This window comes from Rudaeicoccus suwonensis (assembly GCF_007829035.1).
Classification (GTDB): domain Bacteria; phylum Actinomycetota; class Actinomycetes; order Actinomycetales; family Dermatophilaceae; genus Rudaeicoccus; species Rudaeicoccus suwonensis.
The window spans coordinates 1-461,373 of sequence record NZ_VIVQ01000002.1; the positions used below are offsets into that span (position 1 = coordinate 1).

Annotated in this window: 426 protein-coding genes, 4 tRNA genes, 1 other RNA gene and 2 pseudogenes (1 of these 433 only partly in view); 200 read left to right on the forward strand and 233 right to left on the reverse strand. The window is 66.1% G+C overall.

Going from position 1 to position 461,373, the window contains the following annotated elements:
* Positions 1–30: 30 nt before the first annotated feature.
* Together BKA23_RS11190 and BKA23_RS11195 are read right to left on the reverse strand one after the other, a co-directional pair.
* A complete protein-coding gene (locus BKA23_RS11190; protein ID WP_246104620.1) occupies positions 31–543 on the reverse strand; it encodes an amino-acid N-acetyltransferase in 513 nt (170 codons plus the stop codon).
* A gap of 162 nt (positions 544–705) precedes the next feature.
* Entirely contained in the window at positions 706–3,246 is a 2,541-nt protein-coding gene (locus tag BKA23_RS11195; protein WP_145228672.1) for an ATP-dependent Clp protease ATP-binding subunit, read from the reverse strand.
* 226 nt (positions 3,247–3,472) lie between these two features.
* Between BKA23_RS11195 and BKA23_RS11200 the strand changes: the two genes are divergently transcribed.
* Positions 3,473–4,579: a hypothetical protein gene (locus BKA23_RS11200; protein WP_145228673.1), complete on the forward strand. Its 1,107-nt coding sequence runs from the start codon at positions 3,473–3,475 to the stop codon at positions 4,577–4,579.
* A 73-nt stretch (positions 4,580–4,652) separates the two neighbouring features.
* On the opposite strand, the gene BKA23_RS11205 is transcribed toward BKA23_RS11200, so the two are convergent.
* Together BKA23_RS11205 and ku are read right to left on the reverse strand one after the other, a co-directional pair.
* A complete protein-coding gene (locus BKA23_RS11205; protein ID WP_145228674.1) occupies positions 4,653–5,180 on the reverse strand; it encodes an arsenate reductase/protein-tyrosine-phosphatase family protein in 528 nt (175 codons plus the stop codon).
* Positions 5,181–5,243: 63 nt separating this feature from the next.
* Entirely contained in the window at positions 5,244–6,119 is an 876-nt protein-coding gene (gene ku / locus BKA23_RS11210; RefSeq protein ID WP_145228675.1) for a non-homologous end joining protein Ku, read from the reverse strand.
* A 16-nt stretch (positions 6,120–6,135) separates the two neighbouring features.
* Between ku and BKA23_RS11215 the strand changes: the two genes are divergently transcribed.
* Together BKA23_RS11215 and ligD (BKA23_RS11220) are read left to right on the forward strand one after the other, a co-directional pair.
* A complete protein-coding gene (locus BKA23_RS11215) occupies positions 6,136–7,083 on the forward strand; it encodes an ATP-dependent DNA ligase (protein ID WP_170226487.1) in 948 nt (315 codons plus the stop codon).
* Position 7,084: 1 nt separating this feature from the next.
* Positions 7,085–8,008, forward strand: a complete 924-nt coding sequence (gene ligD, locus BKA23_RS11220; protein ID WP_145228676.1) for a non-homologous end-joining DNA ligase — start codon at positions 7,085–7,087, stop codon at positions 8,006–8,008.
* Positions 8,009–8,161: 153 nt separating this feature from the next.
* Here ligD (BKA23_RS11220) and BKA23_RS11225 read toward each other — a convergent pair whose 3' ends face one another.
* From BKA23_RS11225 to BKA23_RS11250, 6 genes are all read right to left on the reverse strand, one after another.
* On the reverse strand, positions 8,162–8,491 hold the full coding sequence (locus tag BKA23_RS11225) for a histone-like nucleoid-structuring protein Lsr2 (protein ID WP_145228677.1): 330 nt from the start codon (positions 8,489–8,491) through the stop codon (positions 8,162–8,164).
* Between the two features lie 105 nt (positions 8,492–8,596).
* The gene (locus BKA23_RS11230) at positions 8,597–8,770 is read right to left on the reverse strand and encodes a hypothetical protein (RefSeq protein ID WP_246104621.1); all 174 of its coding nucleotides are present in this window, start codon (positions 8,768–8,770) and stop codon (positions 8,597–8,599) included.
* Positions 8,771–8,800: 30 nt separating this feature from the next.
* Complete coding sequence (locus BKA23_RS11235) at positions 8,801–9,307, reverse strand: methylated-DNA--[protein]-cysteine S-methyltransferase (RefSeq protein WP_145228679.1); 507 nt, start codon at positions 9,305–9,307, stop codon at positions 8,801–8,803.
* The gene (locus BKA23_RS11240; RefSeq protein ID WP_145228680.1) at positions 9,304–10,803 is read right to left on the reverse strand and encodes an AlkA N-terminal domain-containing protein; all 1,500 of its coding nucleotides are present in this window, start codon (positions 10,801–10,803) and stop codon (positions 9,304–9,306) included. Before BKA23_RS11240 ends, BKA23_RS11235 begins: the two co-directional genes overlap by 4 nt.
* A gap of 100 nt (positions 10,804–10,903) precedes the next feature.
* Positions 10,904–11,764 carry a pantoate--beta-alanine ligase gene (gene panC, locus BKA23_RS11245; protein WP_145228681.1) on the reverse strand — a complete coding sequence of 287 codons (861 nt, stop codon included), beginning with the start codon at positions 11,762–11,764 and terminating at the stop codon, positions 10,904–10,906.
* Positions 11,761–12,648 carry a Rossmann-like and DUF2520 domain-containing protein gene (locus BKA23_RS11250; RefSeq protein WP_145229531.1) on the reverse strand — a complete coding sequence of 296 codons (888 nt, stop codon included), beginning with the start codon at positions 12,646–12,648 and terminating at the stop codon, positions 11,761–11,763. The genes panC and BKA23_RS11250 overlap by 4 nt, the downstream gene beginning before the upstream one ends.
* Before the next feature lie 72 nt (positions 12,649–12,720).
* Between BKA23_RS11250 and BKA23_RS11255 the strand changes: the two genes are divergently transcribed.
* The gene (locus tag BKA23_RS11255; RefSeq protein ID WP_145228682.1) at positions 12,721–13,680 is read left to right on the forward strand and encodes an SAM-dependent methyltransferase; all 960 of its coding nucleotides are present in this window, start codon (positions 12,721–12,723) and stop codon (positions 13,678–13,680) included.
* Between the two features lie 14 nt (positions 13,681–13,694).
* Here BKA23_RS11255 and BKA23_RS11260 read toward each other — a convergent pair whose 3' ends face one another.
* Complete coding sequence (locus BKA23_RS11260; RefSeq protein WP_145228683.1) at positions 13,695–14,678, reverse strand: DUF8017 domain-containing protein; 984 nt, start codon at positions 14,676–14,678, stop codon at positions 13,695–13,697.
* A 110-nt stretch (positions 14,679–14,788) separates the two neighbouring features.
* On the opposite strand from BKA23_RS11260, the gene BKA23_RS11265 reads away from it, so the two are divergent.
* Positions 14,789–15,025, forward strand: coding sequence for a hypothetical protein (locus tag BKA23_RS11265; protein WP_145228684.1), 237 nt, complete (start codon positions 14,789–14,791; stop codon positions 15,023–15,025).
* Between the two features lie 26 nt (positions 15,026–15,051).
* Here the strand turns inward: BKA23_RS11265 and BKA23_RS11270 are convergent, their stop codons facing one another.
* A complete protein-coding gene (locus BKA23_RS11270) occupies positions 15,052–15,591 on the reverse strand; it encodes a CGNR zinc finger domain-containing protein (protein ID WP_145228685.1) in 540 nt (179 codons plus the stop codon).
* Positions 15,592–15,680: 89 nt separating this feature from the next.
* Here BKA23_RS11270 and BKA23_RS11275 point away from each other — a divergent pair, with 89 nt between their 5' ends.
* The 4 genes from BKA23_RS11275 (at position 15,681) to BKA23_RS11290 (ending at position 19,829) form a co-directional block, all read left to right on the forward strand.
* Complete coding sequence (locus tag BKA23_RS11275; protein WP_246104622.1) at positions 15,681–16,700, forward strand: EamA family transporter; 1,020 nt, start codon at positions 15,681–15,683, stop codon at positions 16,698–16,700.
* A gap of 17 nt (positions 16,701–16,717) precedes the next feature.
* Positions 16,718–17,878, forward strand: coding sequence for an NADH-quinone oxidoreductase subunit D (locus BKA23_RS11280; RefSeq protein ID WP_145228686.1), 1,161 nt, complete (start codon positions 16,718–16,720; stop codon positions 17,876–17,878).
* A gap of 140 nt (positions 17,879–18,018) precedes the next feature.
* Positions 18,019–18,858, forward strand: coding sequence for a DUF6801 domain-containing protein (locus BKA23_RS11285; protein ID WP_145228687.1), 840 nt, complete (start codon positions 18,019–18,021; stop codon positions 18,856–18,858).
* 287 nt (positions 18,859–19,145) lie between these two features.
* Positions 19,146–19,829: a DUF6801 domain-containing protein gene (locus BKA23_RS11290; protein WP_145228688.1), complete on the forward strand. Its 684-nt coding sequence runs from the start codon at positions 19,146–19,148 to the stop codon at positions 19,827–19,829.
* 126 nt (positions 19,830–19,955) lie between these two features.
* Here BKA23_RS11290 and BKA23_RS11295 read toward each other — a convergent pair whose 3' ends face one another.
* A complete protein-coding gene (locus BKA23_RS11295) occupies positions 19,956–20,999 on the reverse strand; it encodes a GNAT family N-acetyltransferase (RefSeq protein ID WP_145228689.1) in 1,044 nt (347 codons plus the stop codon).
* A gap of 441 nt (positions 21,000–21,440) precedes the next feature.
* On the opposite strand from BKA23_RS11295, the gene BKA23_RS11300 reads away from it, so the two are divergent.
* Positions 21,441–22,709, forward strand: coding sequence for a choice-of-anchor P family protein (locus BKA23_RS11300; protein ID WP_145228690.1), 1,269 nt, complete (start codon positions 21,441–21,443; stop codon positions 22,707–22,709).
* Positions 22,710–23,174: 465 nt separating this feature from the next.
* On the opposite strand, the gene BKA23_RS11305 is transcribed toward BKA23_RS11300, so the two are convergent.
* The 8 genes from BKA23_RS11305 to BKA23_RS11340 form a co-directional block, all read right to left on the reverse strand.
* Positions 23,175–23,675 carry a DUF3180 domain-containing protein gene (locus BKA23_RS11305; RefSeq protein WP_170226488.1) on the reverse strand — a complete coding sequence of 167 codons (501 nt, stop codon included), beginning with the start codon at positions 23,673–23,675 and terminating at the stop codon, positions 23,175–23,177.
* Positions 23,672–24,565, reverse strand: a complete 894-nt coding sequence (gene folK / locus BKA23_RS11310; RefSeq protein WP_145228692.1) for a 2-amino-4-hydroxy-6-hydroxymethyldihydropteridine diphosphokinase — start codon at positions 24,563–24,565, stop codon at positions 23,672–23,674. Before folK ends, BKA23_RS11305 begins: the two co-directional genes overlap by 4 nt.
* Entirely contained in the window at positions 24,562–25,362 is an 801-nt protein-coding gene (folP, locus tag BKA23_RS11315) for a dihydropteroate synthase (protein WP_145229535.1), read from the reverse strand. Before folP ends, folK begins: the two co-directional genes overlap by 4 nt.
* A gap of 56 nt (positions 25,363–25,418) precedes the next feature.
* Entirely contained in the window at positions 25,419–26,006 is a 588-nt protein-coding gene (gene folE, locus BKA23_RS11320) for a GTP cyclohydrolase I FolE (protein WP_145228693.1), read from the reverse strand.
* Complete coding sequence (ftsH, locus tag BKA23_RS11325; protein WP_145228694.1) at positions 25,984–28,017, reverse strand: ATP-dependent zinc metalloprotease FtsH; 2,034 nt, start codon at positions 28,015–28,017, stop codon at positions 25,984–25,986. Before ftsH ends, folE begins: the two co-directional genes overlap by 23 nt.
* A gap of 178 nt (positions 28,018–28,195) precedes the next feature.
* Positions 28,196–28,747, reverse strand: coding sequence for a hypoxanthine phosphoribosyltransferase (gene hpt / locus BKA23_RS11330; protein ID WP_145228695.1), 552 nt, complete (start codon positions 28,745–28,747; stop codon positions 28,196–28,198).
* A 4-nt stretch (positions 28,748–28,751) separates the two neighbouring features.
* Positions 28,752–29,753 carry a tRNA lysidine(34) synthetase TilS gene (gene tilS, locus BKA23_RS11335; RefSeq protein WP_145228696.1) on the reverse strand — a complete coding sequence of 334 codons (1,002 nt, stop codon included), beginning with the start codon at positions 29,751–29,753 and terminating at the stop codon, positions 28,752–28,754.
* 108 nt (positions 29,754–29,861) lie between these two features.
* The gene (locus BKA23_RS11340) at positions 29,862–30,905 is read right to left on the reverse strand and encodes a zinc-dependent metalloprotease (RefSeq protein ID WP_145228697.1); all 1,044 of its coding nucleotides are present in this window, start codon (positions 30,903–30,905) and stop codon (positions 29,862–29,864) included.
* A 939-nt stretch (positions 30,906–31,844) separates the two neighbouring features.
* On the opposite strand from BKA23_RS11340, the gene BKA23_RS11345 reads away from it, so the two are divergent.
* Complete coding sequence (locus tag BKA23_RS11345; RefSeq protein WP_145228698.1) at positions 31,845–32,762, forward strand: endonuclease domain-containing protein; 918 nt, start codon at positions 31,845–31,847, stop codon at positions 32,760–32,762.
* A 597-nt stretch (positions 32,763–33,359) separates the two neighbouring features.
* Here BKA23_RS11345 and BKA23_RS11350 read toward each other — a convergent pair.
* Positions 33,360–34,784, reverse strand: coding sequence for a D-alanyl-D-alanine carboxypeptidase/D-alanyl-D-alanine-endopeptidase (locus BKA23_RS11350; RefSeq protein ID WP_170226489.1), 1,425 nt, complete (start codon positions 34,782–34,784; stop codon positions 33,360–33,362).
* A 90-nt stretch (positions 34,785–34,874) separates the two neighbouring features.
* Between BKA23_RS11350 and BKA23_RS11355 the strand changes: the two genes are divergently transcribed.
* Positions 34,875–35,399 carry an inorganic diphosphatase gene (locus tag BKA23_RS11355; RefSeq protein ID WP_145228700.1) on the forward strand — a complete coding sequence of 175 codons (525 nt, stop codon included), beginning with the start codon at positions 34,875–34,877 and terminating at the stop codon, positions 35,397–35,399.
* 91 nt (positions 35,400–35,490) lie between these two features.
* Here BKA23_RS11355 and BKA23_RS11360 read toward each other — a convergent pair whose 3' ends face one another.
* The gene (locus tag BKA23_RS11360; RefSeq protein ID WP_246104623.1) at positions 35,491–36,927 is read right to left on the reverse strand and encodes an MFS transporter; all 1,437 of its coding nucleotides are present in this window, start codon (positions 36,925–36,927) and stop codon (positions 35,491–35,493) included.
* A gap of 7 nt (positions 36,928–36,934) precedes the next feature.
* A complete protein-coding gene (locus tag BKA23_RS11365) occupies positions 36,935–37,558 on the reverse strand; it encodes a GntR family transcriptional regulator (protein ID WP_145228702.1) in 624 nt (207 codons plus the stop codon).
* Positions 37,559–37,650: 92 nt separating this feature from the next.
* Here BKA23_RS11365 and BKA23_RS11370 point away from each other — a divergent pair, with 92 nt between their 5' ends.
* Positions 37,651–38,562, forward strand: coding sequence for an alpha/beta fold hydrolase (locus BKA23_RS11370; protein ID WP_145228703.1), 912 nt, complete (start codon positions 37,651–37,653; stop codon positions 38,560–38,562).
* 4 nt (positions 38,563–38,566) lie between these two features.
* Here BKA23_RS11370 and BKA23_RS11375 read toward each other — a convergent pair whose 3' ends face one another.
* Positions 38,567–38,806, reverse strand: coding sequence for a hypothetical protein (locus BKA23_RS11375; RefSeq protein ID WP_145228704.1), 240 nt, complete (start codon positions 38,804–38,806; stop codon positions 38,567–38,569).
* A 125-nt stretch (positions 38,807–38,931) separates the two neighbouring features.
* Here BKA23_RS11375 and BKA23_RS11380 point away from each other — a divergent pair, with 125 nt between their 5' ends.
* The 3 genes from BKA23_RS11380 to BKA23_RS11390 all read left to right on the forward strand — a co-directional run bounded on the left by BKA23_RS11380 (position 38,932) and on the right by BKA23_RS11390 (position 42,041).
* Entirely contained in the window at positions 38,932–39,834 is a 903-nt protein-coding gene (locus tag BKA23_RS11380; RefSeq protein ID WP_145228705.1) for an SGNH/GDSL hydrolase family protein, read from the forward strand.
* Between the two features lie 122 nt (positions 39,835–39,956).
* A complete protein-coding gene (locus tag BKA23_RS11385; protein WP_145228706.1) occupies positions 39,957–40,718 on the forward strand; it encodes an alpha/beta fold hydrolase in 762 nt (253 codons plus the stop codon).
* Between the two features lie 6 nt (positions 40,719–40,724).
* Positions 40,725–42,041, forward strand: coding sequence for a cytochrome P450 (locus BKA23_RS11390; protein ID WP_145228707.1), 1,317 nt, complete (start codon positions 40,725–40,727; stop codon positions 42,039–42,041).
* Positions 42,042–42,045: 4 nt separating this feature from the next.
* On the opposite strand, the gene BKA23_RS11395 is transcribed toward BKA23_RS11390, so the two are convergent.
* The 9 genes from BKA23_RS11395 to BKA23_RS11435 form a co-directional block, all read right to left on the reverse strand.
* Positions 42,046–42,672: an ABC transporter ATP-binding protein gene (locus BKA23_RS11395; protein ID WP_145228708.1), complete on the reverse strand. Its 627-nt coding sequence runs from the start codon at positions 42,670–42,672 to the stop codon at positions 42,046–42,048.
* Complete coding sequence (locus BKA23_RS11400; protein ID WP_170226490.1) at positions 42,669–43,532, reverse strand: ABC transporter ATP-binding protein; 864 nt, start codon at positions 43,530–43,532, stop codon at positions 42,669–42,671. Before BKA23_RS11400 ends, BKA23_RS11395 begins: the two co-directional genes overlap by 4 nt.
* The gene (locus tag BKA23_RS11405) at positions 43,529–45,979 is read right to left on the reverse strand and encodes an FtsX-like permease family protein (RefSeq protein WP_170226491.1); all 2,451 of its coding nucleotides are present in this window, start codon (positions 45,977–45,979) and stop codon (positions 43,529–43,531) included. Before BKA23_RS11405 ends, BKA23_RS11400 begins: the two co-directional genes overlap by 4 nt.
* Positions 45,980–46,377: 398 nt before the next feature.
* A complete protein-coding gene (locus tag BKA23_RS11410; RefSeq protein ID WP_145228711.1) occupies positions 46,378–47,832 on the reverse strand; it encodes a benzaldehyde dehydrogenase in 1,455 nt (484 codons plus the stop codon).
* A 164-nt stretch (positions 47,833–47,996) separates the two neighbouring features.
* Positions 47,997–48,073: transfer RNA gene (locus BKA23_RS11415), tRNA-Thr, on the reverse strand.
* A gap of 131 nt (positions 48,074–48,204) precedes the next feature.
* On the reverse strand, positions 48,205–49,737 hold the full coding sequence (locus BKA23_RS11420) for an alpha/beta hydrolase (protein ID WP_246104624.1): 1,533 nt from the start codon (positions 49,735–49,737) through the stop codon (positions 48,205–48,207).
* Between the two features lie 41 nt (positions 49,738–49,778).
* The gene (locus tag BKA23_RS11425; protein ID WP_145228713.1) at positions 49,779–50,930 is read right to left on the reverse strand and encodes a DNA polymerase III subunit delta'; all 1,152 of its coding nucleotides are present in this window, start codon (positions 50,928–50,930) and stop codon (positions 49,779–49,781) included.
* Complete coding sequence (tmk, locus tag BKA23_RS11430; RefSeq protein ID WP_342783612.1) at positions 50,927–51,523, reverse strand: dTMP kinase; 597 nt, start codon at positions 51,521–51,523, stop codon at positions 50,927–50,929. Before tmk ends, BKA23_RS11425 begins: the two co-directional genes overlap by 4 nt.
* Before the next feature lie 42 nt (positions 51,524–51,565).
* Entirely contained in the window at positions 51,566–52,447 is an 882-nt protein-coding gene (locus BKA23_RS11435; RefSeq protein ID WP_145228715.1) for a polysaccharide lyase family protein, read from the reverse strand.
* Between the two features lie 181 nt (positions 52,448–52,628).
* Between BKA23_RS11435 and BKA23_RS11440 the strand changes: the two genes are divergently transcribed.
* The 16 genes from BKA23_RS11440 to BKA23_RS11515 all read left to right on the forward strand — a co-directional run bounded on the left by BKA23_RS11440 (position 52,629) and on the right by BKA23_RS11515 (position 66,112).
* Positions 52,629–53,981, forward strand: a complete 1,353-nt coding sequence (locus tag BKA23_RS11440; protein ID WP_145228716.1) for a serine hydrolase domain-containing protein — start codon at positions 52,629–52,631, stop codon at positions 53,979–53,981.
* A 146-nt stretch (positions 53,982–54,127) separates the two neighbouring features.
* A complete protein-coding gene (locus BKA23_RS11445; RefSeq protein WP_145228717.1) occupies positions 54,128–54,544 on the forward strand; it encodes a hypothetical protein in 417 nt (138 codons plus the stop codon).
* Between the two features lie 194 nt (positions 54,545–54,738).
* Positions 54,739–55,761, forward strand: a complete 1,023-nt coding sequence (locus BKA23_RS11450; RefSeq protein WP_145228718.1) for a DJ-1/PfpI family protein — start codon at positions 54,739–54,741, stop codon at positions 55,759–55,761.
* A gap of 29 nt (positions 55,762–55,790) precedes the next feature.
* Positions 55,791–56,222, forward strand: a complete 432-nt coding sequence (locus tag BKA23_RS11455; protein WP_145228719.1) for a nuclear transport factor 2 family protein — start codon at positions 55,791–55,793, stop codon at positions 56,220–56,222.
* Between the two features lie 16 nt (positions 56,223–56,238).
* Positions 56,239–56,712 carry a nuclear transport factor 2 family protein gene (locus BKA23_RS11460; RefSeq protein WP_145228720.1) on the forward strand — a complete coding sequence of 158 codons (474 nt, stop codon included), beginning with the start codon at positions 56,239–56,241 and terminating at the stop codon, positions 56,710–56,712.
* Positions 56,713–56,729: 17 nt separating this feature from the next.
* The gene (locus BKA23_RS11465; RefSeq protein WP_145228721.1) at positions 56,730–58,253 is read left to right on the forward strand and encodes a ferritin family protein; all 1,524 of its coding nucleotides are present in this window, start codon (positions 56,730–56,732) and stop codon (positions 58,251–58,253) included.
* Positions 58,250–58,573: a toluene-4-monooxygenase system B family protein gene (locus BKA23_RS11470; protein WP_145228722.1), complete on the forward strand. Its 324-nt coding sequence runs from the start codon at positions 58,250–58,252 to the stop codon at positions 58,571–58,573. The genes BKA23_RS11465 and BKA23_RS11470 overlap by 4 nt, the downstream gene beginning before the upstream one ends.
* On the forward strand, positions 58,570–58,890 hold the full coding sequence (locus BKA23_RS11475) for an MmoB/DmpM family protein (RefSeq protein WP_145228723.1): 321 nt from the start codon (positions 58,570–58,572) through the stop codon (positions 58,888–58,890). The genes BKA23_RS11470 and BKA23_RS11475 overlap by 4 nt, the downstream gene beginning before the upstream one ends.
* A complete protein-coding gene (locus BKA23_RS11480; RefSeq protein ID WP_145228724.1) occupies positions 58,887–59,948 on the forward strand; it encodes a ferritin family protein in 1,062 nt (353 codons plus the stop codon). The genes BKA23_RS11475 and BKA23_RS11480 overlap by 4 nt, the downstream gene beginning before the upstream one ends.
* A 5-nt stretch (positions 59,949–59,953) precedes the next feature.
* Positions 59,954–60,280, forward strand: coding sequence for a Rieske 2Fe-2S domain-containing protein (locus BKA23_RS11485; protein WP_145228725.1), 327 nt, complete (start codon positions 59,954–59,956; stop codon positions 60,278–60,280).
* Positions 60,277–61,533 carry an NAD(P)/FAD-dependent oxidoreductase gene (locus BKA23_RS11490; RefSeq protein ID WP_145228726.1) on the forward strand — a complete coding sequence of 419 codons (1,257 nt, stop codon included), beginning with the start codon at positions 60,277–60,279 and terminating at the stop codon, positions 61,531–61,533. The genes BKA23_RS11485 and BKA23_RS11490 overlap by 4 nt, the downstream gene beginning before the upstream one ends.
* On the forward strand, positions 61,530–62,267 hold the full coding sequence (locus BKA23_RS11495) for an iron-sulfur cluster assembly protein (protein WP_145228727.1): 738 nt from the start codon (positions 61,530–61,532) through the stop codon (positions 62,265–62,267). Before BKA23_RS11490 ends, BKA23_RS11495 begins: the two co-directional genes overlap by 4 nt.
* Before the next feature lie 33 nt (positions 62,268–62,300).
* Positions 62,301–62,696 (forward strand): nuclear transport factor 2 family protein, encoded by a 396-nt coding sequence (locus BKA23_RS11500; protein WP_145228728.1) that lies wholly within the window; start codon positions 62,301–62,303, stop codon positions 62,694–62,696.
* On the forward strand, positions 62,693–64,156 hold the full coding sequence (locus BKA23_RS11505) for an NAD-dependent succinate-semialdehyde dehydrogenase (protein WP_211841698.1): 1,464 nt from the start codon (positions 62,693–62,695) through the stop codon (positions 64,154–64,156). The genes BKA23_RS11500 and BKA23_RS11505 overlap by 4 nt, the downstream gene beginning before the upstream one ends.
* 162 nt (positions 64,157–64,318) lie before the next feature.
* Complete coding sequence (locus BKA23_RS11510) at positions 64,319–65,191, forward strand: AraC family transcriptional regulator (protein WP_211841699.1); 873 nt, start codon at positions 64,319–64,321, stop codon at positions 65,189–65,191.
* A 216-nt stretch (positions 65,192–65,407) separates the two neighbouring features.
* Complete coding sequence (locus BKA23_RS11515) at positions 65,408–66,112, forward strand: type 1 glutamine amidotransferase domain-containing protein (RefSeq protein WP_145228730.1); 705 nt, start codon at positions 65,408–65,410, stop codon at positions 66,110–66,112.
* Positions 66,113–66,115: 3 nt separating this feature from the next.
* Here BKA23_RS11515 and BKA23_RS11520 read toward each other — a convergent pair whose 3' ends face one another.
* Both BKA23_RS11520 and topA read right to left on the reverse strand, forming a co-directional pair.
* Positions 66,116–66,787: a hypothetical protein gene (locus BKA23_RS11520; RefSeq protein WP_145228731.1), complete on the reverse strand. Its 672-nt coding sequence runs from the start codon at positions 66,785–66,787 to the stop codon at positions 66,116–66,118.
* A 95-nt stretch (positions 66,788–66,882) separates the two neighbouring features.
* Entirely contained in the window at positions 66,883–69,738 is a 2,856-nt protein-coding gene (gene topA, locus BKA23_RS11525; protein WP_145228732.1) for a type I DNA topoisomerase, read from the reverse strand.
* Between the two features lie 179 nt (positions 69,739–69,917).
* Between topA and BKA23_RS11530 the strand changes: the two genes are divergently transcribed.
* Positions 69,918–70,703 carry a dioxygenase family protein gene (locus BKA23_RS11530; protein ID WP_145228733.1) on the forward strand — a complete coding sequence of 262 codons (786 nt, stop codon included), beginning with the start codon at positions 69,918–69,920 and terminating at the stop codon, positions 70,701–70,703.
* A 746-nt stretch (positions 70,704–71,449) separates the two neighbouring features.
* Here the strand turns inward: BKA23_RS11530 and BKA23_RS11535 are convergent.
* Together BKA23_RS11535 and BKA23_RS11540 are read right to left on the reverse strand one after the other, a co-directional pair.
* Positions 71,450–72,955, reverse strand: a complete 1,506-nt coding sequence (locus BKA23_RS11535; protein WP_246104625.1) for a N5-glutamine methyltransferase family protein — start codon at positions 72,953–72,955, stop codon at positions 71,450–71,452.
* A gap of 37 nt (positions 72,956–72,992) precedes the next feature.
* A complete protein-coding gene (locus BKA23_RS11540; RefSeq protein WP_145228735.1) occupies positions 72,993–73,334 on the reverse strand; it encodes an STAS domain-containing protein in 342 nt (113 codons plus the stop codon).
* 114 nt (positions 73,335–73,448) lie between these two features.
* Between BKA23_RS11540 and BKA23_RS11545 the strand changes: the two genes are divergently transcribed.
* Together BKA23_RS11545 and BKA23_RS11550 are read left to right on the forward strand one after the other, a co-directional pair.
* Positions 73,449–75,785, forward strand: a complete 2,337-nt coding sequence (locus tag BKA23_RS11545) for a DEAD/DEAH box helicase (RefSeq protein ID WP_246104626.1) — start codon at positions 73,449–73,451, stop codon at positions 75,783–75,785.
* 42 nt (positions 75,786–75,827) lie between these two features.
* Positions 75,828–76,637 carry a GNAT family N-acetyltransferase gene (locus tag BKA23_RS11550; protein ID WP_145228737.1) on the forward strand — a complete coding sequence of 270 codons (810 nt, stop codon included), beginning with the start codon at positions 75,828–75,830 and terminating at the stop codon, positions 76,635–76,637.
* Positions 76,638–76,640: 3 nt separating this feature from the next.
* Here the strand turns inward: BKA23_RS11550 and BKA23_RS11555 are convergent, their stop codons facing one another.
* From BKA23_RS11555 to BKA23_RS11600, 9 genes are all read right to left on the reverse strand, one after another.
* Complete coding sequence (locus BKA23_RS11555; protein ID WP_170226492.1) at positions 76,641–76,988, reverse strand: Rv3654c family TadE-like protein; 348 nt, start codon at positions 76,986–76,988, stop codon at positions 76,641–76,643.
* Complete coding sequence (locus tag BKA23_RS11560; protein WP_246104627.1) at positions 76,985–77,347, reverse strand: TadE family type IV pilus minor pilin; 363 nt, start codon at positions 77,345–77,347, stop codon at positions 76,985–76,987. Before BKA23_RS11560 ends, BKA23_RS11555 begins: the two co-directional genes overlap by 4 nt.
* 53 nt (positions 77,348–77,400) lie before the next feature.
* Positions 77,401–77,628, reverse strand: a complete 228-nt coding sequence (locus BKA23_RS11565; protein ID WP_145228740.1) for a DUF4244 domain-containing protein — start codon at positions 77,626–77,628, stop codon at positions 77,401–77,403.
* A gap of 100 nt (positions 77,629–77,728) precedes the next feature.
* The gene (locus BKA23_RS11570) at positions 77,729–78,415 is read right to left on the reverse strand and encodes a type II secretion system F family protein (protein ID WP_145228741.1); all 687 of its coding nucleotides are present in this window, start codon (positions 78,413–78,415) and stop codon (positions 77,729–77,731) included.
* Positions 78,412–79,146: a type II secretion system F family protein gene (locus tag BKA23_RS11580; protein ID WP_145228742.1), complete on the reverse strand. Its 735-nt coding sequence runs from the start codon at positions 79,144–79,146 to the stop codon at positions 78,412–78,414. Before BKA23_RS11580 ends, BKA23_RS11570 begins: the two co-directional genes overlap by 4 nt.
* Positions 79,143–80,294, reverse strand: a complete 1,152-nt coding sequence (locus BKA23_RS11585) for a TadA family conjugal transfer-associated ATPase (RefSeq protein WP_145228743.1) — start codon at positions 80,292–80,294, stop codon at positions 79,143–79,145. The genes BKA23_RS11580 and BKA23_RS11585 overlap by 4 nt, the downstream gene beginning before the upstream one ends.
* Positions 80,291–81,004, reverse strand: coding sequence for a septum site-determining protein Ssd (gene ssd / locus BKA23_RS11590; protein WP_145228744.1), 714 nt, complete (start codon positions 81,002–81,004; stop codon positions 80,291–80,293). The genes BKA23_RS11585 and ssd overlap by 4 nt, the downstream gene beginning before the upstream one ends.
* A gap of 684 nt (positions 81,005–81,688) precedes the next feature.
* Positions 81,689–82,534, reverse strand: a complete 846-nt coding sequence (locus BKA23_RS11595; RefSeq protein ID WP_246104628.1) for a Fic family protein — start codon at positions 82,532–82,534, stop codon at positions 81,689–81,691.
* A gap of 7 nt (positions 82,535–82,541) precedes the next feature.
* Positions 82,542–83,135: a hypothetical protein gene (locus BKA23_RS11600; protein ID WP_145228746.1), complete on the reverse strand. Its 594-nt coding sequence runs from the start codon at positions 83,133–83,135 to the stop codon at positions 82,542–82,544.
* Positions 83,136–83,297: 162 nt separating this feature from the next.
* Here BKA23_RS11600 and acs point away from each other — a divergent pair, with 162 nt between their 5' ends.
* Positions 83,298–85,277 (forward strand): acetate--CoA ligase, encoded by a 1,980-nt coding sequence (gene acs / locus BKA23_RS11605; RefSeq protein ID WP_145228747.1) that lies wholly within the window; start codon positions 83,298–83,300, stop codon positions 85,275–85,277.
* Positions 85,278–85,423: 146 nt separating this feature from the next.
* Here the strand turns inward: acs and BKA23_RS11610 are convergent, their stop codons facing one another.
* The gene (locus tag BKA23_RS11610; protein ID WP_145228748.1) at positions 85,424–85,861 is read right to left on the reverse strand and encodes a nitroreductase/quinone reductase family protein; all 438 of its coding nucleotides are present in this window, start codon (positions 85,859–85,861) and stop codon (positions 85,424–85,426) included.
* Between the two features lie 129 nt (positions 85,862–85,990).
* Between BKA23_RS11610 and BKA23_RS11615 the strand changes: the two genes are divergently transcribed.
* From BKA23_RS11615 to BKA23_RS11625, 3 genes are all read left to right on the forward strand, one after another.
* A complete protein-coding gene (locus BKA23_RS11615; protein WP_211841700.1) occupies positions 85,991–86,683 on the forward strand; it encodes a TetR/AcrR family transcriptional regulator in 693 nt (230 codons plus the stop codon).
* Between the two features lie 135 nt (positions 86,684–86,818).
* Positions 86,819–88,120 carry a Na+/H+ antiporter NhaA gene (gene nhaA, locus BKA23_RS11620; RefSeq protein ID WP_145228750.1) on the forward strand — a complete coding sequence of 434 codons (1,302 nt, stop codon included), beginning with the start codon at positions 86,819–86,821 and terminating at the stop codon, positions 88,118–88,120.
* A gap of 159 nt (positions 88,121–88,279) precedes the next feature.
* The gene (locus BKA23_RS11625; RefSeq protein ID WP_145228751.1) at positions 88,280–88,681 is read left to right on the forward strand and encodes a phage holin family protein; all 402 of its coding nucleotides are present in this window, start codon (positions 88,280–88,282) and stop codon (positions 88,679–88,681) included.
* A gap of 22 nt (positions 88,682–88,703) precedes the next feature.
* Here the strand turns inward: BKA23_RS11625 and BKA23_RS11630 are convergent, their stop codons facing one another.
* Complete coding sequence (locus tag BKA23_RS11630) at positions 88,704–89,360, reverse strand: NUDIX hydrolase (RefSeq protein ID WP_145228752.1); 657 nt, start codon at positions 89,358–89,360, stop codon at positions 88,704–88,706.
* The gene (nth, locus tag BKA23_RS11635) at positions 89,357–90,031 is read right to left on the reverse strand and encodes an endonuclease III (RefSeq protein WP_246104664.1); all 675 of its coding nucleotides are present in this window, start codon (positions 90,029–90,031) and stop codon (positions 89,357–89,359) included. Before nth ends, BKA23_RS11630 begins: the two co-directional genes overlap by 4 nt.
* 180 nt (positions 90,032–90,211) lie before the next feature.
* Here nth and BKA23_RS11640 point away from each other — a divergent pair, with 180 nt between their 5' ends.
* Positions 90,212–90,889 carry a Crp/Fnr family transcriptional regulator gene (locus tag BKA23_RS11640; RefSeq protein ID WP_211841701.1) on the forward strand — a complete coding sequence of 226 codons (678 nt, stop codon included), beginning with the start codon at positions 90,212–90,214 and terminating at the stop codon, positions 90,887–90,889.
* Between the two features lie 22 nt (positions 90,890–90,911).
* Positions 90,912–91,772, forward strand: a complete 861-nt coding sequence (locus BKA23_RS11645) for a PP2C family protein-serine/threonine phosphatase (RefSeq protein ID WP_145228753.1) — start codon at positions 90,912–90,914, stop codon at positions 91,770–91,772.
* Here the strand turns inward: BKA23_RS11645 and BKA23_RS11650 are convergent.
* Entirely contained in the window at positions 91,756–92,562 is an 807-nt protein-coding gene (locus tag BKA23_RS11650; protein ID WP_246104629.1) for an MBL fold metallo-hydrolase, read from the reverse strand. The genes BKA23_RS11645 and BKA23_RS11650 overlap by 17 nt on opposite strands.
* Positions 92,563–92,849: 287 nt before the next feature.
* Here BKA23_RS11650 and BKA23_RS11655 point away from each other — a divergent pair, with 287 nt between their 5' ends.
* The gene (locus BKA23_RS11655) at positions 92,850–93,755 is read left to right on the forward strand and encodes a lysozyme (RefSeq protein WP_246104630.1); all 906 of its coding nucleotides are present in this window, start codon (positions 92,850–92,852) and stop codon (positions 93,753–93,755) included.
* 28 nt (positions 93,756–93,783) lie between these two features.
* Here BKA23_RS11655 and BKA23_RS11660 read toward each other — a convergent pair whose 3' ends face one another.
* The 4 genes from BKA23_RS11660 to BKA23_RS11675 form a co-directional block, all read right to left on the reverse strand.
* A complete protein-coding gene (locus BKA23_RS11660; protein WP_170226493.1) occupies positions 93,784–94,620 on the reverse strand; it encodes an NUDIX hydrolase in 837 nt (278 codons plus the stop codon).
* Between the two features lie 13 nt (positions 94,621–94,633).
* Positions 94,634–95,095: a RidA family protein gene (locus BKA23_RS11665; RefSeq protein ID WP_145228756.1), complete on the reverse strand. Its 462-nt coding sequence runs from the start codon at positions 95,093–95,095 to the stop codon at positions 94,634–94,636.
* A 6-nt stretch (positions 95,096–95,101) separates the two neighbouring features.
* Complete coding sequence (sp36, locus tag BKA23_RS11670; RefSeq protein ID WP_211841702.1) at positions 95,102–95,269, reverse strand: Sp36 family protein; 168 nt, start codon at positions 95,267–95,269, stop codon at positions 95,102–95,104.
* A 61-nt stretch (positions 95,270–95,330) separates the two neighbouring features.
* Positions 95,331–96,614 (reverse strand): NAD(P)/FAD-dependent oxidoreductase, encoded by a 1,284-nt coding sequence (locus BKA23_RS11675; protein WP_145228757.1) that lies wholly within the window; start codon positions 96,612–96,614, stop codon positions 95,331–95,333.
* Between the two features lie 96 nt (positions 96,615–96,710).
* On the opposite strand from BKA23_RS11675, the gene BKA23_RS11680 reads away from it, so the two are divergent.
* The 3 genes from BKA23_RS11680 to bagB all read left to right on the forward strand — a co-directional run bounded on the left by BKA23_RS11680 (position 96,711) and on the right by bagB (position 99,978).
* Positions 96,711–97,445, forward strand: coding sequence for an alpha/beta hydrolase (locus BKA23_RS11680; RefSeq protein ID WP_145228758.1), 735 nt, complete (start codon positions 96,711–96,713; stop codon positions 97,443–97,445).
* Between the two features lie 368 nt (positions 97,446–97,813).
* Entirely contained in the window at positions 97,814–98,812 is a 999-nt protein-coding gene (gene bagA, locus BKA23_RS11685; protein WP_145228759.1) for an ATPase BagA, read from the forward strand.
* Complete coding sequence (gene bagB, locus BKA23_RS11690; protein ID WP_145228760.1) at positions 98,809–99,978, forward strand: ArsA family ATPase; 1,170 nt, start codon at positions 98,809–98,811, stop codon at positions 99,976–99,978. The genes bagA and bagB overlap by 4 nt, the downstream gene beginning before the upstream one ends.
* Before the next feature lie 81 nt (positions 99,979–100,059).
* Here bagB and BKA23_RS11695 read toward each other — a convergent pair whose 3' ends face one another.
* Positions 100,060–100,365, reverse strand: a complete 306-nt coding sequence (locus BKA23_RS11695; RefSeq protein WP_145228761.1) for a WhiB family transcriptional regulator — start codon at positions 100,363–100,365, stop codon at positions 100,060–100,062.
* A 199-nt stretch (positions 100,366–100,564) separates the two neighbouring features.
* Here BKA23_RS11695 and BKA23_RS11700 point away from each other — a divergent pair, with 199 nt between their 5' ends.
* The gene (locus tag BKA23_RS11700) at positions 100,565–102,859 is read left to right on the forward strand and encodes a transglycosylase domain-containing protein (RefSeq protein ID WP_145228762.1); all 2,295 of its coding nucleotides are present in this window, start codon (positions 100,565–100,567) and stop codon (positions 102,857–102,859) included.
* Between the two features lie 145 nt (positions 102,860–103,004).
* On the opposite strand, the gene BKA23_RS11705 is transcribed toward BKA23_RS11700, so the two are convergent.
* Positions 103,005–103,457 (reverse strand): GatB/YqeY domain-containing protein, encoded by a 453-nt coding sequence (locus BKA23_RS11705; protein WP_145228763.1) that lies wholly within the window; start codon positions 103,455–103,457, stop codon positions 103,005–103,007.
* A 35-nt stretch (positions 103,458–103,492) separates the two neighbouring features.
* Between BKA23_RS11705 and BKA23_RS11710 the strand changes: the two genes are divergently transcribed.
* Together BKA23_RS11710 and BKA23_RS11715 are read left to right on the forward strand one after the other, a co-directional pair.
* The gene (locus BKA23_RS11710; protein WP_145228764.1) at positions 103,493–104,437 is read left to right on the forward strand and encodes a metallophosphoesterase; all 945 of its coding nucleotides are present in this window, start codon (positions 103,493–103,495) and stop codon (positions 104,435–104,437) included.
* A 152-nt stretch (positions 104,438–104,589) separates the two neighbouring features.
* Positions 104,590–104,663, forward strand: a tRNA-Pro gene (locus BKA23_RS11715).
* Positions 104,664–104,955: 292 nt separating this feature from the next.
* Here BKA23_RS11715 and BKA23_RS11720 read toward each other — a convergent pair.
* Positions 104,956–106,203 carry an IS256 family transposase gene (locus BKA23_RS11720; RefSeq protein WP_145224741.1) on the reverse strand — a complete coding sequence of 416 codons (1,248 nt, stop codon included), beginning with the start codon at positions 106,201–106,203 and terminating at the stop codon, positions 104,956–104,958.
* A 204-nt stretch (positions 106,204–106,407) separates the two neighbouring features.
* Complete coding sequence (locus BKA23_RS11725; protein WP_211841703.1) at positions 106,408–107,007, reverse strand: hypothetical protein; 600 nt, start codon at positions 107,005–107,007, stop codon at positions 106,408–106,410.
* A 198-nt stretch (positions 107,008–107,205) separates the two neighbouring features.
* On the opposite strand from BKA23_RS11725, the gene BKA23_RS11730 reads away from it, so the two are divergent.
* Entirely contained in the window at positions 107,206–108,045 is an 840-nt protein-coding gene (locus BKA23_RS11730; RefSeq protein ID WP_145228766.1) for an SDR family NAD(P)-dependent oxidoreductase, read from the forward strand.
* Between the two features lie 23 nt (positions 108,046–108,068).
* On the opposite strand, the gene BKA23_RS11735 is transcribed toward BKA23_RS11730, so the two are convergent.
* Positions 108,069–109,238 (reverse strand): permease, encoded by a 1,170-nt coding sequence (locus tag BKA23_RS11735; protein WP_145228767.1) that lies wholly within the window; start codon positions 109,236–109,238, stop codon positions 108,069–108,071.
* A gap of 306 nt (positions 109,239–109,544) precedes the next feature.
* Between BKA23_RS11735 and BKA23_RS11740 the strand changes: the two genes are divergently transcribed.
* On the forward strand, positions 109,545–110,222 hold the full coding sequence (locus tag BKA23_RS11740; protein WP_170226494.1) for a hypothetical protein: 678 nt from the start codon (positions 109,545–109,547) through the stop codon (positions 110,220–110,222).
* A gap of 105 nt (positions 110,223–110,327) precedes the next feature.
* On the forward strand, positions 110,328–110,975 hold the full coding sequence (locus BKA23_RS11745) for a hypothetical protein (protein WP_145228769.1): 648 nt from the start codon (positions 110,328–110,330) through the stop codon (positions 110,973–110,975).
* 39 nt (positions 110,976–111,014) lie between these two features.
* Here the strand turns inward: BKA23_RS11745 and BKA23_RS11750 are convergent, their stop codons facing one another.
* The 5 genes from BKA23_RS11750 to BKA23_RS11770 form a co-directional block, all read right to left on the reverse strand.
* Entirely contained in the window at positions 111,015–111,209 is a 195-nt protein-coding gene (locus BKA23_RS11750) for a hypothetical protein (protein WP_145228770.1), read from the reverse strand.
* Between the two features lie 49 nt (positions 111,210–111,258).
* Complete coding sequence (locus tag BKA23_RS11755) at positions 111,259–112,731, reverse strand: MFS transporter (protein WP_145228771.1); 1,473 nt, start codon at positions 112,729–112,731, stop codon at positions 111,259–111,261.
* Positions 112,732–112,816: 85 nt separating this feature from the next.
* Positions 112,817–113,914: an LLM class flavin-dependent oxidoreductase gene (locus BKA23_RS11760; RefSeq protein ID WP_145228772.1), complete on the reverse strand. Its 1,098-nt coding sequence runs from the start codon at positions 113,912–113,914 to the stop codon at positions 112,817–112,819.
* 41 nt (positions 113,915–113,955) lie between these two features.
* Complete coding sequence (locus BKA23_RS11765; protein WP_145228773.1) at positions 113,956–115,179, reverse strand: 4-hydroxybenzoate 3-monooxygenase; 1,224 nt, start codon at positions 115,177–115,179, stop codon at positions 113,956–113,958.
* A gap of 64 nt (positions 115,180–115,243) precedes the next feature.
* Positions 115,244–116,614, reverse strand: coding sequence for an alpha/beta hydrolase (locus BKA23_RS11770; protein WP_145228774.1), 1,371 nt, complete (start codon positions 116,612–116,614; stop codon positions 115,244–115,246).
* A 473-nt stretch (positions 116,615–117,087) separates the two neighbouring features.
* Here BKA23_RS11770 and BKA23_RS11775 point away from each other — a divergent pair, with 473 nt between their 5' ends.
* The 3 genes from BKA23_RS11775 to erm all read left to right on the forward strand — a co-directional run bounded on the left by BKA23_RS11775 (position 117,088) and on the right by erm (position 121,451).
* Positions 117,088–119,271 (forward strand): NEW3 domain-containing protein, encoded by a 2,184-nt coding sequence (locus BKA23_RS11775; RefSeq protein ID WP_145228775.1) that lies wholly within the window; start codon positions 117,088–117,090, stop codon positions 119,269–119,271.
* Between the two features lie 409 nt (positions 119,272–119,680).
* A complete protein-coding gene (locus BKA23_RS11780; RefSeq protein ID WP_170226495.1) occupies positions 119,681–120,280 on the forward strand; it encodes an HIT family protein in 600 nt (199 codons plus the stop codon).
* A gap of 397 nt (positions 120,281–120,677) precedes the next feature.
* On the forward strand, positions 120,678–121,451 hold the full coding sequence (erm, locus tag BKA23_RS11785) for a 23S ribosomal RNA methyltransferase Erm (RefSeq protein WP_145228777.1): 774 nt from the start codon (positions 120,678–120,680) through the stop codon (positions 121,449–121,451).
* Between the two features lie 284 nt (positions 121,452–121,735).
* On the opposite strand, the gene BKA23_RS11790 is transcribed toward erm, so the two are convergent.
* On the reverse strand, positions 121,736–122,284 hold the full coding sequence (locus tag BKA23_RS11790; protein WP_145228778.1) for an SGNH/GDSL hydrolase family protein: 549 nt from the start codon (positions 122,282–122,284) through the stop codon (positions 121,736–121,738).
* Between the two features lie 237 nt (positions 122,285–122,521).
* Entirely contained in the window at positions 122,522–123,316 is a 795-nt protein-coding gene (locus BKA23_RS11795) for an IclR family transcriptional regulator (RefSeq protein ID WP_145228779.1), read from the reverse strand.
* Between the two features lie 111 nt (positions 123,317–123,427).
* On the opposite strand from BKA23_RS11795, the gene BKA23_RS11800 reads away from it, so the two are divergent.
* The 11 genes from BKA23_RS11800 to BKA23_RS11850 all read left to right on the forward strand — a co-directional run bounded on the left by BKA23_RS11800 (position 123,428) and on the right by BKA23_RS11850 (position 135,316).
* Positions 123,428–124,513, forward strand: coding sequence for an aromatic ring-hydroxylating oxygenase subunit alpha (locus BKA23_RS11800; protein WP_145228780.1), 1,086 nt, complete (start codon positions 123,428–123,430; stop codon positions 124,511–124,513).
* Positions 124,510–124,764 carry a hypothetical protein gene (locus tag BKA23_RS11805; RefSeq protein WP_211841704.1) on the forward strand — a complete coding sequence of 85 codons (255 nt, stop codon included), beginning with the start codon at positions 124,510–124,512 and terminating at the stop codon, positions 124,762–124,764. The genes BKA23_RS11800 and BKA23_RS11805 overlap by 4 nt, the downstream gene beginning before the upstream one ends.
* Complete coding sequence (locus tag BKA23_RS11810; protein WP_246104632.1) at positions 124,761–125,729, forward strand: PDR/VanB family oxidoreductase; 969 nt, start codon at positions 124,761–124,763, stop codon at positions 125,727–125,729. Before BKA23_RS11805 ends, BKA23_RS11810 begins: the two co-directional genes overlap by 4 nt.
* Before the next feature lie 97 nt (positions 125,730–125,826).
* Entirely contained in the window at positions 125,827–127,572 is a 1,746-nt protein-coding gene (locus BKA23_RS11815) for an MFS transporter (protein WP_145228781.1), read from the forward strand.
* 36 nt (positions 127,573–127,608) lie between these two features.
* Positions 127,609–128,085: a MarR family winged helix-turn-helix transcriptional regulator gene (locus tag BKA23_RS11820; protein WP_170226496.1), complete on the forward strand. Its 477-nt coding sequence runs from the start codon at positions 127,609–127,611 to the stop codon at positions 128,083–128,085.
* 109 nt (positions 128,086–128,194) lie between these two features.
* On the forward strand, positions 128,195–128,980 hold the full coding sequence (locus BKA23_RS11825; protein WP_145228783.1) for a crotonase/enoyl-CoA hydratase family protein: 786 nt from the start codon (positions 128,195–128,197) through the stop codon (positions 128,978–128,980).
* Complete coding sequence (locus BKA23_RS11830; protein ID WP_145228784.1) at positions 128,973–130,976, forward strand: acetoacetate--CoA ligase; 2,004 nt, start codon at positions 128,973–128,975, stop codon at positions 130,974–130,976. The genes BKA23_RS11825 and BKA23_RS11830 overlap by 8 nt, the downstream gene beginning before the upstream one ends.
* An 8-nt stretch (positions 130,977–130,984) precedes the next feature.
* Entirely contained in the window at positions 130,985–131,941 is a 957-nt protein-coding gene (locus BKA23_RS11835; RefSeq protein ID WP_246104633.1) for a 3-hydroxyacyl-CoA dehydrogenase NAD-binding domain-containing protein, read from the forward strand.
* Positions 131,934–133,505 carry an acyl-CoA synthetase gene (locus BKA23_RS11840; RefSeq protein ID WP_145228786.1) on the forward strand — a complete coding sequence of 524 codons (1,572 nt, stop codon included), beginning with the start codon at positions 131,934–131,936 and terminating at the stop codon, positions 133,503–133,505. Before BKA23_RS11835 ends, BKA23_RS11840 begins: the two co-directional genes overlap by 8 nt.
* Entirely contained in the window at positions 133,502–134,386 is an 885-nt protein-coding gene (locus BKA23_RS11845) for an amidohydrolase family protein (protein WP_145228787.1), read from the forward strand. Before BKA23_RS11840 ends, BKA23_RS11845 begins: the two co-directional genes overlap by 4 nt.
* Before the next feature lie 84 nt (positions 134,387–134,470).
* The gene (locus BKA23_RS11850; protein ID WP_211841705.1) at positions 134,471–135,316 is read left to right on the forward strand and encodes a PaaX family transcriptional regulator; all 846 of its coding nucleotides are present in this window, start codon (positions 134,471–134,473) and stop codon (positions 135,314–135,316) included.
* Here BKA23_RS11850 and BKA23_RS11855 read toward each other — a convergent pair.
* Positions 135,305–135,733 carry a RidA family protein gene (locus BKA23_RS11855; protein ID WP_145228788.1) on the reverse strand — a complete coding sequence of 143 codons (429 nt, stop codon included), beginning with the start codon at positions 135,731–135,733 and terminating at the stop codon, positions 135,305–135,307. The genes BKA23_RS11850 and BKA23_RS11855 overlap by 12 nt on opposite strands.
* A 118-nt stretch (positions 135,734–135,851) precedes the next feature.
* Here BKA23_RS11855 and BKA23_RS11860 point away from each other — a divergent pair, with 118 nt between their 5' ends.
* From BKA23_RS11860 to BKA23_RS11880, 5 genes are read left to right on the forward strand one after another with little or no spacing between them, the layout of a single operon-like run.
* Positions 135,852–136,334, forward strand: a complete 483-nt coding sequence (locus tag BKA23_RS11860) for a cupin domain-containing protein (RefSeq protein WP_145228789.1) — start codon at positions 135,852–135,854, stop codon at positions 136,332–136,334.
* Positions 136,331–137,251, forward strand: a complete 921-nt coding sequence (locus BKA23_RS11865; RefSeq protein WP_145228790.1) for an acyl-CoA thioesterase — start codon at positions 136,331–136,333, stop codon at positions 137,249–137,251. Before BKA23_RS11860 ends, BKA23_RS11865 begins: the two co-directional genes overlap by 4 nt.
* A gap of 23 nt (positions 137,252–137,274) precedes the next feature.
* Positions 137,275–138,933 (forward strand): AMP-binding protein, encoded by a 1,659-nt coding sequence (locus tag BKA23_RS11870; protein WP_145228791.1) that lies wholly within the window; start codon positions 137,275–137,277, stop codon positions 138,931–138,933.
* Entirely contained in the window at positions 138,930–141,308 is a 2,379-nt protein-coding gene (locus tag BKA23_RS11875; RefSeq protein WP_145228792.1) for a bifunctional salicylyl-CoA 5-hydroxylase/oxidoreductase, read from the forward strand. Before BKA23_RS11870 ends, BKA23_RS11875 begins: the two co-directional genes overlap by 4 nt.
* Entirely contained in the window at positions 141,308–141,748 is a 441-nt protein-coding gene (locus BKA23_RS11880) for an acyl-CoA thioesterase (protein ID WP_211841706.1), read from the forward strand. The genes BKA23_RS11875 and BKA23_RS11880 overlap by 1 nt, the downstream gene beginning before the upstream one ends.
* On the opposite strand, the gene BKA23_RS11885 is transcribed toward BKA23_RS11880, so the two are convergent.
* The 6 genes from BKA23_RS11885 to BKA23_RS11910 form a co-directional block, all read right to left on the reverse strand.
* Entirely contained in the window at positions 141,720–142,442 is a 723-nt protein-coding gene (locus tag BKA23_RS11885; protein WP_211841707.1) for a YoaK family protein, read from the reverse strand. The genes BKA23_RS11880 and BKA23_RS11885 overlap by 29 nt on opposite strands.
* Positions 142,443–142,445: 3 nt before the next feature.
* Positions 142,446–143,456 carry a M15 family metallopeptidase gene (locus BKA23_RS18010; RefSeq protein WP_246104634.1) on the reverse strand — a complete coding sequence of 337 codons (1,011 nt, stop codon included), beginning with the start codon at positions 143,454–143,456 and terminating at the stop codon, positions 142,446–142,448.
* Positions 143,449–143,682 carry a hypothetical protein gene (locus BKA23_RS11895; protein ID WP_145228793.1) on the reverse strand — a complete coding sequence of 78 codons (234 nt, stop codon included), beginning with the start codon at positions 143,680–143,682 and terminating at the stop codon, positions 143,449–143,451. The genes BKA23_RS18010 and BKA23_RS11895 overlap by 8 nt, the downstream gene beginning before the upstream one ends.
* Complete coding sequence (locus BKA23_RS11900; RefSeq protein WP_145228794.1) at positions 143,637–144,866, reverse strand: hypothetical protein; 1,230 nt, start codon at positions 144,864–144,866, stop codon at positions 143,637–143,639. The genes BKA23_RS11895 and BKA23_RS11900 overlap by 46 nt, the downstream gene beginning before the upstream one ends.
* A gap of 42 nt (positions 144,867–144,908) precedes the next feature.
* Entirely contained in the window at positions 144,909–146,441 is a 1,533-nt protein-coding gene (locus tag BKA23_RS11905; RefSeq protein ID WP_145228795.1) for an AMP-binding protein, read from the reverse strand.
* Between the two features lie 155 nt (positions 146,442–146,596).
* Complete coding sequence (locus tag BKA23_RS11910; protein WP_145228796.1) at positions 146,597–147,622, reverse strand: DUF2332 family protein; 1,026 nt, start codon at positions 147,620–147,622, stop codon at positions 146,597–146,599.
* 76 nt (positions 147,623–147,698) lie between these two features.
* Between BKA23_RS11910 and BKA23_RS11915 the strand changes: the two genes are divergently transcribed.
* Entirely contained in the window at positions 147,699–148,883 is a 1,185-nt protein-coding gene (locus tag BKA23_RS11915) for an acyl-CoA dehydrogenase family protein (protein ID WP_145229558.1), read from the forward strand.
* Positions 148,884–149,144: 261 nt separating this feature from the next.
* Here the strand turns inward: BKA23_RS11915 and BKA23_RS11920 are convergent, their stop codons facing one another.
* Positions 149,145–151,070, reverse strand: a complete 1,926-nt coding sequence (locus tag BKA23_RS11920; RefSeq protein WP_145228797.1) for an HNH endonuclease signature motif containing protein — start codon at positions 151,068–151,070, stop codon at positions 149,145–149,147.
* Positions 151,071–151,649: 579 nt separating this feature from the next.
* Here BKA23_RS11920 and BKA23_RS11925 point away from each other — a divergent pair.
* The 5 genes from BKA23_RS11925 to BKA23_RS11945 are packed head-to-tail and all read left to right on the forward strand — an operon-like array spanning position 151,650 to position 158,008.
* A complete protein-coding gene (locus tag BKA23_RS11925; protein WP_145228798.1) occupies positions 151,650–152,870 on the forward strand; it encodes an NHL repeat-containing protein in 1,221 nt (406 codons plus the stop codon).
* Positions 152,870–154,276 (forward strand): Dyp-type peroxidase, encoded by a 1,407-nt coding sequence (locus BKA23_RS11930; RefSeq protein ID WP_145228799.1) that lies wholly within the window; start codon positions 152,870–152,872, stop codon positions 154,274–154,276. Before BKA23_RS11925 ends, BKA23_RS11930 begins: the two co-directional genes overlap by 1 nt.
* A 53-nt stretch (positions 154,277–154,329) precedes the next feature.
* Entirely contained in the window at positions 154,330–155,391 is a 1,062-nt protein-coding gene (locus tag BKA23_RS11935) for an extracellular solute-binding protein (RefSeq protein ID WP_145228800.1), read from the forward strand.
* Positions 155,388–156,941 carry an ABC transporter permease gene (locus tag BKA23_RS11940; RefSeq protein WP_145228801.1) on the forward strand — a complete coding sequence of 518 codons (1,554 nt, stop codon included), beginning with the start codon at positions 155,388–155,390 and terminating at the stop codon, positions 156,939–156,941. Before BKA23_RS11935 ends, BKA23_RS11940 begins: the two co-directional genes overlap by 4 nt.
* Positions 156,938–158,008 carry an ABC transporter ATP-binding protein gene (locus tag BKA23_RS11945; RefSeq protein ID WP_145228802.1) on the forward strand — a complete coding sequence of 357 codons (1,071 nt, stop codon included), beginning with the start codon at positions 156,938–156,940 and terminating at the stop codon, positions 158,006–158,008. Before BKA23_RS11940 ends, BKA23_RS11945 begins: the two co-directional genes overlap by 4 nt.
* Before the next feature lie 48 nt (positions 158,009–158,056).
* On the opposite strand, the gene BKA23_RS11950 is transcribed toward BKA23_RS11945, so the two are convergent.
* From BKA23_RS11950 to BKA23_RS11960, 3 genes are read right to left on the reverse strand one after another with little or no spacing between them, the layout of a single operon-like run.
* Complete coding sequence (locus BKA23_RS11950) at positions 158,057–159,118, reverse strand: aspartate-semialdehyde dehydrogenase (RefSeq protein ID WP_145228803.1); 1,062 nt, start codon at positions 159,116–159,118, stop codon at positions 158,057–158,059.
* Between the two features lie 5 nt (positions 159,119–159,123).
* Positions 159,124–160,155, reverse strand: a complete 1,032-nt coding sequence (locus BKA23_RS11955; protein ID WP_145228804.1) for an aspartate-semialdehyde dehydrogenase — start codon at positions 160,153–160,155, stop codon at positions 159,124–159,126.
* Entirely contained in the window at positions 160,152–161,420 is a 1,269-nt protein-coding gene (locus BKA23_RS11960) for an aspartate kinase (protein WP_145228805.1), read from the reverse strand. The genes BKA23_RS11955 and BKA23_RS11960 overlap by 4 nt, the downstream gene beginning before the upstream one ends.
* A gap of 978 nt (positions 161,421–162,398) precedes the next feature.
* Between BKA23_RS11960 and BKA23_RS18015 the strand changes: the two are divergent.
* Positions 162,399–162,998, forward strand: a pseudogene (locus tag BKA23_RS18015) (phosphatase PAP2 family protein); the annotation flags it as partial.
* A 109-nt stretch (positions 162,999–163,107) separates the two neighbouring features.
* Here the strand turns inward: BKA23_RS18015 and BKA23_RS11970 are convergent.
* The 4 genes from BKA23_RS11970 to BKA23_RS11985 form a co-directional block, all read right to left on the reverse strand.
* On the reverse strand, positions 163,108–163,797 hold the full coding sequence (locus BKA23_RS11970; protein WP_145228807.1) for a DUF5063 domain-containing protein: 690 nt from the start codon (positions 163,795–163,797) through the stop codon (positions 163,108–163,110).
* Entirely contained in the window at positions 163,790–164,389 is a 600-nt protein-coding gene (recR, locus tag BKA23_RS11975; protein WP_145229559.1) for a recombination mediator RecR, read from the reverse strand. The genes BKA23_RS11970 and recR overlap by 8 nt, the downstream gene beginning before the upstream one ends.
* Positions 164,390–164,521: 132 nt before the next feature.
* The gene (locus tag BKA23_RS11980) at positions 164,522–165,193 is read right to left on the reverse strand and encodes a lysophospholipid acyltransferase family protein (protein ID WP_145228808.1); all 672 of its coding nucleotides are present in this window, start codon (positions 165,191–165,193) and stop codon (positions 164,522–164,524) included.
* Entirely contained in the window at positions 165,193–167,430 is a 2,238-nt protein-coding gene (locus BKA23_RS11985) for a DNA polymerase III subunit gamma and tau (RefSeq protein ID WP_145228809.1), read from the reverse strand. Before BKA23_RS11985 ends, BKA23_RS11980 begins: the two co-directional genes overlap by 1 nt.
* A 225-nt stretch (positions 167,431–167,655) precedes the next feature.
* On the opposite strand from BKA23_RS11985, the gene BKA23_RS11990 reads away from it, so the two are divergent.
* The gene (locus BKA23_RS11990; protein ID WP_145228810.1) at positions 167,656–169,269 is read left to right on the forward strand and encodes a hypothetical protein; all 1,614 of its coding nucleotides are present in this window, start codon (positions 167,656–167,658) and stop codon (positions 169,267–169,269) included.
* A gap of 16 nt (positions 169,270–169,285) precedes the next feature.
* Here the strand turns inward: BKA23_RS11990 and ffs are convergent.
* Positions 169,286–169,382, reverse strand: an RNA gene (gene ffs / locus BKA23_RS11995) — signal recognition particle sRNA small type.
* A 96-nt stretch (positions 169,383–169,478) separates the two neighbouring features.
* On the opposite strand from ffs, the gene BKA23_RS12000 reads away from it, so the two are divergent.
* The 7 genes from BKA23_RS12000 to BKA23_RS12030 all read left to right on the forward strand — a co-directional run bounded on the left by BKA23_RS12000 (position 169,479) and on the right by BKA23_RS12030 (position 173,274).
* Positions 169,479–169,566: transfer RNA gene (locus tag BKA23_RS12000), tRNA-Ser, on the forward strand.
* A gap of 143 nt (positions 169,567–169,709) precedes the next feature.
* Complete coding sequence (locus tag BKA23_RS12005; RefSeq protein WP_145228811.1) at positions 169,710–170,519, forward strand: LytR C-terminal domain-containing protein; 810 nt, start codon at positions 169,710–169,712, stop codon at positions 170,517–170,519.
* 75 nt (positions 170,520–170,594) lie between these two features.
* Positions 170,595–170,888: a type II toxin-antitoxin system VapB family antitoxin gene (locus BKA23_RS12010; protein ID WP_145228812.1), complete on the forward strand. Its 294-nt coding sequence runs from the start codon at positions 170,595–170,597 to the stop codon at positions 170,886–170,888.
* Positions 170,885–171,418, forward strand: coding sequence for a LytR C-terminal domain-containing protein (locus tag BKA23_RS12015; RefSeq protein WP_145228813.1), 534 nt, complete (start codon positions 170,885–170,887; stop codon positions 171,416–171,418). The genes BKA23_RS12010 and BKA23_RS12015 overlap by 4 nt, the downstream gene beginning before the upstream one ends.
* Positions 171,419–171,420: 2 nt before the next feature.
* A complete protein-coding gene (locus tag BKA23_RS12020) occupies positions 171,421–172,326 on the forward strand; it encodes a TroA family protein (RefSeq protein ID WP_145228814.1) in 906 nt (301 codons plus the stop codon).
* Between the two features lie 74 nt (positions 172,327–172,400).
* A tRNA-Ser gene (locus BKA23_RS12025) sits at positions 172,401–172,490 on the forward strand.
* 301 nt (positions 172,491–172,791) lie between these two features.
* Positions 172,792–173,274 carry a hypothetical protein gene (locus tag BKA23_RS12030; RefSeq protein WP_145228815.1) on the forward strand — a complete coding sequence of 161 codons (483 nt, stop codon included), beginning with the start codon at positions 172,792–172,794 and terminating at the stop codon, positions 173,272–173,274.
* A gap of 12 nt (positions 173,275–173,286) precedes the next feature.
* Here the strand turns inward: BKA23_RS12030 and BKA23_RS18245 are convergent.
* Positions 173,287–173,724 (reverse strand): annotated as a pseudogene (locus BKA23_RS18245) (recombinase family protein); the annotation flags it as partial.
* A 227-nt stretch (positions 173,725–173,951) separates the two neighbouring features.
* Here BKA23_RS18245 and BKA23_RS12035 point away from each other — a divergent pair.
* Positions 173,952–174,683: a pentapeptide repeat-containing protein gene (locus BKA23_RS12035; RefSeq protein ID WP_145228816.1), complete on the forward strand. Its 732-nt coding sequence runs from the start codon at positions 173,952–173,954 to the stop codon at positions 174,681–174,683.
* A gap of 203 nt (positions 174,684–174,886) precedes the next feature.
* Here BKA23_RS12035 and BKA23_RS12040 read toward each other — a convergent pair whose 3' ends face one another.
* Entirely contained in the window at positions 174,887–175,312 is a 426-nt protein-coding gene (locus BKA23_RS12040; RefSeq protein WP_145228817.1) for a tautomerase family protein, read from the reverse strand.
* An 88-nt stretch (positions 175,313–175,400) separates the two neighbouring features.
* On the opposite strand from BKA23_RS12040, the gene BKA23_RS12045 reads away from it, so the two are divergent.
* Positions 175,401–175,952 carry a TetR/AcrR family transcriptional regulator gene (locus tag BKA23_RS12045; protein ID WP_145228818.1) on the forward strand — a complete coding sequence of 184 codons (552 nt, stop codon included), beginning with the start codon at positions 175,401–175,403 and terminating at the stop codon, positions 175,950–175,952.
* Between the two features lie 257 nt (positions 175,953–176,209).
* On the forward strand, positions 176,210–176,839 hold the full coding sequence (locus BKA23_RS12050; RefSeq protein ID WP_170226498.1) for a peptidoglycan-binding domain-containing protein: 630 nt from the start codon (positions 176,210–176,212) through the stop codon (positions 176,837–176,839).
* A 141-nt stretch (positions 176,840–176,980) separates the two neighbouring features.
* Here the strand turns inward: BKA23_RS12050 and BKA23_RS12055 are convergent, their stop codons facing one another.
* From BKA23_RS12055 to BKA23_RS12080, 6 genes are all read right to left on the reverse strand, one after another.
* The gene (locus BKA23_RS12055; RefSeq protein WP_145228820.1) at positions 176,981–177,286 is read right to left on the reverse strand and encodes a hypothetical protein; all 306 of its coding nucleotides are present in this window, start codon (positions 177,284–177,286) and stop codon (positions 176,981–176,983) included.
* 10 nt (positions 177,287–177,296) lie between these two features.
* Positions 177,297–177,803: a mycothiol transferase gene (locus BKA23_RS12060; RefSeq protein WP_145228821.1), complete on the reverse strand. Its 507-nt coding sequence runs from the start codon at positions 177,801–177,803 to the stop codon at positions 177,297–177,299.
* A 57-nt stretch (positions 177,804–177,860) separates the two neighbouring features.
* The gene (locus BKA23_RS12065) at positions 177,861–180,146 is read right to left on the reverse strand and encodes an ArnT family glycosyltransferase (RefSeq protein ID WP_145228822.1); all 2,286 of its coding nucleotides are present in this window, start codon (positions 180,144–180,146) and stop codon (positions 177,861–177,863) included.
* A gap of 291 nt (positions 180,147–180,437) precedes the next feature.
* Positions 180,438–181,457, reverse strand: a complete 1,020-nt coding sequence (locus BKA23_RS12070) for an SAM-dependent methyltransferase (RefSeq protein ID WP_246104635.1) — start codon at positions 181,455–181,457, stop codon at positions 180,438–180,440.
* Between the two features lie 36 nt (positions 181,458–181,493).
* Entirely contained in the window at positions 181,494–185,294 is a 3,801-nt protein-coding gene (locus BKA23_RS12075) for an ABC transporter ATP-binding protein (protein WP_145228823.1), read from the reverse strand.
* Complete coding sequence (locus BKA23_RS12080; RefSeq protein ID WP_145228824.1) at positions 185,291–185,710, reverse strand: MarR family winged helix-turn-helix transcriptional regulator; 420 nt, start codon at positions 185,708–185,710, stop codon at positions 185,291–185,293. The genes BKA23_RS12075 and BKA23_RS12080 overlap by 4 nt, the downstream gene beginning before the upstream one ends.
* 206 nt (positions 185,711–185,916) lie before the next feature.
* Between BKA23_RS12080 and BKA23_RS12085 the strand changes: the two genes are divergently transcribed.
* A complete protein-coding gene (locus tag BKA23_RS12085) occupies positions 185,917–186,741 on the forward strand; it encodes a trypsin-like serine peptidase (RefSeq protein WP_145228825.1) in 825 nt (274 codons plus the stop codon).
* A gap of 47 nt (positions 186,742–186,788) precedes the next feature.
* Here BKA23_RS12085 and BKA23_RS12090 read toward each other — a convergent pair whose 3' ends face one another.
* On the reverse strand, positions 186,789–188,060 hold the full coding sequence (locus BKA23_RS12090; RefSeq protein ID WP_246104636.1) for an MFS transporter: 1,272 nt from the start codon (positions 188,058–188,060) through the stop codon (positions 186,789–186,791).
* Positions 188,061–188,156: 96 nt separating this feature from the next.
* On the reverse strand, positions 188,157–188,969 hold the full coding sequence (locus tag BKA23_RS12095; protein ID WP_170226499.1) for a G1 family glutamic endopeptidase: 813 nt from the start codon (positions 188,967–188,969) through the stop codon (positions 188,157–188,159).
* A gap of 251 nt (positions 188,970–189,220) precedes the next feature.
* On the opposite strand from BKA23_RS12095, the gene BKA23_RS12100 reads away from it, so the two are divergent.
* Complete coding sequence (locus BKA23_RS12100) at positions 189,221–189,415, forward strand: hypothetical protein (protein WP_145228828.1); 195 nt, start codon at positions 189,221–189,223, stop codon at positions 189,413–189,415.
* Positions 189,416–189,554: 139 nt separating this feature from the next.
* Positions 189,555–190,094 (forward strand): NUDIX hydrolase, encoded by a 540-nt coding sequence (locus BKA23_RS12105; protein ID WP_145228829.1) that lies wholly within the window; start codon positions 189,555–189,557, stop codon positions 190,092–190,094.
* A gap of 228 nt (positions 190,095–190,322) precedes the next feature.
* Here the strand turns inward: BKA23_RS12105 and BKA23_RS12110 are convergent, their stop codons facing one another.
* From BKA23_RS12110 to BKA23_RS12145, 7 genes are all read right to left on the reverse strand, one after another.
* On the reverse strand, positions 190,323–192,380 hold the full coding sequence (locus BKA23_RS12110; RefSeq protein ID WP_145228830.1) for an efflux RND transporter periplasmic adaptor subunit: 2,058 nt from the start codon (positions 192,378–192,380) through the stop codon (positions 190,323–190,325).
* Positions 192,373–193,236: a hypothetical protein gene (locus BKA23_RS17670; protein ID WP_170226500.1), complete on the reverse strand. Its 864-nt coding sequence runs from the start codon at positions 193,234–193,236 to the stop codon at positions 192,373–192,375. Before BKA23_RS17670 ends, BKA23_RS12110 begins: the two co-directional genes overlap by 8 nt.
* 27 nt (positions 193,237–193,263) lie before the next feature.
* On the reverse strand, positions 193,264–194,493 hold the full coding sequence (locus BKA23_RS12125) for an ABC transporter permease (protein WP_145228833.1): 1,230 nt from the start codon (positions 194,491–194,493) through the stop codon (positions 193,264–193,266).
* On the reverse strand, positions 194,490–195,179 hold the full coding sequence (locus BKA23_RS12130; RefSeq protein WP_145228834.1) for an ABC transporter ATP-binding protein: 690 nt from the start codon (positions 195,177–195,179) through the stop codon (positions 194,490–194,492). The genes BKA23_RS12125 and BKA23_RS12130 overlap by 4 nt, the downstream gene beginning before the upstream one ends.
* Positions 195,179–196,627: an efflux RND transporter periplasmic adaptor subunit gene (locus BKA23_RS12135; RefSeq protein WP_145228835.1), complete on the reverse strand. Its 1,449-nt coding sequence runs from the start codon at positions 196,625–196,627 to the stop codon at positions 195,179–195,181. Before BKA23_RS12135 ends, BKA23_RS12130 begins: the two co-directional genes overlap by 1 nt.
* Before the next feature lie 237 nt (positions 196,628–196,864).
* Positions 196,865–198,157: a hydroxyacid-oxoacid transhydrogenase gene (locus BKA23_RS12140; protein WP_145228836.1), complete on the reverse strand. Its 1,293-nt coding sequence runs from the start codon at positions 198,155–198,157 to the stop codon at positions 196,865–196,867.
* A 109-nt stretch (positions 198,158–198,266) separates the two neighbouring features.
* The gene (locus tag BKA23_RS12145; RefSeq protein WP_145228837.1) at positions 198,267–200,504 is read right to left on the reverse strand and encodes a heavy metal translocating P-type ATPase; all 2,238 of its coding nucleotides are present in this window, start codon (positions 200,502–200,504) and stop codon (positions 198,267–198,269) included.
* Between the two features lie 134 nt (positions 200,505–200,638).
* On the opposite strand from BKA23_RS12145, the gene efeU reads away from it, so the two are divergent.
* The 6 genes from efeU to BKA23_RS12175 all read left to right on the forward strand — a co-directional run bounded on the left by efeU (position 200,639) and on the right by BKA23_RS12175 (position 206,159).
* Entirely contained in the window at positions 200,639–202,762 is a 2,124-nt protein-coding gene (gene efeU, locus BKA23_RS12150) for an iron uptake transporter permease EfeU (RefSeq protein ID WP_170226501.1), read from the forward strand.
* 31 nt (positions 202,763–202,793) lie between these two features.
* On the forward strand, positions 202,794–204,029 hold the full coding sequence (gene efeB, locus BKA23_RS12155) for an iron uptake transporter deferrochelatase/peroxidase subunit (RefSeq protein ID WP_145228839.1): 1,236 nt from the start codon (positions 202,794–202,796) through the stop codon (positions 204,027–204,029).
* Positions 204,030–204,142: 113 nt separating this feature from the next.
* A complete protein-coding gene (locus BKA23_RS12160; protein WP_145228840.1) occupies positions 204,143–204,373 on the forward strand; it encodes a PTS sugar transporter subunit IIB in 231 nt (76 codons plus the stop codon).
* Positions 204,370–204,825 (forward strand): PTS sugar transporter subunit IIA, encoded by a 456-nt coding sequence (locus BKA23_RS12165; protein WP_145228841.1) that lies wholly within the window; start codon positions 204,370–204,372, stop codon positions 204,823–204,825. The genes BKA23_RS12160 and BKA23_RS12165 overlap by 4 nt, the downstream gene beginning before the upstream one ends.
* Before the next feature lie 131 nt (positions 204,826–204,956).
* Positions 204,957–205,451 (forward strand): hypothetical protein, encoded by a 495-nt coding sequence (locus BKA23_RS12170; protein ID WP_145228842.1) that lies wholly within the window; start codon positions 204,957–204,959, stop codon positions 205,449–205,451.
* A gap of 42 nt (positions 205,452–205,493) precedes the next feature.
* A complete protein-coding gene (locus BKA23_RS12175; protein WP_145228843.1) occupies positions 205,494–206,159 on the forward strand; it encodes an alpha/beta fold hydrolase in 666 nt (221 codons plus the stop codon).
* Here the strand turns inward: BKA23_RS12175 and BKA23_RS12180 are convergent.
* Positions 206,145–206,816, reverse strand: a complete 672-nt coding sequence (locus BKA23_RS12180; RefSeq protein ID WP_170226502.1) for an HAD family hydrolase — start codon at positions 206,814–206,816, stop codon at positions 206,145–206,147. The genes BKA23_RS12175 and BKA23_RS12180 overlap by 15 nt on opposite strands.
* 133 nt (positions 206,817–206,949) lie before the next feature.
* Positions 206,950–208,932, reverse strand: coding sequence for a GH25 family lysozyme (locus BKA23_RS12185; RefSeq protein ID WP_145228845.1), 1,983 nt, complete (start codon positions 208,930–208,932; stop codon positions 206,950–206,952).
* 255 nt (positions 208,933–209,187) lie between these two features.
* Between BKA23_RS12185 and BKA23_RS12190 the strand changes: the two genes are divergently transcribed.
* Positions 209,188–209,988, forward strand: coding sequence for a thioesterase family protein (locus BKA23_RS12190; RefSeq protein ID WP_246104637.1), 801 nt, complete (start codon positions 209,188–209,190; stop codon positions 209,986–209,988).
* Between the two features lie 117 nt (positions 209,989–210,105).
* A complete protein-coding gene (locus tag BKA23_RS12195) occupies positions 210,106–210,417 on the forward strand; it encodes a DUF4235 domain-containing protein (RefSeq protein ID WP_170226503.1) in 312 nt (103 codons plus the stop codon).
* A gap of 1,009 nt (positions 210,418–211,426) precedes the next feature.
* On the opposite strand, the gene BKA23_RS12200 is transcribed toward BKA23_RS12195, so the two are convergent.
* Complete coding sequence (locus tag BKA23_RS12200) at positions 211,427–211,810, reverse strand: ankyrin repeat domain-containing protein (RefSeq protein WP_145228850.1); 384 nt, start codon at positions 211,808–211,810, stop codon at positions 211,427–211,429.
* The gene (locus BKA23_RS12205; protein WP_246104638.1) at positions 211,807–212,307 is read right to left on the reverse strand and encodes an Lrp/AsnC family transcriptional regulator; all 501 of its coding nucleotides are present in this window, start codon (positions 212,305–212,307) and stop codon (positions 211,807–211,809) included. Before BKA23_RS12205 ends, BKA23_RS12200 begins: the two co-directional genes overlap by 4 nt.
* 113 nt (positions 212,308–212,420) lie before the next feature.
* On the opposite strand from BKA23_RS12205, the gene BKA23_RS12210 reads away from it, so the two are divergent.
* From BKA23_RS12210 to BKA23_RS12230, 5 genes are all read left to right on the forward strand, one after another.
* Positions 212,421–213,536, forward strand: a complete 1,116-nt coding sequence (locus tag BKA23_RS12210) for a thiamine pyrophosphate-dependent dehydrogenase E1 component subunit alpha (RefSeq protein ID WP_145228855.1) — start codon at positions 212,421–212,423, stop codon at positions 213,534–213,536.
* On the forward strand, positions 213,533–214,552 hold the full coding sequence (locus BKA23_RS12215) for an alpha-ketoacid dehydrogenase subunit beta (protein WP_145228858.1): 1,020 nt from the start codon (positions 213,533–213,535) through the stop codon (positions 214,550–214,552). The genes BKA23_RS12210 and BKA23_RS12215 overlap by 4 nt, the downstream gene beginning before the upstream one ends.
* The gene (locus BKA23_RS12220; RefSeq protein ID WP_246104639.1) at positions 214,545–215,939 is read left to right on the forward strand and encodes a dihydrolipoamide acetyltransferase family protein; all 1,395 of its coding nucleotides are present in this window, start codon (positions 214,545–214,547) and stop codon (positions 215,937–215,939) included. The genes BKA23_RS12215 and BKA23_RS12220 overlap by 8 nt, the downstream gene beginning before the upstream one ends.
* Before the next feature lie 105 nt (positions 215,940–216,044).
* A complete protein-coding gene (locus tag BKA23_RS12225; RefSeq protein WP_170226504.1) occupies positions 216,045–216,353 on the forward strand; it encodes a DUF4333 domain-containing protein in 309 nt (102 codons plus the stop codon).
* Entirely contained in the window at positions 216,350–217,327 is a 978-nt protein-coding gene (locus BKA23_RS12230) for a magnesium transporter CorA family protein (protein WP_211841708.1), read from the forward strand. Before BKA23_RS12225 ends, BKA23_RS12230 begins: the two co-directional genes overlap by 4 nt.
* A gap of 18 nt (positions 217,328–217,345) precedes the next feature.
* Here the strand turns inward: BKA23_RS12230 and hutI are convergent, their stop codons facing one another.
* The 3 genes from hutI to BKA23_RS12245 are packed head-to-tail and all read right to left on the reverse strand — an operon-like array spanning position 217,346 to position 221,090.
* Positions 217,346–218,521, reverse strand: a complete 1,176-nt coding sequence (gene hutI / locus BKA23_RS12235) for an imidazolonepropionase (protein WP_145228863.1) — start codon at positions 218,519–218,521, stop codon at positions 217,346–217,348.
* A 14-nt stretch (positions 218,522–218,535) separates the two neighbouring features.
* Positions 218,536–219,888 carry a formimidoylglutamate deiminase gene (locus BKA23_RS12240; protein ID WP_145228865.1) on the reverse strand — a complete coding sequence of 451 codons (1,353 nt, stop codon included), beginning with the start codon at positions 219,886–219,888 and terminating at the stop codon, positions 218,536–218,538.
* Positions 219,885–221,090, reverse strand: a complete 1,206-nt coding sequence (locus BKA23_RS12245; RefSeq protein WP_211841709.1) for an allantoate amidohydrolase — start codon at positions 221,088–221,090, stop codon at positions 219,885–219,887. The genes BKA23_RS12240 and BKA23_RS12245 overlap by 4 nt, the downstream gene beginning before the upstream one ends.
* 38 nt (positions 221,091–221,128) lie before the next feature.
* On the opposite strand from BKA23_RS12245, the gene BKA23_RS12250 reads away from it, so the two are divergent.
* Positions 221,129–221,557: a VOC family protein gene (locus BKA23_RS12250; protein ID WP_145228867.1), complete on the forward strand. Its 429-nt coding sequence runs from the start codon at positions 221,129–221,131 to the stop codon at positions 221,555–221,557.
* Between the two features lie 6 nt (positions 221,558–221,563).
* Here the strand turns inward: BKA23_RS12250 and hutU are convergent, their stop codons facing one another.
* Together hutU and hutH are read right to left on the reverse strand one after the other, a co-directional pair.
* Entirely contained in the window at positions 221,564–223,219 is a 1,656-nt protein-coding gene (gene hutU / locus BKA23_RS12255; RefSeq protein ID WP_145228869.1) for a urocanate hydratase, read from the reverse strand.
* 106 nt (positions 223,220–223,325) lie between these two features.
* The gene (gene hutH, locus BKA23_RS12260; RefSeq protein WP_145228871.1) at positions 223,326–224,864 is read right to left on the reverse strand and encodes a histidine ammonia-lyase; all 1,539 of its coding nucleotides are present in this window, start codon (positions 224,862–224,864) and stop codon (positions 223,326–223,328) included.
* A gap of 80 nt (positions 224,865–224,944) precedes the next feature.
* Here hutH and BKA23_RS12265 point away from each other — a divergent pair, with 80 nt between their 5' ends.
* Positions 224,945–225,715 carry an IclR family transcriptional regulator gene (locus BKA23_RS12265; RefSeq protein ID WP_145228873.1) on the forward strand — a complete coding sequence of 257 codons (771 nt, stop codon included), beginning with the start codon at positions 224,945–224,947 and terminating at the stop codon, positions 225,713–225,715.
* A gap of 13 nt (positions 225,716–225,728) precedes the next feature.
* Entirely contained in the window at positions 225,729–226,889 is a 1,161-nt protein-coding gene (locus tag BKA23_RS12270) for an NTP transferase domain-containing protein (protein WP_145228875.1), read from the forward strand.
* On the opposite strand, the gene BKA23_RS12275 is transcribed toward BKA23_RS12270, so the two are convergent.
* Entirely contained in the window at positions 226,890–227,513 is a 624-nt protein-coding gene (locus BKA23_RS12275) for a hypothetical protein (protein WP_145228877.1), read from the reverse strand.
* A gap of 129 nt (positions 227,514–227,642) precedes the next feature.
* On the opposite strand from BKA23_RS12275, the gene BKA23_RS12280 reads away from it, so the two are divergent.
* The 5 genes from BKA23_RS12280 (at position 227,643) to BKA23_RS12300 (ending at position 233,315) form a co-directional block, all read left to right on the forward strand.
* Positions 227,643–228,611 carry an NAD(P)H-quinone oxidoreductase gene (locus tag BKA23_RS12280; RefSeq protein WP_145228879.1) on the forward strand — a complete coding sequence of 323 codons (969 nt, stop codon included), beginning with the start codon at positions 227,643–227,645 and terminating at the stop codon, positions 228,609–228,611.
* Positions 228,612–228,658: 47 nt separating this feature from the next.
* Positions 228,659–229,228: a bacterial proteasome activator family protein gene (locus BKA23_RS12285; RefSeq protein ID WP_145228881.1), complete on the forward strand. Its 570-nt coding sequence runs from the start codon at positions 228,659–228,661 to the stop codon at positions 229,226–229,228.
* A gap of 12 nt (positions 229,229–229,240) precedes the next feature.
* Positions 229,241–230,416 (forward strand): mannosyltransferase family protein, encoded by a 1,176-nt coding sequence (locus BKA23_RS12290; protein ID WP_145228883.1) that lies wholly within the window; start codon positions 229,241–229,243, stop codon positions 230,414–230,416.
* Between the two features lie 32 nt (positions 230,417–230,448).
* Complete coding sequence (locus tag BKA23_RS12295; RefSeq protein ID WP_145228885.1) at positions 230,449–230,769, forward strand: DoxX family protein; 321 nt, start codon at positions 230,449–230,451, stop codon at positions 230,767–230,769.
* Positions 230,770–231,014: 245 nt separating this feature from the next.
* On the forward strand, positions 231,015–233,315 hold the full coding sequence (locus BKA23_RS12300; RefSeq protein ID WP_145228887.1) for a hypothetical protein: 2,301 nt from the start codon (positions 231,015–231,017) through the stop codon (positions 233,313–233,315).
* 47 nt (positions 233,316–233,362) lie between these two features.
* Here the strand turns inward: BKA23_RS12300 and BKA23_RS12305 are convergent, their stop codons facing one another.
* The 3 genes from BKA23_RS12305 to BKA23_RS12315 are packed head-to-tail and all read right to left on the reverse strand — an operon-like array spanning position 233,363 to position 236,618.
* Entirely contained in the window at positions 233,363–233,872 is a 510-nt protein-coding gene (locus BKA23_RS12305) for an NUDIX hydrolase (protein ID WP_145228889.1), read from the reverse strand.
* The gene (locus BKA23_RS12310) at positions 233,872–234,951 is read right to left on the reverse strand and encodes an AI-2E family transporter (RefSeq protein WP_145228891.1); all 1,080 of its coding nucleotides are present in this window, start codon (positions 234,949–234,951) and stop codon (positions 233,872–233,874) included. Before BKA23_RS12310 ends, BKA23_RS12305 begins: the two co-directional genes overlap by 1 nt.
* On the reverse strand, positions 234,951–236,618 hold the full coding sequence (locus BKA23_RS12315) for an FAD-binding dehydrogenase (RefSeq protein ID WP_145228893.1): 1,668 nt from the start codon (positions 236,616–236,618) through the stop codon (positions 234,951–234,953). The genes BKA23_RS12310 and BKA23_RS12315 overlap by 1 nt, the downstream gene beginning before the upstream one ends.
* Positions 236,619–236,718: 100 nt before the next feature.
* Here BKA23_RS12315 and BKA23_RS12320 point away from each other — a divergent pair, with 100 nt between their 5' ends.
* Positions 236,719–237,480, forward strand: coding sequence for a hypothetical protein (locus BKA23_RS12320; protein ID WP_145228895.1), 762 nt, complete (start codon positions 236,719–236,721; stop codon positions 237,478–237,480).
* A gap of 4 nt (positions 237,481–237,484) precedes the next feature.
* Here the strand turns inward: BKA23_RS12320 and BKA23_RS12325 are convergent, their stop codons facing one another.
* The 4 genes from BKA23_RS12325 to BKA23_RS12340 all read right to left on the reverse strand — a co-directional run bounded on the left by BKA23_RS12325 (position 237,485) and on the right by BKA23_RS12340 (position 242,559).
* A complete protein-coding gene (locus tag BKA23_RS12325) occupies positions 237,485–238,021 on the reverse strand; it encodes a hypothetical protein (RefSeq protein WP_145228897.1) in 537 nt (178 codons plus the stop codon).
* Between the two features lie 100 nt (positions 238,022–238,121).
* Positions 238,122–239,057, reverse strand: a complete 936-nt coding sequence (locus BKA23_RS12330) for an alpha/beta fold hydrolase (RefSeq protein WP_170226505.1) — start codon at positions 239,055–239,057, stop codon at positions 238,122–238,124.
* A 101-nt stretch (positions 239,058–239,158) separates the two neighbouring features.
* Complete coding sequence (locus BKA23_RS12335) at positions 239,159–241,180, reverse strand: S53 family peptidase (RefSeq protein WP_145228901.1); 2,022 nt, start codon at positions 241,178–241,180, stop codon at positions 239,159–239,161.
* A gap of 173 nt (positions 241,181–241,353) precedes the next feature.
* Complete coding sequence (locus BKA23_RS12340; protein WP_145228903.1) at positions 241,354–242,559, reverse strand: PucR family transcriptional regulator; 1,206 nt, start codon at positions 242,557–242,559, stop codon at positions 241,354–241,356.
* Positions 242,560–242,687: 128 nt separating this feature from the next.
* Here BKA23_RS12340 and BKA23_RS12345 point away from each other — a divergent pair, with 128 nt between their 5' ends.
* Complete coding sequence (locus BKA23_RS12345) at positions 242,688–243,737, forward strand: ferredoxin reductase (protein WP_145228905.1); 1,050 nt, start codon at positions 242,688–242,690, stop codon at positions 243,735–243,737.
* Between the two features lie 11 nt (positions 243,738–243,748).
* The gene (locus tag BKA23_RS12350) at positions 243,749–245,002 is read left to right on the forward strand and encodes a fatty acid desaturase family protein (protein WP_145228907.1); all 1,254 of its coding nucleotides are present in this window, start codon (positions 243,749–243,751) and stop codon (positions 245,000–245,002) included.
* 108 nt (positions 245,003–245,110) lie between these two features.
* Here BKA23_RS12350 and BKA23_RS12355 read toward each other — a convergent pair whose 3' ends face one another.
* On the reverse strand, positions 245,111–245,329 hold the full coding sequence (locus BKA23_RS12355; protein ID WP_145228909.1) for a hypothetical protein: 219 nt from the start codon (positions 245,327–245,329) through the stop codon (positions 245,111–245,113).
* Between the two features lie 137 nt (positions 245,330–245,466).
* A complete protein-coding gene (locus tag BKA23_RS12360) occupies positions 245,467–247,758 on the reverse strand; it encodes a hypothetical protein (protein ID WP_145228911.1) in 2,292 nt (763 codons plus the stop codon).
* 136 nt (positions 247,759–247,894) lie between these two features.
* Here BKA23_RS12360 and BKA23_RS12365 point away from each other — a divergent pair, with 136 nt between their 5' ends.
* A complete protein-coding gene (locus tag BKA23_RS12365; RefSeq protein ID WP_145228913.1) occupies positions 247,895–248,584 on the forward strand; it encodes a histidine phosphatase family protein in 690 nt (229 codons plus the stop codon).
* Between the two features lie 73 nt (positions 248,585–248,657).
* On the opposite strand, the gene BKA23_RS12370 is transcribed toward BKA23_RS12365, so the two are convergent.
* Entirely contained in the window at positions 248,658–250,448 is a 1,791-nt protein-coding gene (locus BKA23_RS12370; RefSeq protein ID WP_145228914.1) for a long-chain-acyl-CoA synthetase, read from the reverse strand.
* A 205-nt stretch (positions 250,449–250,653) separates the two neighbouring features.
* Here BKA23_RS12370 and BKA23_RS12375 point away from each other — a divergent pair, with 205 nt between their 5' ends.
* Entirely contained in the window at positions 250,654–252,246 is a 1,593-nt protein-coding gene (locus BKA23_RS12375; protein WP_145228916.1) for an ABC-F family ATP-binding cassette domain-containing protein, read from the forward strand.
* On the opposite strand, the gene glmS is transcribed toward BKA23_RS12375, so the two are convergent.
* The 3 genes from glmS to BKA23_RS12390 form a co-directional block, all read right to left on the reverse strand.
* On the reverse strand, positions 252,233–254,056 hold the full coding sequence (gene glmS / locus BKA23_RS12380) for a glutamine--fructose-6-phosphate transaminase (isomerizing) (RefSeq protein ID WP_145228918.1): 1,824 nt from the start codon (positions 254,054–254,056) through the stop codon (positions 252,233–252,235). The two genes, BKA23_RS12375 and glmS, sit on opposite strands and share 14 nt — an antisense overlap.
* 23 nt (positions 254,057–254,079) lie before the next feature.
* Positions 254,080–254,340 carry an SANT/Myb-like DNA-binding domain-containing protein gene (locus tag BKA23_RS12385; RefSeq protein ID WP_145228920.1) on the reverse strand — a complete coding sequence of 87 codons (261 nt, stop codon included), beginning with the start codon at positions 254,338–254,340 and terminating at the stop codon, positions 254,080–254,082.
* A gap of 330 nt (positions 254,341–254,670) precedes the next feature.
* Positions 254,671–255,900 carry an MFS transporter gene (locus BKA23_RS12390; protein ID WP_246104640.1) on the reverse strand — a complete coding sequence of 410 codons (1,230 nt, stop codon included), beginning with the start codon at positions 255,898–255,900 and terminating at the stop codon, positions 254,671–254,673.
* A 204-nt stretch (positions 255,901–256,104) separates the two neighbouring features.
* On the opposite strand from BKA23_RS12390, the gene BKA23_RS12395 reads away from it, so the two are divergent.
* A complete protein-coding gene (locus BKA23_RS12395) occupies positions 256,105–257,025 on the forward strand; it encodes a LysR family transcriptional regulator (RefSeq protein WP_145228924.1) in 921 nt (306 codons plus the stop codon).
* 33 nt (positions 257,026–257,058) lie between these two features.
* Positions 257,059–258,033 (forward strand): non-homologous end-joining DNA ligase, encoded by a 975-nt coding sequence (gene ligD / locus BKA23_RS12400; RefSeq protein WP_145228926.1) that lies wholly within the window; start codon positions 257,059–257,061, stop codon positions 258,031–258,033.
* A gap of 219 nt (positions 258,034–258,252) precedes the next feature.
* Here the strand turns inward: ligD (BKA23_RS12400) and BKA23_RS12405 are convergent, their stop codons facing one another.
* Both BKA23_RS12405 and BKA23_RS12410 read right to left on the reverse strand, forming a co-directional pair.
* Complete coding sequence (locus BKA23_RS12405) at positions 258,253–259,086, reverse strand: dolichyl-phosphate beta-glucosyltransferase (RefSeq protein ID WP_145228928.1); 834 nt, start codon at positions 259,084–259,086, stop codon at positions 258,253–258,255.
* Positions 259,087–259,100: 14 nt separating this feature from the next.
* A complete protein-coding gene (locus BKA23_RS12410) occupies positions 259,101–261,302 on the reverse strand; it encodes an ArnT family glycosyltransferase (RefSeq protein ID WP_145228930.1) in 2,202 nt (733 codons plus the stop codon).
* A gap of 225 nt (positions 261,303–261,527) precedes the next feature.
* On the opposite strand from BKA23_RS12410, the gene BKA23_RS17675 reads away from it, so the two are divergent.
* Entirely contained in the window at positions 261,528–262,202 is a 675-nt protein-coding gene (locus tag BKA23_RS17675) for a hypothetical protein (RefSeq protein ID WP_170226506.1), read from the forward strand.
* Positions 262,203–262,227: 25 nt separating this feature from the next.
* Here the strand turns inward: BKA23_RS17675 and BKA23_RS12420 are convergent, their stop codons facing one another.
* The 6 genes from BKA23_RS12420 to BKA23_RS12445 all read right to left on the reverse strand — a co-directional run bounded on the left by BKA23_RS12420 (position 262,228) and on the right by BKA23_RS12445 (position 271,930).
* Positions 262,228–262,890, reverse strand: a complete 663-nt coding sequence (locus BKA23_RS12420) for an SDR family oxidoreductase (RefSeq protein WP_145228934.1) — start codon at positions 262,888–262,890, stop codon at positions 262,228–262,230.
* On the reverse strand, positions 262,887–263,762 hold the full coding sequence (locus tag BKA23_RS12425) for an SDR family NAD(P)-dependent oxidoreductase (RefSeq protein ID WP_145228936.1): 876 nt from the start codon (positions 263,760–263,762) through the stop codon (positions 262,887–262,889). Before BKA23_RS12425 ends, BKA23_RS12420 begins: the two co-directional genes overlap by 4 nt.
* Positions 263,763–263,810: 48 nt before the next feature.
* Complete coding sequence (locus BKA23_RS12430; RefSeq protein ID WP_145228938.1) at positions 263,811–267,077, reverse strand: DEAD/DEAH box helicase; 3,267 nt, start codon at positions 267,075–267,077, stop codon at positions 263,811–263,813.
* A gap of 143 nt (positions 267,078–267,220) precedes the next feature.
* Positions 267,221–268,882 carry an FAD-dependent oxidoreductase gene (locus tag BKA23_RS12435; protein ID WP_145228940.1) on the reverse strand — a complete coding sequence of 554 codons (1,662 nt, stop codon included), beginning with the start codon at positions 268,880–268,882 and terminating at the stop codon, positions 267,221–267,223.
* A gap of 10 nt (positions 268,883–268,892) precedes the next feature.
* Complete coding sequence (locus BKA23_RS12440) at positions 268,893–269,798, reverse strand: AurF N-oxygenase family protein (protein ID WP_145228942.1); 906 nt, start codon at positions 269,796–269,798, stop codon at positions 268,893–268,895.
* A gap of 83 nt (positions 269,799–269,881) precedes the next feature.
* Entirely contained in the window at positions 269,882–271,930 is a 2,049-nt protein-coding gene (locus BKA23_RS12445; protein WP_145228944.1) for an NAD(+) synthase, read from the reverse strand.
* A gap of 114 nt (positions 271,931–272,044) precedes the next feature.
* On the opposite strand from BKA23_RS12445, the gene BKA23_RS12450 reads away from it, so the two are divergent.
* The 3 genes from BKA23_RS12450 to BKA23_RS17840 all read left to right on the forward strand — a co-directional run bounded on the left by BKA23_RS12450 (position 272,045) and on the right by BKA23_RS17840 (position 275,405).
* A complete protein-coding gene (locus tag BKA23_RS12450; protein ID WP_145228946.1) occupies positions 272,045–273,262 on the forward strand; it encodes an MFS transporter in 1,218 nt (405 codons plus the stop codon).
* A gap of 130 nt (positions 273,263–273,392) precedes the next feature.
* Positions 273,393–275,117, forward strand: a complete 1,725-nt coding sequence (locus tag BKA23_RS12455) for a peptide-N4-asparagine amidase (protein WP_145228948.1) — start codon at positions 273,393–273,395, stop codon at positions 275,115–275,117.
* 24 nt (positions 275,118–275,141) lie between these two features.
* Positions 275,142–275,405, forward strand: a complete 264-nt coding sequence (locus tag BKA23_RS17840; RefSeq protein WP_211841710.1) for a class I SAM-dependent methyltransferase — start codon at positions 275,142–275,144, stop codon at positions 275,403–275,405.
* Here BKA23_RS17840 and BKA23_RS12465 read toward each other — a convergent pair.
* Positions 275,362–276,162, reverse strand: coding sequence for a crotonase/enoyl-CoA hydratase family protein (locus BKA23_RS12465; RefSeq protein ID WP_145228950.1), 801 nt, complete (start codon positions 276,160–276,162; stop codon positions 275,362–275,364). The two genes, BKA23_RS17840 and BKA23_RS12465, sit on opposite strands and share 44 nt — an antisense overlap.
* A gap of 85 nt (positions 276,163–276,247) precedes the next feature.
* Between BKA23_RS12465 and BKA23_RS12470 the strand changes: the two genes are divergently transcribed.
* The gene (locus BKA23_RS12470) at positions 276,248–276,478 is read left to right on the forward strand and encodes a hypothetical protein (RefSeq protein ID WP_145228952.1); all 231 of its coding nucleotides are present in this window, start codon (positions 276,248–276,250) and stop codon (positions 276,476–276,478) included.
* A 214-nt stretch (positions 276,479–276,692) separates the two neighbouring features.
* Here the strand turns inward: BKA23_RS12470 and BKA23_RS12475 are convergent, their stop codons facing one another.
* The 4 genes from BKA23_RS12475 to BKA23_RS12490 all read right to left on the reverse strand — a co-directional run bounded on the left by BKA23_RS12475 (position 276,693) and on the right by BKA23_RS12490 (position 281,790).
* Positions 276,693–278,573, reverse strand: a complete 1,881-nt coding sequence (locus BKA23_RS12475) for an HNH endonuclease signature motif containing protein (RefSeq protein ID WP_246104641.1) — start codon at positions 278,571–278,573, stop codon at positions 276,693–276,695.
* A gap of 627 nt (positions 278,574–279,200) precedes the next feature.
* Complete coding sequence (locus BKA23_RS12480; RefSeq protein WP_246104642.1) at positions 279,201–280,487, reverse strand: low temperature requirement protein A; 1,287 nt, start codon at positions 280,485–280,487, stop codon at positions 279,201–279,203.
* A gap of 40 nt (positions 280,488–280,527) precedes the next feature.
* On the reverse strand, positions 280,528–280,983 hold the full coding sequence (locus BKA23_RS12485) for a cysteine dioxygenase (protein WP_246104643.1): 456 nt from the start codon (positions 280,981–280,983) through the stop codon (positions 280,528–280,530).
* A 228-nt stretch (positions 280,984–281,211) separates the two neighbouring features.
* On the reverse strand, positions 281,212–281,790 hold the full coding sequence (locus tag BKA23_RS12490; protein ID WP_145228956.1) for a nitroreductase family protein: 579 nt from the start codon (positions 281,788–281,790) through the stop codon (positions 281,212–281,214).
* 147 nt (positions 281,791–281,937) lie between these two features.
* Between BKA23_RS12490 and trxA (BKA23_RS12495) the strand changes: the two genes are divergently transcribed.
* Together trxA (BKA23_RS12495) and BKA23_RS12500 are read left to right on the forward strand one after the other, a co-directional pair.
* Complete coding sequence (gene trxA / locus BKA23_RS12495; protein ID WP_145228958.1) at positions 281,938–282,318, forward strand: thioredoxin; 381 nt, start codon at positions 281,938–281,940, stop codon at positions 282,316–282,318.
* A gap of 133 nt (positions 282,319–282,451) precedes the next feature.
* The gene (locus tag BKA23_RS12500) at positions 282,452–283,066 is read left to right on the forward strand and encodes an acetate uptake transporter (RefSeq protein ID WP_145228960.1); all 615 of its coding nucleotides are present in this window, start codon (positions 282,452–282,454) and stop codon (positions 283,064–283,066) included.
* 179 nt (positions 283,067–283,245) lie between these two features.
* On the opposite strand, the gene BKA23_RS12505 is transcribed toward BKA23_RS12500, so the two are convergent.
* Genes BKA23_RS12505 through BKA23_RS12525 form a run of 5 tightly spaced genes read right to left on the reverse strand, consistent with a single transcriptional unit; the run spans position 283,246 to position 288,431 of the window.
* Complete coding sequence (locus tag BKA23_RS12505; RefSeq protein WP_246104644.1) at positions 283,246–283,857, reverse strand: class I SAM-dependent methyltransferase; 612 nt, start codon at positions 283,855–283,857, stop codon at positions 283,246–283,248.
* Complete coding sequence (locus tag BKA23_RS12510; RefSeq protein WP_145228962.1) at positions 283,854–284,927, reverse strand: prenyltransferase/squalene oxidase repeat-containing protein; 1,074 nt, start codon at positions 284,925–284,927, stop codon at positions 283,854–283,856. The genes BKA23_RS12505 and BKA23_RS12510 overlap by 4 nt, the downstream gene beginning before the upstream one ends.
* Positions 284,924–285,649 carry a class I SAM-dependent methyltransferase gene (locus BKA23_RS12515; RefSeq protein WP_145228964.1) on the reverse strand — a complete coding sequence of 242 codons (726 nt, stop codon included), beginning with the start codon at positions 285,647–285,649 and terminating at the stop codon, positions 284,924–284,926. Before BKA23_RS12515 ends, BKA23_RS12510 begins: the two co-directional genes overlap by 4 nt.
* A gap of 38 nt (positions 285,650–285,687) precedes the next feature.
* A complete protein-coding gene (locus BKA23_RS12520; RefSeq protein WP_145228966.1) occupies positions 285,688–286,926 on the reverse strand; it encodes a glycosyltransferase family 4 protein in 1,239 nt (412 codons plus the stop codon).
* The gene (locus BKA23_RS12525) at positions 286,923–288,431 is read right to left on the reverse strand and encodes a flavin-containing monooxygenase (RefSeq protein ID WP_145228968.1); all 1,509 of its coding nucleotides are present in this window, start codon (positions 288,429–288,431) and stop codon (positions 286,923–286,925) included. The genes BKA23_RS12520 and BKA23_RS12525 overlap by 4 nt, the downstream gene beginning before the upstream one ends.
* Positions 288,432–288,592: 161 nt before the next feature.
* Between BKA23_RS12525 and BKA23_RS12530 the strand changes: the two genes are divergently transcribed.
* Complete coding sequence (locus BKA23_RS12530) at positions 288,593–289,855, forward strand: geranylgeranyl reductase family protein (RefSeq protein WP_211841711.1); 1,263 nt, start codon at positions 288,593–288,595, stop codon at positions 289,853–289,855.
* Here BKA23_RS12530 and BKA23_RS17845 read toward each other — a convergent pair.
* Complete coding sequence (locus tag BKA23_RS17845; RefSeq protein ID WP_211841712.1) at positions 289,830–290,591, reverse strand: DUF4190 domain-containing protein; 762 nt, start codon at positions 290,589–290,591, stop codon at positions 289,830–289,832. The two genes, BKA23_RS12530 and BKA23_RS17845, sit on opposite strands and share 26 nt — an antisense overlap.
* A gap of 122 nt (positions 290,592–290,713) precedes the next feature.
* Between BKA23_RS17845 and dhaK the strand changes: the two genes are divergently transcribed.
* From dhaK to dhaM, 3 genes are read left to right on the forward strand one after another with little or no spacing between them, the layout of a single operon-like run.
* Positions 290,714–291,709: a dihydroxyacetone kinase subunit DhaK gene (dhaK, locus tag BKA23_RS12540; RefSeq protein ID WP_145228970.1), complete on the forward strand. Its 996-nt coding sequence runs from the start codon at positions 290,714–290,716 to the stop codon at positions 291,707–291,709.
* The gene (dhaL, locus tag BKA23_RS12545; RefSeq protein ID WP_145228972.1) at positions 291,709–292,362 is read left to right on the forward strand and encodes a dihydroxyacetone kinase subunit DhaL; all 654 of its coding nucleotides are present in this window, start codon (positions 291,709–291,711) and stop codon (positions 292,360–292,362) included. Before dhaK ends, dhaL begins: the two co-directional genes overlap by 1 nt.
* Positions 292,359–292,781: a dihydroxyacetone kinase phosphoryl donor subunit DhaM gene (gene dhaM, locus BKA23_RS12550; RefSeq protein WP_145228974.1), complete on the forward strand. Its 423-nt coding sequence runs from the start codon at positions 292,359–292,361 to the stop codon at positions 292,779–292,781. Before dhaL ends, dhaM begins: the two co-directional genes overlap by 4 nt.
* Positions 292,782–292,859: 78 nt before the next feature.
* Here the strand turns inward: dhaM and BKA23_RS12555 are convergent, their stop codons facing one another.
* The gene (locus BKA23_RS12555) at positions 292,860–294,239 is read right to left on the reverse strand and encodes a glucose-6-phosphate dehydrogenase (protein ID WP_145228976.1); all 1,380 of its coding nucleotides are present in this window, start codon (positions 294,237–294,239) and stop codon (positions 292,860–292,862) included.
* A gap of 247 nt (positions 294,240–294,486) precedes the next feature.
* Here BKA23_RS12555 and BKA23_RS18020 point away from each other — a divergent pair, with 247 nt between their 5' ends.
* Both BKA23_RS18020 and BKA23_RS18145 read left to right on the forward strand, forming a co-directional pair.
* Entirely contained in the window at positions 294,487–294,825 is a 339-nt protein-coding gene (locus BKA23_RS18020) for a hypothetical protein (protein ID WP_246104645.1), read from the forward strand.
* A gap of 54 nt (positions 294,826–294,879) precedes the next feature.
* Positions 294,880–295,017 carry a rhodanese-like domain-containing protein gene (locus BKA23_RS18145; protein ID WP_342783619.1) on the forward strand — a complete coding sequence of 46 codons (138 nt, stop codon included), beginning with the start codon at positions 294,880–294,882 and terminating at the stop codon, positions 295,015–295,017.
* A gap of 37 nt (positions 295,018–295,054) precedes the next feature.
* Here BKA23_RS18145 and BKA23_RS12565 read toward each other — a convergent pair whose 3' ends face one another.
* On the reverse strand, positions 295,055–295,540 hold the full coding sequence (locus BKA23_RS12565; protein ID WP_145228978.1) for an OsmC family protein: 486 nt from the start codon (positions 295,538–295,540) through the stop codon (positions 295,055–295,057).
* Between the two features lie 72 nt (positions 295,541–295,612).
* Between BKA23_RS12565 and BKA23_RS12570 the strand changes: the two genes are divergently transcribed.
* The gene (locus BKA23_RS12570; RefSeq protein WP_145228980.1) at positions 295,613–296,389 is read left to right on the forward strand and encodes an alpha/beta fold hydrolase; all 777 of its coding nucleotides are present in this window, start codon (positions 295,613–295,615) and stop codon (positions 296,387–296,389) included.
* Positions 296,390–296,476: 87 nt separating this feature from the next.
* Here the strand turns inward: BKA23_RS12570 and BKA23_RS12575 are convergent, their stop codons facing one another.
* The 3 genes from BKA23_RS12575 to BKA23_RS12585 all read right to left on the reverse strand — a co-directional run bounded on the left by BKA23_RS12575 (position 296,477) and on the right by BKA23_RS12585 (position 298,721).
* Complete coding sequence (locus BKA23_RS12575; RefSeq protein ID WP_145228981.1) at positions 296,477–297,193, reverse strand: VOC family protein; 717 nt, start codon at positions 297,191–297,193, stop codon at positions 296,477–296,479.
* Positions 297,194–297,272: 79 nt separating this feature from the next.
* Positions 297,273–298,106 (reverse strand): alpha/beta fold hydrolase, encoded by an 834-nt coding sequence (locus tag BKA23_RS12580; protein WP_145228983.1) that lies wholly within the window; start codon positions 298,104–298,106, stop codon positions 297,273–297,275.
* Positions 298,107–298,238: 132 nt separating this feature from the next.
* Positions 298,239–298,721, reverse strand: a complete 483-nt coding sequence (locus tag BKA23_RS12585) for an 8-oxo-dGTP diphosphatase (protein WP_246104646.1) — start codon at positions 298,719–298,721, stop codon at positions 298,239–298,241.
* 58 nt (positions 298,722–298,779) lie between these two features.
* On the opposite strand from BKA23_RS12585, the gene BKA23_RS12590 reads away from it, so the two are divergent.
* Together BKA23_RS12590 and BKA23_RS12595 are read left to right on the forward strand one after the other, a co-directional pair.
* Positions 298,780–299,802: a 6-phosphofructokinase gene (locus tag BKA23_RS12590; protein WP_145228985.1), complete on the forward strand. Its 1,023-nt coding sequence runs from the start codon at positions 298,780–298,782 to the stop codon at positions 299,800–299,802.
* 27 nt (positions 299,803–299,829) lie between these two features.
* The gene (locus BKA23_RS12595) at positions 299,830–300,417 is read left to right on the forward strand and encodes a dienelactone hydrolase family protein (protein WP_145228986.1); all 588 of its coding nucleotides are present in this window, start codon (positions 299,830–299,832) and stop codon (positions 300,415–300,417) included.
* 57 nt (positions 300,418–300,474) lie between these two features.
* On the opposite strand, the gene BKA23_RS12600 is transcribed toward BKA23_RS12595, so the two are convergent.
* Positions 300,475–301,107 (reverse strand): GNAT family N-acetyltransferase, encoded by a 633-nt coding sequence (locus BKA23_RS12600; RefSeq protein WP_211841713.1) that lies wholly within the window; start codon positions 301,105–301,107, stop codon positions 300,475–300,477.
* A gap of 55 nt (positions 301,108–301,162) precedes the next feature.
* Here BKA23_RS12600 and BKA23_RS12605 point away from each other — a divergent pair, with 55 nt between their 5' ends.
* Positions 301,163–302,749 (forward strand): DHA2 family efflux MFS transporter permease subunit, encoded by a 1,587-nt coding sequence (locus BKA23_RS12605; RefSeq protein ID WP_145228988.1) that lies wholly within the window; start codon positions 301,163–301,165, stop codon positions 302,747–302,749.
* A gap of 45 nt (positions 302,750–302,794) precedes the next feature.
* On the opposite strand, the gene BKA23_RS12610 is transcribed toward BKA23_RS12605, so the two are convergent.
* The 3 genes from BKA23_RS12610 to BKA23_RS12620 all read right to left on the reverse strand — a co-directional run bounded on the left by BKA23_RS12610 (position 302,795) and on the right by BKA23_RS12620 (position 305,575).
* The gene (locus BKA23_RS12610; RefSeq protein ID WP_145228990.1) at positions 302,795–304,159 is read right to left on the reverse strand and encodes an NAD(P)/FAD-dependent oxidoreductase; all 1,365 of its coding nucleotides are present in this window, start codon (positions 304,157–304,159) and stop codon (positions 302,795–302,797) included.
* Positions 304,160–304,354: 195 nt separating this feature from the next.
* Positions 304,355–305,032 (reverse strand): response regulator transcription factor, encoded by a 678-nt coding sequence (locus tag BKA23_RS12615; protein ID WP_145228992.1) that lies wholly within the window; start codon positions 305,030–305,032, stop codon positions 304,355–304,357.
* A gap of 87 nt (positions 305,033–305,119) precedes the next feature.
* Positions 305,120–305,575, reverse strand: coding sequence for a PPOX class F420-dependent oxidoreductase (locus tag BKA23_RS12620; RefSeq protein ID WP_145228994.1), 456 nt, complete (start codon positions 305,573–305,575; stop codon positions 305,120–305,122).
* Between the two features lie 52 nt (positions 305,576–305,627).
* On the opposite strand from BKA23_RS12620, the gene BKA23_RS12625 reads away from it, so the two are divergent.
* On the forward strand, positions 305,628–306,488 hold the full coding sequence (locus BKA23_RS12625) for a hypothetical protein (protein WP_145228996.1): 861 nt from the start codon (positions 305,628–305,630) through the stop codon (positions 306,486–306,488).
* 54 nt (positions 306,489–306,542) lie between these two features.
* On the opposite strand, the gene BKA23_RS12630 is transcribed toward BKA23_RS12625, so the two are convergent.
* Together BKA23_RS12630 and BKA23_RS12635 are read right to left on the reverse strand one after the other, a co-directional pair.
* Positions 306,543–306,857: a hypothetical protein gene (locus BKA23_RS12630; protein WP_145228998.1), complete on the reverse strand. Its 315-nt coding sequence runs from the start codon at positions 306,855–306,857 to the stop codon at positions 306,543–306,545.
* Positions 306,858–306,953: 96 nt separating this feature from the next.
* Positions 306,954–307,616: a polysaccharide deacetylase family protein gene (locus BKA23_RS12635; protein WP_170226507.1), complete on the reverse strand. Its 663-nt coding sequence runs from the start codon at positions 307,614–307,616 to the stop codon at positions 306,954–306,956.
* A gap of 273 nt (positions 307,617–307,889) precedes the next feature.
* Between BKA23_RS12635 and BKA23_RS12640 the strand changes: the two genes are divergently transcribed.
* Together BKA23_RS12640 and BKA23_RS12645 are read left to right on the forward strand one after the other, a co-directional pair.
* On the forward strand, positions 307,890–308,963 hold the full coding sequence (locus BKA23_RS12640) for an acyl-CoA/acyl-ACP dehydrogenase (RefSeq protein ID WP_145229002.1): 1,074 nt from the start codon (positions 307,890–307,892) through the stop codon (positions 308,961–308,963).
* On the forward strand, positions 308,960–310,300 hold the full coding sequence (locus BKA23_RS12645) for a PIG-L family deacetylase (protein WP_145229004.1): 1,341 nt from the start codon (positions 308,960–308,962) through the stop codon (positions 310,298–310,300). Before BKA23_RS12640 ends, BKA23_RS12645 begins: the two co-directional genes overlap by 4 nt.
* Here BKA23_RS12645 and BKA23_RS12650 read toward each other — a convergent pair whose 3' ends face one another.
* The 5 genes from BKA23_RS12650 to BKA23_RS12670 form a co-directional block, all read right to left on the reverse strand.
* Positions 310,301–311,068 carry a TetR family transcriptional regulator gene (locus tag BKA23_RS12650; protein WP_145229006.1) on the reverse strand — a complete coding sequence of 256 codons (768 nt, stop codon included), beginning with the start codon at positions 311,066–311,068 and terminating at the stop codon, positions 310,301–310,303. It lies immediately after the preceding gene.
* A complete protein-coding gene (locus BKA23_RS12655; protein WP_170226509.1) occupies positions 310,950–311,645 on the reverse strand; it encodes a response regulator transcription factor in 696 nt (231 codons plus the stop codon). The genes BKA23_RS12650 and BKA23_RS12655 overlap by 119 nt, the downstream gene beginning before the upstream one ends.
* 164 nt (positions 311,646–311,809) lie before the next feature.
* Entirely contained in the window at positions 311,810–312,016 is a 207-nt protein-coding gene (locus BKA23_RS12660) for a CsbD family protein (protein WP_145229010.1), read from the reverse strand.
* 106 nt (positions 312,017–312,122) lie between these two features.
* On the reverse strand, positions 312,123–312,842 hold the full coding sequence (locus BKA23_RS12665) for a glycosyltransferase family 2 protein (RefSeq protein WP_170226510.1): 720 nt from the start codon (positions 312,840–312,842) through the stop codon (positions 312,123–312,125).
* 19 nt (positions 312,843–312,861) lie between these two features.
* A complete protein-coding gene (locus BKA23_RS12670) occupies positions 312,862–313,839 on the reverse strand; it encodes an NAD(P)H-binding protein (protein ID WP_246104647.1) in 978 nt (325 codons plus the stop codon).
* A gap of 72 nt (positions 313,840–313,911) precedes the next feature.
* Between BKA23_RS12670 and BKA23_RS12675 the strand changes: the two genes are divergently transcribed.
* Genes BKA23_RS12675 through BKA23_RS12685 form a run of 3 tightly spaced genes read left to right on the forward strand, consistent with a single transcriptional unit; the run spans position 313,912 to position 315,969 of the window.
* Positions 313,912–314,685, forward strand: a complete 774-nt coding sequence (locus tag BKA23_RS12675; RefSeq protein ID WP_170226511.1) for a CPBP family intramembrane glutamic endopeptidase — start codon at positions 313,912–313,914, stop codon at positions 314,683–314,685.
* A complete protein-coding gene (locus tag BKA23_RS12680; RefSeq protein WP_145229017.1) occupies positions 314,685–315,314 on the forward strand; it encodes a hypothetical protein in 630 nt (209 codons plus the stop codon). Before BKA23_RS12675 ends, BKA23_RS12680 begins: the two co-directional genes overlap by 1 nt.
* Before the next feature lie 19 nt (positions 315,315–315,333).
* Positions 315,334–315,969 (forward strand): GNAT family N-acetyltransferase, encoded by a 636-nt coding sequence (locus BKA23_RS12685; RefSeq protein ID WP_145229019.1) that lies wholly within the window; start codon positions 315,334–315,336, stop codon positions 315,967–315,969.
* On the opposite strand, the gene BKA23_RS12690 is transcribed toward BKA23_RS12685, so the two are convergent.
* From BKA23_RS12690 to BKA23_RS12705, 4 genes are all read right to left on the reverse strand, one after another.
* Positions 315,951–317,210, reverse strand: a complete 1,260-nt coding sequence (locus BKA23_RS12690) for an MFS transporter (RefSeq protein ID WP_145229021.1) — start codon at positions 317,208–317,210, stop codon at positions 315,951–315,953. The two genes, BKA23_RS12685 and BKA23_RS12690, sit on opposite strands and share 19 nt — an antisense overlap.
* A 337-nt stretch (positions 317,211–317,547) precedes the next feature.
* Positions 317,548–317,931 carry an HNH endonuclease gene (locus BKA23_RS12695; RefSeq protein ID WP_145229593.1) on the reverse strand — a complete coding sequence of 128 codons (384 nt, stop codon included), beginning with the start codon at positions 317,929–317,931 and terminating at the stop codon, positions 317,548–317,550.
* Positions 317,883–318,293 (reverse strand): hypothetical protein, encoded by a 411-nt coding sequence (locus tag BKA23_RS12700; protein WP_170226313.1) that lies wholly within the window; start codon positions 318,291–318,293, stop codon positions 317,883–317,885. The genes BKA23_RS12695 and BKA23_RS12700 overlap by 49 nt, the downstream gene beginning before the upstream one ends.
* A 116-nt stretch (positions 318,294–318,409) precedes the next feature.
* Positions 318,410–318,709 carry a hypothetical protein gene (locus BKA23_RS12705; RefSeq protein WP_145224661.1) on the reverse strand — a complete coding sequence of 100 codons (300 nt, stop codon included), beginning with the start codon at positions 318,707–318,709 and terminating at the stop codon, positions 318,410–318,412.
* A gap of 669 nt (positions 318,710–319,378) precedes the next feature.
* Here BKA23_RS12705 and BKA23_RS12710 point away from each other — a divergent pair.
* On the forward strand, positions 319,379–321,544 hold the full coding sequence (locus BKA23_RS12710; protein WP_145229023.1) for a hypothetical protein: 2,166 nt from the start codon (positions 319,379–319,381) through the stop codon (positions 321,542–321,544).
* Positions 321,545–321,665: 121 nt separating this feature from the next.
* Here the strand turns inward: BKA23_RS12710 and BKA23_RS12715 are convergent, their stop codons facing one another.
* Positions 321,666–322,199, reverse strand: a complete 534-nt coding sequence (locus tag BKA23_RS12715) for a hypothetical protein (protein WP_145229025.1) — start codon at positions 322,197–322,199, stop codon at positions 321,666–321,668.
* A 313-nt stretch (positions 322,200–322,512) separates the two neighbouring features.
* Between BKA23_RS12715 and BKA23_RS12720 the strand changes: the two genes are divergently transcribed.
* Positions 322,513–323,805 carry an aminoacyl--tRNA ligase-related protein gene (locus BKA23_RS12720; RefSeq protein WP_145229027.1) on the forward strand — a complete coding sequence of 431 codons (1,293 nt, stop codon included), beginning with the start codon at positions 322,513–322,515 and terminating at the stop codon, positions 323,803–323,805.
* On the opposite strand, the gene BKA23_RS12725 is transcribed toward BKA23_RS12720, so the two are convergent.
* Positions 323,792–324,409 carry a malonic semialdehyde reductase gene (locus BKA23_RS12725; protein ID WP_145229029.1) on the reverse strand — a complete coding sequence of 206 codons (618 nt, stop codon included), beginning with the start codon at positions 324,407–324,409 and terminating at the stop codon, positions 323,792–323,794. The two genes, BKA23_RS12720 and BKA23_RS12725, sit on opposite strands and share 14 nt — an antisense overlap.
* Positions 324,410–324,483: 74 nt before the next feature.
* On the opposite strand from BKA23_RS12725, the gene BKA23_RS12730 reads away from it, so the two are divergent.
* Both BKA23_RS12730 and BKA23_RS12735 read left to right on the forward strand, forming a co-directional pair.
* Positions 324,484–324,831, forward strand: coding sequence for a winged helix-turn-helix transcriptional regulator (locus BKA23_RS12730; RefSeq protein ID WP_145229031.1), 348 nt, complete (start codon positions 324,484–324,486; stop codon positions 324,829–324,831).
* On the forward strand, positions 324,831–325,550 hold the full coding sequence (locus tag BKA23_RS12735) for an MgtC/SapB family protein (RefSeq protein WP_145229595.1): 720 nt from the start codon (positions 324,831–324,833) through the stop codon (positions 325,548–325,550). The genes BKA23_RS12730 and BKA23_RS12735 overlap by 1 nt, the downstream gene beginning before the upstream one ends.
* Before the next feature lie 160 nt (positions 325,551–325,710).
* On the opposite strand, the gene BKA23_RS12740 is transcribed toward BKA23_RS12735, so the two are convergent.
* Together BKA23_RS12740 and BKA23_RS12745 are read right to left on the reverse strand one after the other, a co-directional pair.
* On the reverse strand, positions 325,711–326,082 hold the full coding sequence (locus BKA23_RS12740; protein WP_145229033.1) for a hypothetical protein: 372 nt from the start codon (positions 326,080–326,082) through the stop codon (positions 325,711–325,713).
* 52 nt (positions 326,083–326,134) lie between these two features.
* A complete protein-coding gene (locus BKA23_RS12745) occupies positions 326,135–326,896 on the reverse strand; it encodes a response regulator transcription factor (RefSeq protein ID WP_145229035.1) in 762 nt (253 codons plus the stop codon).
* 118 nt (positions 326,897–327,014) lie between these two features.
* Here BKA23_RS12745 and BKA23_RS12750 point away from each other — a divergent pair, with 118 nt between their 5' ends.
* The 8 genes from BKA23_RS12750 (at position 327,015) to BKA23_RS12785 (ending at position 339,654) form a co-directional block, all read left to right on the forward strand.
* On the forward strand, positions 327,015–328,379 hold the full coding sequence (locus tag BKA23_RS12750) for a cytochrome P450 (protein ID WP_145229037.1): 1,365 nt from the start codon (positions 327,015–327,017) through the stop codon (positions 328,377–328,379).
* Between the two features lie 55 nt (positions 328,380–328,434).
* Positions 328,435–329,127, forward strand: a complete 693-nt coding sequence (locus tag BKA23_RS12755) for a thiamine pyrophosphate-dependent enzyme (RefSeq protein WP_145229039.1) — start codon at positions 328,435–328,437, stop codon at positions 329,125–329,127.
* Positions 329,124–330,038, forward strand: a complete 915-nt coding sequence (locus BKA23_RS12760) for a transketolase family protein (protein ID WP_145229041.1) — start codon at positions 329,124–329,126, stop codon at positions 330,036–330,038. The genes BKA23_RS12755 and BKA23_RS12760 overlap by 4 nt, the downstream gene beginning before the upstream one ends.
* 337 nt (positions 330,039–330,375) lie before the next feature.
* Positions 330,376–331,311, forward strand: a complete 936-nt coding sequence (locus BKA23_RS12765) for a metal ABC transporter solute-binding protein, Zn/Mn family (RefSeq protein WP_145229043.1) — start codon at positions 330,376–330,378, stop codon at positions 331,309–331,311.
* Positions 331,308–332,141 carry a metal ABC transporter ATP-binding protein gene (locus BKA23_RS12770; RefSeq protein WP_211841714.1) on the forward strand — a complete coding sequence of 278 codons (834 nt, stop codon included), beginning with the start codon at positions 331,308–331,310 and terminating at the stop codon, positions 332,139–332,141. Before BKA23_RS12765 ends, BKA23_RS12770 begins: the two co-directional genes overlap by 4 nt.
* On the forward strand, positions 332,138–333,055 hold the full coding sequence (locus tag BKA23_RS12775) for a metal ABC transporter permease (RefSeq protein ID WP_211841715.1): 918 nt from the start codon (positions 332,138–332,140) through the stop codon (positions 333,053–333,055). The genes BKA23_RS12770 and BKA23_RS12775 overlap by 4 nt, the downstream gene beginning before the upstream one ends.
* Positions 333,055–333,897, forward strand: a complete 843-nt coding sequence (locus BKA23_RS12780) for a metal ABC transporter permease (RefSeq protein WP_145229045.1) — start codon at positions 333,055–333,057, stop codon at positions 333,895–333,897. The genes BKA23_RS12775 and BKA23_RS12780 overlap by 1 nt, the downstream gene beginning before the upstream one ends.
* Positions 333,898–334,089: 192 nt before the next feature.
* Positions 334,090–339,654, forward strand: coding sequence for an ATP-binding protein (locus BKA23_RS12785; RefSeq protein WP_145229047.1), 5,565 nt, complete (start codon positions 334,090–334,092; stop codon positions 339,652–339,654).
* 168 nt (positions 339,655–339,822) lie between these two features.
* On the opposite strand, the gene BKA23_RS12790 is transcribed toward BKA23_RS12785, so the two are convergent.
* Positions 339,823–340,353: a hypothetical protein gene (locus BKA23_RS12790; RefSeq protein ID WP_145229049.1), complete on the reverse strand. Its 531-nt coding sequence runs from the start codon at positions 340,351–340,353 to the stop codon at positions 339,823–339,825.
* A 163-nt stretch (positions 340,354–340,516) separates the two neighbouring features.
* Between BKA23_RS12790 and BKA23_RS12795 the strand changes: the two genes are divergently transcribed.
* Positions 340,517–341,443: a Dyp-type peroxidase gene (locus BKA23_RS12795; RefSeq protein ID WP_145229051.1), complete on the forward strand. Its 927-nt coding sequence runs from the start codon at positions 340,517–340,519 to the stop codon at positions 341,441–341,443.
* Entirely contained in the window at positions 341,440–342,675 is a 1,236-nt protein-coding gene (locus BKA23_RS12800; protein ID WP_145229053.1) for a hypothetical protein, read from the forward strand. The genes BKA23_RS12795 and BKA23_RS12800 overlap by 4 nt, the downstream gene beginning before the upstream one ends.
* A gap of 43 nt (positions 342,676–342,718) precedes the next feature.
* Here BKA23_RS12800 and BKA23_RS12805 read toward each other — a convergent pair whose 3' ends face one another.
* The 4 genes from BKA23_RS12805 to BKA23_RS12820 form a co-directional block, all read right to left on the reverse strand.
* Positions 342,719–343,042: a GNAT family N-acetyltransferase gene (locus tag BKA23_RS12805; RefSeq protein WP_145229055.1), complete on the reverse strand. Its 324-nt coding sequence runs from the start codon at positions 343,040–343,042 to the stop codon at positions 342,719–342,721.
* Between the two features lie 91 nt (positions 343,043–343,133).
* The gene (locus BKA23_RS12810; RefSeq protein WP_145229057.1) at positions 343,134–344,714 is read right to left on the reverse strand and encodes a GMC family oxidoreductase; all 1,581 of its coding nucleotides are present in this window, start codon (positions 344,712–344,714) and stop codon (positions 343,134–343,136) included.
* A 3-nt stretch (positions 344,715–344,717) separates the two neighbouring features.
* Positions 344,718–345,212, reverse strand: coding sequence for a hypothetical protein (locus BKA23_RS12815; RefSeq protein ID WP_145229059.1), 495 nt, complete (start codon positions 345,210–345,212; stop codon positions 344,718–344,720).
* 114 nt (positions 345,213–345,326) lie between these two features.
* Positions 345,327–346,112, reverse strand: coding sequence for an IclR family transcriptional regulator (locus tag BKA23_RS12820; protein ID WP_170226512.1), 786 nt, complete (start codon positions 346,110–346,112; stop codon positions 345,327–345,329).
* Between the two features lie 157 nt (positions 346,113–346,269).
* Here BKA23_RS12820 and BKA23_RS12825 point away from each other — a divergent pair, with 157 nt between their 5' ends.
* The 4 genes from BKA23_RS12825 to BKA23_RS12840 all read left to right on the forward strand — a co-directional run bounded on the left by BKA23_RS12825 (position 346,270) and on the right by BKA23_RS12840 (position 348,390).
* Positions 346,270–346,590 carry a putative quinol monooxygenase gene (locus tag BKA23_RS12825; protein WP_145229063.1) on the forward strand — a complete coding sequence of 107 codons (321 nt, stop codon included), beginning with the start codon at positions 346,270–346,272 and terminating at the stop codon, positions 346,588–346,590.
* A gap of 105 nt (positions 346,591–346,695) precedes the next feature.
* Positions 346,696–347,109 carry a hypothetical protein gene (locus tag BKA23_RS12830; protein ID WP_145229065.1) on the forward strand — a complete coding sequence of 138 codons (414 nt, stop codon included), beginning with the start codon at positions 346,696–346,698 and terminating at the stop codon, positions 347,107–347,109.
* Between the two features lie 18 nt (positions 347,110–347,127).
* Positions 347,128–347,748, forward strand: a complete 621-nt coding sequence (locus BKA23_RS12835) for a class I SAM-dependent methyltransferase (protein WP_145229067.1) — start codon at positions 347,128–347,130, stop codon at positions 347,746–347,748.
* Positions 347,749–347,775: 27 nt separating this feature from the next.
* Positions 347,776–348,390 carry a 3'-5' exonuclease family protein gene (locus BKA23_RS12840; protein ID WP_145229069.1) on the forward strand — a complete coding sequence of 205 codons (615 nt, stop codon included), beginning with the start codon at positions 347,776–347,778 and terminating at the stop codon, positions 348,388–348,390.
* 71 nt (positions 348,391–348,461) lie between these two features.
* Here the strand turns inward: BKA23_RS12840 and BKA23_RS12845 are convergent, their stop codons facing one another.
* The 3 genes from BKA23_RS12845 to BKA23_RS12855 all read right to left on the reverse strand — a co-directional run bounded on the left by BKA23_RS12845 (position 348,462) and on the right by BKA23_RS12855 (position 353,325).
* Complete coding sequence (locus BKA23_RS12845; RefSeq protein WP_145229071.1) at positions 348,462–351,023, reverse strand: polynucleotide kinase-phosphatase; 2,562 nt, start codon at positions 351,021–351,023, stop codon at positions 348,462–348,464.
* Entirely contained in the window at positions 351,020–352,489 is a 1,470-nt protein-coding gene (locus BKA23_RS12850) for a 3' terminal RNA ribose 2'-O-methyltransferase Hen1 (protein WP_145229073.1), read from the reverse strand. The genes BKA23_RS12845 and BKA23_RS12850 overlap by 4 nt, the downstream gene beginning before the upstream one ends.
* 98 nt (positions 352,490–352,587) lie before the next feature.
* Positions 352,588–353,325 (reverse strand): DinB family protein, encoded by a 738-nt coding sequence (locus BKA23_RS12855; protein ID WP_145229075.1) that lies wholly within the window; start codon positions 353,323–353,325, stop codon positions 352,588–352,590.
* A 287-nt stretch (positions 353,326–353,612) separates the two neighbouring features.
* Here BKA23_RS12855 and BKA23_RS12860 point away from each other — a divergent pair, with 287 nt between their 5' ends.
* A complete protein-coding gene (locus tag BKA23_RS12860; RefSeq protein WP_170226513.1) occupies positions 353,613–354,710 on the forward strand; it encodes a DUF3293 domain-containing protein in 1,098 nt (365 codons plus the stop codon).
* Between the two features lie 73 nt (positions 354,711–354,783).
* On the opposite strand, the gene BKA23_RS12865 is transcribed toward BKA23_RS12860, so the two are convergent.
* The 6 genes from BKA23_RS12865 to BKA23_RS12890 are packed head-to-tail and all read right to left on the reverse strand — an operon-like array spanning position 354,784 to position 362,147.
* The gene (locus BKA23_RS12865; protein ID WP_145229080.1) at positions 354,784–356,265 is read right to left on the reverse strand and encodes an NAD-dependent succinate-semialdehyde dehydrogenase; all 1,482 of its coding nucleotides are present in this window, start codon (positions 356,263–356,265) and stop codon (positions 354,784–354,786) included.
* A gap of 41 nt (positions 356,266–356,306) precedes the next feature.
* Complete coding sequence (locus BKA23_RS12870; protein ID WP_145229082.1) at positions 356,307–357,563, reverse strand: aspartate aminotransferase family protein; 1,257 nt, start codon at positions 357,561–357,563, stop codon at positions 356,307–356,309.
* Between the two features lie 44 nt (positions 357,564–357,607).
* Entirely contained in the window at positions 357,608–358,672 is a 1,065-nt protein-coding gene (locus BKA23_RS12875; RefSeq protein ID WP_145229084.1) for a tartrate dehydrogenase, read from the reverse strand.
* The gene (locus tag BKA23_RS12880) at positions 358,669–360,174 is read right to left on the reverse strand and encodes an aldehyde dehydrogenase family protein (RefSeq protein WP_211841717.1); all 1,506 of its coding nucleotides are present in this window, start codon (positions 360,172–360,174) and stop codon (positions 358,669–358,671) included. The genes BKA23_RS12875 and BKA23_RS12880 overlap by 4 nt, the downstream gene beginning before the upstream one ends.
* Positions 360,171–361,469, reverse strand: coding sequence for an NAD(P)/FAD-dependent oxidoreductase (locus tag BKA23_RS12885; RefSeq protein WP_145229086.1), 1,299 nt, complete (start codon positions 361,467–361,469; stop codon positions 360,171–360,173). The genes BKA23_RS12880 and BKA23_RS12885 overlap by 4 nt, the downstream gene beginning before the upstream one ends.
* 6 nt (positions 361,470–361,475) lie before the next feature.
* On the reverse strand, positions 361,476–362,147 hold the full coding sequence (locus BKA23_RS12890; RefSeq protein ID WP_145229088.1) for a haloacid dehalogenase type II: 672 nt from the start codon (positions 362,145–362,147) through the stop codon (positions 361,476–361,478).
* Between the two features lie 193 nt (positions 362,148–362,340).
* On the opposite strand from BKA23_RS12890, the gene BKA23_RS12895 reads away from it, so the two are divergent.
* Genes BKA23_RS12895 through BKA23_RS12915 form a run of 5 tightly spaced genes read left to right on the forward strand, consistent with a single transcriptional unit; the run spans position 362,341 to position 366,878 of the window.
* Positions 362,341–363,057 (forward strand): GntR family transcriptional regulator, encoded by a 717-nt coding sequence (locus BKA23_RS12895; RefSeq protein ID WP_145229090.1) that lies wholly within the window; start codon positions 362,341–362,343, stop codon positions 363,055–363,057.
* A 13-nt stretch (positions 363,058–363,070) separates the two neighbouring features.
* Positions 363,071–364,039: an ABC transporter substrate-binding protein gene (locus BKA23_RS12900; protein WP_145229092.1), complete on the forward strand. Its 969-nt coding sequence runs from the start codon at positions 363,071–363,073 to the stop codon at positions 364,037–364,039.
* Positions 364,040–364,045: 6 nt separating this feature from the next.
* Positions 364,046–364,918 carry an amino acid ABC transporter permease gene (locus tag BKA23_RS12905; RefSeq protein WP_145229094.1) on the forward strand — a complete coding sequence of 291 codons (873 nt, stop codon included), beginning with the start codon at positions 364,046–364,048 and terminating at the stop codon, positions 364,916–364,918.
* Entirely contained in the window at positions 364,915–365,742 is an 828-nt protein-coding gene (locus tag BKA23_RS12910; RefSeq protein WP_145229096.1) for an amino acid ABC transporter ATP-binding protein, read from the forward strand. The genes BKA23_RS12905 and BKA23_RS12910 overlap by 4 nt, the downstream gene beginning before the upstream one ends.
* 2 nt (positions 365,743–365,744) lie before the next feature.
* On the forward strand, positions 365,745–366,878 hold the full coding sequence (locus BKA23_RS12915) for an FAD-dependent oxidoreductase (RefSeq protein ID WP_145229098.1): 1,134 nt from the start codon (positions 365,745–365,747) through the stop codon (positions 366,876–366,878).
* 13 nt (positions 366,879–366,891) lie between these two features.
* On the opposite strand, the gene BKA23_RS12920 is transcribed toward BKA23_RS12915, so the two are convergent.
* The 3 genes from BKA23_RS12920 to BKA23_RS12930 all read right to left on the reverse strand — a co-directional run bounded on the left by BKA23_RS12920 (position 366,892) and on the right by BKA23_RS12930 (position 369,149).
* Complete coding sequence (locus BKA23_RS12920) at positions 366,892–367,440, reverse strand: GNAT family N-acetyltransferase (RefSeq protein WP_145229101.1); 549 nt, start codon at positions 367,438–367,440, stop codon at positions 366,892–366,894.
* A gap of 26 nt (positions 367,441–367,466) precedes the next feature.
* The gene (locus BKA23_RS12925; RefSeq protein ID WP_145229103.1) at positions 367,467–368,366 is read right to left on the reverse strand and encodes a LysR family transcriptional regulator; all 900 of its coding nucleotides are present in this window, start codon (positions 368,364–368,366) and stop codon (positions 367,467–367,469) included.
* A gap of 63 nt (positions 368,367–368,429) precedes the next feature.
* Positions 368,430–369,149 (reverse strand): SDR family oxidoreductase, encoded by a 720-nt coding sequence (locus BKA23_RS12930; protein ID WP_145229106.1) that lies wholly within the window; start codon positions 369,147–369,149, stop codon positions 368,430–368,432.
* 193 nt (positions 369,150–369,342) lie between these two features.
* On the opposite strand from BKA23_RS12930, the gene BKA23_RS12935 reads away from it, so the two are divergent.
* Positions 369,343–369,927, forward strand: a complete 585-nt coding sequence (locus BKA23_RS12935; RefSeq protein ID WP_145229108.1) for a GrpB family protein — start codon at positions 369,343–369,345, stop codon at positions 369,925–369,927.
* 46 nt (positions 369,928–369,973) lie between these two features.
* Here BKA23_RS12935 and BKA23_RS12940 read toward each other — a convergent pair whose 3' ends face one another.
* Entirely contained in the window at positions 369,974–371,356 is a 1,383-nt protein-coding gene (locus BKA23_RS12940; protein WP_170226514.1) for a CoA transferase, read from the reverse strand.
* A gap of 104 nt (positions 371,357–371,460) precedes the next feature.
* Between BKA23_RS12940 and BKA23_RS12945 the strand changes: the two genes are divergently transcribed.
* Positions 371,461–372,147: a helix-turn-helix domain-containing protein gene (locus tag BKA23_RS12945; RefSeq protein WP_145229112.1), complete on the forward strand. Its 687-nt coding sequence runs from the start codon at positions 371,461–371,463 to the stop codon at positions 372,145–372,147.
* A 69-nt stretch (positions 372,148–372,216) separates the two neighbouring features.
* On the opposite strand, the gene BKA23_RS12950 is transcribed toward BKA23_RS12945, so the two are convergent.
* Positions 372,217–374,442 carry an NEW3 domain-containing protein gene (locus tag BKA23_RS12950; RefSeq protein ID WP_145229114.1) on the reverse strand — a complete coding sequence of 742 codons (2,226 nt, stop codon included), beginning with the start codon at positions 374,440–374,442 and terminating at the stop codon, positions 372,217–372,219.
* A gap of 291 nt (positions 374,443–374,733) precedes the next feature.
* Between BKA23_RS12950 and BKA23_RS12955 the strand changes: the two genes are divergently transcribed.
* Complete coding sequence (locus BKA23_RS12955; protein WP_145229116.1) at positions 374,734–375,255, forward strand: LacI family DNA-binding transcriptional regulator; 522 nt, start codon at positions 374,734–374,736, stop codon at positions 375,253–375,255.
* 5 nt (positions 375,256–375,260) lie between these two features.
* On the opposite strand, the gene BKA23_RS17680 is transcribed toward BKA23_RS12955, so the two are convergent.
* Positions 375,261–375,431 (reverse strand): hypothetical protein, encoded by a 171-nt coding sequence (locus tag BKA23_RS17680; RefSeq protein ID WP_170226515.1) that lies wholly within the window; start codon positions 375,429–375,431, stop codon positions 375,261–375,263.
* Between the two features lie 185 nt (positions 375,432–375,616).
* Here BKA23_RS17680 and BKA23_RS12960 point away from each other — a divergent pair, with 185 nt between their 5' ends.
* Complete coding sequence (locus BKA23_RS12960) at positions 375,617–377,068, forward strand: GntP family permease (RefSeq protein ID WP_145229118.1); 1,452 nt, start codon at positions 375,617–375,619, stop codon at positions 377,066–377,068.
* A 39-nt stretch (positions 377,069–377,107) separates the two neighbouring features.
* Here the strand turns inward: BKA23_RS12960 and BKA23_RS12965 are convergent, their stop codons facing one another.
* The 5 genes from BKA23_RS12965 to BKA23_RS12985 all read right to left on the reverse strand — a co-directional run bounded on the left by BKA23_RS12965 (position 377,108) and on the right by BKA23_RS12985 (position 382,917).
* Positions 377,108–378,037 (reverse strand): NADP-dependent oxidoreductase, encoded by a 930-nt coding sequence (locus BKA23_RS12965; protein WP_342783613.1) that lies wholly within the window; start codon positions 378,035–378,037, stop codon positions 377,108–377,110.
* A 79-nt stretch (positions 378,038–378,116) separates the two neighbouring features.
* A complete protein-coding gene (locus tag BKA23_RS12970) occupies positions 378,117–378,740 on the reverse strand; it encodes a cysteine hydrolase family protein (RefSeq protein WP_145229120.1) in 624 nt (207 codons plus the stop codon).
* A gap of 113 nt (positions 378,741–378,853) precedes the next feature.
* On the reverse strand, positions 378,854–380,185 hold the full coding sequence (locus BKA23_RS12975; RefSeq protein WP_145229122.1) for a hypothetical protein: 1,332 nt from the start codon (positions 380,183–380,185) through the stop codon (positions 378,854–378,856).
* A gap of 295 nt (positions 380,186–380,480) precedes the next feature.
* Positions 380,481–381,890, reverse strand: a complete 1,410-nt coding sequence (locus BKA23_RS12980) for an IS1380 family transposase (RefSeq protein ID WP_145229123.1) — start codon at positions 381,888–381,890, stop codon at positions 380,481–380,483.
* 121 nt (positions 381,891–382,011) lie between these two features.
* The gene (locus BKA23_RS12985) at positions 382,012–382,917 is read right to left on the reverse strand and encodes a protein NO VEIN domain-containing protein (RefSeq protein WP_145229125.1); all 906 of its coding nucleotides are present in this window, start codon (positions 382,915–382,917) and stop codon (positions 382,012–382,014) included.
* Positions 382,918–383,123: 206 nt separating this feature from the next.
* On the opposite strand from BKA23_RS12985, the gene BKA23_RS12990 reads away from it, so the two are divergent.
* Complete coding sequence (locus BKA23_RS12990) at positions 383,124–383,459, forward strand: hypothetical protein (RefSeq protein WP_145229127.1); 336 nt, start codon at positions 383,124–383,126, stop codon at positions 383,457–383,459.
* Between the two features lie 42 nt (positions 383,460–383,501).
* Here BKA23_RS12990 and BKA23_RS12995 read toward each other — a convergent pair whose 3' ends face one another.
* The 4 genes from BKA23_RS12995 to BKA23_RS13010 form a co-directional block, all read right to left on the reverse strand.
* Positions 383,502–384,218 carry an 8-oxoguanine DNA glycosylase OGG fold protein gene (locus tag BKA23_RS12995; RefSeq protein ID WP_145229129.1) on the reverse strand — a complete coding sequence of 239 codons (717 nt, stop codon included), beginning with the start codon at positions 384,216–384,218 and terminating at the stop codon, positions 383,502–383,504.
* 218 nt (positions 384,219–384,436) lie between these two features.
* Complete coding sequence (locus tag BKA23_RS13000) at positions 384,437–385,012, reverse strand: DinB family protein (protein WP_145229131.1); 576 nt, start codon at positions 385,010–385,012, stop codon at positions 384,437–384,439.
* 57 nt (positions 385,013–385,069) lie between these two features.
* Positions 385,070–385,291, reverse strand: coding sequence for a hypothetical protein (locus tag BKA23_RS13005; RefSeq protein WP_145229134.1), 222 nt, complete (start codon positions 385,289–385,291; stop codon positions 385,070–385,072).
* Positions 385,284–385,967, reverse strand: a complete 684-nt coding sequence (locus BKA23_RS13010) for an RNA polymerase sigma factor (protein WP_170226516.1) — start codon at positions 385,965–385,967, stop codon at positions 385,284–385,286. The genes BKA23_RS13005 and BKA23_RS13010 overlap by 8 nt, the downstream gene beginning before the upstream one ends.
* Positions 385,968–386,278: 311 nt before the next feature.
* Here BKA23_RS13010 and BKA23_RS13015 point away from each other — a divergent pair, with 311 nt between their 5' ends.
* Positions 386,279–386,758: a peroxiredoxin family protein gene (locus BKA23_RS13015; RefSeq protein WP_145229138.1), complete on the forward strand. Its 480-nt coding sequence runs from the start codon at positions 386,279–386,281 to the stop codon at positions 386,756–386,758.
* Positions 386,759–387,103: 345 nt separating this feature from the next.
* Here the strand turns inward: BKA23_RS13015 and BKA23_RS13020 are convergent, their stop codons facing one another.
* Positions 387,104–387,730 (reverse strand): FMN-dependent NADH-azoreductase, encoded by a 627-nt coding sequence (locus BKA23_RS13020; RefSeq protein WP_145229140.1) that lies wholly within the window; start codon positions 387,728–387,730, stop codon positions 387,104–387,106.
* Between the two features lie 242 nt (positions 387,731–387,972).
* On the reverse strand, positions 387,973–389,199 hold the full coding sequence (locus tag BKA23_RS13025; protein ID WP_145229142.1) for a lactonase family protein: 1,227 nt from the start codon (positions 389,197–389,199) through the stop codon (positions 387,973–387,975).
* Positions 389,200–389,373: 174 nt separating this feature from the next.
* Here BKA23_RS13025 and BKA23_RS13030 point away from each other — a divergent pair, with 174 nt between their 5' ends.
* Positions 389,374–390,114 carry an N-acetyltransferase gene (locus BKA23_RS13030; protein ID WP_145229144.1) on the forward strand — a complete coding sequence of 247 codons (741 nt, stop codon included), beginning with the start codon at positions 389,374–389,376 and terminating at the stop codon, positions 390,112–390,114.
* A gap of 353 nt (positions 390,115–390,467) precedes the next feature.
* On the opposite strand, the gene BKA23_RS13035 is transcribed toward BKA23_RS13030, so the two are convergent.
* The 3 genes from BKA23_RS13035 to BKA23_RS18250 are packed head-to-tail and all read right to left on the reverse strand — an operon-like array spanning position 390,468 to position 391,896.
* Complete coding sequence (locus BKA23_RS13035) at positions 390,468–391,415, reverse strand: hypothetical protein (RefSeq protein ID WP_145229146.1); 948 nt, start codon at positions 391,413–391,415, stop codon at positions 390,468–390,470.
* Positions 391,412–391,618, reverse strand: a complete 207-nt coding sequence (locus BKA23_RS13040; protein ID WP_145229148.1) for an antitoxin VbhA family protein — start codon at positions 391,616–391,618, stop codon at positions 391,412–391,414. Before BKA23_RS13040 ends, BKA23_RS13035 begins: the two co-directional genes overlap by 4 nt.
* Positions 391,618–391,896: a CopG family ribbon-helix-helix protein gene (locus BKA23_RS18250; RefSeq protein WP_145229150.1), complete on the reverse strand. Its 279-nt coding sequence runs from the start codon at positions 391,894–391,896 to the stop codon at positions 391,618–391,620. The genes BKA23_RS13040 and BKA23_RS18250 overlap by 1 nt, the downstream gene beginning before the upstream one ends.
* 201 nt (positions 391,897–392,097) lie before the next feature.
* Here BKA23_RS18250 and BKA23_RS13050 point away from each other — a divergent pair, with 201 nt between their 5' ends.
* The 4 genes from BKA23_RS13050 (at position 392,098) to BKA23_RS13065 (ending at position 394,400) form a co-directional block, all read left to right on the forward strand.
* Complete coding sequence (locus BKA23_RS13050; RefSeq protein ID WP_145229152.1) at positions 392,098–392,691, forward strand: hypothetical protein; 594 nt, start codon at positions 392,098–392,100, stop codon at positions 392,689–392,691.
* A complete protein-coding gene (locus BKA23_RS13055; protein ID WP_145229154.1) occupies positions 392,688–393,182 on the forward strand; it encodes a hypothetical protein in 495 nt (164 codons plus the stop codon). Before BKA23_RS13050 ends, BKA23_RS13055 begins: the two co-directional genes overlap by 4 nt.
* Before the next feature lie 11 nt (positions 393,183–393,193).
* The gene (locus BKA23_RS13060) at positions 393,194–393,610 is read left to right on the forward strand and encodes a hypothetical protein (protein WP_145229156.1); all 417 of its coding nucleotides are present in this window, start codon (positions 393,194–393,196) and stop codon (positions 393,608–393,610) included.
* 154 nt (positions 393,611–393,764) lie between these two features.
* Positions 393,765–394,400, forward strand: a complete 636-nt coding sequence (locus BKA23_RS13065; RefSeq protein WP_145229158.1) for a GNAT family protein — start codon at positions 393,765–393,767, stop codon at positions 394,398–394,400.
* Positions 394,401–394,688: 288 nt separating this feature from the next.
* On the opposite strand, the gene BKA23_RS13070 is transcribed toward BKA23_RS13065, so the two are convergent.
* Positions 394,689–399,533 carry a beta strand repeat-containing protein gene (locus BKA23_RS13070; protein ID WP_145229160.1) on the reverse strand — a complete coding sequence of 1,615 codons (4,845 nt, stop codon included), beginning with the start codon at positions 399,531–399,533 and terminating at the stop codon, positions 394,689–394,691.
* Between the two features lie 327 nt (positions 399,534–399,860).
* Here BKA23_RS13070 and BKA23_RS13075 point away from each other — a divergent pair, with 327 nt between their 5' ends.
* The gene (locus BKA23_RS13075; RefSeq protein WP_170226518.1) at positions 399,861–400,646 is read left to right on the forward strand and encodes a helix-turn-helix domain-containing protein; all 786 of its coding nucleotides are present in this window, start codon (positions 399,861–399,863) and stop codon (positions 400,644–400,646) included.
* Between the two features lie 238 nt (positions 400,647–400,884).
* Here BKA23_RS13075 and BKA23_RS13080 read toward each other — a convergent pair.
* The 9 genes from BKA23_RS13080 to BKA23_RS13120 all read right to left on the reverse strand — a co-directional run bounded on the left by BKA23_RS13080 (position 400,885) and on the right by BKA23_RS13120 (position 414,040).
* Positions 400,885–402,086 (reverse strand): IS3 family transposase gene (locus tag BKA23_RS13080; protein ID WP_246104650.1). Its coding sequence is split into 2 segments (ribosomal slippage): positions 400,885–401,805 and positions 401,808–402,086, totalling 1,200 coding nucleotides; the frame shifts between segments, so codons are not numbered across the junction.
* Positions 402,087–402,120: 34 nt separating this feature from the next.
* On the reverse strand, positions 402,121–402,885 hold the full coding sequence (locus BKA23_RS13085; protein WP_145229162.1) for a site-specific integrase: 765 nt from the start codon (positions 402,883–402,885) through the stop codon (positions 402,121–402,123).
* A gap of 65 nt (positions 402,886–402,950) precedes the next feature.
* On the reverse strand, positions 402,951–404,129 hold the full coding sequence (locus BKA23_RS13090) for an AlbA family DNA-binding domain-containing protein (RefSeq protein WP_145229164.1): 1,179 nt from the start codon (positions 404,127–404,129) through the stop codon (positions 402,951–402,953).
* 289 nt (positions 404,130–404,418) lie between these two features.
* Complete coding sequence (locus BKA23_RS13095) at positions 404,419–405,072, reverse strand: hypothetical protein (protein WP_145229166.1); 654 nt, start codon at positions 405,070–405,072, stop codon at positions 404,419–404,421.
* A 269-nt stretch (positions 405,073–405,341) separates the two neighbouring features.
* Positions 405,342–406,718 carry an ISL3 family transposase gene (locus tag BKA23_RS13100; protein ID WP_246104651.1) on the reverse strand — a complete coding sequence of 459 codons (1,377 nt, stop codon included), beginning with the start codon at positions 406,716–406,718 and terminating at the stop codon, positions 405,342–405,344.
* Positions 406,719–406,982: 264 nt separating this feature from the next.
* Positions 406,983–410,822: a replicative DNA helicase gene (locus BKA23_RS13105; RefSeq protein ID WP_145229608.1), complete on the reverse strand. Its 3,840-nt coding sequence runs from the start codon at positions 410,820–410,822 to the stop codon at positions 406,983–406,985.
* A gap of 463 nt (positions 410,823–411,285) precedes the next feature.
* A complete protein-coding gene (locus BKA23_RS13110) occupies positions 411,286–412,005 on the reverse strand; it encodes a hypothetical protein (protein WP_145229170.1) in 720 nt (239 codons plus the stop codon).
* 188 nt (positions 412,006–412,193) lie between these two features.
* Positions 412,194–412,811 (reverse strand): DUF6318 family protein, encoded by a 618-nt coding sequence (locus BKA23_RS13115; protein WP_145229172.1) that lies wholly within the window; start codon positions 412,809–412,811, stop codon positions 412,194–412,196.
* A 221-nt stretch (positions 412,812–413,032) separates the two neighbouring features.
* On the reverse strand, positions 413,033–414,040 hold the full coding sequence (locus BKA23_RS13120; protein WP_170226519.1) for a C40 family peptidase: 1,008 nt from the start codon (positions 414,038–414,040) through the stop codon (positions 413,033–413,035).
* A 743-nt stretch (positions 414,041–414,783) separates the two neighbouring features.
* Between BKA23_RS13120 and BKA23_RS13125 the strand changes: the two genes are divergently transcribed.
* Positions 414,784–416,154 (forward strand): MATE family efflux transporter, encoded by a 1,371-nt coding sequence (locus BKA23_RS13125; RefSeq protein ID WP_145229176.1) that lies wholly within the window; start codon positions 414,784–414,786, stop codon positions 416,152–416,154.
* 258 nt (positions 416,155–416,412) lie between these two features.
* Here BKA23_RS13125 and rplI read toward each other — a convergent pair whose 3' ends face one another.
* The 6 genes from rplI to BKA23_RS13155 form a co-directional block, all read right to left on the reverse strand.
* Positions 416,413–416,862 carry a 50S ribosomal protein L9 gene (gene rplI / locus BKA23_RS13130; protein ID WP_145229178.1) on the reverse strand — a complete coding sequence of 150 codons (450 nt, stop codon included), beginning with the start codon at positions 416,860–416,862 and terminating at the stop codon, positions 416,413–416,415.
* A gap of 23 nt (positions 416,863–416,885) precedes the next feature.
* On the reverse strand, positions 416,886–417,122 hold the full coding sequence (gene rpsR, locus BKA23_RS13135; RefSeq protein ID WP_145229180.1) for a 30S ribosomal protein S18: 237 nt from the start codon (positions 417,120–417,122) through the stop codon (positions 416,886–416,888).
* A 114-nt stretch (positions 417,123–417,236) separates the two neighbouring features.
* Positions 417,237–417,836 (reverse strand): single-stranded DNA-binding protein, encoded by a 600-nt coding sequence (locus tag BKA23_RS13140; RefSeq protein WP_145229182.1) that lies wholly within the window; start codon positions 417,834–417,836, stop codon positions 417,237–417,239.
* Positions 417,837–417,861: 25 nt separating this feature from the next.
* The gene (rpsF, locus tag BKA23_RS13145; protein ID WP_145229184.1) at positions 417,862–418,149 is read right to left on the reverse strand and encodes a 30S ribosomal protein S6; all 288 of its coding nucleotides are present in this window, start codon (positions 418,147–418,149) and stop codon (positions 417,862–417,864) included.
* 209 nt (positions 418,150–418,358) lie between these two features.
* Positions 418,359–419,696, reverse strand: a complete 1,338-nt coding sequence (locus tag BKA23_RS13150) for a hypothetical protein (RefSeq protein WP_145229186.1) — start codon at positions 419,694–419,696, stop codon at positions 418,359–418,361.
* 10 nt (positions 419,697–419,706) lie between these two features.
* On the reverse strand, positions 419,707–421,974 hold the full coding sequence (locus tag BKA23_RS13155; RefSeq protein WP_145229188.1) for a transglycosylase domain-containing protein: 2,268 nt from the start codon (positions 421,972–421,974) through the stop codon (positions 419,707–419,709).
* Positions 421,975–422,117: 143 nt separating this feature from the next.
* Here BKA23_RS13155 and BKA23_RS13160 point away from each other — a divergent pair, with 143 nt between their 5' ends.
* Positions 422,118–422,741, forward strand: coding sequence for a PadR family transcriptional regulator (locus BKA23_RS13160; protein ID WP_145229189.1), 624 nt, complete (start codon positions 422,118–422,120; stop codon positions 422,739–422,741).
* 4 nt (positions 422,742–422,745) lie between these two features.
* On the forward strand, positions 422,746–423,825 hold the full coding sequence (locus BKA23_RS13165; protein WP_145229191.1) for an inositol-3-phosphate synthase: 1,080 nt from the start codon (positions 422,746–422,748) through the stop codon (positions 423,823–423,825).
* 135 nt (positions 423,826–423,960) lie between these two features.
* Here BKA23_RS13165 and BKA23_RS13170 read toward each other — a convergent pair whose 3' ends face one another.
* Positions 423,961–424,824 carry a universal stress protein gene (locus tag BKA23_RS13170; RefSeq protein WP_170226520.1) on the reverse strand — a complete coding sequence of 288 codons (864 nt, stop codon included), beginning with the start codon at positions 424,822–424,824 and terminating at the stop codon, positions 423,961–423,963.
* Positions 424,825–425,025: 201 nt separating this feature from the next.
* Entirely contained in the window at positions 425,026–425,559 is a 534-nt protein-coding gene (locus tag BKA23_RS13175; RefSeq protein ID WP_145229195.1) for an NUDIX hydrolase, read from the reverse strand.
* Between the two features lie 97 nt (positions 425,560–425,656).
* On the opposite strand from BKA23_RS13175, the gene BKA23_RS13180 reads away from it, so the two are divergent.
* The 3 genes from BKA23_RS13180 to BKA23_RS13190 all read left to right on the forward strand — a co-directional run bounded on the left by BKA23_RS13180 (position 425,657) and on the right by BKA23_RS13190 (position 428,644).
* Positions 425,657–426,040 carry a nuclear transport factor 2 family protein gene (locus tag BKA23_RS13180; protein ID WP_145229197.1) on the forward strand — a complete coding sequence of 128 codons (384 nt, stop codon included), beginning with the start codon at positions 425,657–425,659 and terminating at the stop codon, positions 426,038–426,040.
* 106 nt (positions 426,041–426,146) lie between these two features.
* Positions 426,147–427,073 (forward strand): alpha/beta hydrolase, encoded by a 927-nt coding sequence (locus BKA23_RS13185; protein WP_145229199.1) that lies wholly within the window; start codon positions 426,147–426,149, stop codon positions 427,071–427,073.
* Positions 427,073–428,644 (forward strand): fatty acyl-CoA synthetase, encoded by a 1,572-nt coding sequence (locus BKA23_RS13190; protein ID WP_145229201.1) that lies wholly within the window; start codon positions 427,073–427,075, stop codon positions 428,642–428,644. The genes BKA23_RS13185 and BKA23_RS13190 overlap by 1 nt, the downstream gene beginning before the upstream one ends.
* Before the next feature lie 159 nt (positions 428,645–428,803).
* Here BKA23_RS13190 and BKA23_RS13195 read toward each other — a convergent pair whose 3' ends face one another.
* The 3 genes from BKA23_RS13195 to BKA23_RS17685 all read right to left on the reverse strand — a co-directional run bounded on the left by BKA23_RS13195 (position 428,804) and on the right by BKA23_RS17685 (position 430,964).
* Positions 428,804–429,622 (reverse strand): SGNH/GDSL hydrolase family protein, encoded by an 819-nt coding sequence (locus BKA23_RS13195; protein ID WP_145229202.1) that lies wholly within the window; start codon positions 429,620–429,622, stop codon positions 428,804–428,806.
* A 141-nt stretch (positions 429,623–429,763) separates the two neighbouring features.
* Complete coding sequence (locus BKA23_RS13200) at positions 429,764–430,471, reverse strand: hypothetical protein (protein ID WP_145229205.1); 708 nt, start codon at positions 430,469–430,471, stop codon at positions 429,764–429,766.
* Positions 430,472–430,694: 223 nt separating this feature from the next.
* Entirely contained in the window at positions 430,695–430,964 is a 270-nt protein-coding gene (locus BKA23_RS17685) for a hypothetical protein (RefSeq protein ID WP_170226521.1), read from the reverse strand.
* 10 nt (positions 430,965–430,974) lie between these two features.
* Here BKA23_RS17685 and BKA23_RS17690 point away from each other — a divergent pair, with 10 nt between their 5' ends.
* Positions 430,975–431,439 carry a hypothetical protein gene (locus BKA23_RS17690; protein ID WP_170226522.1) on the forward strand — a complete coding sequence of 155 codons (465 nt, stop codon included), beginning with the start codon at positions 430,975–430,977 and terminating at the stop codon, positions 431,437–431,439.
* Between the two features lie 28 nt (positions 431,440–431,467).
* Here BKA23_RS17690 and BKA23_RS13215 read toward each other — a convergent pair whose 3' ends face one another.
* Positions 431,468–432,976 carry a CCA tRNA nucleotidyltransferase gene (locus BKA23_RS13215; protein ID WP_281287565.1) on the reverse strand — a complete coding sequence of 503 codons (1,509 nt, stop codon included), beginning with the start codon at positions 432,974–432,976 and terminating at the stop codon, positions 431,468–431,470.
* A 124-nt stretch (positions 432,977–433,100) separates the two neighbouring features.
* Here BKA23_RS13215 and BKA23_RS13220 point away from each other — a divergent pair, with 124 nt between their 5' ends.
* The 9 genes from BKA23_RS13220 (at position 433,101) to trxA (BKA23_RS13260) (ending at position 443,572) form a co-directional block, all read left to right on the forward strand.
* Positions 433,101–433,586, forward strand: coding sequence for an NUDIX hydrolase (locus tag BKA23_RS13220; protein WP_145229210.1), 486 nt, complete (start codon positions 433,101–433,103; stop codon positions 433,584–433,586).
* Positions 433,534–436,068 (forward strand): DUF6049 family protein, encoded by a 2,535-nt coding sequence (locus BKA23_RS13225; protein WP_145229212.1) that lies wholly within the window; start codon positions 433,534–433,536, stop codon positions 436,066–436,068. Before BKA23_RS13220 ends, BKA23_RS13225 begins: the two co-directional genes overlap by 53 nt.
* Positions 436,061–438,034 carry a murein biosynthesis integral membrane protein MurJ gene (gene murJ / locus BKA23_RS13230; protein WP_145229214.1) on the forward strand — a complete coding sequence of 658 codons (1,974 nt, stop codon included), beginning with the start codon at positions 436,061–436,063 and terminating at the stop codon, positions 438,032–438,034. The genes BKA23_RS13225 and murJ overlap by 8 nt, the downstream gene beginning before the upstream one ends.
* Positions 438,035–438,178: 144 nt before the next feature.
* Complete coding sequence (locus tag BKA23_RS13235) at positions 438,179–439,924, forward strand: protein kinase family protein (RefSeq protein ID WP_145229216.1); 1,746 nt, start codon at positions 438,179–438,181, stop codon at positions 439,922–439,924.
* On the forward strand, positions 439,921–440,490 hold the full coding sequence (sigM, locus tag BKA23_RS13240) for an RNA polymerase sigma factor SigM (protein WP_425473776.1): 570 nt from the start codon (positions 439,921–439,923) through the stop codon (positions 440,488–440,490). Before BKA23_RS13235 ends, sigM begins: the two co-directional genes overlap by 4 nt.
* A 139-nt stretch (positions 440,491–440,629) precedes the next feature.
* Entirely contained in the window at positions 440,630–441,436 is an 807-nt protein-coding gene (locus BKA23_RS13245) for a hypothetical protein (RefSeq protein WP_145229218.1), read from the forward strand.
* A 75-nt stretch (positions 441,437–441,511) separates the two neighbouring features.
* Positions 441,512–441,847, forward strand: coding sequence for a hypothetical protein (locus tag BKA23_RS13250; RefSeq protein ID WP_145229220.1), 336 nt, complete (start codon positions 441,512–441,514; stop codon positions 441,845–441,847).
* 331 nt (positions 441,848–442,178) lie between these two features.
* Positions 442,179–443,156 carry a thioredoxin-disulfide reductase gene (trxB, locus tag BKA23_RS13255; RefSeq protein WP_145229222.1) on the forward strand — a complete coding sequence of 326 codons (978 nt, stop codon included), beginning with the start codon at positions 442,179–442,181 and terminating at the stop codon, positions 443,154–443,156.
* An 86-nt stretch (positions 443,157–443,242) separates the two neighbouring features.
* Positions 443,243–443,572, forward strand: coding sequence for a thioredoxin (gene trxA, locus BKA23_RS13260; RefSeq protein ID WP_145229224.1), 330 nt, complete (start codon positions 443,243–443,245; stop codon positions 443,570–443,572).
* Between the two features lie 147 nt (positions 443,573–443,719).
* Here the strand turns inward: trxA (BKA23_RS13260) and BKA23_RS13265 are convergent, their stop codons facing one another.
* Together BKA23_RS13265 and BKA23_RS13270 are read right to left on the reverse strand one after the other, a co-directional pair.
* Entirely contained in the window at positions 443,720–445,333 is a 1,614-nt protein-coding gene (locus tag BKA23_RS13265) for an amidohydrolase (RefSeq protein ID WP_145229225.1), read from the reverse strand.
* Positions 445,330–446,814 (reverse strand): purine-cytosine permease family protein, encoded by a 1,485-nt coding sequence (locus BKA23_RS13270; RefSeq protein WP_145229227.1) that lies wholly within the window; start codon positions 446,812–446,814, stop codon positions 445,330–445,332. Before BKA23_RS13270 ends, BKA23_RS13265 begins: the two co-directional genes overlap by 4 nt.
* A gap of 150 nt (positions 446,815–446,964) precedes the next feature.
* Here BKA23_RS13270 and BKA23_RS13275 point away from each other — a divergent pair, with 150 nt between their 5' ends.
* Both BKA23_RS13275 and BKA23_RS13280 read left to right on the forward strand, forming a co-directional pair.
* The gene (locus tag BKA23_RS13275) at positions 446,965–447,942 is read left to right on the forward strand and encodes a LacI family DNA-binding transcriptional regulator (RefSeq protein WP_145229229.1); all 978 of its coding nucleotides are present in this window, start codon (positions 446,965–446,967) and stop codon (positions 447,940–447,942) included.
* Between the two features lie 141 nt (positions 447,943–448,083).
* Positions 448,084–449,019 carry an exodeoxyribonuclease III gene (locus BKA23_RS13280; protein WP_145229231.1) on the forward strand — a complete coding sequence of 312 codons (936 nt, stop codon included), beginning with the start codon at positions 448,084–448,086 and terminating at the stop codon, positions 449,017–449,019.
* 113 nt (positions 449,020–449,132) lie between these two features.
* On the opposite strand, the gene BKA23_RS13285 is transcribed toward BKA23_RS13280, so the two are convergent.
* From BKA23_RS13285 to rpmH, 8 genes are all read right to left on the reverse strand, one after another.
* Positions 449,133–450,287 (reverse strand): ParB/RepB/Spo0J family partition protein, encoded by a 1,155-nt coding sequence (locus BKA23_RS13285; RefSeq protein WP_145229233.1) that lies wholly within the window; start codon positions 450,285–450,287, stop codon positions 449,133–449,135.
* 112 nt (positions 450,288–450,399) lie between these two features.
* Positions 450,400–451,641 (reverse strand): ParA family protein, encoded by a 1,242-nt coding sequence (locus tag BKA23_RS13290; protein ID WP_425473777.1) that lies wholly within the window; start codon positions 451,639–451,641, stop codon positions 450,400–450,402.
* A 135-nt stretch (positions 451,642–451,776) separates the two neighbouring features.
* Positions 451,777–452,463 carry a 16S rRNA (guanine(527)-N(7))-methyltransferase RsmG gene (gene rsmG, locus BKA23_RS13295; protein WP_211841738.1) on the reverse strand — a complete coding sequence of 229 codons (687 nt, stop codon included), beginning with the start codon at positions 452,461–452,463 and terminating at the stop codon, positions 451,777–451,779.
* A gap of 62 nt (positions 452,464–452,525) precedes the next feature.
* Positions 452,526–453,092, reverse strand: a complete 567-nt coding sequence (locus BKA23_RS13300) for a Jag family protein (protein ID WP_145229237.1) — start codon at positions 453,090–453,092, stop codon at positions 452,526–452,528.
* Between the two features lie 123 nt (positions 453,093–453,215).
* On the reverse strand, positions 453,216–454,277 hold the full coding sequence (gene yidC / locus BKA23_RS13305; protein WP_425473778.1) for a membrane protein insertase YidC: 1,062 nt from the start codon (positions 454,275–454,277) through the stop codon (positions 453,216–453,218).
* On the reverse strand, positions 454,274–454,549 hold the full coding sequence (gene yidD / locus BKA23_RS13310) for a membrane protein insertion efficiency factor YidD (protein WP_342783615.1): 276 nt from the start codon (positions 454,547–454,549) through the stop codon (positions 454,274–454,276). Before yidD ends, yidC begins: the two co-directional genes overlap by 4 nt.
* Positions 454,550–454,557: 8 nt before the next feature.
* Entirely contained in the window at positions 454,558–454,905 is a 348-nt protein-coding gene (gene rnpA, locus BKA23_RS13315; RefSeq protein ID WP_145229242.1) for a ribonuclease P protein component, read from the reverse strand.
* A 31-nt stretch (positions 454,906–454,936) separates the two neighbouring features.
* Positions 454,937–455,074, reverse strand: coding sequence for a 50S ribosomal protein L34 (gene rpmH, locus BKA23_RS13320; RefSeq protein WP_145229244.1), 138 nt, complete (start codon positions 455,072–455,074; stop codon positions 454,937–454,939).
* A 447-nt stretch (positions 455,075–455,521) separates the two neighbouring features.
* Here rpmH and dnaA point away from each other — a divergent pair, with 447 nt between their 5' ends.
* Positions 455,522–456,949, forward strand: a complete 1,428-nt coding sequence (gene dnaA, locus BKA23_RS13325) for a chromosomal replication initiator protein DnaA (RefSeq protein ID WP_246104652.1) — start codon at positions 455,522–455,524, stop codon at positions 456,947–456,949.
* Between the two features lie 62 nt (positions 456,950–457,011).
* Here the strand turns inward: dnaA and BKA23_RS13330 are convergent, their stop codons facing one another.
* Positions 457,012–457,599, reverse strand: coding sequence for a TetR/AcrR family transcriptional regulator (locus BKA23_RS13330; RefSeq protein ID WP_145229246.1), 588 nt, complete (start codon positions 457,597–457,599; stop codon positions 457,012–457,014).
* Positions 457,600–457,662: 63 nt separating this feature from the next.
* Between BKA23_RS13330 and BKA23_RS13335 the strand changes: the two genes are divergently transcribed.
* From BKA23_RS13335 to gnd, 3 genes are all read left to right on the forward strand, one after another.
* On the forward strand, positions 457,663–459,198 hold the full coding sequence (locus tag BKA23_RS13335; RefSeq protein WP_145229248.1) for an MDR family MFS transporter: 1,536 nt from the start codon (positions 457,663–457,665) through the stop codon (positions 459,196–459,198).
* A gap of 656 nt (positions 459,199–459,854) precedes the next feature.
* Positions 459,855–460,985: a DNA polymerase III subunit beta gene (dnaN, locus tag BKA23_RS13340; RefSeq protein WP_145229250.1), complete on the forward strand. Its 1,131-nt coding sequence runs from the start codon at positions 459,855–459,857 to the stop codon at positions 460,983–460,985.
* Positions 460,986–461,019: 34 nt separating this feature from the next.
* Positions 461,020–461,373, forward strand: partial view of a phosphogluconate dehydrogenase (NAD(+)-dependent, decarboxylating) gene (gene gnd, locus BKA23_RS13345; RefSeq protein WP_145229252.1) — the start only. It continues 660 nt past the right edge of the window; 354 of the gene's 1,014 nt are visible here — the first part of the coding sequence; the start codon lies at positions 461,020–461,022; its stop codon lies off the right edge, out of view.

Below are 461,373 nucleotides of genomic sequence, written 5' to 3' on the forward strand. Positions count from 1 at the left end.
TACCGAGCCCGCCGCTGAGGGGCGATCACCTCACGGATGCAGCGTCAGCAGCATCCGGTGGTTGCCGAGCGTGTTCGGTTTGACCCTGTCCAGGTCGAGGAATTCGGCGACGCCCTCGTCATACGACTGGAGCAGTTCGGCATACACCTCGGGAGTGACCGGATCGCCTTCGATCTCGGCGAACCCGTGGGAGGCGAAGAATCCCACCTCGAAGGTGAGGCAGAACACCCGGCGCACCCCGAGCGCCCGAGCGCGGTCGAGCAGCGCGCGCAGGATCTCGCTGCCGATCCCCTGACCCAGCTCCTGCCGGTCGACGGCGACGGTGCGGACCTCGGCGACGTCCTCCCACATGACGTGCAACGCGCCGCATCCGACGATGCGGTCACCGCGCTCGACGACCAGAAACTCCTGCAGCCCCTCGAAATATGCCACCGCCGGTTTGGGCACGATCGCCCGAGACGCGACGTATGGCGCCACGAGTTCGCGGATGCCACGCACGTCCGTGGCGCGCGCTGGACGGATCACCAGGTCAGGGTCCTTCACGAACGCGCAGCCTACTGCCGCGACCACTCTCACTCACGGCACGCCCGCCTTCGTGAGACGGCGACATCGGCATACGGGGTGACACATCGTCACAACGACACATCGCCACACGGACGCCGAAGGGGCCGGGTGCGTGCACCCGGCCCCTTCCGTTCGAACAGGTCAGTCCTTGGACAGGTCGATCCCGTGGTCGCCGCCCATACCGGCCGTCTCGACGGTCAGACCGTCGGGTGCCTCCGGCTTCGGACTGCCGGCGAAGGTGAACTTCGCGTCCTTGCCCTCGCCCTCGACGTCGACCAGCACGATCTCGCCGGCACCGAGTTCGCCGTACAGGATCTTCTCGGACAGCATGTCCTCGATCTCACGCTGGATGGCGCGCCGCAACGGGCGTGCACCGAGGGCCGGGTCGTAACCGCGCTCGGCCAGCAGGGCCTTGGCGGCCGAGGTCAGCTCGATCGCCATGTCCTTGTCCTTCAACCGGATGTCGAGATCGGCGATCCGCAGATCGACGATCTGCACGATCTCGTCCTGGGTCAGTTGCGGGAAGACGATCGTGTCGTCGACACGGTTGAGGAACTCCGGGCGGAAGTGCTGCTTCAGCTCGTCGTTGACCTTGGCCTTCATCTTCTCGTAGCCGGTCGAGTTGTCGTTGCCGGACGCGAACCCGAGCGTGACGCCCTTGGAGATGTCACGCGTGCCGAGGTTCGTGGTCATGATGATGACGGTGTTCTTGAAGTCGACCACCCGGCCCTGGCTGTCGGTCAGGCGCCCGTCCTCCAGGATCTGCAGCAGCGAGTTGAAGATGTCCGGGTGCGCCTTCTCGACCTCGTCGAACAGCACGACCGAGAACGGCTTGCGACGGACCTTCTCGGTGAGCTGGCCGCCTTCTTCGTAGCCGACGTAGCCGGGGGGCGATCCGAACAACCGCGACACGGTGTGCTTCTCGGAGAACTCCGACATGTCGAGCGTGATGAGGGCGTCCTCGTCGCCGAACAGGAACTCCGCCAGACCCTTGGCAAGCTCGGTCTTACCGACACCGGTGGGGCCGGCGAAGATGAACGAGCCACCCGGGCGGCGCGGATCCTTCAGACCCGCGCGCGTGCGGCGGATCGCCTGCGACAGACCGCGGATCGCGTCGTCGTTGCCGACGATGCGCTTGTGCAGTTCGTCCTCCATCCGCAAGAGGCGGCTGGACTCCTCCTCGGTCAGCTTGAAGACCGGGATGCCGGTCGATGCCGCCAGGACCTCGGCGATGAGTTCTTCGTCGACCTCGGCGACGACGTCGATGTCTCCGGACTTCCACTCCTTCTCACGCTGCGCCTTGGCGTTGATGAGCTTCTTCTCGTCGTCGCGCAGTGACGCGGCCTTCTCGAAGTCCTGACCGTCGATCGCGGATTCCTTCTCACGACGCACGTGCGCGATCTTGTCGTCGAACTCGCGCAGGTCCGGCGGGGCGGTCATCCGGCGGATGCGCAATCGGGCGCCCGCCTCGTCGATCAGGTCGATGGCCTTGTCCGGCAGGTGACGGTCGTTGATGTAACGGTCCGCCATGTTGACCGCCCCCACCAGCGCGGCGTCGGTGATCGTGACCCGGTGGTGCGCCTCGTAACGGTCGCGCAGGCCCTTGAGGATCTCGATCGCGTGCGGGATCGTCGGCTCCTGCACCTGGATCGGCTGGAACCGGCGCTCGAGGGCAGCGTCCTTCTCGATGTGCTTGCGATATTCGTCCAGCGTGGTGGCACCGATGGTCTGCAACTCGCCACGCGCCAGCATCGGCTTGAGGATCGAGGCCGCGTCGATCGCGCCTTCGGCGGCACCCGCGCCGACGAGGGTGTGGATCTCGTCGATGAACAAGATGATGTCGCCGCGGGTGCGAATCTCCTTGAGCACCTTGCGCAGACGCTCCTCGAAATCGCCTCGGTAGCGGCTGCCGGCGACGAGGGAACCGAGGTCGAGGGTGTAGAGCTGCTTGTCCTTCAGCGTCTCGGGCACCTCGCCGCGCACGATGTCCTGGGCGAGGCCTTCGACCACGGCGGTCTTGCCCACGCCCGGCTCTCCGATGAGCACCGGATTGTTCTTGGTGCGTCGCGACAGCACCTGCATCACGCGCTCGATCTCTTTGTCGCGCATGATGACCGGATCGAGCTTGCCCTCGCGGGCCGCCTGAGTCAGATTGCGCCCGAATTGGTCGAGCACGAGGGACCCGGCGGGGGTGCCCGCCTCAGGACCGGTCTGACCGGGGCCACCCGGGGTGGGCTCCTTGCCCTGGTAGCCGGACACCAGCTGGATGACCTGCTGGCGCACGCGGGCAAGGTCGGCGCCCATCTTGACCAGCACCTGGGCGGCGACGCCTTCACCCTCGCGGATCAGGCCGAGCAGGATGTGCTCGGTGCCGATGTAGCTGTGGCCCAACTGCAGACCCTCGCGCAACGACAGCTCAAGGACCTTCTTGGCGCGCGGGGTGAACGGGATGTGACCCGACTGCGTCTGCTGGCTGGGGCCGATGATCTCCTGGACCTGCTCGCGGACGGCATCCAGCGAGATACCGAGGCTCTCCAGAGCCTTGGCGGCAACACCCTCACCCTCGTGGATCAGGCCGAGCAGGATGTGCTCGGTGCCGATGTAGTTGTGGTTGAGCATGCGCGCTTCTTCCTGAGCGAGCACCACAACTCGCCGTGCGCGGTCAGTAAACCGTTCGAACATCTCAACTCCTCGGGTAGCAAGCGCCACCATCGATGCTAGCCGCAACCCCTGAAACACCGACGGCTGTGACGGCGCTCCCAGGGCAATGGTCTTCGAGGCGGTCAACGCCACCACACCGCACCCTGTTCCACGACCGGTAGCAGCACACCATTTGTTCGCGGACAGCGAAATCGCCGAGTCCGCACGGGTGACCGCCGTGGATGCCCATTGGCCTACGATCCCCGGCATGACCTCGCCCGAATTGATCGACGTCTTCGGCGCGATCGTGGCGGTGGAGGTCGAGGAGGCCGACCGCGAGCGCATCCGGTCGCAGTGGTCCAGGTGCCTGGCCGACACCGGCCTGCCGGCCGACGCCGAGATTCCCCTGCGCGAGCACATCGAGACCCACCGCCGCGACTACCAGCTCGCCACCGAGCTGACCCTCGCCGGCATTCGACAGAGCGCGGGCTCCCGCCTCATGCTGCATGCCGCCGGCGTCGCCGACCTCGCCACCGGCTCCGTGATCGCGCTCGTCGCACCGTCCGGCACCGGCAAGACGACCGCCGCACGCTGGTTGTGCCGCAACGGATTCGGCTATGTCTCCGACGAGACGGTCGTCATCAGCACAGATCTGACCGTCACGGCGTATCCCAAACCGTTGTCCGTCGTCATCGATCCGGCCGAACCGACGCACAAGCGCCAAGAAAGCCCCGACGCGCTCGGGCTGCTGACTGCGCCGGTTGCACTGCGACTGTCGACGATCGTGCTGCTGGACCGCGATCCCGATGCCGGCGAGCCCGAGATCGAGCAGCTCGCACTGGCGGACGGCCTGCTCGCGCTCATCCCGCAGACGTCGGCGCTTCCGGCGATGGACCACCCGCTTGGCACCCTCGCCGGCCTCGTCGTCGCCGCGGGAGGCGTGCTGCGGTTGCGATACCGCGACATCGACCAGACCGCCGACATACTGCGCTCTGCGCTGGCCACACCGCGCGTTCAGCCCGAGATTCTCGACCAGCTGCACCCGGCGCCTGGCTCCGAACTGCCCGAGATGTATGACGCAGCTCCCGCCGCCCCCGCGCCGACCGCGGCGCTGTCGCTGGGGTCGACGGTGACCCGGCTGCCTTACACCGATGCCATCGCGATCGACGAGAGCATCGTGGTGCTGGTCGGCTCGTCGACGGTGGTGCTGGACGGTCTCGGCTCCACCATCTGGCGACACTGCGAACGCCCGGTCAGCGCCGACGCCTTGGTGGACCGCTGCCGACAGGAGCACGGCGACCACGCGGACGCGACGCACCTGGTGCTGGACGCGATCGAGGTGCTGTACTCCAGCGGACTGCTGCAGTACAGCTGACCGCGCAGACCGTGCCGGCGGTACCTCGCACCGGGCACGTCGACCTGACCAGCCGTGCAGGCACCTGCTGCCGTCATACCAGCAGTCGTGGGATCAGCCGATCGAGCAGCTCGGCGATGTGCTCCGCAGTCCGCGCCGCGACCTCGGGGCCCCGCTGGTAGGGGTCGGCCACGTCGTCGTCATCGGTCAGCCGGGGCCGATAGGCGCCGATGCTGCTGACCAGGTCGGCGCCGTGCTCGTGCGGATCAGCCGCCGACACCGCCTTCGCCAACTGCACGAGCGTGAACGTGTGCCGCACGAACGCAGGGAACTCCTCGAGCACATAGGTGCGGTGCGCGGTCTCCATCCCGACGATCAGATCGGCCGTGCGCATCACCGCGGGCGTCAACTGCCGCGACGCGAAGCCGCTGTCATCGACACCGCGCGCTCGTAGTTCGGCGGCCATGAACTGGTCGATGCCTGATCCGGTCAAGGCGCCGACCCCAGCGCTGGCAAACTCCCAGCCGGTCTGCCCGACCTGCTGATAAAGGTGCGCGGCATACCGCTCGGCGAACGGCGACCGGCAGATGTTCCCGGTGCAGACGAAGAGCATCAGCGGCATGGTGTGAAGGAACCTCTCGGGCGGTGCGGGATGGCACCGATCCTCGCATGCGCACCGGTCGCATCAACCGGCTTTTCGCTTTTTGCCCTTCCCGCTCTTCGTCGCAGCTTTTGCCTCCGACGTCGGCTTCTGCTCCGCCTCGTCGTCGTCGGACTCACCGCGCGCTTTTTTGGCGCGGTCGACGCTTTGTTGGAGGGCCGCGAGCAGGTCCAGCACCTCGCCACCGTCGTCTTCCGGCTCTGGCGCCACGGCAACCTCGCCGCCGGCAAGCTTGGCCTCGACGACCTGCTTGACCGCCTCCTCATAGTCGTCGACATAGTCGTGGGGGTCGTAGTCGCCGGCGAGTGACTCCACCAGCAGATGCGCCATCGACAACTCGGCGGGCTTGACCTCGGTGTCGTCCTCGTCGAGCACGTCGAACTCCTGCGGTCGCACCTCGTCGGGCCACAGCAGCGTCTGCAGCACGATGACCTCGCCGCGCACGCGCAACAAGGCCACCGTCATACGGGTGCGCAACGACACCGTGACAAGAGCGACCCGGTCGGTGTCCGTCAGCGCCTCACGCAACAGGACGTACGGCTTCACCGCCGACGCGTCAGGCTCGAGGTAGTAACACTTGTCCAGATAGAGCGGGTCGATCTGGTCGCTCGGCACGAACTTGTCGACCGCGATCTCTTTGCTGGTGCTGATCGGCAGGTCGGCCAGGTCGTCGTCGGTGAGCACGACCATCGCGCCGTCCTGCGTCTCGTAGCCCTTGGCGATGTCGTCATACGACACCTCCTCGCCGTCGATCGCGCACACGCGTCGATACCGGATCCGGCCACCGTCGGCCCGGTGGACCTGACGGAACTGGACGTCGTGGTTCTCAGTGGCCGAGTAGAGCCGGACCGGCACGTTCACCAGACCGAAGGACACGGCGCCCTTCCAGATAGCGCGCATTCGGCAAGATTGCCTCATGCGACCGATGCTTGCCACCCCCGTGGAGGCGGTGCCGCCCGGTCCGGGCTGGCAACACGAGGTCAAATGGGACGGCATGCGCGCCCTCGTCGAGGTGCGCGGCTCCACTGTTCGGGTGTTCTCACGCACCGAACGCGAGGTGACGCCGGCCTTTCCGGAACTGTGCGGCCCCGACTCCGGGATCACCGGGTATGCCGATCTGCTGCTCGACGGCGAGGTGGTCGTCATGGGCCCGGACGGGCGGCCGTCGTTCGCGACGCTGGCCGAGCGCTTCCACCTCACCGACGCGGCAGCAGCGGCACGTATGGCGGTGGCAGCGCCGGTCTGCCTGATGGTCTTCGATGTGCTGCGTGCGATGAACCGCCCCACCACGGCGATGCGGCTGAGCGATCGGCGGCATCTCGTGGAGGGGCTTGGCCTGTCCGGTCCACACGTGCGGACGCCACCGGTCTTCGACGACGGCGCGGCGTTGATCACCGCGACCGCGCAGCACCGCTTCGAGGGCGTGGTGTCTAAACGACTGGGCTCGACATACCAACCCGGCCGTCGTAGCGGCGACTGGCGCAAGACGGTGCACCGTGCGACCGGGTCGTTCGTGGTGTGCGGATGGCTGCCCGAACGCACCAGCAGCCGTCTGGGGTCGGTGCACCTGGCCACACCGACCGCAAGCGGCGGGCTCGCCTACCGTGGATTGGTCGGATCGGGCCTGGCCGGCCGGGCCGGAGAAAGTCTGCGCGCGCAGCTGGTGGCTCTCGGGGTCGACAACTCGCCGTTCACCGATCCTGTGCCACCCGAAGCGCTGCGGGACGCCCACTGGGTGCGGCCGGAGCTCATTGCCGACATCGAGTTCCACGGGGTCACCGCAGGCGAGCGGCTGCGACAACCCACGTGGCGGGGCCTGCGCGCCGATCTCACCACGGCCGATCTGATCGAACTGGAGGGGTGAGATGCCGCAGCAGCCGAGAGACGGCACGAGCCTGACGGTGGCAGTCGGCGGACGCCGGCTGAGCGTGTCCAACCTGGACAAGATCCTGTACCCCGCGACCGAGACCACCAAGGGCGAGATCATGAGCTACTACGCCACGGTGGCGCAGCCCTTCCTCGCCGGTCTCGCCGGCCGACCGGTGACCCGGGTGCGCTTCCCGCACGGTGTGTCGGATCTGTCGTTTTTCGAGAAGAACCTCCCGCCGGGCGCTCCGGACTGGCTGGACAGGGTTGAGTTGGACTCACCCGGCTCGCGCGGCTCGGGCGGCACGGTGACCTATCCGCTGGTCAACGATCTCGCTCAGCTCACCTACCTGGTCAACCTGGCGTCGCTGGAATTCCACGTACCGCAGTGGCGAGTGGGGCCGGACGGGCCGATGCCACCGGATCGCCTGGTGATCGACCTCGATCCGGGAGCCCCGGCCGGTCTGGTCGAAGCCGCGCGCCTCGCTCTCGTCATACGTGACGAATTGGCGCGGCAAGGGCTTCACCGCACCGTTCCGGTGACATCGGGCAGCAAGGGAATGCAGGTGTATGCCGCATTGGACGGTTCTCGCACGAGTGAGGAAATTCGGGATCTGGCGCGCGAGTTGGCGCAGACGCTCACTGCACAGCGCCCGGATCAGGTTGTCTGGAAGATGACGCGCTCGATCCGGCCGGGGCGGGTATTACTGGACTGGTCACAAAATACGGCGGCCAAGACAACCATCGCGGTGTATTCCACTCGAGGCCGCGACCGGCCGACAGTTGCGGCGCCGCGCTCATGGACCGACATCGAGAGCGGTCTCTCCGGCGACGAATTGAAACAACTCGACATCAATGAGGTGATGTCGCAGTTGTCTGCGGTGGGCGATCTGTTCGCTTCCGGACTCGCCGATCATGACTGAACTGGTCGGCTGTCAAAACCGGTGAACTCTGTGTGCTGGCCACCGCATGCAAAACGCCACCTCGGGGAACCCGTCTGCCGACATACGTCGCTGTAGCGACCGGTCGGCAGGGGCACCCCGAAGTGGCGTCCTACGTAAAGCCTCGGGTGATTCTCAGCCGTTTGCCTTGGCGTAGGCCTCTTGCAACTCGGCCGAGACACGACCGCGGTCGCTGACCTTGTATCCGTTGGAACGGCCCCACTCACGAATCTTGTTCAGGTCGCCGCGAGGGTTGCTCTGGCGAGTGGCGCCAGTCGTACGCGCGCGGTTCTTCATGGGACGTGCATAGCCGATCCACTTCGCGAAAGAGTCACGAAGCTTTGCAGCATTCGCCGCGGCGAGATCGATCTCATACGTCTTGCCGTCGAGCGCGAAAACGACAGTCTCGGATGCTTCCGAGCCGTCGATGTCGTCCTCTAGCAGGATCTGCACCCGCTGAGCCATCAGGCCTCCTTTAGTCACCATTGTTTTGTCAGTAACCAACGCTAACACAAAGCAGCACGGCAAACGGCACGCCTTCCAGAGGTTGCCGTAATAGCAATTGATGAATCAGAGGTTTTTAGCCTCGGGCGCGGTCGGCTCTTGTTGAATGGTGTGCTCCTGCTCCCACTGCGCATGTGCGACCCGCTCTCGGCGATCGCCTTCCATCATGTGCTTGAGGATGATGTACAACAGATAGAGCAGGCCGATCGACGGCAACAAGGTCTCTATGTACGGCCACACGCAAACGATCGTATGCCCGCATCCTGTGCGTCAGAACAAAGCCCCCTCCACGGGCGGGCGTTCCAGGTTCAGCAACCATGCCTTTCGTTCGATCCCGCCGCCGTAACCGGTCATGCTGCCGGAGGCGCCCACCACCCGGTGGCAGGGCACCACGATCGAGATCGGGTTGCGGCCGTTGGCCAGCCCTACTGCCCGACTGCTGCCCGGCGCGCCGATATGGGCCGCCAGTTGCCCGTACGACCACGTCTGGCCGTACTCGATGTCGAGGAGTCCGCGCCATACACGGCGTTGGAAATCGGTGCCGTGCTGAGCCAACGGCAGATCGAAGTCGCGGCGCTCGCCGGAGAAATACTCCGTCAGCTGACGAGCCACCTCGGCGAGCACGTCGTCGTCGGGTGACACCGCCGGCCCGAAGGTCTGCGTCGGCGGGCGGTGACGGTGCTGCTGCATGAAGATGCCACTAAGCGCGTCATCCTCGGCCACCAGTGTCAGCACGCCGATCGGCGTGTGTTCCATCGTGGTGTGTCTGGTCGTCATGACGACGCCTCCTGATTCGGGAGTCGGTTGATGTCGTGGGAACCACTCGCCCACAGGTGTTGAACGGCGTATGCACGCCAGGGCCGCCACGCCGCAGTCGCCTGCTGCAGCGCGGCGCCTGCGACCGGCATACCGAACCGTTTCAGTGCGGCGCGCACACCGAGGTCGGACGCTATGAAGGCATCCGGATCACCCAGAGCCCGCATTGCGACGCCATCGACGGTCCACGGCCCGATCCCGGGCAGTGCGTCGAGCGCGGCGCGTGCTGCACCCCAGTCCGCGCCGGGAGACAGATCGAGGCTGCCGTCCGCAAGTGCCGCCGCGAGGATCCGCACCGTGCGCCTTCTGCTCGCGGGCATCGCCAGGTGTTCGTCCGGTATGTCGGCGAGCGCCGCCGGTTCCGGGAACGCGTGGGTCAGCCCACCACCCGGGTCCTGGATCGGGCTGCCGTATGACGTGGCCAGCCGGGCCGCATGGGTCCGGGCGGCACGCGTGGAGATCTGCTGCCCGAGCACCATCCGTATGGCGAGTTCGGCACCGTCGACCGTGCGCGGAACCCGTCGACCCGGTTGTGCCTCGACCAGCGGACGCAGCACGGGGTCCGCCCGCAGGTGGGCGTCGATCGCCCACGGGTCTGCATCGAGATCCACCAGGAACCGGCACCGGCTGACCGCAACCGTCAGGTCGCGCAGATCCTGCAACCACAATCGAGCAGCGACGTGGTCCGACTCGGGCCGCAGGGCCACGACAGCGAAGCCGTGCGGCAGCCGCACCGCCCTGCGATATGCGCCGTCGTGCCACTCCTCGACGCCTGGTACGGCCGTCGCCACAAGGTGGCCGAAGAGTCCTTCGACCGCAAAGGGTGTGCGAAACGGCAGCCGGAGCGAAACGTGGTGCCAGGCGCCTGTCAGACCGCCCGCGCCGGCATCAGCGGCCGCTGCCCGGCTGCGCAACTGCCGCGGGGCGGTCGCGAAGACCGCCTGCACCGTGTCGTTGAACGACCGGATGCTGCCGAAGCCCGCCGCGTGTGCGACGTCGGACAGCGGCAAGGTGGTCGTCTCGATCAGCACCCGTGCGGTCTGGGCCCGCTGCGCCCGGGCAAGGGCGACTGGTGTCGCGCCGAGTTCGGCGCGCACCTCGCGCTCGATCTGACGCGCGCTGTAGCCGAGCCGCCGCGCGAGCCCCTGCACGCCGTCGCGGTCGACGACCCCGTCACCGATCAAGCGCATCGCCCGCGCGACGAGGTCAGCTCGCAGATTCCACTCCGGCGACCCGGGACTGGCATCCGGCCGGCATCGCTTGCACGCTCGGAAGCCGGCCGTCTGAGCAGCGGCTGCGCTCGGATAGAACGTGATGTTGGCGGCCTTGGGCGGGGTTGCCGGGCAACTGGGCCGGCAATAGATCCCGGTGGTGCGCACGCCGGTGAAGAACCATCCGTCGAAGCGCGCATCCCGTGACCGCACGGCCGCCAGGCACACGTTGTGTTCCGCTATCACGAGAACAGTCTGGGGGCGGACACCGACAATATCTAGCAGAAAAGCGACATGACGCTTTTCTGCCAGTTGGCACCGGGAACAGTGCCAGCAAAGCGAACCGTCACGCCTGAGCCGGGCCCAGGTGCAACGGCAGATTGTCGATGAGCCGGGTGGTGCCGACCTTCGCGGCGACGGCGAGCAACGCCGGTCCGCGATACCACTCCGGCACTTGTTCGAGGGTCGAGGGATGGACGAGCACGAGGTAGTCCACGAGCGCAAGCGGCTCTCGCACCAGCACGTCACGAGCCGCTCGGCGGACCGCGGCCGGACCAGCCGTCGCATGCTGCTCGCCGGCCCGCAATGCAGCCGAAAGACACTGTGCCACTTCACGATCGGCGGGCGACAAGTAGGTGTTGCGACTGCTGAGAGCGAGCCCGTCGGGCTCGCGGACGGTCGGAACAGCGACGATCTCCACAGGGAAGTCCAGATCCTGCACCATTCGCCGGATGAGCAGCAGTTGCTGGGCATCCTTCTGCCCGAAGAAGGCCAGGTCGGGCCGCATCAGGTGCAGCATCTTGGCCACGACGGTCAGCACCCCGTCGAAGTGGCCGACGCGGGAAGCACCCTCCAGCACATCACCGAGACCGCCGGCGCTGACGCGCACACCGGGTTCACCATCGGGATAGACGACATCCGGACTCGGCGCGAACACGAGCGAGACGCCCTCCCGCGCGCAGATCTCGACGTCGGATTCGAGGGTCTGGGGGTATCGCGACAGATCCTCGCCTGCGGCGAACTGCAACGGATTCAAGAAGATCGTCACGACGACGTGGTCCGCCGCGGAGGCTGCCTGCCTGATGAGTTCGGCGTGGCCCTCGTGCAGGGCCCCCATCGTCATCACGACACCGACAGTCCCCTCGAGCCGCGCCCGAGCGGCGTGAAGGTCCTGACGGGTGTGTGCGATCACAGGGGTGGCGGTCATCGGTCCTCGTCGTCCTTCGGCTGCAGGATCTCCAACATCGGAGTGACACTTTCGGCGGGCATCGCGCGGCGCGAGATGGCACGTAACGCCGTCGCAGTCGCGATGGCACGGTATGCCATCGCGATGTCCTCAGGTTGCCGGCTCACCGCATCCAGATGTGCGCTCACCGTGCCGACGTCGCCACGGATGATCGGCCCGGTGAGTGCGCGGTCACCGTGCTCGAGCGCGTTGTCGATCGCGGCCTCGATCAGGGGGCGCAGGATCACTGCCGGGTTGTCCAGCCCGGCGGCGCGCAGCATCTGCTGCGCCTGTGCAACCAGAGTCGTGACGTGGTTGGCGCCATGCGACAGAGCGGCGTGATACGTCGAGCGCTGCTCCTCTGCCAACCGGAAGGGTTCACCGCCAAGATCGAGCACCAACGCTTCGGAGACCAGATCCGCGCCCATCGACGCCGTCACCGCCATCGGTGTGCCGACCAGTCGCGGCAGATCCTTGGCCGTGCCGGAGAAGGTCATCACCGGATGCAAGGCAACGGCGTCGCCACCGGCGGCAACCACGGGCGCGAGCACGTCCACACCGTGAAAACCACTGAAATGGATGGCCAGTCGCCCCCCGGCCCACGCCCTCGTGGCCGCGAGACCGGTCACCAACGAGGCGATCTCGTCGTCCGGCACCGCGAGCAGCACCACGTCGGCAACGGCCACGACGTCAGGCACCTGCAGCACGGGCACACCGGGCAGCAGTCGCGCCGCCCGCTCCCGAGATGCCTCGCTGACCGCACTCACACCGACGATCTCGTGGCCGGATGCCCGGAAGGCCGCACCTATCACGGCGCCCACCCGGCCGGCGCCGATGACTCCGATGCGCAGGGTCGGCTCAGGCATACTCACCCGCACGACGCTAGTCGGCTCGTCGGCGCGACGGCCAGCCGGGGCGACTGACCTAGCCTGTGTGGCATGGCATGGCGGACCTGGCAGCAGGCATGGCAGGACAGCCTGTATGCCGACGGCGGGTTCTACCGCCAATCCGCAGGTCCAGCAGCGCATTTCGCGACGTCAGCTCAGGGCATACCAGGTTCGGGTCCATTGCTCGCGAGTGCCGTCGTGGCGCTCACCCGACGGTACGGGTGCGACTCAGTCCTCGAAATCGCCGCCGGTCGCGGCGAGTTCCTCACCGAACTCGCGCGCACAGCCCCAGACCTTCGCCTGCACGGCGTCGACGTCGCACCGCGCCCTGACGGGCTGCCGGACGGCGCCGCCTGGACGACGGCGGTCGGCGGCGCCGGGCTTCCGCCGACGCTGCACGGGCTGCAGAACACGCTCGTCTTCGCCCACGAATGGCTGGACGTGGTGCCCTGCCCCGTCGTGGAGTTCGACGCGCACGTATGGCGCATCGTCGAGGTCGCCGACTCCGGCGAGGAACGGCTGGGCGATCCAGTCGATGACGGGGATCTTCAGTGGTTGCAACGCTTTTGGCCAGGCTCGCCACAGCAGGGCGATCGCGCCGAGATCGGCTCCACCCGGGATGCGGCATACGCGACGCTGCGGGAAAGAGTCGTCAGCGGCGTCGTGGTCGTCGTCGACTACGGCCACCTCGCACACGAGCGCCCTGTGCACGGCACCCTCCTGGGCTTCCGCGACGGTGCAGCCTGCCCGCCACTGCCCGACCGCAGCACCGACATCACCGCCCACGTGGCGATCGACTCGCTCGCCGGCCCGGAGGTGGAGCGCGTGCGACAGCGGCAGGTCTTCGCCCAACTGGGCATCACCCGGCCGGCACCGGAGATTGCGTTGGCCGCGACCGACCCACCGGCATACCTGCAGGCCCTGGCCGAGCGAAGCGCACTCGCCACATTGACAAGCGCAGACGGTCTGGGCGACTTCTGGTGGCTGCTCGAGAAACGGCCCGGCGACTGACCGCTCGCGAGGTGTCAGCTCTGCGGACGGAAGGTGGCCAGGACCGCGTCGGCCTGGGCCTGCGTGAGGACGCCGGGCTGGCCGATGTTGCGCACCAGGACGAGCATCGCCGAGGATCCGTTCACCTTGAAGCTGACCGTGGTCACCACGACCTGCTTGGCCGCCGAACACTTGCCAGGATCCCCGATCGTCGCGGTGATCGAGTATTCCGCGGCCTGAATCGTGCCCTGGTTCACCTTGATATATTTCACCGGGGTGATCTTGGACTCCGCCGCGTACGAGTTGTCGCTCTTGATCGCGAGCGCGTCAGCAAACTTCTTGGTCGCAATGGGCCCAGCCGATGTCGGATCAGAAGTCCCGATGCCGTACAGACCAATCGTCGCGAGCGATTGGGTCTTGTCGGCAGCGCACCAGCCGAGACCGTAATTCGCCGGGGCCGCAACGGTCGCAAGTGGATTGCCCTGACTATCGGCCCACCCGGCGATGGTGCCCTGCGACGACAGCTTCCAGCCGGCATCGGGCACGTCGTACTGTCCCGGCTGATAACTGCCACCGGACTGCGACTGCCAGCCGGCTTCGAGCGCGCGCGCCCCACTGGCGATGGTCGGATTGGTCCACGTTGTCGCCGTGGGCGGTGCAAGCGAGGTGGTCGACGCCGATTGCGCGGCCTTGGCAGACCCGCCGCCGCCGCCCTTGAGCGCGAAGACGAGCCCTCCGCCGACAGCGACCACAACAACCGCCACGACACCGGCAATCACTTTGACACTGGTGCGTTTCGGCCGCTTCGGTGACAGCGAGCCGACCGTTTCGGACGACACCTGCTCGTACCGGTTGTAATACCCCGACTGCGGATTGGCCGAGGTCGCTCCGGAGCTGGGGCCGGTAGCACCAGGATCCGACGACGAGCCGTATGACCCCGCGCCGGTCCCCTCCCAGCTGCTCGGCGACTGGTCACCCTGACCGTACGGCGGCCAGCCGCCATCCCCTTGGTTGCTCACCCGAGAAGATTACAAGCAGAGTCCCCCGGCGCAGGACCTCGAGATTCCAGCAATTTCCCAGCCGCAATCCATACCGTGCCGACCACTTCGATGGACCGAGGGGACGCCGCATGCCGCGATCCGGAGCCACGGACGCCGGCGAGAACGCTCGCGGCGTTCGGATCGGTGGCGTCCTCATGATTCTGGGATTCACCCTCGCCGTCCTGCTCGGCCTGCTGACCTTCCTGTCGATGTTCGGCACCCACCCGCAATTCGAGTTGCTACCGCTCGTGGCCGCCACCTTCGCGGTGGGCGCCTTGGGCGCGGGCCTTCGCCAGCGCGGAACGGCAGACCATCAACGGCGGTGACCATCGCCTCCCGTCGCGCGCTTCCCTCACCCGTTCGACTGCCGCGCCCGGTAGGCCGCGACATTCGCTCTGTTCCCGCATCCTGCTTCGCAATAGCGCCTCGACCTGTTCTTCGACAGATCCACCAACACGTTGTCGCAGTCCTCGGCGGCGCAGGTGTTCAGGCGGGACAACTCACCGGCGCGGATGACGTCGACGACCGCCATCGCCGCCTCGACGATCCAGCGTGATGCCAGCGGCGCGTCGGCCGGCGTGGCATGCAGGTGCCAGTCCCATCCGTCATGGCGCACCAGCTGCGGCAGGGCCCGCTCATCGGCGAGCACGTCATTGACCCACGTCACGGCGTCGACCTCGCCCATCGACCACAACTCGCGCAATCGCGGCCGGATCGCGCTCACCGCGGCACGCTCCGCCGCGTCATACGTGATCGGACCGCTCCACTCCCACTGCTGCACGAACGCCTGGTATGACGCAGCTTCCGCCAGTGGATCCGGATCTTCGTCAGCGGTGTTGACCAGCGCGGCCGCAGATTGCAGCGCGACCTCCGTGTCATGCGCAAAAAGCACTTTGACTCCTGTCCTTTGCATCCCCTACCATCATGGCAGACACCGGCATAAGTCCATTTTACCCATTACACGAAACCAGGAGGTGCACCGTGACTGCAACCGAGATGACCCCTGTCGACCCCACCCTCCGGTTCCAGACGCCGGAGCCGCTCCCGGTCAACGCCGCGGACGCTACAGCGACGCACACCGGTGGCCGGTCTGCACTCGCGATCGCCATTGCGTCCGCGGCGGCTTTCGGCAGCTCCGGCACCTGCGCGAAGGCTTTGCTGGACGCGGGCTGGTCACCTGCCGCAGCTGTCACCGCACGCATCGCGCTGGCGGCGCTCGTTCTCGCCATACCGACCGTGCTCGCCCTGCGCGGACGCTGGCACCTGCTGCGCAGCCGCGTCCTGCCGATCGCGATCTATGGCCTGACGGGAGTCGCCGGTTGCCAGTTGGCGTACTTCAACGCCGTCAACCACCTCTCGGTCGGTGTCGCGCTGATGCTCGAGTACCTCTCCCCGGTACTCCTCGTGCTCGGCGTCTGGGCCTGGAAGCGCCGCCGGCCCGCGACGCTGACCCTCGTCGGCACCACGACCTGTGTGGTCGGCCTCGTCCTGGTGCTCGACGTCTTCGGCGGTGCGCACCTGTCGGCGGTCGGCATCGCGTGGGGTCTGGGCGCGGCGGTCTGCTCCGCGGGCTACTTCGTGCTCGCCGGCCGCTCGGACGACGAGTTCCCGCCACTCGCGCTCGCCGGAGTCGGTATGGCGGTCGGCGCTGTGCTGCTGGGCGTGCTGGGCGCGCTCGGCATCCTGCCGATGCACGCGACGACCCGCGACACGATCTTCGCCGGGCACCACACGTCCTTTCTGGTGCCGTTGGTGGCGCTCGCAGTGATCGCGACTGCCTTCGCCTACGCGACCGGCGTGATGTCCGCGCGCCGTCTCGGCACCACCGTGGCGTCCTTCGTCGCGCTCGCCGAGGTGTTGTTCTCGGTCGTCTTCGCCTGGCTGCTGCTCGGTCAGCTGCCGTTGCCGGTGCAATTGGCCGGCGGCGTGCTCATCGTGGGCGGCGTGGTGCTGGTGCGACTGGGTGAACTGCGCGGGGCCTCCCGGCATACCGCACGCTGACTGGCACACTGGGGGCCATGTCGACCCGTGAGCTGACCGTCGGAGTAGGCGCGGGCGGCCTCGCAACGGCCGACATGGTCCTCAACATCGGCCCTCAGCACCCGGCGACCCATGGCGTGCTGCGGCTGCGGATCACCCTCGACGGTGAGCGCATCAAAGCCGCCGAGCCCATCGTCGGCTACATGCATCGCGGCGCCGAGAAGTTGTTCGAGGTCCGCGACTACCGCCAGATCATGGTGCTGGCAAACCGGCACGACTGGCTGTCGGCGTTCTCCAACGAGATCGGTGTCGCGCTGGTGGTCGAGCGGATGCTTGGCATGGACGTCCCAGAACGCGCCACCTGGACCCGCACATTGCTGGCCGAACTCAACCGGATCCTGAACCACTTGATGTTCCTCGGGTCCTATCCGCTCGAACTCGGCGCGATCACCCCGATCTTCTACTCCTTCCGCGAGCGCGAGGAGTTGCAGGCGGTCATGGAGGAGATTTCCGGCGGCCGGATGCACTACATGTTCGGCCGCGTCGGCGGCCTGCGCGAGGACCTGCCGACCGGCTGGCTCGGCCGGGTGACCGCGGCGATCGCTGCCGTCCGGCGCCGACTGCCGGATCTGGAGGGCATGCTGCTCGGCAACGAGATCCTGCACGCCCGAACCCGTGGCGTCGGCATACTCTCCCCGGAAATCATTGCCGCGTATGGCGTTTCGGGCCCCATCGCACGAGCCTCCGGTGTCGATGTCGACCTGCGCCGCGACCAGCCCTATCTGTCGTATGCCGAGCTGTTCGCCGACGGCGGCCCCGGCCGTGTCGTGACGCGCTCGGCCGGCGACTGCCTGGCCCGTCTCGAAGTGCTCATGGAACAGGTCCACGTCAGCCTCGACATCGCCCAGGAGTGCGTCGACCGGCTGCAGACGCTCGGCGCCGGTCCGGTCAACGTGAAGTTGCCGAAAGTGCTCAAGGTGCCCGAAGGCACCGACTATCTGGCCACCGAGAATCCGCTCGGTTTCAACGGCTATTACCTCGTCTCGCGCGGCGACAAGACACCGTGGCGACTCAAGCTGCGGTCGGCGTCGTTCAACAACGTCGCAGTGCTCGGCGAACTCTTGCCGGGCACACTGCTGGCCGACATGGTGGCCATCCTCGGATCGACCTTCTTCGTGGTGGGCGACATCGACAAGTGACCTCCGTGAATCTATTGCGATCCAGGTCACATTTCTCTACCTTGTGAACGTTGGCTACCGGTTGGTAACCACCGTCATACCGCTGTTCTCGCTTCCATCCGACCCGCGCTTGCGCCGGCCGCCTCTCCCGGAGGGTTCTCATGACCACCAGCATCAAACGACGCGCCCTCGGAAGCGCCGGGGCCGCCGCCCTGGTCGCAGCCGGCCTGTCCACCGCCATCGCAGCCGCACCGTCCGCCAGCGCGGCAACCTCACCTGCACTGAATTACAACTGCACCGTCACGATTTTTGGCGCAGCCGTACCCCAGGGCGTGTGGACCGCCACAGTCACCGCCGATGTGCCGACGTCAGTTGCGCCAGGTGCCGCAATTCCAGCACCGAGCATCTCCGCCAAAGTAGTGACCAATGCAGGTTCGGGAGACACGCTCCGGTTCCTCAACATCAGTTCCCTGTCGGGGACCAGCACCGCGAACTACACCTTTGGCGGCAAAGAACAGACAGCACAACTGACGATACCGACCACCAAGGTGCCAGCCTCCGGCGTTGTCACGACCGTGGCTTCCGGAAAGGGAGAAGCGGCGACGGCACCGACCACAGCCGGACCGGTTGTCGTCAAGGTCGGCGACTTCACGGCAGACCTGACGTACACGACCGGGGCCGCAACCGGACAGATGAAGCTCGCCTGCAATCTCGTGCCGGGCCAGAACACCACGTTGGCAACGATTTACGTCGGTTCTTCGTCGCCGACGTCCAGCGCCTCGCCATCGAGTTCGTCCTCGGCACCCACGGGTTCCTCCTCGTCTCCCGCGCCAGCCAAGAGTTCGGCAACCGCTCCTACCACGACCACCGGTCCGGCAGTTGTGACCGACGGTGGCGCGTCCGGTGGTGACAGCAACGCGCTCGTTGCGGCCGGTGCGGCCGCGGTCGCCATCGGAGCGGGCGCCGGTGCCTTCGGCCTGCGACGCCGGATGCGCGGCTGACACCCGGACTTCGGTTTCTGCTGTGGCCTCGACGGAAGCGTCGGGGCCACAGCTGTATGCCGCGGCGGGACCGACGACCGCCGTACCCAGTCATTTCTCGGTGACGCCACGCTCACCAAATTGGCCGCATGTCAGATTTGTTACTCCGGGGTATTGCGATCCAGATCACACTTCTCTACCTTTGTTTCTGCTGGCTACCGGGCAGTAACCCCACGCTGGCGCTCCTCGCAGTTCCTTTCATCACCCGGGCCAGCGACGTCGCTGCCTCCCCCTCTTGGAGGAATCACATGACCAGCACCATCAAACACCGTCTTGTCGGAGCGACCGGGGTCGTCGCACTGCTCGGAGCCGGCATGTCGGCTGCCGTGGCGGTGGCCCCCGGAGCCGACGCAGCCACCTCGGCGAAGCTCAATTACAACTGCACTGCGACCGTTCTCGGCACCAAGATGTCTCAAGGCGTGTGGACCGCCACGGTCACGGCGACGACACCCGCCTCCGTCACGGTCGGCGCCGCCATCGCCGCACCGAAGATCACTGCGTCGGTGACCTCGTCGACGGTCGCAGCCAACACCTTGCGTGAACTCGGAATCACCTCGCTGACCGGCACCAGCACCGCGAACTACACCTTCGGCACCGGGGCACGCACCGTTGCGCTGACCATCCCCAAGACCGCCGTGCCGAAGACGGGCACGATCACCACGTCCGCCTCCGGCACCGGCAAGGCAGAGGTCGCCCCGAAGACTGTCGGCTCAATTGTCGTCAAGATCGGCAACTTCACCGCCAGCCTGCAGACCTACCAGGGCACCACCAAGAGCGCCCTCCTTCCGATCAGCTGCACGTTGGTGGCCGGTCAGAACACCACGCTGACCACCATCAAGGTCGTCGCCGCCAAGAAGGCATCCGTGAACTCGGTCTCGGCGCTGGCGAAGCTGGACCGCGTCGCCGCCGAGCAGCGCCGCACGATCGGCTGACCTCCAGCCGTTCAAAGCAACTGCCTGACAACGTGGCCCCGACCTTTGCGCCGGGGCCACGTTCGTCATACGTCGGTGTCTGCGCTCAACGACCACAGCGCGTCACATGCGCCTCGAAGCGAAGGCTCACTGCACGTCGCTGTCGAAATCCACGTCGCGATGCCATGACTCCGTCGTGTATGACGTGACCCAGCCCATCGAGGTGTAGAGCCCTTCGGCGCCGGTGGGCGAATCCGCATCGACCTCCAGCCCGACGCGGTTGCGCCCGCGCTCCAATGCATCGCGAATCACGGTGTGCAGTAAGGCTTTCGCGACACCGCGTCCGCGCGAACGGCGATGCACTCCGATGTAGTCGATGTAACTGCCCGCGACTCCGGACGCCTCCGGCGGCAGCACCGATCCGACGAGTGCGCCGCCGGGCAGCACCTCGCCATCCAGTTCGACCTCTGCGAGCCACCAGTGGTCCCACCGGTGGCCGGGGTCTTCGCGCAGCCGCTGCACGAATTCGGGAAAGCTCTCGCGATAGGAGTTGAAGTGGTCGGCGAAGGACTCCTCCAGCACCTGATGCACCGTCTGCAGATCGGCGGCCACCGGCAGACCGTCGTCGTGCCGAGCCACCGGCCGCACCGTCACACCTTCGCGCGGCCCAGGGAGACCGTGGTCCGCCGCGGTCACCGGTCGCGACATCTGCCACCAGGTGCGAGTTCGGTCGTAACCGGCGTTGGCGAGCCACCGGCGCTGGCGTTCGTCGCGGGAGTAGGCACCTGAGTCCAACTGCGTCTGGCGGATTCCACGAGTCCGTGCGACCTCGCACGCCTGGCCGTAGGCCCACGAGAACAACGACGCCGCGAGCGTGTCGACGACCTCGTCATCACCTCGGTCCGGGCGAACCGTGACCTCGACGACGGTGCGCCCGGACGCGCGGTCGTAGACCGTGGCCCACGCAGCGAGGTCACCAGCGCCATCACGCACCACGACCTGCCGGCGAGTCCAGGATCCAGGTCCGACGACATTGGTGGCGACGCTGTCTTCGTCCACCGAGGAGCTGCCGTTCGCGACGCGCTGATGTGCTGCCAGCAGGGCGACCAGTTCGGGCAGGTCATGAGAGCCGGGAACGGTCGTCGTCCATCCGTCTGGCACGTCGGCAGGCAACTCGGGCGCATGGGTCACCGGACCAGTCAACCAGGGTTGCGGCGGATGCGCGGCGTGGATGCCCCGGCCGTGGCAGCACAGCCCATCTACCACCCGGTGATGAGCAGCGGTCGACCCGGGAAGGTGGCATGCGTGTTCTCAGGTGCAGGCAAGAACGCTTTTGCTGGATCGGTTTATTGATCCTCACAGCTCTTCCTGGCCGCGCCAACGATCGGCCGCCACAAGTCTGCGGAACCGAGCGAAAACCCCGTGATCACAGTGCATTTCATGGCCCTTCGAGTCATGATCCCGTTGGTAAAGCATCCGTTTTGAGCGGTCGTCCGACGAGTCAAACATCACCCTTTCGGACGTCCGACTAAATCGTTATAGAACAAGTGATGCCTTGACGAACGTCCAGCCTGCAGCATTAGCACATCGCGCGGTTCAACAGGGTGAACACGCCGAATTCAAGGAGTTCCGATGCACTTTCTTCACACGCGGTTGACGCGTCTGTTCGCCTGGCTGGTGCCGGCGATGGTCGTCGCGGCCTTCCTCCCCGCGGCGACAGCAAGCACGGCCAACGCTGCGACCACCGCTAACGCCTACGCCGCGAGCGCCATCGGCGTCTCGGCGTCATCATCGGTGGCCAACCTCCGCTCCAACTCGATCGGGCTTGCCAGCTTGAGCTGCACCACCACGTCCGGCCTGAACCGCAAGGCTTCGGCGGCAGGCATCACGCTCCCGTCGCTCATCAGTGGCGGAGCAGTCAACTCAACGGTGCAGACCGCCACCTCCGGCACGGTGAAGACCGCCACCGGCTCCGTGTCGATCGGTGCGACCAGCCTGCTCGGCGGACTGATTTCGGCTACCGCCCTCGGCAGCACGACGACCGCCAGCGTCGACACCAGCACTGGTGCCGGTTCGGCCACGTTCGCCTCGAACCTGGTCGGCCTCACCATTGGTGGTCAGCCGATCGCCGCCAACACCGCTCCGAACACCACGCTCACTGTCAACCTCGGTGGGCTGCCGCTGGCAAAGGCCGTCGTCAACCAGCAACTGGTCTACAAGGCCGGCGGCCTGGAGTGGGGCGTCACGCGTGCGCTGACCGTCACGATCAGCAACACCAACACACTCGGTCTGCCGATCGGCACGCAGGTGATCGTCGGTCAGTCCTTCGCCCGTATGACGCCGCTCCCCCTCGGCGCCTACTCCGTCGGTAGCGGTTACGGTCTGCAGGCCAACCTCGCCAACGGCGTCGCCAAGACCGGGCAGATCGGCCTCGCAGCGGTGCCGTGCACCGGCGGCACCAGCAAGACCACCGTCGCCAGCGGCAGCGTCGCCTCGGTGCTGACCACCGGCACGATCACGACCGCGACCAGCGGCACCGTGACACCGCGAGTCAACGCGTCGGTCACCACGACGGTCAACGGAACCAGCGTGCTTGGTGGACTGATCAGCGTCTCGGCGATCACTGCATCGACGACCTACAGCAAGACCACCAAGGCCTCTGCCGACAACTCTAAGTTCGTCGGGCTCAAGATCGCGGGTCTGCCGCTGATCGGTGACAACATCGCGCCGAACACCACGCTGTCGATCCCCGGCCTGGGTAGCGTCACGTTCCACAAGGTCGTCCAGACGCCGAATGGGATCCGGGTCACGATGCTTTACATCGTGCTCAACAACGCTCTCGGTGTTCTTCCGACCGGCAGCGTCATCTCGGTCGGAGTCTCCCAGTCCGGGACTCCGTGATCTGAACTCCCGGTAGCGCCGGTCAGCGGCGCGCGCCAGGACACGCGAAGGGGCATGGGTCGCAGTCTGCGGCCCATGCCCCTTCGCAATGGTCACGATCTCGGGCGCGTCAGTACGATCTCGCCGCATCGGCGACTTGCGCGTGACACGTGAGATCCATGCGCCGGATGTGACCAGAGAGGCATCAGGATCGACCGCATCGGCGACTTGTGGACCGCTGCGCGACCAGTAACAGGTCGCATCCGGGGATACCGGGAAACGCCGGTCATACAAGAACCGGCCGCGGACACAGGTCTGCCAGTCACATGGGGAGGCGCCGGTCAGGCACGAACAGGCCGCATCCGGGATGCCGGGAAAGGCGCCGGTCAGGCAAGAACAGGCCGCATCCCGGGATGCCGGTCGAGTGGGAAGGCGCCGGTCAGGCCAGTAACAGGTCGCATCCCGGGATGCCGGGGAAGGCGCCGGTCAGGCGCGAACGGGCCCGCCGGGGTCGCCGGGGCCGCCGCGGGAGTCGTCGTCCTTGTCCTCGGGGATCCGGCACCACCCCTGCGCGACGAGCCCGGCCGCAACGGCACCGATCGACGCGACGGTGAGAACGATTGCCTGCACCATGCCGCTCAGCGCCGAGTTGGCGCTCAGACGGCCGGCCTCCACGAGCGCATATGCGGCATACCACCCGGCGACGGCAGCGCCCGCCAGCACGCACGCCTGAGCTGCGACGAGGGTGCGGCGCGCGCGTTGCGGCGACGGCGGCCGCGTCGACATGCCGCGCAGATATGCCCGCACCTCCCAGCCCCCGGCCAGCACCGCGAGCGACAGCAGGACGATCGCGACGAGCGCGAACCAGGTGCCGTGCGGCAGTCCGTTGCCGCGCGACACCGAGAGCCGCAAGAGCGCATAGACCACGCCCAGCACGACGACTCCGACGACGGTGGCATGCCGCCAGGTGACGCCGTTCTCGGTCACAACGGGCTCCAGGCCGGCCCGACCTGTATGTCGGAGCAGTCCATCTCTGCGACCAGAGTCGCGACCTTCTCAGCCCCATCGGTCGTGCGCACCACCGCGAGCGGATCAGCCCCCAACCACGGCACCAGGACGAACGCGCGCTGTGCCGCGCGAGGGTGCGGCAACTGGAGTTCGTCGGTGTCGAGCACGAGGTCGGTGTCGGCGGCAGGATCTCCGACCTGAATCAGATCGAGGTCCAACGTCCTTGCACCCCAACGGATCTCGCGAGTACGGCCACGACCGGCCTCGATTGCGTGCAGGCGTTCGAGCAGCGTCCACGGTGCCAGGCGGGAGCGACCCACGGCGACCGCGTTGTAGTAGTCGGGCTGCGGCGGACCGCCCACGGGCGTCGTCTCGAACAGACCGCTGACGGCGACCAATTCCAGGCCCGGTGTGCGCTCCAGCGACCGCACCGCCGACTGCAGCGTCGCCAGTCGATCGCCGAGATTGGCGCCGAGGGCGATGACCACCTGGCGATCCTGCTCGCGGCGAACCGACACCGACGGACCGGTGAGCCCACCTGTCGCGAAGTCGACGCCGGCGGGTGCGTCCGGCTTGTGGACCGTCACCTCGACCGCCTCGGCAGCCGGTCGCGCGAGTACAGCTGCGGCCATTTGCTCGGCGAGCGTCTCGATCAGGTCGACCGGTGGTTGCGTCATGATGCGCACGGCATCCTGCGCCACGTCGGCGTAACTGATGGTGCGGTCGAGTTGGTCTGATTCGCCGGCCCGGCTCAGATCGCACTCGATCGTGATGTCGACGAAAAACCGCTGCGGGGTGACCTTTTCGTGCTTGAGCACACCGTGGCAGGTGGTGACCGCCACCTGGGTGAGGGCGATCCGGTCGGTCATGGTTGCGCCTCCTGCAGCCGGGCCACCACGTCGCAGGCCACGACCGTGGAAAAGACATCGTGCACCCGCACGGCCCAGACACCGGCCTGCGCCAGGACGACCGAGATCGCCGCCGTGGCGCTGTCGCGCTGGTCGGCGGGCACCACCGTTGCGTCGTCGGCGCGCCCGACGCGCGCCAGGAAGGACTTGCGCGACGCGCCGACCAGCACTGGCAGGCCCAACGCCTTCACATCCTCAAGATGCTGCAGCAGGGCCCAGTTCTGCTCGGCGGTCTTGGCGAATCCGAGACCCGGATCCACCGCGATCGCCTCCCGCGGCACCCCAGCAGCAAGCAGTGCATCGACGCGCGCGGACAGTTCGCGGCACACGTCGGCGACGACATCGTCATACACGGCTCGCGTCTGCATGTCGTGGCTGTGACCGCGCCAGTGCATCGCGACGAAGCCGACACCGGTCCGCGCGACAACGTCAGCCATCTGCGGGTCGGCCAGGCCACCACTGACGTCGTTGACGATCCGGGCACCGGCCTCGACCGCAGCGCGCGCGACCGGTGCGCGCATCGTGTCGATCGACACCCACGCGCCGGCAGCTGCAAGACCGTGGACGACAGGTATGACGCGTCGCAATTCCTCGTCGACGCTGGGCCGGGCCGCGCCGGGGCGGGTGGATTCGCCGCCGACGTCGACGATGTCGGCGCCGTGGTCGAGGAGTTCGCGGCCGTGCGAGATCGCCGCGTTCGCATCGAAGAAGCGGCCACCGTCGGAGAACGAATCCGGGGTGACGTTGACGACGCCCATCACCAGCGGCCGATGGGCCGGCCGGGGCGGCAGGGCCACGCCGGCGACAGCCTCGGTCACCGGCGCGGCTGAGCCTGGATCAGGCTCATCGCCTCGGCACGGGTCGCCGCGTGCCGCAACTGCCCCCGCACGGCGGAGGTGATTGTCGTCGCACCGGGCTTGTGCACACCGCGCATCGACATACACAGGTGTTCGCATTCGACGACGACGATGACGCCCTGCGCACGCAGATGCTCGACGAGCGAATCCGCGATCTGGGTGGTCAGCCGCTCCTGCACCTGCGGACGCTTGGCGAACACGTCGACCAGCCGCGCAATCTTGGACAGACCGGTCACCCGGCCGTCCTCGGCGGGGATGTAGCCCACATGGGCGACACCGTGGAAGGGCACCAGGTGATGCTCGCAGGTCGAATAGACCTCGATGTCGCGCACGATCACCAACTCGGAGTGGTCGACGTCGAAGGTGCGGTTGAGCACGTCGGCCGGCTCCTGCCAGAGCCCCGCGAAGGTCTCGGCATAGGCGCGGGCTACCCGGCCCGGCGTGTCGCGCAGGCCCTCGCGGTCGGGGTCTTCGCCCAAGGCCAGCAGAAGCTCACGAACTGCCGCTGCGGCCCTCTCGAGGTCAACTGTCGGAGGGATCGACATACCCGCCGTCCGGGACCTCGATGACAGCCTCCGGCGGATGCAGCTCCGCCTGCTGCTTGTCTTCTTCCTTCTGCAGGTCGACGCCGTTGGCCAGCGCGCGCTTCTCAGCGGGCGTCAGCACCGGCGGGCGGTCGCTCACGAAGCGGCGGTCGCTGGACAGCCACACCTGCCGGCGGGGGCGTTTGCGCACATCGGCGAAGACCTCCTTGAGCTGGTTGACGTCGAGCGTCTCCTTCTCCAGCAGCTCCAGCACAAGACGGTCGAGCACGTCGCGGTTGTCGTTCAGCGCATGCCAGGCCTCGTCGTGCGCGGCCTCGATCAGGCGGCGGACCTCTTCGTCGACGACTCCGGCGAGTTCCTCGGAGTAGTCGCGCTCGTGGCCCATGTCGCGGCCGAGGAAGACCTCGGAGTTGCCCGAACCGAGCTTGATCGCACCGACGCGCTCCGACATACCGAACTGGGTCACCATCTTGCGGGCGAGCCCGGTGGCCTTCTCGATGTCGTTGGCGGCGCCCGTGCTCGGGTCGTGGAAGACGATCTCCTCGGCGACGCGGCCGCCGAGGGCGTACGCGAGCTGGTCGAGCAGCTCGTTGCGGGTCGTGGAGTATTTGTCGTCGACCGGCAGGACCATCGTGTAACCGAGGGCGCGGCCGCGGGGCAGGATCGTGATCTTGCTGACCGGGTCGGTGTGGTTGAGCGCGGAAGCCACCAGCGCGTGACCACCCTCGTGGTAAGCGGTGATCTTGCGTTCCTTGGCGCTCATCACGCGCGTGCGCTTCTGCGGACCGGCCATGACGCGGTCGATGGCCTCGTCGAGCGCGCGGTTGTCGATGATCTGCGCGTTGGAGCGTGCCGTCAGCAACGCCGCCTCGTTGAGGACGTTGGCCAGATCGGCACCCGAGAACCCCGGGGTGCGACGGGCGACCTGCAGCAGGTCTACGTCCTTGGCCATCGGTTTGCCCTTGGCGTGCACCTGCAGGATGTGGTGGCGACCGCCCATGTCGGGCGCCTCGACCGCGATCTGCCGGTCGAAACGGCCGGGCCGCAGCAACGCCGGGTCGAGGATGTCGGGCCGGTTTGTCGCGGCGATGAGGATGACGTTGGTCTTGACGTCGAAGCCGTCCATCTCGACCAGCAACTGGTTGAGGGTCTGCTCGCGTTCGTCGTGACCGCCGCCCAGACCGGCACCACGGTGGCGACCGACGGCGTCGATCTCGTCGACGAAGATGATGGCCGGTGCGTTGGCCTTGGCCTGCTCGAACAGGTCACGGACGCGGGAGGCACCCACACCGACAAACATCTCGACGAAGTCGGAACCCGAGATCGAGTAGAACGGCACTCCGGCCTCACCGGCCACAGCACGGGCCAGCAGGGTCTTACCGGTGCCGGGAGGGCCGTACAGCAGCACACCCTTGGGGATCTTGGCACCGACGTCGAGGAACTTCTTCGGCGACTGCAGGAACTCCTTGATCTCGTGCAACTCCTCGACCGCCTCGTCGGCACCGGCCACATCGGCGAAGGTGACCTTCGGCATGTCCTTGGTGGCCAGCTTGGCGCGCGACTTGCCGAACTGCATGACACGGGAGCCGCCACCCTGCATCTGGCTCATCAGGAACCAGAAGATGACGATGAACAACAGGAAGGGCGCCAGGCTGATCAGGATCGAGACGAAGATGTTGGTCTTCTGCGGGTCGTCGGTGTAGCCCTTGGACGGCACATGTTGCTGCAGGAGGTTGACCAGGGTGTCACCGCGCGGGCTGACGTAGTCGGCAGAGACCTTCGTCGGGTACTGCGTGCCGTCGATCGTGGTCGGCGACGGAAGTGTCAACTCGATCGAGTCCGGTGTCAGCTTCGCTGACTGAACCTTGCCCGAGGTGATCAGCTGCTCGGCCACCGAGGTGTTGATGTTCTGGTAGCCGCCGACATTGCCGAAGGCGAACCAGAGGATGCCGATCAGAACGACCAGGCCGATCAGGATGCCCGGGTTGCGGGCTACGCGCTTGAAATTCATGAAAGTGCGGGGCGAGGCCCCGATCCTCCTGCTCAGTGGGCGGAGCCCGACGACAGACCAATAGACCGTACACCGCGGAAAACCGCGGTTGAAAAGCGGCGTCCGCGCTGAACAACGCCCGGTCGGGCGCAGGTGTTCCGCACCTCATCCACGTGCGACGGCTTCGCAGGAATGCTCGTCACAAATACACGTGCGGTGCGAGTGTGCCGATGTCGCGCAGATTGCGATAGCGCTCGTCATAGTCGAGGCCGTAGCCCACGACGAATTCGTTCGGTATGTCGAAGCCGACGTACCTGCAGTCGATGTCGACCTTGGCCGCATCGGGCTTGCGCAGCAGCGTGCAGATCTCCAGCGACGCGGGTTCGCGCGAGCGCAGGTTGCTGCAGATCCAGTTCAGGGTCAGACCAGAGTCGATGATGTCTTCGACGATCAGCACGTGCCGACCGGAGATGTCGGTGTCGAGGTCCTTGAGGATCCGCACCACACCAGAGGACTTGGTGCCCGAGCCGTATGACGACACCGCCATCCAGTCCATCGGGGCCGAACCCGGCAGCGCTCGCATGAGATCGGCCATCACCAGGATCGCGCCCTTCAGCACTCCGACGAGCAGCACGTCCTTGCCCTCGTAGTCGGCCCAGATCTCCGCAGCCAGCTCTTCGAGCCGGGCGTGAATCTGGTCCTCGGTGAACAGCACGTGGTCGAGGTCGTTGCCCATGTGGCGGGAGTCCATGCACCTATTGAACCTGACGCGGCAGCACCTCGATCACCCCGTGCTGCCGTCGTACTCGCAGGCCGCCCGGAATGTCGATCGGCCCCTGACCGCGCCATGCGGTGAGCAGGGCATCGACGGCATCGACGTGCACCTTGCCGAGGTCGCCACCCGGGGACCCCGCCGTCGTGAGGACCGCGCGCCATACCCGGCTTCGCAGCGCGGGCGCCAGAGCCGTGAATTCGGCGACCTGCCAAGGAGGCTCACCGAGCACGTATGCCGCAGCTGCCGCCTGCCTGTCGAGTTCGTCGCAGTCCTGTCGCACGAGTGCGGCCGTCCTGGCCAGGCCTGCCGTCACGCCCGGGCCGATCTCGGATTCAAGCTCGGCCAGGGCCCGTCGCACGCGCACCCGCAGGTAGCGCGGGTCGTCGTTGTGCGGGTCGTGCCAGGGCTGCAGATCGAGAGCGGCGCACGCCTCATGGGTCTGGGCCCGGGTGATGCCGAGCAGCGGCCGCAGCAAGCGGAGGCCCTCGGGCGTGGCGCGGGAGTCGGCGCTCATCCCGGTGACGGCTCGCGCGCCGGACCCGCGAGCAAGGCCGAGCAACACGGTCTCGGCCTGATCGTCGCGGGTGTGGCCGAGCAGCACCGCCTCGGCGCCACTGCGGTTCGCCGCTGCGGCAAGGGCGGCATACCGAGCGGCGCGGGCCGCCGCCTCAGGTCCGTCACGGGTGTCGGCGACATCGACCCGCTCGACGAGAGCCGGCTGCAGGCCGAGGTCCGCACATTGGGCAGCGGCATGGTGGGCCACGGCGGCGGAGCCACTCTGCAACTGGTGGTCGACGGTGATCGAACCGGCACGCAGGCCGAGACCGGGCGCTTCGAAGGCGACTGCGGAGGCGAGCGCCAGGGAGTCGGCGCCGCCGGAGACCGCAACAAGGACAACGGCGTTCGGCGGCAGCGCGGCCTCCGTCAGACAACGCCGCACGGCCAGGCGGACGGCCGCGACAGAGGGCGCCGGCCCCGTCATACGTGCGCTGGGTTGTCGGCGGTCCCGTGGCCTGGAGTCGGGTGGTGGAGCGTCGGAGCGTCGGGATTCCGGCCCGCCGGCGACCGGGTGTCGCGCTCGATCGTCGGGTCAGCCATGGACACGGGCGACCCACTTGTGCGGCGCCTCGATCTCGGCGGCGGTCGGCAGGGTCTGCGGCGAGGACCAGATCGCGTTGAATCCGTCGACGCCGACCTGCTCCTGCACCGCCCGGCAGAATGCGGCGCCGTCGCGGTACTGCCGCATCTTGGCCTCGAAGCCCAGCAACCTGCGGATCACCCGGTCGAGGCTGCCGGCTCCACGACGCCGCTCGTTGAAGCGAGCGCGGATCTCAGTGACGGTCGGCACGACCTGCGGACCTACGTCGTCCATGACGACGTCGGCGTGACCTTCGAGCAATGACATGACGGCGGTGAGGTCGGCGATCTCAGCACGCTGCTGCGGTGTCACGACCAGGTCGCTCAGTCCGCCGCCGCCCTCGCGCACAGCTGATGGCAATGCCTTGACGACGTTCTGCATCCGCTCCTGCAGCGCCGCTGGGTCGGGGACCAGGTCGACCACCAACTGGCGGGAGCGCTCGATGAGGTGCTCGCGCAGCCACGGCACCGCTGTGAACTGCACCCGGTGGGCCTCCTCGTGCAGACAGACCCAGAGCCGGAAGTCCCTCGGCGACACCTGCAACTCTCGCTCGGCGGCCACGATGTTGGGTGCGATCAGCAGCAGGCTGGGCTGCCCTTGTGGAGCCAGGTCGAACTGCCCCAGCACCTTCGTCGCGACGAAAGCCATCAGGCCACCGGTTTCGGCTCCGGTGATCTTGGCGCCTACGGCGCGAGCGCGCGGGCCGGCCTGCTTCTTGGCGGTGATCTTGTCGACAACCGGTCCGAGCAGGTCGGCCATCGAGTCAACATTGAGGTCGATCCATGCACCGCGGTCGACGACGCGCACCGGGCTGTCGGGGCCGACGCTTGCGTCCATCCGCGAGGTCTCGGCGACGGGACCCTGCGCGGTCATCGCTGCTTCGCGCAGGTTCTCGACGGCGTCGGCGGCTTCGGTGGCCGTTATCTCGGGCCCGTCCGCCACCAGCCGCCGGGCAGCACGCTTGGCGAGGGTCCAGTCGACATACAGCTCAGACATGCACCGAGCGTATGCCGTGGCTGCGCAGGCTCCCCCACCATCCGGGGCACCGCACAACCTGGCCCTACCCACCTGTCGGCCAAACCCACTCCGCGCGCACTGTGCACAGCCCCACCATCCGGGGCACCGCACAGCCCGACCCAACTCACTCAACCCGTTCCACAGGTCACTCAACCCGCTCCGCAGGCACTCTGCGCTGCCCACCATCCGGGCACCGCACAACCTGGCCCCACCCACCTGACGGCCAAACCCACTCCGCGCGCACTGTGCACAGCCCCACCATCCGGGGCACCGCACAACCTGGCCCCACCCACCTGACGGCCAAACCCACTCCGCGCGCACTGTGCACAGCTCCACCATCCGGGGCACCGCAGAACCTGGCCCCACCCACCTGGCGGCCAGACCCACTCCGCGCGCACTGTGCGGTCGGCGCACTACTCACGGCTGGGCCGACAGACCACGGAGACCACACTGGTCACGCCCACCCCACGGTATTGGCTGGGATGTCGATTTCTTCCGCTCCAATGGGCGGTACTCGTAAGTAAGCGTCATGTCGGCCAGGCCAGCCGGCCGCCGATGGGCGTCAGCTGGAGCCCTGGCACTCCGACCCACATCCGCACGCGGCGCAGACGCCAATGCACCCTGAGGCAAAGCCACTTGCCGTCGTCGAGCGCGCGAGTTCGTGCGGGAGGCCGGGGACCATCACCCGGGCCAGCAGCGCGGCGGCGACCAGCGCGCGAGTACGTGCGAGGCCGGGATCATCACCCGGGCGCGCGGCGCGGCGGCGACCAGCGGGCGAGTTCGTGCGCGAGGCCGGGACACACGCGACCGGAAACGCGTGCCTCAGGTGACACTAGTGCGGCGTGGAGGAGCGGCCGGCGAACGGCATACGTGTGGATAACTTCTGTGGCGCGCCGCTGAAGCTTGCGATGCTCCTGCATGGCCATCGACCCGGTACCTGCGCTCGACGGAATCTTCAGCCATGGCGATGCTGTCGCGGCCGGTCTCACCCATCGTCAGCTCGAACGCAACTACATCCGCCTGCTGCCCGGGCGGTGGATTCGAAACACGACGCCTGTCACACAACATCTGATTCGGCAAGCCGCTCTCAGCCTCGCCCCGCGTGGCGCGCTGCTGTGCCATGCGACCGCCGCCGAACTCCACGGTGGCGTCGTGCCGCAGACGAGTTCGATACACGTCGGCATCCTCCAGGGTCAACGGGTGCGCACTGGCGGCATCACCGCCCACCACTATGAGGTCCTTCCCAAAACCGTTGTAGTACAGGGGCTTCCAGTCACGTCGACGCAGCAGACGTTCGTCGATCTCGCGCGTTGCCTTCCCCTTGTTGATGCGGTCGTCCTCGGAGATTCATTCGTCCGCAGAGACCATTCCGCGCTTGAGCAACTGCTGACGCTCGCACGGGAGGCTCGAGGGCGTGGTTCCCGAACGGCCATCCGCGCAGCGGAACTGTTGCGCGTCGGCGCGGAATCGCCATACGAAACCCGGATCCGCCTACTGATGGCGCTGGCAGGGCTGCCCGAGCCCGTCCTCCAGCACCTTGTGCGGGACGCAAGAGGCAGGATCGTCTACCGGCTGGACTTGGCGTACCCGCACTGTCGAGTCGCGGTCGAGTATGACGGGGCGCATCACGCGACAGCGGCCCAGCGAAGCGTCGACCATCAACGACGCGAGGACTTGGAGTCAGTCGGATGGCGGGTGGTGGTGGCGACCGCCAGCGACATTCACAGCAGGCCCGAGCTTCTTCTGACGAGAATCCGGAACGCGTTGCGGTTGGCCGGCGGACGGCTGACCCTGCCTTCCGAGGAGTGGCGCCTACACTTCCGGCCTGCGCTGTAAGCAGGACGACTCGTGCCGGGCAAGTAGCGCGGCCACTGGACGAGCGAGCGGCCTCGGCGTACTACCCCCCGCGAGGTTGGGTACGCGGTCTGCGGGTGAGGCACCTCTGAGCGCGGTGTGATGACCAGCGGGCCGGGCGGGTAAGGCACTCGGACGGGACGACCCGGCTCCGGGGCCTGGTCGACATGACGCTTACTTACGAGTATCGACGCGTGGGCCGGAACAGATCGACATCTCAACCACCGCCGTAGGACAGGCGAGGCACATGAGACCAAAGGCGCCAACCCCAAACGCCATACTTTGGGCGGCCGCCGGACGCCGGACGCCGGACGCTGGTCGACATGACGCTTACTTACGAGTATCGACGCGTGAGCCGGAACTGATCGACATCTCAACCACCGCATGGGACAGGCGAGACACACGAGACCAGCTGGGGCCCCGTCCGCACCGTCCGAAGAATCGGTGGCGTGCAGCAGCAGGAAGCCGGAGCCGTGCACGTCAGGCGCAGCCGGAGCCGTGCACGTCAGGCGCAGCCGGAGCCGTGCAGGTCAGGCGCAGCCGGCGGCGTGCAGCAGCAGGAAGCCGGAGCCGTGCAGATCACGAGCAGCCGCAGCCCTGCAGCGCGGCGATGATGTTGTCGAGGGCGGCGCGGGTGGCGTAGCTGCCCTGCGACTCCGGGCCGTTGTTGATGAGCGCGAAGACCAGCACCCGGTCGTCGGCGTCGATCACCGTGCCCGCGAGCGCCGCGACCCCCAGCAACGAACCAGTCTTGGCGCGCACGTCGCCAGCCGCGGATTCGTTGGTGCTGGCCTGGAACCGGTTGTCGAGCGTGCCGTTGTAGCCGCCGACGGACAGACGACTCAGCACCTGCGCGAAGGGCTTGTTCTTGCCGGTGGTGCCCGACACCAACACGTCGCTCAGCAATCTCGCAGGCACCGTCGTCCCCTCGGAGAGCCCGCACACATCCTGAAGTTTGACGCCGCTCAGGTCGAAACCACCTGCAGCCAGCGTCCTTTCGACGAATCCGGCGACATCCGCGGTGCTTCCGCCGATGCCATGCACGAATGCCGCCTGCCGCGCGAGCGACTCGATCATGGCGTTGTCACTCTGCTGCAGCGCGTCCCCCAGCACGTCGACCAACGGCGATGAGTAGACCGCCCCAAGCTGCGCCGCGCCCGACTCCGCCTTCACCGAGCTGCCAGAAACGACCGAAACACCCTGCGCCTGAAGGTCTTTGGCAAATGCAGCCTTGGTCGACGCCACCGGATCGGCCGGGGTGGGCCGGGCCGGATCGGTCGCTCGCTGCGTCGACAACCCCAGCATCGCAATGCGCGCGGTGTAGCCGAGCGCAACCTCCTGCGCTGTCCAGTGCGCAGCAGTCAACGGCCCCGGGGCGTATGACGTATCCACGTCCAGCGACACCGAGGTGCGACCCTGCCGCTTGAGGTTGGCTGCGACCTGCGCGGCCAGATCGGCCAGTCCGGCATGACCGTTGACTGCATCGGGGTCGCCTTTGCCGGGGTTCAGCGCGGTGTCGCCACCGGCCACCAGGATGATCGAATTGCCGCCACCCGCAACAACTTTGGTCACAAGCGGCTTCGCCAGGTCCATCGTGTTGGCGATGGCCCACGCCGTGAGAAGTTTCGTGGTCGACGCCGGGGTCAGCGCCTTGTTCTGATCCTGGGTGAAGAGCACCGAGCCGGTCAGCGCGTCACGCACCTCGAAGGCGGTGGTGCCGGTGAGCACGCTGCTGTGCAAGGCCGTCGAGATACGAGCTGCCACCTTCGCCGGCAATGCCACCGAGCCGTCGGCGATCGCGATGCCGGCGGGAATCAACGGCGCAGCCGGCGCGGCGACCTTCGGCCCGACAGTGCTCGCTCCCGGCTGCGGCACCGCCGGGCGAGCCGCACCCGCGGTCGTCAGCGGGCCGGGAGCACCGGCATACGCGTTGAGGGCGCCGTACCCGCAGACCGCCACGAGCAGGCCACCGGCAGTGACTGCCGCGATGGCTGGTCGGCGCATTCGTGACCCTCGTGTTCTCGTCGTGGCGGGCTGTGCGGGAGACTGGGCGCAGCAGATACACCAACCCATCTGAACCAAAAGGAACGCTACATGGAGTTCGACGTCACGATCGAGATCCCCCGCGGCAGCCGCAACAAGTACGAAATCGACCACGAGACCGGTCGGATTCGCCTAGACCGCCGCCTGTTCACCTCGATGCAGTACCCCGCCGACTACGGCTACATCGAGCACACACTCGGCGAGGACGGCGACCCGTTGGACGCGATCCTGCTGATCGAGGAGTCCGTGGTGCCCGGCTGCGTCGTCGAGGCTCGGCCGATCGCCGTCTTCAAGATGGTCGACGAGGCCGGTGGCGACGACAAGATCCTGTGTGTCGTCGCGGGCGACCCGCGCACCGACGGTATGAACGACCTGGCCGACGTGCCGGAGTTCCTGCAGGCCGAGATCAAGCACTTCTTCGAGACCTACAAGGCCCTCGAGCCGGGCAAATCGGTCGAAGACGGCTCGCACTGGGTCGGACGCGCCGAGGCCGAGCAGATCGTCGGCGAGGCGATCGCCCGCGCCAAGGACCAGGGCGTCGACACCGCACGTTGGGCTATGCCCGCCGGTCACTGACACGGCGTGACCTGACACCCCGCGACCTGACACGGCGTGACCTGACACCCCGCGACCTGACACCCCGCAGTATCGAACGGCAAGCGGCCGATCACCGACCAGGTGGTCGGCCGCTTCTGTATGCCGCGCCCGGCCGTGGCACACCGACCCGCAGATGCGCCAGACCGTCGTGCGCGTGGACCAGCCGACGAGTGCGTCGACGCAGCCGCACGATCTGCACGATGCCAACGAACCACACGAGGTACTGCACGCTCAGCGCGACCCGAAAGGCGTGCAGGTCATACGTATTCGGTCCACCGGGTGAGAGATGATCCAGCAGCAGGCCGATCAGCAGGATCGAGCCGAGGGCCGCGCTGAAGCCTCCGACGTTGACGATCCCGGAGGCGCTGCCCAGTCGCCCGGGCGGATTGAACGTGCGGGCCAGGTCGAATCCGATCATCGACCCCGGCCCACCGATCGCGGTGACGAGCACCAGCACGATCAGCAGCCACAGCGGCGCCCGCCCCGGCCAGAGCAGCACCACCGCCCACATCGTCATGATGCCGGTCACGGTGGTCAGCACGAGGCTTGAGCGGGAATACGGGAATCGCGCGGTGAACGCTCCGTAGAGCGGACTCGTCGAAATCGAGGCGACGATCATCAGCTCCAACAACAGGCTCGCCATACCGGTCGACAGACCTTCGCCCTTGGTGAGGAACGGGAATCCCCACATCAGGGTGAACACCGTCGCCGAGAACTGCGAGGTGAAATGGCACCAGAGCCCGAGGCGGGTGCCCGGCTCCCGCCAGGTCATCGCCACGCCCTGCCGCACGGCACGTAACCGCACCTGGGTGCGTGCGGTGCTGCGGTATGGCGAATCCCGCACCACAACAACGAGAATCGCGCCGAAGATCACACCTGCGCCGGCCGCGAGCTCGTATGACGTGCGCCAGCCGAGGTCGCGCAACGCGAAGGCCAACGGCCCTTCGGCGGTGATCGCTCCGATCTGCCCGAACACGCTGCACAGCTGCGTCATGATCGGTGTTCGCGCGGGCGGGAACCACAATGCGACGAGCCTCAGCAGCGACACGAAGATCATGGCGTCCCCCATGCCGACGAAGACGCGCGCGACGATTCCGGCGGCGAAGGTGTGGGCGTAGGCGAAGCCGAACTGAGCCAGGCTCATCGTGATGATCCCGGCGAGCAGCAGCGCCTTGGATCCGTAGCGGTCCAACAGCACACCGACCGGCACCTGCATCGCGGCATACACCAGCAGTTGGACCACGACGAAGGTCGCGAGTTGCCCGGAACTGATGTGGAATCGGTCCGCGGCGATCACCCCGGCGACGCCGAGAGAAGTTCGGTGAAAGATCGCCAGGATGTAGATGGACAGCGCGGACAACCACACCGCCCACGCCCGTCGACCACCGAGTGGCCACAGCGGAGAAGCGTATTCACCGGATCCGGCCAACGCGGGCGAGGTGGTCGATGCCGACTGGGCGGACTCCTGCGGCGTCGATGCCGACGGCCCTGCCGCGGTCGCACTCACGACGCGCTCATCGCGCGATCGCCAGGTTTCCTGCATAACTGACGTGCTCGCCGCAAGCCGCCACGAAGGCCGCCTTGGTGCCCGACTCGAGCAGCCGCAGCAACTCACGATGCTGGGCGCAGGATGCCGCCATACGGGACGCTCCACTGCGGATGTTCGTGGCGACGATGACCACCTGGCGATCACGCAGGTGTGCGTACTGCCGTGCAATCACCGAGTTGCCGGCCAGATCGACGATGACCGCGTGGAACGCGCGATCGGCCGCCGAGAAGGCCGCGGCGTCACCTGCGCGACGAGCAGCATCCATCGCGTCGAGTTGCTCCCGCAGCCCCGGCACGGCATCGGCACGCCGCGCCCAGACCTGGTTCGCGGCCCACTGCTCGATGAGGGCCCGCGCTTCGAAGACCTCGCGCGTCTCCTGCGCGGTCGCAGGTATGACGAGCGCGCCCTTCTTCGGATAGAGCTCGATCATGCCCTCGGCCTGGAGTCGAAGAAAGGCCTCACGCACCGGCGTGCGCGAGATCCCCACCTCGTCGGCCACCTCGCCCTCGGTGATGAAGGTGGATGTCGCCAATTCGCCGGAGAAGATGGCGTTCTTGACGTGCTCATATGCCGTGTCACTCGCGCTCATGATGCATCTATCTTAGATACAACAGAGACGCATCGACAACACCGAGCTGCGCGGCGCTCCAGCCGCGTCGCCTGGGCCACTACTGTCGACGCATGGACACCTTCGTGCGCGACGGCCTGACCTTCGACGTGACCGACAGCGGTCCGGCCGGCGGCGAGGTCGTGATCCTGCTGCACGGCTTCCCCCAGGACAGGCGCGCGTGGGACAAGGTGACGCCCGAGCTCAATGCGGCCGGCCATCGCACCCTGGCACCGGATCAGCGCGGCTATTCGCCTCGCGCGACGCCGAAGAGCCGCACGGCATACGGGCTCGATCAGCTCGCCCTGGACGTCATCGCCCTTGCCGATGCCGCAGGCGCCGCCCGCGTGCACGTCGTCGGTCACGACTGGGGTGGTGCCGTCGCGTGGCACCTTGCGAGCCGGCACAGCGATCGGGTTGCCTCGGTGACGGTGCTGTCGACGCCACATCCGGCCGCGATGGGTTGGGCATTCACGCACAGCGACCAGTGGCGCAAGAGCGGCTACATGGTGTTCTTCCAACTGCCATGGATCGCCGAGCGATCAGTGCACCGCCGGCTGCCCGGACTGTACGTCAAGACCGGCATGACGGCCGAGGATGCCGCGAAGTATGCCGAGAAGTTCGCCACGCCCGCCTCGCTCAGCGGGGGCCTGGGCTGGTATCGCTCCATGCCGGCCAGCAAGGCGATGCTTTCGTCGATGAAGCGGTCGGCGAAGGCCAAGCGGGCGGCTGCGCCGTCATCTGCCGGCGCAGCCACGGCGGCGCCGCGTAGTCGCAAGGTGCAGGTGCCGACCACCTACGTGTGGGGCAGCCATGACTTTGCGCTTGGCCGTGCCGCAGCAGAGAAAACCGCCGAATTCATCGGCGGGGACTACGAATTCGTCGAGGTGCCGGACGCCGGGCACTGGCTGCCCGAGGTCAATGCCGACCTGGTGAGCGAGGCGATCCTGCAGCGCATCACCTCAGCAGGGGCGACCGACAACTGACGGCTCAGCCGTTGGCCTTGCGGCGGGCCCGCTCGGCACGTTCCTCGTCCTTTGCCTGCAGAATCGGGTAGCGCTGCGGTGGGCGCGGCCCGCGCCGCTGTTCCAGCTTCTTCCCGAGCACGACCATGAGCAGGAAGCAGATGATCATGCCGACGCAGATCAGCAAAAAGCCCATGCCGATGCCCAACGGGTGCCCGTCGGGCTCATCGAGGGCGGTGTGCAGGCTGGCGGCATACAGGGTCACGAGGTCCATTGTGCGCCGCCGCGCCGACAGGCGGCGAGTCGGGACCGCACCATTGACGACCAATGTGATCTACGGCACAGTGGATTGGCATTACTGGCCAGTAGGAATCCTGTGGAAGGCATGCCATGACCCGGAAGAACCCCCTGCTGCAACACTCTCTCGCGGCGATCGGCGCCGTGACCGCACTTGCGACGGCGACCCTGGCGATCGGCGCGCCCGCTCACGCCGCGACCGTCCGCCCCAGCGCCACAGCCCCGTTCAACTACGTCGCGATGGGCGACAGTTACAGCGCCGGTTCCGGCCTGCTGCCGCTGAGCCCGGGTGTCAACCCGCTGTGCCTGCAGTCGACGCTCAACTATGCGCACCTGATCGCCAGTTCGCAGAAGTACAACCTCAAGGACGTCACCTGCGGCGGCGCGGACACCTCGAACTTCACCAGCGCGCAGTACCCGATCGTCACACCGCCTCAGTTGAACGCGCTGTCGTCCAGCACGCAACTGGTCACGATGACCATCGGCGGCAACGACAGCGACGTCTTCCTCGACACGATCCTGGAGTGCGGCTCCGCCGGCATCGCAACTCTCGGCACCGGCGATCCGTGCAAGACGCTCTACGGCTCGAAGTTCGTCGACACCATCAACACCTCGACCTACCCGAACGTCGTCAAGGCGCTGCAGGAGGTCCGGGCAAAGGCTCCCAACGCGCGCATCGCCATCGGCGGCTACCCGCGGATCCTGCCCGCATCGGGCTCCGGATGCTTCCCGCAGATGCCGATCGCCAGCGGCGACCTGGCCTATGTGAACGACATCGAGACCGCTCTCAACAGCGCGATCCAACGCGCGGCCGCCAAGGTCGGCGTGACGTATGTCGACATGACCGGTGTGTCGACCGGCCACGACGCCTGCCAGGCCGTCGGCACCCGCTGGGTCGAACCAGCGCTTTTTGCAACGCAATTCGTGCCGGTGCACCCCAACGCTCTCGGCGAGCAGGCCTATGCGCGGGCGTTCGAAGCCGCACTCGGACTCTGACCCGTTGAGCAGAGCAACCGAAACTCCGGCGGGTCGACAATTCCGTCGAGTCTGGCCCTGCGTGTGACCTGCGCCACTACTGTTGTCGAGGCAACGCGATATCGACGAAGAGGTCTGCGCTCATGACAATCGGTCACGTCCTGGTGGGCTCCGGCCCGATGCACGTCATTGCCCTGCACGGGTGGTTCGGTTCGGCGCAGGGGTGGGGTGAGTTGCCGGAGCGGCTCGACACCGACCGCTGCACGTTCGCCTTCCTGGACTACCGCGGTTATGGCAGTCGCCAGGACGAGACCGGCGATCACAGCATCGCCGAGATCAGCGCCGACGCGATCGCGCTGGCCGACGAACTCGGTTGGGATCGTTACGCATTGGTGGGTCACTCGATGGGCGGGTCGGCGATGATGCGCGTCTTCGCCGACGCGCCCGACCGGGTCACGGCGATGGTCGGCGTCTCACCGGTGCCGCCGACAGGCATTCCGTTCGACGACGACTCGTGGGCGCTGTTCGACGGCGCTGCCGCCAGCGACGACAACCGCGCCGCGATCATCGACTTCACCACCGGCAATGTGCGCCCGCAGGAGTGGGTGCAGCAGATGGTGCGCTTCTCGGTCGACAACTCCCGGCGGGATGCCTTCGGTGCGTACCTGCCCTCGTGGGGCAAGACCGACTTCCACGACGAGGTGCCGCGCGTCGAGGTGCCGTTGCGGATCATCGCCGGAGCGCGCGACCCGGCGCTCGGGCCGCAGACCTGCGAGGCGACCTGGCTGCAGATGTACCCCGGTGCCGTCATGAATGTGATCGACGACGCCGGCCACTATGCGATGTACGAAGCGCCGGACGAGTTCATGACCCACCTGAACGACGCCCTCGGCATACACGACTGACAACGTATGACGCGCCCGCCGACGGCCCTCCTGCACGACCCGGACACCTACACCCGCGGCGTGCCGTTCGACCTGATCGAGCAGTTGCGCGCGAACGGCCCGGTGCACTGGGTCGACGAGCCAGCCTTGCCCGGACTGCCGGAGGGGCCCGGCTACCACCTGGTGATCGATCACTCCCTGGTCAGCGAGGTCGTGAAGGACCCGCAGACGTTCTCTTCGGCGCTCGGCGGTACCCAGATCCGCGATCCGGCGACGCCGCGCGATCTGGACTACGTGCGCCGGATGATGCTCAACATGGACCCGCCGGAACAGACCCGGCTGCGCAAGATGATTGCTGCATCGTTCACGCCGCGTGCGGTGCGGGCTCTGGAGGATCAGATCGCAGGGCATGCGGGCGCGATCGTCGACCGGATGCTGGCCGGCCCGCACGAGTGCGACTTCGCCAAGGATGTCGCCGCGGATCTGCCGCTGCTGACTCTCGCGGACGTGCTCGGGGTGCCTGCGCAGGACCGTGGGCTGATGTTCGACTGGTCGAACCGGGTGATCGGCTTTCTGGATCCGGACTATGCCGGTTCGGCGAGTTTCGATGCGGCAGAAGGGACTTCGATCGCTCAGGCCGCTCTTGCCTTGCGACCCGAAGCCGACGTGGACGGTCACCTGCCCGACCCACGCGGCCGGGACGGTATGCCGGATCTGTATCACTACGCCCATCTGCTGGCCGACGCCAAGCGCGCGGATCCCGGTGACGACGTGATGTCGATCCTGCTGGCGCAGCGCGGCGACGATGGTGGGCAGTTGTCCGTCGAGGAGTTCGAGAACATGTTCTGGTTGTTCGCGGTCGCGGGCAACGAGACGCTGCGCAACGGTCTGCCCGGGGCGATGATCGCGCTGCTGTCACACCCGGACGACATGCAGCGGCTGCGGTCGGACCCGTCGCTGATCCCGATCGCCGTCGACGAACTGCTGCGGTGGTGGACGCCGGTGATGACCTTTCGCCGCACGGCGACCTGCGACATACAACTCGGGGAAACGGCCGTGCGTGCCGGTGACAAGGTCGTCGTGTCGTATGTCGGCGCGAATCGTGACCCGGCCGTCTTCGACCGGCCAGAGGAACTGCGAATCGACCGAAAACCGAACAACCACAGGGTGTTCGGGCACGGCCCGCACGTGTGTGTCGGTGCGCACCTGGCGCGGGTTCAGATGACGCACCTGTTCCGTGAGCTGCTGACCCGGACCACCGACATACAACCCGCCGGTGAGCCTGCTCTGCTGCGGTCGAACTTCCAGCGCGGGGTGAAGCGGCTGCCGATCAGTTGGGCGTGACTACTCAGCCCTGTGATCGCGCGGCTGAGCGCCGCGTCGCCGGCACGCTCAGATCGATGATCACGTCTGCCATTTCGGCGAGCTGATTGTCGTTGGTCGTGATCAGCACGGCGGCACCGTCGTCGGCGGCGTGACGGAGTTGGTCGAGGACGATTTCGCGGTTCTTGGGATCGAGAGCCGATGTGGGCTCATCGGCGAGGATGACGGCGGGGTGGTCGGCCGTGGCGCGAGCGATCGCGACGCGTTGACGCTGTCCGCCGGAGATCTCGTCGATGAGGTGGTTGGCGACAGCGGTGACACCGAAGGTCTCCAGCGCTTCGCCGGTGAGGCGGCGCGCGTCGGCGAAGGCGACACCGCGAGCGATCAGTGGCAACAGGACGTTTTCGGCGACCGTCAGAGATTCACAAAGATCATAGGTTTGAGTGATCACGCCGCAATGGTCGGTGTCGATGCGCACCGTGCCGGCGACCGCGTCGAGTTGGCCGCGACACAGATCGATGAGCGCCGACTTCCCGCTCCCCGCGTGCCCCATCACGATGAGGATCTGCGTGCTGGAGACGCGCAGGTCGAGGTCGGTGAAGATCGGTTGCCCGAGCGTGTCATGCACGGTGACGGCAGTGAGATCGATCATGCTGGCCCCTCGGGTGCGCTTCGCCGGACGATGAAGGTGTGTGGGTCCGGGCCGGCAGTCAACGACACCACGGTGCCTGGCGGGAAGTCCGCGAGGATGTCGTCGGTCAGCGGGACGCTGCCGTCTTCGCGGACGAAGACCTGGGTGTTGCCGCCCTGGGCCTCCATCCGGATGCGCCCGTCGCGGATCGTGACGACCCTTGCCTTGAGCGCGGTGGCCACATCCAGATCATGTGTGACCGCGATGATGGTGGTGCCCAGCTGCTGGTTGGCCCGTGACAGCGCTGCCGTGATTGCGCGGACATCGTCCCTGTTGAGATTGCTGGTCGGCTCGTCGGCGAGCAATACGGATGGACTGGTGGCAATGGTGGCGGCGATCGCCGCCAGTTGCCTGGTTGCCGCGGACACGGCGTGGACAGCTTGATCCCTCAGCTCGGCCGAGATGCCGACGACATCCAGCGCTGCCTCGGCGTCGATCCGGCCGGCCACCCGCTTGGGCCAGCCGAGTTCGATGTTTTGCCGGACCGTCAGATAAGGCAACAGGTTCTTGCGGACGTCCTGCAGCAGGACTGCGAGCCCGGTGCCACGAGCCAGGTCGAGTTCTGTTCCGGTGGCATTGCTCAGGTCGTGGCCGGCGACGCGGACGCGGCCGGCGGTCGGCGGAGTGAGACCAGCGAGCACGCTGAGCAACGTCGATTTGCCGGCACCGGACGGACCGACGAGGACCACGATCTCGCCCTCCCGCACGGCCAGGTTGACGCCGGACAGCGCGGCGACGGAGCGCCCGTCGACGGTGTAGATCTGCACGAGACCTTCGACGCCGACGATCGGGGCCACCGGTTCGGTGATCGGGGCGCTCATTCGGAGACCTTCGCATGAGAGTCGTCGACGCTGCTGGTGAGTCGCCATCCGAAACCGGCCGCAACCACGACGAGCGCGAGCACCAGCAAGACCGCTGCTGCTGAGCCAGGTAGCCAGGAGAAGCCCGTGCGGGTCAACGGCTGAGCAGGCGGGCTCGACCACCACAGCATCGTGGGGCCCGTCAACCAGGCCGCCACGGGAGCAGTGATCGCGCCGATCACGCTGCCCACCAGTGCCAGCAAGGCGAACTCACCGATCGTGGCTCGCCGCAACATCCGGCGGTGCACCCCTCCGGTGGCCAGCGCGCGCAGGTCCCTGCGTCGATCGCCGGCCGATGCGACAGCGATGAGCGCCACACTGGCCAAAGCCGCCAGAACCGACAGCGCCGACACCACGAGGTTCAGTTTGGAGGCCCACGCCGTGGCAGTCGCGTCATACCCGGCGCGGATCTGCCGGGTGGTCATGATGCTGACCTGATCGAAGCCCTCGTTGTTCAACGCTGCGGTGAGCCGGTGCAGGGCAGCGGGATCGTCCGTGGACGAGAACACCTGGAAGGCGAGGTTGTCTGTTCGATCTCCTTGCGCCAGAAGGTATTTCAGATTGACCACGATCGTCTGGGCGCCGGCTCCCGGCACGTACGGCAGCACGGACACCACCTTGAACGGGCCCGACTGATCGTTCATCGTCGGCCCGTCGATCACTTGGCCGACCGACGACGGGGTGGTCCAGGCGGACGCGATCGCGGCCGGTTCATCGGCGGACCCTCCGGCCAGGGCAGCCCACGGCACCTGCTGTGCCAGGCCCGTTCGCGCGCCGATGCGTTGCATGTCCGACGGCACGACACCGAGCACGCTGATGCCGATCGAGGAGTCGGCGGTGATCTCCACCGCCGGGCTGAACTCGCGGTGATGGGGATCGACGGAATCAACCGCCGCAACCAGGCCCGGGCCGGTCGGCGAACCGGAGTCTGCTGCAGCATCGATCACCACCGAAGCACCCAGGTCGGCGGCAGTGCGAGTCGCGCGATTCTGCTCACCGCGCGAGTAGACACTGATGCTCAGCACCATCAGCGCAGCCGTGACGATCAATGTGGTCAATGCCAACGCTGCACCGGCTCGGCGTCCCAGTTGCGCCGCCGCCAGCGCACCGGTCGCCGCCCGAGCCGCCAGAAGACCACGAACAGCCCACGCCGCCACCGGCGCCAGCCCGACCGCCACGACGAGCGCCACGAGTCCCGCCAACAGCACTGGCGTGACCTGCACCAGCGCACCCGTCACACTGTGCGTCGCGGTCAGCACGACCCCGATCACGCAGACCGCCGCGAGCACGGCCAGCGGAGCTGACACCGCGATGCCACGCCGCCGCGGTGGCCTGGCTCGAAGCAACAGGGTGATGCTCGAACGCCCCATGGCCCACCAGCACGCGAGCCAGACGCCCAAGGCCACCAACGCTGCACCGCATCCGGCGATCAGCGCCCACCAATCCCATGCCGGCCCGATGCGCGCAGGAAGCCACCAGACACGGGTCAACTGGTCGACGCCGTATGCCAGCGCCATACCTGTCAATGCACCCAGAACGTATGCCGGAGCGAACTCCGCCGCGCCCAGCCGAAGCACCCCGACGGTGCCATTGCCGCGCATCTTCAAGACAGCAGCTTCGCCGCGGCGGGCATCGGCCAGGAAGCGAACAATCTGGAGCAGCAGGATCAGCAGCACCGTTCCCAGTTGCACGAACAACACCGGAAGGATCTGTCGCACCTGCGTGACGTCCTCATGGGTCTGCGACTGCACCTGGGACAGCGACTCGTAGACCGACACGTTGTGCGACGCAGTCGCCTGCAATCCGGCCGTCGCGGCAGCGAGAGTCTGCGGTGTCAACGCGGTGTATTTCAACGGAAATGTCGCCGACGTCGCCACATTCGCCCACTGGTGCGCTCCGGACGTGGTCAATTGACCGGCGAACGTGGCGCTGTCCGTAAGAAGGGTCGCTGACGCCTCCGTGCCACCCTTCGGGCTCTGCATGTAGCGACCCGGATCGTTACCACCCCAGAAAGCATCGGCCGACGCCGAATACACGCCGACGACCGTCACCGGCAGCGGGGCGTCAAAGGGGCCTGCCCCATATGTCGAGGCAAGAGACACACCGAGATCGACGGTGGACCCCAACCGCAGGTGCTGTAGCGACGCCTGCTGCCACGTGGCCGTCGACATCATCACCTGGTTCGGCCCGTTCGGGCAGCGCCCCTGCACGATCCGCACCTGCCCGCACCCACCCTGGGTGTATTGCACCGACACGTAGACCGACATCGCCGGCCAGTTGGCCAAGACCGTCGACGACTGGGTCGGCGGCCCCGTCACCGCCCGCACCCTCGGATCGAGCCACGAACTCACCGTGGTCGCCGGCTCCAGGCCACCACCTGACGTCGTGAGTTGCACCTCGCTGCCCACAGTTCCTTCAGAACGTGCGTGGAACTGAATCAACGCGTATTCGAACGACCTGCTCAGCAGCGGGACCGCAGCGGCCGAGGCCACCATCAAGCACACAGTCAACCCCAGCAGAACCCCCTGCAACCATCGCGACCGACGGGCAATCCCCGATAACAGCACCAATCTCCCCCACATCCGGATGGCAGCCACGCGGCCGATGAAGCAGCCCGTGCGTCGCGAGTGCAGGCGCCCGGCGCCGGCTTCGTCAGCGGGGCACCGTCGAACGACGTGTATGTCGCAACCGTCCGCATGCTAGCCCCGCGTAACGCTGAAGGGCTGTGAATTGAGGCGCTGGTTCACCCCGCTCATGGTCTTGCGTCGCAGGAAATCACTGCAGGTCAGCTGTGCGGGTGCAGCCGTCACCCCGCACCAGGCGGCTCACGACGCATCGTCACCCATTGGACGTCGGTGAACGAGTCGAGATTGGCCTGCGCACCGCCATGCCTCGACCCCGTGCCAGAGTCACCGACACCACCGAACGGGATGGTGGCTTCGTCATTCACGGTCTGGTCGTTGATGTGAACGATCCCGGACGGAATTCGATCAGCGAGTTCCAGCCCCTTCAGCACATCGGCGGTCAGGATGCCCAGCGACAACCCGTACGTCGTGCTCGATGCCAGAGCGGCCGCTTCGTCGAGGGTGCGGAAGGTCGTGACAGGAGCGACGGGTCCGAAAATCTCCTCGCGGAACACCGGATGATCCGCGGTGACGTCCGTCAGCACGGTCGGTCGGTAGAACAAGTCGTCGTAGCGACCACCGGCTACGACGGAGGCGCCCTGATCCGCAGACGAGGTGACAAGGTCGTGGATGCGGTCGCGTTGCCGCTCGTCGATGATCGGCCCGAGGTCGACCTCCCCGGCGACCGGATTTCCCACCGTCATCGAGTCGGCACGCTCCGCCAACAATCGGGTGTAGTCGGCGGCGATCGACTCGTGGACCAAGTGGCGGCTGGTCGCCATACAGATCTGACCCTGATGGAAGAACGAGCCCTGCGCACCGGCCGCCGCCGCACGTTCAAGGTTCGCGTCGTCGAGCACGACCAGCGCACTGTTGCCGCCGAGCTCGAGGTGCACACGCTTGAGGGAATCCGCCGCCAGGGCGGCGACCCGACGACCCGCAGCAGTGGAACCGGTGAAAGCGATGACTGGAACCCGCGGATCGGTGACGATCGCCTCGCCGACATCGACTCCACCGGGCAGCACTGACAACAGCCCGGGCGGCAGTCCGGCTTCCTCGAACACCCGCGCCAACGCGATTCCGCCGCTGACCGCTGTCCGGGTGTCGGGCTTGAGCACCACCGCGTTGCCCAGAGCAAGGGCGGGCGCAACGGCTCGGATCGACAGGATCAACGGAGCGTTGAACGGCGCAATGACTCCCACGACCCCGACGGGTCGGCGCCTGGCCATGCTCAACCGCGGCTGGTTCGAGCGCAGCAGCTCACCGTAGGGAGCCGATGCGAGGGCCGCGGCTTCGTAACACTCTTGCGCTGCTGTGCCCAGCTCGAAGAACGCCTTGCCGGTCACTGATCCGGTCTCTGATTTGAGCCAGTGGGCCAACTCGTCCTGATGCTGCTCCCACAGCCGTCCGGCTGCGCGAAGGACTGCCGCGCGCTCGTCATACGGTCTGGCGGCCCACTCCGGCTGCCGATCGGCAGCAACCTCCGTGGCCGCCGAGACATCGGAAGGGCTTGCTATGCCTATGGTTTCGAGCACGTCTCCGGTCGCGGGGGCCACGACGGGTGAGGTTCCTCCGGAGCCGGTCCTCCACTCGCCGGTGAAGATGTTGCCCGGCCACGCTGCCGAATCAAGAATCATCTGAACTCCCTATGAGCTGGAAGCCGTGACAACGGAAGCACGGCATCGACGGCACCTCGGCACTGACGATGCCACGACCAGCATGACTGACGACCTGACTGACGACCTGACTGACAGAACGAAAATGGCGCGGACTCTCATTGCTGAGAATCCGCGCCATCACGTGGAGCCGCCTGTCGGAATCGAACCGACGACCTATTCATTACGAGTGAATCGCTCTAGCCGACTGAGCTAAGGCGGCCTGGCCTGTGTCGCAACCGGTGCACCGTTGGGCCGCGATGAGTATACGCAGCGACCTGCGGCCGCGCCGAATCGAGGGCGCAACGGGCCCACGAGACGTGTGGCGACGCGACGCCCGCTGCGGCATACAGCTCAGCAGGTCTTTCCTGCAGGGGGCACAACTCCGTTCAGGATGTAGTCGTCGACCACACCGTCCACGCAGCTCGAACCCTCCATGTATGCCGTGTGCCCGTCGCCGTCGTAGGTGAGCAGGTGACCATTCTGCAGTTCCTTCGACAGCTGCACCGACCACTGGTATGGCGTTGCCGGGTCGCGCGTCGTGCCCACGACCAGGATCGGCCCCGAGCCTGCCGCCGTGATCTTCTCCGGATGACCGGTGGCCTTGATCGGCCATTCGCCGCAGGACAGCGACCCCCACGCGAGCATCGGGCCCCACGTCGGCGCGGTCTTGGCGAACTGCTGGGCATCCTGCACGTAGGTCTGCACGTTCGAACTCGCGCTGCGGTCAAGGCAATTCACCGCATTGATGACCTGCATGATGTTGTCGCTGTAGGTGCCATTGGAGTTGCGGCTGGCGTAGTCGTCGGCCAGCGCCATCATCGCGTTGCCGCTGCCGGCGAACGCCTGCTGGAAGGCCTGGGTGAGCACGGGCCACGACTGCTTGGAGTACATCGCGTCGGCGACGCCGATCGATGCCCACCCCTCGGTCAGCTTCGTGACGTCCCCCTGGCCGGTCACCGGCAGCGGGTTGGTGTCGGAGTCCTTCAGGAACTGCCGGATGCGAGCCATCCCGGCGTCCAGGCTGCTGCCGAGCGGGCAATTGCCCTGAGCGACGCAGTTGCGCACGTACGACTGGGTCGCCTGCTCGAATCCCTGCGCCTGCCCGAGGTTCTCCTGCGTCGTGGTGATGTCCGGCGGCACGACGCCGTCGAGCACGAACCGTCCGACACGCTGCGGGAACATCCCGGCGTACGTCGAGCCGATGAAGGTGCCATAGGACTTGCCGAGGTAGTTCAGTTTCGTCTCGCCCAGCGCCGCGCGCAGGATGTCCATGTCCTTGGCGACGTCGACCGTCGACACGTGCGCGAGCAACGGACCGGCGTTCTTCTCACACGCCAGCCCGAAGTTGCGATTCGTCGTCACCGCCGCCTGCTCTTCGGCGGGAGTGTCCGGCGTCGGGTCGGCGCCGATGTAGGCGTCCAGCGCCGAATCGTCCAGGCAGGTGATGGGGGCCGACCGGCCGACGCCGCGCGGGTCGAAGCCGACGATGTCGTATGACGACAGCACCGCCGAGCTGACGATCTGCGTCGCCGCAGCTGCATAGTCGTAACCCGACCCTCCGGGCCCGCCGGGGTTGACCACCAGCGAGCCGACCCGCTTGCCCGTCGCAGGGACGCGGTCGATCGCCAACTGGATCGTCGCCCCGCTCGGGTCGCTGTAGTCGACCGGCACGGTGAGCTTGGCACACTGCACGTCGCCGCAGTTCTTCCAGTCGATGTGCTGGTCGTAGAACTTCGCGAGCGCAGCCGGAGTCCCCGCGACGGCCGAGGCGGACGCCGACGGCGCGACCGATGTCGCCGACGAGGATGAACTGCTGCTGCACCCCGAAACCGCAATCCCGAGCGCCACCGCTGCCGCCAGCACACCTGCTGTCCGTGTCTTCACGCACGGCAGGTTATGCCATCAAACTTCGGGGACTCGGCTGCTCAGAGCACCTGCTGCGCCGCCGGTCGCAACCCGATCGCCATCGCCTCAAGCGCCAGCAGCGGCGGCACGTTGGCGGCGATGCGCTCTCGGGCGGTGCCGACGGTGTCCATCGCCGACAACAACTCCTCGCTGGTGCGCACTGCTGCGAACCGGGCGATGTCGTCACGCAGGTCCATGTTGACCAGATCGACGGTCTCCCCCGAACGTATGACGAGCGCGTCGCGATAGAACGACATCAGATCGATCAGCGATCGGTCGATAACGTCGCGACCGAATCGTGTCGCGCGCGTCTTTTGCTCCTTCTCCAGCGCGGAGATTGCCGATCGCACGTGCGGCGGCTGGGTGCGCGATGCCGGATCAGCGCCCAATTGCGCCATCAGCCGGTCCTTTTCGGCGGCATCGCGTTGCGCGCTGCTGGCGGACGACTCGTCGGCGGCGAGCGAGGCGAGGTCGGCTGCGGCCGTCATCGCGTCGCCGAGGCTGCGGATGCTCATGCCGAGCAGCACCGTGGACCGGCGTCGGTCGCGCGCGCCCTGGTCGGTGGCCAGCCGTCGCGCCAGACCGACGTGCGACTGTGCCGCACGGGCGGCGTGGGTCGCCACAGCTGCGTCGATGCCGTCGCGGCGGACGAGGAGTTCGGCGACAGCTTCCGGCGACGGGGTGCGAAGCCGCACGTGCCTCGACCGGGAGCGGATCGTGATGATGACGTCTTCGACCGACGGCGCGCACAACAACCACACGGTGCGCGGGACTGGCTCCTCGAGGGCCTTCAGCAATGCATCGGCGGCGCGCTCGGTGAGGCGGTCGGCATCCTCGATGATGATCACCCGCCACGGGCCGACCGCCGGGCGGTGCTGGGCGAGTTCTGCCAGCTCGCGCGCATCCTTGACCTGGATCGACAATCCTTCGGTCGCCATCACGGTCACGTCGGCGTGGCTGCCGTCCAGCACGGTGCGGCACTCATGGCACTGGCCGCATCCGTGATCGGCACACTCGAGGGCGGCGGCGAAGGCCCGCGCTGCGATCGACCGGCCGGATCCGGGCGGCCCGGTGAGCAGCCAACCGTGCGTCATACGTGCGGGGTCTTCGACTGCCGCCGACAGCGTCGCAACGGCATCAGGCTGGCCCACGACATCGCGCCAGACGCTCACAGCAACGCGTCCACTCGCTCGGCGACAGCGATGGCGATCTGCTCGGCGGGCAGGGCGGCGTCGAGCACGAGATACCGCTGCGGCTCGGCGGCGGCGAGCGCGAGGAAGTGCTCACGCACCCGCGAGTGGAAATCGTCGGCCTCCTGCTCGAGCCGGTCGTGGGTTCCACCGCGCCTGTCCCGGCCGACCTGCGGAGAGACGTCGAGCAGGATCGTCAACGCCGGCAGCAGGCCCTCGGTGGCCCACATCGAAAGCCCGCGCACATCAACGGGATCCAGCTCGCGCCCGGCTCCCTGATAGGCGACGGAGGAGTCCAGATAGCGGTCCTGCAGCACCACCGCACCCCTCGCGAGCGCCGGTCGCACGACGGTGGCAACGTGGTGCGCACGATCGGCAGCGAACAGCAGCGCCTCGGCGCGCGGAGCGACGTGATCGCCGTGCAGCAGCACCTCGCGGATCTGCACCCCGAGCGGAGTGCCGCCCGGCTCGCGGGTCACGAGCACCTCGCGGCCCGCGTCACTCAGGCGTTGCTGCAGCAGCCGGATCTGTGTCGACTTGCCCGCGCCGTCGCCGCCTTCGAACGCAATGAACACGTGAGCGAGCCTAGGCGATGCGTCGGACAGTGCCGTCTCCGCTCAGGAGCCGGCGCGCGCGAAGACCCCGACTGCGTCATACGCGATCCAGGAGCCGTGGTCCTTCACCAGATCGATGATGTTCTCGCCGACTCGCAGCAACCGCCGGTCGATCTCCCGCTCGATGTATGCCGGCCCGCCACCCGGCTCGGGCCCGCTCGCCCGGGTCGTTGCGGGCAAGGAAACCGTCGACGATGCGGACGCTTCGTCGAAGAACAACGACTCCCCCGGGCATCCGTTGACCAGCACGGATGCCGAGCCTGCCCGCGTCGCGTGCCGGTCGGTCAGCCAGAGCGCGAGGTCCAGATCCTGCTCAGGAGCACGATCCAGATCGAAGCGCAGCCGGAACCGGTGGCCACGGCGTCCTGCCCAGGCGTCGTCAGGCCCGGGCTGCAGGTAGCTCCAGGTCACCTCAGGACGATCGAAGCCGAAGCGGAAGTCGACGTCGCGCGGGAAGGTCGACTGGTAATGCACGAAACCCGTTGGTGCCAAGGCAAGTTCGAGACCGCTGCCGTCGAAGGAACCGACGACCGCGACGGGCCGGCCCGAGAGGACCACCGAGGTGCGGGAGGTCGCGGTGATCGGCCCGAGTGGTGGGTGAAGCGACGCCGGCGCAGGCACCACCCGGTAGGACCAGCGCTGAGCCGCCGGGCCGAGCCCCTCGTGGGCGAACCGTGGCTCGCTGACCGTGGCCAGAAGGGTCTCGCGAGTGGGCGTCCACGAGCGTGCGGCGTCATCGGTCGCGATGCCGTGCACGTCCCAGTCGCCGGCATCGTCGGTGGGCACGCGCCATACCAGTCGGATCCGGCCGACGTCACCGACGGTGCGCAGCACAGGTCCCGTTGACCCGACGTCGGTCGTCGGAAGGTGGGCAGCGAACGCCATCGCGGTGACCCCTTGCGCGGACGGTTGTGGTCGACCATCGACCTGGGGCTGATGGTGTCCGAGATGCGCGACCGTGCGGCGACGACGACATGGCCGCGAGGTGACCGGTCACCGACGATCCGTGGGCGGCGTGAGGTGGAGTCTGCACCAAGCGCAGGTATGCCGCCGTATTCTCGGGGCCATGTCGTCCTCCGCCGAACTGCTGCCCCAGACAACCCGCCACCTGTCCCGCCTGACCCGGTTGGCCCAGAACGAGAGCAAGGTCCCCGGCCTCGTCGCGGGAGTGGCCAGGCACGGCACCGTCCTGTGGTCGGAGGGCGTGGGTCGCGCCGACCTGACCGACGACAGCGTGCCGTTGGGGGCCGACACCCAGTGGCCGGTCGCATCGAACACCAAGACCTTCGTCGCGTCGATGATCATGCAGTTGCGTGACGAGGGCAGGCTGAGGCTGGACGACACCGTCGACACGCACATCCCGGAGTCGACGCACGGCAATGTGACTGTGCGGCAACTACTTTCGCACACCACTGGCATGCAACGTGAGCCCATCGGTGACGTCTGGGACGTGCTGAAGTTCCCCGATCGTGCCGCGCTGATCACCGGGTGGAATGACGCCGAGCGGATTATGCGACCGCATTACCGCTGGCACTACAGCAACCTCTGTTACGCGATGTTGGGCGAGATCATCGCGCGCCTCGACGGGCGCGAGTGGACGCAGTCGCTACAGCACCGGCTGCTGGATCCGCTCGAGTTGCGCCGCACCACGATCGGTCTGGTCGAGCCGCACTCGCGGCAGTATTACGTCTCACCGGTCACGGACGTGCCGGTCGATGAACCTGCACTGACCTTCGACGCGATGAGTGCCGCGGGGGCGATCTGCAGCACGCTGTCGGACATGGTGCGCTGGCACGGTTTCCTGCTCGACCCCGATTCGTCTGTCCTGTCGCCCGACACGGTGGAGGAGATGCGTCAGCCGCTGGTCACCGTCGACGCCGGTTGGAACGAGAGCTGGGGCCTCGGCCTGGAGTTGGTCCGCTCGGGTGGGCGCGTGTGGTTCGGGCACACCGGCGGCCTTCCGGGCGCGATCACCGGGTTTTTCTCCGAGGCCGAATCCGGAACAACCGCAGCGGTTTTGATGAACAACAGCTCAGCGAAAGACCCGGCCGGCACAGCCATCAAGCTCGGAACCCATGTCATCGAGCACGACCCGGAAGAGGTCGATGCGTGGACGCCGGGCACGGTCGCACCTGCCGAACTGCTGCCGCTGCTGGGCCAGTGGTATTCCGAGGGCGTCGCGTTCACCTTCGCCATTGCCGACGGTCGCCTCACGGCGCGCATCGACCGCGCTCCCGCGAGCACCCCGCCGTCGGTCTTCGAGCGCATCGAGGACGACTGCTACCGCACCATCAGCGGCGGTGAGCGTGGCGAGCGGCTCGTCATACGTCGGCGGGAGGACGGCTCGGTGCGCCAATTGAACTGGGCGACCTACCGATTCACCCGCCAGCCGCTCGGTTTCGCCGAACCGACACCCTGAACCCGCGCCACGGACGGGTCGGTGTCGGACCGCCCGACGTCACGGGTCGATAACTATCGCCCCGATGACCGCGGCGCGCTCCGCCGACTCTCGCCGACGCCGCCTTGGATGCATCCATGAACACGCGAGGGCGCAGGCTGGGCGTCATGGCTGTGATCGTGGTGCTGATCTACGTCGGATGGTGCGGATGGACCGGTCGGCTGAGTGCCGGTCCGAAGGGCTTGCTGCACCCGGTCGGCGCCTACTGGGTCACCCAGGACCTCCGGCTGACGTGCCTCGAACCAGGCGCATCAGGTCGTAGCGGCAAGATCCGCGTCTCCTTCAACAGCGACGACGAGGACGAGCAGGTGTCGGTCGTCGCCTTTGACGGCAAGCGAGTCACATTGCGAGGAACGTTGCGGCACAACGTCGTTCACAGTGATCAGCCGTCGAACGCGGGCTTCGGCGACCTCGCTGTCACCTGGCCCGTCGGGTATGCCGGGCAGCCGGTCTTCGATGGCAATCGTCAGCTGAACGACTGCTCCTCACCGTTGGCGCCGGCGACCCGCTGGAGCAGGGGCTGAGGCCGGACACCTGCAGATTCGCCAGGGCCCCTCACCTGGTGTGTGGGCTCTGACTGGCGGTTCGACGAGCCGCCGACAGCTGCGCGGGATTTGCAGGAATGTCGTATCCCGCGGCGATTTTCTGCGATGTGGCGCAGGTCACTGCGCGCATACGGTCGATGAACGTTATCCGACCGTTCGAGCGGAGGAGCTACATGCCTCGCATCGCCTATCTCGTGTCAAGCGCACGGGAGATCGACCTGCTGACCAGCAGCAACCACCCCACCGGCTACTGGGCAGAGGAAGCGCTGAAGTCCTACGAACGCTTCGCGTCCGCCGCTGGGGTGGAGGTGGTGGTCTTCACCCCAGACGGCCTGGCCCCCACACCGGACCCTTATGGCCTGGAGCCGATCTTTCACTACCCGGACGAGGATCGAGATTTCTTCGCCTCGGTCTACCGCACGTTCCACCACGACCCGGACGACATTCGAATCACGCTGCACCACTCGACGGAACTCGAATTGGTTGCGGGACGACGAATCGCGCAGAAGCTGGTAGCAGCAGGGCACTCACCGAGCGAGGCGCACCATCTCGTGAGTGCGGCCGCGAAGACGGCGTGGGTCCACGATCGCACTCTGACGGACGTGATGCTCAACGACGGACTGCACGGGGGCTTGTCCGAGGCTGCTCTTCGCGAAGCCGTGGAGGAGTTGGACGCCGCCGCCCGGACCTTGGCCGACGATCGTCGCGGCCGCCTCGCCTCGATCGCCGACTTCCAGGCACCGCGATCGCTGGCCGAACTCAGTAATGACGAGATGGCCACCTTCGATGCGATCTTCGCCCCTGGCGGCCATGGACCGATGGTCGATCTGCCGCACAACGCGGATGTCGGTCGCTTCTTGGCGATTCTGCAAGATCGGGGTGCGGTCATCTCGGCTCTCTGCCACGCGCCGGCGCTTCTGCTGGCTGCCCCCGACCGGTATGACGGGCAGTGGCTGTTCGAGGGCTACCGGCTGACGTCATACACCAACGAAGAAGAAGACCAGAACAAGATCGGGCGCCTCGGAATGCCCTGGCTGCTGGCCTCCGCCTTGCAGAACGCCGGCGCGATCTTCGACGACGCACCGTATCCGTGGGCATCCCACGTCGTGGTCGACCGAAACCTCATCACTGGTCAGAACCCGTACTCCACTGATGCGACTGCCGACGCAGTGCTCAAAGCGCTCGACGCGCTGTGACCGAACGACCACACCCCGTAGGAGTCGACATGACCACATCATCCCGGCAGACGGTCGAAGCCTTCCTGACCGGCCTTCGACTGCGCGATATCGGAGGCGCACTTTCGTGCGTGCGAGACGACGCCGTCGTGACGGTCTTTCCCACACGAGTCATCGACGGCGGTAGAGCCGACTTGGCCGACCTTCTCACCGATATCGCTCGGGCCTTTCCGGATCTGCTGCTCACGGTGAGCCACATCGTGGAGGTCGGACAGGTTGTCGTCGCCGAGTTCAAGCTCGAAGGCACCCAGGCCGCGGATTTCCTCGGCGCCATCAATCAGGAGAAGCACCTCGATATCGACACCGCATGGCGGTTCACCGTCGTCGACGATCGGATCAGTGCCATCGAAGCGTACTGGTGCCAGAACCAGCTCTACCGACGACTTGCCGTGAAGCGGCAGGACCACGTGACGATCGTCTGAAAAGGAATTGCAAACAATGACCACTATTCAAACAACGACACGCGCGCAAACCGCTGTGTCGATCGTCACGGAATTCTTCGATGTCTACCGAGCACGAGACGTCGTGGCGATGACCGAGTTGTGCACCGACAACTGCGATTTCGACTACATCCCCTTCGAAGTCTGGGCCAAACAACGCGTCGTTCGCGGCGCCGGCAAGGTTCGCACCAACGGTCGTGTCATCTGGAGCGGCCTGATCAATGCGTTCCCGAACCTGGGCAACGACGTCTTCCACATCGACGGCAACGACGACGGTGACGTCGTGGTGGCGTGCGACATCACCGGCACCCAGCAATCCGCCTGGGGATTCATCAGTCCGAAGAACCAGTACTTCGCCGAACCGCATCTATTCATCATGCATGTCAACGAGGACGGATTGATCGACAGCATCCGTGCCTACTGGGACAACGCCGGCGTCAACCGCCAGCTCGGACACTTCGAAGTCGACTGAGAAAGGTACACACGACCATGACTCTGCTGAAGCGAGAAGAGTGGCAGCATTTTGTCCGCGATGTCGACTGGACGCTGTCGTACGTCGATGACGAGGCGGTGTATCCCGATTGGCTCGCCGGCACCGGCAAGGTGCCCCGGGATGCGTGGCTCAAGTGGGAGGAGGGGTACAAGGTCTCGTATCCCGAGTACGTCTACACACAACGCGAGAAGGAATCGGCGACATACGCCGTCAAGAACGCACTGCAACGTACGCCCACCTTCGACCACCTCGACGAAGGATGGAAGTCGGCGACGAAGATGCATTTCGGCGGTGTCGCACAGGTCGAATACACAGCGATGCTCGCCGAGTTGAAGATGGCACGCTTCGGACTCAACGGCGCCTGGCGAAACATGGCTGTCTACGGTCAACTCGACGAACTGCGCCACCAGAACCTCACCACGTTCTTCGGCCATGCCCTCGTTGAGAAGGACCCGCAATTCGACTGGACCCAGAAGACCTACAGCACGAACGACTGGGTGCCAATCGCGTTGCGTACCTTGTTCGACGGCTTCATGACGACATCCAACACAGTCGACTGTGCTCTGATGCTGCCTCTCACCTTCGAGACGGGCTTCACCAATCTGCAGTTCGTCGCGCTGTCGGCGGACGCGCTGGAAGCCGGGGACGTCAACTTCGCCAGCATGATCTCCTCGATCCAGACCGACGAAGCGCGGCACTCTCAACAGGGCGTCGCAACGTTGGAGATCCTCGTCGAGCACGACCCGGCACGCGCACAGTGGGTCATCGACAAGGGCTTTTGGGCGAACGCTCGGGCCTTCGCCGCGTTGACGGGGCCTGCGATGGACTACTACACCCCACTCGAACACCGGAAGCAGTCGTACCGGGAGTTCATGGAGGAATGGATCGTCGATCAGTTCATCCGGACGATCGAGGACTACGGCTTGAAGAAGCCGTGGTTCTGGGACGAATTCATGCGGTCCCTCGACATCTGGCACCACAGCCTCCACATGGGTCTGTGGACGTGGCGCCCGACATTGTGGTGGAAGCCGAAAGCAGGCGTTTCCGCAGAAGAACGCGACTGGCTGCACGAGAAGTACCCGAACTGGGAGACGGTCTACGGCGACAAGTGGGACGTCATCATCGACAACATCAACGCCAACAACGTCGAAGCGACCCTGCCGGAGACATTGCCATGGTTGTGCAGCACCTGCCACCTCCCTGCGTGCAACCCAACCCAGGGCCGCGACGGCAGCTGGCGCGTCCGTGACACCTCGCTGAGTTACAACGGCCAGACCCTCCACTTCTGCTCGATGGGGTGCCGGCAGATTTGGTGGAAGGACCGGGACAACGTCAACCACCAGACGCTGGTCGACAGGTTCTTGGCCGGTCACATCCAACCGATGACGGTGCCCGGACTGCTCGACTACATGGGCATCACCCCCGAGGTCATGGGAGACGATCCCGACTACGAGGCATGGACTCGCGACTACGTCGGACGCGAAGCCAGCGGCCTGATCACCATCGGTGGTGCCGCATGAGCACGACACCGATGCCGGAGGTAGTTGCCGACGAGCAAGCACCTGAGCTGGTGCCGCTCAACGCAATCTTCTGGACTGATTTCGTCCAGATCCTCGTGCCCGTCACGACGGCCAACACGATCGACGAGGTGGCGGCGGCCGTCGCGCACCACTCGGAGGGTAGACGGGTGCGTGCCCTGCCGCATCCCAAGATCGTGATTCACCACGGTCGTCGCCTCCCTGGGCACATGACCGTTGCAGAAGCCGGCATCAAGCCACTCGACCACGTGACCGTCGACTACGACCTCACTTCGGATCTGCCAGAGGAAACCGCATCATGAACAATCCCGTCGGTCCCGTACTGCGCCACGGCGACGACGTCGACCAGATCATCGCCGCCATCGAGGACGACAACCCGGACACGGACATCGAGGTCACCGATCGCGGCGCCTACATCAGAGTCCACGCCGAGGACAGCCTCGAACTCACCGAAGCAACATTGCAGGAACACCTGGGCGCGGACTACCGGATCCGCTCTCTCGAGGTCGCCATGTCGTCCTTTGCCGGTCGAGTTTCGACCGAGAGCGATCGCATTCGCTGGGAGTCGGCCGAGGCCGCCAAAACGCGTGTCACCACCACCCAAGGAGCGCTGTCATGAACGACCAACCCGTCGATTTGGGCACCGATCACGTCGCGCCACGCAAACCGCGTCAGCGCAAAATGCGGACCTTCAGCGCCTTCGGCGATGTGCGCCGGCTGCCAAGTGAGTACGAAGTGGTCACGCACGCTCAGAACTGGAACACCCGGGCCAACAAGTCCAGCGTCTTCGAGCAGAATCCGTCGTCGCCCGGCAACCTGTGGTTCCTGACCTACCGCGAGCACTCGCCGCTCAGCGCCCCGGATTGGGAAGGCTTCCGCGATCCGGACAAGATCGCATACCGCTCCTACGTCAACCTCCAGGCGACGGAGCAGACCAAGCTCGATGGCGTGCTCGAGCAGTATGCCGATGCGGATCGGACCCTCGACCCCGACCAGGTCACCCGTCTCGGGATGGTGATGACACCTTCCCGCTATCTGGTGCACGGCTTCCAGCAGGCGGAGGCATACATCGGCTTCATTGGACCGACGTCCTATGTCACCAGTGCAGCCGGCTACGCCAACGCCGACTTCCTGAGACGGGTGACGACCATCGCCTACCGAACTCGCTCGTTGCAACTGGCTCACCCCACATCCGGGATCGGAACCGACGAGCGGCGTCTGTGGGAGACCCATCCGGCCTGGCAACCGGCACGCGAAGCGATCGAGCGTGCATTGATCGCCTACGACTGGGGTGAGTCGTTCACCTCACTGAACGCGGTGCTTGCTCCGACGCTCGACGATTTCCTCCTACGGCAACTCGGCGATGTCAGTCGCGCAGCCGGCGACGAGCAGACCTGGCTGGTGTCGAGCCTGTTGCGAGCGGACAGCGCTCGTCGGGACAGATGGAGCGCCGCCCTCGTCCGCTATGCCCTTGAGCAACGACCTGGCAACGAGAAGCCGCTGCGCAAGTGGATTGATCGCTGGTCGGAGCGCGCCGACGAGGCTGTGGCTGCTCTCGCCCCGTTCCTCGGACGCTCCACGGATGACGCATTGGCCGGTGTTCGCGAAAGCCGCGCCGCGCTGCACGCGCTCATGTTCGACGAGTCCACCACACCCGCGCGGGCGATCGGCGAGTGACTGCGATGGGCGACACCTTGGCACAGCAGTGGCATGTCGTTTCTCATCTGGACGACCTCTGGGAAGGCGAGATGGTCGCAGTCGATGTCCAGGGGCAGTCCGTACTCCTGGTCAACGTGGACGGGGATGTCTTCGCCTACCGAAACCGGTGCCCTCACCAGGAATGGCCGCTGGACGACGGAGACCTCGACGGCGAGAAACTGACCTGCGCCCAGCACCTGTGGGAGTTTGACGTGTCAACCGCAGAGGGCATCAATCCCGCCAATACGACCTTGGTGCGGTACGCGTGCTCGGTCGACGATGACGGCGCCATCTCGGTGAGCTTGCCATGACACGGTGCGTGATCATCGGCGGTGGCGTCGCTGCTGCCTCCACCATCGCGGGACTGCGCGACCGCGGCTTCGACGGCGACATCACTCTGGTGGGAGACGAACCTCATGTGCCCTACGAGCGGCCGCCGTTGTCGAAGGAATTCCTCACGGGCGCCTGGGGATTGGCCGACATCCAGATCAATTCCCCCGGTTGGTATGCCGATCACGGCGTGGTCCTCGCGCTCGGCGTCAGAGCCGAAACAGTCGACGTCTCGAACCATTGCGTCGTCCTCTCTGACGACCGTGTCATCGACTACGACACCGTGGTGCTTGCCACTGGTTCGCGTGCTCGCGTACTTCCCGGTTTCGCAGGCGAGCGCGTCCACGCCATACGTACCGTCGCCGACACGACACGTCTCGTGGACAGACTGGAGCGAGGGCGCCACCTGGCGATCCTCGGGGGCGGCTTCGTGGGGTGCGAGGTGGCTGCCGTCGCCGTCGAACGTGGTTTGCAGGTAACGCTTTTCGAGCCGGGCGATCGTGTCCTGCAGCGCATCGGTGCGACAGAGATCGAGCTGGCGATCGGGCGGGTCCATGCCGAGCGCGGGGTCGACATTCGGACCGGCGTGCATGTGACATCGATGCTTGAGACGACTGCAGGGGTCGAACTGACCACCACTGATGGCATGGTGCTGTGCGACGACCTGCTGGTGGGGGTGGGATCGATCCCGAACACCGAAATTGCAGTCCAGGCAGGGCTGAACGTCTCGGACGGGGTGACCACGGACGAGTTCGGGCGGACATCAGCTGATGACGTCTTCGCCATCGGCGATGTCGCTTCCCGATTCCATCCCACGCACGGTCGTCACATCCGCGTCGAGCACCACGACACGGCGATGCGGCACGGGCAGTATCTGGCCCGCACACTCACCGGTGAACCCACCGCTTTCACTGAGGAGCACTACTTCTGGTCACACCAGTACGACCACCAGATCCAGTCGGTCGGCGGCCACTACTCAGGCCCGGGCACACGCGTGCTGCGAGGCTCGCTTCACAGCCTGTCCTTGTCGGTGATCACGATGCACGAGAACCGAATTCGCTCGATTGTCGCTCTGGACAGACCCCGCGACATACTGCAAATCCGGAAGCTGATCGGCACCCCTCACAACGTCACCGAAGCCCAACTGGCCGACGAGGGATTCGACCTCAAAAGCCTGGCGCCGCCACGGCAACGACCGACGACGACACGCAACCGGGAGAGGGTCCGCGCATGACCATCAGCCTCGCCGAAGCCACCGAGATCCGCGCTCGCGAATCGCAACTGCGGATTGTGGCAGCGGACGCTTCAGCCGCCATCTCGCTGGTACGTGGAATGGGTGCCGTCCAGGCACGGAATCTCTTGCGATTCGGCCCCGGGCGCACCTACGAACAAGTCGCCAGGCTGCTGGACAAAGCGCTCGCGAAGTCGGGCACCTGCGGTCATGGCGGCGACACGCTCGTCGTCGCCGGCGGCACGGCAACAGCAGTCGACGACATCGTCCGGATCCGGCGCAAGGCACACGGCGTCGCGGACTGGATCAGCAGCCCGGCGAGCGACGTGACGATCACGTTGCGACCTCAGGGTCTCGTCGCGACAGATGAGCAGCAACGCGCCGACAGTGCACCATCAGAACCCGCGCCGACAAGACACGCCGAGAACCCGGCCGAACTGAGGGTTCGCGACGCGCTCTACGACGTCATCGATCCTGACCTCGGCGTCAACGTCGTCGATCTCGGCTTCGTCAGAGAGATCACGCTCGACGAGGCGGGCGAAGTGACCATCGTCATGACCCTCACCTCGGCGGCTTGCCCGCTCACGGAGGTGATGGAACGCAACATCTCGGCCGTGCTCTCGGATCAGGTTCGGGCGTTCCGCCTGCAGTGGGAGTGGTTGCCGTCGTGGAAACCGTCCGACATCAGTGCCGATGGCCGCGAGCAGCTGCAGGCAATCGGCTTCTCGCACTTCTGAATTCGCAGACACGACTACTAGGAGTCTCACCTCATGACCGAACCTGTTTCTGTGCCCCACCCGGTGACGGTTGACACTCTCGAACAGCTCATGGTCGCGTTCAACGCCCACGATCTGGACGCGATCATGGAGTTCTTTGACGAGGACTGCTCCTTCGACACCTCTCAAGGCCCTGAACCGTACGGCAGTCGGCTGGTGGGCAAGAAGGCGGTGCGCGAGGGCCTGGCCGCCCGGTTCACGTCGATTCCAGACGTTCAGTATGCCGCCGACCGGCACTGGGTCAGTGGCAGTCTCGGCGTCTCAGAATGGCTTGTCACAGGAACAACCAGTGCCGGTGACTCGATCCGCGCGCGCGGCTGCGACCTGTGGGAGTTTCGCGACGGCAGGATCGCGCGCAAGGATTCGTACTGGAAGTCCGTCGGCGCGTGACACGTCAGCTCGAGGCGCTTGATCCGGGTCGCGCCATCCTGATCGGCGGGATCTGGAGAGCATCTGAGTCAACCTTCGTCGTCGACGATCCCGCAACAGGTCGTCCGCTGACGCGCGTCGCCAACGGCACATCCGCCGACGCCACAGCGGCCGTGAACTCAGCGGCGACGGCCTTCGGCGACTGGCGTCACGTGCCGCCACGGGAACGATCAGAGTTGCTGCGCCACGCTTTCGACCTGATGATGCGCGACGCGGACGAGATCGCCGGAGTGATCAGCGCGGAGAACGGCAAGTCATCGGCCGACGCACGTGCAGAGGTGACGTATGCCGCGGAGTTCTTCCGCTGGTTCAGCGAGGAGGCGGTGCGCGGCACGGGCGCCTACGGTGTGGCGCCATCCGGTGGTGCGCGCACTGTGGTCACCCACCACCCCATCGGCGTCGCAGCTTTGGTGACGCCGTGGAACTTCCCCGCCGCGATGGCGACGCGGAAACTTGCTCCGGCCCTCGCAGCCGGATGCACCGCTGTGCTCAAGCCGGCCGCGGAGACCCCGCTCACTGCGATCAAGATCGCCCACCTGCTCGAAGAGGCGGGCTTTCCGCCCGGTGTCGTCAACCTCGTGCCCACGACATCGGCCGCCGCTGTCGTCACCGCGTGGCTGGACGATCCACGAGTTCGCTTGCTCTCGTTCACCGGATCGACAGCGGTCGGCAAACAGTTGTTGCGTCAGGCGGCCGATCGCGTTGTCGTGACCGCGATGGAACTCGGAGGCAATGCCCCATTCATCGTGGCCGACGACGCCGACCTCGAACTGGCAGTCGACGCAGCGGTCGTTGCGAAGTTGCGTGGCGGAGGGCAGGCATGCACCGCCGCGAACAGGTTCTACGTGCACGCGAGCGTCATCGACCGGTTCGCGGTCATGCTCGGCGCGCGATTCGCAGCTCACCGTGTCGGTGCGGCAACCGACGGTGCAGACATCGGTCCGCTCGTGAGTGCTCGAGCCGTCGCAGAGATCACCCGCAAGATCGACGAAGCAGTCGAGGCGGGTGCGACAATCGCTCACCGCAGTCCGATTCCGGAAGGATCCGGCGGCTACTTCCTCGGCCCGGTCGTGCTGACCGATGTGCCCGCCGACGCGCGCCTCATCGTCGAGGAGACCTTCGGACCTGTCGCCCCTCTGGTGTCGTGGACTGATGAAGCCGACCTCCTGACGCAGGTGAATGCCTCCGAGTTCGGTCTTGCGGCGTACGTCTTCAGTCGCGACCTTGAACGTGCCCTACGCATTTCCGAGGAAGTCGAGGCGGGCATGGTCGGCGTGAACCGCGGACTGGTGTCGGACCCCTCCGCGCCCTTCGGCGGGGTGAAGCAGTCCGGGCTCGGTCGCGAAGGTGGCCACGAGGGTCTGCTCGAATTCCTCCAAACGCAGTACCTGTCGGTCGACTGGGCACCGAGATCCACCTAGATCTCTCGCGTATGTGATCTGAGACACATAAAATCTGTTCATCACAAAGGACGGTGACACCCGATGAGCCAGACGCTTGACCTTTTGGAATTTCGGATCAGCTCCGGCGATCTGGTCGCCGAGATCAAGTCGCGCGCGACCCATGTCGGTCTCAACACAGGCTTGTGGCCCGGGCTCACGTTCTACCGCTTCGAAAGTCCCGCCGAGCCAGAGTGGGAGGAGGTCCGCGAGCTGCACCTGTGCATCATCGCGCAAGGCAAAAAGCGGATCACTGTCGACGAAACCACCTATCACTATGACCCGTTCACCTACCTCGCCATCAGCGGGAACAAGCCGTTCTGCACCGAAATCGTCGAAGCAAGTCCGGCGATGCCGTTCTTGTCATTCGGCCTGCAACTCGATCCCGACCTGGTGCGCGAAGTCTCGGCGGACATCATCCTCGAACGGCAGACGACAGCCTTCGCGCCCGTCGGCGACAGCTCGCAGCACCTGAACCGCTCGTTCGTGTCTGCACTCGATCGCGCGATGATGGATGCCATCCTCCGCTTTCTCCGGGCACTCGACACCGGTTCCGATCGGCGGGTCCTGGCACCGACATACCTGAAGGAGATTGTCTATCGGGCCCTGCAAGCGGAGCAGTACACCCGGCTTGTCGAGCGCGCAGCGGCCGAGAGTGCCAACAACCCTGTGGCCGCCAGCATCGCCTTCGTCAACGAGCATCTCGCCGAACCGATCACAGTCAGCGAGCTCGCTGAACGAGCCTTCATGAGCCCCTCCGCGTTCTCACACGTGTTCCGCGACGTCACCGGAAAATCGCCTTATCAATTCGTCAAGGAGATGCGCCTGAACAAGGCACGCGAACTGCTGGTGGAGGACGATTCGAACGTCACCCAGATCTCCAAGGCGGTTGGTTACCGCAGCACATCGCATTTCATCAACGAGTTCCGCGACCGTTTCGGCCTGACGCCCCGCGCGTTCAGTGACGCACTCACCGGAGCGGAGCCCGTTGCGCTCCGCAGCGTCGAACACGCCTGACTGACCGACTCACTGCCGATCGATCGTCCTACAACGGAACGATCGCGTCACAGAGCTGCGCGCAGAAATGCAGTCGCCCGTGGTCCCAACCTCAAATCTGCGGATTCCTCTCGTGGACTTGCGGATTCGGCCACATCTGCGCTGCATCCCTCGCCTTTGATCGGCTATCCCGATCTGATGGACGAGTCCGCTTTCCAACGAAGTTGAGAGGCTCTCATGTCACGCGCACTACTCGCCCTGACCGGCTCCGATCACTGGACTCTTGCCGACGGCACCCTGCAGCCCAGCGGCTACTGGCCCGAAGAACTCGCCACCGTTTACGACGTCTTCGACGAAGCCGGCCTCAGTCTGACGATCGCCACCCCCGCCGGCGTCATACCTACCGCTGACGAAATGGGATTCCTGCCGATCTACAACGGCGACAGCGAGGCTCAGGCCGGCAGACTGCGTTCTCGAGTCACGACGATCGTCGACAACAACGCGCCTGCGGTGCTCGAGAACTGCAACCAAGCCGACTACGACCTGATCTTCATACCGGGTGGTTGGGGCCCGATGGAGGATCTCGCGGTGTCGCGCGCCTTCGGGTCACTCCTGTGCCGTTTCGCGGCAGCCGACAAGCCCATTGCGGCGGTGTGCCACGGACCGGCCGCACTACTACCCGCGCGTTCCGACGACGGCAGCTGGCTTTTCACCGGCCGAGATGTCACCGGGTTCAGCAACAAGGAGGAGAGCGAGGTCGGGTTCACGTCGGTCGCAAAGTGGACCCTCGAAGACCGTCTGCGGGCTGAAGGTGGGCGCTACAGCGCCTCTCCGGACGACTGGGCTCCGCATATCGCCGTCGATGGAAACCTTTACACCGGCCAGAATCCGGCCTCCACCGAGACTCTTGCTCGCCGGGTGGTCGCCGACCTCACCGCCTGACAGTCAGCTCTGCCAGGTCAGGTTGATCGAGTAGTCGTTGTAGGTCACGGTCGTGGGCGTCGCTCCGGTGATCTGGTAGTAATAGCAGTTGCTCGCAGTCTGACCGGTCGTCATCGTGTTGTCATTCGGCGTGCAGCCGCCGGGCAGCGAATTCAACGGCGCGCCACCGCTTTTCGCCTTCTGTGACGAAGTGAACGTCGGATACAGGAACAGGAAATTCGGCGACGACGGCGTGAAGTACTGCGAACCGCCGAGATCGGTGACGTCGAAGTTGATGTAGTACATCGTGCCGCTCGACTGATTCACATTCGCCGCGCTGTATGCCGAGGCGGGCGCCTTCGTCAAGCTCTTGACGACGATGCGGAAGGTCCCTTCGTCGTCGTCCTTGATGACTGCCGGCTGACCGAACTTCAGCACGGTGCCCGAGGGCGTGACCTTGGTGTCGGTCGAGCCGGTCGCGACCGACGCGCTGGTCTTGGGCGTCACCGGCGAGGCGCTCTCCCGCGCGCCCGGGTCGGTACTGGTCGACGTGCTGGGCGTGGCCGTCGATGCGGTCTTGCTGGACGGCGCCGGCGCCACCTGTGGCGCCGAGTTGTCGTTGCACGCGCTGAGCGCAACGGCTGCGACGAGTGCGACGGACGCCGCTACGATAGGCCGAATCTGCTTGACAGACATGGGACTTCCTCCGTTATAGGCGAATGAGCTTCATGCCTACGACGGAGGAAGATCCCCGTTCGGTTCCAGCTGTATGCCGGTGAGCTTTCTGCCGGTCAGTCCTCCGAGACGGCGGCGGCCTTCTTCGAAGGGGCCTTCTTGGCTGTCTTCTTGGACGCTGTCTTCTTTGTTGCAGCCTTCTTCGCGGGAGCCTTCTTGGCCGCCCGCTTGCGAGTCGTCGGGCCCTTGGCGCGCTTGTCGGCGAGCAATTCGAAACCGCGCTCCGGCGTGATGGTCGCCGGGTCGTCGTCACGCCGCAGCGTCGCATTGGTCTCGCCGTCGGTCACGTAGGCGCCGAAGCGGCCGTCCTTGACCACGACGGGCTTGCCGGACACCGGGTCGGCTCCGAGCTCCTTCAGCGGAGGCTGCGCCGCTCGACCGCGCTGCTTGGGCTGGGCGTAGATCGCCTCGGCCTCCTCCAGCGTGATGTCGAACAGCTGCTGCTCGGTGGCCAGCGACCGCGAGTCGGTGCCCTTCTTCAGATACGGCCCGTAGCGACCGTTCTGCGCGGTGATCTCGACGGTCTTGGCGTCCTCGCCCTCACCCTCGGTGACGGTGCCGACGACTCGAGGCAGGCTGAGCAGCTTCAATGCGGTGTCGAGGTCGATCGAGGCCAGATCCATGTCCTTGAACAGGCTGGCGGTGCGCGGCTTGGGCCCGGCAACCTTCTTGGCCCGCTTGGGTTTGGCACCGTCGGCGGGCGGCGCAGGCTCGGGCGGAGCCGGCAGCACCTCGGTGACATACGGCCCGTAGCGCCCGGCCTTGGCGACGATGTCGTGGCCGGTGGCGGGGTCCTGACCCAGCACCTTGCCGTCGTCCTCGGAGGTCTCGAGTAGTTCGCGCGCCTTGGCGACGGTCATCTCGTCCGGGGCGATGTCATCGGTGATGGATGCACGACGCGGATCCTTGATCTCGACGCCCTCGGCAACCTCACCTGTCGACGGGTCGACGCCCGATGGGGTCACTTCTTCGACATACGGGCCGTATCGCCCCACCCGCACGACGACACCGTCGCCCAGCTCGATCGTCGAGATGGCGCGGGCATCGATGTCGGGAAGATGCTCGACCATCTGCTGCAGGCCCTCGGTGCCGCTCGGGCCGTTGTCCGGCAGCCCGTCGTCATCGAGCACCTTGGTGCCGTCGCCGAAGTAGAACGAGCTGAGCCACTGCACGCGGCCTTCGTCACCACGCGCGATGCGGTCCAGGCCCTCCTCCATCGAGGCGGTGAAGTCGTAGTCGACCAGCGACGGGAAGTGTTCCTCCAACAACCTGGTCACCGCGAAGGCGGTCCACGTCGGGATCAGCGCGGTGCCGCGCTTGTTGACGTAACCGCGGTCCTGGATCGTGCCGACCATCTGGGCATAGGTCGACGGCCGCCCGATGCCCATCTCCTCCATCGCCTTGACCAGCGTCGCCTCGGTGTAGCGCGGCGGAGGCGTCGTCTCGTGGCCGTCGGCCTCGGCCCGCAGCACGTCGGCCAGGACGCCCTCGGACAGCTTCGGCAGGCGGCGCTCGGCGTCGTCTCCGGAAGCATTGCGCTCGGCGTCCCGACCCTCCTCGTATGCCGCGAGGAATCCGCGGAAGGTGATGACCGTGCCGCTGGCAGAGAACTCCGCCGACGACGCGACACCCGAATCCACAACAGGCACAGTCAGTTTCACGGTTGCGGTGGATCCGCGAGCGTCCGCCATCTGGGAGGCGACGGTGCGCTTCCAGATGAGCTCGTAGAGCGCGAACTCGTCGCCGCGCAGCTGACCGGCAACCTGCGCCGGCGTGCGGAAGGAATCTCCAGCGGGACGGATCGCTTCGTGCGCTTCCTGGGCGTTCTTGACCTTGCCCTGGTAGCGACGCGGCGCGTCGGGGACGTACTCCGCGCCATACAGGTCGCGAGCCTGACTGCGCGCGGCCGTGATCGCCGATTCGCTCAGCGTGATCGAGTCGGTGCGCATGTAGGTGATGTAGCCGTTTTCGTACAGCCGCTGCGCAACACCCATCGCGGCCTTGCTGCTCATCCGCAGCTTGCGCCCGGCCTCCTGTTGCAACGTGCTGGTGGTGAACGGTGCGCTGGGCCGCCGCGTGTAGGGCTTCTCCTGCACCGAGCTGACGGTCGCGGTGGCCGCGGCCACCGTCGTCGCGACCGAGGTCGCCTGCGCCTGGTCGAGGTGAAAGACGCTGTCGCTCTTGAGGTTTCCGCGGTCGTCGAAGTCGCGGCCGGTGGCGACACGTCGGCCGTCCAGCTGTGACAAGCGCGCTGTGAACGCCTGCCCGGCGCTGCCCTGCGGAGCGAATTCGCCCTCGACATCCCAGTAGGAGGCGGCGCGGAACGCCATACGTTCGCGCTCACGCTCGACGACGATGCGGGTCGTCACCGACTGCACTCGGCCCGCGGACAGGCCGCGACGGATCTTGCGCCACAGCACGGGGCTGACCTCGTAGCCGTAGAGGCGGTCGAGCACCCGGCGGGTCTCCTGGGCGTCGACCATGCGCTCGTCGAGGTCGCGGGTGTTGTTCACCGCGCGCTGGATGGCCTCCTTGGTGATCTCGTGGAAGACCATCCGCTTGACCGGCACCTTGGGCTTGAGCACCTCGAGGAGGTGCCACGCGATGGCCTCGCCCTCACGGTCCTCATCGGTTGCCAGGTAGAGCTCGTCGGAATCCTTGAGCAGTCGCTTGAGCTCGGCAACCTTCTTACGCTTGCCGGTGTCGACGACGTAATAAGGGTCGAAGCCGCCCTCGATGTCGATCGCGAACTTGCCGTAGGGGCCCTTCTTCATCTCCGGCGGCAGCTCGGACGGGTTCGGCAGATCGCGGATGTGCCCGACGCTCGCGTCGACCACAAAGTCGTCGCCGAGGTATCCGGCGATGTTCTTGACCTTGTTCGGCGACTCGACGATGACCAGCTTGCGTGCCACGGAGGTAACTCACTTCCTGTCACACGTGCAGCGGATTCGTCGCTGCGTCGACGTGCGAACGCCCATGACGGTAACGCGCTGCGGCTGTGATCCCGCTGCAAGGCCCCTCCGAACGGGCGTGGCGAACGCCATACGGAATATAGTTGAATGTTTAACTTGTTTCTGATGACATGGATGTCATGACCTCAGAACGTATGCCGGTGCTCTTCCTCAGCCACGGCGCTCCCCCGCTGGCCGACGACGCCGTCTGGCCCGACGAACTGAGCCGGTGGAGTGCCGATCTGCCCCGGCCGAAGCAGATCCTGATGGTGTCGGCGCACTGGGAGCAGGCACCGCTCGCGATCACCTCGACCGTCGGTGCGCCGCTCGTGTACGACTTCTGGGGATTCCCGCAGAAGTACTACGACGTCACGTATGACGCGCCTGCAGCACCTGATCTCGCGGACGACCTGGACAAACTGCTGAGCACGCCCGGCCAGCAGGTGCACCGCTCGCAGGAGCGCGGCCTCGATCACGGCGCCTACGTGCCGCTGGTCGAGATGTATCCCGACGCCGACATCCCGGTGCTGCAACTGTCGATGCCGACGCTGGACCCGCAGCGGCTCTACGCCCTGGGTCAGCGGCTGGCACCGTTGCGCGACTCCGGCACGCTCATCGTCGGATCCGGCTTCACCACGCACAACCTGTCGCTGATGAATCCCGCCGCGAACGGTCACGCGCCGTCACCGTCGGCGGAATTCGACCACTGGGCCGCCGAGACGATGGCCAGCGGTGACCTCGACGCGCTGATGGACTTCAGCGACAAGGCACCCGCAGCGCAGCTGGCGCACCCGCGCACCGAGCACTGGGCGCCGCTGTATGTCGCACTCGGTGCCGCGTCCGCCGACGGATCCGGATCGACGTCGGTGATCGACGGCTTCTGGCACGGGCTGTCCAAGCGCTCCTGGCAGCTGTCCGCGGCCTGAGGGACCCGTTTCGGCACGCCGACGGCCACCACGAGATGTCAGCATCCGTCGGAACCACCCACCCAACCCACCACGAGATGTCAGGATTCGTCGGAACCACCCACCCCGCCCACCACGAGATGTCAGGATTCGTCGGAACCACCCACCCCGCCCACCACGAGATGTCAGCATTCGTCGGAATAGCGCCGGACACCTACCACGAGATGTCAGCATCGGTCGGAACGACGAGAACAAACCGACCAACATCGACCTCTCGCGGAAAAACCCAACCACCATCCGTTCTCGACCTCCACGAGATGTCAGCATTCGTCGGAATGGCGCCGGACACCTACCACGAGATGTCAGCATCGGTCGGAACGACGAGAACAAACCGACCAACATCGACCTCTCGCGGAAAAGGCCAACCACCATCCGTTCTCGACCTCCACGAGATGTCAGCATTCGTCGGAACCACCCACCCCGCCCACCACGAGATGTCAGCATTCGTCGGAACCACCCACCCCGCCCACCACGAGATGTCAGCATTCGTCGGAATGGCGCCGGACACCTTCCACGAGATGTCAGCATCGGTCGGAACGACGAGAACAAACCGACCAACATCGACCTCTCGCGGCGCTGACCGACCCCTCGCGGCGCTGACCGACCCCTCGCGGTGCTGACCGACCTCTCGCGGTGCTGATCGATCGGGTCGTGCTGGTGATCGGCGGCCTACCAGTCAGCTGATCCGTCGAACCAGCAGCCTGGGGTCAGCGGATGAGCAGTCCGTCGGCAACGAGATCACGGATCGTCGGAAGCGCCTGTGTCCGAAGCCTCTCCGGCGACACGTCCAGCAACGTCGCGATCGCGTCGAGCGCCTGCGCCGTCGTCAACTCGCCGTCGCAGACCGAGACGTATGCCGCAAGTGCGGTGTCGACGCGCACCGCTCTACCCAGGCCACCACCTTGCCGGATCACGATGACGCTCGGATCCTCGGCGCCCGGTCGGCCGTTCCGCTCCTCTGTCACATCCGGCGCCACCCGGAATCGCGTCTCGAGCACACCGGCGTCGCCGACTTCGGCGAGCCAGGTGCGCGCCCGCAGCCCCGCGTCGACGGTCGGCCCCATCGGCGACTGCACCGGCCCGGTCGCCTCGGCAAAGTCGCGGAAGGGCTCGCGGTCGGTGGACGGCCGTTGCACGGTGATCACGCCGAAGCCGACACCGGCCACGTCGCGGGACTCGAAGTCGGCAAGCCACGCGGCATACATCTGCTCGAATCCTGCTGTGCCGGAACGATGCCCACCATCTCCGGCCCACAGCTCGGCATACTGCGCCGGGTCCTGCGTGTCACGCTGCACGACCCACGCGTCGAGCCCGGTGCCGGCGAACCAGCCCCCGACGACGGTGCGCCAGTCGCCACCGGCGGGCACCTCCCAGTTGGCGAGCATCTGCGCGACACCCCCCGGCTCGAGGTGATCGGGCAGTGCAGCGATCAGATCACGCACCAGTGTGTGCCCGACCGCGCCGCCGTCGCGATATTCGTAGGTCGGCACATCCGGCGTGCGCGGCGTGATCACGAAGGGCGGATTGCTGACGATCAGGTCGAACCGCTCTCCGGCCACCGGCTCGAACAGCGAGCCGCGCCGCAGATCCCACCGCACTCCGTTGATCGAGGCATTCCACGCGGCGATGTCGAGTGCCCGGGCGGAGGTGTCTGTCGCGACGACCTGCTCGGCGTGGGCGCTCAGGTGCAGCGACTGCACACCGCACCCGGTGCCCAGATCGAGTGCACGACGCACTGGCCGACGCAGGCTCCACGACGCCAATGTCCTTGATGCGCCACCGATTCCGAGCACATGACTGACCGGCAGTGGGCGGCCCGTCATACTCTCCGGCAGATCCGAGAGCACCCACCACTCGCGAGAGCCATCGGCATACGGGCGCAGGTCGTAGGCCGCGCGCACCTCATCCCCGGACGCGACCACGAGCCCGTGATCGAGCAGCCGTGCGGTGCCCCACCCGTCGAGCGCGACGTCGAGCGCAACGTCGACTGCGGCCCGATCGACGGGCAGGCCGAGGGAGAACAGCCGCACGAGTATGGCGAGCGGCGAGTCCGGGCCGGCGGTCACTCGATCCGCCGGCAACCGCTGCTCGCGCCGCAATGCGGCCGAGGCCACCGGGCCGAGCAATTCGCTGACTCCGTCCGTCGTGTAACCGGCCGCAATCAGTTGTTCGCGCAAGCTCAAGAGTTCGTCACCGGCGCGCAGATCTGGCATGTGACCCATCTTCGGGCACCAAGCCGATGCGACCAATTCAGCGAACTGCGAGTGCCTCGGTCAGCGTCGGGAACAGGCGGAAGACCTTGTCGAGGCCGGTGATCGCGAAGTTCTTCAGCAGCCGGTCGGAGGTCACGACGAGATCCAGGTCACCGCCGCCGATGCGCATCTGCTTCAGCCGACCGACGAGCACACCGAGGCCGGTGGAATCCAGAAAGGTGACCGCTGACAGGTCGAGGATCACGCGTCCGGACGGCTCGTGGATCAGCCGGTTGAGTTCGTCGCGCAGACGCGGCGCGGTCGAGACATCGATCTCTCCGGCCAGCACGAGTATGACGTCATCGCCCTCATCACGCTTGCTGATGCGAAGGTCCGCCACGTTCCTGCCCTCTCGATACCCACGGTTGGTCCGCGGATCAGTCTTTCATGAAGCTGTCAGGAGCTCACACGGCTCGTCGCGATGTCGGTCGCGCCGCCTACGCTGGTAGTCGCCATGAGCGCTGCCACCGACAGATCCCGCACCGCGGCGCGTGCCGCTTTCGACCCAGCCGTCGCGCTGTCGTCGCTGTGCGGCGCCGGCACCGGCGAACTGCTGCACGTGCGCGAACTTCCGCAGCGGGATGCGGTCACGGCCGCCTGGCCGGAGTGGGTGAATCCGCAGGTGGCAGCGGCGATCCGGGGCACCGGGGTCGGCACCTTGTGGTCGCACCAGCGGGCCGCCGCCGACCTGGCCTGGTCCGGACAGCATGTCGTGCTCAGCACCGGCACCGCGTCCGGCAAGAGTCTGGGTTACCTGTTGCCGATGCTGTCTGCGGTGGCCGACGGAGCCTCGGCCCCGACAGGCCGCGGCGCCACCGCGATCTACCTCGCTCCGACCAAGGCCCTGGCCGCCGACCAGGAGGCGCGCATCCGCTTGTATGCCGTGCCAGGGGTCCGTGCTGCGACATACGACGGGGACACCCCACCCGACGAGCGGCGCTGGATCCGCGACCATGCGTCCCTGCTGCTCACCAACCCCGACCTGCTGCACCACACGATGCTGCCCGGGCACGAGCGTTGGGCGTCCTTCTTCCGCGCGTTGCGATATGTCGTCGTCGACGAATGCCATGTCTACAAGGGCGTTTTCGGCTCGCACGTTGCGTCAGTGCTGCGACGCCTCCGGCGCATCGCCGCCAGGTATGGCGCATCGCCCACCTTCGTGCTGGCCTCCGCCACGATCGCGACCCCCGGGCTGCACTGCGAGGAGCTGACCGGCCTGCCGATCGAGGCGATCACACATGACGGATCACCAAGAGCCGCAATGACGTTCGCACTCTGGCAACCAGGCGGCAAGGCCGGTGGCGGGCAGGACTCCGCGCAGCGCAGCGCGGTCGCCGAGTCCGCTGATCTGATGGCCGCCCTCATCTCGCAGGGTGTGCAGACGCTGACCTTCGCCCGATCCCGTGTCGGCGTCGAAGTCGTCGCTGAGATGGTCCGCTCTGCCTTGCGCGAGGTGGCGCCGGGCAGCGCGAGGTCGGTCGCGGCATACCGCGGCGGCTATCTGCCGGAGGAGCGGCGTGTCCTTGAAAACGACCTGCGCACAGGCGTTTTGCGTGGCCTGGCAGCAACGTCGGCACTCGAGCTCGGCATCGATGTCAGCGGACTGGATGCCGTCATCCTCGCCGGCTGGCCGGGCACGCATGCCTCCTTGTGGCAGCAGGCCGGCAGGGCAGGGCGCAGCGGCCGGCGTTCGCTGGTGGTGCTCGTCGCCGCGGACGATCCGCTGGACACCTTCCTGGTGCACCATCCGGAGGCAATCTTCGACCGTCCGATCGAGACGGCGACGCTCGACCCGGCCAACCCGTTCGTCCTGGCGCCGCACCTGACCGCGGCCGCGCACGAGTTGCCGCTGACCGAGGCCGACAGCGACATCTTCGGCGCGACGCTGCCCGCGGTTGTCGACACCCTCGTCGCGCGTGGCCTGTTGCGACGCCGCCCGAAGGGCTGGTTCTGGGCACGCGAGGATCGCCCGACCGATCACTTCTCGCTGCGCGGCGACGGTGACGACGACATTCGCATCGTCGAGACCCGCACCGCGCGGGTGCTCGGCACGGTGGATTCGGCGCGGGCACACGCCGCGGTCCACACCGGCGCGGTCTACCTGCACCAGGGACAGTCGCATGTCGTCACTGCGCTGGATCTTGAGGCGACCAGCGCTCACGTGGTGGTCGGAGATCCCGGCTGGTCGACGGTCGCCAGGTCGGTGTCGGCCTTCGACATACAGCAGGTCGAGCACGAAAAGTCCTGGGGCGCAGCAATACTCAACTTCGGAACCATCCGGGTGCGCTCGCAGGTGACGTCATTCCTGCGGCTGTTGCCGTCAGGCGAGGTGATCGGTGAACACCCGCTGGACCTGCCGGAGCGGGCACTGCAGACGCGTGGCGTCTGGTGGACCCTGCCGGAGTCCGCGCTCGAAGCTGCCGGCCTTGACGAGGCCACCTGGCCGGGGGCCCTGCATGCAGCCGAGCATGCGTCGATCGGGATGCTCCCGTTGGTCGCGCAGTCCGACCGCTGGGATGTCGGCGGCGTGTCGACCGCGCTCCATCCGGACACCGGTATGCCGACGGTCGTCGTCTACGACGGCTATCCGGGCGGCGCCGGTTTCGCCCGGCGTGCGTATGACGAGGCCGTCACCTGGTTGATGGCCACGCGCTCGGCCGTCGCGGCATGCCCGTGCAAGGACGGGTGCCCGTCATGCGTGCAGTCGCCCAAGTGCGGCAACGGCAACAACCCCCTGGACAAGGCCGGTGCGATCGTCGTGCTTGACCTGGTGCTCGCCGAGGCCTCGTAATTCGGATGCCGCGCCCTCGCCGAACGGGCATAGTCGTGTGCCGTGAGCGATCGCGACACCCTGCTGGCGGCATACGACAACCAACTGCGCACCGACGCTGAGGTGTCAGGCGCACTCTCCGTCGAACGCCACGGCCCGTTGCTGTGGGCGCACTTCCCGCATGGCCGTGGTTTTGTCACCTACCGCACTCTCGAGGGGTGCAGCCGCACAGACCTTGCGACACTCGTGGCCGAATCCGTCGCGCACTTCGAATACGATGCAGCAACAACGACGTTCGAGTGGAAGACCCGTGGACACGATGTGGCTCCCGGCCTTGCGGAGTTGCTGATTGACGCCGGCTGCGTCGCCGAAGAACCGGAGTCGGTGATGATCGGCCGTGCCGAAACACTTGCCGTCGAGGTCCCCATTCCTGCGGAAGTCACCCTGCGCTCGGTCAGCGCGTATGACGACGTCCTGGCGATGACCACGATGCAGGGCGTCGTCTTCGGTGATCCGCCCGAACAGGCCGTGGCCATGGCCGACGCCGCGATGGATCGGCTGAGCGCCGACGCGATCCCCGGTGCCGCGATGTGGATCGCCGAAGCCGGAAGCTCGGTCATCTGCGCCGGCCGTGTCGACCCGGTCGCGGGCACGGATTTCGCCGGCATCTGGGGTGGATCCACGCTGCCGCAGTGGCGGGGGCGCGGCATCTATCGAGCGCTGACCGCACGGCGCGCACAGTCGGCGATGGCGGTCGGCAAGACGCTGATCAACTCCGACTCCACCGAATACTCCAGGCCGATCCTGGAGCGCTACGGCTTCCTGAAGGTCACCACCACGACGCCCTACGTCTGGTGCCGAACGCTCGCCTGAAGGTCAGCCGGGCCCTGCGCGGGCACGGGCTGTCGCCTCCGGCAGACCTCTCCATCCAGCGCGCACGGCCGCCACCACGATCACCTCCTGACCGGTCACCTCGCAGCCGGCCATCCGAGCGTGATTGCGGTGCGCGACTGTCCCGGCTGCCGCACAGGCACCACTCGTGCTCGCGGCTCCAGGATCAACCATCACACCGGCGGCGGCCAGGGCCGCCATATCCGCTGCGGCTCTCGCCTGGTGACTGGCCTGCACGGCCGACACCAGCGCCATCGCGCCGAACAGGAGACTGACCAACACACCCACGATGCCCACAACCAGAACCGTGGCCGAGCCCTGCTGCCGCCTCATGGAGCGCCACCGGATTCGACCGGCGAGCCGTCGTCGCCGCGCTCGACCGGAGCCGTCACCGACGACGACAACGGCCGCCCGCCGACCAGCCATCCGAACGGGCCAGGCGCCGGCGCTCGCACGGTCACGGTCACCTCGTCCGCCGACCGCTCAGCCACGACGGTGACACCGCTCGGACCGGCCCGCTCACCGACCGCTCGGACTGCAGCAGCGGAATCACCTCGCGCCGCTGCCCGTGCCGCGACGCGCGCTGAGTCCACACAGCGCACCTGGTTCACGCCGATCAGCACTGCGTTGAGCACGACGACCAGCACGAAGACGACCACCGGCAACGTGGCCGCCAACTCCGCCGTCACCATGCCGCCCTCCCGGCTGGATCCACACCGACGAGCAGGCGGCCACGTTCGCGCCATCAGCCCGCGACGCTGAGCGCCGACTCGATGATCGAGGTCAACGCCGACTTCACCGCGCCGGACTTGACCACTGCCATCAGGACTGCCGCAAATGCGACGGCTGCGAGAGTTCCGACAGCGTATTCCGCTGTCGTCATTCCAGATTCGCGGCCAGTGCGCGCCGCACTCGTTGCGCTGATCCAGCGCTGCTGCAGTCGTGCTCCGACTCGGACATACCGTTGTGACATTGCTTCCTCCTTGTGATGGATCGCCCTTGTCTGAAGGACGTTCGTTGAGGTGGCGACCGAAAGCGGCGACCACCGGCCCGGACTCGTTCCGGGTGGTTTCTCATGCGGCACCAGCCAGCAGCCCGCGGGCCAGCGTGGCGACGACGGGCACGACCGTGAGCAAGGCGAAGGCCGGCAGAAAACACAGCCCCAGCGGCAGCACCACCATCACCGACAGACGCCCGGTCGCCTCCTCAATCCGACGTTGCTCCGTGCGCCGTATGTCGGTGGCCGCGCGACGGAGCAAGGCCCCTGGCGGAACACCCGCGACTCCGGCGAGCGCGAGCGCCTGACCGGCCGGGCGCCATACGTCCGGCAGTCCATCCCACGCCCGGCTCTCGTCGACTCCCCATCGCAGCGCCGCGACCACCTGTTTGAGGTGGCGTCGCACGATCGGCCCACTCTCGGATGCGACGGCATCGACCGCCGCCACCAAGGGCACACCGCTGGTGAGCGCCAGTGCGATGAGATCCATCGCGGCTGCCGCGCTGAGCACGTCTTCGCGTTCGTCCCCGTCGCCGCCACCCTGCCCGGAGCCGTCCGTGTCGTCACCGACGAGATTGTCAGAAGGCGCGGCCTCGGCCGCCGAAGCGACATCCTGCGACCTGCGACCCAGGGCACCATCCGGGAGAAGGCCCTCCGCCGCCGACGCACCACGTCGCCCTCGGCCATCCGCCGCCTGCCGCGCCGGCCACAGAAGTGGAACGGCAGCGACAGCCGCAACGGCCAGCACCAGCGCATCGCTCATGACAGTGCCGCCGATGCGCACGCGCGACGGATCATCCGGTGCACCATCCGTCGTCCGGCGAACAGCAACAGGAGGCCACCGCCGAGCACCACGAGACCTAACCGACCGGCATACAGCTGCCAGGGCAGGACCCCGATCAACGCGGCAATGCCGACGCCGACCAGTGGCAACCCGGACAGCAATTGCATCGTCGCTCGCGGACCAGCCGTCGCGACCGCAGCGCGTCGTTCTCGATCAACCTGCTCGCGCATCAATTCTGTTGCAGCTGAGAGTGATTCGGACAATCCGCAACCTAGTTGCTCGGACAGCGCCCACGCGCGGGCGACACCGGCGAATGCGGGTACTGCGTGATCGTGGTGCAGCGCGCGCCACCGGTGGCTGAGTTCCTCACCCGCTGTGGCCGCCTCGGCCAATGCCTTCAGGTCGTCTCGCAATCGCGCATCGTTGATCGACCCGGCGGCGAGCAGCGCCGAGGTGGCAACCGCGGCCGCAGGTGCGACACCCGCCGCGATGGCCGGACCGATGCCCTCCAGCATCATGACGAGCCTGTCCACGTCGGCTGACACCGACCGGCCCGATCGACGAGCAAGAACCCAACGGATCAGCCCCGATGCCCCCACCTCCGACTCCTGCACCGCCCCCGTCGTGGCCGACCCCAGCGGCACCACCGGGTGGCGTCTGGGCCACCCGAGCACGATCACGCCGAACAGGGCCGCCAGGACCCCGCTCATCGCGGATCACCTGCGACCGACAACTCCTGCAGTCGCCGCCATCCGACGTCGGGCGTCAGGTCGCCGCCGACCCGTCGCAGTGCCGGCACCACGCGCAACGAATCACCCTGCCACTCAACGAGACCCACCTCGGCGACCACTCGCCGGCCTGCCGTCCGCCGGACATGCACCACGACCTTCACCGCGGACCCAAGTTGCGAACGCACTGCCGCCGGACTCATGCCCGCCAGTGCGCCGAGCGCCTCGAACCGCGTCACGACGTCGCCGCTGGTATTGGCGTGCAGAGTGCCGCAGCCACCCTCGTGACCGGTGTTGAGGGCGCTCAGCAACTCGCGCACCTCGGCGCCGCGCACCTCGCCGACCACCAGCCGGTCGGGTCGCATGCGAAGCGACTGGCGCACCAAGGTCGTCAACGGAATCTCGCCCTGGCCTTCGACATTCGGCGAACGCGTCTCGAGCCGGACCACGTGCGGGTGCTCGATCTGCAACTCGCGGACGTCTTCGACGACGAGGATGCGCTCGGCCGCAGGCACCTCCCCGAGCATCGCCGCGAGCAGAGTCGTCTTGCCCGAACCGGTGCCACCACTGACGACGAAGGCGACTCGTGCGCGCACCAGAGACCGCAGTGCCTGCAGACCGCACGCACCGAGAGACCCTCCCTCGGCCAACTGCTCCAACGAAGGTGGGGACTGCCGCGGCACACGAATGCTGATGTGGGCGGCGCCGTCGACCAGCGGCGGCAGGATCGCGTGCAGCCGTGCGCCACCGGGCAGCAGACCGTCGACGCACGGGCTGGTCTCGTCCAACCGTCGGCCGGCCAGCGTCGCCAGCCGGACCGCAAGGCGACGCACCGCAGCGGCGTCACCCATCTCGAGGCTGACGGGGCGCAGTCCGTCGCCCTGATCGACCCACACCCCCTGCACGCCGTTGACCAGCACATCCGTGACGTCCGGCAGGGTGAGCACCGCATCCAACGGCCCGGCACCGAAGACATCCGACTGAATCCGATCGGTCAGCCTGCGGACACTGTCCGACCCGAGCACCGCGGCATCGACTTCGGCGAGCGCGCCGACCGTGCCTGGCGTCGGTGACCGGCCGTCGCGGATCTGCTCCCACAGGGCGTCGGCAACCCTCGGGTCGGCGCTCATGCCGCGACCACCGCGTCGTCAAGCAACAGGTCACGCACCAACTCGTCACACGCGGTCGCGAAGTCACCGCGCCCGCCTCCCGGTGGCAACCCTCGGTCCAGATCCGTCTGGACGTGCCGGTCGCTCGGCAGCCGGCCGACGACAGGTATGCCGAGGGCCTCCTCGATCTCGGTGCTGTCCATCCGGCCGCTATCGCGCAGCACCAGTCCGTCGACCGGACGCGTCAGATGCCCGGCAGTGGCCCCTGCAGCGGCCAGCCCCTGCGCCGTGCCGCGGGCGACCATGACCAGGCCGTCACACAGCTGTACGACGTTGTCAGTGGCAGTTGCCCTGCCGACGTCGACCAGCAGCAGGTCGACGCACTCGCGCAGCGCCGTCGCTGCCGTTCGAAGGATCGTCGGCTCGACGGCCTGCCACAGCCGCCCGTGCGACAGCACCACCACGCCGGACTCAGTGGCCGGCAGACGTTCGGTCAACCGAGCACCGTCGAGCCGGCCGGAGGCGCCGGCCAGGTGCTCCCACCGGATCCCGGGCTCGGTCTCGATGCCGAACACGATGTCGAGGCCACCGCCATACGGGTCGGCGTCGATGGCCGCCACCCGCAGTCCGGCGGCCTGCGCCCGCGTCGCACACCCAGCGACCAAGACGCTCGAGCCGGCCCCGGTGCCGCCGCCGACGATGCCGATCACTGTGCCCATCGAAGAGTTCATGCCCTGATCCTGGCCACCGTGGAACCGCTCCCCCAGTCGCAACGTCAGTAGCTGTGGATGTCGGCCGGTGCACGGTCGGGGTGTGGATGAGGGGACCGATTCGTTCGCCGGCCGGCAACCGTATGAGCCCGCTCAGGGGTTGGCTCATACGGGCTTCGGGGACGTGAAAGACCCCCGCCCGGGGGGAGGGCGGGGGTCTTTGGCATGCACGGTCCGGGGGGAGGAGCCGGGCACACCGAGCGCTGCTACCTCAGGGGGAGCGCTTCGTGGTCAAGGATTCCGGGCGAACCCGAGCCGTGACAATAGCCCTGAGAGAATCCATAAGAAATCCTTACCAATCCCCAAGGGTCGCGCCCGGCTGGTCACCGAGCCCGACTGCGACGCCGCAACACCTCGGCGCTCCACAGGGCCGCCACAACGAAGATGGCACCCCACTCGAGGTGAGGTGCCATCGGCCGCAGCCGGTCGCCCGGTGACCAAGCGTGCATCCTGTGGTTGTCGCCTAGGCGCGAGGCCCGGAACGAGCGGTCCAAATGTGGACTGTCTCCGCGTGGGTGCCGGTGTCGGTTGCGGTGGTCGTCGGACTCCCGTCCGTCGTTCGTGTGAACAGGTCTACTCCGATCGGCGGGCAGTCACAAGACTTGAATGCCGTCCGGGCGAGGCGGACAATCCGCACTGGCCACGTCAGTCGGCGCGCACTCCGAGCCGGCCCGCCAGGACGGAATCGCAGATCCGCTGCGCCTCACCCGCGCCCGCGACCACGGCCTCGGCGCAATGGATCAGCCACAGGCGCACCCCGTCCGTCGTGCCCGTGCTGTATGCCGCAAGCGCGCCCTGGTAATCCGCGACTCCCCGCACGCCGTGCCCCGCCTCGACCACCACCGAGCCGGTCGGGTCGAGACCGGTCGCTGTGATCAGTGATCGCTCCAATGCCCTTGCCACCAGACCGTTTCCGGCGACGAACGGCCGCGCGGTGGCGATCTCGGCGTGCGCGATCGCACCGACCAGAAGCCCGGGAGCACTCGTCGACCCGGCGATGAGATCCACGACGGCGCGCATCCGGGCAGCGGCCTCCTCGGCATCCGGCGCCGTGCCCAGCACCTGAAGCTCCGCGGCGCTCTCCCCTGGACGTCGCGGCCGGGCCACGGCATCGAGATCGAGCCACTGGGCCGCAGCAGCCGTGTGCAGCCGGGCAAGGGCCTGCGCAGGCGACATACGGACCACTCCGGCCACCGACTCTGTCTCGGCGGTGACCTGCACCGCCCCACGCAACGTCTGCTCCATCGGCGCGGAGGCATCCGGCAGATCCAGCGCACCGCGCATCACGTCGCGCACGATGTCGACCGGATAGTCCGCGCCGTCGAGCGCGGCCGTCCATCGGGCACCGCGGACACGCGACTCGGCCGCGACTTCGGGGATCCGACGGCGCAGTGCGTTGTGCCAGCGCAACGCGGTGCACGCCTCGCGCGCCTGGGTCACCGCGTCCGCGACTCCGGGCAGGTCGTGCAGGGACTGCAGCGCATCGGGCATCCGGCGATTATTCATCGTCCTGCCCCGCGGCCTGCACGATCTCGTCGTTGAGCTGGGTGGTCCAGTACGAACTCTGCTTCTGCCCGGTCACGACGTTGAGCAGTTCCGCCACCCGCCAGATGATGTCGACCGCGACGGCGATGAGAAAGACGGCCAGCGGGATCTCGATGAAGATCGCGGTCAGCACCGCCATACGTACGTCGTGGCCGGTCGACGTGGTGACGTCGAACCACGCGTCCGCCAGCAGCAGTGCCCCCGATGCGAATGCGGTGAGCACCACCAGGATTCGCTGCTTCCAGGCGAAGTATGCGGTCAGCGCCAACGTGATGACCAGGATTCCGTCGAAGCCCGCCCACGTCACCTGCCAGTTGTCGGACTCGTAGTGGTGCGGCAGCGTCATACCGAGGTAGACCGCCCACGGCACGAGCACGCCGCAGCAGACCGACGCCACGACCAGTGAAATGCGGCGGCGCCGTCGCGCGCGTTGCTGCACGATCCGTCGCACGACCGAGCCGATCGCGTCATCCGCCCGCAGCCGACGTATCAGTTCCAGTCGCTCGCGCAGGGACAGCGCGGCGATCTCCTCGTCGGGCAACGGCATACGCACATTGTCGACCCGGTTGCGCTGCCGCCCGCGCTCCTCCCCCGGCACGACCCACCGGATGCGCCAGTTCGTGGTTCTCCGAACGGGTAGTTGTCCGTCGGCCGATTTAGCGATTGAGTGGAGGCAGCCGACACATGACTTTTTTTCAGGAGGTATGCCGTGGCCGATGTCCCCAGCGAGGAGACCCTTGACGCGCTGCTGAAGGAGGATCGTTCCTTCCCGCCGGATCCCGCCTTCACCGAGCAGGCGGTCGGCACGAAGGAACTCTTCGAGCAGGCCGACGCGGACCGCGAAGCGTTCTGGGCACAGCAGGCACGCGAGCGGATCTCGTGGAGCAAGGATTTCGGTCAGGTTCTCGACTGGTCCGAAGCACCGTTCGCCAAGTGGTTCGTCGGCGGCGAGCTCAATGCCGCCTACAACTGTCTGGATCGCCACGTCGAGGCCGGCAACGGCGACCGGGTGGCCTTGCATTTCGTCGGTGAGCCGGAGGGCGATTCCCGCGATTACACGTACGCCGAGTTGCTCGCCGAGGTCAAGAAGGCCGCGAACGTGCTGACCGGTCTGGGCGTCGGCAAGGGTGACCGCGTCGCGATCTACCTGCCGATGATCCCCGAGTCCGTCATGGCGATGCTGGCCTGTGCCCGCATCGGTGCCCCGCACTCGGTGGTCTTCGGCGGATTCTCTGCCGACGCCCTGCGCTCCCGCATCGCCGATGCCGAGGCCAAGGTCGTGATCACCGCCGACGGCGGCTACCGCCGCGGCAAGCCCTCGGCTCTCAAGCCCGCCGTCGACGACGCCGTCAGCGGCGAGACCACCGTGACCAACGTGCTGGTGGTGCAGCGCACCAAACAGGACGTCGACTGGCACGAGGGCCGCGACATCTGGTGGCACGAGGCGGTCGCTGCGGCGGACCCCGAAAACGAAGCAGTGCCAGTGGATTCCGAGCACCCGCTGTTCTTGCTCTACACCTCCGGCACCACCGGAAAGCCGAAGGGCATCCTGCACACGACCGGTGGCTACCTGACCCAGGTGACCTACACCAACGCCGTCGTGCACGACGTGCACCCGGAGACCGACGTCTACTGGTGCAGTGCCGATGTCGGCTGGGTGACCGGCCACAGCTACATCGTCTACGGACCTCTGTCGAACGGCGCCACCCAGGTGCTCTACGAGGGAACACCCGACACGCCGCACAAGGGCCGTTGGTGGGAGATCATCCAGGACAAGAAGGTCACGATCTTCTACACCGCTCCCACAGCGATCCGCACCTGCATGAAGTGGGGCAAGGACATCCCGGCGAAGTTCGACCTCAGTTCGCTGCGCGTGCTGGGTTCCGTCGGTGAGCCGATCAACCCGGAGGCGTGGATCTGGTATCGCGAGGTCATCGGTGCCGGCACGACGCCGATCGTCGACACCTGGTGGCAGACCGAGACCGGCGCGATCATGATCAGTGCGCTGCCCGGCGTCACTGCTCTCAAACCGGGTTCGGCCCAGGCCGCGATCCCGGGCATCAGCGTGGACGTCGTCGACGAGCAGGGCAACTCGGTCGGCAACGGCCATGGCGGCTACCTGATCGTCGACAAGCCATGGCCCTCGATGCTGCGCGGCATCTGGGGTGACCCGGAGCGCTTCAAGGAGACCTACTGGTCACGGTTCGACGGCGTCTACTTCGCCGGCGACGGCGCCAAGCGCGACGACGAGGGCAACATCTGGGTGCTCGGCCGGGTCGACGATGTCATGAACGTCAGCGGCCACCGCCTGTCGACCACCGAGATCGAGTCGGCGCTGGTGTCGCACCCGAAGGTCGCCGAGGCCGCGGTCGTCGGTGCGATGGATGCGACGACCGGTCAGGCCGTGTGCGCCTTCGTCATACTGCGCGGGGATGCGGGCGAGTCGGCCGAGGGCGAGGACTTGGTGACCGAGTTGCGCAATCACGTCGCCAAGGAGATCGGGCCGATCGCCAAGCCGCGTCAGATCATGGTCGTCGCAGAACTGCCCAAGACGCGCTCCGGCAAGATCATGCGGCGCCTGCTGCGAGACGTCGCCGAGAACCGCGAAGTCGGCGATGTGACCACTCTCGCCGACTCCTCGGTGATGGATTTGATCAAACAGGGCATGGACAAGCCCACCGCCGACTAACCTCGGTTTCACCTCTCCATCTCCTCCCCAAGGAGCGGTGCGGGCACGGTTGCTGATCGGACTTCGCGTCTGCTCGGCACCGTGCCCGTGTTTGATTTTCGGGTCCTGTCCCAACCTCCGGGCCGGTATGCCGCAGCCGCGTCATCTCAGTGCTGCACCAGCCGAAAGATCGGATGATCCGGCGCCACAGCTGCCAATTCGGCATCGGTCGACTTCGCTGTGACGCCCTCCGGGAAGAATCTGCCGACCTCCCACGCCCACCGGCGCAGGTAGTCGCGCAGCACCGGTACTGCTTCCTCACCGTGCACCTCGACCGCCCTGTATGCCGTGCGGCGCCGGCCTGTGGCCAGTTCGAGGCGCGGGTCGTGGCGCACGTTGCGCACCCACTGCGTGTGGCCTCGCGGGGCCACCAGATAGGTGACGCCGCCGACGGCCAGCGGATTCACCGGAGTGCGTCGCTCCGCGCCGGACTTGCGTCCGCGCACGATGAGCTCGCGGGCGCCGAAGACGCTGACACCGCGGCGCGAGAGGAACTGGATCACCGCGTTGGACATCCTGGTGCCACGGTCGATTTCGACACTCATTGTCAACCTCCGTCAGATCAGAGAAGCGAGAGCATTGCTCTCTGTTTCAAGTTGACCATGCCTGTCGTGCAAAAGCAAGAGCATTGCTCTCTATTGCGTTCGCTGCTCTCTGCGACCGACAATGTCGACGTGCCGACACCACGGGAGATCGCCCACGCCGATGCCAGCGCCAGGATCCTCGAAGCCGGACGCAGACAGTTGGCCGAGCACGGCGCGGACGGTCTGTCACTGCGCGCGGTTGCGCGCGAGGTGGGGATGGTCTCGTCCGCGGTCTATCGATATGTCGCCAGCCGCGACGACCTGCTGACCGCGCTGATCATCGACTCCTACGACCGGCTCGGCGAGGCGGTCGAGCACGCGGCCGCTGCCCGCACCAGTCCTGGCCGACGGTTCGTACGCGCCTGCCATGCGATCCGCGACTGGGGGCGTGCCCACCCGCACGAGTTCGCCCTGTTGTTCGGCTCCCCCGTGCCCGGCTACCAGGCACCACAGTCGACCGTGGCGCCCGCCGCGCGAGTGCCGGTCGCGTTGGCCGCGCTCGCCGCCGAGGCACACCGAGCCGGGTCGCTCACCGGGACGCAGGACAAGCCGCTCTCCCGCGCGCTCGCAGCCCAGGCGCGAACAACACGAGCCGCAGTCGGTCATGCCGACGACCTGACCGACACCGAGCTGCTGCGACTGTTGACAGCCTGGTCGACCGTCACCGGCTTCGTCGGTTTCGAGCTGACCGGCCAGTTCGTGGGGAGCTTCGATCCGGCGGATGCTGCTGCGTCATACACGTTCACCGCGGCCGCGCGCACCGTCGGCTTCAGCGACCTGTGAGCCGGACGTGCCCGGCTCGTGGACGCCGTAAAGATCGCGACAAGAGATCGATAGACTGACTAGCGGTGTGCCGGGAAGCCTGGTCGGCGGTGACGATGTCGCCCCCTTGTGCACCCCACCAGAAAGCACGCGCCTATGGCCCCGTCAGCCGGATCCGGACTCTTCACCCGAGGTGACTGGCCCGAAGCACGCCGTGTCGCCGGACTCCTGCGCCAGGAGACCGTCGGCGGCGCACTGCTGCTCATCGCCTCGGTCGCTGCCCTCGTCTGGGCCAACTCGCCGTGGCGTCACGCCTACACCGACCTCACCTCGGCGCACCTCGGACCGCATTTCCTGCATCTCGATCTGACCGTCGCGCAGTGGTCGGCCGACGGTCTGCTGGCGGTCTTCTTCTTCCTGGCCGGACTCGAGCTCAAACACGAGTTCGTCCACGGAACCCTGCGTGAGCCCGCCAAGGCCGCGGTGCCGGTCGTCGCCGCCTGCTGCGGGGTCGCCGTGCCCGCGTTGCTGTATGCCGGGTGGCAGTTGCTGGACGACGGCCGACCCGTCGGCTGGGCGATCCCGACTGCCACCGACATCGCCTTCGCCCTTGCGGTGCTGGCAGTGATCGGCACCCACCTGCCGTCGGCGATGCGGTCGTTCCTGCTGACGCTGGCCGTGGTCGATGACCTGATCGCGATCACGATCATCGCGTTCTTCTACACCGACAGCGTCTCGTTGGTCTGGTTGGTCGCCGCGATCGTGCCGCTGGGCGTGTTCGGCTGGCTGCTGCGCCGCGGGGTGCGCCACTGGGCGATTCTGCTGCCGCTCGCGGTGGTCACCTGGCTGTGCGTGCTCAACTCCGGTGTCCACGCAACCATCGCCGGTGTGCTGCTCGGGATGCTCATCCCCGTGAACGCTCGCGCCGGTGAGCGCTCACCGTTCGGGGAGCGCGTCGACCATCGCGTCCGGCCGTTGTCGGCCGGCTTCTGCGTGCCGGTCTTCGCCTTCTGCAGCGCCGGCGTCACCGTGGTGGGCGGCGGCTTCCGCGAGGCCATCGCCGATCCGGTCGCGATCGGCATCATCATCGGCCTGGTGCTGGGCAAGGCGGTGGGCGTCTTCAGCGGCACCTTCCTGGTGGCGCGGTTCACCCGCGCTCGCCTGGACGACGACCTCGACTGGTCCGACGTCGCAGGCCTCAGCCTGCTGGCCGGCATCGGATTCACCGTCTCGTTGCTGATCGGCGAACTGGCGTTCGGCGCCGGCTCCGGCCTCGACGACCACGTCAAGCTGGGTGTGCTGCTCGGCTCGCTGGTCTCCGCACTGCTCGCAACGGTGGTGCTGCGACGCCGCAATGCGACATACCGCCGCATCCACGAGTTCGAGTCGCGCGACGACGACGGCGACGGTGTGCCGGACTGCTACGAGCAGCCGGCCGGCGCGACCAGCGCGCCATGAGGTGCGCGGGGCGGCGCGCCACATGGCGCCGCCATCCGCGGCCGAAGCGAACCGGCTGCCGATATCCGCACTCGTTCCACTGAGGCCCCACTGCTCTGGGTAGGGTACTGAGGAGTTGCGTCTTGGATCCGAGTCGCAGTCGAAGCCGAGGAGAAATCGATGTCTGTCACCACCAAGGGCACGGAGCGGACACTGGGCCAGTTGGTGGCCGACGCCTCCACCGATCTGCAGGCGATCGTCAAGGACGAAGTCGCACTCGCGAAGCTCGAGATCAAGTCCGATGTCGCCAAGGGCGGCAAGGGCGCGGTGCTGCTGGCGGCCGCGGGTATCTTCGCGCTCTACATGCTCGGGTTCCTGCTGCTCACCCTTGCCTGGGGGCTGTATGCCGCGGGCCTGTCGGTGTGGCTGGGCATGCTGATCACCGCCGGAGTGCTGCTGGTCATCACCCTGATTCTGGCCCTGCTCGGCATCAGCTCGCTGAAGAAGATCAAGGGCAAGCCCGCCCGCACGATCGACAACGCGCAGAAGACGATCGCGGCCATCAAACCGCCGAAGGGCTGAGACTGCGCGATCGGCGCGGCGATCACGCCGTGCGGTAGCGCTCGGGCACCTCGATCCGGCGCTGCAGGTCCCACGGCTGCTCGAGCCCGGCCAGCCGCAGGGTCAGATCGAGCACGATCGCGGTGAACCCCCACACAAACAATCCCTCGACCTCGAAGCCGGGCGCATCGAACCGTCGGGACGGGTGGACGGCGGTGAATCTGTTGGCCGGGTCGACCAATTCGCTGAGCGGCACCCGCACGACCTGTGCGACCTCGGCGGTGTCGACCACCCGGATCGGTGTCGGCAGCGCGGCCCATGCCGCCACCGGTGTCACCTGGAAGCCGGTCACGCTCAGCGGCAGCACCGGCAGGTGACCGACCACCTCGACGCCGTGCGGATCGAGGCCGATCTCCTCGTGGGCCTCGCGCAGCGCGGTGTGCGCGACCGTCTCGTCGCCGGGGTCGACGGAGCCGCCGGGAAAGGACACCTGGCCCGCGTGCTTGCGCAGCGTCGCCGCGCGCTCGGTGAGCACCACGTCGGCACCGATCGCGTCGTCGTGCGGGCCGAACAGCAGCAGCACCGCAGACTCCCGACCGCTCGCGGGCGGCAGGTGCGGCAGTAACGGCTGAGCATGCGCGCCGGTGACCAGCGCCGGCAACCAGGCCGGAACCGGCGCCGGTATGGCGGGCTCGGTCATGCCGACGCGACGGCAGCCGGCGACATTTCGTACTTCAGCAGCTTGCGGGCTTTGTCCGGGTCGAGCTCACCCTCGCCGTATGACGGGCACCACCTGGCCACCGGGCACACGCCGCAGGCGGGCTTTTTCGCGTGGCACATCCGCCGCCCGTGGAAGATCAGCACGTGCGACAGCATGGTCCACTCCTTGCGCGGCACCAGTGCCCCGACGGCGGACTCGACCTTGACCGGGTCGGTCTCGTCGGTCCAGCCCATCCGGCGCACCAGGCGGCCGAAGTGCGTGTCGACGGTCAGACCGGGTATGCCGAACGCGTTGCCCAGCACCACATTCGCCGTCTTGCGGCCGACGCCGGGCAGGGTGACCAGGTCGGCCATCCGCGGCGGCACCTCGCCGTCGAAACGCTCCACCAGCGCCTGCCCGAGGGTGATCAAGGAGTTCGCCTTGGCGCGGAAGAAGCCGGTCGGGCGCAACAACTCCTCGAGTTCGGCGCGGTCGGCCCCGGCATACGCCGCGGCATCGGGGTAACGCGCGAACAACGTCGGCGTCACCTTGTTGACGCCCACGTCGGTCGTCTGCGCCGACAGGATGGTGGCCACGAGCAGTTCCAGCGGCGAGCGGAAATCCAGCTCGCAATGGGCGTAGGGATACAGCTCGTGCAGTTCGCGGTACATCCGTCGAACCCGCCGGGTGCGGGCAACCGGGGTCTCGGCGGAGATGTCGATGCGCTTCACATCAGCGAGCCTAGGACCACGGTGCGACATACCTGCCGGTGCCGGCCGGTATGACGTGCCGCGCCGATCGGTTGTGACGGCTGCCACAGGAGTGGTGGGCGACATGGCAGACTGCACCCCGTGGATACTGAGTCGGTACGCAAGGCGCCACTTTTCTCTGCTCTGAACGACGAGGATGCCGATGCACTGCTCGCTTCCATGTCGCGCAGTCACATCGCGCGCGGGCAGGAACTCTTCCACGAAGGCGTCCAAGGCGACACCCTCTATGTGATCACCGGCGGCAAGGTCAAGCTCGGGCGCCGGTCGTCCGACGGCCGCGAGAATCTGCTCGCAATCCTCGGCGAGGGCGAAATGCTCGGTGAACTCAGCCTTTTCGACCCCGGCCCGCGCACCGCGACGGCCACCGCCGTCGCCGACACCGACTTGATCGGACTGGCGCACGCCGACATGACCGAATTCCTCAAGACGCGGCCCGAGGTCGCGATGAAGATGCTGTCCGCGCTGGCTGCGCGTCTGCGTCGCACCAACGAGGCGCTCGGCGACCTGGTGTTCACCGACGTCCCGGGTCGCGTCGCCAAGGCATTGCTGGATCTGTCGCGCCGCTTCGGCAAACCGGCCGAGGACGGCACCCTGGTGGCGCACGACCTGACGCAGGAGGAACTCGCCCAGCTCGTGGGTGCGTCGCGCGAGACGGTCAACAAGGCGCTGGCCGATTTCACCTCGCGCGGCTGGATCAAACTGGAGGCTCGCGCCGTGACCCTGCTCGACACCGAACGCCTGCAGCGCCGCGCCCGCTGACACCCACAGCTCTCGACGGCACATGGCAACCGCACCAGATCCGGCGCCGCACGTCGCGCTCGACGCCTCCGGATGGGTCGGCACCGTCTCCGACATCGGACGGCGGCACCACCGCAACGAGGACGCCGTCGCGATCTACGCCGAGCCCGTGCCGGGTTCGTTCGCCGCGATGGTGGTCTGTGACGGCGTCTCGACCTCGACCGACTCACACCTGGCCTCCCAGGCTGCTGTCGGTGCCGCCATCCAGGTGCTGGCCGCAGCCTTCACCGACGACAACATCGAAGACGGCACCGACGACGACGGCACCGACGCGTGGCTCGGGGTGGCAGAGCGCGCCCTGGCGCAGTCGGTGCTCGCCGCCGACGAAGCCGCGTCCGAGGTCGCAGACCCCGACGATCCGACCCCACCGTCGTGCACCTTCGCCGGGGCGTTGATCTGCGACGGATTCGTGATCGGCGGCAATGTCGGCGACAGCCGGGTGTACTGGCTGCCTGACTCCGATCCGGCCGGGGCCGCTCAGCTCGGCGCGGACGACTCGATGGCAACCGAACTCGCGCTGCGTGGGGTGCCGATCGCGCAGGCCGAGGCGTCCCCCAACGCCCACGCCATCACCCGGTGGCTCGGCCGCGAGTCGCCCGACATGCTGACGCCTCGTGCGGCTCACCTGGCCGCGAGCGAGCCGGGCTGGGTGGTCGTCTGCTCCGACGGCCTGTGGAACTACTGCTCAGCGGCTGCCGATCAGTGGGACCTGCTCCAGCGAACCCGGGCGATGGCGGGCGAGTCACCGGTGGCCATCGCCGAAGGACTGGTCGCCTTCGCCAACTCTCAGGGCGGCGCCGACAACATCAGCGTCGCGCTGGCGCGCGTCATACCTGCTGACTAGCTTCCTCACGCAGATACTCCAACTGCGCTTGCACGCTGGCCTTCGCGGCCAGCCACACGTCGCGCGGTGTTGCGGCATACACGCGCTCGACCACAGCCTGGGCGACATCCGGTGCGGCACCGTCGCCTGCAGCGAGCGCAGCACGCACCTGCTCGAGCCGGTCACGGCGATGCGACAGGTATGCCGCAAGCACCTGCGCGGCGTCGTCATGCGTCGGGCCGTGGCCGGGCGCCAATCGCGTCGGGCGAGTCGTTGCCAACTGGTGCAGCTTCGTCAGCGACTGCAGATACGGGCGCAAGGCGCCGTCGGGATGCGCGACCACCGTGGTGCCCCGACCCAGGACGGTGTCGCCGGTCAGCAGCACCCCCGAGTCGGGCAGGTGCAGGCAGACCGAGTCAGCGGTATGGCCAGGCGTCGCGATGACGTCGATCCGCAGTGACCCCAACGTGATTCGCTCGCCGTCCACCAGTGCCTCGCCGAAGCCGCCACCACGGATCGGGGCATCGGTGAGTTCCGACCACCGCTCCAGCGACTCGGTGTGGTCGTGGTGCCAGTGGGTTGCGATCGTCAGCGCGACCCGCGCACCGACGTCGCGGACGTGCGTCAGCACCGCCTGCAGGTGGGCCTCGTCGAGCGGACCGGGATCCACCACCACGGCGACGTCGTCGCCCGGCACGTGCAGCACCCAGGTGTTCGTGCCGTCCAAGGTCATCGGCCCCGGGTTGGGGGCAAGGATCGCCGTCGCGTGCTCGCCGAGCCGGCCACCGGTCCACGGGGATTCGCTGTTCACCCCACCCACGCTACCGACGTGCGCACCGGCCACACACAGCCATGTCCTCCCGCTGACTGTGCGCTGCCCCACCATGCGGGGCAGCGCAGAGCGTCTCCGGAATCGCCCGCCGCCAAAGGGCGCGGCTCCCGCACCGGCGCGATGACGCCACACCGGGTTGTCAACTCCTGACCGTGCCGTGGCCCCCGCTTTACCGCCACGTCAATAGCCTGGCGATACCCCGTTCCCGTCACACCAAATGCATTGCGCTCACTGGATATTCGCCAGAGCGCATCGAGAGGACTCCCATGCGGACAACCACGAAGAGCGCCGCCGTGGGCGTGGCCACGCTCGTGATGAGCGCCGGCGTCGCCGCACACGCGTCGGCCAGCACACCTTGGCAGCACGCGAGCACGACCTCACCAAGCACGACCTCCGCAAGCAGGACCGCATCGACCCCGGCCGCAACAATCCCCGCAGCGGCGCCGAAGCCGAACGCACAGGGTCACCTGCAACGAGGCCAGGCCTACGCCGGGTGGTCGTTGCGAGGCAGTGCGAAGGCCGGCGCGACGCCTGCACCGGCATACAGCCCGGCAGGCACAACGCTCGGCATCGACGTCTCGGCCTACCAGGGCAGCGTCAACTGGACCTCGGAATGGAACTCCGGCGTTCGGTGGGCGTACTCCAAGGCAACCGAGGGCAACTACTACACCAACCCGTCGTTCGCGCAGCAGTACAACGGCTCGTACAACGCCGGCATGATCCGGGGCGCCTACAGTTTCGCGATCCCGAACGGCGCGTCCGCGGTGGCCCAGGCCGACTACTTCGTCGCGCACGGCGGCGGCTGGTCTGCCGACGGCAAGACGTTGCCGGGCATGCTCGACGTCGAGTACAACCCGTACGGCGCCAGCTGTTACGGCCTGAGCCAGTCCGCGATGGTGACCTGGATCCGCAGCTGGCTGGCGGAGTACAAGAAGCAGACCAGTCGCGATGCAGTGATCTACACAACCACCGACTGGTGGTCGACGTGCACCGGCAACAGCACCGCGTTCAACCAGAACAACCCGCTGTGGATCGCGCGCTACGCATCAGCGCCCGGCACATTGCCCGGCGGCTGGGGCTACTACACGATGTGGCAGTACACCGACTCGCCGATCGACATGGATTACTTCAACGGCGCGCTCAGCCGGGTGCAGGCGCTCGCCGCCGGCTGACCCACGCGGCACCCGCAAGCGCAGCCGATCAGTCGGCGAGGATCGTTCGCAGGACGATGCCGTCCGCAGTGCGGTGAGGTTCGGGCATGACAGGTATGACTCCCGGCCGCCCCACAAGCGCACTGGCGAAACTGACTGCGGCAGCAAGATTTTCGAGTTGAACGATGGTCGGCGGCAGCACCCTGGCCTTGCCGTCGGCGGCGTCGCGCAACAGCGCGGCGGGGTCCACCCACTCGCTCAGGTCGGCCTCGGTCGTGTCGTCGTCGGCCTGCTGCCCGTCGGGCAGCCGCGCCACGAAGAACCACGTGTCGTAGCGCTTGGGCTCCATCCGTGGCGTGATCCAGTGATCCTGCAAAGCCAGCAGATCCGAGCGCAGCACGAGCCGTCGCCGGCGGAGTAGCTCAGCGAAGGCAAGAGTGTGGTCGACCAGTGCGGCGCGATCTGCGCGCCACCCCTCGCCGGTCACGTCGCCCACAACCGAATCGGAGGAGGGACCGGCCAGCAACACGCCGCACTCCTCGAAGACCTCGCGCACCGCGGCAATCACGACCGCCTGCGCGACGTCCTGCGGCAGCCCCATCGCCCGGGACCACTCCACGGGGGACGGGCCGGCCCACGGCACGTCGACCTCGGCGTCACGCGGATCCGTGCCGCCGCCGGGAAAGACCCACATCGACGCCGCGAACGCCATCGACGGCACCCGTCGCAGCATGAAAACCGTTGGCCGGTGCTGCTTTTCGCGCAACAACATGACGGAGGCCGCCAGTTTGGGGGCGGCCTCCGTCATACGTTCGCCGCCGTCCAGCCAGGCTTCGGCGTGTGCCTGCAGCGAGGGCGGGACGACGAAATCGCGCACCTTGGTCATTGCGCGGTGGATCTCACTGCACCGAGACGGTGATCTCGACCTCGACCGGCGCATCCATCGGCAGAGCCGCAACGCCGACGGCGGAACGTGCGTGCGCGCCGCGCTCGCCGAAGGCCGTGGCCAGCAACTCGCTTGCGCCGTTGATGACGACCGGCTGGCCGCTGAAGCTCGGGTCGCTGGCAACGAAGCCCACAACCTTGACCACACGGGTGACCTGGTCGAGATCGCCGATCTCGGACTTCACCGCTGCGATGGCGTTGAGCGCGCAGATCTGCGCGAGCTTGGCGGCATCCTCGGCGCTGACCTCGGCGCCAACCTTGCCGGTCGCCTGCAACTTGCCGTCGACCAGCGGCAGCTGGCCGGAGGTGAAGACGAGGTTGCCGTCACGCACGACGGGCACGTATGCCGCGACCGGCGCCGCGACCTCGGGAACGGTCAGGCCGATCTCGGCGAGACGGTCTTCGACAGATGACATGTGGTGTCAGCCTTCCTTGGGACGTTTGAAATAAGCGACAAGGCCGTTGCCGTCGGGCCCCGGCACAACCTGGACCAGCTCCCAGCCGTCCTGGCCCCAGTTGTCGAGGATCTGTTTGGTGGCGTGGATCATCAGCGGCACCGTGGCGTATTCCCACTTGGTCACAGAAGTCATGGCGGCCACCCTATTCCCCGCTTCGACGGCTCCCGCCGCCGAACCTGCCGGGCCTGCGGGCTCAGCGGGTCGGGTTGAACGGCAACAGCTCCGGCGGAGTGTTGCCGGTGGTGATCTGCTCGGCCAGCAGCTGACCGGACAGCGGGCCGAGGGTGATGCCCCACATGCCGTGGCCGCCGTTGGCGAAGACTCCGGGCACCTTCGTCGCGCCCACGAGCGGCAGACCGTCGACAGTCACCGGGCGTCCACCGACCCAGACGTCCTGGCGGTCGTCCCAGTCGACGCCCGACAACAACGGGCGACCGCTCTTGACGATCGCGGCGACGCGCTCCTCGTGAAGCGGCTCCTCGGTGCCGGCAAACTCCATCGTGCCGCCGACGCGCAGCCGGTCACCCAGCGGCGTGCAGGCGACGCGCTCGTGCGGGAAGTAGACCGGGCATGGCACCGGACGCGCCGACTCCTCGGTCACCGCCACCGAGAAGCTGTACCCACGACCGGCGCGCAGCGCGGTGCGCACACCGCACTCACGGGCAAGCTCGGGCAGCCAAGCACCCGTGGCGATGACGACAGCGTCACCCGAAATGGGTTCTCCGCTCATCATTTCCACGGTCACGCCGTGCGGGCCGTGGCGCAGCGCGCGCGCGTTGGACCCGATCACCAGGTTGCCGCCACGCTCACGAACGGCCGCGGCCAGGGCATCGACATACTCACCGGGGTTGATGTAGCGCTGGCCACCGAGCCGGATGGCCTTCTCGACGTCGCCACTGATGATCGGCAGCTCCGCACGCAGGGTGGCGTTGTCGACCTCGGTGGCCTCGAGTTCGAGTCCGGCTTCGAGGATCAGCTTGACCTCGTGCTCCAGGCCCGCGGCGTCCTCGGCGCGGCGGAAGGCGGCCATGATCGGCGCCTCGTGCGACTTCGCCTCGACGCCGTGGCTCTCGAGGTAGTCGTAGGCCTCGATCGCGCGACGGTTGACCGGCACGAACTGGTCCATCGTCTTCTTCCACTGACCCGGGGTGCAGCGGCGGGCGAAGCCCAACAGGAACGAGATCAGCTTCGGGTCCGGAGTCATCGGGATGTAGAGCGGGGAGTCCGGGTCGAGCAGGGCCTTGAGGCCGTACTTGATGACCGATGGGTCGGACAGCGGCACGCACAGACCGGGCGACACCCAGCCGGCGTTTCCCCATGAGCTACCCGCCGCGACGCCGGATCGCTCGACGACGGTGACGTCGACACCCTTCTCCTGCAGGTGCCACGCGGTCGACAGACCCACCATGCCTGCACCGATGATGACGACCCGCGCAGTACCCGTGCCCTTGGCCGGGCGAAGCGGCTGCAGCTTCATGAAGACTCCTTTGACTTCGAACTATCATCGCGACGGTATCAGCGGCAGATCACGCTCCGCGCACGGTTCCGCGACTGGGCAGTAACGTGCGTTCGCATGGTCTCTGACGCGACTTCGGTCCCACCTCCCACACACGTCCGCAGGTATGGCGACGACCCCTCGCAGCTGTACGACGTGCGCCTGCCGACCGGGGCCGTGCGAGGGGTGACGGTCGTCGTCATACACGGCGGTTTCTGGCGGCCGGCCGTCGACCGCACCCACGCGGCAGCACAGGCACAAGCGTTCGCGGACAACGGTTTTCACGTCGCGGTGCTGGAGTACCGCCGCGTGCCCGGTGACTGGGCGGGGATGTCGGCCGACGTGCGGACCGGCCTCGGCGCCATCCGTTCGGACGCCGATCTGCCGGAGCCGGTGATCCTGATCGGGCACTCCGCCGGCGGTCACCTGGTCACGTGGCTGCAACACCAGCCGGAGGCTCGCGGCATCCGCGGCACGGTCTCGCTTGCCGGAGCCGTCGATCTGCACCTGGTGCGCGATCTCGGGCTGGGAGCCGGTGCCGCACCGGCGATGATGGGCGACGCAGACGAGCACGTATGGCGTGCCGCCGACCCCGCCTTGCTCGGACCGCCGCCCGCGCCCGTGCTGCTGGTGCACGGAACCGCCGACGAGTCCGTGCCCGTCGAGGTGTCCGAGAGCTACCAGGCGGCCGCGGGCGACGGCGTGCCGCTGGAGGTGCTGTCAGGAGTGACGCACATGGAACTGGTCGAGCCCGGCACTCGTGGGTTCGAGGCCGCCCTCCGCGCGGTGAACTCGCTCGCAGACCAGGCCTGACCACCCGCCGCGCAACGGGCTGACGCCGACCAGCTCAACCCTGCATATTGCCGACCACCAAACCTGCACGTCCCGCGCGACGCGCGCACCCCTCCTGGCCACCTCCGTCCCGCACGCCACTGTCGTCCCGAACCGGTGGCTGACATGACGATTACGTGCACCTTGTCAGCGCGTACCGGTCAGTAATCGTCATCTCAGCCATGCCGCCGGTGCGGAGCGAACCCACATCCCACGCACAGACCTCGCGCCGCTGCGATGCCTGCGCCCCGCCTGACCCAACTGGACCCGGACACCCCCGACGAGTCGGGCCGGACGCGAGCTGACGCCACCCCGCCGGACGGTCGACCGAGCGGTCTAGCTTTGGTCCCATGGCAAGTGACTTCGACGGGGTGAGGCTGCACATCGTCACCGGCAAGGGCGGCACCGGCAAGACCACCGTCGCCGCGGCGCTGGCGATGGCGCTGGCCGCCGAAGGCAAACGGGTGCTGATCGCCGAGGTCGAAGGCCGCCAGGGCATCAGCGGCGTCTTCGACGTGCCGCGCCTGGGCGAGGACGAGGTGCAGGTCGCGTCCGCCGCCGACAACGGCGTCGTCATGGGCCTTGCGGTGGACGCCAAGGCCGCCCTGCTCGAATACCTGCAGATGTTCTACAAGCTCGGTATCGCCGGCGGCATGCTCGAGCGCTTCGGTGTCGTCGACTTCGCCACGACGGTCGCACCAGGGCTGCGTGACGTCTTGCTCATCGGCAAGGTCTACGAGGCCGTCCGCCGCCGGCCCGCGCGCCGCGGTTTGCGGCACCACCAGCCGTATGACGCTGTCGTGCTCGACGCCCCGCCGACCGGCCGCATCGGGCACTTCCTCGGAGTCAACAACGCCGTCGCCGGCCTGGCGAAAGTCGGGCCGGTCAAAAACCAGGCCGACTCCATCACGCAACTGCTGCAGTCCGCGCAGACCCGGGTGCACCTGGTCACGCTGCTGGAGGAGATGCCGGTGCAGGAGACCGTCGACGCGGTGGCCGAACTACGTCATCTGTCGCTGCCGCTCGGCGCGGTCGTCATCAATCAGGAACGCCCGCCGCAGTTGCACGAACAAGCGCGCGCTCTGCTCGCGGCCGACACCTTCGACACCAGCGCGTTGCAGGACGACCTCGGCGCTCTCGGGTTACGCGTCGGGCCGACGATGGTCAACGGTCTGACCCAGTCCGGACGCGACCTCATCAGCCGGCTCGACCTCGAGCAGCGCGAGCGCGAGACCATCACCGATCTCGGCCTTGCGACATACCACCTGCCGCTGCTGCCGGATGCCCTCGACTCGGGAGGATTGCTCCAGTTGGCAACCGAACTCGCCGAGCAGGGAGCGGCAGTATGACGCAGACTCCGGCCCTCGACATCGACGATTTGCTCGCCGACCACGGCGTGCGCACCATCGTGTGCTGCGGTTCCGGCGGGGTCGGCAAGACCACGACCGCGGCCGCTATCGCCATCCGTGCCGCCGAGCAGGGGCGCCACGTGGCGGTGCTGACGATCGACCCGGCCAAGCGGCTCGCGCAGGCGCTCGGGCTGCCGCACCTCGACAACGAACCCGCCCCGGTCGAGGCGATCGACGACTCCGCGGGTGGCTCGCTGGACGCGATGATGTTGGACATGAAGCGCACCTTCGACGAGTTGGTGCTGCGTCACTCGACACCCGAATCCGCCCAGCAGATCCTGGACAACCCGTTCTACCAAGCGGTTTCGAGTTCGTTCGCGGGCACGCAGGAGTACATGGCGATGGAACGCCTGGGCCAGTTGCACGCCGAGCAGACCGGCAAGGACGCCCGCTGGGATCTCATCGTCGTCGACACCCCGCCGAGCCGTTCGGCGCTGGACTTCCTGGATGCACCCACACGGCTCGGATCGTTCCTCGACGGCAAGTTCATCCGGCTGATGCTCGCCCCGGCCAAGGTCGGCGGCCGCGCCTACCTCAAGGTCGTGTCGGTCGGGATGAGTTCGGTGACCGCCGTGATGTCGAAGGTGCTCGGCGGGCAGTTCCTCAAGGATGCACAGACGTTTGTCGCCGCACTCGACACGATGTTCGGCGGCTTCCGCGAGCGCGCGGAACAGACGTACGCCCTGCTCGGCAACGCCTCGACGGCCTTCGTGGTGGTGGCCACGCCGGAGCGCGATGCCCTGCGCGAGGCATCCTTCTTCGTCGACCGCCTCGCCACCGAGGGCATGCCGCTGGCCGGTCTGGTCATCAACCGGGTGCAGCGCACGTATGTCGCATCGCTGAGTGCGGGTCGTGCCGAATCCGCCGCCACCGAGGCGCTTGACCTGCCGCAGCGTCGCGACAGTGTCGCGTGGCAACCGCGCGACACGGCGGGTTTATTGCGGCTGCACGCATCATTGGCGACGCTGGCGACGCGTCATACAGCAGCGATCGGGCGATTCACCGCCTCGCATCCGCAGATACCGCAGGTCGAGGTCCCGACGTCGGCGCAGGACGTCAACGACATCGATCAGTTACGTCAGTTGGGCGCCGAACTAGCGCGATAAACGGCCGGTCGCGTCAGTGCGACCAGCCGTTTATCCAGAGTGCTGCCAAGCCCGCTTGGCGGCAGCCCGCCGAGCTGGGCGTCAGTTGTTCTCTGCACTGCGGGCGGCGCGGAACAATCCCGCCCACGAGCGCACGTCGGGCCGTCGGCGCAGCAGCGCGCGGCGCTCACGCTCGGTCATGCCGCCCCACACGCCGTACTCGGTCCGGTTGTCGAGGGCATCGGCAAGACATTCGGCGACGACGGGGCAGCGTTGACAGATGATCTTCGCGGTCTGCTGAGCGGCGCCTTCGGCGAACAGCTCATCGGGCGAGGCGCCTGCGCGGCATACAGCACGGGAAGGCCAATTTTCGTCCCAGGCCTTTTTGTCCGGCATCACTGCAGTCATGGTGGCTCCGTCCTCCCGCCAGTAAACATCGCAACGGCCTAGATCTGGCGCGCCGGAACAGCGGAGTAGACCAACTGCAAGGAGCTCGCCAGAGCAAGTACGAACGAATTCGAAGTAGTTCGTTCGTACTATACGCCCGTCAAGGTTTGCGCGCCAGAGGCAGAATTCCGGCACAGCGTCGGCGGTTACTCTGTCGTCCATGCGTCATGCGTCCCGCCTCGGTTCCGTTCTCAGCCTCTTGGGGGCCTTCGTCGCCAGCGCGGTGGCGATGGGCTTGGTGGCAGCAGGTCTGCTGATCCCGGCGATCGGCTCGGCAGGGGCGGCGAGCAACGGCAGCATCAAGATGTTCAACCAGATGCCGGGCACCTTCCAGATGAACCCGCTCGCGCAGCAGTCGACGATCCTGGCGTCCGACGGTTCGGTCATCGCGACACCGTTCAACCAGAACCGCATTGTGGTGCCGTTCAACCAGATCTCGCAATACATGAAGAACGCGCAGGTCGCAATCGAGGACGCACGTTTCTATCAACACGGGGCGATCGACACCCGCGGCATCGCGCGCGCGATCACCTCAAACATCTTCAGCAACGGCACACAGGGCGCCTCGACGCTAACTCAGCAGTACGTCAAGGTCGCCCTGCAGAACCAGGCGCTGAGCGCCGGCAACACCGCCGAGGCTCAGGACCAGGTCACCCAGAGCGGCATGCAGGGCTACGTCCGCAAGCTGCAGCAGCTGAAGTACGCCGTGACACTGGAGCAGCACTACTCCAAGGACGAGATCCTCGACGGCTACCTCAACCTCGTCTATTACGGCGACCAGGCGTATGGCGTCGAAGCCGCCGCCGAGCACTACTTCGGCGTGCACGCCTCGCAGCTGAACCTTCCGGAAGCCGCGCTGCTGGCCGGCGTCGTCAACCAGCCGGGCACGCTCGACCCGGTCACGAACCTGTCAGGTGCGACGGCACGACGCAACGTGGTGCTGACGAAGATGTACCAACAGAAGATGATCAGCTACACGCAGATGGTGAACGCACAGAAGTCGCCGGTGAAGCTCAATCTCACCAACATCTCCAACAGCTGCGCGAACTCCAAATACCCCTACTTCTGCTATTACGTCGAGGCCTGGCTGCTGCAGCAGCCAGCGCTCGGGTCGACCCCGAAGGCGCGCCTGGCGGAGCTGCAGACCGGTGGCCTGACGATCAAGACCGCGTTCAACCCCAACATCGCCAACGACATCAACAAGCAGATCGAAGCCAAGATCCCGGTCAACAACAGCGCGAATGTGCAGTCGGCGGCGATCGCTATCCAGCCGGGCACGGGTCTGGTGCTGGGCAGCGGTCAGAACACGAACTACTCGAATACCAACGGGCCGGGTAATTCCGCGATCAACCTGACGACGCCGATCGACATGAACGGCAGCCAAGGCTTCGACTTCGGTTCGGCGGCAAAGCTGTTCGCGGTCGTCACGGCACTCGAGCAGGGACAGAGTCCGAACGAGACGATCACGATCCCGCCGTACGACAGCATGAATGGCACCTCGAAGGCACACCTGTTCCTCCCCGGACAGTTTGAGGACAAGTGCGGCCTCGGTGGACAGACCTGGTCTGTGGAGAACGACTCACCCGAGCCACGGGCTGGACAGGTCAAGTTGTCGACCGCGACCGCACAGTCCATCAACACTGCCTTTGCCGAACTCGTCAGCAAGATCGGCTCGTGCAACGTGCTGAACACGATGAAGAAGTTCGGCATGGAGACCGGCGCCGGCAACCCGATCAGCCCGAACCCGTCGTCCATCGTGCTGGGCACGTCGACGGTGACACCGCTGACTCTGACGAATGCGTACGCGACGATCGCCGCCGGCGGCATCTACTGCCCGCCGCGCCCGGTGGTGTCGGTGACGGACGGCTCCGGCAAGACTCTTGCCTTGACCGGCACTGCCTGCAAGCGCATCATCTCGCAGAAGATCGCTGCCGAGACGACGGAGATCTTCACCCATGTGCTGACCGACCCGAGCGGTACAGCGGCTGGTAACACCTTGGCGAATGGCCGTCCGGCCGCCGGCAAGACCGGCACCGAGAGCGAGGCCTACAACGTGTGGTTCGTGGGCTACACCCCGCAGCTCGCCACCGGCGTGTGGGTCGGCCACCAGAGCGGCAGCATCCCGCTGCAGAACATCACCCTCGCCGGCACCTTCTACAACGGCTACATCTTCGGTGGCACGCTCGCCGCGCCGATCTGGAAGGCGATTATGGACGACGCCCTCGAGGGTCAACCGATCAAACAGTTCCAGCTGCCGGACGGCACGACACCGACGGCTGCGCCGAACACGCCGACAACAACGACGACCGTGCCCACGCCCACGCAGACGGTTCAGCCACCAGAGCAGGACCCGTCGCCGACCACCACTCGCAAGAGACACAGATCCCCGGATCCGACCAAGACGGTCAACCCGACGCCCAACCCGACCCGCACCAACGCGCCGGGTGACGACTGACCATCAGGTCTGCTCGATGACAGATCGGCCCGGGAACCGCAACGGTTCCCGGGCCGATCCACATTCGCTGGTGCTGCCGACGGCCTGAGATCTATCGGTGGTATCGCGCAGTCCGCCCGGCGCAGGTCAGCCCCGCGCGTTCGCCTCAGCCGGCGAGCGCCTTCTTGACGAGGGCTGCGACCTTGCCGCCGTCGGCGCGGCCGGCCACCTGCGGCTGGACGACCTTCATGACCTGACCCATTGCGGCCATCCCAGTTGCGCCGGTCTGCGAAATTGCTTCAGCCACAATGGATGCCAGCTCAGCCTCGGACAACTGCGCGGGCAGGTACCCCTCCAGAACTGCCAGCTCGTCGCGCTCCTTGGAGGCGAGTTCGGCGCGACCAGCACCGTCATACGCCTCGGCAGCTTCGCGGCGCTTCTTGGCCTCTTTGACGATGACCTGTTGCACGTCGTCGTCGGTGAGATCGCGGTGCTCTTTGCCGGCGACCTCGGCGTTGGTGATCGCGGCGAGAGTCATCCGCAGGGTGCCGGCGCGGAGTTGGTCGCGCTCGCGGATCGCGGCGGTGAGGTCGTCCTGCAGGGTCTGCTTGCTGGTCATGGGGCCAAGTCTCGCACCGTCATACTGGAGTCCTCATGCATGCACTGACCAAAACCGCCGCCACCGTCACTGCCGCCGGGGTGGGTGCGCTGGCGTGGGGGTCGCTGGTGGAGCGCCACCTCTACACGCTGCGACGGACGACATTGCCGGTGCTGGCGCCCGGGTCGCGACCGCTGCGCGTGCTGCACGTGACCGACCTGCACCTGGTGCCGCGCCAAGAGCGCCGCATCGCGTGGGTCCGCGGGCTCGCCCGGCTCGAGCCGGATTTCGTGCTCAACACCGGCGACAACTGCTCCGACCTCGATGCCATACCGGCGGTGCTGCGCTCGATGGAGCCGCTCATGGAGTTCCCTGGCGCGTATGTGCTGGGCTCCAACGATTACTTCGGGCCGAAGCCGAAGAATCCGCTGCGGTACATAGGGATCGGCTCGCCGCTGGAGCGTGGTGAGGGGATGGGCGTCCCGACTCTGCCGGTCGAGGACCTCATCGCCGGGTTCTCCGCGGCCGGCTGGCTCGATCTCAACAACGCCCGCAAGCGCACGTATGTCGCAGACGTCCCGCTGGAACTGGTCGGTGTCGATGACCCGCACATCGCGCGGGACGACTACGCGTCGGTCGCGGGCGCCGCCGCGGCAGATGTCGCGCTGACGATGGGGGTGGTGCATGCGCCATACACCCACGTCCTCGACCCGATGGCCGCGGACGGTGCCGGTCTGATCGTGGCCGGGCACACGCACGGCGGGCAGGTGTGCGTGCCGTTCTATGGGGCGCTGACGACGAACTGCGACCTGCCGAACAATCGCGCGAGTGGGGTGTCGCGCTGGTGGCCGGGCGCTGCGGCCGGCGGGAGAGCGCCGGCGGATGCGGCATACCTGGAGGTGTCTGCGGGGCTGGGGCACAACAAATACAACGCGATCCGGTTCGCGTGCCGGCCCGAGGCGACTTTGATGACGCTGGTGCCGCGAGGCGGGGCCGGGTGACACGGGGTTCGCTGGTTGATGCGCGGGTGACGCTCGCTGATGGGCGGTAAAGCCCAACCCGGGATACCGCCGACCCGATTGGGCGATTGGCGGGGTCAGCTTGTATCGTTTGACCTCGCTGCGCAACGCCGTCAGGCAGGTGCAGCAAGCCACGGGGTGTGGCGCAGCTTGGTAGCGCGCGTCGTTCGGGACGACGAGGCCGCAGGTTCAAATCCTGTCACCCCGACTCGTTGGCAAACCGGCCCTGACCTGCGGAAACGCGGAGTCAGGGCCGGTTTTCTGTGCCCGAAGGACGTGTGCCGCCGCCGCGATTTGGCCTGAAACCGCCGATTCGGCGACTTACGTGTGACTGGCGAGGCCAGAGCCATCGGTATGACGCATGTGACACTCTTCGAGACCGCATCGGCGACTTATGGCGAGGTCGTCCACGCAAGTTGAAGTTGCGCCGCTTTCCGCGGGGAGCAGTTGGTCAAGTCCCTGGTAGTGGTGTAGCGGGGTGCGTTCTCCTTGTTGAGGTTTTAGGTGGTGAGTTGGGGTAGGTGATCAGCTCCGATCTGGGGTTCGGTGCCGGGCGTGGGGGTGATGCGGCATCGGGTGAGGATGTCGAGGCCGAGGTAGCGGCGTCCTTCTGCCCATTCGTCGGTTTGCTCGGCCAGGACGGCTCCGACCAGGCGCACGATCGCGGCCCGGTGGGGGAAGATGCCGACGGAGTCGGTACGGCGGCGGATCTCCCGGTTGAGGCGTTCGGTGGGGTTGTTGGACCAGATCTGGGTCCACACGTCTTTGGGGAACGTGGTGAACGCCAGGATGTCCGCGCGAGCAGCGTCGAGGTGGGCGTGCACGTCGGGCAGCTTCTCCTGGACGTAGTCCAGGAGCCGGTCGAACTGGGCATGCACGCTGGCCGTGTCGGGTTGGTCATACACCGAGTGCAGCATCGCTTTGACTGCTGGCCACATGCTTTTCGGTGTCACGCTCATGAGGTTCGCGGCGTAGTGCGTGCGGCAGCGTTGCCAGGACGCGCCGGGTAGGTTCGCGCCGATCGCTTCCACCAGGCCGTGGTGGGCGTCGGAAGTGACCAGTCGGACACCGCTCAGGCCGCGGGCGACCAAGTCGGCGAAGAACTCCTTCCACGCCGGCCCGGTCTCTGAGGTGGCTACCCGTAGGCCGAGGACTTCGCGGTGGCCGTCCCCGTTGACACCAGTCGCTAACAAGGCGACGGCGTTGATCACCCGCCCGCCTTCACGCACTTTCATCGTGAGCGCGTCAGCGGTCACGAACGTGAACGGACCCGCATCACTCAAGGGCCGGTGCCGGAAGTCCTCGACGATGCCATCGAGATCGGCTGCCATCCGAGACACCTGCGATTTCGACAGTGAGTCGATGCCCAATGTCTTCACCAACTTGTCCATCCGGCGGGTAGACACCCCGGCCAGGTAGCAGTCCGCGACCACGGTGATCAACGCGGACTCGGTGCGTTTGCGTCGTTCCAGCAGCCACTGGGGAAAGTAGGTCCCGGTGCGTAGCTTCGGGATCGCGACGTCGATTGTGCCGACCCTGGTGTCCAAGGGCCGGTGACGGTACCCGTTGCGTTGCGCGGACCGCTCGGGTGAGGGACGACCGTACTCGGCGCCCACGACCGCGTCAGCGTCCGCGGACAACAACGCGTTAATCACCGTTTGCAACAGACTGCGCATCAGATCCGGACTGGCTTCGGACAAGGCCTCGCTCAGCAAGCTGGCAGGGTCGACAATATGTGGTGCGGTCATCGTGATGACTCCATTCGAGAGTGCAGTGAGACGTTCACTCGAAGGATCACGCGGTGGCCGCACCCACGTCCACTACCAGGACGATCACGGCGACCGCGCTACACCACTATGCGGGACTCAACTGAGCAGGTTTGATGCCTGGCGTCACTGAAGCGATCGGCGACCTCATCACTTGTGCCCCGGACCACCGCGCGGTCGACCGGCTCAGAGCTTCGGCAGCAACGACATCAATCGGTCGAGGCGAGCAGGGTCGGAACGCTCTGATCGAGGCTGAAACAGCCGAGCCTGCAGGTCGCTGGGCTCTGGGAACTGCCACAGCACGTGCCCCGGCTCGATACCGTCGAGAGCGTGGTACCACTGGCGCAGCGGATCAGACAGCTGTGCGTGAAGATCGAATGATCGTCGTTGCCTGGTGTGGTCTGCCTGGCGGTGCTCACTGAGCGTCGCCATAGACGGGATGGCCGTAACGACCACGTCAGCGAATCCGAGCCGATCTTCGGCGAACGCGCGCCGCACAGCCGCTAGCTCCTCGGCGAAGCGATCTCGAGGAGCAACGCCGATCCGATTGAGACACCAGCTGTAGTGAAGCTTGACCGGATCGGTGTCGCACAGCACCACGGGGTTGTGCATCTCGAGCTTCCGCGCTGCCGCCCAGCGCGCGCTGTTCACCTCAGTCCAGTACGCAGCCTGCGCCGATACATCGCTGCGGTCCGGCTCCCGCCCAGAAGGAACGTATTCCTCGACGACAGGGAGTCCACTGCGATGGCACCACGTCGTCTTACCGGCGGCGCTCGGTCCCTCCACGACAACGATCACCTTCTCATCTTGGGCCCGGCACGAAATCTCGCAAAGTGACCTCCGGCTGGACGTCGTTCCTGCCTCGCTCACCGACGCACTGAGACCGAACCGCTCGGACAGCGAGGTATGACGGGGCTCGGCGAACGTGACGTACGATCCCGCGTCTGACCGCAACTGCGACGACCAGCGGGCCACTATGGGTGCATGACATCTCAACCCGTCGCACTGGTCACCGGAACGTCGAGCGGCATCGGCTTGTGGACCGCGGTGAAGCTCGCCCAGCGCGGTGTCACGGTGGTCGCCACAATGCGCAACCCAGCCCGAGGCGACCAACTGCGTTCAGCAGCAACGGAATCCGGCGTCGAGGTCGACATACGTGCTCTCGATGTGACCGATCATGACGCTGCCGCGGAGTGCGTCGCCGCAGTGCAGGCTGATCACGGCGGCATCGACATACTCGTCAACAACGCCGGGCGCGGATCCGTCGCCACTCTCGAGCAGTTGAACACCGAGGCGCTGCAGGAGCAGCTCGACGTGAACTACCTCGGCGTCGCCGAACTGACCCGGCTCGTGTTACCCGGAATGCGCCGCGCGGGGTCCGGCCGCGTCGTGACCGTCACCAGCGTCGGAGGCGTCGTCGGGCAACCGTTCGCCGATGCATATTGCGCCGCGAAGTTTGCCGTCGAGGGGCTCATGCAGTCGCTGGCGCCGGTCATGGCGCGCTTCGGCGTCGGCATCAGTGTCGTCGAACCTGCGGCCGTGGCAAGCGATTTCGTCGCCAACACCGGTGCCGAAGAACGCGATACCGACCCGAACGATCCTTACGCAGCGCTACTCGCGGCATACCTGCGTCGCGCCCGGACCTCGTTCGCCGCAGCCCAGCACCCTCGCGACGCCGCCGAGACAGTGGTCGAGGCAGCCCTCAGCACGGAGCCGAAGTTCCGCTGGCAGACCTCCGATTCGGCGCACGCGTTCGCCGGGCTGTCACTGACCGATCTGGATGGCGCTCGCGTGCTGGTCCAGACGAACACCTGGCTCGACTGAGCTGTAGCGAACCAGCGGGCTCGCTAGTGGTGATGGTGCGCAGGTGCGTCGTCATCGGTCGCAGGTGCTCCGCCCATCATCTTCAGCATTCCCGCGCCGCCGGACCGCACGAACCGAAGGATCAGCCCCGCTGCGATGATCACGAAGACGATGTTGAGGTAGGTCGTGTAGTTCCACGAGATCCCGCTGGCGCCGGTGAACGCGTGCCCCGCCGACGGGATCAGGTGCAGCAGGTGAAAGATGACCTCAACCAGGTAGCCGCCCGCGACCATCGCCACGTAAAACACCCCGACGATGCGCGCGGTCATCGCCCAGCCGTAGTACTTCTTGTAGATCGCCAGAATGGGCAGGATCAACAGGTCGGCGAACAGGAACGACACCACGCCCCCGAAGCTGATGCCGCCGTTCCACAGGACGGCCGCGAGGGGCACGTTGCCGATCGAGCACACAAAGCTCGCGATTGAGATCAGCGGACCGACGATCGGGCCCCAGAGCAGGGTGAGGGTGCCGTGGCCGTGCAGGAACAGACGTCGCCAAAAGTCCACCGGCACCCAGGCCGCGACCGCGCCGGCGATGAGCAATCCGACGGCGATGTCACGTATGACGGCGGCCCACTCCATCACGAAAATCTGGCTGACCGAGGTCAACCCACGCGCGGAGAACAGCCGTGCCCAGACACTGCCTTCGCCGTCCACGGACATGTCCATTGCCGCGTGGCCCTCCATCGACCCGGCGAGACCTTTGCTCGTCTGAGCTTGCGCGTCGCGGATGAGCTTGTCCCGCAGCACGATTCGGAACATCAGCGCGACTAGGACGATGATGATCGGGCCACCGACGAACTCCGCGAGGGTGAACTGCCAGCCGAGCAGCAGCGCGAGGATGATGCCGAGCTCAACGACGAGGTTGGTCGAGGCGATCTCGAAGACCATCGCTGCGGTGAAACTCGCGCCCCTGCGGAACAACGACCGCGCGAGCGCGACAGCGGCATACGAACACGACGATGACGCCGCGCCCAGCCCGGCGGACTTCAGCAGCGTGCTCGGCCGGTCGTCACCCAGGAGTTTGACCACAGTGCTGCGACGTACGAGCGCCTGTACGACAGACGCAAGCAGGAAGCCGAGGATCAACGACCAGAGAATCTGCCAGGCCATCGTGCCCGCCGTGCGGAGCGCTTCGAGGATCGGGCCAAGCATTCACATCACCGCTGACTTTTGTCGACACGTCGGCGCGGGCAACACGCCCGCACGACCAGTCGAAACTATACCCCTAGGGGGTATATTCCAGAGATCAACGACACCGGCTGCACGGATGTGCGACCAGCTTGGTCTCCGGCACACCCCGTTGACCTGTCACCAGGTGTCGTTGGCACACGGTCACAACGGCCGCTGGGGCCAGGTCGACGGATGGCGTCGTGAGTGGCAGGAGATGTCTGGACGACCGGTTAGACTCACGCCCGGGACGAGAAAAATTTCCAGATTCACGCGTTGTTGGAGGGCCCAGTGCCGCAGAAGTCGACACTGGTCAGTCGGCGCAAAATCGCCAAGGGCGCGGCTTGGAGCGTCCCGGTCGTCGCTCTCGGGGCGGCCGCTCCCGCGAGCGCCGCCAGCTGCCCGACCCGCACCTGCCCGGTCGTCATCGCTTTCGGCACGCCGAGTGGCACTGTCGTCTCGGGCACGGGTACGACCGCCACGTACGCCAGCGCGACCACGTGGGGACCGCAGGCAGTGAGCGGCAACATCGCGAACCCGGGCGATGGAAAGTCACCCGGCTTCCGAACGACCGACCCACTTTCCGGCAACGCCACTGCGACATGGTTCGGTGTCGGTGACGAGGCATCAAGCGCATCAACCATCACTGTGAGCAAGACTGCCGCGGTATCCCTCGTCGCTGGGTGCTCATACACGCTCTCACTCAACGCCAGCACTTGGCAGGGCCAGGCTCAAACCACCCTCAACGTGACCGTCGGCACGCAGACGATCTACACCTTGACGCCCACAGTCGGCACTGCCGCCGCTGGTGGAAGCCAGGGCCTGAACAACGCGTCCATCGTGACCGCGCCCTTCACCGTACCCACGACGACGAGCTACACCGTTGGTATCAACATGTCCCTGGCGAAGGCGACCGGCGGTAGCAACAACGACATCTACGTCAGCAATCTGCTGATCAACTGTGCGTGAGCGGGGAGTGCAACCGTACGCCGGACAACGGCATTCGACAGGGTTTAGCGTGATCGCGGGCTGTCACAGCGCAGTGCGGTCGAACAGTGCACAAAAGGGGACATCGTGACGCAACAAGGTTCACAGCTCAGCAGACGCAAAATCGCCAAGGGCGCTGCCTGGACGATTCCGGTCGTCGCTCTCGGGGCGGCCGCTCCCGCGAGCGCTGCCAGCTGCGCAACTCGCACCTGTCCGGTCGCCATCGGCTTCGGCGCGCTGAGCGGTACCCCGGTCAACAACGTCTACCCGAGCGCCACGACGTGGGGACCGCAGACGGCGACCGCAATCTTCACCGGCACGACTCGATTGCCCGGCTTCCGAGCGACCGATCCGCTCGGCAGCAACGGCGCGGGCCCGTGGTGGGGCGTCGGGGCGGAGTCGGCCCTCGGCGGCACCGTGTCAGTTTCGCTGGACTCACCCGTCACTCTCGTCGCGGGATGCTCGTACACCCTGTCGCTCAACGCCAGCACCTACCAGGGGCAGGCACAGACCAGTCTGGCTGCCAATGTCGGTGCGCAGACCGTCTACACACTCACCCCGCCCACGACCGGCACCCCTGGAAACGGCATCAGCAATCTGGCGCAGACGAGCGCCGTCTTCACCGTCCCGACAACGACGACCTACAGCGTTGGTCTGACGATCACGCTCGCTGCGGCAGGCACCGGCAGCAACAATGACATCTACGTCAGCAACCTGTTGATCAACTGCGCCTGATCAACTGCGCCGGTCGGCTGCCCGGCCGCCAAGGCGAGATCAGCGACCGCGGCGTTGCGGCGACTGCGTGAATTCGGTCGGGAACAACGCCTGTCGCCCGAAGCCCCAGTACAGCCCGGTGATCCCGCTGGCGATGATGCCCGGCCAGATCGACCAGTGCTCCATCGCCGTGATCGCCCAGAGCATCGCCGTCACGAATGACAGTGCCAGGCCCAACAGGTTCGCGCGTCCCATACGGGCAGTATGACGCGAGCCGTTGCCCAGGCGGGGCTACGTCATACGGTCAGTTTTCTTCCAGCACATGGGAATTGGTGAGGGTGAACGCGCCCGCTGCGGAAATCACGCCGACCACGACCGCGAGCACGGCATACGTGATGCACTCGCCGTGGAAGAAGGATGCGACCAACTCGGCGCTCCAACGGCCGGTGGGCAGCACCGCAGTCACCAGTGCCGCGATCAACGTGCCGACGATCGCGGTGCCGACGCTGGTGCCGACCTCCTGGGCGCTGTCGTTGAGCGCGGCGCCGATCGAGGTGCGATTGGCCGGCATCGCCGCGACCAGGGCCACTGCGCAGATGGTCATCACCGTGCGCAGACCGATCGTCATGAGCACCATCGCGAGCGCGATCACGAGGTAGCCGTGCTCGACGCCCCACGACAACAGTGCCAGTGAGCCGGCCAGGCAGGCGGCGCCGATCAGGCAGGCGATGCGGTGGCCGAAACGACGGCCCAGCCACTCCGACAGCGGCGTCGCGACGAGCATCGTGACGATCATCGGCAGGTTCGCCAGGCCGGCGCGCATCGGGCTCCAGCCATAGGCGTACTGGAAGTGCAGGATCAGCCCGAACATCACCGACGCCATCGCGATCGAGGTGCCGATCTGTGCGACCACTGCGCCGCGGATCGTGCCGGAGGAGAACATCGACAGATCCAGCATCGGGGCGTCGGTGCGGCGCTCGTGCCAGACCCAGGCGACCGCGGCGAGCACCGCGCCGGTGATGGAGGCGAGCGTGACGAGCGACGCCCAGCCGTACTGCACACCACTGGTCAGCGACCAGCACGCCAGACCGACGGCCACGATGCTGAGCGCGGCGCCGGGCAGGTCGAGCGGGTCGCGGGTCAGATCCTGTGGCGCGTCGGCGCGCACGCCGAAGCGCACCCCGATGCCAGCAATGAGTGCGATCGGTGCGTTGATCACCAACAGCCATTCCCAGCGAATGTGCGCAAGGGCGGTGCCGCCGAGGACCGGGCCGAGGATGAAGCCCGACATACCGACGATGATCATGACGGTCATCGCACGCATCCGCAGCGCGTCGTCGTCGAACAGCCGGAAGACCAGCGAGTTGGTGATCGGCGCCATCATCGCGGCGGCGATGCCGAGTGCCGCTCGCAGTGCGATGAGTTCGCCGGTGGAGTTGACGCCGATGACCAGCAGACTGAGCAGCCCGAAGGCCGCCAGCCCGATCAGCAGCACTCGTCGTCGGCCGAACCTGTCGGCGACCGACCCCGCGGTCAGCAACAGCCCACCCAGGGTCAGGGAGTAGGCGCCGGTCACCCATTGCAGGGCGGTGGTGCCACTGCCGAGACTGCGCCCTATCGTCGGCAACGCGATCGACAGCAAGGTGTTGTCGACCATCTCGACGAAGAAGGCCATGCACAGCGCGGCCAGCGGGATCCACGCTGCGCGCAGCGATGGGTAGGTGTGGGATGCCGGTGGATTTCCGGCGTGCTCGGTGCTGGTGGTGATGTCAGTCATGAGGCGCTCCTATCGGGCGAAGTCCGTGTCAGGTGTCTGCGGACAACGTAGGTAGCGCCGGTTTCACGACGGTTTCATCGCACCTTCACGTGATCGCGGTCTCGTTGCCGGCGGTTTCACCAGGTGCGTGGGCAGCGACCACCGGCTCGCCCTGCACCGGTCCTGCCGTGTTCGGCTGCCACCCCAGTGCCGGTGCGACGTGTTCCGCGAAACTGCTGAGCACGTGCAGGTTGTAGTCGACGCCGAGCTGGTTGGGGATCGTGAGCATCAGGGTGTCGGCAGCCTGCACCGCCGCATCGGCGCGCAATTGCTCGATCAGGACATCCGGAGCTGCGGCATACGTCTTGCCGAAGGTCGATCGGAAGCCGTCGATGACGCCGATCTGGTCGCCGTCGTCGGCGCCTGAGAAGTATGCCGCGTCGCGTTCGTCCACGATCGGGAAGATGCTGCGCGAGACCGAGACCCGCGGTGCACCTGTGTGTCCGGCTGCGGCATACGCCTGCCGGAACCGGTCGATCTGCTCGCGCTGCAGATCGGCGAAGGCCCCGCCGTTGGTCTCGGTCAGCAGTGTCGACGACATCAGGTTGAGGCCGAGTCGCCCAGTGTTCTCAGCGGTTTCGCGGGTGCCGGAGCCCCACCAGATGCGACCGCGCAACCCGGGCGACTGGGGTTCGATGCGCAACCGCGAGCCCGGTCGCGCGCGCTGCGGGTCGGCGGCGACCATGCCGGCTCCGTCGATGGCAGCCAGGAAGGTTTCGAACTTCGAGCGAGCGATGTCGGCGCCGCGAGGGTCGGTGCTGCCGGTGTAACCGAAGGCCTCGTAACCGCGCTGGGCGGTCTCAGGTGAGCCACGGGAGATTCCGATCGCGATGCGCTGGTCGGCGAGCAGGTCGAGGGAGGCGAGCTCTTCGGCAAGACCGAGGGGGTTCTCGTAGCGCATGTCGATGACGCCGGTGCCAACCTCGATCCGCTTGGTGCGAGCGGCAATTGCCGCCAGCAACGGGATCGGTGCGGACTGCTGACGCTCGAAGTGGTGCACCCGGACGTAGGCGCCGTTGACGCCGATCTCGTCGGCCGCGACTGCCAGGTCGAGCGCCTGTTTGAGGGCGTCTTTCGCGTCGCGGGTCTGCGAACCGGGCACCGGCCCGTAGTGACCGAAGCTGAGGAATCCGAAGGCTTTCACGAGGCCTTCAACACCGGCGGCGGGCGCGGTGTTCCGGGTCGTCAGCCGACCGGTCCGCCTGCAGAGGGCCAGCCGGTGTACTGCTCGGCCAGGTAGGCGCGACCGGCACGGGTGCCGACGACATTGCTGAGTTCACCGAGTTGCCGCTGAAGGTCGAATCCCGTTGCGGCAGGCGGATTGTGCAGCATCTGGGTCATCCAGAACGAGAAGTTCTGCGCGCGCCATACACGTTCGAGGGCTTGCGGTTCGTAGTCGTCGAGGGCGGAGTCACCGGCTGCGCCGAGGGCACGCACCAGGATCGGCGCGAGCACCCGGACGTCGTGCAGAGCGAGGTTGAGCCCGCGCGCGCCGGTCGGCGGCACCGTGTGGGCCGCATCACCCGCCAGCAGCATCGAGCCCCACCGCATCGGCTGCTGCACGAAGGAGCGGAAGCGCAGCACCGACTTGTCGATGATCGGGCCGGTGTGCAACTCGAAACCGTCGTCCCCGCTGAGGCGATCGTGCAGGGTGGACCAGATCTGTTCGTCAGACCACGCATCGACGGACTCGTCCGGATCGCATTGGAAATAAAGACGTTGCACGGTGTCGGAGCGCTGACTGACCAGGGCGAAGCCGTGCTCGGAGTGGGCGTAGATGAGCTCTGGAGCGTTCTTCGGCGTCTCGACCAGCAGGCCGAACCAGGCGAAGGGGTATTCGCGGAAGAACTGCGAGCGCTGCGCCTCCGGCACCAGCTTGCGGCATACGCTGTGGGAACCGTCGGCACCGACGACGTAACGCGCCCGGATCTCGTGACGCGCACCCGCAGCGTCGGTGAATTTCACTGTGGGAGAGTCGGTTTCGACGCTGTCGACGACTGTGCCGCTGACCCCGAAATGCACGACGCCACCGTCGCGGTCACGGGCGTCGGCCAGGTCGATGAAGACGTCGGTCTGTGGGTAGAGCCAGACCGAGGCCCCGACCAGATCCTGGAAGTCGATGCGGTGGCTGCGCCCGCCGAAGCGCAGCTCCACTCCGGCGTGCTCGTCGCCGTCGCGCAGGATCCGGTCGGAGACGCCGGTGTCGAGCAGGTCTGCGGCTGAAGCAGATTCGAGGATCCCGGCCCGGTGCGTCGTCTCGATCTCGGCCCTGGCGCGCACGTCGATGTTGACGCAGTCGACGCCTGACCGGCCGAGCCGATGGGCGAGCATCAACCCGGCCGGCCCGGCACCCACGATGGCGACCGAGGTGGTTGTCACGACGTCGGGTGCCGTGCGTTCAGCGCTCATGACGAGCCGTCCTCCTTCGCCGGGCGCTCCGCTGAATGCAGGGAGCGCCCGGAGCCGCGTCCGATCAGAACCAGTATTTGCGTGCGTTGACGAAGGTCGGCGGCGCGAAGTCGACGAACGCACCCGCACCCAGACCGGTCGCCGCGGCAGCCTTGTTCAGGCTAGCGGCGCTGGTGTTGCCCCACCGGCCGGTCTTGACGCGCTGCTGCACGGACTGCAAACCGGCGAGCAGTTCGGAGGAGGTGAAGTTGCAGTGACCGACGGCTGCGACATACGACTGGCGCAGCAGTGCACCGTCGCCGGCATTGTCGACCTGCTTGCGGTACCAGTTCTCGTAGGCGATCGGCGAGAGCTGGTCGGAGATCGTGTGCATGTCCAGCTCCGGCACCTGCAGGTGACCGTTGACCGTGGAGGTCGCCTGCAGCTTCCGCAGCGCGGCGACGTCCGGCTTGATGTTCGTGTGCGTCGTCAGATTCCAGGTGTCCTTTGCGAGGCTGAGTCCGGCCTGCCGGTAGAGCGTCGAAACCTGTTGGTAGAAAGCGGATTCCGAGATCAGCTTGCCGTAGTTGACCCCGACGTTCCACGAGGCGTTGCCGCCGACTGCAGCCTCGATCGACGGTCGGGCACCGATCACGAAGGCCAACTGCTGCGGCAGCCAAGCCGCCTCCTGCTGCTCCTGACCGAGGTAGTCGTGCGCCTTCGGTGCGGCGGTGCCGGTGAGCCAGTCGGGGGTGTTGAGCAGAGCCGCTGCGAGGGCGATCCGGGCGCGTCCGGCCGCGGTCGACTGCGCCGAACTGACTGCGGCCGACAACTGGTTGATCGCCTTGGTCGTCTGGTCGCTGTTCACGTAGTTGACCAGTTGGATGCGCTCGCTCGGCGCCAGCAGTTGCGAGATCGCATACTCGCCGTCGAGTTGGTAGTTGTTGAGGTTGACGCCGCCGCCGACCAGACCGCAGGTGGTGAGGGTGCCCTCGATCCGACCGTTGGCGTCCTGCGTCTCCTGCGCGCTGATCAGCCCGCCCATCGAGGTGCCGAACGCCAGGATTGTTGTCGGCTTGGGAATCTGTTTTTCGATCGCCGCCAGCGCGGCGAACTGGTCGTTCTTCGCCGAGGCGAGTGCCCAGAGCGATGACCCCGAGTATGACGATCCGACGAGCGCGTACCCGGCGTCGAGCAGCGCGGTCTGGGCGGCGGCATTCGGCGCATCTGCTGCGTCGAGGTTGCCGAAGCCGTGGCTGTAGAGCACCAGAGTGCCCTTCCAGTTCGACGGGACGTCGGCGATCCAGGTGGCGCCATCCGGCAGTGATCCCGAGTAGTGGGTCACAGTGCCCGCGGCGTGTGCCGAGGGGGCTGCAGCAACGGCAGCGACACCGCAGCCGAGCGTGAGACAGATGCCGCCGGCCAGCGCGCGTCGGCGGAATGTGCGATCGGTCATGACTGGCTCCTCGTCGAGCATGCATGGGAGGTATTTTCAGGTAACCTGTTAATCAGGCATCGACAATCTAGACCCGCCAGCAGCCTTCGCGGAAGACCCCTCAGCCAATTGCCAGCATTTGCAACGGCGCCCACGGGTCGATCCCGACGGTGCCACGTCTTCGGTCGAGCATCACGCGGACTGCGGCATACGTGCGCAGCGTCACTCGGCGGCGACGGCCCGGGTCACCGCGAAGACATCGCGAGCGCCCATGGGTTGCGGTGCGATTCGCCCGGTCGGCCAAACCAACATCTGGCGAATTTCAAACACTTTCGATCAATTTCGTCCGTGGTCTTGTGTTGAAGATCACTCTTCACGAGCATGTGATGTGCGCTCCTGTTTGAAAGTGAAACTTTGAGGGCGTGAAAGGACATAAACCGTCGCATTTCAACAGATGCAAGGGAACGTTCGTTTCTCAGAGGAGTGGAAGCCATATGAGACAGATCTCGACTGCAGTTCAACACCGCCGTGGATGGCGGCGATCGATCGGTGCACTGGTCACGACGACCCTCGTCGGCAGTGTCACGGTGATGGCACAGTTCGCGATGGCCGCACCGCCCGCCCACGCGCTCGACAACGGCCTGGCCGCGCTGCCACAGATGGGCTGGAACGACTGGAACGCCTTCGGCTGCAACGTGAGCGCCCAGCTGATCGAACAGACCGCAGACCGGATGGTCGCCGACGGGATGAAAGCCGCGGGGTACGACTACGTCAACATCGACGACTGCTGGATGGAGAAATCCCGAGATGCGCAGGGCAATCTCGTCCCGGACCCGACGAAGTTCCCGCAGGGCATCAAGGCCGTTGCTGACTATGTGCACAGCAAGGGTCTCAAACTGGGCATCTACGAGGACGCCGGAACTGCGACGTGCGCGGGTTATCCGGGCAGCCTCGGTCACGAGCAGCAGGACGCCGACTCATTTGCCAGCTGGGGGGTCGACTATCTGAAGTACGACAATTGCAACAACGCGGGCAGCAGCACGACCCAGCAGTACATCGACCGTTACATCGCGATGCGCGACGCGCTGGCCAACACGACCCCGAAGCGCAAGATCTTCTACAGCCTCTGCGAGTGGGGCGTCAACGACCCGTGGACATGGGGCCCCCAGGTCGGCAACTCCTGGCGCACGACCGGCGACATCAATGACAGCTGGGGGTCGATGATGTCGAACTTTCAGCAGAACGTGAATCTGTACCCCTACGCGAAGCCTGGTGGATGGAACGACCCCGACATGCTCGAGGTCGGCAACGGCGGTCAAACCACCACCGAGTATCAGAGCGAGTTCAGCCTGTGGGCGATGATGAACGCGCCGCTGATCTCCGGCACGGACCTGCGCACGATCTCGGCGGCCGACCTTGCGATCTACACCAACAAGAAGGTCATCGCACTCGACCAGGACAGCCTTGCCAAGCAGGCGATCCCCGTTCCGATCGGCGGCGAGCCGGCAGGCAACAACGGATTGTGGGTTCTGGAGAAGCCACTGTCCAACGGTGACACCGCTGTCGCCCTGTTCAACAGCAACGGCACCGCACAGACCATGAGCGCGACGTCCGCCGAACTCAGTTTGGGCAATGGCAAGAAATTCACGCTGGACAACCTGTGGTCCAACAAGACCACCCAGACCGGGACGACGATCAGCGCCACTGTGCCGGCTCACGGCACCGTCCTCTATCGCGTGAAAAAGGGATCACAGGCCTCGGTCGCGCCCAGCACGGTCGTTTCCATGAACGGCACACCTGCTGCGGCACAGCCAGGACAGTCCTACACCGCGACTGCCACCCTCACGAACAACGCGAAGGTCAAGCTGACGACAGCGACGCTGAAGCTCAAGGTTCCTGCCGGCTGGAAGGCCAGCGCCACCTCGGCGACGACCTTCAACAACATCAGGGCCGGAGGCAGTGTCTCGGCAACGTTCTCGGTAACCGTGGGAAGCGCCTCGACACCGATCGAGAGCGACACCACCACTGCTGTTGCGCAGTACGCCTGGTCGGGCGGGATCACATCGAACTCCTCCGACGCGCAGGTGCAACTCGTCTCGCCGGTGCAGTCGCCGAACCTGACATTCTCGTCCGCGTCGGACGTGCCTGCGGTATACGGGCAATCCGGTGATGACTTTGCCGTTTCCGGTGGTGGTACGGACCTGTGGGGAAGCGACGACAACTACTCGACGATCTACCGCAAGGGCGCCGTGTCGACCGATTCGACGATCACAACGACCGTTGCCTCGGTCGCGAACCTCTCTGGGTACGGCAAAACCGGGATTCTGGTGCGCAATGACATCACCGCAGCCGGTACGGGGCCAGAGGGCGTCATCTTGTTCACCTCGCCCTCCGGTGGGATCCAACTCGAATGGGCAAGCGGCGGGAGCACTCAGATCAGCCAGGTGACTCCGGCCAACGGAACGATTCCCAACACCGTGCCGGTCGAGTTGAAGCTGGTGCGCAACGGCCAGAGTTACACCGGCTACTACTCGACCAACAACGGCTCGACCTGGACGACGGTAGGCACCGCCACCCTGAGTGGACAAGCGGCCACCCAGGACGCCGGATTGTTCGTGACCTCACACGACCCCGGTTCGCCGGCGACGACCCAGTTCAACGGCTTCAACGTCTCCTAGCCTCGGACGTAACCATGGCCTTCGGCACCGGCCGGGCCCTTATGGGTCGTGTCACGCGTCGTTGACAAGTGGACACGTGAGCTGCACATTTCGATGTGGGCTCACGAGAACCCGCCGGATATTCGACACCGTGGCGGCTACTGCTGCCACGGTGTCGAATTCGGCATCCATGACGGCGACCGACCGCCTCGCGCGCGAGGTAACTGTCGCCCATGAAGACGACGCTCACATCTGACGACCCACACACGGAATGTACGACGCCGCAACGACATGTCGCCGAATCGGCGAGTTATGTGTGGCGCGAGTGACCACTGGGGTGGATAGCACCAATGTGGCACCGAGACCGACCGCAGCGGCGACTTCTGTATGTCGAAGCCGTCATTCCCCCGCCAAGCAACCAATCGCAGGGATGTTCGACACCGTGGCTGGAATAGCCGCCCTGGCGTCGAATATCCAGCAGAGCGCCACCAGAGTATTCGACGCGGTGACTCCTATTGCCGCCGCGCCGTCGACGTCGCCGATTTCCCCCGGCCGAACCCGCCATGGCTGTGCGAGGGTGGATGACATGAGCGACACATGCCTCGTCTGTGACGAGATCAGCGGCGCCGTTCCTGTGCCGGGCGAGCACCTTGAGACCACAGACCTGGTGACCGTCTTTCAGTGTCCAGTCCTCGCTCCGGCAACCGACATTTACGCTGGCTACCTGTTTGTCGTTCCGCGCCGGCATGTCGCAGGATTCAGCGGCTTGACCGACACTGAGGCAGCAGCTGTGGGTTTGGCGATTGCTCATTGGTCAAAAGCTCTGGAACTCGCAGGCGCCGAGCGCGTGTATGTCGTCCGCACGGGTCACGCCGTCGACCACCTCCACGTCCATCTCATTCCAAGGTGGCCAGAGACTCCGAAGGAAGTCTCCTGGTTGCATGTCGACGACTGGGACGGCGCGCGACGTCTGGATTCCGCGGATGCAGCCGAGTTTGTGTCAGCTCTTCGCGCGACAAGATCCTTCTGACCAGCCGATTACTTCGAGAGACGGGGCGGCCGCCAGGGGACCGTCGATGGAGATGACTACTTGTCTGCCGTCGAGGTCGTGAAGTATGCCGAAGCGGCATCATCCTGGATTTCAATCTTGGGAAGGCCGGCGCGGCGGTTAGACGTCTCGCTGGAGACACGCGGAAGCAGGTGCCGATTGAACCCTCAAGGGCTTGCACTGAAATCCGGTTGGGCAGTGAACAGGCCCTTCGTATGATGGCCGCCATGGGTAACGTCACGATGATCATTCGGATCCGCCGCCGGTAACGGCGCGGATCCACCAGACAACGTCGTATTCGCGCCGCCAACCGGCACCCTGCCGGGCGGCGCTTCGTGCTGCCCGGCTCCATCCAACACATTGGAAGAGGAGCATCTCCATGCCCAGAAATCCACACGTCGGCAGCCACGAACTCGGCCAAAATTTCCTTGTTGATCGGGCAGCCGTTGCCCGAGTCATCGACCTGGTGTCTCAGCGCCCTGGGGTCATCGTCGAGTGGGGCACCGGCAACGGTGCCATCACCGTGGCCTTGGCCGAGCTCAACCGGCCAGTCCATGGCATCGAGATCGACGGGCCGCGAGCGCGGGACCTCGATCGTCGTACAGGACCACATGTGTGTATTCAGGAAGGCGACATACTTCGTCACGCCCCGCCGCGAAATTCCGTCATCGTCTCGAACGTCCCGTTCCACCTGACAACGCCCATTCTCCGGCACCTGCTCGACTCGCCAGAATGGTCGACCGCAGTACTCATCACGCAATGGGAAGTCGCCCGTAAACGCGCCGGGGTGGGAGGCACCACTCAAATGACCGCACAGTGGTGGCCCTGGTACGAGTTCACCCTCGACCGGCGCATCGCGGCTGCAGCGTTTCGGCCACAACCATCGGTGGACGCAGGAATCTTGATCATCGAACGACGCTCGAAGCCGCTGCTCGGCTCGAAGGAGCGCAGAAGATACCAATCGTGGGTCGCAGAAGTATTCAGAGGTCGCGGTCGCGGACTCGTCGATGTCTTGGCACGTCAGGGCGTGCCAAGAGGACTAGCTCAAGAGATCGAGAGCCAGCACAAGCAGTCCAGGCGGCACACGCTCCCCAAGGATCTGCGTAGTCAAGACTGGGCCACCCTCTACGGTGCGCGTCGTAGCCGCAACTGAGCTGACGGTTGACGTCTTCGTCAGGCTTCAGACGAGGACGTCGGGTACCCACGCATAACCACCCAAGCTGCATGACGGGCGGTGGTCTACCATTCTTCCGCACTTGGAGACCGCCACCCAACGAAACGTTCCTCGTAGTGACGTCTGGGATCGCCGATAGTCACAGTCGATCTACCAGGTCACCGATTGCGGTCGCTCGAATGTCGGTGGGGTGTCTCCGATGAAACGCTGAGGCACCAAGCCGGGCCGAGCGCTTCGGCGGATGCCACGACGGCCGACGCGACTTACCGCCCCTGAGGAACTGGGTTTTCGGAGGCGGACAACGTGTTGATGACCGGTAGGAGAGCCCGATACCCGGTGCCACTGAGGTGAACTCCGTCTTCGGAGAACGCATTTGGCCCGAACGGCTTCACGATGTCGTCCGCCCGGATCACCTGGGCGCCGTGGATCCGGCATACATCAAGAGCAGCGGAACGGTAGTCATCGATCGCGGCGTTGGTCCAGGGTGCATCCGCTGGTAGGCGCTCTTCCACAACGCCCGGTGGCGCCAGATAAATGACGTCCTCGCCGCCGAGCGTGGTGAGCGTGCCGGCCAGTCCGTTAGCGAAGGTATCGACGCTGATCCCACGCCACGGGGCAGCGTCATTCGTCCCAATCGACAAATTGACAATGCCCTCTCGGCCCTCTCGCGCGTCGTCCAGCTCGCGCAGTTGGGTTTCAAGATCAACCACTGTCGATCCTCCGACGGCCAGGTTTCGCACCTCGGCATTGATGACGGCGAGCGACCGCCTCACGCGCGCGAGGTGGCTGTCTCCCATAAAGACAACGCTCACATCGCACGACCCACACCTGGAATGTACGACGCCGCAACGACATGTCGCCGAATCGGCGAGTTATGTGTGGCGCGAGTGACCACTGGGGTGGATAGCACCAATGTGGCACCAAGATCGACCGCACCGGCGACTTTTGTATGCCGAAGCCATCGCTCCCCAGTCAGCAAGCACGCGCAGCGGCCACGTGGGTGGCCACGCTGCTGGCGGGAGGCAGCGTATCCGACGCGGCGGCCGCGACTACCGCCGCGGCGTCGAATACTCAGCCGTGGTCGCGGTGGCGCTAGCCGCGCCGAGTTCGCGGGACACCGCACGCGCCGCGGCACGCACCGTCGCCAGCAACGCCGGCCCGTGCGGGGTGTCCGCGTGCACCACCAGCGACAACGCCGCGACCACTGCGTCGTCCGCTCCGCGCACCGGGCACGCGATCGACAGAGCGTCCTCGGTCACCTGGCTCATCGACCGCGCGTACCCGACTCGACGCACCTCCGCGAGCGCCCGTCGCAACGAGGCCGGATCGCTGATCGTGTGCGGCGTCCACCGCTCGAGCGGCCCCGACAGCACCTCCTGCTGCACCTCCGTCGGCGCAAACGCCAACAGCACCAACCCGACACCGGTGGCGTGCAACGCAAATCTCCCACCGACACGGATCAGCGTCGGCACGGCCCGGCGCCCGGTGAGGCGCTCGATGTAGACCAACTCGGTGCCCTCGCGGACGGCGAGCTGCACGTTCTCGTGCGTCGCCTCGTAGAGGTCCTCCATCACCGGCAGCGCGATCTCGCGCAGCGCCGGCCCACGTCGTCCCAGCGCTGCAAGCTCCCACAACCGCAGCCCGACGCAATACCGCCCGTCCGCGCCGAGCTCGATCGCGCCCCACGTCAGCAGGTCGCGCACGATCCGATGCGTCGTCGTCAGCGGCAACCCGGACCGCCGCGCCAACTCGGACAACGTCAGCTCCGTCGCGCCCGCGTCGAACGCGCCGAGGACCTCCAGCGTCTTGGTCGTCAGCGTCGGTGGCGGGAGCCGGCTCGGCATACCGGCCAGTCTGACCGATCTTCAGGTTTCCGAACAGTGGAAATGTGACTGTCGTCATACCTCTCGATGTGGCCACACTGAGCCGGTTGTCACCCGCTGAAGGAGATCCGAATGGCCACGTGGCCCGAAAACCGTTGGTATGTCGCTGCTTACAGCTCCGAGATCGGCGATGAGTTGTTCGCCCGCACCATCTGCGGTCGGCCCCTGGTGCTGTACCGCACCAGTGACGGGGAGGTCGTGGCGCTGGCTGACCGCTGTGTGCACCGCCGGTTCCCGCTGTCGCAGAGCCACCGCGTCGACGACACCATCGTCTGCGGCTACCACGGCTTCACGTATGACGCAGGCGGCACCTGCGTGATGGTCCCCGGCCAGAAACGCATCCCGCGCACGGCGCGAGTCCCGGCATACCAGGTGGTCGAACAGGACACCTTGATCTGGCTCTGGGTCGGTGAGGGGCAGGGCGACCCAACGGACATCGTGCGCGTGCCGTGGCTGGACTCCCCCGACTACACCAGCGTGCGGGGCATGGAGCCGTTGGCGGCGCGCTACGAGTTGCTCGTCGACAACCTGATGGATCTGTCGCACGAGACCTACCTGCACGGTGGCTACATCGGCACGCCGGAAGTCGCCGACACCGCCATCACGACCGAGGCCGACGACGAGCACGGCATCGTCTACGTCAGCCGCCACATGGACGACGCGGCCTGCCCGCCGTTCTACTCCGAATCGACCGGGCTGCACGGCCGGATCACCCGGTGGCAGGACATCGAATACCACCCGCCGTGCCTCTACATGCTGCACAGCCGGATCGCTCCCGTCGGTGAGCTTCCGCCGCCGAATGGTCCGGATGACAAGGCTTTTCACGTGGAGGTGAACTACGCGATCACCCCCGAGACCGAGCACTCGACGCATGACTTCTGGATGGTGTCGCGCGACTTCGCACTCGACGACCAGAAGGTCAGCGACTTCCTGGCCGAGAACAACCGCACGGTCGTGCTGCAGGATGTCGTCGCCCTCGATCTGCTGGAGCAGGTCATCGAGGGCGAGAGCGACAACTATCAGGAACTGTCGATCAACATCGACACCGGCGGCCTCGCAGCGCGTCGGATCCTCAACGCGATGATCGGCGAATCCGCAACGCCGACAACGGCCACCGCACAGTCGGCGGTCGGCGCACCGGCGGTCGCCGGCCGATGACGGGCGACGTCCACGACGCACCGCACCGGATGCTGCCGGGCGATCGCGTCAACCGCGTGGTGTCCAAACTCGGCTGCGACGACCTGGTGGGCTACTGCTGGTGCGGCGAATCGCGCGAGTCGCAGGATCCGGTCGAGTTGTGGACCTGGATCTGGGCGCACAACGGTGGCCACGACGGGTCCCCTGCCCCGGCACGCGGGCCACTGCCGCAGGGCCCGCATCGACACCAGCGAGAGCCGGTGCTGGTGTGAACGCGCTGCACGTGACGCACGACGAGGTCGATCTCACGCTCGTGGTGGAGTCGGTGTGCGATGCGGCCGACGGGGTCAAGGCCATCACACTGCGTCGCCTCGACGGCGCCGACCTGCCGCAGTGGTCGCCCGGCGCCCACACCGACATGACCGTCGGCGGCCTGGTGCGGCAGTACTCACTGTGCGGCGACCCGGCGGACAGCGCGCGATGGCGGATCGCCGTGCTGCGCGAGGTCGACGGGCGAGGAGGGTCAGCAGCGATCCACGGCACCGTTCGCGCCGGCGACATCCTCGCCGCGCGCGGTCCGCGCAACAACTTCGCGTTGACGTCGGCACCGGCATACGTCTTCATCGCCGGAGGCATCGGCATCACGCCACTGCTGCCGATGGTGGCCGCCGTGCACACTGCCGGCGCGCAGTGGCGGTTGGTGATGGGCGGGCGGACGCGAGCGTCGATGGCTTTCGTCGACGAGTTGACGAGCACGTATGGCGATCGCGTCGACGTCCGGCCGCACGACGAGACGGGTCTGCTGCCGCTGGACACGATCCTGGCTGATGCACCGGATGGCGCAGCAATCTACTGCTGCGGACCGGAGCCACTCCTGCGCGCGGTCGAAAACCATTGCGCTGCAATGCCTTCGCTCAGGCTGCACGTCGAGCGCTTCGCCCCGAAACAGGATCCCCATGCCGGTGACAACGAAGAGTTCGAGGTCGAACTCGAGTCGTCCGGGCAGGTGCTCACAGTGGGCGCCGACACCTCCGTGCTGGAGGTGTTGGAGTCCGCCGGAGTGCCCGTTCTTTCCTCCTGCCGGGAGGGGACGTGCGGCACCTGCGAGACCGAGGTCGTCGAAGGCGTCGTCGATCACCGGGACTCGTTGCTCACCGAGGAGGAACGCGCCGAGAACGACGTGATGTTCGTCTGCGTCTCGCGCGCCGCCTGCCCGAGACTCGTGCTCGCGTTGTGATGTTTTTTTTCAGGAAACCTGTACAAATGGCGATCATTTCAGGCAGTCTGTACGCCGCGCCCAGCTTCGTGCGTACCCGCTCGGCCAAGGAGCCCAGATGAACAACACCCCAGCCACGGACGGAGCGGCCCCCACACCGGCCGCGACCTCCACCCAGAGCCCCTCGTTGACGCGGGGCACGATGATCGCCGCAGCTCTCGCCGTCTGCGTCGCGCAGGTCGGCATCGCCATACCGGCCGTGCTCAACGGCTTGTTCCAGCAGGACCTCGGCACCAGCGCCTCGCAGCTGACCTGGATCTCGGACGCCTTCCTGGTGCCGGTCACGCTGCTGGAACTGTCCTTCGGCGTGGTCGGTGACCTCTTCGGTCGCAAGCGCCTGCTTGTCATCGGTGCCGCGCTGCTCGCGATCGGTGAGTTCATCGCGGTGCTGACGCCCGGCCTCAGCTCGAGCACGGGCACCCGGGTCGCCGTGCTGCTGACCGGCCAGGTCATCGCCGGCATCGGCGCAGCGGCGCTCTTCCCGACCTCGCTGGCGATGATCGCAGCAGGCACCCACACCGCCGAACGCCGCAACCGTTCGGTCACCACGTGGGCGGCGATGCTGTCGTTCGGTGGCGCGATCTCGCCGATCGTCGGTGGCTTCCTCGCGCGCTACAGCTTCGGCTCCGACCCCAACGCCAGTTGGCGATGGGGCTTTCTGTTCGTCGGCATCGTGGCCACCCTGTCGGCACTGGTGTCGTGGCGCATGGCCACCAATTCCAGCGCACCACAAGGGCGTTCACTCGACTGGCCAGGTCAGATCACCATCGCCATCGCGCTGTTCGCATTGCTGTTCGCCGTCATACAGGGCCCGACCAGCGGTTGGGGCAGCGGACTCGTCATCGGCGGCTTCATCGTCTTCGTCCTGGCCTTCGTGGCCTTCATCGCGGCCGAACGACGCTCGACGGCACCCCTGCTCAGACTGGATCTGTTCAGCAATCGCGCGTTCGCCATCGCTGCCGTCGCCACGGTGATCGGCATGTTCGCCTTCCTCGGCACGGCATACGCCACGAGCATCCGGTTGTCGTCGATCCAGGGCTTCACCCCGCTGAAGACCTCGATCGCCTTCATCCTGCTCAACGGCATTGCGCTGGTGCAGATGCCACTCACGCACCGGCTGATGACTCGCATCAACCCCAAGTGGCTGCTGTCGGGCGGCATGGGGCTGATCTTCGTCGGCGACCTGTGGATGTCGCAGCTGTCGGCCGCGAACCGGTCGATCGCGCCGATCATCGTGCCGTTGGCACTGGCCGGCATCGGCTTCGCGCTGTCGGTCTCCGCGGTGACCGCCGTCGCCGTCAACACCGCGCCGAACCACCTGGCAGGTATGGCGAGCGGCACCACCAGCCTGTTGCGCGACTTCGGTTTCACCCTCGGCCCGGCCGTGATCGGTGCGGTCGCACTGAGCCACGCAACGACACTGCTGCACGAAAAGATCTCGTCCACCCCCGCTCTCCAGGCAGGACTCAAAGCCTTCCAGCAGGCGCCACAGCACGTGCCGGCCGAGCAGAAGGCCAGCGTGCAGGGTGCGGTCGATGCGGTCATGTCAGGGCCGCTCGGCGCCAACGCCGTGCCGTCGACCGTGACCGCCGGCGGGAAGACCGAACCCTTCAACCCCTTGAAGGACGCGGCCTTCCATGCGCTGAACACGTCATACTCGATCGGGTTCATCGTCTGCGCCATCGGGGCACTGGTGGCCTGTCTGATCGCCATTGCGATTCCCGGCGGAAGCCGCGACGTGCTCATCGAGAGCGACTCGTTGGTGGACCCTGAAGGTGCAACCGCCGCCAATCCGGCGGTCTGACGACAACGCCAGGAATCCTGGGATTTAATGGCCACCATGGTCACCCCGGAATCGGCCGCCGCCTCGCGCGACGAGGCGGCGGCTCATGTCACTCCGCGGCTGCTCTACACCGTCAAGCAGCTCGAACTCGCGGTGCGCGCAGCCATCACGCAGATCGTCGAGCCGCACGATCTGACGGTGACGCAGTACACCGCCCTGTCGGTGCTGGCCCGGCCGCGACCGCAGACGGTGTCCGACCTGGCCCGGCACTCCTTCGTGCGCGCACAGTCGATGTCCGAGGTCATCGGTTCACTCGAAGAACGTAAACTCGTGCGCCGGCGCCGGTATCCGCAAGATCGCAAGCGCATCTACATCGAACTCACCGCCAAGGGCGCCAAACTGCTGGCCTCGCTCGAGGACGACATGAACGGCCTCGAGGACGCGGTCTTCGGCGGCCTGACATCAAGCCAACGACGCCGTATGTCGCAGTGGCTCGGCGACGCTCGATCCAAGGCCGAGCACCTGCACACCTGACGCACGCTCCTCGCACCAGATCGCGACCGCCGCGTCGTGTGCCGATCCCTTGCCGTGCGGACGACTCTGTGCGATTATCAGGAAACCTGATAATTATTGAGGAGCGTGCATGTCCTGCAACGACCTTCACCCGAACCTGCGACTGGAGCAGGACGGACGCGTGGTCACTTTGACGCTCGCTCGGCCGGAGAAGCGAAATGCCCTGTCGGACGGCATCATCGAGGCGATCGATGCCTTTTTCCGCCGGCTTCCGGCTGACGTAGGCGCCGTGGTGATCGCGGCCGACGGCGACCACTTCTGTGCCGGCCTCGACCTTGCCGAGATGAGCAACCGCGACGTGCTCACCGGCGTCGCTCACTCCCGGCAGTGGCATCGGGCCTTCACGACGATCGAGCAGACCGGCGTCCCTGTCGTGGCCGCCCTCAAGGGAGCCGTCGTCGGCGGCGGCCTCGAACTCGCCGCGACCGCGCACATCCGCGTCGCCGACGACACCACGTTCTACGCCCTGCCGGAAGGCCAGCGCGGGTTGTTCGTCGGCGGCGGCGGGTCGGTGCGGATCCCGAAACTCATCGGCATCCCCCGCATGCTCGACATGATGCTCACCGGCCGGCGCTACAACGCGGTCGACGGCGAACGCATCGGCCTGTCGCAGTACGCCGTCGCTGCGGGCGAGTCGCTGCCCGTTGCCACGGAGCTCGCGCACCGTATGTCGCAGAACGCCATACAGACCAATTTTGCTGTCACTCAAGCACTTCCGGCTATTGCAAACCTCAGCCCCCGCGAGGGGCTGCTGATGGAGTCGCTGATGGCGTCCATCGCGCAGAGCACCGATGACGCCAAGGGGCGGATGGCCGACTTCCTCGCCGGCCGCGCCAAGAAGGTGACCGATGACTGAGCAGCGCACCCGCCTACGGCAGCCGGGTGAACCAGTGCACCCCGGCGATCTCATCTGGCAGCCTGCCCCGGATGCGATGCAACGCACCCGAATCGGGCAGTTCATGTCGTGGCTTGCCGAACACCGCGACCTCGAATTCACCTCCTACGAGCAGCTGTGGCAGTGGTCGGTCAGCGACCTCGACGGCTTCTGGGGAGCCTTGTGGGAGTTGTTCGAGATCCGCTCGCACGCGCCATACGAGGCGGTTCTGGGTGACCGCACCATGCCCGGCGCGCAGTGGTTTCCCGGCGCCACCCTCAACTATGCCGAGCACCTGTTCACCGCGCCCGACGACCAGGTCGCGATCATCGCCCGATCTCAGACCCGCGACGACATCGAGTTGACCACGGCGCAACTGCGCGATCAGGTCGCCCGCGCCCGCGAGGTGCTGCTCGCGTCAGGCGTGCGCCGCGGCGACCGCGTCGCTGGATATCTGCCCAACGTCCCCGAAGCCCTCGTGGCCTTCGCCGCGACCGCGAGCATCGGCGCCGTCTGGGCGTCGGTTGCCAGCGAATTCGGCCCGCGCAGCGTCATCGACCGCTTCGCCCAGATCGAGCCGAAGGTGCTGCTGGTCGCCGGCGGCTATCGCTACGGCGACAAGGACATCGACCGGTCCGCCCAGGTCACCGACGTGCTCGCCGAACTGCCGAGCGTGCAAAGGGTATTCGACATCGAGTATGGCGATTGGCGGGCTCCCGGAGCGGAGTCGTGGTCGGCTGCTCTCGCCGAAACCACCGGGGTAGCAATCGAATTCGAGCCGGTGCCCTTCGACCACCCGCTGTTCGTACTCTTCTCTTCAGGCACCACCGGGCAACCCAAGGCGATCGTCCACGGTCACGGCGGGATCCTGCTGGAGCACCTCAAGAACGGCGCACTGTCGTGGGACGTCTTCCCCGGCGACCGGATGTTGTGGTTCACCACCACCGCCTGGATGATGTGGAACGTCCTGGTCTCGGCGCTGGTGCTGCAGGCGACCGCGATCATGGTCGACGGCAACCCCGTCCACCCCGACGAGTCGTGGCAATGGCAGCTCGCGCAGGACACCGGCGCGACGATCATGGGCGCGAGCCCCGGCTTCGTGATGGCATCGCGCAAGGCCGGTGTCACTCTCGACGGGCTGGATCTGCACATTCGAACTGTCGGGTCGTCAGGCGCGCCGATGCCGCCCGAGGGCTACGCGTGGTTGCAGGATCAGCTCGGCCCGGAGCCGCAGATCTGCGTGGGCAGCGGTGGCACCGACGTGTGCAGCGGCCTCGTGCAGAACATGCCGATCGCGCCCGTCTGGGCCGGCGAGATGTCATGCCGGTGTCTTGGCGTCGACGTGCACGCATTCGACGATGACGGCAACGAACTCATCGACCAATTGGGCGAACTCGTGATCACCGCACCGATGCCGTCGATGCCCGTGGCCTTCTGGAACGACCCCGCCGGCGCCAAGCTGCGTGCGGCGTACTTCGACCACTACCCGGGTGTATGGCGACACGGCGACTGGATCGTCATCCACGCCGACGGCAGTTCGCAAGTCGCCGGACGCAGCGATGCGACGCTGAACAGGGGCGGGGTTCGGCTCGGGACGGCCGAGTTCTATCGCGTGATCGAGGAGATCGACGGAGTGCGCGATTCGCTCGTCGTACATCTGGAGGATCCCGCCGGCGGCAACGGCGAGTTGCTGCTGTTCGTGCAGACCGAGCCGGATCATCCGCTCGACGACACGCTGCGTCGCGAGGTGGCCGGGCGGCTGCGTGCCTCGCTGTCGCCGCGCCACGTACCGGACCGCACCACCGAGGTGCCCGTCATACCGCGCAATCTCACGGGAAAGAAATTGGAGCTACCGGTGAAACGGATCCTGCAGGGGGTGCCGCTCGACCAGGTCGCCAGCCGGGACGCACTGGCCGACCCGACTTCGCTGGACGCCTTCGTCGCCCTGGCAGAGGCGCGCTCGGCGGCGGCGTCGTGAGGATCACCGTGCGTACGGTCGCCGTCGTCGGTGCCGGAGCCATCGGTGCGAGCTGGGCGGCACTCGCCCTCCACCAGGGGTATGACGTCATCGCCGCCGACCCGGCCGCCTCCGCGGAGATCACGCTGCGGGCCACGGTCGACCGCCAGTTGCGGGAGTTGCAGCGCATTCATGGCGAAAACATGTGCGGTCAGCTGACATTCACCACTGACATCGAGTCTGCCGCCGCCCGCGCGGACCTGGTGCTGGAGGGCGGTCCGGAGCGGCTGGACGTCAAACGCGAGTTGTTCGCGCGGCTGGACTCGGCGGCCGACGCCGACGTGCTGCTGTGCAGCAGTTCGTCCGGACTTCCGCCGTCGTCCTTCCAGGATGCGTGCACCGAGCACCCCGAACGCGTGCTCGTCACGCATCCGTTCAACCCGCCGCACCTGATGCCGCTGGTCGAGGTCGTCGGCGGTCGGCAGACCAGCGACGCCGCCGTCGAGGCCGCGATGACAGTGATGCGAAGCCTGGACAAGCAGCCGATCCGGCTGCGCCGCGAGCTGCCCGGCCACGTCGCCAACCGCCTGCAGGCCGCCCTCTGGCGAGAGGCGTACTCCCTTGTCGACTCCGGTGCACTGTCGCTGGCCGATATCGACACCGCGATCTCGGCCGGGCCCGGCCTGCGCTGGGCGCTGCTGGGACCCTTTGTGACGCAGCATCTTTCGGGTGGTCCAGGCGGCATCGAACACGTGCTGGAACACCTCGGCCCGCCGATGGTGGAGTGGTGGGACGACCTCGGCCATCCACAGCTGTCGCCTGAGCTGGTGGCCGCGATCGTGGACGGCGTCGACGCCGAACTCGCCGGTGTCGACACCGAGCAACTCGTGACCAGGCGCGATGCCGCCCTCAGCGACCTGTTGGCTCTCAAGGCGCGCCATCACCTCATCGACCTGCAGCCCACGCCGGAGGGCAACGATGCGTGACAACGGAATCGGCTCGTGGACCACCCGGCGCGCACGGATGGACCCACACGGCGTCGCCTTCGTCGAGCGCGGACGGGCACTGACCTACCTGCAGATTCATCAGCGTGCTGAACGCATCGCCCACGTCATACGCGCTCGGGGCGTCGTGGCCGGTGACCGGGTGGCCTACCTGGGCTACAACTCCACCGACTTCATCGCAACGATGTTCGCGACCGCCAAGCTCGGCGCGGTGACCGTGCCGTTGAACACCAGGCTGGCCGCACCCGAGACGGCCTACATCCTGCAGGATTCTGCACCGAGCCTGTTCATCTGGACCGGCCCCTTCGCGAGCATCGTCGCATCGCCGGAGGTCACCGCCCTGGGTCTGCAGACTTTGCGCGTCGAGCCCGGTGACGGCGAATCCCTCTCAGAACTCGCAGGTCTGGGCGAAGGCGAGAGCGTCGACGACGGCGCGACCGGCGCACGCGTCGTCACCTCCGACGAGCCGGTCGAGCTGCCCGACCTGTTCATGATCCAGTACACATCCGGCACGAGTGGGCGCCCCAAAGGCGTGCAGCTCACCCACGGCAACATCACCTGGAATGTCTACAACCTGCTGGTCGACGTCGACATCCGCAGCGACGAGCGGTCGCTCGTCGTCGCGCCCTTGTTCCACACCGCGGCGCTCAACCAGATCCTGTTTCCGACCTTCCTCAAAGGCGGCACGTCATACATCGAGGCGTCCTTCGACCCGGCCGCCGCCCTGCGACTGATCGAATCCGAACGGATCACAACGCTTTTCGGCGTCACCTCGATGTACCTCTCCCTGCGCCAGCAGTCTGCCTGGGAGTCCACAGATCTCAGCAGCCTGCGCAGCGCCCTCAGCGGTGGTGCGCCGCTGCCGGTGCCACTGCTGGAGTCCTACCTCGAGCGCGGGCTGATGATCATCCAGGGATACGGGCTGACCGAATCCTCGCCCGGAGCCACGATGCTGCGGGCCGCCGACGGCGTGCGCAAGGTCGGCTCGGCCGGCAGTGCCTGCTTCTTCAGCGACACCCGCCTGGTCGACCCGACCGGCGCCGATGTCACCGTCGGGCAGATCGGCGAGATCCTCGTGCAGGGCCCGAATGTCACGCCCGGCTACTGGCACCAGCCTGCGGCCACCGAGGTCGCCTTCACCGACGACGGCTGGCTGCACACCGGCGATCTGGGCCGGCTGGATGACGAGGGCTATCTGTATGTCGTCGACCGGGTGAAGGACATGATCATCAGCGGCGGCGAGAACATCTACCCCGCCGAGGTCGAGCAGGCGATCCATTCCCATGCCGATGTCGCCGAGTGTGCAGTGATCGGCGTGCCCGACGAGAAGTGGGGCGAGGTAGGTCGTGCTGTCGTGGTGCCGCGATCGGGTTCGTCCCTCACCGCCGAGGACGTCCTCGCACATCTCGACGGACGAATCGCGCGTTACAAGATCCCCAAGACCGTGATCATCGTCGAAGAGCTGCCACACAACGCGTCGGGCAAGCTGGTCAAGACGCGCGTCCGCGAGGAGTTCGGCACGACCAACGCACAGGAGACACCATGACCTACACCCCGTCGATCGACCTCGACGCGATCGATGCGATCGACATGCACGTGCACATCGAGAGCGACGGCCATGGGCACACCTCCCTCGACGACGAACTCATGGACGCCTCGGCGGCATACTTCCGCCCCTCCGACAATCGCACCCCGACGGTCGCCGACATTGCGGCTCGATACCGCGAAAGACGTATGGCGGCAGTCATTTTCACCGTCGACGCCGCCACCGCGACCGGTCATCCATCGTTGAGCAGCGAGCAGATCGCGACCGAGGCGGCCGCGCACTCCGACGTGGTGATCCCGTTCGGGTCGGTGGACCCGCACCGCGGCAAGGACGCGATCGACCAGGCCCGACGACTGGTCGAGGACTACGGGGTGCGCGGCTTCAAATTCCACCCCAGCCTGCAGGCCTTCGAACCCAACGAACCGTCGTTCTATCCGTTATGGGAGCAGTTGGAGTCGCTGGGTGTCCCGGCGTTGTTCCACACCGGTCAGAACGGCATCGGCGCCGGGCTGCCCGGCGGGCGGGGCATCAAACTGCGCTACTCCAACCCGATCCTGCTCGACGACGTCGCGGCCGACTTTCCGGCTCTGACCGTGATCCTCGCGCACCCGTCGGTGCCCTGGCAGGGCGAGGCCATCTCGATGGCCACCCACAAAGCGAACGTCTACATCGACCTGTCCGGATGGTCGCCGACCTACTTTCCGGCCGAGCTGGTCAAGGCTGCCGGCAGCTTCCTGCGCTCCAAGGTGTTGTTCGGCAGCGACTATCCGCTGATCGCACCAGAGCGCTGGATCAGCGACTTCGAGAAGCTCGGCATCAAGCCCGAGGTCATGCCGAAAGTGTTGAAGGACAACGCGATCGGAGTCCTCAACCTCCGCTGAGACCTACCTCCGGCACGTGCGTTGACGGGTATGTCGCAGCCGGCCTGACTCCGATCGGCGCTGTCGACGGTTAAGGTCCATCGGGTGAGCACAGCACCCTCCGACAGTGGATCGGCCCTGCGCAGTGACAGTGGCCGTCAGGTGCAGCAGTTCATCATCACGATCCTCGCGACGTGGGCGCGCGGCGAGCACAGCGTCGTGCCGGTGGCGGATCTGATCGGTCTGATGGCGTCGCTGGACGTCGATCCGCCGGCGGTCCGATCGGCGCTCGCCCGGCTCAAGAAACGCGAGGTGCTGCTCAGCGCGCGGGCCGGGCGAGCTGCGGCATACGAACTCAATCCGCGTCTGGAGCGCATCTTCGCCGAGGGCGATGCCCGCATCTTCCATCCGCAGCGCGCGGCGGCGACTGACCCGTGGCTGGTCGCGTTGTTCACGGTGCCCGAGGCCGAGCGGAGCAGCCGCCACCTGCTACGAAAACGCCTGACGAACCTCGGATTCGGCACGATCGCGCCCGGATCGTGGATTGCTCCTGCACACCTGCTGACTGCGACCAAAGAAGCCCTGCAGCGAGACGGACTCGATCACTACGTCGAGATGTTCGTCTCCAGGCCGGACGATGCGACATGCGCCGACGAGCTGCGACACAAGGTTGCGCAGTGGTGGGATCTGGACGAATTGCACCGGCAGTATGCCGAATTCGTCACTCGTTATGCCCCACTGCACGACGACCACACGAACGGACGGACCACAGATGCCGCGGCGTTCGCGACCTACGTGCGCTTGGTGACGGATTGGCGGCGGTTGCCCTACCGCGACCCCGGCCTACCGGTCGCCTATCTACCGGCGGACTGGGTGGGGCTCGTGGCAGAGCAGCTGTTCACCGATCTGCACCGGCAGTTGTCGGCACCCGCAACGGCACTAGTGCGCTGAATCTTCCGGCACGCGCAGCCGATCGTCGGGAATCACTGCGACGCCGAGGATTTCGATCATCGCCTCCGGTTGCCACAGCGCGGTGCATCCGATGCCGGCCATTGCGGGATAGTGCGCTCCGGCCAGCTCGCGCCACACGGCACCGATCTGCCGACCGTGGGCCTGATAGTCAGGGATGTCGGTCAAGAAGATCGTGATGCTGGTGAGATCCCCCGGCCGGCCACCTGCCTCGGCCAAGGTCGCGAGCACGTTGCCGAACGCCTGGCGAAATTGCTCCACGATGCCACCGGGGACGATCTGCATGTTCGCGTCGAGCGCTGTCTGACCGCCGAGGTAGAGGGTGTTGCCGCTCAGGGTTCCATGCGAATAGCCAGACGGCGCAGGAAGATTCGCCGGATTGATGGCGTAGTTGACCATTGCTGAACCTCTTCACCGGATGTCGATCTCGGAAGGTCTATTGACCTGTTGTTACGACCGTGAAATTATCACAACACACGATCAGGCGAACCGGTCACCAACGAGAGGCGCAGTGTCGATGAACTTCGATTTCTCCGACTACCAGCTTGAGGGCGACCCGTCCGCCTGGGTGAGCGAGGACGGCATCCTGCGCCCCGTGGTCACCCGCGCCGGGGAGGAAGACGGCCGGACCATGAATTCCGGTGGCGCCGTTCGGATGTCCGGCGTGAGCATCCAGCACACGCCCGCCCGCCGACTGTGGTTCGGCAAGGTGCAGAACGATCCCGGCTTCCGGTCAGGGATCCACCACCACGGCGAAGCCGAGACCGGCGGGTACGTGCTGTCCGGGCGCGCCCGGATCTACTACGGCAACGACTTTGCCGATCACCTCGACATGGAGGAGGGCGACTGGGTGTTCGTGCCGCCGTTCCTGCCGCACATCGAGTGCAACATGTCCACGACGCAGGAGTTGGTCTGGATGACCACCCGCACCCCGGAGAACCTCGTGGTCAACATCGGCGACGTCGACGACTCGATGCTGCCGGGCTTCCGCCGCGCATGACCGAACCAGCCACCGCAGATCGTCTGCGCCGCGCCCTCGCTCTCAACCAGGTCGAGCCGGATGCCGAAACCGCCGGCGTCGACGAGGTTTTCGAGGGCATCAGCCAATGGGTGCCCTGGCCCAAGGCGTATGGCGGGGACCTTGTCGCACAGGCAGCCGTCGCCATGATGCGCACCGCGCCCGCGGACAAGACCATGCACTCGATGCACAGCTATTTCATGCGGCCGGTCGACATCGATGCGCCGGTTCGCTATTCCGTCGAGCGGGTGCGTGACGGGCGAGGGTATGCCACGCGAGCGGTGCGCGGCATACAGAACGGGAAGGAGGCCTATCGCGCGATGGCGTCCTTCCATGCCTGCGAGCGCGGCGGCAGCTTCGCCGCCTCAATGCCCGAGGTGCCGGCGGCCGGCGACCTGCCGTCCTCGCAGGACTACCTCGACGCTGTCGACGCGTCGCAGGACACCGGGACGATGACACCCGAGTCACGCGAATACTGGTCGACCGGGCGCAGTTTCGACATGCGCCATGTGCCTGGCCCGGTCTATCTGACGGTCGACGGTGGCCGCCAGCCGCACCAGGCGGTCTGGATCCGGCCGTTCGCCGATCTGGGACAGATCGCTGGCTTGACTGAGCAGCAGCGCGATGTGGCTGCCCTCGCCTACGCCTGCGATTACACGATTCTCGAGCCGGTGCTGCGGGTCCTTGGCCACGCCTGGGCCGAGCCTGGGCTGGTCACCGCAAGCCTCGATCACGCCATGTGGTTCCACCGGCCGGCCGCCGTCAACGGCTGGCTGCTCTATGCCCAGGAGGCAGTTGCCGCCGACGCCGGTCGAGGGCTCGGCCTGGGCCGATTCTTCACCGCTGACGGCGTGCACGTGGCGACAGTCGCCCAAGAAGGAATGCTCCGCGTCCCCTGACGCCCTCCCACCAAGGACCACCCATGCAGTTGTCCGCTTCAGCTCATGTCGACACCTTCACCCGCGACAACCTGCCCGACCCGCAGTTGTGGCCACGACTGCAGTTCACGCTCCCGCAACTGCAGTACCCCGACCGCCTCAACGCCGCGGCCGTGTTGCTGGACGACACGGTCGAACGGCTGGGCCGCGACCGCTCGGCGTTGCTGATGCCTGACGGCACGAGATGGACGTATGGCGATCTGCAGGACCGATCCCGTCAGATCGCGAACGTGCTCGTCGACCGCTTCGGTGTCGTGCCCGGGTCGCGTGTCGTGCTCCGATCGCCGAACAACCCGTGGTTGGTCGCCTGCTGGTTGGGTGTCCTGCGGGCTGGCGGCGTCGTCGTCACGACCATGCCGATGCTGCGCGCGACGGAACTGGCACCGGTGCTCGACCGCACCCGGCCCGCGCTCGTGGTGGCCGATCACAGGTTCGCCGCTGAGGTGAGCGGCCTGGTCGACGAGCGATGCGCCTTGGTCACCGTCGGTGGTGACGGCGAGGACGATCTGGTCCAGCTGTGCGCCGCCGCCCAGGCACACTTCACCGACATCGAGACAGCGGCCGACGACGTCGCCCTGCTCGGGCCGACCTCGGGCACGACCGGCGTCCCGAAGGTCACGATGCACTTCCACCGCGACATCATCTCGATCGCCGAAACCTTCGGGCGAGAGCTGGTGCACCTGCATCCGGACGATCTCGTGTCGTGCACGGCGCCGCTTGCCTTCACCTTCGGGCTGGGCGCGTTGGTCGTCTTCCCGCTGCGGGCAGGCGCAGCCGCGCTGCTCACCGAGACGGCCACGCCATCCGAACTAGCGCACTACGTCTCGCAATTCGAGGTCACGGCGTTGTTCACAGCGCCGACGGCGTACCGCGCGATCCTCGCCGCCGACGAGGCACATCTGCTGGCTTCGGTGCGGGTTGCGGTGTCCGCCGGTGAGCACATCAGCGAGCAGACCTGGCGCGCGATGCGCGAACAGACCGGCCTGCAGATCATCGACGGCATCGGGGCGACCGAGATGCTGCACGTCTTCATCTCGGCCGCCGGCGACGACATACGACCCGGCGCGACCGGTCGGCCGGTGCCCGGCTTCGAGGCGGCGGTCCTGGATGCCGACGGCAATCCCGTGCCCGACGGTGAGCCCGGGTTGCTCGGAGTCGTGGGACCCACCGGTTGTCGCTATCTGGACGACGATCGCCAACGCAGCTACGTGCTGGCCGGCTGGAACATCACCGGAGACACCTTCGTGCGCGATGCCGACGGCTACTTCCATTTCCAGGCCCGCTCCGACGACATGATCGTCTCCTCCGGTTACAACATCGGTGCTCCCGAGGTGGAGTCGGCCATCGTCGGTCACCCGGACGTGCTCGAAGCGGCTGTCGTCGCCAAGCCCGACCTGGCGCGCGGCACGATCGTGTGCGCCTTCGTGGTGTTGCGCGAAGGTGTTGCTGCAGACGCGGCGAAGGCGGCGGAGCTTCAGGACTACGTGAAGTCCGTGATCGCGCCATACAAGTACCCGCGCGAGATCCGCTTTGTGGAAGGCCTGCCACGAAACCCCAGCGGCAAGGTGCAGCACTTCCTGCTGCGCAAACGGATTCGCGCCGAGATCGAGGCGGCGGCAGCCGCGGACAGGACACAGCCATGAAGGTGGCCATCGTCGGCGCCGGCCCGGGTGGGCTCTACCTCGCCGCGCTGCTGAAGCAGCTCGACACGACGCACGAGGTCACCGTCTGGGAGCGCAATGCGGCGGACGACACCTTCGGCTTCGGTGTCGTCTTCTCCGATGAGACCCTCGGCGGTATCACCAACGCAGACCCGGTCGTGTTCGAGGCGATGGCAGGCTCATTCGCGCGATGGACCGACATAGACGTGCACTTCCGCGGCGAGACGCACACGGTCGGCGGCCAGGGTTTCGCGGCAATGTCCCGCAAGGAGTTGCTGTTGCTGTTGCAGCAGCGGTGCTCCGACCTCGGTGTCGCAGTGCACTTCAGCACACCGGCTCCCGATGTCGACGTTCTGCGTGGCAGCCATGACCTGGTCGTGGGCGCCGACGGCGTCAACTCCACGATCCGCGGGCACTTTGCCGCCGACTTCGGGCCCAGCCTGGATCCGCGGCACAACAAGTTCATCTGGCTCGGGACCGACCGGGTCTTCGAAGCGTTCCAGTTCTTCATCAAGCAGACACAGTGGGGCACCATGCAGGTGCACGGCTATCCCTACTCCGATGCGGGGTCGACGTTCATCGTCGAGATGCACGAGGACGTATGGCGCAGAGCGGGTTTCGACGCAACCGAACACGAGAACTTCGGCCCTGGACAATCCGATGAACGTGCCGTCGCGCGCCTGGCGGAGATCTTCGCCGACGAGTTGGCCGGGCACGATCTGCAGGCCAACAACTCCAAGTGGATCAGCTTCACCACCGTGCGCAACCAGCATTGGCACACCGGCAACCTGGTGCTCGTCGGTGATGCAGCGCACACGGCACACTTCTCCATCGGCTCCGGCACCAAGCTGGCCATGGAGGATTCATTGGCCCTGGCCGCCTGTCTGCACGAAAACCCCGACGTGCCAACAGCGCTCGCGGCATACGAACTCGAGCGACGGCCGGTCGTCGAGTCGACACAACGAGCCGCGCAGGCGTCGCTGGAGTGGTTCGAATCCATCGGCATGTATGTCGACCAGGAGCCCGCCCAGTTCTGTTTCAACCTGCTCACCCGCTCGCGCCGCATCACCTACGACAACCTGTGCCTGCGCGATCCGGGATTCGCCGCGACCGTCGACGCTGCCTGGGCAGCGCAGCGCGGCCTGCCGGACGTCGCTCCGGCGATGTTCCAGCCGGTGCGCATCGGCCGGCTCGAGTTGAAGAACCGTGTCGTCGTCTCGCCGATGGACATGTATTCGGCGACCGACGGTGTGCCGGGCGAGTTTCACCTGGTGCACTTGGGGTCGAAGGCGCTCGGCGGTGCGGGTCTGGTGATGACCGAGATGGTGTGTGTGTCGGCGAACGGGCGGATCACACCGGGATGCACGGGGCTCTACACCGATGAGCAGGCTGCCGCGTGGCGCCGCATCACCGACTTCGTGCACGAGCGCAGCAATGCCCGGATCGGCTTGCAGTTGGGGCATTCCGGACGCAAGGGCTCGACCAAGCTGATGTGGGACGGCATCGACCAACCGCTGGACGACGGCAACTGGCCGGTCGTCGCACCCTCGCCGCTGGCGTACCTGCCGAACTCGCAGGTGCCGCATGAGCTCACGATTGCCGAACTGCAGGGGGTGCGCGACGAGTTCGTGACAGCCGTACGTCGCGGTGCAGAGGCAGGCTTCGATCTGCTGGAGTTGCACTGCGCGCACGGCTATCTGCTGTCGTCCTTCCTGTCCCCGCTCACGAATCTGCGCACGGACGAGTATGGCGGCTCACTTGAGGCAAGGCTGCGTTTTCCACTGGAGGTGCTGGACGCAATTCGTACGGTCTGGCCGGCGAGTCGCCCTGTGACCGTTCGGCTTTCGGCGACCGACTGGGCTGAGGGTGGCACGACCGTCGAGGATGCCGTGCAGATCGCGCAGGCCTTCGTCGACCATGGCGTCGATGGCATCGACGTCTCGACTGGTCAGGTCGTGTCCACCGAACGCCCGGCCTTCGGCCGGTCGTATCAGACACCATTCGCCGACGTGCTGCGTCACCGGGTGGCGGCGCCGGCCGGCGTCGCGGTGATGGCTGTGGGTGCGATCTCGTCGTACGACGACGTGAACTCGATCCTGCTGGCCGGTCGCGCCGACCTCTGTGCGCTCGGCCGCACCCACCTCTACAACCCGAACTGGACCCTGCAGGCGGCCGCCGAGCAGGAGTGGTCGGGGGCCGGCGCACAGTGGCCACCGCAGTTCGCAGCCGGGCGCCGCAAGCCGCCGACTGCCCGGACCGACGCTGTTCGGCCGCGCCTGTCCATGTTGCGCGAGGAGACGGACCAGCCACAGACGCACCTGCGGTGGACGCCGCACCGTCGAGAGGTCGGTGTCTGATGGATGGCGAAACGGCATACGTGCCAGCAGGTTTCAGCCAGGAGCTCGTCGTGCAGTGGAGCGACACCGACGCGGCGGGGCACCATCATCACACCGCGATCGCGCGTTTCGCCGAGGCGACGGAAGCCGCCTGGATGCGTGCGCTCGCACTGCCGGACTACTTCGGCCGGGCACCTCGCGTGCGCTACGAGGTCGACTATCTCGACCGACTTTTTTTCGGGCAGAGCGTTCGCGTGACCCTGCGCATCACTCATGTCGGCACCTCCTCGTTGCACTTCGCCTTCGAGGTGTGGGCGCTGGACGATCAGGGCGATCCGACCGTCCGGGCTGCCGCTGGCAAGTACGTCACCGTGCATGCGTCCGACGCGACCAGCAGCGCGAGCCCGTGGCCGCCGCTGTGGCGCGAGCGTCTCACGGCTGCAGCCGACGCGCCGCGCTGATCGCCACCGCCTCGGTGATGACCAGCAGCACCAGTGCGAGGGTCAACCCCGCCCACGCATGACCGTGGCGGACGATCAGCGCCCCCGCCGCCGCACCGCAACCCATGCCGACCACCGCCAGGATCCTCTTCACCCAGACGGTCGACGACACGTCATGGTCGGCGCCGAGGCCGGTCAGTGTCATGGTCAGCACCGTCGTCGTCAGATCCGGCACGGCGACCTTGCGGACCACCGCGTTGCGCACGCCGAGCGCCACCGCGAGCACCCCGGCGATGACCGCTGCCGGTCCGTCGGTCAGTTGCGGGCCGAGGACGATGCTGATGACGAGCGAGATGGCGACGAGCACGATCTCGACAAGCACGCTGTCGCGCACCAACCGAAGCCGGTCCAGCCGACTGTGGCGCACGAATCGGCCGCCAGCGATCGCGCCGATCAGGAATCCCGCCAGGGCGGACAACGACGCCGCCAGCGAGAAGCCGGGCGTACCCACCAGGGCGAAACTGATGAAGACGATGTTGCCGGTCATGTTGGCGACGAACACGTGGCCGAGTGTCAGCAGGCTGACAGCGTCCACCACGCCGGTCACGACGGTGAGCAGGAGCAACAGCACCGGCAGCACACCATGTTTCGGATCGGCCACGAGCGACCCGACAATGCCCGGGCTCGGAGAGTCGGAAGTTGTGTCAGCCGGCACGGGTCAGATGTAGTCGGGTGCTGCAGGAAGGCCGAAATAGGTTTCGAGACAATGGAATCCGCGTGCTTGATAGTCCGCGGCGAGTTCGGTGCCGAGATACCGAACGTGCCAGGGTTCGTAGTCGTAGCCGGTGATGTTCTGCCGACCCGGCTGGTAGCGCACGATGAACCCGAATCGATGTGCGTTGGCTGCGACCCACTCTCCTGCGGTGGTCGAGCCGAAACATGTGTTGAGTGTGCAGACGCCGCTGGCCTGCTGCACGTCGATCGCCAGGCCGAGCTGATGCTCGGAGTGACCGGCCATGGCGGACTCGTGCTCGGCATCCTGCTGTCCGAGCGTCTGCGACCACGACGAGAAGGTGCTGGCCTGATCGGCATACGAGCGGTAGCCGCTGGTGATGCCGAGCGTGATCCCGGCGGACCTTGCGGCATCCGCCATCGCCTCGTATGCCGACGCCGTCTCCGCCCTCATCAGGTGACCGGTGCTCGCCGTCAGCCCGGACGGCACATACGACGACGGCAACGCGATCGCCTTGTTGCACACCCGCCACAACGAGTCGTTGAAGTCGGCCGGCGTGGTCGACACGGTGAAATTCTGCCGATGCTGACCGTTGCCGAGCACGTATGACGCTGCCGAACCTGCGGGGACCGCGAAGGTCAACAGAGCGGTCCCGGAGTGCACCTGGGCAGTGGCCAGCGATGTGCCCGAGGCCGTCGTGACCTCGGCGGTCGGCGCGGTGATGCCGGACGCCAGTACCGCGGCGCGTGTCGTGGTCACGGGAAAGACCGTGAGACGGGCTTCCGAACCGGGGACGGCGTGGGCGACGGGTTCCACCTTGTGGGTGCTGCCCGGCGCGGGCATGGCGCTCCGGTGCCCTGTCCCACGCCCGGCGGCGTCAGTGGCACGTCCGGCGACACGACCTGCGGCGATGAACAGTGCTGAGCCTCCGACGACGGCGATCGCGGTGCGACGGGAGACACCGTTCAACGGCAATGAGCCGTGGTTGTCAGACACCGGAAACCTTTCCGCCGAGATACAGGTGATGCGGGTGATCGGTGTCCAGCCTATCGAGGTCGATGCGGGTCACCTGGGAATCTCGGGACAGGAGCGCGTCGGCGGTGATCGAATCGGTGGCGGCGACCCCCGCAGATCCTGCGCGAAAGGATCCGGCCGGGCGCCGATCAGCCTCGCTCGTCAGATCGGCGACCAGGGCTTGTGCACCCGCAGCAACTCCCAGCACCACGCCACCTGCAGCGCGAGGAATCCGAGGACCATCAGCCCGAAGACGACATCAGTGCGCCAGCGGCTGCGCTCCTCGAGTCGACGGGCGCCGCCGGCACCGATCGCGATCACGCCGAGCGGGAAGGTGAAGAGCATGAAGCGGTACTGGCTGGTGAAGACCTCGCCCACTGCGCCGATGTACACCGCGTAGGCCAGGCACCACACGCGCAGCTGCAGTCCGAGGCGGCGCGACCACGGCCCGAACAGCGCGACCAAGAAGATCACGATGCAGGCCACCAGCACCACCTTGCCGCCGAGGTCACCGAAATGGACCTCGAAACCCCGGATCCAGCCCCGGAACGGGCGACTGTCCTTGCCGTGCGTCCACGCGTGCTCGGTGTCCACGTATGCCGACCGCACGCCCGTGCGCCACCAGACGTATGCCGGCCAGGCGCCGGTCGCCACCACGAAGGCCACCGCCATGGCTACCACCGACGCCACCTCGGAGCGCTCGACGGCTCGACCGGAGCGACCCTTCCAACGCATCCAGCAGGCCGCCGCAGCCACCGGGACCAGTGGGACCGTCAGAGGCCGGGTCAGTCCGAGCACCAGCACCAGACCGGCGACGGTCAGCCACCGGAATCGCGCCAATGCCAACAGGATTCCGAGGAACAACAGCATGCCGAGGCTCTCGGAATAGGTCATCTGAAGCACCGGCGAGGCCGGCCACACGGCATACAGAATGACGGTCATCCAGGTGGCGCGTGCCCCGATCAGCGGCATGAACAGCAACACCATCAGCGGCACCGCGGCGATACCGACGATCAAGGCGAACAGCGAACCGACAACCGAGAACGAGCCGCCGGTGAGATACATGAGGGCGTGCGTGAGTTCGGGGTACACCGGCAGGAATGCCCAGGAGTTCGGGACCACCCGGCCGTGATGGTAGGGCAGCACGGAGGGGTAGCCGTGCTCGATGATCGTGTGGAACCAGCGACCGTCCCACGACCCGGCGATCGTCCAGTAGTCGATGTGCGGGTACGGGTCGATGCGGTACTTCGCCAGATTGCGCGCGGAACTGTGCGCCGCGATCCAGCAGATCAGCACAGCCGAGACCACTCGGGCGAGCAGATAGCCGCCGAGCGCGATCGCGATGACCTTGGCCCGTCCGGCGATCGGGACGGCAGTCAGGGGTTCGCGCACCGGGTCAGTAAACCGTCCCGATCTGAATGCGTCCGATGCGGGCTAGTTGACTCCGCGCTCGACACCCTCCCAGTACGGCTGGCGCAGCTTGAACTTCTGCAGTTTGCCGGTCGCCGTCCGGGCGAGTTCATCTCTGAACTCGATGCGCTTGGGGCACTTGTAGCCCGCGAGGTTCTCGCGGCAGTGCGCGATCAGCTCAGCCTCGGTGACCTCGCCGTCGGTGACCACCAGCGCCGTCACCAGTTCGCCCCACTTCTCGTCGGGCACGCCGATCACCGCAACCTCCCGCACGCGCGGGTGGGACATGAGAGCGTCCTCGACCTCGATGGAGGAGACGTTCTCGCCGCCGCTGATGATGACATCCTTCTTGCGGTCGGAGATCGTCAGGTAGCCGCCCTCGAAGGCGCCGCCATCACCGGTGTGGAACCAGTTGTCGGCCAGCGCATCCGCCGTGGCGTCGGGGTTCTCCCAGTACGCCTCGAGATTGTGGTTGGACTGAGCCAGCACCTCGCCGGTGCCGTCGATCCGGACACGCACACCGATGGCGGGCGCCCCGGCCCGGCCGAGGTTGCGGGCCTGCTCGGTCGGCGTGAGGTCCTCCCATTCCTGTCGCATCCGGCTCATCGTCAGCAGCGGGGCTGTTTCGGTCAGGCCGTAGATCTGGATGAACTCCCAGCCGAGCTCGTCTCGAACCCGTTCAATGGTGCGTGTCGGCGGCGGCGCGCCCGCGACGACGATGCGGGTGCGGTCACGGCCGGGGATCGGACCATCCCAGGTCGCGGCTGCATCGAGTGCCGCTGCAACGACGGCGGGGGCCGCGCACATGAGCGTGACGCCATACTTCTCGACGCGGCGCAGGATCTCGGCGCCGTCCACCTTGCGCAGGACGATGTGCTCCCCGCCCATGCCGGTCACGGCATACGGCATGCCCCAGCCGTTCGCGTGAAACATCGGCAGCGTGTGCAGATAGACGTCGCGGTCGGAAACCCCTGTCTGCCAACCAAATACGGTCGCATTGAGCCACAAGTTGCGGTGTGTCAGCTGCACGCCCTTGGGGCGGGCGGTGGTGCCGGAGGTGTAGTTGATGGTCGCCGTCGCGTGCTCATCGCCTGCCCAGGGCGCGGGTTCATCGGTCGAACCCCAGAGGAGTTCGTCGGTCTCCTCGCCGAGCACGAACGAGTGCTTGCATGGGACCTCGTCGATCAGGTGGCGCAACTCGGGATCGACCATGAGCACCTCGGCACCGGAGTGCTCGATGATGTAGCGCACCTCGGGCACCGAGAGCCGGAAGTTCACCGGCACCAGCACCCGCCCCCAGCCGCTCACCCCGTAGAACGAGGTCATCAGGCGGGCGCTGTTGTGAGAAACCATCGCGACTCGGCCGCCGGTCGGCACACCCAGCCGGTCGAGGCCGGCTGCCTGCCCGCGGGCGAGGCGGGCCATGTCGGCATACGTGATCTGACCGCCGCCGAATCCCGCGGCCGGCTGGTCGGGTTCGTCGACGATGGCGGTGCGGTCGGGGTATGCCGTCGCGGCTCGATCGAGAAAGTCACGAACGATGAGGGGAAACTCCACGAGCGATCCTCCGGAAACTGGTGGGCGCCGCAGCACCCGCTGTAACAGCCGTCACATTCACCCTAGTGCGGCGGATGGCGCGGGCATCATCAGTTGGCCGAACTTCTCGCTCCTCAGACGGCGTTCAGCGATCACCTTCAGGCGTCGATCGACGTTCAGCCATCAACCCGCGTACGTATGGCGATCGCCTCGCCCGCGCGATAGTGCACGAGGCGCGTGACCCGTGTCATCGGCGAGACATCAGCGAGTTCCGGGTCGTCGATCACCCTTCGCATGACACCGGCGGCCTCATCGGAGATCCAGATGCCTTCGGCGTAACGAGCGCGCATCAGCTCGTCCATCCGCGTCGGCTCGGGCACGCTGCACAGGAATGACGAGCCGAAAACCACTGGCAACCGGCCAAATCCGAAGCCTGGAGCTGCGACTGCCGCAAAGGCGTCCCGTTTGGAGACCACGATGTCCTGCTGCTGGGCCAGCCGAGCCGCGCGGCGGATCCTCGTCTGCCGGTCGACCTCCTCCGGTTCGAGCAAGGACAGCATCGCATCGAGGGTCGCCGAGTCACGAGGGTCCAGGGGCTCGAGGTCGACGCCGCCGCGGTGGACGATGCTGTGGCGACCCAGCAGGGGCAGATCGCCAGCAGCTCTCAGCCCACCGGTTGACACGACCTCGGGTGGCAGGACATCGGCTGTCAACGCATCGGCGACCAATTCGAGGCCGGCCGCCGCACCGACACAGAGCAGTTCGAGGGTGAGTGGCTCGGCATACGTCTCGTCGAGGTAGTCGTCGAGCAGGCTCAGGATCCGCACCCCGTTGATCGGATCGTTGAGCGGTCGGACGGGCCCGTCAAGGTGGCGGACCAGGTGGCCGCGGCGGTCGCGCAGCAACTCGCGCCACAACTGAAAAGCGCGGTCGTCCGCCGGCAGTTGCCCACCGAGCACCGGGAAGTAGTCGACCAGTTGCAGGTCCTCGCCCGCCCTGCGCAACTCCATCGACGTTGCGCGTAGCAGGGACTGGACTGCCTTCCAACTGGTGAACCGCAGCCCTCTGCTTTCGAAGGCGGTCAGGGTGCCGTCGTCGCGGCCCGTCTCCTGCGCAACCGCCACGCACCATGACCGGAAGAGCGGCCCGTCGAAGACATCGACCGCGTCCGCGAACGCCGCGCGCACATCGTCACTCGTCATAGTCGGTTCAAACTAGCTGCTCGTGAGGAGCCGTATCGACCGGGCATCGGCGCCCAGACGACCCGAGCGGGGCAAGATGGTCAGTGTGAGCGCACCGAACCCAGCCCTGACCAATCTCCTCGGCATCGACGGACTCCTGCAGGAGGAGGAGCGAGACCTGCAGGCGATGGTCCGCAAGTTCGGCGACGACAAGCTGCGTCCGCATCTGGCGGAGTGGTTCGAGGCGGGCACCGTCCCGGCGCGCGACATCGCCCGCGAACTCGGCAAACTCGGCCTGCTCGGAATGCACCTCGAAGGCTACGGATGCGCCGAATCATCAGCAACCGCATACGGTTTGGCCTGCATGGAGCTTGAGGCCGTGGATTCGGGCGTGCGCTCGCTGATGTCCGTTCAGGGTTCGCTCGCGATGACCGCGATCCGCAAGTTCGGCAGCGAGGAGCAGAAGCAGGAGTGGCTGCCGCGTATGTCGGCCGGTCAGGCGATCGGCTGCTTCGGCCTGACCGAGCCGGATTTCGGTTCGGACCCCGGCGGCATGCGGACGCGCGCTCGGCGTGACGGTGACGACTGGGTGATCAATGGCAGCAAGATGTGGATCACCAGCGGCCCGGTTGCCGACGTCGCGGTCATCTGGGCCCAGACCGACGAGAAGATCCGCGGTTTCGTCGTGCCGACCGAGACGCCCGGCTTCGAGGCGACCGAGGTCGAGCGGAAGCTGTCACTACGTGCCTCGATCACCGGAGCATTGGCGTTCACCGACATGCGGTTGCCGAAAGACGCTGTGCTGCCTGAGGTTTCGGGCCTTCGCGGGCCGCTGTCGTGCTTGTCGGAGGCGCGCTTCGGCATCGTCTTCGGCGCCATGGGTGCCGCGCGTGACTGCCTCGAAGCGACACTGGAGTATGCCGAAAGCCGTCGCGTGTTCGACAAGTCGCTTGCGGCATACCAGTTGACGCAGGCGAAGCTCGCGGACATGGCGGTCGAACTCGCCAAGGGAATGCTGCTGGCCCTGCACCTGGGCCGGTTGAAGGATTCGACCGGTGTGACAAATGAGCAGGTCAGCCTCGGAAAGCTGAACAACTGCCGCGAGGCGATCAAGATCGCGCGCACCTGCCGGACGATCATGGCGGCGAATGGCATCACGCTGGACTACCCGGTGTTGCGGCACGCGAACAACCTTGAGTCGGTGATGACGTACGAGGGCACATCCGAGGTGCACCAGCTGATCATCGGTCAGGCCCTGACCGGCGAATCTTCTTTCCGCTGAGCCGCATTCGAGGTTGCTGACCATCAGTCTTCTCCTGGGACGCGGACGCCTCGGAGATCGGCCACGTTCGCGGGCTCAGTCGACGGGTCATGTCACGCGACTTCAGTCGGCGGGTCGTGTCCCATGGAGTTCAGTGACCAGGTCCTCTATGGCCAGGTCCGCAGACCAGCCAGCCGCATGCATCAGGCGCAGTTCAGTCGACGGGTCAGCGACGTTTCAGTCGGCGGGTTGCGGGTCTTGGTGCGGTGGTGTCGGGCGAGTTCAGTCGGCGGGTCGGGTGAGGTAGCGGCGGCCACTGGGGCTGGTCCAGGTGCATACCCCGTCGGTGGTCATGGTGACCTGCCACCGGGTTTGGTGTTTGACCCGGTGGTGGTGCCGGCACAGGCATTGCAGGTTCGCCGGGGTCGTGGGTCCGGTGGGCCAGGGGATCACGTGGTCGGCGTCGCAATACGTGGCGGGTTGGGTGCAGCCGGGGAACCGGCAGTGCTGGTCCCGGTCTTTGACGAATCGGGCAATGCCGGCGGTGGGGCGGTACTTGGTCGAGGTTGCTTGGACCAGCACACCGGTGGTCGCGTCCAGGAGTGTGCGTGCCAGGGACACTCCCAGCGTGCTGGTCAACGCGTGGACGTGGGAGGGCAGGATCGTGCCGACCCCCGGCACGATCACCGGACCCGCCCCCGCTATTGCCGGCGCTGACGCCGACGGCATGACGTGCCGTGATGGTGCGACCAGGTTGGCCGTGTCGGGCACAGTGACCGGGTTGGTCGGGGCACCAATGTCGGGGTAGTCACCGAAGTGCGGGTCGGCGGTGAAGACGCCGTCCAGTGGTGGGTCGGGTAGCGAGTCGACCAGGTGTGCCAGGGCGGTGTCCCAGTCGATTTCATGGTCAGGATCATCATCGAAGACGTCGTCGGGTGGTTCTGGCCACCCGCACGGGGACCATCCCTCGCCATCAAGGTTCCACTCTTCATCCGGTGGTGGGTTGTTCTCGGTACGGACGACCTGGGTCCAGCCCATGGTGTGCGGGTCGGGGAACAACCGGTCACACAACGCCGCGACCTGTGCCCGAGCAGTATCCGAACCATCACCGACCACAGCACCACTGCCTGCAGCACCGGCGATGGTCGCGGCGACTGCACCGCTGTCAACCGCAGTACCGGCGACAGCAGCCGTGGCGGCAGCAGCACCGGTGACGCCGGCTGCGGCGGATGCCGACCCTGCGGCGGTTGAGCACGCGGCGGTTGCCGCACCAGCCGCGGTTGCAGTGCTGGTCGTGGTGGTAGTTGCGGTGGCGTCGCCGGGGAATACCCCGGTCATGACGGGGATGTGGAAGGTCAGATGGGTGTCGACGTGGGCGTTCTGCAACACCAAATCCACCAACGCATCGACCCGGCATTGCGGCAAGCTGATCACCTCCACCGCGTCCTGGTGCAACTGACGGGCCAGCTGCTCGACTGCGGACATGATCCGCGCTGCTTGGGCTGAGTCCAGCACGACCTTGATCTCACTCAACCCCGGCACATGACTAGCGCGACAGGACACCCCGACCTCACGCTCCCTCGTCTTCGTACCGGATGTTTGGGCGGCGGTCGGGTCGAGGTCGGCCAGGATCCTCGGGACCCGCCTGGCAATCTGCGTGGTGGTCAACCCACCAATGCCTTGGTCTAAGAGTGCTGATTCGACTGCTGCCGCCACGTCCGTGGGTGCGGACCCCAACCCGGCGGTGACCTTGTGCATCTTCTCCGCCGCTAACCGGCCCGCGCCGACTTCCCGCAACAGTCTCGGTGTCAGCGTGACCGCGTCCAAGGCTTGGTCCAGGCGGGTGTCCGCTTGGCGTGGACCCCACGCCAGCAGGGCCCCGATCTCGGAGGAGACCCACTCGTTGGTCCACCCCAACTGGTGCCGCACCCACGACGTCACCGGCGGACCCTCGGTCTCACCGGACAGGTCGGTGACGTCTTCAATCGAAGCGACCTGCGCCATCCGCACCACCCGGGCACCATCCACCGAATTCGCCACCCGCTGCACGGCCTCGACCTGCGCCAGGAGTTCGTCCCGGGTCAACCCGGGCGCATCAGCGCAGATCACCTCGAACGCCCGCACCATCAACACACCCGCCGCTTCCAACAACTCCCCACTGGTGGCGTGCTCCACCGCTGACTCGGCCAGCAGTGGTGTGATCGACATACTTCATCGTACATACGTTCGAGGGCGTGGTCAAGTCCGATGACTCGGCCGCGCTCATGTCTCAAGACACCGGGAAGACTCAGTGCGCGGTCGCGGGCTGCGTCGGACGCCACGCGACTTGAGTGACGGCTGCACATCCGCCATCGATGACGGGATGACCTTTCACCGGCTGCGATAAGCCCTGGCCTGGATGAGTCCCCCGGTCGGCATCTCCGGGCAGAGATCACAGCCCGCGGCGCGGATGGCGGCGAGGGGTCACCTCCGACTGTGCGACCTCGCGCAGCGCTCGGCTCGCAGATCTCGCTCGGCGAACTCCACCTCGTGCATGAACGGGCTTGGCCAGGTGACGTTGGGCCGTTGCAGCCGACGAATTCTCCACCTCGCGCATGAACGGGCCCGGCCCTCAACCGCCCGACGATCGACGTATGCCCAGACAGGCCACTATCGGCCACGACCGCCGCCACCAACCACGTCATCCAGGGTTTTGTAAGCCAAACCTAAGTAAGTGTTCGGTAACTATGGCCAGTCTTACCTAAGTCACCGAGCCGTTCGGTGCGATTCCGGTGAGGTGAGCTGTACATGTTCAGATGGCGAAAGAGCCTGGCGTTCCTTGCAATAGGCGCAACCGCCACCATCACCGCAGGCTGCGGTTCGTCCAGCAGCAGCGGCAACTCCGTTCCCCAAGGACTCACCGGCCAACAGGCGCAGGGCTACGTCAACTCGCAGATCAGCAATGAGGACCGCTCCGCCGCGACAGTTCTCGACCCGCAACCTGGCAGCTTCCTGCACGGCAAGACCACCGTCTCGGTGCTCGGTTCGACCACGCCCAGCAACGGTGACGAAAACCCGTATGCCGTATGGCCTGTCACGCACACCGTCGGCACCGTGAAATCCGGAGACGTGCTGGTCGACGACTTCAACAACGAGTCCAACGACCAAGGCACCGGCACCACCATCGTCGACGTCCACACCGACGGCACGACGTCGGTCTTCGCCGACCTTCCGCACACAGTCGCCGGCTGCCCCGGCGGTGTCGGCCTCAGCACCGCAATGGTTCAACTGAGGACCGGATGGGTCATCGTCGGCAGCGTGCCGAGCACCGACGGCAAGACCGACACCGTCGGCCGCGGCTGCCTGCTCGTGCTCTCCCCAGAAGGCAAACTCGTCTCGACCATCACCGGCAGCTACCTCAACGGACCGTGGGACGCAACCGTCCGGGACAACGGCGACACCGCGACGCTTTTCGTCTCCAACACCGTTGTCGGACTTGCCCATTCGGCGACGGCGCAGTCCAGCCAGGGCGACGTCGTCCGCCTCTCGCTGAAGCAGACCACGACCTCTCCGCCGACGGTCACCGCCGAGCAGACCGTCGCATCTGGCCTGCTGGAGCGCGGCGACCCGTCCGCGTTCGTCAAGGGTCCGACCGGACTGGCCATCGCCAGCAACGGAACGCTGTATGTCGCAGACAACCTCAGCAACCGGATCGACGGCATACCGAACGCTCTGACCCGCACGACAACCGCAGGCACCGGTATGACGGTGTCGTCCGGTGGCCAACTGGCCGACCCGCTGGGGCTGGCGATCGCTCCGGACGGCGACCTCATCGCGGCGAACGCCCAGAACGGCAAGCTCGTCGAGATCACCACCACGGGTAAGCAGGTCGGCGAGTACTACGCGATCGAGAACACCGGTCAGGACCCGGCCGGCAACGGCGATCTGTTCGGCATCGCGATCAACCAGGCCGGCAACGGCATCCTGTTCGTCAAGGATGACGAAAACGTCCTCGCGGAGCTGCACTGATGCCAGGAACACCCGAAAAGCCATCAACAGCAGACTCTTCCGACGACGCGGTGGCGGTCCCGGCAGCGACGTCAAGCGGATCGGCGGACCAGTCCGGACCGCAGGCGCAGACCGACCGCTCCGGTCTGCGCCGCCGGTCCCTGCTGCGCGGCAGCGCGCTCGTCGGTGCCGGCGCAGTGGGCGGCGGCCTGCTCGGCGGTCTTGCCGGCCGTGCCACCGCGGCCAACGCCACCAGCAGCAGTCAGCTGCGCGAGTCGTTCTACGGCAAGCACCAGTCCGGCATCATCAGCAACACCCAGAAGCAGACCGTGCTCGCGGCCTTCGACGTGAGCTCCGCCAGCCGCTCCGACCTGTCGGCCCTGATGCAGGCATGGTCGGCACTCGCAGCGCCACTCACCTCCGGTGTCTCCCACACCGTGCCGATCTATCGCAGCAGCACCGACACCGGCGCCGCGTATGCCGATGCCACCAACGCGTCGACAACCGACGATTCCCTCGAGGCCTACCAGCTCGGGCCCTCACGACTCACGCTCACCGTCGGTTTCGGTCGCAGCCTGTTCGTCGACGGGACCGGCAGGGACAGATTCGGCCTCGCCTCGCAGCTGCCCGACCAACTGGCAGCTCTGCCGCACTTCCCGGGAGAGCAACTGACCGCGACGGACAGCGATGGCGACCTGTTCCTGCAGGCGTGCGCCGACGACGCCCAGGTCGCCTTCCACGCCGTCCGCAGCATCGCCCGCATCGCCCCCGATGTCGCCACCCTGCGCTGGACCCAACTGGGGTACACCCCCGACAACACCGGCGGAACCCCGCGCAACCTCATGGGTTTCAAGGACGGCACCATCGACTCGAACCTGCACCCGCCGACAAATCTCGACACGACCGTGTGGGCCGGAGCAGAAGGGCCGGTGTGGATGCAGGGCGGCAGCTACCTGGTCTACCGACGGATTCGTATGACGCTCGAGCACTGGGACCGCCTGGCGCCAAGCGACCAGGAACAGGTCATCGGTCGCCACAAACTGACCGGCGCTCCGCTGGGGGAGGACAACGAGTTCGCGCCCCTGAGGATGAGCTCCGCCATACCTGTCGATGCGCATGTCCGGCTCGCTGCACCGCAGACCAACGCGGGTGCGGTGATCCTGCGCCGCGCGTTCTCGTACAACAACGGCACCACCCAGTTCACCGAGCGGTGGCCCCCGTGGCGGCAGGCGCTGGAGTATGACGCGGGCCTGCTCTTCCTCGCCTACCAGCAGGACCCGCGAAAAGCGTTCGTGCCGATCAACACTCGGCTGTCGCAGCAGGACGCGATGAACCAGTTCACGACGCACACCGCGAGCGCGGTTTTCGCCGTGCCACCGGGCATCACCGGACCGGGCGACTGGTTCGGACGATCGCTGCTGAGCTGACCCGGCACACCGAACGCCGGCCCAACCCCGTCACCACAACCGAAAGACAGCCGATGAATGACTTCCTGAGCCGGCCATCGAGACGCTCCGTGCTCACCGCCGCCGGCGCCGCGCTCGTGGCCGGGACCGCTGCCGCATGCGGATCCGGTTCCAGCTCCTCCCACGGCAGCGCGAGCGAGACCATCACCCTCTACAACGCCCAGCACCCACAGACGACCGACGCGATGATCTCGGCGTTCACCGCCCAGACCGGGATCAAGGTCCGCGTGGTCAACGACGACGAGGACGTGCTGACCGCGCAACTGGAGCAGGAGGGCAGCAACTCACCCGCCGACGTGTTCTACACCGAGAACTCCAACTGGCTGCAGCAACTGGCCGACCGCAAGATGCTGGCCACCGTCGACGCTGCTACCCGCGCGGGAATCCCCAAGGCGGACAGCGCAATTGACGGCAGCTGGGTCGGCATTTCGGCACGTATCAGCGCGCTGATCTACAACCCCGCCAAGATCGGTGCGGCGGATCTGCCGACGACCATCGCCGCGATGGCGGATCGCACATACAAGGGTCGCTTGGAGATCGCGCCGTCAGAGACCGACTTCTGGCCGTTGGTCTGCTCGGTGGCGCGCGCCACCGGCAATGCGGCGACCCTCACCTGGTTGAACGGGCTCAAGACCAATGCGGGTGCCGGCGACAACGTGCCCGACAACGAGACGCTGTCCAGCGACGTGAACCAGGGCACCACCGACTTCGCGGTGATCAACCACTACTACTTCTACCGGCTGCGCGCCGAACTCGGTCAGAACGCGATGAATGCCAAGCTCGCCTACTTCGCCCCGGGCGACCCCGGCTTCGTGCGTGCGATCTCCGGCGCCGCGATCCTGAAGTCGAGCAAGCACCAGGCGGCTGCGCAGAAGTTCCTGGCATTCATGACCGCCGAAGCTGGTCAGACCGTTCTGGCCCACGGACAGAGCTACGAATACCCGCTGCGCGCGGGCGTGAGCGCCAACGTGCAGCTGCCGCCGCTGTCGTCATACAAGACGAATTCGTTCGACCCGGCCGACCTCGGCACCGGTGAGACAGCCAAGACACTGCTGCAGCAGAGCGGCCTGATGTGAGCGGACTGCGAGGTCTGGGGGACCTCGCGAGAGGCCGCCTCGTCGTCGCTGTCAGCGCGGTCGTCGCCGTCGTCATGCTGCTGCCACTCGTGCTGGTCGTGCTCGACGTCCACTCGGCCGGCTGGGCCGAGATCCACCGGGTGCTCTTCCGCCAGCGCTCGGCGATGCTGCTCACCAACACGACGGAGCTGGCGGCTTCGGTCGTCGTACTCGCGACCATGCTCGGGGTGGCAGCAGCGATGCTCACCGAACGTATGACGCTGCCGTGGCGACCGTTGTGGACAGTCCTGCTGGTGCTGCCGATCGCGATGCCGGACTTCGTCGTGGGATACACCTGGCACACACTGTGGCCCACCCTCGACCCGCTCGGGGCATCGGTTGCTGTCATGACTCTGGGCAGCTATCCCCTTGTTTATCTTCCGGTTTCGGCCGCTTTGCGCCGCAGTGACATTACCCTCGAGGACACCGCGCGCAGCCTCGGCGCGGGGACCGTGCGCACCTTTGCCCGCATCACCCTGCCGCAGATCCGCATCGCCGCCGCCGGCGGGGCGGTGCTGGTCTTCCTCACCGTCATCTCCGAATACGGCGCGTTCGAGGTGTTGCGCTTCAACACCTTCACCACCGAGATCTTCAGCGAGTTTCAGTTCGAGCCGGATGCTGCAGGAGCGCTGTCGATCCCGTTGGTGCTGATGGGTTTGTCAGCTCTCCTGCTCGAATCGTTGCTGATCCGAAGGCAATCGAGCTTCCGCCAGCCTCGACGGACGCAATCTCGCACGGCCGCATGGCGACTCCGCCAACTGCCGGCACTGCTGGTGGTGCTGGTGCCGACCGGCTTCGGCATCGCGCTGCCGATCGCGACCCTCGTGTACTGGATGCGACAGGGGCAGCACGCCACCCTCCCGGCCGTGGCCACGCTGGGCCAAGCCACCTGGGAATCAGTCAAATTCAGCGCCGGTGGTGCCGTGGTGGCGGTCCTTGCGGCGCTTCCGGTCGCGATGCTGACGTTTCGCCGCCACAGCACGACACGCACGTTGATCGATCGAGCCGGTTTCGTGACCCAAGCCCTGCCAGGCATCGTCGTCGCGCTCAGCCTGGTCTACCTGACCACCAGATACGTCTTCTCCTGGTACCAGACCGGGCCGCTGCTGGTCCTGGGCTACGCGATCATCCACTTCCCACTCGCCCAGGTCTGTGTGAAATCGGCCGCAGCCACTGCCTCCGCCCGGCTGTATGACGTCGGCGTCTCCCTCGGCCGCACCCCCTTGACGGTCTTTGTGCGAGTCACGCTGCCGCTGCTCGCACCCGGCCTGGCCGCCGGACTGTGCCTGGTGTTCCTCACTGCCATAACGGAACTCACGGCAACGCTCGTCTTGGCGCCGATTGGTGTAAGTACTCTGGCGACGCAGTTCTGGGCGTTCCAGGGCAACGTGGCGTATGCCGCCGCCGCGCCATACGCCCTGATGATCGTCGCGCTCGCGGTGGTGCCCGGCGCCCTCCTCGGCCTGTGGTTTGCGCGCGAACCCGGCGGGACTCAGCGGGTGACAGCATGACCGAACATCACGTGCCGACAACGCCGCCGGCCGCCCCTGCAGCAATCGAACTGCGAGGCGTGAACAAGAGCTTCGGCGCCACGGCCGTCATACACGGCGTCGATCTGAAGATCGAAAGTGGTTCTGTTACAGCGATTCTCGGCGCTTCTGGCAGCGGTAAGACCACGTTGCTGCGGCTCATCGCCGGCTTCGAGTCACCCGACTCAGGCACCATCACCCTGGGCGCGCAGGTGGTGACCGGGGCCGGGCGCTCGATGCGACCGCAGCACCGTGGCGTGGGCTACGTGCCGCAGGACGCCGCGCTCTTTCCGCATCTGACCGTCGCGGGGAATGTCGCCTTCGGCATGAGCGGTTCTCGCAGCGAACGCCGCACCCACACAGTCGAATTGCTCGATCGAGTGGGTCTCGGCGGACTGGAGCGCCGCTACCCGCACCAACTGTCCGGCGGTCAGCAACAACGTGTCGCGCTCGCCCGGGCACTGGCGATCCAACCGCGAATCGTGTTGCTGGACGAGCCTTTCGGCTCACTGGACTCGGGTTTGCGAGAGTCGGTGCGCGCGGAGGTTCGCGGCATACTCACTGCCACGGGCGTCACGTCGATTCTCGTCACGCACGACCAGGCGGAGGCACTGTCGTTTGCAGACCACGTCGCAATGCTCGCCAATGGCGTTGTGGTTGCTCATGATTCGCCGCAGGAGCTGTACCATCACCCGCCGACCGCTCAGGTTGCCCGGTTGCTCGGCGCAGCGAACCTCCTGCCCACCACGCGCACCGAGCGTGGCCTGCGGTGCATCTTCGGGGAGTATGACGCCGCAGGCCCCACGGACGAACGGCGCTTGGTGTTGCTGCGCCCGGAACAACTCGAGCTCACCGACGACCTCGCACCCGCCGCAGTCACGGCCAGGGTGCAGCGTGTTCGTTTTCAGGGTGGGGTGAGTCTGGTCGACGTGCGGACGTCCGGCAGTGACGGGATCGATCTGCTGGTGCAGACCACGGGGTCGCCTCCGGAGACCGGATCCACGGTGGGTGTGAAGGCCTGCGGCATACCGCATATCTGCCGGGGGTGAACCTGCTGCGTCCGCGTCGGCGACCCGGTCGATCACGGACGTTAAGGCTCAGATGACGAGCTCGGCCACCTGCAGCGCGTTGAGCGCCGAGCCCTTGCGCAGGTTGTCCGCGCAGATGAACAGCTCGATCGACCGGGGGAAACCCTCGAGCTGACGGACGCGGCCGGCGAACACCGGATCCGCACCGACGACGTCGACCGGCATCGGCCATTCGTCATCGGGAGTGTCATTCGAACCATCAAGCACAACAACGGAGTTCGATGACTCTGTGAGCACCCGGACCGCATCATCGCGCTGTATGTCGGCCGCGAACGTTGCGTGCAGCGACACCGAGTGCGTGCGCACCACCGGCACCTGCACACAGGTCACTGCGACCGGCAGATCGGGCACCCGCAGCAGCGACCGCAACTCATCGCGCACCGCGAGCTCCGACGTCGTGGCGCCGTCGACCGCCGGCTCACCGACCCACGGGATGACGTTGTAGGCCACCGGCGCCGGAAAAGGTGAGTCACCCAGATCGGACAGCATCCGCCGCACATCGCCCGGAGACTGACCGACCCCGTCGTTGCCGGCCAGCTCCATGGTCTCGGCATACAGCCGCACCGCACCCGCGATGCCAGCATCCGTCACCGCCTGGAAGGTCGTGGCCACGACCGAGGTGAGCTGCCAGGTCGCGTGCAAGGACGCCAGCGAACCGACCATCATCAACGTGGCGCCGCTCGGGCTTGCCACGATGCCGGCCGGATGGTGCCGAGCGGCATCCGGGTTGATCTCGGGCACCACCAGCGGCACGTCCGGATCGGCGACGAACCGGCCGGAGTTGTCGATCACCACCGCCCCCGCCGCCACCGCGACCGGGGTCCACATCTCGGCGACGTCGGCAGGCACCGCCATGACGACGACGTCAGCGCCCTCGAATGCCTTCACCGACAGCTGCTGCACCAGGCAGTCGTGGCCCAGGATGCTCATCCGGCGCCCGACCGAGCGGTCCGACGCGATCGGGCGAATCTCACCCCAGACGTCGTCCCTCGTCGGCAGCAGCGATAGCAGCGACAGCCCGACGACGCCGGTGGCGCCAACGAGTGCGAGCGTCGGCTTCGACTGCCCCATCGCGTTCACCGCTGTGCGGCGATGACCTCGGCGATCTGAATCGTGTTGAGGGCAGCGCCCTTTCGCAAGTTGTCGTTCGAGACGAACAGCACGAGGCCCTTGTCGTCTGCCACTGCCTGGTCCTGCCTGATCCGGCCCACGTATGACGGATCCTGACCCGCCGCCTCGAGCGGCGTCGGCACCTCGGTCACCACGACGCCGGGAGCGACCGACAACAGGTCACGAGCCTGACCGGCGGTGATGGGCCGCTCGAACTCGGCATGGATCGCGAGCGAGTGGCCGGTGAACACGGGCACCCGGACGCAGGTGCCGGAGACCAACAGGTCGGGCAGGCCGAGGATCTTGCGCGACTCGTTGCGCAGCTTCTGCTCCTCGTCGGTTTCTCCGCTGCCGTCGTCGACCACCGATCCGGCCATGGCGAGCACGTTGAAGGCAATGGGCGCCACATACTTCTTGGCCGGGCCGAGCTCGACAGCGGCACCATCGTGGGTGAGCTGCTCGAGGTTGCCCTCGACGCCCTGGCGGATCTGACCGGCGAGCTCTTCGACTCCGGCAAGGCCGGATCCGGAGACCGCCTGGTAGCTGGCGACTGTGAGGCGGCGCAGGCCGGCCGCTGCCGACAACGGTTTCAGCACCGGCATCGCGGCCATCGTCGTGCAGTTGGGGTTGGCGATGATGCCCTTGCGGGCGTCGGCGATCGCTTCGGGGTTGACCTCCGAGACGACCAGCGGCACGTCGGGGTCCATGCGCCAGGCGGAGGAGTTGTCGATGACGGTGACGCCGGCCGCGGCGAACTTCGGCGCCAGCTCACGCGAGGTCGCGCCGCCCGCGGAGAAGATCGCGATGTCGAGCCCGGTCGGGTCGGCGGTGGTGGCGTCTTCGACGGCGAGCCGGTCGTTGTGCCAGTTCACCTCGCGCCCTGCGGAGCGAGGTGAGGCGAACAGGCGCAACTCGTCGACGGGGAATTCGCGCTCGGCCAACAACCGCAGAACGACTCCGCCGACCTGCCCGGTCGCGCCGACGACTCCGACCTTCATCGGCCACTCCCTCCGTAGACGACTGCTTCACCGTCGGCGGCGTCGAGGCCGAAGGCGGTGTGCACCGCGCGCACGGCGTTGTCGAGCTGGTCGTCGCGAGTCACGACCGAGACGCGGATCTCGGAGGTCGAGATCATCTCGATGTTGATGCCGCTGTCGGCGAGCGCCTGGAACAGCGTCGCCGAGACCCCCGGGTGAGACCGCATCCCGGAACCGACGAGCGAGAGCTTGCCGATCTGGTCGTCATACTGCAGCTGCTCGAACCCGAGTTCGGCCTTCACGCTCTGCAGCACCCGCACGGCGCGCTGACCGTCGGTCTTGGGCAGGGTGAACGACACGTCGGTGCGACCCGTCGCGATGGCCGAGACGTTCTGGACGATCATGTCGATGTTGATCTGCTGCTCGGCTATCGCCTTGAAGATCGAGGCGGCCTGGCCAGGCGAATCACTCACACCGACGACCGTGATCTTCGCCTCGCTGCGGTCGTGCGCCACTCCGGCGATGATCGGGGCTTCCACGTCGTCTTCTCCTTGTGTTTCGTAGACCCAGGTGCCCTCGCGGTGACTGAACGAGGACCGCACGTGGATCGGCATACCGAACCGGCGTGCATATTCGACACACCGCAACATCAGCACCTTCGCGCCGGAGGCTGCCATCTCCTGCATCTCCTCGTTGGTGATGCGGTCGATCTTGCGGGCGGTCGGCACGATGCGCGGGTCGGCGGTGAAGATCCCGTCGACATCGGTGTAGATCTCGCAGACGTCGGCCTTGAGCGCGGCCGCCAGCGCGACAGCAGTCGTGTCGGAGCCGCCACGGCCGAGGGTGGTGATCTCTTTGGTGTTCTGGCTGACGCCCTGGAAACCGGCGACGATCACGATGTGTCCGGCGTCGAGCGCCTCGGTGATGCGGCCGGGTGTGACGTCGATGATGCGGGCGCGACCGTGCACGTCGTCGGTGATGACGCCGGCCTGCGAGCCGGTGAAGGAACGCGCGGAGTCACCGAGATTGGCGATCGCCATCGACACCAGCGCCATCGACATACGCTCACCGGCAGTCAGGAGCATGTCGAGCTCGCGCTCCGGCGGGTCGGGCGAGACGGCATCGGCCAGGTCGAGCAACTCATCGGTGGTGTCACCCATCGCCGAGACGACGACACAGACCCGGTTTCCGGCCTTGCGAGTGTCGACGATGCGACGGGCGACGCGCTTGATGCTGTCGGCGTCGGCCAGCGAGGAACCGCCATACTTCTGGACAACGAGAGGCACAGGCTTGAGGCTTTCTGCAGAAAGTGGCGCGAGTCGGCTGGGCTCTGATTCTAACGAGGCCGGTGGGTCGCCGAGGCGGTGGCCGGATGCCGGACGCGGACACGACACGGGCTCGTGACGTGGCACCTGGCGCGGCTGGTTGGCAGATGCCGGCTGCGGGTTGACCTCACCCGGTCACGAGTGGCACGCGACGGCCCACGTGCCGCGCGAATGGCACGCAACGGCGACCCGGGCCGCTGCGCGCGATACGAACAGCCCGCACGTCACGCGAATGGCACGCAATGGCCCCCCGCATAACGCGAATGGCACGCAATGGCCCCCTGTCGCACGATTCCGGGCACCTACGTGACACTCGCGGCCACGACGGGCGCGTGCGTGACACTCGCGGCGACCCGGGCCGCTGCGCGCCATACAAACGGCCCCCACGTCACACGAGTGGCACGGAACTGTCCGCGCGTCACGCGAATGGCACGCCGCGGCGACCCGGGCCGCTGCGCGCCATACGAACGGCCCCCACGCCACACGAACGGCACGCAACTGCCCGCGCGTCACGCGAATGGCACGCAACAGCCCGCGCGCCACGCGAATGGCACGCAATAGCCCCCTGTCGCACGATTCCGGGCACCTACGTGACACTCGCGGCGACCCCAGGCGGCCACACGAGATGTCACCAATTGCCGGATCAACCCACCCGAACCGACCACAACTGACACTTCGCGCGCGAAGTGGACCGCCCGCCCGACCACGCGACCGCCCCGCCCGACCACCTCGGACGCGAACACGCTTGAGATCCCGCGTTTGGGCCATTTCGAGCTTCGATGAAAGAATGGCTCAGTGACGAGTAGCTCAGAGGGCGTGGCCGACCTGTCGGCATCCGCCCGCCCCACGACGACGGGACCTGCGCTGCTCCCCCTCGCCTGGCGCACCTACCGAGCTCCGCGCTGGTGGTTCGAGGTCGCGCTGGTCGTGATTCTCGATGTGGTCTACGAACACCTGCGTGACCTGGTTCCCACCCACCAGCAGCAGGCGATCAACCGCGGGCTCAACATCCTGCACTTCACGCAACGACTGCACTGGGATGTCGAACTCAGCATCAACCACTTCGTGGTGCACCACGAGTGGCTGGCCCAGATCGCCAACTACGACTATTCGTTCTTTCACCTGCCGGTCACCGCGGGTGTGCTGATCTGGCTGTTCTGGCGGCACCGTCGTGTCTACCGCACCGCCCGAATGGTGCTGCTGCTCACCACGCTGCTCGGCCTGATCGGCTTCTGGATCTTCCCGATGGCCCCGCCCCGGCTTCTGCCCGGTGGCGGCTTCGTCGACACCGTCGTCTACTTCAAGACGCTCGGCTCCTGGGGCAGCCCGGCGGTGGCCGACCACTCCAACCTGTATGCCGCAATGCCCAGCCTGCACTGCGCCTGGTCACTGTGGGTCGGCCTCTCGGTGTTCTTCGTTGCGCGCAACAAGATCGTGCGGACCATTTCGGTGTTCTACCCGTTCTGGACCGTCTTCGTGGTGATAGCGACTGCCAACCACTTCCTGCTCGACGCGCTGGCCGGCTGGTCGTGCATCGGTCTGTCAGCGCTTGCGGTGTGGGTGCTCTACGGCCGCAACGCCTGGGCGCCGGCGCTGACCGCGGAGGAGCAGACACTCACCCGTCAGGAGTTGCGCCGACTGCCCCCGATCAAGGGTGCAGGGCTGCAAATTCCGCGTCTGCGACCACTTGGTCGTCAGCGTCAAGACGCAGATGACCAAGAATCGTCTGCAGCACCCGCAGCGCCGCCGACGCCCGAACACCCCACTGGGACAGATAGCTGAACTGCCACCACCACATGGCCTCGATCGTGCGGCCACGCTGGTAGTGCAGCAGTCCGTGCTCGAGCGCTCCGACGATCTCGGCGAGGTCGTCGGACAAAGCGCCGCGCGCGGGTTCGACCGACGTCACCGGGTCGACCACGTCGGCATAGTCGTCGATGCCGTCGAACAGATTCGCCAACGCCATACGTAACGCGTCGAGGGTGTCCTCTGGCCCGGGGTCGGGCTCGAAACGCTCCACAAGCACGACGTCCTGTATGGCGCCCAGCCGGGCTCCTGTCACCTGCAATTGCGCAATGAGCAGCAACAGCAACGGAATTGCGGCATCAGGTGCGGCACCGGTGGCGAGTTCACGCACCGCAGCACAGAACTCTGCCGCCTCCGCCGCGGTCTCGGCAGCGAGCGCGCCGAGCTGAGCGGTCGCCTCGTTGTCACCAGCCGTCGCGCTTGCCGCACCATCCGCTTCGGTCACATCGCCGCTGCGAGCCGTCGTCTCCGGTTTCGCGGCCTCCGCGCGCTCCGGTGTGGTCGCGTCGGTGTGATCAGACTGGTCAGGCATCGAGCACTCTCCGTCCCTCGAAAGCTCGGCCGAGAGTGACCTCGTCGGCATACTCCAGATCTCCACCCACCGGTAGCCCGGAGGCGAGGCGGGTGACCCGCAGGCCCATCGTGCGCAGCGCGCGCGACAGAAAGGTCGCGGTGGCTTCGCCGTTGAGGTTGGGGTTGGTCGCCAGGATGACCTCCTCGATCGGTTCTTCGCCGAGGCGGCGCATCAACTGGGTGATCTTGAGGTCGTCCGGGCCGATGCCGTCGATCGGGCTGATCGCACCGCCCAGCACGTGATAGCGCCCGCGGAACTCGCGCGTGCGTTCGATGGCAACGATGTCCTTGGGCTCCTCGACCACGCACAGCAGCGTCGTCAGACGGCGCGGGTCGAGACAGATGCGGCACTCCTGCGCCTCGGCGACATTGAAGCAGCGCTCGCAGAAGCGCACCTTCTCGCGCACGACGGTCAGCACCTCGGTCAGCCGGGTCACATCGGCCGGATCGGCCTGCAACAGGTGAAAAGCGATGCGCTGCGCGGATTTCGGACCGACGCCGGGTAGTCTTCCGAGCTCGTCGATGAGGTCCTGGACCACGCCTTCATACACAGCGACCGAGCCTAGTCGCACGCACCGACGATGCGGCGCAGCAGATCAGCTCGCGGGTCGCTCGTCCGCAGTCGTGGTGGCGAGCAGCGGCGCCCTTCGCCTCAGCACGCACCGACGATGCGGCGCAGCAGATCAGCTCGCGGGTCGCTCGTTGTAGCAGCCGGCGAGTTGCTGCCCGGACAAGCCGGCGATGGCCGCCATGATCTCGTCGGTCGCCTGCCGTCGGGCCTTTCCCGCAGGCATCGCCTTGTATGACGATCCGAAGGTCAGCGGTTCGCCGAAACGCACGGTCACCTTCGCCAGCCGGGGCCGGTTGGACCCGATCGGCTGCACGTCCGGGGTGCCGTGCAGGCCCACCGGGACAACCGGGACACCGGCCTGCATCGCAAGGTGAGCCACGCCGGTGTGCCCCCGGTAGAGGCGGCCGTCCCTGCTGCGGGTCCCTTCGGGGTAGATGCCGAAGGCCTTCCCGGCGCGCAGGACGGTCAGAGCAGTCTCGAGCGAGTCGGCGGCAGCACGCGAGTCGTCCCGCTCGACGGGGATCATGCCCATCGAGTTGAACCACGCCCGCGAGATCGCGCCACGCACACCGGTGCCGGTGAAGTACTCCGCCTTGGCCAGGAAGAAGACCTTGCGCGGAGCGACCATCGGAATCACGACGCTGTCGACGAAGGACAGGTGGTTGCTGGCGATCAGCACGCCGCCGGTGCGCGGGACGTTGCTTCTGCCCTCGACCGTGGGCCGCCAGATCGCGCGGAGCGCGGGCGCGACCGTCATACGTGAGGCGAGGTAGAGCGAACTCATCAGTCGACCTGTTCGTCAATGATCGTGGCACCGAGAACAGCTTGCATCACCGGAACGCCCACCGTGCTCGGATCGTCGACATCTTCATCGTCCATCGACTCGGTGATCTCCTCGATCTCCGGCACTGCGGCCTCGATCGCTGCGGTTGGTGGCGCTGCAGGATGTTCGGCCGTGGCCCATTCCGGCGGTGGAGCGTTCACCGAACCCCAGCCGCCGCCGGAGTCCGCAGAGGCACCCGAGGAGAGACCGGCCTGGGCGAGCGCCTCAGCGGCGCGCGACCGTGCGGGTGCTGCCGGAGCCGCATCCTCGGTCCGCGTTGTCGGTGCTGACTGCGACGCCGGCAAGGCGTGCTGCTCGGCGGATGTCGCCTGGGTTGTCATCGAGGTGGGGGCGATGGGCGCCGGGCCGGCAGTCGGCGCAGCATCGCCGGGTCGCTGCGGAGCGTCGCCTTCGGTGGGTGCCAACTGCGGCGAGGGAGCCGACTGGTCGGTGCGCGCCTGCACCGCGACGTGTATGCCGAGCGCATCGTTGAGCGCCTGGGCAACGACCTCCGGGTGCGGGGATCGCTCGACCGCCGCGGCCAGGCCGGGGCTGCTGGTGCCGAGGACCAGGGTGGTGCCGTCGAAGGACGCCACGTGAGCGTGCTGGCTGAGCAGGGTCCAGGTCACGCGCTTCGCGCGGGCGATGCGTTCGAGGACATCCGGCCAGGCGCGGCGGACGACTTCGATGTCGACGACGCTCTCGGCCTGCGATGCAGGCTCCGGCGACGGTGACGCCTGCTCCGGCGTCGGCAAGTCCTGACCCAGCTCGCGACGGGGCTGCTCGATCGGCGACGGTGGCACCTGCTGCGGCGTCGGCAAATGCTGACCCAGCTCGCGACGGGGCTGCTCGATCGGCGCCGCCGGGCCGGTGCGATGCGGCCGGCCGGCCGGCGCGCCGCCGGCGCCATCCGGACCATCGGGTCCGCCGGCGCCGCTGTCGACAAGATCGCCGCCGGCGTCCGCCGGAAGCGCGGCACCCGGGCCCGGCTCAGTGACGCTGCGAACAGCACCACCCGCGAGCGTGCCGCCGGTGCCGGTCATGTCCAGCCGCCGCTCCAGCCGATCGAGCCGCGCCGCATAACCGCCCGCCCCGGAGACACCTGGCAACAGCACGCGCGCGCAGATCAGCTCGAGTTGCAGCCGCGGGCTGGTGGCGCCGGTCATCTCGGTCAGTCCGGTGTTGACGATGTCCGCGCTGCGCGACAACTCCCCCGGCCCGAACTGCGCTGCCTGCTGACGCATCCGCTCGACCTGGTCTTCCGGCACACCGCGCAGGATCTGCGCAGCACCGTCGGGCACCGCCGCGACGACAATGAGGTCGCGCAAGCGCTCCAGCAGATCCTCGACGAACCGGCGCGGGTCGTGTCCGGATTCGACGACGCGATCGATCTGACGGAAGACCGAACCGCTGTCGCGAGCGCCGAAGGCGTCGATGGTGGCATCGAGCAACTCACCGTCGGTGAACCCGAGCAGAGCAGCAGCACCGGCATACGTGAGCCCGTCCTCCCCCGAGCCGGCGATGAGCTGGTCGAGCACCGACAACGAGTCACGCACCGAGCCGCCGCCGGCGCGCGTCACGAACGACAGCACTCCCGGCTGCACCGCGACGCCCTCGGCATCGCACAACTGCTGCAGATAGTCGGTCAGTCGCGCCGGCGGCACCAGCCGGAACGGGTAGTGGTGGGTGCGCGAGCGAATCGTGCCGATGACCTTTTCGGGTTCGGTGGTCGCAAAGACGAATTTCACGTGTTCGGGCGGCTCTTCGACGATCTTCAGCAGCGCGTTGAAGCCCTGCGGGGTGACCATGTGGGCTTCGTCGATGATGTAGATCTTGTAGCGCGACTGCGCCGGGCCGTATGACGCCCGCTCCCGCAGGTCTCGCGCATCGTCGACCCCACCGTGGCTCGCGGCGTCGATCTCGATCACGTCGACGGTGCCGGAGCCGCCACGCGCGAGCGCCACGCAGGAGGCGCACTCGCCGCACGGGGTCGGCGTCGGACCCTGCTCACAGTTCAGGCAGCGCGCCAGGATGCGAGCGGAGGTGGTCTTGCCACAGCCACGGGGTCCGCTGAACAGGTAGGCGTGATTGACCCGGCCGGTGCGCAGCGCCTGCATCAGCGGCTCGGTCACGTGTTCCTGGCCGATGACATCGGCGAAGGTTTCGGGCCGGTAGCGGCGGTACAGCGCGGTGCTCACGAGCCAAACTCTATGCGCCGCAGCCGACACGCGCCGCCCGTCCCACGACAGGGCTGGATGTTCGACGCAGGGGCAGGTGTCACCGCCGCGGGGTCGAATTTCGCAACTGCGAGATCCGGCACACAGCGACGTGCGCACACACCTCGCAGGACCGACGCACGATCACCGGCTGCGGCATACATCTGTATTGGCAGGCTATGTCGACCGGCGAGTACCGTCGGAATCATGTTCACCCGCCACAACCTGCGGTCGCCCGCGGGTCTGGCGACGATCTGCGCGGTGGTCTTCGCGCTGATCTACGCGCTCTGGGACCCCCGGGCACCTGACCTCGCTGCCCAGGTCGCGCGAGCGAATGTCGCACGCGGCGACGGACTGCCGGTGTGGTGGGGCGGTTGGTTCGGCGGGATCAACCTGCCGAGTTACAGCACCGTGGTGCCCATCTCTATGGCGACCTTCGGAGTGCGCGCCACCGGTGTCACCGCGGTCTTCGCGAGCTCGTATGGCGGGTCGAAGCTCGTGCGCGACGCCCTCCGACCGCGAGCGGGAGCCATCGCCATCGCAGTCGCCCAGGGCGCGGACCTGCTCAACGGACGCGTGACCTTCACCGTCGGTGCTGCTGTCGCGATCTGGGCGCTCGTCGCGTTGCGCTACCACTTCGCCAAGACGGCCGTCGTGCTGTCGGTTGCGTCTTTCCTCTGCTCACCGCTCGCCGGATTCTTCGTCGGGCTCATTGCCGTGACCGTGGCGATCACCCGGCCGGACCACCGACGCACGGCGATCGCGAGCGCGGTCGCCCTGCTGGCTGCGGCGGGGGCCCTCGCCGTGCTGTTTCCTGGGACCGGCACGATGCCGTTCTCTTTCACCGACACTCTGCCGGCCGGCTTCGCCTGCCTGCTGGTGATCGCGATCTGCGCCAACCGCACGATCCGGGTGACCGCAGCGCTGCTGATCCTGTCGTTCATCCCACTGCTGATCGAACCGCTGGCCATCGGCAACAACGTGACCCGGCTGGCGTGGCTCGCGGCTGTCCCGGCGGTCGTGGCCTACGGCAGGGTCCAGCGAGCCTGGCTTGTGGTGGCTGCCGCCTCGGTCGCGATCTGGCCGATCGGCGACCTGTCCGGGCAATTGCACGCCGCTCACCAGCCGTCGAGCCACTTCGCGTTCTACGAAAACCTGGCGCAGGCGATCCAGCAGAACGAGCGCGTGTCGGGCAGCGCGATGCTCGGCCGCCGCGTGGAGATGATCGACACCAAGAATCACTGGGGCACCGTCTACATGGCCGGCTTCTCACTCGCACGTGGGTGGGACCGTCAGGCCGATCGTGCCGACAATGCGATCTTCTACGTGCCCGACGCGCTGAACGCCGTCACCTACCGCGAGTGGCTGGATTCCCTGGCGGTCGGATACGTGGCTGTGCCGAATGCGCCGCTCGACTACGCCTCCGTCAAGGAGGCCGCGCTGGTGCGCAGCGGCCTGCCCTATCTGAAGCTGGTGTGGAGCAATCCCGACTGGCAGCTGTATGCCGTGACCGACCCGGCACCGCTCGCGACCGGTGCGACGGTGACGTCAGTCGACTCGCACGGCATCGATCTGCAGACACAGGCCGGCGAGGTCATCGACCTGAAGGTGCGGTATTCGGCATACATCGGGGCGGTGAACCCGACCACACACGCCGCGCTGCCGGCGTGCATCGTCGACAACGACGGCTGGCTTGAGGTCACCATGCAGACGTCGGGGCCGGTGCGATTGACCAGCGACTTCCAGCCGGGGCGGTCCGCGCCGGCGGGCTGCGTGCAGCCGGGCCCATCGTCATCGGTCGCGCCCGCATCATCGAACTGAGCGACACCGCAAGGACGTGAAAGACCCCCCGCACACCTGGAAGAGCTCTCCTACCCTTGCTGCATTCCTGCCCTGGGGGAGTTCGGAAAGGTACCACCGCACGAGGGGTCCGGCGCTAACTGTAGAACACCTCCCAGCCGTCGCCGAATCGGCTGCCGCGACTGGCGGCCGATTCGGCGGCTGGCGGCCGAGCGGGTATTCTCCTGCGCGGAGGATTCGCATAGTGGCCTAGTGCGCACGCTTGGAAAGCGTGTTGGGTTAACGCCCTCAGGGGTTCGAATCCCCTATCCTCCGCCACCGCGATCAAGTCCCGGAGCCGGCATACGCGCTCCGGGATTTTTTCGTTTGTCGGCTCGTCCCGCCGTGCCGCTGCCCGATGCCCGACGGCCAGGGGGCAGACTTGGCTCCGTCACACCGGTCGGGGCCGATAGCAGGGAGCAATGGGCGAACACACCAGAAGGGACGTGCTGATCGCAGCCGTCGTCGCTGTGGCGGCGTCCCCACTGGCAGCAGCCTGCGGCAGCTCCAAACCCAAGAAGGTCGTGAAGTCCTGCGAGACCTCACTGCCGGCGCCGACGATGAAGATCGCGCTCAACACCATCTGGGTCAACGTCTGGAACGCCAGCAGCCAGAACGGTATGGCGGCGCAGGTCGCGCAAGAGCTGCAGTGGCGCGGGCTGCACATCATCGCCACCGGCAACGACCCCGAGTCGGGCAACTACCCGACACCGACATACGCGCAGATCCGTTACGGCTCGATCGGCCGGCAGATCGCGCTGACTCTGGCGGAGCAGGTGGAGAACCCCACTCTCGAAGAGGACGACCGCGCCGACCCCTCGGTCGACTTGGTCATCGGCGACAAGTTCGCGCTCGTGCCCCTGCCTCCGGCACCTGCCAGTCAGGTGTCACTCAATGTCTACAACGCCTATGTCGTGCCCGGCTCCGCGCAGGAGCTCGCGAATGCCATGCGCAGCCGCGGCTTCCAGATCCTGACCGTCGGAAACGATCCGGAGCAGGGCTACTACCCCAACGACGCCGTCGTCATCCGGTATGGCGCACAAGGCTTGCCCGACGCGCAACGAGTTCAGTTGCAGGTCAAGGGTGCTCAGATGATGCAGGACAGTCGCACCGGCACCACCGTCGATCTGGTCATCGGCAGCAAGTGGGTCTCGACGTCTGCCGTGCTGGTGCCGACAGCGCAGGCCACGCCGACACCCACCCCGACCCGCAGCACCGCGAGCGGCTGCTGAGATGCGCGAATCCTGTGTGCTGGCGCACACTTACGAGGGCCCTTGCGCGACCTGCCGTCCGACTAAACTTCAGCCGTGATCTTCAAGGCGGTGGGCGACGGGCGCCCCTACCCTGATCACGGAATGCACAGTCCGCGCGACTGGAGCGGCGTGACACCGCGGATGGTGCGCCTTGATCTGCTCATCACCACCAAGACCACGCTCGACCTCGACACGCTGCTGTCGGAGGACTCGACGTTCTACGGTGACATCTTCGCCCACGTCGTCAGCTGGAACGGTGACCTCTACCTGGAGGACGGCCTGCACCGCGCCTTGCGCGCGGCCTTGCAGCAGCGGCCCGTGATCCACGCCCGGGTGTTGATGCTGTGAGCTACGTACGCGACACCGGCCTCGGGCGAGCCCGGCAACGACGACACCGCCGGTCGACGATCGTCGTCGTGCTCGCGGCGGTGCTTGTGGTGGTCGGACTGGTGTTGGCGGTGTCCTACATCACCACGCGGTCCAACGGCGCCAGTGCAGCGACCTGCCAGACGTCGACCCAAACGCTGCCGCAGGGCAGTTTCGTGCTCAACGTCTACAACGCGTCCTCTGACACAGGTCGCGCGAAACGCATTGCGCTGGCGATGGACTCGCGTGGCTTCGACGTCGGAGTTGTCAGCAATGACCCGTACGGCGAGAGCCTGTCAGGCGTCGGACAGGTGCGCTTCGGGCCGGCAGGTGCGGCATACGCGAAGAAGTATGTCGCGCAGTACATGCCGGGCGCGCAGCTGATGCAGGACGGGCGCACCGGCACCTCCGTCGACCTCGTGCTCGGTGAGCAGGCGCCGAACATCACGGCGGTGACGCAGTCGCCGATCGCCGAGTCGACGACCTGCTCCAGCGCAAGCGTGGTCGGTTAGGTATGCCGATCACTCGCCCGCGCATCGTCTCGCTGTTGCCGTCCGCGACCGAGATCCTGTTCGCGATCGGCGCTGGCGACGATGTCGTCGGTGTGACCTTCGAGTGTGACGAACCGGCGCACGCACGGTCGACAGCGAAGGTGGTGTCGACGTCGGCGCTGCCGGAGAAGCTTGCGCCGGCTGAGATCGACGCGTTCGTATCGGCGCGTGTCGCTGCGGGTGAGGATCTGTACCACCTCGACTCGGGCGCGCTCGCATCGTTGGACGCCACCCTGGTCGTGACGCAGGACCTGTGCGCGGTGTGCGCCGTCGACGTCTCGGTGGTCAATGACGCGCTGGAATATCTGCAGTGCCGGGCGGAGGTGCTGACCACCGATCCCCACACGCTGGAGCAGGTGTGGGAGTCGATCGTCGCGATCGGCACGTCGACCGGTCACGTGGCGTCCGCGGAGGCGCTCGCCCAGTCGTTGCGGGACCGGATAGCGCACGTATGCCGCGAGGTGTCGTCGTCGACGCCGGTCCGCTGCGCGGTGCTGGAGTGGACGGACCCGCCGTTCAGCCCCGGGCACTGGGTGCCGGAGATGATCGAGCGCGCCGGAGGCATCAGTGTGCTGGGCGAGAGCGGTGCGAAGTCGCGGCGGTTGAACTGGTCAGAGGTTGCCGAGTGCGACGCATCGGTCGTCGTGGTGGCGCCGTGCGGTTACGGACTGGCCCAGTCGGCCGAGTTGGCGAAGGAGGTCGTGGCGTCGGGCGTGATCGACGACGGCATACCGATCTGGGCGGTGGATGCCAATGCGTCCTTCGCGCGGCCAGGGCCGCGACTGGCCGACGGGGTCGAGGCGTTGTCGCGGATCCTGCATCCGGGTCTCGGGGAGCCCGACCCGACGATGGCGGCCCGCATCCGCTGACTTGCGGCAGCGGCTCTCGTCGGCGGTGCCGCCCGCTTTGGTGAGGCGGCACCCGGTCCGGTACCCTCGTCGGCGGTGGCGTGTCCGAGCGGCCGAAGGTGCAACACTCGAAATGTTGTGTGGGGGCGACTCCACCGTGGGTTCAAATCCCACCGCCACCGCCAGTTGGGCCTTATTCGAACTCCGCGGAGAACTTGCCTCCGGAGAACCGACGAGGTCTCGAAGCGCCAGCCTTGAGGATGTTCCTCGGGTGCTGGCGCTTTCGTCATTTTCGGAAGTCGCCGCGATGTCGTCGAACGGTGGCTTCAGCTCCGAGGCGTCGACAGCACGCTCGTCGAGGTAGAACCGTTTGTAGAGCGCGTCGTTGATCAGGCCGCGGCATTCGTCGTTGGCAGTCGCGTAGAGCGCTGGCAGATCCCGTAGCAGCGCCGCGGCGGTCTGGATGACGTCCGCGCCGACATTCAGGTGGCTGCGTGCCTCGCGCTGCTGCTCGATCAGGCGTGCTCGGTCGGTGCGGATGGCGGCCAGGCGCTGCTGAATCTTGTCAGCGGAGAGGCCTTGCTCGGCCAGGTCGATCAGGCGCTCTTCACGCCGGTCGAGCTCTACAAGTTCGGCGTCGAGTTGCCGCTGAACCGTCGCCAGGCTGGTTTGTTCCTCCCGGATGACATCATCGATCTGTTCACAGAGGGCATCAACGAATCCGTGAGGCAGGTGAAGCGCTTCGTAGTGCCGGGCAATGTAGTCCTCGGCGAGCGGCACCGGCAGGTAGGGCAGATTACAGATGCCGCGCAGGCGATCTGCGCACACGAAGTAAGCGTAGGTTCCGGCCCGCGCCTTCGCTTCGGTATAGATCAGCTTCCGTGCACGTCCCGCTCGTCGGCACCTGCCGCAGTAGACCTGCTTCTTGAGATAGTGAAAGTGAGTGCGGTCGCGACGTGTTGGCGCTGAGCGCTCAGCGAGCGTGGCCTGCACTCGTTCGAACAACGCTTGGTCAATCAGCGGCTCATGGCGCCCTTGGAACAGTTCACCTTTGTGACTCACCATCCCGATGTAGTACTGGTCGCGCAGTAGACGATGCCACTTCGCTGCAACTGCGGGCTTCGGAGTTGGTGACGACTTCGTCGGCTTCAGTCGCAGTCCCAGATCGGCCATCTGCTGTGTGAGCCGCTGGATCGAGTAGTTACGTCCGGTAACATCCAAGCCAACAAGATCGCCGCAGAAACTGGTGCTGACGTAGCAGCTGCTGACGGTGGTGATCACATTGTTCTTGGTTTGACGAATCAGGGTCTTGAACAGACGGCCGCGAAGGTTGGCGATCGTACGCTGTTGAATGATCCGGAGTGGCAGGACACATTGCGATCTTCGGTCTGCTGCCTGGTTGAACTCGACCGCGAGCATGAGTGTCGGCTTGCGCCCAAACCGTTGGGACCTAATATTGCCCAGCCATGTTGATCACAATTCTCGCCGCGTTGGTCGTCCTAAGCCCGTATGCTGAGGTGACGTGCACGGGTGATATGGCCCTTCCGCGGGAACCTGAGTCGACCCGGATACTGATCTGCCATCATAATCAGATACGACATTCCCGGACAGATGGCGGTGTGCAATGTGAGGCAAGGAGCTAATCCGTGACACCCTTGGAACCTGTCCAAGAACCCGCAAAACTTAGACTCAGGAAAAAGAACTTCGAGCACGCAAACTTCGGTGAACGCAATTACATTGTGTTCAATTCTGCTGGTTGCAAATTCGAATATTGCTCTTTTGACAACACTGTTATCAGCGGCGCGGTTTTCGGCAGCGGCGGACCCGATAATGTGGGACGCTCAACATACCGAAAATGCACGTTTAACAACGCGAAAATCGACGTATCGGTGACAGGCTTTGCTTCCTTCTACCAGTGCAGCTTCGAGCAGAGCGATATCAGCCATCTGAATGCACGGTCCGCAGACTTCGTAGACTGTATCTTCTCGGGCACAATTCGACATTCAATTTTCGCAGGCGCGATGGATGAAAGATATCGAACACCAGGCGATCGCACGATTAATCACATTGATGGCAATGATTTCTCTGAGGCAACCCTTGTAAATGTTACTTTCGAGCTAGGAGTAGATCTTAACCGCCAGAAGTTGCCGCTCAGTGAGGACTACTTTTATTTCCCGGATGCGAAGGGTGCGCTAGAGCGCGCGGCCGCGGCACTGTCAAAATTCCCGCCTGACGCATATCCATCCGCTAGGGCCTTTGTAAAGGTGAGAAAATCAAGTCTCTCGCGTGGTCAGAGTCAAATCCTGGTAAGGCTCAATGACTATCCTCCTCGAAAGCGTCCTGAACTTCGCTGGCTGCTTGAATCTGCGCGAGGTTAGGTCCATTACCTAGAGAGCGCGATACTTCGGGCCACCTACGGGTCGGCGAGATTTTCAACTGATGCGGAGGTGTCCGCCAACCCTGAGTTGCGTTGCCGCGACCTCGCGCAACCCGACAGTATCCGACCCTCCCAACGAAGGACCGACGAGCGGCGCCGGCATACAGCTCGGACCCGTCCGGTTGCGCGAGGTCAGCCGAGGAATCAGGAGGTGGCGCCACCTTGCAGCCGGGCGATCTCGTCGCGTGCTGCGGCCACCAGTTCTTCATTCGTGTGTGCGTGTCCCCAGAGGCCCCATCCACCGGGCACGGCTTCGGTGAGCAGCACCCAGACGTGGTCTTTCGTGCCACCGGCGGCGATCACGAGGTCGGTGAATCGGGCGACGACCGCCTGTTGCTGCTCGCGATTGAGGGCGCCGGCGTTGGTGAGCACCTGAACGCGCACGTAGTCGCCGCTGCGGGCGACATTCGACATCGCCTGCGGCGTGTGAACGAACGCGGCGGTGTTGTTCTTGAACATCGGGATGGCCGGAACGCCCTCGATCTCCATCAGCGTCGTCGCCAGCTCTTGGGCGAGCTTCGCCGGTTCCGCGAAGGTGTCCGCCGGGGCGTAGACGTCGATCATGGGCATGGGATTCTCCTGACGTAACGGCGATTATGTCGATCGTCATAATCGATATGACAGTTAGCATAGAGCCCTCGACGACGGAGGGGAAGGTATGGCGCAGTCGGCACGCGAGCGGATGATCCGCAGCGCGCTCGTCCTGTTCGCCGAACGCGGCGTGCAGGGCACGTCGTTCGCCGACGTGATCGCGCATTCGGGCGCGCCGCGCGGGTCGATCTACCACCACTTCCCCGGCGGCAAGGAAGCGTTGGTGCGCGCGGTGCTCGACACAATGCGCCAAGCCGGCCCCGGTGCGTTGGCAGCGCTGGAGGGCCGCGAAGGGAGGGGCGTCATCGACGGCTTCATCGACGGATGGGCACGCATCCTCACCAGCACCGACTACGTGGCGGGCTGCTCTGTGCTGGGAATCACTGTCACGACAGAGGATTCCGAGGTCCGTGCCGCCGCCGGAGACGTCTTCTCAGCCTGGGTCGAGCAACTCGAAGATCTCTTGGTGGCAGGGGGCGTGCCCTCGGCGCAGGCGCGACCCGTCGCGTGGACCTTGCTCTCCGCGGCCGAGGGCGCAGTGGCTGTATGCCGGTCGCAGCGCTCGCTTGAACCGTTGGAGGCCGTGCGCCAGCAACTCCGGCAACTCGTCGCACCATGACGCATCATTTCCGCGCGGCGCCGGAGACTATTCGCAGACGGAGCATCCGCGCTCGAGTCACGCTGCGGGCTGAGGCGGCGCTTGTGGGGCGGCGAGTGCTCCAACCCCTCGCCCCGACACATCGGGGTATACATGGTGCTACGCGGAAGATCCCAAGAAAGTCTCAGCCAACCCGATCCGACACTGCGGAGTCCTCTGGTGTGACGGCGAAACAACTCGCTGCCAGTCGAAATCGTCACTCACAGAACGGAATTGGCATGTCATACCGCTCGTCTCTCCTTACGGTCGTCAGCGTCGGCGCACTCGGCCTCAGCGCCATCGCGACTGCTCCGGCATCAATGGCCGCCACGCAGCCCACGGCTGCCGCCACGGCAGCCCACACCCGCACGGCAGCCGCGCCGATCCTGTACTACGGCAGCCGCGGCGTTGCCGTCCGCGCCTGGCAGCAGGACATCGACCAGGTCTGGGGCAAGATCCCCTCCGTGCCCCAGATTGCCGTCGACGGAGTCTTCGGTGCACGAACAGAAGCTGCTACCAAGGACTTTCAGCGGTTCGCACACCTGACAGCCGACGGTGTCGTCGGCCCGAAGACGCGCGCAGCAATGATGACCGCACTCCACGGCGGCCAGGGCACTGCCCCTGCGCCCGCGCCGATCCTGTACTACGGCAGCCGCGGCGTTGCCGTCCGCGCCTGGCAGCAGGACATCGACCAGGTCTGGGGCAAGATCCCCTCCGTGCCCCAGATTGCCGTCGACGGAGTCTTCGGTGCACGAACAGAAGCTGCTACCAAGGACTTTCAGCGGTTCGCACACCTGACAGCCGACGGTGTCGTCGGCCCGAAGACGCGCGCAGCAATGATGACCGCACTCCACGGTTCCCGGGGCTGACGCACATCGCAACGCTCCGAGGCAGGCTTCAGCCTTCTCGGAAGCCCAGGCTCCGCGACCGCATGGTCACGGGGCCCACGGGCATATCTGCGGACCACCGCGGACACCTCCGCGCCCGCCATCAGTTCCGGGTCGCGCCCGTCAGGAGAGTTCGTCGACCAGCTTCATCTGCAGCTTCGGCGACATGACGTCGGACAGCTCCAGCGCACCGGACTTGATAGCACCGTTGAGATTGGCGACCACGTCGCGAGGCTGTGGCAGGTCGACGTCATACACCGCGAGCGAGCGCCACTGCCCGTCGGCGACGCTGGCGTACCGAGCGCCACCGACCACGCCGTCGACGACCTCGAGCACCTGCGGAAGGTGGACCACGTCATACCAGCGGTCGAACTCCTCTGCACGCTCGGGCGATGACGGGTTGGTCCAGATCAGCAGTCGTGCGCTCATGCCGCCATTGTCACGTAAGACCGCGAACGTATGCCGCCTGCCCGACGTGCTGGGTGATGTCACCCACCACCGAGACCAGCCGTACAGCCGCGGTCACCGGCGGATCCCAGCGCTCATCGACGATGCGCTCGTAGTCGGCGTCACTCATCGCGTCGAGCACCGACAAGGTCATCTCGTGCACCGCGGCGTGATAGCCGACCAGCAGTTCCGCATCGCTGACTTCGAAGACTGCGACCTCGTCGGCGGACTGGCCGTAGCCGATGGCGGCGTCGTCATACGGCAGACCGAACCGCCGCGCCCACCCGCCGGACGTCCACACCTGGTCGCGCCCGTCGACGCCGGCAAGATGGTCGTCCTGCACCCGCGTCAGGTGCCAGACCAGCCAGCCGATCGAATTGCCTCGCCCTTCTGGTCGCCAGAGCACCTGATCCGGCGTCAAACCGTCGAGCAGAGAAGGAAGTTCGTCGGCGACTCGCCCGAAGGCGTCGCGCAGCAGAGTGTTTGCGAGTTGCGTCATACGTCCCAGGGAAGCATGTATGACGCACCTCGCGTGGCCGAACGACTCGACCGATCGTCACTTCGCGGTGCTCAGGTCGTAGACAGTCACACCACCAACGGTCGTCGCCTTGAAATTGGCCTCGACCCAGGAGGTGATCTGCGAAGCTGTCGTCGAGTCGCCACCCATGCCGCCCATGCCGCCCCCGGCGATGAAGTAGTGGATGTCACCAGCTGCGACATACGCCTTGAACTGCGCGAGCGTCGGCGACGGGTCGGACCCCGTGAAGCCGCCGATCGCCATCACCGCGGTGTGCGTGTAGAGAATGTAACCGTCCGCCGACTGCGCGCCGATGACCGCGGCCGACCAACGAGAGTTCGTGGCGTTGAGCAGTTTCACCAGCGCAGCATTGGTCTGGCCGCCGCCCATCCCACCGGCGCCCGCGCCGGATGGGATCGAGATGCCGCTCGGCAGCTCGCCAGCGGCCGCGCCTGTTCCCGGCCCAGCTTCCGTGCCCCGGGCGCCGGACGTGCCACCTCCCGGAGCGCCGTCGGCGGCATCAGGCCTCCCGCCGTATGCAGCGCTTCTGGCCCTGCCATCCAAGCGCATGCGGTCCCGACCGGCGAGCCCGGCGCCTCCGCCGAAGCCGCCCATGCCACCGATGCCGGCTGCCGACGATGGGCCAGAGGTCGGGATGGAGCCGGAGTGCGCGGTGGATGCGGTGGCAACCGTCCACGACGCGGTGGCACCGAGCCCGCCGACCATGCCAGTGATGACACCGGCAATTGCCAGCATTCGCAACCGTTTTGCGTTCTCGCTGTGCCCCCTGGTGCCATCGGGCTGTATGGCGACGAACGCCATCGCGCCGACGACGGCGAGCGCACCGGCCACCCACTTCAGCCAGGGAAGCCAGTCCGGTGCATACCTGTGCATCAGGTATGCACCCCAGGCTGCGGATGCGGTCATCGCAATCGCGAGAATGCAACGAGCCCAGAGCTTTTCACGGATGCGCCATAGAGTCGTGGCGCCGATAGCGATCGCCGCCGCGATGCCGGGAGCCAGCGCGATCGTGTAATAGGGATGGACGGTCCCTTCCATGAAGCTGAAAACCAGGCCGGTCACGATGACCCAGCCACCCCACATCACCAGGCTGGCGCGGACTCGGTCGGTCCGCGAGATGCGACCAAGGCAGATCAGACCTGCAACCAGCAGGAGCAGCGTCGCCGGGAGCAGCCAGGAGATCTCGGTGCCGAACGATGCGCCGAACATGCGGAAAATGCCTGTGCTGCCACCGAATCCAGCATTTTGCATGCCACCACCGCCGGTGCGCCCGGCGCCACCGCCGAAGATGCGAGCAGCCTCACCCGCCGCCGCAGAGCCGCTGCCGCCGGCTGCGCCGGTCATGGCTTCCATCGCGCGCCCCGCCGCGCCGGTGCCTCCCGTCATAGAGGCGCGACCGCCCCCGCCCCCGTTGCCCGAGCCGCCGAAGATCCGGCTCAGGCCGTTGTAGCCGATCGCGAGCTGCCACAGCGAGTTGTTCGTCGAACCACCGATGTAGGGACGATCGGATGCCGGCCAGAGAGAGACCAGCAGCACGTACCAGCCGGCACTGACCACAATGGCGGCACCAGAGACCAGCAGGTGCCAGATGCGGGTCAGCAATGGGCGCTGCGCTGCGATGAGATAGGCCAGCGCCATACCGGGCACGACGAGTAGGCCCTGCAGCATCTTGGCGAGGAAGGCAAAGCCGATCGTCACGCCGGCGGCCACCAACCAACCCAATGCCCTTTTACCTGAATCGTTTTCGAGCGAGCGAACGACGAAGTATGCGGCCGCTGTCATCAGCAGTACGAGCAGCGCGTCCGGGTTGTTGAAGCGGAACATCAGCGCAGCAACCGGGGTCAGCACAACGAGGCCACCCGCCAGCAGTCCCGCTGCGTGACCGGCGACACGGCGCACCGATGCGTGGACGAGGGCGACCGTACCCACACCCATCAGCGCCTGCGGGAAGAGCATCGAGAAGCTGGAGAATCCGAAGATGCGCGACGACAGCACCATCACCCACATCGCCGCGGGTGGTTTGTCGACAGTGATCGCGTTGCCGGAGTCCAGCGACCCGAACAACCAGGCCTTCGTCGACTCGGTCCCGGATTTCACTGCGGCTGCGTAGAAGTCGTTGGCATAGCCCGAGATCGACACATCCCACAGATAGAGCACGGCGGCCACGACGAGCAGCCCCCACAGTGCCGGACGCGCCCACGGCGGGTCGGTTTCGGCACCGAGGAAGAATCGCGCGAGCGGGCTGCTGCGTGACACGCGCAGATGCGAGTCGACGGCCGCATTCGACGGCTGAGCGGTAGCCATGGATGTTCCTTCAGGAAGGGGACGTGTACGCGGCGACGGACGCTGTCGCCATAACCGCGATCAGAGTGACGCGCGCCGGTGTGCCAATCCCCGGTCTTTTCTTTGCGGCCGCTGTGAGGGATACGCGGCGCGCGGCAGAGGTCCCGCCGGTGGCTGACAGGGATCACCTGCCGTCGGCCGATGCAATTTCACCGGCACTCTGCCCCCACTCTGCAGTGCCCCACATATCGGGGCAGCGCACAGCGTGCGCGGATCAGGAGTGCCGAGACCGACGCAGGCCGACCGATCTCGTCAGCGGCGGGTCGCCACGATCGTGACTTCGTGGCGGTTGTGCTGCAGCTGCCGCATGAAGCTCGGGTCGTATGCCGCAGCCAGCATCTCCAGCGCTTCGTCGATCTGCTTGACCGGGTTCTTGGTGCCGAGCTTGAGAGTGACGATTGCCTGACCTCCGGGGCGCAACAACCGCGCCGCCTCCACCATCGTGTGCGCGGTCAACTGCGGCACCATCCGCATGTCGTTGACGATGAGATCGACGGCATCACCGTCCCATGCCTTCACGAACTCGCCGGCCGTCATCTTGTGATGTTGAACGCCGAAAAGCCTCAGCACCCGGTCGTCGAGTTCGGCGGGGTCGACAGCGTGCACCGTGCCGAAACCACGCTCGTGCACGATGCGGGTCCACCCGCCGGGGCTGGCGCCGAAATCGACCGCCACAGCTCCGGAGGGTGCTGCGACATACGTGAACAGTTCCTCAAGTTTGAATTCGGCGCGCGAGACCTGCTCGGGCCGCGACGCGAACCGGATCCGACCGCCGGGCCAGTCGCACAGGCTCACATCAGTCGCGTTGATCCCGGCGGTGATCCGGTCGGTGCCAAGGCATACGCTCGCGACACGTTCGGCACCGGTCGTGATCACGCGAATCCCGTTGTCCAGCATGGCTTCCAGCAGCGGGCGGCGGACCTTCCCGGGGGCGAACTCCACCTCGCCGGAGTCCCAGGTGTGCAGGCTGATCTCTTCCCCCGGCTCCAGGGATGCCAGCAGCACGCTCGCCGCCCATTCCGCCAGTTCAGCGGGTCCGGCGAAACTGCCGGCGCCGCGCACGGCATCCGCACGTGCCAGGTGTCGAATCAGCGGCAGCTCACCGCCGAGACAGGCATCGGCGATGTCGTCGATGCCGCCGGCCCCCAGGTGCACGACTCCCGCGTCAGGGCCGACTCGCTGCACCTTGGTGACGTCCTGCGAGGTGCGCAACTCGGCGACGGCGAAGCGATAGTAGTCAGGGGCGACGGAAAAGAGCACGGGCAGATCCACGGCGCTCATCCTCTCAGGGCCACCCGCAGGCGGCGGTCAGCCCGCGGCAACCATCTCGAACGCGCGCCACATCGAGGCGTACTTGCCGTCCGCAGCGAGCAACTCGTCATGCGAGCCGACTTCGACGATCGTGCCCTGGTCGAGCACCGCGATGCGATCGGCGCCGCGCGCAGTCTGCAGCCGATGCGCGATGAGCACCGTGGTGCGCGAGTGCGCCACGCGATCCATCGCAGCGGTCACGCGCGCCTCGGTCACCAGATCGAGGTTGGCCGTCGCTTCGTCGAGCAGCAGGATCGCCGGCTCCACCAGTTGAGCCCGCGCCAGCGCCATCAGTTGTCGCTGACCCGACGACAGCGAGCGCCCGCGCTCGGTGAGCTCGTGCAGATAGCCGCCGGGCAGTGACGCGATGAACTCGTGCGCGCCGACATCGCGTGCTGCACGCTCGACCTCGGCGTCGCTGGCCTCCGGGCGGCCGTAGGCGATGTTGTCGCGCACCGTCCCGGAGAACAGGAAGGCCTCCTGCGGGACGTACCCCAGCGACGTGCGAAAGCCGTGCAACTGCAATGTCTTCAGGTCATTCCCGTCGACGCTGACCGTGCCGCTGTCGGGGTCGTAGAAGCGGGCGATGAGCTTCATCACCGTCGACTTGCCCGCACCCGTCTCACCGACCAGCGCCACCGTCTCGCCCGGCCGGATGTGCAATTGCACGCCCTGCAGCGCCTCCGGCGGCTTCACCGGCAGTGGCTCGACGCTCAGCACGCGCCGGTCCTGCGGCCCACGCGCCCCACGACCCGGCCGCGACGGAACGCTCGGATAGGCGAAGTGCACCTGGTTCAACTCGACATCACCCGCGAAACTGCCTGGTATGACGGGGTTCTCGGCCTCCGGGGTCAGCGTGTGCAGCTGCATGAGCTCGGAGATCCGGTTGACCGACACCCGCGTCTGCTGCCACGAGTCGAAGACCTGCGACAGCTGCTGGATCGGCGAGAAGAACATGTTGATGTAGAGCAGGAACGCGATGAGCGCGCCTGGTGTCAGTTCGTGGTGCTCGATCAGATGGGCGCCTACGCCGAGCACGATCGCATCGGCGATCGCCGACAGGAATTGCACGAACGGGAAGTATGTCGCGACGAGTCGTTGCGCGGCCACACGTGACTGCAGGTAGCGCAATCCCAGGTGGTGGAAGTGCCGCACGGTGGCCGACTCGTGCACGAAGGCCTGCGACTCCCGCACACCGGACAGGCTTTCCTGGAAGTCGGCGTTCACGATCGCGATGCGTTCGCGTGCCTGGTCATAGAGCACGGCAGCGCGGCGCCGGAACAGCACCGTGGCGATCGCCAGCGGAATCGCGACGGTGAGGGTCCAAAGGCCCAGTTCGAGGTTCACCAGCAGCAGCGCGACGCCGACACCTGCGAAGGTGACCAGCGACACCAGCGCCGACAGCAGGCCGTTCTCGATGAGCGACTCGAACTGGTCGACGTCGGTAGTCATACGCGTCATGATCCGGCCGGCCATCTCGCGCTCGTAGTAATCGAGCGACAGGCGCTGCAGCTGCGCCCAGATGCGCACCCGCAGCGAAAGCATGATTCGCTCGGCGGCGCGACCGGTGACGAAGGTCTCCGCCACCTGGTCGAGCAGATCGGCCAGGCTGACGACCAGCAGCCCACCGGCGGCCAGGAAGAGCACCGATCGGGAGTCTGCGGAGACACCGTCGTCGATGCCGGTCTTGACCAGCACCGGCCCGAGCAGCCCGGCCAGCGCGTCGACGACCACCAGCACCAGGCCGATGAGCAGCGGCCGACGGAATTCGCCGAGCAGCCGACGCAGGCTGAAGTCCGGCTGATGCGTGGACTCCCGCTCGACATCGAGCGCGGCCACGTCGCGCACCGGCGGCAGGGCCGCCACCCGCGCGAGCAGTTGCGGCGTGGCGACCAGCGCACTTGCCAGACCACCGCCGCCGGCACTGCCACCGAGCCCCATTCCAAGGCTCGGACCACGTATGGCGATCGCCGAACCTGCAGCCGCTGCAGTCTTTTTCGGCGGAACCCACGCCTCGCCGGTGCCCGCGACAGCCACCAAGTTGTCGATGTCGTCGCCGACCTGGGCGGCTTGTTCGCCTTCCAGCCCCGACAGGAGTGCCCGATAGGCGTCGCTGCTCTCGACGAGCTCCGCGTGCGTGCCCTGCGCCGCGACCCGGCCGCCTTCCAGCATCACGATGCGGTCGGCCAGGTGCAAGGTCGAGACGCGATGGGCCACCAGCAACGTGGTGCGACCGGGCAGCACCTCGCGCAGACCGTCGTGGATCGCTTCCTCTGTCCTGGCGTCGACCGCGCTGGTCGCGTCGTCCAGGATCAGGATGCGCGGGTCGATCAGGATTGCCCGTGCCAGCGCGATGCGCTGGCGCTGCCCTCCGGACAGGGTGAGCCCGCGCTCGCCGACCGGGGTGTCGTAGCCCTGCGGCAATTCGAGGATGAAGTCGTGCGCTGCCGCCACCTTCGCGGCTGCCACGACCTCCTCTTCGGTGGCCTCCGGGCGGCCGTAACGGATGTTCGCGGTCACCGACTCCGAGAACAGGAAGCTGTCCTCGAAGGCGACCGCGATCTGCCGGCGCAGCGAATCAACGGTGACCTCGCGCAGGTCGACACCATCGACACGCACGACACCCGACTGCGGATCGTAGAAGCGCGACACCAGCCCGGCCACCGTCGATTTGCCGCTGCCGCTGGCGCCGACGATTGCTACTCGCTCCCCTGCGTCGATGCGCAGATCCAGGCCGCGCAGCACCGGCTCGTCGTCCTCGTAGCCGAAGGTGACGTCGCCGAATTCGATGCTTCCCGCGACGCCCGTCAGCGGTGCGGCATCGGGAGCGTCGACGATGCGCGGCGACAGGTCGAGCAGCTGGAAGATCCGCTCGACGCCGGCACGCGCCTGCTGACCGATGGTCAACACACCCGCCAATTGCCGTGCAGGAGAGACGAATTGCGCGATGTAGGTACTGAACGCCAGGAAGGTGCCGATGGTGATGCGGTGCTTCAGGGCCATCCAGCCACCGAGCGCGAGGATTGCGACCTGCGCCAGCGACGGCACTGCCTCAAGCAACGGCTGATAGCGCGCCTGCAGGCGCACGGCCCGCATGCGCGCGCCATACAACCTGGAGGCAGTCTCGACCATCCGCCCGAGCTCGCGGCCCTCCTGGCCGAAAGCCTTGACGACACGCACGCCACCGACGGCCTCGTCGACGATCTGGGCGACCTCGCCCTCGCGCTGCTGGCCGTCCCAGGTGGCCGGGAAGACCTTCTGCCGCATGCTGTACGAGATCGCGATCAGCGTCGGCAGCACCAGCAGTCCGACCAGCGCCAGCAGCGGTGACAGCACGAACATGATGACCAGCGACATCACCATCAGCAGGATGTTGCCGGTCATGATCGGCAGGAAGTTCAGCAACGCCTGCACGAGAGTGGAGTCGGAGTTGGCCCGCGAGACCAGCTGACCGGTCGGCATACCGCCCAGAGTCTGCTGGTCCATCGTCTGCAGGTGGTCGTGCATGTCGTTGCGCAAGTCGTATTGCACGCGCAACCCGAGCTGGCCGCCGTAGTAGCGCCGCAGATACGCCATCCAGAAACCCAGCAGCGCGATGACGACCAGTGCAGTCAGCCAGGGCCACAGCGGTGTGTTGTGCCGCACGATCACGTTGTCGACGATCTGTCGCGCGATCAGCGGCACCACGCTCTGGCACGCACTGCCCACAACGGCACCGACGACCGCCACGACGACCTGACGCTTGTGGCGCAGGAGGTACCCCGAGAGCCGGCGCACCCAGCCGCGTTCGTCGCTCATCGGGCGGTCAGCCGCTCAGCCGCAAGGCTTTCTACGCCGACCTCGACCGCTGCCAACTGTTCGACGAAGTCATCCGCGACATCGCACCGGGCCAGCACTTCGTCGAGCCGCGCGGCCATCGCCTGCTCGGCTTGCTCCAATGCCGCGACACCCTGCGCAGTCAGCTGCAATCGCGCCGCGCGCTGGTCGCTCGCGCTCGTATGCCGACTCACCAGCCCCTGCCGGATCAGCGTGTCGACGCTGGCGCTGATCGCCGGCTTGCCCAGGGCCAGTCGGATCGCCAGGCGCGACGCGCGCTCATGGCCCTCGGCGATCGCCGACAGGACGCGATAGTGCGGCAGGCTCAGCTGGGTGGACGAACGCTCCAGGATGCGGGCAAGGCGCACCACCGCGCGCACCGCTTGGGTCTGACTCATATAGCCAACCTACTCAGATTGGTTCGATTGTCGAACCGTATGCCGCATCTCCGGTGCCACGACCCCGGCGCGGGCCACGTGAACCTCCCCCACCGACAGACGGATTCGCTGAATTCCACCCTTCGGAGACCTGTCGCAGCCGCCGTCCTGTGGGTTATCGTTGGCGCCTGGCAGCGCTCGGGGCGACACCAAGGGAAACGAAATCCATGCATCGCTCAGCGCATCTGTCGCGCCGGTGGCGGTCATTCCTCGGCGCGGCGACAGCAGTCGCGGCCGCAACCCTCGTCGTCACCTCGACCACCGCTGCCGGCCTGACCGATGCAGCCGCTCTGGCTGACGAGCCGAACGCCACCACCGCCGCCCCGCAAGCCGCGATCGGCGCATTGTTCATGGCCAATGACCCGACGGATCACATCTGCACCGCGAGCGTGCTCGACAGCGCTGCCGGCAACCTGATCCTCACGGCCGCGCACTGTGTCAGCGGATCGGGTAACGACCTGCAGTTCCGGCCCGCCTACGACAACGGCACCAGCCCGTATGGCGCATGGAACGTCGAAGCGGCATACGTCATGCCGTCCTGGCTGGCCAGCCAGAACCCGCAGGCGGACTTCGCCGTGCTGCGCGTGGCCGACCAGACCCGCGACGGCAAACTTGTCTCGCTGCAGCAGGTCACCGGAGGCTACGACCTCGACACCACACCGGCCGTCGGCACGCCCGTCACCGACTATGCGTACAACTCCGGCGAGGATCAACCGATCGGATGCACGACGCCACTGCTGCAGTCGCAGGGGTATCCAGCGATCGCGTGCAACGGCTACACCGGTGGCAGCAGTGGTAGCCCGTTCCTGGCCAAAGAGCCTGACGGCACCCAACGCATCGTGGGCGTCATCGGCGGGTATTACCAGGGCGGCTGCGAGGCGAGCATGTCCTACTCCTCCCCCGTCACCCTCGGTCTGGTGATGCAGCTGATCCGTGGTGACCTGCAGGCGACCGGGGACAACGTGCCGCAGGCCGGCGACAGCGGCTGCTGACCCTCGCGCCAGGTCAACGAGCGAAGCGGCAGTATGCCGCAGGCCGTTCAGCGCGCGACGCGGTAGCGAATGAAGACCGGCACCGCGGCAGCTGCGACCAGCACCAGCACGATCACCAGCACACCGCCACCGGCTGCCGTCGCCGCTGTGCCCACCACGGCGGCCATCCCGCCGTGGGCGACATCCGCCAATCGTGGGCCTCCCGCGACGACCACGGTGAAGACTCCCTGCAACCGGCCGCGCACGTCGTCGGTCGCAGCCTCCTGCAGCATCGTCGACCGGAACGCGGCCGACGCCATGTCAGCCGCACCGCCGACCATCAGACCGCCGAGCGCGAGCACCAGGAAGACATTCGCGTGGCCACCGGCAGCACCGGAGGCCAGACCGAAGACGACCATGCCGGCGCCCCACACCACGATGGCCGCGATGACCGCCACGCCCTGTCGCTCCACCCGGGAAACCCAGCCGGAGAAGATCCCGCCGAGCACCGCGCCCGCCGGGATGGCCGCAAACAGCAATGCGAACGCCAGACCACCGTCGGAAGGGCCCCCGAAACTCTGATGCGCGATCTGTGGAAACAGTGCCCGCGGCATACCGAACACCATCGCGATGATGTCGACCAGGAAGGACATCAACAGCACCTTGTGGCCGCGCAGATAGCCCAACCCATCAAGCACAGAAGCGATTCCGGCTTTAGCGGTGGCGGCGAGACCTTCCGGCGGCAGCGCCGGCAGCACGAAGACCGCCCACAGCGTCGCAAAGAGCGTGATCGTGTCGATCAGGTAGAGCAGCGAGAACCCCAGCACCGGTATCAGCGCACCACCGACGAGCGGTCCGGCGATCGCGCCGAACTGCATCACCGTCATGTTGAGCGAGTTGGCCGCCGGCAGCTCGGTGAGCGGGATCAACCGCGGCAGTATGGCGCTGCGTGTCGGCTGGTTGACCGCGAAGAAGGACTGCTGCACCGCAAAAAGCACCAGCAACAGCCACACGTTGTTTGCGTGGAAGGCCGCCTGAGCGAAGAACATCGCGCTGGAGGCGATCAGCCCGACCGTGGAAATGAGCAGCAGCCTGCGGCGGTCCATCACGTCGGCGAGCGCTCCGCCATACAGCCCGAAGATCACCAACGGCACCAAGCCGAAGACGCCCGTCAACCCGACGTATGCCGAGCTGTTCGTCTCGGCGTAGATCTGGGCCGGCACGGCGACGACCGTCAGCTGCGCGCCGATCACGGTGATGATGTTGGTCCACCACAACCGGCGAAAGGCCAGCGTCTGCAGCGGCCGGGTGTCGGCGAACATCGTGCGAACGTCTTTCACCCTGCATCCCGTCTGGCCGACTGATTTGGTGCTCAATGTAAAGCAGCGGGCGGACATCCGAAGATGTCCGCCCGCTGACCGGGATGCCGACTGCGATCAGTCCACCGGAGTGGGGGTGCCGGTGGCCAGCCAGGTGGTGGTGAAGCCGTTGCCGGCGCTGTTCGGGGCGCTGGTGCTGGTCTCCTGGGTGCCGTTCTGGTCGACGATGTCAAGCGACTGGCTGCTCTGCAGATCCGGGTTGGCGCCATTGCGCAGGATGTTGCTGAAGGTGATCGAGTGCCAGTCGGGCGCAGCGGAGATGTCGCCATTGACGTCGGTGTCCTCCTGGATCCACTCGGCCGACGAGCCGGGACCCTTGTAGGACGCGGTGTGCGACGCCGACTTGCCGGTCGTGTTGTCGACCAGCTTCATCGTCGACTTGGAGCCGGTCGTGGTCACCGAAGCGGTGATGCTGTCGCCGGGCTTGACGGTCAGGGTCGAGAAGAGCGTCTCGGGAGCCTCGTCGCTGGGGGTGATGACCTCCCACCAGGCGTCGTACTGCACCTGACCGTTGACCACATCGGCCTCGGTGCCGGTCTGGGTCAGGTAGGAGTTGTTGAAACCGTCGACGCCGACCCAGGTGGAGGAGTAGCCGTTGTACTTCGTCGACAGGGTGGGCACGGTCCACGTGGCCGAGGTGGTCTTTGCACTGCCGTTTGCGCCGGTCTGGGCGTAGCCGGCCCAGTTGTAGTCAGTCGTGGCGCCGTTGGTGGCGTGGCCGAAGTGCTTGCCGAAACCGACGATGCGGTGTGCGACTGCGCTGTTGGCACGCGGGGCCGCTGCTGCTGCCGACGGGTGCGCACTGGCGGTCGACATACCAATGGTGGCCATGGCCGCAACCGCGGTGACGGCGGCGACACGGAACGTCATACGAGTCATTGATGGAGCCTCTCAAGGGGTACGCCGCCGGGGGTGAGCAGCGCTGATGAGGGAAACTTATGGGCCCATCGGTCATGGATACTTCCGGTCTTCGTAAAGGTTTGTCCATATCTAAAATTCAGTGAATTGTCAGCATTTCCAAGGTTATTCGCAGCAATTAAGAGTAAAGGAGCGCTCGCACCGGCGATCGTCGTGAGATGTTGCGGATGCCCGGGACGCCACAGCCGAACCCGGGACGATGCATGATGGAAGACATGCGTCAGCGAAACACGCTCTTGGGTATCGGTCTCGTCCTTGTCGTGCTGGGAATTGTCTCTTTCAGCGCCTCGTCAGCACTGGGGGTCGTGCTGATCATCGCGGCGGTGGCCGTGCTGATCGGCTCGCTTCGTGCGCACGGCATTGATACGTCGAACAGGCAGCACTCCAGCAACAGCTAGTCGCGCACACCACAGCCGCACGGCGGTCGTCAGACACGCAATTTCGACGCCACGGCTTCTATTGCCGCCCTGGCGTCGAAGTTGCAGACCAAGCGGCAGCTAATCGTTGCTGGCGACGCAACCTTGTAGCTTCGCCGTTATGACGTCGGTGCCACCAGGATTCGAAGACCTCTTCGCGAGGACGTATGTCGCATACGCGAACGCGGATGTCGTCGGCAGTTGCGCCCTCCCGCCGCCGGAGCTAATACACCGCATCCACCTCGTGGCAACACCCGAGCAAGGAAAGGTGACGGTATGCCGTTCCGTCGAAGGGTGGCGTTTTCTTCCGGGGGGTCGCATCGAACCTGGTGAGACGGTCGAATCGGCCGCAACACGAGAGCTTTTCGAAGAGGCAGGATCCGCACCCGCTGGCCCGATGCACGTCTTCTTTAGCCATGTTGCCCACAGCAGGGACTCAAAGCCATACCTGCCGCACGTGCCACACCCCGTGATGTGGTGGGTGTACGCCGTTGTGCCTTCGACAGTCCTGGGGTCGCCGCCGACCGGCGTCGATGGCGCCGAACAGATCGTGTCCGTCGAACATCTGCCGGTAACCGACGCCATCGAATGGCTTTCACGCTGTGACGACACGACGAGCTCCGAGGTGCTCCGATTCGCTGCGCGCTTGCAGTTGGTCTGAGGGCATCGACTGGTGTGCGGGCATCGACTGGGCCATGACCAGGTCCATACCGACCGCCGACGAGTCGCACCCTCCCCCGCAATATCCGACGCCACGGCTCACATTGCCGCCCTGGCGTCGAATCTGCCGCACACCCACCCCGCGATATTCGACGCTGAGGCTTCTATTGCCGCCCTGGCGTCGAATATCGAGGTAGCCGCACGTCAGCCGTCAGCAGTTGGACCGGCGTCAGCGACCGCCGCCGCGGCCACCACCCCCACCAGCTCCGCCACCGAAGTCGCCACCGCCGGCAAAACCGCCGCCACCGGTCGTCGTCAGGCCGCGGACGTTCGTCGACTGGTTGGTCGGCAGCGCCTCACTCAGATCAGCCAGCACGACCTGCTCGCCGGCGGTGATCCCAGAGGTCACCTGCGCGCGACCGCCACCGACGGCGCCCACCGTGACGACCTCGGACTTCACCGTCGAACCCGATGCAATCTGGGCCGTCGCCTGCGTCGAACTGACCATCGTCAGCGCTGAATCCGGCACAGTCACAACGTTACTCACCTGCTTGGTGCTGATGCTGACCTGCGCGGACGTGCCATCGGCGAGGGCTTGCGGCGCATCTGGAACGACGATCGTCACCGGATAGGTTGGAGTGCTGGAGTTCGAGCTGGAGGTCGGCAGTATGCCGATCTGTGTGACGGTCCCCTGGATACTGCCGACTGCTCCGGCAGCCGCGACCGACGCGCTCTGACCCGCTGACAGTTCAGGCAGGTCGGACAACGGCGCGTCGACCGTGACTTCGGCGTCACCCTGGCCCACGATCGTGATCGTCGACGAGGAGGACGCGCTCTTGCCAGCACTGAGGTCGACCGCGCCGATGGTCCCCGAGATCGGGGCGGTCAACGTGGCGCTGTCCGCAGCCTGTTCCGCCTGCGTCACGGCCAGTTGGTCCTGCACGATCGTCGCGTCCTGAGAATCTGTGGCGGCAGCGCTGTCTTCGGAGGACCCCGACGTGGACGAACCCGACGAGCGGCCCGTGCTGGACGAGCCAGCGGCTGACTTCGAACTACCTTCTCCCCCAGACGTTTTCCCGGAGCCACCACCAGTCCCACCGGACGACGTTCCGGATCCCGAGCCGGACGAACCGGACGTCAGGTGCTGCAGCGGCGCGATCGTCGTGGACAGAGACGACAACGTCTCGGATGCCGTCGCGATGTCGGATGCGGCGCCCTGCATCGCCGTCAAGCACGCGCGCAGCTGAGTCGGATCGACCGACGACGATGCCGAGCTGGTGGGGCTGGATGTCGACGTCGGTGAGGCGCTGGAACTCGGGCTGGCCGTGCTCGACGGGCTCGCCGACGACGATGGTGAACTCGTTGATGACCCGGTCGAGCCCGATGCGGGGCCGGCCGGCGCGGCGGTCGACGTCGGCTGCGGCGTCGGTGAGTGACCCTTGGTGGGCTTCGGTGTCGGCGTCGGATTGACGTTCGTGCTGCCGAGCAGCGGGCCGCAAACCGTCGCTTCGGCGGCCACTGCCGCGTTCATCGTCTTCACTTGTGTCGCAAGCTGTTTCGCCTGCTGCCGAATCTTGGTGATCGTCGCAGCTGACACCGACGACCCACCGGAGCCTCCTGAGCGACCCTTGGCTCCGCCCGAAGCCGTCGACCCGGTCGATCCGGACTTCGAGGTGCCCGAACTGCCCGAACTGCCCGAACTGTATGACGATCCGGCTGTGGCGGACGACGAACTGCCGGACGCGGCCGCGTTCGCGCTGCCACTGCCCCCACTCGCGCCGCCACTGGCGGACCCACCGGCGCTACCCGAACCCGAGGCACCACCGGACCCGCCGGTGACCTCTCCGGCTTGCGCCTGGGCGAGTTGTGCCTTGGCGTCGAGCACGTTCGCATTGAGGCTGGTGGAGTCCATTGTTGCCAGCGACTGACCCTGCGAAACCGTTTGTCCGACAGCGACATTCACCGAGTCCACGGTGCCGGATGACGCGAATCCGACCGACACCTGGTTGACCCGCGCGGCCGACCCTGTGAGCGACACGGTCTGGGTGATGTCACCCGTCGTCGCGGTCGCCAACCGGTAGCGGCTGCTGAGGCCGCTTGCGTCCGCGGCGTTGGTGGCGGCATACGTGCCGCCGGCCACGACCAGCACTCCGACCAGGCCGAGGGCGGTCCAGCCGACGACCCGGCGCTGACGTCGCGGCGGCCGCGCCGCCTCGAGCACCACCGTCTCGTCCTCACTGCCGCCGCCGCTCAGTTGGTCAAACAGCGGCAGATCCTCGTCAGGCATTGCCGCCACCTCCGCCGTTGCTCCCGCCGCCTGCGCCTCCGCCATACCCGCCGCCGCCTCCGCCGAAGCCGCCCGAGCATTCACCGTTCACCGAGGACGAGACGACCAAGGAGGCTGCCGCGAGCTTGCTGCTGCTCCCGCTGCCCTCGGCGAGCACACACATGCCTGAGACGAGCGCCTTCGCTGTGCTCGCCGAATCCTTCTCGTAGGTCGTGCTGCTCGTGGTGTCGACCGTGATCGTGCGCGTCGTCGCGGTCGATCCGCTCGACGATCCGGCGCGATCACCGAACGACGTCGTGATCGTGAACGTCGAGCCGTTGACCGAGGCGACGGTGCCTGAGAGTCCGCCGAAGCCACGCATCCTGCCGGCGCCGCCGGATGCGCTGTTCGTGCCGGTGCCGGAAGCAGCGCACGAGGTTGACGGCTCGACCGTCACGGTCGTCGCCGTGATCGGCCCGGTGATCGCGATGCCGCCCCGTGGCCGCGTGGCGCTGCCGGACGGCCGGGCGCTCGGGATACCTGATGCGCGCCCACCTCCACCGAAGCCACCTTCACGGACTGACACGCAGGCACCCTTGACCACGGCTGCTGCCGACGACGACGCCTCCGAACTGATGCTCGTCGACGCGGCATACGTGACGACGGCTGCCGCTCCCTGGTTGGTCGTCACCTGCAACGAGTCGGAGGTCACCGACCCGATGACTCCGTCGACAGACGGACGTCGTGCGAAGTCACCCCGGCCGCGGCCGCTGGTCGATGCCGACGCTGTCGAGGTGGCCTTCGCTGCTGACGACGACCCCGACCCGCAGGCAGCCAGCGACATCACCAGACCGGCACCGGCAACAACGGATGCCACACGAACACTATTGCTGTTAAACATGATTCACTCATTTCTCAAAGCATCGATGGGCGCAAGCTTGGCTGCGCGACTGGCCGGATAGACACCCGCCGCGACTCCGATCAGCACGGAGACGACGAGCGCGAAGCCGGCCGCCTCTGCGGAGATGTCGACGGGCTGGTTGAGGAAGTGCGGCAGTATCAGGGCACCCACCGCTCCGAGGCTGATGCCGACGATGCCGCCGGCCAGGCCCAACACACTGGCCTCGGTCAGGAACTGCTTCAGAATCGTCCGCGGCGTGGCCCCGAGCGCCTTCCGCAGACCGATCTCGCGAATCCGTTCAGTGACCGAGACCAGCATGATGTTCATGACACCGATCCCGCCGACCAGCAACGAGATTGCGGCGATTCCACCAAGCAGCACCGTCAACGTGTGGGTGGTGCTGGTGGCGGTCGCGACCAACGACGCCTGGCTGCTCACGGTGAAGTCCTCCGTGGCCGTGGTCACGTCGTGACTCGTCAGCAGCGCCGCGGTCGCCTCCTGGTATGCCGCTGACAGGTCGCTCGACGACTTCGCCTCGAGGTAGATGTCGGAGACGCTCTGCGTGTCGGTCGATGTCGACAGTCGCTGCGCGAACGTCGTCATCGGCACGATGGCCTGGTCGTCCTCGTCGGTGGTGCCGCTGGAGCCCGCCGTCGCGAGTTCGCCGATGATGCTGAAGGTCTGGCCATCGACCGTGACCGTCTGGCCGACCGGATCACGTGCGCCGAAGAGCTCCTCGGCCGTCGTCGATCCGAGCACCATCACCGGGCTCGCAGCGTTGATGTCACTGGTGCTGATGAACCGGCCCTCGCTCATCGTGCGGGCTCGCACGGTCAACCAACTCGGCGTCGTGCCGACGACGCTCGTCGACCAGTTGGTGCTGCCGTTGACCAGCGAGTCGGTGGCGGTTGATGTTGGTGCGACGCCCGAGATATCAGGCGCGACAACAGGATTCGCGAGGATGTCGGCGTCAGTGGTTGTCAGCGTGGTCGCACTGCCACGGGCGGAGCGAACCCCCGTCGTGCTCGTGGTACTACCTGGCGACACGACCAGCAGGTTCGTGCCGAGAGCGTCGATCTGCTTGGCCACCTTGGACTGAGCGCCTTGGCCGAGGCCCACCGTCAGCATGACCGCAGCGATTCCGATGAGTATGCCGAGCACGGTCAGCACCGATCGCATCCTCCGGTGACCGATGGCCTCCAGAGCCGTGCGAAAAGTCTCGCCCCAGCTCATGCCACGGCCCGATCGGCCTCGGACAGCCGGCCGTCCTTGATGTGAATGACCCGGGCGGCCTGTTCGGCGATGTCGGGGTCGTGCGTGATCAGCAGCACCGTGCGGCCGGCGTCGTGCAGCTCGTCGAACAGGGAGAGCACGTCCTTGGTCGCGACGGAGTCGAGGTTCCCGGTCGGTTCGTCCGCCAGGATCAGATCGGGATCGGTCACCAACGCCCTGGCCACCGAAACCCGTTGCTGCTGACCACCGCTCAGCTGCGAGGGGAGGTGGTCCAAGCGCGCCGCAAGTCCGACGCGTTCCAGCGCCTCGGCAGCGCGCTCGCGACGCTCGGTGCGCGAGACACCGGCATACACCAGCGGCAGTTCGACGTTGCGCAGCGCGGTCATCGATGCCAGCAGGTTGAACTGCTGGAAGACGAAGCCGATCTTGGCATTGCGCACCTGGGCCAGCTCGGCCTCACCCATGTCGGACACGTCGACGCCGCCGAGCTCGTAGACCCCGGTCGTCGGCACGTCGAGGCAGCCGAGGATATGCATCAGGGTCGACTTGCCGGAGCCGGACGGCCCCATGATCGCCACGAGATCGCCCTCGGGCACGTCGAGGTCGACGCCGCGCAGGGCCTGCACCTCAAGGTCACCGGATGCGTAGGTCTTGGTCACCCCGCGCAGGGACAGGATCGACTGCATCACTGGCCCCCGCCGAATCCGCCGCCGCCGAATCCGCCGCCGCCGCCGAAACTTCCTCCGCCGAAACCACCGCCACTTGAGCCGGATTCGCCGCTCGAGCCGCTGCTACGTCGGCTGGCGCCGCCAAGACCGCCGAAGCCGCGCGACTGCACGACGACCGTCTCGCCGGCAGTGAGACCGGACAGGATCTGCGTGCGCTGGCCATAGACCTGACCGACGGTGACCTTGACCGTCGATGTCTGACCGTTCTTGGAGACCTTCACGACGTCGCTGGAGCCGCTCGTCGTGATCGCCGACGTGGGAACGGTGAGGACGTTCGCGACCTGAGCGGTCGTGATCGCGAGGGTGGCGCTGGTGCCGTCGTATACGCCGGACGGCGAGCCGTCGACCGCGACGGTCACGGGGAAGGTTGCCGCCCCGTCGCCGGAAGATGACCCGATGATGCCGACCGACGTCACTGTTCCCGTCATCGACGGAGTGCTGGATGACGACGAACCTGTCGTTGCACCGGAGCTGTCGTTCGACCCGGTCGTGCTCGAAGTACCCGTGGTTCCGGACGAACCTGTCGTCCCGCCGAATCCGCCCCGGCCGCTGCCGGTGGAACTGGTCGTTCCGGTCGACACGGCGACCGTGACCGACTGGCCGACCTTGATCGACGCGAGATCTGCGGACGTGACATCCGCGTCCACCGTCCACGAGCCGGTGTCGACGACGGTGACGTCGGCCGAACTAGAGCTGTCACCGGAGCTCGACGAACCGCTGGTGTCCGAAGATCCCGACGACGAGCTACCGAAGCTGCTTCCGCCGCCCGCGCCTGATCCGCCACCGGCCCCCGCACCACCGGACGAACCGGTTCCGCCCGACGAGCCGGAGCCCGAGCTGGATGACGAGCTGTCACCCACGCTCTGCCCGACGGTGAGGTTGACTGCGGCCACCGTTCCCGAGATCGGCGACGTCAAGCTGGCGTCGGCCAGTTGCTCCTGGGCGAGAGTGAGCTTGGCCTGATCCGCCGAGACATTCGCCTGAGCTGCCGCGATCTGAGTGCTGCTGTCAGACGAATCCGCCGACGTGAGAGTGGCGTTGGCCGCATCGAGAGTGTCCTGATCCGCGGTGACGGCTGCCTGGAGGGCGGTGCTGTCGATCGTCGCGAGCACCTGACCTTTCGTGACTTGCGCGCCGACCGTGGCCTTCACTGCGCTGACCGTTCCGGACGCGCCGAAATCGACATACGAGATGTTGGTGGGCACGAAGGTGCCGGTCGCGCTCACCGACCTGCTGACCGAACCCAGGGTGACCGGGTCCAGCGTCGTGGTCGCTGCCGCCGTGCGAGTGGTCTTCGAGTGCGAACCGTCCACGGCCCACCACGTTCCACCCGCACCGATCGCAATCACCGCGACCGCGCCGGCGACCACCCACCGTGTCCTCTTGCGAGAACGTTGTTGCGCCATTCCTGCCTCTTCTCATCCCACTGGCACAGCTCCGTGCTGGCACTGTGCTCGGCTGAACGTAAGGACACCGACTTGGCAGGTCGTAGCCGTGGACTGTGCACGGATTAGGTATTCGCTGAATACACTCTGGGAACAAGCGGAACATTTGCCGGTCGAGCACCTAAGCCGCTCCCAGAGGTGCCGCTGGCAGGTCAGCCACCATGGCGGGGGTCGCATTCCACCGGGTGACTCCCAGGCTCACCAGAGCGCCAGTGACCGTTCGAAGATCCCGGCGACATCCTCGGCGGTGACGGCCTTGGGCGCCGTGGCCAACAGCCGTTGCTGCTTCAACGCACCGTCCGTCAGATCAGACACGTCGGAGGCTGAATAGCCAACAGCACCAATACCGTTCGGTATGCCGATGTCGCGCATGAGGTCGATCAGCACCGTCGGCAGAAACTCCTGCGGAGCACCGGCCGGCTCGCGCCCAGGTGCCAACAGTTCAGCGGCGCGCAGGTGGCGGCCCGGATCGGCGTCGAACGTGAATCGGAAGGCCTCGGGAGCAGTCAGCGACACGGCCATGCCGTGCGGCACCATCGCTTCGTCCTGCGGGTAATCCGCCGGCCGGAAGTCACGCACGCGTCCGGCGATCGGGTAGGCGTTGGCGTGCGGGATGTGCACTCCGGCGTTGCCGAAGCCCATCCCGGCGAACGTGGCCGCGAGCGCCATCTGCCCCCGGGCGTGCACATCGCCACCATCGCGGACCGCCGTCCGAAATGATCCCGCCAGCAGTTGCAGCGCCTTCTCCGACCACATGTCGCTGATCGGGTTGGCGCCGCAGTAGGGCACGCGTTCCTGCGGCTGCTTGCGCTCGTATGACGCATACGCCCTCGCGGTGTACGACTCCAGCGCGTGACACAGGATGTCCATCCCTGCAGCAGCGGTCACCCCGGGTGGCTGCGTCATGGTCAGCAGCGGGTCGATGACCGCCATCGTCGGCCGTAGTCGCGCGTGACTGATGCCCGTCTTGACCTTGAGCGAGAGCACATCGAGCACGCAGATCGTCGTGCTTTCGGAGCCGGTGCCCGTGGTGGTGGGCACAGCCACCAGAGGCTTCAGCGGCGCCGACGGGCCGCGACCACCGCCGACAGGTGCATTGATGTAGTCCATCAACTCTCCCTCGTTGGTGGTCATCAGGTTGATGGCCTTGGCAGTGTCGATGCTGGATCCACCGCCGACAGCGACGAAGGCATCCCACGGTCCAGTGCCACGGCCGAATTCGACTGCGGCCTGCAGACTTTCGTCTGTGGGCTCGACGTGGGCACCGTCATACACAGTGGCCTTGATACCGAAAGCCGCCATCTGTTCCGCCACCCGCTGCGGCGCCCCGGTGGCCGCCACACCCGCATCGGTCACGACGAGCACCCGCCGGGCTCCGGTGAGGCTGAGGTCGTAGCCGATCTCGTCGGCCGCGCCGGTGCCGAATTTCAGCTGGGGCGCGCCATACGTGAAGACGGATTCGGGATTTGCGGGTGCGCTGAACGAGGTCACCCCTCGATCCTCTCGCAGAAACCTCGATCCGACGGCAGATCAGTGCCCGCGACCGCGCCTCCGCACTGCCCCACCATCCGGGCACTGCAGAGCGCGGCCCGCACCCATCTCAGGACAGCGGCCGAAAACCTCGCAACCGCAACGAGTTCAGCACGACGAAGACTGACGAGAACGCCATGGCCAGGCCGGCCACCATCGGACCGAGGCGCCCGGTCATTGCCAGCGGGATCGCCACCACGTTGTAGCCGAACGCCCAGAACAGATTCGATTTGATCGTCCGCAGGGTGCTCCGCGACAGCCGAATTGCGTCGGCAGCGCCGCGCAGATCTCCGCTGACGAGCGTCAGGTCGCTCGCCTCGATCGCCGCGTCGGTGCCGGTGCCCATCGCCAGTCCGAGGTCGGCCTGCGCCAGTGCGGCGGAATCGTTGACGCCGTCGCCGACCATCGCGACGACTCGACCCTCCTGCTGCAGCCGCGCAACCACGGCCGCTTTGTCCGTCGGCAGCACGCCGGCGATGACCTCGTCGATCCCGACCTGGCGCGCGACGGCGTCGGCGACCGCCTGGTTGTCGCCCGTCAGCAGCACCGGGCGCAGCCGCAACTGCTTCAACCGTGAAATCGCTTCAGCCGACGTCGGTTTCACCTCATCCGCCAGGCTGATGACACCCCGCGCCGTACCGCCCCACCCCACGACGATCACCGTGCGACCGGCCGCCTCGGCAGTCCGCATCACGGCTTCAAGCGCCTGCGGGAGTTCGAAACCATTGCGCTGCAAAAGCGCCGGGCGTCCTACGACGACGTCTTTGCCCGCGACCGTCCCACTGACGCCGAGACCGTCACTGCTCTCAAAGGATTCGACCGGTGGCAATGAGGACGTCGAGGCCGCCCCTGCGATCGCCTGCGCGATCGGGTGCTGCGAGCCGGCTTCGACCGCCCCCGCGAGCAACAGCACCTCACCGGCATCGTCGCCGGCCAGCGGCAGCACCTCGTTCACCGCCATGACACCCATGGTCACCGTGCCGGTCTTGTCCAGCAGCACCGTATCGACGCGACGGGTGCTCTCGAGCACCTCAGGGCCTTTGATGAGCAGGCCTAGTTGCGCACCGCGGCCGGTGCCGACCAGCAGCGCCGTCGGTGTCGCAAGTCCGAGCGCGCAGGGACACGCGACCACCAGAACAGCCACCGCTGCCGTGAATCCAGCCGCTGCGGATCCGCCCAGCACCAGCCAGCCGACGAAGGTCAGCACCGCTAGACCCATCACGACCGGGACGAACACCCCGGCCACGCGATCGGCCAGCCGTTGCACCTGCGCCTTGCCGCTCTGCGCGTCCTGCACCAGCCGCGCCAGCTGCGCCAGAGCCGTGTCAGCGCCGACGCGTGTTGCGCGCACCACGACACGACCACCCGCGTTCACCGTGCCACCGGTCACAGCGTCGCCCACTCCCACATCGACGGGCACCGACTCGCCGGTCACGGACGAGGCATCGATCGCCGAGGCCCCCTCGACAACCTCACCGTCGGTGGCGACCTTCTCCCCCGGCCGCACGACGAAACGATCGCCCACGACGAGTTCGCCCACCGGCACACGCACCTCCACACCATCACGCAGGACAGCGGCGTCCTTGGCGCCGAGTTCGAGCAACGCCCGCAAGGCGGATCCGGCAGTCCGCTTAGACCGCGCTTCCAGATAGCGCCCGGTCAGCAAGAACGCCGTGACACCCGCCGCCGCCTCCAGGTAGATCGAGTTCGCCGCTTCGTGGGGGGACACGGTCAACGAGAACGTATGACGCATCCCCGGCGTCCCGGCGTGCCCGATGAACAACGCGTACAGCGACCAGCCGAAGGCCGCGATCGTGCCGATACTCACGAGAGTGTCCATGGTCGATGCGCCGTGCCGGGCGTTGGTCCAGGCGGCTCGATGGAAGGGCAGCCCTCCCCACACCACCACGGGCGCGGTGAGCACGAGCGACAGCCACTGCCAGTTGCGGAACTGCCAGGCAGGCACCATCGACAGCACGATCACGGGAGCGGCGAGCACCCAGGTGACCAGCAGCCGCCGGCGCAACAGGTCGGCCTCGCCCGGGCGGTCGTCGTCCTGCTCGACGTTCGCAGCCGGCAGCGATGCCGAATAGCCGGCAGTGGCAACGGTGTCCAGCAGCGTGTCCGTCGAAATCGACGGCTGATGCCGCACCCGGGCGGTTTCCATCGCGAAGTTCACTGTCGCCTCGACGCCGTCGAGAGCGTTGAGCTTTTTCTCGATCCGGTGGGCGCACGACGAGCACGTCATACCGTCGATGACGAGTTCGGTCTGCTGCGTTGGTGCGGTTTCGATGCTGCTGGTCGACATGTGAGCGAACACCTCCAATACGGCTCAACCATACCCCCCCTGGGTATATTTCGATGGTCGTGCGTCCCGTGGGAACTTCTTTGTCGTCAGTAAGGTTTGACTTACCTCGCATAGGTGAGGCTTACTTATCTGCTGTGAACTGGAGTGAGGCGGTCCCCAACCTGTTGATCGGGTTGCGCGAGGGACTCGAAGCCGGATTGATCGTGACGATCCTGCTGGCGGCGGTGCGCAAGGCAGCACCGGTGGGTCAACGTGCGTCGACCACTCCTGTCTGGCTCGGCATCGCCGGGGCGGTCAGCCTCTCGCTCAGCGCCGCAACGGTGCTGACCTTCGCAACAGACTCGCTCTCCTCCCGCGCCCAAGAGCTCGTCGGCGGCATCTTGTCGGTGCTGGCGGTCTGTCTGGTGACGGTCATGATCTTCTGGATGCGGCGGACTGCCCGCACTCTCTCCGGCGAGATCAACACCAAGGTCACCGAGGCGCTGGCTCTCGGCACCGGTGCCCTGACGCTCACGGCCTTCCTCGCCGTGAGCCGCGAGGGCCTGGAGACCATGCTGTTCCTGTGGACGGCCGCCAAGGCTGCCGGGGACACCGTCGCGCCCATCGTCGGCGCCGCCATCGGCATCGCGATCGCCATCGCGCTGTGCATCCTGCTGTACCGCCGCGCGGTGAAGTTCAACCTCGGCACGTTCTTCTCGCGCACCGCGGTCCTGCTCATCGTCATCGCCGCGGGCGTGCTCGCCTACGGCCTGGGCGACCTGCAGGACGCCGGCCTGCTGCCCGGCAGCAACTGGATCGCCTGGGATCTCACCGGCCACATCGATCCGGGGTCGTGGTGGGTGACGCTCATCCAGGGCGTCACCGAGCTCGCGCCGCGTATGACGGTGCTGCAGGTCGTCGCCTGGGTGGTCTACCTGGCGATCGTCCTGACGACCTTCGTGCTCGCCGGGCGCACAGCGACGACACCAGCCGCGAAAGCCGTTGCTCAGTCAGCTGATTCAGCTGTGCCGGATGAGTCCGACACAGCCGACGACGAGCCCGCGGCAGTGGCTGCGGCGCCGGTCCCGCTGTCGCAGCGCTTTGGGCGTCTTGCCGGCGACCGGCCGTTGGCCACGGGTGCAGCCTTCGTGCTGACTCCCGCCATCCTCGCCGGCATCGCCCTCGCGGTGATCCCGCGCAGCAATGCCACCACCAGCGCGGTCACGGTGACCGGTTCCAAGTGCGCCGACGGCTGGTCGTCACCCGGCACCGGTTCGCAGACCTTCGCCGTGACCAACAAGTCCTCCAACGCCGGCGAGATCATGCTGCTGGACAGCTCTGGCGCCATCGCCGGAGAGATCGAGACGCTCGGCCCTGCCACGACCGCGAACCTCACTGCCAGTCTCAGCTCGGGCAGCTACACCTTCGAGTGCCGGATGGCCAACGGCAAGACGCTGCAGTCGTCGGCCGTCTCGGTCAGCGGTGCCAGCTCCGCGAGCGGGCCCGCGCCATACAAACCGGCCACGCTCGCCGAGCTGCAGCCGGCGGCAACGGCATACCAGGCGTATGTCCGTCCGAAGCTGAACACCCTTCAGCAGCAGGTGAACACGATCGAAGCCGACCTGCGCTCCGGCGACATGGCCAAGGCGCGCACCGACTGGCTGCCGGCTCAGCTGACGTGGGAGCAGGTGGGCGCGGCATACGACAGCTTCGGCGATCTCGGGGACGCGATCGACGGACTCCCGTGGGGGCTGCAGAACGGCGTGAACGACAAAGACTTCACCGGCCTGCACCGTCTTGAGTACGGCCTGTGGCACGGTCAATCCGCGAGCACCCTGCTCGGCGTGACGACCGACCTGCACGCCAACATCACCAAGCTGATCGGTCAGCTGCCGAAGATCACGATCGACCCGACCGACATGCCGATTCGCGCACACGAGATCCTTGAGGACGCCCAGCGCGACAAGATGGTCGGCACCGACGACTTCGGTTCGGGCGCAATGTATCCAGAGACCTCTGCCGACGTGGCCGCCACCCGGGTCGTGCTGTCGATGCTCGCGCCGCAGATCACCAGCCGCCGTCCGCAGTTGGTCAAAACCATCACATCGCAACTCAATTCGCTCGATGCCGCTCTCGACGCGACCAAGCATGGTGACGCATGGCGCCCGATGAGCCAGGTGCCGCTCTCCGCTCAGCAGCAGGTGAACGCCCAGTTGGGGAACGTGCTCGAGAGCCTCTCACTCGTGCCCGACCTGCTCGAAGTGCCGCCGAACTCATGACCCCGAACCCGTCGAATCGCAAGGACATCCGATGACTTTCAGCCGCCGCAACTTCCTCGGAGGAGTCGGCGCCGGGGCCGCAGGCTCAGCGCTCACCGCCGGTCTCATGGTGGGTGGATCACGCGCCGACGCCGCTGGCACACAAGCGAATTCGATGACGACCGAGTCGTCGTACGACATGTATGGCGAGCACCAGGCCGGAATCGAGCGCCCCGGCCCGAGCAGCAAGCAGCCATCGGCGAGCTACGTCTCGTTCGACCTGACCGCAACCTCGAAGTCGGACGCTGCCGACCTGATGCAGACCATCACCGACCGGCTGCGCAATCTGACGAAGGGCGGGGCGGCGCCGAACCTCGGACCGGGTCAGCCGCCGTCGGATTCCGACGTCCTCGGCCCCGACATCCCCGCTGACGGCCTCACCGGCACAGTCGGATTCGGTGCCAGCATGTTCGACGAGCGCTACGGCCTGGCCTCCCGCAAGCCGGTCAAGCTCACGCCGATGCGCGTGTTCCCAAACGACAAGTTGGAGGATGCGTGGACCCACGGTGACCTGATGCTGCAGTTGTGCGCCAACCACCAAGACACCGTCCACCATGCGCTGCGCGACATCCTCAAACACACTCGCGGCGGCATGCAGATCCGTTGGCGCATGGAGGGTTACAACTCTCCGTCGCGCCCGACCGGCACCGGCCGCAACCTGCTCGGCTTCAAGGACGGCACGGCGAATCCGACTGGCACGACGGCGAGTTCGCTGATCTGGACCGATGACCCGGCAGAACCCGCATGGGCCAAGGGCGGCACCTACCAGGTGGTGCGGCTCATCCGCATGTTCACCGAGTTCTGGGATCGTGTCTCGATCACCGAGCAGGAGGGCATGTTCGGCCGTCGCCGCGACAGCGGTGCACCGCTGGACGGCAACAACGAGTTCGACACACCGGACTACGCCAAGGACCCCAAGGGAAACGTCATACCGACCGATTCGCACATCAGGCTGGCCAACCCGCGCACCCCGGCGACCGCCAATCAGATGCTCGTACGCCGTTCGTACAACTACGATCTCGGTGTCGACACCAACGGCAACCTGCAGTCCGGTCACATCTTCGTTTGTTACCAGCAGGACGTGCAGCGCCAGTTCGAGGCGATCCAGACGCGCTTGATCGACGAGCCGCTGGTCGACTACGTCCAGCCCTTCGGCGGCGGTTACTTCTTCGTCGCCCCCGGTGTGCAGGACTCCAACGACTGGCTCGGCCGCGGGCTGTTCACCTGAGGCGACACCCACGCGGCGAGTCAGGAGTCAGATCGGTTCGGGGGCTGAGGGCTCACTCCGCAGGTGCGCGGCAACTGGCCAGGGAGCTGCGGCTGCGGCACTAGGCTTTCGGCATGATCGAAGCGGACCAGATTCTCGCCGGCCTCGGCGGCGCCGCCAACATCGTCGATGTGCAGGCGTGCGTCACCCGGGTGCGCTGTGAGGTGCGTGATCCGGCCGAGGTCGACGAGGCGGCACTGACAGCGGCCGGCGCAGTGAGCGTGATCACGACGGACAACGCGGTGCATGTCGTCGTCGGTGCGCAGTCGGCCGCGTTGGTCGACGACATCGAAGACCTCATGTGACGACGAGACGGCTCGACCTGCTCGCGCCGTATGACGGTCGCGTCATTCCGCTGTCGCGGGTGCCCGATCCGGTGCTGTCGACGGCGGTGCTCGGGGCATCTGTGGCCATCGACCCGGTGCGACGTGCCGGCGAGGTGTTGTCACCGGTGACTGGTCACGTCGCCGTAGCGCATCACCACGCGTTCGTCGTACAACCCGATGCCGGGCCGGCCGCGCTGGTGCACCTCGGCATCGACACGGTGCGTCTGAACGGGCGGGGCTTCGAGGGGTTGGCCACCGTGGATGACCAGGTGGCGGCGGGGGCTCCCGTCATACGTTGGGATCCGGGAGTTGTTGCAGCGAGAGGATTTTCACCTCTGATCGTGCTGGTGTTGCTGGACACTCCGACGGCCGAACTGACAACGGCCTCGTCGTCCGCCGCAGCCGGTCAGCTCTTGGCGCGGTTCGATTGATCTGCACGAGTCCGGGGTTGACCGCACGCGCACGATCCGCCGCGGCTAGTCTTCGTCCACCGTTCGACGATGCCAACGGGAAAGCGGTCACCGGTCAGGCGCGACATCGAGCGGCCACGAAGGGATCCGTCATGCTGCGACAGTTGTCGGCGAACGGTTTTCGCGGACCGATGACCGCGCTGGTCAGCCTGACCGCAGTGGTGGCGCTTGCCGGCTGCAACGGGAGCGCCCACCCACAGCGGACGACCTCGTCGGGCGTTCACCCATCGTCTGCCACCGCCTCGCCGTCGTCCACGATCAACGGACCCGGAGCAAACTACTTCTCCGCATCGCCGGTGACTCCGACCGGTGCCACCGGCGACGAGTTCGACGATGCCTCCGGCCCCGGCACCCGCTCACTGTCGCCGCTCCCCGCGGCAGGCGTGCTCGAGGTGCTCTACTCGTGCGGGCTGGGCAACACCATGACCGTCAGCAGAAAACCGGACCTGAAGGTGACGACGTCGTGCATCGGTGGTCCATCGCTGGTGACTCTCGGGCAGTCGCGGCCCAACGCAAACCCGGTCGTGATCAGCCTGAGCAATGCAACCGCCCCCTGGTCGGCGCGCGTGCTCCTTGACCGATCCTGAGTCGCCGCACCTGCTCGAAGCTCCTGGCACAGACGAGCGTCGATCACCGACCGTCACCCGGCGTGCTTTCTCGGCCGGGCCGGGCGCGACGCTCTCGACATCGAACGCGCAGTGGTGGCCGGCGATGACTGGGGCGGCCGTGCGGCGTGCATCGCCGCAGCGCTCTTCCCCGAACGCGTTCGCGGCCTCGTCACCGTGGGCGGGTACAACATCCAGGACATCGAGCATTCCGACTCCCCAGCATCGCCCGAGTGGGAGAAGACCTACTGGTATCAGTACTACTTCCACTCGGAACGCGGCCGGAACGGCCTCGCGGCGCATCGCGAAGCTCTCTGCGCATTGCTGTGGCGCGACTGGTCACCCACATGGACCGGCGCGGCTGAGGCGTTCGCCGCTTCCGCGCCCTCGTTGCACAACCCCGACTTCGTCGACGTCGTGATCCACTCATACCGTCACCGTTACGGCCTCGCACCAGGAGACGAGCAGTATGCCGAACTCGAGCGTCGCCTGGCCACACACCCGACGATCAGCACGCCGACCATCGTCCTGGAAAGTGGAGCCGCCGGAGTCGCCGGCGCGAGCGCGGCCGAGGATCGCCGGCGTTTCGACGGGCCGTTCGATCAGCGGTTGCTGCCGAAGGTCGGCCACAATGTCCCGCAGGAAGACCCCGGCTCGTTCTCGCAGGCAGTGCTCTCACTGCTCGAATGACCGTGTCGTCCGGCGCGCTGTCGCCACCGGAACACCGCTCTCGCGCAACGCATTTCGCAGCGATACGACGTCGGTGAACAGCTGCGTCGTCATACCCAACGACGTGGCGCCCGCCAGTTTCGCTTCGGAGTCGTCGGTGAAGAAGACCGCGTCGGCGGCAACGTCCAGAGCGCGTAGCACGTGCTCAAATGCGCGTTGGTCCGGCTTCGCATAACCAATGTCGGCGGAGTTGAAGATGTGGTCGAAATGCTCTGGCAGACCTAGTGTTTCGCTCTCAGCCGAGATGGTGTCGGTGCCATTGGTGAGGATCGCGGTCGTCCGGCCGGCAGCGCGCAACTCGTCCGCGAGCGCCAGCAGAGCGCCATCCGCCACGAAGGGCTGGGCGCCCCAATCCTGCGCTGCGACAGGCTTGCCCAAGCGTTCGCCGATTCGCTGGATCCATTGCTGCCGCGAGACTCGACCCGTCGTCACCTCGTCGATCAGTGGGCTGCTGAACGCAACCGCCTCGATCGCTCCGCGCGGCAGATCGTGACGCTGCTCGATCGCGACGACGTGGCGTGGGTCGAAGTGGCGCACGACGCCGTCGAGGTCGAACAGCACCACGGTGATCATGGCGTCATGGTCGCATCCGCAGCCGCTGGAAGCGCGTTGCGTCATACCAACCTCAGACGCGCGGCACATAAGTCGCCGATGCGGTCCACATCGTCGCCGCAAACGACGCATGCGGCACACCACCCTCACACGTCACACATACGTCGCCGATTCGGCGAGTTATGCCAGTCGCGCCGACCTACTTCGGAGCGATGCCCGCGTACAGCGTTGTCTTTCCGGTCGACTTGTTCCAGAAGAGGTAGTCGTATCCGGACTTGCGCACGAACTGCTCGATCATGCCCGGGGCCGGACGGGCAACCGAGCGGGCATTGTTCGTCGGCCAGCCCTCGATGGCCGGGTTCCACACCGCGCTGATCGCATTGTCGGTGATGAACGTTCCCGACTTGTCATAGACGAGAGCGACATTCGTGACATTGGAGTTGGCGCCGGTGAATGGCTGCCAGTAGCCCACCATCCCCTGGGTGTTCGCCATCGACATCGGCTTCTGAGGCCAGCCGAGGCCGGCGACCCCGCCGTGCAGCAGGAAGCCACGCAGTATGTAGCCGTTGCTCCACACTGTGCCGTACTTCGCGGTGTAGAACGCCTCGGCCGGCACCTTCGAGGTGCCCTGGATGAACTGCTGCGTCGTACCGGACATCTTGTCGCCGGTTGCAGCCACCTCGACGCCGATCGGCCAGCCGTACTTCGCCGGCGTCCACGAATGCGCGTTCCCACCTCGCACCAGCTCGGTGCCGCCCGGCGAGCTCACGACCTCGTCCATCGGTCCGAACGACTGCATCGAGCCCGTCCAACCCCACGCGGTGGCCGACGTGGCAGCGCTCACGGGCCACCCCATCTTCGAGACACCGCCGTTGCTCTGGAAGTACTGCCAGACAGCTCCCGAACTCCACGTCGGCGATGACGACCCCGGTGGAAGGAATGCCATCGCCCGGTTCGACCCCTGCTGAAACTCCTGCACAGGTCCGGTGGCCGTCGTGCCGGCCGATGTCTGGCCGGTGGCGTCGAACGCGTTCTCGATCGGCCATCCGTCGGCGCCCACCGACCAGTGCGCGGCGATCGCGCCGGAGATGACGTGCGTGCCGTACTTGCTCGACGCCAGCGTCACGCCACCTGAGAAGGACTGCTGATATCCGGTCACACCGAAGGCGCTCACCTGTCGTTCGGACCCCGTCGGTGATCCCATCCACGACTGGTATGCCGATTTCACGTGCGTTCCCACCGTGTATGCCGGAGGCGGGGGCGTCAGGCCCGGCGGGCTCGTGGCGAACGCCTTCAGCGACGACGGAGAGCCGTTGTACTGGTCGTAGTCGACCTCGGGCGAGGTCTGGTAACCCCACTGCCAGAACGTCCAGTTGCTCTGACCGGTGGGTAGACCGTCGGTCGGTCCCGATGTGGAGGACCCGTTGTAGTCAGCAATCCAGAATGCGTTGCTGTTGCTGAAGGCCGCACTGTCACCGGTGCAGTCGGTCCACCAGTTCGTCGTCGTATAGATGACCGGGTACACGCCCTCGCGTGCTTTGTACTCGGCATTGAAAGCCTGGATCCAGGCCACCATCTGCGAATCCGACAGGCCGTAACAGACGTTCGACGAATACGGGTCGTATTCCGCATCCAATACTCCAGGGAGGGATTTGCCGTCCGCGCTCCAGCCACCGCCGTGCGCAATGAAGTAGTCGGCTTGGGCTGTGCCACTGGAGTATGCCGGATTGGCGAAAACATAGGCGCCGCGGATCATGCCTGCAGATGTCGCGTCGGAGTATTCCGAGGAGAAATCTGGGTTGGTGTAATACGTGCCCTCGGTGGCCTTGATCCAGGCGAACCGGTAGCCGGCGTTCGCCCAGGCCTGCCAGTCGACCGTGCCGCTGTAGTCCGACACGTCCATGCCGTAGGTCATGATCGAGGACGATGAGGAATTTTGCGCTGGTGTCGCAGCCGCACGTTGCCCACTGAATCGCGCCGCGCCGGTCATCCAGTTCATCGGCGCGCCCATACCCTTTTTCACACCGTCGGCTGCGGCCTTTGCGGTCGGTGTCGGAATGGCCCGCGTGCTCGCGTTCGATGCCGCGCCGCCCGTCGTCTTGACTGGCGCGGCGGACGCGATTTCCGGCATACAAACGAGGGCAGCGGCGACAGCGCACACACCCACGGTTTTGGAAAGCATGATGTGGCAACCTCTTCCTCGCGACGGAGGTCCGTTGGTGTCAGCAGCGCGACATTTCTCCGGAGAGAGCCCCCGAGCGGCCCACTGAGCACCCCGACCAAAGCTCCATTACAAAGTGCATTCTCGAAATTATTCGGCGTGTCTTATGAAAATTCCGTGAAACTCCTGAGACTGATGGTGCCAGTGGTGTAGGGCTCCCGGCAAGACCTGCCGCAACCACGGCATGTGCCGGCGCGACCCGTAGGCTTGCCAGCCGTGACACCGATCGATCCCGATGACGACTCGTTCTACTACCGCCGCACCGGTGCCGGCGTGTACCAGCCGACGATTCACGTGCAAGGCGCCTGGAACGACCACGAGCAGCACATGGCGCCGATCAGTGGGCTGATCACCCACGAACTCGCACGGCACGACCATCGGGACGACATGCAGATCGGGCGGCTCAGTTTCGAGATTCTGGGCCTGATTCCGTTGCAGGAGAGCACGATCGAGGTGCAGACGATCCGGCCCGGGCGCACCATCGAGTTGCTCGAGGCCACGCTGATCATCGGCGGCCGCGCGATCATCCGGGCGCGCGCCTGGCGGCTGTCCGTGCAGGACATGAGGTCGTTCGCCGCGGTCGAGTTGCCCACCATGGCCGATCCGGCCGACTGCGCGCCAATCGATGGCACCCGCGAGTGGCCGGGTGGCTACATCGCATCGCTCGACATCACCGCTGCCCCTGGCGGCCGCAGCGGCCGCAGGTCGGTGTGGATCCGCAGCAACTGCAGGCTCATCGACGACGGCAGTGCGGACCCGCTTGCGTCATACGTCATGCTCATCGACACGGCCAACGGCATCGCCACCCGGGTGCGGCCGACCGAATTGATGTTTCCCAACGTCGATCTGACCGTGCACCTGCTGCGACAGCCGGACCCTGCACTCGTCGGATTGGCGACCGAGGTGAGCTTCGGTCCGGACGGCCTCGGCCTGACTTCCAGCACCCTGAATGATGTGCACGGACCGGTCGGCCGAGCGGAACAGTGCCTCACCGTGCGGCCCTTCCCCACCCGGTGAAATCCGCGTCGTCTGCACGGTCGGGTGACGACTGCGGACTCGGCATGGCAGGCTCGGATCCAGCACGTATGACGACACGCGACCCCGCGCGGTCGCGCACTGACGGAAGGTATGCCGATGGGTTCTGTGGCCTGGAAGGTGCTCGCCGCGGCGAGCAGTATCGCTGCGGGGAAGGCCGCTACCACGGTGACCGCGAAGGGCTGGAAGGCCGCAACGGGCGGTAAGCCTCCGGTCAACAAGCACGACCCCAACCACAGCGCCACGCAGATCGCGGTCTTCGCGGTCGTGTCGACGGCGATGGCCGCGGGATTCAAGGCATTCGCCGAGCGCAAGGCCGCTGACTACTACACCCGCTCGACCGGAACGCCGCCGCCGGCAGTGGCCAAGCAGCAGCAGAAGGCCGCCACCAAGGCCGCACTCAAGGCGTGAACGGCGGGCGAGTGTGACGCGTTTGCCTTTCGAGCACCGCGACAATCACGCTCTCGCCCTCAGACGCCGCGAATGGCGCACACCTGCCCTTGACCATCCCGAGTGGCATGCACGTGCCCTCGAAACCTCACCACACCCCGAGTGGCATGCACGTGCCCTCGAAACCTCACCACGCCCCGAGTGGCATGCACGTGCCCTTGACCGTTCCGAGTGGCACGCAACTGACCCACGAGCGCTGATCTCGGTCACTCCCGCGCCACTCGCCGCCACCTCGGGCAATCCCGCGCCACTCGCCGCCACCTCGGGCAATCCCGCGCCACTCACCCACCACATGCACAAAACCGCAGGTCCACGACTGGCGCACTACCTGCCTCAAGACCTCACCACACCCCGAGTGGCACGCACTCGCCCTTGATCGCCACGAAAGTCACGCTTTAGCCCTCGACCGTCTTGAGTGGCGCGCGACTGACCCACGAGCGCTGATCTCGGTCACTTCCGTGCCAGTCGCCGCCCGCCCGGGCAATCTTGTGCCCCTCGCCGCCACACGCACAGAACCGCAGGTCCACGACAGGCGCGCAATTGCCCTCGGAGACCGCACCTCGTCCCGAGTGGCACGCACGTGCCCTTGATCGCCACGAGAGTCACGCTTTAGCCCTCGCCCGTCCCGAGTGGCGCGCGACTGACCCACGAGCGCTGATCTCGGTCACTCCTGTGCCACTCGCCACCACCTCGGGCAATCTTGTGTCACTCGCCGCCACACGCACAGAACCGCAGGTCCACGACAGGCGCGCAATTGCCCTCGGAGACCGCACCTCGTCCCGAGTGGCACGCACTTGCCCTCGACCCGTCCCGAGTGGCACGCAACTGACCCACGAGCGCTGATCTCGGTCACTCTTGTGCCCCTCGCCGCCACCTCGGGCAATCCCGCGCCACTCGCCGACCCGGCGGCCCGGCGGCCCGCCAGCCCGCCCACACGGCCGCACATCCGCGGACCAGCAGCGAACGCGACTCAGCGCAGCAGGTCGCCCCGGCCGAACATCTCGGCGGTTGCCTTGGCCGACGGCGAACCCGCCTCGACGTCGGCGCCTGCGTCGAGCAACAGCCAGACGATGGTGTCCTCACCCTTGAAAACCGCTCCGGCGAGCGGCGACTGGCCACGGTCGTTGAGCCGATTGACATCGGCGCCGCGCTCGAGCAGCACCGAGACGACGGCCGCCTGCCCGTGATACGCAGCGAGCATCAGCAGCGTGTTGCCGCCGGCGTCGGTCAGGTCGACCGGCGTGCCATGGTCGACATAGGCTGCGAGACGCTCGGCATCGCCGTCGCGCGCAAAATCAGCACACGCATGCGCGATCTCGACCAGCTGAGGGTCGAGGGGCTGCGCATCGGTCATGAAGGTAAGCCTAACTGCTCACGCGCCCACGGCGTACCGGCGCCGCTGATCTCCTCGAACGCGAGCCAGGTGCGCGTGCCAAGCACTCCAGGGATCGCTTGGATGCGCTCGAGCACCAGCGTCCGCAAGGCCTGATTGTCGGGTGCGTGCGCCTGGACGAGCACGTCGAACTCCGAGCCGAGCAGCGCGATCGTGTCGATGTAATCCAGTTGCGCCAGCGCCGCCGAGACCGTGCGCCAGGTGTTCTGCTCGATGTTGAGCGCGATGTATGCCGTTGTCGCCAAACCCGCCTTGGGCGGGTCGATCCGTGCGCTGAAGCCTTCGATCACTCCGTCGGCCGTCAGTCGTTGCAGTCGCGCGTAAGCCCCTGCACGCGACAAATGCAGTCGTTCGGCGAGCGAGCGCACGGACAAGCGAGCGTCGGCGGCAAGCTCGCCCAGGATGTGCCGGTCGACGTCGTCGATCTCACGTGGCGCGGTCTGTCCAGCTTCGCGCACGCCTCGAGAGTCTGTTTTGGATGATTGGCTCTCCATACTGCCATTATCGCACCATATGTATGCCGTTGTCCGGTTGACTTGAGCCAAACAGCTACCAGCAAGACACTGTTGTGATGCAGACCACAGCCAATGCGGCCCAGCAGGCGTTGCTGCCGTCGCCCAACCCGGTCCAGTTGCTCGATCCCACCGGAGCCGAGGTCGAGCAGCATGGCACCGTGCGCGACTACGCCATGCCGGATGCTGGTCGTCTGCGGCAGATCTGGCGGCAGATGGTCATCGGGCGCCGGTTCGACATCCAGGCGACGGCGCTCACCAAGCAGGGCCGGCTGGCGGTCTACCCCAGCTCGCGCGGCCAAGAGGCCTGCCAGGTCGGGGCCACCATGTCCATCCACCCCACCGACTGGATGTTCCCGACCTACCGCGAGTCGATGGCGCTGGTCACCCGCGGCATCGACCCGATCGAGGTGCTCTCGTTGCTGCGCGGGGACAGCCATTGCGGCTACGACCCGATCGCGACGCACACCGCTGCACAGTGCACGCCGCTGTCGACGCAGCTGGTGCACGCCGCAGGTGCGGCATACGGCGAGAAGCGTCGCGGTCGCGACTCGGTGGCGTTGGCCTTCATCGGTGACGGCGCGACCAGCGAGGGCGACTTCCACGAGGCGCTGAATTTCGCGGCGGTCTTCGAGGCCCCGGTGATCTTCTTCGTTCAGAACAACAAGTACGCCATCAGCGTGCCGCTGTCGAAGCAGACCAAGGCTCCGGCGTTGGCATACAAGGGAATCGGCTACGGCATACGGGCCGAGCAGGTCGACGGCAACGACCCCGCCGCGGTGCTCGCCGTCATGGATGTCGCGCTCGAGCACTGCCGCTCCGGCAAGGGGCCCTTCCTCATCGAGGCCCACACCTACCGTCTCGACGCGCACACCAACGCCGACGATGCGACGCGCTACCGCTCCGCCGACGAGGTCACCGCCTGGCTCGACCGCGACCCGATCGCACGGGTCGAGGCCTGGCTGAAGTCACGCGGCGAACTCAACGACGACATCGTCGCCGCGACCCACGCGGAGGCCGAATCGCTGGCATCGGACCTGCGTGACCGCATGAACACCGACCCCACGGTCGACCCGATGTCCTTGTTCGACAACGTTTTCGCCACGCCGACGCCGCAACTGGAGCAATTGCGCGGCATGGTCCAGGCCGAACTTTCTGCGGAGGCCCAGGCATGACCGTCACGATGAGCGGCGCGCTCAACGCAGCGCTGCGAGACAGCCTCGAAGCCGACGACGACGTCATCGTCTTCGGTGAGGACGTCGGCACCCTCGGCGGTGTCTTCCGGATCACCGACGGCCTGGCCGAGACCTTCGGCGAGGAGCGTTGCTTCGACACTCCGCTCGCGGAAGCCGGCATCGTCGGTTTCGCGATCGGCATGTGCCTCACCGGTTTTCGCCCCGTCGTCGAGATGCAGTTCGACGCCTTCGCCTACCCGGCCTTCGAACAGATCACCTCGCACGTCGCCAAGATGCGCAATCGCACCTCGGGCCGCGTCGGTCTGCCGATGGTGATCCGCGTGCCGTATGCCGGTGGCATCGGCGGCGTCGAGCATCACTGCGACTCCAGCGAGGGTTACTACGCCCACACCGCCGGTCTGAAGGTCGTCACACCATCGGACGCCGCGGATGCCTACAGCCTGCTGCGCGAGGCGATCGACGACCCGGACCCGGTCATCTTCATGGAGCCGAAGGCGCTCTACTGGTCCAAGCAGGACGTCGAACTGCCCTCTCAGCGACCGGGTTTCGGCGAAGCCGTCATACGTCGCACGGGCTCTGACGTCACGCTGGTGACCTACGGGCCGTCGGTGCCGATGGCGCTGCAGGCAGCCGAGGCTGCCGCAAGCGAAGGCTGGGATGTCGAGGTCGTCGACCTGCGCACCATCGTGCCCTTCGACGACGAGACCGTCGTCGAGTCGGTGCGCCGTACCGGCCGATGCGTGGTCGTGTCCGAGGCCCAGGGCTTCGCCGGCGTAGCCGGCGAGGTAGCCGCACGGGTCAGCGAGCGCTGCTTCCACTCCCTGCAGGCACCGGTCCTGCGCGTGAGCGGTCTCGAAACTCCTTATCCCGCACCGATGTTGGAGAAGACCTACCTGCCCGGAGTCGAGCGGGTGCTCGACGCGATCGCCCGCTTGCAATGGGACGACGTGCCCGACCTCTCACACGAGCCGGCAGCGGCGGTGTCCCGTGGCTGAGTCGACCAGCCTGCGCGTCGCGCCCGAGCAGACCTTCACGCTGCCGGATCTCGGCGAGGGCCTCACCGAGGCCGAGGTCATCGAATGGCTGGTCGACGAGGGCGATGAGGTGATCATCGACCAGCACGTGGTGGTGGTCGAGACCGCCAAGGCGACTGTCGAGGTTCCGTGCCCGTATGCCGGCCGGGTCGTGCGCCGCCACGGCGCTGCCGGCGAAACCGTTCTGGTCGGATCACCTTTGGTGACAGTCGCATCGGGCGCAATGCCAACGGATCATCCGGTCGACGCGGGCAGTGCCCCGGGAGCTGCGGCCGAGTCCGGGTCCGGCGCCGTCCTCATCGGCTACGGCACCTCCGGAGGCGGCTCCACGGTGTCCGATCGACGTCGCGCGGCTCGTCGTCGTGGTTTGTCGTCCGTCACGACGGGTGCCGGTGCCGGGCCGGCAGACGCCGAACGTCCGTCGGGCGGCACGCCTGTGCCGGGTACCGATGCCGTGCCGGTGGCTGATGCTGATCGTGCCGAGGCTGCGACATACGTGCCGAAGGTCATCTCGCCGATCGTGCGCAAGCTGGCACAGGACCGTGGCATCGACCTGGGACAGGTCACCCCTGGCCCGGGTGGCGTGATCCGGCGGGCTGACGTGGATGCCGCAGCGGCGAGGGGCGCCTCGGCGCCACAGTCTGCGGCATACAGCTCGAAGACCACTGAGGAACAACGGATTCCGATCACCGGCCTGCGGAAGGTCGTTGCCGACAAGCTCACCCTCAGTCGGCGTGAGATTCCGGATGCGACCACCTGGGTGGATGCCGATGCGACCGAGCTCATGGCGGCACGGCAGGCGATCGGCCTCGAACGCGCCGGCGTACTGGCGCTGCTGGCACGCATCTGCGTCGCCAGCCTGCGCCGCTTCCCCGAACTCAACGCCTCGGTGGATGTGGACCGCGGCGAGATCGTGCGGCACAGCGCCGTCCATCTCGGTTTCGCCGCCGACTCCCCGCGCGGTCTCGTCGTGCCTGTCGTGCACGACGCCGATCGACTGACGACCCGCGAACTCGCAGGTCGGCTGGGCGAACTCGTCGACGCGGCCCGTGCCGGCACGCTTGCTCCGGCCGACCTGACCGGCGGCACCTTCACGCTCAACAACTACGGCGTCTTCGGTGTCGACGGCTCCACCCCGATCCTGAATCACCCCGAAGCGGCGATGCTCGGTGTCGGTCGCATCCTCGACCGACCGTGGGTCGTCGACGGTCAGTTGGCTGTTCGCAAGGTGGTCCAACTCGGCTTCACGTTCGACCACCGCGTGTGCGACGGCGGTGCGGCGGGTGGATTCCTGCGATTCGTGGCCGATGCGGTCGAACGTCCATTGGGGCTGCTGGGCGATCTCTGAGGTATGTCGCGGCCGATCGGTGGGACCAGGCATCGTCATACGGCTCGCTCCGATTGCCCGCGTACTATTTCCCAGGCACGTCGTTCTGGTTGCAGGAGGAGACAGATGAAGCGCACCGTCCGCAAAACTGTGGTCAGTGTGGGGGTCGGTGCGGTGCTCGTCACCTCGCTCGCCGCCTGCGGTGACTCGGTCGTCAAGCAGAGCGCCCTGCAGACGCAGGTCAAGGAGAAGCTCTCGGCGGTGTCAACCCAGACCATCGGCGCGGTGAAGTGCAACGGTGATCTGACGGCCAAGGTCAAGAAGACGCAGACCTGCTCGGTCGATGTCGCCGGTTCGCAGAAGAAGGTCACCGTCACCGTCAACAGCGTGAGTGGCAAGACCGTGCAATACGGCATCACCAAGGTCGGCTGGTGACCTGTGAGATCAGCACGCGGGCCTGGCGCGACGGCGCGCTGACCGAGCACGACTTCCCGTTGGCTGATCTCAGCGATCATCTGTGCGACCCGAGCACACTGTCGTGGGCCGACCTGCTCGATCCCGAACCGGCAGACCTGCAGCAACTCGCCGAAGAACTCGGGCTCGATCCGCATTCGGTCGAGGACGCTCTCACCCAGCATGAGCGGCCGAAGGCCGTGCGCTACGACAGCCACATCTTCATCACGGCCTTCACGGTCACCGGCATGGCCGACGACAGTGACATGCACCGCATCTCGATCTTCGTGATGCCGCACGCCGTTGTGACGGTGCGGCTCGGGGCCGGATTTCCCGTCGACGACGTGGCGCAGGATCTGCAGGACAACACCGAGCTGCTCAAACACGGCCCGAAGGCGCTGCTGCACGCCCTGCTCGACACCGTCGTCGACGGTTACTACGAGGTGGTCACCCGGATCGACGAGCGGGTCGACGATCTCGAGGAAGAGCTCTTCGACGAGCAGCATGCCGGCAACCGGATTGCCCGGCAGATCTACGAGTTGCACAAGGAGATCAGCCACCTGCGGCGGATGGTCCTGCCCATGCGCGACGTGGTCAGCATGGTGCTGCGCCGCGCCTCCGATCCAGGAGCGGAGCGCGACCTGGTGGCGTACTACGAGGATCTCTACGACCACACCATGCGCGTGGCCGAGTGGACCGACTCCATCCGCGACACCATCGGGTCGATCCGCGACACCAACCTGGCACTGGTCGACACCGCGATGAACACGGTCATGAAGAAGCTCACGTCGTGGGCGGCGATCATCGCCGTTCCGACGGCGATCACCGGATGGTATGGCCAGAACGTGCCCTACCCCGGCTTCTCCAAGCAGTGGGGTTTCTATTGCAGCGTGGGGCTCATCGTGGGCATCGCGTTGTTTCTCTACGCTTCGTTCAAACGTCGTAACTGGCTCTGACAGAGGGCTTTTCGCTGGTCAGAAGTCGACCATCCGCGCGATCGGCACGCCCGGTCGGTAGGCCAGGTGCAGGTACGACGGTGCATCCAGCACGGTCAGATCGGCCCGTGCTCCGGCACGTATGACGCCGACGTCGTCGCGGCGAAGCGCGCGTGCGGCGCCCGCCGTTGTCGCGTGCAACGCCTCCGACGGCGTCATGCCCATGTCGCGCACCGCGACAGCGATCGCGAACGGAATCGAGCTGGAGTAGCACGTGCCAGGGTTGCAATCACTGGCCAGTGCCACCTGCACGCCGGCATCGATCAGCCTCCGTGCGTCCGGATATGGCGACCGGGTCGAGAACTCGACGCCGGGCAGCAGGGTCGCGACGGTCGACGAGCCCGCCAACGCCGCAACGTCGTCGTCACTGAGGAACGTGCAGTGGTCCACACTTGCCGCACCCAACGACACCGCCAACTGCACACCGGGCCCGGCGCCCAGCTGATTGCCGTGCACCCGCACGCCGAGGCCGGCAGCCGCACCGGCGCGCAGGACCTGTTCGGATTCGGTTGCGGTGAAGGCGAATTGGCTGTTCGGCTCACAGAAGACGTCGACCCATTTCGCGTATGGCGCACAGGCGTCCAGCATCTCGCCGCACACGAGGTCGACATACTCCTGGCGGTCTGCAGCGCTGCCGCGACTGTCCGGCGGCACCACGTGTGCGCCGAGAAAGGTTGTCTCCTGGGTGAATTCGCGAGCGATACGCAGGGATCTGGCCTCGTGCTCAACGCTGAGCCCGTAGCCGCTCTTGATCTCGACGGTGCCGGTCCCCTGGGCGCGCATCTCGGCGACGCGACGCGCGACAAGAGTCCGCAGCTCGTCGTCGGAGGCGGCGCGGGTAGCGGCCATCGAGACGGCGATGCCACCACCGTCATACGGCTCGCCTGTCATGCGCGCGGTGAACTCAGCCGACCGGTCCCCGGCGAACACCAGGTGGCTGTGGCTGTCGACGAACGCGGGTATCAGTGCGTGGCCGTCGAGATCCACTCTCGCAGCTGCATCAGAGAGCTGGGATGCCTTGCCGACAGCGATGATTCGGCCGCCGTCGACCACGACGGCTGCGTCGCGGATGATGCCGAGCGGTGATCCGTCGCCATCCGGGTGTGGCGGGTCGTTGGTGACGAGTTCACCGATCCTGGTGATGAGAGTGGTCATGGTTTGTGGGGTCCTCACGCGTTGACCCAGAAGGGTTCGATGGCATCGGCCAGCAGGCGGCTCACGTCTCCGAGGCGATGCTGCCGGTCGGCGACGACCACGTGCCCGTCCCGTATGACGTCGGTGACGTCGCCGGCGGTCGCTGCCGTCAGCACGAAGTCAGCCGGAACCCCCGCTGTACGAACGCTGCTCAGCGACACGGCGACCAGGTCGGCGCGGGCGCCGACGGCCAGCGTCCCGCAGTCGCTCCACCCGATCGACTCGTGCGCGGTAGTGGCGGCGAGGAGCTCGTCCTGGGTGATGCGACCGCGCTGCAGGGTCGCGAGGCGCTCGTGCATCTCCAGGGCGCGTGCTTCTTCCAGCAGGTCGATGACTGCATGCTGGTCCGAGCCGAGACTGAGCGGCGCACCCGCGTCGAGCAGGGCGCGAGCCGGACCGATGCCGTCGGCAAGGTCACGTTCGGTAGTGGGGCAGAAACACGCGGTGCTGTGCGAGTCACCCAGCAAAGAAATGTCGTTCGCCGTCAGATGGGTCGCGTGCACCGCGGAAAAACTGGGCCCGAGCAGCCCAGCGTCCGCCAGCAACTCGACCGGCGTCATGCCGTAAAACTCTTGACACGCCTGGTTCTCCGCCGGCTGCTCGGACACATGAGCATGCAGCACGTGTGAGCCGTCGGTGACGTGATGCCATGCCTGGTTCATCGCACGCAACTGGTCTCGGGGCACTGCGCGCACCGAATGCAGAGCAGTGCCGATCCGATGGTTGAAGTGATCGGTCTCAAGACGGGACACGCGGTCGGCCCAGCGCATCACGTCGCCGTCGCCGAAGCGCAACTGCTCCGGAGCGAGCGGCAGGTGACCATCGGCTCCCAGACCGCCGCTGAGATAGCAGGTGTCGAGCAGCGTGAGCCGGATGCCGGCATCCTCGGCAGCCTGGATGAGCGCGTGCCCCATGGCGTTCGGATCGTCATACGGCGCGCCGCCGGGTTGATGGTGCACATAATGGAACTCGCCCACCGAGGTCACACCGGCAAGCGCCATTTCAGCGTAGGTCGCGCGCGCCAGCGCCAGGTAGTTGTCCGGATCCAGTTGCGCCGCAACGGCATACATCGCTTCGCGCCAGGTCCAGAAGGTGCCTCCCCCTGCGTGGGTGCGACCGCGCAGGGCTCGATGGAAAGCATGACTGTGGCAGTTCGCCAGCCCAGGGAGCACGACGCCCGGCAGCACGTGCGCACCGCCCTGCGGCATACCTTCCTCGATCGCGGTGAAGACGCCGTTCTCGATCTCGAAGCGCACCCGTTGCGCAAAACCACCGGGCCAGAACGGTTTTGGGGCAAGGTAGGCGTGCTGCGCCCAGTACGCGGTCACGAGGCGAGATCCTGGGTGACCGCGGTCAGTGCTTCGACGCCGCGGTGACAGTCGTCGCGTTCGGCGAACTCCTCCGGCGAGTGCGAGACACCCGTCGGATTGCGCACGAACAGCATGGCTGTCGACACGCCTGCCGTTGCGAGAATTCCGGCATCATGGCCGGCTCCCGTGCCGAGCATCGGGGTCGACTCTCCGAGCACTCCACGCAGCCGGCCGGCCAGATCACTGTCGAAGGGCGTGGTCGCGGTCCACGACTCCTCGGTGAGCGTGCCACCGAACCGGCTGGTCTCTCGACCGATGGCAGCGACCGTCGCCTGGACGGCTGCCTCGTCGGACCCGCGGGCGTCCAGCCAGAGACGGACGTGCGACGGTATGGCGTTGACCCCGCCCGGCTCGACCTCGATCTTGCCCGTCGTTGCGACACAACCGTTTTCGGCTGCCACGGCGCGTGCGGTGAGCACGACCTGTGCAGCCGACAGCATCGCGTCGTGGCGGTCGACCAGCCGCGTGGTGCCGGCGTGATTGGCCACACCGGGCAGGTCGATGCGCCAGCGACCGTGCGGCCAGATGTCGGTGCCGATCGCGACCGCCGCGGTCGCCGGGTCGAGGTCGGCAAGCGCGCGACCCTGTTCGACGTGCAGTTCGACGAAACACCCGATTCGGCGCAACGTCTCGTCGTCTCGCCCGATGTGCTCAGGCGTGCGACCCGCCTGCGTGAGGGCTTCGGCCATGGTGATGCCGTCGGCGTCCGCGAGACCCAACGCCCGCTCGCGCGTCATGGCACCGGTGATGACGCGCGATCCGGCACACGCGACGCCGAACCGGGCGCCCTCCTCATCGCCGAAGTTGACGACTGCGATCGGCCGCTTCGGCGCAAAACCGTTGGCCCGCAATGCATCCACGGTCGCGAGGGCGGACACCACGCCCAGCGGACCGTCATACGCGCCGCCGTCGGGCACCGAGTCCAGATGAGAGCCGATCACGACGCCCGGGCCGTCGGCGTCGGGGTCACCCCACCAGGCCCACTGGTTGCCCATGCGGTCCTGCGTCAACTGCAGGCCCCGTCGAGTGCACTCGCCCGCAAACCACTCGCGCAGGGTGTGGTCCTCGGCCGTCCAGGCGAATCGCCGGTAGCCACCGGATGCGACCCGGCCGACTGGGTGCAGCTCGTCCCACATCCGGTCGAACTCAGAACTGCTCATCGCGAACTCCTGTCGGTGCGTTCTGCCAGTGTGACTGCATGGAACCTCGCGTCAGCTTCATCACTCTCGCCGTCGCCGACCGCGACGCCAGCCGCCGCTTCTACGTCGAGGGGCTCGGCTGGCCGGCTGCCTTCGACGACATCGACGTGATCATGCTGCAGGTCGGGCCGCAGCTGGTGCTGTCGCTGTGGGAGCGCGACGCCTTCGCGGCCGAGGTGGGCGAGCAACCGTCGTCCGGTCTGGCACCGATCACCCTCGCCCACAACGTGGCCACCCGCACGGAGGTCGATGCCGCCCTTGAGCAGGCCCGCCGGGCGGGCGCCAGCAGCGTCACCGCTGCCGAGCACCGCGAGTGGGGCGGCTACAGCGGCTACTTCGCCGATCCCGACGGGTTCCGCTGGGAGGTCTGTTGGAATCCCGGCGAGATCGGCAAAGTGGTGCTGCCCGAGGTGTCCGAGCACGGCTGAACCGGCTCAGTTCTCCCGCATCGGCACGCGCACGTGCTTCTGCTCGGCGACGTCCTCAGCGATCTCGTAGCCCGCGTCGACGTGCCTGATCACACCCATACCGGGGTCGTTGGTGAGCACGCGCGCCAGCTTCTGCGCGGCCAGCGGGGTGCCGTCGGCCAGCGACACCTGACCGGCGTGCATCGACCGGCCGATGCCGACCCCACCGCCGTGGTGCAGTGACACCCAGCTCGCGCCGGAGCTGGTGTTGACGAGCGCGTTGAGCAACGGCCAGTCGGCGATCGCGTCGGATCCGTCTGCCATTGCTTCGGTTTCGCGGTATGGCGATGCCACCGATCCACAGTCGAGGTGATCGCGGCCGATCACGATCGGGGCGCTCACCTCACCGCTGGCGACCAGGTCGTTGATGGCGAGTCCGGCCTTGTCACGTTCGCCATACCCGAGCCAGCAGATACGCGCCGGCAGGCCCTGGAAGGCGATCTTCTCGCGCGCGCCGCGCATCCATTTCTGCAGCCGGTCGTTGTCCGGGAACAGGTCCATGACGGCCTTGTCGGTCGCGTAGATGTCCTTCGGGTCACCCGACAGCGCTGCCCAACGGAATGGGCCCTTGCCCTCGCAGAACAACGGGCGGATGTATGCCGGGACGAAGCCGGGGAACTCGAACGCCCGCTCGTAGCCGCCCAATCGGGCCTCGTCGCGGATCGAGTTGCCGTAGTCGAAGACCTCGGCGCCGGCGTCCTTGAAGTCGACCATCGCGGCGACGTGCTTGGCCATCGAGGCGCGAGCGCGGTCGGTGAACTCCTCAGGCTTCTTCTCGGCGTACTCGTGCCAGTCCTCCAGGGCGATGCCCTCAGGGAGGTAGGACAGTGGGTCGTGCGCGCTCGTCTGATCGGTCACGATGTCGATCGGCACACCGCGGCGCAGCAGTTCGGGGAAGATCTCAGCAGCATTGCCGACGACACCGACCGACCACGCGCGTCGCTGCTCTTTGGCGGCGACAGCCTTGTCGATGGCGTCGTCGAGGGAGTCCGCGACCTCGTCGAGGTAGCGGTGCTCGACGCGTCGGCGCAGTCGCGACTCGTCGACGTCGACGATCAGGCAGGCACCGTCGTTGAGCGTGACGGCCAGCGGCTGGGCGCCGCCCATGCCACCGCAACCACCGGTGAGGGTCAGGGTGCCGGCAAGTGTTCCGCCGTAACGCTTTTCGGCGATCGCGGCAAAGGTCTCGTAGGTGCCCTGCACGATGCCCTGGGTGCCGATGTAGATCCACGAGCCGGCGGTCATCTGGCCGTACATCGTCAGGCCGAGGTGCTCGAGGCGGCGGAACTCGGGCCAGGTCGCCCAGTCCGGCACCAGGTTGGAGTTGGCGATGAGGACACGGGGGGCCCACTCGTGCGTCTGCATGACGCCGACCGGACGGCCCGATTGCACGAGCATGGTTTCGTCGGCCTTGAGCCGCTCGAGCGTGCGCACCATCGCGTCGAAGGACTTCCAGTCACGTGCGGCACGACCGGTGCCGCCATACACGACGAGGTCGTCGGGTCGCTCGGCCACTTCGGGGTCGAGGTTGTTCATCAGCATCCGCAGCGGGGCCTCGGTCGCCCACGACTGCGCGGTCAACGTCGTCCCTCGCGGGGCGCGCACCGGACGTGCACCTTCCATCGTCAAACTCCCTGTCTCTTCTGCGTTTTCGAATCTGAATCCTGTTGATGAAGCTGGTTGGTCAACGGCACGGGATCGGCATACGCGCCGATGCGCACCTGCTGGGTCATGCCAGGGGACCCGCGGCCTGCTGTGCCGCTGCGCGGACGTTGCCGTCGGCGACCGATGCCACGACCGACTCGATCTCGGGCGACAGGAACCGGTCGGCGCCGGGTCCTGGCACGGCCAGTTCGTCGATGACGGCCACCGCGACCGGGCCGGGCTGCAACGGAGCCCGCAGCTGTATGCCGCGCGCCGCCGTGAGCAACTCGATCGCGAGGACGCGGGTGAGTCCGTCGACCGCGCGGCGCAACTTGCGCGCGCCGGCCCAACCCATCGACACGTGGTCCTCCTGCATCGCGCTGCTGGGGATCGAGTCGACGCTCGCGGGAGCCGCAAGACGCTTGAGTTCGCTGACGACACCGGCCGCGGTGTACTGCGCGATCATCAGACCCGAATCGGTGCCCGGGTCGTCGGCCAGGAACGGCGGCAGACCGTGGTTGCGCGCGACGTCGAGGAACCGGTCGGTGCGCCGCTCGCTCATCGACGCGACGTCGGCGATCACGATCGCGAGGAAGTCGAGCACGTAGGCGACGGGCGCACCGTGGAAGTTGCCGTTGGATTCGACACGTCCGTCGAGGGTGACGACCGGGTTGTCGACGGCGGCCGCCAGCTCACGTTCGGCGACGGTGACGGCGTGGGCGAGGGTGTCCCGCGCGGCGCCGTGCACCTGCGGCGAGCAGCGCAGCGAATACGCATCCTGCACGCGGGTGCAGGCGTTCGGGTCACGGTGGGAGTCTCGGATTCCGCTGTCCTTCAGCACCTTTCGCAGGTTCTCCGCAGACAGCGCCTGACCCGGGTGGGGTCGCAGCGCCTGCAGATCTGCGGCGAAGACGTCGTCTGTGCCGAGCAGTCCCTCGACGCTCATGCCGGCGGCGATGTCTGCCGTGGTGAGGAGCATCGACAGGTCGTCGATGGCCAGGCACAGCTGGCCGAGCATGCCGTCGGTGCCGTTGATGAGGGCCAAACCCTCTTTCTCCTGCAGGACGACCGGCTCGAGTCCGGCGGCGGCGAAGGCCTCGGAGGTCGACATGAGCCGGCCCTGCGCGTCGTGCACCTCGTCCTCACCCATCAGCGCAAGTGCGCAGTGCGCCAGCGGCGCGAGGTCACCGGAGCAACCGAGCGAACCGTACTCGCGCACCACGGGGGTGATCCCCGCGTTGAGCATTGCGACATACAGCTCGAGGGTCTGCGGGCGGATCCCGGTGCGGCCGGTCGCCAGGGTCGAGATGCGCAGCAGCATCAGCGCGCGCACCACCTCGCGCTCCACGGGTGCGCCGGAGCCGGCGGCGTGTGATGCGACCAGGCTGCGCTGCAGTCGTTGGCGCTTTTCGAGCGGGATGTGCGTGTTGGCGAGTGCGCCGAATCCGGTGGAGATGCCGTAGTGCGGCACCGTGTCGTTCGCCAGTGCCTCGATGATCTCCCGGCTGCGCGCCACCTCGGCCCGCGATTCGTCGCTCAGCTCGATCTGCGCGCCACCCCGGGCGACAGCAACGACATCGGCAATGCTCAGCGGGCCGATGCCCACGGTGATCGTCTCGGTCATACGGCAAGTGTCCGGCTGTCGGCCGACGTCGGACAGTGCGTTCACCGACTTCTTGTCTCAGATCTGGGACACTGTGCTGTATGTCGTCCGCCCCTGCCGCGACCGAGGTCGTCGCCCTCTTGCAGCTCATCGGGCGCCACGCATCGCCCCAACCCGCCGCGGCGCTCGCGCGCGAACTGGGCCTGCCGCGATCGACTACGTACCGCTTGCTCGGCGTACTGCGCGACGCCGGACTGGTGACCCACGCAGAGAACGACCAGCGGTGGGGACTGGGGCCTGCGGCATACGAACTCGGGTCGGCGTACTCCAGACAGGCTCCGCTGCAACGGATTTCGCGTCCTGTGCTGGCGCGGTTGATCGACGCGACCACACACAACGCGCATCTGGCCGTCCTGCACGGACGCGACGTGCTCTATGTCATCGAGGAGCGCGCGCCTCGGCGACCCTCGCTCGTGACCGACGTCGGCGTGCGCCTGCCGGCGTCACTGACCGCTTCGGGACTGGCGATGCTGGCGGCGCTGCCATCGCAGCAGGTGCGTGCACTGTTCCCGTCACGTGACTCGTTCGTGCAGCGCCAGGGCCGCGGGCCGGCGTCGCTGACGGCGCTGCAGTCCGAACTGGCTCAGGTGCGAAGGCGTGGCTATGCCGTCGAAAGTGATTCGGTGACAGCGGGTTTCGCTTCTTTCGCAGTTGCGGTGCTCGATCACAACGCCCTTCCCGTGGCAGGCGTCGCTGTCACCTATCCGCATGCCGACACGCCGGAGACGGCCCCGCTTGCGGAGGCCGTTGTCGCAGCAGCCGCCGAGCTCAGCACGCGACTAGGGCATCGTCCGACGGCGCGCGCAACCTGAGAGACTGCCGACCATGCCAACGACAGTCGTGCTCGCCGGAGGCCGGTCCAGCCGGTTCGGCGATGACAAGACCCGTGCGCTCCTGCGCGAGCGTCCGCTGCTGGATCAGGCGCTCGACGGATTGCCCGAGACCTCGCGCATCATCGTCGTCGGAGAACCGCGCGACACCGACCGCACCGTCGAGTGGGTGCGCGAATCTCCCTCGTTCTCAGGACCGTTGGCCGCTCTCGCCGCAGCTCTGCCACTCATCACCGACGACGAGTTCGCGCTGATCGCCGCCGACATGCCGTATGCCGCCACCGCCCTGCCGGAGTTGCGCCTCACCTTGCGCAGCGGCCCGGCCGACGCCGTCGTCGCCACCGACGCGGACGGCCGTCGCCAACCACTGCTGGCGGCATACCGCACGGCTGCCGCCCGTCGAGGCATGCCGACGGATCCGACCGACCAGCCGATGCGTGCGTTGCTGCAGCAACTGACGGTCACCACGCTGCCGGTCGAGGACTCGGCCGTCTGGGATGTCGACACCGTCGAGGACCTGCACGCGATGGAACGCCGACAGCGGGAAGCCGACCTGGTGACGTACTACGACGCGGAGGCCACGGACCGGCGCGACCACCCGCTGCCTGAGCAGCGCATCGACCATCGCGACGCCTTCATCACGGTGCTGCACGCGGAAGGTCGCGAGCGGGTGCTGGAGGTCGGCACCGGGCCAGGTCGCGACGCGATCGGGTTTCGAGACGCGGGATTCCAGCTGCGCGGGGTCGACCTCGCACCCGCGAGCGTGGCTGTATGCCGCACCGCAGGTCTCGACGTGCAGGTCGCGTCAGCGCTCGAATTACCTTTTGCGACAGGCAGTTTCGATGCGGCATACACGGCGAGCACTCTCTTGCACGTTGCAGATGCGGATCTGCCGACAGCGCTCGGCGAGATCGTCCGTGTCGTGACGCCGGGTGCTCCCGTCGCGATCGGACTCTGGGGCGCTCCGCAGTCGCGGACCGAACACTGGGGCGGTGGCCATTACGGGCCGGCGCGCTTCTTCGCGCTGCGCAGTGACGAGGTGCTGCGGGATGCGGTCACCAAGCACGGCAGGATCGAACGTTTCGAGACCTGGCCGGCAACCGACGGCACCGACCTGCACTACCAATGGCTGGTGCTGCGCACTCCGCGCGACTGATCACTTCACCCACAGCAAAAGTGTCGCTAAATCGTCGTTCGAAAGTCTTACAGCTACGCCGTTGTAGGCGCGCTTCGGTTTCGGAAGTGCGAAGAAAGTTCTGGACCTTCCGTTGGAGAGCCACCAGAGGAACGCTGAGGGCCACACTCTTCTCGCAGGTAGCGGCGAGGATTCGGTGAAGACGATGATGTACTCGTCGCCCGTCATACCAAAGTTGAGTCCGGCCACTCTCAGCGATCCATGCCGGCCTCGACTGGGAAGGTTACCGGCCGCCTGAACATCTCGCATCAAGCTCCTATCGAGAACGAGTTCATGCCTGAACGCAGCAGGTGCCCTGATCGAAAACGAATGCTCCGTCACGACAAGGGTGGCGGGGATTGACGACAGCGCCATGCTTGCCGCCAACACCTCTAGCAGAAAAAACAGCGCGAGAGACGCACCGGATCCTCTGGATTCGCCACCGGCATGGCCAACCGACACGATGACGATGACGATTCCAGCAATGGCTAGCGTGATTACAAGAACGATTGTGCTGATGGCCGGACTCTTTGTACGGATCGCCCGAGACCGAGGAGTGCTCACTCGGTCCGCCCGTTCCACGTCCTGGCAATCAGCCTCATTCACACATCATCGCCTCATCTACTTCAACGACGTCGCAGCTATACGGAAAGCCGACTTCGTCACAGTGCGATGGAGGGGCGCCCGTAGCAGTCCCATCTCCCGACCGTGGCCCTCCGGCGTAGCGTCGACACCATGCGTGCGATCACCCTGCCGAGCTTCGGCGACGAAACCGCTCTGACCCTCGCCGACGTTCCAGCGCCCGAGCCGGCCGCCGGCGAAGTCGTCATCGCCGTGGCCGCCGCCGGCGTCAACCGCGCGGATCTGCTGCAACGGCAAGGGCATTACCCGCCGCCGAAGGGTGAGTCCGAGATCCCCGGCCTCGAAGTCAGCGGCACCGTCACCTCACTGGGCGAGGGCGTCACCGAGTGGCAGGTGGGCGATGGGGTCTGCGCTCTGCTCGCCGGCGGCGGATATGCCGAAGAGGTCGTCGTGCCGGCCGGTCAGCTGCTGCCGGTGCCGCGCGGGGTCGATCTCGTCGACGCCGCAGCTCTGCCGGAAGTCGTGTGCACCGTGTGGTCGAACGTCTTCATGGCGGCGCGATTGCAGCCGGACGAGTTGCTGCTCGTCCACGGCGGATCCAGCGGCATCGGCACTATGGCGATCCAGCTGGCGAAAGCCTGTGGCGCCCGAGTCGCGATCACCGCCGGAAGCCCCGAAAAGCTGCGCCGTTGCTCAGAACTCGGCGCCGACATCGTCATCAACTACCGCGAGAGCGACTTTGTCGACGTGGTCCGGGAGGCGGGTGGAGCCGACGTGATCCTCGACGTGATCGGCGCGAAGTACCTCGCCCGGAATCTGCAGGCGCTCGCGCTCGACGGCAGGCTCGCCATCATCGGCATGCAGGGCGGCGCGAATGCCGAACTCGACATACGTGCGCTGATGGCCAAGCGCGGCAGCATCATCGCCACCGGCCTGCGAGCGCGCAGCCGGGAGAACAAGGCGTCGGTCGTCGCGACCGTCCGCGCCAATGCCTGGCCGTTGCTGGAGGACGGCACGGTACGCCCCGTCATACAGACCCGGATGCCGCTGGACCGGGCCGCGGACGCGCACCGGCTGCTGCAGGAATCCAGCCACGTGGGCAAGGTCCTGCTGACGACCTGAGCCGCCGGAGAGTCTCGGCGACGAACCGCTGAGGCAGGATGGAGGGCATGACGCCTGATCCTGAAAACTCAGATGAGCAGCGCTTCGTGGTCGTCACCCAGGACGGCATGGGGGTGGCCGCGCGCAGCCGCGACGACAACGCCGAGGCCGCGGACGGTGACGAGCAGCGCGACGACAACCCCGCCGACCTGGTCGAGCAGCCCGCGAAGGTCATGCGCATCGGCTCGATGATCAAGCAGTTGCTCGAGGAAGTCCGCAACGCACCCCTGGACGACGCCGGTCGCAGACGACTGGCCGACATCCACCAGCGGTCCATCGGTGAGCTGAAGGAAGGCCTCGCGCCCGAACTCGTCGAAGAACTCGACCGCATCGCGCTGCCGTTCACCGAGGAGACACCGAGCGACGCCGAACTGCGGATCGCCCAGGCACAGCTCGTCGGCTGGCTGGAGGGGCTCTTCCACGGCATACAGACCGCGATCGTCGCCCAGCAGATGGCGGCACAGGCACAGCTCCAGGCGATGCGGCGCGGGCTGCCGGCCGGGCATTCCGGCGGTCAGGGCTCACCGATGCAACTGCCGGACGACGGACCCGCGTCACCGACGGGTCAGTACCTGTGACCCGTCGCATCGATGTCTGAAGGGACCGAGCGGAACGGCACCAGCCGGGGCACGCCCTGGCTGCTCGGCATCAGCGCATTCCTCGTCGTGCGCGCGGTCGGACTGATCTGGCTGGCGTATGTCGGCCACCGTCAGTCCAAGAGCATCCGCAACCTCCTCAGCGTCTGGGACGGCAAGTGGATGCTGGCCCTTGCACAGTACGGATACAACGGCATACCAAAGACATTCGTCGATGCGCGCGGTCTGCACACCTCCGACACGGCATACGCATTTTTCCCCGGCTACCCCTGGGCGGTGGCCGCCGCCAGCCACGTTCCCGGCATCTCGGTATTCGGGGCGGCAATCCTGACGAGTGTCGTCTCAGGTGCGCTGGCCTCGGTTGCGGCATATCGCATCGGGCAGTGGTGCCTGCTGCGCGCCCGGCCCGGCGATCATGCGACCGGAGAACGCGTCGGCCTGCTCGCTGCGGTGCTGTTCGCCGCGACCCCGATGAGCATCGTGTTGACGATGGCCTACACGGAGGCGCTCTACTGTGCGCTCGCCGGTTGGGCGCTGGTGATGGTGCTGGAACGACGGTGGGTCGCCACCGGTGTGCTGACCCTGCTCGCCGGGCTGTCCCGCACCACCGTCGTCGCCCTGATCGCCGTCGTCGCGATCGCGGCCGCCATCGACTGGTGGGGCAACCGTCGTGACTGGCGGCCACTCGTCGCGATCGTGCTCTCGCCGATCGGCTGGCTCTTCTGGATCTTCGTCGTCGCTGTGCGCACGGGCTCTCCGCTGGGCTGGTTCCACGTCCAATCCACCGGCTGGAACACGGGATTCGACTTCGGCAAGGCGACGATCGACTATCTCGTCGACACGCTGGCCACCAACAACACGACAGGCGACGTGGTCACCGCCTGGGTGATCCTGGCGACGATCGCGCTCGTGGCGATCGCCTTCGCCAGCCGGTTGCCCTGGCAGGTCAGCGTGTATGGCGCAGCCGTCGCCTTCACCGTGCTGGCCTCCAACGGCCTGATGAATTCACGCGCACGACTGCTGCTCCCGGCATACGTGCTGTTGATCCCGGTGGCGATCGGTCTGGCGCACCGATCCGAGCGCACCCAACTCGCCGCGGGTATCGCGGTGACCGCCGTCAGCGCGTGGTTCGGCGCATACATGCTCGCTGTCTATCCCTACGCGATTTAACCGCGTCTCCCACCACCTGAGCCCGCGGCCATCTGAGCTTCGCGCGCAAGGACTTCCAGGCGCAGGTGCCCTCGTGGGTGCCGGTCGACAAAGACCTCGTCGTCCTCGGATCAGGCGTTGTCGAGATTGCCTTCGGGCTCGCGTATGCCGCGCTGCCGCAGCACCGTCGCGCGGTCGGCATCGGGCTCGCCGGTTTCTACACTGCGATCTTCCCCGGCAACATCGGTCAGTATGCCGAGCGTAGTGACGCGTTCGGCCTCGACACCGACCGTAAGCGCTTGGTGCGCTTGTTCTTCCAGCCTGCGCTGATCGCAGGTGCCTTGTGGGGCGCCGGTATCCCCTCCGGCGACTGAACGACGTCAACGCGAGCGCCTCATCCCCGAGACTGACGACCACACCCGACAGCACCTCACCTATCGCCGGACCGGCGATTCCTCAGGTTAATTTCAGCAAGTCCGAAGGATCTGGGATCTATCCCGTAGGCCGACTGCGCGGCTACGTTGCGGTCCGGGGAGACACCATCATCAAGTGACCGGCACCGGTCGATCGGTCGTGCATTCCCGCCACCGTCACGCCCGTCTTCGAAAGTGATCCCTCGATGCACCATCAGCAACGCTCCGGCGAAACCGCCGCGACGACCACGGGCGCATCGCGCCGACCAACTCGCGGCATCACGATGCTGGTCTGTGCCGGTATGGCGACCGCCGGGCTGCTCGCCGTCGGCGCCGGAGCTGCCCACGCGACCGGCAGCAAGTCTGCTCAGGGTCTTGTCATCACCGGCACCGGGATCACGTCCAACAGCGCCTCGAGCCGCGACGGCCGCCTCGAGGCAGGTGCGCCCGCGGTGTTGCGCGCGGCGTTGCGGACCGCGCTCACCACGCACCGCGCCAGCGTCGTCACATCATTGACGACCGCGACCAGCGACGTCACAGCTTTGCCCGACGGCACCTTCCGGCAGACGACCTCCGCCGTGCCGGTACGGGTCAGACGCGGCTCCACCTGGGTATCGCTGAACACGACCTTGGCTCGCACTGCTCATGGCATCGCCCCGGTTGCGGCGAGCGACCCGGTGACCTTTTCAGCCGGAGGAACCGGTCCGCTCATCACCCTCGGATCCGGTGCGCACACCGCGACCATCACACTCCCCGACTCACTGCCGGCGCCGGTCCTGAGCGGCACCACCGCCACCTATCGGCAGGTCGCGCCCGGCATCGACGTCGTCGTCTCGGCGACCACCACCGGCTACACCGAAACCCTCGTCGTCCACTCCGCCGCTGCCGCAAGCAGCAGCGCCCTGACCGCGCTGATGCACCCGAGCATCTCCTCGTCCGGCACGACCTGGTCGTCCACTGCTGACGGAGCCGGCGCGGTCACCGGCATACCGAACTCGAGTTTTGCGCTCGGAGCAGGTGAAGTCTGGGACTCCACCACGGACCTACACCTCGGACCGATTCCCAGCGCAACCGATCCGAGCACCGGGCACATCACCGCGCTGACAGCGGCTCCCATGACGGTCACGAACGCCCGCCGGACTCTGCAGGTTGCTGCGCAGCGGGCCTCCCTCGCGGCCACCGGCGTCCACTACCCGCTGTTCGTCCAGCCCGACACATCCGGCTCACAGCCCATCACCCTCAGCGTGTTCAGCGCCGTCGACCGGTCGCAGTGGAGCACCGGCACGAACCTTCCCGTGGGCTACTGCACCCCGGTGTATGCCGGGTGCGGCCGCGGTTTCAATGCAGCGTCCTTCTTCCAACTGGGTGCCACTCTGCCCGGCACCGGAGGCACCACGCCCCACGTTGATTCGGCATCGGTCAGCGTGCGGGAGGTCTGGAACGGCACCTCCGCTCCGACCGGCTTCGACCTCGATGCCACGCAGTCGATCCACAACGGGATGAACTGGCCCGGCCCCGCCATCACCTCCGAGTTGGGCACGACGAAGTCCGCAGCCGGGAGCAACGGACGCAACTTCGCGACCATCACCTTCTCCAACACGAAGCTGGCCTCGCTCTATCAGACGCTGTTCAACCACAAGTCGAGCACGGCGACCTTCGGCCTGACCGCGCCGTTGTACGGCAACTCGTGGAAGCGTTTCGACCGCGGCACCACTGACCCGCTCGGTCCCAGTTCTGAGGTCGTCTTCAGCTACCCGCCGGCCAATCCCTCGAATCTGACCATCGTCAACTCCTGCCGGGCCAACTCCACGAACTACGTCAACTCGCCCAATGCCACGCTTCGTGCGCAGGCGTCGGACGGTCTGCCTGCCAACGGCGCATCGACGAAGGCGGACATCAAGATCGTGTTCTACGTGAAGAACAGCGCCGGCAAGGAAGTCACCGCCTACACCGCGCCGGCCACCACCAGCAACACCCCGGTCACCTGGACCACTCCGGCCCTGGCCGACGGCAGCTACACCTTCGTCGCTGAAGCGGTGAGTGTGCCGACCAGCGGGCCGACGCTGTACTCCGGCCAGGTGAGCACGTCCTTCATCGTTCAGACCACCGCTCCGGCCGTGCCGACAGTGACGAGCCAGTCACCGGCAATGATCAAAGGCTCATACCAAGCGACGATCGGAAATGTGATCACGCTGCATGCTCCGGGCGCATTGGCCATCGGATATTCCGTCGGTGGGACCCCACCGTCGGCGACCATCAACCCGAGCGACGAGTGCAACTACTCCGGCAGCGGTGGATTGTCCGGCTTCGTTCCGGTGGACGCCAACGGCAATGCCACCATCACCGTCACCGCTCCCCCTGGCGGAACGCCCGGAGCGATATACGAATTCACGAACCTGACGGTCCAAGCGTATGGCGTCAACGGCCTCGCCTCCCCGTCGATCACCTGGACCTACACCTCCGGAAACACCGTTCCGCTGCTCTACGTCATCCGGGTCAGCGGATAACCCGACCAGCGACGTCCCGGCTGCGCACCCCCGTGCGGCCGGGACGGTCATTCCGTTGTCTGCAGCAGCCGGCCCGCCACCGGCCGGTCGTGCACAGCGCCGGCCGCGTGCAGGATCCGTGCCGTGGCCACGTCGATGTCGGTCCACTCATGTGGCAGCAGCCAGCGGAATCCGGTCGCCTCACTTGCTGGAGCGACCATGGGCTCGGCGTCGCACACCACCCGGAAGATGACGTCGATGTGCCGCAGCCGCGTCTCGAAGACCGTCGCCACGACGTCGCCCGGATCGATGGTGAGGCCGGTCTCTTCCAGCACCTCGCGACGCACCGCGTCGGCCGGATGCTCGTGCCGGTCCACCAATCCGCCGGGCAGGCTGTCCCCGCGGCGATGCGTTTGGCGCAGCGCGAGGGTGCGCCCGTCGTACTCGATGAGGGCGATCGCGCCCAGGCTGAACGTGGGCGTGCCCAACCGGATCAACGCGTAGCTCGGACGTGCCGGAAGTCGTTGGAACGCTTGCAAACCCAGCCGTCGCAGCCTCCCCGGGCGCGAATGTGACATCAGGTCACCCGCTCGGCGACGGCATCACGATGGTGCGCTCGCACCGCATGCGTTGCATTGTTGATCACCGCGACGAGCGGCACCGCCACGAAGGCGCCGAAGATCCCGGCCACCAGCGTCCCCGCGGTCACCGTCACCAGGATCGCCAGCGGATGTATGTCGACCGCCTTGCCCAGGATGATCGGGTTGAGGATGTTGCCGAAAAGCTGCACGATCAGGATCAGCGCCACGCCCATCACGATCGCAGTGACCACGCCCTTGGTCACCAGCGCGATGAGACACACGATCACCCCCGCGAGGGTCACGCCGATCAGCGGCACCAGCGACCCGAGGAACAGCAACACTGCCAGCGGCATGACCAGCGGCAGGTCGGCAAGAGCCATGACCGGCACCATCGCCAGCGAGTTGATGGCGGCGAGTAACACGAGACTGCGCATGTATGCCGTGAGCGTGCGCCAGGCGACCTGCCCCGCCTCATAAGCGTGAGCGTGCGTATGCCGGGGCATCGCCCGCACGAACCACCGCCAGATGGAGCCGTTGTCCATCAACAGGAAGATCGTCGCGAACAGGCAAAACACCGCTCCGGACAGGATGCCCACGGCACTTCGTGCGGTGGACACCGCCCCGGACACGATGGTCTGGCGGTGTTCGCCGATGGTCTGCCCCAGATCGGTCGTGTATTTGTCGGCCTGTTTGGCGGACATGTGGGTCGGCCCGTCGACCAGCCAATTGCGGATCTTGACCGCCGCGTCCTGCAGTTGCGAGTACAGCGAGGTGCGCGCATCGGTGATCTGCACGATGACGAACCAGGTCAGCAGACCGAGCACCGCGATGCCGAGCACGAAGACGATCAGCGCGGCGAGCGACCGCGGAATCTTGATCTTGGTCAGCAGTCGGACGCCCGGCTCCAGCAGGGCGCACACCATGATCGCGACGGCCATGGTGATCGTCACCATGCTGACCTTGTTCAGCAGGAAGATCAGCGCCCAGACCGCGCCGAAGATGAGCAGAAAGCTCGCAGACCACAGCGCCGCGACGCGGACGCCGAAGCTGACGTCGTCGATCGGACGGCGAGCCATCAGCCGGCCTGCTCGGCAACGGCTCGACCGGCCGCGCGTCCGGAGAAGATGCAGCCACCGAGGAAGGTGCCTTCGAGGGAGTTGTAACCGTGCACCCCGCCGCCGCCGAATCCGGCGGCCTCACCTGCGGCATACAGCCCGTCGATCGGCTCGCCCGAGGCATCGAGCACGCGTGAGCTGAGGTCGGTCTGCAGTCCGCCCAACGACTTGCGCGTGAGCACGTGCAATTTCACGCCGATGAGCGGACCGGCGGCTGGGTCGAGGATCTCGTGCGGTTTGGCGACACGGATCATCCGGTCGCCGCGGTAGCTCCGGGCACCACGCACGGCTGTCAGTTGAGCGTCCTTGGTGAACTTGTTGGCAACCTCACGGTCACGTGCGACGACCTGGCGCTCAATGTCGGCGACGTTGAGCAGGGGCTCGTCGGTGAGGCCGTTCATCTTGTCGACAAGCTCCGAAAGTGTCTGCGCCACAACGAAATCCGCACCACGCTGCTTGAACGCCTCGACCGGCCCAGGCGCACCCTTGCGCACGCGCTCGGCGAGCAGTCTGAAGTCCTTGTTGGTGATGTCGGGGTTCTGCTCGGAGCCGGAGAGCCCGAACTCCTTCTCGATGATCTTCTGGGTGACGATGAACCACGAGTGGTCGTATGCCGCAAGGTCGGGCGTCGTGCGCAGGTGCCGCAGGGTGCCGAGCGTGTCGAAGCCGGGCAGGAAGGGATACGGCAACCGCCGCCCCAGCGCGTCGAACCACATCGGCGATGGTCCCGGCAAGATCCGGATCGCGTGCTGCGGCCAGACCGGATCCCAGTTGCGCACGCCTTCGACGTAGTGCCACATGCGGTCGCGGTTGACGGTGCGTGCGCCGACGCGTTCGGTGATCTCGATCATCCGACCGTCGACGTATGCCGGAACTCCGGTGATCATCTGCCGCGGTGGCGTGCCCAGGCGCTCGGGCCACCACTTGCGGACGAGTTCGTGGTTGCCGCCGATCCCGCCGGAGGTGACGATGACGGCCTGGGCGGTCAGCGCGAAGTCATCGACCTCTTCGCGACTGCTCTCTGCTCCGCGAATCGCATTGTCCTGCAACAAGGTTCGGCCTCGGACACCAGTGACAGCGCCACCCTCACGGATCAACTCGTCGACCCGGTGACGCTCGTAGAGCTTCACCTGCCCCGTCTCCATCGCGGCGAGCGCAGCGTCGACGAACGGTTTGACCACACCGGTGCCGGTGCCCCACGTGATGTGGAATCGCGGCACCGAGTTGCCGTGCCCCTCGGCGCGACCGTCGCCGCGCTCGGCCCAGCCGACGACCGCGAGCCACCCCATGCCGCGCTCCTTCAGCCACGAACGCTTCTCGCCGGCGGCGAATTCGACGTACGCGCGCGCCCACCTGGCCGCCCACGAGTCCTCGTCGTCGAGCCGGTCGAAGGCGGCGCTGCCCTGCCAGTCCTGCCAGGCGAGCTCGACGGAATCCTTGATACCCATCCGGCGCTGCTCCGGAGAGTCGACGAAGAACAACCCACCGAACGACCACCAGGCCTGCCCGCCGAGGTTGGCGGCGCTCTCCTGATCGACGATGGCGACCTTCCTGCCAGCCGCAATCAGCTCGCCGGCAGCCACCAGACCAGCGAGTCCGGCGCCCACGACGATGGCATCTGCGTCCACGTTCAACCTCCAGGGATTTGTGGCCCCCAACCTAGTCGCCCGCACCGGAATATCAGCGGTCCATCCCACACGCGGCGGCTCTCGACGGCAGACTGGGTGCATGTCCACCCGCCTCGACGAGATCGTGGACGAGCTGTATGCCGGAGCTCCCGATGCCTTCGTGACCGCGCGCGATGCGGCCGTTCGTGCGGCGCGCCAGGACGGCGATCGTGAGCTGGCCGCTCAGGTGCGGGCGCTGCGGCGGCCTTCGGCTGCTGCGTCCCTCATCAACAAGCTGGCGCGCAGCGATGCAGATCCCGGCTTGGTGCAGCTCGCCGACCTGGGGGCGCGATTGCGCCAAGCGCAGAGCGACCTCTCGGGAGCAGAGATGAAGGCTCTCGGTGCCGAACGCAATTCGCTGGTGCGCGTCCTGGTCGACGCTGCCGTCGGCGACACCGGCGCCAGCGGTCCAGTCCGTGATCAGGTGACGGCGACGCTCACCGCGGCGGTCGCAGACCCGGCCGCCGAGCGGGCGGTGTGCAGTGGGCGACTGGTGACGGCGCTGCAGTACAGCGGGCTGGGCGAGGTCGACATCTCTGCGGCCACGGCGACGGCTCTGCCGACCTCGTCACCGACAGCCTCGGCCGCGTCGAGCAGCACGGCGGACGCCGCACTGGCACGCGAGATCCGCGCAGCGCGCACTGCGCTGGAGCGCGCACGCAGCCGTCAACACGCGGCGGAAACCGCGCGGCAGACGGCCGAACGCGTCGCCCGAGCAGCTGCCGAGGCGCTCGACGCGGCGACCGCGTCAGCCGCGAAGGCCGCCGAAGACACCGCCGCAGCGCAGACAGAACTCGCCCAGTTGCTCCAGGCGGCGGACTGACGGCCTACTTGTCGATGAGCTTCTGGCAGTAGCTGCGTAGGTTGCCCGAGTCGGTGTTGTACTGCGTCACCGAGACGGTTTGGTTCTTGAAGTAGGCGGTGGCCATGGCGTTGAGGTCGGTCGCCACCGGGCCGATGCGGGCCTTGAAGCCGGCGTCCCCGGACTGAGCGGGCAACTTTCCGAGGTTCGTCGCAGTCGTCCGGAAGTTGTTGGCGGCGGCCTTCAACTGCTTGGAGTTCTGCGTCGACACCGCGTTGTTCCAACTGGTGATGGCGGTGTTGGTGTCACCGACCGCTGTCTGGCAGGCCTTGACCGGGTCGAGTGCGACGGTGCTGCTCGACCGGGACGCCGGCAGCGGGCTCGTGCTGGACGATGAGCTTGCGCCTGCACTGGGGGATGCGCTGCTCGACATCGTCGTTGAGGTGGAGGACGGTGCCGCGGTCTTGGAACTGCTGCTGCCGCAGGCGCTCAGAGCCATGGCGCCGCAGGCGATGGCCGCAACGGCGGTCAGCCGTGTGGTGCGGGGTCTGGAGGTGCTCATCACACAACCATGCCTGCCGTCCGCATCGTGCGCCAAATCGAGCGGTACAGCTCACATGACCGCGCGCCGTCATACGTACACGAGCCGGCGACCGGCGCGATCAGCTCACGCCCGGGGTCAGCCGGCTCAGGCTGGGAGTGGCGTCGATCCACGCGAGGATCTGCTCGCTGGTCCAGTCCGGCCAGTCGAGCATCGGTGTGTGGCCGATTCCCGCGCCCTCGACATACCGCCAGTGCGGATGCCGGGCCGCCAGCGAGCGGGCAGCCTTGACGCTGACCAGCCGGTCCCGGTCGCCGTGCAGCAGGAGCACCGGCGCGAGGATCGTGTCCATCCGGCGGGCGTAGTCCCCCCGACGAGCGGTCGCGAGGAGCACCGATTTGGCCGCCGACAGGAATGCCGCATCGCCGTCGGGCACCAGTTCACGCCGCCGTCGCGCGGACTCGATGTGTGCCTCCAGCAGTCGATCACTGACACGATGTATGTCGGAGGCCACGAGGCTCAGCACCTGCCGTGCCATCACCTCGACGGGTACCTTCGCTGCACGGTCTGCCATGAACCACGGACCCAGTCGCGGCGTCGCGTAGATGCCGAAGCCGACCGCCACCAGTGGCTCGGGCAACGCACCCGGGCTGAGCGGGATCACCGGATCGACGAGAACGGCGCCGGCGACCAGCCGCTTGTCGAGCGCAGCAAGTTGGCCGGCGAGCAGCCCGCCCATCGAATTGCCCACGACGACGACGGGGCCGTCGCAGACGACATGCGCAAAGCGTTGCAGCAGAGTCAGATTCGCCGATACGACGGCCTTGCGCGGCTCCACCTGCGTCAGTCCGTGGCCGCCCAGGTCGAGCGCGACGACCCGGCCACGTTGCGCCAGGAGGGGAATCACGTCACCCCAGTTCTCCAGTGATCCACCAAGGCCGTGCACCAGCAGGAAGGTCGGCCCCTGACCCGGTCCGGCGTCGAGCACGTAGCGCACCCGCACGCCATCGATGTCGATGTACCTGTCGCGAGGCTGAGTCGTCTGGTCCAAGCTCACCTGCGCCAATCTACTGGGGCGTATCCGATGCGACGTCGATGCGGGCGAGGTTGCTGATCAGCAACCTCGCCCGCATCGAACTCCATCCTGTGGCTACCGCCCTACCGGCGCCACAACCACCGCAGGTCAGCCGCCAGTTTGCCCAGGTCCGGGCTGCCGAGGCCGGAGCCGGGGTTGTAGACGGTGCCAGGGTTGCCCGTGAAGAACATGTTGCTGCTGCTCACGCCGCTGGCGTTGATCGTCTTGAACGGTGAGGCGAAGGTGGTGGCCAAGCCGTACACCGCCGGGTTCCAGAACCCGACACGGTGCCCGACTGCCTGGTCGATGACGGCTGCGCTGCCATTCAACTGCGGCGCAACGAAGCTCGTGCCGCCCCAACCTGCCTGCAACGCCGGGCTGGCGCTGGGTTCGTACAACTGATAACCGGTGAACGGGTCGGCGTCGGCGGCGATGTCCGGCTCGGCTCGCCCGTTGCCCCTGCCGGTGACCACTGTCGGGTGGGCGTCGAAGGTCCACGCTGTCGGCTCCTGAATTCCGCCGACCGTCTTCACCGCCGTGGGAGTCAGGAAGGGCACTGCCCTGTAGCTGTTCGTCCCAGGAACGCCGCGCTGGTAACTGGGCTGCGATTCCACGGTGCTGAAACCGCCGCCGCCACCGGCGATGTTCGCCACAGCTGCTTGCGCCTCGCTCGTGCCGGTCACTTTGGCAAACGCGGGCCACAGGTAGTCCCAGCCCCAGGTGCGCGTGATCGGCTCACTGACCGCAGCAGTCTTCCCGGTCTTGGCACTGGACACCGTCCCCGACCACGGCAGCGTGGTGCCGCCTGCGGAGGTGACATACGGGCTGTCCCCAGGTGTGTCGACGGACAGGTTCGTGCTGCCCAGGTCGCCGGACGCGTCATACGCGCCGGAATCGCCGGCCGAAACGAAGGTCGCCTGGCCCTGGGCCGCCAGCTCAAGGAACGCTTCGTCGAATGCGGCTTCGTATGCCGGGGTCTCCTCGCCCGAGGCAACCGCTGACTGCACGACGGTTTCAGACTCGCCCCAACTGCTCGAGACGGATCCCGCGATGTTCTGACTGGCTGCGCTGAAGAAGGCGTCCGCAAAGCCGTTGTCGGTGTTGGGTGCCTGATAGACGATCACGTTCGCGCCAGGGGCAACTCCACCGGACTGTTCGACATCCAGATCGGTCTCGCCGCTGCCGGACGCGTCACTGGGTGCACCCGGGCCACCGTCGATGTTCTGCACGCTGACGGTGCGACCGGTCGAAGGCACACGCGCAATGTGCGACCAGAAATACTGCGGTGCGCCGGGATCCAGTGCCGCAAGGGTGACGATGCCAAGAGTCTGACCGCTGCCGTTGACGCCGGACTTCTCCAGGTTCGTCAAGCCGTATCGCTGCACGAAGTTCGACGGCAGATTGCAGTCTGCGCCGTCGCCCGGCGTCAATGTTTCGCACGACCCCGACGTACCGGCTGACTTCGACGCCGCCGGAACGTGCTGGGCGTTGGAGACGTACGGGCTGTAGTTGCTCAGTCCGAGGACCGCGAGCACGCTCCCTGCGACTTTTCGAGGCAGGCGAGGTTGGGTGCGGGGGGCATGGACCGTCTGGGCAGGCACCGCCGCCTGCCCGTCGCGCGCCCGCTGGCCCGGTACGTGGAACTCCTCCTGCGTCGTGGCCAACGCTTTGTCGAATTCACCGGCCGTGCCTGTGGCAGCGATGTCGACGTGGTCGGCATACACGGTGGTCTTGATCCCGAAAGAACTCAGGTAACTGGTCAACTCGCGGATCGTGCGGTCACTTTGCCCGTACTGCGTCGCGAACTGACGCACGTTGAGTTGGTGCCCGGCACCGCGCTCGACCTGTGCTTCCAGCGCGGCCTTGTTGCGTTCGTTCAACACGAACGAAACAGCCTCGGGAGTGTTCGACGGGGTGTTTCCGAAACCGTCCGCACCGCGCATCGCGCCAGGCGACGTGCCGGTTGCGATGGCGATTTTGTCATTGGTGCCTGCTGTCGCTGCGTGAGCGGTGCCGGCGCCCAAAGTGGCCGCGACGGCCAGAGTCAGGCAACCTGCGCCTGCGACTGTGGCGGCTGTTCGTCGACCGGTGTTTGAATGGCGCACGCATATTCTCCTTGCTGAGGTTCGAATTGATCCACTGCGAGCGCGCAGCAGAAGCAGACGCACGCTAGACGCTGCGAAGTGCGCGTGGTGGAAAGCCGGATCATTGTCAGTGCATTGACAGCTTGGGGTCAGCAATTCTCAAGCATCGCCTCCGACGACGCCCTCGCTCGCCGTCAGCCGGCAGACTCCGGGCGGTGGCCGGCCCGCAGCACCAACTCAAGCTCGAATCGGGCGTCGGGGTCGTCGAGGTCGTCGCCGAAGACCTCCCGGAGCTGGGTCAACCGATAACCCACCGTCTGAGGGTGAACGTGCAATTCCTCGGCGATGCGCGCGCGTTCGCCGCGATGCCGCAACCACGCGAGCAATGTCTCGGCGAGACGCTCCTGCTGCGCCGGGCGCAACTCCGCCATCGGCTCAAAACGCACAGCAGCGAGTTCCTTGATGAGTTCCGGTTCGGTCTGCAGCACGATGGCTGCGAGGTGATCACTCACCCACAGCGCGTCGCCACCGTCGTCCGCCAAGTCGGTGATCGCAGCCGCATGCACCGCCGCACGGTGGGATTCCGCCGCTTGATCCCAGGGACACGCCGGCCCGACCCACGCGCCGCGGCCGCTCAGTGCCCTGGCCAGCTCGGACCTCGCGCCGGTGGATGCGGGCGCAGCGGCCAGCGCCACCACCTGCCCCGTCCTGCTGCTGATCAACGCCTGGTCCCCAAGAGCCAGCCGCAGTCCCTCAGCTTCCTCCGGCGCAAGTACAACGGCGACCACCCTCGCCGGAATGGTCCACCCACAGCGAGCCGCGAGCCGGCGAATCTCGACCTCCTGGATGTTGCCCGACAGCAGTCGACGCAGCAGCAACTCCCGTCGCCGGTCACGTTCGCCCACCTGCCGGGACTGTTCCTCGGTGAATCCCTCGACACTCGCAGCTGAAATTTCGTCGATGTAGACGAAGATCGATTCCCCGAGCGGCAGCATCAGCCGCGGCTCGAGGCCGGCCCGCTCGGCCACCGCCGAGACCGCCCGAAAGGTCACCCGAGCCCCGAGCCGGTATGCCGACAACAGCGCCTCGAGAGACCGGCCCGTCCGGGCCTCACCCACACCGATCTGTCGATAGACAGTGCGGGTCACCGCGCGCAGAGCTGGTTCATCCCGTCCGGGCAAGTCGATGAACAGCCGGCGAAGCGCTATCTCGACGCCGCGTCGCACAGACGTTCCGAAGTCGCCCTCGAGGGGTCGGGCGTACTCAGGCACCTCCTGCGGGATCCGCTGGATGATTTCCTCGACCAGGTCCGGCAGGGCGGTGGCCAGCAACGCACTGACCTCCCGCGGCAGGATCGACCAGGGCAACTCAGCGCCGATCAGCGAGGCTGATTCATCCATCGAAGGCTCAGGTGGCGGGGGCAGCGGCATACATCGTGTTTATCACGACAAGATAGAAATACGAGCTTGATTATAGCGATGCGATGGAGATTCAAGCGCCAGGAATCAATTATGCTGGAGGCGTGGGAATGAAGTCAGTCGCTCTGCGAGCCGCGGCCGTGTTCACCCACCCCGCGCCGCCGCACGACTTCATCTCGTTGTTCAACCCGTTGTCGTCGGCCCGGCAGATGCGGGGTGTCGTGTCCGCTGTGCGGGCCGAGACGACCCAGTCCACCACGATCGCCTTCCGGCCCGGGCAGGGCTGGTCTCCGCACGACGCCGGTCAGTGGGCTCGCATCGGCGTCGAGATCGACGGTGTGCGCCAGTGGCGTTCCTACTCACTGTCGGCGGCAGCCGGTCAAGACCCTGAGATCACCGTGACCGCCTGTGGCAAGGTCTCCTCGCATCTGGCGCACCACACCCGCGTCGGCGACGTCTTCTTCCTCGCGCCGCCGCAGGGTGACTTCGTGCTTCCCAGTGGCCCCCGACCACTGCTCATGCTGACCGCAGGCAGCGGCATCACCCCGGTCATGTCGATGATTCGCACGCTCATCCCCCGGCGCAATGACGCTGACGTCGTGCTGCTGCATTCGGCCCGCACCCGCGAATCCGCCTTGTTCTGTGATGAACTCGCCAATCTGTCCGCCCGGCATCCGGGGCTGCACGTCGTGCATCGCATCACCAGCGAGCAGGGCCGCATCGACCTGAGTTCCACCGCCGATCTCGACGCTATCTGCCCCGACTGGCGCAGCCGTAAGACCTACGTCTGCGGACCGACCGACATGCTCGACGCCGCAACCCAGTTGTGGCACGACGCCGACCTGCCCGAATCGCTGACAGTCGAGCGTTTCGCGGTCGCGACCCTGCCCGCCGTCCCCGGAACCGGTGGCCGGATCACCTTCGAACGCTCCGATCGCGAGGTCGAATCCGATGGCGCGACCACCCTGCTCGAGGTCGGCGAAGAAGCCGGGATCCTGATGCCCAGCGGTTGCCGCATGGGCATCTGCCGCACCTGTCTGACCCCCCTGTTGTCCGGCCAGGTACGCGACCTGCGCACCGGCGAGATCCACTCAAACGAGGGCGATCTCATCCAAACCTGTATCTCTGCCGCCGCCGGCGACTGCCATCTCGATCGCTAAGGAGTCAACGTATGACGATCGCACCGGAGACAACCACCCCTGATGTGCGGGTGGCGATCCCGTCCAGCAAGAAGCGCACAGGCGTGTTGCCGACGACCGGGGCTCCGCTGGTGCGCCCGGATGCCGCAGCCCATCTCGACGATGCGCAGGTCGCGGCCCTCGGCGCCGAGCTGGACGCCATACGCGACGAGGTCATCGCGGCGCGCGGTGCCGACGACGCGGCATACATCCGCCGGATGATCCGCATCGCACGCACCCTCGACGTCAGCGGCCGGATCGCGCTCGCCGTCAGCAAGTCGCGCACCGGCTGGCTTGCCGGCACCGGGGCCATCGCGCTCGGCAAAGTGCTGGAAAACATGGAGATCGGGCACAACGTGCTGCACGGTCAGTGGGACTGGATGCGCGACCCCGACATCCACTCGACCACCTGGGAGTGGGATTTCGTCGCGCCGGCCCGCGGCTGGCAGCACACCCACAACGACATCCACCACACGTGGACCAACGTGCTCGGCAAGGACCGCGACGTGGGCTACAACATCCTGCGCGTCGACCACCAGCAGCCGTGGAAGCCCCGCGACATCGCCAACCCGGTGGTCAACTTGATGCTGGCTCCGCTGTTCGAATGGGGCATCGCGTCCTACGACCTCGAATGGGACATGGTCGGCGCGGGGGTGAAGTCGAAGGAAGACTTCAAGTCAGACCTGAATGCCCTCAAGCAGAAGGCGATTCGCCAGGTGCTCAAGGACTACATCGCCAGCCCCGCCGCCGGGATGTTCTTCGGCAACTCCTTCAAGCGGGGCCTGGCCGGCACGGTGTCGGCCAACATGATCCGCAACATCTGGGCCCACTCGGTCATCTTCTGCGGACACTTCCCGGACGGCGTCGACGTCTTCACCGAGGAGATGATCGACGGCGAGACGCGCGGTGACTGGTACATCCGCCAGATGCTGGGCTCGGCGAACCTGTCCGGCAGCCGGTTGTTCCACATCCTGACCGGCAACCTGTCACACCAGATCGAGCACCACTGCTTCCCCGACCTGCCGTCGAACCGCTACATCGAGGTGGCTCCGCGACTGCGCGAGGTGTGCGACCGTTACGGCCTGCCCTACACCACCGGCCCGCTGCCGAAGCAGTTGTTCCAGACCTGGAAGAAGATCTGCCAGCTGGCACTCCCCGACGAAAACCGTTGGGAGACCATGAAATCGGCATACCTGCCGAAGATGTTCAAGCGCAGTGCTGCGGCGAGCGCCGCGGCAGTCGGCTGACGACGATCTGCGTGACTCGGCCGCCGGTGTTCGCACCGGCGGCCGAATCATGTCCAGGCACCATCGGGCACGCGTCGCGCCAGCGCACCGTGGCGCAGCCAGACGCGGTCAGTCCAGCCGACTGATCGAGAGGTCGTCGTTGACGACGAAACGCATTGCGGTCGCTCGATTCTCGACCGGCAGTGCGGCGGCGGACGACGGCGTTGCCGCGATGGCTGAGCTGTGCTTCACGCCGCTCGGAGCACTGACCGGTGACGCGTCGGCGCGCGGGATCGCGCCGGCTCCGACGATGGTCACCGCAGCGGTGGCGAGAGCGGCTCGTCCCACGCGTCGCAGCATGCTGTGCCGGGGTTCGACTGGTTGAGAGGTCGTCGTGCGAGTGTCCATGTGTGTAGCCAAGCCAGCGTCGCTATGGCAGAACTGTGCCCTCCGTGTGGCGTGGTGATGCACGCCATACGTGCCATTCAGACTTGAGGCGCACGCAGCTGATAGATCCACACAGTCCCGGCGTGCCAGCGCAGCATCGCGTACCGGCTCAGCGACGCAGACACCCGTGAAGCCGCGGAATCGGCGTACAGCCAGCGCACCCCGTAGTCGTACAACTGCGTCAACACCGCCGGGCTCGGATCGGCGAAGGCAGCATTGTTCAGAGCCAGTCGCTGCACGTCCCAGAAGGAGCGGATGTAGTCGGACTGCTTCTGATGCAGCAGATTGTCCTCGTTCTGGTCTTCGTACGCCCACGCCCCGAGGTATGACGATCGCTCACTCAGCCCCTGCACCCAGAAGGCGCGGGCGTCACAGTGCGGCACGGTGCGCACGGGCAGGCAGTACACATTCGTGGCCGTGGTAGCTGACAGCGGTGAATGCCCCGCGAGCCAGCGGGCACCGGCTACCTCGGCAACGCTCAGGTGACGGTGGTTCGGTCGTGCATCCAAATCGCGGCGCGCCTGATAAAAGTCGCCTTCCCAGACCGACGGCACCGTCGCCGCGACGAGCAGTCCGCCGACGACACCCGCGGCCATCAGTCGTCCGACCACCGGTGCACGTCGCCTCAGCAGGATCAACAGCACAGCGGTCAGCACTACCGCGATGCCGACGACCCCGACCGCAAACAACATCCGGTGCAGCGCGGACCTGGCGCCTGGCTGATGGTGCCCGACCAGATGACGTATGACGAAAACCGTTGCGGTGCCGATGGTTCCGTATCCGACCATCACTGTGAACACCGCGCGCCAACTGCTGTCGCACCTCGCGCGTGAGATTGCGGCGACCGCTCCCCAGACCGCAAAGACGGCCCACAGCGGGTCGATGCCCTCGACGAAGTACATCTGCGACATCGAGGGGTGGTTGATCAGGAAGAGCGCGAGTTGCGCCGCCAGGAAGATTCCGACGAAGATCCACACCGCCGGGTCACGACGCGTCGAGCGGTGCAAGAGGGCGAAACCTGTTGCGCCATACAGAAATTGGATCAAGATGATCGCGAGCACAAGGACGCCGGCCAGGTGGATCTCGCTCATGGGGTGGCCATGGTCGAGGAACACGCGGAACGCCTCGAGCCGGATGACGGTGGCATTCAGTGCGATGGTCGATCCGCTGGAACCACCAGCGACGACCTTCGCGCTCGCCGCGATGACGGCACCGATGAGGGCGACGGCACCGAGCGCCGGCCAGCGGCGGGACCGGTCGCGCAGGCTGACCAACGCCCCCAGGCAGGCACCACCGAGCAGCACCGGCAGCGCCGACGACTTCGCCCCACAGGTGCCCAGGACGATGAGCACGAACAACACCCACCCGCGAGCGGTCAACCTGCCGCGCGCTGCCTCGATCAGCAGCCACACACCGAAGGCGAGGAAGGGCAGGCTGAACACCTGTGACGGCGAATACGGGACGTATCCCGACACCGCCAGCGGACCTATCCAGGAGACGACAGAGATCCCTGCTGGCGCCACGATCAGCGCCGCAGCGAGCACTCCGGCCCAGGCACGTTCGGTGAGCGACACCGTCAGCACATACGTCGTCAGTGTGATCGCCGCATAGATCGGCAGGTACCACAGACGCCCGGTCACGGTCACCACGTCGACATGCGAGATGAGCGCATCTGCAGCCATGTGCGCGTTCGAGAACCAGTGGTAGATCAGGACGTGGTCATCCAACTGAGGCACCCTCGGCGGCACGGAATGCATCGCCTCCGCGCTGATCGCCGCATGCCAATACATGTCCTGATACCACAGGCCCGTTCTCGGCGGCAGCGGCAGCGCACGGAAGGTGTAATACACCAACACCACCAGGGATGCGGCATACACGGCAGTCAGCGCCCACGCCGTGCGGATGCCCGTCCTGCGTACGTATGGCGCCAGCGTCCAGCAACCACGCAACCTCGGAACCGCAGTGAAAACCGCGACGAAGGCCAAGGGGTAGACGATGAGCCAGGAACCGGCCCCGGCCGACACGAACGCCGCCCAGGCCGCGAGCTGTATGGCGAGCCCGGTCACCGTGCCCCACGCCAGTTCGGTGACCAGGTCGGTGGGTCTACCGCGCAACGCGCGATGCGTCAGCACGCCGGGGAGCAGGATCGCCCAGCAGTTCTCGAGGGTGAAGCGCGTGACCTCGAGCACCGGCACCTGATAGCGGATGCAGGCGATCGCGCTCAGCAGGAATGCCGTGAGCCCGGGCGCGAGTCGAGCGATGGCACCCGGCGTGATCCGGAAGGTCAGACGATCCGAGCAGATCGTCTGGTTGTCGGCAGTGGTCGCCACCGCGGTCATGCTTGACCAACTCCCGTTCTCGATGGCTGCCATCCCCAACAGCCCGCTCCCTATGGACCGTATGCGAAGTCCTCGCACACAACCTGGACGGATGCTGATCACTGGCCGGGCGCGATAGATTTCGGCCATGTCACGCTCCATCACGCTGGTGCGCCACGGCCAGGCGTCATTCGGCAAAAGTGACTATGACCGCCTGTCCGACCTGGGGCACGAGCAGTCCCGCCTGCTGGGGCAGTTCCTGTCGACGCGCGCGCCGGCGCCGGACCACATCGTCACCGGGACATTGAAACGTCATCGAGAGACCGCGGCCGAGGTGTGCGTCGCCGCCGGTTGGACGCTGACACCCGATGTCGATGCGGGCTGGGACGAGCTCGACCACGTGGCAGTCATCAACGCCTACCGGCCGGCATATCGCAACATGCTGGTGCTGAAGGCAGACATGATGCGCACGTTCAGGCCGCGCGCCGCCTTCGTCGACATGTTCACTACGGCGGTCCGACGCTGGGCCGAGGGTGACCATGACGAGGACTACCCGGAGACCTTTGCCGCCTTCGATGAGCGCGTGCATGAGGCATTCGGGCGGGTGGTGGCAGCCGATGCCGAACACACGCTGGTCGTGTCGTCGGTGGGCGTGATCGCCTGGGTTGTCGCGGGGCTGTTGGGCTCGGAGCGCGAGTCAGCGTGGGAGCGCCTGTCGATGGCGGTGTTCAACACCGGCTACACGCGGTTGCACCTCGACAAGAACGGTGTCGCGGCCGTCTCGACGTTCAACGAGATCGGCCACCTCACCCCGGAGCGGTTCATCACTAACCACTAACCACTCGCTACCAACCACCCCGTCGCCAGATGCGCTGGTCAGAGCCACGAGGCAGCCACCAGGCAGACGCCGGTCAGATGCGAGGGGCCTTGGCGGCGGCGACTTCTGCGGCATACCCCTCGTAGAACGGGACGTACCCCTCCGTGGAGTCCTTGAGCACATAGATCCGGCCGTCGCGCGCGTGGTCGAAGCTCTCGTCGCGCAGTTCGACCTTGCGGCTCTTGAAAGTCGAGGTGTGCTCCAAGGAGAAGACCGTCCGGACGAACAGCGGCACGGCATACGTCGGCAAGGTGTCGAGAAGGTGCTTCGCCAGGGCGGCACCGTCGAAGTCAGCGCCCTCGCGCAGGACCACCGCCGCCATACCGGCCTTGCCGTCGGCGCCGGGCACCGGAACGCCGTAGACCGTGCAGTCCTCGATATCGTCGAGGTGACCGAACGCGGCCTCGACCTGGGTGGTCGCGACGTTCTCGCCCTTCCAACGGAAAGTGTCACCGAGACGGTCGACGAAGGCCACGTGGTTGAGTCCCTGGTTGCGCACCAGGTCACCGGTGTCGAACCAGCAGTCGCCGTCCTTGAAGCCGTCGCGCAGCAGCTTCGCCTCGGATGCGGCCTTGTCGGTGTAGCCGTCGAAGGGCGCACGGTCGGTGACCTTGGCCAGCAAGAGCCCGGTCTCGCCGGTCTTGACCTTCGTCAGCCTGCCCTTCTCGTTCCGCGCGGCCTTGCCCGTCTCCGGGTCGTAGGCCACGACGCGGTAGGGCAGCGGGCACGTGCCGGCGGTCTGGCTGAGGTTGAAGGCGTTGATGAACGCGATGTTGCACTCCGAGGCGCCGTAGAACTCCGCGATGCGCTCGATGCCGAACCTCTCCTGGAATTCGGCCCAGATGTCGGCGCGCAGGCCGTTGCCGACGATCACACGCACCGCGTGCTGGCGGTCGACCGGCTTGGCCGGCTGCGCCAGCAGGTAGCGGCACAGTTCGCCGATGTAGACGAATGCCGTTGCGTCATACGTGATGCACTCGTCCCAGAATCGCGACGCCGAGAACTTCGGCGCGATCGCCATCGACGCGCCGGCCACCAGCACCGACGACAAGGCGACCGTGACCGCGTTGTTGTGATAGAGCGGCAGTGGGCAGTAGAGCGTGTCGTCGCTCTTGAGACGTACGCCGAGGGCACCGAGGCCGCTGTAGGACTTCAGCCAGCGGTAGTGGCTCATCACCGACGCCTTCGGCATGCCGGTGGTGCCGGAGGTGAAGATGTAGAACGCGCGCTCGCTGCCGACGGTCTTGGCGGTGGCCAGCGGATTGGCCGCGCTTGCGGTCTTCGCCTGCTCCGCTAGCTCGCTGAACGTGAGCACCGTCTGTGCGTCCGCGATCTCCCCGGCTGTCGCAAGAGCCTCCTGCCCGTCGTCCTCGATCACGACGACTCGGGCGTCGAGAATCCCCAGACTGTGCGCGAGCACATCGCTGCGCTGGTTGTAGTTGAGCAGGCCCGCGACCGCGCCGAGCTTCACGGTCGCAAGCATGATCAGGATGTTCTCGATGCCGTTGTGCGCCATCAGCCCCACCACGTCGCCACGCGTCACCCCGTGCGACTCCAGCACCGCGGCATACCGGTTGACCGTCTCGTTGGCGGCGCCATATGTAATTGTCCGTGGGCCGTCCGTGCCTTCGCCCTTGAGGAAGACCCGCTCGGGGTGCCGGCCCGCGGCCTTCTGGAAGACCAGGCCGAGGGAGTTCGCCGATGAGGGGCGTCGCAGCAGCAGACCCGGACCCTCCTTGGCCAGCAGCGCGAGGTCGGGTGCGAGCCCGGCCAACCCCTTGCCGACGTCGAGCAGGGACACACGCTGACGGGTTTGCGCAGTCATGACGCTTTCCTTCCGAGAGACACCTGGCGAGAAGGTTACCCACGTCACAATACCCGCCAGTAACTAATGGCTCGACGTCGGCGAAAAGCGGTTGCGCCGGACGCTGCCGACTGCCACCCTCGTTGCATCATGAAGCTCTGAGCCCGCCACCACTCGCGACCGCGGCGTCCCGCCCGGCGAGTCCCGCGACCTCACGAGGCTCCCCATGACCATCTCCTGCTCAGACCTGACCATGACGTATGCCGATCGGCCCGTGCTCGACGGCTTCTCGCTGACCGTGCCGCCCGGCACCCGCGTCGGCCTCGTCGGCGAGAACGGCTCGGGCAAATCCACCCTGCTGAGCTGCCTCGCCGGCCGATTGCAACCGACCAGCGGCACCGTCAGCATGCCGGCGGATGTCGGCTTCATCGCCCAGGACTCCGGAATCCCTCTGGCAGCAACGGTTTCGGAGGTTCTGTATGACGCTCTGGCACCCTTGCACGAGGCTGTCGCGCGCTTGGAGCAGTTGGCCGGCGAGCTCACCGACCCAGCGGCCGCGCGTGACTACGATCGCGTGCTGGAGTGGGCGACCACACATGACGCGTGGGATGCGCCGCGGCGCGCCGAACTCGCTGCGCAGCGCCTCGGCCTCGAACACCTCCCCGGCGATCGCACCGCGGGCGAGTTGTCCGGTGGACAGGTGTCGCGACTCGCGCTGGCGGCGCTGCTGATCCGGCGGCCCGCGGCCGTGCTGCTGGATGAGCCGACCAATCATCTCGACGACGACGCGCTGGATTTCCTTCAGGCACAACTGATGTCGATGACCGGCGCCGTGGTGACGGCATCCCACGACCGGGTCTTCCTGAACGCCGTGTGCCATCGGATCGTCGACCTCGACCCGTCGCACTTCGGCACCGACGGCGCGGGCGGTCAGTCGTTCAGCGGCGATTTCACCGACTATCTGGCAGCCAAGGTTGCGGCACGGCGGCGATGGAGCGAGGCATTCGAGGCCCAGCGCGAGGAACTCAACGAGTTGCGGGCCGCCACCAGAACCACCAATCTCGACATCGCGCACAACCGAGCACCCCGCGACAACGACAAGTTCATCCACTTCTCCAAAGGCTCACGCGTGCAGGCGACGGTCAGCCGTCGGCGCCGCAATGCCGATCAGCGAATCGCCGCCATCCTGCGTGACGAGATCCCGAAACCGCCTGCGCCGTTACGGTTTTCGGGCGCCTTCGAGAGACAGCCCACGGCATACGTGAGTGTCCGAGATGTCGTGGTCGCCGGCCGGGTCAGCTGCTCCCGGCTCGACGTGACGGCCGGCGAACACCTGCTCATCACCGGCCCGAACGGTTGCGGAAAGTCGACCCTGCTCGACGTTCTCGCCGGGCGACTCGACCCCGCGCAGGGGATCGTGCAGCGTCGTGCCCGCGCGGTCGGCCTGCTGACCCAGGCGGTCGGCATACCTGATCTGAGCGCGACACCCCAGCAGCTGTATGACGCAGCCACCCCTCGCGAGCCACTGCGATCGCTCGGCCTGCTGCACCCGCGCGACCACAACCGGCCGGTCGGTGAACTCAGTCTCGGGCAGCAGCGGCGGGTCGAACTGGCGCTGCTGTTGGCCCGCCAGCCGGACCTGTTGCTGTTGGACGAGCCGACCAACCACCTGTCACTGACGCTGGTCGACGAGCTCGAGGCCGCGCTCACCCGCACCCCGGTCACGGTCGTCGTCGCCAGCCACGACCGCTGGCTGCGCGGCACATGGACCGGGCCGCAAGTGGATCTGCGGGATCTGCGGATGGCTACTCCACGGTGACGGACTTGGCCAGGTTGCGCGGCCGGTCGATGTCACGTCCGAGGCGGGTCGCGATGTGAAAGGCCAACAACTGCAAGGGAATCATCAGCAGGATCGGGTCCAGCTCGACCTCGTTGCGTGGCACGTCGATGCGTTGTATGCCGTCCAGCCCGGCCAGCTCGACCGCCTCATGCGTGACAGCGAGCACCTCGCCGCCGCGCGCGGTCACCTCGTGGAGCGCACCGAGGTTGCGCTCGAGCAATTCGTCATCGGGCACGATCGCGACCGTCGGCATCTCCGGCGAGATCAGCGCCAGCGGGCCGTGCTTCAACTCACTGGACTGATAGGCCTCGGCGTGCTGATAGCTGATCTCCTTCAACTTCTGCGCGCCCTCACGAGCGACCGGATAGCCACGCACCCGGCCGATGAAGAACAGGCTCTGCGCGTCACTGAGTCCGGCCGCCAGGTCGGCAATTCTGGCCTCACCGTCGACGATCTGCTGCACCTGATCGGGAATCGCCTTGATACCTCTCACGATTCGAGATCCTTCGGCATACGACAGGTCGTGCACCCGACCCAATGCGAGCGCCAGCAGAGCGAATCCGACCGCCATGTGCGTCAGCGCCTTGGTCGAGCAGACGCTGATCTCCGGCCCGGCGTGCAGGTAGATGCCACCGTCGCACTCGCGGGCGATGGACGAGCCGACCACGTTGACGAGCCCGACCACCCGACCGCCCTTGCGCTGGATCTCACGGACCGCGAACAGCGTGTCGGCCGTCTCACCGGACTGGCTGACTGCGACATACAACGTGTCGGGCTCGATGATCGGATTGCGATAGCGGAACTCCGAGGCCGCCTCTGCATCGGCGGGGATGCGCGCGAGATCCTCGATCATGGTGGCGCCGAGCTGACCGACATAGAACGCCGATCCGCAGCCGATCGCCTTGACCCGCTTGAAGGTTCGCAGCTCGCGCGGGTCGAGGCCGAGGCCGTCGAGCCGGGCGGTCGCGAAGCGTTCGTCGAGCCGACCGGACAGCATCCGCCGCAGCGACGCGGGCTGTTCGAGCATCTCCTTGTGCATGAAGTTGGCGTGTCCGCCCACCTCGAGCTCGTCCGCGACCAAGTCGATCTGCTCGGGTTGCTTGCCGGTGTCGGCCTGGTCGGCGGTGAAGGTGCGGAACCCGGTCGCGGTCACCGTGGCGAGCTCGCCGTCGTCCAGGTGCACGACTGAGGACGTATGCCGCACCAGCGCTGCGGCGTCCGAGCCGATGAACATCTCACGCTCTCCCACGCCCAGGATCAGCGGCGATCCCTGCCGAGCGACCACGATCGTGCCGGGAAAGTCGGCGTCGACGACGGCGATCGCGTAGGTGCCGGTGATCTGGGCGAGGGCCTCGATGACACGCTCCTCCAACGTCGCCGCTGTCGATGCGCCGACCAGGTGCGCGAGCACTTCGGTGTCGGTGTCGGAGGTCAGCGTGACGCCGTCAGCCGCCAACCGCGCGCGCAGCGTGGCCGAATTGTCGATGATCCCGTTGTGCACCACCAGAGTTCGGCCGTCGGCACTGGCGTGCGGGTGGGCGTTCGCCTCGGTCGCCGGACCGTGTGTCGCCCACCGGGTGTGGCCGATGCCGGCCTTGCCGGTGAGTCGCTTCGGCAGCACCTGTTCGAGGTCACGCACGCGCCCGACTGCGCGAAAGACCTTGGGACCATTGGCGGTCAGCACACCGACGCCGGCCGAGTCGTAGCCGCGGTACTCCAATCGGGTCAGCCCTTCGAGCAGGACCGGCACCGCATTGGCGCCCCCGACATACCCGACGATTCCGCACATGTTTGCTTCCGCTCTCTCGTGGTTCAGCCGTAGACCATGCGGCGCAGTTGCCGCGGGGACAGTTCCGGCGCCGCGAACGGGCGCTCGCGCAACTCCGCCGCGATCAGTTCGAAGATCTGCTCGTTGCGCTTGCCGTAGGTCTGGTGGTGGGCGTGCCGACGACGGACGAATTCCTCGACCGATTCGCGGTGCCAGGCCAGCACGTCGTCGACGACACGGGCAGCTTCGCCATACGTGAGGCCGGTCGACTGGGCGACGCGGGAGACGAGCGCTTCATCGGGCACGACGACAATGATGCGTCGCAGCTCGAACCAAACACAAGAATCTGCCCGACTTCGGGCAGATCACAGTGATGTAACTGCTATTGAGGACTCTTCAATACGGCTAGGTGCGGCCGGAGTGTCTCGGCGACTTCGTTCATGCCGTATCGAGCAACAAGCAGGTCGAGGATCTGCCCGGGTCTCTGAGGCGGATTCCGACGACGTTCGACATCGCTACCAGTGCATGCACTCCGGCCACGGGATGTGCCGCCACAGTGTTGGCTGCAAACTCGTCGGCAAACACGATCTCGGCATCGGCCACCCTCCGGGCTGATGGCGGCCATCTGACACAAGTCACCGGTTGACAGCGGCCAGCTGTCTCCTCAGCGACCACTCTCCGCCGGTCACGATCACGACGAGCACGACCGCCAACCCACCGCCGAGCCAGCACACTCCCGACCAGCCGTATGCCGATGCCACCCTCGTCGCGACCCACGATCCGAGTGCGCCGCCGACGAAATACGCCGTCATATAGACCGAGTTCACCCGCGCACGCGCGTCGCCCGCGAGCGTGTAGATCTGGCTCTGGTTGGTGACCTGCATGCCCTGCACACCGAAGTCGAGCAGCACGATGCCGACGATCAGCGGCAGCAGGTCGTGTCGCCCGAATGCGGTCGCGGCCCACGACACGACCAGCAGCACGCCAAAGGCCACCGACAACGCCGTCGCGTGACCGCGATCGGCCAAGCGCCCGGCAATCTGCGCCGCGAACGCACCGGCCGCACCTACCAGACCGAACAGTCCGATCACCAGCTCCGAGTAGTGATACGGCGGTCCGCTGAGCAGACCGGTCAGCGCCGTCCACAACACGCTGAACTGCGCGAAAGTGACTGCGCCATACAGCATTCGGCGTCGCAGCACCGGTTCGGTGCGCACCAACCGGCCGACGGATGCGAGCAACGCACCGTAGGACGCCGACACGGTCGGCTCGCTCCGCGGCAACCCGCGACGCAGCGCGAACGTGAGCACGAACATCAGCACGGCCGCCACGACATACACCGCGCGCCAGCCGCCGACCTCGGCGAGCAGGCCGGCGACGGTGCGAGCGAGAAGTATGCCGAGCAGCAGCCCGCTCATCACGGTCCCCACGATGGTGCCGCGTTCCTCCGGCGCCGCCAGGCTCGCGGCCAGCGGAACCAGCACCTGCGCGAGCACCGACAGCACACCGACGGCGACCGACGCGACAAAGAGCCAACTGGCGTTCTGGGCGGTGGCGGTCGCGACCAGCGCGATGACGGAGGCGAACGACATACCGACGATCAGCCCGCGACGCTCGAGCAGGTCACCCAACGGGAGCACGAACAACAACCCCAGCGCGTAACCGACCTGAGTCAGGGTGACCAGCGTGCCGACCGAGCCGGCGGAGATGTGCAGGCTTGAGCCGATGACCTCGAGCAGCGGTTGGCAGTAGTAGAGGTTTGCCACCGCGAGCCCGGTGGCGACAGCCATCAGCAGCACGGTGATACGCGGCAGCGACGGGGAGTCGGAGATGCCCCGGGCGGTTTGGTCTTCGGCGGCAGTCACGCCCCCATCATCCGGGCGACCGGAAACCAGTCGCATAGGGGGCTGCCCTGGCGCCGCGACCGGCCGTGGCACCCAGTCGGATCAGCAGTGGCCCGCCGCTGGGTGGCCACGAACAACTCAGCGAGACGCAGCAGCGGACGGCTTCTACAAATAAATACTTAGCGTTTGTGGCGATTTCGCCCCCTTAATAGTTAGCCTTGCTTCATGTACGACCTTCAGCGGCTCCGCGCACTCCACGCCGTCCGACAGCATGGGTCCGTCGCTGCGGCGGCGGAAGCACTCGGCTTCACCCCTTCGGCCATCAGCCAACAGATCAACAAGCTCGAACGCGAAGTGGGTTCAACGCTGTTGGAACGTGCCGGTCGCGGTGTGCTGCTCACCGACGCGGCGATCGTTCTCGCCGACGCCACCGATGTCATCCTCACCACGACCGAGGAAGCCAGCGCGCAGTTGGAGGAGCTTCGTTCGGGTATGACCGGCACGGTGCGGCTGATGTGCTTCCCCACCGCGATCCGCGGTCTGGTGGCGCCGGCATTGCGCATCCTGGCCCGCAATGCTCCCGGCATCCACATCGAGATCACCGAAGGCTGGCTACGCTCCATCGAGTTGGTCGAGAGCGGCCACGTCGATCTGGTCGTCACCCATGACTGGACCGAGATCCCGGCACAGTTGGCCGAACACCTGACGACGACACCGCTGCTCATGGATCCCGTGGACCTGGTCGTGCCGGCCGACCACCGTCTCGCCGGACGCAAGACGGTCACCATCGACGACGTTCTCGGCGACTCCTGGATCACCGATGTACACACAGACACCACGTGCGGCAGGTGGCTGGTCGACCAATTCCAGAGCCGCGGAGCAGCAATGCACGTGGCGCACCGCATCGACGAATACCCCTCGCAGATGGCGATCGTGGCGGCCGGCCAGGGCATCGCGCTGATGCCGCGGATGGCGCGGCCCAACCTGTCCGACCAAGTGGTCGCTCTGGCGCTGCGCGTCGACAAGCCGGTGCGACGGATCTTCTCGGTGTGCCGGCAGTCATCCAGCCGCCGACCCGTCATTCGCACCATCAACAAAGCCCTGCAGGCCGCTGCTCAGCTCGACACGAAACGCCCGGCAGTATGACGCGCGCGGCTGCCCCCGAGGGGTCCGATTGACGTGGCGCCCGCGACGTCAACACCGGCAGTCGAGCTCAGCGCCGGCGACCGCAGGGTGCGCATCTCCAACCCCGATCGCATCTACTTCCCCGCACGGGGTGAGACGAAGCTCGACTTGGCGAACTACTACCTGAGCGTTGGCGACGGCATCGTGCGAGCACTGCTCGACCGGCCGTGCATGCTGCACCGCTACCCCACCGGCGTCGACGGCGAGAAGGTCCACCAGAAGCGGATCCCTCGTGGTGCTCCGGAATGGCTGGAAACAGTGCAGATTCGCTTTCCTCGGTGGAATCGCACTGCTGACGAGCTCTGCGTCACAGAGATCGGCAGCGTGATCTGGGCGGTGCAGATGTCGAGCGTGGAGTTCCACCCGTGGAACTCACGCCGCTTCGACGTCGAACGACCCGACGAGTGGCGCATCGACCTCGATCCGATGCCAGAAGCCGGTTTCGACCGGGTGCGGCATACCGCCCGGATCGCGCACGAAGTGCTGGATGAGCTTGGTATGACGGGGTTTCCGAAGACGTCCGGTGGATCAGGGCTGCACATCTACGTGCGCATCGAGCCCGAGTGGGCTTTCGCCGACGTGCGCCGCGCCGCGCTGGCCTTCGGCCGCGAGGTCGAGCGCCGCTCACCGGACGACGTGACCACCACCTGGTGGCGCAAGGACCGCGACCCGTCAGCGGTCTTCGTCGACTTCAATCAGAACGCGCGCGACCACACGATCGCTGCGGCATACTCGGTGCGCGGCAACGCCGAAGGCACCGTGTCGACGCCCTTCGAGTGGGGCGAGCTCGACGACATCGAGCCGCGTGATTGCACGATCGCCACTGTGCCTGAACGATTTTCGCGTGTCGGTGATCTCACCGCAGCGATCGATGACGAGGCATTTCGGCTCGATACCCTGCTGGAGTGGGCCGATCGCGACGAACGCGAAGGGCACGAGCAGGCGCCCGACCCCGACTCGACCGACTGACCTGTGCCGGAGGCTGCGGCCAGTACACGACACCGGCAGCCGTACCGAGGTCGAGCCAGGACAGGCGCCTCGTTACGAAACCACTCCCTCCACCGCCGCCACGCAAACACCAACCTGCTGGCTGCGATGTCGATTTCGTACGTCAAACTGCCTCGTACCAGTGAGTAATCGTCATCTCGACCACGTGCCTGCCAACCAGCGGTCGGGTGTCTTCGCCTCTCAGTCGTGCGGACCGACCAGCACCCTGCCGCGGCCCATCGTCGCGCGCAAGGTCGACAGCTCGTATGTCGAACGCCGTCGCGTCGTGCACATCCGCCAGACACCGCGCAGATCGTCTTTGGCGGTGGCCACGACGTCCACCCTGCTGTCCGGGTCGTCGTACCAGTCGACCGGCACCTCGTGGATGCGCAGATCGGCCCGCTCGGCGAGCACCAGCAGCTCGGTGTCGAAGAACCAGGTGTCGTCCTTGACCAGCGGCAACAGATCGCGGGCCACGTCGGCACGTATCGCCTTGAATCCGCACTGTGCGTCGGTGAATTCGACTCCCAAAGCCAATCGCAGGATCCGGTTGTAGGTGCGTGAGATGAGGTCACGTTTGCGGCCGCGGACGATGTGCGCGCCGTGCGCCAGCCGACTGCCGATCGCCAGGTCGGAGTGTCCCGACATCAGTGGTGCGACCAGTGGTGCCAGGGCATCGAGATCGGTCGACAGGTCGACGTCCAGATAGGCCAGCACCAGCGCATCCGAGGACCGCCAGACCGCTTTGAGCGCGCGGCCGCGACCCTTGGCATCAAGGTGCACCACGCGCACCCCGGGGTAGCTGCGGGCCACGCGCAGCGCCACTGCCAGCGTCATGTCCGTCGATGCGTTGTCGGCGATCGTGATGCGGAACGGGTAGGCGAAGTGCTCGGTCAGGTAGGCGTGCACTGTGCCGACACTCTCGGCCAGGATCCGCTCTTCGTTGTAGACCGGGATCACCAGGTCGAGCACAGTCGTCGTCATACTGAACGAATTGCGTTCGGATGCGGCGACATCCGGCAGATAGGTCGTCATAGGGAGTTCTCCTGTCAGTTCGTCGCGCTCGTCGACGATGACGTGCCGCTGGTCGGTTGGGTCAGGTCGTAGAAGGTCTCACTGCCGATCGTCACCTTCTTGAAGTTGGCTTCGACCCACGCGGAGATCTCACTCGCCGCGTTGGAGCCGCCGCTCTGGTTTCCGAGACTGCCGCTGGCGAGGAAGTAGTGGATCCGGCCTTCGGCGACATACGTCTTGAACTGCGCCAGCGTCGGTGACGGATCCGAACCGTTGAACCCACCGACCGGCATGACCGGCAGTTGGGTGGCCAGTTGCAGACCGGCAGCATTGTTGCTGCCGATTGCTGCGGCGACCCACGTGTACTTGCTCGCGTTCGCCTCCAGCGCGGACACCACTTGAGTGCTCGGCGTAGTGGCATCGAGCAGACCGCCCATGCCGCCGCCCATCGCGGCACCGGTGCCACCACGCGTTGTCGAACCGCCCGGTCGTGTCTGCGAACCCGTGCCTCCGGTGCCGCCGGGGGCGGTGCCGTTCGAGCCACCTGTACCACCAGGAGCAGCACCGGTACCTGTGCCCGTGCCTCCGGGACCCGCGGCGCCACCGCGAGTCGTACCGGTGCCGCCGCCGAATCCGCCTGCGCCGCCACCGAATCCGCCACCTCCACCGCCGCCCATCGCGCTGCCGGGCCCGGCGACCACGATGGATCCGGTGTGGCCCTGTTGCACAGTCGTGATGCTGTAGGCCAGCGGACCAGCCAGCCCGGCCGCGATCGCTCCTGCGACGACGAAGCCAATTGCCTTGGTGTGCAACCAATTCAACGCGAGCAGCAGGAAGGCGGCCGCCATACCGACGATGAGGATCGAGACGCGCAGCCAGTCGCCATACGCATCGGTACGCGACAACAGGATGAACGACCAGGTTGCGGCGGCAGCTGTCGCAACGGCCAGCGTGATCGAGCCGATCGGCTTGCTGCGGTGCTCCCAGGCCTCAGCGGCGCCCATCCCGACGATCGCGGCGATCGCCGGCGCGAGTGCGACCGTGTAGTACTGGTGAAAAATGCCGGCCATGTAGGAGAACGTCAGTCCGGTCACCAGCAGCCAACCACCCCACACCAGGTATGCCGCCCGGCGTCCGTCGGTGCGCGGGGTCCGTCCGCGGAGGAAGAGCCCGATCGCCAGCAGGATCAACGCTGTCGGCAGCAGCCACGAGATCTGTCCGCCGACCTCGCTGCCGAACATCCGGGTGATGCCGGTCGCTCCCCAGTTGCCGCTGCCGGTGCCACCTCCGCCGACCGAGCCGGTCTCATTGCCGCTCAGCCGGCCGAAACCGTTGTAGCCGAAGGTGAGATTCCAGAACGAGTTGTCCTGGCTGCCACCGATGTACGGCCGATCTGCGGCCGGCACCAGTTGCACGATGGCGACCCACCAGCCGCCCGCGACGACCATGCCAGCGATACCGGCGAGCAGACCGAGCAGCCTGCGTTTCAGCGTGGTGCGCGCCGCCACGAGGTAGGCGATGCCGAAGAACGGAATCACCAGGAAGACCTGCAGCGTCTTGGTCAGGAAGCCCAGCCCCAGCAGCACACCGACGAGGGTGATCCACCGGATCGAGCCCTTCTCGACGGCACGCATGGTCGCCCAGGCGCCGAGCGTCATCAGCAGCGCCAGCAGCGCGTCGGGGTTGTTGAAGCGGAACATCAGCACGGCGACAGGGGTCAGCGCCAGCACCGCACCGGCGAGCAACCCTGCGGTGACTCCGAATTGGCGGCGCACGGTCGCGTAGAGCACTCCCACGGTCGCCACGCCCATGAGCACCTGCGGCATCAGGATCGCGAACGAGTTGAGCCCGAGCACCCGCACCGACAGCTCCATCACCCACAGCGAGGCCGGCGGTTTGTCGACGGTGATGGAGTTGGCCGCGTCCGAGGAGCCGTAGAAAAACGCCTCCCAGTTCTTCGACCCGGCCTGCACGGCGGCGGAGTAGAACGAGTTTGCCCAGCCACTGGCGGTGAGGTTGTAGAAGTAGAACGCGGCCGTCGCGACGAGCAGCCCCCACAGCGCCGGCCGGGCCCAACCGGGATCCTCCGGGTGGCCACGCCATACGCGCTGCAGCCGTCCGCTGCCCGGCGTGCCGGCTCGGGTGACGACGTGCCCCTCCCGCAGCAGGGTGTCGGCGCCGCGCACCCCGGCGGCGGAGTGCTCTGCGGCAGGCGAGTGCGCGATTGCTGTGTTCATGACCGGAACGATGAACGGTCGCGCTATGGCAATCCTGTGCGCCCACAAAGTCATCGCCATGTCGTGTGTCCAAGCCGGATTTCGCCCGGTATGACGGGCCAAACATCTCACGCGGGACCGCCCGTGCGCATTGGTAGGTGCCGGCTATCGACGGCAAAGCTGATGCACAGAAAGGGGCGTCATCGTCGGTTGCGACGACCGGCCACTCACTTCGAAGGCTCCTTCATGTCTGAGCATGACCCGATGGCGCAGGACCCCGCCGAGCGCAATGTCCCGGTGCGCAACACCCCCGCGCAGGATCCGACCGCACCGCTGCATTCCTCCAGCGACCCGGTGGGCTCGAGCGGTGCGGCATACAACCCACCGGCATACAACCCACCGGTTTACGACACAGGCGCGGGCAGTATGCCGCAGCCGGTCGCTGCCCCCGCCGCACCGCAGCCGCGGTGGTCGGGCAAGAAGACCGCTGTGGTCGCAGCGCTGGCGATCGGGCTCTCCTCAGCTGGTGCCATTACCGCGGCCGCAGTCGTGCCCGCCGGGTCGAGCACCCATCAGGACCGCGGCGGTTTCGGTGGTTTCGGAGGTTTCGGTCAGGGCGGACGTTCCGGTGGCCAGGGCTTCGGCGGCGGGACCGGCAATGGCACCGGAGGCGGCACTGGCCAGGGGTCGACCGGCGGCAGCGGGACCACCGGCGGTCAGGGGTCGACCGGCCAAGGCGGTTCGACCAGCGGGTCGACCGACAGTGGTGGCACCTCGGGTCGACCCGGCAGCGGCAGTATGCCGAGCGGCGCGCCGGGCAACGGGACCATGCCCAGTGGTGCGCCCGGCAACGGCACGGCGCCCACCGGTGGCGCGGAACCGACCGGTGGATCCGCTCCCACCGCCAAGAGCACGACCTGACGCCTACTCCTGGCGCCGGCGAGGTTCAGAGATCGTCGACGGCCTCCGCGATCGGCGTGGCACCGGTGTTGAACTCGACCATCCGGCCGATCGCCTGCGGCGCCTGCAACAGTGCGGCGACCGTGGCGGCGACGTCCGCGCGCGGCACCTCACCGCTCTCGACGGACTCGCCGCCCACGCCGTTGATCTCGACACGGCCGGTGCCGGCATCGTCGGTCAGCCGGCTCGGGGCCACGATCGTCCAATCCAGCCCTGTGCCGCGCAGATACTGATCGGCCTCCGCCTTCGCCTCAGCGTACGCATAGAACGAATTGTCTTGCGGCACACCATGATCCGGTGAGGCGCCGAAATACGACACCATCAGATAGCGCGAGACGCCGGCCGCTGAAGCTGCGTTCATGCTGCGGATCGCTGCGTCGCGGTCGACCGCGAAGGTGCGGTGCGGATTGCCACCACCGGCGCCCGCCGCCCAGATGACTGCATCGACACCGGCCAGCAGATCCGCCAGGGCGGGGACGTCGAGCTGCTCGACATCGGCAACCACGGGACGGGCTCCGGTCGCGGCCACCTCAGGCGCGTGGTCCTCGTTGCGGAACAGCGAGTGCACCTCATGGCCGCTGGCGACCAGCAGTGTCGCCAGCGGCATCGCCACCTTGCCGTGGCCACCGACGATGGCGACCGTGCTCACTTGCGTTTCTTCCCCAGTGACTGCAGCTTGTCCAGGATCGGCGGAGTCGGCGGCTTGCCGTCGGCCAGTCGCTTGGCCGCCGAGATCATCGCCGCGTCATACACAGGTCGGGCAAAACGCTTGGCGCCATAGGCAATTCGGCCATCGGGATCGGTCAGGATGATGTGCTTGTGCGCGCGCATCCCGGCATACGCGACGGCGGCGACCTGATCGGCCGAGCGCGGTGCGTTGTTGATCATGGCAGTGCCGCTCTGCTCGGCGTCCATGTCTTTACCGTGGAACGACTGAGCCAGGTTGGTGCGGAAGAACGCCGGGCAGATCACCGACACCTCGATGTGGAAGGGCGACAGTTCGGCGCGCAGGGTCTCGCTGACAGCGACGACTCCGGCCTTCACCGCGTTGTATGACGCCATGGAGGGCGCGTGCACCAGCCCCGCCAGGGATGCGGTGTTGACGATGTGGCCGCTGCCGGCCTCCTTCATCATCGGCACGAACGTGCGGCACCCGCGGACGACACCCAGCAGGTTGATCTCGATGATGCGGTGCCACTCGTCCATGTCGGAGACATCGATGCGGCCACCGGCGGCGATGCCGGCGTTGTTGATCAGCACATCAAGACCGCCATAGTTCGCCTCCACCCAGTTGCGCGTCTCCTCCCACGCTTCGTCGGATCGCACATCCAGCTGGCGGTAGTCGACGCCTGCGGGAAGCGATCCTTCCGGGGCTTGCTCATGCACGTCGACGACCAGCACGCGGGCGCCGTCACGCACCAGCAATTTGACCAGGGCTTGGCCCAGACCGGAGCAACCACCGGTCACCAGCGCGCGGGCGCCGTCATACGAACGGGGTTCTTTGGCAAAGGGAGACTTCATGTGTACGACCCTAGACGTGATCGTCGCTCTACGGCTACTGATCGGTAACTATCCTTCGAGCAGACCGCGGATGTCTTCCGGGGTGATCGCCGCACCGACTCCGTCGCCTCCGCCGTCGACCACCTTGGCGAACAGGTCACGCTTGCGTTCCTGCAGCGCAACGACCTTCTCCTCGATGGTTTTTGCGCTGACCAACCGGTAGACCATGACCGGCTTGTCCTGCCCGATGCGGTGGGCGCGGTCGATGGCCTGCGCCTCGGTCGCGGGATTCCACCACGGGTCGAGCACAAAGACGTAGTCGGCTTCGGTCAGCGTCAGCCCGACTCCCCCGGCCTTGAGCGAGATCAGGAAGGCCGCCTGGTCGCCGTCCTTGAAGGAGTCGATGACCGCCTGCCGTTTGCGGGTCCGGCCGTCGAGATATGCCGTCGTCAGTCCCGCGTCGCCGAGCGCCTGCTGCGCGAGCTTCAGATAGGACGTGAACTGGCTGAACACCAGCGCGCGGTGCCCCTCCGTCGCCAACTCGGTGATCTGGTCGACCAGAACGGCGAGTTTTGCCGACAACTCGCGGGCGGCATACGTCTCGTCGACGAGGCGCGGGTCCAGGGCGAGCTGCCGCAGCTTGGTGAGCGAGGCGAGAATCTCGACCCGGTTGGCATCGGGATCGTCCAACAAGCCCAGGATCCGCTGACGCTCCCGTTGCAGGTGCCGGTCGTAGACCTGCTGGTGCTTGGCGCCGAGGTCGACAGCGAGCACCTGCACCTGTTTGGGCGGCAGGTCGGACGCCACCTGCTCCTTGGTGCGGCGCAGCATCAAGGGGCGGATCCGGCGACGCAACTGATCCAGCAGCTCCGGCGACTCACCGCGCTCGATCGGCTTGCGGTAGTGCTGACTGAAAGTCTCCGGACGTGGGTAGAGCCCGGGCGCCGCGAGCGCCAGCATCGACCACAGGTCCATCAGCGAGTTCTCCAGCGGGGTGCCGGTGATCGCGAGTGTGAACGGCGCGCCGATGCGTTTTGCCGCCTGGAAGGTCTTGGACTGGTGGTTCTTGACCCATTGCGCCTCGTCGAGCACCAAGCCGTTCCAACGGCATTCGGCAAATTCGTCGGCATCCAGACGCAACACCGCGTATGACGTGACGACCACCTCGGCGTGCGCGATCGCCTCCTGCACACTCGTGCCGCGACGCCTGCCGGTGGAGTCGAGCGCGACGACTCGCAACTCGGGTACGAAGCGCGCCGCCTCACGCACCCAGGTCCCGACAACGGAGCTGGGCGCGACGACCAGCACCGGGTCGACCAGCTCGCCCTCCTCACGTGCGCGAGCGAGCAGAGCCAGCGTCTGCAAGGTCTTGCCGAGCCCCATGTCGTCGGCCAGCACGCCACCGAGCGCGCAGTCCCACAACGCCGCCAGCCAGGTGAAGCCGTCACGCTGGTAGGAGCGCAGCTCCGCGTTCAGCCCCGCCGGCAGCCGCGGAGCGGTGAAGGCATCGAGCCCGCGAATCCGGGCGATCTGGTCGGCCCAACGTTGGCTCTGTTGATCGATGACACCGAGGTTTTCGAGCTCTTCCCACAGGCCGAGGTGAAACCTGTTGATGGACAGGCCTTCTCGCTGCTTGTCGGAAATCGTCCGGGCCTCGGCGATGAGTCGCTCCAGCTCCATGAGCTCGGGGATGTCGAGGCTGAACCACGTGCCGGAATCCAGCAGCATCGCCTCGTCGCCACGCGCGAGCGCTGCGAACAACGGCTCGAAGGGCACGTCTTCGCCGTCGATTGTGACGGTGACGTGCAGGTCGAGCCAGTCGTTGTCGTCACTGTCGGTGGCGCCGATGCTGATCTGCGGGTCGGCGGTCGACTCCTCGAATGCCGGCAGGTCGCCGTCGACCCGCACCTCGATGTCGTCGTGGTCCTGCAGGTGCGGTAGCGCTTCCAGCAGGCGCACCGCCCGCCAGTCCGCGAACTGGGCTCGCTCGACCGGCCAGCGGCCAAGGCCACCGATGGAGTCGGTGAGGCCGAGGCGGTGCAGCAGGGGCTCGACGCGCTCGACGAGGGCGTGCTCCTGCCGGGGGTCACGACTGCGGTCGGCGTGCTGAGGGGTCACCGGCTTGGCGTGCCGACCGGCATAGAGCAGGTGAGCGTTGACGTCGACGGTGTGCGGAGCTGGCGAGGTGAGAGTCAGCAGCAGACGCACGGGCTCCTGCGACCTCGGTTCGACGTCGCCGATCAACTGTAGTTGGCGGGCCACCTTCGGGTAGTAGAGGTCGAGGAACTCCTGGGCGTCCTCCGCCGGCACGACAAGGGGACCTTGGGTCAGCAGCGCAGTCGCCATCGAGCCGAGCGGACGGTCGAATTCTGCCAAGGTCACGTCACCGTTGCGGCCGGCGATGGCCACGCCGTGAACGGGGTCACCGAGCATCAGCAGCTCGCCGCCGTGCACCGAGTCGAGCCCACCGATCTCGGCTTGAGCACGCAGACTCCCGTCATCCTGCCGAGTCATGTCGACCAGGACCGACACCGAATCACCCAACACCTCGATGTCACCGGAAGTGCCATACGTCGGCAGGAACTCCACCCCGACAGCTATCGCTGCGCGCAACCGCTCCCACAGCCCGGCGGGGAACTGGTCGAGGTACACCGGCGGCATCGTGTAATACGGGTGCAGTTGCCGCTGGGCGGCCCACAGCTGTCGCAGGCCTGAAACGGCCTCTGCCTGCTGCTTGTCGAACGCGCGACGATGATCGGCTTGGATCTCCTCCCATGCCTTGGTCTTGGTCCACCGACCGGTCTTGGTGAGGTTGGTCGGGTGGAGCCGCACTCGCGTGACCGGCCGCAGCCCACCACCCGGCATCAGCTCGCGCGTCACCTCGAAACGAAGCCCGAGCTGTATGCCGCTGCGTGCTCCCGCCGGAGCCGCCACCGCGGCCGGCTCGACCTGCAGATGTTGTTGCACAAAGTCGCGCCATGCGGCGACCGGCTGCACCTCGCCACCGACCAGGTCACGGGCGACCAGCAGCGCAGCCGCGACGTGCTTGCAGGCGCTGGTCATCGGGCATGAGCACCGCGACATCCATCGTGGTGCGCCCGCATGGCCCGAGGTCCGCGTGATCAGCAGGGTGTATGGCGTCGACCGGTTGCCCTGCACCGTCCCGAGCAGCACCCGGCCCTGGTCGGCTGCGGACAGCGACAGCACGTCGTCGGTGTTCGCGTAACCCAAACCGCGCTCGAAGGACGCTTCACCGACGTGCGCGGCGATCATTTCGTCGGTGACACCGCTCAACCATTCCGCGCCACGCAGGTGGTAGTCGGAGCGCTCAGGCATGAACCGACTCTAATGGCGACCGCCGACGGTCACCGGGCCGATACCGTCGCTGTGGACACGGCAGTTCAGGCGGCATACCTGTTGACAAGACGGGCGGTTTCGACTGGTCAGCCATCACGACAGCGACACCTCAAGCCGTTGGTTCAGCCGGTGCGGCGCCCCCGGTGCACCAATCTGCTCGCAGCCAGCAACTCCGCGGTCGAGACGAACTTCTCCCGTGACCGGCCGCTCTTGCGGCCTGCGGCCTCCTCGCGGTCGAGCACCGCCATCGCACGGCGAGCGCTGACCACGCTCGTGCGGCCCGAGAGCATCCGCCGGAAGGCCAGCCGGCTCATCGTGGGCTCGGCCAGCAGCCCGGCGCGGCCGTCGGCCAGGATCGCGTCGACAGTCTCCTCGGCATCGCGCCGGTTGGCACCGATGCCACCGTGCGCTCCACGCTTGGTCCATCCGACGACATACACACCTGGCAGGGGTTCGCCGCTGTCGGCATCGAGCACCCGGCCATCGCGATGCGGGATGCGTGCGGCAGCCTCGTCATACGGCAGGTCTGGTTGTGGCGAGACCCGAAAACCGTTGGCCAGCACCACAGTTGCGGAGCCGACCGAGAAGCTCTGCGGCTCCTCCCCGGTGCCTGCCACCGGATCCTGCGTGCGTCGCAGCTGGACCTGGCCGTCGACCACCTGGTCGATGGCGGTGTGGAAGGCGAGCACGATGCGCTTCTCGGCGGGAGGTGCTGCAGCCCAGTCGATCGGCACCACCGGCAGCTCGGCGAGGATCTGGTGACGCGCCTCGCTGAGGTGGGCGAGCTCGTCGGCGATGCCGAGGCGCGCCTCGACGACCACCTCGCAGCCGGCGGTCTCGGGAAGCATCAGCAGCTCGGGCCGGGTGAACGCCGCGAACTGCGGACCGCGCCGACCCATCACCACGACTTCGCGAATTCGACTGTGCCGCAACTGATCGAGCACCGCCGACGGCACGTCGGTCTCGTGCAGCGAGTCGACCGGCGCGAGCAGGATCCGAGCAATGTCGAGCGCGACGTTGCCGTTGCCGACGATGACGACACGCTCGGAGTTCAACGGCATCGAGAAGGCCGCCGAACCCTCGACCGGGCGGCCGTTGTACCACCCGACGACGTCGCCGGAAGCGACCACAGCGGCGTCGTCCTCGCCGGGGAAGCCCACCGGATTCGCCCCGCGCGCGCCGACTCCGTAGACCACTGCGTGGAAACGCTGCTGCAACTCGGCAAGCGAGACGTCGGTGCCGACCTCGACGTTGAAAAAGGACGACGTGCGGTGATGCCGGTAGACCCACCGGAAGGTGTCCGCGATCGCCTTGGTCGCACCGTGGTCGGGCGCGACCCCCTCCCGCAGCAGACCGCCCGGCACGGGCAGCCGCTCGAACATCGCAACTTCGCACGTCGTGGTCGTCAGCAGATGCTTCGCCGTGTATGACGCAGCCGGCCCCGACCCCACGATCGCGATGCGCAGCGGCGCTCCGTCAGTGTCGGTGGAGTGCGTGAAAGCCGGTGCGGTCCAGACGGTTTCGTCGCGAGGCGTTTCGTAGAACTGCGCATTGATGTCGATGAACTGGTGCTGTGCACCCGACAGCGCGTCAGCCGGCTGGATCGCCTTGACCGGGCAGGCGTCCGCGCACGCACCACAGTCGATGCAGGTGGACGGATCGACATACAGCGTGTCGGTCGTGCCGAAGTCGGGCTCGTCCGGGGTGGGGTGGATGCAGTTGACAGGACAGACGGACACGCATGATGCGTCGGCGCAGCAGGACTGCGTGATGACGAAGGCCATAGACGCCGCCTCAGAGCATGTGCACGGATCGGTACCACGGCGTGCTGGTCGTGGTGATCAGGCGGCACTCGTTGAGGAAGTCCATCAGGTGCACGCAGGACAACCGCATGAGGTTCTGGTGGTGGGTGTTGTGCTTGACCGCGTGCAGCGCCTCCGCCCGGTCGAGGCCGACATTCTCATAGACGTCGCGGCTGACCAGATTGCGGACGATGACATACGCCACGATGGCGATGGCATTGGCGGCGAGCATCCGCCGCGGTGCACGGGTGCCCAGCATCCGTTCGCGGATCTCGTGGCGGGCGAAGCCCATGTGCCTGGCTTCCTCGACGACATGGATCTTGCTGCTGGTGCGGACTTCGTCCAGGACGTTCTCGCCGCGCATCCAGTCGCGCTGCATCACGTCGAGGATCTCCTCGGCGACCAGGATCGCGCCATACGCGTTCTCGCCGAATGCCGTCGCCTTGAAACCGCGTGCCAACTCCTTGGACACCGAATCCGGGACGTAATGCGGGACGCCGAGTTTCTCGCAGGTCTTGGCGAACATCAGCGAGTGACGACACTCATCGGCGATCTCGGTCAGGGAGAACCGGAACTCGTCGCCGGACGGGTCCTTGAGGTACTGATCGCGCAGCATCATCTGCTGCAGGATCATCTCGAACCAGATGCCGATCTGCATGATCGAGCCCACCTCGTGACGGGTCAGGTCGATGCGCTGCTGCTGCGACATCTTGTCCCACAGCGGCGTGCCGAACAGCGTGCTCCACTCCGGGTTCAGGCCGTACTTCTCCGGATCGAGAGGAGCCTGCCAGTCGATCTCGCGATCGGGGTCATACGACAGCTGCTCGCTCGAGCTGAGCAGCCTGGCTATGAAGTCGTGGTCATCGATGGACGTGCGGAACTCGGTGGCGACGGACATGGCGTCTCCCTCACGGGTCAGGCGGAATCAAGCGAGACCGGGGCACCTGGGGGTGGGCCGCCGGCGTGACCCGAGACACATTACTACTGATCAGTAGGTTTTTGGGATGCCTTGAGCTCGGCGATCCACGCCTCGGCATTGCCGTCGCTCGGCGCCCGCCAGTCACCGCGGGGCGACAGCGCCCCGCCGGACACCACCTTCGGACCGTTCGGCAACGCGGACCGCTTGAACTGGCTGAAGGCGAAGAAGCGCCGCAGGAAGACCTCCAACCACCGGGCGATCTCGGACAGGTCGTAGGCCCGCCGCTTGCCCTCTGGGTAACCCGCCGGCCAGTCGCCGTGGTCGACATCGCCCCACGCATGCATCGCCAGGAACGCGATCCGGCTGGGGCGCATGCCGTGCCGCAACACGTGGAAGAGGGTGAAATCCTGCAACGCGTACGGCCCGATGCTCGCCTCCGTCGACTGGGGCGCCTCCCCCTGGGTCGTGGGGATCAGCTCGGGACTGATCTCGGCATCGACGATCGACTGCAGTATGCCGGTGGCCTCCGCCTCGAACAGCCCTGAGTCGATGACCCACCGAATCAGGTGTTGTATCAACGTCTTCGGGATGCCGGCGTTGACGTTGTAGTGCGACATCTGATCGCCTACGCCATACGTGCACCAACCGAGGGCGAGCTCCGAAAGGTCACCCGTGCCCAGCACGATGCCGCCGCGCTGGTTGGCGAGACGGAACAGGTAGTCGTAGCGCAGCCCGGCCTGGACGTTCTCGAAGGTGATGTCGTAGACCGGCTCGCCGAAGCCCGCAGGGTGGCCCATGTCCTTGAGCATCTGGGTCGCGGTGGGCCGGATGTCGAGCTCTTCGGCGGTGACGCCCATCTCGCGCATCAGCGCAATCGCGTTGTCCTTGCTGGCATTTCCGGTCGCAAAGCCGGGCATCGTGTAGGCCAGGATGTCGGTGCGCGGCCGGCCCAGCCGGTCCATGGCCTGAGCCGCGATCAGCAGCGCATGCGTGGAGTCGAGACCGCCGGAGATGCCGATGACGACCTTGGGCTGGCCGATGGCGCGCAGCCGTTGCACGAGACCTGTGACCTGGATGTTGTAGGCCTCATAGCAGTCCTGCGCCAAGCGTTCCGGGTGATCAGGCACGAACGGGAAGCGCTGCAGCTTGCGGCGCAGGCCGATGTCGGTGCGGGGTGGCTGCAGGGTCACATCGATGGTGCGGAACGCGATGCGATCGACATACGTGCGCGCGTTGTCGGCGATCGAGCCGTCGCGCTGCCGCTCCTGGCGCAGCCGGTCGAGGTCGACGTCGACGACGGTGCGGCGCGCCGCATCGGGGAATCGCTCCGTGCGGCCGAGCAGTCCGCCGCACTCGTAGATCATCGTCATGCCGTCCCAGGAGAGGTCGGTGGTGGACTCCCCCTGGCCCGATGCGGCGTAGACGTATGCCGACAGGCAGCGGGCGCTCTGGCCCTGCACCAGCGTCTGGCGGTCGGCGGCCCGGCCGACGGTGATCGGGCTGCCGGAGAGGTTGGCCTGCACGGTGGCGCCGGCGAGCGCGGCCAGTGACGACGGCGGGATCGGCACCCACATGTCCTCGCACACCTCGGCGTGAACAGCCAGGCCCGGCACGTCGGTGGCGCGAAAGATCAGGTCGGGCCCGAACGGAATCCGCTTGCCGTCCAGGGTGATCGAGCCGCCCACCTGGTCGTCGCCGGGTGCGAAGTAGCGCTTGTCATAGAACTCGCGGTAGTTGGGCAGGTACGACTTGGGCGCAACCCCGATGATCTCTCCGCGATGTATGACGACAGCGCAGTTGAACACACGCAGCCCGTTGCGCAGGGGCGCACCGACCAACACCATGGGCAGCAGATCCGTTGTGGCAGCGGCGATTTCGCCGAGCGCTGTCTCGGTGGCGTCGAGGATCACGTCCTGCATGACCAGGTCGTCGATGGCGTAACCAGTGAGCGCCATCTCCGGAAAGACCGCAACCGCAACGGAATCGGCGTGGCATGCGCGAATCTGTTCGATGAGGACGGCCGCGTTGGCTGTGGGATCCGCGATCGCGGTCGGCACGGTGCAGGCCGCGATCCGGGCGAAACCCTGGTCGTACGCCGAGAGGAACTCCATCACGCCAGTCTGTCATTGCCACACTCGCCGACTGCGGCAGCCGGACCTGCCCGATCGAGCAGTTTTCGATCCTCGCCGTGGCAGGCCCGACGGTCGGTCTGAAATGCTCGGGCGGTGCGCATCCCACCATGGCTGAGAGTCGCGTCTGCACTCTCGGTGATCGGCTGGGGCGCCAACCAGTTCGCGCCGCTGCTGCTGGTCTACCGATCGCACGACCATCTGTCGGAGACGCGCCTGACGGCGATCTTCGCGGCATACGTCATCGGCCTCATCCCGGCGCTGCTGATCGGTGGGCGGCTGGCGACGCGCGTCGGTCATCGCGCGATCCTGCGGCCGGCGCTCGTGCTCGGCGCCATCTCTTCGCTGGTGCTGGCGTTCGGCGAGCAACAGACCGCGTTGCTGTTCGTCGGCCGGATCCTCTACGGCGTGACGATGGGTATGGCGATGGCTCCGGCGACCACCTGGGTCAAGGAACTGTCGACGGGACGCCCTGCGGGCACCGGTGCACGACGTGCCGCAACTGCGCTCTCGGCCGGCTTCTGCGGTGGTCCGTTGGCGAGCGGCTGCCTGGCGGAGTGGCTGCCGGCTCCCGCTGTCCTGCCGTATGCCGTCCACATCGTGCTCATCACCACCATCGGCGCACTGCTGTGGAATGCGCCGGAGTCGCCACAGCAGCGGGGCGTCCCGAGCGCTGCTGCGGCTTCTGAGTCAACGCCCGACGCGAACCGGCAGGCCGCCGAGGGGCCTCGTCATACAGCACTGACGTGGCACTTCTGGCTGCGCGTCGCACCGATGGCTCCGTGGGTATTCACCTGTGCCAGCGTGAGTTTCGTGATCCTGCCCACTCTCATGAGCGCGTCCGCCGGGTCTTTTGCGATCGCTTTCACCGGGATGATGGCAGGCGCAACCTTGGGCGTCGGCGTGCTCGTGCAGCAACCAGCGCGGTCCATCGAGGCTCGCCATCCCGGCACGGCGACCGCGCTCGGTATGGTCGCTGCCACCGTGGGGGTACTGCTGGTCGTGGTCATCGTCGGCCATCGATCGATCGCGCTGACCGTCGTGACGGTCGTGGTGTTGGGCTGCGGCTACGGGCTCAACCTGGTTGGCGGTCTGACCCGGATCGAGCATGCCGCGCCCCCGGGCGACTTGGCGCTGACCAATGGGGTGTTCTACTCCCTGAGCTATCTGGGGTTCTTCGTTCCGACGGTCGTCTCGGTGCTCGTAGGGCATTGGCCGGAGCAGGTGGTGCTGCTGGGGCTTGCGGCGGTCGCCGCCGTGACGCTGGTCGTCGCTGTCGCAGGGCAGCGGGCCGCGCGCGTCATCCGGCACTGAACATCCGGCCGTGGAGATTCGGCCAATTGCCAGGTTCCGCAGACACCTCGGCCGCCCTGCAGACGAGTAGCGTCGTCGACGGAACCCGCCGCCCTCGTTGCGGCGCCCGCCTGCCTCGTTGGGAGTCACCATGCGTTCGTCCCGCTTCGCCGCAACCTGTGTCACCGCAACGGTTGCCATCGGTATGACGTGGGCGACCGCGCCGCTGGCCAGTGCCGCGGCGAACGGCCCGTCGCCGCACCGCGCGGCCGCTGCCGCTCAAGCGGCAAATCCGTCATACATCGAGTCGGGTTCGAACACCGTCGCGACTGCCGAACCCGCCGTGACCCTGCCGAACACACGCCACTGCACCGTCACGCTGGCGGATCACTTCATGTCCAACAGCCCGACCGGTGCGCCGCAAAACTATTCCGGCACGCTCACCCCGCCGAAGGCGTGTCAGGGGCCGTGGGCCAAGGTCGTGCTGAACTCGACCACCAGCGTCAGCGGTCGGCAGTACGACCGATCCGGCAGCCTCGAAATCGGTGGCGCGACAGTGTGGTTCGGCACCACCCAGGAGCCGGCGGGCGCCACACCGACGACGTTCAGCTTCGCCAAGGACATCACCGAGTTCACCTCCCTGCTCAAGACGCCGCAGCAGTTCTCCGGCGGCATCGGCAACTATGTGACGAATGTCTACACCGGCAACTACGACCAGACGGTGTCGATCACGTATTACATGGCCGACCGGGCGAATCCCGCCCCCACCGAGCCGGACAAGGTCATCGGGGTGCCGATCTCGGACCTCAGCCCCGGAAACTCAACGGCCACAGCGACGTTGACCGATCTACCTCGCAACATCACCGGCGCGCGACTCGAGACGACGCTCAAAGGCAACGGCTGTGACGAGCAGTGGTTCACCGCGGTGCCCAACCAGGTGGCGGCCGACTTCCCCGGCGACGGGCTGTGCGCAGCGGGTGCCTACCGCGAAGCGCTGGTGTCCGTCGACGGGACGCGAGCGGGCGCGGTCGGGACATTCCCGCACATCTACTCCGGCGGCATCGTGCCGACGCTGTGGCGGCCGGTGCTCGCGATCGACACGCTCGACCTGCGGCCGGAGTCGCTCGATCTGACGCCCTTTGCCGGACAACTCGTGGACGGCAAGTCGCACACGATCTCGGTCACGATCAACCCGATCGGCGACGTCTGGAATGTGACGGCGGTGCTCTTTCTCTACACCGACCATCACCTCAAGCAGACCTCTGGCGGACTGATCAGCAGCTCGGTGCCTGCGGCGCCGACAACGAAGACGACCGCCGGGCCGCTCACCAACGGTTCTGTCACGTATGACGAAACCGCTTCTCGCGCGGACACTCTCACCGGGTATGTCAACACCTCCGCGGGCCGCGTCGTGACGACGGTGACGACGAACCGTAACTACGACAACTCCGGCACGATCGGTGACGCCGGCCTGGTGCAGAGCATCAAGCAGACCGATGACATGAGTTCGCAGTCGGTGTCGCGGATCGGACGGCGGATCATCAGCAGTTCGACGCTGAAGGAGTCGTACCCGATTTCGGTTGACTTCTCCGCCGCGAGTTACGTCGATGACAACAACTTCTCGCTCAGCGGCACGGTGGACATGAGCCAGATCGTTGCGAGCGCAACGTCGTCCACAGGTCAGCGGTGGCCGACGCTGCGCGCGTGGGACTGGAACGTGTCGTCGTACGGGGTCCTCGCCCGCGCGAACGGCGTGACCAGCGAATCCGACGGCCACTCGACGACCTCGTATGTCGGCACCAACGACATCGGCCGGTTCTACTGGGACCAGATCACCACCGACCATGGCCAGGTGACCTCGAACAAGCACAGTTGACGAGGGCCGTGGCGAGGACGGCGTGTGACGACCCGGGCCCGCTGGAATCACAACATCCACTACCACGGCGTCGTCCTCAAGAACGTCCGTCCCACAACCAGATCCGCCCTGGATGTCGGCACCGGCGACGGCCTGCTGGCTGCCGAGCTTGGTCGCCAGGTTCCGCGTGTGGTCGGTGCGGTGGCGACTGCTTCCACTGTGGCGGTACTCAATCACTTGGCAGAAGCCCGCGTGATCGTGCCGGTCACCGCGTCGAGCGCTGACGGAAAACGGGCGCTTCACGTTTGAGCCCGGCCGACCGCGCGATCTTGGAGTTGGCACCGCGTAGCAGGCGGATCTGCTCCCAGCGCTCGCGGGCGAAGGTGTGTCGCGGCGATGCATTCCAGGTGGTGTCGAACAGCCGCTTTGCTGCAGCAAGCGCGTCGGGTGAACGCTGGGTGAGCGTCTCGGCGAGAGCACGGGCATCGTCATACGGACGCTCGCTGACCTGCCCGACCAGGCCGAGGCGTGCGGCTTCTTCGCCGGAAATGACTTCGGCGGTCATCGTGAGTCGTTTCGCGGTCTCTATGCCAACGAGTTCGGCCAGCGCCCGAACTCCGGTCATGTCGGGGATCAGCCCCCACTTTCCTTCGAGCACAGACCATTTCGCGTCAGGAGCCGTCACACGCAGATCGGCGCCGAGGGCGATCTGCACGCCGCCTCCATAACAGTGGCCGTGGATCGCAGCGATCACCGGCACCGGCACCCGGCGCCACGCCCAGCATGCTTCTTGAAAGGCGTTCGTGCCGCGCGTCGGACGCGGAATCATGCCCATCGGAATCTGGCGGGGATTCTCGCTGACCGCCTTGAAATCGAGACCGGCACAGAACGAGTCGCCCGTGCCCGACAGGATGACCGCGCGCAGCGAGCGATCCGACCGCAGCCGGTGGGCAGCACCGGCAAGCCCGGTCAGCATCTGCATGGTCAGACCGTTGAGCTTGTCCGGACGGTCCAGTCGCACATCGGCAATGCCGTCGGCGATGTCGACGCTGATATTCGAAGGCATGCAGCCAGCGTATGCCGCAGTCGGCCTCGCCTGATCATGCGTCGCCGGCATCCGCATGGCTCCCACGGGAGGACACTTGCTTCCCATGACGACACATCGAGGCTGGTCGCAGCTCAGTCCGGCAACGCGACGGGCCATCAAGGTAACGGCAGCAGTCGAAGGCGCCGTCAAGGTTGTTGCGCTCGTCGACCTTGCGCGACGTCCCGCATCTCAGGTGCGTGGCAGCAAGCCGGTATGGGCGGGCGCGATCATCGTGCTCAACTCGGCCGGCCTCGTGCCTCTCGCCTATCTGGTGCGCGGACGTCGACGGAAGTAGTTACTGCGCTCGCGGCAGATCACCATCCGATGAGCCGCCATCGACTCTTGCCATCTTTATCTCCCTAGCCACCGTCGAGAGGTGAACGCGGACGCTTTCGGAGATCGGCTTCGTTCGCGGTTCAGCCGGCTGGTCGTCTCGCGCGGAGTTGGTGACCAGTCCCATAAGGTCAGGTATACAGACGAGCCGGCCGGCTGCACGCATCAGCTGTGGTTCAGTCGGCGGGTCGGGTGAGGTATTCGCGTCCGCCAGGACTGGTCCAGGTGCACACACCCTTGGTGGTCATGGTGACCTGCCACCGGGTTTGGTGCTTGACCCGGTGGTGGTGCCGGCACAGGCACTGCAGGTTCGCCGGTGTGGTCGCACCACCCGGCCAGGGGGTGACGTGGTCGGCGTCGCAGTAGGTGGCGGGTTGGGTGCAGCCGGGGAACCGGCAGTGCTGGTCCCGGTCTTTGACGAATCGGGCGATGCCGGCGGTGGGGCGGTATTTGGTGGAGGTTGCTTGGACCAGGACACCGGTGGTCGCGTCCAGGAGTGTGCGTGCCAGGGACACTCCCAGCGTGCTGGTCAACGCGTGGACGTGGGAGGGCAGGATCGTGCCGACGCCCGGCACGATGACCGGACCCACCCCCGCTATTGCCGGCGCTGACGCCGACGGCATGACGTGCCGTGATGGTGCGACCAGGTTGGCCGTGTTGGGCACAGTGACCAGGTCGGTCGGGGCACCAATGTCGGGGTAGTCACCGAAGTGCGGGTCGGCGGTGAAGACGCCTTCCAGTGGCGGGTCAGGTAACGACTCGACCAGGTGTGCCAGGGCGGTGTCCCAGTCGATTTCATGGTCAGGATCATCATCGAAGACGTCGTCCGGTGGTTCCGGCGACATTCCATGGGTCCACCCGTCCTGGTCGTCGGGTGGTGGCGGGTCGTTCTCGCAGCGGTGAACCTGGGTCCAGCCCATGGTGTGCGGGTCGGGGAACAACCGGTCACACAATGCCGCGACCCGTGCCCGGGCAGTATCCGAACCATCACCGACCACAGCACCACCGACCACAGCACCACCGGTGACAGTGCCAGCGACACCGGCTGCGGCGGATGCCGACCCTGTGGCAGTGGCGCATGCCGCGGCAGCATCAAAAGCGGTCGCCGCACCAGTTCCGGTGGTGGTTGCGGTGGTGTCGCCGACAGAGGCCGCGGAGGTGGTGTCGGCCGGGAATACCCCGGTCATGACGGGGACCTGGAAAGTGAGGTGGGTGTCGATGTGGACGTTCTGCAACACCAGATCCACCAACGCATCGACCCGGCATTGCGGCAAACTGATCACCTCGACCGCGTCGTGGTGTAGTTGCCGGGCCAGTTGCTCGACTGCGGACATGATCCGCGCTGCTTGGGCTGAGTCCAGCACGACCTTGATCTCACTCAACCCCGGCACATGACTAGCGCGACAGGACACTCCAACCTCACGCTCCCTCGTCTTCGTACCGGAGGTTTCTGCTGCGGTCGGGTCGAGGTCGGCCAGGATCCTCGGGACCCGCCTGGCAATCTGCGTGGTGGTCAACCCACCAATGCCCTGGTCTAAGAGTGCTGATTCGACTGCTGCCGCCACGTCCGTGGGTGCGGACCCCAACCCGGCGGTGACCTTGTGCATCTTCTCCGCCGCTAACCGGCCAGCCCCGACTTCCCGCAACAGTCTCGGTGTCAGCGTGACCGCGTCCAAGGCTTGGTCCAGGCGGGTATCGGCTTGGCGTGGACCCCACGCCAGCAGGGCCCCGATCTCGGAAGAGACCCACTCGTTGGTCCACCCCAACTGGTGCCGCACCCACGACGTCACCGGCGGACCCTCGGTCTCACCGGACAGGTCGGTGACGTCTTCAATCGAAGCGACCTGCGCCATCCGCACCACCCGGGCACCATCCACCGAATTCGCCACCCGCTGCACGGCCTCGACCTGCGCCAAGAGTTCGTCCCGGGTCAACCCGGGAGCATCACCGCAGATCACCTCGAACGCCCGCACCATCAACACACCCGCCGCTTCCAACAACTCCGCACTGGAGGCAGACTCCACCACCGACTCGGCCAGCAGTGGTGTGATCGACATACCTCATCGTACATACGTTCGAGAAAATGATCAAGGGTTCCGCCCCCGAAGTTCATCTTTCAAGGCATGGAGGGCACTCGACACCCGGTCGCAGACACCATTAGGTCACTCGATATGTCGGCGACCAATTGAAATCGCCGCTCAGCATCAGGTCATACGTGACAGTACAACGCCCTGTTAGTACCGAACGCCACGCGCCTGAGCGATCGGCCCGCCGATACGAGACTGCATCTGGTGGTCACACCTTCGACCCGGGCCGATCGACGGCCAATAACAGTGGATCGATCAGGTGCACTCCGATCCCGGAAGACATCGGTGACACTCGACCCCGATCGCTGGGCGGCCCGGCGACCCCCGGTCGCTGGGCAGCGCCCGGTCTCAGAACATCAGTGGCCGGTCAGAGTCAGCGGGGACAGGAGCGATTCCTAGCCTCCCGCATATCGATTTCAAACGCCGCAAGGCGCGACCTGACCCTGCCGACGGAAGTCCGAGGGCAGACGACTGACCCGACTCGACCGGTTCGCACCGCACACCCGGACGCACCGAATGTCACCGATGTCCTGATACAGCGCGAACCACTCCAGCACTCACACCGAATGGCCCGTCCTGCCCATCAGCTCGATGCAGCTAGTCATTCCCCTCCAGTGCGGCGAACATCACCTTCTGATGGTTGTGCCCGACGGTCTCGGCCCCGACCACCGACACGAATGGCGCAACCGTGATCACCAGCAGACACACGGCCGTCGGCACGCCCGCCGCCGCCAGCACCACCGCCAGCGCGAGCACCGCGCCCGTCAGCGCGATCAGCAGGACGTGCACCTTGTCGGCGTACGAGAACAACAGCGTGTGCAATCCATAGACGAGGAGCAAAAACCCGCCCACCGGTATGGCGATGGACAGCACGACGGCCACCCGGTGCAGCGCGGATTCGTGTTCCAGATAGAGCCCGGCCACATGCAGTCCGGCGCCGGTCGCAGCGATGGCGACGAACACCAGGATGTGGCCGTAACCGAACAGATACCCACGTCGCGGGCGCAACTCCAGCAACTCCCCGAACGGCGTCGCGAAATACACCCACCACATCCCGAAGGTCAGCCCCACGCCGCACACCACCACGGCGACCGCATTCCACGTCCAGTGTGTGCCGTTGTCACCGCCGAGCAGCCCCTGCGACGACGCAATCGTGCCGACGACTCCCTCGCCCAGCGTGATGATCGCGAACAATCCGTAACGCTCGGCAATGTGGTGCGGATGCCACGGAGTGCCGTCGGCATGCCCCTGAGCGAACACCGGCAGCAGTAGTTCGAGCGCGCCGAGCACAACCGCGCCGATGAACGCGGTGACCAGCCCAATGTGCAGCAGTGCCAACACGACCCAGCCGATCTGCAACAACAGCACCCATCGGATATTCGCCATACAGACCGTTCTGTATGCCGGGGACTGTCGTGCCGCGCGCCACCACTGCCCGCTCATGGCAACCCGCATCACCACATAGCCCAGGACGATCGCGCGCATGTCCAGGTGACCGCCCTGCTCGATCGAGTGAAACATCGACGGCAGTCCCAGAGCGAAGACGACCACGCCGATCATCTGGCCCATGGTGAAGATCCGGTAGACCCAGTCGTCGGTGTCGAAGGCGGAGGCGAACCAGGTGAAGTTGATCCAGGCGACACTGATCGCGAACATCGCCAGGCCGAAGCCGAGCAGTGCTCCACCGACGTGGCCCTCGGACAGCAACTCGGCGAATTTGTCGGCTGCGGTGCCGACCGCGACGACGAAGGTGAGGTCGAACAACAACTCCAGGGGTGTCGAAACGCGCCCCTCTTCCTTGGGATCGCGTCCGGTCATCCGAACGACGGCGTGTGCCAGCCCGCTGCGGCTGGCGGCTTCGGCAGGTGTCTGGTGCGGCGCCATGCCGAGGATGATGTCAGGCGCGGCGCGATCGTGCGCGTGGTCAGTCGACCGCGACCGGCACCGGCTTGTTGTCGACCCACTCGTAGGGCGTCATCTCGGTCAGGCCCGGCGAGTAGGCATGCACACTGACAGCCATGTCATCGCCAAGGTTGGTCATCGTGTGCAGGTGGCCCGATCCGAATGAGCGCTCGTCGCCCGCACACAGATCGTGTTCGGTGATCGATCCGCCGCGCCATATCTCCTCGCCGAGGACTCCCTCGACGACGACGAACGCGCCGCTGGCGTCACCGTGGTCGTGCCATCCAGTGCTTGCACCAGCCGGCCAACTCATCAGCAGCACCTCAAGGTGCGGAGTGTCGGACAAAATCAACCGCTGACGTTCGCCGGCCGTGCGGTCGATGCGCGATGCCAGGTCAGGATCCGAGGCGAAAAGCCTTGCCACCCGGACCAACTGGTCCTTGGTGAAGTGCCGAACCCCCGGCGATGTTGTAGTCATTGAAGTCTCCGATGAATGGTGGATGCCGACGAGCGGCGGAGTCTGTGTGGGCGGAACCGGTGGGGTTCAGTAGCGACACAGATGCCACATGGCCGTGCGCCGGTTGAGGCGCATCGGTCGCGTTGTGGCGTACGAAGACATAACTGCAGTGCAACATGCATCCGGTGTGATGTTCAAACGCATTTGCTGTGGTCTTGATATACGAGATATACGTCTCGTCATTCGGTCCTAGAGAACGAGCTCGCCGGCCGGACGACGCTGGCGCGGACGTTGCTCCTTGGCTTCGATCGCCGGGTCGACGCCATGGCGCTCCGTTTCGGGCCACCACCGGCCGATCGCAATGCCGGCCACCGGCTGCAGGTGGTCTGGTACGCGCGCGGTCGCGGCGAGTGCCGCGTGGTCGAATCCGGCGAACTGGTGCACGTCCAACCCGAGCGATGCGGCCTGGACCGTCAGATGCGCCACCGCCTGGCCGAGGTCGTATGCCGTGTAGTCGTAGGTCCGCAGCTCGCCCTTCGGATCATCCGGCAACGCGGCGACCTGGCGCAGCCCGATCAGGATCGCGCTGGCAGCCGGCGCCCACGCGAGATTGCCCCGCGTCAGTGTCTCGACGATCAACGCATGCGTCGCATCGCCCCGGAGGCCCACGAGGAATCGCCACGGCTGGGTGTTGCCCCACGACGGCGACCAACGCGCTGCCTCGAGCAACGACATGAGCTCCGGCCGTGTCAGCGAGTGCTCGGGGTCGAAGACCGATGGCGAACGGCGTTGCTCCAGCAGCGGATCCAGGGCCGGCACGTCACTCATGGGACCCGACGCTACGGCGTGATGATCGACGGCAGCCACTCTGCGAGTCACGAGCGGAAGGATTGTCAGGCGCCATACGTTGATGGGAATGAAACGCCATGTATGACGCTGCGCCGTCGACCCGGCGCCACCGACCAAGGAGCACCTGTGGCAACCAAGACCCTCACGACCGACACGTTCACCGCCGAGGTGACGAGCGAGGACATCGTGCTCGTCGACTTCTGGGCGGACTGGTGCGGGCCGTGCAAGATGTTCGCCCCGGTCTTCGAAGCGGCCTCGGAGAAGCACCCCGACATCGTCTTCGCCAAGGTCGACACCGACGCCGAGCCCGCGCTCGGCCAAGCCCTCAACATCAGCTCGATCCCGACGCTCATGGCCTTCCGCGAGCACATCCTGGTCTTCGCCCAGCCGGGGGCGATGCCGGCGCATCAGCTGAACGACCTGATCCAGCAGATTCGTGACCTGCCGATGGACGAGATCCGCGCCAAGCTCGCCGAGCAACCAGACGCCGGGCAATCGCAGTCCTGACCTGGTCAGCACGGTTCGATCCGCGCTGCGTCGGCGCGCCCGAATGACAGGTAACCGAAAGGTCCCATGATCCCGGCCCAGGCGGGAGTAATGTGACCTGAGCCACACTACAACTGTCGTAGGAGGTTCACTCATGTCCTCGCCCGCCGTGCGCCGCATCCCAGGCGCCCACATCGCAGATCCGGGGCCGCTCGGCCTCGCCGCCTTCGCGCTGACCACCTTCGTGCTCAGCTGCGTCAACGCCAACATCGTGTCCGGAGCCGCCGAGAGTGCCGTGTTTGGCCTTGCGCTGGCCTACGGCGGAATCGCCCAATTCGTCGCCGGTCTTTTCGAATTCGCCAAGGGCAACACCTTCGGAGCCACGGCGTTCTGCTCGTACGGCGCCTTCTGGGTCGCGTTCTGGTATCTCACCGGTCACACCAGCCCGGCACCGAGCGGCAAAGGAGTCGGGTTGTTCCTGCTCGGCTTCGGCATCTTCACGCTTTACATGACGGTCGCCACATTGCGCATCAACGGGGCACTTCTGGCGGTCTTCGCGTTGCTGACGATCACGTTCTTCCTGTTGGCCTTCGGCGCCATGAACGGCTCGACCGGCCTGTCCAAGACCGGCGGCTGGTTCGGTCTCGCGACGGCGATCGTTGCGTGGTACACCTCGTTCGCGGGTGTGCTCGCGTCCACCTTCGGCAAGCCGGTGCTGCCGGTCTTCCCGCTCGCCGGTCCGACCGATCCGACCGACGAGCTCACCTGACCCGACCCGATCCCCACCACTCGAAAGCCCAATGACAACGGTGTCATTGGGCTTTCGTCATCATCGGAGGCGTTCGTCATCGTGGCGGCCTCGCCGTACTCGGCGGGTCGCTGCCCAATACTCGAAGCGCGGGCGGTTATCGCGGCCACCAGGTCGAATATCGCGTGGCCCGGCAACTGTCAGCTGATCCGCCGCAGTACCCTCAGCGACCCGCACCGGTCCATCTGCTCGAAACCGTCGCTCAGCGCTGCCTGCACGACATGCCAGGGTGCCTGACCTCCGTCGGCCGGGTCCGGGAAGACATCGTGTACCAGCAGGAGACCACCGATACGCACGTATGGCGCAAAGGCCCGGTAGTCGTGTTGCGCGGTCTGTTCGGTGTGATTGCCATCGAGGAACAACAGCTCGATCGGCGAATTCCACCAGCGCGCAACGACTTCCGTAGTTGCAACGACGGCAGAGCAGACGTCCGCCAGTGAATCCAGCACCGGCCGGAAGTGCGGCAATGTGTCGAGCCGACCCGAGCGTTCGTCGACGAGCGACGTGTCGTGCCACTCCCAGCCGGGCTGATTCTCCTCGGAGCCGTGGTGGTGGTCGACCGTGACCAGCGCCGCACCGACGATGCGCGCAGCATCCCCGAGCAACAGCGTCGACTTGCCGCAGTAGGTGCCTATCTCCAACCACGTGCCGGCCGCCGCCCCCAGCGCAGCCTCGTGCAAGGCCCCGCCCTCGTCGACCGGCATGAAACCGGTGACGGATTCGACTGCAGCAGCTAGTGATTCAGAGATCAACTCGCCGCCCCGTCGTCAGCGACGGTCGACGAACCAAGCTCGCCACCGCACCAGCCCGCGTCGCGCCACAGCGCGGCGCCGCCGGTCGTCTGTGTGACTGCATCCGCCGCCAGCAGCACGGCGGCGGCCGTCCACGTGGTCTGCTCCGGCGGCCACAAAACCGAGTCGTCCAGGTTGCGGCCGGTCCAGAAACCACCGGTCTGTGGGTCTTGCAACCTCTGCAGATCCGACAGCACCGCGAGCGCGGCATCCTGATCACCCACCGCGTCGAGCGCTGCGACCAGCTCTGCGGATTCGGCCGAAGTGACCCACGGTGAGTCGTTCACGCAGCGCACGCCGTGACCGGGCCGGACGAAGTCGTCCCACGACTCCGCCAGTCGGTCGGTCGCGGCAGCTCCGCGCACGGCTCCTGCAAGCACCGGGTAATACCAGTCCATCGAGAACCGCGAACGGTCGGCGAACGCGGTCGGCCGCTCGCGCAGCGCCTCGGCGAGCCGGTTGCCGGCCCAGCGCCACCGCGGCCGATCATGGCCGAGGGTCGCCGCGACGAAACAGGCGCACTCGATCGACTGCAGAGCACTCGAACTGCCCGTCAGCAGAGCGAAATCGGCGATCCGGCCGTCCTGGTCGACGGCCCAGCCGAGCTCACCGCCAGGCAGTTGGGCGCGGATGACGTAGTTGATCGCCGCCTCGACAGTCGGCCACATCCGCGCGAGCGCGTCGACCCGCCCGGTGACCAGATGGAAGTGCCACACCCCGACGGCGATGTACGCGCACTGGTTGGTGTCGGAGTTGGCGTCCTCGATCTCGTTGCCGCGCAACACCATCGGCCAGGATCCGTCGCGGCGTTGCGTCGCCGCCGACCATTCGAAGGCTCGCCAGGCCGCGGCATGCTGACCAGCCGCAGTCAGCCCCATCGCCGCCTCGACGTGATCCCACGGGTCGATGTGGCTTCCGTCGAACCACGGGATCGCCCCGTCGACGCGTTGCTGTCGCAGAATGAAATCCGTTGCAGCGCGAGCACTTTCGGCGCTCATGATCCCTGGCACCCGCAAGACAGGCCCCGTCATACGTTCGCCTCCGGCTTGCGCAGGTAGACCACGAAGCTCTTGCCGGCGACAGGGTTGAGCGCTGTCTCGGTGAAGCGGGTGGCGAAGGGCGCCTGCATCATGTCCCACACCAGCAGCCGGTGATATGCCCGCACAGCGGGATTGTCGTTGTTGTCAGTGCCGACAGCGCATTTCAGCCACCAGTATGGCGAGTGCAACGCGTGCGCATGATGCTGTTTGTACGGCTGCAGCCCCGCGCGCGAAAGCTTGGCGACGAGTTCGGAGGCGCGATAGATCCGGATGTGCCCGCCCTCGACCTCGTGATAGGCGTCGGACAACTGCCAACAGATCCGCTCCGGCCAGCGGCGCGGCACCGAGACTGCCACCAGACCACCCGGCTTGACGACACGAAAGATCTCGGCCATGACCGTGTCGTCCTCGTGGATGTGCTCGAGGATCTCCGAGGCGATGACCCGGTCGAACGTGGCGTCCTCGAACGGCATCGAGCGCGCATCACCGTGCAGCACCGACCCCGAGGCGCCGTCGGGCACTTCGCCTTCGAGCTCCATCGCGCCGAACATCCCCTTGATGTCGGCCAGATCGGATTCGTTCATGTCGAAGGCGGTCACGACGGCCCCGCGCCGCAGCGCCTCGAACGAGTGTCGCCCCTGGCCCGCCCCGACGTCGAGCAGGCTCATGCCCGGTTGCACCGGGAAGGCCCCGTCGAAATCCATCGTGATCATGCGGCGTACTCCTTGCTGTCATTCCGCGCCCTGATGGGCTAGTTGCGACTCAGCGCACCGGCAGCGCGGTCAGCGATGACGTCTGCGTAGATCTGCGCCGTGGCCTGCGCAACGGCCGTCCAACTGTATGTCGTCGCAGCCCGCTGCCGACCGGCTGCGCCCATCCGCGCACATTCCTGGTCGGACGCCAGCACCTCGGTGAGCGCATCCGCCAAGGCAGTCGCATCGCCGGGGGCCACCAGCCGTCCGACGCCTCCGGCGAGCAGATCGGGTAGCGCACCCACACGGGTCGCGACGACCGGAGTGGCGCATGCCATCGCCTCGACCGCCGGGATCGAGAAGCCTTCGTACAACGACGGGATCACCTGCACCTGCGCCGACCCGATCAACGCCGCGAGATCCTCGTCGCTCAGCCCGGAGCGGAACGAAACCCGGTCCAGGATTCCGGCCTCCGCCAGCCGTTTGTCGGTCTTTTCCGACGGACTGCCGACGACGACGAGTTCGGACCACGCGCAGCGGTCCAGTCGTGCGAGCGCGTCGATGAGCACCGACATACCTTTCAGGGGGACATCGGCACTGGTGATCGTCACCAGCCGGCCTGGCACGCGCGCCACCGTCGGCGGGCAGAACCGCTGCACGTCGACACCGACCGGCACGACGCGCACGCGCTGCCGCGGCACCCGGAAGTCCGCGGCAATGTCATGAGCGGACACCTCGGACACCGTCAGCACGTGCCTGCTGCTCCGGGCGACCCGCGCCTGCATCCGCACGAAGTCGTACCAGCGTCGCTTGGTCAGCCGGCCCCAGCCGGTGGCGGCCTCGAGCTCCAGTCGGCGGTCCTTGCTGATCGGGTGGTGGATCGTCGTGAGCAGCGGCATGCCGGCGCGTTCCAGCGCCAGGATGCCGGGAGCGAGCGTCTGGTTGTCGTGCAGGATGTCGAAGTCAGCGATCCGATCGCGCAGCAACCGGTGCAAGCGCATGCCGAACGTGCGCGGCTCGGGATATCCTGCGGTGCACATCGTTGCGAATTCCAAAACATCGACAGCAGAACGGAATTCGCGCAACCCCGGGCGACGGAAGGGGTCGGGTTCGCGATAGAGGTCGAGGCTCTCGACCTTCGTCATACGAACGCCGGGGTCGAGCACGGGGTACGGCGGCCCGCTGAAGACCTCTACCTGGTGACCGATCGCGACCAGCTCGCGCGACAGGTTGCGGACGTAGACGCCCTGTCCACCCGAATGCGGTTTCGAGCGGTATGACGCCAGCGCAACCCTCATCGACGGCTCAGCTGATCCTCGGCCGCAGCACGCACCTCACTTGCTCGCACAAAGGTCATGTCGTCGGTCACGTCGGCCCGCTTGGTGTCACGCCGATCGAGGACGTAGTTCTGCCGCAGGAACCAAGGCCGGCGGTCGCCCTGCTTGGGCAGCACCGAGACCGATCGCTGGATGTAACCGGACTTGAGGTCGAGCGCCGGGCTGCCCTTCATCGACGTCGACACGGTCGGGTACCCGTACGCGTAGCCCTGCTGCGTCAGGTGATTGACGAACATGCAGAAATAACGCGACGACAGGTCGGAGCGCAGTGTCCACGAGGCATTGGTGTAGCCGATGCAGACCGCTGCATTGGGCAGCCCCTCGAGCATCATGCCGCGGTAGATGAACCGCTCGCCCAGATCGACCGGCTCGCCGTTCATGCTGATCTGCGCACCCCCGGCCATCTGCACCTGCAGCCCGGTCGCGGTCACGATCACGTCGGCCTCCAGCAGCGTGCCTGACGACACCCGCACACCGTCCGGTTCCACGCCGGTGATGGTGTCGGTGACGATGTCGACATCGCCCGAGCGCAGCGCCTTGAACAGATCACCGTCGGGCACCACACACAGTCGCTGATCCCACGGCCCATAGCGCGGCGTGAAGTGCTCCATACCGATGTCGGTGCCCTTCAACTGCATCCGCACACCCTTGGTGAGCACCGACGCAGCAGCCTTGGGCATCCGCTGCGCGAATTGATACATGCCGAGCGAGGTGATGACATTCTTCCAGCGGATCACCTCGTAGGCGCGCTGCTCACCCAGCTTTGAGCGCAGGGTGTGCGCGAGGGAGTCCTTCGCCGGGAGGGACACGACATACGTGGGCGAACGCTGCAGCATCGTGACGTGCGCACCCTCGCGTGCCAGCGCAGGCACCAGTGTCATCGCGGTGGCGCCGGACCCGATGACGACGACGCGCTTGCCCTCGGCGTCGAAGTTCTCCGGCCAGAACTGCGGGTGGATCACCTGGCCGGTGAAGCTGTCAAGGCCGGGGAAGTCGGGGGTGAACCCCTTCTCGTAGTTGTAGTAGCCCGAGCACAGGTAGATGAAGTCCGACGTGACTTCAGCGGGACCGTCGGGCGTGGTGAGCGTCAGCGTCCACTGCGTGTCGGCCTCGGACCAGTCGGCGGCGGTCACCCGGGTGCGATAGGCGATGCGCTCGTCGATCCGGTACTTCGCGGCGGTGTCCTTGAGGTATTGCAGTATGTCGGCGCCGTCGGCGATCGACTTCTCACCAGTCCAGGGCTCGAAGGGAAAACCGAGGGTGTACATGTCCGAATCGGAGCGGATCCCGGGATAACGGAACAGATCCCAGGTGCCGCCGAGGCTTTCGCGGCCTTCGAGGATGACGTAGTCCTTGTCCGGGCTCATCGTCTGCAACCGGTACCCGGCGTTGATGCCGGACAGCCCGGCTCCGACGACGATGACGTCGTAATGGTCCTTGAGGGCGGTGACGCCGCGAGTGCTCACGTCCGATGACCTTCCTGCCGATTCGGGGTCCCGCGACCGAGAGCAGCGGCGGGCGCTGCCTAAGTTACTCGCCAGTTCGGTCTTTAGGGGGCCTCTGTCCAAGATCAGTCTGACCGCTCCGCGGCCATCGCACCGACCCGGGCTCGCTACGATCCACGGTCGTGGCGCAGGGCGAGATCGACGGCAGCGGGAGCTTCGCGCCCAGCGAGGAGTTCTCGGACGTTCTGTATGACGTGGCTGTCGTCGGCGCCGGTCCCGCGGGTTCGTCCGCCGCGCGGGTGGCCGCCGAGGCCGGAGCACGGGTGCTGCTGCTCGACCGGGCGCACTTCCCGCGCTACAAGACGTGCGGTGGCGGGCTCATCGGACCGACGCTGGGCGCCCTGCCGCCGGGCTTCGAGGTGCCGGTCGAGCAGGAGGTCCGCCGTGCGTCGTTCACGTTGCGCGGCGGGTCGTATGCCGAGCGCGATGCCGGCGAGCGGATCCTGTCGCTGGTCAATCGCGCGGATTTCGACGCGGCGCTGCTCGACGCCGCGAAGCACGCCGGGGCGGAGGTCCGCACCGGCGTCACGGTGCAGTCGGTCGACGAGCGCTGCGACGAGGTGCTGCTGCTGACCTCGGCGGGGCGGGTGCGCGCGCGGGCGGTGGTCGGTGCCGACGGGTCGGCCAGCCGGATCGGCCGCCATGTCGGCGTGCAACTGGCTCAGACCGACCTCGGGCTGGAGGTCGAACTCGCCCTCGACGAGCCGTCGCGGCGCGTCTGGGAAGGCCGGGTGCACCTCGACTGGGGTCCGACGCCGGGCTCCTATGCCTGGGTCTTCCCCAAGCAGGAGGTGCTCACGGTCGGGGTGATCCAGGCCAAGGGGGCACCGAACGAGACCAAGACCTATCTGACTGATTTCGTTGCGCAACAAGGACTTTCGCACTTGGTCGAGGTCCGGTCCTCCGGCCATCTGACGCGCTGCCGCCGACCGGACTCGCCGCTCGGAGCGGGCCGGGTGCTGGTCGCGGGTGACGCGGCCGGCCTGCTGGAACCATGGACCCGCGAGGGCATCTCGTATGCCGTGCGATCCGGGGCGCTCGCCGGTGCGGCAGCGGCGTCGTGCGGGACCGGATCGGGCTCGCCGCAGGAGGCGCTCGCGTCATACGTGCGCGGGGTGGAGACGGAACTAGGCGCGGAGATGCACGTGGGCGCCCTCGCGCTGCGGGTGTTCGAAAAGCACCCCCGTCTGCTGCACCTGCTGCTCACACGCACGCGCCTCGGTTGGCGGGCGTTCACCAGCATCACCAGTGGTGACGCCACGCTTGCCTCCATCGCCGGTCGTGGTCTGGCCGCGGCGATCCTGCGCCGGATGGCGCGCTGGCGACCGCGCCGCCCCGGAGAGCGGCGCGGTCGGCAGCTCAATGCCGGGTGGCCACCTCGATGACGATCACCACGATCGAGAACACGACGGCGAGCGCGCCGACGATGATTCCGGCGATCGCCAAACCTCGCCCCTGACCGGTCTGCTTCGACTTCGAGAGCCCGGCAAAGCCGAGACCGATGCCGACCAGCGCGCCGATACCACAGCAGAAGAATCCGGCGATGCTGCAGATCAGCGACGCGATGGCGAGGCCGTTCGTCTGTTTGGGCTGCGCATAACCGCCGAACGGCGGTCCGGGCTGGTAGCCGCCCTGCGGAACGCCGTAGTAGCCGGGCTGATTCGGCGGGCCGGGCTGACCGCCCGGGTTGGGACCGTAGGGGTTCTGCTGCTCGCCGTACTGCCCGCCCTGCTGTCCGTAGCCACCTTGCTGTCCATAGGGCCCCGACTGCTGTCCGTAGCCGGCCTGTTGCCCGTAGGGACCGGCCTGTTGGCCGTACTGGCCACCCTGTGAGTACGGGTCCGATTGCTGGCCATACGGATTGGGCTGTTTGTCCAGGTTGATCGCCGGGTTTGCGGTCGTCGGCTGGTCGGCAACTCCGACCTGCTCGCCGTACCGCGGTTGCCGGCTGTTGTCGAACTCGTCGCCCAGGCGGCCGAGGGGCAGGTCCTGGCCACCGGCGGGTGGCTGATTGCCGTAGGGACTCGCGCCATACTGCGGCTGACTGTTCGGGGTCGCATAGGGGTCGGCCGGCTGTTCTCCCGGACCGGTGCCCCACTGCGGATCTTGAGGACTCGACATGGCGCACATGCTACGGGCAGCGGCTCAAAGTCGATGCTTGAGATTTCGCCGGTGCCGACGGCTGTGCGCGGATATCGTGGGAGCAGGCCCTCCCCCACATTCGCCGGAAGACGAGGAATGCCATGAAAAAGCTCATCAACGACCCATCAGATGTGGTCACCGAAGCACTGACAGGTATGGCGCTGGCCGAACCCGGGTTGCGCGTCGATGCGGATCAGCGGGTGGTCTACCGGGCCGAGCCGAAGGACGCCGGAAAGGTCGCCTTGGTGTCCGGTGGGGGCAGTGGCCATGAGCCGATGCACGGCGGTTTCGTCGGTTTCGGGATGCTCGACGCCGCCTGCGCCGGTGAGGTCTTCACCTCGCCGGTCCCCGACCAGATCCTCGCCGCAACACGCGAGGTCGACCGTGGTGCGGGCGTGCTGCACATCGTGAAGAACTACACCGGCGACGTCATGAACTTCGAGATGGCCGCCGAACTCGCGGCAGCCGATGACGTGCAGGTGCAGACCGTCGTCACCGCCGACGACGTGGCCGTCGAGGACAGCACCTGGACAGCAGGGCGGCGCGGCGTGGGCGTGACCGTGCTGGTCGAGAAGATCGCCGGCGCAGCCGCGGAAGCCGGGCTGAGCCTGGACGAGGTCGCTGCTCTGGCGCGCCGGGTCAGCGAGGGTGGCCGGTCGATGGGCATGGCGTTGACCTCGTGCACCGTGCCGGCTGCAGGCAAACCCACCTTCGACCTGCCCGATGACGAGATGGAGATCGGCATCGGGATCCACGGCGAACCCGGTCGCCACCGCGTGCCGCTCGCCCCCGCGTCGCAGATCGCACCCATGTTGCTCGACCCGATCCTGGGCGACCTGGATTTCACCGGCGGTGAGGTGATCTGCTTTGTCAACGGCATGGGTGCCACCCCCGAACTCGAGCTGTACCTCATGTATGGCGAGATCGCGAAACTGTTGCAGGAAAAGGGGATCCGAGTGGCCCGCAGCCTCGTTGGGTCCTACATGACCTCACTCGACATGGCCGGCTGCTCGGTGACCCTGCTCCGCGCCGACGACGAACTGTTGCGCTGGTGGGACTCCCCGGTGCAGACCCCTGGGCTGCGGTGGGGTCGCTGATGCCGGCAACCGAATGGACCGTTCCCCTGCTGGTCGACTGGATCCGCACGTATGCCGATGACGTCGCCGCCGCGGCCGACGACCTGACCGCGCTCGACTCCGCCATCGGCGATGCCGACCACGGCTCCAACATGAAACGTGGCTTCGCCGCAGCCGTCACCGCGCTCGATGAGAAGCCCCCCGCCACCTGCGCGGACGTGCTCAAGACGACCGGCATGTCACTGGTGTCGCACGTCGGTGGTGCAAGCGGCCCGCTCTACGGCACCTTCTTCCTGCGGCTCGGAGCCGCGGCGGGCACCGAAACCACCGTCGACGCAACGACATTCGGTGCGGGTCTGCACGCCGCCCTCGACGGAGTGCGCGCCCGCGGCAAGGCCGAGGTCGGTGACAAGACGCTCATCGACGCTCTGACCCCCGCCGTCGAGGCGTATGACGCAGCACTGGCCAAGGCCGCGGATCCATCCGACGACGCGCTGGTCGATGCGATTGCCGAAGCCACGAAAGCCGCTGCGATTGGGCGGGATTCGACGACTCCGTTGCAGGCTCGACGCGGTCGGGCCAGCTATCTCGGCGAGCGCAGCGTCGGTCACCAGGATCCGGGCGCGACGTCGATGGCGTTGCTGTTCGCGGCGGCCGAGCAGGTGACGCGATGACTGTCGGCATCGTCGTGGTCTCCCACAGCCGCGCCCTCGCCGACGCCGCCGTGGCGCTCGCGGGCGAGATGGTGCCGAGCGGGTCGGTGCCGGTCCGGGTGGCGGCCGGCTCCAGCGACATGACCTTCGGCACCGACGCCACCGAGATCCAGCGAGCACTGGTCAGCGCCGACTCAGCCTCCGGCGGCGACGGCGTGGTGGTGCTGATGGACCTCGGCAGCGCGATCCTGTCGACCGAGATGGCGCTCGAACTCGTGCCCGACGACGTGCGTTCGCGCGTGCGGGTGGCCTCCGCACCCTTGGTCGAGGGCCTCGTCGTCGCCATGATCACCGCATCGATCGGGTCGGCGCGCGAGCGGGTCGCCGCCGATGCCCGCAACGCGCTGCAACCGAAGATCACCCAGCTCGACGAGAGCTGAGCTCGCCGAGCTGGGTGGATCGTGTGCCGGGTCGTGCTACGCCGGTTGAATGCCGAAAAGACGCTCGGCTCCGCCTGATCAGCTGGCCGGTAGCCAACCGTCGGGGCCATCGGATCCAGCGGGATACTCCTCCATCGGCACCCGGTTTGCCTTCCACGCCTTGAGCACGGGTTCCATGATGCGCCAACAGGATTCGGCCGCGTCGCCGCGAACGCACAGCATCGGGTTGCCGTCGAGCAGGTACCTCAGGACTTCGCCATACGGCAGCATCAGGCCATCGGCGAGTTCGGCGCGCAACACCTTGCGCTCGAGGTCCATCGGGTCACCTTCGGCGTTCATCGTGAGCACGAGCGAGACGGCGCCCGGCTTCAGATCGATGATCAGCTGATCGGGCAGGCCCGCGGTCTTGAAGCCGGTCGGGAGGTGCGGCACGTCGCGGAAGTGCGCGACGATCTGCTTGCGCGGCTCGCCCATGGCCTTGCCGCTGCGCAGGATGAACGGCACGCCACTCCACCGGTTGTTGTCGATCTCGACGGTGATCTCGGCGAGGGTCTCCGTCATCCGCGACGGGTCGACGCCCTGCTCCTTGACGTATGCCGGGATCTTGCGCGACCCGATCTGACCGGCGGTGTAGCGCGCCCGCCGCGAGGATCGCTTGGGGGAATTGCCCCACAGCCGCGTGGCACGCAACACCTGCGCCTTCTGATCCTGCAACTCGTTGGCCGAGACCTCGGCGATGGACTCCATCGCAAAGACCGAGAGCACCTGCAACAGGTGGGACTGCAGCATGTCCTTCAGTGCACCGTTGGTGTCGTAGTAGCCCGCGCGGCCTTCGAGGGCGAGATCCTCGTCGTAGATGATCTCGACGCGCTCGATGTGCTCGGAGTTCCAGATCGGCTGCAGGATCCGGTTGGCGAACCGCAAACCGATCAGGTTGAGCACGGTCGAGACCCCGAGGAAGTGGTCGACGCGGAAGATGTGGTCCTCGGGGACCAGTTTGTGCAGTCGCCGGTTGAAGGAGTGCGCGGTCTTTTCGTCCGTGCCGAACGGCTTTTCGAGTGCCAGACGAGTCGGGTTCGGCAGGTCGATCGCCTCGAGGACGGTGCACACCTGCATCGTGATGGCCGGCGGCAGCGCGAAGTAGATCACCAGCGGGCCTGAGCACGACTCGATCAGCGAACGCAGTTCGTCCTCGTCGAGCACGTTGGTCTGCTGGTATCGCGTCTTGCTCATCACCGACTTTGCGGTGCGAGCCGGCACCGGCACGGTCGAGAAGGAGTCCTTGACCAGCGCCTTCCACTCCTCCGAGGACTTCGCCATACGGTCGGCGCCGACGATCTGCACCTTGCGCTGCGGTTCGCATTTCAGCAGGCTCCCGATCCCGGGAAGCAGCAAACGGTGCGTGAGGTCTCCCCCAGCACCGAGGATCAGCAGGGTCACCGGCGCGTCGTCGCTCATGCCTTGAGCATGGCACGGCAAGTCTGGGTGTTCGAAGGATGGACATGCCACTTGCCTGCGACATCATCCCAGCAGTAACTTCACGTTATGCAATACATCACTCGACGTGACGTGATGCCGTCGGCCCGATCGGCCGGCAACGGGTGTCCGCGGGCCTGACCTGCCGCACCCGTCGGCGAGGTCGGGCCGCCTCCGCTGCCACCACGGCAGCTTCACCCACCGACATCTCACGCTCGAGGACCGACCAATGACCATCACCGACCACCGCACGACCGAATCACCCGCCACCGACCGGTCACGCGGCGCATCTTCGCTCGATGAATTGACCTGGCAATCATCGCTGTTCGCCGCTCCGCACCGGCAGAGTGCGATCGTGACGGAGGCACCGTCCTACGACGGCATCGACGCTCAACTGGATGACGCGCGAAGCCGGTTGCGGCGCATCAGCGCGAGGGCGGCCTACCAGGAAGTGCTCTGGGGTCGGTCGGTGCTGGTGGACATCCGGCCGGCCGCGCAGCGCGCCACCGAAGGCGCGGTCTCCGCCGCACTCACGCCTCTGGTGATCGAACGCAATGTGCTCGAATAGCGCCTCGACCCCCGGCAGACGGCATCCCTGCCGATCGCGGGATTCGATCTGCGCATCGTCGTGCTCTGCCAGGAGGGCTACACCTCGTCACTGGCCGCTGATGCACTGCAACGGCTCGGGATGCATCGCGCGACCGACGTCATCGGCGGCTTCGCGGCGTGGCGCGACGCGGGGCTGCCTGTCGCCGGCTGAGCACCGGATCGCCCGACCCGCCCAGCGTTGGGCTGCGTCATCCGACAGTGATGTGCGCGACGTGCCGGTCGTCGATGCGAAAGTCGGCGTCGATCACAACCTCCGAGCGCAGCGAGTTGGCGATGTAGCACTGCTCGTGCGCCAAATGGACCAGGCGATCCAGTCGATCGAGCCGGCTGCCGGGCGCGAGGACGATCGTCGGACGCAGCTCGATCCGGGTCACCGACATCGCCCCTTTGGCCTCGGGCATCGACCCGACGGCCGAGTCGCGGTAGTCGAGCACATCGAGCCTGGCGCGCGACGCAACTGCGAGAAACGACAGCAACTGGCAGCTCGCTGCCGCCATCACCAGGAGTTGCTCGGGGTTGAGGCGTGCCGGGTCGCCGCGGAAGTGCGGGTCTGCCGACACCTGGACGGGGTCGAGTTCCGCTGGAAACACCTGATGCTCGCGGGAGTATGCGTCATACCCGACGGAGGTCGTGCCGGACCAGGCGAGACCCACGTCATACCGATGCACCGACATAGCCCCGAGAGTAGGCGTCGGGGCATTACGCTCGCCACGTCACGACGCAGCCACGAAGCTCGGAGGATTCGGATGGCTCGATTCGAGGTGCACGACGCAACGCTCGACTACACCGAGACCGGTGCCGGGCGTGCGGTCTTCGAGTTGCACGGCCTGACATCCAGCCGCGCGAACTCGGCGACGACCGGAATGTCGTTCTCGAGCGCGCTCGCACCCGACCGTCGTGCCATCGCGTATGACGCTCGCGGCCATGGCCGATCGACCGGTCGCGCAGTCCCGGAGGACTATCGCTGGGACCGTCTGGCCGACGACCTGCTGACACTGATGGACGCATTGTCGCCGTCGGAGACGGTCGATGCAGTGGGCGCCTCGATGGGCGTCGGCACGATCCTCAACGCCGTGACGCGGCGGCCCGACCGATTCGGGCGCCTGGTGCTGGTGATTCCACCGACCGCCTGGGAACTGCGGGCGGCCCAGTCGCTGGTGTATGCCGACAGCGCCGACTTCATCGAGCAGCAGGGTCTGCGTCGCTTTGTCGCAGCCTCGCGCCTCCTGCCGCCACCGCCCGCTCTGGGTGACCTACGATCGATGCCCCAGCCGGACGTGCCCGAGGACCTGTTGCCGTCGTTGTTCCGAGGCGCCGGTATGTCGGATCTGCCTGCGCCGGAGGCGGTTTCGCAGATCGAGCAGCCGGTGCTGATTCTGGCGTGGGTGGACGATCCAGGCCATCCGATGCAGGTGGCGGAACTGTTGTTCGACCTGCTGCCCGACGTCGAACTCAATGTGGCGCGCACTCCGGACGACCTTCGGGCGTGGCCGCAGATGGCCGCGGACCACCTCGCGGACTGAGGTCGGCAGAAAGGCCCACGTCGGTTTGTGTCGCGATATCAGGCAGCGGCGGACAGTCGCGCGGCACAGCACAGCTGGTGCTCGAGGTCACCCCAGGTCCGACACCGCCAGGGTGAACTCGTTGCCGTCCGGATCGAGCATCTGCTGCTCGTCACCGCCCGGTGTGTCCATCACGAGTGCACCGAGATCCGTCAGTCGAGATGTCTCGCTGAGGAGGGTTGGCTGGTCGATGACACCCAGGCCGAGTCGCAGCCGATTGCGTCCGGTCTTCGTCGCAACCGGAGGGCCGCCCCAGGTGATCTTGGTTCCACCCGACGGCGCCTGGATGGCGGTCTCCGCATCCTGGTCCCACACCAACGGCCACTGCAGCGCGTGACTCCAGAAGTAGCCGACCTCTTGAGAGCCGTCACTGGACAAAGCACCGATGGCGCCGCAGCCGGCGAGGAACCGGTTGTCCGGCTCGATCACACAGAATTCGTTACCTTCCGGGTCGGCCAGAACGACATGGCCTTCATCCCCTCGCTGCCCGACGTCGAGGTGGCTGCCACCAAGATCCAGCGCGAGCGCGACGAGCCGTTGCTGGTCCTCCAGCGAAGAGCTCGTCAGGTCGAAATGCATCTGGTTCGGTCCCCGCTTCGGCGCCGGTGTATGCACGAAGCTGATGCTGAAACCGAATGAGTCGCTGGCACACAATTCGTGTCCCCGGTCGCCAACCCGTCGTCGGTCAAGCAGGGTGCTCCAGAAGTGCGCCAGCAGCGAGGGCTCATGGGCATCGAAGGTGAGCTTGGAGAGCGTGCACGTCATACCGAACGATCTCGGATTTTCTCGACGACCGCATCTGGATTCTTGCGGACCCGACCGACGTGTCTCGGGTCCTGGCGAACTAGACGGCGACGATGTGGCTGCCTGCGATGAGCTGTTCGCTGGTGTTGAAGCCGGCTTCGGCGATGGTCTGCGCGATGGTGCCCGCGACGAGTTGCGGGTTGTCGAGCATCGGCACGTGCCCGCATCCGGGCAGCGTCACGTGCCGCACGTGCGGCAGTCGTTCACGGGCGACTTTGGCCTGTGACGGGAGCAGCAGCCGGTCCTTCGTGCCCCAGGCGATGGTCGTCGGCACGACGGGGGTGTCGGTGTACTTCGCCCGGGTCGAGTGGAACGCCACCGGGTAGAACCCGGGCGAACGGCGCAGGTTGACGGTGTCGCCGAGCGCGACCTCGGGCGACAAGCGTTCGGGGTGCACATACAGCGCCCGCATGCTCAGCTTGCGCAGCACCGCCTTGTCGGCGAACAGCTTCAGCACCGGGGGCGGCGCGTACGCCGATGCCTTCATGACCGTCAACTGACCGACCGCGTTGAGCAGGCCGCGTGCGTTCCAGAAGCCGGCCGGCGAGATGGCCGTGGCGGTGCGCACCGATCCGCGTGCGGCGAGTTCGAGCGCGAAAAGCCCGCCGAGGGAGTTGCCGGCGAAGTGCGGCCGGTCGAGGTCGAGGTCGGTGAAGAGCTCCTCCAACTGGTCGGCACAACTGCTGAGGCGATAGCTGTGCGGCTTGCGCGGAGCGGGTGACTCGCCGAAACCGGGCAGGTCGAGCGCGATCACCTCGAAGCTCTCGCTCAGCAGGTCGAAGGTGTCCGCCCACGCCGTCCGGCGATGGCCGATGCCATGGCATAGAACGAGAGGTTCACCAGAGCCTTTGCGGGTGTAGCTGATCGTCGTCATGCCTGGGACTCCTTCGTCGAGGCGTTGCGGCAGCCGGTGCGCCCGGAACGCACAACCCGCAGAACTGTACCTGCGAGTAACGCTCCGGCGGCGCTTTTGAGACAGCAATCGTGACGTGGCCCACACATTCGGTCACTGCGCCGACAGGCGGACCGCGGCGACGCGGGTGTCGTCGGCGTCATACGTGATCTCGGCGTCGATGCGCTCACCACGAAGAACGTGCGGCAGCCAGATACGTGAGTCATCCCACATCTGTGCCCACGGCGGCGCCGCGACAGGGTGCCACTCGGGGTCGAGTTCGGGTGATGCGGTCAGGTGACCCGACCAACGCGTGGTGCGGAACAACCCGACGCGCATGTCCCAGGCGGGGTGGCTCGGGAACCGGAAGGTGACGACGCCGGCATCCTCGAATTCCGTTGGTATGACGTGAAACCCGGACTCCTCCCAGGTCTCGCGCACCGCTGCATCGAGCACGGATTCGCCCGGCTCGACATGCCCTCCGAGCCCGACAACCTTGCCACTGCCGAAGCCGGTTCGCTTGCGCCCCAACAACACTCGCGCGTCCGGTCTGCCCGGTCCGGCGATCAGAAAGGTCAGGCACATCGATTTCGTCACCTGAGACAGCATGCCCGACGGCGCCCTCAACCGACGGGTAACAACCACGATGGGTCCCGTGACGATCGGAATCCTGACCAGCGGCGGCGACTGCCCCGGCCTCAATGCCGTGATCCGCGGCGCCGTGATCAAGGGCGACCGCATTCACGGCGTGCAATTCGCGGGAGTGCGTGACGGATGGCGGGGGCTCGTCGAGGACGATGTCGTCGATCTGCCCAGGTATGACGTACGCGGCCTGGCACGGATGGGCGGCACGATTCTGGGCACCTCGCGCACCAACCCGTTCGACCACGGCGGCGTCGACCGTGTGCGAGAGACGATGGACAAGCACGGCATGACGGCCCTCATCGCCATCGGCGGCGAAGGCACCCTGACCGCAGCACGGCGCCTGTCGGACGAGGGGATCCCGGTTGTGGGAGTGCCCAAGACCATCGACAACGACCTGTCCGCAACCGATTACACCTTCGGCTTCGACACGGCGGTCTCGATCGCCACCGAGTCGATCGACCGGTTGCGCACCACTGCCGAGTCCCACCACCGCTGCATGGTGGTGGAGGTGATGGGCAGGCACGTGGGGTGGATCGCGTTGCACGCCGGCATCGCATCAGGTGCGCACGCGATCCTGATCCCGGAGGTCGACGTCGAGATCGAGCAGATCTGCGCGTGGGTGGAGTTGGCCCGCGATCGTGGGCGCGCGCCGGTCATCGTCGTCGCGGAAGGCTTCGTGCCGGCCGGTGAGAAACACCCGCACGCGCCGCGCGGGCTGGATGCCTTCGGCCGTCCGCGCCTCGGCGGCATCGGCGAGCGACTGGCGCCGCAGATCGAAGAACGCACCGGCATCGAGACCCGCTCGGCCACCTTGGGACACCTGCAACGCGGTGGCGTGCCATCGGCATACGACCGCGTGCTGGCAACCAGATTCGGCACAGCAGCAGTCGATGCCGTGATCGAAAAACGTTGGGGGACAATGGTTTCACTGATCGGCACCGAGATCCGGTCGGTCGATCTGCACTCCGCGACCACCGTTCTCAAGACCGTGCCGCAGCAGCGTTGGGACGAAGCCGCGATCCTCTTCGGCTGACCTCGGCCGCCTCGCTACGTTGGGTTCATGACGACGCACGAGCATCCGACGGACGCCACGACCATCGTGCTGCTGCACTCGGCGCTGGGGCTGCGGCCGGCGATCGGCAGATTCGCCGATCAGTTGCGCGGCCACGGCCACCGCGTGGTCACCCCGGACTACTACGACGGCAACGTCTTCGACGCGAACGGCCCGGGCCTGGCCTATCGCGACGACGTGGGGGCGCCGACACTGCTGAAGATTGTGCGCGAGCAACTGACAGATGTGCCCGAAAATGCTGTTCTGGCAGGCTTTTCGCTGGGCGCTGCATTCGCTCAACGGTTGGCGACCGACCGCCCCGAGGCGCGCGCCGTGATCCTGCTGCACTCGCTCGGAGCGCCGCGCGGGCCGTGGCCGGGTCAACCGGTCCAACTGCACAGGTATGCCGCAGACCCGTTCGTCGACGAGGCGAATGTGTCGGCGCTGGGTGAGGCGGTTCGCGCATCGGGGGCGAGCTTCGAGGATTTCGTGACGCCCGGCAGCGGCCACCTGTTCACAGACACCGATCTGCCCGGTGGCGATCAGGCAGCGACCGACCGCGCCGTCGAACGCATCGCGGCGCTGCTGGGGAACTGAGCGTCGCCGCACGAGATTGCTCGCGCCGGAGTGCGCCGCGCGGCGGCCACGTGCCGCTCAGCCGGTCAGCCCAGTGGTCGCTGTCCACGCGCCGGGCGCGTGTTCCGGATAGTCCTCGTCGGTGTCGACGCTGCCGATGACCTCGAAGCCGCGCGCCCGGTAGTTGGCGAGCGCCTGGGGGCCGTCGAGAGTGCCGGTGTGCAGCCACACCCTGGTGGCGTCGGGCAGGTCGTACCGACCGGGCAGAGTCCACGCCTGCGCGATCACCTCTGTCAGCAGGCGTCCGCCCAGGCCGCGACCGATGGCCGACTCTATCAGGCCGAAGTAGCGGATCTCGACAGCGGTGCCCTCGCCCTCGGCGGCCGCACGCAGCTGGGCGTAGCCGGCGGGGGCGCCTGCGTCATACGCGACCCAGACCTCCGCGCCAGGCTCGGCGAGTTCGTCCGCCCACTGTGCGCGTGACCAACCCAGCCGGTCGGTCCACCGCCAGGGCCCACCGACTGCGGCATACAGCCATCTCAGGTACTCGGGGGTGATCGCCGCGACGCGTTCGATGCGCAGGCCGCCGACCAGCCGGCGTGACGGGCGCAACTGATCGGGCGAACGCATCTCCAGGGTTGTCGTCGTGACCTGCATGACCGGATGCAAGCACATGCCCTCGGTGTTCCACAAAAAGATGTGCGTTGTCACACCCAGTAGTTAGGCTCAGGTTGCCCCTTGTTTCTGCGTCCGGAGGGAAACGCGCGTGTCTGTTGCCGCTGCCCCTGAATATCCCGAAGAGATCGACCGCGCCGTTCTGAAGGTCGCCGGTGTCGTCGTGCTCGGCGCGATCATGTCGATCCTCGACATCACCGTCGTCAACGTCGCCCTGCCGACCTTCCAGAAGACCTTCGCGAGCGGCGGGCAACCCGTCGAATACTCCACCGTCGCCTGGACTGTCACCGCCTACACCCTCGCCCTCGCCACCGTCATCCCGCTCAGCGGTTGGGCCGCCGACCGGTTCGGCACCAAGCGGCTCTACATGCTGGCGATTCTGCTGTTCACGGCGGGCTCGGCGCTGTGCGCCTCCGCGTCGTCGATCCAGATGCTCATCAGCTTCCGGGTGCTGCAGGGGCTGGGCGGCGGCATGTTGATGCCGCTCGGTATGACGATCCTCACCCGCGCCGCCGGCCCCAAGCGGATGGGCCGGTTGATGGCCATCCTCGGTGTGCCGATGCTGCTTGGTCCCATCCTCGGCCCGATCATCGGCGGTTACCTCATCGAGCACGCCAGCTGGCACTGGATCTTCCTGATCAACGTCCCGATCGGCGTCATCGCGTTGATCTACGCCTTCTTCGTGCTCGAGAACGACAACCCCACGCCATCGGAATCCTTCGACTTCGTCGGCATGCTGATGATGTCGCCAGGGCTCGCGCTGTTCCTCTACGGCATCTCCTCGATCCCCAGCGACGGCGTCGGTTCGGCCAAGGTGCTGATCCCGGCCGCCATCGGTGTCGTGCTGATCGTGAGCTTCGTGTTCTGGGCGTTCAAACCGAAGCACCCGTTGCTGGATCTGCGGTTGTTCAAGAACAAACTGCTGTCGCTGTCGGTCATCACGATGTTCTTGTTCGTCGCGGCCTTCTTCGGCGGTCTGCTGCTGGTGCCGACGTACTTTCAAGAGGTGCGCGGCGAAAGCACCTTCATGGCCGGCCTGCTGGTTGCAGCTCAGGGCATCGGCGCGATGTGCACCATGCCGATCGGCGGCATGCTGGCCGACAAGATGCCGATCGGGCGCATCGTGCCTTTCGGGCTGGTGTTGATCATCGTGGGCATGTTCGCCCTCACCCGGATAACGTCGACAACCAGTTACTGGTACATCCTCCCGGTGTTGTTCGTGATGGGTCTCGGCATGGGCGGCACGATGATGCCGATCATGACGTCGGCGCTCAAGACGCTCAAGCACCACGACATCGCGCGAGGCACCACCTTGCTCAACATCGTGCAGCAGATCGGTTCGTCGGTCGGAGTCGCGATCATGTCGACGGTGCTCACCGACCACCTGAAGAGTTCGTCGGCGGCGTCGATGGCCCAACGCATCGGCCAACTCGACCCGAAGGTCCCGTCACAGGCAGCCGAGCTGCAGAAATTGATGGCTCAAGCGGGCAAGCAGTTCGGGACCGGCTTCGAGGCGCTCGCCAAGTCCGACGCCGCGAGAGCGTTTGCCGACACCTTCTGGGTGGCCGCCATCCTGTGCCTGCTGACGGTGATCCCGGCGCTCATGCTGCCGCGCAAGCCACTGCCGGTCGACGAGACAGATGACGAAGGCGAGACGGCGCCGATCATGATCCACTGACCGAGTTTTCGTGCGAGGACTTGCGGCGCATCATTTCGACCGCGGTCAGGGTTTGCGCGAGATCACATCGGCCGCGCGCGCGATGCGCGAGGTGCGACCCGTGCCGGACTCGCGTTTGTCGGCGAAGCGATATGCGGCATACAGCCCGCGAACGCCCAACCACCGCAAGGGTTCCGGCTCCCACTTGTGCACCTTGCGGTTGACCCACGGCAGTGCTGTGTGCCGAGTCTCGCGACCCAGAGAGAGATCGGCGAGAGTGCGGCCTGCGAGGGAGGAAGACACGACGCCGTGACCGACGTACCCACCGGCGAATCCGGCACCGGTCGCCTGATCGAAGGTCACCGTCGCCGACCAGTCGCGCGGAACTCCCAGCACCCCGGACCAGGCGTGATCGATGGCCGTGCCGCGCGTGGCGGGCCACAACCGGTGCAGCGTCGCGCTGAGCTCGTCGACGGTTCGCGGGGCCGTCGCGCCGGCGGCATCGACACGTGACCCGAAGCGGTAAGGTACTCCCCTTCCACCGATCGCGATGCGGTCGTCGGCGGTGCGCTGGGCGTACATGTAGACGTGCGCTTCGTCGCCGATGACCTCGGCGCCGGACCAGCCGATCTCGTCCCACACTGGGTCCGGAAGCGGGGCCGTGACGATCATCGAGGAGTTCATCGGCAGCCAGGTGCGATGCTCGCCGGCGATGGTTGCGGTGAATCCCTCGGTGCACCGCAGCACGATCGGGGCGTGCACCTCGCCGTGGGCCGTCACGACGCGACCGCGCTCGATGGTTTCGACAACAGATCCTTCCAGGATCGAAACGCCTTGCTGTTCAACGAGTTCCGCCAAACCCCGCACCAGTTTTGCGGGATGCAGCCGCGCACAGTGCGGCGACCACACCGCAGCCTGAGCGCCGTCGATCCGGACACGTTCGGCGAGTTGATCCGCGTCGAGCCACTGCTCGTCGGCGGCGTCGGCCGGGTCCCACGATTCACGCATCCGCTGCAGTTGCGGAGTGTCCGTCGCGACGCGAAGCTCGCCGCCCTTGACGATGTCGGCGTCGATGCCGTGCTGGGCGCACACCTCGATGACCTCGTCGACCTGCTCCTGCAGTTGCACCTGCAGGTCGGTCACCGCCGCCGGACCACCGTTGCGTGCGAGCACTCTCGCCGATCCCGGCAGGGCTGCCGTCAGCCATCCACCGTTGCGACCGGATGCGCCATACCCGGCAAACTCCCGCTCCACGATGACCACGTCGAGGGTGGGCTGAATCTGCTTGAGATAGAACGCAGTCCACAGTCCGGTGTATCCGGCCCCGACGATGCACACGTCGGCATCGCGACGTCCGCGCAATGACTCCCGCGCGGCGGGGCGGCCACCAAGGTCATGCCACCAGTGGGAGATCTGTCCGTTGAGCGTCATGGCGACGAGTCTGCTCCTTCCCAGTGGCGCACGTCATACAGTCCGGCGATCGACCGTCCGCAGTTTCCGCGCGCGCATGTGGGCGAAGCGGCACCTCCGATATTCGACGCCGCGGCGGTTATTGCCGCCCCAACGTCGAATATCGAACGGTCGTGGTGTGGTCTGCCAACGGCAGTCGACAGAAGCCCGCAGGGGTCAGAAGCCGCCTGGCACTTTGATGCGCGTGGTGTCGGGCAGCATTCCGTGCTCGACACCCCACAGGACCGCCTGCGAGCGCGACGTGACATCCATCTTGCGGTACGCCGACCGGATGTACGACTTCACCGAGTTGATCGACAGATAGGTCTTGTCGGCGATGTCCTGGTTCCGCAGCCCCTGCGTGATCAGCGAGATGACCTCGGCCTCGCGAGCGGTCAACCCCGCAACCCGACCGGGCCAATTGCCGAATTCGATACGTGTTTCGGCCACCGCTTCGTCGTCGCGACCGACGAACAGAGTGCGCCCGCGATGTATGGCGACCAGCGCATCCGCCAACGAGTCGCCGTCGACGGTCTTGGCGATGTATCCGTGCACGCCCTTGCGTCGCGCCGTCGCCACCAGCGCCGGATCGGTGTTCCAGGTGTAGATCACGACCTTGCCGGCGCCAGGATCGGCGATGACCTCGTCGATGTCGGTGCCGTCCACATGGCTCTGGGAGAAGGTGTCGTAGAGCGTGATGTCGACGTTGTAGTCGCCCTGAACGGACGCGTCGAGTTCGACGATCTCGACTTGCTCGCTGAAGGGTCGCAGGATCTCGGCAAGTCCCAGCACCACGATCTCGTAGTCGTTGCGGATGGCGACTCGCACGGGTCTGCTGGGCAGATCACTCGGCATGCGGGCGATTTTACGATCCGAAACCGATCCGCGCACGCGGAACGAATCGCGTCACCCATTGGTGTGTAACGCCGCGAGGGGCGTGGGTCAGGACGGCGGGAATCCACCCGTCGCGACGGGACCCCAGCCGGTGATCTCGACACAGATCAGCGACTTGTTCTGCCGGCGCATGGCCTCGCGGTATTCGTCCCAATCCGAATGCTCGCCGCTGATGCACCGGAAGTAGTCCACCAGCGGCTCGGTCGCCTCCGGCATGTCGATGATCTTGGCCGCGCCGTCAAGCTGCACATAGGCGTCATCCCACCCGTCGGATTGGATCAGCAGCGAGACACGGGCGTCATGCCGGATGTTGGCGACCTTGGCACGCTGCGGGTAGGTCGAGATCAGGATCCGGCCGTCCGGGCCCAGTCCGCAGGTCACCAGCGACAACTGCAGACCGCCGCTGCGTTTGCGGGTCACCAAGGTGGCACGGTGACGCGTGCGCACGAATTCGTCGAGGGCGGCGCGATCGACTGTGTCTGCTGTTGCGATCCGAGGGGCCATGCCAGCCACGCTACGCCGTGGTCGCTGGGCACGACGTGTCACGATGGCTGGTGTGAGCCAGAACTCGATCGTCGCGCGGGTGCGTTCCGCGGGCGAGCGCGTGCGGCATACGTTGCCGGCTCACGCCTGGCGACGCTCCCAGCAGTTCGACATCGGCACCTTGACCCTCGCGCTGTCCGCGCAACAGGTTCTGTGCACCGGTCCGCTGTTTGTCGCGATCTCGGCGGTGATGCGCAGGTATCGGTCCGGTTCAGTGATCCAGACGCTCAACGATGTGCTCGGCCTCTCCGGTGAGAGCGCGCGCGAAGTCGCCGAACTGTTCCGCACGACCGGCAGACCGAGCATGTGGGATCTGGTCGTCGGGGTGATCCTGTGCTTCGTGTTCATGACCGGCGTCGCCGCCACGACCCAGCGCATCCTCGAGACCGTATGGCGCCAGTCCCGGGCGAGCCTGGTGCAGTGGTGGCGGCAGTTGCTCTGGGCGACAGTCTTTTTGCCGGTGCTGGGTGGTGGCATGTGGCTCAGCCATGCCGCGAGGTACTGGCACATGTCGAACTTCTGGGTGGTGACCCTGCTGTCACTCGGCACCGGAGTGGGCGCCACGTTGTTCTACTGGTGGACCCAGCATGTGCTGCTGCTGGGTCAGATCAGCTGGCGACGGCTGTTGCCCGGCTCGGTGATGATCGGCGTGATGCTGCTCATCGAGACGGCGCTGGCGCAGTACATCGTGCCCGGCCAGGTGATCGAGGGCGTCGCCGACTACGGCCTGATCGGCGCCACCTTCGTGCTGTCGGTGTGGGTGATGGTGTTGAGCACGATCGTGGTGCTCGGCATGTTCCTCGGCGCGGTGTGGGACGAGTACCGCTCGTTCCGTGCATCGAATCACGGCGCGAGCGCCCCGCTGATCGACTGAGCGATCAGCTCGCGTCATACGCTCGCGGTCGACCGCCCACCCTCTCGGCATCGCTCAGTCGCGATCCACCAGCAGGTATGACGCAGCTGCACTCGCGGCGGCAACGGTCAGCACGGACGGCCACGCCCCGATCTTCTTTGCGAGTGGGTGCGATGCGCCGAAGCCCCCGACATACAACGCCGTGAGTCCGGCCGTGACTGCCGGACCCTTCTTGGCCAGCCACGTGCGCCCGGCGTAGACACCGGCGGCGGCGAGCACGACACCACCGAGCGGGCGGATGCCTGACTCCTTCGCGGTGAGGTAGCCGCCGACAAGTCCCAGCGCGGCGAGGGGTGCAGTCTCAACTTCGATCGCATTGCGAAAACCCATGCCAGCCATGCTAGGCCGGGCTTCCTGAACGCCTCCGGTGACCGTGGCGGCCAGGTCACGCCCCTAGCGACGATGATGCGGGCGCGGCACCGACGGTCACACCTGGAAGATGTCCGCCAGCGTGACCGGCTGCAGCTTGCGCTCGCGGATGATGTCGACCAGCTGGCCGTAGACGTGCGTCACCGCAGGGTGGTTCGCGTGGCCGATGACGATGTGCTGCGCCAGGAACCACTGCTTCGCGTGGAAGACAACGCGCTGCGGCGCGATCACGGTCGCATCGGACAGGCTGCCCAGCCACATCGTGACCGCCGGATAACCCAGATCGGCCAACTGCGCGTGCAGCGCATCGTTGCCGTAACCGAACGGCGGCCGCAAAAACGGCCGACCGAGGACGCCGTAGTTGTTCTTGAGAAAGGTCTCGTTGCGCTGCACCTGATACGTCACACCAGCCGCATCCAGCCGCGTCAGATCCGGGTGCGACCAAGTGTGATTGGCGAGGAAGACCTGACCGCTGTCGACCATCGGCGCCAGCGTGGGCTTGGATTCGGTCCAACCGGGATTGATGCCGTTGACGAAGCACGTCACCCGCATGCCGGTGTCCTGGCAGAACTTCGCGTATGCCGCAACCACCATCGGGTCGGTGCCGTCGTCGACGGTCAGGGCGAGGTTGTTGCCGGTGCCGGGCAGGCCGTAGAGGGTCCCGTGGGGAACGGCGACCTTCCGGATGCCGGTGGGCGCCGAGAAGACACGCGAATCCACTGTGGTGACAGCTGTATTGGAGGATGCGACCTCATCAGGAAATCCGTCAGCACTTTTCGTGGAGGAGTCATCGGCACACCCCGCCAACATCCCCAGGGTCGCCAACGCCGTCGTGATGAGAAACCCCCGTCGCTGCATACCGCCATTGACACATGCCAACCTGGAGATTCTGTGAATTTCCTATCAATGTATGACGCCCCGCACCCTTGAGGAGGACGCGAACAGCAGGACCGGCATACAACACTCGGAGGTCGACCGAGGAGGACACTCACCGTGCCTGACATCTCCGCGATACCGGAGCGACCGCTTGCCCCCGACCTTGCTCCCGCCGACAGCACGAGCATCTCGGCACTGGCCACAGCCGCCTTCACCGACGACGGCGAGCCAGACATCCGCCGCGTGCTCGACAGCCACTGTGACTGGGCCGGCGAATTCCCGTGGCCAGGCGAAGGCGACACCCTCGGACTGTGGGCACGTATGGCTCAGGTCGCGGCTCTGGACGTGTCGGTCGCACGGGCCATCGAGCCTCATCTGGATGCCCTCGCGATCCTGCGTCAAGCCGCCCAGGACGGTCAGTGGTCCGGCATCGCACCGGACGGCGCGACATGGGGCGTCTTCGCCGCGGAGGGTGCGTCGCCCCGGCTCGCCGCCACGAAGACCTCCGAGGGCTGGCGGCTGACCGGCGTCAAGCCGTGGTGCTCGCTCGCGTCGGACCTCAGCCACGCGCTCATCACAGCGTGGACCGGTGACGACACACGCGCGCTCTTCGCGGTGGACCTGCGCGGACCGGGTGTTCGAACCGGCGATGGTTCGCAGTGGGTGGCCCGAGGACTGCCGAACATCCCGTCGGAAGCGGTCACCTTCACGGATGTCCAAACCGAACTGGTCGCTGAATCTGACTGGTACACCTCACGATCCGGATTCTGGTGGGGCGGCATCGGTGTGGCCGCGTGCTGGTTCGGAGGCATGTGCGGCGTCGCCGAGCGCCTTGTGTGCCCGGCCCCGAAACGACCACGCGATCAGGTGGCTTGGGCGCATCTCGGTGCCGTCGACACACAGTTGCACATCGCCCGCGTCGCGTTGCGCGACGCTGCTGCACAGATTGATGCGGGCGCAGCGGACGGCGCTGCTGCGCAGGTGCTCGCCCTTCGGGTGCGCAGCATCGTGCGGCAGACCGCCGACCGCGTGCTCGCGACCGTCGCGCAGGCGACCGGCCCTGGCCCGCTGGCCACGGAAGAGCAACACGCCCGCCGCGTCGCCGGACTCGAGCTCTACATCCGCCAGGAGCACGGCCCTCGCGATCAGGTCGCCCTCGCGCAGCTGACCGTTGCCGAGCCAACGCGTTGACCGCTTCTCAGCACCAGTTCCATCATGCCGACGACGGGACACCGGAGGGCGCCTGGACGTCGTCACCAGAGTGGGCCGAACTACCTCAGGTCGATCTCACCACGCTTCCCGGGCTGCGGCGGCTGGTGGTCGTGGCCGCCCACCCGGACGACGAGACTCTCGGCGCCGCCGGCTTGCTGCAAGCGGCGGCCGCCCAAGATCTCGACACCATCGTGCTGGTCGCCACCGACGGCGAGCGGTCACATCCGAATTCGCCTACGTGCACTCCGGATTCGCTGGGTCGGCAGCGTCGCGACGAAGTCGCGCGAGCCGTCGCTCTCTGCCACTCAACGGCGGCCGTGAAGTATGCCGGACTACCCGACGGCCGCCTCGTCTCGCACACAGCACAACTCGCCGAATCGCTGCGATCGGCAGTAGCTGACATCGGTGCGGGCACCCTCATCGCCGCACCGTGGTCCCATGACGGCCATGCCGATCATGAGGCTGCGGGCACCGTTGCACGGACTGTTGCACGCGAGTGTGGCGGCATACTGCTCGAGTACCCGATCTGGTTGTGGCACTGGGGAACTCGGGCAGACGTTCCATGGCGCGACGTGGTTGCGCTGCCACTGGACGAGAGGATGCGAGCGGTCAAGCGCGCAGCCGAAGCGCGGCACGTGAGCCAGGTCGCGGCGCTGTCAGATCGGCCAGGCGACGAAGTGCTGCTCGGATCTCACGTGCTGGCGCACTTCGACCGAGACCGTGAGGTGTTCATCGACACCGAAAACACCTGGCGGACAGGTGTCTTCGAACGACTCCACCGTGCGGATTCCGACCCGTGGCAGCTGGCGAGCAGCGACTACGAGCAGACCAAGCGACTCGCGACGCTGCGCCTGCTGCGGCGGAGGCGATTTCGGCGCGCCTTTGAACCGGGTTGCTCCGTCGGCGTGTTCACCGCCGAATTAGCCTCTCGCTGCGATGAACTCATCGCAATGGACGTCAGCGCGACAGCCGTCGCCGCAGCCGCGGCGCGGTGCGCGGAGCTGTGCAACGTGACTGTCGAGGTGGGTGGTGTTCCCGACGACTGGCCGGTTGGGGAGTTCGACCTGATCGTGCTGTCCGAGATCGGCTACTTCCTGACCCGGGAGGCCCTGACAGCGGTGGCAACACGCATCCGCGACAACCTCGCCGATGACGGCGTGGTGCTGCTGTGCCACTGGCGACATCCGGTGCACGGATGGCCACTGGACGGGGACGAGGTGCACGACATACTGCTCGGAGCGCTCGACCTGCCGATCGTCGCGTCGGAACGCAACAACGAATTCGCCGCGATCGCCCTGGGCCCGCTCGTGCTCTGATTAAGCTGGCGCCGGCGCACCTTCTGCCGGCTCGCTCGGCCACCACATCTCGCGCAGCGTCTTCATGAAGGCAGCATGATCGGTCACAGCACACTCACTCGCAACCGGCCACTCGCCCTTGGTGACCAACGCGGCCGCAGCACGGAACGCGGTGAACATCGCGACGTGCGAGCGCGCGAGCGCATCCGGCGTGGGACGCGGACCTGCAACGCGGAGCACCAATTCGTCGTAATTGGTCCTCGCCTCGACACGCCACGGGATGTGCTGCCACAAGGTCATGTCGGTCGACAGCATCAGCATCGCGTCAGCTTCGTCGGCACCCACCTCACCCGCGCGCTCCAGCAACTTCCAGCGATCGTTCGGGTCCGGCAACTCCTCCGGGGTTGTTTCCAGCAACTCCGTCGTCCTGCGGATCACCGGATCGACAATCTGCAGCAACAGATCGATTTTCGAGTTGAAGTGGTGGTAGAACGCGGCCTTGGTGATGTCGAGTTCGCCGGTCAGGTCACTGATACTCGTCCCGTCGTAACCTTTGCTCACGAAGAGACGGATCGCGGTCTGTTTGAGCGCTGTTCGTGTTGATGTACCCGGTGTCACTGGTGTCCTCAGTCGGCATGAGTATGTCGCGACCAAGCCCGCGGGAGTTGCATCAACTGGCTGACGGCTCGGCCTTTTGTTCGCAGCCGCACTGGGTTTCCACCATCGGATCCAGTTGCCCCAAGCCGTGCTGCATGCCCCACCGTACGGCTTGGACCCGTGAACACACACCTATTTGGGCGTAAGCCGCGCGGATGTGCGCCTTGAGGGTGTTGACCGTGATGAACATTGTCTGCGCGATGGTGTCGTTCGACATACCGCTGGCCACCAACGTGAGCACCTGCCGTTGCCGCAGGGTCAGTTGGTCGAGCAGTTCACACGTCGCCAGCGGCCGGGCAGCGGCACGATCCGCTTCTGCGCGCTGATCCAGCAACGCGCCGAGGCCCGCGGACACCCGGTCCACCGGGAACGTGCGGTCGAAGAAATACCGGACTCCCGCCGATGTGCCTGCTTTGGCAAGTTCCTTTGTGAGCTTCTCGGTGTACGCCGCGACGACGGCCGGGCCGAAGCGGGCCGTCAGATCGCGGACATCATTCGGTGACTCCACATGCAACAGGACGGCGGCGCAAACGGTCGTCGTTCGGCCCTGGACCCACTGAGATGTGACGACTGTCGGTGCGTTGCACCGGTTGGTGAGGAAGGCAGCCAGGCTGGCGCGCACAATCTCGTGTCGGCTCATGACCAACACCGGCCCGGTTGTCGCCGACTGCGGGGTCGCGGCTTCGGGCAGTTCGAGCAATGAGCGCATGGCCTCGCCTTCCGTCAGCAGACCTAACCGTCCGGTCGGTAGGTTCAGCTTAAGCGGTCTACATTGGATTCGGTCGAAATCAGGTCGTGCTTCGATCAGGTCTGGCCACCGCCGGGCCATGAAAAAGAGGCAGCCGACGGGCCGCCCCTTTTCCAAAATCTCACTCAGCTGAGTGCGTCCTTGGCTGACTGAGCGGCGCCCTTGAGGTCGCCGTCCTTGAGGTTCTCGCCAGCCTGCTTTGCGTTGGCGCCAGCCTGGTTGCCCTCGCCCTTGGCCTGTAGGTCCTCGTTGTCGGTCGCCTTGCCGGCGGCTTCCTGGACCTTGCCCTTCACCTCTTGCGCAGCGTTCGACAGATTGTCCTTGAGACCCATGACGGGTTTCCTTCCTATCGGAGATGCTTGCTCTTCGAGTATGTCCCGAGAGCCATCCACCCACCGAAACGGCGATAAAAAACCATTCCTAGGGGTGGGTATCGGCTCAACCGGCGGACGCCTCCAATCGGTCCAGATAGTCGGCGAAGCCGCCGCGCAGCCGGCCCGATCGTCGGCCGGAGGTCACGACAGGGTCATCACCACCGGCGAACAGACGCAGCCCGGCCGTGCGCATCGCGTGCACCAGGACGACGTCCTCATGACAGACGACGTCCGTGAATCCACCGACCCTCTGATACGCGGAAAGGCTGAATCCCAAGTTGGCGCCGTGGACGTGCGCATGCCCGTCAGAGAAATCACTACGCGCCCGCCAGCGCTGGTACACGCTGGGCGAAGAGACGTCTCCGTCCGGGATCACGGTGCCCACGCGTGCGTCATACCCGTCGCGTGCCGCCCGTAACTGACCGGCCAACCATCCGGGCGGCACTTCGCTGTCGGCGTCCGTGCAGGCGACCCACACCTGCCCAGCATCAAGTGGGGACAGTCGGTGGAGCGCTTGCTCGACGCCTTTCCGGCGTGCAGCGCCGACGGAAGCGCACCGAACCTCGACCAGGTCGACCTCCCGAAATCGCGCGGCAATCGATGCGGTGCGATCCGTGCACGAATCGAGCACGACGGTCGTGCGTACCGCGATTTCAGCTGCCGTTGCTCGCAGATGGAGTCGACTCGACTGCACCGACTGCAGGCAGCGCTCGATTAGTGCTTCCTCGTCCCGTGCGGGAACGACGACGTGCAACAGCCGCACGTCAGGTGACGACCGGCGCATCACGACTCGCCTTGGCTGCTCATCCGGCCCACTCGGGGTCGGTCGTGAGTGGGCCCATCGGGTCGCCGTCGTCGACGTCGGTGCTCTGCGAGCGGCGCAACGCCTCATCCAGGCCCACCAGTTCGTAACCCGCGGGCAACAGGTCGCGGCGGAAGTCGTCCTCGTGGCAGACCATGTCGTGATGCAGGCTCTCAACCAGCGCCTCGACGGTCGGCGCAGGAACGTCCGCGATCAACCCCGTGAGCTTGCCGACGAGCGCGGTCGGCAGCAGCGGTACGGTGACCTGCGGACGGGTGATCCCGGCGACCCGCGCGAAGCGGTCCAGCAGTTCGGCATACTTCAGGGTCTCCGGGCCGCCGATGTCGTAAGACCGTGAATCTGATTGCACCGCAAGCGCATTGGCGAGCACCTCGATCGCATCGACCACAGCGATCGGCTGCACCCGCGAGTTCATCCAGGTGGGGATCGTCTGGATCGGCAGCCGCTCGGAGACCTGCCGGATGATCTCGTATGACGTGGACGCGCAGCCCAACAAGATCGCCGCGCGCAATGCGATGGTGCGGATACCGCTGCCGGTGAGGATCTGCTCGACCTCACGCCGAGACGTGATGTGGTCGGACAGCTCGTCCTCGTCGACCTCGGGGACGATGCCGGACAGGTAGATCAGACGCTGCACCTCGTGCGTCCGCGCAGCATCCGCCATGATCTGCGCACTGGCGCGATCCTTCTCGACGAAGTCGTCGCCGCCCATCCCGTGGATCAGATAGAAAGCAGCGTCGACCCCGTCGACTCCCGCGCGGACCTGGTCTGCCTTGAGGACATTCATCCGGACGATCTCAACATCGCTGGACCACGGAAAGCGTTCTGGATCTTCGCTTTCCAAGAAGGCGGCACGCACGTGGTGGCCGTCCTGCAGCAGCCGAGGGATCAGGCGTCCGCCGACATAGCCACTGGCTCCGGTCACGAGCACCCGTTGCGTCGGGCTGTTCTGGGTCATGTTTGCGACGCTATGGCAGCGCTGTGGGGTAGCGCAGCACCCGGAACGGTGATGCCGTGCGACAGTGGGGCGGTGCTCTCATCGACCCGATCGCTGACCACTGCACTCGCCGCCGCCCGCAACAGCGCCGCGCAGGCGCCATGGTTACGGCCGATCACCGACCACGTGCTGACCGGGCGTGCGCTGCGTCGTGCTCGCATCGTCAGCGCGGTCACAATGGTTGCAGGAGCCCCCGTGTTGCGCCGGGCGATCACCAGCCCGTCGGGTGGTCGACAGTTTCAGCGATGGACTCTCGTGCTTGCAGCGACCTGGACCGGCGGGGCCCTGAGCGCATCTCGGTTGCACGCCGGATATTCACGTATGCCGCAAGGTCGTGTGACGCGACCGGTGCTGTGGCCGTTGCTGATCGGTGTGGGCGCGACAGGTGTCTTCGCGGCCGGCGCTGTCCTGACCAGCCAGATCCGGCCGTTGCGTGAACGCGTCGAGTCGGTCGTCGACCACGCGCGCGACGGATCATTACCGGTGGTGGTCGGCTTGGCGCTGGTGACCGGTGTCACCGAGGAGTTGTTCTTCCGCGGTGCGTTGTATGCCGCGCTCGATCTGCCGGTGCTGCATCCGGTGGTGTCGACAACTGCTGTCTACACCGTCGTCACGTGCGCGACCGGCAACCCGATGCTGGTGTTCGCCGCAGGGCTGCTGGGCGTGGTGACCGGCCTCGACCGACACGTGACCGGTGGCGTGCAGGGCCCGGTGATCATCCACCTGACCTGGTCGGCAGGGATGCTGCTCGTGCTGCCGCCACTGGTGCACCACTTCGACCAGCCGCGTCGGTCGCTCGTCGAATGATGAAGCATCACAAGGGCTTTCGCACCGACGTCTTCCGTGGCCACATTCTCGGGACGGGCACATCGTCCGGCATTCGCGTCGTGGTCGGTATCTGGCCCCTGTCACCCCTTGGAAGCTTCAGCGACTGCATGATCGCGATGCCGGACGGGCAACGCGTGCTGCTGGCCCCGAACGAGGCCGTTGCGTCATACGTCGGCTCGACCTACAGCTTCGACGAGGTGCAGATCGTGGCCGTTAATGCGCGGGTCGATGACGAGGTGGCCGTGGTGACGGCCGGTGATCTGCGGCTGACGGCTGACATCGGCAGAGTCACGATGCTGGGACGACTGCTCGGAGCGATTCCGGAAAGCGTCTCTGCGTCAACGCATTTCGCGCGACTGTGCGATCCTGTTGCTCGTGTCGCCATGCCGGGCGTGCGCACCGTCGGCAGCGCCGGCAACGGGCGCCAGGAGTTCTACAGCGCGCGGCAGGTGAGGGCGGTGACCGGCGTGAGCGGCGAGTTCGGCGACGTCGATCTGGGTGCCTTGAGACCCGTGCAGCCCTCTCCTGACTTCGGATTCAGCTCAACACCGCGTACGCCGGCTCTCACCGCCGTCACCACGACGGTGCGCGTGCCGGAGCCGGCCTGAGCCGCGTCACACTGGAGCCATGCTCGAATCAGCAGGCTGGCCGTTCGACGGCCTGCGCATCACCACACCGACGCTCACGATGCGGCCGGTGCGCGATGCCGACCTCGACGCTCTCGCAGCTGTCTTTCCCGACGATGCCGAGCAGGACCCGCGGTCGGAGCTCATCGAGGGCTTGAGCGCTCACGCCCAGCGAATCCGCTTGCTGCGACAGGGAATCTGGCGCAACCGGGGCCTGTGGTCGCCGGAGTCGTGGATCCTGGATCTCTCCGTCCTGTCTGCCGGTGAGGCCGTCGGCATACAGACGCTCGAGGCGGATGGCTTCGCGAGGCTTCGTACCGTCGACACCGGCTCGTGGCTGGCGACGAGCCACCGTGGTCGGGGCATCGGGATCGCGATGCGAACGGCAGTGCTTGCTCTTGCTTTCGAGCATCTGGGCGCTGTCGCGGCAGTGACCTCGGCTGGATCCGGCAATGCGGCGTCCTTGGGCGTCAGCCGTCACCTCGGCTATCGCCCAAATGGCGTCAGCCTCAACGATTCCGGCGATCGCGTCGTCGAGCTGACCCACCTGCGACTCACCCGCTCGGAGTGGCCCGGCGTGGGTGAGGTTCAGGTCACCGGACTTGCACCGTGTCTGCCCTACTTCGGCATCTCGTGAACCACCTCGTTCTGGCCCGTTTGTTGAGGTGACGAGTTCGTAGAGCTCACACGCGTCCACATGATTGAGGTGACCACCGCCGTCAGCGTCATGACACCGGCCGGCATCAAGAGGGTGAAAGTGAAGTTGGTGCGGGCGCTGACGAATCCGCCGACCGCAGTGCCCGCGGATGTTCCGAGATTCGCGATCGTCGTGACCCACGTGCTGGCCTCTGTTCGTTTGGCAGTTGCGACGGCGTCGTCCGCAGCTTGGTATGCCACCACCCATATCGGTGCCGAGGCGGCGCCCGCAAGTATCAGTGCGGCAACGGTGACCGGGCTGTCCTTGAACACAGCGACGAGCAGCGCAGCCGAACCTGAAATGAGGAGCAGCACCTTCATACTCCGCCCGGCGCGTGCCGTCCGACGCAGCTTCCCCCATACGACGCCGCCGACGACCCCACCTACACCGAGGGCGACGTCGGCGACCGCTGCAAGAACGCGATGACCGCGATGGTTCGCGGCGGCCGCGATTCCGATGATGAGCAGCGAACCACCGAGGCCCGTCCCCAACATCGTTATAAGTACCGGCCACAAGCGCCGATTCATCGCCACGGGCCGCGTGTTGGATGCGCTCGACTCAGCCGGATTCATTCTCTGCTGCGGCGGACGCCACTGTGAGGTTGCGAGGCCGATTGCGCCGATCATCAATACGGGCGGAACAAGCAGCAGACCGACGGCCGGTGGAGCGGTCGAGATGAGCACTCCGGCCAACGCCGGTCCGAGCAGCCACAGGAGTTCTTCGATGGTGGCGTCAAGGGCGTATGCGGAGTCGAGGTGATCGGGTGCGATGCGACGCCATTGGGCTCGCACCGAGGGGCCGAGCGGCGGGGCGCAGAGCCCGACAACAACGGCCAACACAATCCACACGACGGGTGGAGTTGATGTCTTGGTGATGTCGATGACCGCCACAGTGAGAAGTGCGGCACCCGACAGCGCAGCCATCGCCGTCAATGAGCGCGGTTGCCCAAAGCGGTCGATCAGATGGCCTTTGGCGGGCATCGTGAAGCTGGCGAAGCCGAAGCCCGCCATCGCGGTTGCGGCGGTGGTGAAGGACGACGATCCGTCGGCGATGGTGAACAGAAAGAGAAGCGGCAGCATTGCGTAGCCCAATCGCCCGAGGTCGGCGAGTGCCATTACGCGGGGCACCCCGGGTTGAGTGAGCAGATTGCGATAGCTGCCGACACGAGTCGTGCCGGTCATGAAGTGGATTCCTTTGGGATGCGCAGGACGAGACAAACTCGCCAATGGGTAGGACAAATCCGGCCTGCGGGTCTCCGATTGACGGGGAGGGCAGGCTGTTGCGGATTTGCCTAAGGCCGCATCACATTCACGAGCGGGACCTTATCAGCGCGTGATCCGCAAGCGTCGGCGCTTTTCTGCTGCGGGCACTCTTTCCGAACATCCACGGCATACCCGTCACGTACGTGGAACTAGGAATTCGTTGCCAGTTGCCGAAAGGCGCGGACTCAGCATGCAGCCGAGTTTCCCCGGCGGAGCCACCCGCGCGTGCCCGGCCTCGGCCAGGTCGTGCTGAGTTTTAGGCGGCGCGGGGGTGGGCCATGTGGTGTGTCATTCGGCCGGGGGTGGGGTCCCAGGTGACGGTGTGGTTGGTGGCGTGGGCGGTGAGGTTGTTGCGGTGGACGATGGTGTGGTGGCGGGGGCATAGGAGTGCGGTGTTGGTGAGGGTGGTGTGTCCGCCGGCCCACCAGGGGTGGATGTGGTGGGCGTGGCACCACTGGGGTGGTCGGTCGCAGCCGGGGAAGGTGCAGTGGCGGTCGCGGATGATGACGGCGGTGCGCAGGCCTGCGGTGACTAGGCGTTTGTGGCGTCCGACGTTTAGTGGTTCGGATCTGCTGCCGAGGACGACGGGGATCAGGTCGGCGTCGCAGGCGAGTTGTCTGGCGGTGGTGGGGTCGATGATGTCGCCGGAGCGGGTGGGGAAGAGGCCGTGTCGGGTGTCGGGTGTGGTGCGCTGGTGGTGGTGAGGGCTTCTTTGACGATCGCTGCGTGTGCTGGTGACAGGTCAGCGATGAGTCGGATCATGCCGGTGGGAAGTTCTTGCCAGGTCAGGGTTTCGACCTGCTGGTGATGGTCTTCGTCGTCGGAGAGGGTGTGTTCACCGAATGCGGCGATGACGCGCCGGGTGAGCGTGCGCAATGTGTGGGGTGTCGGGTCGTCCAGGGCGAGGTACCAGGAGTGGATCTGCGAGCGTTCGACGGTGGGGAACAGTGGCGTGATCTTGGCGGCTTCGCGCAGCGCGGTCGCTGCTGTCGTGACGGACACGGCACCCTCACGCACGGCTGTGGTGATCGCACTGTTGCGGTTGTCTCGTGCGGCGCCGGCGAGTTCGGCGATCGCGCGGGCTTGGTGACGATTGATGCCGGGGTGAGTGCACGGACCTAGTGTGTGATCGACGCAGCAGTCGATTGGGCGATCGTGCCCCGCTCGGCTGCGTCGATGGTGGCGACTGCCGTGATGGTCTCGGCGCGGCGGCTCAGGTGCAGCATCACCGCCGCCAGCGCGCTCAGATCGGCATCGCCGAGGTGGTGCATCGCCGCCGGCCACGCATCCAGCGACTGCAGGAACGCTTGCGCTGACGCGAGAAGATCACCAGCCGTACCTGGGGCTGCTGGTGCGGCATCCGCGGCTGACGCTGGCAGGGGAGTTTCCGGCAATGACGGGACGTGGTCGATGGTCATGTCCGGTCTCCTTTCCTTGGTGTGCGACTACGTCTATTAGAACAAATGTTCGAGTCAAGTGCAAGAGGCTGGAATCACGAATTTCGTTTGGTACCAGTTGTTTTCGGACATTTTATCCACAACTTGACTACCACAGCGAGTTATCCACAGACAGCACGAGGCGCGAAGCGAATGGTCTCGATCCCGGCTACGCGTGACCAGTGCCCCGGGACGATCGCAAGTGGTGACTGTCAGCGTCGATCGGCGACCAATGCGGGCGTATGACGCGAGGCACATAGTGCGCGGTGCGGCGTGGATGAGCGCGATCTCGGCCCCGAACGACCGGCGCTCGTCGCCCATAGATTTGCGGCAACCACCGCCGTGAAGTGACATCGCTAAGCAAGAAATGGCCATCAGTGATCGGTGCCCGGATCGAACGACAAGTTCGATCGACAATGGGCACAGTGCGAGGCCCGGTCTGAAGGAGTCTGAACAAGAGCCTCCAATCGCCTGAGAATGCGTCGATATGACTGTTCCGGACTGACATATTCCTGATAGGACGATCCTCGACAACTGGGGGTCACGTCGACGTCAGAATGCACGCTGGCAGGCAACGCCTCATCACCCACTGGACCAACCGACGGCGAAAGTCGTTCGATGCGGTCTTCCCTGCCCTGAAAGGCGCACCCGATGTTGAAGAAAACGGTGCCCACCACGCTGGTCGTCGCAGTTGCGGCTGCCAGCGCCGCCTTGGCGACCGGCTCGGCTGCTCGCGCTGCCGTCCCCGCACATCACACCTCCGTTGCGCAGCAGGCCGCTGCGGCAGCGTTCATACCGGCGGCGCTGCGCCCGGCATCGCAGTTCGCTGCGCGCACCCACCGCGCCGTCGTCGTGAACAGCCAGACCACCGCCACCAGTCAGCTCACCGCGCTGCCGAATGGCCAGTTCAAGCTCGATGTGTCACAGGGCCCGGTACGCGTGCAGCGAGGAGGCAGCTGGGTCTCGATCGACACGACGCTGAGCCGGGGCGCAGACGGCATGATCCGGCCCGCAGCGACCACCGATCAGGTCGCATTCAGCGGCGGCGGCGACGGCCCGACCGTCATACTCGGCAGCGGTTCCCACACGACCTCGCTGCGCCTGCCCCTCACGCTTCCGGCGCCGACGCTGTCCGGATCAAGTGCGACCTACCGCAACGTGTATGCCGGTGTCGATCTCGTGCTGACCGCGACGGCGAGTGGTTACACCGAGACCCTCGTCGTCCACAATGCCGCAGCGGCGGCGAACCCCCACCTGGCTCAACTGCGCATCTCCGCAACCACCAAGGGCATGACCCTCACACGCGGCAGCGATGGTGGCCTGTCACTGACCGGTGGCAGCCAGCAGTTCCATGCCTCCGCGCCGGTCATGTGGGACTCGGCCAGCAATCCACTCGCCGGACCTGCGCCCACCGCGACCGACCCGGGCGGCGCCAATGTGACCGGCATACCGAACGCACTGCACTCGGCAGCGAGCGGCAGCACGTTGACGTTGGCACCGCTGAAGAGCGCACTCACCGGTGCCAACGTGCGCTACCCGGTGTACATCGATCCGACGTTCACGGCTTATCAGTCGGACCACCTGACGACCTTCGCGAACGGCACCCATTACTACGACGACAGTGACGAAGACCTACTTGTCGGCGACTGCACTCTGAAGGGCTGCAACGGCGCCGGGGCGGCGCGCTCGTTCTTCGACTTCAACACCCAGGCGTTCGCCGCACCGGGCACCGTCAAGGTCACCGGCGCAACGATCTACGCCGACGAGATCTGGTCGGCAATCGCGTCACCGACGCCCGTGACGCTGGAGAGCACCGGCACCTTCGGCAGCACGACGACCTGGCCTGGCCCGAGCAACCTGCGGACACTGGAGACCAGGTCGTCGAACGCCGGCTCGTCGGCGCACTATCCCGCCAACGTCACCTTCGGAAACAGCAACGTGGTCAACGTCTTTGCGCGGATGGCAAATGCGCACCAGACGAACATCAACTTCGGGCTGGTCTCGCCGAACGAGAGCTACATCCACGGCCTGAAGCGCTTCTCGAACGTCGGCAGCGACCTGACGGCGGAGGTGTACTTCGACTACGCCCCGACCCTGGTGGCGGGCAGCGTGAACCTCGGCAACGACGAGGTCGCGTGCCCGGGCAAGCCGATCTACTCGGACACCACCACACCGACTTTCGCCGCCTCAGCCACCGACAACAATCCGAGCGGGAACAGTGAACCCCTCGGCATCAATTTCCAGCTGTATCAGGGCGACTCGACCAATCCGGCACCCGAACTGTTCGACCAGACGCAAACTCCGATCATGGCGCAAGGTGTAACCAATGCGTTAGCGACCTGGGACGCGTCGACGACGGACGCGACCAACCCTGAGCCGATGACCGCCGGCGCGTGGGAAGTTCGCGCACAAGCGATCAGCCTCGACACGGACAGCGCGCAAGAGACGTCACAGTGGTCGAGCTACCTGAAATTCGTCGTCGACCCGACTGCCCCGGCAATGCCGACCATCACCCAGAACCCGAACGGTTCCTACGCTCTGAGCTCGTCTGGAGCGGTCGCATTCGTTTGGTCCCTCGCATCCGGGGAAGAGCCGATCCCGAGCAGCACCACCTGTGACTACAACTTCACGGGAAGTATCAGTGGTGGAATCGCTGCCGACAGCAGCGGGAACGCAACGCTCACCCTGCCCGCAGCCGACTCCGGGCCAGGCCTGTCGCTCTATGTCTACGCCATCAGCGCCGCGCACGTCCCTTCATCCGAGGCCAACAATGACTCGACGGAGGCCCAGAGGTCGGTGCCCCACTTCGAGCGCTGACCGATGACGTCACACCTTTGACGACCAGCATCGACCGGAACCGGGCCTGCGGCATACAGCTCGCAGCGCCGGGTTCCGTTGTGTCGAAAGTATTTTCGCGAGGGTTACGCCGGGCCCCGCTTCAGCAGCCGCTGACCGGATGGGTGGCCGCTGCGACGACAGCTTGGTAGTCCCATGGGGACGACGGCCGCGCGTCGGGACCACCGACGAGCTGAAGCTCGGCCTCCTCGCCGTTGGCGAGCTTCTTGTCCCATCCCCACTGCCCGCCCCCGTATGGCGGTGTCACCGTCCAGCCCATCGCGCGCAACGAGCGGTTGACCGACGCGACGAAGGCGTCAGGGGAAGCGACGTGGTCGACACTCGCGTCGACCGTCACGTCGTCCCACCCAAAAGTGGACCGGATGTCGTCGCAGCCATCCCACCGCGGCGCCAGCTGCTGTATGTCGAAGACGTGGACGCTGGTGGGCAGCGCCTTCAACGTCAGACGAAGTTGCTGAGCCAACCGGCCACCAGGGTCGGCCTGCCCCACAGGGCGAGGTGCGTCGTCCTTGTGCAGCAGGTGGTAGCCGCCGACGCCCAGGACGAGCAGGACGATCGCCGCGACGAAACCCGTAGCGATGGCGAGCAGCCGAGACTCCGATGCGCGCTTCAACATGTGCGTGCCCCCTGGTGGTGCTGATGGCTCATCAGGGCTCATCCTGCCGCCACGCGGTCGAGCTAGGACGCAACCGCGCCGACACGCGGTGCGTGCCCGCCGTTGACCTCACCGCAACTCGGTGGCTCAAGCAGTTCCTGCGGTTGTAGCCTGCTACCCATGCAGCGCGCGCAACACACGACGACGCCGGATCTCTCCGGCGCTGCCAGGCTGCACTGAACCAACCCGCACCCTCGCCCCGGAGCCACGACCCGGGGGCGATTTCGCGTTCCAGGACCGCCGGCTCCGGCAAACCCGACCTGGAGTCCAGCCCATGAACGATCAATCAGCACAACCACATTCGCAGGATTACCGCGAGATCAACCAGTCCATGCAGGTGTTCGCCGGAGATCCGCTTGCCGGCGCCGGCCTGCCGCTGTGGCTACCGGCGGGCTCGGTGATCCGCAACGAACTGGAGCGACTGGCCTGCGACATCGCCCGCGCCGACGGCTGCATCTCGGTCCATTCCCCGGTGCTCGGCAAGCGCGCGCTGTTCGAAAAGTCCGGCCATTGGGCGAAGTTCGCCGACGACATGTTCCCCGCGATGCGGCTCGGCGGGAGCGACGACGACCCGGACGAACTCGTGTTGCGCCCGGCGAACTGTCCGCATCACGCGCTGACCTATCGCGCCAGCAGGCACTCGTACCGCGAATTGCCCATCCGGCTCAACGAACTCGCTCCGATGTTTCGTGCGGAGCGTTCCGGCGTGGTGTCCGGCCTCACCCGTGTGCGGCAGATCAACCTCGACGACACCCATGTGTTCTGCCGGCCCGATCAGGTGGCCGGCGAGGCGGCGCGGGCACTGCGCTCCGCGCTCAAAGCGCAGCAGATCCTGGGACTGCCAGTCGATTACGTGCGACTGAGCAAGCGCGATGACAGCGCGGCATACCTGGGCGATGCGCAGATGTGGCGAGACGCGCAGGCCGCACTGCGACGCGCGGCACAGGAGGCCGGGCTCGACGACATCGCCATACCTCTCGTGGAGGCTGAGGGGGAAGCGGCGTTCTACGGGCCCAAACTCGATCTACAGGTGCGCGACGAGCGCGGTCACGAGGAGACCATCGCAACAGTTCAACTCGACTTCAATCAGCCGGAGCGCTTCGACCTCACCTACGACGCGGCGGACGGCTCGCGCGAGCGTGTTGTGATGATCCACCGCGGGACCGTCGGGGCGATGGAACGTGTCACCGCGGCATTGCTGCAACACCATCAGGGTCGAATGCCGTTGTGGTTGGCGCCGATTCAGGTGTGCGTGTTGCCTGTCAGGCCGGAACAGGACCGCGATGCACGCGAGATCGTCGACGCCCTGGTGGCCGTCGGCATACGTGCGCGGATGGATCCGCAGGGCTCGCTCGGTGGGCGTATCCGAGCCAGCCGGGCACGACGGGACGCGGTGATCGCCGTCATCGGTGAGGCCGAGGTCGCGGCGCGTGCGCTTCAGGTGACCGACGTGCGGTCAGGATTCCGTGGGACCGTGCCGCTGCGGCGCTTCGTCGATCTCGTGTCCGAGGCGTATGACGAACGCCGCAGCGAACTGCGATGGAATGCGCCGGTCAGGCCCAGCTGATGACGTCCTCGTGCTCCAGACGCGGCAGTCGGTTGAACCACGCCTGCTCGCCGGGGTGTCCGATGTTGACGACGAGCAGCGAGTGCAGGCGACCGCCCGGGAAGAACTCCTTGTCGACGGCCTCGGCGTCGAAGCCGGCCATCGGGCCCGCCGCAAGGCCGGCCGCCCGAACGGCGAGGATGAAGTAGCCGATCTGCAGGGTGGCGTTGAAGCGAGCCATCGCTTCGGTGCCGCTCGGGTTGGCTGCGAGCTGGTCCTTCATCTCGGGGCGGATCGGGAAGACGTGCGGGATGTGCTCGTAGAACTCCGAGTCGACGGCAAGCACTGCCACCGCGGGGGCGGAGGCGGTCTTGGCCTGGTTACCCTCGCTCATCCGCTCCACCAGCCGGTCGCGACCTTCGCCCGGGCGCACGAACAGCACGCGCAACGGCTGGGTGTTGGCCGCGGTCGGAGCCCACTTCGCCAACGACCAGATCCTCTCCAACTCCTCGTCGGTGACGGGGGTGTCGGCGAAGCTGTTGGCTGTCCGGGCCTCCGTGAAGAGGGTCGCCAGAGCGTCCTCGTCGAGACGCGGCAGGGTGATCGGGGCGGTGTCGATCGTCATGAGTGCTCCTTTTGTGAATGTCGCTTCGAAAATAAGAGTATCAGCTGATTTCGAAGCCGAGTATGATCTACGTCATGCCCACACCCGAGCGTCATGACACGCGCACCTGCAACGCCGCACTGACGCGCGCGTTCCAGTTCCTCGGGAAGCGCTGGACCGGCGTGCTGCTCGCCTCCCTCACCGACGGACCGGCCAGTTTCACCGAACTCAAGCGCGCCGTCGTCGGCATCAGCGACTCGGTGCTGTCGGACCGACTGAGCGACCTGACCCAGACCGGGCTCGCGCAGCGCGTGGTGCACGAGGGGCCGCCGGTGACCATCGTCTATTCGTTGACGACCGCCGGCGAGGCGCTGTTGCCGGCGATGAAGGAGCTCGGCGACTGGGCTTCGGTCAACCTCCCAGAGCAGTCCCCGTGCACGTGATGGCCGCCGGCGTCGCGTTCAGCGAGCCGACCGGTCAGGGCTGGGCGCAATTCGTCGAACTCGCCCTCGCCCTGGTGATGTGCTCGGCGATCGGCCTCGAGCGCGAGTTACGACGCAAGAGCGCCGGAATGCGAACACACGCCATCGTCGGGCTCGGCTCGGCACTGTTCATGCTCGTCAGCAAGTACGGCTTCACCGACGTGCTCAGCCGCAACGTCGTGCTCGATCCCTCACGTATGGCGGCGCAGATCGTCTCCGGTATCGGCTTCATCGGCGCAGGCATCATCTTCGTACGGCGCGACAACGTGCGTGGTCTCACGACGGCGGCCGCCGTCTGGATCAGCGCCGCGGTCGGCACCGCGTGTGGCGCGGGGCTGCCGTTGCTCGCCGTCTTCGTGACGGCGGCGTATTTCTTGATCGTGCGCGGGTATCCGCTGTTGCTGCGTAATCTGCGTTCCGAGCAGGAAGGTCGGCGGCATCTCAACGTCGAATATCTCGATGGCCACGGCTTGCTCGGCGGGATCCTCGGCCACATCACCAGCCTCGGGTATGTCGTGACACACGTCGCCACAACGCGATCGCAGAACGACGACCTCGTGCGTTTGTCGGTGGACCTCGTCGGTTCCGGAGATGCCGGCCCGCTGGTGTCCTCGCTGTCGGACATCGAAGGTGTGCAGGCGGTGCGGACCGACGAGACGCCGGACGCCGACGAAGAGTAGGCGCGAAGCTTCGCTCGATATTCGACAGTGGGGCGGTGATAACCGCCCGCGCGTCGAACTCCACAAGAGCAGTCCCGCCGATATTCGACAGTGCGGCTGTTATTGCCGCCCTGGCGTCGAATATCGCCGAGGTGAGTCCACCCGGAGACGCGAGGACGCGTCAGGAGTAGATCGCGCGCTGCTCGGACTCGGGGTCGGAGTGCACCGGCTCACCCTCGCCGCCGTAATTGCGTTCACCGGCCAGCAGAGTGTTCTCGGTGACGATGCTGATGTAACCGCCGGAGCCCAGCATGATCTCGATGAGCGCCTTGAACTCGATCGGCGGGGAGGGCACACCGAAACGCTCCTGCACCGCACTGAGCTCATCGGCCAGTTGCGCACGCTCGACCGTGCCGACCAGATCGGCGACGCCCACGAGCGCTTCGGCATACGGCACGGCTTGGTCACCGAGGCTCTCGACGAAGTGGCCCGACAACTGGATCGGGGTGGTGGCCCGCGCCGGTTCGGGTTCCGAGTGATGGGTCACGGTCATGGCTACTCCTGGAGAGGATGTCGGACGAGTCGCCCGGGCGGTCTGCAACGTGTCAGAGGTTACGCGGCCAGCCCGGAGAGGATCCGGGACGCCTTGTTGCAGGGCGTGTGGCCGTGTCGGGCGCCGGCTTCGTCCGGGTGCGGGCGCTGCGCGGAACGAAGCCGTGCCGGATCGCCCACAACACGGCCTGGGAGCGGCTCGTGACCTCGATCTTGCGATAAGCGTGCCGGATGAAGCTCTTCACCGAGTTGATGCTGATGTAGATCCGCTCGGCGATCTCCTGGTTGGACAGGCCACTGGCGACGAGCGCCAGTACCTCGGACTCCCTTGCCGTCAATCCGAATTCGCGGCCCGGCCACGCGCCTTTGGACGTCGCCTGCTCTTCTTGCTCGGCGTTGACCGGCAGGTGCACGACGGTCCGGCCGGCGTGGATCTGCTCGATGGCGGTGACCAGATCCTCCGCCGCGATCGCTTTGCTGATGAACCCGGCCGCGCCATTCGCGAGGCCCTCAGCGACGAGTTGCTCATGCAGATTCCAGGTATAGATCGCGACGCGGGCGCTGGTCATGTTGACGGTCTTCTCGACCGGTCCCACGACCCGGCCACGGCTGAACGCGTCATACAAAACGACGTCGACCTCGCTGGCGACCTCGAGCAGCGAGGCCACCTCGATGATCTCGACGCGGTCGGTGAACGGCTCGAGCATCGCCGCGAGCCCGGCCGCGACGATCTCGAAGTCATTGACGATCGCGACGCGTACGACCTCCGTAGACGTGGAATCGACGGATGGTGGCCCTGTCAGGAGACTCGACATGGGTCCACCGTAGGTGCTGGCACCGACAACGATGTCGCCCGTAGCGGGGGCATTCGCGCCGCCGGGACGAGCCCGCGACACCTTCCACGCAAGGTTACGCGTGCGTAACATAGCGGCCATGACCACGTATGACGATCGGCCGGCCACCCGTCATACCGCTCGGTGGCCGTCAACCACCTTCGATGCAACGACGAAGTGGGCCCGCGAGGCAGTGCATTGGGGAGCACTGCACGGGGTGCCGCGGGTTGGCATGCGGATGGCCGCGCGCAAAGGGGATACCCAGGGGCAGCTGATCCTCGCCGCGGCATCCGACCGCGAGGACGAGGTCTGGACCCTCATCGAGCAGGCGCGCTCCGAGGGCCGCGTGATCAAGGGCCAGTTCGCCTACCTGACCACCGACCACGACGCCGTGCGAGAAGTGCTCAGCAGCAACGATTTTCAGACCGGCACACCAGCCGCGTCCCGAAGTCGCCTGACTCGGCTGATCGAGTGGTCCTCATCGGGCCTGTTGCATCCGGTCGAGGCTCCGTCCCTGCTGGTCAGTGAGCCGCCCGATCACACGCGCTACCGCAAGCTGGTCACACGGGTGTTTACCGCGCGAGCCGTGATGAATCTGCGCGAGCGTACCCAACAGATCGCTGATGACCTGCTGGATTCGCTGGATCCGACGCGCCCGGTCGATCTGGTCGAGAGCTATTGCGGACTGCTACCGGTGACCGTCATCTCGCAGATCCTCGGCGTTCCGCAGTCCGAACAGGCCCGAGTGCTGCAGATGGGTACCGCCGCTGCCGCCAGCCTCGACATGGGGGTCTCGTGGCACCGGTTCCGCGATGTCAACGACGCCCTCGCAGAGTTCGACGTATGGCTCACCGAGCACATCGGCCACCTGCGGCAGCACCCAGGTGACGACCTGATGAGTCAACTGGTGCAGGCGCGCGACGAGCAGGGCGCGCTGTCCGATCAAGAGCTCAAGGCGACTGCGGGTCTGGTGCTGGCCGCCGGATTCGAGACGACGGTCAACCTACTCGGCAACGGCATCGCGTTGTTGGACCGTCATCCCGATCAGCTGCAGGTTCTGCGAGAAGACCCCGACCTGTGGCCGAATGCCGTCGATGAGGTGTTGCGACTCGACCCGCCAGTCCTGTTGACCGGGCGGGCGTGCGTGCGCGACACGACGGTTGTCGGCGTGCCGATCGCCGCCGGATCGTTCGTCACCACAGTGCTCGCCGGCGCCAACCGCGACCCGAAGGTCTTCACCGGACCGGCACGCTTCGACGTCACCCGCGAGAACGCGCGCGACCACATCGCCTTCTCCGCCGGGCGGCACTTCTGTCTGGGCGCGGCACTGGCACGGATGGAGGGCGAGGTCGGCCTGCGCAGCCTGTTCGACCGATTCCCCTCGATGCGCGTGTTGCCGGGTGCGCGTCGTCGGGACACTCGTGTGTTGCGTGGATTCGCCTCACTGCCAACGCAGCTCGGCTAGCGAATCTGTGTGGGCTGTTGACTTCAAGCTCACTTCAACTTGCAGTCTATGAGGTATGACGCAGACCCTCGCCGACAACGCACGCGCACAGCTCGAATCACTCATGTCGTTGATGACCGGCGACGAAAAACACTCTGCTGCAGCGACCTCCACTCTCGATGTGCTCTGGGTGCTGTACGACCACGTGCTCGACATCGCACCCGACCGCATGGATGACCCGACACGCGACCGCTTTCTGTTGTCAAAGGGTCATGGCCCGATGGCGTACTACGCGGTGCTCGCCGCCAAGGGGTTCATTCCGGTCGACTGGCTGCGATCCTGGGGGCGAGTCGATTCTCCGCTCGGCTTCCATCCGGATCGCACCCTCGTGCCAGGAGTCGAGATCAGCTCCGGCTCTCTGTGCCATGGCCTGCCCCTCGGCGTCGGGGTGGCGGCCGGACTCCGAGCACAACGGATCGACTCCCGCGTAGTGGTGCTGGTGGGCGATGCCGAGCTCGACGAAGGGTCGAATGCAGAGGCGATCGAGCTTGCCGCCGGCATCGGGCTTGGTGCGTTGACGGTCGTGGTGATCGACAACCAGTCATCGACATACAACTCGGACGGTCTTATAGCGCAACGTTTTTCAGCGAATCGCTGGCGTACGAGATCAGTTGACGGACGCGATCATGCGGCGCTGACGGACGCGCTGGGCGATGACCGCAGCGGTATGCCGACCGTCGTGGTCGCGCGCGTGGAGGCGAAGTCATGACGACTGGCACGCGAGAGACGTTTGCGGAAACAGCTGCGGACATTGTCCGTTCGGATGACCGGGCTGCGATCGTGTATGCCGAGATCTCGGGCCAGTTGCTCAGTGAGATCGAGGCGGAGCACCCAGAGCGGGTGCTCAACGTCGGTATCCGCGAGCAACTCCTGGTGAGCGTCGGGGCCGGTCTTGCGCTGAGTGGGTTGCGTCCGATCGTTCACACGTTTGCGTCGTTTCTTGTCGAAAGAGCCTTTGAACAGGTCAAACTCGACTTCGGACACCAAGACGTGGATGGCGTCCTGGTCTCCACAGGTGGGTCCTTCGACATCGCCTCCGGCGGCCGCACTCATCAATCGCCGGGTGACGTAGCGCTGATGGACACCCTGCCTGGCTGGTCGATCCATGTGCCCGGCACAGCGGCGGAGGTCGACGCTGTCATCCGGCACGGTATGCGCGCCGGTGGCCGTCACTACGTCCGCGTCGAGGAGCACCAGAACGACACGTCCAGCGCGCGGATTCTCTCTGGCGACAATGGTTTCGAGGTGGTGCGCGAGGGGCGGAGCGGAGTCGTGATCGCGGTCGGGCCGATGCTGACCGACACCCTCGCCGCGATCGAAGGCATGGATCTCGCCGTGCTGCATGCCGCGACGGTGCGTCCGTTCGATGCAGTCGCGCTGCGCTCCGCTGTCGACAGGAGCACCGCGGACGTCGTGCTCGTCGAGCCATATCTGGCCGGTACCTCCGCCTGGGCGGTCGATGCTGCCCTGACGCGGATGGCCCACCGAACACTCGCTCTCGGGACATCTCGCGAGCGCGAGTTGCGCAAGTACGGGACAGCGGCACAGCACCGACGCGCACACGGCCTTGACCGCTCGTCATTGCGCGAATCGATAGCCCGATTCATCGACGAGGGCTAACGGCAGCCGCGCCATACCTCTCGTTGCGTCGAAGTTTGCTCCAGTGGCGCCTATAACCGCCCTGGCGTCGAATATTGCGGGAGTGGAAGGCAGCGCGCGAGAGCGAGGCAACGGTGCACGCACGGTGCACGCGAGACCTGCGTCAGCAGCAGGCGTGGAAACGCCGGCCAGACGCTCCGGACTCGGGCAATCTTCAGGTTGCTAACGGGAATGATTATTAATACATGGTTAGAGTGTGCCCGGCTGATCCGAGAATCGGCCCGCTGCGGCATGAACCGACGCCCGCAGTTGATGCGCACCGGCGGCGTCCGGTGATGACGACAGAGGGAACCAACACATGCGTAACGGGTTGAAAACACTAGGTTTTGGCATAGCGCTGCTCGGCGTCACCGGAGCCGCGGCCGGCTGCACCTCCGCGCGCGCCAGCAGCAACTCCTCGGGCCACGGCACGATCTCGATCGTTGCCGGCGAGAACGAGTACGGCGACGTGGCGCAGCAGATCGGCGGCGCCTATGTGAGCGTGCACTCGGTCGACTCCAACCCCAACACCGACCCGCACACCTACGAGGCGACGCCGAGCGTCGGCCGTGAGATCGCGCAGGCGAACCTGCTGATCGAGAACGGCGTCGGCTACGACACCTTCATGACCTCGATGGCCTCCGCCTCGCCGAACTCCGCACGCAAGGTCATCGACGTGCAGAAGCTGCTCGGCCTGCCGGACTCCACGCCGAACCCGCACCTGTGGTACGACCCGAAGACGATGCCCGCAGTCGCGAACGAGTTGGCCACCCAGTTGTCCGCCCTCGACCCGGCTCATGCCGCGACCTTCCGCGCAAACGCGACGGCCTTCACCGCCTCCCTCAAGCCCTGGCTCAACGCGATCGCGGCGTTCAAGGCCACGCACGCCGGCACCAAGGTCGCCACGACCGAGCCGGTCGCGGACTACCTGCTGCAGGCGATGGGCATCGACAACGTGACGCCCTGGCGGTTCCAGGCCGACATCATGAACGGCACCGACCCGACCCCGCAGGATGTCGCCCTGGAGAAGGGCTTCTTCACCCAACACCAGGTCAAGGTCTTCTGCTACAACCAGCAGGTCACCGACCCGCTCACGGACTCGATCCGCCAGACGGCGCTGTCTGCGAACGTGCCTGTCGTCGGCGTCTACGAGACGATGCCGACGCCGGGTTACGACTACCAGTCCTGGATGATGGCCGAGCTCAACGCCATCGAAAAGGCTGTCACCAGCGGCCAATCCACCCAGCGGCTGTGACCGCCACGACCCCGCTGCAACCGGCCGCCGACAACGTCCTGGCGGTCGATGGCGTGACCGTCCGGCTCAACGGCCGGATGATCCTCGACGACGTGACCTTCGCCGTGCCCCCCGGCGGTTTTTGCGGACTGATCGGCTCGAACGGCGCCGGCAAGACGACGCTGCTGCGGGTGCTGCTCGGACTTATCAACCCCGGCAGCGGGCAGGTCCAGGTCGCGCCGAGCCGCGAGCGCGGCGGTGTCGCGATCGGATATGTGCCGCAGAAGATCAGCCTCGACGGTGACCTCCCGCTACGCGCACGCGACCTGATCGGCCTCGGCCTCGACGGCCAGCGGCTGGGCACGGGATGGCCGAGTCGCAACCGCCGCAACGCCATACAGGACATGGTCGAAGCCGTCGGAGCGGCACGGTTCGCGGACAACCGGGTCGGCAATCTCTCCGGTGGCGAGCAGCAACGCGTGATGATCGCGCAGGCCCTCATCAGCCGGCCCCGGTTGTTGCTGCTGGACGAGCCGCTGGCCAATCTCGACATCCGTTCGGCGGCCGAGGTCGTCGACCTGCTGGCGCGGATTGCCCGCGACAATGGTGTCGCGATCGTGCTGTCCGCGCACGACATGAATCCGCTGTTGCGCGCGATGGACCAGGTGGTCTACCTCGCCGACGGACGCGCGGTGTCCGGCACCACCGACGAGGTGATCCAGAGCGGCACCCTCAGCCGGCTCTACCGCCACGACGTCGAGGTGATCCGAGCGCAGGGCCGCGTGCTGGTCGTCTCCGGCGGCGATCCCGCCGACACCGACGGGCTGCATCACCCCGGACGTGCCGTATGACGATGTCCGCGTCCGCGCTCCTCGAGCCCGGCTTCCTCACCTCCGGAGCAGTGCAGACCGCGCTCGTCGTCGGAGCGATCGCCGCGATCGTGTCGGGGGTCGTCGGAGTGTTCACGGTGATCCGCGGTCAGTCCTTCGCCGGCCACGCGTTGTCCGACATCGGCACCGCCGGCGGCTCGGCGGCATTTCTCGTCGGGGTGCCGACGCTGTACGGCTTCATCGTCTTCAACGTCATGGCCGCCGGTGTCATGGAGCTGATCGGCATCCGCAAGGCACGCGGCCGGGATCTGGCGACCGGCATCGTGCTCGGCGCCTGCCTGGGCCTGGCCGCCCTGTTCCTCTACGAGGACACCATCCACTCCAGCACGACGGGAGCGGCGGTCAACGTGCTGTTCGGCTCGATCTTCACGCTGCCGCCGGGCATCACGACGGTCATGGCCTGCCTCGGTATGGCGTCTCTGGGCCTGATCGTGTTGCTCTACCGCCCGCTGCTGCTCAGCTCGATCAGTCACGAGGTCGCTGCCGCGCGCGGCGTGCCGGTGCGACTGGTCGGCACGGGCTACCTGCTGGCGCTGGCTCTGGCAGTGTCGATGTCGGCGGTGACGGTGGGGGCGATCCTGTCGACTGCGCTGCTCGTGGCTCCCGCGGCGACAGCGTTGCGGCTGAGCAAGCGCACGTCGAGTGCGGTGCTGGTCGCGGCCGGCACCGGCGTGCTCGCCTGCTGGCTCGGCACGCTGATCGCCTACGACACGACCGACTGGTTCAACGGCAACGGCTGGCCGGTGAGCTTCTGCATCGTCGTGGTGCTGTTCCTCGGCTACCTGCTGGCCGGCGCGGTCGCGACAGTGCGCGAAAAGCACCGCACCCGTGGCACTTTCACCGATCGCACCACCACCGTCGGCGAGGTGGTGTGATGTTCGCCAGCTGGATGCTCAACGCCTGGGAGGCCGCCACCATCGTCGCGGTCGTCGCGGGCGTGGTGGGTTTCTTCACCGTCATACGTGGAGCGGCCTTCGCCGCCCACGCCATACCGAACGGCGCCTTCGCCGGGGCTGCCGGTGCCGTCCTCGTCGGCGCGAGCACGCTGCTCGGTCTGGGGGTCTTCGCCGTCGCCGGCGCAGTGCTGATCGCCGCACTCGGCCGCCGTGGCCGCTCCGACGTCGCAACTGCTCTGACGATCGTGCTGATGCTCGCAACCGGCGACCTCTTCCTGTCCCGCACCAGCGAATACGCGCCGGAGATCTATGCGTTGCTGTTCGGCGAGACGCTGGGCGTGTCCAGCAACAAGTTGCTGCCGACCGCCGTGCTCGCGCTCGTGTGCATCGTCGCGATCGCTGTGCTGTATCGCCCGCTGATGCTGTCCTCGGTCGCCCCCGAGGTCGCCGCAGCGCGCGGCATCAGCACGGGCGCGATCAACCTGGCCTTCCTGGTCGTCGTGGCGCTCGTGACCACGATGGCTGTTCCGGTGGTCGGGTCGATGCTGATCTTCAGCCTGATGATCGGACCGCCCGCGGCTGCACGTTCGCTCAGCAACCGGCCGCTGCCCGCGCTCGGACTGTCGGTGGTCATCGCCGTCGCGACGGCGTGGGCAGCGATCGCGCTGTCCTATCGCACCGAGTTGCCGGTGGGCTTCTTCGTGGGTGCCATTAGTGCACTCGCGTACGTCGCAGGTCAGGTGCGGACGCTGCGCGGCCGTCGGATCAGCCGCGTCGCCCGCGCTTCGGAAGACCTCAGCGGTCAGGTCAGCGCACTTTGACGACCGTTGCAGCGTCATACGGCAGGGATTGTGAAAGGCTTCGCCTGCACTGGTGCGGTGCGTGCAACGGCGCTCGGTGAATGCCGCACGCCTGACGGACGCATGTTCCGCGCTGGCCGAGTTGGCTCGGCCGGGCACGCCGTGACACGGAGTGACTGGTGAGTAACGGCATCGACGCGGGAGGCTAGCTGGATGGCATCTGTGCAGGAACACCCCACCTTGAGGACGATTCGACGGATCGCGATCGTGAACCGTGGCGAGGCCGCGATGCGACTGATCCATGCCGTCCGGGACCACAACGCCGACGCTGCCATGACCGGCGGCGAGCCGATCCGCACCATCGCTCTGCACACCGACGGCGAGCGCGGCGCGATGTTCGTGCGCGAAGCCGATGAGGCCTACTCCATCGGACCGGCCGCGGCCCGCCCGTACCTCAACCACGACGTGCTCGCCGAAGCGCTGACGGCGACGAAAGCCGATGCGGTGTGGGTGGGTTGGGGTTTCGTCGCCGAGGATGCCGGCTTCGCCCAGCGCTGTCAGGACCTCGGCGTCACCTTCATCGGACCGAGCCCCAAGGCGATGCTCACCCTCGGCGACAAGATCGGTTCGAAGCTGATCGCCGAAGAGGTCGGGGTGCCCGTCGCGCCGTGGAGCGGTGGCGCCGTGCCGACCCTGCAGGAGGCGCACCGCCAGGCCGAACGCATCGGTTTCCCGTTGATGCTGAAGGCCTCCGCCGGAGGTGGCGGACGCGGCATACGTGTCATTCGTTCGGCCGCCGACCTGGACGACGCCTTCGACCTGACGCGCGACGAAGCCCTGCGCGCGTTCGGCAGCGATGTGGTCTTCCTCGAGCAGATGGTGAGCGGCGCCCGGCACGTCGAGGTGCAGGTCATCGCCGACAGCCACGACACCGCGTGGGCGCTCGGCGTGCGCGACTGCTCGGTGCAGCGCCGCAACCAGAAGGTCATCGAGGAATCCGCCTCACCGCTGCTGTCGCCCCAGCAGACCGGCGACCTCAAGGCGTCGGCCGAGCGCCTGGCTCAGGCCGTGGGCTACTGCGGCGCCGGCACGGTCGAATTCCTGTATCACCCGGAGCGCAAGACGTTCTCGTTCCTTGAGGTCAACACCCGGCTGCAGGTCGAGCACCCGATCACCGAGATCACCACCGACACCGACCTCGTGCGTGCCCAGCTGTATGTCGCAGCCGGTGGTCGCCTCACCGGCGACAAGCCGGCCGAAGCAGGTCATGCGGTCGAGGCACGACTCAACGCCGAAGACCCGGACCGTGATTTTGCACCGTCACCGGGCCGCATCGAACTGCTCGAACTGCCCGCCGGCCCCGGCATCCGCGTCGACACCGGGGTCAGTGAGGGCGACACGATTCCCGCCGACTTCGACTCGATGATCGCCAAGATCATCGCGCACGGCAGCACCCGCGAGCAGGCACTGGCGCGGCTGGCGCGCGCGGTCGCCGAGACCTCTGTCGTCATCGAAGGAGGCGCGACCAACAAGAGCTTCGTGCTCGACCTGCTCGCACAGCCGGAGGTGCTCGACGCAACTGCCGACACCGGCTGGATCGACCGGGTGCGAGCGCAGGGACGCCTTGTCGCAGAACGCCATTCGGGCGTAGCACTGATCGCCGCCGGCATCGAGGCATATGAGGACGACGAACTCGTCGAGGTCAGCCGGCTGCTGCAGACCGCGCGTGGCGGACGCCCGCAGGTGCAGCACCGGGTGGGCCGACCGATCGACCTGAAGCTGCGCGGCCGGGCCTACCGCGTCGCGGTCTCGCGCGTCGGCGCGCACCGCTTCCGGGTGACCGTGACCGCGGACGGCGAGCCCCACGTCGCAGACGTGGACGTCGAGGCCATGGGCCGCAACCGGATGCGTCTGACCCTCGCCGGTGAGAGTTTCCGGGTGCTGACCGCGACACACGGTCCGGTGCACTTCGTCGAGGTCGACGGAGTTGCGCACCGGGTCAGCCGCGACGAGGGGGGCGTGCTGCGTGCGCCCGCACCGGCGCTGGTGGTCGCCACTCCGGTGACGGTCGGAAGCCAGGTTGCTGCGGGTGCGCCCGTGATCGTGCTCGAGTCGATGAAGATGGAGACCCGGCTGGTCGCGCCGTTCGCCGCGGTCGTGCGGGAGTTGCCGGTGTCCGCCGGCAGTCAGGTCGAGACCGGCACTCCGCTGATCCGGCTCGAACCCATCGGCGACGAAGAAGAAACGTCGAGCGACGGAGATGCTGTCGACCTCGAACTGCCTTCTGCCGAAGACGTTTCCGAGGACAAGATCGCGCGCGGTATGGCGGACCTGCGTGCCGTCGTGCTCGGCTTCGACGTGTCCCCCGACGACGACGGCCACATGCTGCAGCACTATCTCGCAGCGCGTGACGCCGCTGCCGCGGACGGCACAGACGTCATCACCGCCGAGGTCGAACTCCTGCGCCTGTTCACCGACTTCGCCGACCTGAGCCGCAACCGGCTCGATGCCGACGAGATGCGCAACGAGCTGCGGGTGCACAGCCCACGGGAGTACTTCCACAGCTACCTGCGCACGCTCGACCTCGAGCGCAGTGGTCTGCCGGACAGCTTCGCCGCCAAGCTGCAGGCGGTGCTCGTCCACTACGGGGTCACCGAACTCGACCGCACTCCCGAGCTGGAGGAGGCCGTCTTCCGTGTCTTCCTGGCTCAGCAGCGGTCCGCTCCGGACCTGAGCATCGTCGCGGCCATCCTGCGTCGGTGGCTGGTCGAGCCTGCACCGACCGGCGACGACGCTGCGCCGATCCGGGAAGCGCTGGACCGCCTGGCGTTCGCCATACAGGTGCGCTTCCCTGCGGCGGGTGACCTGGCGCGCAGCGTCCGCTTCCGCTGGTTCGACGAGCCTGTCGTCGCGCAGGAGCGCACCGAGTTGCTGGCCGGCGTTCGCAGCGAAATCGACGCGCTGGCAACCGAACCCAACACGATCGACCGTGCTGAGCGAATGAACGCGCTCGCTGCGATCCCGGAACGCATCGTCAGCTTTCTCGCCGACCGTCTCGAGCACGGCGTGCCCACGAGCGAGCCGCTGCTGGAGGTGCTGATCCAACGGCACTACCGGGAGTATGAGCTGACGCACCTACGGTCGGTGAGCAGCGACAGCCGTCCCGCCGCGATCGCCGACTACGTGCTCGACGCGCGCCCGACGCATCTGGTGTCCACCCTGGGCCGGTTCGACGAGCTGACCCCGGACAGCAGTCTCAGCAGATCACTGACCCAGCTGGTCAGCGATCGCGCCGACGATCACCAGGCAGTCGTCGATCTCTACGTGTCCTGGCCAGGTATGCCGGAGGACCCTGCTGCCGCGTCCGCCCAACTCGCACGCGCGCTGTCGTCGCTGCCCGTTGCCGGCGATGTGCGACGCATCGCTGTCGGCGCCTGCCCCGGTGGTCAGAGCCCGGTCAGCTACTTCACTTTCCGGCCGGACTCGTTCGGGGAGGACGTACCCGTCGACGAGTCGGGTGCGCTGCACGAGGACGAACTCGTGCGCGGTCTGCACCCGATGGTGGCGCGCCGACTCAACCTCTGGCGGCTGCGGGAGTTCGACATCACCCGCGTCGACGCGCCCGAGGATGTCGTCATCTATCACTGCGTCGCCAAGAACAACCCCGCCGACCAGCGCCTCGTCGCGATGGCGCAGGTGCGCGAATTGACAGTGGTGCGAGATGAATTCGGCGCGGTGGCGTCACTGCCGCAGATTGAGCGCACCATCGCCAACTGCGTCGAGGGCATCCGCCGCGGGCGGGCCGCGCTGCGGTCGCCGAAGGTCCACCTCGACATGAACCACGTCTGGGTGCACATCTGGCCACCGATCGACGCCGAGCTCGATCAGTTGACCGCGCTGAAGCGCGGCATCGCCCCGTTGACCGTCGGCGCAGGCATCGACGAGGTCGTCGCGCAGGGCCGGGTCGCGGCCGCGGACGGCGCGGTCATTCCCGTGGCGGCACGGTTCTACTACCAGCCGGGTGCCGGTGTGCAGTTCCGCGTCGAGGAGCCACCCACCGAATTGCTCTCTCCGCTGGACGATTACGCACAGACCGTGCTGCGTGCACGGCGGCGTGGCACGGTCTACCCCTACGAGTTGCAGGCGATGGTCGCCGGCACTGACGGCACCATCGTCGAGCACGACCTCGACGACACCGGCCGCCTCGTTCCGATCGACCGCGCCCCCGGTCTGAACTCCGTCGGCATCGTCGTGGGCGTCGTCACGACACCGACTGCGCTGCACCCGGAGGGCATCACCCGCGTCATACTCTGCGGCGATCCGACCAAGGCACTCGGTGCGGTGTCCGAGGGCGAGTGCTCGCGGATCATCGCCGCGCTCGACCTCGCCGACGAGCTGGGAGTGCCGGTCGAGTGGTACGCCCTGTCGGCCGGCGCCCGCATCTCGATGGATTCGGGCACCGAGAACATGGACTGGGTCGCCAAGGCGCTCAAGCGGATCGTCGAATTCACCCAGGCGGGCGGCGAGATCAACGTCGTGGTGGCCGGCATCAATGTCGGCGCTCAGCCCTACTGGAACGCCGAGGCGACGATGCTGATGCACACCCGCGGCGTGCTGGTGATGACTCCGGACAGCGCGATGGTGCTCACCGGCAAGCAGTCGTTGGACTTCTCCGGTGGCGTGTCGGCCGAGGACAACTTCGGCATCGGCGGCTACGACCGCGTCATGGGTCCGAACGGGCAGGCGCAGTATTGGGCGCCGGACCTCAAGGGCGCCCGTGACCTGCTGATCCAGCACTACGACTACACCTATCGCGCCAGTGGTGAAGAGTCGCCACGGTCGGCGATCAGCAATGACCCGATCGACCGTGACGTCACGGTGATGCCGCACGACGTGCCGGACAGCGACTTCACCACGATCGGTGAAATCTTCTCTGCCACAACGAATCCCGACCGCAAGAAGCCGTTCGACATACGTACGGTCATGCGAGCGCTTGCCGACCAGGATCAGCCGACGCTCGAGCGGTGGGCGGACATGGCCGATGCCGAGACGGCAGTGGTCTTCGATGCCCGCCTCGGTGGGCAGCCGGTGTGCATGCTCGGGATCGAGTCGCGCTCGGTGCCGCGTCGCGGGTTCCCGCCCACGGACGGACCAGAGACCTACACCGCAGGCACGCTGTTCCCCCGCTCGTCGAAGAAGGCCGCGCGGGCCATCAACGCCGCCAGCGGCAACCGGCCGGTCGTCGTGCTGGCGAACCTCTCCGGATTCGACGGCTCGCCGGACTCGATGCGCAACCTGCAGTTGGAGTATGGCGCCGAAATCGGCCGGGCCATCGTGAACTTCGACGGCCGCATCGTGTTCTGCGTGATCTCGCGCTATCACGGTGGCGCCTTCGTCGTGTTCTCCAAGGCGCTCAACCCGCGTATGACGGTGCTGGCGATCGAGGGCTCCTACGCCTCCGTGCTCGGCGGCGCGCCCGCTGCGGCGGTCGTCTTCGCTCGCGACGTCGACGCGCGCACTGCGGCCGACCCCCGGGTGGCCGATCTGGCGACGCGGTTGCGTGAGGTACCCCAGGCCGAACGCGCTTCCGTCGCAGCGGAACTCACCGAGGTGCGCACCGCCGTGCGCGCGGAGAAGATCGGTGAGGTGGCGGCGGAGTTCGACGGCATCCACAACATCCACCGGGCAGTGGAGGTCGGATCCGTCGACGCGGTCATCGAGGCCTCGGAGCTTCGTCCGCGCATCATCGGTGCGCTGACTGCCGCGCCGCGCGACTGAAGGTGGAGCGCCGGAGCGGGCGGTGTATGCCGCTCCCCCGGCGCCGCCTCGTAGCGTCAACGTGGTCCGCTCGCGCCGTGACGTGTCATCGATTTCTCCGAGTGACGTCGAGGTCTCGACGTCACTCGGAGAAGTCGATGACACCCTGAGCGGACTACGACGGAGCCCTCATGCTCCTGGCGGTGCGAAATCTGGGCACGACCCACCGCGTGCCGCGACGGCGATCCCGCTCTTCGCGGTGACCTCGGCTGCGCCTCGCGATGTCTTGTAGGCGACATAGAAGCCGTCGGACCAATGGCTGAAAACATTCGGATCCTTGGCGCGGACTTCCAGCGCCACCAATGCCACTCTGCCGGCGCCCACCACTGTCGGCGCATTGCCCGGCTTTGCCCACGGAGTACCGATTCCCTGCGGAATCTCTGCCTTGGGGACTGGAATGACCCACCAGTCGACGACCCTGAACGGGCTGGACTTCGGCATGGACACGCCGGTTATATGCGCAGTCAAACCGGTCTCGTTCTTGATCTCGATCGGCAGGAACGTCTGCAGTCCGTTGGCCAATGCGGGAGTGCACGCGGCATCCCCGCTTTCGTCGACCATGCCGCCATCCAGGGCGACCCTGGTCGAGGCGCGGCATCCGGTGACCGCTGTCAGCGTGAGAACGACTGCACCCGCCGACAGCATTCGAGTGACCTTCATGAGCGCGCTCCCCCTTGCGGCATACCTGACGGGTATGTCGAAACACCCGTCACCGGTGACCAGATCATGGCACGCGCGCGGCCTCTCGCACGCGACTTCGGGCTCACTGCCGTAATGTCGTCGAGGGCCCACGTGGCCCGCGATGCACACGAGAGGAAGCTCCATGGTCGTTCAGCAGATCGTCGCCCGACCGACCAGGACAGCGATGTTCCTCGTCCTGACGGTGGCGCCGGGCAGCGAAGGCGCAGTACGCGAGTTCATCACCAATGTCTCCGGCCTGACCCGCACCGTGTCCTTCCGAGTGCCCGACGACCAGCTGATCTGCGTCACAGGGATCGGTGCACACCTGTGGGACCGCATGTTCGACCTGCCACGTCCGCGCGGCCTGCACCCCTTCCAGCCGATCGTCGGCGCCAACCACACCGCCGTGTCGACGCCGGGTGACCTGTTGTTCCATCTGCGCGCAGACAGCCTTGATCTGTGTTTCGAGCTGGCACATCTGATCACCGACGCGCTGAAGGACCACGTGACAGTGGTCGACGAAGTGCACGGCTTCAAGTTCTTCGACGAACGTGATCTGCTCGGATTCGTCGACGGCACAGAGAATCCCGAGGCCGACGACGCCGTTGCGGCCGTCACGATCGGCAACGATGACGAGGCGTATGCCGGTGGAAGTTACGTCATCGTGCAGCGCTATCTGCACGACCTCGACGCCTGGAACGCCCTCTCGACCGAGGAGCAGGAACGCGCCATCGGCCGTCGCAAGGTCAACGACCTCGAAATCCCTGATGCGGACAAGGCTGCTGATGCGCACATCGCGCTTGCGTCGGTGGACGACGCCGATGGCAACCAGCAGCAGATCGTGCGCGACAACATGCCGTTCGGCCGGATCGGTGCCGACGAGTTCGGCACGTACTTCATCGGTTACGCCAAGGACCCTGCCATCACCGAACGGATGCTGCATCGCATGTTCGTCGGCGAGCCTCCCGGCACCTCCGACCGGATCCTCGACTTCTCCACCCCGCGCACCGGCAGCCTGTACTTCGTGCCCAGCGCCGCCTTCCTGGATGAGGACCACCCAGCAGTATGACGCCGGCCCCACCTGACGACGCTGATCCAAAAGGCAAACCGCACAAGCGGATTCGACCACACCTTCCCAGTCGTGATGCGCTACGCGCTCCTGGCATACCGGAGGCTGCTGCACGTCGAATCCCACGACGAAAGTCCAAGGTCGACCTCAGCGGCTGGTCGGCACCCGAACTCACCGCCTATCTCCGCACACCCAAGGGCGGGCTCGAACCACCGCGACGAGCCGGGTATGACGCAGTGCGCATCGCCAACGCGCTGTCCGGCATGTTGCCCACCGAGGCTGTGCTGCTCGCACGGGCTATCGCAGATGCCGCGCCACCGCCGAGCGAATACCTCAGCCCGACCCTGCAAGCCATCGTGTGCGACTACCTGACCGACACGCTCGTGGCCTTCCGCGGCGGTGGCCGAGTTGCCACCGACACGAGCACAGCGCTGGTGCTCGAACAGTTGCGCCTGCTGCATCGGGTCACCGGCGAGGTGCAGCGCGCGGAGGCCGAGCACAACGAGCGCGAGTTACGGGTCCAGGAGCGCTTCCTGCGCGAAAGGTTCGCCACCTCGCAGCCGAATCCCCTTGACCTCGGACCTGATCCGGCCGGACCGCCCCGCGACCGCATGTCAGTGCCCAATCGCCCGGCGTTCTCGCGCCAGCCTGCTGACAAGGTCGTCACACCAGCGGCCGATCTCGCTGCGTCCAAGGGCGTTGCGCATCACCAGCTGCAGGTGGACGGCGACCCGACTGCGCTGCTCACGCCCTCAGGCAAGAGCCGCGACAAGTTGAGATTGCGTCTTGCGGTGCCGACCGGAATCCCGGTCACGCTCGGATACGTGGTCGAAAGACACACTGGCGCCATCGAATTCGCGACCTCCGTGCGTCGCATCATCGGAATCGCGCGACGGCGGCAATCCGGCTTCGGCGCGGCTCAGGTCGACGTGTCACTGGAACTGCCGACCGACGGCCTGCGCCGGTTCGTCGTCTATGCGACCAGCCGAGGCACCGCGACAGCAACTGATGCAGTGCTGTTCGTCAGGGGTGACGATGAATCCGCCGAAATGCCAACACTGCTCGCGCGGCGGCCGATGGTGCAGACGACCGTGGTGGCTTCTGGCCATGACACCGGTGAGGGCCTCCTGCTGCGCAACGAGTCACTGGTGTTCGGCGACCTGCACAGCGCCTGCGATGCCTACGGGTTCACCAAGATCACCTGGATCGCGCCGGACACGCCTGCGGTCTGAGGGCGTTCTCTGACCGCGGCCGAGTACCGGCGAATCAGGGAAATCAGCTGGTACTGCTGGGAATCGCCTGCAATGCGGCAGACGTCACAGGGTCGACGAGGTCGTCCCAGTCATGGTGGTCTGCGACATACTTCTTGACGAAAGAGCACACCGGCACGATCCGCAGACCGTCGGCACGAGTGGCGTCGAGAGCCTGGTGCACGACCGTCCCGGCCAGACCGCGTCCCTTGTAGGCGTCCTCGATGATGGTGTGGAAGAAGATGCGCTGCCCGTCGTGGTCGACGTACTGCGCAAATCCGGCGACACCGTCATCGGTGGTGATCTCAAAGCGCGGTGGGGCGGACTCCTGCGTCACGGTTTCGCTCATGCCTCCACCCTCGCACACGGGCCGGTCGCGGTCGCCTCCCGCGCGGAAACCTTCTGCCGCACGGTCTGACGACCGCTACCACGCGCCCGTCTCAGAGCCCTCCTGCCGACAACTGATCCGCGATGTACTCGGCCTGCCGGATCGCGAGCGCCACGATCGTCAGGGTCGGATTGGCCGCGGCACCACTGGTCATCACCGAGCCGTCCGACACGAACAATCCCGGCACGTCGTGCGCCTGACCGAAGGCATCGACCACGCCGTCCTGCGGTCGCGCACTCATCCGGCAGGTTCCGAGATTGTGGGTCGAGGGGTATGGCGGGGTGTGGTGGGTGCCGAGCGCCCCGACGCTCTCGTAGAGCAGATCGGCCCGCGAATAGCCGTGCTCTCGCATCGCCAGGTCGTTGGCGTGGTCGTCGTAGTGCACATCAGCCACCGGCAGCCCCCATTCGTCAACTTCGCTGGTGTGCAACGAGATTCGGTTGGTTTCCTGGGGCATGTCCTCTCCCACGATCCACAGGCCTGCGGTGTTGGCGTAGGCCTCGAGCAGGTCGGTCAGGTCGTGCCCCCACGCGCCTGGCTCGATGAAGGAGGCGAGGAACGCCGGACCGAGCGAGATCGTTTCGAAGTAGTATCCGCCGGCGAAGCCGCGAGATGTGTCGAGCCGCGCCTCGTCGGCCACGATGCCGGCCATCGTCTCGCCCCGGTACATCCGCACCGGCTTGTCGAAGCGGGCGTAGACCGAGCCGGTCATGTGGCGCATGTAGTTTCGGCCCACCTGCCCGGAGGAGTTCGCCAGACCGTCGGGATGCATCGCCGAGGCGCTCATCAGCAACAGGCGCGGCGACTCGATCGAATTGCCCGCGACGCACACGATCGTGGCGCGCTGCCGATGCAGATTGCCGTCCTTGTCCAAGTAGAGCACCGCGTCGACCCGCCCACGAGCGTCGTGGGTGATCTGCACCGCCTGTGCCTCAGCTCGCAGATCGAGTTTGCCGGTCGACAGCGCCCGTGGGATCTCCCGCACCGCCGTCGACCACTTGGCCGACTGCTTGTCGCCCTGGAAGTTGAAGCCGTCCTGCACCGAGGCCGGGCGGCCGTCATACGGCTCGGCGTTGGTGCCATACGGACCCGTGGCATAGAAGCGGTAACCGACCCGCTCAGCTCCGCCGGCGAAGACCTTGTAGTTGTTGTTCGCCGGCAGCGGCGGCCGGCCATGCCGGTGGGTCGAGCCGATCGCGCGCTCCGCGCGGTCGTAGTACGGCGCAAGCTCGCCGAGGGTGATCGGCCAGTCCAGCAGGTTCGCGTCGCGCACACCGCCGTAGTAGGTCTTGGTCTTGAACTCGTAGTCCTTGAAGCGTGGCGTCGCACCCGACCAGTGGGTCGTCGAACCGCCGACCGCTTTGACGATCCACGCCGGCAGATTCGGGAAATCCCTTGCCACGCGCCAGGATCCGCTCGACACGCGCTTGCTCAGCCACGCCATCTGGTTGAACGCAGCCCACTCGTCGTTCTCGTAGTCGTCCGGGGTCAGATAGGGCCCCGCCTCCAGTACGACGCACGGTATGCCGCGCGCAGTCAGCTCGTAGGCCAGCGTCCCGCCGCCGGCACCGGAACCGACGATGACCACTGCGGGCTCGTCGTGACCGATCGGGTTTCCGTTTTGCGCAGCCATGATTTACGCCTCCTTCGGCAGGTCGTGCTCGGCGACTTCGACCAACCGCTCGGGCCCGTCGTACTCCTCGATGCGTGGATCGGGCAGCCAGTCCAGATCGTCGAAGCCGCGGTGCAGATAACCGCCTTTGGAGAACGACTCACCCTCATATCCGAGGTGCTCCCAGACCTCGTGGTCGTCATACAGCGTGGTGACCGCGACCCCGCGGATGAACACGAAGAACTCCGCATCGGCGATCTTCTGCAGCACCTTTCCCGCAGCCTCGTCGTCGAGCGCGGCGAAGTCACCGTCGGCTGCTTCGTCGAGGGATTCCAGGCCGCGCACCAGCGCGAGCCGGTGCCACAGCGAGGCGTCCAGCTGGGCCAGGATCACGTCGGCGGTGCGTTCGTAGGGGTCGTCCGGGATGCCTTCGTGCGGGTATGCCGCCCGCAGCAGCTTCACCAGATTCGTCCGGGTATGACCACTGATCCCGTGTGTGGTGTCTGCGTCGTCGGCCATCGCTGCCTCCTGAGCTGAGTGTGATCTGCGTCATACTAGGCAGCCTCGGGAGCCCACCCAACGGTCGTTCTCACCGCGCGATAACGGCACCGGCAGGCCGGTCGGGCAGGCGTGTCAGCGAGTGTGGCCGGAGCGGTAGTAGCGGCTAGCCGCCGAGGCAGTCAGGCGTAGTTCGCGCTCGACCTCCGGTCGTCGCGCCTCGAATCGCTCGGTCGTCGACGAGACCGCGACCGATCCGACCACCACCCCGCTCGCACCCCGGACCGCTGCTGCGGCACACATCGATCCCGCTTCGAATTCTTCTATCTCCCAAGCAATTCCGCTGTCGGCGACCACCCTCAACTGGACATCCAGATCATGCCGAGTGGTGATCGTGCCCGGGCCGTGACGACGGAACGGCTCCTCGCCCAGATGCCGGTCACGCTGCTCTTCGTCCATGTCGGCGAGCAGGATCTTGCCGAGCGCCGTCGCGTGCGCGGCTTCGTGGAATCCGAACGCGATCGGCGTCAGCCGAGGAGCTCGTGGCGAGTCGACGGTGTGCACGACCACGATCTGCGAGCCTCGGTGCACCGCGAGGTATGCCGCAGCGTCGAGTCGCTCGTGCAGCGCAGCGATCTCGCCACGGACCGCTCTCGGCACGCCGATCTGCTGGTGCAGGCTCAGCGCCAATTCGTGCAGCTTGTAACCGAGTTCGAAGCGTCGCTCCTCGCGGATGTGCACGAGATACTCGGAGTCGAGCAGTTCACGGACCAACCGATAGACGGTCGGCAACGGCAGATCGATGGCCTCGGCTATCTCCTTCGCGCTGGCCCCGCCGCGGGCCGCGACGGTCTCGAGGATCTGCAGCGTGCGGTGCACTGATCCGGCGCGGTTGCGGACGTCGTCGTCCACGATGCTCATGCCTCCACCATAGGCAGGCCGATCAGGCCGCGTCGGTCGTTTGCGGACGGCCTTGTCACCGGGCGAGAAGCGCCCTGCCCGCGCGTGCCGCAGCCGTGCCAGGCTGAGGTCGCACCGACATACGCGGCCGGCGCCGCTACCCGACGAGGAGGACGACATGATCTTCATCTGTGTGAAGTGGAAGGTGAAGCCCGAGTATGCCGATCAGTGGGTCGAGCTGAGCCGCGATTTCACCGAGGCCACGCGAGCCGAGCCGGGCAATCTGTTCTTCCAGTGGTCGCGCAGCGTCGACGACCCGAACGAGTACATCCTCATCGAGGCCTTCAAGGACGACGCCGCCGAGGCGCACGTGACCTCAGATCACTTCAAGGCCGCCCAGCGCGATCTGCCGCAATACGTCCAGGCGACGCCGAAGGTGCGCAACGTGCTGATGGAGGGCGACCACTGGGACGACCTCGGCGAGTTCACTATCGCCTGACCGAGCTGGGCGGACCGCCTGCTTCGGCCACTCGGAGCCAACCGAGCGTGCGGCTGCGACGTCTTGCACACGTACGCAGTCCGCACAACTCGCTCGGGGGTTTTCATGTCACACCGCAATCACACTCGCGTCGCGGGTCTCGCCGGAGTCGCCTTCCTCAGTTGCGCCGCGCTCGTCGCGGGCCCGGTGGCAGCGGCGCAGGCGAAATCCGGTGTCACCATCTCGGCCAGCCCGGGTCACGTTCGCGTCGGGGCGAGCGTCACCGTGCAGGCCATCGGCGGCGGGGACACGGCGGGTTTGGCCCAGGTCCTGTGCATCCAGCACCAGCACAGCCGCAACCAGTGGGTCGATGTCGCCTGCCGACGCCTGCCCGATCAGTCGAGTGGCACCGTCACCGCACATATAAGGGAACAACGCGTGGGTAGGGCGACGTACCGCGCGTACTTGAGCTTCCCGGGTAGCCACGGGACCTGGACCGGCTATGCGTCTGCGCCGACCACGGTGACGGTCACCGGCTGAGTGGTCGATGATGGTGCGGTGACTGATCACTCCGCCCCGCATGGGCACATGGCCGCCGACTGGGATGCTCGCTATTCCGAGGAATCCCGCATCTGGAGCGGCAATCCGAACCAGGCTCTCGTCGCCGAGGTCACCGGACTGACACCGGGCACAGCCCTGGATGTCGGTTGCGGCGAAGGCGCCGATGCGATCTGGCTGGCGCAGCAGGGCTGGCAGGTGACAGCGCTCGACCCGTCTTCCGTTGCGCTCGAACGCGCCCGCGCCGCAGCCGAATCCGCGGGTGTGACGATCGACTTCCGGCATACCGGCCTGACACGTATGTCGCAGAGTTTCGACCTGGTGTCGGCCTTCTATCCGGCGCTGCCCAAGGTGGATGACGCGATGACGGACCTGCTGGACGCGGTCGCACCGGGTGGCACTCTGCTGATGGTGCATCACGTGGAGTTCGACCGTGACCGCGCGTTGGAGCACGGCTTCGACCCCGATGACTTCGTCAGCGTGGACGAGGTTGCGGCTGCTATGGAATCGGCCTCGTGGCAGATCGTCGAGCACGCCGTTCGAAATCGCGACGTGCGCGAGGGCGCCGGTGCGCATCACACCCAGGACTTGGTGCTGCGCGCCACGCGATCGCGTTCGTAACGACGGTCCACGCCCTACGCTCGCGGGATGAGTCATCGCGACGAGTGGACCTGGATCATCACCGACATCGAAACCGACGGACCGTGGCCAGGAGCCAACTCGATGCGGTCGTTCGCATCGGTCGCGACGACTATGGACGGTCGGACCTTCGGTGAGTTCGAGGCAGTGCTCGAACCGCTGCCCGGATCTGCTCCGCATCCCGACACGAAGCAGTGGTTCGACTCGTGTGCCGGCACGTGGGAGGCCGCGACGACCGACCCGCGGCCGATCGTCGAGGTGCTGAGCGACTGGATCCGGTGGATCAGGGAGCTCCCGGGCAAGCGCGCATTCGCGGCCGCCCCACTGGCGTTCGACGGAACGTGGATGGACCACTACCTGCGCCGCTTCACCAACTACGCATTGGCACAGGGGCCGTACGAAACGGACCGGCTGTTTGACGGACCCGCGCTCTGTCTGCGGTCGTACACAGCAGCGCTCACCGGCCAACCGCCTGCGGAATTGGCTGCGCCGAGCCTGCCACCCAAGTGGCTCGGCGACGTCACACACACCCATCGCGCGATCGACGACGCACGCGGCTTCGCCAACCTTCTGCACTTTCTCCACGCTCAGCGTGGGCCGGTCCCGGCGTCGCTGACGATCTGACGCGGCCGGGACGCGGATTGCGTCATACGTTCGCGGCGATGCGGTCGAGATCGCGCTCGACATACGCACTGTCACAACCGTGGATCGACCGGCTCGGACTCTAGCGCGAGCACCGCGAAGACCGCCTCGTGCACACGCCACAGCGGCTCGCCGCGCGCCGAACGCTCGAGCGCCTCGACACCGAGTGCATACTCACGCAGCGCCAGCGATCTCTTGTGACCGAGGTTTCGGTCACGCAAGCGTCGAAGGTGTTGCGGGAGCGTGTAATCCGGGCCATAGATGATGCGCAGATAATCCGGCCCACGAACTTTCAGCCCTGGCTGCACCAACCTTTTGCCGTTGAGCACATGTGCAGCTGAAGGTTTGACCACCATGCCCTCACCGCCGGCTGCGGTGATCTCCTCCCACCAACTGACACCAGCGTTGGTCGATTCGGTCGAGGTCGTGTCGACGGGCAGCCGACGCGTGGCCCGAAATGTCGCTGGATCGGCAGCAACCAGTCGATCGATCAGCTCCAGGTGCCACATGTGAGGCTTCGTGTGAAAGGTGCGACCGTGACCCGCGAGGATCATGAAGGGAGCTACCTGCACGCCGCTCAGTCCCTCGACATCCCAGCAGTATCGGCGATAGACGTCAGTGAACGCGGCCGCGTTGTACTCACGCTCCGTCGTGCGATGGAGGAGATCGGCAACATCCAGACCACGCTCTCCTGCGCGTTCAAGGGCCTCGTGAGCGGCCGGTAGCGAAGCACGTGCGGCCGCACCAACAGCGGCATACTGCTCGCGCAGAAGTCTTTCGGCCTTCAGCGACCAGGGCAGCAGTTCAGCGTCGAGTAGTACCCAGTCAGACCCCAACTCGTCCCACATCGCAGTTCTCTCTACGGCGGTACGCACCCGGTCCAGCAGAGCCTCGGTTAACTCCGGTGCGAGAAACCCACGACCGGTACGCGTGAAGATTGCTCCCGTAGCCCCGCCGTCGGCGGCGAACTCCCGCTCCGCGACACCAGCATCACGACACGCGAGCAGCACAGCTCGAGAGCCCATGTGCTTCTCCTCGCACACAACCTCGCGCACATTTTCGCCGGCGAAGTACGCGAACGCCTCGTCCGGATGCTCCAGAAAGTCCGCTCGAGCCGAGGTGGCCACGGGTGCCATCGTCGGAGGCAGATACCTCATCCAGCGTGGATGCAGCGCGAACCGGCTCATCACCTCCAGCGCACCAGCGGCGTTTTCGGCTCTGATCGAAATGCGACCATGATCCGCCGTTGCGATGGTGCGTCGACCCAGCACATCGGTGACGTCCAGGTCTTCAGCAGCACGTTCAGAGTTGCGAGTCTGCCCTGAGTCTGCGGAACCGCCAAAGGGTTTCGCCGGTCGGTACCACATCTTCTCGGCGGCGACCTGGACCACTTGCTTCTCCGGATAGCGCAGAGCCGTCAGATGCCCACCGAAGACGCAGCCCGTGTCCAGGCACATCGTGTTGTTGATCCACTCCGGCTCGACCGTCGGGGTGTGGCCGTACAACACCATTGCGCTGCCGCGATAGTCCGCGGCCCACGGATAACGCACCGGCAGCCCGAACTCATCAGTCTCACCCGTGGTGTCGCCATACAGTGCGAACGAACGCACCCTCCCCGAGGTCCGCCCGTGATACACCTCCTTTAAGCCTGCATGCGCGACAACCAGCCGGCCGTCGTCCAACACCAGATGGGACACGAGTCCGTAACACCACTCGCGCACCTGCGCACGAAACTGCTCCGACTCTCGCTGCAGCTGGGCCAGGGTGGTTTCCAGTCCGTGCGATGCGGTCACCTTTGCGCCATCCAACGCGCGAACCAATTTGTGTTCGTGGTTGCCGGGGACCGCTAGGGCATGTCCGGAAGCTGTCATGCCCATCGCCAGTCGCAGGACTCCAGGCGAGTCCGGGCCGCGGTCGACCAGGTCACCGACGAAGACAACACGACGCGACTGCGGGTGCGTCGCATCGACGGCGCGGCCCTGGGCATCCCGCTGGATCTCGTAGCCCAGCCGCTGCAGCAGGGCCACGAGTTCGGTCAAGCAGCCGTGCACGTCACCGATCACGTCGAAGGGCCCATGCTGATCACGCAGATCGTTCAGCAGCTTCTCGCGCAATATGCTGGCTGAGTCGATCTCGTCTACGCCGTGAAGCACATGAACCTTGCGAAACCCTTCGCGGCCAAGGCTTTTCAGTGATCGTCGCAGCTGGTCGTGATGCCGCTGCACAACACGTGCACCGAAATCGCGTTCCGGCCTGCTCGCGTTGCGCTGCACCGCGATGCCGACGGGGACATCCAGCACGATCGCCACCGGCAGGACGTCGTGCGCCCGGGCCAAGTCCACGAGCTGCTTTCGTGCATCCCGCGTGACGCTGGTGGCGTCGACAACGGTGAGCAGGCCACGGTCCAAACGCTTTGCGGCTATCCGACCGAGCACGTCGAAGGCGTCGGCGGACGCGCTCTGGTTATTTTCGTCATCGGACACAAGGCCGCGGCAGAAGTCGCTCGAGATCACTTCGAAACGACCGAAGTGCTGGGCAGCGAACGTTGACTTACCCGACCCCGACACACCGATCAGCACCACGAGGGACAGCTCAGGTATGGCGATGCTTGTCATGCCCGCACCACCTCCTGCTGGGTCGCCATCGCGTCAGATCGGCGGAAGATCGCAAGCTGCGTGGGGGCGCCATGGGTTTCATCCGCGGGGCCGATCGGGCGCAGTGCGACGTCATACCCGTGGCGTTCGGCTACACCGGTCGCCCGCTGCTCGAATTCCGCTCTGCTCCACTCAAATCGGTGGTCTGTGTGGCGCATCTCGTGAGCCGCCAGGTGTGGGTACAGCACGTTGTAGTCCGCATTGGGCGTGGTCACCACGACAGCCGCCGGGTGAGCCTGGCCGAAGACGCTGCGCTCCAGCGATGGCAGTCGGTCCATATCCACATGCTCGATGACCTCCATGAGCACGACGGCGTCGTACCCGTGCAGAGCAACATCCCGATAGGTCGCCGACGACTGACGCAGGGTGAGACGTGCCCGCACCGAGTCGGGCATCCGCTCCAGGCCCAGTCTCCGCTCGGCCCGCTCCAGCACAGTGGCGGAGACATCGACACCAACGACCTCTGTGAAAGATGGGTCGCTCAGCAGTCGCCGAATCAAGGCGCCTTCTCCGCAACCAAGATCGACCACGCGATGGGCGCCGACCTCCTGCAAGGCGCCGATCACCGCCGCCGCCCGCTGCTGCGCGAGCGTGGCAGGGAGCGCAAGGTCGGGTGCCGTAGATGCACTCCCCGTCTCACCCTGTGCACCCGCTTCAACCGTGTCATCCAGGAGGACGTCACCACCCGGACCAGCCAGACGTGCTTCGGCTTCGGCGACAAGGTCACGCTGGTGCTTGAGATATCTGCGAATGATGAGATCTCGCTCCGGGTGGGTGTCGAGCCAGCCACCGGCATTGCGAATCAGCTTGTCGATCTCGTCGGTGCTGACCCAATAGTGCTTGGCATCGTCAAGCACCGGAAGCAGTACGTAGAGATGACTGAGAGCTTCGGCGAGAGGCATCGTGCCCACAAGTTCCACGTCGCAGTATGGCGATTGACCCCATTGAGGAATGGTCGGGTCGACAGGTGGCACTTCTGCCGTGACCTGCCAGCCGAGAGGTGCGAAAACCCTTGTAACCAGGTCGGAGTCACCCGAGCAAGCGAGCGCCGGGATGGAGATCTCAAGCGGCAAGGAGACTCCCTCAAGGTCGGGTCTGACCTTGCACCGACCCTTGAGCGCTGTGTTCCACACCTTGCCCATGGCCACGGCCAGCATTGAGGACGCTGCATAGGGTCGATCGTTGACGTACTGGGACAACGCAAAATCACCGCCACCGAAGCGCTTTTCGCGCACCATGCCGATGGGGTCGACCTCGAGCATGAAAGCGGCCGTGCATCGCTGCGCGCTGACCACTGGGTAAAACACGTGCGCCCGGCCCACTGACAATTCGAAGCTCTGCACCCGGTCCGGATGTTTGTGCAGCAAGAATCCAAGGTCGCTCGGAGTGACGTCCGCAGTGCCTGTCGTCGAGAGGGTCAGAAACACCCGGCCATTGTGCCTGCTGACCGCGCCAAAAGCGCCGGGTTATCCGGCGAGAGGACGGCAACCCCAGCAGGCGCCGCCGAGGCCGGACGCGGATTGCGTCATACGTTCGCGGCGATGCGGTCGAGATCTCGCTCGGCATAGCGCAAGTGCTCCCACTCCTCCCCGAGGATCGTGTGCAGGCACGACAACACGGTTTCGGAATAGTCCGGATCCCAAGGACTTTCGCGGGTTTCCTTCAGTTGCTCGGCTGACACGTCGGCGAGGAAGTCGCGCACCATCGCCACCCGCTCCGCGCGAACCTGCAGCACCGTGTCGTATGACGGCGGCTCCGTGACGAAGATGCTCATGTCGTAACCGTCCTGCTCGTACTCCGCGAACGGCATGCCGATCGGATGCAGCGCCTGATCGCGTTGCAGGATCGTCTGCCCGAGCCAGACATCGGTGGCCAGGACAAGGTGACGCAGGGTCTGCGCGAACGACCATTCGTCGTCGACCGACACATCGACCGTTCCGGGTGGCATGTCCGCGACCCGATCAAGCATCGCGCCCCAGGCTCGTTCGAGCGCTGACCACGCCGATCGCAGTCCTGCCGGGTCCCTCGCGGTTCGCGCGGCTCGACCGGGGTAGCGCTCGTTCAGTACCGCATCGATGAGTGGCACAACGTCAATCCCGTTGACTACCAACGATGCTCCGTCCTCGAACAGCCAGGGCGAATCCAACTCGGCGTCCTGCAGGATCACCCCGCGCATGACCACTCCGGACAGGTTGGATCTGATGAATCGCGCCTTCACCAGGCTCTCGTCGACGAATGTGCGTGGCTCCGAGCTCTCGGTCATAGCCGTCCCCTTCCATCTGTGTGCCCCGGGTGAGCTGTATGCCGCAGGCACCCGCCACGATCAGCCTGCCGCGCGCGACGACTCGATGGAAGAGCCGAAGCAGCGAGGTTGTCGGTGGGCGATGCCATAGTTGCCGGTGGGTGAAGAGAAGCGACCGATCACCTCGAAGAGGTCGCTCAGCAACCGGTCCCGCGCCGGTGCTGTTCGAGGAACACCCGGCCACACGGCAACCGCCGCTGCGGTCACGCGGGCTCGGGATTCGGGCCCCGAATCCTAAGGAATCATCCATGTCGTCAACGGCCCCAGAGTCCCCGAACACTCCCATCCAGATTCCGTGGGTCCTCGACCCGATGTCGGAGCCTGGCTGTCGACCGGACCCACGCGAACCGCTCGCCACCAGCTGGCGCACCAACCACCTGCGTATCACCACCGACTCGGGTGTCTTCACCGTGCGGCCGGCGCAACAGGGCGAGACGTCGGCGACGCCCGACGCCCTCTTCCCAGGCACCAGCCGGGTGCACATCCTGACCGCCTGGAATCCCGCCGGTCTACCCAAGACATTGCAGGACAACATCAGCGCAGACGCCGAACTCTGGTCCTGGGAGCAGGACGACGACCCCTCGCCTGCAGTCGTGTACGGCACTGAGCATGCCTGGGTGGAGCCCTCGCTTGCGTTGAAGGATCACACGAGGTCAGATGCACTTCGCGACGCCCACCGATTCACGCAACCTGTTGTGCTGGAATGGGATTCGGCTGGAATGCGGCCGTTGGCAACTGGTGTCGTCGACGTGTCTGGACTTGACGAAACGCCATACCCAGTAGTGGTCGAACCTGCACCTCTTGGCTGCCCGATGACGGTCGGCTTCGTCGGACCGTGCCGGTCGGCAGGTGGACCATACGGCAGTAGGGCGATCAACGCAGCCGCCATGTGGCAGCAGCACCGAGCGCTCTTGGTGTCAGCGTTCGGGTGTGCCGATCAGTGCCCACGCAGTCATGGCGGCGCCATTGCGCTCGAAAACGCCTACGTGCCATCACGATTCGGCGGATGGCAGTGGGCAGACCGGCGAGCGGATGCGCAGCGCGAGGAGGCGATGGGCCACCTCGGCTGGATCGGCGACGGGCTGGTCCTCGCCTTCCTCGACTGGGACCCGGAGTACATCAACAGTGCCTATAGCGGCGAACATGACGGCCGACAGTTCACGATCGTGCCGTCACGACAGAGTGGGCGCTGGGGTCTGATCCTCACGCATTCCGAGGAAGGCCGCCTGCTTGGCAGTCGCTTCGTCTCGAATGAAGAGCTCCGAAGGCTCGGGATGGAACAACAGCGCGACCACGTCTGGGCGACGCTGGGCGAACTCATCGGGAGCCCGCCACGCGACTGGTGATCGGCCCACTCGATGGGTATCCGATGCCAACAGGGGAGCGCGATCTACGTCGACGTCGCGCTCCCCACCTACGTCACACGTTCGCCGGAATGGACCTGGGCAGGGCGAGGTATCGGACCTCGAGGAACTCCTCGATACCGGTGCGGCCACCTTCACGCCCGAGCCCGGACTCCTTCACACCACCGAAAGGCGCCGCTGGGTTGGACACCAGACCCGTATTGATACCGAGCATGCCGACCTCAATGGCTTCTTGCAGCCGGAAGGCGCGATCCACGTCCTGGGTGAAGGCGTACCCGACCAAGCCCCACTGCGTGTCGTTCGCGAGTCGGATGGCGTCGCATTCGTCATCGAAGGCGATCACGGCGGCAACCGGTCCGAAGATCTCCGTCGACATCAATTCCGATTCGGGGTCCACATCCACCAGCACTGTCGGCGGGAAGTAGTAGCCGCGACCCTCCGGCGCCTGGCCGCCGCACAAGATCCGGGCACCACGGCGAACAGCGTCGGATACCAGCGAAATCACCTTCTCGACGGCCTTCGGTTCAATCAGGGGGCCGATCTGTGTCGCAGGGTCTATGCCGTCGCCGACCACCAATGCGCTCATGCGTTCAGTCAATCGTCGAGCGAATTCGTCCGCCACATTTCGCTGCACGAAGATGCGGTTCGCCGCCGTGCACGCCTCACCCATGTTGCGCAGCTTCGCGATCATCAGACCGTCCACCGCAGCATCGACATCCGCGTCGTCGAAGACGATGAACGGTGCGTTGCCGCCCAACTCCATCGACGACCGCATGATGTGCTGGCTCGCCTGTTCCAGAAGGCGGACGCCGACGGCTGTCGAACCGGTGAACGACACCTTGCGTGCCTTGCCACTGCGCATCCACGGCTCCACCACCGATCCGGGATCGGAAGAGCACACGACGTTCAACACACCGTCGGGCAGACCTGCCTCACGGAGGATTTCGACGAGAGCGAAGGAACTGAGCGGCGTCAGATGAGCCGGCTTGAAAACCATGGTGCAGCCGGCCGCTATCGCCGGCCCGATCTTGCGGGTTCCCATCGCCAGCGGGAAGTTCCACGGAGTCACTAGCACGCACGGTCCGACAGGCGCCTTGGAAACGATGATGCGGGTTCGACCATCGCCACTGACCGTGGCGTCTCCGCCGATGCGCACAGCCTCCTCGGAGAACCACCGGAAGAACTCCGCCGCGTATGCGACCTCACCACGCGCCTCCGCGAGGGGTTTGCCCATCTCCGCAGTGATGATGCTCGCAAGCTCGTCCTGGCGCTCCATCATCTGCTCGTATGCGCGACGCAGGATCTCACTGCGCGCTCGTGGTGCTGTGCGCGCCCACGAGTCCTGCACAGCCGCAGCCACCTCGATGGCACGCTCGGCATCCTCCGCTCCGCCGTCCGCGATCGACGCGATTACGTCTTCTGTGGCTGGATCGATCACGTCGCATCGTTTTCCCGACTGTGCCTCGACCCACTGACCGCCGATGAACAAGCCGGTGGGGATCGCGGCGATGAGATCGCGTTTGTTGCTCGTCGTCATGGTGCTGTCTCCTTCATCTCACATCTGGGTGACGGGATGTTTCAGTCGTTGGTCGCGTCGGCGAGTGCGAGTGCGAGGCGTTCCAGACCGAGGTCGATCTCGTGTTCGGTCACGACTAGGGCCGGGATGAGACGGAGCACGTTCCCGGCCGGGCCGCAGGTGAGCGTCAGCAATTCGTGTCGGGTCGTCGCCTGTTGGACCGCCGTCGTCGTGGCCGCGTCCGGGTCGCCGGCGGCTGTCACGAACTCAAGTCCTTGCATCAGCCCGAGACCACGGATGTTCCCGATGACGGGGTGTTTGTGCTGCAGCACGCGCAGCCCGTCAGCCAACTGGTCACCACGCAAGCGGGCGTTCTCAACAAGCTCTTCATCACGTATGACGTCGAGCGTCGCGCAGCCTGCAGCCGCCGCGACTGCGTTTCCGCCATACGTGCCGCCCTGCGAACCAGGCCAGCCCTTCGACATCAGCGCTACGGGTGCGGCTATCGCGCTGATCGGGAATCCCGAAGCGATCCCTTTGGCAGTGACGAGAATGTCCGGCACGACCGAGGAGAATTGGTGTCCCCAGAATCGACCGGTCCGACCGCAGCCCGCCTGCACCTCGTCCAGAATGAGCTTGATGCCGTGCCGATCGGCGCGCTCGCGCAAACCCTCCAAGAATGCCGGCGGAGTCGGCAGGTATCCGCCATCGCCGAGAACCGGTTCGATGAGGAAGGCCGCAGTGTCATTGGGCGCAACGCGACTCACCAGGAGGTAGTCCAACTCGCGCAAGGCGAATTCCACCGCGGCATCCTCGTCCCAGCCGTAGCGGAACGCGTATGGGAACGGTGCCATGTGCACCCCGGACATCAGCGGCGCGAAGCCGGCTGAAAAGCGCGTCCCAGCGGTCGTGAGCGATGCCGCAGCGACCGTACGGCCATGGAAGCCGCCCTGGAAGACAACGATGTTGGGGCGACCGGTCGCCATCCGTGCCAGTCGGATCGCTGCCTCGACAGCCTCAGATCCGGAGTTCGCATAGAACACCGAGTCGAGCGAGCTGGGCAATACGGCACCGAGCTTGTCCGTCAACTCGAGCAACGGTTTGTGCATCACGGTCGTGTACTGCGCGTGGATGATTCTGCCTGTCTGTTCCCGCGCTGCTTCGACTACTCGTGGGTGGCAGTGGCCGGTGCTGGTCACACCGATGCCGGTGGTGAAGTCCAGATACTCACGCCCGTCGGTCGCGTGGATCCAACTGCCGGATGCATGGTCGACGACGACTGGAGTGGCTTGCTTCAGAAGGGGGCTCAACGATGTCATGGGCGTCTCTCGTTCGAAGAATCAAATGTCAGGTAGGCGGGGGCTCAGTTGCCGCTGGACAGTGCACGCAGGACGGCCGAGGTGAATTCCTGGGTGCCGGCCGTGCCACCCAGATCAGCGGTCAGCACTCCATCGCTCATGGCCGTTTCGATGGCTGTCATCAGCGCGGTGGCCGCTTCGGCTTCGCCCAGGTGGTCCAGCATCAGCGAGGCCGACCAGAGCTGGCCGACGGGGTTGGCGATGCCCTTGCCTGCGATGTCCGGTGCCGAGCCATGAATGGGTTCGAACATCGACGGGTGGTGCCGCGGCGGGTTGATGTTGGCGCTCGGCGCGATTCCGATCGAGCCCGCGAGCGCTGCAATCAGATCGGAAAGGATGTCTCCGAAAAGATTTGACGCGACGATCACATCGAAGTCGCCCGGTCGCAGCACCAGGGCCGCCGCAAGCGCATCGATCAAAGTGCTGCGCAGGCGCACACCCTCGACCTCGCTGACGACCGACGCCACGACCTCGTCCCAGAACGGCATCGAGTGGATGATGCCGTTGGATTTCGTCGCGGATGTGAGCGAACCGCGACGGGTCGCGGCCAATTGGGCGGCATACCGAGCCACCCGGGTGATGCCCGTCCGGGTGAAGACCGCTTCCTGGATGGCGAATTCGTCGGTTGTGCCGCGATATGCACGACCGCCGACGGCGGAATACTCGCCTTCGACGTTCTCCCGGACAACCACGATGTCAAGAGCCTCCACGTCCCGCAGGGGTGACACGACCCCCGGAAGCACGCGGACCGGTCGCAAGTTGACGTACTGCAAGAACTCACGGCGAATCGGGATGAGCAGACCCCAGAGTGTCTCGTGATCCGGCAAGTCGGGATGCCCCACGGCGCCCAGCAGGATGGCGTCGCCGTCAGAAAGTTGCTCAATGCCGTCGACCGGCATCATCCGGCCGTGTTCGAAGAAGTATGCCGAGCCCCAGTTCCTGTCTCGCCACGTCATGTCAAACCCATGCCGACGAGCAAGCGCGTCGACGACCCTGGTCGCGGCGGGAACAACCTCTTGGCCGATGCCATCTCCGGCGATGAGATCCACCGTGTACCTACGCGAATTCATTGACCTGCCAGGCCTTTCGAGGAGTTAGAGGCACGACCCGGTTCACTCGGCACCGTCATCAGTACACAACGGGGCGCCGTCATCTCGACCGCAGCGCTGCGCACGCCCTCCCGGCCGATGCCGGACTGACGGAAACCGCCGAACGGCATCGAGTCGATACGGAAATCGCTGGTCTCGTTCACCAGGACAGCTCCGACGGTCAAGGTGCGTGCCGCCTTGGTCGCAGAATCCAGAGAGGCGGTGAAAATTCCTGCCTGCAGCGCAAATTCGCACTCACCAGCACGCTGCAGCGCTTCGTCGAGCGAGCTGACGGGCTCGATGACGACAACAGGGCCGAAGATCTCATCGCGAGAAATCGCACACGCCGTCGGAACGCCGGTCAGCACGGTCGGCGCGACGTACGTGCCGTCTCGACTGCCGCCGGCAACCAGACGGGCACCGCCTGCAATCGCATCATCGACCAAGGCGGTCACTCGTTCCGCTGCAGCAGCGTTGATCAGCGGACCGATGTCGGTGGCGTGGTCGTACTTGGATCCGACAACCAGGGCGGCTGCACCGTCAGCGACCGATCGCAGGACAGCCTCGAAGACGCTCGTCTCGGCGTAGACCCGCTGGACCGAAAGACAATTCTGACCGGCGACGCCGAATGCGCCGTCAACGATTTTCCGAGCGGCCAGATCGACGTCGGCGTCAGCGCACACGATGGTCGCGTTGTTTCCGCCGAGTTCCATCAACATCTTCTTCACACCGGCACCGCGGGTGATGGCCTCTGCCGTCCGGACGCCGCCGGTGAAAGATACGACCGCTACCTCGGGGTGGGCGACAAGGGCATTTCCCACCTCTGCGCCACCGCACACGACCGACAAGCGCTCAGGAGGTACCCCGCACGCCAGCAGCACGCGAGCCAAGTGCAGCGCTGACAACGGCGTGAACTCCGACGGTTTCACGACGATGCCAGCCCCGGCCAGCAGTGCTGGTGCGACTTTGTGCGCGACGAGATTGAGCGGATCGTTGAAACTGCTGATCGCGCCGACGACGCCCAGTGGTTCACGGGTGAACCAGCCGATCCGGTTGCCGCCTCGCGGGCTAGCGTCGAGTTGCAAGGTCTCACCGGTGAGCACATCGGCTGCCCCGGCGGCGACGTGCAGCGTCTCGACGCACCGCAGAACCTCAGCTCGCGCCTCGCGAATTGTTTTCACTCCTTCGGCGGCGATCGTCTCGGTGAATACGTCGATCTCCGCCAGAACTCGGTCGCCGCACCGACGCAATACATCGACACGTTCGTGCAGTGGCCAGTCATCCTGCATCGAAGTGGCTGCAGCGCGAACCGCCTGGTCGACATCCCCCGGGGTGCACCGGTGGACCGTACCCACTGGAAGCTCGGTAGCGGGGTCTCGAACAGGCAGATCGAGTGGCTCTTGTCGCCACTGTCCGGCGATAAGCGCACCCCCCGGCGGAGCCGGCGCGATCCGCATCTCGGAGTCGAGGCTGATGCTTGTCATGACTTACCTCCCCGCAGCAGATTCCACCGGTCGACGACGTGTGCGCCGGCGCCGATGAAGGGCAGGAACCATGGCGGTCCGACGTGGCCCGGCACGGGCCGGAATGCGATGCCGGAGAACGGCAGATCCGCGCGAAGACCAAGCAATTTGCGAGCGATCTGCTGCCCCGAGTGTGTCGCCATCTGGACGCCGTGGCCGCTATAGCCGAGGCTGTAATGCACACCACTGTGTTCACCGACGTGAACCATCTGATCCATGCTGATGTCAACCAGCCCACCCCACGTGTAGTCGATGCGACGGTCACCGAGCTGCGGGAAGATCTCGACCATGGCCGACCGCAGAATCTGCGCGCTGCGCTGATCGGAGTCGGGGCTCGACAGAGCGAATCTGGCACGCCCCCCGAACAGCAGCCGGTTATCAGGAGTCAGCCGGAAGTAATAGGTCAACATCTTGGCGTCCGATGCCATCCGACGGTGCGGCAGGACGTCAGCTGCCAGCGCATCCCCGAGGGGTTCGGTACAGATGACGAAACTCCCCACCGGTATCACGCGCCGCTGCAGCCACGGGGTCAATGCGGAGGTGTAACCACTCGTCGCAATGAGCACCTCCTTAGCCGAGACCACGCCTCGGGTCGTCTGCACCACGTGCCGCGCGCCCTCTCGACTTAGGGACACCACGGGTGAGTCCTCACAGATGGTCGCGCCGGCCGCTACTGCTGCCACCGCAAGACCGCTCACGAACTTGCCGACGTGCAGACCTGCACCGAGCGGGTCGACCATCCCACCGTGGTAGTAGTGCGACCCGATTTCTTTGCCGACCTCGTCCGGACCCAGCACCATCAGGTCGGGCAGCGCGCCGATACTCGCGATCGCACGTTGTGTCGTGCGCATAGCGGCGACATCCCGCGGGGTGAGTGCGAGCGACAGCTTGCCGGAACGGGTGAAGTCGCAGTCGATCGAGTGCTCGTGGACCAACGACTCCACCGTACTGATGGCCTTGTCGTATTCCAGGTAGTACTCCACGGCGCGGTCCCTGCCGTAACGCTTGACGGCTTGGCCAAACCCGATGGCTAGTCCTGTCGTCGCCATACCGGCGTTCCGGTTGGATGCGCCCCAGCCGACGTGATGGGCTTCCAGAACGGCGACCGTTGCGCCGCCTCGAGCCAGTTCGAGCGCCGCGGACAGCCCGGTGAGGCCGGCCCCGACGATGGCCACATCGACGTTCTCGGGCACGGGGATCTTGCGGAAGTCTCCAGGTGGCGCAGTCGTATCCTGCCAGTACGAAATGAGTTTCATTGCGTCTCAGTCGATTCCAAGCATCTGGTTCAGCTCGTCCAGCGAGTCGACATCGACATACCCGTAGGAGTGTGCAGCGGGGTCGTACCCGCGTCGCAGCATGACCAAGTTCCTGAATCCGAGGTCGTGCATCGGCATGATGTCGTAGCGCGTGTGGGATGAGACATGCAAAAAGTCCTCCGGCCGAGCATTCAGCTGCTCGACCATGTACTCGAACGCCTGGTACCGAGGCTTATAGACGCCCGCCTGTTCAGCGGTGAAGACCGCGTGGAACGGCGCTTCGAGCTTTGGCACAGACACGTCGAGAAACGCGGTGTCCGCGTTGGACAGAATCACCAGCTGATAACGCTCCGCCATCTTCGTCAAGGGCGCGACCACATTGTCGTGGGGGCCCCAGGACAGCACGGCCTCACCGAACTGCTCGCCAGCGCTCTCGTCTGACTCGATGCCCCACGTGCGGCAGGTGCGGTCGTACGCATCCTGAAGGACCTGTCGGTACGGGTAATAACTGCCGAGCACCTGGTCGTAGCGGTACTTGCTGAACGATTCGCGGAATGCGGGCCAATCCGCCTCGTCGATCTGACCACGAACGACCGTCCGTGTCGCAGCGTCGATCTGGTAGTTGATCAGCGTTCCGTAGCAGTCGAACGACACGTACTTCGGGCGGTAGTCGATCACGATTCATCGCTCCTGGCATCACTTGATTGAGGGTTGGGGTTGCCGGTGGATCGTCGGAAGATCGCTCATCCTCAGCCGGTACACGGACCGTACTCCCATTTCTGCATATTGTCGACAATATGACAGCACACCGTTGACACCATACAGTTGACGGGTCTACCTTTCACACCACCCGACACGAGGAGCCACCGCTGTGGACCCAGAACTGCGGCTAGCGCCGTTGCAATTCACCTCGACCACGGATCGGGTCAGCACCGAACTCCGGCGCCTGATCATTTCCGGGGCCCTGGCGCCGGGACAGGCCCTCAACGAGAAGGCCGTGTCGGACCAGCTCGGGGTGTCTCGTTCACCGGTGCGCGAAGCGTTTCAGCGCCTCGTCGCCGAACGCCTGCTCGTCTCCGAACGAAACAAAAGCGTCACCGTCAACACGTTCAGCGACACGGACATCGAGGAGATCTATGACGCGCGCATCGCCATCGAGAGTCACGCTGCTCGCGGCATCATCGCGGCTGGCTCAACGACCATCGACTCCACGGCGGCCCAGCTCGAGGTCGCATTGGACAACCTGCGGACTCAGCTGGATGTCGGCGATCGCTTGGCAGTTGCACATGCCGACCTCGCCTTCCACCAGCAGCTCGTCGCTGCTGGCGGTAACACCCGCCTCCTGGCGGCATACGAACTTCTCTCGGCCGAGACGCTGACCTGTATGGCGTGGCTGGAGAACGTCAAACCGTCGGGGGACGAACTGATGCAAGACCACCGGGATTTCATCGACGCGCTTCAGGCCCAGGATTCGGACCGGATCAGCGCCGTCATCACCCAGCACCTCTCCCGGGCGAATCTCAATCTCACCGCCAGCGATCCCGCTGAGCGGGCACTGCCAAACGTCGCTGATGCGCCCATCGATTGATCAGGAGTCACCCATGAAGAAACGAATCATTCCGGTGCTGGCCGCCGGCATCGCAGTTGCCGTGACCGGCTGTTCCAGTTCTGGCAGTTCCGGCACAGGCACCGGCGCCAGCAACAAGTCGTCCGGAGCGAGCAATGTCGCCGTCGGCACGGTCGGAAACATCGCCGCCGGGGTAGCTGCCGATCCGGCCGCGGTCGCCCTGCTGCCCGCTTCGGCGAAAGCCAACGGCACCATCTCTGTGGCGATGGACCTGCAGTACCCGCCGACGTCCTTCCTTTCCACCAGCAATCAGCCTGAAGGATTCAACGTCGACATCTCCCGGCTCATCGCTGCCAAGCTCGGCCTGAAACTGCAGATCGACAACGTCGCATTCGACACGATCGTCCCTGGCCTCACTGGAGGCCGGTACGACTTCACCGCGACCGACATGTCGGCCACGGCCGCCCGCCTCCAAGTGCTCGACATGATCAACTACTGGAGCGACGGCTCCTCTCTTGCGACCCGCTCCGGCAATCCCGAGAACCTGAGCATCAACAACTCGACAATCTGCGGCAAGACGATCGCGGTGATGACCGGCACTACCCAACAGGAGACCTATCTGCCAATCCTGTCGAAGCAGTGCACCACTGAAGGAAAACCTGCCGTCAAACAGGTAGTCCTCCCGGACGTCAACGGGGCTTTGACGCAGTTGGCGTCCGGACGAGTCGACGGCATTTTCTACGACACTCCATCTTTGGCGTACGCCGTTCAACAACATGGCGCGGCGTTCGAACTCGCCGGCGCTCAGTACGCCAAGCCCGCTGCGCTCGGCAATGATCTGGTCGCAATCGGGCTGGCAAAGAATTCACCCCTGACCAAGGCCGTGCAGAGCGCGATGCAGTCGATCATGGACAGCCCGCTGTATCTCAAGGCATTGAGCGACTGGGGCATGGGCGCCGGAGCGATCAAGACCGCGTCGATCGCAACGGCAGCAGCGGGCTGAGCCGGGATGGACGCCGCCGACAAGCCCCGGATCCATCGTCGTGGTGCCTACGAATACGCAATGTGGGCAATCTGCGTCATCGTGACCGCCGGGATCGCGTACACCCTGATCACTAATCCTCGGTACCAGTGGGGAGTCATCCGTCAGTACCTCACGGCCGGAACAGTGATGCGCGGCCTGTGGCTCACGATCTGGCTGACAGTTGTCGTGATGGTGATCGCCACTGTGCTGGGCTTGTTCGTGGCGGTGATGCGCTCCTCGAAAATCCTGCCCGTGCGCCTGCTCGCGATCGGATACATCAACCTGTTTCGTGGGACTCCGGTGCTGGTGCAGTTGATTCTGTGGTTCAACATCGCAGCGCTGTATCCGAACATCCGGCTCGGCATACCGTTCACGCCGCTTGAGGGAAAGCTCGACACCAACTCCCTCATCAGCGCCACGACCGCGGCAATCATCGGGCTGTCGCTCAACGAGGCGGCATACATGGCCGAGATCGTCCGCGGTGGGTTCAATTCTGTCTCCAAGGGACAGTTGGAGGCAGGCGACTCGCTCGGAATGAGCGAGAGCATGAAGATGCGAAAGATCATCATTCCTCAGGCCATGCCCACCGTCATACCGGCCACGGGCAACCAGTTCATCAGCATGCTGAAGGAGACGTCGCTTGTCAGCGTGCTCGGCGTCGCCGACCTGCTGCAAAGCGTGCAACTGATCTACGCACGCACCTTCGAGACGATCCCGATGCTGCTGGTTGCGTGCATCTGGTACCTCGTGATTTCGATCCTGCTGAACTACCCGCAGTCGAAGATCGAGGCCCACTACGGCAAGTCCACTCGCGCTGTTCACACGAGACCGACACCACTGACGGAGGTTCCGGCATGAGCGACGACATCGGCCGTCCTTCGACCACGCCATTCCGACCGCCGGGGTTGGGCGATGCGGACGGACCAGGAACCGTGCACATTCGCAAGTTGGTGAAATCCTTCGGTTCGCACACAGTGCTGAAGGACATCAACGTCGACATCGCCCTCGGTGAGGTCTGCGTTCTGATCGGGCCCAGCGGATCGGGCAAGTCCACCCTGCTGCGATGTATCGACGGGCTCGAAGAGATCGACTCCGGTGTGCTGAAGGTCAACGGCGAACACCTCGGGTACGCCGAAGTGGACACGCACTTTCGGCCCCTGTCGAGAATCGAGCGGCGACGCCAGCGCACCCAGATCGGGATGGTCTTCCAACAGTTCAATCTGTTCCCCAATCTCACCGCGCTGGAGAACATCACCGTCGGGCAGACGATGGTCAAGAAGACCTCCAAATCCGAAGCACGGGAACGCGCGCTCGAACTTCTCGCCCGTGTCGGTCTTCAAGGGCACGACGATCACTACCCGATCCAGCTGTCCGGTGGCCAACAGCAGCGAGTCGCAATCGCGCGATCGCTGGCGATGGACCCGAAGGTGATGTTGTTCGACGAGCCCACGTCCGCCCTCGACCCCGAACTCGTCGGCGATGTGCTGGATGTCATGCGCCAACTGGCCGATGACGGTATGACGATGCTCGTCACGACCCACGAGATGGGCTTCGCCAGAGAAGTCGCCAACAGCCTGCTCTTCATGGCCGACGGTTACATCGTCGAGCGCGGGGATCCACGCGAGGTTCTCGCGGACCCGAAGGAAGCTCGCACCAAACAGTTCCTGAAGAAGGTGTTGTGACAATGACCGACGCACACATCGGAGTCATCGGCACCGGCAGCATCGGCAGCATGGCGATGTGGCAGGCGACCCGACATGAGACCTCGGTCATCGGTTTCGAGGCCAAGACTCCCGCGCACCCGCGCACCGCCGTTGGCGGCGACTCGCGTCTGTTCCGTATGACGTACCGCGGCACCGATCCTTACTTCCCCATCCTGAAGCGCTCCCGCGAGCTGTGGCTGGAACTGGAAAAAGATTCAGGCTCATCGGTTTTCGGACAGTGCGGAGGGCTGTCCATCGGCCACCGCGACGGCTCGTACATCCCGGCGCTGCTGGAGTCGATCGACGCATGCGGTGCGGAGCATCGGATCCTTGACCATGCGGAAATGAAGGAGCGCTACCCCCAACACGACCTGGATTCCGACGAAGTCGGGGTCTGGGACGCGCAGGCGGGGTACCTGCGAACGGACGCTGCGGTGCTGGCCGCACTGACCTGCGCGCGGGAGCGCGGCGCGACGGTCCTGACGGACACCAACATCACCTCGGTGACCGAGCACAACGACTACGTCGAAGTCAGCGATGGCGACCAGTCGTGGACGGTCGACCGCCTCATCGTCACAGGTGGGGCCTGGGCCGGCGGGATCCTTCCGGACGCACTTCAACGCCGGGTGTATCCGGCGCGAATCTTGTTGACCTGGTTCGGAACTCAGCGCCCGGACCTGTTCACCCCGGAGGTCTTCCCGATCTTCATCCGGATTGCCCGAGGCACGTCGATGTATGGCGCGCCGTGTCTGGACGGCGCATCGGTCAAGGCCAGTCTCGACGGGCGTGCCGAACGTGCCGATGATCCGTCCGACCTTCTGCGCGAACCAACTCTCGGTGAGATGACTGAAGTGCGAGGCACCGCTGCGAGCTACTTCCCCGATCTGGTTCCGTACGTCGTACGTGCCGACACCTATCCCGACCTCTACACCGACGACGGGGCGCCGTTGCTCGGTTTCGCGCCCGGATCACGGCGAGTGGTCCTCGCGACAGGCTTCTGTGGAGCCGGGTTCAAAATGGCGACCGGTTACGGGCAGATCGCTGCCGATCTTGCGCTGGACCCAAACTCGGCGAGGACCCCGAAATTCACTGATCCTGCTCGGTTCATGGTGTGAGGAAGCAAATCGGTCAGACCTGCCTCTCCGCGAACGTCCGGATTTCCGCCACGGCGAGAGTCTGCTCCGCGTCGTACTCGACGAACGAGTCCCGTATGACGAAGCCCAGTCGCGCCGCCAGTGCCAGCGATCGCGCATTGCTCGTCTGGGTGACCAGGAGCACGGGTTGGTCAGGCAACTCGGAAGCGGCGGCGTGCAAGACTGCCGTCGCCGCCTCCGATGCATACCCGAACCCCCAAAACCGCTGCCGCAGAACATAGCTCAGTTCCAGCTCGTCACCCTGAGGGAGGACATGCCCTGGGCGGTCGACCGCTCGCCGATCCAGAACGATCGTTCCGGCGAACTCTCCGTCGGCGTCGACAACGTAAGTGCCCGGCTGCAGGGCAATGGCCGCGGTACCACCGTTGCTCAGGAAGTGCTGCACCTCGGCGCGAGACCGCGGACCTCCGAGGTGGGTGCGCACGACCGGATCCGTCTGCAGCTCGACCAAACCGTCGACGTCCGACGGCTGCGCCCGCCGCAATAACAGTCGCTCGCTGCGGATCTCGATCGCCGAAACCATCGACGGTCCGTGGCCGACAGGGCCGCTCAACCGGCGTCACCCACCACGACGCCAGCCGTGTCGAGTGCGAGTTCGATTGCAGCATCGATGATCTCGCTCTTCCTGCCGACCTCGCACACCAGCGCGATGTCGCTGGGTGCGAGGTCGGTCACCCGGCAGTACGCCACGTCCGGGCGTGTGTAGAAGTTGGCGGCGGACTCCGGAAGGATCGCGATGCCGACCCCTGCTGCGACATACTCCAACTTCTCCTCGACGGTCGTCGGCATCGGCAGATCGATGGGTCGATCGGCGAGGCCGTTGACCCGCAGCCGCTCCGCGGCATCACGCCACTCGGGAACCGCGTCGACATCTTGCAGCAGCTCCAGGTCGACGAGGTCGGCCACGCGGAGCGCGGGTCGACGCGCGAGAGGATGACCGACAGGCAGTGCGACCAACCTCGGCTCGCTCGCCATCGGCACGACGCGTAGACCTCGCCGCGGCACCGGCAACCGGACGATGCTCACATCGGCGCGCCCATCGCGGACCACCTCGACCTGGTCCTCCCAGGAGCTGCGCAGCACCTCCACGCGGGTGCCGCTGAACCGGGCAGACAACTCTCGCGCCATACCGGTGACGATGACACCCGGCATGAAGGCGATAGTGAACCGCGCTTCGCCTCGACCATGCACCCTCGCACGCCGCTGAAAGGCGACCGACGACGCCAGCAGCCCGCGGGCATCGTCGACGAGGGCAGTCCCCGCAGCTGTGAGCTCGGTGCCACGACTGGATCGCTCGAACAAAATGGCGCCGAGTTCCTTTTCCAGCGAACGCAATTGGCGACTCAGAACGGGTTGCGCGATGTGCAGCGTCTCCGCGGCGCGGCTGAAGGTTCCGCCGTCGACGATCGCGAGGAAGTATCGCAACTTCCGCAGATCAAGATCGCTCATGGGATCACGGTATGCCGATGCCGCCGACGAGGCCCGTATGCCGATCTCGCCATGCCATGACGGTCAGACGAGTATGGTGCCGCCGTCGACGACGCTGATCGTGCCTGTGACGAAGTCACTTTCCATCAGCGCGACGTACGCCTGAGCCACATCGGAGGTTTCGGCAACCCTGCCGGCAGGAATCGACGCCGCCTGCGCGGCATACATCTGTGCCTGATCGTCAGCCGACATCGCTGCCCACAACGGTGATCGGACGATGCCGGGCGCGACAGCGTTGACCCTGATCGGCGCGAGTTCGACAGCGAGCGCCTTCGTGGCGCCGATGACGGCATTGCAGATCGCCGACCCGAGCGTCCACCCTGCGGCCGGCCGGAATGCAGCAGTGCCGCTCGTCAAGACGATCGAACCACCTTGTCGCAGAATAGGACTCGCAAGATGGATCGCCTGTAGCGCTGTGAAGAAGCGGAGTTCGAAGAACTCCCGGGCGGCAGTCGCGTCGTACTCCGCGAGCGGCATCGACCGCAGACCCTCCCCCGCGGTGATCACCAGGTGATCGAACGGTGCAGCTGCGTCGAAGAACGCCTCGAGCGCACCGTGATCGGTCAGGTCGACGACGTGACCCTCGGCGCCCGTCGGCAACTCGGCCAATGCCGTATCGACGCTGGACTGCCGACTCGACACCACCACGACCTCGGCCCCCGCTCGTGCAGACGCGACTGCTGTCGCCAGGCCAATCCCGCTCGTTCCACCGAACAGGACGACACGCTTGCCGTTCAACGACATTGATCCCTCTCCGCCGATCACCGTGTGTGATCCGACGACCTCGAGTCTCGGGCCGCAGGACGCTCGACGTCCAAGACCTCCTTTGTCTCCCGCGATACCTCAGAGGTATGACGCCTTTGACCGTTATCAGTGCCACGTCCGACCGCGGTCAAGCGCAAAAGAAGCGGACCGGCAGCGGCAGTAGCCTCATGAGATGCCGTTCCCCGACGAGACCGCGCTGACAAACGTGACGATCGCTCTCTACCAGAGCAACTGGGCCGTCGAGGGCCGTGACTTTGCACACCAATTGCGCCGACTGGTGCCCGATGCTGCAGCCATTGAGCACATCGGTTCGACTTCGATTCCGGGAATGCGCGCGAAGGACTGTCTCGACATGATGGTCGTTGTCGACGACATATCGAGCACGTCGGCAGGTTCGGCACTTGAAGCAGCTGGCTTTCGCCGTCGCCCGGAGCCGTGGAACGTCGAAGAGCCTGCCGAGGGCCGGTTGTGGCCAAAGATGGTGTTCGCTCCGCGGGTAGGTGCTCGTGCTGTCAACATTCATGTTCGGCCGGTCGATGCGCCGACGACTCGCCGCGCCCTGCTCTTCCGCGACTTCCTCAGCGCTGACACATTCCATCGCGACACGTGGGCGCGGTTCAAAACCGCTGCCGCGGCAGTGACGACCGAACTCTCCTCATACGGTGCGATCAAAGATCCCGCATGGCTTCTGCTGATGGAGGTCGCTGAGCAATGGGCCGCCACGACGAATTGGAATCCGTCATATCTGAGCGACTGACCTCGAGTTCTCGCTGATCACGCCCCTCGCGAGCGGTGCCAACCAGTCACCAGCACAGCGGCGACGAGCCGAGCGGAGCACTGGTTCCGACAGTGCTCTCCCACGGCGGATCCACTGCGACGAATGACGGAAGCGTCCGCACGTCACCAAACGGCCCCGGCCGCGAGACCAGCTCCACGTCGTTGAGTCGCTCGCGCAGATCCCCGCTACGCGTGCGTCCGGCGAGCAGCCCGAACGACTGCACCCACGTGCACACCCGCGCCAGATCGACGTGCACGCGCCAACTGCCACCCGACTGCAGCTGGCGCGCCAGCGCAGCGCTGACACCGGCCGACAGCAAGAAAGCGGCCACATAGTCGTTCAACAAGTATGTCGGTGGCAGACTCGCGTGGTCGCCACCTTCCTCGAATGCGAATCCCGTTGCCGAGCAAGCAAGTTGGTCGAATCCGCCGCGATCTCCCCATGGCCCGTCCGGCCCCCAGCCGTGCACATCGGCCACCACCAGACCCGGGTGGCGCTGCGCCAAGCTCGCGGCATCGATGCCGAAACGCTCCAGGTGGCGGTATCCGTGGATCACCACATCCGCCTGCGCAAGAGCCCATTCGAACTCCTCGCGGTCACTCTCGACTCGCAAGTCGCAGAACGCATTCCGCTTGCCGGCACCCGTCTCGATGATCATCGCGTTCGGGTCGGGCCGATCCGGTCGCGACAGGTGCAGCACGTCCGCACCCAGTTCCGCGACGAGCCGTGCGGCCACCGGTCCGGCGATCACGTGAGTGAGATCCAGCACCCGAATCCCGCTGAGCGGTGGTTCGACCACGCCGAGAGCGCCGCGCACCCGGCTCGGAGCCGCCCCGATCCGCTCCACGCTCACCGCCGGGGTCTCCGCGATCGCGCGGCCGGCCTCGCTCTGCTGCCATTCCTCGCTCGAGCGCACCATGGTCGCTGTGCCGCCGACGGCGTTGATCGCCTCCTCCAGGTCAAGGGCGCGCCACCGCGCTACTGCCGCCGTGATCGCCGCCCGGTTCGGCGGACAACCGAGCACCGCCAGCGCCCTGTCTCTCAGATGCGGGAACGACAGCAGCACGAAGATCTCGCGACCGTCGGCGCAGCGGTAGAAACCGCTGTCCCCCAACAGATTCGGGTCCTCCATCGTCGTGACCATCGGCACCCGACCGATGCGTGTGCCGAAGGCCGCCATCAGTTGCAGGATCGCGTCCTCGGTGCGCACGGTCACCGAACGCGCGGGCCCGCCTCGCAGCCGCGCGAACTCAACCGACGCCACACCATGCGCGGCCATCGCTGCAGCAGCCGTCTTGCCCAACAGATGCGGCGATCCGGTCTCCGGTTCATCCCCGAGCACGTGTGCCGCGCCGGCATCCTCCAGATCGAGAATACGCAACAGGTGCGCCAGCGGTTCCTCAGTCATCGGCAGCCCTCTCCATCGGTGTGCGGCATCAAAGCTCACCTCAACCATCCCCAACACCGCACGCGCAGCACACGACTTTCGGATATGCGGAAGACTTGGCCACTATGAAGACGCATCGCACCGTCGACCGGATCACCGACATTCTCGACGCGGTCGCGCGCTCGCAGCGCGGGATGTCGGCGTCCGAGGTCGCGACGACGTTGCAGGTTCCGATGAGCTCGGCGCACGACCTGCTCACCGGGCTGGCCGCGCGAGGGTGGTTGGTCCGGGATGGGTCGAGCTACCGAATCGGTTCTGCGCCATACGTTCTGGGAGTTGTGGCTGGTGGAGGAGATCCGACATACGGCGTCGACATCGACGAGGTGGCCCGGCGATGCGCACTGCCCGCCGCGATCGCCGTCCGCACGGGTGCGACGGTGCTCTACACCAGTCGCTCGAGTCGCGTGGTGGACGATCGACTGAGCTACATCGCGGATGCGCACCTGCCGCGACGTCTCCTGGCCACCGCCGCCGGCCGGCTGCTGGTCGCTCTCGCCCCCACCCAGAACCGCCGTGCGATCCTCGCCGACGAGCGCCGGAGCGACCGCGACGTGGTGCGCGCCTTCGAGGCAGCCCTCCCGACCATCCGGCGCGAGCGGATCGCCTGGAGCGACGGTATGGCGGATCCCGGCGTCGCGGCCGTCGCGGTCGCCATAGGCCAAGCACCGATTGCCGCAGCGATCGTCGTCTTCGGTCACCGCGACCATGACCGCGAGACCCTCCGTGCCGCGGCTGCGATCCTCACCGAATGATCCTCTGCCACAACGGAATTGGCCCGGCATACGCCGCGTATGGCGCATGCCGGGCCGGCCGCCGACTACTCAGACCCGATCGTCGACTCCCGACGAGGGGCGGACATCAGGACTTGAAACCCACTGCGAAGACGTGGATCGCCGAATCGTTGGGCAGGGTGATCTTGGCGACGGTCTTGCCCGCCAACAACGGGATCGAGTTGTAGAAGATCCGGTAGGCGTAGGCCTGGTGGCCAGGCCGGTCGGCGTGTAGCGGCCCATGGTGCTGATCGCGACGGTGGCGCCCATGTCGGTGCCGTTCTCGAAGCTCCAGTTCGGAAAGCCGACGCTGGCCGACGACGTCGTGCCGTCGGTGTAGGTCACTGTCACCGTGCCCGGCTGGTCGATCGCCGATCCGGACCCGAGGAAGGCCAACGCGCTCCCGCTGCCGGTGAGCGTGATGGTCTGCCCGTTCGCCTGCACGTTGTCCGCCGTGCCTGCGGCGGCGCTGGGCCAGGTGAAGCTCACTCCGCCTGACGTGACCGTGGCTCCTGGCGTTGCACCCGCCGCGGCCAGCAGCTCAGCTGAGAAACTGTTGTTCGACCCGTCGAAGTTGCCGACCGCGTAGTTCGAACTGTCAGTGATACCAATGTTGTTGAACGCCGACGCCAGCGACGGGTAGGCCCGGTTGGAGTAGATGTCGTCCTCCCCCGCGACGCTGGCTCGTGTCCCGTCGGACACGTAGCTCAGGCTTGCCGTCAGGATTGTCGTGTCCGGTCCGGGTGGCGGGGTCGTCGCACCGGAGACGAAGAAGGCGACAGTCTGCGAGGCGCCCGGCTTCAGCCGACCGACCTTGCCCACAGTCGGCGCAACGCTCCAACCGGTCGGCACCGACAGCGTCATACTTCCCGAATTCACCGCACTGGGGCCGTTGTTCGTCACCGTCACCTTGATCGGCGTCTTCTTGCCCGTGGCCAGCGCGCCGTTGGCGAACGCCATACTCACCGCCGAGGCGAGCTTGCCGGTCGTGCCGCGATGCACGCGATACATCACCGTGCCGTGCGCCGGGACGACCGCGGAGATCTGACCGTTGGTCGCGGTCTGGTGCCCGCTGACCAGATCGGTCAGCGTGAACGGACCGGCGCCCTTGAGGCCGGCGGTCAGCGCTGTGGTGCTGATCGTCTGCGAGGTGTTGCCGGAGTTGAACAGCACGACCGACGCGTCACCGCCGGCGAGCGGCTTGGTCAGCACGTTGTAGTTCTTGCCGCGTTGCACGATGTGACCCTGCACGCCGAGGGAGTCCTGGTCGACGGCGATGATCCGCTTGTTCCCCAGGATGGCGAGCGCTTGCGGAGTCAACTTGGTCAGGTCGGTGCTGCTGATCAGCGGCGCGGACATCTCCGCCCACAACGACATCTGCGACTGCATCTCGGTCGTGCTCAGCCCGGAGTCACCGGTCAGCAGGAAGTCGGGGTCGTTCCAGTGACCAGGCCCGGCATACTTCCCGAGGCCCACGTTGTAGCTGTAGTTGTAATCGATCGCGTCCCACTTGGCGTCGCCCGACTCTTGGCCGAGCGCGGTGTCGGCGCCTTCACGCCAGAGGTTCGCGACCTTGCTCGCGTCCGAGATCGAAGACTGCCAGTCCGAGGTGCCCTGGAAGTACGCAGGCATCGAGTCGGAGAACACGATCTTGCGGCCGGTGGCCACGAGGTCGGCGCTGAACGTCTGATACTCCTTCTGATAGACCGCGAGCGCGCTTTGACCGCTCGCGACCGGCACATTGCAGCCGTCGAGCTTGACGTAGTCGACGCCCCACGACGCGAACGTGTCGGCGTCCTGCTTCTCGTGTCCCCACACGCCCGGATAGCCGCCGCACGTCTGCGTGCCGGCGTCTTCATAGAGACCGAACTTGAGCCCAAGAGCGTGAATCTGCTTGCCCAGCCACGCCATTCCCTTCGGAAACAGCGTCGGGCTCGCCTGCAGCGTGCCGTTCGACGAGCGTGTCGGAGCCAGCCAGCAGTCGTCGACGGTGACAGTGTCGTAGCCCTTCTTCGCAAGACCACTGGTGACCAGCGCCTTCGCCTGGGCGAGGATCAGCTGCTGGCTGATGTTGCACTGGTAATACGACCAGTCGTTCCAGCCCATCGGCGGCGTCAGAGCCAACCCGTTGTAGGACGGGGCCGGGTTGCCGGGCTTGACCGTCGTGGATCCTGCTGCGGGTGTCGCGGCTCGACTCGTCGCCATCGCGGGCGAGACGCCGGCGGCTCCCACGGTCACCATGACGGCCACCGTCAAAGAGGTCCTGCGTAACTGCATGACGTGCTCCTAGTGGTGCATCGATACGGGCTGACGCGGGCGCGCCAGCGGGGAGATCGGCCGACTCGTTTTGCGACCGCCTTCGCAGACTAGGGCAGATTCGGTGATCGACGTAGATTGCGAGAAGATTATTTCGATCAAATTCGATCATCGCCGGCCCCCAACGAGCCTCGCTTCGTCATCCAGCACGGGCCGGTTAAAGTTCGATCCATCACGTATGCCGCAGCGCAGTCCCGCCACTGGTGGTCGCCGCGGCGCCACGCACGGTGTTCTTTCGAAGGAGGCCCCGACATGAAACGCGTCTCTCTGGCGGATGTGGCCCGCGCTGCCGGCGTCGGCAAGGCCACCGCATCGCGAGCGCTCTCGGGCAACGAGGAGGTCGGTATGGCGACCCGCGCCCGCATCCTCGACATCGCCGAATCGATGGGATACCAACCGAATCGGACCGCGCAGTCGCTGCGCACGGGACGTTTCAACGTCGTTGCGCTCTTCGTGCCACTGAGCGAGCCGTGGGTGGGCGAGGTGATCCGCGACTGCGCGATCACCGCATCCGCGGCCGGTCACCAGTTGCTGATCCAGGACAGCGCCGGCCTCGAGGCGATGACCTCACCGGCGGCCTACCTGCGCAGCCTTGCGGCGGACGGGTTGTGCGTCGTCGGCGCCAGCCATCGGGTGGCGGATGCTCTGACGACGACCCCCGTCATACCGACGCTGACATTGCTCACGGGTGACGACGAGGCGACCCCGACCGCTCAGGTCATCGATCAGGCAGTCGCGCGAATCTGCTCGGACGACGCGCACCGCCCAGCCTGACGATCTCACCCGACGGCCTCCCCCCGGATGACGACGAAGACGACGACCGACATCAGGACGAGAAGCACCGCGAAGGCGATGAAGATCCAGGCATCGGACCTCGACAGCGGTTCGGCGAATTCATCGCGCAGGCCTGGAGCCCCCGGCGCCAGATAGCTGAACCACGTTGGTAACACTGCAAACCCGGCCCGACGACAGGCCCGGCTGACTCCCTTGGGCAAGCCCCGCGAGGCAGGTGCCGGGCCACCGCCGTCGCATAAGCCACTTGACCGGAGTGTGACCCTCGTCATACGTTTGGAATCGATTCCGGAACGGCGCGCCTCGCCGGCAGCGCAGTTCAATCCATCGTGAGGACCCCTGCATGAGTGCACATTCCTGGTATCTCCTGGCGCTGCTGGTGGCGTCGATCGTCGTCCTGGTGACGCTGATCAACTCGCGGCTGAAGTTCCACCCGTTCGTCGCACTGATGGTCGTGTCGGTCGCGGTCGGCATCTTCGCCGGCGAACCCGCGGCCAAGATCGGCTCCTCGATCGAGAGCGGCGCCGGCGGCATCCTCGGCAACGTGGGTGTGACACTCGCGCTGGGCGCGATGCTCGGCCGGTTGCTGTCGGACTCAGGTGCCACTGACCGGATCGCCACGGCGATCGTGGACCGCTCATCGACGGCTGTGCTGCCATATGCGATGGGCGCCGCAGCCTTCGTCATCGGCGTGCCGATGTTCTTCGAAATCGGCCTGATCGTGTTGCTGCCGCTGGTGTTCAGCGTTGCGCAACGGGTTCGCGAGGAACGTCCCGAGGCAGGCTCGCCATACACGATGTTGGTCGTGCCGACGATCGCTGCTCTGGCAACACTGCACGGCATGGTGCCGCCACACCCTGGGCCGCTGGTCGCAGTCGACGGACTGCACGCCAACCTCGGCAAGACCATCGTGCTCGGCCTGCTGTGCGCCATCCCGACCGTCATCGTCTCCGGCCCGCTCTACGCCCGGTTCATCTCCCGTCGCGTCGAGATCGAGCCTGACGCAGCACTCGTGGCGCAGTTCACCACCGCGGCGGCCGGCCCGACGAATGCACTCGCCGGCACTGGTGTGCCGGTGGGATCCGTGCATCGCAGCGTGGGCGAAGGCGAACCGAAGACCACCCGTCAGGCAAACATGGGCCTGGCCATCTGCGCGATTCTGATCCCCGTCGTGCTCATGTTGTTCCAGACGGTGGTGCAGGTCTGGTTCTCGCACGACAGCGACATTTCCGACGTTGCGACGCTCGTCGGCACACCTGTCGTCGCGATGCTGATCGGCTTCCTGTTCGCTTTGTTCGCGCTGGGTTTCGGCACTGGCCAGGATGGCGAGACGCTGCGGCGCTCGGTGTCCGAGTCGCTGAAAGCCGTCGTCGGCATCCTGCTGATCATCGGTGGTGGCGGCGCGTTCAACGGCGTGCTCGAGACGACCGGCATCGGCGGCGCGATCGCGTCGGCCGCGTCGCACACCAACGTGAATGTGATCGTGCTCGGCTGGCTGCTCGCGCTGCTGCTGTCCGCGTCCACCGGTTCCGCGACCGTCGGCATCGTCTCGGCCACCGGCATCGTCGCGCCGTTGGTGCATGACGGATCGTCCTGGCACACCTCGTTGGTCGTGCTGGCGATCGGAGCCGGTTCGATCGGTTTGAACTACGTCAACCACGCCGGCTTCTGGCTGGTCAAAGAATCCTTCGGTATGTCGATGACCAATGCCACCAAGGTGCACACCGCAGTGCAGACGCTGGTCAGTGTGGTGGCCTTCATCTGCATCCTGGTGCTGTCGATCTTCATCCACTAACCGGCGCCGCACAGCCGCCGAAGGCTCGTCATCGAGGTATCACGACACGTCGATGACGAGCTTTCCGTTGCTGTGGCCAGACCTGCTGCGCTCGAATGCCGTTGCCACATCGGCAAGTCCGAATCTTTCTGCGATGTCGATCCGCAGCCCACCACTCGCGGCCAGATCGGCCAACCACTGCAACTCCGCGCCGTCGGGACGCACCCAGATCCACAACCCGCCGTGCTGTTCGACGGACGGATCCGCGATCGACGCGTGCCGACCGCCCGATGCAAGCACGGCCAGAGTGTCTTCGAGAACTCCACCGACCAGGTCCGCCACCGCATCGACACCATCGGGCGCGATCTCACGAACGCGGTCGACGAGTCCATCGCCATACGCGACAGGTATGACGCCGAGATCGCGCAGCGCGTCGTGATTGCTCGGCGAGGCTGTGCCGATGACGGTCGTCGCGCCGAGCTCACGGGCCAGTTGGACGGCGAATCGGCCGACACCGCCCGCGGCCGCGTGCACGAGCACGGTGTCACCGGTCCCGACGTCGAGTCGGCGCATCACACGTAGGGCGGTCAGCCCGGCGAGTGGGAGGGCGGCGGCGCCAGCCCAGTCGAGCTCGGCGGGCTTGGTGGCGAGCGCCCGCACGGGCACGGTGACCAATTCGGCGAAGGTTCCGCCGTGCACCCAGTCCTTACGGGCATACGCCAGAACCTCGTCCCCAGAGGCGAATTCGGGCGTGTCAGGACCAACGGCACGTATGACGCCGGCGACATCCCAACCGGGCACGATCGGGAAGCTGGCCTCCATCATCCCGTCGAGGCCGCCTGCCATGAGCTTCCAGTCGACCGGATTGACACCGGCGGCACGGACCTCGACGAGCGCTTCGCCGGGGCCGACCTTGGGATCCGGCACGTCGCGGATCTGCAGAACGTCGTTGTCACCGAACTTGTCGTATGTCGCTGCACGCATATTCATGGCAAGGTGCTGCGCGGCCCCGGTATTCCGTGACGTGCGGCACCTCGTCGCGAGGCGACGCGTCCTCCCGGGAGGACGGTCAGGCCGGCAGTGCTTCCACCACCGCTGTCGACTCCAGCGGGTGGGAGAACATCGGGTAGTCGTAGGTGATCGCGTTGTCGTGCTCCGCGGCCGAGGTGGCCGCCATACAGTCCGTCAAAGTGATGACGCGGTAACCATTTTCGTAGGCCGAGCGCATCGTCGACTCGACGCAGCAGTTGGTGAGGAAGCCGCCGAGGATCACCGTGTCGATGCCCTTGCTGCGCAGGATGAAGTCGAGGTTGGTGCTGGCGAAGGTGTCGAGGCCGCGTTTGCCTTCGATGAGTATGTCGCCGTCCGCGAGCGCGAGGTCGTCGACGATGTCGGCGCCCCACGTGCCTTTCACGAAGGCGTTGCCACCGACGACTCCGGCGAGGATGCCGTAGGGGTGTCGCGTGAGCTCGCCGAAACCGGGCGCGAAGGTGATCGGAGCGTGCATGATCGTGACACCCGCCGCGCGCGCTTTGTCAACAAACGCAACGGTGTTCGCGAGCATGCCGGTCTTGTCCATCACCGGCGCGACGGCGTCGTGCAGCACCCCACCGGGCGAGGTGAACTCGTTCTGAAACTCGATCAGGACCACCGCTGTGCGCGACGGGTCGAGGGTGAGCTGGTCTTCGGACATGGGGACCTCCGTGCGGGTCGGTGCAGGAATGCGACAACGTCCATGCAACTCCGCAGCGGGCCTCACGACAAGAGGGTGCTTGACCGGTGGCGCTCGCACTCGCCGCTGATCGCTCAGATGTCGAGGATTCCGTCGACGGCTCTTTCCACGGGTGGCAGCGCCTTCGTGGCGATGTCCTCGTCCAAATATGCGCCGGCGTGCTTGTGAGCTACCGGAAAACCGTCGTCGGTGAACACCCGCATCGTGCGCCGCATGACAACGCCGTCACGCACCGGATGACGGAAGGTCATCACCACGCGCGTCTCGGGCCAATCGCCTTCAACCGCTATGGCAAAGTCAGTCGGCTTACCCGGCCAGCGAAGAAGCGGATTCGGCTCGACGACAGGCGGTCCTTCGAAGCCCTGAAACATCTCGCGGAGAGCCTCGATGCTGTGGTCGATCTGCTGCTGCGGTGGGCGCGGGTGACGCGGAGCGAAGTGGGTGATATCGACGGCGTCGGCTGCCAGAACCGTGCGAACGCCACGGCTGCTGGTGACCGCGAAAACCGAAGCACCACAGTCGGGTTCAAATGGTCGCCATGCACCTTGGGTGACGCTGACCCACATCTCATCACCCACCTGCTGCAGGTCTGAGACGCGGCCCACACCGAGATCGACGCGCAGCACCTCCTCGCCCGTGTCCAGGTCGTGCGCTGCGAGGTTCGCGTGCCGATCAATGCGGTCGCCACCCGGGTCGGCACCGGCCCACCAAAGGCGGCCCAGCGCAGGCAAGCCATACCTGATGATCAGGTCGCGATCCTTGTTCAGCCAGATCCAAGCGTGCGGGCGATGACCGGTTGGGTCGGCTTCGGGAGTCTCACTTGCTTCAGTCGCCTCCATGCCCCGGGCAAGGAGCTCTTCGCGGGTGGCTGTGAAAGCCGAGATCGGAGGTCCGAAGCGCCACCGGACGGCGTCGGGTGTGTGCACGATGTGCGGTTCGCAGAAGAGCACCCACACGCGGCGATCGCGGGCTGTCACGGCAAAGACCGGCCTCTCGGTGACGATCTCGGTGCTAGTGCCGTCGGGATGGATCGCCACAAGACGGCCCGACGGCATCTTCGGCGGCCGATCCATCGGTGGCGCAGGGTCAAGATCTGAGCGGTCGACGAACCATGCGGTGTCCGGATCCGCGCCCGTCAACCACAGAGGCGCGTCCACCTCCGCCGTACGCACCGCGTCCAGCCGCGCCCACACGACCCGATTTCCTTCTCGGACAACGATTCCCACGCCGTCTCGTATGGCGATGTGGTCTCGCTCGTCGTCCACACGCGTCTCGGGCCAAGGCCATCCGACGGCAGTGAACGAGCCGTTTGCGGCCACGGCCACAGCAACCGGCCAGAAGGCGTCGACCAGCCAGGTGTGGTCTCCGCTGGGGACAATCCTTCCGGGGCGCAGGTATCGAGTCACCCAAGCACCTTACGAGTCAGGGCAATCCAGGCGATAGTAGCTCTCTCAATTCCCGTGCTCCGCAACGCAATTCGGCATTTGACCTGAACTGGGTCGTTTGACTGCACACCTAAGCGGAGCCGCCTAGACTCGAAATTTCATGAGGCTGCCGCGTGGCGCTGTTCGTGGCTTGATCGCTGGCCTCGGTGTTGATTTTGCCTGGTGGGTGTGACGGTCGGTCGCGATGTCACTCGCGGTGGGTGCCGGTTCCACTGGCCGGGTGTTTCCTGGGTTGTCGGGACGGGTGGGGCGCTGCTCAGGTTGGTGCGGCGAGGTGGTGGAGTCGTTCCCATCCGGTGGTGACCAGGTCGGCGTGTGGCGCGGTTTCCTTGACGTGTAAGAGGATTCGGCGGCCGTGGCGGGCGATCGTGGCCGGGATCGTGAACAGGTAGTACCGCAGCTTCTTGGGTTCCCACCGGCGTGCGTGGTGGCTGGCGTCGAACGCGAGCAGTTGCGTCCAGGCGGTCAGTTCCACGGCGAGCATGACCAGGGCGCACCAGATCTGGTTCTGATCGAAACTGTGCAACGGCAGGTTGGCCAGGCCGGTGTCTTTACTGATCCGGATCCGGTCTTCACACCGTGCCCGGCGGCGGTGGCGTAACTCCAGGTCGGCCAGTTGCCCGCGGATCGTGTTGGTAGCGAACGCGGTCAGCCGGTACCCGTCCACGTCCTCGAACCGGAGTTGGGCTCCGGGGTGTGGTCGTTCACGGCGCACGACCACGCGCATCCCGTCCGGCCACCCAGTCAGCAGCCCGTGGTAGGCCAGCAGGTCGGTGACCTCGACAACCTCCGCCCCATCACGCAGTTCACGGTCAGCGTCCACCGCGGGCTGCCACGCTGTTTCGGGGATGATGCGGTAAATGTCTGGTGTCGCCACGGGCAGGGTATACCCGATCGAATACGAAACGCCCTTGTTTGCACGCCAGTTCACGTATTCCTTGGTGACGCCACCGCCGGCGGTACGGATCAGGATCTTGCGGCCTGGCCGTGCCGGGTTAATCCCGGGCAACTGTTTCAGCGCGTCCCGGGTCACGGCGATGTGATCGGCAGCGGTGTTGGAGCCGGCGTTACCCGGCCGCAACTGCATCGCCAATGGTTCGCCGGTGCCGGCCGGTCCGTGGTCAACGAACGCGCACAACGGGTGGAATCCGAACCCTTTCTTGAACGTCGGTGCCGCGTCCTGCTTGTCCGAGTGCGCGGTGATCAGTGTCGCGTCCAAGTCCACGATCAGCGGATGATCAGCAGTCACACCATGATTCGGTGCCCGGTCACCGGCCAACCCCCAAGCGGTGGCACGTGCGGCACGACGCGCGCCAGCGATCGCCGTCAGGGCCTTGTCGGCATCGGCGGCCAGCGCCGTGATCATGCGCGAGACCGTCGCTTCTGATCCAACCTTGCCGTACAGGCCCGGTTCGGCCCGAACGAGCGCGGCATCGGCCAAGCAGTCACCACCCAACGCGAGCGTGATCGACAGATCCGTCACCACTTTCCCCGGGTGATGCACCGCGGTCGGTTTCCGCCACGACGACAACGCTTCGCCCAGCCCACCGGCAAGACCGGTGACCTCGGCCGTCGTGGTCAACAACACCCCACCCGCGGAACCGACCGCCACCACCGGCGCGGCATCAACATGAACAAGCGGATAGAACCCAGTAGTCTTCTTCACCTGGAAGGTGCTCCTCGAACTGGTTCCGATAGTGACTTCGCAATCCCTATCTTCCCAGGTCAGGGGCACTTTTCAGTTCACAACACGACCCTCGGCACCGACACCCGATGAAATCCCGAGGCTAGTCTCGGGCCTCTGGCATTTGCACGCGAAAGATGTATGGCTTCGCCGCGGTCACTACATCTTCGCCGGTGTACTCCCTGATGGTGGGATTGCTGAGCGCATGAGTCACGACAGCAAGCCACCAGCCGGGCTCGTCCTGGGCAGCCCTCCGTTCATTGGCAGTTAGCAAGATGGTTGGTCGGCTGCCCGAGACACCCTTCACTTCAACCTTGTATGACTCCGGCCCGGACCTGCTCCTGAAGGTAATATCCCAGCCGATTTTGTCCGCACTGACGTCTTCGCCTTCCCAGTCATCGCCGTAGAACTCTTGAACGGCTGCCATGGCTGCCGCTTCGACCACCGCGTTCCGCTGCGCGTCGCCGAAGCCCGCGCCCTCACTGGTCACGGTTACTTGGTGTCCGGGGTTGGGAGTGTCGTCTGGCCACTCGAGCAATACGCCGAGGAGTCTCATTTGATCGACCGAGAGCCATGAAGGGTTGGGGCACATTGGCGCGCGGAGTACCTCAAGATCGTCTAGTCCGGCGGCCCGAATTTCGCGCACCGTCACGCCTTTCTCAAAGAGCGGGATGTGGCATGGCACGAACGACCGGACGGCTGCTCGTTTCTCTGGATCGCGCCAGTAGCCAACATCATCGGCGTTGAAGTCGTCCGGGATCGCGTCCTGAACATAATCAGTGACATAACCGCAACCCCAGATGCCGCGTTGAAACAAAGGGTCGTGGCCCGATACCCAGAAGATTAACCGGTCGCCAGGAGACATGAGATCGGCCCGATAACCCGGTTGAACACTCCAATCCAGAATAGGCCCTCGATCGTCACTGACGTGGCCCGCCAGGTCAAAAAGATCTGAGTTGCACTTAACTAGCCAGGACCCAAGTTTTTCTCGCGTGACATGCTGATTCATATGTCGTTTGTATCACCCCCAGAACATTTATGTGCTGAATTCCAGTCACTCTTTGGCGTTCCTTCATCGGCGTCGACGGGAGTCGAGAAACTGCGACATCATGAGAGGCGTCCAGAGACGACTAAGAAAATCGTCCGCTGCGAAGATCAGTCTCATGAGGTTGTCGAAGAAAGAGTCGTGTCGGTGCGGTCGCGTACAAACGTGCCGTGCCCACGACACCATTCGCAGACCTCGACGCTCCAGATTCGCCACCGCTCGTTCAGATCAGCCAGTTGCACCTCATTGATGACCGGACGCGGGTACGTGTGCGCGGGAAGGTCGTCGAGTGGCAACTCAAGAGAAATAAGGGCGGCGAACTGTGGGCCGCGCTCACCCTTGGCTCCGAAAGCACCGATGTGACGTGCCTGTTCTTCCCGAAGGTATTCCAGTCGGTCGCTGAAAACCTCCCCAGGACCGGAATCGAACTGGAAATCACCGCTCATCTCAATCGCCGCGAACACTCGATCCAGCTCATCGCCGACTGTCCATGCAGCGTGGTGTAACTCTTCGACCTCGCAACGATGCGCGAACGCGATCAGGACGACTCACGTGCGACCTGGGCTGAGTGGCTCCCTCCGCTCACCATCACTGCGAATGAGCCGGAAGATGCGCTCTTCCACCTCGACCGGCGAGAGGCCGTGTGGCTTGCCCCAGGCCGTCAACAACTCGAGGTACCTCTCGTAATCGGATGTCTTGCCGTAGCGGAGCCGAAGATCAGCCTCCCTTTTGAACCACCGGATGACCAGCGCATCAAGCACTGGGGCCGCTTGTTGCGAGCGGGCGTGGCCGCGGGCTGTGGCGAAGTAGAGCCACTTTGTGAAGAAGGCCGGTCCCAATCCCTTGAGGTGACCGGCGTTATTCAGGTAGCGGTATCCCTCAACCAGCCCGTCGCATCGTGCGAGTCGAACCGACTCGGCCAGCTTCTCGATGACTTCTGCGCCCAACGCCCCCGCAGCAGTGCCAGCAGACTCGGCGCCGGCGAGAACCTTGGCCGTACGCGACGGCCCGTAGTTGGACTTGCCATGGCCCCACATCATCGCGACCACGAAGGCCGGCACGACCTCGCCCTGCGAGATGCGATCTTCCGTGATTCCGGCGACAATCGCTCGGTCGATGGCAACGGGCAACACTTTGATTGTCCGCTCGACGTTGGGGAGATCACCAGTCCAGCGAATCCACGCCTCACGGTCGTAGGCAAACGCCTGTTGGGGCGGTAACTCTCGTTGCAAGCTGTCTCGCAGTCTTACCGGCGGTGTCGTCATACCAAACCTCTCGTCTCAATTCGGATGGCGCGACCTCACAGCCGTCTGCCCCTGTACTATCTCTGCCTCAAACTGCCAGACACCGCGCTACGACGGCCAGTACCGGCTCGCCTGCAGCTTGCTATGAAGCGACAGCTCGAGTCATCTCAGCAACTGACTATAAGCAGGCAATGTGAACTCGAATCATGAAAATCGTTGCCAGCCATACAGATTAAGTATCAATCGAAACAGTCCGCGATCTCGGTGAGCCGCTGGATGTGCGCAGTCCAGTCGATGTCGTCCGGAAGATTACTGTTGTTCGGCAGCAGCCCGGTCAGGCCGTCGATGTGCTCTCGCAGAATGTCGGCATGACCGGCATGGCGCTGCAGATCCGCCATCTTGTGCACGAGGATTTCGTGAAGGGTGACTTCGGTGTCGCCCCAGTGCGGTACGCGGCCGATCGCATCCAGCGGCAGCTCATCGATCGTTTCGTCGGCGAAGACCTGCACCCGTCGGTACAGAGCCACAACACCAGCGACGGTCTCGTTTTCGTTAGCGAACCACGCAGTCAGTGGATCTGGGTCATCCGTCGCAACCAACTCCGCCGGCGTCGCCCACGTGCGACCGAAGACCGGCCCGAAATAGAACGCTTCACTGTTCAGCGCGTGCTTCACCAGACCGAGCAGATTCGTGCCAGTGGCCGTGCGCGGCAGTCGCACCTCTCGTTCGGACATCCCGTCGAGCTTCCACACCAGAACGTCGCGAGCGCCCTGCAGGTAGTTCTTCAGCACATCCTTGGACGAGGCCACCGTCATACAGTTCAGTCTGGCGGACGTGCGAACCGAATCGGCAACAACAGCCCGCTGAACCGCTCAGCCGAAATTGCCCTCATCCATCACAGCCGCGAGAACCCCTTGGTAGTCCTCGAAACAGGGTGCGCAGGCACGTAGATGAATGCCGATCCCGGGGTACTTGATGTCCGGATCGTTGCCGTTGGCGGTCATCTCGACGTAGAGGTGAAGCGCTTCAAGCGCCTCTTCACAGCCGACGTCGTCGGGATCAAGTGTCAGAAATTGTCGGAGTGCTTCACTCACTGGCGACTCCTTCTGCGCTCATCAGACCTTCGACAATCAGGGCCGAACGGATCCTCCGTCGAGCGTCGAAGATCACTTTATAGATGGCATTTCGGTTGGTCTTCAGCCGGTCGGCGACCGCGTCTGCGGGCACACCCTGCACCACGACTTCGACGAAGACCTGCTGCTGCTTTTCGGACAGATCTTCAACGGCCCGGCGTAGCGAGGCAGCCAGTTCGGCCGCCTGCAGGTCATGGACGGGATCCATGCCCATCCGGTCGACGAACTGACCCCACGCCTCCGGCTCAGGGAGCAAGGCCGGCGCGTTGCGGCGATAGTGCCGGCCCAAATGACTCGACACTTCAAGGATCACGAACTTGTAAGCCCACGTCGTGAACTTGCTCTCGCCACGAAATTGGTCGATCTTGCGCAGGATCGCGAGCACCGCGTCGGTTGCCGCGTCGCGCGCGAGTTCGTTGCGGTCGTAAGCGCTCAGATCGCTCGAAGCCGCCCTGCGAGCGAGTTCCCTGGATGCCACACGCACCGCAAGATCATCGAGGGCTGCGATCGCGGCCGAGCGCCGCGGCGAGCCGTCCAACAGGTCCGTCCAGACGATCATCTCGCCCGACGGGCAGGTCCAACGGTTGTTGACGGCGGCCGAATCCGCCTCCTGCTCAAGCTGCTGATCTGAAGTCATCCCACGCTCATTCGAAGGAGTCCAATCACGGGGCGGCCTGCCGCCGGGCAGTCCCGGCGCTGGGGTCGGGTCACGTATGACGAGCAGCATCATACGGGTCGCGTCTCGCTCGATCCCAACTGACGTATGGCGCAGGGTCCGCCCGCGAGGGCCGCTGCGGCATACCAGACGATTCGGTTGACGACGAAGGCGTCCACGGTGCGCACCAGCGCCGAAGGCATCCAAAATTTCGGGACCTGAGCGGTAAGACGACGTCTTCCGCTGCTGCTAATGAGTGCGAACGAATCCGTCCTTTCGAACAGGAGAATGCAATGGCATTGCTCAACCCCGGAGACACCTTTCCAAGCCTCACCCTCACCGAACCGGGTGGGCGAGAGCTCACGTTGCCGGACGCGCTTGACGGCAGTTTCGGTGTGGTTTTGTTCTACCGCGGCTCATGGTGCCCCTACTGCAAAGCACAATTGCGTGCGTTCGAGCGGTCCGCTGACCGCTTCGCCGAGGTCGGCATCAAGGTCTTCGCGCTCTCCGTCGACGACGAGGCGACAACCGCTGAACTCGTCGACAAGCTGCGGTTGAACTTCCCGGTCGGCCACAGCGCTGACGCCGCCGAAGTGTCGGCACTCACCGGCGCCTTCACCAATCCCGACCCGGTGTACCTGCAATCGACCGGCTTTGTCCTTGATCCCGCCGGCAAGGTCGCGATCAGCGTGTACTCCAGCGGGGCCATCGGCCGGCTCATTCCGGAGGACGTCGTCGGCCTCGTGCAGTATCTGGCCGCGCACCAAGACTAATAGGCCCTCCGCAGCCGCCACGTCATGCGGTGCGGTGCGGGGTGAGCAATCGGCAGGAAGACGCCGGCGACATACGTTGCCAGGCTGTGGTCTTCCTGCCGATTGCTTATGGGTGACGTCGCCCACCACGCACCTGATCGTGCTGCCCTCACGATCAGTTCAGGTGTCGAGCGCCGAAGCCGTCAGCTGGGTCGGCGCACCCAGCGCTCGCGTCGGCCTCCTGCTGTAACGGACCGCCGACATGGAATTTCCGTTATGGGTAAGTGTTTTCGGGAAGAACACCCGGGTTCGCGTGGTGCCATGAGGGCGGCACCACGCGAACCCGGGTGGAATTTGGTGATGCGATCAGAAGGTGCGACCGGCTTCGGTCGCTCGTTCCAGAGCAGCGGCTCGGTCCTCGTCACGGGTTGCAGTGAGAACCGTTGGTTGCCAACGGATTTCAGTGACTTGGTCGATGCCGACGAAGTGCAGCCAGTCGGTGAAGAAGGTCGAGTGGAAGTCGCGACCGTATGCCGGAGGCGCGCCGACCGAGTACACGCCGCTGGTGTAGACAACGGCGGCCTTCTTGCCGTGCAGCAGGCCCGAATAGCCGGTGGCCGGGTCGAAACCGAAGGCCCAGCCCGGTTGGGTGATGATGTCGATCCACTGCTTGAGGACGTAGGGCACGCCACCGTTCCACATCGGCACCGAGAACAGGTAGCTGTCAGCGTCGGCGAACCGGTCGAAAATCGTTCGCGCAGAGTCCCATTCGCCGCTTTGTTCCGGAGTGGGCTGGCCGCCGCCGAAGACGGCCATCTTGGCGCCGGCCGCAAGACGGCCGAACTGCGGGAGGCTTCCGTCGAACAGGTCCACGGTCTCGACGTTCACCTCGGGACGAACGGCCTGGTGGCTGTCGAGGAATGCCTGCGCCAGCGCGAGGCTGTCGCTGGCGGTGTCGCGAGGGCTGGAAGAGATGTGCAGCAGGGTGCTCAATATGTAGTCCTTTCAGGACAATTCGAGAGTTTGGTATGACTCAGCACGCGGTCGCGTCGGGCGCTTCGCTCCGCCCGCCCGGCCCGAACCGGTGGTCATCGCGAGGATGAGTCGCCCGGTTCGAGCCAGAGTTGTGGAAGCGTGTCTTCTTGGATGAGCGCGTTGTCGAGGCGGCACCCGTCATACGTAAACGTCGATGGGAGAACGCCCGTCATACGTGACGGCGGTCGCGACGGCGAGGCCTACAGCGCGACGATGCCTTCGGCGCCGATGCCGTTGGGCACGGTGACCGAACCGGTCTTGGTCAGCGATGCGTGCGCGCCGATCGTGTAGACGTCCACGATGCCGTTGACGCCGGTCTGCACGTAGAGGTAGTGCCCATCAGGTGACACGGTCGCATCGACGGTGCCGGGGTCGGTGGCGGTGACGCCCTCGCTGGTCAGCTTGCCCGAGGACGAGGAGACGTAGCTCGACACGGTGTTGCTGCCGGCGTTGGAGACGAAGATGTCATTGCCCCAAGAGGCGACCCAGCACGGCGCCTTCTGACCGGTGGCGACGGTGTCCAGGGTGGTCGCCTGGCCATTGCGTGCAAGCTGGAACGAGACGACGTTGCCGGTTCCCGGCTCGCTGAGAACGAGGTGGCCTCGAGCGTCGTAGGCGAACCCGAAGGGCACCGCGCCCGGCAGGGAGGTCACGACCGGCTTGGTCGACGGCCCCCAGAACGCGAGCGGGAACGACTCTAGGGTGTTGCCACCGTTCTTGGTAGCGACGATCAACGACTGGCCGTTGGGGGCGAAGCTCAACTGCCCTGGGGTTGAGACGAATTCGTTGGGCTGTCCCGGTGCGGACGTGTTGAGCTTCAGCTGACGGTTCCAGGACGGGACCGCGAAGAGCTCATTGCCCACGCGGACGTAGCCGGAGATCGATCCACCATTGCGTGCGTTGAGGACGAAGACGAGGTTTCCGCGGACGGCGACGCTGACGGGGAACGTGCCCTCGGTGGGCACGACCTGCTCACGCACCAGGTGATCGCCGAAGACAGCGAAGGACGTCAAGGTGTTGCTGCCGGCGTTGACGGCATACAGCGTGTGAGACAGGGCGTCGTAGGACAAGGAGCCTTCGCTCGACAGGTGATCGGCGACTGCTCCGGACAGTGCGCCGCCGTTGCCGCCCGTGGGGTACGCCCCGACCTGGGTCAGGCCGCCGGACTTGGTGCGGTCGTAGGCGTAGACGGTGTTGCCAGTGGTGGAGTTGTTCTGGACGAACACGATGCCGTGCGTCGCCGGCTGCGGTGCGTTGTGGTGAACGGTGGCGGCGTTGGCCGGTGCCACGGCGACGAGCCCGGTGGCTGCGATCGCTCCGACGGTGGACGCAATCCTGGTGAAGGTCTTCATGACGTTTCCTTTGAGTTCGGGTGGGGAGGTGTGTGGGCCGCCGCCCTGAATCCGCATCGGATCTGACGGCGACATGACAACAGCGTCGCCAGGTCCGCAGGTCTTACCCGCACAGATATAACGAAGGTCTTACGTGTGAACTCGAGCCGCCGATCGGCCTTGCAGGCGGGCTCTGCCTGTCCACCGCCGTTCTGCGACGGACCGGAAAAGCGGTCGCCGGTATGCCGATTCGGCTGAGACCCTGTCCAAATGCGTTTCGTCACCTTGGCCGAGCGGCCCGATCTCGTCCCCGCGATGTGGCAGATGGGCAACAACTGGCCGACGTTCATGCAGCAGGACCGCGTCGGACGTGACGCCTTCGGCCAACTGCCTGCGGTCTTTCCCGAGTGGCAGCAACTGCTGCTGGACGACGATCGGATCGTCGGTCGGGTGAACGCAATCCCGTTCTCATGGGTCGGCACGGATGATGACCTGCCAGATGACGGATGGGCCGGCGTCATACAGCGCGGCTTCGCGGCCCGACGCGAAGGCGTGCCGCCCACGGCGATCTCATTGCTTGAAGCACGGCTTGTTCCGGCGCTGTTGGGAGCTGGTCATGCGCGGACCATGTTGGAAGAGATGGGCTCCCGGGTGATCGCAGCCGGGATGCGCGATCTGTTCGGGCCGGTGCGACCGACCGGCAAGCATCGTGAACCGCATCGGGCGATGGATGACTACGCACGGGCGACCCGAGCTGACGGACTTCCCGTTGATCCGTGGTTGCGGTCCCATGTCCGGATGGGCGGGCGGATAGTGAAGGTAGCACCGACCTCGATGGCGATCGCCGGCTCACTCAGCGAGTGGCGGGATTGGACCGGTCTGGCCTTCGACGCGTCCGGGCCGACGGTGGTGCCGTTCGCGTGCAATCCGATCCACGTCGACCTCGAGCAAGATCACGCCGTGTATGTCGAACCGAACGTCTGGGTTCACCACGACCTACGCGGCCGGTGACCAAGACCGCGCAAACATGTGAACCGGTCAAAGTACGGCATCACGCCACAGCCACTCGTTGTCATCGTTGGGCCTGGGGCGTGCTCGCACAAGGAGGTCTCGTGCCCGTGTCGTTGAGTCCGCGGCGGCTTCGGTATTCCGACCACCTCATCGTGCTGGCAACCCTCTGCTTGTGTGTCGATCGATTCGCCGATGTCGAAGTCTCTGGCGACGAGTCCGCAAGACCTGCAGATCTGACGAGTCTGCCTGCAGATTGGGCCCTCAGCCACTCGCAGCTGCTTCATGTGGCAGGGATCGAGATGGATCCGGACGACGAGGAAAACACCAGTCACTGGCTCAGTTCTTTCGTGATCTCAGAGCAGGAAGAGCCTCTCGTTCGAACTCTCGCCGATGCCATCGGACCGGACGTGCTTTTCGCGAGCCTGTGGGCCATCGGCCACGGCGCTCCGTCGAGCCGCCTTGACGAGGACGAATTCGGCGACCCACTGCAGGAGGTGCTGCGATTTCCACTCGAGACCGACCGATTGGAAGGCATCCTGCAGTTCGACACGTCGTTCGACAAGATGCGGATGTTCGAATGGCTGCAGGAAATCTGCCACTTCCGATAGTGCGCGACCCCGTGGCAGGTGAGCAACATTGAGTGTTGTCGTGGGCCGAAGACCGAACCCGGTTTCAGGCTGAGGTTCCTCAGGTCCACGACCTAGAAGTCGCCGACAATGCTGGCGAGATATTGCTGCAGGAGTTCGGCCAAAGGACCAGTGCGCGCGGCGATTGCCATCAGCCGCACCTCCCGCAGCTGGTCGACCGGGATCGACGGCCAATCGAATCGGCGCCCGGTCGAGGCCGCCACCTTTTCCACGTAAATCGTTTGGGATCGTGTGTTGCCATCGCGGAATGGGTGGATCGCTGACAGGGTGCCCCCAATGCTCGGCGAGCTGGTGGGCGAACTCCCGGTCCGGTAACCGTTGCAACTGCCCGTCCCGGTCCAATTGGCTGAACAGCTCCTGCAATTGATCACGGATGTACTCAGGGCGGCAGTACGCGATCCCAGTTCCGGAGGCTTGCATGTTGACGTCCTGGATCTGCCCGGCCCACAACACCACCGGCCCCAACAGCACCTGGTGGACGTGCGCCAAGTAGTCGAAATCGAACCGGTCCGGTAATTCCTCACCACCGAGCACACCGATACCTGCGGAGGCGACGTCGTTCATCGCTTGGTCTAACCGGGCCGGGTCTTTGATGTTGAAGGTGTTGATCAGTAGCCCACCGGACCCGGGGTAGGTGTACTTGTCGTCAATCATCCGTTCGCGTACTTGGCCGCGATCTGCTCCAACGCTTCCTCATACGACAACTCGCCCCGCAGAATCGCCTCGGTACGGCCCAGGGCTTCCGCGTCGGGGAAGTGCCCCGCCAACTGCTGCGACTTCTCCGCCAACGCCATCCACCGCTGCAGTTCCGCACCAGACAAGGTCTTGCGCTGTGCAGCGCTGATATGTGTCGTCATCACTGGCTCACCCCATCCTTGGCCATCCACGCCTGGACATACTCCGCGATCGCGTCCCGCATCACTGACGACGCATCCCGACCCTGCGCCGCGGCCAACCGGTCCACCTCATCACTCAGCGCCCGCGGCAACCGCACCTGCCGACGCGGCGACTGACCCGACCGGCCCTCAGCCGGATCCAACCGCGGCCGGCCTGGGGACCCTGCGCGCGCAACTCGAGCCCGCACTACCTGCTCAAGCACTGCGCCAGGAGTGGTCGCAACCGTCTCGGAGACCATCCTTCATAGTGGACTACAGAAATATTCGCAAGGGCCAGTAACCCCCGGAATTACAGCAATCTAAGCAACTCTAGTAAACCGCCGATAGTTCACCTTATGTCAAGCTAGGTTTACATGTGGCGTTGCGAACGACATATTTACCTGTCACGCTTGAGCCATGATGCTCCTCCCCCTTCTCATCTGTAAGCAGTTGCGCCGGCCATGAGCTGGACCGATGCCACCGGCCGCCACGAAGGCCACGTGAAGATGCTCTTCGCCGACGACAAGCTCGGCGGCGGGACCTACTCGGCCGCTGGCCTATCCGTCGACGGACCCGACGGTCGCACCATCCTGGACCCAGATGGTCGGCCACTGGAGTCACGTCCCGAAGCTGCCGTCATAGGGTGGCGCGTGGCCTGCAACCACAGCAGCGCCACCCACCCGGGCCAGGCCAGCTGGGAAAGCCCGGTCGAGACCTGGATTTCACCGATCACGTGGCGGCGGGTCTACTCCCCGATTGAGGAAGACATCTTCGAGCGACGTATCTATGCACCGCTCGTCGACGACGGCAGTGTGTTCATCGGTGATCAAGAAGACCATGTATGGCGGGCGATCCACAATGAATGGGCGGCACACCTCGAACCCGAAAACCACGACCTTGCCATCCGCAACACCATCGCGGCCATCGCCAACGCGCAGCAGCAGCTCACCCTCGACGTCTCCGCTGCTCGCGCTGTCGGCCTGTCCTGGGCCGCGATCGGCCGCGCCGCTGGCATGACCCGCCAAGCCGCCCGTGACCGCTGGGGCGCCCCATGAAGTTCCGCGTGCGCGATGTAACTGTTGCCGCCGCGAGCATGGCGATCGGCGCTGTCGGCATCGCACCGTTCCTGGCGCACCACGACAGGACACGCGACGCTCTCGGAGCCTTCGTCATCTCACCCGGATTCGGCGGCCTGGCCGCTCTGATCACTGCCCTCGTGGCATTGAAGGTGGCCCGGGAACGGCTTGACGCCGACGCGACCACGGCAAATGAGCAGCGGGCGGCTGACGCCGACGCAGTAACCAGGCAGATCGAAGCCAACGAACGCGCTGCGGCCGACCAGCGGCTCCAGGATGAGCAGCAGCAGCTCCGCAACGACTCTCTCAACCGCTGGTGGCAGTTGGCGTTGTGGTTGGACAGGCAGATCGACAAGGGGAATTTCACGGTCGAGCAAACGTTGACGACGCTAGAGACCCTTGAGCAGTCAGTGACAACCCCGGAGCAGAGTGTCATGGTGGAGTGTCTGACAACCCGAGTTATCCAGTAGGAGGTCGATCTGTGGCGAGGATTGCTCGTAGGAGCCTACGAACGTATGAATCCAGGGCGCGCCAAGCTTGGACCCCGACCCGGATCATTTTCGGTGTCGGTGCCGGGAAGAAGGACATCAGTGTCATCGCCGACCCAGGCGATGTCATCACTGTCGACACTGGAGATGTCATCACCCTCGACAGTGGAGGTGTCATCACTGTCGACACTGGAGATGTCACGCCCTTTGTCTTCAAGTCACAAAAGGCGACCTCCTTGGGCGTGCCGCGAAAGACGTCGTCTGGGGTATCACCGGTGTTGTCGAACATCGCGATCGAACAGTCGCTGCCTGTTGAAACCCCTTCCGACGATGAAATCGACCGTGGCAAGGCCTTGATCGAACGCTTGCGCACGAACCGGTCGTCGCTCGAACGAGACATAGTGAATTGAGCTCTTCGAACCGCGCGTGGAGCAGCGCGGCGGGTGGGTCAGGCGCCGGCTGGAACGCTTCATAGATCCCTGGCCGTGCATGGGTCAGGCGGATATGCACAGCCCGGTCCCTGACACCGGCATCGCTTCGCTTGCCGTGCCAGGATCACCCCTCGTGAGCACTAACGACGCCGCCCTGATTGCCATGCTCGACGAGGAGAACGACCTCGCCGAGGACCTGGTGCTGACCGTCACCTGCCGGGAGTCGCGTTTCGCGCGGCATGACACCTCGCTGCTGCGGTGGTTCACCGCGCACCTGGCCACCGAAACCCTCACCGAGGAAGATGGAGCGGATCCGGTCGTGACCGACGTTGCCGACGCCGAGGTGGTGCTGGTCAGCCTCCAGGACGGTCTCGCGGCGGCGTTCTTGGAGGCCGACGGGATCGACGGTGACATCTCCACTCCCCTGGAGCACCTACGACACCGAGGCGACGACACCACCATGGCCAGGCAACTACCTGGGATGAGTCACGTGCTGATCCTCGACCAGATCGAGGTGCCCGAGCAGCTGCGCGGCCGCGGCTACGGCACAACCATGATCCGCGAGATCGTCGACCACTTCGACTACCTCCTGCCGGCCACCGTCGTGCTGGCGTGGCCCTCCCCCACCAACCTCGACGACCTGGACCCCTTCACCGCCCGAGCAGCGGTAGGGCGAATGGAAACCGTGCTGGACAACGTGGGTATGCAGCGGCTAGACGACTCCCCCTTCTGGTGCGCCACCCTGACGCAACTGCACGCAGTCGAATAGTCGTCGCCACTCGACCGATTCCGCCAGCGTCAGCCAAAGATGAGCCGTCCATCGGCGTCATGACTCGCTGGGCGCAGCGCCTTGTATCAGAAGCCGGGGATCGTCTCATCCTTTAGCAGCGCTACGCGCGTCGGAGTTGCGCGGCGCGGCCATCCACGCTGTCTCTGCGAATCGCCACATCACGGTCATGCCACGAGGACTCACGGTCGGTCATACCGCCACCTGCCTCGATCCACGGTACTTACTGAAGTAACGGCGATAGCACCCCGGGGATTGCGCCGATATATTTCAGCCGGTCGCAAACGAGCTTTGGCAAGTTCCATACGCATTGGCGACGTCACTTACTGTGCCGATAGCATCCGCGACATCGCTTGCGAAACCTAGAAATGAGGCGAATCCGGCGGCATTGAGGTTGCCTGCTGCCGTTGAGATTGCCGAGACTGCGTTAAGTGTGGACGATGCGGTACCTGGGATGCTTACGGCGGCTTGCGACCCCGCGAGGTTTTCGGCCGCGTTGAAGCACGTCAGGTACCCCTTTATTGCTTGGCATGATGTTGCGTCAACAGACCCACACGCGTTTGTGGCTGCTTGTACGACTTGCCCGTAGCCTTGTGCGACGGTCGACCAAGGCGTTGCGGATCCGTCGCAATTCGGGCTGACAAGGTCGGCTGCGGAGTCGGAAACTGTTGCCGCTCCGGCAGTGGAGTAGTACTCGTCTGCGTCAACCGCGCCGCAAACATGGGATGTGGACAGTAGGGAAGAAGCGGTCGTTATGGTCCAACCCGACCATCCTGTTAGCGCTGGGACAGGACCGTATGCCCCGTTAGGATCTCCCCAATACACGTCGTATGCCTCTACTGCGCAGCCCGCAGTGTTGGTCCACATCGACTGCCAGTCGCATGCCTCGACGGCACGAGTCGACATGTTTGTGATAGACCCTGTAATTTCTAGACCCCCGATGTTGACACTGGCACCGACCGAGCCGTTATTGAGGTTCGCGTTGAACATCTTGATGACCTGCCCGGGAATGTCATATACCGTGACCGCAGTGTTCGCTCCGGTTATAGTGACGTTGTCGAGTTCAGTCGAAGATCCGTCAAACAACAGGCCGCCGTATTTGAGTTCGAAGTTGCTTCCAGCGATGGAACCACCAGGATCAACCTCTATACCTTCTGTGCCGCCTGGGTTTCCTGTGCCAGTTGTTCCACCGACGGAGTTGTCGTCTCCTGATGTATAGACGATCGGGTTGTCCGACGAACCGTTAATGGACAGCGAACCTCCAGACTGCACATCGAAGCCAGCTGGATGTCCTGCGTCGGTACATGGCTGACACCAGCCATTGTAGTAACCCTTGATCACCGACCCGGCATCTATCGACACCTGAGCCCCCTGGGTGATATCAACTTCATCTCCCCACGCATTGCTGATGCTCAACAATGCCAGTGGAAGTTCCGACGTATTGATGTTCCATGCGCCACTCAATCCGCCCGCCACCCCGAAGGCGTTGATCGCATTCCCAACCGCTTGGTTGCCGGATAACTGGTTCTGAAGGAGATCCGGCCCCTCAATCTCATACGCGATTCCTGCAAAATCGTCCACGGTGTTGTTTGTCACTATGGGCGCGACTGCCGTCTCGTTTGGCTCCGGTAGCACGGTAATTCCAACCGTGGCCAATGGTGAGGTGGTGCTGTAATTGAAACTTTCCGGAATGCTGGCGACAGTCGTGCCGGTTATCGCTACGGATTCGTTGGATTGAGAGAATATTTGCCCCTCATAAACCGTTGAGTGCGTGATCGCGAGTGAGCCGCCCTGATTGTAAATTTGCCCGTATTTCAAGTTCAAGGACGTCGCGGCAAATTCGCTACCGGTTTCGAGGAGAATACCGTCGCCAGTGTTTCCAATACCCGAGGTAGAAGGGGCACCGGTACCGGTTGTCCCGCCCACTGTATTGTCGTCTACGGCGGTGAGAGTGATCGGCCCGGATGCGTCACCGTTGAAGTTCAACGAGCCTCCTGCTTGGACATCGAAGTATCCATAATTCCCACCGCCGACACACAGGTAAGACCAGCCGGTGGGGTAGGACTTCATTACGACACCGGGTGCGATATTGACTGTCGCCTGCGGTAGTACGGATAAAGATTGAAACGACCAGTTGCCCGAGTTGACGGGCAGGAGCGCGGTAGGGATTCCTGCAGGGCTGATGTTCCAGATACCGTTAAGTCCCCCCGACAGCCCGAGTGCATTGATGGCGTTCCCCGAAGCGGCGTTTCCTGTCACGTCACTTTGTTGCATTGACGGTTCAGAGACTGAGTATGCGATGCTGTCGACGTTACTCACTGTATTGTTGGTCACCGTGGCGGTATCTGCGGCATCGGTTGAAGCGATAACTTGAATCCCAGGTCCCTGGGCTGAGGAGTTGCATCCGCCGAACGTTGATGGTGCGTAAGAGACCGTTGTCCCGGTGACGGTGACGGGTTGGTCGCTTTGCGAGGCAATGTCACCGTCGTAGACGACGGAGTTGGATACCGCCAAAGTGCCACCATCGTTGGACAAGGACTCGTACTTCAAGGTGGTTCGGCTCAAATTCGCTTCGCTGCTTGGTGCGACCAGATCAATTGCTGGGGCGAGTGAGGAGGCGATTGGTTGTCCTGACCCGGTGGTCCCTCCAACACTGTCGTCGTCTACGGACGTGATGACTACGGGCGAGGGATCGGATCCGATGGCGTTCAGCGATCCGCCGGCATCAACGGTGACCGCCGACATCCACCCGGGTTCGTATTTGACTGTGGTGCCTGCTGTGAGGTTAAGCGTGGCTCCTTGCAGGACTTCTATGTCTCCTGCGCCTCCCCACGCAGGAGAGTATGTTCCCAACGCGAGTAACGGCAGGGTCGATGGAGTGAGTGTCCATACGCCGCTCAGCCCTGATGAGATGCCAATCGCATTAAGTGCATTGTTGCTGGCGGTGTCACCGGATACGTCGGCTTGCAGGAGGGCGGGCTCGGTTATTTCGTACGCAACGCCGGTCACGCCCGTGACGGAGTCATTCGTGATGACTGGGGTGACAGCGTTTTGTGTGGCTGCCGTGATGCTGATTCCAACGGTGCCGTTCGTGGCCGGGTCCGATGCATAGTTGATGGTGGTCGGGGTGTAGGCGACCGAGGTGGCGGTGATTTCCACCGGCTGGTCCGTGTCCGATGAGACGGTCCCGTCGTAGATGGACGAGCCGGTTACGGATAGTGCGCCGAAATCGTTGCTGATTCCGGCATACCTGAGGCGCAGGTCTGAGATGTCGATGACTGCTGTCGAGCTCGTCGTGTCGATGGCTGGGCTGTTCGACGCTGCGGGGTCGCCCGAACCTGTGGTTCCACCTGTGGTGTTGTCGTCGATCGAGGTCATCACCGCTGGGCTGCCACCGGTACCCGACACGGTCAGGGTCGCATCGGCGGAGACGCCGATTGGTACTTGTGAGTTGGACGTGTATTTGACGATCGTTCCCGCTGTGATGGTCAGGGATGCACCGGGTGCAATCTGCAGTCCTGCGGGGTCGATGATGTAGACGCCGGCACATGCTGGCCCCCATACCATGCTGCCTGTCAGAGTGCCCGAGAGGTGTTTCTGTGCGACATAGCTTCCAGGAGTACAGGGGGCTGTGTAGGTGAATTGATCGACGGGGACGATCGCGCTGGTGCCTGCCGTGGTCGTGACCGTGATGTTGACCGGAGAGGCTTTGGTCGCTGGAGGTGCTGTGACGGTTAGTTCCGTGTTCGAGACCGTGGTCAGCCCGGTGCCGGCAGTTTGTCCGAACATGACCTTCGAGGCTGCATTCAGGTTGGTGCCCGTGATCGTCACGGTAGTGCCGCCTGCAACAGGTCCAGATGCTGGGGAGATTTGCGTGATTGCTGGCGCTGCGGCACTTACAGTGAGCGTGAGGCTGCGTGAGGCGGATGTACCGGCCGAGTCACTCGCTGTAACGGTAAATGCACTGTTACCGGGTGTTGTGGGCGTTCCAGTAATGACACCAGTCACGGGATTGATGGTCAATCCGGTGGGAAGCGTTCCGTTCGTGAGTTTCCAGTTGAATGCCCCTGTCCCTCCGGTGGCGGTCAGACCTGCGCTGTAAACCGTTCCGACGGTGGCAGCGGGCAGCGCCCCGGTAGTGATTGTGATTGGACCGGGAGGAGCGGCATAAGTGAATTGATCGTGGGTGGAGATCGCAGATGTGCCTCCGATTGTGGTCACTTGGACGTTGACCTCGCTCCCGGTGGTCACGCGGGGAGAGATGACCTTCAACTGAGTTGGAGACACGACACTGATGCCTGACGCTGCGGTGGTGCCGAAACGGACTGTTGAAGCTCCAGTGAGGTTGGTTCCGTTGATTGTCACTGCCGAACCGCCAGAAGCCGGACCTGAGGAGGGCGCAACCCCTGTCACCGTCGGCGCTGGGACTCCAGTCACCGCTCGGACGGCACTGATAGCTGCGGATGCTGTAGTGCTTACAGGGACGTCAATCCGAAATAACCACCGTCCTGGGGACGGTGTCGCAAAAGTTGCTGTCCACCCTCCTGTCGACGACGTAGTACCTCGTGCAAGCGTGGTCCACGTCGATGACCCGTAGGGTGCTCGCTGCACCCAAACAGGGCGAGTCGTATGCCCACTTCCAGTTTTTACATTGACCGGAACCCGGATGACCGTGCCGACGGCTGTCGAGATTGATGCGGTTTGCCACCCTGTGATTGTCGTCGCCGCTCCCTTGATCCCCACGATGGCACGGGTGGGCGAGAGATATCCAGCCGCCGTGGTGGTCGCCGGGACGTAAAGGCGATAAGCCCACCTAGCGACAGAGGGAACGGTCACACTGGCGATATATGAGCCCCCAGCGGCTGTGGTCCCGTTCGCGATCGTCGTCCAAGACGATGACCCGTACTGTGCCCGCTGAACCTGGATGCTGCGGGCCGAGTAGCCCTCTCCTGTCTTTACTTTCACCGGAAAATTGAAGGTATAACCGGCCGGTGCTGACGAACTAGTCGTCGACCAGCCCGACACACTCGTGGAGACCAGAGCCGATGCTGGAGCCACCAGACCAAGAGATATCAGCAGAAAAGCAACTACGGTCACCAGAACACGTCTGCACATCAGGCTTCCCCTGCCTACATAGCCAGCATCGTGCTCACAGAACTACCCAGTCGCCGACAGCACCCGTGGCAGGCGAAAACCAGTCATGGGTAGTGGTCGAACCGTTGGTGCCTAAGACCTGATCGTGGCCGTCCAAGAGCGCTCGACGACGCCGAGGTGTTCATATTCTGGCGGGTCACTCACGCCATGGGCAGCGCCAACGCAAACGTGGGCGGTACGAGTGTTTGCCCTCTGAGCTCAGGGAACGTTGCTCTCGGCTAGAGCCGCAACAAACCTCGGGCATTGAGGACGATGAATCCCTGATCGATTGGTGCCATCATCGGGGGTGTGGGCAACGAGGGGTTGGGGGGTTTGCTGCGTGAGCTGCGGACACAGGATGGGCTGCGCCAAGAGGACGTAGCCACGACCCTGAACATCAGCAGGTCGTCCCTGGCGAACATGGAGGCTGGTCGGCACGTCGTCACCACTGACATCCAAGCCCGGTTACGTGTCGCATATCCGGCGTGGGCTCCGGCCCTAACCAGTGGCCGCTTCATCGCATCGGCGGTGAGTGACAACTCCAGCTTCGTCGTAGACAACCTGACGATCGCTTACATCTTCCAAGAATCCCGTTCCCCCAGCGAGATCATTCAAATCCGAAAGGTGCGAGCAGTCCGCGCTGGAGCAGAGCGGTATTCACTCGGCCTGAAACGCACGGACGGGCAGAGCCTGACCGCCGACACTGGGATCTTGTGGGGCGGGTTCCTCGACGACGTCCCCAGTAACGGTTCCGGTGAGCTGGTGACAACCGTCAACTTTGGTCGCCCCCTGCGGCATGGGGAAACACACGAGTTCGCGGTGCGATCCTGGGTTGAACGAGACGCCGAACCATCGTGCGATCTCTTCTTGACGATGACCCGACCCACTAAGACCGCGTCGCTGCACCTAGTGTTCGCAGGAAAACGCGCACCAGGCCAGGCGTGGTCCTACGGCCCGATCCCACCCGATTCCGACCCACTGTCCAGCACCGATCCCGCGGCCAACCTGCTGGAAGCCACCCCCGACGGGAACTTCTCCACCGCGTTCGAAGCGCTCAAACCAGCACAGCAGTTCGGCGTGTCGTGGGCGTGGTGAGGCAGTAAACCCTGATGCCGCGCGGGTTGGCAGTATGCCTCGCGCAGATATCGGTAGGCGGGAAGAATCGTCGGCGTGCTCCACGTGGGGGTGCATCACCGCGAAAGGCTCGTCATCATGCGCGCAGATACCCAGTGGCGTCGCCTGTTCACAGCAACCGCAGCAGCGTTTTTCTTGGCGATCGCGGTCATCGGAGGGGACTGCCCCAGGTTTGGTTGATACTCGGGGTTGATGGTTCTCAGGCCGCGTCTGCGGCCGCGTAGATCATTTCAAACTCGACTGGGGTGAGCTTGCCCAGGGCTCGCTGACGACGCCGGCGGTTGTACTTTGTTTCGATCCAGGCCACGATCGCGAGGCGTAGTTCCTCCCGCGTGTCCCAGCGGCGGGTGTTCAGGACGTTCTTCTGCAGCAGCGAGAAGAACGACTCCATCGCGGCATTGTCGCTGCTGGACCCGACACGGCCCATCGAGCCGCGTAGGCCGTTGTTTTTCAGCAGCCGGAGCACCTTCTTCGACCTGAACTGGCTGCCCCTGTCCGAGTGCACGATCGTGTTCTCGGGCGAGCGCAGCGCGATCGCGTTGCGCAACGCTGCGGCCGCGAGGCCCGACTTCATGCGCGAGTCGATGGAGTACCCGACGATCTTGTTGGAGTAGCAGTCCTTGACCGCGCATAAGTAGAGCTTGCCCTCGCGGGTGGGGTGCTCGCAGACGTCGGTCAGCCAGATCTGGTTCGGCCTGTGTGCGGCACCGACGAAGTCGTGACGGACCCGGCCGTGATCGCCGACGGTCGCGAGCAGGTCATCGTGCACAGCGGGGCCGGGCTTGCCCGATGCGCCCCGCCGGCGGTGGTGGGAGGCGAACACGCCTGCGGTCGAGCACAATCGCCACACACGGTTCTCGGATGCCGCGATACCGGCGTCGGCGAGCTCGTCGGCGATGAACCGGTAGCCCAGGGTGGGATCGTCCTGATGGATCTGGTGGATCACGTCGATGACGTGCGCGTCGTCCCAATCACGCTGAGACACTGGGTCTTTGAGCCACTTGTAGTACCCCTGGGTGGAGAGGTCGAGCACCCTGCACGCCACCGCGACCGGCACCCTGACCCTTGAGTCGGGGGCACCGGTCGCGGCCACCTCACGGACGAGCGGGAAGACTATTTTCCCGGCAGGTTCGCCTGCGATAGATAGGCCGCTGCACGGCGTAGGACCTCGTTCTCCTGCTCCAGGAGCCGGATCCGCTTGTTCGCCTCACGCAACTCGGACCGGTCGATCTCGGTCAGACCAGGACGGTTGCCGTCCTGGATGTCGGCCTTCTTCATCCAGTTCGACAAGCAGCCTTCGGAGATCCCGAAGTCCTTCGCGATCTGCTTCAACGGAGCATCACCCTTGCCAGCGACAGCCACGACATCGTCGCGGAACTCCTTGGGGTAGGGCTTGGGCATAGTGACATCCTTCCAGCGAGGAAATCCTCACAGGTCAGGTGTCAACCAAAGTCTGGGCAGACCCAGTGCTCTGCGCCATGAAGGTGTCGTCGTGCCCGGGCGGGGCCGCAGCTGCCGCAGCCAGGGTGGCCCGCAACTGGATCCACCGCGTCAACGCGCAGGCGGTGCAGGTGAGGGTGTGCTGGCCGCGTGGGAGGACGACGGTGTGCCCGTGTCCTTCTTGGTCGGTTTTGCTGACCGGGATCACCCAATGGAACCCGTCATGGGCGTGCCAGGAAAAGTCTGCGATGCGGGCGTCGACGAGTTCGGAGCGGCGCCGGCCACCGACGAACCCCGCCAGCAACAAGGCGGTGTCGCGGGTGGCGATCACCCCGCGTGGCCACGTCGTCGACGCGGTCGCGGTCAACATCAGCCGCAGATCCGGCAACGACAACGGTTGCGCCTGACCTGGCATCGCGGTCTGCCGGGCGGGAGCCTGACGACGCCGCGCACCAGCCAGGGCGTTCCGCACCACCTCATCCGCCCCCGGTGGTGGCAAACGGTGGGCGCGGTGGACGGCGTCGATCGCCGCGACCCACCGTTGCAGCGTCGCGGCCGCGTGCGGTTTCGACCTGCCGTGCTCCACCGTAGTGCCGTACTGCGCCACGTATTCCGCGACCTGAATCGGCGCCGCCGGCAACGAGCTCGTCCCCTGCTGGGCGCACCAGGCCTCCCAGCGACGCCAATCGGCGGCATACGCCCGCCGGGTCCGCTCCGACCGAGAGTCCCCGACCAACCCGGTCAGGCGCTCTGACAGCACAGGAGTGTCCGGGACCGGCGACAACACTGGAATCACCCGTCCCGGATGTTCCGGATTCGACAACCTCATGGCTGACTGCACATGGCCAGGAAGCGGTCTGTCAGCCGTGCTACCACCGCGTCGACGTCGGACGTGAGTTCTGCGGTGGTCGCCTGGGTGGTGCGTCTGAAGTCCTGGTCCGTCAGGATCGGCATCATGGTCCATCCGGGATCGATCGCTTTGGCACCGGCCAGGCCGGTAGCTGCGACGCCCAACGACCACGACCCGTGGAACTGCCGAATGCGCGCCCACGCAGCGGCCCCGGCCACGACGATTCGCACGCCCTGCACCAGATGGTCAGGAAAGAGGGTCTTCTGCTGCCCATCCTTCTTCGACAGACGCGAGTGATACGCCCATACTCCCCCGTCGTGCCGCACCCCGAATTCCGCGGTGCCATCCAGGCGCGACCGTTGCTTCTCATCATCCGTGAGTCCGGCGAGTTGGTCGTCGTCGCCGAGCGACGCATATGACGCCAGCACGCACCCAGCCCCGCGGACGCGGAAAGCAGTTAGGTAGGAGGACAGCATGAGTTCGCTGGTCTGGACTCCGGCGCATCCAGCCAGATACACCGTGTGGGCTAGTTCGCGGTCAGCGTCGGCTGCTACTGCCGCACTCGAGGCTCCCAGAGGGATCGCGACCGCGAAGAAATGCGCGTTGCGTCCTTCCTCGGTCGCAAGAGGGTCGTGGGCGATGAGGTCGTTCAGGCGACGGTCGGCGACCTCGAGGTCTGCTGCTCGGCTGGCGTGGTGTCCCCGCACTTCACTGTCGGACAGGTAGCGCTTCGTCGCGTGACCGCGGCCGAGGTACTTCCCGTCGACCATGTGTGGTGCGGCCGGGCTGACCGGCACCTCGACCACCACGTACCCCAGCTGCGGGTCGTCCTGCTCGTCGGCCGGGATGAAGCGTGGTGTCACCGGTAGCGGTGGCTGGCACTGGGTGAGCGCGATCTGCTCAATCCGCTCCACCACCCCGGCCTCAACCTGAAACGGTGCCAGGGCGAAGGATCGGGCGGCTTTGTCCTCGCTGATCCCGAAGACCACGGTGCCGCCGTCCAAGGCGAACTGCGCCAGATCCCGTGCCAGTTCCTTGTTGGTGCCTCGGGAGGACCCCTCCACGATCACCTTGGCCTCGCGGTAGTGGTTCTCCTCGAAGTCCCCACGAGCGATCGCAGCTCTCAGATCGGCCTCAGAGGCGTACATCGACATGAAACGAGCATACGACCACAATCGGGATAAGTACGATTATCGAGAGTAACCGTCGGGGCTCGTAGGGTCGGATTTTCAAATACCACGAGGTAAATTCGTGCAGACGGAAAACCGCACAAAATATCCCCCGTGCTCCTCAAATAACCAATCAAGACTCGGCGGCAGCTCCGCCAAAAACAACGATCTCTGATTAGCGTTCCCACTCGGCTGAGATTCGAAAAACATGGCATCACGCGCGTTGAGGGCTCGAGTTTCGACCGCCTCACGGCTGGCACCGACGGTCTCACGGTCAGGCATTAAGCGGATTGGCACCGCCACCATTTTCTGCTACGCCGTGCGCGATGTTAAGGGCTTTCTGGCATTCCACTGTGGGAATACGACTGAACTGGCTGAATTTGTAGTTGGGCCTAGCGTAACTACGCCATGCCATTCCAGCCAATAATTGCCAAAGGTTTTTGGTGGGCCAGGAAAAGGTGAAATGCGCCGCCGCATCAAGCTTGGAAAGCGTGACATCGAGACCATAGGTGGTCGGGGTCACGACGATCGCGGAACCGTCGCAGTTGCTCGTGGGATACCGGGCCTGAGTTAATGCTGCGAACTCGACGCGACGCTCGAGAACGTTGATAAGTAGTGGGCCGAAACAGTCTTCTCCACGCTCCGTCGCCGTGCGCCCTACGGTGATGCGGGCCAGTTCGGTGCGGACCTCGGCGATTGAAGCGACTCGCTGCTCGCAAGATATGTCGGCGAGGTACCGGTTGAGGACATGCGCGAAGATCGCAGCCTCTCCCGTGTGGTACGCCGAGAAATAAGCGTTGATGCCATTGCGATGTGCTGTGAATTCGAAGTCGTTGAACGCACCCCTCGACGTCAGGTCTATCGTGACCTTGGAGCCGTCTCGTTGTGCGACCGCGTAAATCGGGAGTGCTTGTTGTTCTGTACTCATGACCCTCCTTGATCTCGCTTCTTGTGTGGCTTCTGCCTCGGAAAGGCGTGTCCAAGATGTGCCATGTGGTGGATGGTCGTGATGACCGATGAAAGATCGAGGTGCTGACGTACCGGCCTGCCAGGTTCCACGAGGACGTCCGATCTGACCGATTTCCGCACAGTTGCCGGCTGAGATCAGCGATGCGCGCCGCACTCCGCAGACGGCAACTTGCCGCATCAACAATTTCGCGATGAGAGCGATCGCCGTTTCCACCGTAATCGGGCTCTTCATACCTGCGGTGGGGGTAGGTGTTCGGGGTGGGTGAGTCCGCCGCCGATGAGGAGCATGCGTAGCCGGTAGTTGTGACGGTTGCGGAAGCCTCGGGCGACGCGGCGGTGGAGTTCGATGAGGCCGTTGATCGCTTCGGTGCCTCCGTTGTTGGCGCGGCCGGTGGTGAAGTAGGCCAGGAATGCTTCTTTCCACCGGTTGAGGGTCTTGCCGAGACGGCGGATCTCGGGGATCGGGCAGTTGGGGAAGGAGTCGAGGATTTTGGTGGCGATGGTGCGTCCGGTAGCCAGGTCTTCGGCGGCGTAGGCGCTACGCAGTTGCTGGGCGGCTTGCCATGCGATGGACACTTCTTCGTGTGCCTCGTGCGCGTTGATGGCCGCGGTCAAGCGGGCTTTCTGCTTGTCGGTCAACCGGTCGGGGTTACAGCGCAGGATGGTCATGATCGAGTAGAGCGGGTCACCTTTGCGGCCGCGGTGTCCGAGGGTGTCGTGCTGCACCCGGCGGCGCACGTCATCGACGGCGTCAGTACCAAGCTTGACGACGTGGAAAGCGTCCAATACGGCTGTAGCGTCTTCTAATTCGTCATCGATTGCGTTCTTGTACCCCTGGAACGGGTCGAGCGTGGCGACCTTGATGTGGTCCCGGAACGTGTGGTTGCGGGCCTTGAGCCAGTCGGCGTACACGACCCCGGATCGGCCGGGTACCAGGTCCAGCAGCCTGGCCCGGACGCGCCACTGTCCTTTGTTCTTCCCGGAGGTGACCTGGTGGCGGGTCAGGTCGACCATCCCGGTCAGCTCTTTGGGTCCCCGCTTGATGGTGGATACGTGGTGCCAGATGTGCTCGTCCACGCCTAAGGTCCTCACGCCGTTGAACCGGGTCGGGTCCGCGTCCATCGCTTCCAACAGCGGCTTGATCGCCGACCAGACGGTGCGCCAGGTCGTGCCCAACTGCCGCGCGATGCCCTGCACGGAGGCGTTCTCGCGGCGGATCAGGCGGATCGCCCACCAGCACGCCCGAGTGGTCAGCAGCGCCCGCGGCGCGGCGACCCGATCGTCCTGCTCAGTGAAACCCTTCGTCCCGCAGGAAGGTTCGCTACAAGACCACGTCCGCTTACGCCATCGAACTCGCACCGGCCGCCCGAACGACGGCGCATCGATCAGTTCGTGAACCCGACGGCCATGACTCTCGGCGACCACCCCACAGGCGGCACAGCCCATCAGCCCAGCCGGTGATTCGACCGTCACGATCAGCCCGTAGTCACGTTCGCCGACATCGGTCACGTGCAGGCCAGGTAAGCCGACCAATAGGTCGCACCGGGCGCAACACGAGCCAGCAGAGCATGCGCGGGCACACCCGCACCCCGTAGGGTCAGACATCGTCGAGGTCCTTGAGATCAGAAGAGGTAGAAGACCTTCCGATCCTCAGGGACCTCGACCCTTCACCAGCTCAAGCCACCCCTCGGCTCGTCGCGCTCACCCCCACCCCAAATACGAAGAGCCCGTAATCGGCAGACGCGGAAGTTCATTTCTCAATAATAAAATCCGTATTGACACAACGTTAAATAGGTGGCGAGCGCCTTGTGCGACAGCGACGAATTATCTAACCGCAATGCGCTGTCTTCGCTGCATCTCGACACTGGGCTAGAAGTTTTGAGCCATATTCGTGAAGCGACTGTAGTGACCCTGGAACGCGACGGTGATCGTGTCAGTGGGGCCGTTTCGGTGCTTGGCCACGATCAAATCTGCCTCGCCCGCACGCTCGGACTCTCGGTCGTAGGAATCTTCACGATGCAGCAGGATCACCATGTCGGCATCCTGCTCGATGCTGTTGTGCGCAGCGATGCCGTTGGCGATGAAATTGTGCGACCCGACCACCGTGGCGTCGAAGACTTCCTCGATCCCGTCGACCTCAATCGACACCACGGTGTCCCAGAAGATGTCGTTGACGCAGAGGAGTTCCAACTCCGCACTGTCGAGCACCTGTGCGACTTGGCCGAGACGCTCGCGCGACGGCGAATGCTTCCACAAGGCCGACCCGCAAAACTGCGTTCCCATCGCGGCGGCGAACTCACGATGCGTCATACCTCGCTCGGCCATGACGCCCTTGACCGTGTCCCACACCTGGGTCGGCACGGTGTCGACATTGGTGTTGGCGGTGACCTCACGAACGATCGCGAGCAACCGAGCGGCATTCTGCGCACGGTCACCAAAGACACCGATCTCCTGAAGAAACCTGCGCTGGCTGTCGGCGCCAGAAATGTCGATCGTGTAGCCGTCGCGGTAGCCCGCCTTGCGAGTCACCTTGGTGCGCGTCGAGATGCCGAAACGCAGCAGCAGCAGGCTCAGGTCGTCCACCAGCCGACGCGATGTGGACGCGTAGTAGATCCGACCGCCGCGGCCGGTCTTGTTCACCGTCACCGACCCGTCTGTCGCCCAGATGTGTTTGAGGAACAATGCGATCTGCCTCTTTGAGGCGTGAAACAGCGATTCTGGAACGAACTTTTCGTGACTGCGCAAACCGAAAAGGCCCAACTCGTCCAGCCACTCGGCGATCGGGTTGCGCACCCCGTGGCCACGCTGGAACGGAGCTCGCAACCGCAGCGTCGACACCCGGGCGGCCGCATAGTCATCGCGCACCGCAGCGACTCCGAATCCGACCAACGCCGCCTTGGTCACAGCAGCGAGATTTTGTTCGTCGATGCTGGCGTAACGGATCGGCTGCCGTCGAACGAACGACCCGTCGCCGATCATGTGCGCCAGCAGGATCAGTTTCTCGTCCGAATCCCACGGCTCATGCAGCTGTGGCGCCGGCACGTGGCGTGGCACAGCAAGCCGCTCACCTGTGCGCAAATCGCCCAGTGCAGCCCACCCGCCATACGTGAGAAAGCGGTGATTCTCGGTGGCGCGCACCGTCTTGCCGGACGCCAGCGCCATCTTGAAAACCGGCCGCACCCCCGTGCGGAAGGCATGGGTCAGTGGGCGCACGACATACCGCAACGAGTCGTCCAGAGCCCAGATCGGCACCTCAGTCTCACCGGACGCCGCCAATTCGCCGATCGACACCTCGGCACCGGTGTCCGCCCTCAACAATCGCGTGTCGGCAGTGAGGCAACCGGATTCGCGAAGGTCGGACATCTGCGGACGCTTGTCGGTGCGCTGCTCCGGACCACGGTTCAACTGCGAGATAGCGATGACCGGAACGTTGAGTTCCTTTGCGAGCAGCTTCAGCGCACGCGAGAATTCCGACACCTCCTGCTGACGGGACTCCACGCGTTTTCCGGAGGTCATCAGCTGCAGGTAGTCGATGATGACGAGCTTGAGGTTGTTGCGCTCTTTGAGCCGCCGACACTTGGAGCGGATCTCCATCAGCGACATGTTCGGCGAATCGTCAATGAACAGAGGCGCATCCGCGACTTTGCCCATCGTGGTCGCCAGTCTGGTCCAGTCTTCGTCGCGCATCGTGCCCTTGCGCATGTGCTGCAATTGAATGCCACCTTCGGCGGACAAAAGGCGCATTGAAATTTCGGACTTGCTCATTTCGAGCGAGAAGATGGCGCTCGCCATACCTGCCTTGATCGAGCACGCACGCGCAATGTCGAGGCCGATCGTCGAGTTGTGGGTCGGGATCATCGCCCGGCTCGCGAGATACAGATGCGAGTCGTTGTCGACCTGCACGCAACGCACCGGCACCGACGGAATCGGCCGGACGTCGACGATGAATTGCGAGTTGCGGCGCTGGAAGGTGCGCGAACGCAATTCTTTGTGCAGCAGCTTCTTCCGGTCGAGCCAGAAGACATCTTCGTCCGTCGAGAACGTCATTGTGTACGCCGTCGACGACTCCTCCGAGCGCCCGTTGACCCGCTTTCGCGAGGCACCGAACCGCAGCCCCAAGGACGCCAAGAGGTCCTGCACATCATCACGAAGCCGCGGACTCGTGGTTGTGAACTGCACGCAGCCACTCGCGGTCACTGTGCCGTCCGTATCCAGCAGACCGGCAAGCAGCGCCCACCGCTGATCGGCACTGGCGCGCAGGTACGACACCGGTATGTGCTTGTTGCCGAGCACCCCAAGCGTCCGCAGCCGCCCCCGCACCGAGCCGTGCCGGTCGTGGCACGCCTGGCATCGACGCATCCCGGACGAGGGCGCGCCGCAGTCAGGGCAGCTGGGTGCGACGGCGTACCCGATCCCCTTTGCCCGTCCGCCACAGCTGCGACCACATGTGCGCACCTGAGAGGTCTGAGGGACGAAGTCCGCACCACAGACGACGCAAAGCCGTGACGCGACTGCCTCGGTGGGAAGTCGCAGGGAGTACCTCATCGTCGCCTTGGTCTTGGTGACCCTGACGCCCTGGCTCTCCAACAACATGACCATCTGGTCATCGGCACTGGTGATCGTCGCCTGGTCGGTCGTGCCGTCCCCGAGCCATGCCCCGAGAACATATGGCGGCACCAGCGCGTCAATCTGCGGCAACTGCAACGGCTCGGTCAACCGGACGCTGTGATTGAGCCGGGCCTCCTTGGTGCTCGTGCGGAGGGTGGCTGCGATTTCGGCGGTCGTGCGAACGGCGGGCTTGATCCGCTGCGTCCTAACGCTCGCCAGGCTGCAGCGAGCTTGTTGTTCGGACCGTCTGCTGGCCCGGGTATCCGTCAGCCACTGATGCTGCTCGTCAGCGACGATCACGGTGCCATCCGCGAATTCGACCTCGTAGCAAGGGCGCTCGTGCATCACGTCGGTCGCGGCGACTACGGTCGTCGGGCGTCCATCGGCTCCGATCAGCTGGTCGCCGACGTGCACGTCACCCATGGTCGTCCAACCCGTGGGCGTCGGGAGCGGGGTGTCCAGCGCGAGGGCCTTGCCGACGGCAGGCCTCGCCGCAATGACAATCATCTGTCCCGGGTGCAAACCGTTGGTCAATGTGTCCAAATCCGTGAATCCGGTCGGCACACCGGTCATTTGACCGTTGTTGCCACTGGCGGCATCGATCTCGTCGGCGGTCTCGGCGATGATGTCGCCGAGCCGGACGTAGTCCTCGGTCTCCTTGCCGGCCGTCACTCCGAAGATCTCGGCTTGCGCCGCGTTGATGACGTCGACAACGTCGCCGCCGCCGTCGGCATACCCCATCTGCACGATGCGGGTGCCGGCGTCGACGAGCCGGCGCAGCACAGCACGCTCGGCGACGATCTCGGCGTAGAAACCGGCGTTCGCCGCGGTCGGAACGCCCTGGATCAGCTCGTGCAGGTAGGCCTGCCCGCCGACACGCTGAAGCTCACCGCGTTTGGTGAGCTCGTCGGCGACGGTGATCGCGTCAGCGGGCTCGCCGCGGCCGTAGAGGTCGATGATCGCTTCGTAGATGAGTTCGTGGGCCGGCCGGTAAAAGTCGCGGCCGTCGACAGACTCCGTCGCTGCAGCGATCGCATCCTTGGACAGCAGCATCCCGCCGAGCACGGACTGCTCTGCCTGGACGTCCTGCGGGGGCAGCATGCCACCTCCGCGGCGGCTGTCGTCCTCGTAGTCGCCGGGGAACTCAGCGATCGCCACGCATGCCCTCCTGGAGCCTGGATTCGAACATGTGTCGATTGCATCACCAGGCACTGACAAGGCCACATCGACACCGAAAGCGCCACGCTAGATCCCGGCATCGCGACGCGCCAAACGTATGCCGCAGGGCCATGTGGACAAGCTGCGGACAACGTGTGGACAGGTACCTCATGCAGTGTGCACACCCTGGGGACAATCCTGTGGATAGCGCGCGGCCGACTCGATGATGGGGTCGCTGACCTGCGGAAACACCATCCAATGAGTGTGGAGGAAAGAAACTTTGCCAGTCCGGCGGCCCGGAGTTACCCACAGGTCGTCCGGTCAATTGTCAAGTCACTCGTACCTGTCGGCGTGGCGCTGGACGCTCAGTTCACACCAGGTGTGTGGTGCCAGTTCGGTGCGTGGTTTATCGGACGAGGCGGTTGGTGGCTTGCAGGACTTGTAGGGCTTGGGCGGGTCCGGTGATGGTGGCGGTGCCGGGCAGGTTGGCCCAGTCCTGGTCGTCGACGGAGAACTGTCCGGAGTACACGACGGTGGCGCGGGTGGTGACGGTGCCGGGGTGGGTGTAGGTGTGGACCAGGTCCCCGCCTGGGTATCCGCCGCCGGTGCTGGTGGCGGGGCCGAGGGTGGTGCCGTCGCCGAGGGTGATGGTGGTGGTGTGGAAGACGGGTCGGATCCGCACGGTGTGTCCCAGCAGGGTGGTGGTGCGGACTTGCCCGGGGCCGTACCCGCCTGCGGGGAAGGTGGCGGTGAAGTAGGTGGGCAGGTTGACCAGGGTCCGGTTGCCCACCGGTTCGATCCTGATGACTGGTGCGGTGAAGGGGGTGCGGTCGAATTCGGACTGGATCATCGCCAGGGTGAGTCGTGGTTTGTCGATGGTGTTCGGGACCAGGTTCGGGTAGCAGGTCTCACCACCGGCTTGCCAGTCTCCGTGCGCGTTGGCGGGCAGGACGGTGCGGAACCGGATCCGCACCAACGGCCCGGTCGCGTTCGGCATGCCATCACAGGAGGTGTAGGCCTTGGTGCACGCGGCGACGTCTTCACCGCCGATGTTCGCCGGGCACGCCAGCACGGTTTGGTACTCCAACGGCACCGTCCGCACGACGGTCCTCTTCCCGTCTTTCACCCGAGCCCGTTTCTCCGTCGGCAGATCCCGCGTCTGCCTTTCAGAAAGACCGATCTTTGCACCGTCACCACCGGTGGTCCCACACACGCCGAGTCCACACTTGCCAGTCCGCTCGACGGCCTGAGCGATCTCCGTGCCGCTGCAGCACACGGCGATGAGTGCTGTGACCACTCCGATCGCCCGTAATTTCATGTGAGATCCGCGTCCTGGTCGATCTTGATCGCGGAGCATTTCCAGCCTGTTTCTGTCCAACTGAGATAGAAAACGAGACCCAAGTTCTTTTCAAATGGATACTTGTTCACGACCACATCTTTGGCGTTCAGCACGTTTATGGCGTTCTGGTCAACCACCGCCTCGATAACCATCCCTGACTCGAACGGCAGCCGCGCTGCGTAGTGAAAACTCGCGGCTGGAGCGGAATTACGTTCTCCGTCCTTTTGAAGGCTTGCCACATTCCCTTCGTAGTTCGCGCAGGTCTTGCAGGAATCGAGCGCCAGAGGCTCGAGCACACCGGTCCTGGGACGGAGGCCGGTCTCGTTGATGAGGTCGACGTAGTGCTTTGCGAACGCCTTCGCTCCGGCCTCGGTGTGCTGACGGGCGGCTTCTGGCACGCCAGGCGCGCCCGCAGCCGTTCCACTCGAACTCGGTGACGCTGACGCGCTCGCCGAGGGGCTTGTCGCCTTCGACGCGGCCGTGATCACCGGCACCGACGAACCGGCCGTCTCGCTCGAGGACCCTCCACAACCAGCGACCCCGACCAGGCCGACGATCGCGACACCAGCCATCACGACACGTGACGAAACCATGCACACCCTCCTGAGAAATTCCTGAGTCCTCAGTATTGTGCGCGATCACCGCCCCGAACGCGACCCCAACATCCCAAGACTGTGCACAACGCGGAGCCGCACGTCGACCGACCAGCCCACGTCCGCGACCACGCCCCGGCATACAAAACGGCTCCGGCCACCCCTCAACGGGGCAGCCGGAGCCGTCATACGGAACCGAGCGGTGGGCTACGCGGCGGACCTCAGCGCAACGTGCCGTAACTGGACGGAGTGGTCCAGATCGTCTGGATCTGAACATCCTGACCGGGACGCGGGGACGCGATCATCATGTTGTTCCCGAGGTAGATGCCGACGTGGTAGGCCGGGTATCCGAAGAACACCAGGTCACCCGGCTGCGGGTTGTTCGTCGAGCGCATGTAGGCCTGCTGAGCGCTGGCCGTGCGCGGGATGTAGAGCCCCGCCTGGGCGTAGACGTATGACGTCAGACCCGAGCAGTCGAAGCCCTGCGACGGGGTGGAGCCACCCCATACATAAGGAATCCCGAGGTACTGCTTGGCGATCGCGACAACCGCACCGATACCCGTCTGATTGCCCACCGGCGTCGGGTTCGGCGTCGGCACCGGATTGTTCGACGTCCCGCACGGGAACCCACCCAGGGCGCTCCATGTGGCTGCGTCGACGGCCCCACTGACCGGGATGCCCTTGTCGTACTGGAATGCCTTCACGGCTGCCAGCGTGAGCGGGCCGAAGACACCGTCGGTGGTGAGGCCACCCAACCGTTGCTGCGCGGTCTGCACGAGGGTGCCCTCCGCGCCGTACCGCAGCACCGACACCGAGCAACTCGGAGTCGGCGTGGGAGTCGGTGTGTTGGACCCACCCGGGAAGCCGCCGAGTGCCGCCCAGGTGAGCGGGCCGACGATGCCGTCCTGTGTCAGACCCTTGCTGCCCTGGAATGCAAGCACTCGCGCCTGCGTCAGCGGCCCCCAGATGCCGTCGGTCGTGAGACCGCCGACCCGCTGCTGCACGACCTTGACCAGTGACCCTGTGTCGCCGTAGCTGAGATAGACCACGTTCTGGTTGACTGCCGCCGCTCGCACAGACGCGGAAACATGGCTGCCGCCGGATTTCGCAGCAGTGCTGTGTCCCGACCCGGGAGCGGCGTATGCCGGTGCCGACGCCATCAGGCTTGCCGCGGTCGCCGGCAAGCTGAGCACGGAGCCGGTCAGCACAAGACCTTTTCGTGACGTCACGGCAGGCGCGAGCTTGGCCGTCAGACCCGGCCTTGCTCTGCGGTGTCGTGGAGTTGTAATCGTGGTCATCGGACCCTCTCGGTAACTCGTTCCGTGTAGTTACGCGCATGTTGGGGATGCCGATCATCACCGGCACCTCCGGGTCGCCTGCTCCTTCCCCGAAGAGGCGTCTGCACGATGAAGCACTATGCCGTTGACTACCTACGTAGTGAAAGACGCGATTTGTGAGCAGGGATGGGCCAAGGCGTCTCGTGGGGCTAATGTGACTGGTGGGGCAATCGGTTCGCTATGTATGACGATGCCGGGTTCCCGCGTCGTTCCGGCAAATTCGAGGGTTTGGCCAGATCTGTTACCACGCCGAGGAGCGTTGACGTTCGAACGACACGCCGAATGAAAGTTTTTCTCGCAAGAGTCTCAGATAGTGAGATCGGTTCGGATTTCTGTCGCACCGTTCGCCGAACCCACTGTGTGTCATCGTACCTGCTGATCGCCGAAGGGCGTTGAAAATGCTGCGGATTCACAGCTGGGGGTCTCTTGGTGGCAAGACGGTCGTCCAGTCCGGCCGGCTCTCGCGCCAGGTGAGAACTGTGTCTGCAGGTCCTGTAGTGACCTGCTTCCACCGCCAGAGTGCTCCGCGGCCACGACTCATCCGACGATGACGGCCATGAGGCTGCACCTCCGCGGCAGCACGACGGACGTCGGCCGGGGTCCGACGTACGGCTCCTGTCCTACAGTGACCAGCGATGCCCACCGCACAGCCACCCGGCGCAACAACCGACGATTCCCCGCCGACCGGCATCCACCGCGAGATCCTCCGCCTGGCCGTACCCGCCTTCCTCGCCCTCGTGGCCGAGCCGCTGTTCCTGATGGCCGATTCGGCGATCGTCGGACATCTCGGCGTCAACGAGCTCGCCGGCCTCGGGGTCGCCAGCGCCGCACTGCTTACCGCCGCAAACATCTACGTCTTCCTGGCGTACGGCACGACCGCACTCGTCGCCCGACAACTCGGTGCCGGCCGCCAGGCCGATGCCATCAGCGCGGGCGTCGACGGCATCTGGCTGTCCATCGCCCTAGGCCTTGTCACCACGGTCGTCGTCGCCATCGCAGCCAGACCGATCTGCGACGTCTTCGGTGCCGGTGCTGCCGCCGCCGACCAGGCCACCACCTACCTGCGGATCAGCGCGTTCGGCATCCCCGGGATGCTGGTCATCCTCGCGGCCACCGGAATACTCCGCGGCTTCCAGGACACCCGGACCCCGCTGCTGGCCGCCACCATCGGTTTCACGTGCAACATCGTGCTCAACTTCCTCCTGGTGTATGCCGCAGGTCTTGGCATCGCCGGGTCTGCACTCGGCACGGTCATCGCGCAGACCGGGATGGCACTCGGTCTCATCTGGGTGGTGCTGCGCAGGGCTCGGCGACTGGGCGCATCGCTGCACCCGCATCCGGGACGCGTCCTGGCAGCAGCCGTCTTCGGCATACCCCTGCTGGTCCGCACCCTCGCCTTGCGCGCCGCGATCCTGATGACTGCGTGGGTCGCCGCCGATCTGGGCGACGTGCCGCTTGCTGCCCATCAGGTGGCGATGACGATCTTCGGCTTCCTGGCGTTCGCCCTCGACGCCCTGGCCATCGCGGCGCAGGCGTTCACCGGCAAGGCACTCGGCGCGAACGACATTGCCGGCACCCGCGCAGCAACCCGGCTGATGCTCTGGTGGGGATGGTGGATGGGCGTCGTCGTAGCCGTGCTGCTGATCGGCACGCACCGTCTGCTGCCGTTGATCTTCAGCAGCGATCCCACAGTGCGACATGCGTTGGGAGCCGCGCTGCTGGTCGTGGCGGCGATCCAGCCCGTCGCCGGCTTGGTCTTTGTCCTTGACGGGGTGCTCATCGGAGCCGGCGACGGCCGCGCGCTGGCGTATCTGCAAGTCGCCGTCACGGTTGTCTTCGTGCCGATCCTGTGGGTGGTGCATGCACATGCGGCGGTCTTGCGCTCCGACGGTGCGTCATACGCACTCGTGGTTCTGTGGTGTGCTTTCGGTGCGCTCATGGTGCTGCGGCTGATCGCTCTTGGCTGGCGGGCGCGCGGCGACCGCTGGCTCGTCACCGGCGCCTGACCCGGCACTTCCAGGCAGGCTCCTCGTCGAACGCGATGAGGGTACATGGAACCGCTGCGTCTCCCCGCGATATTCGACACCAGGGCGCCTATCGCCACCACCACCACAAATATCCGCCGCCCCGGCCCCGCACATTCGACACCAGGGCGCCGATAACCGCCCCACCGTCGAATATCAGCCGGCTCGCCAATCCCACGCGCGACGGCGCCCCACGGACGAATGTCCGTGGGGCGCCGTCGACGAGCGAACTGTCAGTGACTACTTCGCAGCAACCACGTCGAGCTTGAGGGTGGCCTCGACCTCGGGGTGCAGCCGAACGTGCACCTCGTGGTTTCCGGTCGACCGGATCGGCGTCGCGACCTGGATCGTGCGGCGGTCGATCGAGCCGGCACCGGCCTCCTTGACCGCGTCAGCGATCTCGGCGGTGGTGACAGCACCGAACAGACGCCCGGTGGCACCGGAACGAGCTGTGACGGTGACCGACTTGGCCTCGAGGGTGCCCTTGAGGGACTGCGCGTGTTCCAGCGACTTCACGGCGCGCGTGGCGCGAGCCTTGATGATCGCGTCGACCTGCTTCTGGCCGCCCTTGGTCCACGGCGTGGCCAGGTTGCGGGGCAGCAGGTAGTTGCGGGCGTAGCCGTCCTTGACGTCGACGACGTCACCGGGCGCACCGAGGCTGGGCACCTCGTGGGTCAGAATGATCTTCATCAGCGTTTCTCCTTGTCGCCGGCTCAGCGAGCCGAGCTGGAGTAGGGCAGCAGGGCCATTTCGCGGGCGTTCTTGACCGCGGTGGCGATCAGACGCTGCTCCTGCACGGACACACCGGTCACCCGGCGAGCACGGATCTTGCCGCGGTCGCTGATGAACTTGCGCAGCAGCGCGGTGTCCTTGTAGTCGATTGCTTCGACCTTCGCCGCCTTCAGCGGGTTGGCCTTCTTCTTGGGCTTGCGCACAACGGGCTTGGCCATCGTGGTGCTCTCCTTAGATTGTGATGAGAGCCCGAGCACCGCTCGGGATGGGGTGATTCGAAGGTGCCGCCTCGCTCGTGAACCACGGGCGTGGCGTTGTTACGGGGTGCCGACTCAGAACGGAGGCTCGTCGTAGGACGGGCCGGTGCTCCAGCCGCCGGCGTTGCCGCCGGACTGCGGAGCCTGCTGGCCCCCGCCCTGACTGCCGGCGTTCTGGCTGCCACCGGATGGCCCACCGGTCGCCCACGGGTCGGACTGCTGTCCGCCGCCGTAGCCACCTTGCTGACCACCGGAGTACTGGCCGCCTTGGCCGCCGCCACCGAAACCGCCCTGACCGCCGCCGCGCTGGGTCTTGTTGACCTTCGCGGTGGCATAGCGCAGCGACGGACCGACCTCGTCGACGTCGAGCTCCATCGTGGTGCGCTTCTGGCCGGTCTCCTTGTCATCCCACGAGCGGGACTTCAGCCGGCCGGACACGATCACGCGCGAGCCACGGGTGAGCGACTCGGCGACGTTCTCCGCCGCCTCGCGCCACACCGAGCAGCGCATGAACAGCGTCTCGCCGTCCTTCCACTCGTTGGACTGGCGATCCATGAATCGCGGTGTCGATGCCACCGTGAAGTTGGCAACCGCGGCCCCGGACGGTGTGAACCGCAGTTCCGGGTCCTGGGTCAGGTTGCCGATGATCGTGACAACGGTGTCGCCTGCAGCCATGTCGGGTATCCCCTAGATCGTTGGATCAGGCATCCACGCGCAACAGCTTGGTGCGCATGATCGACTCGTTGAGGGTCAGCTGACGGTCGAGCTCCTTGGCGGTAGCCGACTCGGCAGTCATCGTCACAACGGCATAGATGCCCTCGGACTTCTTCTTGATGTCATAGGCCAGACGGCGACGTCCCCAGATGTCCAGGTTGTCGACGGTTCCGCCGTCCTTGGTGACGACCTTGAGGAACTTGTCCAGCGTCGGCTGGACAGTGCGCTCGTCAAGCTCGGGGTCGATGATGATCATCAGTTCGTACTGACGCATGCGTTAACCCACCTCCTTTGGTCTCAAGCGGTCACGGTCTTTCCGTGACAGGAGGGTTGCAGCGTTGTTCGCGCCCGCCTGCCGGTCATCACCTGGTTGGCCTGACCGACACTCTGCCCGGAGGCACTGACAACGTGCAGAAGTTATCCACACATCGGCACAGCAGACATCGAACCCGGGTGAGTTTATCCGCGATCGAGTCGTCGGCGTTAATCGGCCAGAGCGGGGACGTACGTCGCGCCGGAACGAGGGGGCGCCGGTTGGTACGGATTCAACGGATCCCGTGGAAGATCGTCGGCGGACTCCCACGAGGCCCAGGCGATGCCGACATACGCCACCATCCGCAGGACGACGAAGAAGCTGTATGCCGCACCCGGCAGCGCCTTCGCCGGATTCGACGGTCCGGCGATGTACATGAACACCATCGCGAAATACACGATCTCGACACCGGCCCACATCAGATGGTCGCGCCACCGGGTCGCGGTGAGGGCCAGCAACGGCAGCACCCACAGACAGCACTGCACCGACACCGACTTGCCGGTCAGCATCACGATGACCAGCAGCGTCAGCGCCAGGGGCGCCAGGCGGGTCCGCTCGACCGGCCGCCCGGAGAGATAGAGCCCGGTCAACACGGCGGCGACCCAACCCAGGATGGCGATGATCGACAGCGCCGCCGACCCAATGGTCCCTCCGGCGATCTGCACGAGATACCCCAGCGAGCCGTATCCTGCGCCCTGGTGCCACCACGAGCTGTATGGCGCAAACGGGTTGCCGCCCAGACCGTACGCGAGCGCGATACACAGAACGATCGCGCCTGCTGCACCCGCGAGGAGGCGCACGATCGCGTCATGCGCCCGGTCGCGCTGGGCGATGAGCACCATCGCGAGCAAGATCACCAGCGGATACGTGCGTGCCATGGTGGCGGCACCGATGAGCACTCCTGCAGCGACGGGGTGCCGGCGCGCCCACGCCGCCATACCGAGCGTCGCAAGTGCCACACCGAGGACGTCGAACGACAACAGGGACGCGGTGATCAGCACCGGGCTGAGCGCCACATGCGCGGCCAGCCACGGGGTGCCGCGCAACATCGACGCGGTGGCGATGGTGGTCGCGGCGATGAGCAGCACGATGATGACCGCGCTGATCGCGAAGTAGATCTGCTGCTCCGACAGCGAACTACCGCTCGGGGTCAGCTGTTTGACGATCCACGACAGCACCGCGGTCAGCACCGGTTGAGTGCCGCCCTGCCCGAACGAACTCCACGGCGTGCCACCGTGCGGGCCCTCCGCGCCGACGGGCAAGTCGCTGTAACACTCCCGCCACAGTGCGCCGGTGCCGCCCCAGCCCGAGCGGATGCAGTGGTTCTTCTGCGCCACACCGAGCGCAACCATGACCGACGCCAGCGCCGACAACACCGCTGCGGCATACGTCCAACCGCGGCGGCCGACCGCAGCAAACCGGCCCACCGGACCACCGACGATCTGCGAGGCGACGAGGGCGGGTTCTTCGCCGCGGCTGGGCGTTGTCAGGCGGGTCTGCGCGGGCACGGCTGCGAGCTTAACCCGCTCCCACCAGTGGTTGGCTGAGTCCGCCGCCGTCGCTGTCGGCCCCCTCCACCGACCCACCCGGTGCCTCGGTGTGCGACGGAGTCGGAGCCGTGCGCGATGGCGTCGGGATGGTCCTGCTCGGTGTCGGCACCGTCTTGCTCGGCCCCGGGTTCGGCGGCGCCGAGGTGGTCACCGACGGCTGGGACTGCGTCGGACTCGGCGACGAAGCAGTCGTCGACGGTGGTGCCGTGCTGGCCGGCGAGGAGAAGGTCGTAGCCGGCGAGACCGTCGTGCTGTTCGGCAACTGCGCGACCGGCTGACCCTTCAGTGCGGCCCGCATGAAGTCCAGCCAGATGGTCGCCGGAACGTCGCCGCCGTAGAACGACTGACCTGCCTGCGCCAGGGGGGTCGTGCCGTTTCCGGCATACATGCCGACCGAGGTGGTCAGCTGGTCGGGCGTAAACCCGGTGAACCACGCCGAGAGGTAGTTGTTGGTCGTCCCGGTCTTGCCGGCGGCCGGCCGGCCCAATTGCCCAGCGGTCTGCTGCGCGGTCGCTCCGGGGTCAGTCAGCACGTGCGACGCGGCATCGGCGATGTTGTTGGCGACCCCAGAACTGATCACCTGCTGGGTCTGCGGGTGGGCGGTGTAGGAGTAGTCGCCTTCGACACTGCTCACCGACTGGATGAAGTACGGCGTTGCCTTCTTTCCGCCGGTGCTGACCGTGTTGTAGGCGTTGGCCATGTCGATGACGCGAACCGCTGCGATGCCCAGGATGTCGTTGACCTGAGGGTCGTTCATGCCCGGATCGGTCGACGGAATGCCCAACTGCTCTGCCGCAGCGAGAGTCTTGCCGCTACCGAGGTTCTGGTTGAGTTGCAGGAAGACCGTGTTCACCGAGTACGCGAGCGCCTTGGTCAGCGTGATGTTGCCGAACTGCTCGTTGTTGTCGTTGGTGAACTTCTGCTTACCGATCACCAGCGGCGAGGCGCCGTTGTAGGTCTGATTCAGGGTGAAACCGTCTTGCAGCGCCGCCGCCAGCCCGAAGATTTTGAAACTCGAGCCGCCCTGCATGGTGGAGATGGTCGCGGAGTCCTGTGTGGCGGCCGGGTCGGAGCCGCCGTACATGGCGACGACTGCGCCGTCCGGCTTCTCCGCGATCAGGCCGGTGCGGATCTCGTCCAGCCACACCTGCTCAGAGGAGACATTGTTGTTGACCGCAGCGACCGCGGCATCCTGGTCGGGCTTGCTGATCGTCGTGGTGATCCGTAGTCCACCACGGTCGATGTCCGGTTGCGACAGGCCGAGCTTGTTCTGCAACTCGTTGCGGACGGCGTTGACGATGTACCCGTTGGTGCCGGTGTTCTGCTGCACCGGCTGATACGTCTTGAACGTCGGGAACTGCTGCTGGTTGCGGACGGCCTGGGTCATCCAGCCTTCCTTGACCATGCCGTCGAGCACGTAGACCATTCGCGCATTCGCACGCTCGGCATTCGCCTCGCCGTACTGCGGATCGTAAATGGCGGGTGCGTTGATCACCGAGGCGAGGAAGGCGCCCTGACTGTCGTTCAACTGCTCGACGTTGACGCCGAAATACGCCTGCGATGCGGCCTGTATGCCGTAGGCCCCGCGGCCGAAGTAGATGTTGTTGAGGTAGTCCTGCAGGATCTCGGTCTTGGAGTACTTCCGGTCGATCTTCAGCGCGATCATGATCTCTTTGAGCTTGCGCGAGACCGACCTGTCCTGCGTGAGGAAGTAGTTCTTGACGTACTGCTGGGTGATCGTCGAACCGCCTTGTTCGCCGCCGCCACTGAGCGTCACGAAGGTCGCACGCAGGGTGCCGGTGATCGACACACCGGAGTTCTTGTAGAAGTTGCGGTCCTCCGCGGCGAGGAATTCGTACTGCACGGTCTTGGGAACCTGGCTGAGCTGGACATCCTGGCGGTTCACCGTGCTGAATCTGCCCAACTCGGTCTTGCCGTCGCTGTAGTAGATGATCGACACCTGCTTGCCGGCGTCCGCCTGCGGCTGCGGGATCGTGGTGCGCAGATACATCACCACGAGGGCCAGGAATCCCAGCACACAGAGGGTGAACAGGCCCAAGATCGTCCGCACGACGACCTTGAAGATCAGGCCGTGCTCCTTCTTGGGCTTGCCCCGGCCGAAGAACCGCCGGGTGCGGACTCCACTGCCGCCGTTGCCGGAACGTCCCGAGCCACCGCGAGAGGTGGAGCCGCCGGCGGGCTTTCTGCGGCGCGCAGCACGCGTCTGATCAGTCACCGGTGAAGGTTAACGCGGGATGCCCGACATACGGGAACTCTCGCAGCCAACTCCCAAGTTCACGACCGATGTATCGATTCGATACATCGTTCGTGTACAGTTCTCGCGAACCTGACGTCGACGCATGCCTGAGGAGGTCGCCTATGTCCCGACGCGGCGCCATCCTCGAGCTCGCCGTCCTGGGGTTGCTGCACGACCAGCCGCTACACGGTTACGAGCTGCGCAAGCGGCTTGCAGGCGTGCTCGGTGCCTTCCGTGCCGTGTCCTTCGGCTCGCTCTACCCGTGCCTCAAGGGTCTGGTCGAGCGTGGCTGGATCAGCGAGTCGGAGGCTGACAGTTCAGCTCGACAGACCGGTCTGGCCGGCAAGCGCAGCCGGATCACCTATGAGCTGACCGCGGAAGGCAAGGAGCAGTTCCAGACGCTCATGGCCCAGACGGGTCCCGCCTCCTGGGAGGACGAGACCTTCGATGTCCACTTCGCATTCTTCGGACGTGCCAGCAGCGACGTGCGGCTGCGCATTCTGGAGGGTCGACGAAGCCGGCTCGAGGAGCGTCTCGACATCGCGCGGGAGCACTCGCGCGAGCGTCGCGAGCGCACCGACAGCTACACCGCAGAACTGCACCGTCACGGGCTCGAATCCACCGAACGTGAAGTGCGCTGGCTCTCCGAACTGATCGAGACAGAGCGATCGGCATACGGCAGCAATCCGACACATCCGCATCACCCTCACGACCCGGCGACCACCGTCGGGGATGACAAGGAGTAACACCATGGGATCCATCCGCGTCGCCATCGTCGGCGTCGGCAACTGCGCGAGCTCGCTCGTACAGGGCGTCGAGTACTACAAGGACGCATCGCCCGAGGGCACCGTTCCTGGCCTGATGCACGTGAAGTTCGGCGAATACCACGTCAACGACGTGCAGTTCGTCGCGGCATTCGACGTCGATGACAAGAAGGTCGGCAAGGACCTCGCCGAGGCGATCAACTCCAGCGAGAACAACACCATCAAGATCGCGGACGTGCCCACGACCGGCGTCGAGGTGCAGCGTGGCCACACCCTGGACGGCCTCGGCAAGTACTACAAGCTGACGATCGACGAGTCGGCCGCCGAGCCGGTCGACGTCGTGCAGGCACTCAAGGACGCCAAGGTCGACGTGCTCGTCTCCTACCTGCCGGTGGGTTCGGAGCAGGCCGACAAGTACTACGCCCAGTGCGCCATCGACGCGGGCGTCGCCTTCGTCAACGCGCTGCCGGTGTTCATCGCCTCCGACCCGGAGTGGGCGGCCAAGTTCGAAGCGGCCGGTGTGCCGATCATCGGTGACGACATCAAGAGCCAGGTCGGTGCCACGATCACCCACCGCGTGATGGCGAAGCTGTTCGAGGACCGCGGCGTCGTGCTCGACCGCACCTACCAGCTGAACGTCGGCGGCAACATGGACTTCAAGAACATGCTGGAGCGCGAGCGCCTCGAGTCCAAGAAGATCTCCAAGACCCAGGCCGTGACCTCCAACCTGGAGCACGACATGGGCGCCCGCAACGTGCACATCGGCCCGTCGGACTACGTGCAGTGGCTGGACGACCGCAAGTGGGCGTACGTGCGCCTCGAAGGCCGTGCCTTCGGTGACGTGCCGCTCAACCTGGAGTACAAGCTCGAGGTCTGGGACTCCCCGAACTCCGCAGGCATCATCATCGACGCCATCCGTGCGGCGAAGATCGCCAAGGACCGCGGCATCGGCGGCCCGCTGCTGTCGGCATCGTCATACCTGATGAAGTCCCCGCCGGAGCAGCGTCGTGACGAGATCGGTCGCGCCAAGCTCGAAGCCTTCATCGACGGCACCGAAGCACGCTGACCTCGACACCTCGAAACATCGACGGGCGGCCGCTCACCTCTTGCAGGTGGGCGGCCGCCCGTTTCGTCGGTCCCGCGAGGTATGACGATCCGCTCGCCTCTCGCCACCCCCGACGACGGCGGCGGTAGTGCCGGCTCAGCGGACGATCGCGACGGCGCTCTTGGCGTGATGCAGCACGCCATGGCTGACCGAGCCGAGCAGCAGGCCTCCGAAGCCGCCGCGGCCACGTGAGCCTGTGACGATCAGGTCCGCGCCGTCAGCGGCCTTGAGCAGCGCGTCGGCGGGCAATCCCTCGACCAGGACTGTGTCGACGCTGAGGTCGGGGTAGGTCTCGCGCAGCGTGGCCGCAGCGCGCTGGAGTGTCTCGGCTGCCTGCTTCTTGATGTCCTGCAGCAGGGTGTCGCCGTGGCTGTAGTCCACGGGCATGAGGCCGTCCGCGATGGGATCGCGCCATACGGTGACGAGGGTCAGCTTGCCCTTGGACCGGACGGCGACGCCGGCGGCGAAGTCGACGGCGTCCTGCGAACCCTCGGAACCGTCGAGGCCGACCACAACCGCCTGGCCGTTCCGGGCGCCGATGTCGGCGCCGCGCCGGATCACCACGACCGGGCAGTGCGCGTGCGCGGTGATCTCGTAGGACACCGAACCGAGCAGCGCGGACAGGAGCTGGCCGCGGCCACGGCTGCCGACGACCACGAGTTCTGCGTCCTTGGAGAACTCGACCACGGCACGGGCGGTGTCACCGGTGGTGCCGTGCGCGGTGACGTCCTTGACGCCGAGTTCACGGGCCTTGGCCGCACCCTCTTCGGCGATCGCCTGGGCGGACTCGGTGAACATCTCAGCCGGAAGTGGGGCCGCGTAGTTCGCGTCGCCGAGCATCGACGGAAGCCCCGCGACGCTGACGACCGCCAGCGGGACATCGCGCGCGATGGCGGCGCGGGCGGCCCAGGTGAGGGCGCCTTCGCAGTCGTGTCCGGAACTGTAGGAAAGGACGATCACGGCAACCTCCATAGCGTGGAACCGATCCATCTGCAGGATCTACTACAAATTGTAGTAGATAAAGTTTACCGCCGTGTCCGGCTCCGTCGAGACGCGGTCAGGTGATGACCGTCGTGCCTGGGTCGCCGGTGTCGTCAGGGTCGCGGTCTCCCCAGGCTGACGCTGTCATCGATTTCTCCCAGTGACGTCGAGATCTCGACGTCACTGGGAGAAATCGTTGGCACGGCTGCGGTTGATGGGCTGGAGGTGGCGCTCGACGATCGGCCACCAGTGTCGGGCGGCGAGATCCGAACGCGCGCTCACACCATCCACCCACATGCCGCCGGCGGTCGGCGTGACGTCGGATTGGGGCGCAAAGACCGGCACGTGGGCATGCGGCACCGGATGCGGATAGCTCGCGTCGGGCGTGGGAACCACATTGCGCACGAAGCCGACGCAGCGCAGCGGCAACGACGTGCCGCACACCTCGCGACACAGCGCTTCGAGCCCCTGCTCGGTCGTCATACGTGCGCCTGTGGGGCCGAGAAAGAGCGTGGGCAAGTCCAAGCCCTTCGCGGTCTCCACACAGAAGAACTCGGCGCCACGAGCAGCGTCGGCGTTCGCGCGGACCAGCAACAACCGCACGATGATCGCGTGGTCAGGAGGCCGGCAGTCCTCCCCGGCCCAGACCTCGGCAGTGCTGCCGGGAGGCAGCCACGCTGCGTCGGGGGTGCTGGCGATCAGGTCACATTCCATTCGGCCAGCATCACCGTGCCGGTTGACCGGCGGGCGCATGACACGCCGCTCGGCGGTCGGCGGCGGCCTGGATCGGACAGTGTGCGAGCCTGCGGGCATGACCGACATCGCGTCCGCTCTGCGAGACCTCTTGGGCAGCGACGAGCCGCTCGATGCAGCACTTGATCGCCATTTCGCGCCTGGCTACCGCCAGCGCACCGACGGCGTGTGGGACGACAGGGCGGGTTTCGCCGAGCACATCGGGCATCTTCGAACGATCGTCGCCGCGGTCGACGTCGAGGTGCTCGACGAGTTCGTCGATGGTCGAAGATATGCCGACCGGCACATCGTGACGGTGACCAAACGCGACGGTAGCCGCGTCATACAGGAGGTCTATCTGTTCGGGCAGCAAGACGAGAGCGGACGTTTCGAGCGGATTGAAGAGGTCACAATGATGCTCGCCGGGGACGAAGGGGACCGCGGAATGGGCAGCGCCAAGTAGTCCACAGGCATGGCCCAGGTGGCGCCTACCAACAAGCGGGCCAGAGCCATGGCCTGAGCGGCTATCGTCGCGAGGAAAGGCTCCTTCCAGCACCGCGAGGTTCGCCATGACCGCAGACACATTCACGCTGACCAGCCACGACGGCACGGAGATCTTCGTGCGCCGATGGCTGACGGAGGCCGCTCCGAAGGCCGTCGTGCAGATCGCACACGGTATGGCCGAACACAGTCAGCGCTATGCCCGGCTGGCCGGTGAACTCACCGCGGCGGGGTACGCCGTGTATGCCGAAGACCATCGCGGTCACGGTGAGACCACCACGGCGCAGGACGCCGGATACCTCGGCGACAACGACGGATTCGCTTGTGTCGTGGGCGATCTCGCGGCAGTTCAGGCACGCGCGGAGTCGGAGAATCCCGGGTTGCCGGTGTTCCTGATCGGTCACAGCATGGGCTCGTTCCTCGCCCGGGCCTACGCCATACAGCACGGTGAATCTCTCACGGGACTGGTGCTGTCCGGGACCGCCGGCGACCCCGGCCTGCTCGGCCGGGTCGGCACCGCCATCGCCAAGACCGAGTGCCGGGTGCGAGGTCGGCGGGCGCGCAGCCCGTTGATGACCCGGCTGACGTTCGGGCAGTACAACGCGGCATTCAAACCGGCGCGCACCGAGTTCGACTGGCTGTCCCGTGACGAGAGCGAGGTCGACGCGTATGTCGCAGACCCTGCGTGCGGCCAGGTGTTCACAGCCGGCTTCTACGCGGATCTGCTGCCGGCACTCGCCAGGATCAACAACGACGCCGAGGTCGCTGCCATCCCGGCGGCGCTGCCGGTCATGGTCATCTCCGGCGACAAGGATCCGGTCGGCGCCAACGGCAAGGGAGTGCGCGCCGTCGCCGACCAGTTGCGTCACGCCGGCATCCGGGACCTCACACTGCGGCTGTATCCGGGCGCTCGACATGAGCTGTTCAACGAAACCAACCGTGACGAAGTGGGCGCCGACGTGATCGCCTGGCTCGACGAACGGGTGATGTCGTGATGGCGTCCGCGGCCATCGACCCCGCCGCTCCATTGCTGCGCAGCAATACCGTCTCGGACGTGCTGCGCCGCAGCGCCGCCACCTTCGGCCCACGGATCGCCGTGCGCTTCGAGGATCGGACATGGACATATGCCGCTCTCGACGCGGCCGTCACCAGAGTTGCGGCATACCTGCACTCGCTCGGCCTGCACAAGGGAACGCGGGTCGCGGCGCTCGGCAGGAACTCCGACGCCTATCTCATCGGCTACCTGGCCTGCGCCCGCAGCGGCTTGGTGCATGTGCCGCTCAACTACAACCTGATCGGCCGCGAACTCACGTATCTGATCGAGCAGTCCGGTGCGGCTGCCGTGCTGGTCGACCCGAGTCTGCGTGACCACCTGGACGCCGTGCCTACGCTGCCGGGTCACCTCATCGCGCTGCGGGATACGCCCGGATCGCTCGTAGAGATCGCCGAATCGGTCGATGCACCAATGGATTTCGCGGTCGACATCGACGATCTCGACGTGGCCCAGTTGCTCTACACCTCCGGCACCACGTCGGCTCCCAAGGGCGCGATCATGACGCATCGGGCGCTGGTGAGCGAGTACATCTCCTGCCTGGCGGCACTGGATTTCCGTGCAGACGACGAGCCGTTGCACGTCATGCCGCTCTACCACTCCGCTCAGATGCACGTCTTCGTGCTGCCTGCGCTCATGGTCGGTGCGACCAACACGATCCTCGAAGTTCCCGAGCCAGGCGACGTCCTTCGCCGTCTGGCGAATGACGGTCACCGATCCTTCTTCGCAGCCCCGACCCTCTGGGTCGGTATGGCGAATCACCCCTCGTTCGAGCAGCTTTCGTTCGACGGTTTGGCCAAGGCCTACTACGGCGCCTCGATCATGCCGGTGCCTGTGCTGCACAAGTGGCAGCGCAAGGCGCCCACGGTGGGGTTCTACAACTGCTTCGGTCAGTCGGAGGTCGCACCACTGACATGCGTGCTGCGTCCCGAGGACCACGCGGACAGGCCGGATTCGTGCGGTCGGCCGGTGCTCTTCGTCGAGGCACGCGTGGTCGACGGCAACGGCGTCGAGGTGGCCGACGACGAGCCGGGCGAGATCATCTACCGCTCGCCGCAGCTGTGTTCGGGCTACTGGGAAAAACCGCAGGAGTCGGCAGAGGCGTTCCGGGACGGCTGGTTCCACTCGGGTGACCTGGTGAGGCGGGATGCCGAGGGATTCCTGTTCGTCGTCGACCGCATCAAGGACGTCATCAACACCGGCGGCGTGCTGGTCGCCTCCCGCGAGGTCGAGGATGCGCTCTACACGCATCCGTCGGTCGCGGAGGTCGCCGTCGTCGGCATACCTGACGAGAAGTGGGGCGAGAAGATCACGGCCTTCGTGGTCTTGCGCAGCGTCAGCGACGGCGTGCCAGGCGCCCCGGTCGATCAGTCAGCCGAACTGCTGGCGCACGCCCGGACCCAATTGGCGCCGTTCAAGGTGCCCAAGGAGGTCGTCTTCATCGATGATCTGCCGAGGAACGCCTCCGGCAAGATCCTCAAACGCGACCTGCGGGACACAGCAACCGAGGCCTGAACGCGCTGCAACACCAACGAAATTCGACGCTGAGGCTGCTATCACCGCCATACCGTCGAATATCGCAACAGGAGACTCAGCGAAATTCGACGCTGGGGCCGCTGTTGCCGCCCCAGCGTCGAATTTTGCCCGGCGGAGAGCCGGGCGGATTCCCGAACGTCAGCCGACCTCGCTGCTGAACACCGGGTAGTACGCGTTCGCCTGGCCGTCGGCGGTCGGGTGATACGACTCGCTGATGTCGGTGAAGTTGAGCGAGTGCAGCCACGGGTCGCTGTCGCAGATCTCGTGACCGGAGAAGGCAGACCGGACATCGGCATACGTGAAGCCGGCATTCTCGGCCGCGGTCTGGATCACCGAGTCGAGCACGTCGATACCACCGTCGATGGCCGTGCGCGAAGTCTGGCTCAGCCCGATGCAGTCCTGCGACAGGTCGTAGAACTCGGGGTAGCCCAGCACCACCACCTGCGCGTTGGGCGCGTCCGCGGCGATGTCGTTGTAGACCGCGGCCAGCTTCGCCGGCAGGTTGGTCCGGGCGTCGGCCTCGGCGGCGTTGATCTCGTTGACGCAGGTGGTCGTGCCGTCGAGGGTGCAGTCCTCCATGATCCCGCTGAAGTTCTCGTCGTTGCCGCCGATCGTGATGCTCACCAGGGTCGTACTGCTCGACAGCGCCGACAGTTGGTTGGCGATGACGTCGGAGGTCGTCGCGCCGGAGCAGGCGACCGAGGTGTATGACGCAGGCGAGTTCGCCGCCGCCCACAGTGCCGAGTACGCATTGGGGCTGCGGTCGCAACTGCCGCTGGACGAGATGTAGTCGCCGGAGCCGACACCGGCGGAGTACGAGTCACCGAGCGCGACATAGTTGGCGCCGCTCGCCGATGCGCTGACCGCCGGAACCAGTGCGAACGCTGCCGCCGTCGCACCCACCGCGAGCTTCGCTGCGAGACGCACGGCCGAGCGATTCTTGCCAAGACCTGACATGGAGGGACTCCTGGGAGAGGGAATGTGCCGTCTCGCAGTCAAGCCCTGCGTGTGTCACCAGTGGAAGAGTTCCTACCAAGCCGAAAACAGCGGCATACCAAGAATTTACCTGCGTCACCGGGGCGATTCCTGCGGTTCGCCTCACAGTTGCAGGTCGTCCCCATGGCGTCTGCCGAACTTCTCCTGAAGGAACCGATGGTTGGCCAGCAACGGCTCGCTGCCGAGTCGACCGGCATGCGTCATACGTTCGCTGACTGCACGCAGCAGCAGGTCGAGTTCGTCGGTGACCAGCTGATGACCGGTCTTGCCGTCCGCCAGCACCGTCGTGTCGGCCGTGCCGGGCGCCAAGGCGAGGAAGGACTTCAACGCCTCCGGGCCGAAATCGCTGCGAATCTGGTCGATCTCGAAGACCTCGGCGGCATCTGCGTTGCGCTCACCGAGGTAGGTCGACGCCTCGCCGCAGCGCTCGTCCAGGCGCAGCGCCTGCTCACGCAGGTCCTGCGGCAACCGCGGATCAGCAGCAAGCTCGGCCAGGCTGCGCGCGACCGTCGACGCCGGCTTGGTCAGGTCGACAACCGGCCGCGGCGGGTCCTGCTGCTGGGGCTGCCAGACGGGTTCGACGTAGTCGTAGTCGGGCGACGGGCCACCCACGTAACCGCCATGGCCCCGACCGTGGACGTGCGACCGGTTGTGGTGACCGATGCGCCCGCCACGAGCGCGGAAGACCCCGGATCCGACCAGCATCGCCAGGACGATCACAACCGCGAAGAACTCCGGCAGGTGCAACGCGCCGAAGATCACCCACATCGCAACGACAACCAACCACCAGGACTGGCGATATCGACGCATGTCAAGACTCCTCGCTGAACGAACCGCTGTGCTACAAGCAACTTGCACCCGAAGGCATACGTATGACGACGCGGGTCGCGCGTCGGCTCCACGGTACGACCGGTCACCGGTAGGTCGCCTGTGCCGAATGTCATGACGCACCACGGACAATCGCCACGGGTCGCGCCGGGTGCACGCAACCACGGGGTGGCCCACCGCGTCATACAGGTGACACACGATTGCGTCATACAGACTGTGCGACGACAACGCGAGCTGGAGGGGGCCGGATGAATCGCAGCGGGAGGGTACTCGGCGCGGCCATGGTGGCCGGTGTCTTGATCGCCGGATGCAGTTCGGCCAGTGGTGCCGCATCGACGACGCCGTCACTCACCTCTATGCCGAACACCATCGTGACGAGCCCCAACCGATTGACATCAACGACACGCGACGGCAGCTCGACAAGTTCCAGCACCGGGTCGTCGACAGCCCACAGCGCCGCCTCCGCCACCATCACGAGGTCCACCGTGACCGCGGTCGGGACCCCCTCCGCCGACCACTCGGGCACCACACCGGCGCGATCGCCCTCTCGCCCACCGGCACCGACTCCGACTCCGACCGCTGGTGGTGGCGGTGGCGGATCAGTCTCGACCGCTGCAGCATCCGCGATCGCCGTCAAGGCGTGCGGATCCGGCTATCACGTTGTGGCCCAGGCGCCTGTCCGGGCCGCGAGCGGGAAGGTCTGGGGAATGGTCTTCTTCGCCCTCGGCAGCCGCGGGTGCGTCGTGACCGTCAAGACCTCGATGGTCGGAGTGAAGACGCCCATGTCGGCTTCTGTGCAGAACCCACGGCACCATCACGAGCACCACGCCGATTCCGCGCTGTATGTCGTCGTGACGTTCCGCGCTGCCAAAGGCTCGTTCGTGTTCAGCGGGACGATCAGCGACGGCCACGGTCAGACCGCAACGGGTTCCGGCCGCGAGATCGGCTGAGCGTCACGCCTGCAACGCTCGCCGAGACCTACCCCTGACCGGCCTCCGGCTGCTCGCCCCACCAGCGCTGCAGCTCCTCGCGCGCGGCGTCCTCGCCGACCGGACCGGCATCCAGGCGGAATGCCAGCAGGTGTTTGTAGGCACGGCCCAGCACGGGCCCGGGCGTGATGCCCAGCGTCCCGGCGATCTGGTTGCCATCCAGTTCGGGCCGCACGGCTGCGAGTTCCTCCTGCTCCTGCAAAGCAGCGATGCGCACCTCGAGGTCGTCATACGTTCGCGCCAGGGCGGCGGCCTTGCGCCGGTTGCGCGTGGTGCAGTCCGAGCGGGTCAGCAGGTGCAGTCGTGACAACATCGGCCCGGCGTCGGTGACATAGCGGCGCACGGCCGAGTCGGTCCACTCGCCTCCGCCATATCCGTGGAAGCGCAGGTGCAACTCGGTCAGCCTCGCCACGTCGGCGGTCGTCGCCTTGTCGAAACGCAACGCCCGCATACGCTTGCGCACGAGTTTCGCCCCCACGACCTCGTGGTGGTGGAAGGAAACTCCCCCGCCGGGCTCGAAGGCACGCGTCGCGGGCTTGCCCACGTCGTGCAACAGCGCGGCCAGGCGCAGCACCAGGTCCGGTCCGGGGACGGTCGCCGGCGATTCGAGGCCGGGCACCGACCTCTCGCCCTCGAGAGCCATTGCCTGCTCGAGCACGGTGAGTGAGTGCTCGTAGACGTCCTTGTGCGGGTTGTGCTCGTCGACCTCCAGTTGCAGGGCCGGCAGCTCCGGCAGCACGTATGACGCAAGGCCGGTCTCCACGAGCAGTGTCAGACCGGCACGCGGCGCCGCCGACAACATCAGCTTGACCAGCTCGTCCCGCACCCGCTCGGCCGAGATGATCTCGATGGACCCGGCCATCTCACGCATCGCCTCGCGCACCCGCGGGTCGACCGTGAACCCCAGCTGCGCGGCGAACCGGGCCGCACGCATCATCCGCAGCGGGTCGTCGCCGAAAGACTCCGACGGCGCGGCCGGCGTCATGAGAGTGCGGTCGGCGAGCGCGGCCAGTCCACCGTGCGGGTCGACGAATTCCAGCGTCGGCAGCCGTAGCGCCATCGCGTTGACGCTGAAATCGCGCCGCAGCAGGTCGTCCTCCAGCGAGTCACCGAAGGACACCACCGGCTTGCGTGACTGCCGGTCGTAGACATCGGAGCGGTAGGTCGTGATCTCGACCTGCAGGCCGTCGCGTCGGGCGCCGATCGTGCCGAAGGCCCGCCCGACATCCCACGTCGCCGACGCCCACGGCTTCAGCAGGGCCTCGGTCTCCTCCGGCGACGCAGATGTCGTCAGATCGATGTCCGCCGACGTCCGCGCGAGAAAGGCGTCACGCACCGGACCACCGACGAGCGCGATTTCGTGCCCTGCGTCGGCGAAGACCTCGCCGAGGTGCTGCAGCATCGGCAGCACGGGCGCGAGGTGCTGCACCGCGCGACGCTGCAATTCGGCATACGAGCGTGCAGCGGAGTCTTCAGGTGACCGGGGGGACTTCCACACAACCGCAAGATTAGGCGAGGTGGCCGCGCCACCCCGAATCACCGGCAACCGCCACGAGTGCGCAACCACACAAAATCCAGCCGACGGCGCTGGTGTTCGCACACTGCGTGGTTACAGTGTTGAGATGAGCCTTCATCCCGCCCGCACCAGCCGCCCCGTGCGGCGGCTGCCGGCGCAGGAGGAGGTCTCCGCGGGTGGGGTCATCATCGACGTGGCGGGGGGCTTCGCGTGGATTGCCCTCATCGCCCGGCACAATCGTGCGGGGCGCCTGGAATGGTGTCTGCCCAAAGGCCACGTCGAGCCCGGCGAAACGCTGGTGGAGACCGCGGTCCGTGAGGTCGAAGAAGAAACAGGCATCATCGGTCGTGCCCTGTTGACGCTCGGCACAATCGACTACTGGTTCAGCACCCCCCAGTTCCGGATTCACAAGCGGGTGCATCACTACCTGTTGGAGGCACTCGGTGGCGAGATCAGCATCGAAGGCGACCCCGACCACGAGGCCGTCGACGCGCGCTGGTTCCGGCTGGACCGAGTGCATGGGCGGCTGACCTTCCCCAATGAACGTCGCATCGCCCAGACCGCCTGGCAGCACCTCGCCGGCACCGGCTGACCCTGCCCACCGCCACCGCCACCGTCACCGCACCGCGCGGTATGCCGCGGCGATCTTCGTCTGTGCGCTGTTCGCCTTCGTCACCGCCTGGTCCGGTATGGCGCAAGCGGCCTCCCTGCACACGGTCGCAGCGAGCGCGGCGGCAGCCTCGCCCAGCACGTCGGTGACGATCAGCCTTTCGCCGACCAGTCCGATCCTGACGTCGGACAAGAAGGCCGTCACCGTCAGCGGCACCATCACCAACACCGGTTCCGCCACGATCACGGCCCCGGTCGTGCACATCGCGCTCGGATCGCGACTGCTGGACACCATGACGTCGGTGCGCAATTGGGCATCGGGCAGCCTCGACATACCAGTGCAGGATGTGGCGACCGCGACCGTCCCGCAGCTACCGGGCGACTCGACGTCCGCATTCGACGCGACCATCCCGGCGGACAAGCTCGACCTCGGCTACTCACTCGCCTCGCTGCCCCTCACGATCACCGTCACCGACGGCAGCGGACAGTCGGCGTCGGCGATCCGTGGCAGCGTTCGCACGACGCTGTCGATCGCAGGAGGAAGGGTGAGTTCGCCACTGAAGCTGGACATCGTCATACCTCTCACCCTGCCAGCTGATCCCGCGCTTTTCGGACCGACCGGCACCGCGCGAACAACCGCCTGGATCAATGCGATCGGGCCAGACTCGGCCCTGCAGCAGACGCTGACCGAGTTCCAGGGACTGCCCGTGACCTGGGTGGTGGATCCGGAGATCCTCGATCCCCCGGCCGCCGCCGACAACAATCTGCCGACCCCCGCGGTGACGACCGGCTCGGCGTCGGCGTCGGCGTCTTCCGGCCAGGAGTCGTCGGCATCCTCCAGCAGCTCCTCCTCCAGTCCGAGCGCGTCGTCACCGGTCCCGACGCCGACGAGCACTGCCGACGGTTCGAGCAACCTCACCTCCGGCAACGCCGCTTCGTCGAGCGCAGGTGCAAGCGGGAACCCCAGCAGCTCAAGCAGTTCCGCCAGCGGCTCATCGAGCAGTTCCGAGACGCCGACACCCGCCCCCACCACTCCGGCCGAACAGCTGGCGGCCGTTGTCGCCAACGCAACCTCGCGGTTCGCCGAACTCACCCACGGGCAGAACGTCTGGTGGCTGCCGTATGACGACCCCGACCTCACGGCACTGTCCGCGACAGGCGGCAGCGGATCCGCGCTGATCAACCGGGATCTCTCCGTCGCGCTACCGGCTCAGCTGAGCGCCATCAGCGCCCGCCGTGCGCTTTGGCCCGTCGGCGACATGTCCGCTTCGCAGCTGTCGAGGATCGCCGTCACCTGGACTCGCACCAGCACCAGTGCACCGGTCGAGGTGCTGCCGACCCGTGCGGTGGCCACTCCGCAGCAGTCGCAGATCTCGGGCGCCTACCGGCTGGCCGGCACGTCCGGTCTGCTCACGTATGACGAAACTCTGTCGCGCACCTTTTCCGCTGGTGGCGGCGATGAGGGACTACGCACCCAACTGTTGCTCGCGCAACTGATGGCCACGTATCAGACGTCTCCGGAATCAGCTCGCTCAGTGACACTCGTCGTTCCACGCACCGGTGGGATGCCCAGTTCGGCGCTCGCCGCCGAGGTCGCAGCGCTCGAACGCGCATCGTGGGTGTCGGTGCGCGATGACACCGAGACGACGACCGCGCTCGCGGCCGCTCCGACCACGTCGTTGCTGGGCAAACCGACCGCCGGCACGGCCTTCCCACCGGTCACCGCCACGTCCGTCAACGGCACCACCTTGCACCAACTGGGCACGGCGGCCGATCAGCTGAGTTCGCTCAGCTCGATCCTGGTCGATGCGCAGGACGAGGTCTCCGACCGGGCACGCGCGCTCGACGTGGTCGGGTCGACCCGGTGGCGCGGGCAGGCAAGCGCTCTGAGCACCACTCAGAAGACCGCCGACGCCGCCATGACCGCGCTTGTCGGTCAGGTCACGGTCAACCCGTCCGACATCAACTTCTTCACCGACTCCGGCCAGATCACCGTCACGGTCGCCAACGGCCTGAACGTCCCCGTGCACGATCTCACCCTGACGCTGCTTCCACGCCGCTATCAGCTGCTGATCTCCCACAATTCCAAAACCATTGAAATCGAAGCGAACTCGCGCACGTCGACGCGCTTCGGCCTCAAGGCCGTCGGGGCCGGCACCGTCCGCGTCGACGCCACACTCACCGGGCCGCAGGGTCAGGACCTCGGTCCGGCTGTACCCGCCCAGTTGCGCATCAACGTGCAGCCCACGTCATCCTGGATGATCATCGGCGGGCTTGCGGTCATCGCGATCGCGGTGCTGATCTTCGGGCTCCGCAAGGCACTGCGACGGGGGCCGCGCACCCCGACTCCGCTCGGCGCAGGTGACGAGGCGACACCGGAGGACGCGATCGTCGACACGGGCCTGACGACCCGGCACCGACCCACGACGACAGACCACATTGAAGGCGACCACAGCGATGAGTGACCGCGAGCGCCATACCCTCGGCGAGCTGTATGCCGAGGCCGCCGCGCCGCGCCGCGCCGACACCGTCGCACCGGAATCCCCCGGCAGCCTGGGTCAGCAGTACGCCGCCTGGATCGGTGAGGACTCCGGCTACCTGCCGGTGGCCGACCCGGCCGAGATCGCGCGTCGCCGAGCGGCGTCGGCAGCCGATGCAGGGTCAGGGAACGGCCCCTCCCCCGACGCCGGCGATGCGGCATACGGCACGGCTGCGTCGCTGGGCGCGGCATACGCGTCCACGGCACACGGATCTGCAACGCGCGGAGTCGACGGCGCGGTCGACCCGGCGACCAGCACACCGGCAGCCGATGCAGCGCTCGAGTCCGGCGCCCGGGGTATCGGCCGCGCGAGCGCGATCATGGCGGCCGGCACCATGGTCTCGCGATTGCTCGGTCTGGTGCGCACCTGGCTGCTCATCTGGCTGATCGGCAGCACGACGATCGCCGGTGACGCGTTCGCAACCGCCAACCAGTTGCCGAACATGATCTACATCCTGCTGGCCGGCGGCGTGATCAACGTGGTGCTCGTGCCGCAGATCACCCGGGCGCTGAGTCACCCGGACGGCGGCAAGGCCTTCACCGACAGGTTGCTGACCCTGGCGATGACGATCCTGCTCGGCGTGACGATCGTGTTCACCGCGGCATCGCCCTTGCTGTTCAAATTGTTTTCACTGTCGTCCTCGGGTGAGACCTGGCGGCTGGGCGCCATCTTCACCGCCATCTGCCTGCCGCAGATCTTCTTCTACGGCCTGTACACGCTGCTGGGCGAGGTGCTCAACGCGCGCAGCCGGTTCGGTGCGCCGATGTGGTCGCCGGTGCTGGCCAACGTCTTCGCGATCGCAGGCATCATCTGGCTGCTGATGCAGACCTCCGGCGGCCGACCGGTGGGCGCGGTCGACCGGTGGACGATGCCGATGATCGTGGTGCTCGCCGGTTCGGCGACCCTCGGCATCGTGGCGCAGGCGCTCGCGCTGATCCCTCCGCTGCGCCGGGCGGGCTACCGCTTCACACCGAACTTCACCTTCCGCGGTGTGGGGCTGCGCACCACCTCGCGCATCGCGGTCTGGGCGTTCCTCGCGGTCGTCGTGCAGCAACTCGGCATGCTGGTGTCGACCAACGTGCTCAACAAGGCGGGCGGCACCCAGGCACAGGCCGTGGCCTTCCTGCTGTTCATGTTGCCGCATTCGCTGGTCACCCTCAGCCTGATCACGGCGTTGTTCACCCGTATGTCGCGGGCGGCTCATCGCGGTGACACCCGAGCCGTGGTCGGTGACGTCCGCCTGAGCCTGCGGCTGTCCGGCGTCGCCACGATCCCCGCGACGATCGGCTCGCTGGCGCTGGTGATGCCGATCGTGCACACGATGTGGCCGGCCGTCGACGCCACGGCCATCGGCCGGCAGACCATCGCGATGCTGCTGGGTCTGGTGCCGTTCACCGTGTGCGTCATCGTGCAGCGGGTGTTCTACGCCTATGAGGACGCACGGACACCGTTCCGGATGCAGGTCATCTGCACCGTCATCGCCAGCGTGTTCACCCTCGTGTCGTTCGCCGTGCTGTCCGACCCGTGGGTCGGTTCGGGTGTGGCGTTCGCGCAGTCGCTCAGTTACATCATCGAGGCGATCATCGGTTTCTGGTGGCTGCGGCGAATGCTCGGCGGGGTGCCGGTGTCGGACGTCGTGCGCGCCTACAGCCGTCTCGGTGTCGCCGCTGTCGCCGCCACCGTCGTCGCGGTGGCGATCGAGCTCGGTGTCGGACAGCTCATCGACACCGACCATCGCGTCGGGGCGCTGCTCTCGCTGCTGCTCGGCGGCGCTGCCTTCGTCGTGATCTACTTCGGTGGCGCTCGCCGAATGCGTGTTGCCGAGGTCGAAGAACTCGTCCAGCAGGTGACCGGACGGCTCGGCGGATTGCGCCGGTTGACCGGCCGCTGAGCCCTGCCTGGCCGATCGTGGCGGCTTCGGCTCCTAAGATGGCCCGGGACAGCCTCCCGTCACGTCGTCCGGCGCGGCAGGGGCGGACACCAGCAGACTGGCCCCGCCGATCGACCGACGGGGTATGACGGGAGCGATTCTGCAGTGCAGCGCATCGGCGAGGACACCGTGCTGGCGGGGCGCTACACCCTGACCCGCAAGCTGACGGATCGTGGCGGCAACGCCCTGTGGATGGCGACCGACGGAACCCTCGACCGCGACGTCACCGCGACCGTCTTCGATGCGTCCGGGCCGTACGCCGAAGCAGCGCTCGACAGCGCACGGCGAGCTGCCGGCGTCGAGGACCACCACTTCCCGCGCGTGCTCGATGTCGGCAGCGAGGACGGCACGGCATACGTCATCACCGAGTCGCTGCACGGAGCCGAGTCGATGACGGCCCTGTTGCAATTCGGCACCCTGCCGCCGGAGGAGGTCCGCCGCCTGATCGGTGAGGCCTCCGGTGGACTCGCTGCCGCGAGCGTCCGTGGCCTGCACCACCTGCATCTCACCCCGCACGACATCGTGCGATCACCGGACGGCTCCGTGTCGGTGCTCGGTCTGCCCACCGACGCCGCGCTCTCCGGTGCCGACGATCTGGGTTCCGAGCAGGCGTCGCGAGCCGACACGCTCGCCCTGGTGCGCATCGTCTACGCCGGTCTCACCGGTCGCTGGCCAGGAGAGGGCGACGTGGCCGACCTGCCGACGGTCGAGCGTCGCGTCGACGGCGAGCTGCCGCTGCCCAGCGAACTCGCAAGCGGTGTGCCCGGCGATCTCGACACCCTCTGCCGCACCGCTCTGGGCGATGACCAAGGTCCCCGCACACCAGGCGAACTCGCGCGGCAGCTGTCTCCGTGGTCGGCCGAACGTGTACACAGCGACGGTGTCCGGCCGGCAGCAGGGACGCGCAGCGTCGGCAGCAGACCGTCCGAATCACGCCTTCCGGCCGCGCGGCCTGGTTCCCGTGGAGCAGGCGCCGGGACGACCGGCGCCTCCACCGGGCGACCGGGTGGCGCGACCGACGACACACAGCGGCATACAGCACGATCGACTGCCGACGACACCATGGTCGGTGCCGTGCCCGGGCTCGATGCCGACGAGACGGCAATGATCCCCAAGGCGGCGATCGCGTCTGCCCGCGAGCGCACGGCCGTGCGACCGCGCGACGACCGGCGCGACTACGACCCGTCGTTCGAAGAGCTCGAGCCCCCGGTTCCGCTCCTGCAGGGTCACTTCGAACCCGACAAGCAATCCAGCCGTATGGCGCTGCTGTTCGTCGCTGTGATGGTCATCGTCGCCATCGCGCTCGCGGCAATCGGTCTGCACGGCATCGGCAGTTCCGGGAAGGCAGCGACGACCCCGTCAGCTTCGGCGCCGTCATCGAGCAGGTCGTCGTCGAGCCCGTCGGCGACCCCGTCGCCGACCGCCACGGTCATCACGCCGACCGCTATCAGCGCCTACGGCACCGGCGGAGGCGACTACCCCGGTTACGCACAGCTGGCCATCGACGGCAACCAGTCGACGTACTGGCGCAGCTACCACTACGCCACCAGCTCGTTCGGCGGGCTCAAGAGCGGCGTCGGCCTGCTGCTGAATCTCGGTGGCGACCGGACGGTCGGATCGGTCAAGATCACCACGACCGGTGGCCCGTCGACGATCCAGGTGTTCGTCACCGACGAGAAGGACACCGTTCAGGGGCAGACCCCGGTCGCCACGCTCACCGGCTCCGGCACTCAGACCGCGCAGGCCAATGGCGCCAAGGGGCAGTACATCATCGTCTGGGTGACCCAGCTGAGCCAGCAGCCCAACGGGGAGTACCGCGAGAAGATCAACGAGATCCAGGTGACTTCGTGAGTCTGCAGGTCCCGCTCGCCGAGCGTGGCGACCGCGAGCTGCTGGCTGCGCACTGCGCCGGCGACCCGGACGCGTTCGGCGAACTGTTCCGTCGGCACAAGGACAGGATGTGGGCGGTCGCACTTCGCACCTGCCGCGACCCCGAACTTGCGGCGGACGCGGTGCAGGACGGATTCATCTCCGCCTTCCGACGGGCCGACTCCTTCCGCGGCGATGCGCAGGTCACCACCTGGCTGCACCGCATCGTCGTCAACGCCTGCCTCGACCGGTTACGACGGATCAAGCCCACCAGTGAGTTGCCCGAGTACGACCTGGCCGACCGGCGCGACGCCCACAGCAGCACGGTGGTTCGTCTGGACGTGCAGGAGGCGCTCGGCAAGATCCCCGAAGGGCAGCGGCTTGCGCTTGCCCTCGTCGACATGGAGGGTCTGTCGGTCGCTGAGGCTGCGGTGGCGCTCGGAGTCGCTGAGGGGACCGTCAAGTCGCGCTGCGCACGCGGCCGTTCCGCCCTCGCGGAGTTGCTCCGGGATCAGCACGGCGGGGCATATCTGCAAGGCGGTGCGTGATGCGTGGAACCAACCGGCGAGTGCGTGCGTCGGAGCAGGGACTGATGTTGGAATCCCACCCGTCGTGTGCCACCAGTGCGCGATGGAACCACCTCCTGGCATCCGTCGTCTCACCTCTTACCCAGACTGGAGGAAGGCCGTGACGACGCCGCCGACGCACGACGAGTTCGAGAATGACCCGACCGGCATGGGAGCGCTGCTGCGCGCCCAGCCCGACCCGGGTCCGATGCCCGCTGCCGTCAGCGACAGCATCCTCGCCGCGCTCGCCCAGGAACAATCCGCCCGGCCACCCTCGGGCAACGTCACTCCGCTGACACGCCTGCCTGCCGCCCGTGTGCCGGCCACCCCCGCGGCAGGCCCCACAGAGGGCTCCGCCGAGTCCGCCGACGCCCCGACCCCTGATGCCCGGACCACCGATGCCCCAACTGACATCCGCTCGGCCGGGGGCAACAACCGCTGGCTGAAGGTCGTCGGCGGACTGGTCGCGGCCGCCGTGGTCGGCACGGTCGCGGTGGTCGGCGTGAACTCGCTCGGTGGCAACAACGCGCCCACGACCGCCGCACCGTCCACCGCCGGCACCGGCCACGTCGACCCCGATCAGGTGGCTGCGGTCACCCAGGTCTCGGCGAGCTCGATCAACTACACGGCTGCGGACTTCAACCAGCAGGCGGCGTCGATGGCAGCCTCACCGGTGCGTTCGCCCGACCCGGCGCAGATCGCGCAGTTCGGTTCGCTGGCCTCGCCGAAGGGCATCATCGCCTGCGTGGGCGCCATCGGCACCTCGCTGCTCGACCACCCCGACAAGGTGCGGGTGGACCTTGCGACATACGACGGGAAGCCCGCGGTCATCGTCGTGGTGACCAAGGGCAGTGTGCGCACGGCCTTCGCGGTGTCGACGACCTGCAGCGAGTCGCAGGCGCCGCTCGTGGCCCCGCGCACTATCTAGGGCGTATGTCCTAATAGGTAGTGCGGAGAAGACATTCAAGAACTGCACCATTCGGGACCTTCATACACTTGGAAGATGCAGGCTGACATGCGACATGGCGCGGATCCGCTCCGCGCTGAGCTCGATAGTCGGTGGCGCGAGTATCTCGATTCGGCAGCGGTCCTCCCTGACCATGAAGAGTGGATGCTGCGAGCAGTGACCGAGTACCGTGACGAGATCGTGCACCTCGGCGCTCAAGAACTCAACGCATGCGCGGTTCAGCCATGGAACGATGAGAACGCGCGGCTCGCTTATAAACGCTATCTGGACGCGGCTCGCAAATATGACCAGAATCCGGATGTCTGGGAGAGCGCGTATTGGTCTGCTCTTCGAGAGCGTTTGCCATCGAATCGTCCAATGACTCTTGAGTAGCAGCAGAGCTAAGGCGTGCATGTTGGTCGTCGCCCAAGCGGGTGCCCCCAACCACCCGAGCTCGACGGCAGCAGCCGCCAAGTCTCGCCCGCTGCTCGTCCTTGGACACCCCCGACACCGCGACGCCGTAGAACTTGATCCCATCCGACTGGCGCCACCATGAAGTGGATAGGGAGACACGCCCCCAAGCCGCGTCGATCCGAACCTGTGATTTCGCGACGCACCTGTTGACCCGGGCTTCATGACGAGCGGGGAACATCCGCCGCCTACGATCTGTTGTGCTGCATGAGCCGGGCGATCCGGCTCTCGTCATCTGCTTTGGAGTGAATCAGTGAGCGAGCCTCGCACCGTCATCATCATCGGTTCCGGCCCGGCGGGTTACACCGCCGCCGTGTATGCCGCGCGTGCCAACCTGGCCCCTCTGGTCTTCGAAGGTTCGGTGACCTCCGGCGGCGCGCTGATGAACACCACCGAGGTCGAGAACTTCCCGGGCTTCGCCGAGGGCATCATGGGCCCGGACCTGATGCTGCAGATGCGCGCCCAGGCGGAGCGTTTCGGCGCCGAACTCGTGCGCGACGATGTCACCGCGGTCGACCTGACCGGTCCGGTCAAGCGGGTCACCGACGGTGAGGGGACAGTCCACGAGGCGCACGCGGTGATCCTGGCGATGGGATCGGCATACCGCGAGCTGGGCCTGCCCGATGAGAAGCGGCTGTCCGGTCACGGCGTCTCGTGGTGCGCCACCTGCGACGGTGCCTTTTTCCGCGGTCAGGACATCATGGTCGTCGGCGGTGGGGACTCCGCACTGGAAGAGGCAGGCTTCCTCACCCGGTTCGCTTCGTCGGTGACGCTGGTGCACCGTCGTGACGAGTTGCGCGCCTCCAAGATCATGGCCGACCGGGCCAAGTCCAACGACAAAATCTCGTTCGCCTGGAACAGCGAGATCACCGCGATCCACGGCGACCCGAAGGTCAGTTCGGTGACGCTGCGCGACACCGTCACCGGTGAGACGCGCGAGCAGGACACCAGCGCTGTCTTCGTGGCCATCGGGCATCTGCCGCGCAACGAGCTTGTCACCGGTCAGGTGGACACTGACGACGAGGGTTACGTGCTGGTCGGGCACGGCACCACGGCGACCAACCTCGAGGGTGTCTTCGCCTGCGGTGACCTGGTCGACCACACCTACCGTCAGGCGATCACCGCTGCAGGCTCCGGGTGTGCTGCCGCACTCGACGCCGAGCGCTACCTCGCGCACGTCAGTGTTGCCGAGGTGCCACTGCCGGAGTCCGAGCAGGCCGTGGTGGTCTGAGCGGCGACGTAGCTGTCGGATTCACCAGAACGCCTGTCACACAACAGTTTTCATATTCCCAGCCATCAACCGAAAGGACATCCATCATGGGTGCAGCCACCAAGGACACCTCCGACGCCACCTTCGAGGCAGATGTCCTCAAGAGTGACAAGCCGGTTCTCGTCGACTTCTGGGCGCCCTGGTGCGGCCCGTGCAAGGCGCTGGCACCGGTCATCGACGAGATCGCCGCGGCCCACAGCGACAAGCTGACCGTCGTCAAGCTCAACACCGACGACAACCCGCAGACCTCGCAGAAGTACGGCATCACCGGCATTCCGACGCTGAACGTCTACCAGAACGGCGAGGTCGTCAAGACGATCGTCGGCGTGATGCCGAAGCCGAAGCTGGTCAAGGAGCTCGAAGCCTTCATCGGCTGACCCGAGCCCTCGCACCACCGCACGTCGAGACCGGCGGGCGACATACAGCTGCTGTATGTCGCCCGCCGGTTTCGTTGTCTGTCAACGGTTTTCGAGCGTTTTCTGTATGCCGTGCCGCCGTCGTGACGCTCTGGCCTTTCGGGTCGATCAGCCGCCGTGGACGAACCGGCCGGCGGCAATCGTGTGCGTCACCGTCGCGTCGGCCGGACGGACACCGGCGTCGAAGATGTTGGTGTCGAGCACGGCCAGGTCGGCGCGTTTGCCCACGGTGATCGTGCCGCCGTCGCTGTCGTGATTGACGTATGCCGATCCGGCGGTGAAGGCCGCGAGCGCGGCCGGGAGCGACAGTGCCTCGTGCAGCAGGAAGGGTTCCTCGTCACGAGCGCCGGGGTCGACCCGGTGCACGGCGACCTCGATCTGCGCCAGCGGATCCGCAGTGGTCACGCCCCAGTCGGAGCCCATGGCCAGCACCGCGCCGGATGCCGCGATGGAGGCGAAGGGATACATCTGCGCGGACCGTTGCGGACCCAGCGCCGGGATGTTGAGTTCCTTCATCTGCGGCTCGTTCTGAGCCCAGTAGGTCTGGCAGTTGACCACGACTCCCAGTTCGCGAAAGCGCGGCAGATCGACCGGGTTGACGACCTGGACGTGCGCGATGTGATGCCGGTGATCACTGGCACCATTGGTCTTTCGCGCCGCCTCGACCGCGTCCAGTGCCGCCCGGACCGCGGCATCGCCGATCGCGTGCTGGTGCACCTGGAAGCCCAAGGCGTCCAGCCGTGTGACCGCGCGCTGCAGGTCAAGAGCATCGACATACGTCAGGCCGTTGGGGTGTTCACCCAGGTCGTGCCGACAGTAGGGCTCCAGCATCGCGGCGGTGCCGTTCTCGACGATGCCGTCGACCATGATCTTGACCGAGGTGGCGTGGAAGCTGCCGGTGACGCGGCGCCGTTCGACGAGCGTTTCGATCTGGCTGATGTCCTGATGCCGGTCCCACCACAGTGCACCGACGACACGGGCGGTGAGGCGCCCGTCGGTCGCGATGCGCTCGTATGCCGCCTGGGTCGCCGGCGTGACCCAGGCGTCCTGCCAGCCGGTGATGCCCAACGAGTGCAGATGACGTTGGGCCCGCAGGATGTGCGAGGCCCACTCCTGCGTCGATGGGGCCGGGACCACATCCGCCTCGAATGAATAGGCAGCGCCCTCCTGCAGCATGCCGGTCGGTTCGCCGGTCATCGCGTCGCGCTCGTAGCGTCCGCCGACCGGGTCGGGGGTCGCGGCGTCGATGCCGCCTCGCCGTAGCGCGGCGGAATTCACCCAGGCGCCGTGCACGTCCTTGTTGAACAGGAAGACCGGCCGGTCCGGCACAACTGCGTCGAGGTCCTCCTTGCGCGGCAGCCCGCCGGGGAAGTGTTCCAGCGCCCAGCCGCCACCGACGATCCACTCGCGCTCAGGATGCTCCGCGGCATACCTGCCGATCGCCTCGAGGTACGCCCGGAGCCCGGCGACACCTGACAGGTCGACGTTGTCCAGATTCCGGCCCGCGAAGGGTGGATGGACGTGGGCGTCCTGGAATCCAGGAACGACCATCCCCGAATCCAGCTGCAGTTGCTGGGTTTTCGCGCCTGTTATGGTCGCGCAGTCGGCAGCACCGAGTGCGACGACGACCCCGGAACGTATGGCGACCGCGTCGGTCCAACTGCGGGCTGCGTCGGCGGTCCACACCGGCGCACCGGTGATCACCAGATCGGCCGACGTCATACCTCGCTGCCTTCCCGAAGGTCGTGGGTGACATAGAGCGGGTCGGATGCTGCGAGCTCGCGCTCCTTGCTCAGGTCAAGGCTGCGGGTCAGAGCCCAATAGAGCGCGGCAGCGACGACCAGGCCGATGCCGATCGAATAGTCAACGCTGTCAAGCTTCTTCGCAATGAATCCGGTGTAGTAGCCCGGGTTGACCATGAAGGGCAGCATCACCACGATCGTCGTGAGATAGGTCGCGGTGCCACGCCAGCCCCACCGGCCGTAGACACCGTTCGGCTTGAAGATGTCACTGACCGCATAGACACCTCGCCGCACGAAGAAGAAGTCGACCAGGTTGATCGCCGTCCACGGGGTGAATGCGTAGGCAAGGTAGGTCAGCGCGCTGGCGTAGAACGAGTCGAAGTTGCTCTCGCCCACGACGGCGGAGATCAGCCAGACGATGACCGCCATCGCCAGCACCGTGGCGACGCGGGCACGCCGACCAGGAGTGAACGGTTTGAACGTACTGGCGATCGACAGCATCGTCAGGCTGCCGCCGTACTGGTTGATCGCCATCACGGCCAGTAGTCCGACGAGCAGGCCGACCACGATGATGTCGCCGCCGCCGGTGAAGAGGTCGTTACCCGCCTTCTGAAGTGCCGGCACCAGGTCCGCTTCGCCGGTTCCGGCTCCCACGAGTGCGCCCAGGCCGAAGACCCAGATCGCGGACAACGAGCTGGGCAGAAAGGTCCACCAGAAGCTCGCCTTGGTGCCGACCGACGGCGGCAGGTAGCGCGAATAGTCCGAGACGTATGGCGCCCAGCCCAGCTGGAAGCCGCCGACGATGGCGAGTGTCGTCATGAACGGCGCGAGGTGGAAGTGCCCCGGCGCGAGCATCGACGACGTGATGTGTCCTGTCGCGAAGGCGGCGATGGTGGCAAAGATCATCAGCACGATGACCGGAACGGTCAGGACTCGATTGATCTTGTGGATCAGGTCGTAACCGAAGATCGCGATGACCGCGGCGACCCCTGCGGCGACAACATATCCGAGCCACAGCGGCACGTGCAGCACGCTGTGCGCCGCATCGCTGGACAGCAGGGCGTCGGAGGTGTTGTAGGCGATGTAGTTGGCGAGTGCAAAGACGAAGACTGTGATCGCTGCGCCGATGTAGCCGAACTGCGGTCGCGACTGGACCAGTTGGGGCAGACCCAGATGCGGGCCCTGCGTGGAGTGGAAGGCCATGAAGATCGTGCCGAAGAAGGACCACACCACGATGGCGACGAGAGTCCAGAACAGCGAATTGCCGAGAGCCAGACAGACGATTCCGGTCGCCATCGCCGTGAGGTTGATGTTGGCGACGAACCAGACCGCGCCCATGCTGCGCAGATTGCCGTGACGCTCTTCCAGCGGCACGACGTCGATCGAGCGACGCTCGACGCGCCCGGCGGCTTCGACGGACTGACCCGGTTGACCCGGTTGGGCGAGAACCTCTTCTGACATGGGTGCGTCCCTGTTCTGACGGCCGGACTCGCGGGCACGGCTCCGGCGAGGTTGGCGAGGTATGTGCGGTTGACCGCTGACGCTAATGGTTGCCAAATCGTTTTGGCAAGGGTTTCGGCGAAACCACCTTGGGGCCGTACTGTGGCGCTCATGGGACGGCAACGCGTGACGATCCGGGACGTGGCCCGAGCTGCGGGAGTGTCGACCACCACCGTCTCGCACGTGCTGAGTGGCAACGGCCGGGTCCGGGCGCAGACTCGCGAGAACGTACAGCAGCAGGTGCGCCTGCTGGGATATCAGCCGAATCCGCTCGCGGCAAACCTGCGACGCAGCACGTTCGGCTCGGTGGGCCTGGTGCTGCCGCCGGTGAGCCTGAACTTCACGTTCTACAGCGAGTTGATGATCGGTGCGTCAGAGGTGCTGCTGGATGCCTCCACCGGTCTGTCGCTGATCCCTCCGGCGACCACTGCGAACCAGTTGACCGAGCTGGCGATCGATGCGGTCATCATCGCCGAGCCGCGGACGAATGACGTTGTGTTGCAACGACTTCGGGACGCTCACCTGCCTGCTGTGTTCTGTGAGGCTCCGGACGAACCCCTGCCCGACGACATGTGGGCCATCGACAGCGACACCACCGTGAGTATCGGCGCGACCCTCGACCATCTGCGGTCCGCCGGAGCCGAGCGGATCGCCGCTGTCACCGTTGATCCGGTGCTGTGGTGGGGACGCAATGTGGCTCAGGCGGTCGATAGGTGGGCCGAGTCGAACGATCTGGAGGTGCGCCGGGCGATCATTCCTTTTGCTGTGCCGCCGGCGCAGGCCCGCGACCAGATCCGTGCCCTGCTGGCGGACGGGTGGGCTGAGGGGCTGCTCGTCTGCCATGAGGGCCTCGCTGCGAGCGCGCTGGCGAGTGCTCATCGCCTCGGTCGCCGCGTTCCCGACGACCTGTTGATCGCGTGCTCGGTCGATGCACCGGACCTGCTCGCGCTCGAGACCAACGTGACCGCGCTGGATCTGCGGCCACGCGAGATCGGGCGCGCGGCCGGCCACTTGCTGCTCGACCGCCCCGCCGAACCGGCCCGCACCGTCACCCCGCAATTGCGGATCCGCGCCTCCACCACCCGCTGAACCTCGGGACCCAATGCTCGACTGGTTCGACATGTATGACGCGAATCTCGTTGCACCTCAGCGTCTTTGACACCGAACTGTCGTTGCCTGCACATCGGCCCCCTGCGCCCGACATGTTTCAACCACACGTAGATTGGCCTCGTGCTGCGTGTCGCGAGCTTCAACATCAACGGGATCCGGGCGACACATCGACGCGGCTTCGGGGACTGGCTTGAGCAGCGTGACTGCGATGTCGTCGCCCTGCAGGAGGTGCGCTGTCCCGTCGACGCCCTGCCGGTGGGCGCCTTCCGGGGCTATCACGCGTCCTACGACCCGGGCTCGTTGCCGGGCCGCAATGGCGTCGCGATCCTGACTCGAACGCGACCTGTCGCCGTTCGGACGTGGAATGGAGCTGCGTATTCCGTTGAAGCACAACACCTTTGGACCGACCAACCAACTGCCACTGAGCTACAGACTGAATCCGTGCCACTGGCGCGCGAGCTGCGGCCGTTCGCCATGGAAGGTCGCTACATCGAGGTGGATCTGGCGGATCGGCCCGTCACGGTCGCGTCGTTGTACCTGCCCAAGGGCGGCCTACCGTCGGATTTGCAGAGACCAGGACGAATGCGGGAGAAACCCGACGGCGGTGCTCGCTACGCGCGAAAGATGAGCTTTGTCAAGGGCTTTCAGCGTCAGCTGGGCGCATCCCGGCGCGCTGCTCTCAGATCTGGCCGGGAGTTCCTTCTTGTCGGGGATCTCAACATCGCCCATGGACCACTGGACGTCGCCAACTGGCGCAGACAGCAGCGCAGCGAGGGATTTCTCCCGCAAGAGCGCGCGTGGTTCGACCAGCAGTTGGGTCCGCGACGGTTGATCGACGTGATGCGCCAGCTTGATCCTGATGTGCAGGGCCCGTACACCTGGTGGAGCTGGCTGGGCCGAGCCTTCGAGAACGACACCGGATGGCGCATCGACTACCACCTGGCGACTCCGACGCTCGCTCACTCGGCAGTCACCGCAGTCGTCGAACGTGAGACCCATCGTGCTGCGAGGCGCAGCGACCATGCTGCGGTCGTCGTCGACTACGACCTGCGCTGAGCATGGTCCGCTGACTCCGATATCACGAAATGACTCGCCGCGCTCGGCGGGTCGCTCCCTGCGCGAGTCACTCCGTCACACGGTAATGGAGTCCAAATGTGTTGCGCCAGAGGCTATTTCGCGCTGAGTTGCCCCAGGATACGTTCGAGATCGTCGACGCCCGCGAACTCCACGGTCAGCTTTCCACGTCGTTTGCCCATGGCGATGTTGACTCGCGTGTCGAGCCGGTCCGAGAGTGACGCGGCGAGATCGTCCAAGCGCGGATCGCGCTCGGTCGAGCGGGCAATGTTCTTCGGCTTGGTGCTGTCCCCGCCAAGCGCCACGATTTCTTCGGTCGAGCGCACCGAGAGGCCTTCGGCCACGATCCGTTGTGCCAACCGCTCCATCGCGGCGGCATCCGGCAGCCCGAGCAACGCACGTGCGTGGCCGGCGGACAACACACCAGCAGCCACGCGACGCTGCACCAAAGGGGGCAGCTTCAACAGGCGCATCGTGTTGGTGATCTGCGGGCGCGAGCGACCGATCCGACCGGCGAGTTGCTCGTGGGTGCAGGCGAAGTCGTCGAGCAACTGCTGGTATGCCGCAGCTTCCTCGAGCGGATTGAGTTGTGAGCGATGCAGGTTCTCCAGCAACGCATCCCGCAACAGATCGTCGTCGCTGGTGCTGCGGATGATCGCCGGAATCGAGGACAAACCTGCTTCACGGGTTGCACGGAGCCGGCGCTCACCCATGATGAGCTCGAAACGCACCCCGTCATCGGTGACGTCTTCTGCGTCGATGGCACGAACGACGATCGGCTGCAGCACCCCGATCTCTCGCACACTGTGCACCAATTCCGCGAGATCGTCCTCGTCAAAGACTGTCCGCGGCTGACGTGGGTTGGGCCGGATGCTGAGCACATCCAACTCTGCGAACTGTGCGCCCGGAACGGCGGCGAGCTCAGAACTGGGCGTGACTGAAGCTTCATGGTCGGCCCCATCGGCAATGTTTCCCGTGAAACCATCGCTGCGACCAGATCCCACCGCGCCGGCAGGTGTGGATCTGACGTGCTGCTCGGCCGTCCCGTGGCCAGCTGCACCCTCTGATGTCGAGCCATCGGTGCCCGCTGCGGCATCCGGGACGCTCGCATGATTGTTTCCCGTGAAACCGTCGCCGCTCGGAGCTTCAGGAAAGAAGACATCCGACGGGCGCGAGGCGCCGGTGGTGGCCGGTGCTGTCGGTATCAGTGCCCCGAGGCCGCGACCCAACCCGCGTCGCTTGTCGCTCACAGTGAGCACCCCGCAACTACGCACGGCAGAGAAGTCATCATGTCGGAATCCTAGTGGTCCTGCGTCGGATCAATAACTCGAGAAGTGCGGCGCGGGGTGCGCAGATGTGGTGCTACGAAGAGGCTCGGAGCGCTAGTTCTTTCGCCGCCTCGAGATACGACAGCGCACCGCTGGACGACGGATCATAGGTCAGCACGGTCTGCCCATGGCTGGGTGCTTCCGAGATCCGCACCGACCGCGGCACCGAGACCTTCAGCACCTCGTTCGGAAAATGCGCGCGCACTTCGTCGGCCACCTGCGACGACAGCCGAGTCCGTGCGTCATACATCGTCATCAGGATCGTCGACACGTGCAGCGTGGGATTCAGATGAGCGCGGATCAACTCGATGTTGGTCAGAAGTTGGCTCAATCCTTCGAGTGCGTAGTACTCGCACTGGATCGGGATGAAGACCTCTGTGGCCGCGACGAAGGCGTTCACGGTCAACAGACCAAGGCTCGGTGGGCAGTCGACAAGGACATAGTCGAACAGCTGATCCGGACCGGCGTCCTGCTGAAAGGCATCAATCGCCCGTTTTAGTCGCGACTCCCGTGCAACGAGGGAGACCAGCTCGATCTCGGCGCCGGCAAGATCGATCGTCGCCGGAGCGCACCAGAGACCCGGCACGTCAGGACACTCCTGCACGACCGTGGCGAGCGCGGCACCCTCGACGACCACGTCGTAGATGCTCGGAACATCGGCATGGTGGTCGATCCCGAGTGCTGTGCTGGCATTGCCCTGCGGATCGATGTCGATCACCAGCACGCGAAGGCCGGCCTGGGCGAGTGCAGCGGCAATGTTCACCGTCGTGGTGGTCTTGCCCACCCCGCCCTTCTGGTTTGCCACGGTCATGACGCGCGGCACCGCAGGACGGTGGATTTGCGTCTGCTCCACCCGCCGGCGGCGTTCGTTCTCGCGCATCAGTGCCTCGGCCAGTGGTGAATCCGATGTAGTTGCTTGTGCGCGCGGAGCCGGCGGTGAGGACGCTGCTTCTACGGGGGCAGCAGGCGCCACATCACCGGACGCGCCGGTGGCCTCTGCCGGCGCCGGTCGCGATCCGCTGGTCGCGGCGGACGAAGAATCGGCGTCAGCCGTGGGCTGCGGCGCATCGGAGTGCTGAGTCGACCCAGCACCTTGCTGTGCGGATGTTTCACGGGAAACAACACCGGCCGAGGCCGGTGAAGTGGCGACCTCAATCGTCGCGACGACACGCGAGATGGGAGCGGTGGCGACCGGGCGCCAGCCGACCGGCTGCGCGGAAGACGACGTATCAGGCACCGGCCATCCTGTCGGCTGAGCCACGTCTGCGGTCGGCATCGTCACGCGTCTTCTCCTGATATTTGTTGGGCGGAAGCTGTCGTTTGAATCGGCCAGAACAGCTGATGCCGGTAGATCGATGCACCGAGCGCGGGTCACCCACCATCGAGTCGGACGGCAACACCACCACTCGTTTCACAGTCGCGCGCGACGCGAGCGTTTCGACTTCTTCGAAGCTGCACCGCTCTTGGACAACCGCTGCGGTCTGCCGACCGTCAGCCGAACCACTGTCGTGGGTTCATCCAACCATTGCGCCCCGCATTCCACGACATCCGCACCTGTCACGCCCACGGCAGCCAGCACCTTCTCGCTCTGCTCGACATCGGCCGCCGCCGACGATCCACGCATCGGGAGCATGACGCCACCGGGTCGCAGCAGCGGAGCCGACCAGGTCGCAAGGTTGTCCAACGCCGAAACGGCGCGTGAGGTGACCACATCCACTGGTCCGATGGCGTCCCACAGTTGTTCGGCACGACCGCGCTCGATCACGACGTTGCTCAACTCGAGATCATCCACGACCCGCTGCAACCAGGTGACCCGCCGCAACAGCGGCTCTATCAGCACGACCTGGAGATCCGGCCGTCGGATGGCCATGGCGAGCCCAGGCAGTCCGGCTCCCGAGCCGACGTCTGCGACAAGTTGATCCTGTCCGATCAACTCAGTCACGACAGCACAGTTCAAGACGTGACGCGACCACAGGCGCGGCGCCTCGCGCGGCCCCAGCAGTCCGTGACTCACACCAGTGTCGGCAAGGTGTGCGACATACCGCTCGGCAAGTCCGAATCGATCGCCGAAGATCTGGGAAGCCGCAGGTGGAGCCACTGGAGCAACCCCGACAGGCAGCTGCGCGTCCGCGTCAGGCCCCTGTTCCACGTGAAACCACCTCAGTCGGCGGTCGGCACCACGACGACATAACGCCGCGGGTCGACGCCCTCGGATTCAGATCCGAGTCCCCCTGCGAGCACAGCGTCGTGGACAACTTTGCGCTCGAATGCGGTCATCGGTTCCAATGCCACCCGCTGTCCGGTCTCGCGCGCCTTGGCGACCGCGGACTCGGCCAACGCCACGAGAGTGGCGCGACGCTCAGCACGGAAACCCGCGACATCGAGCATGAGGCGGCTGCGCTGACCCGTCTCCGCCTGCACGGCAAGGCGCGTGAGTTCCTGCAACGCGTCCAGCACCTTGCCGTCGTGTCCCACGAGGCGACGTGGCACTCGGCCGTCTTCGGAGTCGACGATCGACACAGAGGCACGGTCGCCGTCGACGTCGACATCGATGTCGCCGTCGAGGTCAGCGATGTCGAGCAGAGTCTCCAGGAAGTCGGCCGCGATCTCACCCTCACGATCCAGCGACACCGGCCCTGCCGCGTCGCGCTCCTCGCCCTGCGCTGCGACGTCGTCAGTCACCTGATCGATCTCGTCCGTGTCCGGCGTCGTGGTCACGTCAGTCATGTCGAAAACTCCCGTTTCTTCGGCCGCGTCCATCCGGTACGCAGCACCTCTTGAGCTGTATGGCGGAGCTGCACCCGCAGCAAACCTGTGTGCAGATCACGCGGTTGGTTCAGCGCAGAGCGGTCAGCGTTTGCGCTTCTTGTTGGTTCGCTTGGGCTGCACTCGCTGCCCAGAGTTCTTGCCGGCGGCCGAGCCTGACGGCGTGGCCAACCCGGGCGCGGCAGCCGGGGGCGGAGTCTTACCCAGATCGATGGCGATGTCGCCGACCTCAGCGCCTTCCTTGTGCAGACCGGGGATGGTCAGCTTAGTGATCGGCTTGCCCTTGGCCTGGCGACGTGCCTCGAGGGCGCGCTCCGCGGCTGAGCCGGGCGCCGGCATACGGCGGATCGTGTAGAACTGCTGGCCCATCGTCCACAGGTTGGTGGTCACCCAGTAGAGCAACACACCGATGGGGAAGTTCACACCGGTGATCGCGAAAAAGACCGGCATGATGTACATCAGGTACTTCTGCTGCTTCGCCAGTGGGTTGTCCAGAGCCGATGCCGGCATGTTCTTGCGCATCAACTGGTGCTGGGTGGTGAACACCGTGAGCGACATGATCACGATCAGCACTGCCGACAGCAGACGTACCGAGGCGACCGGCGAGTCTCCCGGGTGCAGGAACGCCGAGGACAACTGCACGTTGAACAGCGTCGATTTCTCGGCCTGACCGGCCAGCTCCTTGGTCATCCAGCCGATCGGGCTGTGGTGTCCGGAGCCGATGTCTTTCAGGCGGTCCAGGACCCGGAACAACGCGAAGAAGAACGGTGACTGCAGCAGAATCGGCAAACAGGACGAGAACGGGTTGGTGCCGGTGCGTTTGTACAGCTCCATCGTCTCTTCAGTCATCTTCTGACGAGACTCGGCGTCCTTCTTGCCTTTGTACTTCGCCTGGATCTTCTGAATCTCAGGCTGGATCAGCTGCATCCGGCGCGACGATTTGATCTGCTTGACGAACAGCGGAATCAGCAGGATTCGCAGCACGATGACCAGGCCGACGACCGACAGACCCCAGGTCCAGCCGCTGGCCGCCGGCATGCCGATGGTGGTGAAGATCCGGTGGAAACCCACCATCACGAAGGCAACGAACCATTCGAGGGGGTAGAGGATCGTGTCGAAGAAGTTGTAGATGGCGCAGTCCTTCAGTTGAGCGGAGCAGTCCGGCGGGACTGACCGTCCGCAGGTGCCTTAGGCGGAACGTGGTCGACGCCGCCAGGGTTCCAGGGGTGACAGCGGGCGATGCGGCGAACCGCCAGCCAGCTGCCCTTGACGGGACCGAAGCGTGTGAGTGCCGTGATGGCGTATGCCGAGCAGCTCGGCGTGAAACGGCAGGTCGGTGGCAGCAGTGGTGACAGCAACAGTTGATAGACCCGCACCATGCCGATCAGCGGCAGTGCGAGCACTCTGCGGACGTTCACCGGTCGGCTCATCTGCTCGCATCGAGTGCCCGCGGGAGCAGTCGGTCCAACTCGGCGCCCAGCATCGCCGACGAACCAGCGGCAGCCGCCGGATTGGCACGTATCACGACGTCGGTGCCGATCGGCAGGTCGCTGATCCGGGCGGCCATCAGGTGCCGCAGAACTCGCTTGGTACGGCCGCGGACGACAGCGTTCCCGACTGCCTTGGACACGATGAGGCCGACGCGGGATGCCGGATTTCCGGTGTCCCGCATCGACACCACCAGAAGCTGACTGGCGGCACGTCCGGAACGACGACTGCGCAACACTGCGGAGAAATCCGCACTGTCGCGCAGTCGATGAGTCGAAGGCAGCATCACCGCTCGCCTCCCGCAGAAAACGAGGAGATCAGGCCGAGATCTTGGCGCGGCCCTTGGCGCGGCGTGCTGACAGAATCGAGCGGCCGGCGCGGGTACGCATGCGAAGGCGGAAGCCGTGCGTCTTGGCGCGGCGGCGGGTGTTGGGCTGGAAGGTGCGCTTGCTCACGTTGTCTCCGTCGAACTGGCCGGGCGGGATTGCCCGATCGTGCAGGTCAGTGTCTTCGCCCTGCGACCCGCGATCGCGCGAGTCGACCACCGGCCAGGCAGCGTCAGCCGCGCCAGGGCATGGTGGGACGAAGAAGATTCCGATCTACGATACGGGCGCCCGCTCGGCATGGTCAAACTGAGCATGACGGCCCTCGGTCGTACTGATCACGAATGGCGTGGAGTCTCTTGAGTCGCGCGTGCCACTCGACACGCCGACGAGACCAAATTTTTAATCTTCTCGGCTTGCCGCGCGAGCCCCGGAGTTGTTAGCGTCAACGCTTCCGCGACCGCTCCTCCTCTATGCACACCCTGTGGATAACTCTGTGGACAATGCGCCTACCATGGCACGCTGGAGCACCACCGCACAGGATCTGCAGCAGCTATCGCAACAGGAGGAACCACTGTCGTGAGCGAACCGGACATCGATCTGGCCCACGTCTGGCACGGAGCACTTCTTGCGATCGAGGATTCCGGCATACCTGCTCGTGACCGCGGATACCTGCGTCTTGCTCGCCTCGTCGGTCTCGTCGGTGACACCGCTCTGCTCGCAGTGCCCTTCGACAACACCAAGAAGTTCGTCGAGACCACGCTGAACGCACCGGTGTGCCGGGCACTCGGCGAGCGGTTGGATCGCACCGTACGGCTCGCTGTCACGGTCGATGAGAACCTGCGGCCCGCCGAGGACGACCACAGCGAACTGCCCCCGTTGGCACAGGACGAGCCGGAGGACCTGTTCGCCTCGGCCGCGACGGTTCAATCCCAGCGGCAGCCGGTTCCCGACAACGTCGTCAGCATGCAGAACGCTCGGCTGAATCCGAAGTACACCTTCGACACCTTCGTCATCGGTGCCGGCAACCGGTTCGCGTGTGCAGCGGCTCAGGCAGTCGCGGAGACCCCCGCTCGGTCGTACAACCCGCTGTTCGTCTACGGCGACAGCGGGCTCGGCAAGACCCATCTGCTGCACGCCATCGGCAACTACGTGCGTGAGTACTACCCGCACATGCGCGTGCGATACGTGAACTCCGAGGAGTTCACCAACGACTTCATCAACTCCATCCGCGAGGGCGACGCCCTCGGCTTCCAGAAGCGCTATCGCGACAACGTCGACGTGCTGCTCATCGATGACGTGCAGTTCCTGCAGGGCAAGGAGAGCACCCAGACGGAGTTCTTCCACACCTTCAACGCGCTGCACAACAGCGACAAACAGATCGTGCTGACCTCCGACCAGCCGCCGAAGATGCTGTCCGGTCTCGAGGAGCGCATGCGCTCGCGTTTCGAATGGGGCCTGATCACCGATGTGAAGCCGCCGGATCTCGAGACCCGCATCGCGATCCTGCGCAAGAAGTCCAACGCGGAGTCGATGCGCACGCCGGACGAGGTCCTCAGCCTCATCGCCAGCAAGGTGCCCAGCAACATCCGCGAGCTCGAAGGCGCGCTCATCAGAGTCACGGCATACGCCTCGGTCTCCAACCAGAAGGTGACGTCCGAACTCGCGACCCACGTGCTCAAGGACCTCATGCCCAGCGCCAGTGCCGGGCAGATCACCGTCACGACGATCATGAGCCAGACCGCGAAGTACTACGACGTCAGCATCGAGGAGCTGTGCGGGTCGTCCCGGTCGCGCACGCTGGTGAACGCGCGGCAGATCGCGATGTACCTGTGCCGCGAACTCACCGACCTGTCACTGCCGAAGATCGGCCAGCAGTTCGGTGGGCGTGACCACACCACGGTCATGCACGCCGATCGCAAGATCCGGCAGTTGATGGGCGAGCGCGCTCATCTGTACGAGCAGATCAGCGAGTTGACGACGCAGATTCGACGCAACACCGCCTGAGTCGGTCGCGCGCGGGTCGTTGCACCCCAGGATCAAGGCGCTCGACATCCACCACACACCAGTCAGCGCACCAACGGCAGTGCGACCTCGTCGACGATCGACACCAGGACCTCCTCGGGTTGCGGCTGCTGCGTCATGAGGACCTCGTTGCGATACAGATCGAAGGTCACCGCCCGCACTCGCGGGGTCAACTTCGCCGGGTCCGCCTCACCCCGTGCCACTGCTCGTTCGAAGATCTCGTTGAGCACCACATCACTGCCGGTCATCTCGTGTCTGACGTCGGCGAGGGTGGCATCGGCCTCGCGGTAGAAGGCCCCCAGTTGGGTCACGATCAGCGTCACGACGGGCGCCCGCAACTCGTTCGCGCGCCGCAGCATCGCCAAGAGGTCTCCGCGGAGGCTCCCGGTGTCCACCGAGCCCAGGGTCTCGCGCGAGACATAGTGAACGAGCGCCGCGCGCACCAGGTCCGGCTTGGCCGACCAGCGTCGATAGATCACCGCACGGCTGGTGCTCGCCCGATCGGCCACCGCCTCGATCGTGAAATCGTCATACCCGCGCTCGGTGAGTTCCGCCCAGGCGGCGTCGAGCAGTGCCTCCTGCAACTCGTTGCCGCGTCGACGACGCCCCGATGCACTCTCTTTAAGAGACATTGCGTTTCCTATCAAACAGTGCTTCACTGTTTGTAAGATACATATCGTCTCTTAAGGATTCCAATGTCACGACTTTCCTCACCTTCCCCTAGGACCGAACCGGCTCCGATCGATCCTGCCGTATGGCGCATTTTGGGCGTCGTCCTCCTCGGAGCCGTCGCCGTCCTCTTCGACACAACCATCGTCTCGGTCGCGCTGCGAACGCTCACTGTCTCGCTCCACACCTCGGTTGCCACCGTGCAATGGGTCAGCACCGGATACCTCCTGGCCATGGGCGTCACGATCCCGATCGCAGCCTGGGCACAACGGGTCCTCGGCGGCCGACGACTGTGGATCCTCGCGCTGTCGATCTTCCTTGCCGGCTCAGTGCTCAGCAGCGTGTCGTGGAACATCACCAGCCTGATCGCCTTCCGCGTCGTGCAGGGGATCGGCGGCGGCATCATCGTGCCGCTGACCTCGACACTCATCATCCAGGCTGCCGGCGGCCGCCAACTCGGGCGAATCATGTCGGTGGCCGGTCTGCCGGCCGTCCTCGGGCCGATTCTCGGGCCGGTCATCGGTGGATTCATTCTGGAGCACCTGCACTGGTCGTGGATGTTCTGGATCAACGTCCCCTTCTGCGTCGCCGGCATCGCCTTGGCCCTGAGGTACCTCCCGGCGGATCCACCGATCTCGCGCCATCGCATCGACGGCATCGGCTTCGTCCTGATGGCACCAGCCTTCGTCGGACTGCTCTACGGCCTCAGTAATGTCAGCAAGGCGGGCGGGTTCAGCCGCACCGACGTGGTCTTTCCGCTCGTGCTCGGTGGAATTCTGCTCGCGGCATTCGTCGGTTGGGCATTGCACCGCCGCGGCCGAGCGCTGATCGATCTGACCCTGCTGCGGCATTGGCCGCTCACCTCGTCCTCGATCCTGCTGTTCCTGTCCGGTGCGAGTTTGTATGGCGCAATGCTGTTGCTGCCGCTGTTCTTCCAGGAGCTGCGCGGTCAGAGCGTGTTGATGACCGGCATGCTGCTGATCCCCCAGGGCATCGGCACGCTGATCAGCCGCAGCACGGCCGGACGTCTTTTCGACACGATGGGCGCCCGCTGGCTGGCGGTCGCGGGATTCCTGCTCGCCGCTGCCGGCACCGTGCCCTTTGCATATGCCGATGCCCACACCTCGGTCCTGTGGCTGATGGGGGTGCTGCTGCTGCGCGGCATCGGCCTGGGTGTCGCGACGGTTCCGGTCATGGCGATCGGATTCCAGGGGTTGCGCAACGAGCAGATCCCCGACGCGAGCATCATCACCCGCATCGCCCAGCAGATCGGCGGCTCGTTCGGAACGGCCGTTCTTGCGATGGTTCTGCTCGACACCCGGACGTCGGCCACGACGCAGTCGGTGACTCCGGGGTTCCATGCGGCCTTCTGGTGGGCGACCGCTCTGACCCTCCTCGGCATGCTGTTGTCGCTCGCACTGCCCTCGAGCCCACCGCCGGCGGCTGCCGACAGCGCACCCCATCCACAGAGAGGCACAGCGTTATCCCCAGAATCTGTGGATAACAATGAGGTTGATGTGGCAGCTGAATCCCGTGTGAATGTCGTCGGCGAACGTCCCTGACCCCGTCATACCGCAGTAGTCGCAGTTACATGCAAGGTTCATCCGACGTTCACCCGGCGAGGACACCGTGCGCATTCCACACCCGTGTTCGGTGCGTTGTCCCCAATGTGTGGATAACACTGTGCGTAACTTCGTTCGAATTCGAGGCCGCGGTCGACGCTGCCCGGTGTGCTCGCCCACAGCACCATGTGTGCAACAACCCTCGCGGTGTGAACATCAGGACGTTTGCGGGTCGCTTGTCTGGGGACGGCGTGTGGACACAGATCGGGCACCCACAGCCACCCGTGTTCACGCACAGTCGTCGCCCACCGGATATGCCCAGCACAGATCAGCGTCATACCGGGCCCAGAGGCTGTTCTCCACAGTTTCCACAACTGCTATGACGACTACCAACGTGATCAATCTGCAGTTTCGCGCCCAGCCGACCGGTGATTAACAGGCCGATGAGCGAGGATCCGCCAGTCGATGACACCCACCACGCTCGACACGTACCCGTATGGCGGTGGGTGCGTCGAGCCGACTAGGGTCGGCTGCACGTATGGCCACTGACCATGGACACTCGTGCCGTCGACGCACCACTTCGACAAGGTGGCAGTGACGGTTCCGCACTCGTTGAACGGCTCCCTCGTGAGCGCACTAGCAAGGATGGTTGGCACGTGAAGCTCCTCGTCGAACGCGATGTCCTGGCCGAAGCCGTGACCTGGGCTGTCCGTGGACTGTCCAGCCGCCCCGCGGTGCCGGTGCTCGCCGGAGTACTGCTGGACGCCGGCCCGGACGGCCTGACCCTGAGTGCCTTCGACTACGAGGTGTCGGCCAAGGTGACGGTCGATGCCCAGGTCGACGAGCCGGGTCAGGTGCTGGTTCTCGGGCGTCTGCTCGCCGAGATCTCGCGTTCGTTGCCGGCCAAGCCGGTGACGATCTCCGCCGACGGCAACAAGGTCGAGGTCACCTGCGGATCGAGCCGGTTCTCGCTTCATCAGATGCCGACCGCCGACTACCCCACATTGCCCACCTCGCCGGAAGCAACCGGATCGGTCGAGGGCGACGTCTTCACCCAGGCCGTGGCCCAGGTCGCCATCGCCGCCGACAAGGGCGACACCTTGCCGATCCTCACCGGGGTGCGCGTCGAGATCGACGGCGACAAGCTGAGCCTGCTGGCCACCGACCGTTACCGCCTCGCACTACGCGAACTGACCTGGAACCCATCGACTTCCGATGCCGAGCACGTCGCGCTCATCCCGGCACGCACCCTGCTTGACACAGCCAAGGCACTCGGCGCCTCCGGATCCGTGCAGGTGGCGCTCGGGTCGGCCGCCGGTGGTGAAGGCCTGGTCGGTTTCGAGGCCGGACAGCGCCGCACCACCACGCGCCTGCTGGATGGCGAATACCCCAAGGTCACCTCGATCTTCCCGACCAGCGTCGACACCGTGGCCGTCATCCAGACCAGTGCGCTCGCGGATGCGGTCAAGCGCGTCTCTCTGGTTGCCGAGCGCAACACCCCCGTCCGGCTGCGCTTCACCGACGGTCAGGTGGCGATCGAGGCGGGCCAGGGCGACGACGCCCAGGCGTCCGAGGCGGTCGAGGCGACGCTGACCGGGCCTGAGCTCGAGATCGCGTTCAACCCGCAGTTCTTGCTCGACGGCCTCGGCGCGATCGGCACGGCATACGCCCGGTTGTCCTTCACCCAGCCGTCTCGGCCCGCCGTTCTGTCCGGTCAGGCGGAGGCCGAGGGCGACGCCGACGAGTCCTACCGCTATGTGCTGATGCCGGTGCGCTTCGCGAGCTGATTCACCCTGACGTGATGTACCCCGTGCCGGGCCCCTGCGGTGGCCCGGCAGGGCACACCCAGATCGCGCGAGTAGCGTCGCTGACGGAAGGGGGCGCTGCTCGCGCCACGACACGAATTTCTACGAAAGGCGCAGCATGCAACTCGGACTGATCGGCCTGGGCAAGATGGGCGGCTTCATGCGCGACCGCATCAAAGCGGCCGGGCACGAGGTCGTCGGCTACGACACCAACCAGGACATCTCGGATGTCAAAGATCTGAAAGAACTCGTCAGCAAACTGGACGCCCCGCGTCACGTGTGGGTGATGGTTCCGGCCGGCAAGGTGACCCAGTCGGTCATCGACGAGCTCGGCACCTTGCTCGAGCCGGGAGACCTGGTCGTCGACGGC

Coding starts and splice junctions, on each gene's coding strand:
- BKA23_RS11195 (WP_145228672.1), bottom strand. CDS start 3,246: ATGTTCGAACGGTTTACTGACCGCGCACGGCGAGTTGTGGTGCTCGCT.
- BKA23_RS11200 (WP_145228673.1), top strand. CDS start 3,473: ATGACCTCGCCCGAATTGATCGACGTCTTCGGCGCGATCGTGGCGGTG.
- BKA23_RS11205 (WP_145228674.1), bottom strand. CDS start 5,180: ATGCCGCTGATGCTCTTCGTCTGCACCGGGAACATCTGCCGGTCGCCG.
- ku (WP_145228675.1), bottom strand. CDS start 6,119: ATGCGCGCTATCTGGAAGGGCGCCGTGTCCTTCGGTCTGGTGAACGTG.
- BKA23_RS11215 (WP_170226487.1), top strand. CDS start 6,136: ATGCGACCGATGCTTGCCACCCCCGTGGAGGCGGTGCCGCCCGGTCCG.
- ligD (WP_145228676.1), top strand. CDS start 7,085: ATGCCGCAGCAGCCGAGAGACGGCACGAGCCTGACGGTGGCAGTCGGC.
- BKA23_RS11225 (WP_145228677.1), bottom strand. CDS start 8,491: ATGGCTCAGCGGGTGCAGATCCTGCTAGAGGACGACATCGACGGCTCG.
- BKA23_RS11235 (WP_145228679.1), bottom strand. CDS start 9,307: ATGACGACCAGACACACCACGATGGAACACACGCCGATCGGCGTGCTG.
- panC (WP_145228681.1), bottom strand. CDS start 11,764: ATGACCGCCACCCCTGTGATCGCACACACCCGTCAGGACCTTCACGCC.
- BKA23_RS11250 (WP_145229531.1), bottom strand. CDS start 12,648: ATGCCTGAGCCGACCCTGCGCATCGGAGTCATCGGCGCCGGCCGGGTG.
- BKA23_RS11255 (WP_145228682.1), top strand. CDS start 12,721: ATGGCATGGCGGACCTGGCAGCAGGCATGGCAGGACAGCCTGTATGCC.
- BKA23_RS11265 (WP_145228684.1), top strand. CDS start 14,789: ATGCCGCGATCCGGAGCCACGGACGCCGGCGAGAACGCTCGCGGCGTT.
- BKA23_RS11280 (WP_145228686.1), top strand. CDS start 16,718: ATGTCGACCCGTGAGCTGACCGTCGGAGTAGGCGCGGGCGGCCTCGCA.
- BKA23_RS11285 (WP_145228687.1), top strand. CDS start 18,019: ATGACCACCAGCATCAAACGACGCGCCCTCGGAAGCGCCGGGGCCGCC.
- BKA23_RS11290 (WP_145228688.1), top strand. CDS start 19,146: ATGACCAGCACCATCAAACACCGTCTTGTCGGAGCGACCGGGGTCGTC.
- BKA23_RS11300 (WP_145228690.1), top strand. CDS start 21,441: ATGCACTTTCTTCACACGCGGTTGACGCGTCTGTTCGCCTGGCTGGTG.
- folK (WP_145228692.1), bottom strand. CDS start 24,565: ATGACCGACCGGATCGCCCTCACCCAGGTGGCGGTCACCACCTGCCAC.
- folP (WP_145229535.1), bottom strand. CDS start 25,362: ATGGGCGTCGTCAACGTCACCCCGGATTCGTTCTCCGACGGTGGCCGC.
- folE (WP_145228693.1), bottom strand. CDS start 26,006: ATGTCGATCCCTCCGACAGTTGACCTCGAGAGGGCCGCAGCGGCAGTT.
- ftsH (WP_145228694.1), bottom strand. CDS start 28,017: ATGAATTTCAAGCGCGTAGCCCGCAACCCGGGCATCCTGATCGGCCTG.
- hpt (WP_145228695.1), bottom strand. CDS start 28,747: ATGGACTCCCGCCACATGGGCAACGACCTCGACCACGTGCTGTTCACC.
- tilS (WP_145228696.1), bottom strand. CDS start 29,753: ATGACGGGGCCGGCGCCCTCTGTCGCGGCCGTCCGCCTGGCCGTGCGG.
- BKA23_RS11340 (WP_145228697.1), bottom strand. CDS start 30,905: ATGTCTGAGCTGTATGTCGACTGGACCCTCGCCAAGCGTGCTGCCCGG.
- BKA23_RS11345 (WP_145228698.1), top strand. CDS start 31,845: ATGGCCATCGACCCGGTACCTGCGCTCGACGGAATCTTCAGCCATGGC.
- BKA23_RS11350 (WP_170226489.1), bottom strand. CDS start 34,784: ATGCGCCGACCAGCCATCGCGGCAGTCACTGCCGGTGGCCTGCTCGTG.
- BKA23_RS11355 (WP_145228700.1), top strand. CDS start 34,875: ATGGAGTTCGACGTCACGATCGAGATCCCCCGCGGCAGCCGCAACAAG.
- BKA23_RS11365 (WP_145228702.1), bottom strand. CDS start 37,558: ATGAGCGCGAGTGACACGGCATATGAGCACGTCAAGAACGCCATCTTC.
- BKA23_RS11370 (WP_145228703.1), top strand. CDS start 37,651: ATGGACACCTTCGTGCGCGACGGCCTGACCTTCGACGTGACCGACAGC.
- BKA23_RS11380 (WP_145228705.1), top strand. CDS start 38,932: ATGACCCGGAAGAACCCCCTGCTGCAACACTCTCTCGCGGCGATCGGC.
- BKA23_RS11385 (WP_145228706.1), top strand. CDS start 39,957: ATGACAATCGGTCACGTCCTGGTGGGCTCCGGCCCGATGCACGTCATT.
- BKA23_RS11390 (WP_145228707.1), top strand. CDS start 40,725: ATGACGCGCCCGCCGACGGCCCTCCTGCACGACCCGGACACCTACACC.
- BKA23_RS11395 (WP_145228708.1), bottom strand. CDS start 42,672: ATGATCGATCTCACTGCCGTCACCGTGCATGACACGCTCGGGCAACCG.
- BKA23_RS11400 (WP_170226490.1), bottom strand. CDS start 43,532: ATGAGCGCCCCGATCACCGAACCGGTGGCCCCGATCGTCGGCGTCGAA.
- BKA23_RS11410 (WP_145228711.1), bottom strand. CDS start 47,832: ATGATTCTTGATTCGGCAGCGTGGCCGGGCAACATCTTCACCGGCGAG.
- BKA23_RS11435 (WP_145228715.1), bottom strand. CDS start 52,447: ATGGCGTTCGCTGCCCACCTTCCGACGACCGACGTCGGGTCAACGGGA.
- BKA23_RS11440 (WP_145228716.1), top strand. CDS start 52,629: ATGTCGTCCTCCGCCGAACTGCTGCCCCAGACAACCCGCCACCTGTCC.
- BKA23_RS11445 (WP_145228717.1), top strand. CDS start 54,128: ATGGCTGTGATCGTGGTGCTGATCTACGTCGGATGGTGCGGATGGACC.
- BKA23_RS11450 (WP_145228718.1), top strand. CDS start 54,739: ATGCCTCGCATCGCCTATCTCGTGTCAAGCGCACGGGAGATCGACCTG.
- BKA23_RS11455 (WP_145228719.1), top strand. CDS start 55,791: ATGACCACATCATCCCGGCAGACGGTCGAAGCCTTCCTGACCGGCCTT.
- BKA23_RS11460 (WP_145228720.1), top strand. CDS start 56,239: ATGACCACTATTCAAACAACGACACGCGCGCAAACCGCTGTGTCGATC.
- BKA23_RS11465 (WP_145228721.1), top strand. CDS start 56,730: ATGACTCTGCTGAAGCGAGAAGAGTGGCAGCATTTTGTCCGCGATGTC.
- BKA23_RS11470 (WP_145228722.1), top strand. CDS start 58,250: ATGAGCACGACACCGATGCCGGAGGTAGTTGCCGACGAGCAAGCACCT.
- BKA23_RS11475 (WP_145228723.1), top strand. CDS start 58,570: ATGAACAATCCCGTCGGTCCCGTACTGCGCCACGGCGACGACGTCGAC.
- BKA23_RS11480 (WP_145228724.1), top strand. CDS start 58,887: ATGAACGACCAACCCGTCGATTTGGGCACCGATCACGTCGCGCCACGC.
- BKA23_RS11485 (WP_145228725.1), top strand. CDS start 59,954: ATGGGCGACACCTTGGCACAGCAGTGGCATGTCGTTTCTCATCTGGAC.
- BKA23_RS11490 (WP_145228726.1), top strand. CDS start 60,277: ATGACACGGTGCGTGATCATCGGCGGTGGCGTCGCTGCTGCCTCCACC.
- BKA23_RS11495 (WP_145228727.1), top strand. CDS start 61,530: ATGACCATCAGCCTCGCCGAAGCCACCGAGATCCGCGCTCGCGAATCG.
- BKA23_RS11500 (WP_145228728.1), top strand. CDS start 62,301: ATGACCGAACCTGTTTCTGTGCCCCACCCGGTGACGGTTGACACTCTC.
- BKA23_RS11515 (WP_145228730.1), top strand. CDS start 65,408: ATGTCACGCGCACTACTCGCCCTGACCGGCTCCGATCACTGGACTCTT.
- BKA23_RS11520 (WP_145228731.1), bottom strand. CDS start 66,787: ATGTCTGTCAAGCAGATTCGGCCTATCGTAGCGGCGTCCGTCGCACTC.
- BKA23_RS11530 (WP_145228733.1), top strand. CDS start 69,918: ATGACCTCAGAACGTATGCCGGTGCTCTTCCTCAGCCACGGCGCTCCC.
- BKA23_RS11535 (WP_246104625.1), bottom strand. CDS start 72,955: ATGCCAGATCTGCGCGCCGGTGACGAACTCTTGAGCTTGCGCGAACAA.
- BKA23_RS11545 (WP_246104626.1), top strand. CDS start 73,449: ATGAGCGCTGCCACCGACAGATCCCGCACCGCGGCGCGTGCCGCTTTC.
- BKA23_RS11555 (WP_170226492.1), bottom strand. CDS start 76,988: ATGAGGCGGCAGCAGGGCTCGGCCACGGTTCTGGTTGTGGGCATCGTG.
- BKA23_RS11560 (WP_246104627.1), bottom strand. CDS start 77,347: ATGGTGACGGCGGAGTTGGCGGCCACGTTGCCGGTGGTCGTCTTCGTG.
- BKA23_RS11565 (WP_145228740.1), bottom strand. CDS start 77,628: ATGTCACAACGGTATGTCCGAGTCGGAGCACGACTGCAGCAGCGCTGG.
- BKA23_RS11570 (WP_145228741.1), bottom strand. CDS start 78,415: ATGAGCGATGCGCTGGTGCTGGCCGTTGCGGCTGTCGCTGCCGTTCCA.
- BKA23_RS11580 (WP_145228742.1), bottom strand. CDS start 79,146: ATGAGCGGGGTCCTGGCGGCCCTGTTCGGCGTGATCGTGCTCGGGTGG.
- BKA23_RS11585 (WP_145228743.1), bottom strand. CDS start 80,294: ATGAGCGCCGACCCGAGGGTTGCCGACGCCCTGTGGGAGCAGATCCGC.
- ssd (WP_145228744.1), bottom strand. CDS start 81,004: ATGAACTCTTCGATGGGCACAGTGATCGGCATCGTCGGCGGCGGCACC.
- BKA23_RS11595 (WP_246104628.1), bottom strand. CDS start 82,534: ATGCCCGATGCGCTGCAGTCCCTGCACGACCTGCCCGGAGTCGCGGAC.
- BKA23_RS11600 (WP_145228746.1), bottom strand. CDS start 83,135: ATGCCGTTGCCCGACGAGGAGATCGCCGCGCTGTCCCTGCGCGAGCGA.
- BKA23_RS11610 (WP_145228748.1), bottom strand. CDS start 85,861: ATGAGTGTCGAAATCGACCGTGGCACCAGGATGTCCAACGCGGTGATC.
- nhaA (WP_145228750.1), top strand. CDS start 86,819: ATGGCCCCGTCAGCCGGATCCGGACTCTTCACCCGAGGTGACTGGCCC.
- BKA23_RS11625 (WP_145228751.1), top strand. CDS start 88,280: ATGTCTGTCACCACCAAGGGCACGGAGCGGACACTGGGCCAGTTGGTG.
- BKA23_RS11630 (WP_145228752.1), bottom strand. CDS start 89,360: ATGACCGAGCCCGCCATACCGGCGCCGGTTCCGGCCTGGTTGCCGGCG.
- nth (WP_246104664.1), bottom strand. CDS start 90,031: ATGTACCGCGAACTGCACGAGCTGTATCCCTACGCCCATTGCGAGCTG.
- BKA23_RS11645 (WP_145228753.1), top strand. CDS start 90,912: ATGGCAACCGCACCAGATCCGGCGCCGCACGTCGCGCTCGACGCCTCC.
- BKA23_RS11655 (WP_246104630.1), top strand. CDS start 92,850: ATGCGGACAACCACGAAGAGCGCCGCCGTGGGCGTGGCCACGCTCGTG.
- BKA23_RS11660 (WP_170226493.1), bottom strand. CDS start 94,620: ATGACCAAGGTGCGCGATTTCGTCGTCCCGCCCTCGCTGCAGGCACAC.
- BKA23_RS11665 (WP_145228756.1), bottom strand. CDS start 95,095: ATGTCATCTGTCGAAGACCGTCTCGCCGAGATCGGCCTGACCGTTCCC.
- sp36 (WP_211841702.1), bottom strand. CDS start 95,269: ATGACTTCTGTGACCAAGTGGGAATACGCCACGGTGCCGCTGATGATC.
- BKA23_RS11675 (WP_145228757.1), bottom strand. CDS start 96,614: ATGAAGCTGCAGCCGCTTCGCCCGGCCAAGGGCACGGGTACTGCGCGG.
- BKA23_RS11680 (WP_145228758.1), top strand. CDS start 96,711: ATGGTCTCTGACGCGACTTCGGTCCCACCTCCCACACACGTCCGCAGG.
- bagA (WP_145228759.1), top strand. CDS start 97,814: ATGGCAAGTGACTTCGACGGGGTGAGGCTGCACATCGTCACCGGCAAG.
- bagB (WP_145228760.1), top strand. CDS start 98,809: ATGACGCAGACTCCGGCCCTCGACATCGACGATTTGCTCGCCGACCAC.
- BKA23_RS11695 (WP_145228761.1), bottom strand. CDS start 100,365: ATGACTGCAGTGATGCCGGACAAAAAGGCCTGGGACGAAAATTGGCCT.
- BKA23_RS11700 (WP_145228762.1), top strand. CDS start 100,565: ATGCGTCATGCGTCCCGCCTCGGTTCCGTTCTCAGCCTCTTGGGGGCC.
- BKA23_RS11705 (WP_145228763.1), bottom strand. CDS start 103,457: ATGACCAGCAAGCAGACCCTGCAGGACGACCTCACCGCCGCGATCCGC.
- BKA23_RS11710 (WP_145228764.1), top strand. CDS start 103,493: ATGCATGCACTGACCAAAACCGCCGCCACCGTCACTGCCGCCGGGGTG.
- BKA23_RS11720 (WP_145224741.1), bottom strand. CDS start 106,203: ATGACCGCACCACATATTGTCGACCCTGCCAGCTTGCTGAGCGAGGCC.
- BKA23_RS11730 (WP_145228766.1), top strand. CDS start 107,206: ATGACATCTCAACCCGTCGCACTGGTCACCGGAACGTCGAGCGGCATC.
- BKA23_RS11735 (WP_145228767.1), bottom strand. CDS start 109,238: ATGCTTGGCCCGATCCTCGAAGCGCTCCGCACGGCGGGCACGATGGCC.
- BKA23_RS11750 (WP_145228770.1), bottom strand. CDS start 111,209: ATGGGACGCGCGAACCTGTTGGGCCTGGCACTGTCATTCGTGACGGCG.
- BKA23_RS11755 (WP_145228771.1), bottom strand. CDS start 112,731: ATGACTGACATCACCACCAGCACCGAGCACGCCGGAAATCCACCGGCA.
- BKA23_RS11765 (WP_145228773.1), bottom strand. CDS start 115,179: ATGAGCGCTGAACGCACGGCACCCGACGTCGTGACAACCACCTCGGTC.
- BKA23_RS11770 (WP_145228774.1), bottom strand. CDS start 116,614: ATGACCGATCGCACATTCCGCCGACGCGCGCTGGCCGGCGGCATCTGT.
- BKA23_RS11775 (WP_145228775.1), top strand. CDS start 117,088: ATGAGACAGATCTCGACTGCAGTTCAACACCGCCGTGGATGGCGGCGA.
- BKA23_RS11780 (WP_170226495.1), top strand. CDS start 119,681: ATGTTCGACACCGTGGCTGGAATAGCCGCCCTGGCGTCGAATATCCAG.
- erm (WP_145228777.1), top strand. CDS start 120,678: ATGCCCAGAAATCCACACGTCGGCAGCCACGAACTCGGCCAAAATTTC.
- BKA23_RS11795 (WP_145228779.1), bottom strand. CDS start 123,316: ATGCCGAGCCGGCTCCCGCCACCGACGCTGACGACCAAGACGCTGGAG.
- BKA23_RS11800 (WP_145228780.1), top strand. CDS start 123,428: ATGGCCACGTGGCCCGAAAACCGTTGGTATGTCGCTGCTTACAGCTCC.
- BKA23_RS11805 (WP_211841704.1), top strand. CDS start 124,510: ATGACGGGCGACGTCCACGACGCACCGCACCGGATGCTGCCGGGCGAT.
- BKA23_RS11815 (WP_145228781.1), top strand. CDS start 125,827: ATGAACAACACCCCAGCCACGGACGGAGCGGCCCCCACACCGGCCGCG.
- BKA23_RS11820 (WP_170226496.1), top strand. CDS start 127,609: ATGGTCACCCCGGAATCGGCCGCCGCCTCGCGCGACGAGGCGGCGGCT.
- BKA23_RS11825 (WP_145228783.1), top strand. CDS start 128,195: ATGTCCTGCAACGACCTTCACCCGAACCTGCGACTGGAGCAGGACGGA.
- BKA23_RS11830 (WP_145228784.1), top strand. CDS start 128,973: ATGACTGAGCAGCGCACCCGCCTACGGCAGCCGGGTGAACCAGTGCAC.
- BKA23_RS11840 (WP_145228786.1), top strand. CDS start 131,934: ATGCGTGACAACGGAATCGGCTCGTGGACCACCCGGCGCGCACGGATG.
- BKA23_RS11845 (WP_145228787.1), top strand. CDS start 133,502: ATGACCTACACCCCGTCGATCGACCTCGACGCGATCGATGCGATCGAC.
- BKA23_RS11855 (WP_145228788.1), bottom strand. CDS start 135,733: ATGGTCAACTACGCCATCAATCCGGCGAATCTTCCTGCGCCGTCTGGC.
- BKA23_RS11860 (WP_145228789.1), top strand. CDS start 135,852: ATGAACTTCGATTTCTCCGACTACCAGCTTGAGGGCGACCCGTCCGCC.
- BKA23_RS11865 (WP_145228790.1), top strand. CDS start 136,331: ATGACCGAACCAGCCACCGCAGATCGTCTGCGCCGCGCCCTCGCTCTC.
- BKA23_RS11870 (WP_145228791.1), top strand. CDS start 137,275: ATGCAGTTGTCCGCTTCAGCTCATGTCGACACCTTCACCCGCGACAAC.
- BKA23_RS11875 (WP_145228792.1), top strand. CDS start 138,930: ATGAAGGTGGCCATCGTCGGCGCCGGCCCGGGTGGGCTCTACCTCGCC.
- BKA23_RS11880 (WP_211841706.1), top strand. CDS start 141,308: ATGGATGGCGAAACGGCATACGTGCCAGCAGGTTTCAGCCAGGAGCTC.
- BKA23_RS11910 (WP_145228796.1), bottom strand. CDS start 147,622: ATGACGAGTGACGATGTGCGCGCGGCGTTCGCGGACGCGGTCGATGTC.
- BKA23_RS11915 (WP_145229558.1), top strand. CDS start 147,699: ATGGTCAGTGTGAGCGCACCGAACCCAGCCCTGACCAATCTCCTCGGC.
- BKA23_RS11920 (WP_145228797.1), bottom strand. CDS start 151,070: ATGTCGATCACACCACTGCTGGCCGAGTCAGCGGTGGAGCACGCCACC.
- BKA23_RS11925 (WP_145228798.1), top strand. CDS start 151,650: ATGTTCAGATGGCGAAAGAGCCTGGCGTTCCTTGCAATAGGCGCAACC.
- BKA23_RS11930 (WP_145228799.1), top strand. CDS start 152,870: ATGCCAGGAACACCCGAAAAGCCATCAACAGCAGACTCTTCCGACGAC.
- BKA23_RS11935 (WP_145228800.1), top strand. CDS start 154,330: ATGAATGACTTCCTGAGCCGGCCATCGAGACGCTCCGTGCTCACCGCC.
- BKA23_RS11945 (WP_145228802.1), top strand. CDS start 156,938: ATGACCGAACATCACGTGCCGACAACGCCGCCGGCCGCCCCTGCAGCA.
- BKA23_RS11950 (WP_145228803.1), bottom strand. CDS start 159,118: ATGGGGCAGTCGAAGCCGACGCTCGCACTCGTTGGCGCCACCGGCGTC.
- BKA23_RS11955 (WP_145228804.1), bottom strand. CDS start 160,155: ATGAAGGTCGGAGTCGTCGGCGCGACCGGGCAGGTCGGCGGAGTCGTT.
- BKA23_RS11970 (WP_145228807.1), bottom strand. CDS start 163,797: ATGCCTGACCAGTCTGATCACACCGACGCGACCACACCGGAGCGCGCG.
- BKA23_RS11980 (WP_145228808.1), bottom strand. CDS start 165,193: ATGAGTTCGCTCTACCTCGCCTCACGTATGACGGTCGCGCCCGCGCTC.
- BKA23_RS11990 (WP_145228810.1), top strand. CDS start 167,656: ATGTTCACCCGCCACAACCTGCGGTCGCCCGCGGGTCTGGCGACGATC.
- BKA23_RS12005 (WP_145228811.1), top strand. CDS start 169,710: ATGGGCGAACACACCAGAAGGGACGTGCTGATCGCAGCCGTCGTCGCT.
- BKA23_RS12020 (WP_145228814.1), top strand. CDS start 171,421: ATGCCGATCACTCGCCCGCGCATCGTCTCGCTGTTGCCGTCCGCGACC.
- BKA23_RS12040 (WP_145228817.1), bottom strand. CDS start 175,312: ATGCCCATGATCGACGTCTACGCCCCGGCGGACACCTTCGCGGAACCG.
- BKA23_RS12045 (WP_145228818.1), top strand. CDS start 175,401: ATGGCGCAGTCGGCACGCGAGCGGATGATCCGCAGCGCGCTCGTCCTG.
- BKA23_RS12050 (WP_170226498.1), top strand. CDS start 176,210: ATGTCATACCGCTCGTCTCTCCTTACGGTCGTCAGCGTCGGCGCACTC.
- BKA23_RS12055 (WP_145228820.1), bottom strand. CDS start 177,286: ATGAGCGCACGACTGCTGATCTGGACCAACCCGTCATCGCCCGAGCGT.
- BKA23_RS12060 (WP_145228821.1), bottom strand. CDS start 177,803: ATGACGCAACTCGCAAACACTCTGCTGCGCGACGCCTTCGGGCGAGTC.
- BKA23_RS12065 (WP_145228822.1), bottom strand. CDS start 180,146: ATGGCTACCGCTCAGCCGTCGAATGCGGCCGTCGACTCGCATCTGCGC.
- BKA23_RS12075 (WP_145228823.1), bottom strand. CDS start 185,294: ATGAGCGACGAACGCGGCTGGGTGCGCCGGCTCTCGGGGTACCTCCTG.
- BKA23_RS12080 (WP_145228824.1), bottom strand. CDS start 185,710: ATGAGTCAGACCCAAGCGGTGCGCGCGGTGGTGCGCCTTGCCCGCATC.
- BKA23_RS12085 (WP_145228825.1), top strand. CDS start 185,917: ATGCATCGCTCAGCGCATCTGTCGCGCCGGTGGCGGTCATTCCTCGGC.
- BKA23_RS12095 (WP_170226499.1), bottom strand. CDS start 188,969: ATGACGTTCCGTGTCGCCGCCGTCACCGCGGTTGCGGCCATGGCCACC.
- BKA23_RS12100 (WP_145228828.1), top strand. CDS start 189,221: ATGATGGAAGACATGCGTCAGCGAAACACGCTCTTGGGTATCGGTCTC.
- BKA23_RS12105 (WP_145228829.1), top strand. CDS start 189,555: ATGACGTCGGTGCCACCAGGATTCGAAGACCTCTTCGCGAGGACGTAT.
- BKA23_RS12110 (WP_145228830.1), bottom strand. CDS start 192,380: ATGCCTGACGAGGATCTGCCGCTGTTTGACCAACTGAGCGGCGGCGGC.
- BKA23_RS12125 (WP_145228833.1), bottom strand. CDS start 194,493: ATGAGCTGGGGCGAGACTTTTCGCACGGCTCTGGAGGCCATCGGTCAC.
- BKA23_RS12130 (WP_145228834.1), bottom strand. CDS start 195,179: ATGCAGTCGATCCTGTCCCTGCGCGGGGTGACCAAGACCTACGCATCC.
- BKA23_RS12135 (WP_145228835.1), bottom strand. CDS start 196,627: ATGGCGCAACAACGTTCTCGCAAGAGGACACGGTGGGTGGTCGCCGGC.
- BKA23_RS12145 (WP_145228837.1), bottom strand. CDS start 200,504: ATGTCGACCAGCAGCATCGAAACCGCACCAACGCAGCAGACCGAACTC.
- efeB (WP_145228839.1), top strand. CDS start 202,794: ATGACTTTCAGCCGCCGCAACTTCCTCGGAGGAGTCGGCGCCGGGGCC.
- BKA23_RS12160 (WP_145228840.1), top strand. CDS start 204,143: ATGATCGAAGCGGACCAGATTCTCGCCGGCCTCGGCGGCGCCGCCAAC.
- BKA23_RS12170 (WP_145228842.1), top strand. CDS start 204,957: ATGCTGCGACAGTTGTCGGCGAACGGTTTTCGCGGACCGATGACCGCG.
- BKA23_RS12180 (WP_170226502.1), bottom strand. CDS start 206,816: ATGACGCAACGCGCTTCCAGCGGCTGCGGATGCGACCATGACGCCATG.
- BKA23_RS12185 (WP_145228845.1), bottom strand. CDS start 208,932: ATGCTTTCCAAAACCGTGGGTGTGTGCGCTGTCGCCGCTGCCCTCGTT.
- BKA23_RS12195 (WP_170226503.1), top strand. CDS start 210,106: ATGGGTTCTGTGGCCTGGAAGGTGCTCGCCGCGGCGAGCAGTATCGCT.
- BKA23_RS12200 (WP_145228850.1), bottom strand. CDS start 211,810: ATGACCGATGCGCAGCCCCTCGACCCTCAGCTGGTCGAGATCGCGCAT.
- BKA23_RS12210 (WP_145228855.1), top strand. CDS start 212,421: ATGCAGACCACAGCCAATGCGGCCCAGCAGGCGTTGCTGCCGTCGCCC.
- BKA23_RS12215 (WP_145228858.1), top strand. CDS start 213,533: ATGACCGTCACGATGAGCGGCGCGCTCAACGCAGCGCTGCGAGACAGC.
- BKA23_RS12225 (WP_170226504.1), top strand. CDS start 216,045: ATGAAGCGCACCGTCCGCAAAACTGTGGTCAGTGTGGGGGTCGGTGCG.
- hutI (WP_145228863.1), bottom strand. CDS start 218,521: ATGACCACTCTCATCACCAGGATCGGTGAACTCGTCACCAACGACCCG.
- BKA23_RS12245 (WP_211841709.1), bottom strand. CDS start 221,090: ATGAGCAGTTCTGAGTTCGACCGGATGTGGGACGAGCTGCACCCAGTC.
- BKA23_RS12250 (WP_145228867.1), top strand. CDS start 221,129: ATGGAACCTCGCGTCAGCTTCATCACTCTCGCCGTCGCCGACCGCGAC.
- hutU (WP_145228869.1), bottom strand. CDS start 223,219: ATGGAAGGTGCACGTCCGGTGCGCGCCCCGCGAGGGACGACGTTGACC.
- hutH (WP_145228871.1), bottom strand. CDS start 224,864: ATGACCGAGACGATCACCGTGGGCATCGGCCCGCTGAGCATTGCCGAT.
- BKA23_RS12265 (WP_145228873.1), top strand. CDS start 224,945: ATGTCGTCCGCCCCTGCCGCGACCGAGGTCGTCGCCCTCTTGCAGCTC.
- BKA23_RS12270 (WP_145228875.1), top strand. CDS start 225,729: ATGCCAACGACAGTCGTGCTCGCCGGAGGCCGGTCCAGCCGGTTCGGC.
- BKA23_RS12280 (WP_145228879.1), top strand. CDS start 227,643: ATGCGTGCGATCACCCTGCCGAGCTTCGGCGACGAAACCGCTCTGACC.
- BKA23_RS12285 (WP_145228881.1), top strand. CDS start 228,659: ATGACGCCTGATCCTGAAAACTCAGATGAGCAGCGCTTCGTGGTCGTC.
- BKA23_RS12290 (WP_145228883.1), top strand. CDS start 229,241: ATGTCTGAAGGGACCGAGCGGAACGGCACCAGCCGGGGCACGCCCTGG.
- BKA23_RS12300 (WP_145228887.1), top strand. CDS start 231,015: ATGCACCATCAGCAACGCTCCGGCGAAACCGCCGCGACGACCACGGGC.
- BKA23_RS12305 (WP_145228889.1), bottom strand. CDS start 233,872: ATGTCACATTCGCGCCCGGGGAGGCTGCGACGGCTGGGTTTGCAAGCG.
- BKA23_RS12310 (WP_145228891.1), bottom strand. CDS start 234,951: ATGGCTCGCCGTCCGATCGACGACGTCAGCTTCGGCGTCCGCGTCGCG.
- BKA23_RS12320 (WP_145228895.1), top strand. CDS start 236,719: ATGTCCACCCGCCTCGACGAGATCGTGGACGAGCTGTATGCCGGAGCT.
- BKA23_RS12325 (WP_145228897.1), bottom strand. CDS start 238,021: ATGAGCACCTCCAGACCCCGCACCACACGGCTGACCGCCGTTGCGGCC.
- BKA23_RS12340 (WP_145228903.1), bottom strand. CDS start 242,559: ATGGATGAATCAGCCTCGCTGATCGGCGCTGAGTTGCCCTGGTCGATC.
- BKA23_RS12345 (WP_145228905.1), top strand. CDS start 242,688: ATGAAGTCAGTCGCTCTGCGAGCCGCGGCCGTGTTCACCCACCCCGCG.
- BKA23_RS12350 (WP_145228907.1), top strand. CDS start 243,749: ATGACGATCGCACCGGAGACAACCACCCCTGATGTGCGGGTGGCGATC.
- BKA23_RS12365 (WP_145228913.1), top strand. CDS start 247,895: ATGTCACGCTCCATCACGCTGGTGCGCCACGGCCAGGCGTCATTCGGC.
- BKA23_RS12370 (WP_145228914.1), bottom strand. CDS start 250,448: ATGACTGCGCAAACCCGTCAGCGTGTGTCCCTGCTCGACGTCGGCAAG.
- BKA23_RS12375 (WP_145228916.1), top strand. CDS start 250,654: ATGACCATCTCCTGCTCAGACCTGACCATGACGTATGCCGATCGGCCC.
- glmS (WP_145228918.1), bottom strand. CDS start 254,056: ATGTGCGGAATCGTCGGGTATGTCGGGGGCGCCAATGCGGTGCCGGTC.
- BKA23_RS12395 (WP_145228924.1), top strand. CDS start 256,105: ATGTACGACCTTCAGCGGCTCCGCGCACTCCACGCCGTCCGACAGCAT.
- BKA23_RS12405 (WP_145228928.1), bottom strand. CDS start 259,086: ATGACGACCTATCTGCCGGATGTCGCCGCATCCGAACGCAATTCGTTC.
- BKA23_RS12410 (WP_145228930.1), bottom strand. CDS start 261,302: ATGAACACAGCAATCGCGCACTCGCCTGCCGCAGAGCACTCCGCCGCC.
- BKA23_RS17675 (WP_170226506.1), top strand. CDS start 261,528: ATGTCTGAGCATGACCCGATGGCGCAGGACCCCGCCGAGCGCAATGTC.
- BKA23_RS12425 (WP_145228936.1), bottom strand. CDS start 263,762: ATGAAGTCTCCCTTTGCCAAAGAACCCCGTTCGTATGACGGCGCCCGC.
- BKA23_RS12430 (WP_145228938.1), bottom strand. CDS start 267,077: ATGCCTGAGCGCTCCGACTACCACCTGCGTGGCGCGGAATGGTTGAGC.
- BKA23_RS12435 (WP_145228940.1), bottom strand. CDS start 268,882: ATGGCCTTCGTCATCACGCAGTCCTGCTGCGCCGACGCATCATGCGTG.
- BKA23_RS12440 (WP_145228942.1), bottom strand. CDS start 269,798: ATGTCCGTCGCCACCGAGTTCCGCACGTCCATCGATGACCACGACTTC.
- BKA23_RS12445 (WP_145228944.1), bottom strand. CDS start 271,930: ATGGAGTTCCTCTCGGCGTACGACCAGGGTTTCGCCCGGATCGCGGCC.
- BKA23_RS12455 (WP_145228948.1), top strand. CDS start 273,393: ATGCGTTCGTCCCGCTTCGCCGCAACCTGTGTCACCGCAACGGTTGCC.
- BKA23_RS12465 (WP_145228950.1), bottom strand. CDS start 276,162: ATGCCTTCGAATATCAGCGTCGACATCGCCGACGGCATTGCCGATGTG.
- BKA23_RS12470 (WP_145228952.1), top strand. CDS start 276,248: ATGACGACACATCGAGGCTGGTCGCAGCTCAGTCCGGCAACGCGACGG.
- BKA23_RS12475 (WP_246104641.1), bottom strand. CDS start 278,573: ATGTCGATCACACCACTGCTGGCCGAGTCGGTGGTGGAGTCTGCCTCC.
- BKA23_RS12480 (WP_246104642.1), bottom strand. CDS start 280,487: ATGGCGCCGCACCAGACACCTGCCGAAGCCGCCAGCCGCAGCGGGCTG.
- BKA23_RS12485 (WP_246104643.1), bottom strand. CDS start 280,983: ATGACTACAACATCGCCGGGGGTTCGGCACTTCACCAAGGACCAGTTG.
- BKA23_RS12490 (WP_145228956.1), bottom strand. CDS start 281,790: ATGAGTGACGTGCCGGCCCTGGATCCGCTGCTGGAGCAACGCCGTTCG.
- BKA23_RS12500 (WP_145228960.1), top strand. CDS start 282,452: ATGTCCTCGCCCGCCGTGCGCCGCATCCCAGGCGCCCACATCGCAGAT.
- BKA23_RS12510 (WP_145228962.1), bottom strand. CDS start 284,927: ATGACGGGGCCTGTCTTGCGGGTGCCAGGGATCATGAGCGCCGAAAGT.
- BKA23_RS12515 (WP_145228964.1), bottom strand. CDS start 285,649: ATGATCACGATGGATTTCGACGGGGCCTTCCCGGTGCAACCGGGCATG.
- BKA23_RS12520 (WP_145228966.1), bottom strand. CDS start 286,926: ATGAGGGTTGCGCTGGCGTCATACCGCTCGAAACCGCATTCGGGTGGA.
- BKA23_RS17845 (WP_211841712.1), bottom strand. CDS start 290,591: ATGTCGAGTCCTCAAGATCCGCAGTGGGGCACCGGTCCGGGAGAACAG.
- dhaK (WP_145228970.1), top strand. CDS start 290,714: ATGAAAAAGCTCATCAACGACCCATCAGATGTGGTCACCGAAGCACTG.
- dhaL (WP_145228972.1), top strand. CDS start 291,709: ATGCCGGCAACCGAATGGACCGTTCCCCTGCTGGTCGACTGGATCCGC.
- dhaM (WP_145228974.1), top strand. CDS start 292,359: ATGACTGTCGGCATCGTCGTGGTCTCCCACAGCCGCGCCCTCGCCGAC.
- BKA23_RS12555 (WP_145228976.1), bottom strand. CDS start 294,239: ATGAGCGACGACGCGCCGGTGACCCTGCTGATCCTCGGTGCTGGGGGA.
- BKA23_RS18020 (WP_246104645.1), top strand. CDS start 294,487: ATGACCATCACCGACCACCGCACGACCGAATCACCCGCCACCGACCGG.
- BKA23_RS12565 (WP_145228978.1), bottom strand. CDS start 295,540: ATGTCGGTGCATCGGTATGACGTGGGTCTCGCCTGGTCCGGCACGACC.
- BKA23_RS12570 (WP_145228980.1), top strand. CDS start 295,613: ATGGCTCGATTCGAGGTGCACGACGCAACGCTCGACTACACCGAGACC.
- BKA23_RS12575 (WP_145228981.1), bottom strand. CDS start 297,193: ATGACGTGCACGCTCTCCAAGCTCACCTTCGATGCCCATGAGCCCTCG.
- BKA23_RS12580 (WP_145228983.1), bottom strand. CDS start 298,106: ATGACGACGATCAGCTACACCCGCAAAGGCTCTGGTGAACCTCTCGTT.
- BKA23_RS12595 (WP_145228986.1), top strand. CDS start 299,830: ATGACGACGCACGAGCATCCGACGGACGCCACGACCATCGTGCTGCTG.
- BKA23_RS12610 (WP_145228990.1), bottom strand. CDS start 304,159: ATGACGCTCAACGGACAGATCTCCCACTGGTGGCATGACCTTGGTGGC.
- BKA23_RS12615 (WP_145228992.1), bottom strand. CDS start 305,032: ATGCCGAGTGATCTGCCCAGCAGACCCGTGCGAGTCGCCATCCGCAAC.
- BKA23_RS12620 (WP_145228994.1), bottom strand. CDS start 305,575: ATGGCCCCTCGGATCGCAACAGCAGACACAGTCGATCGCGCCGCCCTC.
- BKA23_RS12630 (WP_145228998.1), bottom strand. CDS start 306,857: ATGGGTTTTCGCAATGCGATCGAAGTTGAGACTGCACCCCTCGCCGCG.
- BKA23_RS12655 (WP_170226509.1), bottom strand. CDS start 311,645: ATGCGCTCATTGCTCGAACTGCCCGAAGCCGCGACCCCGCAGTCGGCG.
- BKA23_RS12660 (WP_145229010.1), bottom strand. CDS start 312,016: ATGGGTCTCAAGGACAATCTGTCGAACGCTGCGCAAGAGGTGAAGGGC.
- BKA23_RS12665 (WP_170226510.1), bottom strand. CDS start 312,842: ATGCGCCGGTCGTCACCTGACGTGCGGCTGTTGCACGTCGTCGTTCCC.
- BKA23_RS12670 (WP_246104647.1), bottom strand. CDS start 313,839: ATGACCCAGAACAGCCCGACGCAACGGGTGCTCGTGACCGGAGCCAGT.
- BKA23_RS12680 (WP_145229017.1), top strand. CDS start 314,685: ATGAAGCATCACAAGGGCTTTCGCACCGACGTCTTCCGTGGCCACATT.
- BKA23_RS12685 (WP_145229019.1), top strand. CDS start 315,334: ATGCTCGAATCAGCAGGCTGGCCGTTCGACGGCCTGCGCATCACCACA.
- BKA23_RS12690 (WP_145229021.1), bottom strand. CDS start 317,210: ATGACCGGCACGACTCGTGTCGGCAGCTATCGCAATCTGCTCACTCAA.
- BKA23_RS12705 (WP_145224661.1), bottom strand. CDS start 318,709: ATGACCATCGACCACGTCCCGTCATTGCCGGAAACTCCCCTGCCAGCG.
- BKA23_RS12710 (WP_145229023.1), top strand. CDS start 319,379: ATGTTGAAGAAAACGGTGCCCACCACGCTGGTCGTCGCAGTTGCGGCT.
- BKA23_RS12715 (WP_145229025.1), bottom strand. CDS start 322,199: ATGTTGAAGCGCGCATCGGAGTCTCGGCTGCTCGCCATCGCTACGGGT.
- BKA23_RS12720 (WP_145229027.1), top strand. CDS start 322,513: ATGAACGATCAATCAGCACAACCACATTCGCAGGATTACCGCGAGATC.
- BKA23_RS12725 (WP_145229029.1), bottom strand. CDS start 324,409: ATGACGATCGACACCGCCCCGATCACCCTGCCGCGTCTCGACGAGGAC.
- BKA23_RS12730 (WP_145229031.1), top strand. CDS start 324,484: ATGCCCACACCCGAGCGTCATGACACGCGCACCTGCAACGCCGCACTG.
- BKA23_RS12735 (WP_145229595.1), top strand. CDS start 324,831: ATGGCCGCCGGCGTCGCGTTCAGCGAGCCGACCGGTCAGGGCTGGGCG.
- BKA23_RS12740 (WP_145229033.1), bottom strand. CDS start 326,082: ATGACCGTGACCCATCACTCGGAACCCGAACCGGCGCGGGCCACCACC.
- BKA23_RS12745 (WP_145229035.1), bottom strand. CDS start 326,896: ATGTCGAGTCTCCTGACAGGGCCACCATCCGTCGATTCCACGTCTACG.
- BKA23_RS12750 (WP_145229037.1), top strand. CDS start 327,015: ATGACCACGTATGACGATCGGCCGGCCACCCGTCATACCGCTCGGTGG.
- BKA23_RS12755 (WP_145229039.1), top strand. CDS start 328,435: ATGACGCAGACCCTCGCCGACAACGCACGCGCACAGCTCGAATCACTC.
- BKA23_RS12760 (WP_145229041.1), top strand. CDS start 329,124: ATGACGACTGGCACGCGAGAGACGTTTGCGGAAACAGCTGCGGACATT.
- BKA23_RS12765 (WP_145229043.1), top strand. CDS start 330,376: ATGCGTAACGGGTTGAAAACACTAGGTTTTGGCATAGCGCTGCTCGGC.
- BKA23_RS12775 (WP_211841715.1), top strand. CDS start 332,138: ATGACGATGTCCGCGTCCGCGCTCCTCGAGCCCGGCTTCCTCACCTCC.
- BKA23_RS12780 (WP_145229045.1), top strand. CDS start 333,055: ATGTTCGCCAGCTGGATGCTCAACGCCTGGGAGGCCGCCACCATCGTC.
- BKA23_RS12785 (WP_145229047.1), top strand. CDS start 334,090: ATGGCATCTGTGCAGGAACACCCCACCTTGAGGACGATTCGACGGATC.
- BKA23_RS12790 (WP_145229049.1), bottom strand. CDS start 340,353: ATGAAGGTCACTCGAATGCTGTCGGCGGGTGCAGTCGTTCTCACGCTG.
- BKA23_RS12795 (WP_145229051.1), top strand. CDS start 340,517: ATGGTCGTTCAGCAGATCGTCGCCCGACCGACCAGGACAGCGATGTTC.
- BKA23_RS12800 (WP_145229053.1), top strand. CDS start 341,440: ATGACGCCGGCCCCACCTGACGACGCTGATCCAAAAGGCAAACCGCAC.
- BKA23_RS12805 (WP_145229055.1), bottom strand. CDS start 343,042: ATGAGCGAAACCGTGACGCAGGAGTCCGCCCCACCGCGCTTTGAGATC.
- BKA23_RS12810 (WP_145229057.1), bottom strand. CDS start 344,714: ATGGCTGCGCAAAACGGAAACCCGATCGGTCACGACGAGCCCGCAGTG.
- BKA23_RS12815 (WP_145229059.1), bottom strand. CDS start 345,212: ATGGCCGACGACGCAGACACCACACACGGGATCAGTGGTCATACCCGG.
- BKA23_RS12820 (WP_170226512.1), bottom strand. CDS start 346,112: ATGAGCATCGTGGACGACGACGTCCGCAACCGCGCCGGATCAGTGCAC.
- BKA23_RS12825 (WP_145229063.1), top strand. CDS start 346,270: ATGATCTTCATCTGTGTGAAGTGGAAGGTGAAGCCCGAGTATGCCGAT.
- BKA23_RS12830 (WP_145229065.1), top strand. CDS start 346,696: ATGTCACACCGCAATCACACTCGCGTCGCGGGTCTCGCCGGAGTCGCC.
- BKA23_RS12840 (WP_145229069.1), top strand. CDS start 347,776: ATGAGTCATCGCGACGAGTGGACCTGGATCATCACCGACATCGAAACC.
- BKA23_RS12845 (WP_145229071.1), bottom strand. CDS start 351,023: ATGACAAGCATCGCCATACCTGAGCTGTCCCTCGTGGTGCTGATCGGT.
- BKA23_RS12855 (WP_145229075.1), bottom strand. CDS start 353,325: ATGACCGAGAGCTCGGAGCCACGCACATTCGTCGACGAGAGCCTGGTG.
- BKA23_RS12860 (WP_170226513.1), top strand. CDS start 353,613: ATGTCGTCAACGGCCCCAGAGTCCCCGAACACTCCCATCCAGATTCCG.
- BKA23_RS12865 (WP_145229080.1), bottom strand. CDS start 356,265: ATGACGACGAGCAACAAACGCGATCTCATCGCCGCGATCCCCACCGGC.
- BKA23_RS12870 (WP_145229082.1), bottom strand. CDS start 357,563: ATGACATCGTTGAGCCCCCTTCTGAAGCAAGCCACTCCAGTCGTCGTC.
- BKA23_RS12875 (WP_145229084.1), bottom strand. CDS start 358,672: ATGAATTCGCGTAGGTACACGGTGGATCTCATCGCCGGAGATGGCATC.
- BKA23_RS12880 (WP_211841717.1), bottom strand. CDS start 360,174: ATGACAAGCATCAGCCTCGACTCCGAGATGCGGATCGCGCCGGCTCCG.
- BKA23_RS12885 (WP_145229086.1), bottom strand. CDS start 361,469: ATGAAACTCATTTCGTACTGGCAGGATACGACTGCGCCACCTGGAGAC.
- BKA23_RS12900 (WP_145229092.1), top strand. CDS start 363,071: ATGAAGAAACGAATCATTCCGGTGCTGGCCGCCGGCATCGCAGTTGCC.
- BKA23_RS12905 (WP_145229094.1), top strand. CDS start 364,046: ATGGACGCCGCCGACAAGCCCCGGATCCATCGTCGTGGTGCCTACGAA.
- BKA23_RS12910 (WP_145229096.1), top strand. CDS start 364,915: ATGAGCGACGACATCGGCCGTCCTTCGACCACGCCATTCCGACCGCCG.
- BKA23_RS12915 (WP_145229098.1), top strand. CDS start 365,745: ATGACCGACGCACACATCGGAGTCATCGGCACCGGCAGCATCGGCAGC.
- BKA23_RS12920 (WP_145229101.1), bottom strand. CDS start 367,440: ATGGTTTCGGCGATCGAGATCCGCAGCGAGCGACTGTTATTGCGGCGG.
- BKA23_RS12925 (WP_145229103.1), bottom strand. CDS start 368,366: ATGAGCGATCTTGATCTGCGGAAGTTGCGATACTTCCTCGCGATCGTC.
- BKA23_RS12930 (WP_145229106.1), bottom strand. CDS start 369,149: ATGTCGTTGAACGGCAAGCGTGTCGTCCTGTTCGGTGGAACGAGCGGG.
- BKA23_RS12935 (WP_145229108.1), top strand. CDS start 369,343: ATGCCGTTCCCCGACGAGACCGCGCTGACAAACGTGACGATCGCTCTC.
- BKA23_RS12940 (WP_170226514.1), bottom strand. CDS start 371,356: ATGACTGAGGAACCGCTGGCGCACCTGTTGCGTATTCTCGATCTGGAG.
- BKA23_RS12945 (WP_145229112.1), top strand. CDS start 371,461: ATGAAGACGCATCGCACCGTCGACCGGATCACCGACATTCTCGACGCG.
- BKA23_RS12950 (WP_145229114.1), bottom strand. CDS start 374,442: ATGCAGTTACGCAGGACCTCTTTGACGGTGGCCGTCATGGTGACCGTG.
- BKA23_RS12955 (WP_145229116.1), top strand. CDS start 374,734: ATGAAACGCGTCTCTCTGGCGGATGTGGCCCGCGCTGCCGGCGTCGGC.
- BKA23_RS12960 (WP_145229118.1), top strand. CDS start 375,617: ATGAGTGCACATTCCTGGTATCTCCTGGCGCTGCTGGTGGCGTCGATC.
- BKA23_RS12965 (WP_342783613.1), bottom strand. CDS start 378,037: ATGAATATGCGTGCAGCGACATACGACAAGTTCGGTGACAACGACGTT.
- BKA23_RS12970 (WP_145229120.1), bottom strand. CDS start 378,740: ATGTCCGAAGACCAGCTCACCCTCGACCCGTCGCGCACAGCGGTGGTC.
- BKA23_RS12985 (WP_145229125.1), bottom strand. CDS start 382,917: ATGAATCAGCATGTCACGCGAGAAAAACTTGGGTCCTGGCTAGTTAAG.
- BKA23_RS12995 (WP_145229129.1), bottom strand. CDS start 384,218: ATGACGACACCGCCGGTAAGACTGCGAGACAGCTTGCAACGAGAGTTA.
- BKA23_RS13000 (WP_145229131.1), bottom strand. CDS start 385,012: ATGACGGTGGCCTCGTCCAAGGATGTGCTGAAGAACTACCTGCAGGGC.
- BKA23_RS13010 (WP_170226516.1), bottom strand. CDS start 385,967: ATGACTTCAGATCAGCAGCTTGAGCAGGAGGCGGATTCGGCCGCCGTC.
- BKA23_RS13015 (WP_145229138.1), top strand. CDS start 386,279: ATGGCATTGCTCAACCCCGGAGACACCTTTCCAAGCCTCACCCTCACC.
- BKA23_RS13025 (WP_145229142.1), bottom strand. CDS start 389,199: ATGTCGCCGTCAGATCCGATGCGGATTCAGGGCGGCGGCCCACACACC.
- BKA23_RS13030 (WP_145229144.1), top strand. CDS start 389,374: ATGCGTTTCGTCACCTTGGCCGAGCGGCCCGATCTCGTCCCCGCGATG.
- BKA23_RS13035 (WP_145229146.1), bottom strand. CDS start 391,415: ATGATTGACGACAAGTACACCTACCCCGGGTCCGGTGGGCTACTGATC.
- BKA23_RS13040 (WP_145229148.1), bottom strand. CDS start 391,618: ATGACGACACATATCAGCGCTGCACAGCGCAAGACCTTGTCTGGTGCG.
- BKA23_RS18250 (WP_145229150.1), bottom strand. CDS start 391,896: ATGGTCTCCGAGACGGTTGCGACCACTCCTGGCGCAGTGCTTGAGCAG.
- BKA23_RS13050 (WP_145229152.1), top strand. CDS start 392,098: ATGAGCTGGACCGATGCCACCGGCCGCCACGAAGGCCACGTGAAGATG.
- BKA23_RS13055 (WP_145229154.1), top strand. CDS start 392,688: ATGAAGTTCCGCGTGCGCGATGTAACTGTTGCCGCCGCGAGCATGGCG.
- BKA23_RS13070 (WP_145229160.1), bottom strand. CDS start 399,533: ATGTGCAGACGTGTTCTGGTGACCGTAGTTGCTTTTCTGCTGATATCT.
- BKA23_RS13090 (WP_145229164.1), bottom strand. CDS start 404,129: ATGTCGATGTACGCCTCTGAGGCCGATCTGAGAGCTGCGATCGCTCGT.
- BKA23_RS13095 (WP_145229166.1), bottom strand. CDS start 405,072: ATGAGTACAGAACAACAAGCACTCCCGATTTACGCGGTCGCACAACGA.
- BKA23_RS13100 (WP_246104651.1), bottom strand. CDS start 406,718: ATGTCTGACCCTACGGGGTGCGGGTGTGCCCGCGCATGCTCTGCTGGC.
- BKA23_RS13105 (WP_145229608.1), bottom strand. CDS start 410,822: ATGCTGCCCCCGCAGGACGTCCAGGCAGAGCAGTCCGTGCTCGGCGGG.
- BKA23_RS13115 (WP_145229172.1), bottom strand. CDS start 412,811: ATGGTTTCGTCACGTGTCGTGATGGCTGGTGTCGCGATCGTCGGCCTG.
- BKA23_RS13125 (WP_145229176.1), top strand. CDS start 414,784: ATGCCCACCGCACAGCCACCCGGCGCAACAACCGACGATTCCCCGCCG.
- rplI (WP_145229178.1), bottom strand. CDS start 416,862: ATGAAGATCATTCTGACCCACGAGGTGCCCAGCCTCGGTGCGCCCGGT.
- rpsR (WP_145229180.1), bottom strand. CDS start 417,122: ATGGCCAAGCCCGTTGTGCGCAAGCCCAAGAAGAAGGCCAACCCGCTG.
- BKA23_RS13140 (WP_145229182.1), bottom strand. CDS start 417,836: ATGGCTGCAGGCGACACCGTTGTCACGATCATCGGCAACCTGACCCAG.
- rpsF (WP_145229184.1), bottom strand. CDS start 418,149: ATGCGTCAGTACGAACTGATGATCATCATCGACCCCGAGCTTGACGAG.
- BKA23_RS13160 (WP_145229189.1), top strand. CDS start 422,118: ATGTCCCGACGCGGCGCCATCCTCGAGCTCGCCGTCCTGGGGTTGCTG.
- BKA23_RS13165 (WP_145229191.1), top strand. CDS start 422,746: ATGGGATCCATCCGCGTCGCCATCGTCGGCGTCGGCAACTGCGCGAGC.
- BKA23_RS13175 (WP_145229195.1), bottom strand. CDS start 425,559: ATGGAATGTGACCTGATCGCCAGCACCCCCGACGCAGCGTGGCTGCCT.
- BKA23_RS13180 (WP_145229197.1), top strand. CDS start 425,657: ATGACCGACATCGCGTCCGCTCTGCGAGACCTCTTGGGCAGCGACGAG.
- BKA23_RS13185 (WP_145229199.1), top strand. CDS start 426,147: ATGACCGCAGACACATTCACGCTGACCAGCCACGACGGCACGGAGATC.
- BKA23_RS13190 (WP_145229201.1), top strand. CDS start 427,073: ATGGCGTCCGCGGCCATCGACCCCGCCGCTCCATTGCTGCGCAGCAAT.
- BKA23_RS13195 (WP_145229202.1), bottom strand. CDS start 429,622: ATGTCAGGTCTTGGCAAGAATCGCTCGGCCGTGCGTCTCGCAGCGAAG.
- BKA23_RS13200 (WP_145229205.1), bottom strand. CDS start 430,471: ATGCGTCGATATCGCCAGTCCTGGTGGTTGGTTGTCGTTGCGATGTGG.
- BKA23_RS13220 (WP_145229210.1), top strand. CDS start 433,101: ATGAGCCTTCATCCCGCCCGCACCAGCCGCCCCGTGCGGCGGCTGCCG.
- BKA23_RS13225 (WP_145229212.1), top strand. CDS start 433,534: ATGAACGTCGCATCGCCCAGACCGCCTGGCAGCACCTCGCCGGCACCG.
- murJ (WP_145229214.1), top strand. CDS start 436,061: ATGAGTGACCGCGAGCGCCATACCCTCGGCGAGCTGTATGCCGAGGCC.
- BKA23_RS13250 (WP_145229220.1), top strand. CDS start 441,512: ATGCAGGCTGACATGCGACATGGCGCGGATCCGCTCCGCGCTGAGCTC.
- trxA (WP_145229224.1), top strand. CDS start 443,243: ATGGGTGCAGCCACCAAGGACACCTCCGACGCCACCTTCGAGGCAGAT.
- BKA23_RS13265 (WP_145229225.1), bottom strand. CDS start 445,333: ATGACGTCGGCCGATCTGGTGATCACCGGTGCGCCGGTGTGGACCGCC.
- BKA23_RS13270 (WP_145229227.1), bottom strand. CDS start 446,814: ATGTCAGAAGAGGTTCTCGCCCAACCGGGTCAACCGGGTCAGTCCGTC.
- BKA23_RS13275 (WP_145229229.1), top strand. CDS start 446,965: ATGGGACGGCAACGCGTGACGATCCGGGACGTGGCCCGAGCTGCGGGA.
- BKA23_RS13290 (WP_425473777.1), bottom strand. CDS start 451,641: ATGCCGACCGCAGACGTGGCTCAGCCGACAGGATGGCCGGTGCCTGAT.
- BKA23_RS13300 (WP_145229237.1), bottom strand. CDS start 453,092: ATGACTGACGTGACCACGACGCCGGACACGGACGAGATCGATCAGGTG.
- rnpA (WP_145229242.1), bottom strand. CDS start 454,905: ATGCTGCCTTCGACTCATCGACTGCGCGACAGTGCGGATTTCTCCGCA.
- BKA23_RS13330 (WP_145229246.1), bottom strand. CDS start 457,599: ATGTCTCTTAAAGAGAGTGCATCGGGGCGTCGTCGACGCGGCAACGAG.
- BKA23_RS13335 (WP_145229248.1), top strand. CDS start 457,663: ATGTCACGACTTTCCTCACCTTCCCCTAGGACCGAACCGGCTCCGATC.